This window comes from Pseudomonas sp. LBUM1647 (genome assembly GCF_059716175.1).
On record NZ_CP166809.1, the window covers coordinates 454,820 to 916,192 of the forward strand.

Annotated in this window: 375 protein-coding genes, 7 tRNA genes, 3 rRNA genes, 1 other RNA gene, 5 pseudogenes and 1 riboswitch (2 of these 392 only partly in view); of the genes and pseudogenes, 210 read left to right on the top strand and 181 right to left on the bottom strand. The window is 59.1% G+C overall.

Translation table 11 applies throughout. The annotated features are described in order from the left end of the window. The 6 genes in view from ACA059_RS02060 to ACA059_RS02085 are tightly spaced (at most 9 nt apart) and all read right to left on the bottom strand, a layout consistent with a single transcriptional unit that may run on beyond the window. Positions 1 to 599 carry the start of an ApeI family dehydratase gene (locus ACA059_RS02060; protein WP_497632523.1) on the bottom strand. Its footprint begins 1,081 nt before the window's first position, so only the first 599 of its 1,680 coding nucleotides appear in the window; it begins with the start codon at positions 597 to 599; the stop codon falls past the left edge of the window. Then, on the bottom strand, positions 596 to 1,141 hold the full coding sequence (locus tag ACA059_RS02065; RefSeq protein ID WP_403138964.1) for a COG4648 family protein: 546 nt from the start codon (positions 1,139 to 1,141) through the stop codon (positions 596 to 598). The genes ACA059_RS02060 and ACA059_RS02065 overlap by 4 nt, the downstream gene beginning before the upstream one ends. Beyond that, entirely contained in the window at positions 1,138 to 1,392 is a 255-nt protein-coding gene (locus ACA059_RS02070; protein WP_007992314.1) for an acyl carrier protein, read from the bottom strand. Before ACA059_RS02070 ends, ACA059_RS02065 begins: the two co-directional genes overlap by 4 nt. 9 nt (positions 1,393 to 1,401) lie before the next feature. Continuing rightward, positions 1,402 to 1,662, bottom strand: a complete 261-nt coding sequence (locus ACA059_RS02075; RefSeq protein WP_008149626.1) for a phosphopantetheine-binding protein — start codon at positions 1,660 to 1,662, stop codon at positions 1,402 to 1,404. Next, positions 1,643 to 2,452, bottom strand: a complete 810-nt coding sequence (locus ACA059_RS02080) for a lysophospholipid acyltransferase family protein (protein ID WP_497632524.1) — start codon at positions 2,450 to 2,452, stop codon at positions 1,643 to 1,645. Before ACA059_RS02080 ends, ACA059_RS02075 begins: the two co-directional genes overlap by 20 nt. Continuing rightward, positions 2,428 to 3,153 carry a beta-ketoacyl synthase chain length factor gene (locus ACA059_RS02085; RefSeq protein WP_095127473.1) on the bottom strand — a complete coding sequence of 242 codons (726 nt, stop codon included), beginning with the start codon at positions 3,151 to 3,153 and terminating at the stop codon, positions 2,428 to 2,430. Before ACA059_RS02085 ends, ACA059_RS02080 begins: the two co-directional genes overlap by 25 nt. A gap of 354 nt (positions 3,154 to 3,507) precedes the next feature. Here ACA059_RS02085 and ACA059_RS02090 point away from each other — a divergent pair, with 354 nt between their 5' ends. Further along, the gene (locus tag ACA059_RS02090) at positions 3,508 to 4,278 is read left to right on the top strand and encodes a ParA family protein (protein WP_497632525.1); all 771 of its coding nucleotides are present in this window, start codon (positions 3,508 to 3,510) and stop codon (positions 4,276 to 4,278) included. 10 nt (positions 4,279 to 4,288) lie between these two features. On the opposite strand, the gene trxC is transcribed toward ACA059_RS02090, so the two are convergent. After that, complete coding sequence (gene trxC, locus ACA059_RS02095) at positions 4,289 to 4,723, bottom strand: thioredoxin TrxC (protein WP_497632526.1); 435 nt, start codon at positions 4,721 to 4,723, stop codon at positions 4,289 to 4,291. 195 nt (positions 4,724 to 4,918) lie between these two features. Between trxC and ACA059_RS02100 the strand changes: the two genes are divergently transcribed. Further along, on the top strand, positions 4,919 to 5,215 hold the full coding sequence (locus ACA059_RS02100; RefSeq protein WP_497632527.1) for a type II toxin-antitoxin system HigB family toxin: 297 nt from the start codon (positions 4,919 to 4,921) through the stop codon (positions 5,213 to 5,215). Then, positions 5,212 to 5,613 (top strand): helix-turn-helix domain-containing protein, encoded by a 402-nt coding sequence (locus ACA059_RS02105; protein ID WP_497632528.1) that lies wholly within the window; start codon positions 5,212 to 5,214, stop codon positions 5,611 to 5,613. Before ACA059_RS02100 ends, ACA059_RS02105 begins: the two co-directional genes overlap by 4 nt. 6 nt (positions 5,614 to 5,619) lie before the next feature. Here ACA059_RS02105 and selO read toward each other — a convergent pair whose 3' ends face one another. From selO to ACA059_RS02130, 5 genes and pseudogenes are all read right to left on the bottom strand, one after another. Beyond that, positions 5,620 to 7,083, bottom strand: a complete 1,464-nt coding sequence (gene selO / locus ACA059_RS02110; protein ID WP_497632529.1) for a protein adenylyltransferase SelO — start codon at positions 7,081 to 7,083, stop codon at positions 5,620 to 5,622. 48 nt (positions 7,084 to 7,131) lie between these two features. Further along, on the bottom strand, positions 7,132 to 10,482 hold the full coding sequence (gene mscK / locus ACA059_RS02115) for a mechanosensitive channel MscK (protein WP_497632530.1): 3,351 nt from the start codon (positions 10,480 to 10,482) through the stop codon (positions 7,132 to 7,134). A gap of 34 nt (positions 10,483 to 10,516) precedes the next feature. Then, complete coding sequence (locus tag ACA059_RS02120; protein WP_497632531.1) at positions 10,517 to 12,259, bottom strand: potassium/proton antiporter; 1,743 nt, start codon at positions 12,257 to 12,259, stop codon at positions 10,517 to 10,519. 223 nt (positions 12,260 to 12,482) lie between these two features. Continuing rightward, positions 12,483 to 13,589: a methyl-accepting chemotaxis protein gene (locus ACA059_RS02125; RefSeq protein WP_497634618.1), complete on the bottom strand. Its 1,107-nt coding sequence runs from the start codon at positions 13,587 to 13,589 to the stop codon at positions 12,483 to 12,485. A gap of 51 nt (positions 13,590 to 13,640) precedes the next feature. Continuing rightward, positions 13,641 to 14,174, bottom strand: a pseudogene (locus ACA059_RS02130) (MCP four helix bundle domain-containing protein); the annotation flags it as partial. Between the two features lie 209 nt (positions 14,175 to 14,383). Here ACA059_RS02130 and ACA059_RS02135 point away from each other — a divergent pair. The 4 genes and pseudogenes from ACA059_RS02135 to ACA059_RS02150 all read left to right on the top strand — a co-directional run bounded on the left by ACA059_RS02135 (position 14,384) and on the right by ACA059_RS02150 (position 16,951). Continuing rightward, the gene (locus ACA059_RS02135; protein WP_008149645.1) at positions 14,384 to 14,614 is read left to right on the top strand and encodes a hypothetical protein; all 231 of its coding nucleotides are present in this window, start codon (positions 14,384 to 14,386) and stop codon (positions 14,612 to 14,614) included. Continuing rightward, complete coding sequence (locus ACA059_RS02140; RefSeq protein WP_129439108.1) at positions 14,611 to 14,913, top strand: cell division protein ZapA; 303 nt, start codon at positions 14,611 to 14,613, stop codon at positions 14,911 to 14,913. The genes ACA059_RS02135 and ACA059_RS02140 overlap by 4 nt, the downstream gene beginning before the upstream one ends. A 145-nt stretch (positions 14,914 to 15,058) precedes the next feature. After that, positions 15,059 to 16,084: pseudogene (locus ACA059_RS02145) on the top strand (HAMP domain-containing protein); the annotation flags it as partial. Positions 16,085 to 16,219: 135 nt separating this feature from the next. After that, positions 16,220 to 16,951 (top strand): methyl-accepting chemotaxis protein, encoded by a 732-nt coding sequence (locus ACA059_RS02150; RefSeq protein WP_497634619.1) that lies wholly within the window; start codon positions 16,220 to 16,222, stop codon positions 16,949 to 16,951. Between the two features lie 117 nt (positions 16,952 to 17,068). On the opposite strand, the gene ACA059_RS02155 is transcribed toward ACA059_RS02150, so the two are convergent. Together ACA059_RS02155 and putA are read right to left on the bottom strand one after the other, a co-directional pair. Next, complete coding sequence (locus ACA059_RS02155; protein ID WP_497632533.1) at positions 17,069 to 18,871, bottom strand: acyl-CoA dehydrogenase; 1,803 nt, start codon at positions 18,869 to 18,871, stop codon at positions 17,069 to 17,071. 218 nt (positions 18,872 to 19,089) lie between these two features. Beyond that, entirely contained in the window at positions 19,090 to 23,043 is a 3,954-nt protein-coding gene (gene putA, locus ACA059_RS02160) for a trifunctional transcriptional regulator/proline dehydrogenase/L-glutamate gamma-semialdehyde dehydrogenase (protein WP_497632534.1), read from the bottom strand. Between the two features lie 462 nt (positions 23,044 to 23,505). Here putA and putP point away from each other — a divergent pair, with 462 nt between their 5' ends. The 9 genes from putP to ACA059_RS02205 all read left to right on the top strand — a co-directional run bounded on the left by putP (position 23,506) and on the right by ACA059_RS02205 (position 36,839). Beyond that, positions 23,506 to 24,990: a sodium/proline symporter PutP gene (gene putP / locus ACA059_RS02165; protein ID WP_497632535.1), complete on the top strand. Its 1,485-nt coding sequence runs from the start codon at positions 23,506 to 23,508 to the stop codon at positions 24,988 to 24,990. Between the two features lie 367 nt (positions 24,991 to 25,357). Further along, a complete protein-coding gene (locus ACA059_RS02170; protein ID WP_497632536.1) occupies positions 25,358 to 27,376 on the top strand; it encodes a type VI secretion system Vgr family protein in 2,019 nt (672 codons plus the stop codon). After that, the gene (locus ACA059_RS02175) at positions 27,366 to 28,103 is read left to right on the top strand and encodes a DUF4123 domain-containing protein (protein WP_497632538.1); all 738 of its coding nucleotides are present in this window, start codon (positions 27,366 to 27,368) and stop codon (positions 28,101 to 28,103) included. Before ACA059_RS02170 ends, ACA059_RS02175 begins: the two co-directional genes overlap by 11 nt. Next, complete coding sequence (locus tag ACA059_RS02180) at positions 28,103 to 32,866, top strand: RHS repeat-associated core domain-containing protein (RefSeq protein WP_497632540.1); 4,764 nt, start codon at positions 28,103 to 28,105, stop codon at positions 32,864 to 32,866. The genes ACA059_RS02175 and ACA059_RS02180 overlap by 1 nt, the downstream gene beginning before the upstream one ends. Positions 32,867 to 32,874: 8 nt before the next feature. Continuing rightward, a complete protein-coding gene (locus tag ACA059_RS02185; RefSeq protein WP_046056419.1) occupies positions 32,875 to 33,285 on the top strand; it encodes a hypothetical protein in 411 nt (136 codons plus the stop codon). Positions 33,286 to 33,572: 287 nt separating this feature from the next. Beyond that, a complete protein-coding gene (locus ACA059_RS02190) occupies positions 33,573 to 33,989 on the top strand; it encodes a hypothetical protein (protein ID WP_497632541.1) in 417 nt (138 codons plus the stop codon). Then, the gene (locus tag ACA059_RS02195) at positions 33,989 to 34,405 is read left to right on the top strand and encodes a hypothetical protein (protein WP_008149669.1); all 417 of its coding nucleotides are present in this window, start codon (positions 33,989 to 33,991) and stop codon (positions 34,403 to 34,405) included. Before ACA059_RS02190 ends, ACA059_RS02195 begins: the two co-directional genes overlap by 1 nt. A gap of 917 nt (positions 34,406 to 35,322) precedes the next feature. After that, the gene (locus ACA059_RS02200; RefSeq protein ID WP_497632542.1) at positions 35,323 to 35,646 is read left to right on the top strand and encodes a hypothetical protein; all 324 of its coding nucleotides are present in this window, start codon (positions 35,323 to 35,325) and stop codon (positions 35,644 to 35,646) included. Positions 35,647 to 36,002: 356 nt separating this feature from the next. Further along, positions 36,003 to 36,839 carry a 23S rRNA (adenine(2030)-N(6))-methyltransferase RlmJ gene (locus tag ACA059_RS02205; RefSeq protein ID WP_033055449.1) on the top strand — a complete coding sequence of 279 codons (837 nt, stop codon included), beginning with the start codon at positions 36,003 to 36,005 and terminating at the stop codon, positions 36,837 to 36,839. 126 nt (positions 36,840 to 36,965) lie between these two features. Here ACA059_RS02205 and msrA read toward each other — a convergent pair whose 3' ends face one another. The 5 genes from msrA to aceE all read right to left on the bottom strand — a co-directional run bounded on the left by msrA (position 36,966) and on the right by aceE (position 46,964). Then, complete coding sequence (gene msrA / locus ACA059_RS02210; RefSeq protein ID WP_046045665.1) at positions 36,966 to 37,613, bottom strand: peptide-methionine (S)-S-oxide reductase MsrA; 648 nt, start codon at positions 37,611 to 37,613, stop codon at positions 36,966 to 36,968. A 69-nt stretch (positions 37,614 to 37,682) separates the two neighbouring features. Then, positions 37,683 to 40,376, bottom strand: coding sequence for a putative bifunctional diguanylate cyclase/phosphodiesterase (locus tag ACA059_RS02215; RefSeq protein WP_497632544.1), 2,694 nt, complete (start codon positions 40,374 to 40,376; stop codon positions 37,683 to 37,685). A 283-nt stretch (positions 40,377 to 40,659) separates the two neighbouring features. Further along, entirely contained in the window at positions 40,660 to 42,054 is a 1,395-nt protein-coding gene (locus tag ACA059_RS02220) for an alkaline phosphatase D family protein (protein WP_497632546.1), read from the bottom strand. A 282-nt stretch (positions 42,055 to 42,336) separates the two neighbouring features. Continuing rightward, positions 42,337 to 44,307 (bottom strand): dihydrolipoyllysine-residue acetyltransferase, encoded by a 1,971-nt coding sequence (gene aceF, locus ACA059_RS02225; RefSeq protein ID WP_497632548.1) that lies wholly within the window; start codon positions 44,305 to 44,307, stop codon positions 42,337 to 42,339. Between the two features lie 11 nt (positions 44,308 to 44,318). Continuing rightward, a complete protein-coding gene (gene aceE, locus ACA059_RS02230; protein ID WP_415772949.1) occupies positions 44,319 to 46,964 on the bottom strand; it encodes a pyruvate dehydrogenase (acetyl-transferring), homodimeric type in 2,646 nt (881 codons plus the stop codon). 383 nt (positions 46,965 to 47,347) lie between these two features. Here aceE and glnE point away from each other — a divergent pair, with 383 nt between their 5' ends. The 17 genes from glnE (at position 47,348) to ACA059_RS02315 (ending at position 67,192) form a co-directional block, all read left to right on the top strand. Beyond that, entirely contained in the window at positions 47,348 to 50,287 is a 2,940-nt protein-coding gene (gene glnE, locus ACA059_RS02235; protein WP_497632550.1) for a bifunctional [glutamate--ammonia ligase]-adenylyl-L-tyrosine phosphorylase/[glutamate--ammonia-ligase] adenylyltransferase, read from the top strand. A gap of 193 nt (positions 50,288 to 50,480) precedes the next feature. Further along, positions 50,481 to 51,515: a lipopolysaccharide heptosyltransferase II gene (waaF, locus tag ACA059_RS02240; RefSeq protein ID WP_149630087.1), complete on the top strand. Its 1,035-nt coding sequence runs from the start codon at positions 50,481 to 50,483 to the stop codon at positions 51,513 to 51,515. A 1-nt stretch (position 51,516) separates the two neighbouring features. Next, positions 51,517 to 52,578, top strand: coding sequence for a lipopolysaccharide heptosyltransferase RfaC (gene rfaC / locus ACA059_RS02245; RefSeq protein ID WP_140677125.1), 1,062 nt, complete (start codon positions 51,517 to 51,519; stop codon positions 52,576 to 52,578). Then, on the top strand, positions 52,578 to 53,699 hold the full coding sequence (locus tag ACA059_RS02250; protein WP_497632552.1) for a glycosyltransferase family 4 protein: 1,122 nt from the start codon (positions 52,578 to 52,580) through the stop codon (positions 53,697 to 53,699). The genes rfaC and ACA059_RS02250 overlap by 1 nt, the downstream gene beginning before the upstream one ends. Next, positions 53,699 to 54,505 carry a lipopolysaccharide core heptose(I) kinase RfaP gene (gene rfaP, locus ACA059_RS02255; RefSeq protein ID WP_497632554.1) on the top strand — a complete coding sequence of 269 codons (807 nt, stop codon included), beginning with the start codon at positions 53,699 to 53,701 and terminating at the stop codon, positions 54,503 to 54,505. The genes ACA059_RS02250 and rfaP overlap by 1 nt, the downstream gene beginning before the upstream one ends. Then, on the top strand, positions 54,505 to 55,239 hold the full coding sequence (locus ACA059_RS02260) for a lipopolysaccharide kinase InaA family protein (protein WP_497632556.1): 735 nt from the start codon (positions 54,505 to 54,507) through the stop codon (positions 55,237 to 55,239). The genes rfaP and ACA059_RS02260 overlap by 1 nt, the downstream gene beginning before the upstream one ends. After that, positions 55,236 to 55,988: a lipopolysaccharide kinase InaA family protein gene (locus tag ACA059_RS02265; protein ID WP_497632557.1), complete on the top strand. Its 753-nt coding sequence runs from the start codon at positions 55,236 to 55,238 to the stop codon at positions 55,986 to 55,988. Before ACA059_RS02260 ends, ACA059_RS02265 begins: the two co-directional genes overlap by 4 nt. Next, on the top strand, positions 55,988 to 57,439 hold the full coding sequence (locus ACA059_RS02270; RefSeq protein WP_497632559.1) for a lipopolysaccharide kinase InaA family protein: 1,452 nt from the start codon (positions 55,988 to 55,990) through the stop codon (positions 57,437 to 57,439). Before ACA059_RS02265 ends, ACA059_RS02270 begins: the two co-directional genes overlap by 1 nt. Positions 57,440 to 57,559: 120 nt before the next feature. Then, positions 57,560 to 57,895, top strand: coding sequence for a YceK/YidQ family lipoprotein (locus ACA059_RS02275; protein WP_497634620.1), 336 nt, complete (start codon positions 57,560 to 57,562; stop codon positions 57,893 to 57,895). A 71-nt stretch (positions 57,896 to 57,966) separates the two neighbouring features. Further along, positions 57,967 to 58,845 (top strand): DUF3800 domain-containing protein, encoded by an 879-nt coding sequence (locus tag ACA059_RS02280; protein WP_497632561.1) that lies wholly within the window; start codon positions 57,967 to 57,969, stop codon positions 58,843 to 58,845. A gap of 227 nt (positions 58,846 to 59,072) precedes the next feature. Next, positions 59,073 to 60,830, top strand: a complete 1,758-nt coding sequence (locus tag ACA059_RS02285; protein WP_497632563.1) for a carbamoyltransferase family protein — start codon at positions 59,073 to 59,075, stop codon at positions 60,828 to 60,830. Beyond that, positions 60,814 to 61,944 carry a glycosyltransferase gene (locus tag ACA059_RS02290; protein ID WP_497632565.1) on the top strand — a complete coding sequence of 377 codons (1,131 nt, stop codon included), beginning with the start codon at positions 60,814 to 60,816 and terminating at the stop codon, positions 61,942 to 61,944. The genes ACA059_RS02285 and ACA059_RS02290 overlap by 17 nt, the downstream gene beginning before the upstream one ends. After that, a complete protein-coding gene (locus tag ACA059_RS02295) occupies positions 61,944 to 62,840 on the top strand; it encodes an antimicrobial resistance protein Mig-14 (RefSeq protein WP_497632566.1) in 897 nt (298 codons plus the stop codon). Before ACA059_RS02290 ends, ACA059_RS02295 begins: the two co-directional genes overlap by 1 nt. Positions 62,841 to 62,848: 8 nt before the next feature. Then, on the top strand, positions 62,849 to 64,279 hold the full coding sequence (locus tag ACA059_RS02300; RefSeq protein ID WP_497632567.1) for a PIG-L deacetylase family protein: 1,431 nt from the start codon (positions 62,849 to 62,851) through the stop codon (positions 64,277 to 64,279). Next, on the top strand, positions 64,276 to 65,232 hold the full coding sequence (locus tag ACA059_RS02305; protein ID WP_497632569.1) for a glycosyltransferase family protein: 957 nt from the start codon (positions 64,276 to 64,278) through the stop codon (positions 65,230 to 65,232). Before ACA059_RS02300 ends, ACA059_RS02305 begins: the two co-directional genes overlap by 4 nt. A 39-nt stretch (positions 65,233 to 65,271) precedes the next feature. Next, the gene (locus ACA059_RS02310; protein WP_033055474.1) at positions 65,272 to 66,039 is read left to right on the top strand and encodes a hypothetical protein; all 768 of its coding nucleotides are present in this window, start codon (positions 65,272 to 65,274) and stop codon (positions 66,037 to 66,039) included. 4 nt (positions 66,040 to 66,043) lie between these two features. Further along, entirely contained in the window at positions 66,044 to 67,192 is a 1,149-nt protein-coding gene (locus tag ACA059_RS02315) for an O-antigen ligase family protein (protein WP_497632570.1), read from the top strand. 42 nt (positions 67,193 to 67,234) lie between these two features. Here ACA059_RS02315 and ACA059_RS02320 read toward each other — a convergent pair whose 3' ends face one another. Next, positions 67,235 to 67,876: a BUD32 family EKC/KEOPS complex subunit gene (locus tag ACA059_RS02320; protein ID WP_046056442.1), complete on the bottom strand. Its 642-nt coding sequence runs from the start codon at positions 67,874 to 67,876 to the stop codon at positions 67,235 to 67,237. 115 nt (positions 67,877 to 67,991) lie between these two features. Here ACA059_RS02320 and msbA point away from each other — a divergent pair, with 115 nt between their 5' ends. From msbA to hldE, 4 genes are all read left to right on the top strand, one after another. After that, positions 67,992 to 69,791 (top strand): lipid A export permease/ATP-binding protein MsbA, encoded by a 1,800-nt coding sequence (msbA, locus tag ACA059_RS02325; RefSeq protein ID WP_497632572.1) that lies wholly within the window; start codon positions 67,992 to 67,994, stop codon positions 69,789 to 69,791. Positions 69,792 to 69,980: 189 nt separating this feature from the next. Beyond that, the gene (locus ACA059_RS02330) at positions 69,981 to 70,685 is read left to right on the top strand and encodes a sulfotransferase family 2 domain-containing protein (protein ID WP_497632573.1); all 705 of its coding nucleotides are present in this window, start codon (positions 69,981 to 69,983) and stop codon (positions 70,683 to 70,685) included. Next, a complete protein-coding gene (gene cysC, locus ACA059_RS02335; RefSeq protein ID WP_497632575.1) occupies positions 70,678 to 71,283 on the top strand; it encodes an adenylyl-sulfate kinase in 606 nt (201 codons plus the stop codon). Before ACA059_RS02330 ends, cysC begins: the two co-directional genes overlap by 8 nt. Before the next feature lie 102 nt (positions 71,284 to 71,385). Continuing rightward, complete coding sequence (hldE, locus tag ACA059_RS02340; RefSeq protein WP_134419769.1) at positions 71,386 to 72,807, top strand: bifunctional D-glycero-beta-D-manno-heptose-7-phosphate kinase/D-glycero-beta-D-manno-heptose 1-phosphate adenylyltransferase HldE; 1,422 nt, start codon at positions 71,386 to 71,388, stop codon at positions 72,805 to 72,807. A 118-nt stretch (positions 72,808 to 72,925) separates the two neighbouring features. Here hldE and ACA059_RS02345 read toward each other — a convergent pair whose 3' ends face one another. From ACA059_RS02345 to ACA059_RS02360, 4 genes are all read right to left on the bottom strand, one after another. Continuing rightward, positions 72,926 to 73,894 carry a metal ABC transporter ATPase gene (locus ACA059_RS02345; RefSeq protein WP_497632577.1) on the bottom strand — a complete coding sequence of 323 codons (969 nt, stop codon included), beginning with the start codon at positions 73,892 to 73,894 and terminating at the stop codon, positions 72,926 to 72,928. Positions 73,895 to 73,926: 32 nt separating this feature from the next. Then, positions 73,927 to 74,739 (bottom strand): aldo/keto reductase, encoded by an 813-nt coding sequence (locus ACA059_RS02350; protein WP_497632579.1) that lies wholly within the window; start codon positions 74,737 to 74,739, stop codon positions 73,927 to 73,929. Then, entirely contained in the window at positions 74,736 to 75,911 is a 1,176-nt protein-coding gene (locus tag ACA059_RS02355) for an NAD(P)/FAD-dependent oxidoreductase (RefSeq protein ID WP_497632580.1), read from the bottom strand. Before ACA059_RS02355 ends, ACA059_RS02350 begins: the two co-directional genes overlap by 4 nt. 146 nt (positions 75,912 to 76,057) lie before the next feature. Then, positions 76,058 to 76,390, bottom strand: a complete 333-nt coding sequence (locus ACA059_RS02360; RefSeq protein WP_008027887.1) for a DMT family transporter — start codon at positions 76,388 to 76,390, stop codon at positions 76,058 to 76,060. A 103-nt stretch (positions 76,391 to 76,493) separates the two neighbouring features. Here ACA059_RS02360 and ACA059_RS02365 point away from each other — a divergent pair, with 103 nt between their 5' ends. Together ACA059_RS02365 and waaA are read left to right on the top strand one after the other, a co-directional pair. Then, positions 76,494 to 77,396: a LysR family transcriptional regulator gene (locus ACA059_RS02365; RefSeq protein WP_008146219.1), complete on the top strand. Its 903-nt coding sequence runs from the start codon at positions 76,494 to 76,496 to the stop codon at positions 77,394 to 77,396. 11 nt (positions 77,397 to 77,407) lie between these two features. Further along, positions 77,408 to 78,685, top strand: a complete 1,278-nt coding sequence (gene waaA / locus ACA059_RS02370) for a lipid IV(A) 3-deoxy-D-manno-octulosonic acid transferase (protein ID WP_497632582.1) — start codon at positions 77,408 to 77,410, stop codon at positions 78,683 to 78,685. A gap of 117 nt (positions 78,686 to 78,802) precedes the next feature. Here the strand turns inward: waaA and ACA059_RS02375 are convergent, their stop codons facing one another. Continuing rightward, positions 78,803 to 80,236: a TolC family outer membrane protein gene (locus tag ACA059_RS02375; RefSeq protein WP_497632584.1), complete on the bottom strand. Its 1,434-nt coding sequence runs from the start codon at positions 80,234 to 80,236 to the stop codon at positions 78,803 to 78,805. Between the two features lie 193 nt (positions 80,237 to 80,429). Then, positions 80,430 to 80,535: riboswitch (TPP riboswitch) on the top strand. Positions 80,536 to 80,698: 163 nt separating this feature from the next. Between ACA059_RS02375 and thiC the strand changes: the two genes are divergently transcribed. Together thiC and cytX are read left to right on the top strand one after the other, a co-directional pair. Further along, positions 80,699 to 82,588: a phosphomethylpyrimidine synthase ThiC gene (gene thiC / locus ACA059_RS02380; protein WP_416740561.1), complete on the top strand. Its 1,890-nt coding sequence runs from the start codon at positions 80,699 to 80,701 to the stop codon at positions 82,586 to 82,588. Between the two features lie 150 nt (positions 82,589 to 82,738). Then, positions 82,739 to 84,031, top strand: a complete 1,293-nt coding sequence (gene cytX, locus ACA059_RS02385) for a putative hydroxymethylpyrimidine transporter CytX (protein WP_497632586.1) — start codon at positions 82,739 to 82,741, stop codon at positions 84,029 to 84,031. Here cytX and ACA059_RS02390 read toward each other — a convergent pair. Continuing rightward, positions 84,000 to 84,746, bottom strand: a complete 747-nt coding sequence (locus ACA059_RS02390) for an RsiV family protein (protein WP_497632588.1) — start codon at positions 84,744 to 84,746, stop codon at positions 84,000 to 84,002. The two genes, cytX and ACA059_RS02390, sit on opposite strands and share 32 nt — an antisense overlap. Before the next feature lie 228 nt (positions 84,747 to 84,974). Between ACA059_RS02390 and ACA059_RS02395 the strand changes: the two genes are divergently transcribed. The 9 genes from ACA059_RS02395 to ACA059_RS02435 all read left to right on the top strand — a co-directional run bounded on the left by ACA059_RS02395 (position 84,975) and on the right by ACA059_RS02435 (position 94,369). Then, positions 84,975 to 85,592 (top strand): NUDIX domain-containing protein, encoded by a 618-nt coding sequence (locus ACA059_RS02395; RefSeq protein ID WP_497632589.1) that lies wholly within the window; start codon positions 84,975 to 84,977, stop codon positions 85,590 to 85,592. Next, a complete protein-coding gene (locus tag ACA059_RS02400) occupies positions 85,583 to 86,035 on the top strand; it encodes a DUF1249 domain-containing protein (protein WP_497632590.1) in 453 nt (150 codons plus the stop codon). The genes ACA059_RS02395 and ACA059_RS02400 overlap by 10 nt, the downstream gene beginning before the upstream one ends. Positions 86,036 to 86,134: 99 nt before the next feature. Beyond that, on the top strand, positions 86,135 to 86,950 hold the full coding sequence (cpdA, locus tag ACA059_RS02405; protein ID WP_497632591.1) for a 3',5'-cyclic-AMP phosphodiesterase: 816 nt from the start codon (positions 86,135 to 86,137) through the stop codon (positions 86,948 to 86,950). Between the two features lie 188 nt (positions 86,951 to 87,138). Then, the gene (locus ACA059_RS02410) at positions 87,139 to 87,747 is read left to right on the top strand and encodes a YqiA/YcfP family alpha/beta fold hydrolase (RefSeq protein WP_008153348.1); all 609 of its coding nucleotides are present in this window, start codon (positions 87,139 to 87,141) and stop codon (positions 87,745 to 87,747) included. 42 nt (positions 87,748 to 87,789) lie between these two features. Further along, positions 87,790 to 89,694: a DNA topoisomerase IV subunit B gene (gene parE / locus ACA059_RS02415; RefSeq protein ID WP_046045699.1), complete on the top strand. Its 1,905-nt coding sequence runs from the start codon at positions 87,790 to 87,792 to the stop codon at positions 89,692 to 89,694. After that, entirely contained in the window at positions 89,694 to 90,683 is a 990-nt protein-coding gene (locus ACA059_RS02420) for an esterase-like activity of phytase family protein (RefSeq protein ID WP_497632592.1), read from the top strand. The genes parE and ACA059_RS02420 overlap by 1 nt, the downstream gene beginning before the upstream one ends. Continuing rightward, positions 90,680 to 91,204: a retropepsin-like aspartic protease family protein gene (locus tag ACA059_RS02425; protein WP_497632593.1), complete on the top strand. Its 525-nt coding sequence runs from the start codon at positions 90,680 to 90,682 to the stop codon at positions 91,202 to 91,204. The genes ACA059_RS02420 and ACA059_RS02425 overlap by 4 nt, the downstream gene beginning before the upstream one ends. A 7-nt stretch (positions 91,205 to 91,211) precedes the next feature. Further along, a complete protein-coding gene (gene parC / locus ACA059_RS02430) occupies positions 91,212 to 93,479 on the top strand; it encodes a DNA topoisomerase IV subunit A (RefSeq protein ID WP_123369049.1) in 2,268 nt (755 codons plus the stop codon). 176 nt (positions 93,480 to 93,655) lie between these two features. Next, the gene (locus ACA059_RS02435) at positions 93,656 to 94,369 is read left to right on the top strand and encodes a PqiC family protein (RefSeq protein ID WP_497632594.1); all 714 of its coding nucleotides are present in this window, start codon (positions 93,656 to 93,658) and stop codon (positions 94,367 to 94,369) included. Positions 94,370 to 94,621: 252 nt separating this feature from the next. Here the strand turns inward: ACA059_RS02435 and ACA059_RS02440 are convergent, their stop codons facing one another. Next, entirely contained in the window at positions 94,622 to 96,154 is a 1,533-nt protein-coding gene (locus ACA059_RS02440; RefSeq protein WP_497632595.1) for an AhpA/YtjB family protein, read from the bottom strand. Between the two features lie 135 nt (positions 96,155 to 96,289). Here ACA059_RS02440 and serB point away from each other — a divergent pair, with 135 nt between their 5' ends. Continuing rightward, complete coding sequence (gene serB / locus ACA059_RS02445) at positions 96,290 to 97,504, top strand: phosphoserine phosphatase SerB (protein ID WP_497632596.1); 1,215 nt, start codon at positions 96,290 to 96,292, stop codon at positions 97,502 to 97,504. A 103-nt stretch (positions 97,505 to 97,607) separates the two neighbouring features. Here the strand turns inward: serB and ACA059_RS02450 are convergent, their stop codons facing one another. Continuing rightward, positions 97,608 to 99,386 carry a cyclic-di-GMP receptor FimW-related protein gene (locus ACA059_RS02450; protein ID WP_497632597.1) on the bottom strand — a complete coding sequence of 593 codons (1,779 nt, stop codon included), beginning with the start codon at positions 99,384 to 99,386 and terminating at the stop codon, positions 97,608 to 97,610. Between the two features lie 199 nt (positions 99,387 to 99,585). On the opposite strand from ACA059_RS02450, the gene ACA059_RS02455 reads away from it, so the two are divergent. Beyond that, positions 99,586 to 99,987: a lectin OAA family protein gene (locus ACA059_RS02455; protein ID WP_497632598.1), complete on the top strand. Its 402-nt coding sequence runs from the start codon at positions 99,586 to 99,588 to the stop codon at positions 99,985 to 99,987. Positions 99,988 to 100,043: 56 nt separating this feature from the next. Here the strand turns inward: ACA059_RS02455 and asd are convergent, their stop codons facing one another. Genes asd through ACA059_RS02470 form a run of 3 tightly spaced genes read right to left on the bottom strand, consistent with a single transcriptional unit; the run spans position 100,044 to position 103,319 of the window. After that, a complete protein-coding gene (asd, locus tag ACA059_RS02460; RefSeq protein WP_046045706.1) occupies positions 100,044 to 100,904 on the bottom strand; it encodes an archaetidylserine decarboxylase in 861 nt (286 codons plus the stop codon). Between the two features lie 18 nt (positions 100,905 to 100,922). Further along, a complete protein-coding gene (locus ACA059_RS02465; RefSeq protein ID WP_497632599.1) occupies positions 100,923 to 101,738 on the bottom strand; it encodes a rhodanese-like domain-containing protein in 816 nt (271 codons plus the stop codon). A gap of 42 nt (positions 101,739 to 101,780) precedes the next feature. Further along, the gene (locus tag ACA059_RS02470; protein WP_497632600.1) at positions 101,781 to 103,319 is read right to left on the bottom strand and encodes an HDOD domain-containing protein; all 1,539 of its coding nucleotides are present in this window, start codon (positions 103,317 to 103,319) and stop codon (positions 101,781 to 101,783) included. 166 nt (positions 103,320 to 103,485) lie between these two features. Here ACA059_RS02470 and motA (ACA059_RS02475) point away from each other — a divergent pair, with 166 nt between their 5' ends. After that, positions 103,486 to 104,337 (top strand): flagellar motor stator protein MotA, encoded by an 852-nt coding sequence (gene motA, locus ACA059_RS02475; RefSeq protein WP_497632601.1) that lies wholly within the window; start codon positions 103,486 to 103,488, stop codon positions 104,335 to 104,337. A gap of 3 nt (positions 104,338 to 104,340) precedes the next feature. Beyond that, complete coding sequence (gene motB / locus ACA059_RS02480) at positions 104,341 to 105,375, top strand: flagellar motor protein MotB (RefSeq protein WP_497632602.1); 1,035 nt, start codon at positions 104,341 to 104,343, stop codon at positions 105,373 to 105,375. A gap of 93 nt (positions 105,376 to 105,468) precedes the next feature. On the opposite strand, the gene rsgA is transcribed toward motB (ACA059_RS02480), so the two are convergent. Next, positions 105,469 to 106,500 (bottom strand): small ribosomal subunit biogenesis GTPase RsgA, encoded by a 1,032-nt coding sequence (gene rsgA / locus ACA059_RS02485; RefSeq protein ID WP_008153263.1) that lies wholly within the window; start codon positions 106,498 to 106,500, stop codon positions 105,469 to 105,471. Between the two features lie 107 nt (positions 106,501 to 106,607). Between rsgA and orn the strand changes: the two genes are divergently transcribed. Then, complete coding sequence (gene orn / locus ACA059_RS02490; RefSeq protein WP_497632603.1) at positions 106,608 to 107,150, top strand: oligoribonuclease; 543 nt, start codon at positions 106,608 to 106,610, stop codon at positions 107,148 to 107,150. A 243-nt stretch (positions 107,151 to 107,393) separates the two neighbouring features. Continuing rightward, entirely contained in the window at positions 107,394 to 108,005 is a 612-nt protein-coding gene (locus tag ACA059_RS02495) for a trimeric intracellular cation channel family protein (RefSeq protein WP_129438987.1), read from the top strand. 88 nt (positions 108,006 to 108,093) lie between these two features. Here the strand turns inward: ACA059_RS02495 and queG are convergent, their stop codons facing one another. Further along, on the bottom strand, positions 108,094 to 109,158 hold the full coding sequence (gene queG / locus ACA059_RS02500) for a tRNA epoxyqueuosine(34) reductase QueG (protein WP_046045715.1): 1,065 nt from the start codon (positions 109,156 to 109,158) through the stop codon (positions 108,094 to 108,096). Between the two features lie 63 nt (positions 109,159 to 109,221). Between queG and ACA059_RS02505 the strand changes: the two genes are divergently transcribed. The 12 genes from ACA059_RS02505 to ACA059_RS02560 all read left to right on the top strand — a co-directional run bounded on the left by ACA059_RS02505 (position 109,222) and on the right by ACA059_RS02560 (position 124,223). Continuing rightward, positions 109,222 to 110,721 carry an NAD(P)H-hydrate dehydratase gene (locus ACA059_RS02505; RefSeq protein ID WP_497632604.1) on the top strand — a complete coding sequence of 500 codons (1,500 nt, stop codon included), beginning with the start codon at positions 109,222 to 109,224 and terminating at the stop codon, positions 110,719 to 110,721. Beyond that, on the top strand, positions 110,709 to 111,179 hold the full coding sequence (tsaE, locus tag ACA059_RS02510) for a tRNA (adenosine(37)-N6)-threonylcarbamoyltransferase complex ATPase subunit type 1 TsaE (RefSeq protein ID WP_497632605.1): 471 nt from the start codon (positions 110,709 to 110,711) through the stop codon (positions 111,177 to 111,179). The genes ACA059_RS02505 and tsaE overlap by 13 nt, the downstream gene beginning before the upstream one ends. Then, on the top strand, positions 111,180 to 112,607 hold the full coding sequence (locus ACA059_RS02515) for an N-acetylmuramoyl-L-alanine amidase (RefSeq protein ID WP_497632606.1): 1,428 nt from the start codon (positions 111,180 to 111,182) through the stop codon (positions 112,605 to 112,607). Next, positions 112,604 to 114,514, top strand: coding sequence for a DNA mismatch repair endonuclease MutL (mutL, locus tag ACA059_RS02520; protein WP_497632607.1), 1,911 nt, complete (start codon positions 112,604 to 112,606; stop codon positions 114,512 to 114,514). The genes ACA059_RS02515 and mutL overlap by 4 nt, the downstream gene beginning before the upstream one ends. Next, positions 114,514 to 115,485, top strand: coding sequence for a tRNA (adenosine(37)-N6)-dimethylallyltransferase MiaA (gene miaA / locus ACA059_RS02525; protein ID WP_282481585.1), 972 nt, complete (start codon positions 114,514 to 114,516; stop codon positions 115,483 to 115,485). Before mutL ends, miaA begins: the two co-directional genes overlap by 1 nt. A 94-nt stretch (positions 115,486 to 115,579) precedes the next feature. Further along, positions 115,580 to 115,840 (top strand): RNA chaperone Hfq, encoded by a 261-nt coding sequence (gene hfq, locus ACA059_RS02530; protein WP_007902656.1) that lies wholly within the window; start codon positions 115,580 to 115,582, stop codon positions 115,838 to 115,840. Between the two features lie 12 nt (positions 115,841 to 115,852). Next, positions 115,853 to 117,154: a ribosome rescue GTPase HflX gene (gene hflX / locus ACA059_RS02535; protein WP_010464197.1), complete on the top strand. Its 1,302-nt coding sequence runs from the start codon at positions 115,853 to 115,855 to the stop codon at positions 117,152 to 117,154. Between the two features lie 96 nt (positions 117,155 to 117,250). Next, complete coding sequence (gene hflK / locus ACA059_RS02540; RefSeq protein ID WP_497632608.1) at positions 117,251 to 118,420, top strand: FtsH protease activity modulator HflK; 1,170 nt, start codon at positions 117,251 to 117,253, stop codon at positions 118,418 to 118,420. Next, on the top strand, positions 118,420 to 119,289 hold the full coding sequence (hflC, locus tag ACA059_RS02545) for a protease modulator HflC (RefSeq protein ID WP_056746351.1): 870 nt from the start codon (positions 118,420 to 118,422) through the stop codon (positions 119,287 to 119,289). Before hflK ends, hflC begins: the two co-directional genes overlap by 1 nt. Positions 119,290 to 119,604: 315 nt before the next feature. Then, positions 119,605 to 120,792, top strand: coding sequence for an ATP phosphoribosyltransferase regulatory subunit (locus ACA059_RS02550; RefSeq protein ID WP_007939588.1), 1,188 nt, complete (start codon positions 119,605 to 119,607; stop codon positions 120,790 to 120,792). 54 nt (positions 120,793 to 120,846) lie between these two features. After that, positions 120,847 to 122,139, top strand: coding sequence for an adenylosuccinate synthase (locus ACA059_RS02555; protein WP_010464193.1), 1,293 nt, complete (start codon positions 120,847 to 120,849; stop codon positions 122,137 to 122,139). A 149-nt stretch (positions 122,140 to 122,288) separates the two neighbouring features. After that, a complete protein-coding gene (locus tag ACA059_RS02560) occupies positions 122,289 to 124,223 on the top strand; it encodes a methyl-accepting chemotaxis protein (RefSeq protein WP_497632609.1) in 1,935 nt (644 codons plus the stop codon). Positions 124,224 to 124,311: 88 nt separating this feature from the next. Here ACA059_RS02560 and ACA059_RS02565 read toward each other — a convergent pair whose 3' ends face one another. Continuing rightward, positions 124,312 to 125,877, bottom strand: a complete 1,566-nt coding sequence (locus ACA059_RS02565) for an ABC transporter permease (RefSeq protein ID WP_497632610.1) — start codon at positions 125,875 to 125,877, stop codon at positions 124,312 to 124,314. Next, positions 125,877 to 126,887 (bottom strand): extracellular solute-binding protein, encoded by a 1,011-nt coding sequence (locus ACA059_RS02570; protein ID WP_497632611.1) that lies wholly within the window; start codon positions 126,885 to 126,887, stop codon positions 125,877 to 125,879. Before ACA059_RS02570 ends, ACA059_RS02565 begins: the two co-directional genes overlap by 1 nt. 23 nt (positions 126,888 to 126,910) lie before the next feature. On the opposite strand from ACA059_RS02570, the gene ACA059_RS02575 reads away from it, so the two are divergent. Continuing rightward, positions 126,911 to 127,117, top strand: a complete 207-nt coding sequence (locus ACA059_RS02575) for a hypothetical protein (protein WP_497632612.1) — start codon at positions 126,911 to 126,913, stop codon at positions 127,115 to 127,117. A 28-nt stretch (positions 127,118 to 127,145) separates the two neighbouring features. Here ACA059_RS02575 and ACA059_RS02580 read toward each other — a convergent pair. Both ACA059_RS02580 and ACA059_RS02585 read right to left on the bottom strand, forming a co-directional pair. Next, a tRNA-Leu gene (locus ACA059_RS02580) sits at positions 127,146 to 127,232 on the bottom strand. Positions 127,233 to 127,398: 166 nt separating this feature from the next. Beyond that, a tRNA-Leu gene (locus ACA059_RS02585) sits at positions 127,399 to 127,485 on the bottom strand. Between the two features lie 226 nt (positions 127,486 to 127,711). Here ACA059_RS02585 and rnr point away from each other — a divergent pair. The 11 genes from rnr to ACA059_RS02640 all read left to right on the top strand — a co-directional run bounded on the left by rnr (position 127,712) and on the right by ACA059_RS02640 (position 144,613). Then, positions 127,712 to 130,342 carry a ribonuclease R gene (gene rnr, locus ACA059_RS02590; RefSeq protein ID WP_497632613.1) on the top strand — a complete coding sequence of 877 codons (2,631 nt, stop codon included), beginning with the start codon at positions 127,712 to 127,714 and terminating at the stop codon, positions 130,340 to 130,342. Then, positions 130,339 to 131,106: a 23S rRNA (guanosine(2251)-2'-O)-methyltransferase RlmB gene (rlmB, locus tag ACA059_RS02595; protein ID WP_201200145.1), complete on the top strand. Its 768-nt coding sequence runs from the start codon at positions 130,339 to 130,341 to the stop codon at positions 131,104 to 131,106. The genes rnr and rlmB overlap by 4 nt, the downstream gene beginning before the upstream one ends. A 275-nt stretch (positions 131,107 to 131,381) precedes the next feature. Beyond that, positions 131,382 to 131,804, top strand: a complete 423-nt coding sequence (gene rpsF / locus ACA059_RS02600; RefSeq protein ID WP_054595362.1) for a 30S ribosomal protein S6 — start codon at positions 131,382 to 131,384, stop codon at positions 131,802 to 131,804. Positions 131,805 to 131,832: 28 nt separating this feature from the next. After that, on the top strand, positions 131,833 to 132,063 hold the full coding sequence (gene rpsR, locus ACA059_RS02605) for a 30S ribosomal protein S18 (RefSeq protein ID WP_002551829.1): 231 nt from the start codon (positions 131,833 to 131,835) through the stop codon (positions 132,061 to 132,063). A gap of 36 nt (positions 132,064 to 132,099) precedes the next feature. Then, a complete protein-coding gene (locus ACA059_RS02610) occupies positions 132,100 to 132,993 on the top strand; it encodes a YybS family protein (protein WP_008157005.1) in 894 nt (297 codons plus the stop codon). A gap of 19 nt (positions 132,994 to 133,012) precedes the next feature. Continuing rightward, positions 133,013 to 133,459 carry a 50S ribosomal protein L9 gene (rplI, locus tag ACA059_RS02615; protein ID WP_003197251.1) on the top strand — a complete coding sequence of 149 codons (447 nt, stop codon included), beginning with the start codon at positions 133,013 to 133,015 and terminating at the stop codon, positions 133,457 to 133,459. A 119-nt stretch (positions 133,460 to 133,578) separates the two neighbouring features. After that, positions 133,579 to 134,973, top strand: coding sequence for a replicative DNA helicase (gene dnaB / locus ACA059_RS02620; protein ID WP_140677215.1), 1,395 nt, complete (start codon positions 133,579 to 133,581; stop codon positions 134,971 to 134,973). A 191-nt stretch (positions 134,974 to 135,164) separates the two neighbouring features. Further along, complete coding sequence (locus ACA059_RS02625; RefSeq protein WP_497632614.1) at positions 135,165 to 137,468, top strand: YgiQ family radical SAM protein; 2,304 nt, start codon at positions 135,165 to 135,167, stop codon at positions 137,466 to 137,468. A gap of 404 nt (positions 137,469 to 137,872) precedes the next feature. After that, positions 137,873 to 141,148, top strand: coding sequence for a transglutaminase family protein (locus ACA059_RS02630; protein ID WP_497632615.1), 3,276 nt, complete (start codon positions 137,873 to 137,875; stop codon positions 141,146 to 141,148). Between the two features lie 88 nt (positions 141,149 to 141,236). Continuing rightward, positions 141,237 to 143,723: a circularly permuted type 2 ATP-grasp protein gene (locus ACA059_RS02635; protein WP_497632616.1), complete on the top strand. Its 2,487-nt coding sequence runs from the start codon at positions 141,237 to 141,239 to the stop codon at positions 143,721 to 143,723. Then, entirely contained in the window at positions 143,723 to 144,613 is an 891-nt protein-coding gene (locus ACA059_RS02640; RefSeq protein ID WP_497632617.1) for a transglutaminase family protein, read from the top strand. Before ACA059_RS02635 ends, ACA059_RS02640 begins: the two co-directional genes overlap by 1 nt. Positions 144,614 to 144,847: 234 nt before the next feature. Here ACA059_RS02640 and ACA059_RS02645 read toward each other — a convergent pair whose 3' ends face one another. Then, complete coding sequence (locus tag ACA059_RS02645; RefSeq protein ID WP_018928487.1) at positions 144,848 to 145,039, bottom strand: hypothetical protein; 192 nt, start codon at positions 145,037 to 145,039, stop codon at positions 144,848 to 144,850. A 68-nt stretch (positions 145,040 to 145,107) separates the two neighbouring features. After that, the gene (locus tag ACA059_RS02650; protein ID WP_149631985.1) at positions 145,108 to 145,695 is read right to left on the bottom strand and encodes a cytokinin riboside 5'-monophosphate phosphoribohydrolase; all 588 of its coding nucleotides are present in this window, start codon (positions 145,693 to 145,695) and stop codon (positions 145,108 to 145,110) included. A gap of 343 nt (positions 145,696 to 146,038) precedes the next feature. Here ACA059_RS02650 and azu point away from each other — a divergent pair, with 343 nt between their 5' ends. Continuing rightward, positions 146,039 to 146,485 carry an azurin gene (gene azu, locus ACA059_RS02655; RefSeq protein WP_046054918.1) on the top strand — a complete coding sequence of 149 codons (447 nt, stop codon included), beginning with the start codon at positions 146,039 to 146,041 and terminating at the stop codon, positions 146,483 to 146,485. A 203-nt stretch (positions 146,486 to 146,688) separates the two neighbouring features. On the opposite strand, the gene nadE is transcribed toward azu, so the two are convergent. The 3 genes from nadE to ACA059_RS02670 all read right to left on the bottom strand — a co-directional run bounded on the left by nadE (position 146,689) and on the right by ACA059_RS02670 (position 149,898). Continuing rightward, a complete protein-coding gene (nadE, locus tag ACA059_RS02660; protein ID WP_497632618.1) occupies positions 146,689 to 147,516 on the bottom strand; it encodes an NAD(+) synthase in 828 nt (275 codons plus the stop codon). Positions 147,517 to 147,520: 4 nt separating this feature from the next. After that, positions 147,521 to 148,756: a nicotinate phosphoribosyltransferase gene (gene pncB, locus ACA059_RS02665; RefSeq protein WP_497632619.1), complete on the bottom strand. Its 1,236-nt coding sequence runs from the start codon at positions 148,754 to 148,756 to the stop codon at positions 147,521 to 147,523. 230 nt (positions 148,757 to 148,986) lie between these two features. Then, positions 148,987 to 149,898, bottom strand: coding sequence for a LysR family transcriptional regulator (locus ACA059_RS02670; RefSeq protein WP_497632620.1), 912 nt, complete (start codon positions 149,896 to 149,898; stop codon positions 148,987 to 148,989). 174 nt (positions 149,899 to 150,072) lie between these two features. Here ACA059_RS02670 and amaB point away from each other — a divergent pair, with 174 nt between their 5' ends. The 8 genes from amaB to ACA059_RS02710 all read left to right on the top strand — a co-directional run bounded on the left by amaB (position 150,073) and on the right by ACA059_RS02710 (position 159,990). After that, complete coding sequence (amaB, locus tag ACA059_RS02675; protein WP_497632621.1) at positions 150,073 to 151,563, top strand: L-piperidine-6-carboxylate dehydrogenase; 1,491 nt, start codon at positions 150,073 to 150,075, stop codon at positions 151,561 to 151,563. A 187-nt stretch (positions 151,564 to 151,750) separates the two neighbouring features. Continuing rightward, the gene (gene amaA, locus ACA059_RS02680) at positions 151,751 to 153,034 is read left to right on the top strand and encodes an L-pipecolate oxidase (protein ID WP_497632622.1); all 1,284 of its coding nucleotides are present in this window, start codon (positions 151,751 to 151,753) and stop codon (positions 153,032 to 153,034) included. Between the two features lie 364 nt (positions 153,035 to 153,398). After that, a complete protein-coding gene (locus ACA059_RS02685) occupies positions 153,399 to 154,532 on the top strand; it encodes a branched-chain amino acid ABC transporter substrate-binding protein (RefSeq protein WP_033055567.1) in 1,134 nt (377 codons plus the stop codon). 170 nt (positions 154,533 to 154,702) lie between these two features. Then, positions 154,703 to 155,617 carry an ABC transporter permease subunit gene (locus tag ACA059_RS02690; protein ID WP_309674883.1) on the top strand — a complete coding sequence of 305 codons (915 nt, stop codon included), beginning with the start codon at positions 154,703 to 154,705 and terminating at the stop codon, positions 155,615 to 155,617. A gap of 3 nt (positions 155,618 to 155,620) precedes the next feature. Continuing rightward, on the top strand, positions 155,621 to 156,904 hold the full coding sequence (gene livM / locus ACA059_RS02695) for a high-affinity branched-chain amino acid ABC transporter permease LivM (RefSeq protein WP_497632623.1): 1,284 nt from the start codon (positions 155,621 to 155,623) through the stop codon (positions 156,902 to 156,904). Beyond that, the gene (locus ACA059_RS02700; protein WP_497632624.1) at positions 156,901 to 157,776 is read left to right on the top strand and encodes an ABC transporter ATP-binding protein; all 876 of its coding nucleotides are present in this window, start codon (positions 156,901 to 156,903) and stop codon (positions 157,774 to 157,776) included. Before livM ends, ACA059_RS02700 begins: the two co-directional genes overlap by 4 nt. Further along, positions 157,773 to 158,489, top strand: a complete 717-nt coding sequence (locus ACA059_RS02705) for an ABC transporter ATP-binding protein (RefSeq protein ID WP_497632625.1) — start codon at positions 157,773 to 157,775, stop codon at positions 158,487 to 158,489. The genes ACA059_RS02700 and ACA059_RS02705 overlap by 4 nt, the downstream gene beginning before the upstream one ends. Before the next feature lie 730 nt (positions 158,490 to 159,219). After that, positions 159,220 to 159,990 carry an SDR family oxidoreductase gene (locus tag ACA059_RS02710; protein ID WP_008153379.1) on the top strand — a complete coding sequence of 257 codons (771 nt, stop codon included), beginning with the start codon at positions 159,220 to 159,222 and terminating at the stop codon, positions 159,988 to 159,990. Between the two features lie 155 nt (positions 159,991 to 160,145). On the opposite strand, the gene ACA059_RS02715 is transcribed toward ACA059_RS02710, so the two are convergent. The 7 genes from ACA059_RS02715 to ACA059_RS02745 all read right to left on the bottom strand — a co-directional run bounded on the left by ACA059_RS02715 (position 160,146) and on the right by ACA059_RS02745 (position 165,426). Then, positions 160,146 to 161,279, bottom strand: coding sequence for an AGE family epimerase/isomerase (locus ACA059_RS02715; protein ID WP_497632626.1), 1,134 nt, complete (start codon positions 161,277 to 161,279; stop codon positions 160,146 to 160,148). Positions 161,280 to 161,455: 176 nt separating this feature from the next. Continuing rightward, positions 161,456 to 162,028, bottom strand: a complete 573-nt coding sequence (locus ACA059_RS02720) for a HupE/UreJ family protein (RefSeq protein WP_497632627.1) — start codon at positions 162,026 to 162,028, stop codon at positions 161,456 to 161,458. 35 nt (positions 162,029 to 162,063) lie between these two features. After that, the gene (gene ureG / locus ACA059_RS02725) at positions 162,064 to 162,678 is read right to left on the bottom strand and encodes an urease accessory protein UreG (protein ID WP_008157381.1); all 615 of its coding nucleotides are present in this window, start codon (positions 162,676 to 162,678) and stop codon (positions 162,064 to 162,066) included. Positions 162,679 to 162,701: 23 nt separating this feature from the next. Next, on the bottom strand, positions 162,702 to 163,376 hold the full coding sequence (locus tag ACA059_RS02730) for an urease accessory protein UreF (RefSeq protein ID WP_497632628.1): 675 nt from the start codon (positions 163,374 to 163,376) through the stop codon (positions 162,702 to 162,704). Next, positions 163,373 to 163,873, bottom strand: coding sequence for an urease accessory protein UreE (gene ureE / locus ACA059_RS02735; RefSeq protein ID WP_497632629.1), 501 nt, complete (start codon positions 163,871 to 163,873; stop codon positions 163,373 to 163,375). Before ureE ends, ACA059_RS02730 begins: the two co-directional genes overlap by 4 nt. A gap of 250 nt (positions 163,874 to 164,123) precedes the next feature. After that, positions 164,124 to 164,756, bottom strand: coding sequence for a TetR family transcriptional regulator (locus tag ACA059_RS02740; protein ID WP_046044801.1), 633 nt, complete (start codon positions 164,754 to 164,756; stop codon positions 164,124 to 164,126). Between the two features lie 157 nt (positions 164,757 to 164,913). Further along, positions 164,914 to 165,426, bottom strand: coding sequence for a hypothetical protein (locus ACA059_RS02745; RefSeq protein ID WP_497632630.1), 513 nt, complete (start codon positions 165,424 to 165,426; stop codon positions 164,914 to 164,916). A 387-nt stretch (positions 165,427 to 165,813) separates the two neighbouring features. On the opposite strand from ACA059_RS02745, the gene ACA059_RS02750 reads away from it, so the two are divergent. Continuing rightward, on the top strand, positions 165,814 to 167,889 hold the full coding sequence (locus ACA059_RS02750) for an AsmA family protein (RefSeq protein WP_497632631.1): 2,076 nt from the start codon (positions 165,814 to 165,816) through the stop codon (positions 167,887 to 167,889). A 98-nt stretch (positions 167,890 to 167,987) separates the two neighbouring features. On the opposite strand, the gene ACA059_RS02755 is transcribed toward ACA059_RS02750, so the two are convergent. Further along, positions 167,988 to 168,518: a ferritin-like domain-containing protein gene (locus ACA059_RS02755; RefSeq protein WP_497632632.1), complete on the bottom strand. Its 531-nt coding sequence runs from the start codon at positions 168,516 to 168,518 to the stop codon at positions 167,988 to 167,990. Between the two features lie 135 nt (positions 168,519 to 168,653). Continuing rightward, positions 168,654 to 169,610 carry a LysR substrate-binding domain-containing protein gene (locus tag ACA059_RS02760; protein WP_497632633.1) on the bottom strand — a complete coding sequence of 319 codons (957 nt, stop codon included), beginning with the start codon at positions 169,608 to 169,610 and terminating at the stop codon, positions 168,654 to 168,656. 107 nt (positions 169,611 to 169,717) lie between these two features. Here ACA059_RS02760 and ACA059_RS02765 point away from each other — a divergent pair, with 107 nt between their 5' ends. From ACA059_RS02765 to ACA059_RS02775, 3 genes are all read left to right on the top strand, one after another. Then, on the top strand, positions 169,718 to 170,356 hold the full coding sequence (locus ACA059_RS02765) for an FMN-dependent NADH-azoreductase (protein WP_497632634.1): 639 nt from the start codon (positions 169,718 to 169,720) through the stop codon (positions 170,354 to 170,356). After that, entirely contained in the window at positions 170,357 to 170,662 is a 306-nt protein-coding gene (locus ACA059_RS02770) for a DMT family transporter (protein ID WP_497632635.1), read from the top strand. A 109-nt stretch (positions 170,663 to 170,771) separates the two neighbouring features. Continuing rightward, complete coding sequence (locus tag ACA059_RS02775; protein WP_497632636.1) at positions 170,772 to 171,662, top strand: alpha/beta fold hydrolase; 891 nt, start codon at positions 170,772 to 170,774, stop codon at positions 171,660 to 171,662. Between the two features lie 84 nt (positions 171,663 to 171,746). On the opposite strand, the gene ACA059_RS02780 is transcribed toward ACA059_RS02775, so the two are convergent. Continuing rightward, the gene (locus ACA059_RS02780; protein ID WP_497632637.1) at positions 171,747 to 172,634 is read right to left on the bottom strand and encodes a DMT family transporter; all 888 of its coding nucleotides are present in this window, start codon (positions 172,632 to 172,634) and stop codon (positions 171,747 to 171,749) included. Between the two features lie 96 nt (positions 172,635 to 172,730). Between ACA059_RS02780 and ACA059_RS02785 the strand changes: the two genes are divergently transcribed. The 3 genes from ACA059_RS02785 to ACA059_RS02795 all read left to right on the top strand — a co-directional run bounded on the left by ACA059_RS02785 (position 172,731) and on the right by ACA059_RS02795 (position 175,145). Next, positions 172,731 to 173,525 carry an AraC family transcriptional regulator gene (locus tag ACA059_RS02785; protein WP_497632638.1) on the top strand — a complete coding sequence of 265 codons (795 nt, stop codon included), beginning with the start codon at positions 172,731 to 172,733 and terminating at the stop codon, positions 173,523 to 173,525. Between the two features lie 64 nt (positions 173,526 to 173,589). After that, positions 173,590 to 173,895 (top strand): PsiF family protein, encoded by a 306-nt coding sequence (locus tag ACA059_RS02790; protein WP_497632639.1) that lies wholly within the window; start codon positions 173,590 to 173,592, stop codon positions 173,893 to 173,895. A gap of 236 nt (positions 173,896 to 174,131) precedes the next feature. Continuing rightward, positions 174,132 to 175,145 (top strand): AI-2E family transporter, encoded by a 1,014-nt coding sequence (locus ACA059_RS02795; RefSeq protein ID WP_497632640.1) that lies wholly within the window; start codon positions 174,132 to 174,134, stop codon positions 175,143 to 175,145. 56 nt (positions 175,146 to 175,201) lie between these two features. Here the strand turns inward: ACA059_RS02795 and ACA059_RS02800 are convergent, their stop codons facing one another. Beyond that, the gene (locus tag ACA059_RS02800; protein WP_150767965.1) at positions 175,202 to 176,476 is read right to left on the bottom strand and encodes an Hsp70 family protein; all 1,275 of its coding nucleotides are present in this window, start codon (positions 176,474 to 176,476) and stop codon (positions 175,202 to 175,204) included. 297 nt (positions 176,477 to 176,773) lie between these two features. Here ACA059_RS02800 and ACA059_RS02805 point away from each other — a divergent pair, with 297 nt between their 5' ends. The 4 genes from ACA059_RS02805 (at position 176,774) to ACA059_RS02820 (ending at position 188,957) form a co-directional block, all read left to right on the top strand. After that, entirely contained in the window at positions 176,774 to 177,721 is a 948-nt protein-coding gene (locus ACA059_RS02805; protein ID WP_497270316.1) for a DnaJ C-terminal domain-containing protein, read from the top strand. 23 nt (positions 177,722 to 177,744) lie between these two features. Then, positions 177,745 to 178,050: a chaperone modulator CbpM gene (locus ACA059_RS02810; RefSeq protein ID WP_415773060.1), complete on the top strand. Its 306-nt coding sequence runs from the start codon at positions 177,745 to 177,747 to the stop codon at positions 178,048 to 178,050. A 444-nt stretch (positions 178,051 to 178,494) separates the two neighbouring features. Next, on the top strand, positions 178,495 to 183,264 hold the full coding sequence (locus ACA059_RS02815) for an NEL-type E3 ubiquitin ligase domain-containing protein (protein ID WP_497632641.1): 4,770 nt from the start codon (positions 178,495 to 178,497) through the stop codon (positions 183,262 to 183,264). Positions 183,265 to 183,764: 500 nt separating this feature from the next. After that, positions 183,765 to 188,957, top strand: a complete 5,193-nt coding sequence (locus ACA059_RS02820; protein ID WP_497632642.1) for an NEL-type E3 ubiquitin ligase domain-containing protein — start codon at positions 183,765 to 183,767, stop codon at positions 188,955 to 188,957. Between the two features lie 82 nt (positions 188,958 to 189,039). On the opposite strand, the gene ureC is transcribed toward ACA059_RS02820, so the two are convergent. The 22 genes from ureC to cbiE all read right to left on the bottom strand — a co-directional run bounded on the left by ureC (position 189,040) and on the right by cbiE (position 211,220). Further along, positions 189,040 to 190,740, bottom strand: a complete 1,701-nt coding sequence (gene ureC, locus ACA059_RS02825) for an urease subunit alpha (protein WP_109627749.1) — start codon at positions 190,738 to 190,740, stop codon at positions 189,040 to 189,042. A 176-nt stretch (positions 190,741 to 190,916) separates the two neighbouring features. After that, on the bottom strand, positions 190,917 to 191,225 hold the full coding sequence (locus ACA059_RS02830) for an urease subunit beta (protein WP_008011171.1): 309 nt from the start codon (positions 191,223 to 191,225) through the stop codon (positions 190,917 to 190,919). Then, a complete protein-coding gene (locus tag ACA059_RS02835; protein ID WP_415773062.1) occupies positions 191,225 to 191,758 on the bottom strand; it encodes a GNAT family N-acetyltransferase in 534 nt (177 codons plus the stop codon). The genes ACA059_RS02830 and ACA059_RS02835 overlap by 1 nt, the downstream gene beginning before the upstream one ends. A 6-nt stretch (positions 191,759 to 191,764) precedes the next feature. After that, complete coding sequence (locus ACA059_RS02840) at positions 191,765 to 192,298, bottom strand: GNAT family N-acetyltransferase (protein ID WP_403142265.1); 534 nt, start codon at positions 192,296 to 192,298, stop codon at positions 191,765 to 191,767. A gap of 9 nt (positions 192,299 to 192,307) precedes the next feature. Continuing rightward, positions 192,308 to 192,610 (bottom strand): urease subunit gamma, encoded by a 303-nt coding sequence (ureA, locus tag ACA059_RS02845; protein ID WP_033055605.1) that lies wholly within the window; start codon positions 192,608 to 192,610, stop codon positions 192,308 to 192,310. Positions 192,611 to 192,771: 161 nt separating this feature from the next. Continuing rightward, positions 192,772 to 193,611, bottom strand: coding sequence for an urease accessory protein UreD (locus ACA059_RS02850; protein WP_497632643.1), 840 nt, complete (start codon positions 193,609 to 193,611; stop codon positions 192,772 to 192,774). Between the two features lie 30 nt (positions 193,612 to 193,641). Then, on the bottom strand, positions 193,642 to 194,340 hold the full coding sequence (gene urtE, locus ACA059_RS02855; RefSeq protein ID WP_497632644.1) for an urea ABC transporter ATP-binding subunit UrtE: 699 nt from the start codon (positions 194,338 to 194,340) through the stop codon (positions 193,642 to 193,644). Between the two features lie 153 nt (positions 194,341 to 194,493). Beyond that, positions 194,494 to 195,366, bottom strand: coding sequence for an urea ABC transporter ATP-binding protein UrtD (gene urtD, locus ACA059_RS02860; protein ID WP_497632645.1), 873 nt, complete (start codon positions 195,364 to 195,366; stop codon positions 194,494 to 194,496). After that, on the bottom strand, positions 195,363 to 196,442 hold the full coding sequence (urtC, locus tag ACA059_RS02865) for an urea ABC transporter permease subunit UrtC (RefSeq protein ID WP_497632646.1): 1,080 nt from the start codon (positions 196,440 to 196,442) through the stop codon (positions 195,363 to 195,365). The genes urtD and urtC overlap by 4 nt, the downstream gene beginning before the upstream one ends. Continuing rightward, positions 196,442 to 197,944, bottom strand: coding sequence for an urea ABC transporter permease subunit UrtB (gene urtB, locus ACA059_RS02870; protein ID WP_497632647.1), 1,503 nt, complete (start codon positions 197,942 to 197,944; stop codon positions 196,442 to 196,444). The genes urtC and urtB overlap by 1 nt, the downstream gene beginning before the upstream one ends. Positions 197,945 to 198,108: 164 nt before the next feature. After that, a complete protein-coding gene (urtA, locus tag ACA059_RS02875; protein WP_150712331.1) occupies positions 198,109 to 199,374 on the bottom strand; it encodes an urea ABC transporter substrate-binding protein in 1,266 nt (421 codons plus the stop codon). A 341-nt stretch (positions 199,375 to 199,715) separates the two neighbouring features. Continuing rightward, entirely contained in the window at positions 199,716 to 200,726 is a 1,011-nt protein-coding gene (locus ACA059_RS02880; protein WP_497632648.1) for a FecCD family ABC transporter permease, read from the bottom strand. Beyond that, positions 200,723 to 201,670 carry an ABC transporter substrate-binding protein gene (locus ACA059_RS02885; RefSeq protein ID WP_497632649.1) on the bottom strand — a complete coding sequence of 316 codons (948 nt, stop codon included), beginning with the start codon at positions 201,668 to 201,670 and terminating at the stop codon, positions 200,723 to 200,725. The genes ACA059_RS02880 and ACA059_RS02885 overlap by 4 nt, the downstream gene beginning before the upstream one ends. Then, a complete protein-coding gene (locus tag ACA059_RS02890) occupies positions 201,667 to 202,455 on the bottom strand; it encodes an ABC transporter ATP-binding protein (protein WP_497632650.1) in 789 nt (262 codons plus the stop codon). Before ACA059_RS02890 ends, ACA059_RS02885 begins: the two co-directional genes overlap by 4 nt. Positions 202,456 to 202,646: 191 nt before the next feature. Continuing rightward, positions 202,647 to 204,026: a PepSY-associated TM helix domain-containing protein gene (locus tag ACA059_RS02895; RefSeq protein ID WP_497632651.1), complete on the bottom strand. Its 1,380-nt coding sequence runs from the start codon at positions 204,024 to 204,026 to the stop codon at positions 202,647 to 202,649. A 141-nt stretch (positions 204,027 to 204,167) separates the two neighbouring features. Continuing rightward, complete coding sequence (locus ACA059_RS02900) at positions 204,168 to 206,285, bottom strand: TonB-dependent copper receptor (protein WP_497632652.1); 2,118 nt, start codon at positions 206,283 to 206,285, stop codon at positions 204,168 to 204,170. 190 nt (positions 206,286 to 206,475) lie between these two features. Continuing rightward, the gene (locus ACA059_RS02905) at positions 206,476 to 206,925 is read right to left on the bottom strand and encodes a DUF2946 domain-containing protein (RefSeq protein ID WP_497632653.1); all 450 of its coding nucleotides are present in this window, start codon (positions 206,923 to 206,925) and stop codon (positions 206,476 to 206,478) included. Positions 206,926 to 206,945: 20 nt separating this feature from the next. Beyond that, positions 206,946 to 207,425, bottom strand: coding sequence for a copper chaperone PCu(A)C (locus tag ACA059_RS02910; RefSeq protein ID WP_497632654.1), 480 nt, complete (start codon positions 207,423 to 207,425; stop codon positions 206,946 to 206,948). A gap of 48 nt (positions 207,426 to 207,473) precedes the next feature. Continuing rightward, positions 207,474 to 207,872: a DUF2946 domain-containing protein gene (locus ACA059_RS02915; RefSeq protein ID WP_497632655.1), complete on the bottom strand. Its 399-nt coding sequence runs from the start codon at positions 207,870 to 207,872 to the stop codon at positions 207,474 to 207,476. A 321-nt stretch (positions 207,873 to 208,193) separates the two neighbouring features. Beyond that, entirely contained in the window at positions 208,194 to 208,922 is a 729-nt protein-coding gene (locus ACA059_RS02920; RefSeq protein WP_497632656.1) for a cobalt-precorrin-6A reductase, read from the bottom strand. After that, positions 208,919 to 210,016 carry a cobalt-precorrin-5B (C(1))-methyltransferase gene (locus tag ACA059_RS02925; protein ID WP_497632657.1) on the bottom strand — a complete coding sequence of 366 codons (1,098 nt, stop codon included), beginning with the start codon at positions 210,014 to 210,016 and terminating at the stop codon, positions 208,919 to 208,921. The genes ACA059_RS02920 and ACA059_RS02925 overlap by 4 nt, the downstream gene beginning before the upstream one ends. After that, positions 210,009 to 211,220: a precorrin-6y C5,15-methyltransferase (decarboxylating) subunit CbiE gene (gene cbiE / locus ACA059_RS02930; protein WP_497632658.1), complete on the bottom strand. Its 1,212-nt coding sequence runs from the start codon at positions 211,218 to 211,220 to the stop codon at positions 210,009 to 210,011. Before cbiE ends, ACA059_RS02925 begins: the two co-directional genes overlap by 8 nt. Before the next feature lie 258 nt (positions 211,221 to 211,478). Here cbiE and ACA059_RS02935 point away from each other — a divergent pair, with 258 nt between their 5' ends. From ACA059_RS02935 to ACA059_RS02960, 6 genes are all read left to right on the top strand, one after another. After that, on the top strand, positions 211,479 to 212,132 hold the full coding sequence (locus ACA059_RS02935; protein WP_497632659.1) for a hypothetical protein: 654 nt from the start codon (positions 211,479 to 211,481) through the stop codon (positions 212,130 to 212,132). A 156-nt stretch (positions 212,133 to 212,288) separates the two neighbouring features. Continuing rightward, a complete protein-coding gene (cobG, locus tag ACA059_RS02940; RefSeq protein WP_497632660.1) occupies positions 212,289 to 213,596 on the top strand; it encodes a precorrin-3B synthase in 1,308 nt (435 codons plus the stop codon). Then, on the top strand, positions 213,589 to 214,215 hold the full coding sequence (locus ACA059_RS02945; protein ID WP_497632661.1) for a precorrin-8X methylmutase: 627 nt from the start codon (positions 213,589 to 213,591) through the stop codon (positions 214,213 to 214,215). Before cobG ends, ACA059_RS02945 begins: the two co-directional genes overlap by 8 nt. After that, on the top strand, positions 214,215 to 214,946 hold the full coding sequence (locus ACA059_RS02950) for a precorrin-2 C(20)-methyltransferase (RefSeq protein WP_497634621.1): 732 nt from the start codon (positions 214,215 to 214,217) through the stop codon (positions 214,944 to 214,946). The genes ACA059_RS02945 and ACA059_RS02950 overlap by 1 nt, the downstream gene beginning before the upstream one ends. Next, a complete protein-coding gene (gene cobJ, locus ACA059_RS02955; RefSeq protein ID WP_497632662.1) occupies positions 214,946 to 216,649 on the top strand; it encodes a precorrin-3B C(17)-methyltransferase in 1,704 nt (567 codons plus the stop codon). The genes ACA059_RS02950 and cobJ overlap by 1 nt, the downstream gene beginning before the upstream one ends. Before the next feature lie 680 nt (positions 216,650 to 217,329). Then, a complete protein-coding gene (locus tag ACA059_RS02960; protein WP_497634622.1) occupies positions 217,330 to 224,226 on the top strand; it encodes a TcdA/TcdB pore-forming domain-containing protein in 6,897 nt (2,298 codons plus the stop codon). Between the two features lie 112 nt (positions 224,227 to 224,338). On the opposite strand, the gene ACA059_RS02965 is transcribed toward ACA059_RS02960, so the two are convergent. The 14 genes and pseudogenes from ACA059_RS02965 to gcbA all read right to left on the bottom strand — a co-directional run bounded on the left by ACA059_RS02965 (position 224,339) and on the right by gcbA (position 243,002). After that, positions 224,339 to 224,935 (bottom strand): MarC family protein, encoded by a 597-nt coding sequence (locus ACA059_RS02965; RefSeq protein WP_007937197.1) that lies wholly within the window; start codon positions 224,933 to 224,935, stop codon positions 224,339 to 224,341. A 64-nt stretch (positions 224,936 to 224,999) separates the two neighbouring features. Beyond that, the gene (locus ACA059_RS02970) at positions 225,000 to 227,777 is read right to left on the bottom strand and encodes a hybrid sensor histidine kinase/response regulator (protein ID WP_497632663.1); all 2,778 of its coding nucleotides are present in this window, start codon (positions 227,775 to 227,777) and stop codon (positions 225,000 to 225,002) included. A 99-nt stretch (positions 227,778 to 227,876) separates the two neighbouring features. Further along, positions 227,877 to 229,172, bottom strand: a complete 1,296-nt coding sequence (gene purD, locus ACA059_RS02975; RefSeq protein WP_497632664.1) for a phosphoribosylamine--glycine ligase — start codon at positions 229,170 to 229,172, stop codon at positions 227,877 to 227,879. A gap of 147 nt (positions 229,173 to 229,319) precedes the next feature. Next, entirely contained in the window at positions 229,320 to 230,927 is a 1,608-nt protein-coding gene (gene purH, locus ACA059_RS02980; RefSeq protein WP_497632665.1) for a bifunctional phosphoribosylaminoimidazolecarboxamide formyltransferase/IMP cyclohydrolase, read from the bottom strand. A gap of 81 nt (positions 230,928 to 231,008) precedes the next feature. Further along, positions 231,009 to 231,329, bottom strand: coding sequence for a DNA-binding transcriptional regulator Fis (gene fis, locus ACA059_RS02985; protein ID WP_007907419.1), 321 nt, complete (start codon positions 231,327 to 231,329; stop codon positions 231,009 to 231,011). Further along, entirely contained in the window at positions 231,326 to 232,336 is a 1,011-nt protein-coding gene (dusB, locus tag ACA059_RS02990) for a tRNA dihydrouridine synthase DusB (protein ID WP_497632666.1), read from the bottom strand. The genes fis and dusB overlap by 4 nt, the downstream gene beginning before the upstream one ends. Positions 232,337 to 232,521: 185 nt before the next feature. After that, positions 232,522 to 233,730 (bottom strand): DUF3426 domain-containing protein, encoded by a 1,209-nt coding sequence (locus ACA059_RS02995; RefSeq protein WP_497632667.1) that lies wholly within the window; start codon positions 233,728 to 233,730, stop codon positions 232,522 to 232,524. 30 nt (positions 233,731 to 233,760) lie between these two features. Further along, positions 233,761 to 234,639 carry a 50S ribosomal protein L11 methyltransferase gene (prmA, locus tag ACA059_RS03000; protein WP_497632668.1) on the bottom strand — a complete coding sequence of 293 codons (879 nt, stop codon included), beginning with the start codon at positions 234,637 to 234,639 and terminating at the stop codon, positions 233,761 to 233,763. Between the two features lie 339 nt (positions 234,640 to 234,978). Further along, complete coding sequence (gene accC / locus ACA059_RS03005; RefSeq protein ID WP_008153754.1) at positions 234,979 to 236,337, bottom strand: acetyl-CoA carboxylase biotin carboxylase subunit; 1,359 nt, start codon at positions 236,335 to 236,337, stop codon at positions 234,979 to 234,981. A 17-nt stretch (positions 236,338 to 236,354) separates the two neighbouring features. Then, positions 236,355 to 236,810, bottom strand: a complete 456-nt coding sequence (gene accB, locus ACA059_RS03010; protein WP_497632669.1) for an acetyl-CoA carboxylase biotin carboxyl carrier protein — start codon at positions 236,808 to 236,810, stop codon at positions 236,355 to 236,357. Between the two features lie 24 nt (positions 236,811 to 236,834). Then, positions 236,835 to 237,290: a type II 3-dehydroquinate dehydratase gene (aroQ, locus tag ACA059_RS03015; RefSeq protein ID WP_008031265.1), complete on the bottom strand. Its 456-nt coding sequence runs from the start codon at positions 237,288 to 237,290 to the stop codon at positions 236,835 to 236,837. A gap of 131 nt (positions 237,291 to 237,421) precedes the next feature. Next, positions 237,422 to 239,161: a protein-disulfide reductase DsbD gene (locus ACA059_RS03020; protein ID WP_497632670.1), complete on the bottom strand. Its 1,740-nt coding sequence runs from the start codon at positions 239,159 to 239,161 to the stop codon at positions 237,422 to 237,424. A gap of 171 nt (positions 239,162 to 239,332) precedes the next feature. Continuing rightward, positions 239,333 to 239,839 (bottom strand): annotated as a pseudogene (locus ACA059_RS03025) (methyl-accepting chemotaxis protein); the annotation flags it as partial. A 1,492-nt stretch (positions 239,840 to 241,331) separates the two neighbouring features. Next, the gene (gene gcbA / locus ACA059_RS03030) at positions 241,332 to 243,002 is read right to left on the bottom strand and encodes a diguanylate cyclase GcbA (RefSeq protein WP_497632671.1); all 1,671 of its coding nucleotides are present in this window, start codon (positions 243,000 to 243,002) and stop codon (positions 241,332 to 241,334) included. Positions 243,003 to 243,288: 286 nt separating this feature from the next. Here gcbA and ACA059_RS03035 point away from each other — a divergent pair, with 286 nt between their 5' ends. From ACA059_RS03035 to ACA059_RS03065, 7 genes are all read left to right on the top strand, one after another. Beyond that, on the top strand, positions 243,289 to 244,356 hold the full coding sequence (locus tag ACA059_RS03035; RefSeq protein ID WP_497270386.1) for a DUF2333 family protein: 1,068 nt from the start codon (positions 243,289 to 243,291) through the stop codon (positions 244,354 to 244,356). 3 nt (positions 244,357 to 244,359) lie between these two features. After that, the gene (locus tag ACA059_RS03040) at positions 244,360 to 244,917 is read left to right on the top strand and encodes an NUDIX hydrolase (RefSeq protein ID WP_008153742.1); all 558 of its coding nucleotides are present in this window, start codon (positions 244,360 to 244,362) and stop codon (positions 244,915 to 244,917) included. Between the two features lie 264 nt (positions 244,918 to 245,181). Continuing rightward, positions 245,182 to 245,553 carry a translation initiation factor Sui1 gene (locus ACA059_RS03045; RefSeq protein ID WP_007907444.1) on the top strand — a complete coding sequence of 124 codons (372 nt, stop codon included), beginning with the start codon at positions 245,182 to 245,184 and terminating at the stop codon, positions 245,551 to 245,553. Positions 245,554 to 245,771: 218 nt separating this feature from the next. After that, entirely contained in the window at positions 245,772 to 247,685 is a 1,914-nt protein-coding gene (gene speA / locus ACA059_RS03050) for an arginine decarboxylase (RefSeq protein ID WP_497632672.1), read from the top strand. A gap of 233 nt (positions 247,686 to 247,918) precedes the next feature. Continuing rightward, positions 247,919 to 249,247, top strand: a complete 1,329-nt coding sequence (locus tag ACA059_RS03055; RefSeq protein ID WP_497632673.1) for a contractile injection system protein, VgrG/Pvc8 family — start codon at positions 247,919 to 247,921, stop codon at positions 249,245 to 249,247. Then, positions 249,244 to 250,026, top strand: a complete 783-nt coding sequence (locus ACA059_RS03060) for a DUF4123 domain-containing protein (protein ID WP_497632674.1) — start codon at positions 249,244 to 249,246, stop codon at positions 250,024 to 250,026. Before ACA059_RS03055 ends, ACA059_RS03060 begins: the two co-directional genes overlap by 4 nt. Positions 250,027 to 250,044: 18 nt before the next feature. Continuing rightward, positions 250,045 to 250,920: an alpha/beta hydrolase gene (locus tag ACA059_RS03065; protein WP_497632675.1), complete on the top strand. Its 876-nt coding sequence runs from the start codon at positions 250,045 to 250,047 to the stop codon at positions 250,918 to 250,920. Here ACA059_RS03065 and ACA059_RS03070 read toward each other — a convergent pair. Both ACA059_RS03070 and ACA059_RS03075 read right to left on the bottom strand, forming a co-directional pair. Continuing rightward, positions 250,914 to 252,263: an MATE family efflux transporter gene (locus ACA059_RS03070; protein WP_497632676.1), complete on the bottom strand. Its 1,350-nt coding sequence runs from the start codon at positions 252,261 to 252,263 to the stop codon at positions 250,914 to 250,916. The genes ACA059_RS03065 and ACA059_RS03070 overlap by 7 nt on opposite strands. Positions 252,264 to 252,428: 165 nt before the next feature. Further along, positions 252,429 to 252,722, bottom strand: a complete 294-nt coding sequence (locus ACA059_RS03075) for a hypothetical protein (protein ID WP_497632677.1) — start codon at positions 252,720 to 252,722, stop codon at positions 252,429 to 252,431. A 195-nt stretch (positions 252,723 to 252,917) separates the two neighbouring features. Between ACA059_RS03075 and ACA059_RS03080 the strand changes: the two genes are divergently transcribed. From ACA059_RS03080 to ACA059_RS03095, 4 genes are read left to right on the top strand one after another with little or no spacing between them, the layout of a single operon-like run. Continuing rightward, complete coding sequence (locus tag ACA059_RS03080) at positions 252,918 to 253,220, top strand: MazG-like family protein (RefSeq protein WP_129438809.1); 303 nt, start codon at positions 252,918 to 252,920, stop codon at positions 253,218 to 253,220. Beyond that, entirely contained in the window at positions 253,220 to 253,969 is a 750-nt protein-coding gene (locus tag ACA059_RS03085; protein WP_497632678.1) for a methyltransferase, read from the top strand. The genes ACA059_RS03080 and ACA059_RS03085 overlap by 1 nt, the downstream gene beginning before the upstream one ends. 12 nt (positions 253,970 to 253,981) lie before the next feature. Beyond that, on the top strand, positions 253,982 to 254,596 hold the full coding sequence (locus ACA059_RS03090) for a DUF4136 domain-containing protein (RefSeq protein ID WP_497632679.1): 615 nt from the start codon (positions 253,982 to 253,984) through the stop codon (positions 254,594 to 254,596). A gap of 54 nt (positions 254,597 to 254,650) precedes the next feature. Continuing rightward, entirely contained in the window at positions 254,651 to 255,214 is a 564-nt protein-coding gene (locus ACA059_RS03095) for a DUF4136 domain-containing protein (protein ID WP_497632680.1), read from the top strand. Between the two features lie 73 nt (positions 255,215 to 255,287). Here the strand turns inward: ACA059_RS03095 and ACA059_RS03100 are convergent, their stop codons facing one another. Both ACA059_RS03100 and ACA059_RS03105 read right to left on the bottom strand, forming a co-directional pair. Then, entirely contained in the window at positions 255,288 to 256,142 is an 855-nt protein-coding gene (locus ACA059_RS03100; protein WP_497632681.1) for a MaoC family dehydratase, read from the bottom strand. A gap of 2 nt (positions 256,143 to 256,144) precedes the next feature. Then, the gene (locus tag ACA059_RS03105) at positions 256,145 to 257,497 is read right to left on the bottom strand and encodes a 3-oxoacyl-ACP reductase (RefSeq protein ID WP_497632682.1); all 1,353 of its coding nucleotides are present in this window, start codon (positions 257,495 to 257,497) and stop codon (positions 256,145 to 256,147) included. Between the two features lie 217 nt (positions 257,498 to 257,714). Here ACA059_RS03105 and ACA059_RS03110 point away from each other — a divergent pair, with 217 nt between their 5' ends. Continuing rightward, complete coding sequence (locus tag ACA059_RS03110; RefSeq protein ID WP_497632683.1) at positions 257,715 to 258,992, top strand: acetyl-CoA C-acetyltransferase; 1,278 nt, start codon at positions 257,715 to 257,717, stop codon at positions 258,990 to 258,992. On the opposite strand, the gene ACA059_RS03115 is transcribed toward ACA059_RS03110, so the two are convergent. Continuing rightward, the gene (locus ACA059_RS03115; protein ID WP_497632684.1) at positions 258,979 to 260,007 is read right to left on the bottom strand and encodes a bile acid:sodium symporter family protein; all 1,029 of its coding nucleotides are present in this window, start codon (positions 260,005 to 260,007) and stop codon (positions 258,979 to 258,981) included. The genes ACA059_RS03110 and ACA059_RS03115 overlap by 14 nt on opposite strands. Before the next feature lie 84 nt (positions 260,008 to 260,091). On the opposite strand from ACA059_RS03115, the gene ACA059_RS03120 reads away from it, so the two are divergent. Next, positions 260,092 to 260,883, top strand: a complete 792-nt coding sequence (locus tag ACA059_RS03120) for an AraC family transcriptional regulator (RefSeq protein WP_192410053.1) — start codon at positions 260,092 to 260,094, stop codon at positions 260,881 to 260,883. Between the two features lie 191 nt (positions 260,884 to 261,074). Here the strand turns inward: ACA059_RS03120 and ACA059_RS03125 are convergent, their stop codons facing one another. Both ACA059_RS03125 and ACA059_RS03130 read right to left on the bottom strand, forming a co-directional pair. After that, positions 261,075 to 261,842, bottom strand: coding sequence for a methyl-accepting chemotaxis protein (locus tag ACA059_RS03125; protein ID WP_371916927.1), 768 nt, complete (start codon positions 261,840 to 261,842; stop codon positions 261,075 to 261,077). 90 nt (positions 261,843 to 261,932) lie between these two features. Continuing rightward, positions 261,933 to 263,021, bottom strand: a pseudogene (locus tag ACA059_RS03130) (HAMP domain-containing protein); the annotation flags it as partial. 402 nt (positions 263,022 to 263,423) lie between these two features. On the opposite strand from ACA059_RS03130, the gene ACA059_RS03135 reads away from it, so the two are divergent. Both ACA059_RS03135 and ACA059_RS03140 read left to right on the top strand, forming a co-directional pair. Then, a complete protein-coding gene (locus tag ACA059_RS03135; RefSeq protein WP_129438758.1) occupies positions 263,424 to 264,317 on the top strand; it encodes a PA4780 family RIO1-like protein kinase in 894 nt (297 codons plus the stop codon). A gap of 307 nt (positions 264,318 to 264,624) precedes the next feature. Beyond that, the gene (locus ACA059_RS03140; RefSeq protein ID WP_497632685.1) at positions 264,625 to 265,845 is read left to right on the top strand and encodes an MFS transporter; all 1,221 of its coding nucleotides are present in this window, start codon (positions 264,625 to 264,627) and stop codon (positions 265,843 to 265,845) included. On the opposite strand, the gene cueR is transcribed toward ACA059_RS03140, so the two are convergent. The 3 genes from cueR to ACA059_RS03155 form a co-directional block, all read right to left on the bottom strand. Beyond that, positions 265,799 to 266,212, bottom strand: coding sequence for a Cu(I)-responsive transcriptional regulator (cueR, locus tag ACA059_RS03145; protein ID WP_497632686.1), 414 nt, complete (start codon positions 266,210 to 266,212; stop codon positions 265,799 to 265,801). The genes ACA059_RS03140 and cueR overlap by 47 nt on opposite strands. Beyond that, entirely contained in the window at positions 266,209 to 268,602 is a 2,394-nt protein-coding gene (locus tag ACA059_RS03150) for a heavy metal translocating P-type ATPase (protein WP_497632687.1), read from the bottom strand. The genes cueR and ACA059_RS03150 overlap by 4 nt, the downstream gene beginning before the upstream one ends. Before the next feature lie 170 nt (positions 268,603 to 268,772). After that, positions 268,773 to 269,156, bottom strand: a complete 384-nt coding sequence (locus tag ACA059_RS03155) for a hypothetical protein (protein WP_497632688.1) — start codon at positions 269,154 to 269,156, stop codon at positions 268,773 to 268,775. Between the two features lie 147 nt (positions 269,157 to 269,303). On the opposite strand from ACA059_RS03155, the gene ACA059_RS03160 reads away from it, so the two are divergent. Both ACA059_RS03160 and ACA059_RS03165 read left to right on the top strand, forming a co-directional pair. Further along, positions 269,304 to 269,501: a heavy-metal-associated domain-containing protein gene (locus ACA059_RS03160; RefSeq protein WP_497632689.1), complete on the top strand. Its 198-nt coding sequence runs from the start codon at positions 269,304 to 269,306 to the stop codon at positions 269,499 to 269,501. A 140-nt stretch (positions 269,502 to 269,641) separates the two neighbouring features. Beyond that, entirely contained in the window at positions 269,642 to 270,838 is a 1,197-nt protein-coding gene (locus tag ACA059_RS03165; protein ID WP_497632690.1) for a multidrug effflux MFS transporter, read from the top strand. An 8-nt stretch (positions 270,839 to 270,846) separates the two neighbouring features. Here the strand turns inward: ACA059_RS03165 and ACA059_RS03170 are convergent, their stop codons facing one another. From ACA059_RS03170 to ACA059_RS03180, 3 genes are all read right to left on the bottom strand, one after another. Then, a complete protein-coding gene (locus tag ACA059_RS03170) occupies positions 270,847 to 271,017 on the bottom strand; it encodes a hypothetical protein (RefSeq protein WP_165353242.1) in 171 nt (56 codons plus the stop codon). Between the two features lie 149 nt (positions 271,018 to 271,166). Then, complete coding sequence (locus ACA059_RS03175; RefSeq protein ID WP_497632691.1) at positions 271,167 to 272,180, bottom strand: zinc-binding alcohol dehydrogenase family protein; 1,014 nt, start codon at positions 272,178 to 272,180, stop codon at positions 271,167 to 271,169. Between the two features lie 34 nt (positions 272,181 to 272,214). Next, positions 272,215 to 272,508 carry a putative quinol monooxygenase gene (locus ACA059_RS03180; protein WP_095127279.1) on the bottom strand — a complete coding sequence of 98 codons (294 nt, stop codon included), beginning with the start codon at positions 272,506 to 272,508 and terminating at the stop codon, positions 272,215 to 272,217. 117 nt (positions 272,509 to 272,625) lie between these two features. Between ACA059_RS03180 and vimR the strand changes: the two genes are divergently transcribed. From vimR to ACA059_RS03195, 3 genes are all read left to right on the top strand, one after another. Continuing rightward, positions 272,626 to 273,555 carry a transcription regulator VimR gene (vimR, locus tag ACA059_RS03185; protein WP_497632692.1) on the top strand — a complete coding sequence of 310 codons (930 nt, stop codon included), beginning with the start codon at positions 272,626 to 272,628 and terminating at the stop codon, positions 273,553 to 273,555. Positions 273,556 to 273,871: 316 nt separating this feature from the next. Then, positions 273,872 to 274,606 carry an ArsR/SmtB family transcription factor gene (locus ACA059_RS03190; protein WP_497632693.1) on the top strand — a complete coding sequence of 245 codons (735 nt, stop codon included), beginning with the start codon at positions 273,872 to 273,874 and terminating at the stop codon, positions 274,604 to 274,606. Positions 274,607 to 274,734: 128 nt separating this feature from the next. Beyond that, positions 274,735 to 276,117 (top strand): MFS transporter, encoded by a 1,383-nt coding sequence (locus ACA059_RS03195; protein WP_497632694.1) that lies wholly within the window; start codon positions 274,735 to 274,737, stop codon positions 276,115 to 276,117. Positions 276,118 to 276,234: 117 nt separating this feature from the next. Here ACA059_RS03195 and ACA059_RS03200 read toward each other — a convergent pair whose 3' ends face one another. The 3 genes from ACA059_RS03200 to ACA059_RS03210 all read right to left on the bottom strand — a co-directional run bounded on the left by ACA059_RS03200 (position 276,235) and on the right by ACA059_RS03210 (position 279,448). Continuing rightward, the gene (locus ACA059_RS03200; RefSeq protein WP_497632695.1) at positions 276,235 to 277,188 is read right to left on the bottom strand and encodes an adenosine deaminase; all 954 of its coding nucleotides are present in this window, start codon (positions 277,186 to 277,188) and stop codon (positions 276,235 to 276,237) included. Positions 277,189 to 277,270: 82 nt separating this feature from the next. Beyond that, positions 277,271 to 278,236, bottom strand: coding sequence for a 2-oxoglutarate and iron-dependent oxygenase domain-containing protein (locus ACA059_RS03205; protein ID WP_497632696.1), 966 nt, complete (start codon positions 278,234 to 278,236; stop codon positions 277,271 to 277,273). A 129-nt stretch (positions 278,237 to 278,365) separates the two neighbouring features. After that, the gene (locus ACA059_RS03210) at positions 278,366 to 279,448 is read right to left on the bottom strand and encodes a BMP family ABC transporter substrate-binding protein (protein WP_497632697.1); all 1,083 of its coding nucleotides are present in this window, start codon (positions 279,446 to 279,448) and stop codon (positions 278,366 to 278,368) included. 297 nt (positions 279,449 to 279,745) lie between these two features. Here ACA059_RS03210 and ACA059_RS03215 point away from each other — a divergent pair, with 297 nt between their 5' ends. Then, positions 279,746 to 280,834, top strand: coding sequence for a calcium:cation antiporter (locus ACA059_RS03215; protein WP_201183599.1), 1,089 nt, complete (start codon positions 279,746 to 279,748; stop codon positions 280,832 to 280,834). A gap of 126 nt (positions 280,835 to 280,960) precedes the next feature. Here the strand turns inward: ACA059_RS03215 and ACA059_RS03220 are convergent, their stop codons facing one another. The 3 genes from ACA059_RS03220 to ACA059_RS03230 all read right to left on the bottom strand — a co-directional run bounded on the left by ACA059_RS03220 (position 280,961) and on the right by ACA059_RS03230 (position 283,637). Further along, positions 280,961 to 282,319: an 8-oxoguanine deaminase gene (locus tag ACA059_RS03220; RefSeq protein ID WP_497632698.1), complete on the bottom strand. Its 1,359-nt coding sequence runs from the start codon at positions 282,317 to 282,319 to the stop codon at positions 280,961 to 280,963. 255 nt (positions 282,320 to 282,574) lie between these two features. Further along, positions 282,575 to 283,261 (bottom strand): SDR family oxidoreductase, encoded by a 687-nt coding sequence (locus tag ACA059_RS03225; protein ID WP_497632699.1) that lies wholly within the window; start codon positions 283,259 to 283,261, stop codon positions 282,575 to 282,577. A gap of 25 nt (positions 283,262 to 283,286) precedes the next feature. Beyond that, on the bottom strand, positions 283,287 to 283,637 hold the full coding sequence (locus ACA059_RS03230; RefSeq protein WP_150656923.1) for a MerR family transcriptional regulator: 351 nt from the start codon (positions 283,635 to 283,637) through the stop codon (positions 283,287 to 283,289). An 82-nt stretch (positions 283,638 to 283,719) separates the two neighbouring features. Here ACA059_RS03230 and ACA059_RS03235 point away from each other — a divergent pair, with 82 nt between their 5' ends. Beyond that, positions 283,720 to 284,142, top strand: coding sequence for a hypothetical protein (locus ACA059_RS03235; RefSeq protein ID WP_497632700.1), 423 nt, complete (start codon positions 283,720 to 283,722; stop codon positions 284,140 to 284,142). 85 nt (positions 284,143 to 284,227) lie between these two features. Here the strand turns inward: ACA059_RS03235 and ACA059_RS03240 are convergent, their stop codons facing one another. The 6 genes from ACA059_RS03240 to ACA059_RS03265 form a co-directional block, all read right to left on the bottom strand. Then, positions 284,228 to 285,154, bottom strand: a complete 927-nt coding sequence (locus tag ACA059_RS03240) for an ABC transporter permease (protein WP_497632701.1) — start codon at positions 285,152 to 285,154, stop codon at positions 284,228 to 284,230. Further along, on the bottom strand, positions 285,154 to 286,260 hold the full coding sequence (locus tag ACA059_RS03245) for an ABC transporter permease (protein ID WP_497632702.1): 1,107 nt from the start codon (positions 286,258 to 286,260) through the stop codon (positions 285,154 to 285,156). The genes ACA059_RS03240 and ACA059_RS03245 overlap by 1 nt, the downstream gene beginning before the upstream one ends. 11 nt (positions 286,261 to 286,271) lie before the next feature. Further along, positions 286,272 to 287,837: an ABC transporter ATP-binding protein gene (locus ACA059_RS03250; RefSeq protein WP_497632703.1), complete on the bottom strand. Its 1,566-nt coding sequence runs from the start codon at positions 287,835 to 287,837 to the stop codon at positions 286,272 to 286,274. A gap of 531 nt (positions 287,838 to 288,368) precedes the next feature. Beyond that, the gene (locus ACA059_RS03255) at positions 288,369 to 288,950 is read right to left on the bottom strand and encodes an IMPACT family protein (protein WP_497632704.1); all 582 of its coding nucleotides are present in this window, start codon (positions 288,948 to 288,950) and stop codon (positions 288,369 to 288,371) included. 7 nt (positions 288,951 to 288,957) lie between these two features. After that, positions 288,958 to 289,608, bottom strand: coding sequence for a TetR/AcrR family transcriptional regulator (locus tag ACA059_RS03260; RefSeq protein ID WP_497632705.1), 651 nt, complete (start codon positions 289,606 to 289,608; stop codon positions 288,958 to 288,960). Between the two features lie 85 nt (positions 289,609 to 289,693). Beyond that, positions 289,694 to 290,614, bottom strand: coding sequence for a LysR family transcriptional regulator (locus ACA059_RS03265; RefSeq protein ID WP_497632706.1), 921 nt, complete (start codon positions 290,612 to 290,614; stop codon positions 289,694 to 289,696). A gap of 124 nt (positions 290,615 to 290,738) precedes the next feature. Here ACA059_RS03265 and aptA point away from each other — a divergent pair, with 124 nt between their 5' ends. From aptA to recD, 10 genes are all read left to right on the top strand, one after another. Beyond that, positions 290,739 to 292,088, top strand: coding sequence for an omega-aminotransferase AptA (aptA, locus tag ACA059_RS03270; RefSeq protein ID WP_095127265.1), 1,350 nt, complete (start codon positions 290,739 to 290,741; stop codon positions 292,086 to 292,088). A 64-nt stretch (positions 292,089 to 292,152) separates the two neighbouring features. Continuing rightward, on the top strand, positions 292,153 to 293,646 hold the full coding sequence (locus ACA059_RS03275) for a CoA-acylating methylmalonate-semialdehyde dehydrogenase (protein ID WP_497632707.1): 1,494 nt from the start codon (positions 292,153 to 292,155) through the stop codon (positions 293,644 to 293,646). A gap of 627 nt (positions 293,647 to 294,273) precedes the next feature. Beyond that, positions 294,274 to 295,812 (top strand): 16S ribosomal RNA (locus ACA059_RS03280). 82 nt (positions 295,813 to 295,894) lie between these two features. After that, positions 295,895 to 295,971: transfer RNA gene (locus ACA059_RS03285), tRNA-Ile, on the top strand. Positions 295,972 to 295,998: 27 nt separating this feature from the next. Continuing rightward, a tRNA-Ala gene (locus ACA059_RS03290) sits at positions 295,999 to 296,074 on the top strand. A gap of 249 nt (positions 296,075 to 296,323) precedes the next feature. Further along, positions 296,324 to 299,215, top strand: a 23S ribosomal RNA gene (locus ACA059_RS03295). 157 nt (positions 299,216 to 299,372) lie between these two features. Beyond that, positions 299,373 to 299,488 (top strand): 5S ribosomal RNA (gene rrf / locus ACA059_RS03300). Together the 16S, 23S and 5S rRNA genes with 2 tRNA genes alongside form the textbook arrangement of a ribosomal RNA operon. Positions 299,489 to 299,644: 156 nt before the next feature. Continuing rightward, positions 299,645 to 303,097, top strand: coding sequence for an exodeoxyribonuclease V subunit gamma (gene recC, locus ACA059_RS03305; protein ID WP_497632708.1), 3,453 nt, complete (start codon positions 299,645 to 299,647; stop codon positions 303,095 to 303,097). Then, positions 303,094 to 306,780, top strand: coding sequence for an exodeoxyribonuclease V subunit beta (recB, locus tag ACA059_RS03310; RefSeq protein ID WP_497632709.1), 3,687 nt, complete (start codon positions 303,094 to 303,096; stop codon positions 306,778 to 306,780). The genes recC and recB overlap by 4 nt, the downstream gene beginning before the upstream one ends. Beyond that, positions 306,777 to 308,885 (top strand): exodeoxyribonuclease V subunit alpha, encoded by a 2,109-nt coding sequence (recD, locus tag ACA059_RS03315; protein WP_497632710.1) that lies wholly within the window; start codon positions 306,777 to 306,779, stop codon positions 308,883 to 308,885. Before recB ends, recD begins: the two co-directional genes overlap by 4 nt. A 29-nt stretch (positions 308,886 to 308,914) precedes the next feature. Here recD and ACA059_RS03320 read toward each other — a convergent pair whose 3' ends face one another. Then, positions 308,915 to 309,862 (bottom strand): LysR family transcriptional regulator, encoded by a 948-nt coding sequence (locus ACA059_RS03320; RefSeq protein ID WP_497632711.1) that lies wholly within the window; start codon positions 309,860 to 309,862, stop codon positions 308,915 to 308,917. Positions 309,863 to 310,011: 149 nt separating this feature from the next. Between ACA059_RS03320 and ACA059_RS03325 the strand changes: the two genes are divergently transcribed. Together ACA059_RS03325 and mmsB are read left to right on the top strand one after the other, a co-directional pair. Continuing rightward, complete coding sequence (locus ACA059_RS03325) at positions 310,012 to 311,538, top strand: CoA-acylating methylmalonate-semialdehyde dehydrogenase (protein ID WP_497632712.1); 1,527 nt, start codon at positions 310,012 to 310,014, stop codon at positions 311,536 to 311,538. Between the two features lie 10 nt (positions 311,539 to 311,548). After that, positions 311,549 to 312,436, top strand: coding sequence for a 3-hydroxyisobutyrate dehydrogenase (gene mmsB, locus ACA059_RS03330; RefSeq protein WP_497632713.1), 888 nt, complete (start codon positions 311,549 to 311,551; stop codon positions 312,434 to 312,436). A 170-nt stretch (positions 312,437 to 312,606) separates the two neighbouring features. Here the strand turns inward: mmsB and ACA059_RS03335 are convergent, their stop codons facing one another. Continuing rightward, a complete protein-coding gene (locus ACA059_RS03335) occupies positions 312,607 to 312,951 on the bottom strand; it encodes a cupin domain-containing protein (protein ID WP_008024653.1) in 345 nt (114 codons plus the stop codon). A 295-nt stretch (positions 312,952 to 313,246) separates the two neighbouring features. Here ACA059_RS03335 and kynB point away from each other — a divergent pair, with 295 nt between their 5' ends. Together kynB and kynA are read left to right on the top strand one after the other, a co-directional pair. After that, the gene (kynB, locus tag ACA059_RS03340; protein ID WP_497632714.1) at positions 313,247 to 313,912 is read left to right on the top strand and encodes an arylformamidase; all 666 of its coding nucleotides are present in this window, start codon (positions 313,247 to 313,249) and stop codon (positions 313,910 to 313,912) included. Then, positions 313,909 to 314,763 carry a tryptophan 2,3-dioxygenase gene (kynA, locus tag ACA059_RS03345; RefSeq protein WP_497632715.1) on the top strand — a complete coding sequence of 285 codons (855 nt, stop codon included), beginning with the start codon at positions 313,909 to 313,911 and terminating at the stop codon, positions 314,761 to 314,763. The genes kynB and kynA overlap by 4 nt, the downstream gene beginning before the upstream one ends. A 64-nt stretch (positions 314,764 to 314,827) precedes the next feature. Here the strand turns inward: kynA and ACA059_RS03350 are convergent, their stop codons facing one another. From ACA059_RS03350 to antA, 4 genes are read right to left on the bottom strand one after another with little or no spacing between them, the layout of a single operon-like run. After that, positions 314,828 to 316,231 (bottom strand): amino acid permease, encoded by a 1,404-nt coding sequence (locus ACA059_RS03350; protein WP_497632716.1) that lies wholly within the window; start codon positions 316,229 to 316,231, stop codon positions 314,828 to 314,830. A 43-nt stretch (positions 316,232 to 316,274) separates the two neighbouring features. Further along, positions 316,275 to 317,294: an anthranilate 1,2-dioxygenase electron transfer component AntC gene (gene antC, locus ACA059_RS03355; RefSeq protein WP_497632717.1), complete on the bottom strand. Its 1,020-nt coding sequence runs from the start codon at positions 317,292 to 317,294 to the stop codon at positions 316,275 to 316,277. A gap of 18 nt (positions 317,295 to 317,312) precedes the next feature. Continuing rightward, a complete protein-coding gene (antB, locus tag ACA059_RS03360) occupies positions 317,313 to 317,804 on the bottom strand; it encodes an anthranilate 1,2-dioxygenase small subunit (RefSeq protein ID WP_497632718.1) in 492 nt (163 codons plus the stop codon). A 2-nt stretch (positions 317,805 to 317,806) separates the two neighbouring features. Then, a complete protein-coding gene (gene antA, locus ACA059_RS03365) occupies positions 317,807 to 319,195 on the bottom strand; it encodes an anthranilate 1,2-dioxygenase large subunit (RefSeq protein WP_497632719.1) in 1,389 nt (462 codons plus the stop codon). 385 nt (positions 319,196 to 319,580) lie between these two features. On the opposite strand from antA, the gene ACA059_RS03370 reads away from it, so the two are divergent. After that, the gene (locus tag ACA059_RS03370; protein ID WP_497632720.1) at positions 319,581 to 320,594 is read left to right on the top strand and encodes an AraC family transcriptional regulator; all 1,014 of its coding nucleotides are present in this window, start codon (positions 319,581 to 319,583) and stop codon (positions 320,592 to 320,594) included. A 47-nt stretch (positions 320,595 to 320,641) separates the two neighbouring features. On the opposite strand, the gene ACA059_RS03375 is transcribed toward ACA059_RS03370, so the two are convergent. Next, positions 320,642 to 321,115 carry an Lrp/AsnC family transcriptional regulator gene (locus ACA059_RS03375; RefSeq protein ID WP_140681733.1) on the bottom strand — a complete coding sequence of 158 codons (474 nt, stop codon included), beginning with the start codon at positions 321,113 to 321,115 and terminating at the stop codon, positions 320,642 to 320,644. A gap of 220 nt (positions 321,116 to 321,335) precedes the next feature. Between ACA059_RS03375 and kynU the strand changes: the two genes are divergently transcribed. The 3 genes from kynU to ACA059_RS03390 all read left to right on the top strand — a co-directional run bounded on the left by kynU (position 321,336) and on the right by ACA059_RS03390 (position 325,503). Continuing rightward, complete coding sequence (gene kynU, locus ACA059_RS03380) at positions 321,336 to 322,586, top strand: kynureninase (protein ID WP_497632721.1); 1,251 nt, start codon at positions 321,336 to 321,338, stop codon at positions 322,584 to 322,586. 105 nt (positions 322,587 to 322,691) lie between these two features. Next, positions 322,692 to 324,005: an OprD family porin gene (locus ACA059_RS03385; RefSeq protein WP_497632722.1), complete on the top strand. Its 1,314-nt coding sequence runs from the start codon at positions 322,692 to 322,694 to the stop codon at positions 324,003 to 324,005. A gap of 88 nt (positions 324,006 to 324,093) precedes the next feature. Next, positions 324,094 to 325,503 (top strand): amino acid permease, encoded by a 1,410-nt coding sequence (locus tag ACA059_RS03390; RefSeq protein ID WP_497632723.1) that lies wholly within the window; start codon positions 324,094 to 324,096, stop codon positions 325,501 to 325,503. Between the two features lie 31 nt (positions 325,504 to 325,534). Here the strand turns inward: ACA059_RS03390 and ACA059_RS03395 are convergent, their stop codons facing one another. The 3 genes from ACA059_RS03395 to ACA059_RS03405 form a co-directional block, all read right to left on the bottom strand. Next, complete coding sequence (locus ACA059_RS03395) at positions 325,535 to 325,906, bottom strand: MerR family transcriptional regulator (RefSeq protein WP_497634623.1); 372 nt, start codon at positions 325,904 to 325,906, stop codon at positions 325,535 to 325,537. 63 nt (positions 325,907 to 325,969) lie between these two features. Then, a complete protein-coding gene (locus ACA059_RS03400) occupies positions 325,970 to 326,545 on the bottom strand; it encodes an NAD(P)H-dependent oxidoreductase (protein ID WP_497632724.1) in 576 nt (191 codons plus the stop codon). Positions 326,546 to 326,590: 45 nt separating this feature from the next. Further along, positions 326,591 to 327,475, bottom strand: a complete 885-nt coding sequence (locus ACA059_RS03405; protein ID WP_497632725.1) for a LysR substrate-binding domain-containing protein — start codon at positions 327,473 to 327,475, stop codon at positions 326,591 to 326,593. 248 nt (positions 327,476 to 327,723) lie between these two features. Here ACA059_RS03405 and ACA059_RS03410 point away from each other — a divergent pair, with 248 nt between their 5' ends. After that, positions 327,724 to 328,488, top strand: coding sequence for a sulfite exporter TauE/SafE family protein (locus tag ACA059_RS03410; protein ID WP_497632726.1), 765 nt, complete (start codon positions 327,724 to 327,726; stop codon positions 328,486 to 328,488). On the opposite strand, the gene ACA059_RS03415 is transcribed toward ACA059_RS03410, so the two are convergent. Then, complete coding sequence (locus ACA059_RS03415; RefSeq protein WP_008149093.1) at positions 328,478 to 328,792, bottom strand: putative quinol monooxygenase; 315 nt, start codon at positions 328,790 to 328,792, stop codon at positions 328,478 to 328,480. The genes ACA059_RS03410 and ACA059_RS03415 overlap by 11 nt on opposite strands. 160 nt (positions 328,793 to 328,952) lie before the next feature. On the opposite strand from ACA059_RS03415, the gene mdaB reads away from it, so the two are divergent. From mdaB to ACA059_RS03455, 8 genes are all read left to right on the top strand, one after another. Then, the gene (gene mdaB / locus ACA059_RS03420) at positions 328,953 to 329,543 is read left to right on the top strand and encodes an NADPH:quinone oxidoreductase MdaB (protein WP_497632727.1); all 591 of its coding nucleotides are present in this window, start codon (positions 328,953 to 328,955) and stop codon (positions 329,541 to 329,543) included. Between the two features lie 145 nt (positions 329,544 to 329,688). After that, positions 329,689 to 330,600: a LysR substrate-binding domain-containing protein gene (locus ACA059_RS03425; RefSeq protein ID WP_497632728.1), complete on the top strand. Its 912-nt coding sequence runs from the start codon at positions 329,689 to 329,691 to the stop codon at positions 330,598 to 330,600. 103 nt (positions 330,601 to 330,703) lie between these two features. Beyond that, entirely contained in the window at positions 330,704 to 331,597 is an 894-nt protein-coding gene (locus tag ACA059_RS03430) for an NAD-dependent epimerase/dehydratase family protein (protein WP_497632729.1), read from the top strand. 222 nt (positions 331,598 to 331,819) lie between these two features. Then, on the top strand, positions 331,820 to 333,265 hold the full coding sequence (locus ACA059_RS03435) for a SulP family inorganic anion transporter (protein WP_497632730.1): 1,446 nt from the start codon (positions 331,820 to 331,822) through the stop codon (positions 333,263 to 333,265). Positions 333,266 to 333,555: 290 nt separating this feature from the next. Further along, a complete protein-coding gene (locus tag ACA059_RS03440; protein WP_497270504.1) occupies positions 333,556 to 334,905 on the top strand; it encodes a GntP family permease in 1,350 nt (449 codons plus the stop codon). A gap of 15 nt (positions 334,906 to 334,920) precedes the next feature. Beyond that, a complete protein-coding gene (locus ACA059_RS03445) occupies positions 334,921 to 335,781 on the top strand; it encodes a MurR/RpiR family transcriptional regulator (protein WP_497632731.1) in 861 nt (286 codons plus the stop codon). A gap of 1 nt (position 335,782) precedes the next feature. Then, positions 335,783 to 337,249, top strand: a complete 1,467-nt coding sequence (locus tag ACA059_RS03450) for an N-acyl-D-amino-acid deacylase family protein (RefSeq protein WP_497632732.1) — start codon at positions 335,783 to 335,785, stop codon at positions 337,247 to 337,249. A 190-nt stretch (positions 337,250 to 337,439) separates the two neighbouring features. Then, positions 337,440 to 337,808, top strand: coding sequence for a glyoxalase superfamily protein (locus ACA059_RS03455; RefSeq protein ID WP_497632733.1), 369 nt, complete (start codon positions 337,440 to 337,442; stop codon positions 337,806 to 337,808). Between the two features lie 55 nt (positions 337,809 to 337,863). Here ACA059_RS03455 and ACA059_RS03460 read toward each other — a convergent pair whose 3' ends face one another. The 6 genes and pseudogenes from ACA059_RS03460 to ACA059_RS03485 form a co-directional block, all read right to left on the bottom strand. Continuing rightward, the gene (locus ACA059_RS03460) at positions 337,864 to 340,698 is read right to left on the bottom strand and encodes an RHS repeat domain-containing protein (protein WP_497632734.1); all 2,835 of its coding nucleotides are present in this window, start codon (positions 340,696 to 340,698) and stop codon (positions 337,864 to 337,866) included. Next, positions 340,695 to 345,197: a SpvB/TcaC N-terminal domain-containing protein gene (locus ACA059_RS03465; protein ID WP_497632735.1), complete on the bottom strand. Its 4,503-nt coding sequence runs from the start codon at positions 345,195 to 345,197 to the stop codon at positions 340,695 to 340,697. Before ACA059_RS03465 ends, ACA059_RS03460 begins: the two co-directional genes overlap by 4 nt. After that, a complete protein-coding gene (locus ACA059_RS03470; RefSeq protein WP_497632736.1) occupies positions 345,194 to 349,828 on the bottom strand; it encodes a Tc toxin subunit A-related protein in 4,635 nt (1,544 codons plus the stop codon). The genes ACA059_RS03465 and ACA059_RS03470 overlap by 4 nt, the downstream gene beginning before the upstream one ends. Positions 349,829 to 349,862: 34 nt before the next feature. After that, positions 349,863 to 352,451, bottom strand: coding sequence for a Tc toxin subunit A (locus tag ACA059_RS03475; protein WP_497632737.1), 2,589 nt, complete (start codon positions 352,449 to 352,451; stop codon positions 349,863 to 349,865). Positions 352,452 to 352,699: 248 nt separating this feature from the next. Further along, positions 352,700 to 353,563 (bottom strand): methyl-accepting chemotaxis protein, encoded by an 864-nt coding sequence (locus ACA059_RS03480; protein ID WP_409201448.1) that lies wholly within the window; start codon positions 353,561 to 353,563, stop codon positions 352,700 to 352,702. Beyond that, positions 353,558 to 354,619 (bottom strand): annotated as a pseudogene (locus ACA059_RS03485) (methyl-accepting chemotaxis protein); the annotation flags it as partial. The pseudogene ACA059_RS03485 and the gene ACA059_RS03480, both read right to left, overlap by 6 nt. 260 nt (positions 354,620 to 354,879) lie before the next feature. Between ACA059_RS03485 and pmrG the strand changes: the two are divergent. Together pmrG and ACA059_RS03495 are read left to right on the top strand one after the other, a co-directional pair. After that, complete coding sequence (pmrG, locus tag ACA059_RS03490; protein WP_497632738.1) at positions 354,880 to 355,551, top strand: lipopolysaccharide core heptose(II)-phosphate phosphatase PmrG; 672 nt, start codon at positions 354,880 to 354,882, stop codon at positions 355,549 to 355,551. Between the two features lie 26 nt (positions 355,552 to 355,577). Next, a complete protein-coding gene (locus tag ACA059_RS03495; RefSeq protein ID WP_497632739.1) occupies positions 355,578 to 356,414 on the top strand; it encodes a phosphatase PAP2 family protein in 837 nt (278 codons plus the stop codon). On the opposite strand, the gene rimJ is transcribed toward ACA059_RS03495, so the two are convergent. Genes rimJ through ACA059_RS03515 form a run of 4 tightly spaced genes read right to left on the bottom strand, consistent with a single transcriptional unit; the run spans position 356,327 to position 359,914 of the window. Continuing rightward, the gene (rimJ, locus tag ACA059_RS03500; protein WP_497632740.1) at positions 356,327 to 356,929 is read right to left on the bottom strand and encodes a ribosomal protein S5-alanine N-acetyltransferase; all 603 of its coding nucleotides are present in this window, start codon (positions 356,927 to 356,929) and stop codon (positions 356,327 to 356,329) included. The two genes, ACA059_RS03495 and rimJ, sit on opposite strands and share 88 nt — an antisense overlap. A 58-nt stretch (positions 356,930 to 356,987) precedes the next feature. Next, a complete protein-coding gene (locus ACA059_RS03505; RefSeq protein WP_497632741.1) occupies positions 356,988 to 358,010 on the bottom strand; it encodes a sensor histidine kinase in 1,023 nt (340 codons plus the stop codon). Between the two features lie 9 nt (positions 358,011 to 358,019). Then, complete coding sequence (locus tag ACA059_RS03510; protein WP_497632742.1) at positions 358,020 to 359,480, bottom strand: ATPase domain-containing protein; 1,461 nt, start codon at positions 359,478 to 359,480, stop codon at positions 358,020 to 358,022. After that, entirely contained in the window at positions 359,477 to 359,914 is a 438-nt protein-coding gene (locus ACA059_RS03515; RefSeq protein WP_497632743.1) for a hypothetical protein, read from the bottom strand. Before ACA059_RS03515 ends, ACA059_RS03510 begins: the two co-directional genes overlap by 4 nt. A gap of 193 nt (positions 359,915 to 360,107) precedes the next feature. Between ACA059_RS03515 and ACA059_RS03520 the strand changes: the two genes are divergently transcribed. After that, a complete protein-coding gene (locus tag ACA059_RS03520) occupies positions 360,108 to 360,737 on the top strand; it encodes a GNAT family N-acetyltransferase (protein ID WP_497632744.1) in 630 nt (209 codons plus the stop codon). A 50-nt stretch (positions 360,738 to 360,787) separates the two neighbouring features. Here ACA059_RS03520 and ACA059_RS03525 read toward each other — a convergent pair whose 3' ends face one another. The 7 genes from ACA059_RS03525 to ACA059_RS03555 all read right to left on the bottom strand — a co-directional run bounded on the left by ACA059_RS03525 (position 360,788) and on the right by ACA059_RS03555 (position 369,316). Then, positions 360,788 to 363,127 carry a TonB-dependent siderophore receptor gene (locus ACA059_RS03525; RefSeq protein ID WP_497634624.1) on the bottom strand — a complete coding sequence of 780 codons (2,340 nt, stop codon included), beginning with the start codon at positions 363,125 to 363,127 and terminating at the stop codon, positions 360,788 to 360,790. Positions 363,128 to 363,301: 174 nt separating this feature from the next. Further along, positions 363,302 to 364,264, bottom strand: coding sequence for a FecR domain-containing protein (locus ACA059_RS03530; RefSeq protein WP_497632745.1), 963 nt, complete (start codon positions 364,262 to 364,264; stop codon positions 363,302 to 363,304). Next, positions 364,261 to 364,782, bottom strand: a complete 522-nt coding sequence (locus ACA059_RS03535) for a sigma-70 family RNA polymerase sigma factor (protein WP_497632746.1) — start codon at positions 364,780 to 364,782, stop codon at positions 364,261 to 364,263. The genes ACA059_RS03530 and ACA059_RS03535 overlap by 4 nt, the downstream gene beginning before the upstream one ends. A gap of 90 nt (positions 364,783 to 364,872) precedes the next feature. Next, positions 364,873 to 366,279, bottom strand: coding sequence for a DUF2252 domain-containing protein (locus tag ACA059_RS03540; protein ID WP_497632747.1), 1,407 nt, complete (start codon positions 366,277 to 366,279; stop codon positions 364,873 to 364,875). A gap of 128 nt (positions 366,280 to 366,407) precedes the next feature. Further along, entirely contained in the window at positions 366,408 to 367,331 is a 924-nt protein-coding gene (locus ACA059_RS03545) for a hypothetical protein (protein ID WP_497632748.1), read from the bottom strand. A gap of 210 nt (positions 367,332 to 367,541) precedes the next feature. Further along, positions 367,542 to 368,495 carry an OmpA family protein gene (locus tag ACA059_RS03550; RefSeq protein ID WP_497632749.1) on the bottom strand — a complete coding sequence of 318 codons (954 nt, stop codon included), beginning with the start codon at positions 368,493 to 368,495 and terminating at the stop codon, positions 367,542 to 367,544. After that, positions 368,492 to 369,316 carry a motility protein A gene (locus tag ACA059_RS03555; protein WP_497632750.1) on the bottom strand — a complete coding sequence of 275 codons (825 nt, stop codon included), beginning with the start codon at positions 369,314 to 369,316 and terminating at the stop codon, positions 368,492 to 368,494. Before ACA059_RS03555 ends, ACA059_RS03550 begins: the two co-directional genes overlap by 4 nt. 321 nt (positions 369,317 to 369,637) lie before the next feature. Between ACA059_RS03555 and ACA059_RS03560 the strand changes: the two genes are divergently transcribed. Then, positions 369,638 to 370,690, top strand: coding sequence for a FliC/FljB family flagellin (locus tag ACA059_RS03560; RefSeq protein ID WP_462020963.1), 1,053 nt, complete (start codon positions 369,638 to 369,640; stop codon positions 370,688 to 370,690). A 182-nt stretch (positions 370,691 to 370,872) separates the two neighbouring features. Continuing rightward, on the top strand, positions 370,873 to 374,307 hold the full coding sequence (locus ACA059_RS03565) for an O-linked N-acetylglucosamine transferase, SPINDLY family protein (RefSeq protein ID WP_497632751.1): 3,435 nt from the start codon (positions 370,873 to 370,875) through the stop codon (positions 374,305 to 374,307). Between the two features lie 55 nt (positions 374,308 to 374,362). Here the strand turns inward: ACA059_RS03565 and ACA059_RS03570 are convergent, their stop codons facing one another. From ACA059_RS03570 to fliE, 14 genes are all read right to left on the bottom strand, one after another. Beyond that, entirely contained in the window at positions 374,363 to 375,685 is a 1,323-nt protein-coding gene (locus ACA059_RS03570; protein WP_497632752.1) for a UDP-glucose dehydrogenase family protein, read from the bottom strand. A gap of 6 nt (positions 375,686 to 375,691) precedes the next feature. Further along, entirely contained in the window at positions 375,692 to 376,384 is a 693-nt protein-coding gene (locus tag ACA059_RS03575) for an RNA polymerase sigma factor FliA (protein ID WP_497632753.1), read from the bottom strand. A 179-nt stretch (positions 376,385 to 376,563) separates the two neighbouring features. After that, positions 376,564 to 377,076: a hypothetical protein gene (locus ACA059_RS03580; RefSeq protein WP_497632754.1), complete on the bottom strand. Its 513-nt coding sequence runs from the start codon at positions 377,074 to 377,076 to the stop codon at positions 376,564 to 376,566. Continuing rightward, positions 377,073 to 379,373, bottom strand: coding sequence for a flagellar biosynthesis GTPase FlhF (flhF, locus tag ACA059_RS03585; RefSeq protein WP_497632755.1), 2,301 nt, complete (start codon positions 379,371 to 379,373; stop codon positions 377,073 to 377,075). Before flhF ends, ACA059_RS03580 begins: the two co-directional genes overlap by 4 nt. Then, a complete protein-coding gene (flhA, locus tag ACA059_RS03590; protein WP_497632756.1) occupies positions 379,370 to 381,463 on the bottom strand; it encodes a flagellar biosynthesis protein FlhA in 2,094 nt (697 codons plus the stop codon). The genes flhF and flhA overlap by 4 nt, the downstream gene beginning before the upstream one ends. Next, positions 381,460 to 382,629, bottom strand: a complete 1,170-nt coding sequence (gene flhB / locus ACA059_RS03595) for a flagellar biosynthesis protein FlhB (protein ID WP_497632757.1) — start codon at positions 382,627 to 382,629, stop codon at positions 381,460 to 381,462. The genes flhA and flhB overlap by 4 nt, the downstream gene beginning before the upstream one ends. A gap of 103 nt (positions 382,630 to 382,732) precedes the next feature. Next, a complete protein-coding gene (motB, locus tag ACA059_RS03600; protein WP_497632758.1) occupies positions 382,733 to 383,635 on the bottom strand; it encodes a flagellar motor protein MotB in 903 nt (300 codons plus the stop codon). 2 nt (positions 383,636 to 383,637) lie between these two features. Beyond that, complete coding sequence (gene motA, locus ACA059_RS03605) at positions 383,638 to 384,510, bottom strand: flagellar motor stator protein MotA (protein ID WP_497632759.1); 873 nt, start codon at positions 384,508 to 384,510, stop codon at positions 383,638 to 383,640. A gap of 197 nt (positions 384,511 to 384,707) precedes the next feature. After that, complete coding sequence (flhC, locus tag ACA059_RS03610; RefSeq protein WP_497632760.1) at positions 384,708 to 385,274, bottom strand: flagellar transcriptional regulator FlhC; 567 nt, start codon at positions 385,272 to 385,274, stop codon at positions 384,708 to 384,710. A 3-nt stretch (positions 385,275 to 385,277) separates the two neighbouring features. Then, positions 385,278 to 385,613 (bottom strand): flagellar transcriptional regulator FlhD, encoded by a 336-nt coding sequence (gene flhD, locus ACA059_RS03615; protein ID WP_497632761.1) that lies wholly within the window; start codon positions 385,611 to 385,613, stop codon positions 385,278 to 385,280. A 332-nt stretch (positions 385,614 to 385,945) separates the two neighbouring features. Further along, complete coding sequence (locus tag ACA059_RS03620) at positions 385,946 to 386,317, bottom strand: flagellar protein FliT (RefSeq protein ID WP_497632762.1); 372 nt, start codon at positions 386,315 to 386,317, stop codon at positions 385,946 to 385,948. 2 nt (positions 386,318 to 386,319) lie between these two features. Then, positions 386,320 to 386,721 carry a flagellar export chaperone FliS gene (gene fliS, locus ACA059_RS03625; protein ID WP_497632763.1) on the bottom strand — a complete coding sequence of 134 codons (402 nt, stop codon included), beginning with the start codon at positions 386,719 to 386,721 and terminating at the stop codon, positions 386,320 to 386,322. A gap of 24 nt (positions 386,722 to 386,745) precedes the next feature. Continuing rightward, on the bottom strand, positions 386,746 to 388,152 hold the full coding sequence (gene fliD / locus ACA059_RS03630) for a flagellar filament capping protein FliD (RefSeq protein WP_497632764.1): 1,407 nt from the start codon (positions 388,150 to 388,152) through the stop codon (positions 386,746 to 386,748). A gap of 190 nt (positions 388,153 to 388,342) precedes the next feature. Beyond that, a complete protein-coding gene (fliE, locus tag ACA059_RS03635; RefSeq protein ID WP_497632765.1) occupies positions 388,343 to 388,663 on the bottom strand; it encodes a flagellar hook-basal body complex protein FliE in 321 nt (106 codons plus the stop codon). Positions 388,664 to 388,923: 260 nt separating this feature from the next. Here fliE and fliF point away from each other — a divergent pair, with 260 nt between their 5' ends. The 13 genes from fliF (at position 388,924) to fliR (ending at position 400,074) form a co-directional block, all read left to right on the top strand. Further along, complete coding sequence (gene fliF / locus ACA059_RS03640; protein ID WP_497632766.1) at positions 388,924 to 390,663, top strand: flagellar basal-body MS-ring/collar protein FliF; 1,740 nt, start codon at positions 388,924 to 388,926, stop codon at positions 390,661 to 390,663. Next, positions 390,656 to 391,654, top strand: a complete 999-nt coding sequence (fliG, locus tag ACA059_RS03645) for a flagellar motor switch protein FliG (protein ID WP_497632767.1) — start codon at positions 390,656 to 390,658, stop codon at positions 391,652 to 391,654. The genes fliF and fliG overlap by 8 nt, the downstream gene beginning before the upstream one ends. Continuing rightward, complete coding sequence (locus tag ACA059_RS03650; RefSeq protein WP_497632768.1) at positions 391,647 to 392,369, top strand: flagellar assembly protein FliH; 723 nt, start codon at positions 391,647 to 391,649, stop codon at positions 392,367 to 392,369. Before fliG ends, ACA059_RS03650 begins: the two co-directional genes overlap by 8 nt. Beyond that, on the top strand, positions 392,366 to 393,757 hold the full coding sequence (fliI, locus tag ACA059_RS03655; protein ID WP_497632769.1) for a flagellar protein export ATPase FliI: 1,392 nt from the start codon (positions 392,366 to 392,368) through the stop codon (positions 393,755 to 393,757). The genes ACA059_RS03650 and fliI overlap by 4 nt, the downstream gene beginning before the upstream one ends. A 31-nt stretch (positions 393,758 to 393,788) precedes the next feature. Continuing rightward, positions 393,789 to 394,259, top strand: a complete 471-nt coding sequence (fliJ, locus tag ACA059_RS03660) for a flagellar export protein FliJ (protein WP_497632770.1) — start codon at positions 393,789 to 393,791, stop codon at positions 394,257 to 394,259. 8 nt (positions 394,260 to 394,267) lie between these two features. After that, a complete protein-coding gene (locus ACA059_RS03665; protein WP_497632771.1) occupies positions 394,268 to 395,677 on the top strand; it encodes a flagellar hook-length control protein FliK in 1,410 nt (469 codons plus the stop codon). Positions 395,678 to 395,800: 123 nt separating this feature from the next. Beyond that, on the top strand, positions 395,801 to 396,274 hold the full coding sequence (fliL, locus tag ACA059_RS03670) for a flagellar basal body-associated protein FliL (RefSeq protein ID WP_497632772.1): 474 nt from the start codon (positions 395,801 to 395,803) through the stop codon (positions 396,272 to 396,274). Positions 396,275 to 396,277: 3 nt separating this feature from the next. Then, positions 396,278 to 397,333, top strand: a complete 1,056-nt coding sequence (gene fliM / locus ACA059_RS03675; protein ID WP_497632773.1) for a flagellar motor switch protein FliM — start codon at positions 396,278 to 396,280, stop codon at positions 397,331 to 397,333. After that, positions 397,326 to 397,796 carry a flagellar motor switch protein FliN gene (fliN, locus tag ACA059_RS03680; RefSeq protein ID WP_497632774.1) on the top strand — a complete coding sequence of 157 codons (471 nt, stop codon included), beginning with the start codon at positions 397,326 to 397,328 and terminating at the stop codon, positions 397,794 to 397,796. The genes fliM and fliN overlap by 8 nt, the downstream gene beginning before the upstream one ends. Beyond that, on the top strand, positions 397,793 to 398,218 hold the full coding sequence (gene fliO, locus ACA059_RS03685) for a flagellar biosynthetic protein FliO (RefSeq protein WP_497632775.1): 426 nt from the start codon (positions 397,793 to 397,795) through the stop codon (positions 398,216 to 398,218). The genes fliN and fliO overlap by 4 nt, the downstream gene beginning before the upstream one ends. Beyond that, positions 398,215 to 398,985 carry a flagellar type III secretion system pore protein FliP gene (gene fliP / locus ACA059_RS03690; RefSeq protein WP_497632776.1) on the top strand — a complete coding sequence of 257 codons (771 nt, stop codon included), beginning with the start codon at positions 398,215 to 398,217 and terminating at the stop codon, positions 398,983 to 398,985. Before fliO ends, fliP begins: the two co-directional genes overlap by 4 nt. A gap of 25 nt (positions 398,986 to 399,010) precedes the next feature. After that, positions 399,011 to 399,280, top strand: coding sequence for a flagellar biosynthesis protein FliQ (gene fliQ, locus ACA059_RS03695; RefSeq protein WP_462020989.1), 270 nt, complete (start codon positions 399,011 to 399,013; stop codon positions 399,278 to 399,280). 5 nt (positions 399,281 to 399,285) lie between these two features. After that, entirely contained in the window at positions 399,286 to 400,074 is a 789-nt protein-coding gene (gene fliR / locus ACA059_RS03700; protein ID WP_497632777.1) for a flagellar biosynthetic protein FliR, read from the top strand. Between the two features lie 49 nt (positions 400,075 to 400,123). Here the strand turns inward: fliR and flgL are convergent, their stop codons facing one another. From flgL to flgB, 11 genes are all read right to left on the bottom strand, one after another. Next, positions 400,124 to 401,320, bottom strand: a complete 1,197-nt coding sequence (gene flgL, locus ACA059_RS03705; protein WP_497632778.1) for a flagellar hook-associated protein FlgL — start codon at positions 401,318 to 401,320, stop codon at positions 400,124 to 400,126. A gap of 26 nt (positions 401,321 to 401,346) precedes the next feature. After that, a complete protein-coding gene (flgK, locus tag ACA059_RS03710; RefSeq protein ID WP_497632779.1) occupies positions 401,347 to 402,957 on the bottom strand; it encodes a flagellar hook-associated protein FlgK in 1,611 nt (536 codons plus the stop codon). Between the two features lie 141 nt (positions 402,958 to 403,098). Then, complete coding sequence (gene flgJ / locus ACA059_RS03715) at positions 403,099 to 404,061, bottom strand: flagellar assembly peptidoglycan hydrolase FlgJ (protein ID WP_497632780.1); 963 nt, start codon at positions 404,059 to 404,061, stop codon at positions 403,099 to 403,101. Continuing rightward, a complete protein-coding gene (locus tag ACA059_RS03720; protein ID WP_497632781.1) occupies positions 404,061 to 405,215 on the bottom strand; it encodes a flagellar basal body P-ring protein FlgI in 1,155 nt (384 codons plus the stop codon). The genes flgJ and ACA059_RS03720 overlap by 1 nt, the downstream gene beginning before the upstream one ends. 11 nt (positions 405,216 to 405,226) lie before the next feature. After that, on the bottom strand, positions 405,227 to 405,907 hold the full coding sequence (locus tag ACA059_RS03725; protein ID WP_497632782.1) for a flagellar basal body L-ring protein FlgH: 681 nt from the start codon (positions 405,905 to 405,907) through the stop codon (positions 405,227 to 405,229). A 23-nt stretch (positions 405,908 to 405,930) separates the two neighbouring features. Continuing rightward, on the bottom strand, positions 405,931 to 406,713 hold the full coding sequence (gene flgG, locus ACA059_RS03730; RefSeq protein WP_462047131.1) for a flagellar basal-body rod protein FlgG: 783 nt from the start codon (positions 406,711 to 406,713) through the stop codon (positions 405,931 to 405,933). 31 nt (positions 406,714 to 406,744) lie between these two features. Continuing rightward, positions 406,745 to 407,500, bottom strand: a complete 756-nt coding sequence (locus tag ACA059_RS03735) for a flagellar basal body rod protein FlgF (protein WP_497632783.1) — start codon at positions 407,498 to 407,500, stop codon at positions 406,745 to 406,747. A gap of 3 nt (positions 407,501 to 407,503) precedes the next feature. Further along, positions 407,504 to 408,652, bottom strand: coding sequence for a flagellar hook protein FlgE (gene flgE, locus ACA059_RS03740; RefSeq protein ID WP_497632784.1), 1,149 nt, complete (start codon positions 408,650 to 408,652; stop codon positions 407,504 to 407,506). Between the two features lie 87 nt (positions 408,653 to 408,739). After that, on the bottom strand, positions 408,740 to 409,417 hold the full coding sequence (locus ACA059_RS03745) for a flagellar hook assembly protein FlgD (RefSeq protein ID WP_497632785.1): 678 nt from the start codon (positions 409,415 to 409,417) through the stop codon (positions 408,740 to 408,742). Positions 409,418 to 409,420: 3 nt separating this feature from the next. Continuing rightward, on the bottom strand, positions 409,421 to 409,828 hold the full coding sequence (gene flgC / locus ACA059_RS03750; RefSeq protein ID WP_497632786.1) for a flagellar basal body rod protein FlgC: 408 nt from the start codon (positions 409,826 to 409,828) through the stop codon (positions 409,421 to 409,423). 15 nt (positions 409,829 to 409,843) lie between these two features. Next, the gene (gene flgB / locus ACA059_RS03755) at positions 409,844 to 410,257 is read right to left on the bottom strand and encodes a flagellar basal body rod protein FlgB (protein WP_497632787.1); all 414 of its coding nucleotides are present in this window, start codon (positions 410,255 to 410,257) and stop codon (positions 409,844 to 409,846) included. 162 nt (positions 410,258 to 410,419) lie between these two features. Here flgB and flgA point away from each other — a divergent pair, with 162 nt between their 5' ends. The 3 genes from flgA to ACA059_RS03770 all read left to right on the top strand — a co-directional run bounded on the left by flgA (position 410,420) and on the right by ACA059_RS03770 (position 411,969). Further along, entirely contained in the window at positions 410,420 to 411,115 is a 696-nt protein-coding gene (gene flgA / locus ACA059_RS03760; protein ID WP_497632788.1) for a flagellar basal body P-ring formation chaperone FlgA, read from the top strand. 107 nt (positions 411,116 to 411,222) lie between these two features. After that, positions 411,223 to 411,498 (top strand): flagellar biosynthesis anti-sigma factor FlgM, encoded by a 276-nt coding sequence (locus ACA059_RS03765; protein ID WP_497632789.1) that lies wholly within the window; start codon positions 411,223 to 411,225, stop codon positions 411,496 to 411,498. A gap of 39 nt (positions 411,499 to 411,537) precedes the next feature. Then, positions 411,538 to 411,969 (top strand): flagella synthesis protein FlgN, encoded by a 432-nt coding sequence (locus ACA059_RS03770; protein WP_497632790.1) that lies wholly within the window; start codon positions 411,538 to 411,540, stop codon positions 411,967 to 411,969. Positions 411,970 to 411,988: 19 nt separating this feature from the next. Here ACA059_RS03770 and ACA059_RS03775 read toward each other — a convergent pair whose 3' ends face one another. From ACA059_RS03775 to ACA059_RS03815, 9 genes are all read right to left on the bottom strand, one after another. Further along, the gene (locus tag ACA059_RS03775) at positions 411,989 to 412,423 is read right to left on the bottom strand and encodes a hypothetical protein (RefSeq protein WP_497632791.1); all 435 of its coding nucleotides are present in this window, start codon (positions 412,421 to 412,423) and stop codon (positions 411,989 to 411,991) included. Positions 412,424 to 412,625: 202 nt separating this feature from the next. Next, positions 412,626 to 413,019: a transfer-messenger RNA gene (ssrA, locus tag ACA059_RS03780) on the bottom strand. Between the two features lie 115 nt (positions 413,020 to 413,134). Further along, a complete protein-coding gene (locus tag ACA059_RS03785) occupies positions 413,135 to 413,386 on the bottom strand; it encodes a PA2433 domain-containing protein (RefSeq protein ID WP_497632792.1) in 252 nt (83 codons plus the stop codon). Between the two features lie 244 nt (positions 413,387 to 413,630). Next, entirely contained in the window at positions 413,631 to 413,903 is a 273-nt protein-coding gene (locus ACA059_RS03790; RefSeq protein ID WP_497632793.1) for a PA2433 domain-containing protein, read from the bottom strand. A gap of 119 nt (positions 413,904 to 414,022) precedes the next feature. Then, complete coding sequence (locus ACA059_RS03795; protein ID WP_497632794.1) at positions 414,023 to 416,842, bottom strand: FAD-binding and (Fe-S)-binding domain-containing protein; 2,820 nt, start codon at positions 416,840 to 416,842, stop codon at positions 414,023 to 414,025. After that, complete coding sequence (locus tag ACA059_RS03800) at positions 416,839 to 417,510, bottom strand: LutC/YkgG family protein (RefSeq protein WP_497632795.1); 672 nt, start codon at positions 417,508 to 417,510, stop codon at positions 416,839 to 416,841. Before ACA059_RS03800 ends, ACA059_RS03795 begins: the two co-directional genes overlap by 4 nt. Continuing rightward, on the bottom strand, positions 417,510 to 418,964 hold the full coding sequence (locus ACA059_RS03805; RefSeq protein WP_497632796.1) for a LutB/LldF family L-lactate oxidation iron-sulfur protein: 1,455 nt from the start codon (positions 418,962 to 418,964) through the stop codon (positions 417,510 to 417,512). Before ACA059_RS03805 ends, ACA059_RS03800 begins: the two co-directional genes overlap by 1 nt. Then, entirely contained in the window at positions 418,961 to 419,785 is an 825-nt protein-coding gene (locus ACA059_RS03810) for a (Fe-S)-binding protein (RefSeq protein ID WP_497632797.1), read from the bottom strand. Before ACA059_RS03810 ends, ACA059_RS03805 begins: the two co-directional genes overlap by 4 nt. Before the next feature lie 151 nt (positions 419,786 to 419,936). Next, positions 419,937 to 421,631 carry a lactate permease LctP family transporter gene (locus ACA059_RS03815; protein WP_497632798.1) on the bottom strand — a complete coding sequence of 565 codons (1,695 nt, stop codon included), beginning with the start codon at positions 421,629 to 421,631 and terminating at the stop codon, positions 419,937 to 419,939. A 262-nt stretch (positions 421,632 to 421,893) separates the two neighbouring features. Here ACA059_RS03815 and ACA059_RS03820 point away from each other — a divergent pair, with 262 nt between their 5' ends. Beyond that, on the top strand, positions 421,894 to 422,661 hold the full coding sequence (locus ACA059_RS03820) for a GntR family transcriptional regulator (RefSeq protein ID WP_008149047.1): 768 nt from the start codon (positions 421,894 to 421,896) through the stop codon (positions 422,659 to 422,661). 116 nt (positions 422,662 to 422,777) lie between these two features. On the opposite strand, the gene smpB is transcribed toward ACA059_RS03820, so the two are convergent. Continuing rightward, positions 422,778 to 423,260, bottom strand: coding sequence for an SsrA-binding protein SmpB (gene smpB / locus ACA059_RS03825; RefSeq protein ID WP_008149046.1), 483 nt, complete (start codon positions 423,258 to 423,260; stop codon positions 422,778 to 422,780). 118 nt (positions 423,261 to 423,378) lie between these two features. On the opposite strand from smpB, the gene ACA059_RS03830 reads away from it, so the two are divergent. The 3 genes from ACA059_RS03830 to ACA059_RS03840 are packed head-to-tail and all read left to right on the top strand — an operon-like array spanning position 423,379 to position 425,531. Beyond that, on the top strand, positions 423,379 to 424,782 hold the full coding sequence (locus ACA059_RS03830) for a sodium-dependent transporter (RefSeq protein ID WP_497632799.1): 1,404 nt from the start codon (positions 423,379 to 423,381) through the stop codon (positions 424,780 to 424,782). A gap of 7 nt (positions 424,783 to 424,789) precedes the next feature. Next, the gene (locus ACA059_RS03835; protein ID WP_497632800.1) at positions 424,790 to 425,224 is read left to right on the top strand and encodes a type II toxin-antitoxin system RatA family toxin; all 435 of its coding nucleotides are present in this window, start codon (positions 424,790 to 424,792) and stop codon (positions 425,222 to 425,224) included. After that, on the top strand, positions 425,217 to 425,531 hold the full coding sequence (locus ACA059_RS03840; RefSeq protein WP_497632801.1) for an RnfH family protein: 315 nt from the start codon (positions 425,217 to 425,219) through the stop codon (positions 425,529 to 425,531). Before ACA059_RS03835 ends, ACA059_RS03840 begins: the two co-directional genes overlap by 8 nt. A 61-nt stretch (positions 425,532 to 425,592) precedes the next feature. Here the strand turns inward: ACA059_RS03840 and ACA059_RS03845 are convergent, their stop codons facing one another. After that, the gene (locus ACA059_RS03845; RefSeq protein ID WP_415757999.1) at positions 425,593 to 426,120 is read right to left on the bottom strand and encodes an outer membrane protein assembly factor BamE; all 528 of its coding nucleotides are present in this window, start codon (positions 426,118 to 426,120) and stop codon (positions 425,593 to 425,595) included. A 97-nt stretch (positions 426,121 to 426,217) separates the two neighbouring features. Between ACA059_RS03845 and fur the strand changes: the two genes are divergently transcribed. Next, a complete protein-coding gene (gene fur, locus ACA059_RS03850; RefSeq protein ID WP_003197684.1) occupies positions 426,218 to 426,622 on the top strand; it encodes a ferric iron uptake transcriptional regulator in 405 nt (134 codons plus the stop codon). Between the two features lie 75 nt (positions 426,623 to 426,697). Here the strand turns inward: fur and recN are convergent, their stop codons facing one another. Further along, complete coding sequence (recN, locus tag ACA059_RS03855; RefSeq protein ID WP_497632802.1) at positions 426,698 to 428,371, bottom strand: DNA repair protein RecN; 1,674 nt, start codon at positions 428,369 to 428,371, stop codon at positions 426,698 to 426,700. A gap of 241 nt (positions 428,372 to 428,612) precedes the next feature. On the opposite strand from recN, the gene grpE reads away from it, so the two are divergent. From grpE to ACA059_RS03895, 8 genes are all read left to right on the top strand, one after another. Further along, complete coding sequence (gene grpE, locus ACA059_RS03860; RefSeq protein ID WP_497632803.1) at positions 428,613 to 429,179, top strand: nucleotide exchange factor GrpE; 567 nt, start codon at positions 428,613 to 428,615, stop codon at positions 429,177 to 429,179. Between the two features lie 102 nt (positions 429,180 to 429,281). Further along, the gene (gene dnaK / locus ACA059_RS03865) at positions 429,282 to 431,198 is read left to right on the top strand and encodes a molecular chaperone DnaK (RefSeq protein WP_008149038.1); all 1,917 of its coding nucleotides are present in this window, start codon (positions 429,282 to 429,284) and stop codon (positions 431,196 to 431,198) included. A 297-nt stretch (positions 431,199 to 431,495) separates the two neighbouring features. Next, positions 431,496 to 432,620 carry a molecular chaperone DnaJ gene (dnaJ, locus tag ACA059_RS03870; RefSeq protein ID WP_123365213.1) on the top strand — a complete coding sequence of 375 codons (1,125 nt, stop codon included), beginning with the start codon at positions 431,496 to 431,498 and terminating at the stop codon, positions 432,618 to 432,620. Positions 432,621 to 432,629: 9 nt separating this feature from the next. Continuing rightward, positions 432,630 to 433,436 carry a 4-hydroxy-tetrahydrodipicolinate reductase gene (dapB, locus tag ACA059_RS03875; protein WP_129438614.1) on the top strand — a complete coding sequence of 269 codons (807 nt, stop codon included), beginning with the start codon at positions 432,630 to 432,632 and terminating at the stop codon, positions 433,434 to 433,436. Positions 433,437 to 433,695: 259 nt separating this feature from the next. After that, positions 433,696 to 434,832 (top strand): glutamine-hydrolyzing carbamoyl-phosphate synthase small subunit, encoded by a 1,137-nt coding sequence (carA, locus tag ACA059_RS03880; RefSeq protein WP_309676570.1) that lies wholly within the window; start codon positions 433,696 to 433,698, stop codon positions 434,830 to 434,832. A 118-nt stretch (positions 434,833 to 434,950) separates the two neighbouring features. Next, positions 434,951 to 438,172, top strand: coding sequence for a carbamoyl-phosphate synthase large subunit (gene carB, locus ACA059_RS03885; protein ID WP_140681651.1), 3,222 nt, complete (start codon positions 434,951 to 434,953; stop codon positions 438,170 to 438,172). After that, positions 438,169 to 438,645, top strand: coding sequence for a transcription elongation factor GreA (gene greA / locus ACA059_RS03890; RefSeq protein WP_046045786.1), 477 nt, complete (start codon positions 438,169 to 438,171; stop codon positions 438,643 to 438,645). Before carB ends, greA begins: the two co-directional genes overlap by 4 nt. Before the next feature lie 28 nt (positions 438,646 to 438,673). Further along, on the top strand, positions 438,674 to 439,078 hold the full coding sequence (locus tag ACA059_RS03895; RefSeq protein ID WP_192410116.1) for an MFS transporter: 405 nt from the start codon (positions 438,674 to 438,676) through the stop codon (positions 439,076 to 439,078). Between the two features lie 9 nt (positions 439,079 to 439,087). On the opposite strand, the gene ACA059_RS03900 is transcribed toward ACA059_RS03895, so the two are convergent. Continuing rightward, positions 439,088 to 439,396 (bottom strand): YhbY family RNA-binding protein, encoded by a 309-nt coding sequence (locus ACA059_RS03900; protein WP_008005472.1) that lies wholly within the window; start codon positions 439,394 to 439,396, stop codon positions 439,088 to 439,090. 105 nt (positions 439,397 to 439,501) lie between these two features. On the opposite strand from ACA059_RS03900, the gene rlmE reads away from it, so the two are divergent. From rlmE to ACA059_RS03985, 17 genes are all read left to right on the top strand, one after another. Further along, the gene (rlmE, locus tag ACA059_RS03905) at positions 439,502 to 440,131 is read left to right on the top strand and encodes a 23S rRNA (uridine(2552)-2'-O)-methyltransferase RlmE (RefSeq protein WP_020299918.1); all 630 of its coding nucleotides are present in this window, start codon (positions 439,502 to 439,504) and stop codon (positions 440,129 to 440,131) included. 202 nt (positions 440,132 to 440,333) lie between these two features. Next, positions 440,334 to 442,244 carry an ATP-dependent zinc metalloprotease FtsH gene (ftsH, locus tag ACA059_RS03910; protein ID WP_033053619.1) on the top strand — a complete coding sequence of 637 codons (1,911 nt, stop codon included), beginning with the start codon at positions 440,334 to 440,336 and terminating at the stop codon, positions 442,242 to 442,244. 8 nt (positions 442,245 to 442,252) lie between these two features. After that, positions 442,253 to 443,104, top strand: a complete 852-nt coding sequence (folP, locus tag ACA059_RS03915; RefSeq protein WP_497632804.1) for a dihydropteroate synthase — start codon at positions 442,253 to 442,255, stop codon at positions 443,102 to 443,104. 16 nt (positions 443,105 to 443,120) lie between these two features. Continuing rightward, positions 443,121 to 444,458, top strand: a complete 1,338-nt coding sequence (gene glmM / locus ACA059_RS03920; protein WP_497632805.1) for a phosphoglucosamine mutase — start codon at positions 443,121 to 443,123, stop codon at positions 444,456 to 444,458. A 66-nt stretch (positions 444,459 to 444,524) separates the two neighbouring features. Next, a complete protein-coding gene (gene tpiA, locus ACA059_RS03925) occupies positions 444,525 to 445,280 on the top strand; it encodes a triose-phosphate isomerase (RefSeq protein ID WP_497632806.1) in 756 nt (251 codons plus the stop codon). Positions 445,281 to 445,284: 4 nt separating this feature from the next. Beyond that, the gene (gene secG / locus ACA059_RS03930) at positions 445,285 to 445,668 is read left to right on the top strand and encodes a preprotein translocase subunit SecG (RefSeq protein WP_017336473.1); all 384 of its coding nucleotides are present in this window, start codon (positions 445,285 to 445,287) and stop codon (positions 445,666 to 445,668) included. Positions 445,669 to 445,690: 22 nt separating this feature from the next. After that, positions 445,691 to 445,776, top strand: a tRNA-Leu gene (locus tag ACA059_RS03935). Between the two features lie 96 nt (positions 445,777 to 445,872). Next, positions 445,873 to 445,949, top strand: a tRNA-Met gene (locus tag ACA059_RS03940). Positions 445,950 to 446,087: 138 nt separating this feature from the next. After that, positions 446,088 to 446,546, top strand: a complete 459-nt coding sequence (gene rimP, locus ACA059_RS03945) for a ribosome maturation factor RimP (protein WP_010463487.1) — start codon at positions 446,088 to 446,090, stop codon at positions 446,544 to 446,546. Positions 446,547 to 446,593: 47 nt separating this feature from the next. After that, positions 446,594 to 448,075, top strand: coding sequence for a transcription termination factor NusA (gene nusA / locus ACA059_RS03950; RefSeq protein ID WP_008024459.1), 1,482 nt, complete (start codon positions 446,594 to 446,596; stop codon positions 448,073 to 448,075). Between the two features lie 27 nt (positions 448,076 to 448,102). Further along, entirely contained in the window at positions 448,103 to 450,634 is a 2,532-nt protein-coding gene (gene infB / locus ACA059_RS03955) for a translation initiation factor IF-2 (RefSeq protein WP_497632807.1), read from the top strand. Between the two features lie 159 nt (positions 450,635 to 450,793). After that, positions 450,794 to 451,195: a 30S ribosome-binding factor RbfA gene (gene rbfA, locus ACA059_RS03960; protein ID WP_008149016.1), complete on the top strand. Its 402-nt coding sequence runs from the start codon at positions 450,794 to 450,796 to the stop codon at positions 451,193 to 451,195. Positions 451,196 to 451,198: 3 nt separating this feature from the next. Next, a complete protein-coding gene (gene truB / locus ACA059_RS03965; protein WP_497632808.1) occupies positions 451,199 to 452,116 on the top strand; it encodes a tRNA pseudouridine(55) synthase TruB in 918 nt (305 codons plus the stop codon). A gap of 117 nt (positions 452,117 to 452,233) precedes the next feature. After that, positions 452,234 to 452,503: a 30S ribosomal protein S15 gene (gene rpsO, locus ACA059_RS03970; RefSeq protein ID WP_140681637.1), complete on the top strand. Its 270-nt coding sequence runs from the start codon at positions 452,234 to 452,236 to the stop codon at positions 452,501 to 452,503. A 197-nt stretch (positions 452,504 to 452,700) separates the two neighbouring features. Then, the gene (pnp, locus tag ACA059_RS03975) at positions 452,701 to 454,806 is read left to right on the top strand and encodes a polyribonucleotide nucleotidyltransferase (protein WP_497632809.1); all 2,106 of its coding nucleotides are present in this window, start codon (positions 452,701 to 452,703) and stop codon (positions 454,804 to 454,806) included. A gap of 139 nt (positions 454,807 to 454,945) precedes the next feature. Next, positions 454,946 to 455,018, top strand: a tRNA-Thr gene (locus tag ACA059_RS03980). 137 nt (positions 455,019 to 455,155) lie between these two features. Then, on the top strand, positions 455,156 to 455,461 hold the full coding sequence (locus ACA059_RS03985) for a DUF6388 family protein (RefSeq protein WP_059403417.1): 306 nt from the start codon (positions 455,156 to 455,158) through the stop codon (positions 455,459 to 455,461). 50 nt (positions 455,462 to 455,511) lie between these two features. Here the strand turns inward: ACA059_RS03985 and nadC are convergent, their stop codons facing one another. After that, on the bottom strand, positions 455,512 to 456,360 hold the full coding sequence (gene nadC / locus ACA059_RS03990; RefSeq protein WP_129438593.1) for a carboxylating nicotinate-nucleotide diphosphorylase: 849 nt from the start codon (positions 456,358 to 456,360) through the stop codon (positions 455,512 to 455,514). Between the two features lie 285 nt (positions 456,361 to 456,645). Between nadC and ACA059_RS03995 the strand changes: the two genes are divergently transcribed. The 4 genes from ACA059_RS03995 to ACA059_RS04010 all read left to right on the top strand — a co-directional run. After that, entirely contained in the window at positions 456,646 to 458,856 is a 2,211-nt protein-coding gene (locus ACA059_RS03995) for a DUF1631 domain-containing protein (protein ID WP_497632810.1), read from the top strand. A 64-nt stretch (positions 458,857 to 458,920) separates the two neighbouring features. Then, entirely contained in the window at positions 458,921 to 459,490 is a 570-nt protein-coding gene (gene ampD / locus ACA059_RS04000; RefSeq protein ID WP_497632811.1) for a 1,6-anhydro-N-acetylmuramyl-L-alanine amidase AmpD, read from the top strand. 2 nt (positions 459,491 to 459,492) lie between these two features. Then, positions 459,493 to 460,329 (top strand): regulatory signaling modulator protein AmpE, encoded by an 837-nt coding sequence (ampE, locus tag ACA059_RS04005; protein WP_497632812.1) that lies wholly within the window; start codon positions 459,493 to 459,495, stop codon positions 460,327 to 460,329. A gap of 181 nt (positions 460,330 to 460,510) precedes the next feature. Then, positions 460,511 to 461,373: the 5' end (the start) of a methyl-accepting chemotaxis protein gene (locus ACA059_RS04010; RefSeq protein WP_497632813.1), read on the top strand. The gene runs 1,168 nt beyond the window's last position; 863 of the gene's 2,031 nt are visible here — the first part of the coding sequence; it begins with the start codon at positions 460,511 to 460,513; the stop codon falls past the right edge of the window.

A 461,373-nucleotide genomic window follows, 5' to 3' on the forward strand; every position in this document is an offset into this window, starting at 1 on the left:
TCAGGGAATGCCAGCTGCTTGCGCACAAACGAGCGCTCGGCGCACAGCGGCCACAGCACTCGAAACAACAATCCGTAAATATGCTGAGTGGCGACGCTGCCGATGATGCAAGCCGCGCCAAGATCGGCGCCCCAGAGCTGCTCCAGCGCTTCGACTTCATTGGCCAGTTGGCGCAGGGTTTTGTCGATGCGCTTGGGTTCGCCACTGGAGCCGGACGTGCACAGGCTCAGCGAACAGCGATCCAGATCCAGCACGGCGGCCATCAACGGCGGATGCCGGTAATCGCTCAGGTGTGCGTCATCGGCTTGATCGGTCAGCCACAGATCGACTTCGGTCGACCAGCGCTGGCGAGTCTGGGCTTGCAGGTCCGCGGGCAGCAGCACGCTGACCCCGGCACGCCAGGCACCGAGCAGGGCAATCGCCAGGTCAGCGGCGTCCTCAAGGTGCACGGCAATACGCCGCACACCCTGGGCTTGCAGGCCAGCGGCGAGGCTTAATGCCTGTTCGCACAGCTGAGCGTGATTCAGTGCCGGTTCGGCCGTCACGGCACGTTCCGGTTGAGCCTTGAGCAACAATTGCTCAAGTTTTATCCAATTCATGGGTGGCCTCGTACCCGTTGTCGTATAAGCCATTCAATGGCAAACAGCAGGCCCATCAATCCGTAGGAAATCAGGCCGGTGTACAACATCCACCAACTTAGCGGCGCCCAGAGGGTCAGGGCGGCGGCGAGCAAACCGTTACAGAGAAAAAACACGCACCAGACGATCGTCACCTGGCGGGTATAAACAATCGCCTTGGCCGGCAGTTGCGGTTCGCGCAACCGCGCCAGGCGTTCGATGATCGGCGGGCCAACGATCAAGCTCAGGCCAAACAGCCCGAGCATGAACGCGCTGATCAGCACCGGGTACCAGCGCAACAGCAGCGGGCTGTCGAACAACGCCAGCAACAGGCAAAAAGCAATCGCGGTGACTGCCATCCACAAACTGCCGGGCTTGCGCGTACCGAGCAGTGCCCGGGCCAGCCACAGGCTGCCCAGCAGCAGACCAAACTGCCACGGCGCGAAATGTTCCATGCCGAAATACACCGCGAAGGGGTACAGCAGGCCCGCCAGCAGCAGGCCGAGGCCGATCAGTCGGCTCATGCGGCCGGCTGAACCAGGCGGTAGACCGCCTCGACCACGTCGCTGACGGTACGCACCGATTTGAACTCTTCGGCCGCGATTTTCTTGCCGGTCTGGCGTTTGATGTGATCGATCAGGTCGACCGCGTCAATGCTGTCGATTTCCAGGTCCTGATACAGATTGGATTCGAGGCTTACGCGCTCGGGGTCCAGCTCGAAGAGTTCGACCAGAGCATCGCGCAGGGTGTTGAAGATGTCGTCACGAGTTTGCATGGTCCGGTCTCAAGCTGCCTGTTTTGCAGTGACGAACGCCGCAAGGCTCGCCACGTTGCTGAAGTGATTGCGGGTGTCTTTGGCGTCGGCGTCGATTTTGATGCCGTACTTTTTCTGGATGGCCAGGCCGAGTTCCAGAGCGTCTACCGAATCCAGGCCCAAGCCTTCGCCGAACAGCGTCTGGTCGTCGCCGATGTCTTGTGCGCTGATGTCTTCAAGGCCCAGGGCGTCGATGATCAGTTCTTTGATTTCACGGTGTAGATCGCTCATCTTCGGCGAGCTCCTTAATATAGTAATGATGCAAATAGTCATTGAGCTTGCGCGAGGCCTGAGGAGCAGGGCCCAGCGAGGCGAAGGCTTGTGGGTCTATATCGGCCCCGACACGGAAACTGAAGTGCACACGGCGTTTGGGGATCCGATACCAGGGCTCGGCCTTGGTCAACGTGGTCGGGCTGACCTTGATGATCACCGGGGTGAGGATTTTCGCACCCCGCAGAGCGATTGCCGCAGCACCCCGATGGAAGGCTGGTGCCTGACCGGGCTGAGTGCGGGTGCCTTCAGGAAAGATGATCAGGGTCTGGCCGCTTTTCAGCGCGTCGGCAGCGGCATCGAGCATGTCCATGCTGCCGTCATTGCTGATGTATTCGATGCAGCGCAGCGGGCCACGGGTAAAAGGGTTCTCCCAGAGACTTTTCTTGACCACGCAGTTGGCGTGGCGCACCAGGCCGATCAGGAACACCACATCGATCAGCGACGGGTGATTGGCAATGATCATTTGCCCCGGTCGACCGAGTTTTTCGGCGCCCTGGATGTCGTAAGTCAGCACGCCGGTGCGAGCCATGAATCGCACAAAAAACCAGAACAGACGGGCGACGGTGTGCCGCGCTCGCCGCCGGTGTGTCCGGGCATCGCCGGGCAGGCAGTTCAGTAGCGGGAAAACCACAAGCCGCAGGCACAGCCCGCCCAACCCGAACAGGGTGAAACTTGCGGCGGTAGCCAGCAGGCGCCAGTAATAGGCGTCGCGGTTTTTATCGGTTACAGGTTGCGTTGCCAAGTCCATACACGATTTTTCCAGGCATGTTGGCAGGTTGTCTGCTGGCCGAGCAGGGTACGCAATAGGTTCAGGGCATGGGGCCATTGGGCTTTGGACAACTCATCCGAGGCGCTGTTCAGGGACAACTGCCAGTCGTTTCCGGGGGTGATCAGCAAGCCGACCGCGTAAGGAAACGGCACGTCGTCGATCCAGGTCGAGTAGGCTTCGGGCGGTTGCTCTTCGGTGACGATCAGCAATACCGCGGGGGCGCCCTCGGAAAGCAAAGCCGCGGCCTCTAGCATGCCGTGTTCAAGGCCATCGCCGGCTGCAGCGAGGGCCGTCATTTCGCTGGTTTCGCCGCGCATGATCGACCACAGGCCGATGATCGCGTTGTGCACGGACAGGCTGAATTGAGTCGGCGACAGCGGCTGATCGGCAGCCAGATCGCTGAGGATATCGAAAGTGCGCGGGGTTTCGCCGTGGCGAGAAATAAAGACCAACGGTAGGTCCTGGCGGCCATCGGCCAAGGGCCAGCCGACACTGAACGCCATCCGCGCGAGACGACTGAGTCGCCGGCGCTGCATGGCCGGCAGAAACGAGACGTCGGGGGCGGCATCGCTGCTCGCAAGCACGACCGGTTGTCGGCTCCAGGCTTGCCAATCGTCCACGCTTTCGAGCCCAGGGGCCCACGCGCGCCATTGGGCGATGTTGAAATTGATCACAGACATTCATCCCGCCCCTGCGGGCTTCCTTGACGCGGTGAGTCGCAAAAAACGCGAACTACCTTACGTAGCGCTTAGCGCCGAGTGGCGCGCATTATCCCGTTGCAGCGGGCGTGTAGCAAATGATGGTTACATTTTGCTCAATGAAATGTACCGGTTGGTTCGTGCATGGCTGTCACTTGGCCATTATCCACATTTCGGCCGGCCGATCTGCCGGCTCTGTCAGCAAGCAGTGCACGAGTTCACGGCTTTTTCAGTGTGAGATTGCACCTGACTGTGTAGTCCCTATGCCAGCGAGGTAGCTAAGCAACGCTGTGGACTACTACACTCGGTCAATCTTTGAGACACGGGGGTTTTGACATGCGGCGCGTGGTGTTCAATCAGAAAGGTGGCGTAGGCAAATCCAGCATTGCCTGCAATCTAGCGGCGGTCAGCGCCAACGAGGGCTATCGCACCCTCTTGGTGGATCTCGATGCCCAGGCCAACTCCACTCAGTACCTGACGGGCCTCACCGGTAATGACATTCCGATGGGGATCGCCGATTTTTTCAAACAGACCCTGTCTGCCGGACCGTTCTCCAAAAAAAGCCAGGTCGATATCTACGAAACCCCGTTCGACAACCTCCACGTCATCACGGCCACTGCCGAGCTGGCTGACTTGCAGCCCAAGCTTGAGGCCAAACACAAGATCAACAAGCTGCGCAAATTGCTCGAGGAGCTGGACGGCGATTACGACCGGATCTACCTCGATACTCCGCCAGCGCTGAACTTTTACGCGGTATCTGCGTTGATTGCCGCTGATCGTGTGCTGATTCCCTTCGATTGCGACAGCTTTTCGCGTCAGGCGTTGTACGGCCTGTTGGCGGAAATCGAAGAATTGAAGGACGACCACAACGAAGGGCTGGAAGTCGAAGGGATTGTCGTCAACCAGTTCCAGGCTCGCGCCAGTCTGCCCCAGCAAATCCTCGACGAACTGATCGCCGAAGGCCTGCCGGTATTACCGGTGTACCTGGGCAGCTCGGTGCGCATGCGTGAATCCCACCAGGCCAACACGCCACTGATTCACCTCGACCCGCGTCATAAGCTGACGCAGCAATTCGTCGATCTGCACAACCTGCTGGAAAATGCCTGACCGCTCAGGGTCAGATGCCCTGACTGCGCAACCAACTCATCAACTGCGGTAACGGGAAGGCGCCGCTCTGACGCGCCACTTCCCGGCCGTTCTTGAACAGAATCAGGCTCGGGATCGAACGGATCCCCAGCTGCGCCGACAACTGCTGGTTTGCCTCGCTGTCCAGCTTGGCCAGTCGACACTTGCCCGCCAATTGCACCGCCGCCTGCTCGAACACCGGCGCAAACGACTTGCACGGCCCACACCAATCCGCCCACACGTCCACCAACAACGGCAGATCACCTTTGATCTGGCTGGCGTAATCGCTTTGCTTCAACTCAAAGGGTTTATTCAGCAGAACTTCGGCTTTGCAGCGACCGCATTTTGGATGGTCGTTGAGGCGCTCGGCGGGGATGCGGTTGAGGCCGTTGCAGTGGGGGCAGGGGATAAGGAGTGGGTTGGTCATGCGGATGATCCTGTTAAAGAAGCCGATCACTTCTATTTGGAGACGTTTACTCATATTTTCAATCGTGCAGCGACCGGCGATGAAACTAGGCTGAGTCGTACTGAGCGACACCGTTGGTCTGCTCAGAGTTATCGCATCTTGCGATATTTTTGATCTGTGATTAACTCCCATAGCAGAATGCGATAAGGATGTTGCATGCATGTGTTCACCGAAAAACCAATCCATGAGGCCAAGGAAAAGTGGCCGCGGGCAGCCAATGTACTGGAGCAGTGGTATCGACTTGCCAAAGGGAGTAACCCGGGAGATTTCGCGGCGATGAAGTCGATTTTCCCCGCGACTGACAAGGTCGGCGAGTTTCATGTGTTCGACATCGGTGGCAACAAGTTGCGGCTGATCGCTTTTGTCAGGTATCGGTCTCAAAAGCTTTATATAAAGCATGTGCTGGATCACCGCGAATATGACCGCGGTAAATGGAAGGAGGGAAGGGCATGAGTGTTCTGATCAAAAAAGCTGCCGAGCATTGGGAGTTCGTCTCGCCATTGCTTCGAAAACCGAAAAACGAAGACGACTATGACATTTTGGCGCAGGCACTTGATGAATTGCTTGAGATGACCGGGGATGATGAGTCGCACCCGTTGATGAGCTTGGTGGACATCATCGGTGACTGGATTGCAGAGTGGGATCGTAAGCATCACCCCATGCGCGAGGCCTCTGGTGCAGAGGTTCTCGGCTACATGATGCGCGAACACGGATTGAGCCAAAGCGAGCTGCCCGGCGTCGGCACCCAATCGGTGGTATCCGAGATCTTGAGCGGCAAGCGTCAGCTCAACCTGCGGCAGATCCGCTGGTTGGCCGAGCGCTTCGGAGTGTCGGTGGAAACCTTTATCTGACCGGGTTCAGGAAGAGCAACTGATCTCCAGATGCTTGCCCCACTCCGGCGGCCGCTCCGCGTAGCTCTCCATCCCCGGTTGCTCCTCGAACGGATTACTCAGCACCGCGTGCAACCGACGAACTTCTGCATAGTCGCCGCTCTCCGCCGCATCGATGGCTTTCTGCGCCAGGTAGTTACGCAAGATGTAGAGCGGATTGACGGCGTGCATCCGTTTGCAGCGTTGTTCCTGATCAGCCTCGCCTTCACGCGTCACCCGGGCGATGTAGAGCTCGCCCCAGGCATCGAAGCCTTTGATGTCGACGAAGTCATCGCGCAAACGGGCTACGGCCAGTTCCGGTGATTCTTCCCCCAAGCGGCGGAAGAACAGGCTGTAGTCGACGCCACTGTTCTGCATCAGTTGCAGCAGGTGCTCCAGCAGTTTCTGGTCATCGTCTTCGGCCGTGGTGAAACCGAGGCGGCGGCGCATCAGGTCCAGGTAATGGGCCTGGTACAACGGGAAGTACAAACCGAGGGTTTCGCGAAGGGCTTCGACGCTGATAAAAGGCGTCAGGGCCTGGGCGAGGGCGCTGAGGTTCCACTGACCGATCGGCACCTGGTTGCTGAAGGAGTAACGACCCTGGTCATCGGAGTGGTTGCAGATGAAGTGGGCGTCGAAGTCGTCGAGGAAGGCGAACGGGCCGTAGTCGAAGGTAATGCCGAGGATCGACATGTTGTCGGTGTTCATCACGCCGTGGCAGAAGCCATAAGCCTGCCATTTGGCGATCAGCTCGGCATTGCGCTCGACGATTTCGCGAAACATCGCCAGGTACGGTTCCGGCTGTTCCAGGCATTCCGGGAAATGCATGGCCAGCACGTGGTCGCCGAGTTCTTTCTGCTTCTCGGGACGTTTGGTGTAGTAGAAATATTCGAAATGCCCGAAACGCACATGGCTCGGCGCCATGCGCAGGACCATGGCCGCGCGTTCCTGCTTCTCGCGCCACACCGGCGTGTCGGAGCCGATCACGCATAGGGCGCGGGTGGTCGGGATGTTCAGGGAATACAGCGCTTCGGAGGCAAGAAATTCGCGGATCGAGGACCGCACCACCGCCCGCCCATCACCCATGCGCGAAAAGGGCGTCTGGCCGGCACCCTTGAGGTGCAGGTCCCAATGCTCGCCGGCCTCGTTGTAGACCTCGCCCAGCAACAGACCGCGACCATCGCCCAGCTGTGGGTTGTAGGAGCCGAACTGATGACCTGAGTAGACCATCGCCCTCGGGATCGCGTCAGCCCAGAGCTTATGGCCGCTGAACAGTTCGGCGAACTCAGGGGTTTCGGCCACGGAAGGGTCGAGATCGAGCAGCGCCATGGCGGCGGGGCTGGCCACCACCAGGCGCGGGTTGTCGATCGGCTCGGGCAGCACGTGGGCGGAAAACGTATCGCCCAGGCGGGCGAAACGATTATCGAAGGTCAGTTCGTCGAGGGCTTTCAAGGGCCATCTCCAGCAGAATGTCCGACCATTCTGCTAGGGATAAGTCGCTTAGTCGAGCTTGGCCGGTGGTGGCACTTCCGGCGATTTGCCCTCAACCAGCGGTACGATGGTTTTGGTTTCCGGCTCGACGGGCACCATTCTGTATTCCTGACCCTGGATGTTCTTGAGGTAAACCTCCATCTGCCGGAACGAGATATTGATGTGCTGTTTCTTGAACTCGCGATTGATGAAGCGGTTGACCTCATCGAGCACCGGGTTACGGTCACCGAGGTCACGTACATGCATGCGCAACTCATGGTCGAGTGTGCTTTCGCCGAAGTTCAGGAAGTACACGTGGGGTTCCGGGTCTTTCAGCACTCGTGGGTTATCGCGCGCGGCCTTGAGCAGCAATTCCTTGACCAGGTCCAGGTCCGAACCGTAATCGACACCGAGCTTGAGGGTCACTCGGGTGATGGTGTCGGTCAGGGACCAATTGATCAGTTGTCCTGTAATGAACGTTTTGTTCGGGACAATGATGTCCTTGCGGTCGAAGTCGGTGATGGTCGTGGCGCGGATACGGATCTTGCTCACCGTACCGGATAGGTTGCCGATGGTGATGGTGTCGCCGATCCGCACCGGACGTTCGAACAGGATCATGATCCCGGAGATGAAGTTGGCGAAGATTTCCTGCATCCCGAAGCCGAGACCCACCGACAGCGCGGCCACCAGCCATTGCAACTTGTCCCAACTCACGCCGAGTGTCGACAGTGTCGAGACGAAGCCGACGCCAGCGATCACGTAGGACAGCAAGGTGGTGGTGGCGTAGGCACTGCCCTGAGCCAGGTTCAGCTTCGACAGCACCAACACTTCCAGCAGCCCCGGCAAGTTGCGCGCCAGGGCGAAGGTGATGCCGATGATGATCAGCGCGCCGAGCATGTCGCCAATGCTGATCGGCACCATGCTCATGTTGGCGCCGGTGCCGCTGGTGTATTCGTAGAGGGTGACGTTATCCAGGTACGAGAACACAGAGATCAGGTCCGACCAGACCCAGTACAACGCCGCGATGAAACCGCCAAGCAGTGCCAGGCGGATCAGGCGCAGGGACTGTTCGTTGACCTTCTCGATATCCAGCGTTGGCTCTTCGATCACCGCTTCACCGTCACCGGCCTCTTTCGCGGCCTGGCGTTTGGCCAGGGCGCGCTGGTAGGCCAGACGGCGTGCCGCAACGCTGAGGCCGCGCACGAAGGTGGCCTCGATCACCAGCCAGAACATCAGCAGGTAAAGGGTGTTGATCAACCGGTCACTGAGCTTCAGCGCGGTGTAGTAGTAGCCAAAGCACACCGCCACGAACAGCGCCACAGGCAGGACGGTGAACATGATCCCCACGGCCTTGCGGAACAATGAAGCGTTCTGGTGAGTCGGGCTGCTGATCAGCAGGCGGCTGAGCAGCCAGGCCATCAACGCGTAGCAGGTCAACACCACCGGCATGCCGAGTACGTCATCGGCCAGGGTCGCGGGTTGCAGCTCGGCAACCGCCACCACCGCGACCAACGCCATGACCACCAGCCCGAGTCGACGGACCCAGCCCTGCAGGAATTCGACCTGAGGTTTTTCCCAGCGGAAATGCAGTTCGGCCACGCCGCCCGGCGCGAGGACCCGGTAAGCGGTGTAGAACACTAGCCACGCCTGGGCCATTTGCAGCAGTGCCGCGCCCATGTTCGCGTTCTGTCCGCGGGCGTCGATTTGCAAGGCCAGGCCGCACAAGGCCAGACCCAGTGAGACCGGCATCGCCAGCAGAATGTTGATCAGGATTGCCTGCGGCGTGTGCCACTGGCTGTCGCGCTTGAAGTGGCCGATGTCCTGGTGAACCTTGCTCAGTCGGGCATACAGGCTTTTGCGCCGCCACAGCAGGGCACCGATCAACAGTGCCAGGGGCAGGAACAGCAGCGGCCGTTGGGTCAGGCCGTCACTTAATTCGCTCAGGCTGGAAGCCCACGGCAGCGTGGTGACCTGACGTTCCAGGCGCTCCGGCACGGCGCGCATCCATTCCAGGTCCAGCGGCTTGTTGCTGGGAATCCAGAACATCTGTTCATCGAGGGTCGCCCGCAGGCTTTGCGCGGTGCTGAGCAGTTGCTTCTGATTGAGTTGCAACGTGATGGATTCGTTGAGCACCGCGCTGAGTTCGCGGTTCAGCCGCTCCAGCAGATCGGCGCGGGTCGTGGCCAGTTCCAGCAGGCTCTTGCGCAATTGCGGGGTGACTTGCTCGGGAGGCTGAGTCGACAGCAGGTTGTCGACGTAGGTCGCCGGGTTGCTGAGCAGTTCCCGTTGCTGGCTGACTTCGAATTGATAGAGGCGAATATCGGCGATCTGGTCGGCCAGGTCACGGTCGAGCTTGAGACGTGGCAGGGACTGTTTCTGTTTGTAGAGAATCTTGGAGAGCAACAGGCTGCCCTTGAGCACGTTGATCTGCTCGTCCAGCGCCGAATCGCTCTGGGTCACGTTGTCCAGTTGCTGCTTGGTCTGCAGGTTCTGCTGGGTGACTTCGTTGAGGCGGTCAGTACTTTTGAGCAGGTAGTCCGAAAGTTTCAGGTTGGCCGCGCTCTCGGTAGCCAGCAGGGTGCTGCCGCCGGACTTTTGCGCTTCGATGGATTGCTGCGTCACCGTCTCCTGGGACTGGGCCAGGCGCTTCTGGTTGATCAGGGTTTGCAGCTCCTGGATTTCCTGATCCAGACGATCGGATTTTTCCGAGAGCAAGTCATGCTGGCTGTTGCCTAAGTCCTGCAGTTGATTGTTGCCGGCCAGTTCCTGGCGACGCAACGGGATCAGGGCGTTCAGTGCTGCGAGTTCGGCGTTGAGCAGGTCGCGTTGCTCAGGGGTCAAGGTCTTGCCGGCGTCCTTGCCGACCTTGAGGATGTTGTTGATCTGCTGGATGCGTGTCTGGCTGGTGGAAATTTCGGCCTGTGCGCGCTCGGGGCGGGTCTGGGCAGTAATCACCAGACTGTTGGCGTCAGCCAGGGCTTTCTGCAGATCGCTTTGCTGGGTGGAGCGCTCGGTGAGCATCTGCTCCAGTTGCTGAATAGGCTCTTTGGCATAGCGTTGCGGTACTGGCAGCACTTTGGAGGCTTTGAGCTTGGTCAGTTCTCGCTGGTTCTCGATGTTCTGCTTTGGGGCGTTGGCCAGTTGCTGCTTGATATCGGCGAGTTTCTGCTCGTAATCACGCTTGTTGTTGAGCTGTGTCAGCGTGCTTTGCAGGATGCTCTGCAGGGCTTTCTGATCGGCTTCCGGCAATTTGCGGTCGGCGATCTTGTTCAGGTTTGCCTGCACGGCTTCGCTGGACGGCGGTTCGGCCGCTTGCAATGTACCGACAGAAAGACTCAAGCCCAGCAGGGCCATGACGAAAAAGGTGCGCAGGGTTGACATAGAGACCGATCGAAAACGAGACGAAGTGTGGAGTTTAGAGGAACAAGCCCGGACCGGGGCGACTTCCTTCGGGGAATCTGACGCCCACTTTGCCGATCTTGTTCCCTTCCATGACCGCGACGGTCCAAATGGTGTTGTTCCACTCGACTTGGTCACCGACTACGGGTGCACCGCCCACTTTATGGGCAATGAAGTGGCCGAGCGACATGTCCGGATCGATGCCTTCCACTTTCAACCCGTACAGTGTCGCAACCGCAGCCAGCTGGGCGTCTCCTTCGAGTACGAAGTCGCCGAAGAAGCGCAAATCGAGGCCCCGTTGCGGTGCCTGACTGAAGAGTTTTCCGAGGGCCGGAAGGTTGTGCTCATGGCCGATTACGCACAACAAATCGTCGACTTCGAGCACCGTACTACCCGACGGATGGAGCAGTTGCTGGCCACGAAACAGTGCTGCAATCCGGGTGCCTTCGGGCATTTTCAGTTCGCGAAGGGGGGAGCCAATGCACCATTTCTCGGCACCGAGGCGATAAACGAACAGCTCCCATTCACTGGTGACGTGGACTTCCAGGGCTGCGCGGGAGATTGGCGCCGGCTCCGGCGGAACGGTCACTTTCAAAAGCTTCGCCACCCACGGCAGGCTCGTGCCCTGCACCAGCAGCGACACCAGCACGATAAAGAAGGCGAGGTTGAAGTAGAGCTGGGCATTCGGCAGGCCGGCCATCAGCGGGAACACCGCGAGAATGATCGGGACCGCGCCGCGTAACCCGACCCAGGAAATGAACGCCTTCTCGCGCCCATGGAACGCCTTGAACGGCAGCAGGCCGACCATCACCGACAACGGCCGCGCAAACAGAATCATCCACAGCGCCAGGCCCAGAGCGGGCAGGGCAATCGGCAACAAGTCGTGGGGCGTCACCAGCAGCCCCAGTACCAGGAACATGCCGATTTGCGCCAGCCAGGCCATGCCGTCGAGCATGTGCAAAATGCCGTGGCGGCTGCGCACCGGGCGGTTGCCGATGACCAGACCGCACAGGTACACCGCCAAAAAGCCGCTGCCGTGCAAGGCGTTGGTCAGGGCAAACACGACCAATCCGCCAGCAATGACCAGGATCGGATAAAGGCCGGTGGCCAAGTGGATACGGTTGACCAGTTGCAGCATGACCCAGCCGCCGCCCAGGCCGATGACAGCACCGATACCGAACTCACGCATCAAGTGCCCAAGCAGGCTCCAATGCAGACCAGTCTGGCCGCTGGCGAGCATGTCGATCAGGGTCACGGTGAGGAATACCGCCATCGGGTCGTTGCTGCCGGACTCGATCTCGAGGGTGGCGGTCACCCGTTCGTTCAGGCCTTTGCCGCCGAGCAGCGAGAACACCGCCGCGGCGTCGGTGGAGCCGACGATAGCGCCGATCAGCAGGCCCTGAATCAGGTTCAGGTTGAACAGCCACGCGGCTGCCATGCCGGTCAGCCCGGTGGTGATCAACACCCCGACCGTCGCCAACGACAGCGCCGGCCATAACGCCACGCGGAAGCTGGAAACCCGGGTGCGCAAGCCGCCGTCGAGCAGGATGACGGCCAGCGCGAGGTTGCCGACCAGATAAGCCGTTGGGTAGTTATCGAAAATAATGCCGGCGCCATCGACGCCGGCCGACATGCCCACCGCGAGGATGATCACCAGAATCGGGATACCGAGGCGCGATGAAAGTGAGCTCACCAGAATGCTTGCACCTACCAGCAACGCGCCGATCAAGAACAGGCTGTTGATGGTCGTCGCATTCAAAGGCAGTACTCCAGAAAGCTGAAAGGCGGGCACAAACTGACCATGCAGTCTGCGTGCCAGCGATTCTAACCTGTTGAAATGTGATGCTGTCAAAAAGCTTTTTCAGATCAAAAGATCGCAGCCTCGTTTCACTCGACAGCTCCTACAAAGGATCTGCGTAAACCTGTAGGAGCTGTCGAGTGAAACGAGGCTGCGATCTTTTCGGCAGTGATGCGATCTTCGTTTAGAGGCTAAACCGCCCAACCATGTTGTTCAGGTCCAGCGCCAACCGCGACAGCTCATTGCTCGCAGCGCTGGTCTGGTTAGCCCCGGTCGCCGACTGCACCGACAGATCACGGATGTTCACCAGGTTGCGATCCACTTCACGGGCTACTTGCGCCTGCTCTTCGGCAGCGCTGGCGATCACCAGGTTGCGTTCGTTGATTTCGACGATCGCACTGTTAATAGTGTCCAGCGACATGCCAGCACCACGAGCGATGTTCAACGTCGACTCGGCGCGCTCGGTGCTGTTGCGCATCGAATCCACCGCGTGTTCGGTTCCGCTCTGGATGCTGCCGATCATGCGTTCGATTTCGCTGGTCGACTGCTGGGTGCGATGCGCCAGTGCACGAACCTCGTCCGCCACCACGGCAAAACCACGACCGGCCTCACCGGCACGGGCCGCTTCGATGGCTGCGTTCAATGCCAGCAAGTTGGTCTGGTCAGCCAGGCCGCGAATCACGTCCAGCACTTTGCCGATGTCACGGGACTCGTTGGCCAGGTCGCCAATCAGGGTCGCGGTGCTCTGCACGTCGGCGCTCATGCGTTCGATGGCGCTGACGGTTTCCTGCACCAGGTCACGGCCATCACCGGCGGAGGTGGTGGCATTTTTCGAGGCTTCGGACGTGCTGACGGCATTGCGCGCGACTTCTTCCACGGCGCTGGTCATTTCGTTGACCGCGGTGGCGGCTTGTTCGATTTCGTTGTTCTGCTGGGTCAGGCCACGAGCGCTTTCGTCGGTGACACTGTTGAGCTCTTCAGCGGCGGACGCCAGTTGCGTGGCGGAACCGGAAATCCGTTGCAGGGTGTCGCGCAGCTTGTCCTGCATCTTCGACATGGCCAGCAGCAAGCGGCCGGCTTCGTCCTCACCGTCTACGGTGATCGGGCGAGTCAGGTTGCCTTCAGCAATTTCTTCGGCAGCGCTCAGGGCATTGGCGATCGGCTTGGTGATGCTGTTGGTCAGCAACCAGGCGAAAAGCAGGGTCAGGCCACTGGCGATGACCAGCAAAGTGATAACCAGATTGAGGGACGTCGAATACTGCTCACCGGCACGCGTGTCGGTTGCTTCGATCTGTCGGGTGTTGATCTCAAGCAACTTTGCCAGGGCCGAGTTGACTGCTTCGGAGTTGGAGAGCAATTCGCTGTTGAGCATGGTGCGCAGTTCGTCGACCTGGTTGTTGCGCGACAGCGTCTTCATCCTGTCTTCGAGTTGGCGATACTGCGCCAGCAACTGCACGTATTGATCGTAAGCAGCGCGTTCCTGCGGGCCGTCGATCAGCGGTTCGTAGACTCGTTGAGCGTCGCGGATCTGCTGATTACGCAAGTCAAACAGCTCGAAGGTTTTCTGCTGCACGTCCGGTTCGCGGTTCACCAGCAAACGGTAGGACAGCACTCGCAGACGCAGGGTCAACTGAGTGAACTCGTCGAGGCTCTTGATGCTCGGCACACTCATGGAGGCGATGTCTTCACCGGCGCCGCGAATCTTGCTCATCTGGTTCAAGGCAAATACCCCCAAAACCAGCATCAAACCGCCAATCAGGGCAAAACCGAGGAACGCCCGTGGCGCGATATTCATATTACGAAGGGACATGGTATTTACCGAAAAGAGCGCATCCGTGCGGCGCTGAGACTGACGTATGGGTGACTTATCGGTCATACGACTAAAGTCTTGAGGCCCTGCGCGTTTTTGTCGCACAACCGCTCCGGCGACGAAGTGCAGGAACCAGATCCGCCAATCACAGTCTTTAAAGTTCGCGAGGAAGGTCGCCCGCCAGGAAAATCAAGGCCTTGCGCCCCAATAACCCTGGCATCCGTGGTGACTTTTCTTTATCGTACGCGCCCCTTGAAAATGCTTGGAAAATCAAAATGTTGGAAGCATCCCTAAGCCAATTGGAACAGCTGGTCAGCGACCTGGTGCAACAGAACCAGACCCTGCTCGGCACTAACCAAACCCTGAGCGCAGAACTGGCCCAGGCCAAGGATGAAAACGAAAGCCTGCAACTGAGCCTGATGGAACAGGAAGAGAAACAAGGTGCCACCGCTGCACGCATCCAGGCCCTGGTTGAGCGCGTCAGCGCCGGCCCAGTCAGCGCATGAATCACGGCGCCGCAGGGGTAAAAGTCGTCTCGATCCTGGGGGAGGACTATTCGATCAAGGCGCCGGCCGGGGAAGAGCAAACCCTGCTGGACGCCGCGTTAATGTTGAAGGCTGCTTTGGCCGACACCAAAAAGAAGTACCCGACCCTGATCGGAGACCGCTTGTTGGTGCTGGCGGCAATGAATCTGTGCTCCCAGCAGATCGAAATGCAGAAACAGCACAAGCAGGAACTCGACCGTTACCAAGAGCAAGTCAGCGCCACGGTTGAAGTGATCTCCAAGACGATCAATCAGGCCTGATCGGCTTTGCGCACAACCAAAGAATAAATTGTCGTTTGCGTTGTATACAATCGGCACGGCTGTTGCAGTGTTTCAGCCTCTTATTCTTTGGGGGTGCTCCATGCAGTTCTGGCGACGCAGTATTCAATGGCAGTTGATCCTGAGCATGGGCACCGCCCTGCTGGTCAGTATTCTGATCGTGGTTGGCATTTATACCCTCGTGGTCAACCGCCTCGCCGAGCGCTATCTGGTCGAACAAGCGCTACCGTCGAGCATCGAAGCGATGCGCAACGACATCGAGCGAATCCTCGTTCAACCCCTCACCGCCGCCAAGGACATCGCCAGCAATAGCATGGTGCGCGACTGGTTGGCCGGGGGTGAAAACAGTGCTCAGACCGCCACGTTCGTGGAGTATTTGGAAGGCATCCGCGCCGAGCACAAAGCCTTTACTGCGCTGATCGTCGGCACAGCTTCAAACCACTACTTCACCGAAAAAGGCCTGGACCGGACCCTCAGCCGTTCCAACCCCAAAGACGCCTGGTTCTATTCGTTTCTCGACAGCAATCAGCCGCGCACCCTCAATATCGACAATGACACCGCGACCGGAGAGTTGGCGCTGTTCATCGACCTCAAGGTCGAGCAGGCCGGCAAAGTCGTGGGCGTTGCCGGGCTTGGCCTGAGCATGAAAGAGCTGTCGGAGCTGATCCACAACTTTAACTTCGGTGAGCGCGGCAAGGTCTATCTCGTGCGTTCCGACGGTTTGATCCAGGTTCACCCCGAAGCGCAGTTCAGCGGCAAACGCTCCTTGGCCGAACAGATTGGCGCCCCGGCAGCGCAAGCCGTCATGGGCCAACAAACTGCCACCCACAGCAGCTTCGATCGTGATGGCGAAGATTTTCTGGCGCTGAGCCTGCCGTTGCGGGACTTGGGCTGGACCCTGGTGGCCGAAGTGCCGCAGTCGCAGATCTATGCTGAAGCCCGCCGCGCGATGTGGATGAGCAGCGGCATTGGTCTGGCGGTGGCGCTGGTGTGCCTGTTGCTGGTGGTGCTGTTGGCCCGTGGATTGGTGCGGCCGATCCGTCAGGTAACAGCGGCGCTGGTAGCCATCGGTAGCGGTGGTGGAGATTTGACCCACAGGTTAGATTCCAGTCGCGCCGATGAACTGGGTGACCTGGCTCGCGGCTTCAATCGATTCCTTGAAAGCCAGCGCGACATGATCGGCGAAGTGCTGACCACCAGCGAGCGTTTACGTACGGCAGTCGGCCAGGTGGCGCGGGTGGTGGACAACACCGCAGAGCGTTCCGGCCGGCAGCAGGAAATGACCGACATGGTCGCCACCGCCGTCCACGAAATGGGTCTGACCGTGCAGGAAATCGCCCAGAACGCCGGCAACGCTGCGGTGGCTTCACAAACTGCCCGGGATGAGGCGATGCAGGCGCGGGAAGTGGTGGGCGGGTCGATCCGGCATATTGAAAGCATGTCCGATGAAATCGGCCTCGCTGCCAGTGCGGTGGGCGAGTTGGCCCATCAGGTGGCGTCCATCGATCAGGTGCTGGCAGTGATTCGTGGCATTTCCGAGCAGACCAATTTGCTCGCGCTCAACGCGGCCATCGAAGCGGCGCGGGCCGGGGACATGGGCCGTGGGTTTGCGGTCGTGGCGGATGAGGTGCGGACGTTGGCGCGGCGGACGCAGTCGTCGACTGATGAGATTCAGCAGATGATTGGCAGCCTCAAGCAAGGCGCGGAGAACGCGGTGTCGTCGATGCATTCCGGGCAAGCGGCGACCGGCACGGGCGTCGAGTCGAGCCAGCGCACCGGGGCGTCGTTAACGGCGATTACCGGGCAGGTGGAGCGCATCAGCGACATGAACCATCAGGTGGCGGCGGCGACGGAAGAGCAGTCGGCGGTGACGGAAGAGATCAACCGGAATGTGCAGGGGATTTCTGATCTGGCTCGCGCGACGGCGGGGGAAGTCAGGGCTTGCCGTGAGGACTGTCAGACGTTGCAGCGATTGGCGGATGATTTGGCGCGGCAAGTGGGTGGGTTTCGTCTGAGCTAAAAGCTCAAGATCAAAAGATCGCAGCCTGCGGCAGCTCCTACAGGGAAACGTATTCTCATGTAGGAGCTGCCGCAGGCTGCGATCTTTTTTGTGGCCGTTACACCGATCTTCTGCTGATCAAAACCACTCATCCTGCATCCCAAGGCACACATCATCCCGAGCCTCAAGAATCGCCAATTCATGGTGGCAACCCGGCACTTCCCACGTCAGGAAATACCGCGCCGCCTGCAGCTTGCCTTTATAGAAGCTCACATCCGCCACATTCCCTTTGGCCAACCCTTCCTCAGCGCGAATCGCCTGCTCCAGCCAGCGCCAGCCAATCACCGTGTGCCCGAACACTTTCAGGTACAGCGCCGAGTTCGCCAGGCTGCTATTAACCTTGCCTTGCCCCAAATCCGTCAGCAAACCAATGGTCACGGTTTGTAGACGCGCCACCAATTTCTCCAACGGCTCACGCAGCGTGGTCAACGATTCATACGCTTGAGCGCGCTCGGCGGTATCGGCAATCAGACGGATCAATTGCTTGAGCCCCGCACCACCGTTCTGTGCCAGTTTGCGGCCGAGCAAGTCAAGCGATTGAATGCCGTGAGTCCCTTCGTGAATCGGGTTAAGACGGTTGTCGCGGTAATACTGCTCCACCGGGTATTCGCGGGTGTAGCCATGGCCGCCGAGTATCTGGATCGCCAGTTCGTTGGCCTTCAGGCAAAACTCCGACGGCCAGGATTTGACGATTGGTGTCAGCAAATCCAGTAGTTCATGGGCCTGTTTGCGCTCGGCTTCAGTCTCAAGGGTCGTGGTGTCATCGAATAACCGTGCCGCGTACAACCCTAAGTCGAACGAGCCTTCGACGTAGGCTTTCTGGGTCAGCAGCATGCGTTTGACGTCGGCGTGCTGAATGATCGCCACTGGCGCGGTGTTCGGGTCTTTGCTGTCCGGCACGCGACCTTGGGGACGCTCGCGGGCGTACTCCAGGGAGTACAGATAACCGGCGTAACCGAGCATCACCGCGCCCATGCCGACGCCGATCCGCGCTTCGTTCATCATTTGGAACATGTAGCTCAAGCCGTGATGAGGCTTGCCCACCAGGTAGCCGACACACTCGCCGTTATCGCCGAAGTTCAGCGCGGTGGAGGTGGTGCCGCGCCAGCCCATCTTGTGGAACAGCCCGGCCAGCAACACATCGTTGCGTTTGCCCAGGCTGCCGTCATCGTTGACCAGAAACTTGGGCACGATGAACAGCGAAATACCCTTCACTCCGGCCGGTGCATCCGGCAGCTTGGCCAGCACCATGTGCACGATGTTTTCCGACAGCGGGTGATCACCGCCAGAAATAAAGATCTTGTTGCCCTTCAGGCGATAGGTGCCGTCAGACGCAGGCTCTGCGCGGGTACGAATATCCGACAGCGACGAGCCGGCATGCGGTTCGGTCAGCGCCATGGTGCCGAAGAAGCGGCCGTCGATCATCGGTTGCAGGAAGCGCTGTTTTTGCTCCTCGGTACCAAAGCTTTCGATCAGGTTCGCCGCGCCCATGGTCAGGAACGGATAAGAGGTCGACGCCGCGTTGGCCGACTGAAAATGCGCAAAGCAGGCCTGGGACAACAGCGTAGGAAGTTGCATCCCGCCCGCATCGAAACTGCGCGCAGCGTTGAGGAAACCGGCTTCAAGGAAGGCATCCACCGCCGGTTTCACTTCCGGAATCAGAATTGCCTGACCGTCCTCATAGCGCGGCTCGTTCTCGTCGCCCTTGCGGTTATGCGGAGCAAAGAACTTCTCGGCGATGTTGCGGGCGGTGCCGATGGCGGCGTCGAAGGTCTCGCGGTTGTGCTCGGCGAAACGCTCACGCTGGGTCAGGCCCTCGGCATCGAGGACTTCATACAGCTCGAAAGCCAGATTGCGGGAACTGAGCAACGTCTCGGACATGGCGGCCTACCTTTTTTGGGGATGGACCGAGTCTAGGCGTGGGGAGGGCGGGGTGAACAGGATGATTGATCTTGGTGATGGAGAAGCAAAAGATCGCAGCCTTCGGCAGCTCCTACAGAGAAACACGATCCCCTGTAGGAGCTGCCGAAGGCTGCGATCTTTTGATCTTGCTTCTAAAACACCGGACACCCATTGCGGATGCCCGGTTTTGTTGCGATTTAACCGATCGTCATCAAGCTCGCATTACCACCCGCCGCAGCAGTGTTAACGCTCAACGCCCGCTCGATCACCAGGCGCTCCAACGCAATGTTGATCTCGCCTTGCGACAAACCATGAACCCCAACAATCGCACCGGCACGCTTGGCCACTTGCTGGCAGACCGCACGCAGCTGATCGGAATGGCCGTGATGCAGAACCGCATCAAACAGCACTTCGTCCTTGCTCCAGTCGGAAACCAGCTTGATCTTCGCCTGAACTTCCTTCGGCAGACGTGCGAACAATGCCTTGGTCAATTCAGCTTCCGGCCATACCGCCGAACCGCCTACCGCCAATACCGCCGCCAGTTGCGTCAGCAGATCGCCTTCGACTTCCGCCAGGCACAGCACGTGTTCGCGCGGCAGGATGGCGTAGCTGTTGCGCTCGCCGGTCGGGCCTGCCAGAACACGGGTGATCCCGCTTTGCGATTGCGCCGCGAACTGCACGCACAGGGTGCTCAGGTCGGCAAACTTGTTGCTGTCAGCCCAGGCTTGCAGGGCCTTCAGCGGTTTGCTCATGGCGTCACGCAGACGAACGTCCGGTGCCGCGATGGCATCACCGCGAGCGAAGGATTGTTCGATTGCATCAGTAGGACGTGTCGACAACAGACGGTACAGGTACAACGGACCGCCGGCTTTCGGACCAGTACCCGACAGGCCTTCGCCACCGAACGGCTGCACGCCAACCACGGCACCGACAATGTTGCGGTTCACGTAGACGTTACCGGCGTTGACGTTGTCGATCACCTTGGCGATGGTCTCGTCGATGCGAGTGTGCACGCCCAACGTCAGGCCGTAACCGGAAGCGTTGATCTGACCGATCAACTGATCGATGTCTTTACGCTTGTAGCGAACCACGTGCAGCACCGGACCGAAGATCTCCCGTTGCAGTTCGTCGAAGCTTTCCAGCTCGATCAACGTCGGCATCACGAAGGTGCCGCGTTTGACTTCTTCGGTATTGGCGATTGCCACCTGGTACACGCTGCGACCTTTGTCGCGCATGCCCTGGATGTGCTTCTCGATACCTGCCTTGGCTTCGGCGTCGATCACCGGGCCGATGTCTACGGACAGGCGCTCAGGGTTACCGAGACGGCATTCAGCCATGGCACCTTTAAGCATTTCGATGACACGGTCAGCGGAATCTTCCTGCAGGCACAGCACCCGCAGCGCCGAGCAACGCTGGCCGGCGCTGTCGAAGGCCGACGACACCACGTCGATCACAACCTGTTCGGTCAGTGCCGAAGAGTCGACGATCATCGCGTTCTGGCCACCGGTTTCGGCGATCAGCGGAATCGGGCGACCTTGAGCATCCAGGCGACCGGCGACGTTGCGTTGCAGCAAACGAGCGACTTCGGTGGAGCCGGTGAACATCACGCCTTTAACCCGATCGTCACCGACCAAGCGAGCGCCAACGGTTTCGCCACGGCCCGGTAGCAGTTGCAGCACGCCTTCCGGAATCCCGGCTTCGAGCAGCAAACGCACGGCTTGAGCCGCCACCAGCGGGGTTTGTTCCGCAGGCTTGGCCAATACCGGGTTACCGGCGGCCAGTGCCGCAGCGACTTGACCACTGAAGATGGCCAGCGGGAAGTTCCACGGGCTGATGCACACCACCGGACCCAGTGGGCGGTGGGCGTCGTTGGTGAAATCGTTGCGCGCCTGCACCGCGTAATAACGCAGGAAGTCCACGGCTTCACGCACTTCGGCGATGGCGTTGGCGAAGGTCTTGCCGGCTTCGCGAGCCAGCAGGCCCATCAGCGGCTGGATCTCGCCTTCCATCAAATCGGCGGCACGTTCCAGGATCGCGGCGCGTTCGGCGGGCGGAGTGGCCTGCCAGATTGGCGCAGCATTCAGGGCGCACTGGATCGCGTTATCGACGTCTTCGACGGTCGCTTCCTGCACATGACCGACCACGTCACGCAGATCGGACGGGTTCAGGACTGGCGCAGGGGTTTCAGTGCTGGAGGCGCAACCGAGGATCGGCGCCGCTTTCCAGTTGTTATGAGCGGTTGCCAGCAAAGCACAGGACAGCGAAGCCAGACGATGTTCGTTGGCCATGTCGATGCCGCTGGAGTTGGCGCGCTCGGCACCATAAAGATCACGCGGCAGCGGGATACGCGGGTGTGGCAGGCCGAAGCCGCCTTCCAGCGTCGCCATCTGCTCGATGCTGGCCACTGGATCGGCCACCAGCGCCTGAATCGAGATGGACTGATCGGCGATCTGGTTGACGAACGAGGTGTTCGCACCGTTTTCCAGCAGGCGACGTACCAGGTACGCCAAGAGTGTTTCGTGAGTACCGACCGGTGCGTACACGCGGCACGGACGGTTCAACTTGCCTTCGGAAACTTTGCCTACAACCTGTTCGTACAACGGTTCACCCATGCCGTGCAGGCACTGGAACTCGTACTGACCGGGGTAATAGTTCTGACCGGCGATATGGTAAATGGCCGACAGGGTATGGGCGTTATGCGTGGCGAACTGCGGATAAATAACTTCCGGCACCGACAGCAGTTTGCGGGCGCAGGCGATGTAGGAAACGTCGGTGTACACCTTGCGGGTGTAGACCGGATAGCCTTCCAGGCCTTCGACCTGGGCGCGCTTGATTTCGCTGTCCCAGTACGCGCCTTTTACCAGGCGGATCATCAGGCGATGACGGCTGCGGCGAGCCAGGTCGATCACGTAGTCGATCACATACGGGCAACGCTTTTGATAAGCCTGGATCACGAAACCGATGCCGTTCCAGCCGGTCAGTTGCGGCTCGAAGCACAGGCGCTCCAGCAGATCCAGCGACAGCTCGAGGCGGTCGGCTTCTTCGGCGTCGATGTTCAGGCCAATGTCGTATTGCTTGGCCAGCAGGGTCAGCGACAGCAGGCGCGGGTACAGCTCGTCCATCACGCGCTCGTACTGCGCACGGCTGTAACGCGGGTGCAGTGCCGACAGTTTGATGGAAATGCCCGGGCCTTCATAAATCCCACGACCGTGGGATGCTTTGCCGATCGAGTGGATGGCTTGTTCGTACGAAGCCAGGTATTTCTGGGCGTCGTGCTCGGTGAGTGCGGCTTCACCCAGCATGTCGTAGGAATAGCGGAAGCCTTTGGCTTCGAACTTGCTGGCGTTGGCCAGGGCTTCGGCGATGGTTTCGCCGGTCACGAACTGCTCGCCCATCAGGCGCATGGCCATGTCGACGCCCTTGCGGATCATCGGCTCGCCGCTCTTGCCGATAATGCGGCTCAAGGATGAAGTCAGGCCGGCTTCGTTGTGGGTGGCGACCAGTTTACCGGTCAGCAACAAGCCCCACGTGGCAGCGTTGACGAACAGCGACGGGCTGTTGCCCAAGTGCGGGTGCCAGTTGCCGGTGCTGATTTTGTCGCGGATCAGTGCGTCACGCGTGCCTTTGTCCGGGATGCGCAGCAGCGCTTCGGCCAGGCACATCAGCGCCACGCCTTCCTGGGACGACAGGGAAAATTCCTGCAACAGGCCCTGAACAATCCCGGCACGGCCGCCGGCGCTCTTCTGATTGCGCAGTTTCTCGGCAATCGAGGCGGCCAGCTTGTTGGTGGCTTCGGCCATGGCAATCGGCAGGCGAGCCTGTTCGATCAGCATCGGCACCACTTCCGGCTCAGGGCGACGGTAAGCGGCGGTGATCGAGGCGCGCAGGACCGATTGCGGCAGGATGCTTTCGGCGAACTCCAGGAAGCACTGGTGTGCGTGGTCAGCGTGGACTTCACCGGCGTCGTCAGCGTCTTTGCTGATCAGGCCGCTCAGCTCGGTCAGGGTTGCACCACCCTCGAGTTTTTCCAGGTAATTGAAAATTGCCTGCTTGATCAGCCAGTGCGGCGTGCGATCAATCGAGGTCGCGGCAGCCTTGAGGCGCTCGCGGGTCGGGTCGTCAAGTTTGACCCCAAGGGTGGTGGTAGCCATATTTTTATCCTCATGTTTGCCACGACCGCGTGGCATCAGCTGGCGGCAAGATTAGCCGTGCAACCGTCGAGGTGCAACCGGGTGCAACCCTTTTTTTGTCGGATTTATAAGCAGCTCGTCAGGAATTAAATTCCGGTACGAACGTACCGCTCCTGCTTGGTGCTTTTGCTTCTAGTAAACTGCCAGGACTGCGCTAAAAGGGAGCAAAAACAGGGTTTTTCCGGAAAAATCCGACTAGGTGCAACTTATTCTCAAGAAACTGGTTGCACCTTATTTGCTTTGTTGAATAGCATTCGCGCCCAAGGTGCAACCGGTCAAAAAAGACCGGTGCACCGGCTGATGGCTTTCCTGGGGAAACATCAGTCATAAATGCGCGGGATCCCGAATCGTCTGTCAAACGTCATCGTTTGCGCGCGGTTCACCAGCCGCCGCTACATAAAAACAAAGCCAGGGCGACACTTAATGAGCGTAAGCAATCCAACCTTGATCACGTTCGTGATCTACATCGCAGCAATGGTGCTGATCGGCTTCATGGCCTATCGCTCCACCAACAACCTTTCTGACTACATTCTGGGCGGCCGCAGCCTGGGCAGCGTCGTGACTGCATTGTCCGCCGGTGCCTCCGACATGAGCGGCTGGTTGTTGATGGGCCTGCCGGGCGCTATCTACATGTCCGGTCTCTCCGAAAGCTGGATCGCCATCGGTCTGATCATCGGTGCTTACCTGAACTGGCTGTTCGTTGCCGGCCGTCTGCGCGTGCAGACCGAGCACAACGGTGATGCGCTGACTCTCCCGGATTACTTCTCCAGCCGTTTCGAAGACAAAAGCGGCCTGCTGCGGATCATCTCTGCAGTCGTGATCCTGGTGTTCTTCACCATTTACTGCGCATCCGGCATCGTGGCTGGCGCCCGTCTGTTTGAAAGCACCTTCGGCATGTCCTACGAGACGGCGCTGTGGGCCGGTGCTGCGGCGACGATTGCCTACACCTTCGTTGGCGGTTTCCTGGCAGTGAGCTGGACTGACACCGTACAAGCCACGCTGATGATCTTCGCCCTGTTGCTGACGCCGATCATCGTGCTGCTGGCTACCGGCGGCGTCGACACCACGTTCCTGGCCATCGAAGCGCAAGACGCAAGCAACTTCGACATGCTGAAAAACACCACCTTCATCGGCATCATCTCGCTGATGGGCTGGGGCCTGGGCTACTTCGGCCAGCCGCACATCCTGGCGCGTTTCATGGCCGCGGATTCGGTCAAGTCGATCGCTAACGCCCGTCGCATCTCCATGACCTGGATGATCCTGTGCCTGGGCGGCACCGTGGCTGTAGGCTTCTTCGGTATTGCCTACTTCTCGGCAAACCCTGCCGTGGCAATGCCAGTGAGCGAAAACCACGAGCGTGTGTTCATCGAACTGGCCAAAATCCTGTTCAACCCATGGATCGCCGGTATCTTGCTGTCGGCCATTCTGGCTGCTGTGATGAGCACCCTGAGCTGCCAACTGTTGGTGTGCTCGAGCGCCCTGACCGAAGACTTCTACAAAACCTTCCTGCGTAAAACCGCTTCCCAGGTCGAGTTGGTCTGGGTCGGCCGTGCCATGGTGCTGCTGGTTGCCCTGATCGCTATCGCTCTGGCGGCTAACCCGGAAAACCGTGTACTGGGTCTGGTCAGCTACGCCTGGGCTGGTTTCGGTGCTGCGTTCGGTCCGGTTGTCCTGATCTCCGTGATCTGGAAAGACATGACCCGCAACGGCGCACTGGCCGGCATCCTGGTCGGCGCGATCACCGTGATCGTCTGGAAGCACTTCGAACTGCTGGGCCTGTACGAAATCATTCCTGGTTTCATCTTCGCCAGCCTGGCGATCTACATCGTCAGCAAACTGGGCTCGCCGACTCACGGCATGCTGCAGCGCTTCGCCGCTGCCGAGGCAGATTTCCGCCTGAACAAGTGATCGGGATGAGCTGATGCTCTGATCTTTCGCCGAACATGAAAACGGCCCGCGTCCTTTTGGACGCGGGCCGTTTTTTTTGGGTTGGCGCCAGACCCGAGATGTTGAAGATCCCTGTGGGAGCGAGCTTGCTCGCGATAGCGGTTGATCATTCAACATTAATGTCTACAGACCCGACGCTATCGCGAGCAAGCTCGCTCCCACAGGGGGACGCGATGGTTTTGAAGGAGTTGTCTGTAGCCAAATACACTGTTTTCTGAAGGGAGAATCTCCAGAACACGTAGGCCAAATCTGATTTTCCTTCCCCTCCATCAACACCCCTTGTCGCTCATGCAGAATCGCCCGCCTTCATTCTGCAGAGACACATCGGATGTTCGCTCCTGCCAATCAACCGCGTTTCACGCTGACGATCGAAGGCGTCCAGAATGAGCTCAAGGTGCTTGAGTTCACGGGCAAGGAAGCCATCAGCCAGCCCTACCGTTTTGACCTGGAACTGGTCAGCGAACGGCCCGACATCGAACTCGAAAGCCTGCTGCATCGTCAGGCCTTTCTGAGTTTTGATGCGCAGGGTTCCGGCATTCATGGTCAGATTTTTCGCGTTGGCCAAAGCGATTCCGGACAACGCCTGACGGGTTACCAAATCAGTCTCGTACCGCGTCTGGCCTACCTCGGTCAGCGCATCAATCAGCGAATTTTCCAGCACAAAAACGTGCCGGCGATCATCACGCAGGTCCTCAAGGATCACGGCATCCAGCGCGATGCCTTCGAGTTTTGGCTCGGCAGCGACTACTCCCCTCGCGAGTACTGCGTGCAATACGCCGAAAGCGATCTGGCGTTCATCCAGCGGCTGTGCGCCGAGATCGGTATTCACTACCACTTTCAGCACAGCCTCGACGGGCACCTCTTGGTGTTTGGTGATGACCAGACGGTTTTCCCTCGACTGCCCGAGCCGACGCTATACCTGCCGGGCAGCGGAATGGCGGCGGATGCGCCGGCCATCAAACGTTTCAACGTGCGACTGGAAACCCGGACGACAGCGGTAACCCGTCGCGACTACGACTTCAAAAAACCTCGCCTGCAACTTGAAAGCCGCCTCGACAGTGAGCTGCGACCGGTGCTTGAGGACTATCACTTTCCTGGCCAATTCACCAACCGCGAACACGGCAAGCATCTGGCCCAACGGGCACTCGAACGCCACAACGCAGACTTCCGTCAGGCTGAAGGCAAAGGTGATGATTCCGCATTGGTCAGCGGCCATTTCCTGCACCTCGCCGAGCATCCGCGTCAGGCGTGGAATGACTTGTGGCTGATCACTGAAATCCAACATCGCGGCCGGCAGCCACAAGTACTGGAAGAATCCGCCACCAGCGACGGCCCGGATGATTTCCAGGGCTATAGCAATACCTTTCTGGCAACACCGTGGGACGTTTCGTTTCGTCCACCGCTGGGGCCGGAAAAACCACGCATGCTCGGCTATCAACCTGCCGTGGTCACCGGCCCGACCGACAGTGAAATCCATTGCGACGAGTTCGGTCGGGTCAAGGTTCAGCTGGCCTGGGATCGCGACGGTCAGCTCGATGAACACTCCAGTTGCTGGCTGCGCGTCGCCACCGGCTGGGCGCACGACCGTTATGGCAGCGTGATGATCCCGCGAGTCGGCATGGAAGTGCTGGTGGGATTCGTCGACGCCGATGCCGATAAACCGCTGGTGATGGGTTGCCTGCCTAACGCCGCAACCCCAGTGCCGCTCGATCTTCCCGCCGATAAGACCCGTAGCATTTTCCGCAGCCAGAGCAGTCCCGGTGGCGGTGGTTACAACGAATTGCGCATCGAGGATCGCAAAGGTGCCGAGGAAATCTACCTGCGCGCCCAGCGAAACTGGACTCAGCACGTACTGAATGATCAACAGGTGCAGGTCGATAACGCCCGCAGCATTGTCGTCACCGGTATTGCTCGCCATGAGCTGAAGGCCGACGAGCAACGCATCACCCATGGCCAGCGCCAGACCGAGGTGAAGCTGGATGATCATCTGGTGGTCGTGGGTGACCGACACATTCGAGTGACCAGTCAGGCGCTGAATGCCAGTCAGCAATTCCATGTCAGCGCCGGTCAGCAAGTGGTGATCGACGGCGGGGCCAGCGCGACGATTCAGGCGGGCGGGCAGTGGATCAATATTGGTCCCGGCGGGATTTTCAGCAGCGTACCGATTCAGGTGGGGGGCGCGTTGATGCCAGCCATGGCAGCTGCGCCGGCCTTGCCGGATACGCCATTGAAACTCGCCGCCGCCCCGGCGGCGCTGCTAAGTGCCGCACAGATTCTGAGCCTGAAAAGCGACGCGCCGTTTTGTGAGGAGTGTGAGCGTTGCAAGGAGGGTGTCTGTGCAGCCTGATGCCTTGTCACCCCACGCCTGGTTGGATCGCCAACCGCTCAAACCTTCCGAGCAGTTGTTCGCGATTTTCAGCAGCGCGAGCGCCGCTGAACCGTTTAAAGCCTGGCAGCGTTCGATTGCCGCTCAAGCACCCAGTCCGATCTGGGCAGACACTGCTTACGCCGAGTGGGAACCGGTAATGCCCTATGTCGGAATCGTCGCTGCGGGTAGTGAGTTTCTGGAGTGGGTTGCCAGCACCGAGTTTCGCGATTGGGGTTGGCTGGTGGTTTCTTCTGCCCCTCAGGAGGTGTTGGTCGAGCATCTTCGCAGCCTCACTCAAGTCCTGTTGCCCAACGGTATTGCGGTGTTTTTCCGCTTCTGGGATGGGCGATATTTGTTGCCGATTCTTCAGTCGGCCGAGGTTAACGCTACGCAGCTGATGCCGGTGATCGGGCGCTGTTTGATCAATGGCCAATCGCTCGAAATCGGTGGCCAAGCGCTGAACAGTTCCCGGGTTTTTCCGTGGTGGGAAGTTTCTGAATCGCTGCTTAAACACCTCGCTGCCGAGTCCGCGACTACTCGCATCAACAACTTGCTGAAGTGGTTGAGTGAAGACCGACCTGATCTTCATGAGGCGTTTTCGCAAAACGTATTGCGGCACAAAGTCGCGATCTTTCTGGAAGCGGCGGACCTGCCTCAAGCACCCAAAACAGCCTTAGTGGAATACCTGATGGCGGAGCTGAACTGATGGATCAGATCGTACGGATTGAGCAGGAGCTCGATGGTTTCAAAGACACCCTGTCCCTCTACCGTGAGCAGCTCAAGCACTGGTTTAGCCAAGCGGCGGACAAGGCCAGCCGCGCCGCTGATTTGCCTTCGCTAATGGGCATGGAGCGGATCATCAAGTTCGGAGATGCCAGCACTGCGGTGAGCAGTGGTGACGACGATTTTTTCTCTTCCGTGGTGCAATGCCCGAAGGGTGGAAAGCTAGAGATCGAGAGCAAGTTTGAATCGGTTTATGACATTCCCGTGGGGAGTATCCAGGTTGATGTGATTGCTATCGACGGCGGTAAAACAACGTCTGTCACGCTTGATGAAAATGGCAAAGGGACGTTCAAGGGGGACGAGGGCAAGTTCTACCGCATACACGTCCACAGCGAAGTCACACCGCAGCAAGTTGATGATCTTTTCTCTTCCTACGATGGCCTGACCCAAGAGTTGGAAGGGTGGCTGCGCAAAGAATGGGAAGGGTTTAAACCGCAATGGTCACAGTCGACTTTTGCGACCGCTGGCAACGGAATGCTGGCGGGAAGTTGGGCAGCAGTCATGGGTGTTTGGGATGGCCTGAACCTCGTCTTTGAAATCCTTAAAAATCCTGGTGCCCACCTTGAACGGCTCGGCAGCAGTGCGCAGCAACTTATCGATCTGGCGGAGCAATCACCCGCCGCGATGGAAAAAGCCATGTTGCTGGCCAGCGATGAAGCGGCGCTTTGCCTGCTGTTTCGTGCCGCGACTCTTTGGTTTTCGGCGTTACCGTCTAGCGAAATTGCGGGTACCACAGCAGAGGCTGCCAGCCATGCCATTGTCTCGGTACTGATCGACATTCTGATTGCTTCGGCGCTGGCTCTCACGGGTGTCGGCATGCCCGCCGCCGTAGCCTATTTGAAACTTCGTGGAATCAAGTACGGAAAGGTGCTCGCCGGTCTGGCTACGCGCTTCGTCGAGGCTGTTTTCAATATCCTCAACACCTTCATGAAGTACGTCGACCAATACAAATCGGTCGCCGCGCGCGGTTTGGCTGCGGGTCTGAAAAAAGGGCGCATGCAGCTGCGCTGGGATGCCAAGCGCAATACCACGCTCAAGCCAAACGAACACCACGACAACGTCCCGGATCAAGCGAAAAACCCCAACGGCGACAGCGCCGATTCCGTTGATAAAACCGCCACCAACAAATGCCCGGTCTCGATGGTCACCGGCGAAGAACTGCTGACCCTCACCGACGGTGCGCTGGACGGGATTTTGCCGTTCGACTTCACCCGGCTCTACCGCACCAGCGCCGCCGAGATCGACTGCGGCCTCGGTTTCGGCTGGAGCCATTCGCTCTCCCATCGACTGGAGATCGACGGCGACAGCGTCGTCTGGATCGACCACGAAAACCGTCGCACCACTTTCCCGCTGCCAAACAGCGAACGCCCGGCGATCCACAACAGCCTGTCGCGGGCAGCGATTTATCTCGGCGATGAACCCGAGGAATTGATCCTCGCCCAGGCGGGTGACGACGCGCGGTTCTATCACTTTCATAACGGTCGGTTGACGGCGATCAGCGACGCGTACGACAACCGTCTGCGCATCACCCGCGATCGACAAGACCGCATCAAACGCCTCGACAATGGCGCTGGCCGCGCGTTGCTATTGCGCTATGACCTCAACCATTTGGTCGCCGTCGAGTATCAGCGCTTTCATCCGGCCGACACCCTCGACGAGGCCTGGCACACCGAACAGACGCTGGTCACGTATCACTACGACGAACGCGATCAACTGATCGAAGCGACCAACGCCGCCGGCGAAAGCGAGCGTTACGACTACGACGAAAAGCAGGTCATCCTGCAGCGGCAACTGACCGGTGGGGCGAGTTTCTTCTGGGAGTGGGAAAGGTCCGGCAAGGCCGCACGATGTGTCCGCCATTGGGCGTCGTTTTCGCAGATGGACACGCGTTACGTTTGGGATGACGAGGGCAGTGTCACCGTCCAGAACATCGACGGCAGTGAAGAGGTTTACGTCCACGACGACCGGGCGCGGCTGGTGCGCAAGGTCGAGCTGGATGGTGGTGAGCACCTCAAGGCTTATGACGACAACGGGCGGCTGATTGCCGAGCAAGACCCGCTCGGCGCCGTCACCGAATACCGTTACGACGAAATCGGACGATTGGTTGCGCTGATTCCGCCGGAAGACGAGCCGACGGCCTACGAATATCGCAACGGTTTCCTGCACGCACGGTTTCGCGGCAAAGCCGTCTGGAAATATCAGCGCAATGCTCAGGGCGACATCACCGAAGCGACCGATCCTGACGGTCATGTCACTCACTATCACTACGACGAAAAAGGTCAGCTGCTGTCGATCCGTTACCCGGACAACAGTCGGCATGTCTTCGTCTGGAATGGCTTGGGGCAACTGCTCGAAGAGACCTTGCCGGACGGTGGTCAGCGGCGGTTTTCCTACGATGCGTTGGGGCGGCAGATTACCCGTCAGGACGAACACGGTGCCGTCACCCAGTACCAATGGGATGCCGTTGGACGACTGATCCAGACGACTTTGCCTACCGGCGCGAGCCGTGCGTTCAGCTACAACGCCTACGGCAAAATCACCGCGGAACGCGATGAACTGGGCCGCGTCACCCGCTACGAATACATCGACGACCTGCACCTGGTCAGCCGCCGTATCAATGCCGACGGCACCCAGCTGAAGTACCGCTACGACAACGCGCAGCTGTTGCTCACGGAAATCGAAAACGAATCCGGCGAAAAATATCAGCTGGACTACACGCCCAATGGCTTGATCCGACAGGAAACCGGATTCGACGGCCAACGCACGGCGTACGCCTACGACCTCAACGGCCAGCTGCTGGAGAAAACCGAGTTTGGCGAGGACGGTTCGCAGCTGGTGACGGCTTATCAGCGGGACTCCGCCGGGCGGCTACTGGTCAAAACCCTGCCCGACGGCATCAAGGTTGAATACCGCTACGACAGCCTCGGCCGCCTGGTCAGCGTCGACGATGGCTACGACCATCCGCTGGAATTCGAGTACGACCAGCAGGACCGGCTGATCAGCGAACACCAAGGCTGGGGCACGCTGCGTTATGCCTACGACGCCTGCGGCCAACTCAATCGTCTGCGCCTGCCGGACGGCAGCAAACTCGATTACCACCACGCCAAGGGCGGTGCGCTGACGGCCATCTACCTCAACGGCGCGCGACTCACCACCCACCAATTCGCCTTCGGCCGCGAACAGCAACGCCAGCAGGGGCAACTGCTCAGCGAATATGCCTACGACGATCAGGGCCGATTGAAGGCCCACGCTGTCAGCCAACAGCACCAAACGCTGTATCGCCGCGACTATGCCTACAGTGCCAACGGCAATCTCGACAGCATCGCCGACACCCGTCACGGCCAACGCAATTACCAATACGACCCGCTCAACCGCCTGACCCGCGTCCGCCACACCCGCGACGACCCACCGGAAACCTTCGCCCACGACCCGGCGGGCAACCTGCTGATGCAGGACCGCCCCGGCGCCGCGACCGTCAAAGGCAACCGCCTGCTAATGCAAGGCGATCGCCACTATGATTACGACGCCTTCGGCAACCTCATCCGCGAACGCCGCGGTACCGCGCAAAAACTCGTCACCGAATACCGCTACGACTGCCAACACCGCTTGGTCGGCGTCACGACCCCGGACGGCCGCAGCACCAACTACCGCTACGACGCCTTCGGCCGCCGCATCAGCAAAACCGTCAACGGCAACACCACCGAGTTTTTCTGGGAAGGCGACAACCTCATCGCCGAAAGCAGCCGCGAGCACTACCGCAGCTACCTCTACGAACCCGGCAGCTTCCGTCCACTGGCCATGCTCGACGGCAAAGGCCCGCGCAAGGCCTGCCCGTTTTATTACCAGCTCGATCACCTGGGTACGCCGCAGGAACTGACTGGTTTTGGCGGCGAGATTGTGTGGTCGGCGAAGTACAACGCCTACGGCAAGGTCACGCGTCTTGCGTTTGGTGGGGGAGAGCAACTCGAGCAACCGTTGAGGTTTCAAGGGCAGTACTTCGACGCTGAGAGCGGCCTGCACTACAACCGGCATCGGTACTATGATCCAGAGGTTGGGCGGTATCTGACGCCGGATCCGGTCAAGTTGGCGGGGGGGCTGAACCAGTACCAGTACACGCCGAATCCGACGGGGTGGGTTGATCCGTTGGGGTTGAGCGGGAATTGCCCGCCACCGAATAAGCCTGGGTGTGGGGCGCCGGATGATACGACTGGCGCTAGGGTGGATGGGGGTGAGCCGGCGCTGCCGAAGCCCAACCTAAGTGCTGCGGAGCTTGCCGAGAAAGAAGTTAAAAGATTAAACGACAGTCAAGGCATGCATATGGTTGGAAAACATAGTCCAGCGGTACCAGATGCTAAGTGGAAGCAGCGTGCTATTGATGGTACGGATCCGATAACTGGTAGAAGACCTTGGCACCAACGTGGTAATCCAAGCTCCAGATTTAGCAGTTGGGAGTTGATGCTCGAGGCTTACACTCTTGCAACAACGAGGACTGAGCGAGGGCTGTCTCGATATACGGGGAAGGACGGAGAGGATAATAACATCGTTAGAATGAGGCTTCCGGGTGCCGGGGAGGGATACCTACCAAACACTAGGTCAAAGGAAAATCCAAGGCTTATCAAATTGGACGGCTTTGAAATGAAGTTTGATGATACTGGCGTTCCATTTACGTTATATCCGATCAAGTGAGGAAGATTATGTTTATTGATCCTGGTACTCAGCAGCCATATATACCGACACCTTCATATTTTTTGGGTTGTTTCGATATTTATGATCGTGAAGAAACACTTGGAGAGGAGTTGGAGAAATTTAATCCGAATGACCCGTCGGACAGGGAGGAGTTAATACTCAAGTATTGTCTGGTTAGAAATCGTACCTATCGACACCGTTTTTTACTTTATAAGTGTTTGGAAAAGGCGCTTGAGGATAAAAACTACGACTTTCAGTCGCTTTTTAAATACGACCCAGAGGCGTACTCCTCATTTCCCTGTGGGTGGGATGAAATGGAAAATACGAGAGCTTTTTTTGAAGATATTTATCGGTTGGCAACTATCGAGTGGAAAGAGGATCTTCAAAAGGCCAGTCTTGAAGATCCAGCGAGTTGGTAAGAGTCTTAGTGATTTTTAGTTTAGTTGCTTGTGGTCCGTATTTGCATTTTGGGTAAAGGTGGCTTCGTTTGTGTTAAATGTTATTGAAGAAGAAAAAGCTGCATGATTGTATAAACGAATGTATGACGCCGGATGCGTTTTCCTTTGTTGTTCTCGCGTCCGAATCTGCTATTGAAGTAAATGAATCCACACATCGGCAAGGACCAACAAAGGGGGCGGATTTATTTTTGTTTTTTCTTTGCGTTTTTAGTGTTTTATGGTGTTCCGTTATGGTCGGTTTTTGAAGAATGACGTTATTAATAGCTATTAGAAAATGGATTGCTATGGCGCGAACTGCGTATAGGGATCGGGCAGATAGTTCGGTTTCTGCTGTTCAGCAACAAACCACTAGCTGCGAACTTCATGGTGAAAGCAAGAGATGGAGAGCCGTTCCAAGCTCTAGGTTTATAAGCCATAGAGCGCAGTTGAATGCTTATAATGAAGCGATGACAAGGGAGACTAGAAAAATGTCTCGTTTTACTGGGGAGGACAGTAAAGGAAATTTGTTAGTAAGAGTGGAGGCTGAAAATGTAGGTGAGGGATATGAGCCTAATCCTTTAGATCCAGCCAATCCGCGTTTCATTCCTCAGATGAATGCCTTTGAAATGAAATTCGACTTTGAGACATTGCAGCCTATAGCGTTTTATCCGATAGAGAAAATTTAATGCTGATGCATCCGTATCTGAACGTTCCATATAATCCAAGTGTAGAGCACTTTCTCGGTGGGTTCGATATATATGATCGCGAGGAGAGTCTAGGGGTTGAGTTGTCGGCGTACGATCCTGAGTGTCCTTCAGATAGAGAATTTTTAATATCCCGGTTTATTGTCAAACGCTTCGCAGCGTTGAGTTATCGGCATAAGTTTGTTTTGTTCTTTGTGTTGAGAGAGGCTCTTGATGGTGACTCGAGTGTGTTTGCTGAAATTTTGGAACATGATTCGAGGTCTCATTCCTCGCTTCCTCTTGGGTGGAATGAAATGAAAGATCCAAAGGCGTTTTTTGAGGATGTGTACGTCAAATTGTCCGAAGCGTGGGTTGATGATCTGTATAAAGCGAGTCAGGAGGACTTTTCAACTTGGTGAGGGCTAGTACTTCAACTAAGGCTCGGGGTGCAGAATAATGAGCACTAGATTTTCCGCGTTATTCCAACTCCTTGCTCAACAAATAAATCCGTACCATTTATGTTGATGAGTGATATTTGACGGACTGCTGCTTTGAAGATAGTGAAATCTAGTCGCTTTGATGATGTCGACCACGATATTGGATATGAGTACCGTGGTTGCAACTACGAAATACAGAACGAAGAGGATGTGTTTCTGATCAGAATTTACGATGATGAGCCCGGACAGGCAACGGTAGTGCGTCCGACTACGATGTCTAAAAACGGTAACCTTAGAAAGCTTATTGAGTTCTTACAATCCGAGCTAGGAGTATCCAAGATCTGTCTCTACAAGGGCGATTTGGGGAGCTACGCCGAGATCGATCTTGATAGCTTGGCGTTCTGCTCCGTTTGAAGTTGGCGGTAAGAGAGTGGCAGACGTTTTTACACACTCTGGGCCGAATTCTGTCGTTGTTGAGCGCAGCTATAGGTTGTGGATTCAACAGGTGGCTAAATCAAGCCAAGCTTCAGTAAAGCCTTTCGTCACGTTTGCTTTTTTGAGCGAAATTTCTGGGCAAAGTCGTCGGAAGTTTCCTTCAACTCGTATCGGTTTCCATGAACTGGTTCGAAATGCATTCCCTCGATAGTCTCTGGTGGTCACTGAAAATTCAGTGGCGGGGTGTAGGAACCCTTAAAGACTAGAGAGGACGCTTTGGCGTCGACACCTGAATTGCGGCCATCAACGTGCGTCCGTAAGATCAGTTGCGGCGGCTGTGCGCGGGCACGCTTCGGCGTGGTCGAGTTTGCTCTGGTCTCGATATTCCTACCCCGCGTATAGCTGCCACCCAAGCCTGTAGGAAGGCCGATGGTAGCGCCCATTTACTACCAGAGGTTTCAATTATGAAAAGTCTTCACCCCGATCCACCCTATGAAAAACCAATTCCCCACCCCCAAAGCCGTTTCATGGCGCTCACCAGCAATTGCGACGACATGCCAACCCTGTTCGTCGACACCCAAGCGCCGCTGGATGTCTTGTATGACGCTGCCAACTACCGAATTCGCGCCGTTACCCAAGTGATGGAGAACTTGTCCATGCGCGGTTCGATTGAGTGTCAGTCCTTCATCCTTAGTGATTTTGCTTTGCTCTGTGCCATTCCGTTGCGGGATGGGTGTGATGTGCTGGATGTTCTTGGGCGGCGGTTACGGGCGCGGTCTTCGGAGTAGCACCGGTCGGCTTTTGTGGCGAGGGAGCTTGCTCCCGCTCGGCTGCGCAGCAGTCGTAAACCGGGCAGTGCGGTGTGTCAGGCATAACCGGATCTCTGGTTTTGGGGCTGCTTCACAGCCCAGCGGGAGCAGGCTCCCTCGCCACGGGGTTTCTGTAAGCTGGGTCGTTGTGGAGTGTCAGGCATAACCGGATTGCAGGTTTTGGGGCTGCTTCGCAGCCCAACGGGGGCAAGCCCCCTCGCCACAGGTTTTGTGTCCGTCCGGGGATTGTGGTTGCTGCAACTGCCCGCTCAGCCGTGAGGTCCTGACGTTCGCCGCCGTACAAGGTAAACTTCCCGCCCTTCGCAGGAGCAGCCATGAATTATCGTCACGCCTTCCATGCCGGCAATCACGCCGATGTGTTCAAACACCTGACTTTGACCCGCATCATCGCTTTGATGTCGCGCAAGGAGCAGCCGTTTGCCTATCTCGACACTCACGCCGGCATTGGTCTGTATGACCTGCAGGGTGATCAGGCGAGCCGTACCGGTGAGTACCTGGAAGGTATTGCGCGTTTGTGGGATCAGCCGGATCTGCCGGCGTTGACCGCTGATTACATGAAAGTGCTGCACGACATGAACCCGGATGGTCAGTTGCGCTATTACCCGGGGTCGCCGGAGTTGGCGCGGCGGCTGACGCGGCCGCAGGATCGGGTGATGCTCAATGAGAAGCATCCAGAAGACGGTGTGTTGCTCAAGGACAACATGGCGGGCGACCGTCGTGTGAAGGTGCATCTGGGCGAAGGCTGGCATGTGCCGCGTGCGATGTTGCCGGTGCAGGAGAAGCGGGCGGTGATGTTGATTGATCCGCCGTTCGAGCAGCTGGATGAGATGCAGCGCTGCGCGGCGTCGCTGAAAGAGGCGATTGGCCGGATGCGGCAGACCGTGGCGGCAATCTGGTACCCGGTGAAGGACCAGCGCATGTTGCGTCGTTTTTATCAGGATCTGGCGGGAACGGGCGCGCCGAAGTTGTTGCGGGTCGAGTTGCTGGTGCATCCGCTGGATACGCCGAACAGCCTGAATGGTTCGGGGCTGGCGATTGCGAATCCGCCGTGGGGGCTGGAAGAGGAATTGCGTGAGTTGTTGCCGTGGTTGTCCAAGAAGCTTGGGCAGACCCAGGGTGGTTGGCAGATGGATTGGTTGATTGCCGAATAGGGTCAATCGACGAGCAAGATCAAAAGATCGCAGCCTCGTTTCACTCGACAGCTCCTACAGGGGGAATGCATTTCTCTGTAGGAGCTGTCGAGTGAAACGAGGCTGCGATCTTTTGCTTTTTGGAGTTTAGATCGGGCAGGTCACGCCCGTGCCGCCAATCCCGCAATACCCTTCAGGGTTTTTCGCCAGGTACTGCTGGTGATAGGCCTCGGCGAAGTAGACCGTCGGGGCTTCGTCGATTTCAGTGGTGATCGTGCCTTTGCCAGCCTTGGTCAACTCGGCCTGGAACACTTGCTCGCTGTGCTTGGCGGCTGCCAACTGAGTCGGGTTGGTGGCGTAGATCACCGAACGGTACTGCGTGCCGATGTCATTGCCCTGACGCATGCCTTGAGTCGGGTTGTGCAATTCCCAGAACATCTTCAACAGCTCTTCGTAGCTGACTTTTGCCGGCTCGTAGACCACCAGTACCACTTCGCTGTGGCCGGTCAGGCCCGAGCAGACTTCTTCATACGTCGGGTTCGGCGTAAAGCCGCCGGCGTAGCCCACCGCCGTACTGACCACGCCTTCGCGCTGCCAGAACTTACGTTCCGCGCCCCAGAAGCAGCCGAGGCCGAAGATTGCGAAATCCACGTCCATCGCGAACGGGCCCAGCAGCGGGGCGTCGTGGACGAAGTGTTTTTCTGGCACGGTCATTGGGGTTTCACGGCCAGGCAGAGCTTGTTCTTTAGTCGGGAGCACGTTTTTGTTCACCAGAATTTCCGAGCGCAAGACCATGATCAGTCCCCTCAGTCAGGTTGAATGTAAATTGTCAGACACGCAGTTTGCCCGAGTGTTACGCCGCTGTCAGGCGATCGGGCCACGCGGATAGCGCTTGAGCTTTTCGATCAGCTCTACGCCGGGGATCGGTCGGTCGAACAGGTAACCCTGGCCGACGTCGCAGCGGTGGCGGCGCAGGAAAGCCAATTGCTCGGCGGTTTCGATGCCTTCAGCCACGACCTTGAGTTTCAGGTTGTGGGCCATGGCGATCACGGCGGAGGTGATTTCCATGTCGTCCTGGTTGTCCGGGATTTCGTGGATGAAGCTTCGATCGATCTTAATGATGTCGATCGGGAATTTTTTCAAGTAACTGAGCGACGAGTAACCGGTGCCGAAGTCATCCATGGCCAGGGTCAGGCCCAGGCGCTTGAGCTGATCGAGCTGCAAGTGGGTGTCTTCGGTGGCTTCCAGCAGCAGGCCTTCGGTGAGTTCGAGTTCCAGCAGGTTCGCCGGCAACGCTTCTTCCTTGAGGATGTTGGCGATGGACGACACCAGGTCCGGATCGGAGAACTGCTTGGGTGACAGGTTGATTGCCACCTGAAGATTGCCCAGGCCAGCGGCGCTCAGGTCTTTGCTCATGCGGCAGGCCTGGCGAGCGATCCATTTACCGATGGGAATGATCAGCCCGGTTTCTTCGGCGACGCTGATGAACTGGTCCGGGCGGATCATGCCTTTTTCCGGATGGTTCCAGCGAAGCAGCGCTTCCATCCCCAACAGGCGACCGCTACGCAGGCAGAGTTTGGGTTGGTAGAACACGTCCAGCTCATTCTGGGTCAGGGCGCGGCGCAGGTTGTTTTCGACGAACAGCTTGTAACTGGCCTCGGCATTCAGCGCTTCGGTGAACACCTGAACCTGGTGCTTGCCGTTGGCCTTGGCCTTATGCAGCGCGAGGCCGGCGTTGCGCATCAGGGTTTGCGGGTCGCGACCGTGCAGTGGCGCGCAGGCCAGGCCCACGGAGCCGGTGACGCTGATCAGCTGGTTGTCGACGAACATCGGTTTGTCGAGGGTCGCCAGCAATTGATTGGCGATCTGTTGGCCCGCACGCATGTCGGTGTTGTCCAGCAGCACGGCGAATTCGTTACTGGCGAACCGCGCCAGGCTGCCGCTCGGGCTCAGGCTGTTGCGCAGGCGTCGGGCCAGGCTGATCAACAGTTTGTCGCCGGTCTGATGGCCGAGGCTGTCGTTGATCCGCTTGAAGTTGTCGATGTCCACCAGCAGCAAGCTGATCGGGGTATCGCTGTCTCGGGCGAAACGTTCATCGAGGTTGCGGATGAAGGCCGGGCGGTTGCCGAGGTTGGTCAGGTTATCGGTATAAGCCAGACGCTCGATGCGCTGCTGAGCGAGCTTGGTCTGGGTGATGTCTTCGTAGATGCCGATGTAATGCGTCAGCTCGCGGTTGTCGCCGTAAACCTTGGAGATCGACAACTGGCCCCAGTAGGGTTCGAGGTTTTTACGGCGGCTTTTGAACTCACCCTGCCAGCTGTTGCTCTTGGCCAGCGCCGAGTGCGCGTCGAACAACAGTTCGCTGAGGTTTTCCAGTGCCGGCAGTTCCGACAGCCGCTGGCCGTGGACTTCTTCGGTGGTGTACTGGGTGATCGCCGTGAAGCTCGGGTTGACGTATTCCACCACGCCGTCGCAATTGACCAGCAAAAAGGCGTTGGCGCTTTGCTCGACCGCACGCTGGAACAGGTGCAGGGCGCTGGTGGCGGTGCGGCGGTTGTGGTTGTTGATGACTTGGGCAAACTGATCCGCCAACTCACCGGCGAAAGCAATTTCGTCCGATTGCCAGGCGCGGGGCGTACCGGTCTGCTCCAGGCAGAGTACGCCGACCACTTGGCCATCGACGCGGATACTGGCGTCGAGCATGGCATTCACATCACGCGGGCGCAGGTGTTCGGCCATTTCCCGGGTGCGCGGGTCGCGCATGGCGTTGTGGGCGTCGATGGCGCGGCCGGTGTGCAAGGCGTCCAGGTAATCGGGGAAGAGACTGACGTCGATCGGCTCCGGCAGCAGGTATTCCTGGCTGGCGCGGTGATAGGCCGAAATCGGCACCAGCAGCGAACCTTCGAGGTTCCACAGGCTGGCGCAGTCGATTTCGTAAATGTCACAGGCACTGCGAGTGATCAGTTCGGCGGCTTCTTTCAGGGAGTTGTTGCTGCTATAGCGCTGGCGGGTCAGCAGCAGGATCAAGTCTTGCTGGGCGCGCACCCGGTCCAGGTGCAGAAGCTGTTCCTGCTGGGCGCGCTGATTGAGTTCCAGGGCGATTTGCAGGCGAGAGTTCTGGGTTTCGAGGTCCAGGGCCGGCAGCAGTTGTTCGCCCTCGAACAGGCCGTCGACCACCAGCAGGTAGCCGCGCAGCAGGTGTCGATTGTGTTGTTTGTAGGCTTCGCCCAGTTCCAGCAGGTTCAAGGAGCCTGCGGCGGTGTGCAGGGTGTAGCGGATCAGGTAATGCGGGCTTTCGGTGAGTTGCTGCTGAACCGCGTCATGCAGTTGATAGCGCGCTTCGGGCTCCATCAGGCTGGCGTAGGGCGAGCCGACCAGAGCACAGAGCTCTACAGCCGGCATGCCGAATTGTCGTTCGCAATTGGGATCGAGAAACAGTAGCGCCCAACTCGCTTCATTCAGCCGTTCGAAACGAAGCATGCCGAGCCGCGAGGGCACAGGCAACTGCGTCACTACCTCGGCCACCATACGGCTGGCGGCATCGGGTTGGCTCTTCATATGGAGGGAAACTCGCTTCGAATAGGCTGATCGCGCCGGGCTCTCGCCCTCTTTACTGTTACCTGCGGCAAGGTTGCATCATTGCGACACTGACTGACAAGAGACATGAAGGCCAAGTGCTATAAGAATATGTCGGCAGGCGCGACGATTTCTCCAGCGCAGGGCCGAAAGTAATGTTTTTGGCCGAAAAGATCATCCGAACGCGGCCCGAGCCTTCGGCAGCTCCTACGTTGGGATGGTGTACACCCTGTAGGAGCTGCCGAAGGCTGCGATCTTTTGCTTTTTACCGGAGCGGGATGCTGGTCGACTGCAAAGTCTTGCCGTCCTGGTCGTGATAACTGACGCGAACCTGTTCGGCATCGACGATCAAATGAGCGAAATTGTCCTGGCTGACCACCTTGCTGGTCAGTTCATGCCGATAGTCGCCAGCGGCTGTTCGCGCCAACGGTTGATCGAGGATGAAGGTGGATGCCTTGGCGTACGGCAGCAGCTTGCTGTTGCACAGCGGTGAAGAAACGATGGTGTGCACCTCGAAGTCCGGGTCCTCGCTGTGGGTCAGGCGACTGGTCAGGGAGCCGTGGACATCGCCGGAAACGAAGAAGACGTTCTTGATGCGGTGTGTACGAATGGTCTCCAGCAGCCGCAGACGTTGTTCGGGAAAGGCTTTCCACGCGTCATCGCCGTGGGCTTTGCGGTCGGGGTAGAACATCACGCTGGTGACCACGAATTTGACCCTGGCCGGGCTGTGAATCAACCATTTGCACAAGATCTGTTCCTGCTCTTCGTCGAGGATGCGTCGATCATTGGCTGACAGGTTGCGTCGGGTTCGACTGTCAGTGACAAACCATTCGATATCGCCTTCGGCGAACTGATACCAATAGTGTTCCAGTTTTCTATTTATTTGCCCGCCGGCAAGAAGTGTATGCGCCGGGCTATGACTGGCTTGATACAACTCATACGCCGCGATGGCATTTTTGTATAAATAGGCGTCGGCCTTACTTTCGTTGGCGGGCCAGTTGTCTTCAATTTCGTGATCATCGAGGATCATGTAAGTCGGCACACCGGACATTAACTTTGCAATATTGGGTTGGGAAAAAGCTGCGCGGTACTTACTGAGTATTGCCTTGTATTCCCGGTCGGGAACAATGACGTTCAGGTCATCGACATAGATTTGATCGCCGGTCATGAGCATGGCACTGATGGGCGGTTCGGCCTGCTGCGCCATATTCGTGATCGAGGCGAAAATCCTGTCCCCCAGATGCGGTGCAGACGGGACGCCAGCGGTCATGCGCAGGTAACGACATGAGCCGACGATATAGGCCCGTGGAATCGTGACTTTGCTGGACTGTGTGCGAAATTGGTAGATATCGCGCGGCCATTGCAGCGGCAGTTCCTGAACCGTGTGCACCGTGTGCACCGGGCTCATCGTGCTGAACCAGCCCGCTTGGTATTCATATTCGGTATCAGTGGCAAGGTCGTTGAGTGCGATGACATCGGACATATCATGCAAGATCGTCAACTTTGCAAATACACCTTGGGACCATCGCTCTTCGCCGAGCCGGCGATAACGAATGCCTGCAAATACCGGTGCATTGTTTTGAAGTTTGCCACGCAAGAAGATGCGTGCGTGGTTAGTTGTGGTGTGGCCAATAATAGGGCCGACAGTCGGTTTGAACATGTTCGAATCCATTCGAGGTAATGCTAACTAGGCAAAATAAATTGATAAGGGCTTTGGTGACAATTAGTTGAACTAAGCTTAGTTATTGGTTCGCAAAAAATATCGAGAAGAAGTGGACTGGAGTTGTGGGCGACGTAAGCCGCGAATGTAGGAAAGGGGCGTTGGGTAGCTTTCTTCCAGGCAAAAAAAAGCCCCGCCAAACTGGCGGGGTTGAGGTACGAGCGTGGCGCTCGGAAATCGTCGAACGCGACAGGCCCTCCGGTGAAGGAGGGCCGGCCGGTGTTACAGCAGGATGGTGCGGATGTCCGCCAGCAGATCGCTCAGACGCTTGGTGAAGCGTGCAGCAGCGGCGCCGTTGATCACACGGTGATCGTAGGACAGCGACAGTGGCAGCATTAGTTTCGGCTGGAAGGCTTTGCCGTCCCAGACTGGCTGAATGGTTGCCTTGGAAACACCGAGGATCGCCACTTCCGGCGCGTTGACGATCGGCGTGAAGCCGGTGCCGCCAATGTGGCCGAGGCTGGAAATGGTGAAGCAGGCGCCTTGCATGTCGTCAGCGGTGAGCTTCTTGTCGCGGGCTTTGGCGGCCAGCACGGCGGCTTCGGCTGCCAGTTGCAACAGGCTCTTCTGATCGACGTTCTTGATGACCGGTACCAGCAGGCCTTCAGGGGTGTCGACTGCGAAGCCGATGTTCACGTACTTCTTGCGGATGATCGCCTTGCCGCTTGGTGCCAGCGAACTGTTGAAGTCCGGCAGTTCCTTGAGCAGGTGCGCGCAGGACTTGAGCAGCAGCGGCAGGATGGTCAGCTTGACGCCAGCCTTCTCTGCAACGGCTTTCTGAGCGATACGGAACGCTTCCAGGTCGGTGATATCAGCCGAATCGAACTGAGTCACGTGCGGAATGTTCAGCCAGCTGCGATGCAGGCTCGACGCGCCGATTTGCATCAGGCGAGTCATCGGCACTTCTTCGGTTTCACCGAAGCGGCTGAAGTCCACGACCGGAATCGGCGGGATGCCCGCGCCACCGGTTGCGCCAGCAGCAGCGGCCGGTGCTTCCTTGGCCTTCTGCATCATGGCTTTGACGTAAACCTGCACGTCTTCTTTCAGGATGCGACCGTGCGGACCACTGGCGCCGACGGCGTTCAGCTCGACGCCGAACTCGCGAGCCAGTTGGCGCACCGCAGGACCTGCGTGAACCTTGGCGCCCGGCTTGGCCGGCGCAGCAGCCGGTGCGGCCGGTGCCGGGGCAGCGGCTGCAGGAGCAGCTTCAGCCTTGGCAGCCGCAGGTGCTGGTGCAGCAGCGGCCGGAGCCGGGGCAGCAGCAGGTGCAACGCCTTTGACTTTCAGCTTCAGGATCAGGTCGCCGGTACCGACTTCGTCATCCAGCTTGACGGAAACGCTTTCCACCACGCCAGCGGCAGGCGATGGAATTTCCATGCTCGCCTTGTCGGATTCCAGGGTGATCAGCGACTGATCGGCTTCGACGGTATCGCCGGCCTTGACCAGGACTTCGATGATCTTGGCCTTGCCCGAAGAGCCGATGTCCGGGACATGAATGTCCTGAACGCTGTCAGCAACCGGTGCAGCCGGGGCCGCAGCGGCTGGCGCTGGCGCAGCGGCAGCAGGTGCCGCCGCCTGAGCTGGCGCGGCCGCAGCCGGTGCCGCAGCACCTGCCACTTCCAGATCCAGAATCAGGTCGCCAGTGCCGACTTCGTCGTTGAGCTTGACGCTGATGCTCTTGACCACGCCAGCGGCAGGCGATGGGATTTCCATGCTGGCCTTGTCGGATTCCAGGGTGATCAGCGATTGATCAGCCTCGACGGTGTCGCCGACCTTGACCTGGATCTCGATGATCTGGGCCTTGCCCGACGAACCGATATCCGGCACGTGCACTTGCTGGGTGGTTGCAGCAGCAGGAGCGGCAGCTGGAGCTGGAGCCGCGGCAGCAGGAGCAGCCGCCGGTTTCGCTTCAGCTTTGGCAGCCGGCGCAGCGGCAGCCGCAGGGGCCGGGGCAGCGGCACCTTCGACTTCCAGCTCCAGCAGTTCGTCGCCTTCTTTCAGGCGATCGCCCAGCTTCACTTTGATGCTTTTGACGATGCCGGCTTTGGGAGCTGGGATTTCCATGCTCGCCTTGTCCGACTCAAGCGTCAGGATGCTCTGGTCGGCTTCCACACGGTCGCCGACCTTCACAAATAGTTCGATTACTTCACCTTCACCGCTGCCGATGTCAGGTACGCGAATGAGTTCGCTCACAGAGTGTCTCCTCAGCAGTCCAGTGGGTTGCGTTTTTCCGGGTTGATCCCGAACTTGGCGATGGCTTCAGACACCACCTTAGGTTCGATATCACCACGGTCAGCCAAGGCTTCCAGGGCTGCCAACACCACGAAATGACGGTCGACTTCGAAGAAGTGACGCAGCTTCTTACGGCTGTCACTGCGGCCGAAACCGTCGGTGCCCAGGACTTTGAATTCCTTGGACGGGACCCACTGACGAATTTGCTCAGCGAACAGCTTCATGTAGTCGGTAGACGCAATGACCGGACCTTGACGGCCGTTCAGGCACTCTTCGACATAGCTCAGTTTAGGCTTCTGACCCGGGTGCAGACGGTTGCTGCGCTCTACGGCCAGGCCGTCGCGACGCAGTTCGTTGAAGCTGGTAACGCTCCACACGTCAGCGCCGACGTTGAACTGTTCACGCAGGATTTTCGCCGCTTCGCGAACTTCGCGCAGGATGGTGCCGGAGCCCATCAGCTGAACGTGGTGCGCCGCTTCGCGGGTGTCTTCCTCGAGCAGGTACATGCCCTTGATGATGCCTTCCTCGACACCGGCCGGCATGGCTGGCTGCTGGTAGGACTCGTTCATCACGGTGATGTAGTAGAAAACGTCCTGCTGCTGTTCGGTCATCTTCTTCATGCCGTCCTGGATGATCACCGCCAGCTCGTAGCCGTAGGTTGGATCAAAGGTGCGGCAGTTCGGGATGGTGGCAGCCAGGATGTGGCTGTGACCGTCTTCGTGTTGCAGGCCTTCGCCGTTCAGCGTGGTCCGGCCGGCAGTGCCGCCGATCAGGAAACCACGGGTGCGGCTGTCGCCGGCAGCCCAAGCCAGGTCGCCGATACGCTGGAAGCCGAACATCGAGTAGAAGATGTAGAACGGCAGCATTGGCTGGTTGTGGCTGGAGTACGAAGTACCGGCAGCGATGAAGGAGCTCATGGCGCCCGCTTCGTTGATGCCTTCTTCGAGGATCTGGCCCTTCTTGTCTTCTTTGTAGAACATCACCTGGTCTTTATCGACTGGCTCGTAGAGCTGGCCGACGGAGGAGTAGATGCCCAACTGACGGAACATGCCTTCCATACCGAAGGTACGGGCTTCGTCCGGGATGATCGGAACGATGCGCGAACCGATTTCCTTGTCCTTGACCAGCTGCGCGAGGATCCGCACGAAGGCCATGGTGGTAGAGATTTCACGGTCGCCCGAGCCGTCCAGGATTGCCTTGAGGGTATCCAGCGGTGGCGTCGGGATGTCGAAGCTTTTGGCACGGCGCTGTGGCACGAAACCGCCCAGTGCAGTGCGGCGCTCGCTCAGGTAGCGGGCTTCGGCGCTGTTCGGTTCCGGTTTGAAGAACGGCAGGTTTTCCAGTTCTTCGTCACGGACCGGAATGTCGAAACGATCACGGAACAGCTTCAGGCTTTCAACATCAACTTTCTTGGTGTTGTGCGCAGTGTTCTTGGCTTCGCCGGCACCGGTGCCATAACCTTTGATGGTCTTGGCCAGGATGACGGTCGGTTGTTCTTTGTGGTTGACCGCTTCGTGATAGGCCGCATAGACCTTGTACGGGTCGTGGCCACCACGGTTGAGCTTCCAGATCTCGTCGTCGGACAAGTCTTCAACCATCGCCTTGAGTTCTGGCGAGTTGAAGAAGTGTTCACGTACGAACGCGCCGTCTTTGGCTTTGTAGTTCTGGTACTCGCCGTCGATGACTTCGTCCATGCGGCGTTGCAGGATACCGTCGACGTCTTTGGCCAGCAGTGGGTCCCAGAAACGGCCCCAGATGACTTTGGTCACGTTCCACTGAGCACCGCGGAACACGCCTTCGAGTTCCTGGATGATCTTGCCGTTGCCGCGAACCGGGCCATCAAGGCGCTGCAGGTTGCAGTTGATAACGAAGATCAGGTTGTCGAGCTTCTCGCGGCCAGCCAGCGAGATCGCGCCCAGGGATTCCGGCTCGTCGCACTCGCCGTCGCCCAGGAAGCACCAGACTTTTTGCTTGCCTTCAGGGATGAAGCCACGGGCTTCCAGGTACTTCATGAAGCGTGCCTGGTAGATCGCCTGGATCGGGCCCAGACCCATGGATACGGTCGGGAACTGCCAGAAATCAGGCATCAGCCAAGGGTGCGGATAGGACGACAAGCCTTGACCATCGACTTCCTGACGGAAGTTGTTCATCTGGTCTTCGGTGATGCGGCCTTCCATGAACGCACGGGCGTAGACGCCTGGCGAGGTGTGACCCTGGAAGTAGATCAGGTCGCCGCCGTGTTCGTCGGTCGGGGCCTGGAAGAAATAGTTGAAGCCGATGTCGTACAGGGTTGCGCTGGAGGCGAAGCTGGAGATGTGACCGCCCAGGTCAGAATCTTTCAGGTTCGTACGCATCACCATGGCCATCGCGTTCCAGCGTACCAACGAGCGAATGCGGCGTTCCATGAACAGGTCGCCAGGCATGCGTGCTTCGTGGGTAACGGGGATCGTGTTGCGGTATGGCGTGGTGATGGCGTAAGGCAATTGCGAACCGCTACGGGTTGCGAGTTCGCCCATACGGGTCATCAGATAGTGAGCGCGGTCTTCGCCTTCTTTGTCGAGAACCGATTCCAGGGCGTCCAGCCATTCCTGGGTTTCGACGGGATCGAGGTCTTGCATGGCTTGCTCCAGGGCGGAAAGGCTTCCAGAATCGGTTGCCTGAGTTTGCGACTGGCCTTGTGGGCAGACGATATAAATTCTTGGATTGCCGAGAGGTTGTTCCGGCGGCGTGTAGTTTTACTACAAATCATCGGGCATTTCAGCCTTTCGAATGTATATACGAGTAGTAAAACTACAGATGAGCGGCTTGTGGCCTCCAGCTGCGTTGTGAGAATAATCGTTAAGGTTGGTCTTTTTCCAACCAGAAAAGGTGAAAGCTTGATGCTGTCTGCCAAAAATAAAGAAATTTCAGCTATTTCTAACCTTTGTTCGACAGTCGATCACGTAGTGCATTCTCGCGAATCACTACATGCAGCCCTCTACACGCCGATCAAGGATAGACCATGAGCCTCCCTTCGCTTGCCGAACTGCCTGGCATCCTCCTGCCGTTTGTCACCCGCGCCGAGCAGTCGTTCCGTACGGCCGTCGCGGTGCTTCCCGACGACCATGGCCTGGCCGGCTGGACGCCTGAACGCTGGGCACAATTTGCCCGCGTCACCGCTGCCAGCGACTTCGTGACTGAACAAAGTGTCCGTGACCCATTGATGTTGCTGGAGCTGGTGCAGTCCGGTGAGCTGGATCGACGTTTTGCTCCCGGCGAGCTGTGTGCGCAGATTGCGGCAGCAGCGAATGCAGCAGAAACCGAAGATGAACTCGGTCGCGCCCTGCGTCGTCAACGTACCCGCCATCAAGTGCGGATCATTTGGCGCGACCTGACGCGTCAGTGCGATCTGATCCAGACCTGCCGCGACCTCTCGGACATGGCCGATGCCAGCATCGATCAGGCCTATCAGTGGTTGTACTCGCGGCATTGTCAGCAGTTCGGCGTGCCGACGGGCCGGCGCAGCGGCGAGCCGCAGCAAATGGTCATTCTCGGCATGGGCAAGCTCGGCGCAATGGAGCTCAACTTGTCGTCGGACATCGACCTGATCTTCGCCTACCCCGAGGGCGGCGAAACCGTCGGCGTGAAACGCTCGCTGGATAACCAGGAATTTTTCATTCGACTCGGTCAGCGCCTGATCAAGGCGCTGGACCCGATGACCGTCGATGGTTTCGTGTTCCGCGTCGACATGCGCCTGCGGCCTTACGGTTCGGCCGGCGCATTGGTCCTGAGCTTCAACGCGCTGGAACAGTATTACCAGGATCAGGGCCGCGACTGGGAACGCTACGCGATGATCAAGTCGCGGGTGGTGGCTGGCGATCAAGTGGCCGGCGCGCAATTGCAAGAAATGCTGCGGCCGTTCGTTTACCGGCGTTACCTCGACTTCTCGGCGATCGAAGCGCTGCGCACCATGAAGCAGCTGATTCAGCAGGAAGTCCGGCGCAAGGGCATGGCCGACAACATCAAACTCGGCTCCGGTGGCATTCGTGAAGTCGAATTTATCGCCCAGGCATTCCAGCTGATCCACGGCGGCCGCGACCTGAGCTTGCAGCAACGTCCTCTATTAAAAGTTCTGAGCACGCTGGAAGGTCAGGGTTACCTGCCGCCGGCGGTGATCAGCGAACTGCGCGAAGGCTACGAATTCCTGCGTTACACCGAACACGCGATCCAGGCGATTGCCGACCGCCAGACCCAGATGCTGCCGGACGGTACTCAGGATCAGGCGCGCATTGCCTTTATGTTGGGCTTCGCCGATTGGACCGCTTTCCACGAACAGCTGATGTATTGGCGCGGTCGCGTGGCGTGGCACTTCGGTCAGGTGATCGCCGATCCCGACGAAGAAGAAGGCACCGAGAGCGAAGTGGTGGTTGGCGGTGAATGGCTGCCGTTGTGGGAAGAGGCTCAGGATGAAGAGGCCGCTTGCCGTCAGTTGGAAGAGGGCGGTTTCGCTGATGCCACCAAAGCCCTGAAAGCGTTGGCCGGTTTGCGCAGCAGCCCGCAGCTGCGGGCGATGCAGCGCTTGGGGCGTGAGCGCCTCGATGCCTTTATTCCGCGGTTGCTGGCTCAGGCTGTCGAACACGCCAATCCGGATCTGGTGCTGGAAAGAGTATTGCCGCTGGTGGAAGCCGTGGCCCGTCGTTCCGCGTATCTGGTGTTGCTGACCGAGAATCCCGGTGCGCTGCGACGCTTGCTGACCCTGTGCGCCGCGAGCCCGTGGATTGCCGAACAGATCACCCGCTTCCCGCTGCTGCTCGACGAATTGCTCAACGAAGGTCGGCTGTTCAAACCGCCGCTGGCGCCGGAACTGGCCGCCGAGTTGCGCGAGCGTTTGACGCGGATTCCCGAAGACGACCTCGAGCAGCAAATGGAAGCCCTGCGGCATTTCAAACTGGCGCACCGTTTACGGGTCGCCGCTTCGGAAATCGCCGGCAGCCTGCCGTTGATGAAGGTCAGTGATTACCTGACGTGGCTCGCCGAAGCGATCCTGGAACAAGTGCTGGCCCTGGCCTGGCGCCAGACCGTGGCCAAATACGGTACGCCGCTGCGTACCGACGGCACCTTGTGCGATCCCGGCTTCATCATTGTCGGTTACGGGAAAGTCGGCGGTCTGGAACTGGGGCATGGTTCGGACCTGGACCTGGTGTTTATCCACGATGGCGACCCGCAGGCGGAAACCGACGGGCCGAAACCTATCGACGGCGCGCAATTTTTCACCCGACTGGGGCAGCGGATCATTCACTTGCTCACGGCCCAGACCAACTCCGGTCAGCTGTATGAAGTGGACATGCGTCTGCGGCCGTCCGGGGCCTCGGGGTTGCTGGTGAGTTCGGTGGGGGCGTTTGCCCGGTATCAGGAAAATGAAGCCTGGACGTGGGAGCATCAGGCATTGGTGCGGGCGCGAGTGTTGGTGGGCAGTCGGGACGTTGGGCAGGCTTTCGAGAAAGTCCGCGCGGCGGTATTGGGCAAGCCGCGGGACCTTGCAACCTTGCGCCAGGAGGTCAGCGAGATGCGCGCCAAAATGCGCGATAACCTTGGCAGCAAGAGTACCGCGGCGGGCACCGGAGCAAATGCCTTCGAGGCCACGGCGCCGTTCGATCTCAAGCAGGACGCCGGAGGTATCGTCGATATTGAATTTATGGTGCAATACGCGGCCCTGGCGTGGTCCGAATCGCACCCGTCATTGCTGCGCTGGACTGACAATATCCGCATTCTGGAAGGGCTGGAGGAGGAAGGGCTGATGCCCGCCGAAGACGCCAGCCTGTTGCGCGAGGCCTATAAAGCCTACCGTTCAGCCGCTCACCGGCAGGCCTTGCAGAAGGACGCCGGGGTGATACCGGGCGACCAGTTCGTGGACGAACGGCGGCAGGTAGTGCGGATCTGGCGCGAGCTGGGGCTAAGCTGAACTGGATAATTGAAACATCCAATACCCAATGTGGGAGCGAGCCTGCTCGCGAAGGCGGAGTGTCAGTCACCCTCTATGTTGAGTGTGACGGCCTCTTCGCGAGCAAGCCCGCTCCCACAGTAGATCTGCAGTGTTTTGTAGAATTCTCGAGGCGGGGAGGCGTATGCCTCCCCGGCTCGTTTATGGAAACCACATGAAAATTCTGATCGTTGGGCCCAGTTGGGTCGGTGACATGGTGATGGCGCAGACACTGTTTCAGTGTCTCAAGCAGCGCCACCCGCAATGCGAAATCGACGTGCTGGCCCCCGAGTGGAGCCGGCCGATTCTTGAGCGCATGCCCGAAGTACGCCAGGCCTTGAGCTTTCCGCTCGGTCACGGTGCTTTGGAGCTGGCGACGCGTCGGCGCATCGGCAAATCCCTGGCCGGCCAGTACGACCAGGCGATCCTGCTGCCCAATTCCCTGAAGTCGGCACTGGTGCCGTTCTTCGCCGGCATCCCGAAACGTACCGGCTGGCGTGGCGAATTCCGCTACGGCCTGCTCAATGACGTGCGCACGCTGGATAAAGAACGTTACCCGCTGATGATCGAACGCTTCATGGCCCTGGCTTACGAGCCGGGTGCCGAGCTGCCGACACCTTATCCACGGCCGAGCCTGCAGATTGACCCGGTCACTCGCGAAGCGGCAATGGCCAAGTTCGGCCTGGCCCTCGACCGTCCGGTGTTGGTGCTGTGCCCTGGTGCCGAGTTTGGCGAGTCCAAGCGCTGGCCGTCCGAGCACTATGCCAAGGTTGCCGAAGCGAAGATCCGTGAAGGCTGGCAAGTCTGGCTGTTCGGTTCGAAAAACGATCACGCCGTCGGCGAAGACATCCGTTCGCGGCTGATTCCCGGCCTGCGTGAAGAGTCGGTGAACCTCAGCGGCGGCACCTCCCTGGCCGAAGCCATCGACCTGATGTCCTGCGCCGACGCGGTGGTGTCCAACGACTCCGGCCTGATGCACGTTGCCGCCGCGCTGAATCGCCCGTTGGTGGCGGTTTATGGCTCGACGTCGCCGGGTTTCACGCCGCCACTGGCCGAGCACGTCGAGATCGTGCGCCTGGGCATCGAATGCAGTCCCTGCTTCGATCGCACGTGCCGTTTCGGTCATTACAACTGCCTGCGCCAGCTCATGCCGCAAGCGGTGAACGAAGCCTTGCAGCGTTTGCAGGGCACTGTGGTCGAGGTCAAATAGTTTGCGGGTACTGCTGATCAAGACTTCTTCGCTGGGCGACGTGATTCATGCGTTGCCGGCGCTGACCGACGCGGCACGGGCGATCCCCGGCATCCAGTTCGACTGGGTGGTGGAAGAAGGCTTCGCCGAAATCCCTACCTGGCACCCGGCCGTGGGCAAGGTGATTCCGGTGGCGATCCGTCGCTGGCGCAAAAACATCTGGCAGACCATCAAGAGTGGCGAGTGGAAGCGCTTCAAGCAAAGCGTTCGCGCTAACAAATATGATTTGGTGATCGATGCCCAGGGCCTGCTGAAAAGCGCGTTGCTGACCCGATACGCCAAAGCCCCGGTGGCCGGGCTGGATAAAAACTCGGCCCGCGAGCCGATTGCCGCACGCTTCTATTCCCGGCGTCTGGCCGTGGCCCGTGGGCAACACGCGGTGGAGCGGGTGCGTCAGTTGTTCGCCGTGGCCCTGGGTTACGACCTGCCAAAAGGCTTGGGCGATTACGGCCTGAACGTCGAACGACTGGTGGAATTGCCGCGCAAGAATCCTTACGTGGTGTTCCTGCACGGCACCACGTGGGACACCAAGCATTGGCCTGAAGCCTACTGGCGCGAGTTGGCCGAGCGCGTCGGCTATCTCGGTGTCGCGGTGAAGCTGCCGTGGGGTAATCCGATCGAGAAAGCCCGGGCTGAACGCATCGCCAAAGACATGAGGCACGTCGAAGTGCTGCCCAAGCTGAATCTTGCGGGTGTCGGCAAAGTGCTGGCCGGCGCGCAAGCCTGCGTGGCGGTGGACACCGGTCTCGGTCACCTCGCCGCTGCGCTGGACGTGCCGACGCTGTCGCTGTTCGGCCCGACCAACCCGGGCCTGACCGGCGCCTACGGTAAAGCGCAGATTCACATCGCTAGCGATTTCCCCTGCGCGCCGTGTATGCAAAAGAAATGTACGTATCAACCGACGGCCGAAGATGCCCGTCAGTTTGACCTTAAGCGCGAGTGGCCCCTGTGCTTCACGCGTCTGAATCCCGAGCGTGTCGCGACCCGACTGAGCACGTTGTTACTGGCTGAGGAGCTGCGCTGATGCAATTGGCATTCGTCTTGTACAAGTACTTTCCATTCGGGGGGTTGCAGCGCGACTTCATGCGCATCGCCCTGGAATGTCAGCAGCGCGGCCATCAGATTCGGGTCTACACGCTGATCTGGGAGGGCGACATTCCGCCGGGCTTCGAAGTGTTGGTGGCGCCGGTCAAGGCATTCTTCAATCATCGACGCAACGAGAAGCTCAGCGAATGGATGGAAGCGGATCTGGCCAAGCGTCCGGTGGACCGTTTGATCGGCTTCAACAAAATGCCGGGTCTGGACGTCTACTATGCCGCCGACGGCTGCTTCGAAGACAAGGCGCAGAACCTGCGCAACTCGCTGTACCGTCGTTGGGGCCGCTACCGGCACTTCGCCGAGTACGAGCGCGCCGTGTTCGCCAAGGATGCCAAGACCGAAGTGCTGATGATTTCCGAAGTCCAGCAGCCGCTGTTCATCAAACATTACGACACGCCGCTTGAGCGCTTCCACTTGCTGCCGCCGGGTATCTCTCAGGACCGTCGCGCGCCGGCCAATGCCGCCGAGATCCGTGCCGAATTCCGTCGCGAATTCCACCTGAAAGACGATGATCTGCTGCTGGTGCAAATCGGCTCCGGGTTCAAGACCAAGGGTGTGGATCGCAGCCTCAAGGCGCTGGCCGCATTGCCCGCCGATCTGAAGAAACGCACCCGGCTGTTTGTAATTGGCCAGGACGACCCCAAATTATTCCAGATGCAGAGCGCCACACTGGGGCTCGGCGATAACGTGACGTTCCTCAAGGGCCGCAGCGACATCCCGCGTTTTCTGCTCGGCGCCGATCTGTTGATTCACCCGGCGTACAACGAAAACACCGGGACTGTGTTGCTCGAAGCCCTGGTGGCCGGGTTGCCGGTGCTGGTGAGTGCGGTGTGTGGTTACGCCCATTACATCGCCGAGGCCGACGCCGGTCTGGTGCTGGACGAGCCTTTCGATCAGACGCAGCTGACTCAGTACCTGACCGGAATGTTGAACGACGCTCAAGCACGGGCGGCCTGGAGCCGCAACGGTCTGGCCTTCGCCGAGACGGCCGACCTCTACAGCATGCCGCAGCACGCGGCCGATGTGATTCTGGCGGAGCACGCTTAATGAAGTTGATGCTGGGTGAACCGTTCAAGAGCCTCTGGGCCGGTCGCGACCCGTTCGCCGAAGTCGAGGGTCTCCAGGGCGAGGTATACCGCGAACTTGAAGCGCGCCGGACCCTGCGTACCGAAGTCGATGGCAATGGCTTTTTCGTGAAGATCCACCGTGGCATTGGCTGGGGCGAGATCTTCAAGAACCTGCTCACTGCCAAGTTACCGGTGCTCGGTGCCGGCCAGGAATGGAAGGCCATTCAGCGCCTGCAAGAAGTCGGCGTGCCGACCATGACCGCCGTTGCTTATGGCGAGAAGGGCAGCAACCCGGCGGACCAGCATTCGTTCATCGTTACCGAAGAGTTGGCGCCCACTGTCAGCCTTGAAGACTTCAGCATCGACTGGGTCAAGCACCCGCCCGAGCCAAAACTCAAGCGTGCGTTGATCGCCGAGGTCGCGCGCATGACCGGCATGATGCACCGCGCCGGGGTCAACCATCGCGACTGCTACATCTGCCATTTTCTGCTGCACACCGACAAACCGGTGACGGCCGACGATTTCAAACTCTCGGTGATCGACCTGCACCGCGCCCAGACCCGTCCGGCGATCACTCAGCGCTGGCGCAACAAGGATCTGGCAGCGTTGTACTTTTCAGCCCTGGACATTGGCTTGACCCAGCGTGACAAACTGCGCTTCCTCAAGGGCTACTTCCAGCAGCCGCTGCGGCAGATTCTGGCTGAAGAAGCGCCGCTGCTTGCCTGGCTCGAAGGCAAGGCCAACAAACTTTACGACCGTAAACAGCGATACGGGGATGCGCTCTGATGGCGGGTTGGAAACTGGAGCCTGCGTACAGCGATCTGGCAGAAGATTTCGGCAGTCTTGAGGCTGTGTTTGCGCTCCAGGGCGAGCGCTTGACCCGCGACCCGTTGTCCGAGGTCATTCGCGTCCAGCGCAATGGCGTCAACTATTACGTCAAACGCTACGTGGGTGCCGGCAAAGGTCTGCGTCGCTATCTGGGTAAACCCCGGGTGAAGGCCGAGTGGCAGAACCTCAAACGCTTTGCCAAGTGGGGCATTCCCACCGCCGAAGTGGTGGCCTGGGGGCTGGAGCGTCGCGGTGCGGCGTACGATCGTGGGGCAATGATCACCCGTGAGCTGCCGCATACCGAAGACTTGTCGGCTTTGGCCGAGCGGCATGATCCAAAGCTGGCGGACCGCGCCTGGGTCGATAAAGTCAGCCGGCAGCTGGCGGGTTATACCCGGACCATGCACGACCACCGCTTCACCCATAACGATTTGAAGTGGCGCAACCTGCTGATCGACGATGAGCCCCGACTGTTTTTGATCGACTGCCCGAACGGCGATTTCTGGCGCGGCTTCTGGCTCAAGTACCGGATCACCAAGGACCTGGCGTGTCTGGACAAAGTCGCCAAGTATCACTTGTCGGCTACTCAGCGCCTGCGCTTTTACCTGCAATACCGCCAGTGTGATCGGCTGAATGCCGCCGATAAAAAACGGATCCGGCACGTGGTGAGATTTTTCGAGGGACGCGAATGACTGATTTTCTGGCCGCTGAAGACCGTGCGCTGCTTGAGCGTCACGGCCTCGGCACCTTCGACGCACTCTGGGCCAAGCAGCTCGACGCTGTGGACGAACCCAACACCGCTCGCGGTGGCTGGAGCAGCGTGTTTCGGCTGGATCTGGAAGGTCATGGCTACTACCTCAAGCGCCAGAGCAACTACCAGATGCGCACGTTGCATGCGCCCTTTGGCGAGCCGAGTTTTGCCCGCGAATTTCGCAATATCAGTCGCTATGAGCGATTCGGGATTCCTGCGTTGAAAGCGGCATTCTTCGGTGAGCGCAAGGTCGACGGCGAGGTCCGGGCGATTCTGCTGACCCGTGCGCTGGACGGTTGGGATGACCTGGATTCGCTATTGCAGCGCTGGTCGGACCTGAGTTCGGCGCAGCATTCGGCGATTATGAAAGCCTGCGGTCAACTGGCTCGGTGCCTGCACGGCGCGCGTCAGGTTCACGGTTGCTTCTACCCCAAACACATTTTTCTCCAGGCCACCGGCGACGGTTACCTGGCCCAGCTGATCGACCTGGAAAAGACTCGGCCGTTGCTGTTTGGTCTGCGTGACCGGGCCAAAGACCTGGAGCCGTTGCTGCGTCGGGCACCTGAATGGAACGAAGTGCAGTTGCGCGAGCTGCTGGCCGCCTATCTGGATCAATCGCAAGACAGTTCGCTGATCGACAGCTGGCTTGCGCGCCTGACCGCGCGGCGCAGTCATAAGGAGGCGCGCTGATGCGTTTGTCTGAGCTGAAAAACGCTGGTCGCAGCCCGAGCCTGCCGCTGAATATTCCACTGGCCGATGCAGCCGGTCCTGCCGAGTTGCAGTTGCTGAGTCTGTTGCGGGTGTTGCCGGGGCAGCGTTATGTCGGTGCCGGCGTCTGGCGTGGGCGGCCGGTGCTGGCCAAGTTGCTGGTCGGCAGCAAAGCGGCGCGGCATTTTCAGCGGGAACGCAACGGTGTGCATTTGCTCGCCGCCCAGGGCCTGACCACGCCGCAACTGTTGGCCGACGGCCTGAAGGACGGCGAGGGCGGCTGGCTGCTGTTCGAGTTCATCGAGGGCGCCGAAAGCCTCGGTGAAACCTGGAAACAGGTCGAGCATTTGCCGGTGCTGGCGGATATGCAAGGGGCTGTGCTGGCCGAGGCGTTGGGCGCTATCGGCCAAATGCATCGCAAGGGGCTCTGGCAGGAAGACCTGCACCTGGACAACCTCTTGCGCCAGCGCGGCCGGTTGTATTTGATTGATGGCGGCGGCGTCTGCTCCGAAACCCCTGGCGAGCCACTGTCGCGGCAGAAAGTCCTGGAAAACCTCGGGGTGTTTTTCGCCCAGTTGCCCAAGTCGCTGGAACCGTTCACCGAAGAGTTGCTGGTGTATTACCTGCTGAGCAACGGCGAGCATGCCTTGCCGTTGGAAGCGTTGCAGAAGCAGATCAGCAAGGTTCGCAGCTGGCGCCTGAAGGACTTCCTGATCAAGGTCGGCCGCGAATGCACGCTGTTCAGTGTCCAGCGCGGAGCGTTCGGCTTGCGGGCGATTCGCCGCGAGGAAGAAGCAGCGATGCTGCCGGTGCTGGCGCAGGCCGATGCGCTGCTCGATCAGGGCCATCTGTACAAGACCGGCGGTGCGGCGAGCGTCGGCAGGGTCGAGGTGGCTGGTCGTACGCTGGTGATCAAGCGCTACAACATCAAAGGTTTTGCCCACTGGCTCAAACGCTTCTGGCGTCCGAGCCGTGCCTGGCACTCCTGGCGTGAAGGCAATCGCCTGGCGTTTCTCGGCATCGCCACGCCCAAACCGTTGGCGTTGCTGGAGAAGCGTTTTCTCTGGTTGCGCAGTCGGGCTTATCTGGTGACCGAGTATTTGCCGGGGCCGGACATCATCGAGCGCTTTGCGCCTTACGTTGAAAGTGGTGAGGCACCGGAAGCCGAGTTGCTGGCGCTGGATCATTTGTTTGCCGAGATGATTCTTGAGCGGATCAGTCATGGGGATTTCAAGGGGCATAACCTGTTCTGGCAGCAAGATCGCTGGGCGCTGATTGATCTGGATTCGATGTGTCAGCATGCCTCGGTGAACAGCTTTGCCCCGGCCTATGCGCGGGATCGGGCGCGGTTCATGCGTAACTGGCCGCAGAGTAGTGCGCTTTATCAGGTGATTGATCAGCGTCTTCCCAAAGATATCTCTAGCGCTGCCTGAATCCCTTCGCGAGATTAGGGACAGGTTTTTATGAATCGTCCTACATGATCTACAGAGCCCATGAACTGTGCCCTGGATAACCGCGATGCTAGTTTGCCTGACGTTCACGGAGGGCAGATTTTGACCATAAAAATGGCGGTGTTGCTGGGCACTTTCTCATTGGCGTTATCGGGCTGCGGGACCGCTGTTACGGTGCTGCAGTCTGATGAAGACGCGACTCGCAGCCTCAGGCAGCAAAAAACCTACTGTCAATCCATCCCGCGTATCTACAGCGGATTGGCTTTCGACTTTTGCGTATTAAACGCAGCGCCTGATCCCACGGGCATTCTTTTGCCGTTCGTGTTGGTGGATTTCACCCTGTCGGGTGTTTTCGACACCGTCCTCCTGCCCTACACGATTTACCGACAAGCTACCGACGGCAATATCAGTATTTATTGGCGAGCAGGCCGCGGGTAACTCTTTTGTATTCCTGCGTGTCAGTGCTACACCTGACGCACTTGGCTCGAAGAACAAAAGGTGAATAGCTCGTGTCGACCCCGATTTTTCCCTCTCAACAGTTTTTTCTTTTTGAAAACGAAAGCGAAGCTGAAACTAATGTTGAGGCGGAAAAGCTTTTACCTCCGTCCGGGAGGTACAGCGATTTCATAATCTATGTGGATGAGAGCGGCGATCATGGGATGCAAACATTAGATCCAAACTACCCAATGTTTGTGCTGGCATTTTGTGTGTTTCATAAAAGGCATTATTGCGAAAAGGTTATTCCCGCCCTTCAGAAGTTCAAATTTAATCATATGGGTCATGACCTGATCGGTCTGCATGAATTGGAAATTCGAAAAGAAAAGGGAGCGTTCTCTAGTCTTTTCACATCAAGGCAACACAAACATGCCTTTCTCGATGAGTTGACGGGAATCATTGACGCCAGCAATTTCGTCCTGATCAGCTGCGTTATCGACAAAGCCGCTCTTCGCGAAAAGCAAGGTCCTGTCCACAATCCTTATCACGTCGCGCTCGGATTCTGCCTTGAAACGCTTTATGAGTATTTGCAGGAAAAGAATCAACAGAGCGTTTTAACTCATGTGATTTTCGAGCGTCGAGGGAAGCGGGAGGATAATGAGCTTGAACTGGAGTTTCGTCGCATGTGCGATGGCGCGAACAGATTGGGCATACAACTGCCGTTCGACATCGTCTTTGCGACCAAACAAGTGAATTCCACGGGGTTACAGCTAGCGGATCTTGTTGCAAGACCCATTGGTATGAGCGTTTTGCGGTCGGGGCAAGAAAATCGTGCCTTTGACGTGCTCAAGCGAAAGTTCTACTGCAGTGGTGGGCGTAACAATGTGGGAGAGGGTTTCGAGAATTGGGGGTTAAAAATTTTCCCTCTCTCAGAAAGCGAAAAGCCCCGGTGAAACTCACCGAGGCCACAACGCCGACCGGGATCCCCCAGTCCATTTGCGCAGGAGTCTATGTCGAGGCCCGTCATCTGTCAACGCGCCAGCTTGCCACTTCCGGCTAGAGGCTTGCCGTCGCTTTTAAGCTATAATCCCGCCCTTTAGCTGCCACTCGCCCTTTGCGAGGGCACATTAATCTTTGAGGCGCCTTGCGCCTGCATGCAGACTAAAGAGGCTAGACCCCTGTGGCATTGACGATTCTTGGCCTGTCCGGCGCCCTTAGCCATGATCCTTCCGCAGCCTTGTACATCGACGGCAAGCTGGTCGCGGCGGCTGAGGAAGAGCGCTTTGTGCGCGATAAACATGCAAAGAACCGCATGCCTTACGAGTCGGCGAAGTTCTGCCTCGAGCAGGCTGGCATCAAGCCGTCCGATGTTGATGTGGTAGCGATTCCATTCGCGCCGATCAGCCTGTTCGGCAAGGCTCGCTGGCATTACGCCAAGCGTTACTGGTACGCCCCGGACCGCGCGCTCGACGCGATCCTGATGGGTAACCGTCGCTACAAGCGCTATCGCAACAAGATTGTCTGGTGCCTCGAGCAACTGGGTTTCGATCCGAAAAAAATCAAGATCGAACCGGTCGAGCATCACCTGGCCCACGCCTCCAGCGCTTATCACTGCTCCGGTTTCAAAGAGAAAACCGCGATCCTCGGGATCGACGGCAAGGGTGAGTACGCCACGACCTTTTTCGGTTACGGCGAAAACGGCAAGATCCACAAGATCAAGGAATTCTTCGATCCGGACTCCCTCGGCGGCCTGTACGGCGCGATCACCGAGTTCCTCGGTTTCGAGATGCTCGACGGTGAGTTCAAGGTCATGGGCATGGCGCCGTATGGCGATGCCAGCAAATACGATTTCTCGCGCCTGGCCTCGTTCGAGAACGGCGAGCTGGTGATCAACACCGACTACGCCAACGTCATCGGCCTGCGTCGTTATAAAGAGAAGGGCAAAGGTTTCTACTTCTCGCCGAAGCTGATCGAGTGGCTGGGTCCCAAGCGCGAAGGCGACATCGCCGACGAGCCGTACATCCACTACGCCGCGAGCATGCAAGCGCTGTTCGAAAAGATCTCGCTGCAGATGATCGACCACTATCTGGGCGACGTGCTCAAGGAAACCGGCAAAATGGCTTACGCCGGCGGCTGTGCCTTGAACGTCAAGCTGAACCAGAAAATCATCGCCCGCGACGACGTTAAAGAACTGTTCGTGCAGCCTGCGTCCGGCGATGCCGGCACCGCAGTCGGCGCGGCGGCCTATGTGTCCCACGCCCGTGGTGTGCCGGTCGAGAAGATGGAACACGTCTACCTCGGTCCGTCGTACACCAACGAAGACGTCCTCGCTGCATGCGCCCGTCACCCGAGCAAGCCGGTATGGCGCAAGCTTGAGAACATGCCGGAAAACATCGCCAAAATCATGGTCGATGGCAACCCGGTGGCCTGGTTCCAGGGCCGTATGGAATTCGGTCCGCGCGCCTTGGGCGGTCGTTCGATCATTGGTTGCCCGAGTGCGACTGGCGTGGCTGACCGCATCAACCACCAGATCAAGTTCCGCGAGCGCTGGAGGCCTTTCTGCCCGTCGATGCTCGACACCGTTGCACCGCAGATGATCAAGATCGATCACCCGGCGCCGTTCATGACCTTCACCTTTGAAGTGGCGGAAGAGTGGAAGACCCGCGTGCCGGAAGTCGTCCATGAAGACGGCACGTCCCGGGCCCAGGTGCTCAAGCGCGAATACAACCCGCGCTACTACGACATGATGAAGGCGCTGGAAGTGCTGACCGGTAACGGCGTGTCGCTGAACACCTCGCTCAACCGTCGTGGCGAACCGATGATCTGCTCGCCGACGGATGCCCTGAACATGTTCTTCGGTTCCGATCTACAGTATCTGATCATGGAAGACATCCTGGTGGTCAAAGAGGGCGCGGACGCATATGACACGCTCGGCTGAACGCCATGTGCTGCAGTTCTGTCACGGCTATGACGGGCCGTTTCTGGACTGCGCCCGGCAGTACGCCAGCCTGTTCGCGGGGACCGGTTATCGAGTGACCACGGTGTTTCTGACCGGGGCTGCCGATGCCGAAGTCGCCGCGGGCTGTGCTTCCGATGAAGTGCTGTTCATGGAATACAGCTCCAAGGCCATTCGTGGCCTGAAGCTGGGCGCCATCAGCGATCTGCGCAAGATCGCCGCCTCGCGCAATTTCAGTTTTTGCATCGCCCACCGTTTCAAGCCTATTTATATCGCCTTGCTCGGCACGTCGTTGCCGGTGATTGGCGTGCATCACGCGTTTGACGATTACAAGCGCGGCACACGCAAACTCTTCGCGAATATTTTCCGCAAGCGCCTGAGCCTGCTCGGGGTTTCCGATGCCGTGCGCGACGACATGCGTCATTGCCTGCCGAAGTGGCCGGCGGCGCGGATTCAGACGCTCTATAACCGTATCGATGTGCAGACCTTGCAGGACAGCCAAGTATCAGTTCGCGAGGCCAGGGAAACCCTCGGTCTGGCGCCGGATGCCTGGGTTGTCGGCAATGTCGGACGGCTGCATCCGGACAAGGATCAGACCACGCTGCTGCACGGTTTTGCTGCGGCGTTGCCGGGTTTGCCGGCCAGCAGTCAACTGGTGATGCTCGGTGCCGGTCGACTGGAACAGGACCTCAAGGCCCTGGCCCGTGAGTTGGGTATCGGCGACCGCGTGCTGTTCCTCGGTCAGGTGCCTGAAGCCCGACGTTATTTCCGTGCCTTCGATGTGTTTGCCCTGAGCTCCGATCACGAACCGTTCGGCATGGTCCTGCTGGAGGCCATGGCTGCCGGCGTGCCCTTGCTCGCCACGGCGTGTGGCGGGGCGAAGGAAGTGGTCGAGGGCGTCGGTATTCTGTTCCCGCTGGGCGATGCCGAACACTTGGCTCAAGGGCTGCAACATCTGGCCGCGATGGACGAGCAGCAGCGTCACCAATGTGCCGAGCTGATGCTCGATCGCTTGCGTGAGCGCTTCTCCGACCGCGCGGTGCGCGATGCTTTCTGGCGTTTGCCGCACGTTACCGAACTGGCGCCGAGGGGCTGATGCTCAACCGATTTCAAGGCTGGCGCGAACGTGGCTGGGCGGTAGTCGACGCCTCGACATATGCCGAGGCCTGGCAACGTTACGGCGGCAGCGTCGCCACTCATCCCATAGTGGTCGAGCGACTGGCGCAGTTGGCCGACATTCCTGTGCGCTACCTGGCCTGGGAGCAAAACGGTGAAGTCAAAGCCGCGATCCCGACCTGGGGCCGCGACCTCGCCTTGTCCAAGGATGTGCTCAAGCGCTGCGGTAAAAAAGGTCTGTTCGACCTCGGTAATGCCGAGCTCATCCTGCCGGCCGCTGCCGATGCACAAGCGCCGCTGCGTCATCGTGGACGCTACCTGTCGGCGCTGAATGAAGGCCGTTTTACCGGCATCAAGTTGCAGGCTGAACAGCTGGCGATGGCCCGCACTCCCGAAGAACTGTCGAAGAAGTTTCGCTACAACCAGCGTCGTGAATTGCGATTGCTGGAAGAAGCGGGCGGAGTGGTCCGGCCGGTCGCGGAGTTTTCCAGCCCTGAACTGGCGGCGATCTATTGCGACCTGTTCCAGCGTCGCTGGGGCTTCCCGGCGACGGGGGCCGAGCGCATGGCTGAGGTCATCGAGTTGCTGCGTGATTTGCTGATCGGCTCGGTGATTTTCCTCAACGATGCGCCGATAGCGATTCAACTGGTCTACCGTGTCGAGACACCGCAGTGGATCAGCGTCGAGTACATCAATGGCGGCGTCGATCCCGAAACCCGCGAATTCAGTCCGGGCAGCGTGCTGAGCTTTCTCAATACGCAAAGCGCCTGGGAGCATGCCCGGGCGTTGGACAAACCCTTGCGCTTTTCTTTCGGTCGCGCCGACCGTGAATACAAGGATCGCTGGTGCAATCCTGTGCCGGTGTTCACCGTATGAGTCAGCCCATGAACCGCAAACAGCAATTGCTCAAGCGCCATCGACGCAACAAACGCATCGGTCTGCTCATCGCGCTGGTGCTATTGATTGCCGTTGGTGTACTGGTGACCTGGTGGCTGCCATTGGTACTCGCGGTTCTGGGCTGGATTGCCCACGAGGCATGGTTCGCCGACCATCTGTTTTATTCGCCCAAAGACGATTACCAGTACAGCTTCCCGCCGTACACCCAACAGCCCAAGGTTCACCTGGACGGTGAGCGTTTGCGCCTGGACGACGGCGTCATGCTGGTCGACGACGCCACCCTGGTGTTGGCGCTACGGATAAAATGCACCTGGTTGGGACGCTTCATCGATCCTGTGGTCGAGTTGTCGGGGGGGGATAACCCGGACCGACAAACCTTCGAACGCGGAGTGAACGGCCTGCGTTACCTCAACCTCAGTGGTCAGGCGCAGGTTCTGTCGCAAGGTGAGTTACGCCTGCGTGGGCGTTTCTGCCGACTGCTGGGTGAGCCGGTGCTCAGGGCGTTCGAGCATCCGGATTACAGCCGTCAACGGGTGATGGTGATCGCGCCCCACGCCGACGATGCCGAGTTGGCCGCATTCGGTTTGTACAGCAGCGCCAGTCAAAGCTGGATCGTGACCTTGACCGCCGGTGAAATCGAGGCCGGGCACTATCAGCAAATGGGGCTCAATGGCGTCGAAGCGTCCCGCTTGAAAGGCTCGCTTCGCGCCTGGGACAGTCTCAGCGTGCCGCTGTGGGGCGGCGTACCTCAGGAGCGCTGTATTCAGTTGGGGTATTTCTGCCTGCAATTGTCCGCCATGCAAAGCGCGCCGGCCGAGGCCGTGGCGTCCCGCGAGGCACAGCTTGGCGATACCCGATATTTTCGACGGTTCAATCCGTTTGCCCTGGGCAGTGACGTCGATGGCATACCGTCCTGGAACAACCTTTTGGCCGACCTGAGTGAGTTGATCGAGCGTATCCAGCCCCAGGTCATCGTTTTGCCACATCCGCGTTTCGACCCGCACCCAGACCATCTATGCTCACAGCAGGCGGTGATGCAGGCATTGAACGGTACAGCCTGGCAGCCCGAAACCTTATTGCATTACGCCAATCATCTACACGACAACGATCGCTGGCCAATGGGTGATGCCGGGACCGGTGTGACACTGCCACCACAGATCAATAATCATGAACCGTTGCGTCCTTGGGCGCTTTGTCTGTCTGCCGAAAAACAGTGGCACAAGGCTATGTCGTTGGGCATGATGCACGACCTTCAGCCCCGACTTCCCCTCAAGCGTCTACTTCGCCGGGCGATACAACGTTGTCTGGCGGCCCGACACTGGCCGGTTTTCGGCGAAAACGAGTTCTTCCGTAAAGCGGTGCGACGCCACGAATTATTCTGGGTCCAAGAGCTGTCTGGAAAGAGAGAGACCAATTGAAAGTTCTGTTTCTGGTGCAGAAAGAGCAGCGAGCGATCCTTGATCGACTGTATGACGGTATCGCCGAGCACTGCGACTGCGACAAGCGCGAGCTGACCAGTGCGGAGCAGGACGACTTGCGTGGATACTTTCGCAAGCATGTCGATGTGACCCGCTATGACCGCATTGTTTTTTTCCTGCGCTTCAAAAAAGAAATCAGACAGGTGAGGTTCATCCAAACCCTGCCTAATCTGGTTATTCTGGAACACGATGCGTACCAGAATTACATCCCGTGCAAGTACACCGGCAAGTTCAGTGCGCATTACCGCAAGCTGCCTTGGGCGCGGGTGATCAGCTCGGGTTTCATGGTCAGCCAGCGCTTGCGTGATGAAGGGTTTGACGCACATTTCGTGCCCAAGGGCTACGATCAGGCGCTGTTGCAAAACTGCCAGCGTGAACGTGATATCGAACTGGGTTTCGTCGGCAGTCTCAATAGCGTGGCGTATGCCGGACGCAAGGCCATGCTCGAGTCCGTGGCCGACGTGGAGAACCTGCTGATCACGCGCACCAAGTCGGGTGAGGAATACTGCGAGACGTTGAGCCGGATCCGTTACTTCGTGAGTGCCGACGTCGGCATGGGCGAATACATGATCAAGAATTTCGAGGCCATGGCCTGTGGTTGTGTGCTGTTTGCTTACGATCAAGGGGAAGCAGAGAATCGCGCGCTGGGGTTTGTCGATATGCACAACATCGTGCTCTATCGAACCCGCGACGAACTCAGGGAAAAACTGGCGGTGTTGCGCGAGTCCCCACAGCTGACCGAGACCATTTCATTGGCCGGGCAGGCTTTGGTAGAGCAGCGTTACACGTTCCGGGCTGTAGGACATGCGATTGTCGACGCCCTGCGTGCGCCGTTGCGCGAGCATGTTCCGCTGGGCTGGAAAGAAAAATTACGCTTGTCGCTGGGGCTGTGAAGTCGGGCGATTAAACAACCAATGGTGCGGTGCAAATAAATGCTGTTCAGCGAGACTAGCGACATTTCGGTAGTAATCACTAGTTGCGGTCGCTTCGATCTGTTGAAGCGTACCCTCGAGACGTTTGACCGGTTCAACACGGCTCCCATTCGTAAAGTGTTCATTACAGAGGACTCCGGCGACAGCGCTGTAGAGGCCTGTATTCCGGAGCACTGGAGGGCGCATACCCAGTTCTTCATCAACAAGCCACGCCTGGGGCAGTTGCGATCCATCGATGCCGCTTATGCTCAGGTGCAGACATCGTGGATTTTCCATTGTGAAGACGACTGGGACTTCTACCGCGAAGGGTTCATCGAAGAGTCCCAATGCCTGCTGGAGGAAGATCCACAGGCACTGCAGGTATGGCTGCGCAGTTTCAATCATGACCTGATGGTTCACAGTCCTTACGTGTTCCTGAACGAACGCAAAGTCAGTCATGGCATTCCTTTCTACGTACTGGGCTCGCAAAAAGCCGAGTGGCAAGGTTTTTCCTTTAATCCAGGGCTGCGCCGTCGTGCGGATTATTTGTTGCATGCACCATATTCCGGATTTTCCGGGGAGAAAGACCTGTCGCGTCTGTACGCTGGCGAAAACCGTTATGCGTTGATTCTGGAAAACGACGCGGTATTGCACACCGGTTTCGGTGAGCATGTGGTGGTTCCCAAGGAGCGGGAGAACAAATTACGGCGTAAACGTCTCGATCGGCTGAAGCTGATCGCAGCTCTTATCTTGGGTCTGGCAATAGGTTGGGTACTCCATGGAATTTAGCGGCATGAAGCCAGGAAAGAACACCATGGTGTATTTCGGAACGGTGCTCTGTCTGTTTCTTTTGAGCTTTGTGGTGGGCTGGTCGTCGAAGTGGACCAATAACCTGTTCTACGTCCTGATGGCATTGCCGGGCCTGGTTTTCCTGATCAAGGAACGCGGTGCGGGCTTGCTCAAGGAGCCACTGGCATGGGGCTGGCTGGCGTTCATTCTGTGGTTTCTGGTGCCTGCGACGATTGCAGGGCAGATGCAATTCTACAAACACGTCTTCTATGTACTGATGTTCGTCATGGTGGCCGGCGCCCTTACCGATCCGCAGTTCTTCCGCAGTGCGGCGTTTATTCGCGCTCAGTTCTGGATCCTGACGTTGTACATTTTCAGCAGCTCGCTCTACGGTTGGGTAACCGGTGAATTCGCCGTCGGCGGCCGGGTGGCGATACTTCCGGCACGCTTGGAGAACGTCATCTACGCCAGCATTTGGCTGTTCTGTGCGTTGGCGCTGGCGCTGCCAATCTGGCTGAGGGAGCGAAAGTATATCGAAGGTGGGCTGGCCATCGTTTTGTCGGTGTTCGCGGTAGCCTTCGTCCTGCAGACGCGTACTGCGTTTGTGGGGGCTGTGTTCCTGTTTGGCATCTGGTTGCTTTACGGCATTTACCTCAAACCGCGGCTGGTTGGCACTGCGGTGGCGATTGGCGCGGTTGTTTTAGGCCTGCTGTTCCTGGTGGTGCACAACGAAGCCTGGTACCAGTCCCTCTGGAATCGAGGCGATTCGTACCGTATCGAAATCTTTCAGATCATGGTCGGCGAGTGGCGCCACTGCGGCTGGGTACTGGGCTGCGGCATCAACTTTCACACCGCCCAGGTGCTCGATGGCTGGATGCCGATTCAGCATCCGCACAACATTTTCGTAGCGCTGGGGCTGTACAGCGGCGGAGTCGCGCTGGCGTTGTTCGTAGCGCTGATGGTCGCAAGCCTTTGGCAGGCCTGGCGTCTGCGCGACGTGTGGGGTATGTACCTGGCGTGTGCGCTGGTGATGCTGAATTTCGATGGCAGTTTGCTGATTGGCAACCCTGACGAGTTGTGGCCGCTGGTGCTGCTGCCCGCCGCGATGATCCTCTCTCGCGTGCTGAAGGCGCGACAACCCGCGCTGGCGTAATACCTGGCCTTCGTCTCCTCCCCGGAGGAGAAGGCGCTCAGATCATTTTTGCAGGGCGACGCTCAGCTCCTCCGGGGAGCAGATGCTCTGGGTCTGGCCATAATGGTGCATGAAGACTTCGCCGCGACCGTCGAGCAACCATTGCCGATCTTGCGGGTAACGCACCATATGCTTGAAGTTGCGCAGTCGCAGAGTCTTGCGCAACGGACGGCGATACACCCGCATGTCGGCGATGTCGATCAGGCCCAACTGATGCTCGGGTGTGAGCACGATGTTGCCCAGGTGCGCCGAGCGAAAGTAAATCCCCCGCTCATGCAAAGTGGCCATGAAGACCCCCAATTGACCGCGCAACGGATCGGCATCGCCCTGGATGTCCAGTAGCTGACGCAGGGTCTGGCCCGGCAGTGGATCGTAGTGCACGGCATCGCGTTCGATACTCGCAATACGGTAAACCTGACGAATCGACGGGCAGGGGATGTGCCGTTCACGCAACGCATCGCAGTTGTCGGCAAAGCGTTTGGCGTACGGGTACCACGCGGCCGACGTCAGCAGGCGTTTGCGGCGAAACAGTTTGAGTATTGAACCGTCCGTCAACCGCAGAACCTTGTCCCCCGAACCATCCGCTTCAAGGACTTGTGCTCCCTCGCGCAGGGCGAGATATCGGGTGTGATCAAGCGCTTGCATCAATACTCCGGGTTGGGCGCCGTGAGGCATGGATAGCCGGCCATGTTACCGCAGCTCAGCGACTAAAATGGCCTGTGTTACACTCGCGGGCTCTTTTCTCATACAACGGGTTCTCATGACCAGCCCTGATTCGCCTGCGCCGTCGAGCTTGAAGATTTACCTGCGCCTGCTGTCGTATGTGCGCCCTTACTGGGGCATGTTTGCCATCAGTATCGTCGGCTTTGTGATTTTTGCCTCGACGCAGCCCATGCTCGCAGGGATTCTCAAATATTTCGTCGATGGCCTGAGCAACCCCGAAGCGGTGCTCTTCCCGACTGTTCCCTATCTGCAAGACTTGCAGTTGCTGATGGCCGTGCCGCTGCTGATCATCCTGATCGCTGCCTGGCAAGGCCTGGGGTCTTTCCTCGGTAACTATTACCTGGCCAAAGTATCGTTGGGGCTGGTCCACGACTTGCGTGTCGAGCTGTTCAACAAGTTGCTGGTATTGCCCAACCGTTATTTCGACACCCATAACTCCGGGCACCTGATTTCGCGCATCACCTTCAACGTGACCATGGTCACCGGTGCGGCCACGGACGCCATCAAAGTGGTCATTCGTGAAGGCCTGACCGTGGTGTTCCTGTTTGCTTACCTGTTGTGGATGAACTGGAAACTGACCCTGGTGATGCTGGCGATCCTGCCCATCATCGCGGTCATGGTGAGCAGCACCAGCAAAAAATTCCGCAAGCAGAGCAAGAAAATCCAGGTGGCGATGGGCGACGTGACTCACGTGGCCTCCGAGACCATCCAGGGATATCGCGTGGTGCGCAGCTTTGGCGGCGAGAGCTATGAAGAGCGTCGTTTCGCCGAAGCCAGCCAGGGCAACACCGACAAGCAACTGCGCATGACCAAGACCGGTGCGGTCTACACGCCCATGCTGCAATTGGTGATCTACACCGCCATGGCGGTGCTGATGTTCCTGGTGCTGTTCCTGCGCGGCGATGCCACCGCCGGTGACCTGGTGGCCTACATCACCGCGGCGGGCCTGTTGCCCAAGCCGATTCGGCAGCTGTCCGAAGTCAGCTCGACAATCCAGAAAGGCGTTGCCGGTGCCGAGAGCATTTTCGAGCAGCTGGACGTCGAGCCAGAGATTGACCAGGGTACCGTCGAGCGCGATCGCGTCAGCGGCCACCTGGAAGTGCGCAACCTGAGCTTCACCTATCCAGGGACCGAGCGTGAAGTGCTGAAGAACATCAGCTTCACGGCGGCACCGGGGCAAATGATCGCCCTGGTCGGTCGCTCGGGTAGCGGCAAGTCGACCCTGGCCAGCCTGATCCCGCGTTTCTATCACCACGAAACCGGCGAAATCATGCTCGATGACGTGGAAATCGAAGACTATCGTCTGCGCAATCTGCGTCGACACGTGGCGCAGGTGACACAGCATGTGACCCTGTTCAACGACACCATCGCCAACAACATCGCTTACGGTGACCTGGCCGGTGCTCCGCGTGCCGACATTGAAAAGGCCGCCACGGATGCTTACGCGATGGACTTCATCTCGGAGATGCCGCAGGGCCTGGACACCCAGGTCGGGGAAAACGGCGTGTTGCTGTCCGGTGGCCAGCGTCAGCGCCTGGCGATTGCCCGGGCTTTGTTGAAGAACGCACCGTTGCTGATTCTCGACGAGGCAACGTCGGCGCTCGATACCGAGTCCGAGCGGCACATTCAGGCGGCACTGGATCAGGTCATGAAAGGTCGCACCACGCTGGTGATTGCTCACCGGTTGTCGACCATCGAGAAAGCCGATCTGATTCTTGTCATGGACCATGGCGAAATCGTCGAGCGCGGCACCCACGCTCAACTGCTGGCGCAAAACGGCTACTACTCGCGCCTGCATGCGATGGGCCTCGACACCCCGGTTGGCGACATCGCCTGACCCCACAAAAAGGGTGAGCCTGGCTCACCCCTTTTGCACACCTGGCGTGCAATGCGCCCGGTGATTTGTATCAAGACCTTTACCCTTCTTGACCAAACCTGAATAAATCTACGCACCGCGCTTGTTAAGGTTCCTGAACGAATCTTTGACTTCAATCGAGGGGGCCATCCCCTTCGCGCGGGTACTGCAATGTTGCAACGTTATCTCTGGAAGCTGTTGCCCAAGCCGCAACGGCATTTCTTGCTGGGGCGGCTGTCGGTTGTGGACCGTCAGGTGGTGAACAAATCCATGTCGGCCGCGCTGCAGTTTCCCAAGCCTTTCGCGCAGCGTTCCTGCCTGTTCATCCACGTTCCCAAATGCGCCGGGAGCAGCGTGTGTGCAGCCTTGTTCGATGGCTGGAGCCCCGGGCACTTGCCGTTGTACTGGTACGAGCAGCAATTCCCGGAGCAGTTTGCCGACAGTTTCAAGTTTGCCTTTGTCCGTGATCCTCTGGAAAGGGCCTACTCGGCTTACGCTTTTCTGCGCGGCAACGAGTTGAGTCGGCGCGATCACCTGGCGCAGAAACTGGTCAGCCACTACCGCGACTTCGATGATTTTGTCGGTCGCTGGCTGCACCCGGAGACGATCCATCGGCAGCTGCATTTCGCCGCGCAGACGGATTTCCTCACCGACTCCCTGGGGCATCTGGCACTGGATTTCATCGGCTATCAGGAACACCTGGCGCGGGATTTCGGGTGGGTGTGCGAGCAGTTGGGTCATTCGGTTGTGCTGCCCCACATCAACAGCTCACAGCAGCGGCATCAGATGGTTGCTCGTGACTTTTGTTCGGTTCGTACCCGGCGGCTGGTTCGGCGGGTGTACCGGCGCGATTACGAGATGCTCGGTTATGAATGAGTCCTTGTCGATGTCAGCTCCCCGGATCAGACCTTACAATTTGTCGCTATCGAGCGCAGCCCGGGCGGCTCTCAAATCCCAGCGACCGCGTTGTCTCTGGCTGACCGGGTTGTCCGGCGCGGGCAAATCGACACTGGCTAATGCCCTTGAGCTACAACTCAATCAGCGCGGACTGCACACGTTTCTGCTTGATGGCGACAATGTGCGTCATGGCTTGTGTCGGGATCTGGGGATGGGGGCTGAGTGTCGTCGGGAAAACATCCGGCGCATGGCCGAGGTGGCGCGGCTGATGGTCGACGCCGGCCTGATTGTGATTGTCGCGGCGATTTCGCCGTTCCGGGCCGAGCGTGAGGCTGCACGTCAGTTGTTCGCCGAGGGCGACTTCATCGAGGTGTATGTGAGCACGCCCTTCGCTGTTTGTGCACAACGCGACCCCAAGGGTTTGTACCAGGCGGCCCGACAAGGGCTGATCAAGGATTTCACCGGCATCGACAGCCCCTACGAGGCCCCGCTGCGTGCTGAATGCGAGATCGACACACAGGCACTGGAAATGGAGGGTGCCTGCCGCCGGTTAGCGGGTTTTTTGATCAATAAATGAGCAGAAAACTTCGCCGAGTCATCCCATTGCAGCCGTCACACAAGCCCACGCCAACCCTGTGTTAATATCGCGGCCCTGTTCATTTTGTATGTGGGTTGCTCCATGAAGTTGTCCATGCCGCGATTCGATCAAGCCCCTGTCTTGGTGGTCGGCGATGTCATGCTCGACCGTTACTGGCATGGTGGTACCTCACGGATTTCCCCTGAGGCGCCGGTACCGGTAGTCAAGGTCGAGCAAATCGAGGACCGCCCGGGCGGTGCCGCCAACGTTGCGTTGAACATTGCCGCCCTCGGCGCACCGGCCTCGCTGGTCGGCGTGACCGGCGACGATGAAGCCGCCGACAGCCTGGCCAATAGCCTCAAAGGCGCTGGCGTGCGGGCGTTGTTCCAGCGCATCGCGCACCAGCCGACCATCGTCAAGCTGCGGGTCATGAGCCGTCACCAGCAACTGCTGCGTATCGACTTCGAAGAACCTTTCGCCACCGACGCGTTGGCGTTGGGCGAGCAAGTCGACGAGTTGCTCGAAGGGATCAAAGTGCTGGTGCTGTCCGACTACGGCAAAGGCGCGCTGAAAAACCATCAGGTGCTGATCCAGGCGGCACGTGCCCGTGGCATTCCGGTGCTGGCCGATCCCAAGGGCAAGGATTTCTCGATCTACCGTGGTGCGAGCCTGATCACCCCGAACCTCAGCGAATTCGAAACCATCGTCGGTGGTTGTGCCGATGAGCACGAGCTGGTGAGCAAGGGCGCGCAACTGATGCACGACCTCGACCTTGGCGCGTTGCTGGTGACCCGCGGCGAACACGGCATGACCTTGTTGCGTCCGGATCATCCGGCGCTGCACCTGCCAGCCCGTGCCCGTGAAGTGTTCGATGTGACCGGTGCCGGCGACACGGTGATTTCCACCCTGGCGGCGGCTATTGCCGCTGGCGAAGAACTGCCGCACGCGGTGGCCTTGGCCAATCTGGCGGCGGGCATTGTGGTCGGCAAGCTCGGCACGGCGGCCATCAGCGCGCCGGAACTGCGTCGCGCTATCCAGCGTGAGGAAGGTTCGGAGCGCGGTGTGCTCGGCCTTGAGCAGCTGTTGCTGGCGGTCGATGATGCGCGTGCGCATAAAGAGAAAATCGTCTTTACCAACGGCTGCTTCGACATTTTGCACGCCGGCCACGTGACCTACCTCGAGCAGGCACGGGCCCAGGGCGATCGCTTGATCGTCGCGGTCAACGACGATGCGTCGGTCAGCCGCCTGAAAGGGCCGGGGCGTCCGATCAACAGCGTCGACCGTCGCATGGCCGTACTGGCAGGTCTGGGCGCCGTGGATTGGGTGATCAGCTTCGCTGAAGGCACTCCGGAAAACCTGCTGCGCGAGGTCAAGCCGGATGTGCTGGTCAAGGGCGGGGACTACGGGATCGAGCAGGTGGTTGGTGCGGACATCGTGACCGCTTACGGCGGCACTGTGAAAGTGTTGGGGCTGGTGGAAAACAGCTCCACTACTGCGATAGTCGAGAAGATCCGCAAGTCGTAGGAGCTGGCGAAGCCTGCGATCTTTTTTTGATTCTCTGCGATCGAAACGTCAAAAGATCGCAGCCTTCGGCAGCTCCTACGCGCCCGCTGGGCGCTGCCGGAGGCTGCGATCTTTTGCTTTAAGAGCTGACTTTCTTGCGCGGTACGATTCTCTTCAGCAATTGCTTCGCCTTCCCACGCAACCGTGCCAAACCTGAATCCTTCCCCGGCGGGCTCAAGCCCTGCTGCCGCACCCAATCCTTCCAGCGAATCCGCTCGTCCCGCACCAGCCAGCCTTCCTGCCGGGCAAAACTCTCTGCCAGGTACAACCCGCGAGTACTCGCCGGGTACAGTTGATCCTTCTTCAAGGTATACAGCTCGGCCATCGGCTGGCCGTCCTGCAGCGGCATTAAATACAGATCGGGACGTTTTCGATCGAGCCGGGCCACCAGTTGATCGCCTTCCAGTCGTTCGTCGACATGGAACAGGCTCAGGGATTTGGCTTCCCTGGGCACCTCCAGGCGCAAGTCATAGATCAATTGCAGCGAGGCCGTCGGCAAATGCACGTAAGCCCGCGGGCGTTCGATCAACTGCATCTTGGCGCAACGCACCGGCCGCGCCGAACCGGACAGCGGCGTCAGGCGAAACGGCAGGGCTTCACGGTAATGCAGGGCGGACGAGTAGGGCGCCGGCAGCCAGGTGTCGTTGAAACGCCCGCCGAGCCAGCCTTCCGGGGTTTCCAGCAGGCACTCTTCGGCAATTTCCTGAATCGCGGTGTGCAGTGGCAGGTTCAGCTCATGGGCGGGCACGTAACCGGAGATCAGTTTGAGCACCACGTCGCCGCGGTCTTGCCGACGCTGACGCACCAACACCCAGTAATCGCGGTTCTGCCAATGCAGGGTCAGGCGCACCGAGACCCCGAGGTTGGCCAGCTCCAGCGAAAACCGCTGAGTGTCGGCGACCATCACCGGGCGGCGACGTTGCAGCGTCTGGGAGAAATTGAGCGGCATCCCGACGCTTTGATAACTCAGGCCTTCGGGAGTCGCTTCGACAAATAACGGCAGGGTCTTGAAGTTGCTCGGGTTCTTTCTTATGAGCGTACGCGGCATGTCGGCTCCTGCTTAAGGCCGCGTGGGCGGCATCAGTTTCTACGTAGGACCTGGGCAACGGTCGCGACGTTATGGGCGAGGTGCAGCGGATTAATGGTCCCGACAATAGCACTGGCAACGCCCGGATGTTCAAACAACAACTCGAAGCTGGCGCGAACAGGGTCCACGCCCGGGCTCAGGCACACATGACCACTGGCGAGGGCTTTTTTGACCAGAATGGCTTTGCCGTGAGCAGCAGCATAGTCAATGACCGGCTTCTCGTTCTGCTCGTTCAGATTGTAGGTGACCATCGCGCAATCACCTTGTTCCAGAGCCTTCAATCCGCCTTCGACGGTTTTGCCGGAAAAACCGAAACCGCGAATCTTGCCTTCGCTCTTCAGCTCGGCGAGGGTCGCATAGACCTCGCTGTCATTGAGGATCGCCAAGTCGTTGCCGTCGGAGTGCACCAGCACAAGATCGATGAAGTCCGTTTCCAGCCGTTGCAGACTACGTTCCACTGACAGCCGGGTATGAGCGGCGCTGAAATCGTGGCTCGACTGGCCGTCGGCAAACTCTTCGCCGACCTTGCTGACGATCACCCAGTCCTGACGCTGACCCCGCAGCAACGGACCGAGGCGTTCTTCGCTGCGGCCATAGGCCGGGGCGGTGTCGATCAGGTTGATGCCCATGTCGCGCGCGAGTTTGAGCAGCATGCGCGCTTCGTCATCATCGGGAATTTGAAAACCGTTGGGATATTTCACGCCTTGGTCACGGCCGAGTTTGACGGTGCCCAGGCCCAGTGGTGAAACCAGCAGGCCGGTGCTACCCAGCGGGCGATGCAGATCGTGCAAGGTCGGTTGGCTCATGGCAGCAGTTGCTCCCAGGCAGGGACGCCCATCGGCGGTTTTGGCAGGTCGGGCAGCGGCGTCGGACGGCTTGGCTGGATGCCGTCGCGCTGCAAGGACGCGATGACGCGATCAGCAAAGTCCGGAGCCAGCGCCAATTTGGTTGGCCAACCGACCAGCAGCCGGCCTTCTTCGGCAAGGAATGCGTTGTCAGGACGGGTCAGTCCCGATTGCAGTGGCTCGGCGCGATCCACTCGAAGGGTGGCCCATTGCGCTGTGCTCAGGTCGATCCATGGCAGCAACTGGCCGAGTTCTTTTTGCGCGGTGGCGATTTGCTCGGCGGGTTCGCGGGCGACACCTTCGGCTTCGGCGATGTCGCCGCCCAGATACCAGACCCACTGACCATCGGCGGCCGGATGGGTGGTCACGGTGATGCGCGGCTTGGTGCCGCCGCCCAGGCAATGGGCATACAGCGGTTTGAGACCCGGGCCTTTGGCGATGATCATGTGCAGTGGCCGGCGTTGCATGGCGGGTTGACTCAGCCCCAGCGCTTCGAGCAGCGCTGCCGTACCGGCACCGGCGCTCAAGACGATGCGTTGGGCGCGGATCTCGCGCTCGTCAACCTTCAGGCCGACCAGTACTCCACCCTCCAGCAACGGTTCGATCGTCTGACCGGCGAGCAGGCCATCACCCGCCAGATCGGCCAGGCGCTGGATCAGGCTCGGCACGTCGATCACCAGTTCCGCCAGACGATAGACCTTGCCCTTGAAGCGCTTGTCTTGCAGGGCGGGCGGCAGTTGCTCGCCCTTGACCTGATCGACACGGCCGCGCACGGCCTTGCTGGCGAAGAAACTGGTGAGATTGCCTGCGATCGTGCCGGGGGACCAGAGGTAATGGGCTTCGGACAGCAGGCGCACGCCGGTCAGATCCAGTTCGCCGTCACCGGCCAAGGCTTCACGCCAGCGCCGAGGCATGTCGGCGATGGCTTCCGAGGCACCGGTCAAGGCGCCATGCAATGCGTACTTGGCGCCGCCATGGATGATGCCTTGGGACTTCACGCTTTGCCCGCCACCGAGGCTGGCGCTTTCCACCAGCACGGTCGAAAAACCCTGGCGGCGCAGGCGCGCATTCAGCCAGAGGCCGGCGACACCAGCGCCGACAATCAGAACGTCGGTGGAAATAACGGATGGCATGCAGCGACCTCAGTGTTCAAGACGAGGGCGCAGTATACAGACTCGTGGATCGCAGCTAAGACGTGAAAAAAGATCGCAGCCTTCGGCAGCTCCTACAGGGGATTGCGTACACCTGTAGGAGCTGCCGAAGGCTGCGATCTTTTCTTTCAATGCCCCGCGGTTTTGGAGAACAGCTGGATAACAACCACGCCCAGCACAATCAACGCCATCCCCAGCATTGCCGGCACATCCAGTTTCTGCCCGTAGATAAACAGCGCCGCGACGCTGACCATCACAATCCCCATGCCGGCCCACACTGCGTAAGCCACGCCCACCGGAACGCTACGCACCACTAGCGTGAGCATCCAGAAGGCAATGCCGTAGCCGACAATAACCAGAATCAGCGGCAGCGGGGTGCTGAAGCCTTTGACCGCTTTCATCGAAACGGTGGCGATCACTTCGGCGCAGATGGCAATGGCCAGGTAGTAGTAAGCGGTCATAGGTGCATCCTCGTGTGAAGTGTTGCTTTCTGAGGTCGGCATTTTAGAGATTCTCCAGATGCGGTAAAGTCATTACCTATCTGTTCTGAAGATGGGTTGAGCCATGAACACGCAATGGAATCTGGAGCAGCTGCGGCTGTTTGTCAGCGTAGCGGAGCAGCGTTCGTTTTCTGCGGTAGCGCGGGATCAGCGCAAGGCGCAGTCGGCGGTCAGCAGTTCGATTGCGCTGCTGGAAGAGGATCTGGGCGTCAGCCTGTTCGACCGTAGCAGCGGCCGCCAGCCGAAGCTCACCGAGGCCGGTAACGCATTGCTGGATGAGGCGCGGGAAGTGCTGCGCCAGTGCGAACGCCTTAACGGTCGGGCGCTGGCAATGATGCGCGGCCAGGAGGCTCGTTTGCGTGTGGCTCAGGATGAGGCGATGCCCTATCAGCCGATCATCGAAAGCTTCGAAGCCCTGGCTCAACAATTTCCCAGCCTTGAAGTGCAGCTGACCAGCGCCGCCCAGGGCGATGTCGCGCGCAAACTGGTGGAGCGTCGGGCCGATCTGGGGTTGCTGTTTTATCACGACCAGATTCCCGAAGCGCTCGAGCGGCGGGTGTTGGGCAGCGTCGAAATGGTCACGGTGTGCGGCGTCGGCCACCCACTGGCGAAACAGGCTCAGGTCGATTGCCAGCAACTGGCGCAGCATCGTCAGTTGCTGATGTCCACACAGTCGAGTGTCTATCCCGGCAGTGAGCCGGCCAGCCCGCAAGTCTGGCGGGCCGACAGTTTCTACGTGATGGCTGAATGGCTGGTGCGCGGACTCGGTTGGGCCTGGCTGCCGCGCCACGTGGTGCAGTACCCGGCGTATCAGGATCTGATGGTCGAACTGGTCAGCGAATGGACCCCGCCAGCGCTGGTGGTGGAGCTGGTCTGGCGCCGCGATGAGCCTCTGGGGCCGGCGGCTCGTTGGCTGGCGGAACGTTTTGCCGTGCACTTGCAGACGATCGGTGAAAAAAGCCGATAAACTCCGCCGCCATGAATAGAACTCTCTACACCGCGCTGTTTTACCTGGGGCTGCCATTGGTAGCGATTCGGCTTTGGCTGCGGGCGCGCAAGGCGCCGGCGTATGCCAAACGCATTGGCGAACGTTTCTCCGTCGGGTTACCGGCGATGAAAACGGGCGGCATCTGGGTGCACGCGGTGTCGGTGGGCGAAAGCATTGCTGCGGCGCCGATGATTCGCGCCTTGCTGCAACGTTATCCACAGTTGCCCATTACCGTGACCTGCATGACCCCGACCGGTTCGGAGCGCATTCAGGCGCTGTTCGCCAATGAGCCGCGCATCCAGCACTGCTATTTGCCTTACGACTTGCCTTGCGCAGCGAAGCGATTCCTTGATCGGGTCCAGCCGAAACTGGCGGTGATCATGGAGACCGAACTCTGGCCGAACCATATTCATCAGTGCGCCAAGCGCGGGATTCCCGTGGCCCTGGCGAACGCTCGACTGTCCGAACGTTCTGCCAAGGGCTATGGCCGCTTCGGCAAACTGACTCAGCCGATGCTCGCGGAGATGAGCCTGTTCGCGGTGCAGACTGAGGCTGAGGCCCAGCGCTTTCGTGAGTTGGGCGCCCGCCCGGAAACGGTCGAAGTGACCGGCTCGATCAAGTTCGACCTGACCATCGACCCGGCACTGCTTCAGCGTGCCGCCGAGTTGCGTGCGCAATGGCAGGCGCAGGAGCGTCCGGTGTGGATTGCGGCCAGTACGCATGAAGGCGAAGACGAGGTGGTGCTGGCGGCTCATCGTCAGTTGCTGGCCAATCATCCCGATGCGTTGCTGATTCTGGTGCCGCGTCATCCGGAGCGATTCAATTCGGTGTTCGAGTTGTGTCAGCAACAGGGTTTTGCCACGGTGCGTCGTTCCACTGGCGATCCGGTCACCGCGCAGACTTCAGTGCTGCTGGGCGACACCATGGGTGAGTTGCTGTTTCTGTATGCCTTGGCTGATAGCGCTTTTGTTGGGGGCAGTCTGGTGCCGAACGGCGGGCATAACCTGCTGGAACCGGCTGCTCTGGCCAAACCGGTATTGAGCGGGCCGCACCTGTTCAATTTCCTCGAAATCGCCGCGCAACTGCGCAGTGCCGGGGCGTTGCAGGAAGTGGAAGATGCCGAAGGTCTGGCGCTGGCAGTGCAGCGGCTGTTCGAGTTGCCACGGGATGCGCAGCGGATGGCGGAGGCGGGGTTGAAAGTCATGCGCACCAATCAGGGCGCGTTGCAGTGGTTGCTGGATGGGTTGGGGCGGTTGATCGACCGTTAGACCGAGTCGCTTGACATAAAAAGATCGCAGCCTCGTTTCACTCGACAGCTCCTACACGGGATTTATATTCATCCTGTAGGAGCTGTCGAGTGAAACGAGGCTGCGATCTTTTGCTTTTTACGGTCGGGCTTTGAGTTGCTCCGCCGCAGCCTTCGCCAGGTCCGGCGGCAGGAAGTCTTTATCCGGGTTGTAATCGGCCTTGAGGTAACGCGCCAGGTCCTGCAAGTCCCCCGGGTTCAACGTGCCCGCGGCCTGCTTCAAGCGCAGGTTGTCGAGGATGTAGTCGTAGCGAGTGTTGTTGTAGTCGCGCACAGAAGTGTACAGCTGACGCTGCGCATCCAGTACGTCGACGATATTTCGTGTACCCACCTGATAACCGATTTCGGTCGCTTCCACCGCGCTCTGGTTGGAGATGATCGACTGTTTGCGCGCCTGCACCTGCTCGACGTCGGTGTTCACTGCGCGATGCAGGTTGCGGGTGCTTTCCACGATTTGCCGGCGCAGGGATTCGCGTTGCTGCTCGGACTGATCCAGCTGTGCATACGATTGACGCACCTGGGAGTTGATCAGGCCGCCGCTGTAGATCGGGATATTCAGTTGCAGGCCAACCGTCGTTTGCTCGACGTTGCCACCGTAAGGCTGGCCGAAGGCGTTCGGGTTGCTGAAACCCAGGGCGTCGTTGTCACCCTTCTCGTATTTCGCCACGGCGTCGACGGTTGGCGCGTGGCCGGCCTTGCGCTGCTTGAGCGTTTCTTCGGCGGCGCTGACGGCGTAGTTGCTCGCGAGCAGATTGAGGTTCTGTCTGGCTGCCGTATCGACCCAGGCCTTGGCGTCGTTCGGTGCTGGCGGCAGGATCGGCAAGGTATGGGAAATGCCCCAGATCGAGTTGTACTGACGGTTGGTCAGGGTGATCAGGGCTTCGAACGCATCATCTACCTGGCGCTGCGCGACGATTCGGTTGGCGCGTGCAGTGTCGTAGCTGGCTTGCGATTGCAGCACATCAGTTTTGTCCGAGAGACCGACGTCGAAGCGTTCGTTGGACTGATCGAGCTGGCGTTTGAACGCGGCTTCTTCGGCCTTGGTTGACGCCAGGTTGTCCTGGGTTCGCAAGACATTGAAGTAGCTGACGGCAGTTTGCAGGATCAGGTTTTGCTGGGTTGCCGAGAGCTGCAACGCAGCCTGTTCGTTAACGTCTTTGGCGGCCTGGAACTGGAACCAGCGATCAGCACGGAACAGCGGTTGAGCCAGGGTCGCTTGATAGGAATGAGCGTTACGGTTGGCAGTCGCCGATGGCTGATCGATCGCGGTGCGCACAGCGGCTAGTTCAGCGCCGCCCGAGAGATTGGGCAGCAGCCCGGCGCGGGCCTGGGGCACGACTTCTTTCTGGGCGCCATATTGAGCGATGGCTGCAGCGAGGTCGGCGTTGTTGTCCACCGCTTCCTGGTAGACGCTGACCAGATCCGTCTTGGTCGATAAGGGCGCTTCTGCTGCCCAGGCCATTCCGTTGGACGCACAAGACACGGCAACGGCCAGTGAGAGTTTGCGCAGCATGAGGCCATCCCTAAAAAATTACGCTGATAATTTGAGCGCCAAGGCTACGGCGCGGCGCTGTACAGCGTCAAGGCGCGGCACGGCGTAGCGAGTGTAGTTGTGCGCAACGACGGCAACAATCCTGTAATTGCGCCATTCATCATGGTGTTTACCGCGGTGTTGGCGTTCTTTGCCAGTTGTGTCTAGACTGGCCGGGTTCTTGTCGGGGTGCCTTGCTATGAGGCTGAGATCGAATAATTTCGGATCCCGTTGAACCTGATCAGGTTAGCGCCTGCGTAGGGAACAAGATTTCTCGTCACCCGGCGAGTCCTCTTGTGCTTCGTCCGGGATGTTGTTCGACAATCGAACACCCCTCGAGCACTGAGCACAGCACAGCTGGTTTTCCCAGCGCCCGTGCGTCCATTCGATTACAGGTTTGCTCCGACAAAAATCCACTGCCTGGATGTGTTTGGAGAGCCCGTGATGACGATAAAACTAAAAAACACTACGAACCTGAGTGATTCGGCCCAAGTCGATCAGCAATCGGTTCAGCCGTTTACCCGCTCGCAAAAAATCTATGTTCAGGGCTCTCGCCCGGACATCCTCGTGCCGATGCGCGAAATCAGCCTTGATGTGACCCCGACCGACTTCGGCGGCGAAATCAACGCGCCGGTGGTGGTGTACGACACCTCGGGCCCCTACACCGACCCCAACGTCATCATCGACGTGCGCAAAGGCTTGGCTGATGTGCGTTCGCCGTGGATCGAATCCCGTGGCGACACCGAGCGTCTGCCGGGTTTGAGTTCCAACTTCGGCCAGGAACGTCTCGCCGATGCGGAGCTGACCAAGCTGCGTTTCGCCCACGTGAACAACCCGCGCCGCGCCAAGGCCGGTGCCAACGTCAGCCAGATGCACTACGCCCGCAAAGGCATCATCACCGCCGAGATGGAATACGTCGCCATCCGCGAAAACATGAAGCTCGAAGTGGCCCGCGCCGCTGGGCTGCTGGACCAGCAACACGCCGGTCACAGCTTCGGCGCCAGCGTGCCGAAAATCATCACTCCCGAATTTGTCCGTGACGAGATCGCCCGCGGTCGCGCAATCATTCCGGCCAACATCAACCACACCGAACTGGAACCGATGATCATCGGCCGTAACTTCCTGGTGAAGATCAACGGCAACATCGGCAACAGCGCTTTGGGTTCGTCCATCGAAGAAGAAGTGGCGAAACTGACCTGGGGCATTCGCTGGGGTTCGGACACGGTCATGGACTTGTCCACCGGCAAACACATTCACGAAACCCGCGAGTGGATCATCCGTAATTCGCCGGTGCCGATCGGTACGGTGCCGATTTATCAGGCCCTGGAAAAAGTCGGCGGCGCTGCCGAAGACCTGACCTGGGAGCTGTTCCGCGACACGCTGATCGAACAGGCCGAGCAGGGCGTCGACTACTTCACCATCCACGCCGGCGTGCTGCTGCGCTACGTGCCGCTGACCGCCAAACGCGTGACGGGCATCGTTTCCCGTGGCGGTTCGATCATGGCCAAGTGGTGCCTGGCGCATCACAAAGAAAACTTCCTCTACACCCATTTCGAAGACATCTGCGAAATCATGAAGGCCTACGACGTCAGCTTCTCGCTGGGCGATGGCCTGCGTCCGGGCTCGATTGCCGATGCCAACGACGCCGCACAATTCGGTGAACTGGAAACCCTCGGCGAGCTGACCAAAATCGCCTGGAAGCACGACGTGCAGTGCATGATCGAAGGCCCGGGCCACGTGCCGATGCAGTTGATCAAAGAGAACATGGACAAGCAGCTTGAGTGCTGCGACGAGGCGCCGTTCTACACCCTCGGCCCGCTGACCACTGACATCGCGCCAGGTTACGACCACATCACCTCCGGCATTGGTGCGGCGATGATCGGTTGGTTCGGTTGCGCCATGCTCTGCTACGTGACGCCGAAGGAACACTTGGGTCTGCCGAACAAGGATGACGTGAAGACCGGGATCATCACCTACAAGATCGCCGCGCATGCCGCCGATCTGGCAAAAGGGCATCCGGGCGCGCAGATCCGCGACAATGCCTTGAGCAAGGCGCGATTCGAATTCCGTTGGGAAGACCAGTTCAACCTGGGCCTTGATCCGGACACTGCTCGTTCGTATCACGATGAGACCCTGCCGAAGGATTCGGCCAAGGTCGCGCACTTCTGCTCCATGTGCGGGCCGAAATTCTGTTCGATGAAGATCACTCAGGAAGTTCGCGAATACGCGGCCAACCAGCGCATCGAAACCGTCGATGCCGAAGTCGCCCAGGGATTGGCGGAACAGGCCGAGCGGTTCAAACAGGAAGGCAGTCAGCTGTACAAGAAGGTTTGATCTGACCTGAAAGGGTGGGGCCTGCACAGGCCCCATCGCCAGCAGGCTGGCTCCCACATGGAATTTGTGGTGTTCACAAGTCCCCTGTGGGAGCCAGCCTGCTGGCGATAGCGATCAAACAACAACAAATGTCCCTCTGAGATAACACCCTTGAGCATTCAACCCAGCACTTATTCCCCTGATATCGCGGTGCCCACAGACAAACGTGTCTTCGGCGGCCGCGATCTGTTTTCCCTGTGGTTCTCCCTCGGCATTGGCCTGATGGTCCTGCAGACCGGTGCATTGCTCGCACCAGGTCTGGGCCTGTCCGGCTCGTTGCTGGCCATCTTCCTCGGCACGCTGGTTGGCGTTCTGCTGCTGGCCGCGGTCGGCGTGATCGGCAGCGACACCGGCCTGTCATCGATGACCGCGCTCAAACTCAGCCTCGGTGCAAAAGGCGCGAGCCTGCCGGCTGTGCTGAACTTGCTGCAACTGATCGGTTGGGGCTCGTTCGAAATCATCGTTATGCGCGACGCCGCCAGCCTGCTCGGCGCGCGGGCGTTCAGCGAAGGCAGTCTGATGTCCAATCCATTGCTCTGGACCGTGTTCTTTGGTGGTTTGGCGACCTTGCTGGCCGTCAGTGGTCCGCTAACATTCGTGCGGCAGATCCTGCGCAAGTGGGGCATCTGGTTGCTGCTGGCTGCGTGCATCTGGCTGACCTGGAACCTGTTCGCCAAGGCTGATCTGGCCGCGTTGTGGGCGCAGGCCGGTGATGGTTCGATGCCGTTCGCCGTGGGCTTCGACATTGCCATCGCTATGCCGCTGTCGTGGTTGCCGCTGATTGCCGACTACTCGCGTTTCGGCAAGCGTGCCAAAAACGTATTCGGCGGCACGGCGCTGGGCTTCTTTATCGGTAACTTCTGGCTGATGAGTCTCGGCGTGGCCTACACCCTGGCGTTCGCGCCGAGCGGTGAAGTGAATGCCTTGCTGTTGGCATTGGCCGGTGCCGGTCTGGGGATTCCGCTACTGCTGATCCTGCTGGATGAGTCGGAAAATGCCTTTGCCGATATTCACTCGGCAGCGGTGTCCAGCGGGATTCTGTTGCGCTTGAAAGTCGAGCATCTGGCCTTGGCCATCGGCGTGATCTGCACACTGATCGCGTGCCTGGCGCCATTGGCCCAGTATCAAAACTTCCTGCTGTTGATCGGTTCGGTGTTTGCGCCGCTGTTCGGCGTGGTGCTGGTGGATCACTTCATCCTGCGCAAACGCAGTGCTCGCGTGGCGTCAGCCGCATTGCGCTGGCCGGCGTTGCTTGCCTGGTTGGGCGGGGTAAGCACCTATCATTTGCTGGCTAATCTGTATCCGGACATCGGCGCAACCCTGCCGTCACTGATTCTGGCAGGGCTGCTGCAGCTGGTGCTGGGTCGGGCCTTCAGTTACGGCCAGGAAACAGCTCGGGCTTGATAATGCCGTTCAGGCGGGGGTAAGGGATCTTCAGTTCGACGTGACCCAGCGCGTAAGGCGCGATGGTGCTCACTTCGTACTTGAGGATCACCCCGCCGTACGTCAGCGCCACGTTCTGGGTTTTGACGAAGGGCCAGCTCTTCACGAACTCTGGCTCCTGGTCGAGCTTGGTGCTGATCAGCCAACTGTTGTGCGCCACCTGCGCGGCTTTCCAGAACGCCTCTTCCTGCCCGGGCACCAACATGTCCGACAGCGTCAGCACTTTGTGTTGCTGGCGTGAATAGTTGATGAAGCTGCGGCCCGGTGTGCCATGGGCGCCGCCGGTGTCCAGGTAGCTGGAGAATTCAACGATCACCAAGCCGTCATGCTGCTCACGTACCTTGGCTTGCAGATAACTGCTGTTACGCGGGCCGGCACTGCTCAAAAACTGCTCGCGATACGCTGCCAGCGTCGGCGCAACCGGGGCATCGGGCGAGGTGCGGGTCAATTGCAGCAGGCGTTTTTCGACGATGCCGTCCAACTGCGGTTCGGCGGGGAAGCGCAGCGTATCGATGTTCACCAGCGGGCAGTCAGGTGTTGTGCAACCCGGTTTCAGCTGTTCGGAAGCGTCGCGGGTGGTTTCCAGCGGCGTCCGGTAGTTGGGTTGGAACAAACTCTGGCAGGCGCCCAGGGTCAGGGCGATTGCGGCCACGGAGGCGATTTTAAAAAGCGACATGGGCGTCCTTCATAAAACAGGGAAAGGCAAAAAGTTATCCGCTTCGACTCTCAACGAAGCAGTCAGTTCGCCACTAAGCTAATTAGAGTTGGTTTCACCCTCACCGTCTATCCCGCTGACTGTAAAGGGGCTGCATCAAACGTCGCGGGCGCGTTAGGATGGCGCGAAGTCGAGGTTGCAAGTAACAAAAAGGAGCCTCGTAACGGATTTGCAGTAAAGAGGATTGTCATGACTGATTTTGCCAACGCCATTCCGACCGCCGTTGATATCGTTCGGCGCGAAAAGTGCTACGAGGGCTTCTACAAGCTCGATCGTGTGCACTTGCGCCACGAATTGTTTGCCGGTGGCATGAGTCGCGAGATCAATCGTGAAGTGTTCGTTCGCCACGATGCAGTGTGCGTGCTGCCGTACGATCCGCAGCGCGATGAAGTGGTGTTGATCGAGCAGTTTCGTGTAGGCGCCATGGGCAAGACCGACAATCCATGGCTGATCGAACTGGTCGCCGGTCTGATCGACAAGGATGAGGTGCCGGAAGAAGTTGCTCACCGCGAAGCGCAGGAGGAAGCTGGGCTTGTGTTCGGGGCGCTCTGGCCGATGACCAAATACTTTCCATCGCCGGGCGGCAGTAATGAATTCGTACACCTTTACCTGGGGCGTTGCGAAACGACCGGGGTCGGCGGCCTGCATGGGCTGGAGGAAGAAGCAGAAGATATCCGCGTCACGGTCTGGGCGTTTGAAGATGCCCTGCAGGCCGTACGCGACGGACGAATTGCCAACGCGGCCAGCATCATTGCCTTGCAATGGTTAGCTTTGAACCGCGCTGAAGTGAGGGGGTTATGGTCGTAAACAAACTGCGCGATCGCTATCGGGTCGACCTCGTGGGGCTGCAAGCCTCCTGCGAGGCCAACTACGCGCGCCTGATGCGACTGCTACCGGACATGCGCAACGAGCCGGCGGCGCGGCGCATTGCCGTGACCCACGGCGACCAGATGCTCGGCGTACTGGCCCTCGAAGTGCTACAGGTCTGCCCATACACCACAACCCTGCAAGTGCGCCAGGAACACAGCCTGCCGTGGCTGCCGGTGCCGCAACTGGAAGTTCAGGTCTATCACGACGCGTGCATGGCCGAAGTCGTCAGTGCCGAACATGCACGACGCTTTCGCGGCATCTATCCTTACCCGAATGCCTCAATGCATCAGCCGGACGAAAAGGCCCAGCTGAATATGTTTCTGGGCGAATGGCTGAGCCATTGCCTGGCCTGCGGACATGAGTACGCGGTCGTTCGATAGATGTGAACTGCGTCAGGTTCACAGGTTTCCCCTTTTGATCGTCCCCCAGCATAATTGCGGCACTCATCCAATCCCGTGATTCAGCCTTGGGAGAACGCCTTGCCGAGCGTATCCACATTGACCACCGCCGATTCGGCGTTGCTGGTGCAACTTTCCGACAGTCATCTGTTTGCCGAGACGGACGGGACGTTGTTGGGCATGAATACCCGTGACAGCCTGCAAAAAGTCATCGAGCTGGTGCGGCTTCAGCAGCCGCAGATCGACCTGATTATTGCCAGTGGCGATCTTTCTCAGGACGGGACGCTGGAGTCCTATCAGCAGTTTCGCGAGATGACGCGACAGCTCGATGCGCCGGCGCGCTGGATTCCCGGTAATCATGATGAGCCGCGGATCATGGCGGAGGCAGCGGTGCAGAGTACGTTGCTGGAGCCGGTGGTGGATGTCGGTAATTGGCGCGTCACGTTGCTGGATTCGGCCGTACCGGGTTCGGTGCCGGGGTATTTGCAGGATGAGCAGCTACAGTTGCTGGCCCGTTCGTTGAGTGAGGCGCCGGAGCGGCATCATCTGGTGTGCTTCCATCATCATCCGGTATCGATCGGGTGTGCGTGGATGGAGCCCATTGGATTGCGCAATCCAGACGCTTTGTTTGCCGTGCTGGATCGGTTTCCGCAGGTGCGCGCTGTTTTATGGGGGCATGTGCATCAAGAGATCGACCAGGTTCGCAATGGCGTGCGGCTGATTGCCTCGCCTTCGACGTGTATTCAGTTCGAACCGGGCAGTGATGATTTCAAGGTCAGTGACCAGGCGCCGGGGTATCGCTGGTTGCGGCTGTTGCCGGATGGCCGGATCGAAACTGGCGTGGAGCGCGTTACCGGGTTCGACTTCCAGGTGGATTACGGCTCCAACGGCTACTGACACAACCCCTGTAGGAGCTGTCGAGTGCAACGAGGCTGCGATCTTTTGATCTTGCTTTTAAAAAACAAAGTCAAAAGATCGCAGCCTCGTTGCACTCGACAGCTCCTACAGGGATCGCATTCATCAGCACCCAACGCGCACGAGTCCCTGTAAACTGCGCCTCTTTACCCGACGCACAGGGAGCTCAAATGTCTGGTTCGATCCTTTATATCCACGGTTTCAACAGCGCGCCTTCGTCTAAAAAGGCCACGCAGTTGGTACAAGTAATGGAACGTCTGGGCTTGAGCGATCAGTTGCGCGTCCCGGCCTTGCATCACCATCCGCGTGAGGCCATCGGTCAGCTAAACAAGGCGATTGAGGAGCTTGGGCGGCCACTGCTGGTCGGCAGCTCACTCGGCGGCTACTATGCGACTCACTTGGCCGAGCGCCATGGCCTCAAGGCCCTGTTGATCAACCCTGCCGTCAGTCCGCACCGGATGTTCGACGGGTATCTGGGGACGCAGAAAAACCTGTATACCGATGAGGCCTGGGAATTGACCCACGACCACGTGACGGCCCTGGCCGAGCTGGAAGTGCCGGCGCCCCAGGACCCGCAGCGGTATCAGGTGTGGTTGCAGACCGGCGATGAAACGCTGGACTACCGCCTCGCCCAGCAGTACTACCGGGCCTGTGCCTTGCGCATCCAGGCCGGCGGCGACCATAGCTTCCAGGGTTTTGCCGAGCAATTGCCGGCAATGCTGAGTTTTGCCGGCATCGGCGCAGATTTGTATCAGGCGATCGATTTCACAGCACTGTGAATCGTCGCCTCTTTTTCACCGAACATTTGACGACGAGACCCCATGGCCACTCCCAGCGCTAGCTCTTATAACGCAGACGCCATCGAAGTCCTCTCGGGCCTCGACCCGGTGCGCAAACGCCCCGGCATGTACACCGACACCAGTCGGCCGAACCACCTCGCCCAGGAAGTCATCGACAACAGCGTCGACGAAGCCTTGGCCGGGCACGCGACCTCGGTGCAGGTCATCCTGCACGCCGATCACTCCCTGGAAGTCAGCGATGACGGCCGCGGCATGCCGGTGGATATTCACGCCGAAGAAGGCGTGTCGGGCGTCGAGCTGATCCTCACCAAGCTCCATGCGGGCGGCAAGTTTTCCAACAAGAACTACCAGTTCTCCGGCGGTCTGCACGGGGTGGGTATTTCCGTGGTCAACGCCTTGTCGAACGAAGTCCGGGTGCGCGTAAAGCGTGACGGCAACGAATACCAGATGACCTTCGCCGACGGTTACAAGAAAACCGAGCTGGAAATCATTGGTACCGTCGGCAAGCGCAACACGGGTACCAGCGTATTCTTCGCGCCGGACCCGAAATACTTCGATTCGCCGAAATTCTCCATCAGCCGCCTCAAGCACGTGCTCAAGGCCAAGGCCGTTCTGTGCCCGGGGCTGCTGGTCAGTTTTGAAGACAAGGCCACCGGCGAGAAAGTCGAATGGCATTACGAAGACGGCTTGCGTTCCTACCTGGTGGATGCGGTCAACGGCTTCGAACGTCTGCCGGACGAGCCGTTCTGCGGCAGCCTGGCCGGTAACAAGGAAGCGGTCGATTGGGCGCTGCTGTGGTTGCCGGAAGGTGGCGACAGCGTTCAGGAAAGCTACGTCAACCTGATCCCGACGGCGCAGGGCGGTACCCACGTCAACGGTCTGCGTCAGGGCTTGCTCGATGCGATGCGCGAGTTCTGCGAATTCCGCAGCCTGCTGCCACGCGGCGTGAAGCTGGCGCCGGAAGACGTTTGGGAACGCATCGCTTTCGTGCTGTCGATGAAGATGCAAGAGCCGCAATTCTCGGGCCAGACCAAAGAGCGTCTGTCGTCCCGTGAAGCGGCTGCGTTCGTTTCCGGTGTGGTCAAGGACGCGTTCAGCCTGTGGCTCAACGCCAACCCGGAAACCGGCATGTTGTTGGCGGAACTGGCGATCAACAATGCCGGCCGTCGTCTGAAGGCCAGCAAGAAGGTCGAGCGCAAGCGCATCACGGCGGGGCCGGCACTGCCGGGCAAACTCGCCGACTGCGCCGGGCAGGACCCGATGCGTTCCGAGCTGTTCCTGGTGGAAGGTGATTCCGCCGGTGGTTCGGCCAAGCAGGCGCGGGATAAAGAATTTCAAGCGATCCTGCCGTTGCGCGGCAAGATTCTGAACACCTGGGAAGTCGACGGCAGCGAAGTGCTGGCCAGCCAGGAAGTGCACAACATCGCCGTGGCTATCGGCGTCGATCCAGGTTCGGCGGACATCGCTCAGCTGCGTTACGGCAAGATCTGCATCCTCGCCGACGCCGACTCCGACGGTCTGCACATCGCCACCTTGCTGTGCGCGTTGTTCGTCCAGCATTTCCGCCCGCTGGTGGATGCCGGTCACGTCTACGTCGCGATGCCGCCGTTGTACCGTATCGACCTGGGTAAAGAGATTTACTACGCCCTGGACGAAGCCGAGCGCGATGGCATCCTCGATCGTCTGGTGGCCGAGAAGAAACGCGGCAAGCCGCAGGTCACACGATTCAAAGGTCTGGGTGAAATGAATCCGCCGCAGCTGCGCGAAACCACCATGGACCCGAACACTCGGCGTCTGGTGCAGCTGACGCTGGACGATTTCGAAGCGACCTCGGAAATGATGGACATGCTGCTGGCGAAGAAGCGCGCCGGTGACCGCAAATCCTGGCTGGAATCCAAAGGCAACCTGGCCGAGGTTCTTGGCTGATGCGGGTTGGCTTTGCCTTGGCGTGTGCGTTACTTCTGACCTCGGTTTCGGTGTTTGCCGAACCGGTGCCGGAACTGCGCCTGTTGTCCGAGCATCCCGTTGACGGTATGCGCGGCGGCAACCTGTCCGGGCTGGCCCAGTGCGGCAAGGATATGTGGACGGTGTCGGATCGCGACGACGATCAGATTTACCGGCTCGATACCCGCGAAAGGGTATGGCAAGCCGAAACCGTGGGCATCGGCGTGCCGCCGGTGCCAGACAGCGGTTTGCCCTGGGGCTTGCGTTCGCGAACCTGGGTGGCGTCGTTTGTCCGTGGCGGGGATCTGGATTTTGAAGGCATCACCTGCGACAGCGCCGGTAATCGCTACATCGTCAGCGAATCCCATGCTGCGATTCTGCAAGTGCCACCCGTTGGGCCATCGTCCTGGCTGAAGATCTCGCCGATTCTGATTCGCGAAGCCCGGGCCAGCGGAATGCTGCTGCACTTCAATGCGTTGTTCGAGGGCCTGGTGATCAATCCGGCGGGCGATCAATTGTGGCTCGCCGCCGAGCGTCAAAGCCGTGGATTGTTGCTGATCAAGCGCAAACAAACGGTATGGGATTGCGATGGTGGCTGTGTGTTGCTGAGCGAAGCCGGGAAAGAAATGCAGCCGGCGCAGTTTCCCCGAGCCAAAGCAGTGTCCCGAGACTTTGCCGACCTGTCGCTGTTCAACGGCAAGCTGTTTACCCTTGAGCGCAACGCTTACCAGATCTGCCGCCGTGATTCGGTGACGGCCAAGGTCGAGCGCTGCTGGTCGTTTGCCGATGAAGCCTTGCAGGCGCATCGCCGCTATTCAAATCCTTACGGCCTGACCGAAGCGTTGATTGTTGATGCCGAGGGCGCGTGGATTGGCACCGACAACAACAACGATGCCCGCGCCGATGGCGAGGAACGTCCCATCGTCTGGCGCTTTGCCGCGCCTGAAGGCGGCTGGAGCGCCAAGCCGTGAGCCAGCAAACGCCGGGAAAACGCGCCGGTCGGGTATTTATGGTGCTGGCCTGGTGCGCGGCGCTGTTTCTGGCGACGCGGTTTTTCGGCCAGTGGGAGGCGCGTCAGCAGAACCCCAACACCGTCGTCAGCTCTGAGCAGGGCGAAGGTTTTATCGAAGTGAAACTGGCCAGCAACACACAGGGTCACTTCGTCGCCAGCGGCCAGATCAACGGCCAGCCGGTGGATTTCATGCTCGATACCGGGGCGACCGACGTGTCGATCCCGGCGGAAATGGCTGAACGGCTAAAACTGGAAAAAGGCTTCGGGGTGACCCTGAGCACGGCCAACGGTCGCACCCAGGGTTACCGAACCCGCATCGACCGGCTGCAACTGGGCGACATTGTGCTGCGTGATGTGCGCGCCCTCGTCGTGCCAGGCCTGGATGGCAAGCAAGTGCTGCTCGGTATGAGCGCGCTGAACAAACTTGAATTTACCCAGCGCGGTGGCACCATGCTGCTGCGCCAGACAACGAACCGATGAGGCCCGCATGAGCGACTCCCTTGATCTCAGCCTGGACGGTGTAGAACGCCGGTCACTGGCTGACTTCACCGAAAATGCCTACCTCAACTACTCCATGTACGTGATCATGGACCGTGCCTTGCCGCATATCGGCGACGGCCTGAAACCGGTACAGCGGCGCATCATCTACGCGATGAGCGAGTTGGGGCTGGACGCCGATTCCAAGCACAAAAAATCGGCGCGTACCGTCGGTGACGTGCTCGGTAAATTCCACCCGCACGGCGATTCGGCCTGCTACGAAGCCATGGTCCTGATGGCCCAGCCGTTCAGCTACCGCTACACGCTGGTCGACGGCCAGGGTAACTGGGGTGCGCCGGATGATCCCAAGTCCTTCGCCGCCATGCGTTACACCGAGGCGCGGCTGTCGCGTTATTCCGAAGTGCTGCTCAGCGAACTGGGCCAGGGCACAGCGGACTGGGGCCCGAACTTCGACGGCACCCTCGACGAGCCGCTGGTGTTGCCGGCGCGTTTGCCGAACATCCTGCTCAACGGCACCACCGGCATCGCCGTGGGCATGGCCACCGACGTACCGCCGCACAACCTGCGCGAAGTCGCCACGGCGTGCGTGCGTTTGCTCGATGAGCCCAAAGCCACGGTCGAACAGCTCTGCGAACACATCCAGGGCCCGGATTACCCGACCGAAGCAGAAATCATCACGCCCCGCGCCGACCTACTGAAAATGTACGAAACCGGCAAGGGCTCGGTGCGCATGCGCGCTGTTTACCATATCGAAGACGGCGACATCATCGTCACCGCACTGCCGCATCAGGTATCCGGCGCGAAGGTGCTGGAACAGATCGCCGCCATGATGCAGGCCAAGCCGTCCAAGGCCCCGCAGATCGCTGACCTGCGAGACGAATCCGACCACGAAAACCCGTGCCGGATCGTGATTATTCCGGGCGCACGCAAAAACTTTGACCACGATGCATTGATGACCCACCTGTTCGCCAGCACCGAGCTAGAGTCGAGCTATCGGGTCAACATCAACATCATCGGCCTCGATGGCAAGCCGCAGCTGAAAAACCTGCGTGCGCTGTTGGTCGAGTGGCTGGAATTCCGGGTCCAGACTGTGCGTCGTCGCCTGCAATTCCGCCTGGACAAGGTCGAGCGTCGCCTGCACCTGTTGGACGGTTTGTTGATCGCTTACCTCAACCTGGATGAAGTGATTCACATCATCCGCACTGAGGAGCATCCGAAAGCCGCACTGATCGCGCGTTTCGCCCTGAGCGAAATCCAGGCCGACTACATCCTCGACACCCGTCTGCGTCAGTTGGCGCGACTGGAAGAAATGAAGCTGCGTGCCGAGCAGGATGAATTGCTCAAGGAACAGGCCAAGCTGCAAGCCCTGCTGGGCAGCGAAGCCAAACTGAAAAAGCTGGTGCGCACCGAACTGATCAAGGACGCCGAAACTTACGGCGACGACCGTCGCTCGCCAATCGTTGAGCGCGCCGAAGCCAAGGCCCTGACCGAGCACGATCTGCTGCCGAACGAGAAAGTGACCGTCGTCCTGTCGGAAAAAGGCTGGGTTCGTTCCGCCAAAGGTCACGAAATCGACGCCACCGGGCTTTCCTACAAGGCCGGGGATGGTTTCAAGGCCTTGGCGCCCGGCCGCTCCAACCAGTTTGCGGTGTTTATTGACTCCACCGGTCGCAGCTATTCGGTGGCTGCGCACACGCTGCCATCGGCCCGTGGCCAAGGCGAACCGCTGACCGGTCGTCTGACGCCGCCACCAGGGGCGAGCTTCGAGTGCGTGCTGATGCCGGAAGACGATTCGCTGTACGTGATCGCCTCCGACGCCGGTTATGGTTTCGTGGTCAAGGGTGAAGACCTGCAAGCCAAGAACAAGGCCGGCAAGGCGCTGTTGAGTCTGCCGAACAACGCCAAGGTGATTCTGCCGCGCCCAGTGGCTGATCGTGAGCAAAACTGGCTGGCCTCGGTGACCACCGAAGGTCGCCTGCTGATCTTCAAGATCAGCGATCTGCCACAATTAGGTAAGGGCAAAGGCAACAAGATCATCGGGATCTCTGGTGAGCGTGTCGCCAGTCGCGAAGAATATGTCACGGACATCGCCGTATTGCCGGATGGCGCCACATTGGTGTTGCAGGCCGGAAAACGTACCTTGTCACTGAAAGCAGACGACCTCGAACACTACAAAGGTGAGCGTGGACGTCGTGGTAACAAACTGCCACGTGGCTTTCAGAGGGTAGATGCGCTGCTCGTCGAAAACCTCAATTAAGCGTCCTAGAGCGCTCGATCTACGATTTAACGCGTAGATCGACGCTTTGGCGCTGGAGTCGGAACGCATATTCACGGATGATATGGCCTTTCAAGCGCCGGCGTGGCCGAGCGTTCTTCATATTTATTGAGTATTTTCACTGTGGTTAGCCTTGTGGCAACCACCTGGATGGGACGATGACTGCTCTGCGCCTTCCTTTTATTTTGATGCTCGCTGGCGTTCTTGGCCTGGCGGGTTGCAGCGTTCACCAACCGGTGTCGCTTTATCAGCTGGACAGCGGAAGTCCGGCTCAGCCTGCGCAAAGCGCGGGCATGGCTGTATTGCTGGGTCCGGTAACGGTAGCCGATTATCTGCAACGCGAAACGTTGTTGCAGCGACAGCCGGATGGCAGCCTGCAAGCGTCGGCTGATGGTCGTTGGGCGGGCAGCCTGTCGTCGGATATCGATCAGCTGCTGCTGCGTCAGGTCGCCGGTCATCTGGACAGCCAGCGCGTGGTGCTGGCGCCAGCGACAGTGGGCTTCACGCCGGATGTGCAGGTTCTTCTGACGATTACTCGCCTGGACTCGGGTGAGGCGCAACCGGCGATTCTTGATGCGCAATGGCGTCTGATCGACCGTCGTGGCCAGGTTCGTGATAACCGCATCATTCACCTGCAGGAGCAGCATGCCGGTGGCACGGCGGCTCAGGTTCAGGCTCAGGGTGTGTTGCTGCAGCGTCTGGCCGAGCAACTGTCGACGGCGCTCAAGCCGCTGGCCAATCAGCCGCCGATTGCCGAAGCGCCAAAAAAACCGGCTGCCAAGCCTGTGGCGCCTGCGGCAGAACAGGATAAGCAACCAAAGATCCCGATGGCTTCGCCAATCCGGACCGATATGGAAGTGTTCAGGTTCTAAGCCTGGATTGATCCAAGAACAAAGCCCGCCATGTGCGGGCTTTGTTGTTTCTGCAGGTTGGAGATCTTCGGTGCTGCGGAAGGCCTCATCGCGAGCAGGCTCGCTCCCACAGGGATCTTCTGTGGACGCATCCTCTGTGAGCATCGATATCCCCTGTGGGAGCGAGCCTGCTCGCGATGAGGCCAGAACAGCCAATAAAAAGCCCGCAGACAATCACTCATCTGCGGGCCTCTTTACAGCGGGGGCTAAGGCTTACGCCCGGCGCTCATGCATCCGCGCCAGTTGCCGCTCGAGCATCGACGGATAAGGCTCCATCAGTCGCTCTACGCAACAAGCGCCTTCCGGGCTTGCGATCGGTCGGATCCGCGCGCGCTGGCGGATCAGCGCGTCGTCACCGATCTTGCGCTCCACCAGCAGCAGGTTACGGCTGTGTTGCGACAGGGCCAGCGCATCCTGAGCGGTTTCGGTCAGCAGCAGATCAATCTGGCTCAGGCCGAACAGCTCGTCACCCAGGGTCAGGCCCAATTGCAATTGCAAGGTGATGCCACTGTCGGCGACTTCGATCTGCAACTGATGGCCCAGAGCCCGCAACAACTCACCGCAGCAGATGGCGTTGGTCAGGTAGTCGTCGCCGCTGTCTTCGGTGTGGAACAGCATCAGCGTGCTGCCATCGTTCAGGGTGTGCAGCTCACTCTGGTAGAGCGAGGCGGCCTGATCGAGGCAGTCGCGATAGCGTTTGAGCAGTTCTTCCAGTCGTGTGCGGGGCAGACGACGCAGCTGATCCTGAGCGCCCAGTTGCACGGCCAGTACCGCGCTGTGCTGCGGCACGTTCGATATTTTCGGTTTTACTACCGGTTTCGGCGCGGTCGAAGCTGATTCATCACGCAGGTCGGCAAATGCATCGTCGTCATCATCGTCTTCAACGGTGCTGACAATGCGCCGTGGCGCAGGTTTGAGGCCGGCCACCGGCTTGGTTTCATCGAAACTTGGGTCACGCAGATTGCGCATTTCGAAGGTTGGCTCGTTATCGTCCGAGTCTTCGTAGTCGCTTTCGTCGTATTCAGGCTCGGGAGCGGGTTCCGGCTCGGCGGGCTCTGGCGCGAAGTCGGCGTGCAGCTGGCGGGCCAGATCGCCGATCTCATCCTGACGCTCGGTGGCCGGGGTGTATTCGTCGATATGGCGCAGCCACACCCGCAATTGCAGCAACGGCGTGGAGATGTGCCGACCCAGGCGCAGGCTCAAGGCCAGGGACAGGGCCAGCAGAATCGCGCTCAAAATGCCCATGCTTTGCAGGCTGATGGTCATCGGCTGCTGGAACTGATCCATGTCCAGGCTGATGCGCAGTTGCCCGGCGGTCACATCCTGGAAAGTGATCTTGCTCTGGTACATGCCTTCGGCTTCGCCCAGCAGGCTATGCTTGGGGCGCTGACCGGCTTCGGCGAGGATGCGGTTATCCACGCTGTAGATGGCAGCGTGAGCCACCAGCTTGTTTTTGGTCAGGTTGTTGAGCAGTACGTTGAGGCTGAGGATGTCGTTGGACACCAGCAGCTCCGTGGCGGACGTGGCAGTCTGCGTGGTCAGGCTCTCGCCCAGGGCATCCGCCTGCTCGTGCATGGCCTGCTTGAACTGCAAACCCATCACGCAGGCATAGATCACCAGGGCCAGAGCGACCAGGATCACGTTATGGCTGGCGATGCGCAATGCAATCGGTACACGGCGATGGCGCAGTGCACGGAAGATCAGCAGAAAGAAGTTATCGGTTTTTACTGGCGTGGGCCGGTTCACTTGAGCTCGGCTCTTTTGTCCGTGAAGTTGACGCGCAGTATAGCGACAGGCCCTAGACCGGCAAAGCGCTCACGGTGCCCGATGGTCACTGAATGTGGGTAGAATGCGGTTTTTTTCCACTTGCGGGGGTGCGCCTTGCGCGAAATCGTCCTGATAAACATCACGGGAGTCGACCGTCCGGGTCTGACTGCGGCCATTACCGGCGTTCTGGCCCAGGGTGGTGTGAACATTCTCGACATCGGTCAGGCGGTGATTCACGACACCTTGTCGTTCGGCATCCTGGTTGAAATTCCTGACACCGAGCAAGGCAAGTCGGTGCTCAAGGACATCCTGTTCACGGCGTATAAGCTCGATCAGCAGGTGCGTTTCACGCCGGTGTCCGAAGAGGATTACCAGCAGTGGGTCGGCAATCAGGGCAAGAAACGCCACATCGTGACCCTGCTGACCCGCAAAGTGACCGCCGGGCAATTGCAGGCCGTGAGTTCGATCACCGCGAAATATGGCTTGAACATCGACCACATCGATCGTCTGTCCGGGCGCATGCCGCTGGACACCCCGTCCGATCAGGGCAAGGGCTGCATTGAGTTTTCCGTACGTGGGGAAGCGGCTGATCCGCAAGCGCTGCGGGCCGAATTCCTCAGCGTCGCGCAGGAACTGAACGTCGACATCGCCTTCCAGGAGGATTCGCTGTTCCGCCGTAACCGCCGTCTGGCGGTGTTCGACATGGACTCGACGCTGATCGAAGCCGAAGTGATCGACGAACTGGCCAAGGCTGCCGGCGTGGGCGATCAGGTGTCTGCGATCACCGAGCGGGCGATGGCCGGCGAATTGGACTTCCGCGCCAGCTTCAAGGAGCGCCTGGCCTTGTTGAAAGGGCTGGATGTCAGCGTGCTGGATTCCATCGGCGCTTCCCTGCGTCTGACCGAAGGCGCCGAAACCCTGTTCGCCGAACTCAAGCGTCTGGGCTACAAAACCGCAATCCTGTCGGGCGGCTTCACCTACTTCGCCAAGCAATTGCAGGCCAAGTTGGGTATCGACTATGTGTTCGCCAACGAACTGGAAGTGGTCGACGGCAAGGTCACCGGTGTTGCGGTCGAGCCGATTGTTGATGCGCAACGCAAGGCGGATCTGCTGAAGGAACTGGCGCACAAGGAAGGTTTGCGTCTGGAGCAGACCATTGCGGTCGGCGACGGCGCCAACGATTTGCCGATGCTGGCGATTGCCGGGCTGGGCGTGGCTTTCCGCGCCAAACCGCTGGTCAAGCAGTCGGCGAAGCAGGCGATTTCTACCCTTGGGCTGGATGGCGTGCTGTATTTGCTGGGTTTCCGGGATCGCGACGGGCAGCTCTAAGAAAGATCAAAAGATCGCAGCCTGCGGCAGCTCCTACAAAGGAATATGCGTTTCCCTGTAGGAGCTGCCGCAGGCTGCGATCTTTTGCTTTTGTGGCACCCGGTTAAAGCGTTTTCCACAACAAATCAAAATCCTCCTCAGCGCCGCTCACCGCGGCGTTGTCGTTTCTGACGGCTTCCAGTGGGCGATAGGCGAACTGATTAAAGCTGTTGGTGCTCGCCACCCGCCGCTCCAGCCCGACCCGGCGTTCCTCTCCGTGGGTATTGATCATGACCTTGTTGCCCTCCTGAAAGGGCAGGCGCGGCGCGAGCAGAGTGGCCGGCAGGTCGATGGCGCCGATTTGCGGCAGCAACAGACCGCGAAGGTATTGGCTGTGGTCATCACGGGTGCGCACCAGTTGCAGGCCGCAAGGCTCGGCGAAGGGCGCAACCTGCTCGAGGCCCATCTGCATGCCACCGCCGCGCACCTGGCGGATCCAGCGCACCACCGCGATGCTCCAACCCTGACCGGCAGCGTCCTCGATGCCGACCATCTCACCTGCCTGTAATTCGGCAGGCACTGCGCCGGGCCAGGCCAGGCAGTAACCGCCGGGGCTGTGATTGATCACTGAAAGGACATGGGTCGGGAAGTGCTGATTGCGGTCGGCTGCTTCGTGGCTGTCGTCATTCTGAAGCTGCGGGTATTCGATCTCTTCGTAGGGCAATAGAGCGTCTGCATTGCCTTGGGGAGCGGCGTCGAAGGCCTGGTGCCATTGGTCCTTTTCCCGGCCGGTCACAGACGTTACCGAAAATTGTGCAGGCCGGGCGCCGGGGTTTTTCAGGATGTCGCTGAATGAGCGTTGCCCGCCCAGATAAAAGTGCAGCGCGCTCATGCCTATGCACAGGGTCAACGTGCCTTGGCCGACGGTGCGCTGGAAACTGCGCTCGGCCGTCTGGCCCCAGGCGGCATGAAGGTGTTGCAACGTATCCAGGCTTAACCCGGCTGGCACGGGCAGCGGTGATGAACTGTCGTTTTTTTGCAAATGAGCTTCAATCGCCGCGACCAACGGCTGCGGATCAATCCCCAACAAGCTCTCTTGCTGCTCGGCCCGGAACTTGGTGCGGTAACGCGGTCCGGTGTCGAGGTCTGGCACGACGGCAAACAGCCCGGTGGCCGGTTTCCCGGGTTGCAGCTTGATCCATTGGCTCCAGGGCTCCAGCACCTCGGCAACCCGGGCAATCTGGTGCTGGCGCAGTTGGTTGCAGCGTGAGGTGCCCAGCAGCAAGGCGACCACGTACGTCTGTTCGATGCTCAGGGCTTGCGTCTGGCTGGCCAGCTCATCGCGCAGGCTCGTGTGCTGGAGCCGATGCACGCAGGCGATCCGGTACAGCTGATGCAGCTCCAGCCACAGGCCTTCCGGCACCGGGCAATACAGTTCAGTAGAACGAATCAGCGGCCCGTTCAGGCAATGGATCGCCCGTTGCAGTGCCTGGGCCAGCAGTGGCGCACGGTCTTTGCTGAAGCGCGGCGTGATGCGCACGACGATCTGTTTATAGCCAATCGCCAAATGACTCTGCAGCGCCTGACAGAGGTTGGCGATCTTGCGCGAACGCTCGTCGAGGACAATCGCCTGATGCAAGAAATGCCGCTCAAGGTGTTTGCAGACGTAATACACCTCGGGCCGCAGTAGTTCGAGCAATTGCAGGCGATTGTCGCTGGGCGTGAGCAGCTGGTTGAGTTCGCTCAAGCCTTGATACAGCTGGCGAGCGGTTTCGCCGATGTTGGCTTTGGGCAGATTGGCGATCCAGCGCTTGAGATCACGCGGGGTGGCTTCACAGAACGACAGGCGCAACTGCGTCGGGATCGGGGCGCGTAGCAGGAGGTGGGGGCTGGTCTCATTCATGCCGTGGAAAAACTCCAACCGGGAAATGGGCAGTGAATGATCTGACTGTACCAGCTATGGATTTTTACCGTTTGTCTGTCAGTCGAGTGTCATCCGGGCGTACTACTAATCTGACACTCGTGCGACTGGATACGCACAGTCGTACGGCCTGCTGCCTACGCAGGGCAGGTCTCTTTGTAACTTCAAGGAGATGAAGTTTATGTCTAGTTATGTAGTGGCAAATCAATGGGGCGGTAGTTCGGCACCCTGGCATCCGGGCGGAGACTGGACGCTAGGCGCGCGGGACAACCAGAACGTTGTCGCGATCGAGATCAAGTCGGGCGATGGCGGGAAGAGTTTCACCGGCACCATGACGTATGTGGGTGAAGGTCCCATTGGCTTCAAGGCTCAGCGCACGGGCCAGAACCAGTACAACGTTGAAAATCAGTGGGGCGGCAACGATGCCCCCTGGCATCCAGGTGGCAAATGGGTCATCGGAGGTCGGGATAATCAGAACGTTGTGGCGTTGAGCGTGACCTCCAGCGATGGAGGGAAAAACCTCAGTGGCACCAATACCTACGCCAACGAAGGGCCGATAGGCTTCCGTGGACAGATAGAGTAACGGCACCACCGAAATGTCCGGCCCCGCGAAGACGTTCGCGGGGTTCGGATCAGTGATCAGGCTTTTGCCAGGCCCATGCCCTGGCCCATCTGCACCGGCGAACCGGCCGCCAGCTCTTCAGCCCACTTAACTTGATCAGGCCCGAACAGCACAACAGCGGTCGAACCCAGCTTGAAGCGACCCAGCTCTGCACCTTTCTCCAAATGGATCGGCGCACGGGCAGCTTCGTCGTAGCGGAAGGTTTTCAGCTCGCGTTTCGGCGGCGTGACCAACCCGGCCCAAACGGTTTCGATCGACGCAACGATCATCGCGCCCACCAACACCACAGCCATCGGTCCGCGTTCGGTGTCGAAAATGCACGCCACACGCTCGTTGCGGGCGAACAGTTCCGGAACGTTTTCGGCGGTGGTCTGGTTGACCGAGAAGATCCGGCCCGGGATGTAGACCATCTCGCGCAGGGTGCCGGCCAACGGCATGTGCACACGGTGGTAGTCCTTCGGCGACAGATAAATAGTCGCGAAATCACCGCCCATGAACGGCGCTGCATTGGCCGCGTCGCCGCCCAGCAATTCCAGCACGCTGAAGCTGTGGCCCTTGGCCTGGAACACGCGACCGTGTTCGATCGGGCCGAGTTGGCTGACCGCGCCGTCGGCCGGGCTGAGGATCGCGCCTGGCGTCTCGTCCAGTGGGCGAGCACCGTCCTTCAAGGCGCGGGTGAAGAACGCATTGAAGTGCTCGTAGGCAGTCAGGTCTTCGACCAGCGCCTGGGACATGTCCACCTGATAACGCTTGGCGAACCAGGCGGTGAAGGCGTTCTTGAACCAGCGCACGCGGCATTCGGCAATGCAGCCGGCCAGTCGCGACAACAGGTGATGGGGCAGCAGGTATTGGCTGAGGATAAACAAACGCTTATTCATTAACTGTCCTTAAAAACCTTAAATCTCTACGGGCGTATCGGGGTGGTTGCCCCATTCGCCCCAGGAACCGGCGTAGCCTTTGACCCGCGGATAACCGAGGGATTTGGCCACCAGATAGGTGAAGCCAGAACGGTGGTGAGTCTGGCAGTGGGTAATCACTTCTTTGTCTTTGCTGATCCCGAGTTTTTCCAGGATCTGCGGCATGTCGGTGCGGATACGCAGGTTGCGCGCCTGATCCATGCCCGCGGTCCATTCGAAATTGACCGCGCCGGGAATGTGCCCGGCCTTGGCCGCCAGGACTTTTTCGCCGGAGTACTCTAGCGGCCCGCGCGCGTCCCAGATCGCCAGGTCGGGAGCACCGAGACGGCTTTGCAGGTACTCGCGAGTGGCGGTGGGTTCATCATGCAGGGTCAACGCAACCGGGCCGCCGACCGGAGCCGGGATCTGGATCGACATAGGCAAGCCTTCTGCCAGCCAGGCCTTCAGGCCGCCGTCGATATAGTGGTACTTGCTGTGGCCGATGACATCCAGCAGCCAGATAAAGCGACCGGCCCAACCGCCACCTTCGTCGTCATAGACGACATAGACCGCGTCCTTGTTGTGGCCCAGCTCACCGAACAACGCTTCGAGTGCCGTTTGCGGCGGCATCAGTCCCGGCGCAGGCGCCTGACCGAGTTGCGTGCGTTTCGGATCGACAAAGCGCGCACCGGGGATATGCCCTTCGGCATAGCGGGCGCTGCTGGTCAGGTCCACCAGAATCAGTTCGCGGGCGTCGAGACGGGGGAGCAAGTCGCTCGGCTCGATCACCAGCGGCAAGCCAGAGAAGTCAGACATGTGAGGTCTCCAGAGCACAAAAGGGAGGATTGTATAGCAGCGTCATTGGCCGCGGTGACTAAAGCTGTGCAGGGCTTTCTCGATGCACTGCGCGGTTTTGCCGAAGGCTTGCACGGTGATTTCCGAGAACGGCCCGCCGCCCTGATCCGCCACCACAATCATGATGACCCGGCCGTTATTGACCAGTGAGCGTAGCAGCAGGTGTTCGCCGCCGAACTGTGAGCGCAGATTGGCCGGCAGCAGGGCGGAAAATTGTGCGTTGTTGACCGGTGTCAGGCGTACCTGGGCTTGTTGCGAGAGCAGGCGTTGCAGCACGGTGCTCTGGCTGACGACGAAGTTCAGACCGGCCACTTCTTTTGGCAGCCCGGCCGTCTGGTGCACTCGCAGATTGTCATGGGTGCGGTCGGCCATCAGGATCATCACCCGACGCATGCCGCATGCGACCAAAGCGTCCCGGGCAGACGTGGTCAAGTGCATGGCATTGGTGAAGCGACTGGGCTCGACCAGCAACTCGGCACACTGTCTGCGCCATTTCGCCAGGTCTTCGGCCGTCGGTGCCGGGGCTGGCCGCAATCCGGCGTGAACGCGGTTCATGCCCCACGGCCAGATCAGTGAAACGGCCGGGTGCCAAAGGTCTGGCATGGCGTGATGGCGGGCGCTGTTGGCGGCCTGTTGGTGCAACTGCTGCTGCACTTCGTCCATCGGCATCTGCAGGTAAAGGCTGGTCAGGTACTGCCAGCGTTCACTGTGCGGACTGTCCCAGGCCTGTTGCGCCGACAGCGCCAGACCGTTGGCCAGCAGCACCGTATTGGCCGGCTGATTGAGCCAGCGGCGCAGGGTCGGATCGTCATCGAGGCGGTTCTGCTGGCGCAATGGATGATCGCTGTCGCGCGCGATGCGCAGCACTTTCACCAGCTCACGCTGCTCGTTGAGCAGCAGCCGATAACCCTGCTGCACCCAGATCGGCAGGCGCCAGATGTCCACGAGCGCCAGGCAGATATCCAGCAGGCGAGCGCCGAACAATTGCTTTTCAACTTTGTGCGCCGACTCACCTTTATGCATGACCCGCAGCTCCCACTCTTCGAGCAACTGCGGATGGGTCAATGCCATGGGCCACAGCGGCGAGAGAAACAGCAGGCTGCCCCAGTGGATGTCTTGCCACAGCCGGGCCAGGCGACTGGCGAAAAAACCGTTGGCCTGTTGGGTCGCGTGCTGGCTGATCAGTTGCAGCTGACGCAGGGCAACCGGGATGTCGGACTGAGGTTCGGCGGGCAACCGGGCGAGCAGTTCTTCGGTGCGCTTCAAACCGAGGCGATTGATCGCTACCTCAAGGTTTTCCGCAGGCTCGGTCATGCTGCCATGGGTGTGGCGATTGGCTTCGCGAATCACGCTCAAGGCCAACGCGGGGCTGTCCTGTATCAGTTCGGCGATATCGCGCAGGGAGCTGCGACTGTTGGCGATGGCCTTGCAGACACGGTCATGACTGGCTTGCGGAACCGGCAGGCGCACGCCATCGAGAAGCTTGACCCAGCCTTCGAGAGTGGTCGGTTTTGGAGTTGGAACGTTCGTTTCGTTAGCCATGTCTGGACGCGATCATCGTCTGCATTACCTATGCCCGGAGCGGGCCAAATTGGCTTTTCGCCTGAACTGGCTATAGTCTGGCGCAGTTTTGCCGATAAGTAGAAGAAGAGATTTTTTAACTTCCGAATATGACCTTGAACCCGACTCAGTAAGTGCTCTCCTACCTATGGCTAAAATTATCGGCATCATCGTCGTATTCGCGAGCGTGCTCGGCGGATACGTGCTTTCCCACGGCAAGATTGCCGCCCTGATTCAGCCCTTCGAGGTGTTGATTATCGGTGGCGCGGCCCTCGGTGCATTCCTCCAGGCCAACCCTAGTTACATGACCATGCACGTTCTCAAGAAGTCCTTGGGCATGTTCACTTCGCGTTTCAACCACACGTTTTATCTGGAAGTGCTGGGCCTGATCTACGAGATCCTCAACAAGAGCCGCCGCGAAGGCATGATGGCCATCGAAGGCGACATTGAAGATGCCGCCGCGAGCCCGATCTTCGCCAAATACCCTGCGGTATTGAAAGACGAACGCATGACCGCGTTCATCTGCGATTACCTGCGCATCATGTCCTCCGGCAACATGGCTCCCCATGAGCTTGAAGGCCTGTTCGACATGGAGCTTTACAGCCTCAAGGAAGACCTCGAGCATCCGTCCCACGCGGTGAACGGTATTGCCGACGCCATGCCTGGTTTCGGTATCGTCGCGGCCGTACTGGGTATCGTGGTGACCATGGCTTCCCTGGGTGAAGGCGATCAGAAGTCCATCGGCCTGCACGTTGGTGCGGCTCTCGTCGGTACCTTCTTCGGTATTCTCGCGGCGTACGGTTTCTTCGGTCCGCTGGCCCATTCCCTGGCCCACGATGCCAAGGAAGAACTCAACGTCTACGAAGCCATCAAGGCCTCGCTGGTCGCTTCCGCTTCCGGTATGCCGCCATCGCTGGCGGTAGAGTTCGGTCGTAAAGTTCTGTACCCGGCGCACCGTCCTAGCTTTGCTGAGCTGGAACAAGCGGTTCGCGGTCGCTAAGTCATGGAAAATAACCAGCCGATAATCATCAAGCGCGTCAAGCGCATCGCCGGCGGGCATCACGGGGGCGCCTGGAAAATCGCCTTCGCGGACTTCGCGACGGCGATGATGGCGTTCTTCCTGGTGCTGTGGCTGCTGTCTACCGCAACGCCTGAACAGAAGATCGCCATCGCCGGTTACTTCAAGGACCCGGTCGGCTTTTCCGAAAGCGGCACGCCGTACATCATCGATCTGGGCGGCACGCCGACCCTGGCGCCGGAGAACACCCTCAACCCCGAGGTGAAATCTCAGCCGCAGCCAGACAAGGTGACCATCGACGCCGAGCAGGTTGAAGGCATGGCCGAGCAGGTCGAGAAGGAGCGTCTCGAACTGTTGCTGCAAGAACTGCAGACCAAGGTCGAAGAGAACCCGCAGCTGAAGAAATTCAAAGACCAGATCAGTTTCGAAATCACGCCGGACGGGTTGCGCATTCAGATCGTGGACGCCGAAAACCGTCCGATGTTCGACTCTGGCAGTGCACGTCTGAAGCCGTACTTCGAAGACATCCTGCTGGCCATGGCCGACACCATCAAAGCGGTGCCGAACAAGATCAGCATCAGCGGCCACACCGATGCCAAGCCGTACACGGGCACCGGTGACTTTGGTAACTGGGAGCTTTCGGCCAACCGTGCCAACGCTGCCCGTCGTGCGCTGGTCGCCGGCAGCTATCCGGATGCGCAGGTGGCGCGGGTCGTCGGTTATGCCTCGTCAGCACTGTTTGATCGCGAGAACCCGTTCAATCCGATCAATCGCCGTATCGACATCGTGGTGCTGACCAAGAAAGCCCAGCGTGCCATCGAAGGTTCGCAAGGTGCGGAACCGGCTCCAGAACCGGCGCCGACGCAAGGGCAGGGCGGCCCGGGCGAAGTGCCCGCCACGCCAGTCGATCCGAACGCGTTGCCGGCAGATAAAGAGCCGTTGCCGGCGCATGAGCTTCGTGAGCGTTTGAATCTGTTTGATAATCCGGCGCCGAAACCGGCTGAACCACCCAAGCAGTGACCCATAAAAAAGCCGCGAGATAATCGCGGCTTTTTTATTTCTGCGGGAAGCTGCTGATCATTTTCGTGGCATCACGAAAATGATCCCGGCTACTTAATAGCTGGTTTCCGGCAAACTGGCGATAATCGAGCGATAGCTGTTCATCCGTTGCTGCTGCACGCGGCCTTCTTCGAGAGCCTTGAGCAGGGCGCACCCCGGCTCGCGGTCGTGCTTGCAGTCGCGGAAGCGGCAGGTGCCGATCAGGTCGTTGAACTCGATGAAGCCGGCTTCGACGTCGGCGCGGCTGACGTGGCCCAAGCCGAATTCGCGGATACCCGGGGAGTCGATCAACTCACCGCCACCGGGGAAGTGGAACAACCGCGCGGTAGTGGTGGTGTGAGTGCCCTGGCCGGACAGCTCGGACAGCGGGCCGACACGGGCTTCGACTTCAGGCAACAAGCTGTTGACCAGCGAAGACTTGCCGACGCCGGACTGGCCGACGAACACGCTGATGCGCCCGTCCAGCTGTTCTTGAAGTTGCTCCATGCCGTTGCCGTGGTGCGCCGAGACTTCCAGCACCGGGTAACCCAACGTGCGGTAAACCGCCAGCAAGGCATTCAACGCGGGGGCGTTCTGCTCATCGATCAGGTCGAACTTGTTGAGCAGCAGCAACGGCCGGATGCCAGCGTGCTCTGCAGCAACCAGATACCGGTCGATCAGGTTGGCATGGGGCTCGGGCAGCGGCGCGAAGACGATGACAATCATGTCGACGTTGGCGGCTACAGGCTTGAGCTGACCACGGCTATCCGGACGGCAGAGCTCGGTTTTACGCGGCAATTGCGCCACGATCACACCGATGCCCTGGTTGCCGGCACGCCAGACCACCTGATCGCCGGTCACCAGCGCCGGCAGGTTGGCGCGCAAGTGACAGCGGAACACCTGGCCGGCCAAATCGCCATCGAGGGCTTCGACTTCGACTTGCACACCGAAGTGCGCGATCACCAGGCCGGTCTGTTCCGGACCCAGATCGCCACCCTCAAGTGCCTCGACAGCCGAGGACTCGCGTTTAGCGGCGCGGGCAGCGCGCTCGCCCTGAATCTTTTCGATGCGCCAGTTTTGACGACGATTGAGTTGGCGTTTGGCCATGGGTGTTCCGTATCAAGAATGCAGCGATTAGGTAAAACGGCCGCGAGTTTAGCACGCCCGGCCACCGGCCTAGGCTAAACTGCGCAGCATTGCCTAGGAGCCGACACATGCAAAACCCGCAGAATCTGATCTGGATCGACCTGGAAATGACCGGTCTGAACCCTGATACCGACGTCATCATCGAGATGGCCACCATCGTCACCGACAGTGACCTGAACACCTTGGCCGAAGGTCCGGTGATCGCCATCCATCACAGCGACGAAATTCTCGCCGGCATGGACGAGTGGAATACCCGTCAACACGGCGGCTCCGGGCTGACCCAGCGCGTTCGCGACAGTCGCGTCAGCATGGCCGAAGCCGAGGCCGAAACCATCGCCTTCCTGGAGAAATGGGTGCCGAAGGGCAAGTCGCCGATCTGTGGCAACAGCATCTGCCAGGACCGTCGCTTCCTTTATACCCACATGAAATCCCTGGAAAGCTTCTTCCACTACCGCAACCTCGACGTCTCGACGCTGAAAGAGTTGGCCGCACGCTGGGCGCCGGACGTGCGCGACAGCTTCAAAAAGGGCAGCACTCACCTGGCCCTGGACGACATCCGCGAATCGATCGCCGAGCTGCAGCACTACCGCAAGCATTTCATCAAGTTCTGATGCAGAGCAGCGGAGGCCTTTGTGGTGAGGGGGCTTTCTGTGGCGAGGGGATTTATCCCCGTTCGGCTGCAAAGCAGTCGTAAAACCTGTGAATGCGTTGCCACTGAAAGAATGCAGGGGAGCGCTTCGCACTCCAACGGGGATAAATCCCCTCGCCACAGGTATGCGCGAATGCTTCGGTGCCCCCTTTTGGTGCCGTCCCTAAATGGCTAGACTGCGCGCCTTCCTGCAAGGACCGCCACCATGTTGCTGATGCTTTACCTGATCGCCATTACCGCCGAAGCCATGACCGGTGCCCTGTCTGCCGGCCGTCGCGGGATGGATTGGTTTGGCGTGGTGCTGATCGCATGCATCACGGCGTTGGGCGGCGGATCGGTGCGCGACGTGCTGCTCGGCCACTACCCGCTGACGTGGGTCAAGCACCCGGAATACCTGGTACTGACCTCGGTGGCGGCGATGTTCACGGTCTTCGCCGCACGCTGGATGCGCCACCTGCGTTCGCTGTTTCTGGTGCTCGACGCCGTGGGCCTGGTGGCGTTCACCCTGATCGGCTGTATGACCGCGCTGGAAATGGGCCACGGCATGCTGGTGGCCTCGGTCAGCGGCGTGATTACTGGGGTTTTCGGCGGCATTCTGCGCGACATCTTCTGCAACGACATCCCGCTGATCTTCCGCCGCGAACTCTACGCCAGCGTCTCGTTTGCTGCGGCGTGGTGCTACATGCTCTGCATTTACCTGCAATTGCCGGGTGAACAGGCAATTCTCATCACCTTGTTTGGCGGCTTCCTGCTGCGGTTGCTGGCGATCCGTTTTCACTGGGAAATGCCGAAGTTCGTTTATAACGACGAAGCCTGACACCACACGGTCCCTGTAGGAGCTGCCGCAGGCTGCGATCTTTTGACTTTGATTTTTAAGATCAGAAGATCGCAGCCTGCGGCAGCTCCTACGCCAGGCCGTGTTGTTTCAACGCCCACTCGACGTGTTCTCGGACCAATTCAGATGGATAGTCGCGCCGCGCCTTCAACGCTTCCAGCACCGGAATGCTTGATGGCGCGTTCCCCAGGCCTACGGCCAGGTTTCTCAACCAGCGCTCGTAACCCGCCCGACGTAACGGCGAACCTTCAGTGCTGCTGAGAAACTTCTCCTCGTCCCACATGAACAGCTCTGCCAACTCTGCGTTGTCCAGATTGTGCCGTGGCTTGAAGTCGCTTTCTCCAGTGGGACGGGCAAAGCGGTTCCACGGACAGACGATCTGGCAGTCATCGCAACCGAACACCCGATTACCGATCAGTGGCCGCAAATCTTCCGGGATCGCGCTTTTCAGTTCGATGGTCAGGTAGGAAATACAGCGTCGGGCGTCGAGTACATAAGGGCCGACGAAGGCGTTGGTCGGGCAGATATCGAGGCATGCGGTGCAACGGCCGCAATGTTCGGTGCTGTGTGGCGGGTCAACCGGCAGCGGCAGGTCGACGAACAGTTCGCTGAGAAAGAAGTAACTGCCGGCCTTGCGATTCAAGACCAGGGTATTTTTGCCGATCCATCCAAGACCGGCCTGTTCCGCGATGGCTTTTTCCAGCACCGGTGCGCTGTCGACGAAGGCGCGGAAACCAAACGGGCCGATCTCGGCCTGAATTTTATCGGCCAGTTGTTGCACGCGTTTACGGATCAATTTGTGGTAATCGCGGCCCAAGGCATAACGCGAGACGTAGGCTTTTTCCGGTTGTGCCAGACGTTTGGCCATTTCGGTGTCGCCCGGCAGGTAGTCCATGCGTAGGGAAACGACCCGAAGCGTGCCGGGCACCAGCTCTTCCGGGTGTGAGCGTTTGCTGCCGTGGGCGCCCATGTAGTCCATTTCGCCGTGGTAGCCGGCCGCGAGCCAGCGCTCCAGGTGCTGCTCATGCTCGGCCAGGTCAAGGCCGCTGATGCCAACTTGCTGAAAGCCCAGCTCGCGGCCCCAGTCCTTGATGGATTGGGCGAGGGCGGGCAGGTCTGTGGTAATTGCGGGCATGAGGCGAGAGAAACCGGAGCTGAGGTGCGTATAATTCTGCCAGACATCGGAGCCCGAAGACGCATGCCGCACACTAAAGATGATTTACCCGACGCGCTGTATAGCACCGCGCAAGTGCGAGCCCTCGATGCGAGCCTGATTGCGGCCGGCACACCGGGCTTCGAATTGATGCAGCGCGCGGCGCGGGCGACCTGGCGTGCGTTGGTCCGCCATTGGCCGTCGGCGAATGAATTGAGTGTCGTGGCCGGTCATGGCAATAACGCCGGCGACGGTTATCTGGTGGCCGTGCTGGCCCGACGTGCGGGCTGGCATGTGCGGGTGTTGGCGGTCGGTGATCCCAAGCGTTTACAAGGTGACGCGGCATTGGCCCATGCCGAGGCCGTGTCCGAAGGTGTCGCGGTTCAAGCCTGGAGTGCACAGTCCGAGTTGCGCGGTATCGTGCTGGATGCCTTGCTCGGCACTGGTTTGACGGGAGAGGTGCGAGAACCCTACGCGGGCGCCATCGCGGCGATCAACGGCAGCGGGCTGCCGGTTGCGGCGGTGGATATCCCTTCGGGGTTGTGCGCTGATACCGGCCGAATACTCGGCGCTGCGGTGCGGGCTGACCTGACCGTGACGTTCATCGGCCTGAAACTGGGTCTGTTCACCGGCGATGCTGCAGACGTGGTCGGCGCGTTGGTGTTCAACGATCTGCAAGCCTCCCCCGAGTCGTTTAACGGAGTCGCCATCAGCGCACGTCGCCTGACGGCCAGTTCCTTGCCGCGTCTGGTGGGCCGGGCTCCAACCTCCCATAAAGGCAAGTACGGCCACGTCCTGCTGATCGGCGGTGATCGCGGCTTTGGTGGCGCCATCCTGCTGAGCGCGCAAAGTGCCCTGCGTAGCGGTGCGGGCATGGTGTCCGTGGCGACGCGCAGTGAGCATGTTCCGGCCGCGCTGGCGAGAATCCCCGAAGCCATGGTGTTGGGCACTTCGTCGGCCAATCAGCTGATGGGACTGCTGCAAAAGGTTTCCGTGCTGGTGGTCGGCCCAGGCTTGGGTCAGGCTTCCTGGGGGCGCAGCCTTTTGTCGGCGGCTGCCATCGCGCCGTTGCCGCAAGTCTGGGACGCCGATGCATTGAATCTGCTGGCCACAGAGCACGTAAGCTTGCCCAAGGATTGTGTGATCACTCCGCATCCGGGCGAAGCGGCGCGCTTGTTGGGGATGAGTACTGCCGAAGTGCAGGCCGATCGTCCTGCGGCGGCACACGCATTGAGCAAAAAATATACAGCTGTCGTGGTGCTGAAAGGCGCCGGCAGCCTGATCGCCAGCCCCGATGGGCGCCTGGCGTTGTGTCATCAGGGCCATCCGGCCATGGCCACCGCCGGTTTGGGTGATGTGCTGGCCGGTCTGGTCGGCTCGTTGCTGGCGCAAGGCATGGAGGCATTCGACGCCGCCTGTCTGGCGGTTTGGCTGCATGCCAACGCGGGTGCACAAGAAGGTAAATCGGGCCGTGGGCTGGCGGCCAGTGATCTGATTCCAGCCATTCGTCAGTTGTTGGAGGAGCAAGCACCGTGTCTGAAGTAACCCTGTACCTGGCTGATGAAGAGGCGATGACCGCATTTGGCGCACGCATCGCGCAAACCACTGAAGGGCACGGTCTGATTTTTCTCGAGGGGGATCTGGGCGCGGGGAAAACCACGCTGTCCCGGGGCATCATCAGGGGGCTGGGGTATAAAGGGTCGGTAAAAAGCCCTACGTTTACCCTGGTCGAACCCTACGAGATTGGTGACATCCGGGCCTTCCATTTTGACCTCTATCGCTTGGTCGATCCTGAAGAGCTGGAATACCTCGGCATCCGCGACTACTTCGAAGACGACGCCTTGTGCCTGATCGAATGGCCCCGAAAGGGTGCAGGCTTTTTGCCAAAGCCCGACCTGACCATTACCATTAGCCCGCAAGACAGCGGGCGTTCGCTGAAAATTTCGTCCCAGGGCTCGCGTGGCGAGTCGTGGTGTGCCGCTTTGGCATTGGAATCCAATTAAATGATGGGGTTAGGTATGCGCTTTCGCGCGATGGTAGCTGCCGTAGGATTGTTGTTTTTGGCGGTGACCGTCGACGCTGTGGCCGAGACGAAGGTCAACAGCGTTCGCCTGTGGCGGGCTCCGGACAACACACGATTGGTGTTCGACCTGACAGGGCCTGTCCAGCACAGCGTCTTCACCCTGACCGCCCCGGATCGGCTGGTCATCGACATCAATGGCGCGACTTTGGGGGCGCCGCTGAACGTCAACTCCTCGAACACTCCGATCACCGCCATGCGCTCGGCTCAACGTACGCCGACCGACCTGCGAGTGGTCATCGACCTGAAAAAAGCCGTTACGCCGAAAAGTTTTACCCTGGCGCCAAACGCCCAGTACGGCAACCGCCTGGTGGTCGACTTGTTCGATAACGCCGCCGACGCCGCGCCAATTCCAGCGCCGACCAACGTCGCGACGGTAGCCCCGGTACCGGTCACACCGGTGGAACCCGCAGTGAAGCTGCCGCCAGCCCCGGCCGGCAAACGCGACATCGTTGTGGTCATCGATGCCGGTCACGGCGGCGAAGACCCGGGTGCCTCGGGCTCTCGCGGTCAGCGTGAAAAAGACGTGGTACTGGCCATCGCCCGCGAACTGCAACGTCAGGTCAATGGCATGAAAGGCTTCCGCGCCGAACTGACCCGAACCGGCGACTATTTCATCCCACTGCGCGGCCGTACCGAAATCGCCCGCAAGAAGGGCGCCGACCTGTTCGTTTCGATTCACGCCGACGCCGCGCCTTCGGCCGCAGCCTTCGGTGCCTCGGTGTTCGCCCTTTCTGATCGCGGTGCTACCTCGGAAACGGCCCGGTGGCTGGCCGACAGCGAAAACCGTTCCGACTTGATCGGTGGTGCCGGCAACGTCAGCCTCGACGACAAGGACCGCATGCTGGCGGGCGTGCTGCTCGACCTGTCGATGACGGCTTCCCTGACCTCCAGTCTGAACGTCGGCCAGAAGGTGCTGAGCAACATCGGCCGCGTCACGCCACTGCACAAACAGCGCGTGGAACAGGCCGGGTTCATGGTGCTGAAGTCGCCGGACATTCCATCGATCCTGGTGGAAACCGGGTTCATCTCCAACGCCAACGAAGCTTCCAAGCTTGCCGCAGCGAACCACCAGCAAGCGCTGGCGCGCTCGATCAGCAGCGGCGTGCGTCAGTTCTTCCAGCAGAATCCACCGCCGGGGACCTACATCGCCTGGCTGCGTGATTCCGGTGGGATCGCACAAGGTCCTCGTGACCATCGGGTGAGCCCCGGCGAGACGCTGGCGATGATTGCCGTGCGATATCAGGTGTCTCCGGCCACGCTGCGCAGCGCCAACAAGCTGTCGAGTGATGAGCTCAAAATCGGTCAGCACTTGACCATCCCCGGCACTGAACTGGCGGCCAAAGAATGAACCAGGTGCTGACCAACACGGCTCGCATCGAGCTGCTCAGCCCGCGACTGGCGAACCAGATTGCCGCCGGTGAGGTGGTTGAGCGCCCGGCTTCGGTGATCAAGGAGCTGCTGGAAAACAGCCTCGACTCCGGCGCCAGGCGTATCGATGTCGATGTGGAGCAGGGCGGCGTCAAGTTGCTGCGGGTTCGCGACGATGGCAGCGGCATTTCTGCCGATGACCTGCCGCTGGCTCTGGCGCGACACGCCACCAGCAAAATCCGCAATCTGGAAGACCTCGAGCAGGTCATGAGCCTGGGCTTTCGCGGTGAAGCCCTCGCGTCGATCAGCTCCGTGGCACGCCTGACCCTGACGTCCCGCACCAAAGATGCTGATCAGGCCTGGCAGGTCGAAACCGAAGGCCGGGATATGGCGCCTCGCGTGCAGCCGGCGGCCCATCCGGTGGGCACTTCGGTGGAAGTGCGTGACTTGTTTTTCAATACCCCGGCACGACGCAAGTTTCTCAAAACCGAAAAAACCGAATTCGATCACCTGCAAGAAGTGATCAAGCGTCTGGCGTTGGCGCGTTTCGACGTGGCGTTCCATCTGCGCCACAACGGCAAGACCATCCTCAGCCTGCATGAAGCCCATGACGACGCGGCCCGTGCCCGGCGTGTGGCGGCGATTTGCGGTTCGGGTTTCCTCGAGCAGGCGCTGCCGATCGAAATCGAGCGCAATGGCCTGCATTTGTGGGGCTGGGTCGGCTTGCCGACGTTCAATCGCAGCCAGGCAGACTTGCAGTATTTCTTTGTGAACGGCCGAGCGGTACGCGACAAACTAGTGGCCCACGCGGTGCGCCAGGCCTATCGCGACGTGCTGTTCAACGGCCGGCACCCGACGTTCGTGCTGTTTTTCGAAGTCGATCCGGCAGGCGTTGATGTCAACGTGCACCCGACCAAGCACGAAGTGCGCTTCCGTGACGGGCGCATGGTTCACGATTTCCTCTACGGCACCCTGCACCGCGCCTTGGGCGATGTGCGGCCGGAAGATCATCTGGCCGCGCCTGTCGCGACGGCCATCGTTCGACCCACCGGTATTGATGCTGGCGAGTTCGGTCCGCAGGGCGAAATGCGTCTGGCGGCCAATGCCTTGCTGGAACAGCCTCAGGCTCAGCCGTCGTTTAATACGCCGGCCGGCTCGGGCGCTGGTGCTGGTTACCAATATCAATACTCGCCGCGACCTCAGTCCGGCGTGCCGGTTGCTGAAGCCCAGGCAGCTTATCGCGAGTTTTTTGCACCATTACCAGAAGCCAACGCGGTCGCGCTGCCGGCCGGGCAGGACGATGTTCCGCCGCTGGGTTATGCACTGGCGCAGCTCAAAGGCATCTACATTCTTTCGGAAAACGCCCAAGGGCTGGTGCTGGTGGACATGCACGCCGCTCACGAGCGGATCATGTACGAGCGGCTGAAAATCGCCATGGCCAGCGAAGGGCTGAGCGGTCAGCCGCTGCTGGTGCCGGAGTCCCTGGCGGTCAGTCAGCGTGAAGCCGATTGCGCCGAAGAACACGTCGCGTGGTTCCAGCGCCTGGGCTTTGAATTGCAACGTCTGGGCCCGGAATCCCTGGCGATCCGGCAGATCCCGGCACTGCTCAAGCAGGCTGAAGCCAATCGATTGGTCAGCGACGTCTTGGCGGATCTGATGGAATACGGCACCAGCGACCGGATTCAGGCGCACCTGAACGAACTGCTCGGGACCATGGCCTGCCATGGCGCGATCAGGGCGAATCGGCGTCTGGCCCTGCCGGAAATGAACGGTCTGCTGCGGGATATGGAAAACACCGAACGCAGCGGTCAATGCAACCATGGCCGACCGACCTGGACCCAACTGGGCCTGGACGATCTGGACAAACTGTTCTTGCGCGGTCGTTGATGAACCAGCTCCCTCCTGCGATTTTCCTGATGGGGCCGACGGCTGCCGGCAAGACCGACCTGGCTATCGAACTCACCAAAGTCTTGCCTTGCGAGCTGATCAGCGTTGATTCGGCGCTGGTTTATCGCGGCATGGACATCGGCACCGCCAAGCCCTCCAAGGAGCTTTTGGCCGAATTCCCGCATCGTCTGATCGATATTCTCGACCCGGCAGAGAGCTATTCCGCCGCCGATTTTCGTCGTGATGCGCTTGAGGCGATGGCCGAGATCACTTCGCGAGGCAAAATTCCGCTGCTTGTAGGCGGCACAATGCTCTACTACAAGGCTTTGGTCGAAGGACTGGCAGAAATGCCGGCGGCCGATCCCGAGGTTCGTGCGCAGATCGAAGAAGAGGCTGCACGCCTTGGCTGGCAAGCCTTGCACGAACAATTGGCAGTCATCGATCCGGAATCTGCGGCGCGTATTCATCCGAACGATCCGCAGCGACTCAGTCGTGCGCTGGAAGTTTATCGCGTCAGCGGTCAGAGCATGACTGCACTAAGGTTGCGACAATCTGCGCAAAGTACTGAAGCAGCCGCCTCGGGACTGCAACAATTGCCCTATACTGTCGCGAACTTGGCCATTGCTCCGGCAAATCGCCAGGTATTGCACGAGCGAATTAAACAAAGATTCACGAATATGTTGGAACAGGGATTCATTGACGAGGTCGTAGCCCTGCGTAAGCGAAGTGACCTGCATGCCGGGTTGCCGTCTATACGTGCAGTAGGCTACCGACAAGTCTGGGACTACCTGGATGGCAAGCTGACGCAAGCCGAGATGCAGGAGCGTGGAATCATTGCCACGCGCCAATTGGCGAAGCGCCAGTTCACCTGGCTGCGCAGTTGGGCTGATTTACACTGGTTGGACAGCCTCGATTGCGACAATCTGCCGCGCGCCTTGAAATACCTTGGGACCATCTCCATATTGAGCTGAGTCCTTGCATTTGCCGTCTATCCTTGGGGGTGTGACGGCCACAAGCCATTTGTTTACCTATTTTTTATATTGAATCCTTAAAGGAGTGCGGCACATGTCAAAAGGGCATTCGCTACAAGACCCTTACTTGAATACTTTACGTAAAGAGAAAGTGGGGGTTTCCATCTACCTGGTCAACGGGATCAAACTGCAAGGCACGATCGAGTCTTTCGACCAGTTCGTCATCCTGCTGAAAAACACCGTCAGCCAGATGGTTTACAAACACGCTATCTCTACAGTGGTGCCGGTTCGTCCAATTCGTCTGCCTAGCGCAACCGAATCCGAAGCGGGTGACGCTGAGCCAGGTAACGCCTGATAGGAGTCTCCTTTGTTCTTTGAGCGCCACGGTGGTGGTGAGCGAGTGATCCTCGTTCACTTGGATGGACAGGACCCTGAGGCGCGCGAAGATCCGCAGGAGTTTCAGGAATTGGCTAATTCGGCCGGCGCCGAGACCGTTGCGTTTTTTAACGTGCCGCGTCATCGGCCAACCGCCAAATTCCTGATTGGCAGCGGCAAGGTCGAGGAGTTGCGCGACTTGGTCCATGCCGAAAAGGCAGATCTGGTCATCTTCAATCACATCCTCACGCCCAGTCAGGAACGTAACCTCGAACGTGTTTTCGAGTGTCGCGTGATCGACCGTACCGGCCTGATTCTCGATATTTTCGCCCAACGCGCCCGTACCCATGAAGGCAAGCTCCAGGTAGAACTGGCCCAGCTTGACCACATGAGCACCCGGCTGGTTCGTGGCTGGACCCACCTTGAGCGTCAGGGTGGCGGTATCGGTATGCGTGGCCCGGGTGAAACCCAGCTGGAAACCGACCGCCGTTTGCTGCGGGTACGCCTGCGACAGATCAAGGGCCGACTGGAAAAAGTACGCAGTCAGCGCGAACAGTCGCGACGCGGCCGTTCGCGTGCGGATATTCCTACCGTGTCCCTTGTGGGCTATACCAACGCCGGCAAATCCACGCTCTTCAATAACGTGACGAAATCCGACGTGTACGCGGCTGACCAGTTGTTTGCCACGCTGGACCCGACCTTGCGCCGTCTGGAACTCGACGACCTGGGGCCGATTGTCCTGGCTGACACTGTGGGTTTCATTCGCCACTTGCCCCACAAGCTGGTCGAGGCATTTCGGTCTACCCTCGAAGAGTCGAGCAACTCCGACCTGCTGTTGCACGTGATCGATGCGGCCGAACCGGATCGCATGTTGCAGATCGAGCAGGTGATGGTGGTGCTGGGCGAGATTGGTGCCCAGGACTTGCCGATCCTCGAGGTCTATAACAAACTCGATTTGCTTGAAGGCGTTGAGCCACAAATCCAGCGCGACGAAAACGGCAAACCTCAACGGGTCTGGCTGTCGGCGCGGGATGGCAGTGGTCTGGAATTGCTTGAGCAAGCCATTGCCGAGTTGCTGGGCGGTGATTTGTTTGTTGGCACCTTGCGCTTGCCGCAACGATTCGCTCGACTGCGTGCGCAGTTCTTCGAACTCGGTGCGGTGCAGAAAGAAGAACACGACGAAGAAGGCATCAGCCTGCTGGCCGTTCGCTTGCCACGGGTTGAGTTGAATCGACTGGTGAGTCGCGAAGGTCTGCAACCGATGGAATTCATCGAACAACACACTTTGCAATAAAAGCCTGAAAAAGCGGTTGTGCCGCGGTGACAGGCATTCTGTAGCATTGGTCGGCGCGCCGTGGGTGCGTCTTTGCTTTATCAGATGGAGAGCGCTATGGCTTGGAATGAGCCGGGTGGCAACTCGAATAATCAGGATCCTTGGGGTGGCAAACGCCGCAATAACGGCGACCGCAAGGGACCACCGGATCTCGACGAGGCCTTCCGAAAGCTGCAGGAAAGCCTGAACGGGTTGTTCGGTGGTGGTAAGAAACGCGGTGATGACGGTGGCGGTTCGGGCAGGAGTGGCGGCTTCGGCGGTCTGCTCGGAATCGGCCTGGTCGTGTTGGCGGCCGTGTGGCTGTACAGCGCGGTCTATGTAGTCGACGAGCAGGAGCAAGCCGTGGTGCTGCGCTTCGGCAAATACTACGAAACTGTCGGCCCGGGTCTGAACATCTATTTCCCGCCGCTCGATCGCAAGTACCTGGAAAACGTCACGCGTGAGCGTGCCTATACCAAGCAGGGTCAAATGCTCACTGAAGACGAAAACATCGTCGAAGTGCCGCTGACCGTGCAGTACAAGATCAGCAACCTGCAGGACTTCGTGCTGAGCGTCGACCAGCCGGAAATCAGCCTGCAACACGCGACCGAAAGTGCCTTGCGCCATGTGGTGGGTTCCACCGCGATGGACCAGGTGCTGACCGAAGGTCGTGAATTGATGGCCAGCGAAATCAAGGAGCGTCTGCAACGCTTCATGGATACCTATCGCACCGGTATCACCGTCACCCAGGTCAACGTACAGAGCGCAGCGGCACCGCGTGAAGTGCAGGAAGCCTTCGATGACGTGATCCGCGCCCGTGAAGACGAGCAGCGTTCGCGCAACCAGGCTGAAACCTATGCCAACGGCGTCGTGCCGGAAGCCCGTGGTCAGGCCCAGCGCATCATCGAAGATGCCAATGGTTACCGTGACGAAACCGTCTCGCGCGCCAAGGGTGAGGCCGATCGCTTCACCAAACTGGTGGCCGAGTACCGCAAGGCACCTGAAGTTACCCGTGAGCGTCTGTACCTGGACACCATGCAGGAAGTCTTCAGCAACACCAGCAAGGTTCTCGTGACCGGCAACAAGAATGGCCAGAGCAATCTGCTGTACTTGCCGCTGGACAAGATGGTCGAAAGTGGTCGCAACACCAGCACTCCGGTGACCGGTGCGGCAGCCACCAGCAATGAAGCGAATGTGCGTGCAGCCGATCTGCAGCAACAGCAAGCACGTACCAGGGAGAGTCGCTGATGAGCAATAAATCGCTGATCGCCCTTATTGTCGGCGTCGTCGTGGCGATCGCTGCCTGGAACTGCTTCTACATCGTGGCTCAGACCGAGCGTGCGGTGCTGCTGCAGTTCGGTCGAGTGGTCCAGGCTGATGTTCAGCCAGGCCTGCATGTGAAAGTGCCTTACGTTAACCAGGTGCGCAAATTCGACGCACGCCTGATGACGTTGGATGCACCGACACAGCGCTTCCTGACGCTGGAAAAGAAAGCCGTGATGGTCGATGCCTACGCCAAGTGGCGCGTGAAAGATGCCGAGCGCTTCTACACCGCGACTTCCGGCCTCAAGCAGATTGCTGACGAGCGTCTTTCCCGTCGTCTGGAGTCGGGCCTGCGTGACCAGTTCGGTAAGCGCACGCTACATGAAGTGGTTTCCGGTGAGCGCGATGCGCTGATGACCGATATCACGGCTTCGCTGAACAAGATGGCGGAAAAAGAGCTGGGCATCGAAGTTGTCGATGTTCGGGTCAAGGCCATCGATCTGCCGAAAGAAGTGAACCGCAGCGTGTTCGAGCGCATGAGTTCCGAGCGTGAGCGTGAAGCTCGCGAGCACCGCGCCAAGGGTAACGAACTGTCAGAAGGCATTCGTGCCGACGCTGATCGTCAACGCCGCGTGTTGCTGGCTGAAGCCTATCGTGAATCCGAAGAGGTTCGCGGTGATGGTGATGCCCAGGCGGCTGCGATCTACTCCAAGGCCTACGGTCAGGATCAGGAGTTCTACGGTTTCTACCGTAGCCTGCGTGCCTACCGTGAAAGCTTCGCGAACAAATCCGACGTCATGGTCCTGGACCCAAGCAGCGACTTCTTCCGTTACCTGGAAAAAGCCAAGCCTTGATACGACGTTGACCTGAATCATCCCCCGCCTGGCGGCTAACGCCTCGGGCGGGGTGATCCTTTGGGAAAACGTGTGTATGATGCGGCAGCCGGGAAATTCCCGGCTTTTTTGCGTCTGCACGTTTGATTGCTGTTTTTATGCAGGCGTCCGAGTTGAATGACTCGACAGGTTTTTCGAGGAAAGTGGTTGGCGAAGCCGATTTCAGGCTTTTCGCCCCGTTGTTCATGCGCGTGGTTTGCGCATGAACCGATCATTTTCTGCTTCACTCAAGGCTCGCCCAAAGGCTTGCCGCCCGGATCATAGGGGAATGGCGTAATGGCAACGGTAGACCGCTGGCTGCTGCCAGATGGCATCGAAGAAGTACTGCCACCAGAAGCTGCGCGCATTGAAGTCGCGCGTCGTCAGGTGTTGGATCTGTTCCAGAGCTGGGGTTACGAGTTTGTCGTGACTCCCCATATCGAGTACCTGGAATCCCTGCTGACCGGCGCGGGCCAGGACCTCGATCTGCGTACCTTCAAGGTCATCGACCCGCAATCGGGCCGGCAGATGGGTTTCCGTGCTGACATCACGCCGCAAGTGGCGCGCATCGATGCGCACACCTTGCGTCGCGAAGGCCCGAGCCGTCTGTGCTATGCCGGTAGCGTGCTGCACGCTCAGCCGCGCGCCTTGTCGTCCTCGCGCAGCCCGATCCAGCTGGGTGCCGAGTTGTACGGCGATGCCAGCCCGAGCAGCGACGTGGAAGTCATCAGCCTGATGTTGGCTATGCTGCAACTGGCCGATGTGCCGGATGTGCACATGGACCTCGGTCATGTGGGTATCTATCGCGGCCTGGCTCGCGCCGCCGGTTTGTCCGGTGAAGTCGAGCAACAGTTGTTCGATGCGTTGCAACGTAAAGCCATCGACGAGGTCATTACCTTGACCGAAGGCTTGCCTGCCGATCTGTCGGGCATGTTGCGGGCGTTGGTCGATCTGTGCGGCGGCCGTGAAGTATTGAGTGCTGCCCGCGAGCGTCTGGCGAATGCGCCGGCGCCGGTACTGGCTGCTCTGGACGACTTGCTGGCGATTGCCGAGCGTCTGTCCACGCGTTTCCCTGAGTTGCCGTTGTATTTCGACCTGGGCGAGTTGCGCGGTTACCACTACCACACCGGTGTGGTGTTCGCGGTGTTCGTACCGGGTGTTGGCCAGTCCATTGCTCAGGGCGGTCGTTACGACGACATCGGTGCCGACTTCGGTCGCGCCCGTCCGGCAACCGGCTTCTCTACCGATTTGAAAACCCTGGTGACCCTGGGGCGTGCTGAGATCGAGTTACCGTCTGGCGGTATCTGGATGCCTGACAGTACGGATGCGGCACTCTGGCAGCAGGTTTGCCAGTTGCGCAGTGAGGGTCAGCGTGTCGTTCAGGCGTTGCCTGGGCAACCTTTGGCCGCCGCCCGTGAAGCGGACTGCGACCGGCAATTGATTCAGCAGAACGGGCTTTGGCAAGTATCGCCACTGGCTTCTTGAGTTTTCCTGTCGGCCGCGGCCGGCACCAAGTTTGCGCGAATGAGGACAAGTGTTATGGGTAAGAATGTCGTAGTCCTGGGCACCCAATGGGGTGATGAGGGCAAAGGCAAGATCGTTGATCTGCTGACCGAACATGCTGCCGCCGTAGTGCGCTACCAGGGTGGCCACAACGCTGGTCACACCCTGGTGATCGACGGTGAAAAAACCGTCTTGCACCTGATCCCGTCGGGCGTGCTGCGCGAAGGCGTGCAGTGCCTGATCGGCAACGGCGTGGTGGTTGCACCCGACGCTCTGCTGCGGGAAATCATCAAGCTGGAAGAGAAAGGCGTACCGGTGCGCGAGCGCCTGCGTATCAGCCCGTCCTGCCCGCTGATCCTGTCTTATCACGTAGCGCTGGACCAGGCTCGTGAAAAGGCCCGTGGCGAGCTGAAGATCGGTACTACCGGTCGCGGCATCGGCCCGGCGTACGAAGACAAGGTTGCACGTCGTGGCCTGCGCATCGGTGATCTGTTCCACCGTGAGCGTTTCGCCGCCAAGCTGGGCGAGTTGCTGGATTACCACAACTTCGTTCTGGTCAATTACTACAAAGAGCCTGCGATCGACTTCCAGAAAACACTCGACGAGTGCATGGAATACGCCGAGCTGCTGAAGCCGATGATGCTCGACGTCACCGCTGAGCTGCACGAACTGCGTCGCGCCGGCAAAGACATCATGTTCGAAGGCGCCCAAGGCTCCCTGCTGGACATCGACCACGGCACCTACCCGTACGTCACCAGCTCCAACACCACCGCGGGCGGCATCGCTACCGGTTCGGGTTTTGGTCCGATGTACCTGGATTACATCCTCGGCATCACCAAGGCCTACACCACTCGCGTCGGTTCGGGTCCGTTCCCGACTGAGCTGTTTGATGATGTGGGTGCTTTCCTGGCCAAACGTGGCCACGAGTTCGGCGCTACCACTGGCCGTGCCCGTCGTTGCGGCTGGTTCGATGCTGTCATCCTGCGTCGCGCTATCGACGTCAACAGCATCTCGGGCCTGTGCCTGACCAAGCTGGACGTGCTGGACGGTCTGGAAACCATCAACATCTGCGTTGGCTACAAGAACCAGGATGGTGCAGTGATCGACGCACCGACTGACGCCGACAGCTACATCGGCCTGGAGCCGGTGTACGAAGAGATGCCGGGCTGGACCGAATCCACCGTCGGTGCCAAGACCCTGGAAGAGCTGCCACAGGCTGCACGCAACTACATCAAGCGCGTCGAAGAGTTGGTCGGTGCGCCGATTGACATTATTTCGACGGGCCCGGACCGCAACGAAACCATCGTTCTGCGTCACCCGTTCGCTTAATAAGTCGTTGATGTAAAACGCAAAGGCCCCTCATTTGGGGCCTTTGTCGTATCTGTCTGTCGGACGGCACGACCTTTGCTGTGATGTTGATTAAAAGCATCGCTTCCAGTGCGCCATCAATTTAATGGCGCCAAGCAGAGGGATTTTAAGTGTCAGCCATTCTCTCACTGTTACAAAGCCGTCTGTTGCGGCCAGTGTTCGTTACCCTTGGTATCGCCCTTTTGGTGCAAGTGTTGGTAGCCGTCGCCCTGACTCGGAGCACAGTGACCGCACTGGAAGCCGACCTGGGTGTACGCCTGGGTGCAGACAGTCAAAAACTCTCCGGGGAACTTGAGCAGGCAGGGCGTGAAGTCACGTCGAGCCTCGACAGCCTCTCTACCAGCACGCGTCAGCGTCTTACGGCGGGCTTGTCCTCGCGATTGAAGGACGAGCAGGCGCAACTGCGTGCGACGCTGGAGAAGGATCTGAAGGACTCCGCCAATGATATGGCGCAGCTTTTGGCTTCGGTCGCACCCCGCGCCATGTGGGACAGCGACGTTCCAACCCTGTCCGAATTCGCCCGCCGGGCCCAGCGCAATCCCAACGTGCTGTTCGTGATCTACGACGACGCTACCGGCCAGCACCTGACGCGCTATCTGAACCGCGAGAACCCGATCAACAAAGCACTGCTGGAGAAAGGCCAGGGCGAGCGCGCATTGGACAAAGTGCTGGATGCGGCGAAGAACGATCCATCGGTCTACTACCTTGAAGCCTCAATCAGCCCCAATGGCGTGGAAATCGGCAAGGTCTTGATGGGTGTTTCCACCGCTTCCGTGGAAGTCGATCTGGCAGCCCTCGACAAGCGCTTTTCGGCGCTGATCGCCAGCAGTGATCAACTGGTCGGCGACAGCCTCAAAGGCGCGGCGGCTGATAGTGCAGCAGCGATGGGCGCGCGCCTGAAGTCGGCGCAGTCCACGGCTTCAGAGATGCAGGCCAACACCACCAGCACCGTGCAGGAAGCGGCGGGCACCTTGCGCTGGCGCATCGGGATGGGTCTGGCGGTGGTGGGTTTCGGCGTGTTGCTGTTGCTGGCCGTGGTGCTGGGTCGTCGCGTTGTCAATCGCCTGAAGCTGCTGATTGCGGCCATGGATGATCTGGCGGCGGGCGAGGGCGACCTGACCAAGCGCGTGCAGATCAACAGCAAGGACGAAATCGGCGACATGGCCTCCGCGGTCAATCGCTTTGTGGATAAGTTGCAGCCGATCGTGCGCGAAGCGGGCGATGTGGCTCAGCGTACCGGTCTGGAAATCGGCGCGATGACCTTGCGCAATGCCGGGGCCGATAGAGCGGCGGGCATGCAGCGTGATGAAGTGGCCGAGAGCCTGCGTGCGTTGTCGCAAATGGCTGACGAAGCCCAGTCTGAAAGTCATGCCATGCAGGCAGCCTTGCAGCAAGTGGTGGATATTCGTTCGGCCACGGATGAAAACACGCGGACGTCGGCGAAAGTCGGCAGCCTGATCGAGGCGTTGGCCGGGCAGGTTGACACCGGGGCGAAAGTCATCGAGCGGCTGGCGCAGCAAAGTGAGCAAATTGAAGTGGTATTGACGGTGATTCACGGGATCGCCGAGCAAACCAACCTGCTGGCGCTGAACGCGGCGATCGAAGCGGCGCGTGCGGGCGAGACTGGTCGCGGGTTTGCCGTGGTGGCCGATGAGGTGCGGGCGCTGGCGAGCAAGACGCAAAGCTCTACCGGCGACATTCAGGCGCACATCGTCGCCTTGCAGCAAGGAGCGCGTGAGGCGGTGGCCGCGATCGGTCAGGCCGGGCGTCAGGCCAGCGAAGGTTTGCTGGTGCTGCGTGACAGTGCGCGGTTGCAGCAATCGGTGCAGGCGTCGGTCGAGCAGGTTCATGCGGCGATTGGTCTGGCAACGCAGGCGGCGGCGCATCAGGCGCAAGGCGCGCATGCGGTGCGCGGTCGGGTTGAGACCATTCATGCGCAGGCTGAGAAAGCGGCTCAAGCGGTGGTGGAAACCACGGCCAGCGGCAAGGTGCTGGATGGGTTGGCGGCGCAGTTGAAGGCAAGCCTGGGGCAGTTCAGGGCCTAAGATCAAAAGATCGCAGCCTGCGGCAGCTCCTACACAGGGATATGCGTTTCCCTGTAGGAGCTGCCGCAGGCTGCGATCTTTTGCTTTATCAGCGGCTCAAATACATCCGGGTTGTTAAAAGATAGACCGGCAGCCCCGACACTAATATCAACAACGCCGCATAAGGCGCCGCCGCCGCAAACTCCACATTCGCGGTATGCGCCCAAACCTCCGTCGCCAGCGTATTGAGTCCGGTCGGACTCAACAGCAACGTCGCTGTCAGCTCCTTCATCGCATCCAGAAACACCAGCGCAAACGCCGCGCCCAATGCCGGGAAAATGATCGGCAACGTCACCCGGCAAAACGCGCTAAAGGACGACGCTCCCAGCGTGCGTGCAGCCTCTTCCAATTGCGGTGCAGCCTTGTTCAGTGCCGTACGAATCGGCGCCTGAGCCAGCGGCAAAAACAGCAACGCATAAGCGATCAGCAGCAATGCCGAAGTCTGGTACAGCACCGGCACATAGTGCAGGGCGAAATACACCAGCGTCAGCGCGATCACCAGTCCTGGCAGTGCATGCAGCAGATACGGCAAGCGTTCGGCCCAGATCGCCAGTTGGCCCTTGTGGCGCACCACCAGCAATCCCACCGGTACGGCCAGCACCAGACACAGCGCTGCGCCGCCCAGCGACAGCGCCAAAGACGACAACAGCGCCTCGCTGATCGCCGCCACCGGAAATGCCGCCGACGAACCCACCGCTAGCCAGTACGCCAGCATCCCGAGCGGAATACCGCTACCGATGATCGCCAGCGCCAGGCAATAAAATTGTCCGGCAGCAGCCCAAGGCCCCAGCCGGACCTGTTCCGCATGCCGAGCCGCGCCCTGACCGGTACGTACGTGTCGGCCTTTGCCGCGCACTCGCAGCTCCAGCCAAAGCAGCATCAGACACAGTGCCAGCAATACGGCGGAAAGCATGGCCGCGTTGGCGTTGCTGAATTCCAGTTCGAACTGTTGATAGATCGCAGTGGTAAAGGTTTGCAGTCCGATGATCGACAGTGCACCGAATTCCACCAGCATGTGCAGCGCGATCAGCAGCGAGCCGGCGAGCAACGAAGGCCAGAGCAGCGGCAGGGTAATTCTGAAAAACACACCCCAGCGATTCTGCCCCAGAGTGCGGGCGGACTCTTCGAGGGAGGGATCGAGATTGCGCAGGGTCGCTGCGACCGGCAGAAAGATCAGCGGATACTTGGACAGGGTCATCACCAGGATCGCCCCGCCCAAGCCTTCGAAATGAGCGCTCAGCGAGACCCAGGTAAAGCTGCTGACAAATGCCGGTACCGCGAACGGCAGGCACAGAATCACGCCCCACAAGCGCCGCCCTGGCAAGTTGCTGCGCTCAAGCAGCCAAGCCAGCGACAGGCCGATCACGCCACAGGCGAGCGTCACTCCGACCATCAGCGCCAATGTGTTGCGCAGCAGGCCAAACACATAAGGTCGCCACAACAAATGCAGCGCCTCAGCCCAGCCGGCCTGCCAAGTCTTGAGCCCTACATACGCCAGCGGCAACAGGCTGAGCACCACCAGCAGCAAAACCGGTAGCAGCAGCCAGATCGATGGCCGCTTGCGCCGTGGCACATAACCCCCGCGCGCGACGGGGGCGGATAACGATGCGCTCATCAGTTCAAGCCAACGTCACGTTCCAGGTCCAGGGCTTCTTCGGCATTGCCGAGGTCGGCTGGCGTGACTTTCGGTGCTTGCAGCTCGCTGAACGGCTTGAGCCCACGATCCGATTCCATGCCTTTGTGCAGTGGGTACTCGGCGGTGGTATGGGTGATCACGCGTTGACCTTCTTCGCTGGCCATGTAAGCAAGGAATTGCTGGGCTTCTTTTGGATGCTTACTGGATTTCAGTATGGCAGCGCTGGAAACCGTGATCAGCCCGCCGACGTCGCCGCCGGTGAAGTAATGCAGTTTCGAATCGAGCTGACCTTTTTCACGCTGCAAGGCGAACCAGTAGTAGTTGTTGACCAGCACGGTGGCGACTTCGCCGTTTTCCACCGCCTTCAGCGCCACCATGTTGTTGCTGTAGGTCTTGCCGAAAGCACGCAAACCGGTCAGCCATTCTTCGGCCGCGTCCATGCCGTGCACCTTGATGATTGCCACGGCCTGCTCCTGGAAGGCGCCGCTGGTAGGCACGAAGCCGACCTTGCCTTGCCATTTCGGATCGGAGAACTCCATGACCGACTTTGGCAGGTCTTTTTCATCGATCAGTTTCGGGTTGAAGGCGACCACGCGGACTCGTGCGGTGACACCGATCCAGGTGCCGTTGCCGGCGACGTAGTCTTTGGGCAGAACGGCCAGGGTGGCGGCATCGGTCTGTGCCAGCAGGCCCTGTTCACCGAGTTTGTTCAGTGGTGGTGATTCTTCGGTGTAGATCACGTCGGCAGGGGAGCGATCGCCTTCTTCGACGACCTGGCTGGCGAGCTGGTTGCTGCTGCCTTTGCGCACATTGACGTGAATCCCGGTCTTGGCTTCGAAGGCTTTGGCGATGGCATCGCCTACTTCCTTGTGTTGACCGTTATAGAGTGTCAGGGAAACCGGTTCGGCGGCTTGGGTGAGGGGAGTGGCGAGTGCCAGGCCGAGCAGGGTTATGGTCAGGCCGCGGCGCAGGGTATTTCGAAACATCATTCGCAAGGTTCCTCACTGTCGCATTGCAAAAACTTGAAACAATGATAAACGATATTGTTTCTCAAGTGCGCCTTGCAACGGGTGGGGGGGGAGGAGCTGCCGAAGGCTGCGATCTTTTGATCTTGATTGTTGGTGGGGCTGAAATTGCTGAAGATCAAAAGATCGCAGCCTTCGGCAGCTCCTACACAAACCCCGGAAACGCAAAAACCCGCTTTCGCGGGTTTTTGTGAAATTTCAGATCGACTCTGAAATTTGAATTGGTGCCCAGAAGAAGACTCGAACTTCCACGACCTTGCGGTCACCAGCACCTGAAGCTGGCGTGTCTACCAATTTCACCATCTGGGCATAATCTTCAGCGTTGCCGCTGTTGATGTGGCGCACTATACGGAGAGCTTTTTGATCTGTAAACCCCTGATTTAGTTTTAATAAATCAGAGCCTTAGAATGCAAAAAACCCGCTTTCGCGGGTTTTTGTGTGAGCCTTGAAATTGATCTAATCTCAAGCTCGAAATTGGTGCCCAGAAGAAGACTCGAACTTCCACGACCTTGCGGTCACCAGCACCTGAAGCTGGCGTGTCTACCAATTTCACCATCTGGGCATTATCGACAATGCGTCTGCGTCGTCGATGGCGCGCACTATACGGAGCGTCTTTTTAACTGTAAACCCCTGACATCAAAAAAACCTGGAAAATTTTACCAGTGGCATTTAATTCAGCTTCGCGATGTCGATAAAGGGCTTTAGATGGGCTGTCGAAGCCTGAAATTTCCCGTTTCATTACGCCTATGCCAAACTAACCCGCATATAGACAAGGTGAAAACTCTCTAATGGCCGATTGGCAGTCCCTCGATCCCGAGGCCGCTCGTGAAGCGGAAAAATATGAAAACCCTATTCCTAGCCGCGAACTGATCCTTCAGCACCTTGCTGATCGGGGTTCGCCTGCTAACCGCGAGCAGCTGGTTGAAGAGTTTGGTCTGACCACAGAAGACCAGATCGAAGCCCTGCGCCGCCGCCTGCGCGCCATGGAGCGCGACGCTCAACTCATCTATACCCGTCGCGGCACCTATGCGCCGGTGGACAAGCTCGACCTGATCCTGGGCCGCATCAGCGGTCACCGTGACGGCTTCGGCTTCCTGGTCCCGGACGACGGCAGTGACGACCTGTTCATGAGCCCGGCGCAAATGCGTCTGGTGTTCGATGGCGATCGTGCGCTGGCCCGTGTTTCCGGTCTTGACCGTCGCGGTCGCCGCGAAGGCATGATCGTCGAAGTGGTCTCCCGTGCCCATGAGACCATCGTTGGCCGTTACTTCGAAGAGGGCGGTATTGGTTTCGTCGTTGCGGACAATCCGAAGATCCAGCAAGAAGTGCTGGTCACGCCGGGCCGTAACGCTAACGCCCAGATCGGTCAGTTCGTCGAAGTGAAGATCACTCACTGGCCGACACCACGCTTCCAGCCGCAAGGCGACGTGGTTGAGGTCGTGGGCAACTACATGGCGCCGGGCATGGAAATCGACGTCGCCCTGCGCACCTACGACATTCCTCACGTCTGGCCTGAGGCTGTGCTGAAAGAAGCCGCCAAGCTCAAGCCGGAAGTCGAAGAGAAAGACAAAGAGAAGCGCATCGACCTGCGCCATCTGCCGTTCGTGACCATCGACGGTGAAGATGCGCGCGACTTCGATGATGCGGTCTATTGCGAGGCCAAACCGGGCAAGCTGCGCCTGTTCTCCGGCGGCTGGAAGTTGTACGTGGCGATTGCCGACGTTTCCAGCTACGTGAAAATCGGTTCGGCGCTGGACAATGAGTCCCAGGTTCGCGGCAACTCGGTGTATTTCCCCGAGCGCGTTGTGCCGATGCTGCCTGAGCAGCTGTCCAACGGCCTGTGCTCGCTGAATCCGCACGTCGATCGTCTGGCCATGGTTTGCGAGATGACCATCTCCAAATCCGGCGAGATGACCGACTACTGCTTCTACGAAGCGGTGATTCACTCCCATGCTCGTCTGACCTACAACAAAGTCAGCGCCATGCTGGAAACGCCGAAACTCACCGAGGCGCGTGAGCTCCGTGGCGAGTACAACGACGTTCTGCCGCACCTCAAGCAGCTTTACGCGCTGTACAAAGTGCTGTTGGCCGCTCGTCACGTGCGTGGCGCGATCGATTTCGAAACGCAGGAAACCCGGATCATCTTCGGGACCGAGCGCAAGATTGCCGAAATCCGTCCAACCGTTCGTAACGACGCCCACAAGCTGATCGAGGAATGCATGCTGGCGGCCAACGTGGCCACCGCCGAATTCCTGAAAAAGCACGAAATCCCTGCGCTGTATCGCGTCCACGATGGCCCGCCACCGGAGCGTCTGGAAAAACTGCGCGCCTTCCTCGGCGAGCTCGGCCTGTCCCTGCACAAAGGCAAGGACGGCCCGTCGCCGAAGGATTACCAGGCATTGCTGGCGAGCATCAAGGACCGTCCGGATTTCCACCTGATCCAGACCGTTATGCTGCGTTCGTTGAGTCAGGCGGTGTACAGCGCCGATAACCAGGGCCACTTCGGCCTGAATTACGAAGCCTATACCCACTTCACCTCGCCGATCCGCCGCTACCCGGACTTGCTCACGCACCGGGCGATTCGCAGCGTCATCCATTCGAAAATGGACACCCCGCACGTTCGCCGTGCTGGCGCGATGACCATTCCGAAAGCGCGCATCTATCCGTACGACGAAGCGATTCTGGAGCAGCTCGGCGAGCAGTGCTCGATGAGCGAGCGCCGTGCCGACGAAGCGACCCGCGACGTCGTGAACTGGCTCAAGTGCGAGTTCATGAAAGACCGCGTGGGCGAGTCGTTCCCTGGTGTGATTACTGCCGTGACCGGTTTTGGTCTGTTCGTCGAGCTGACCGATATCTACGTCGAAGGCCTGGTGCACGTCACCGCGCTGCCGGGCGATTACTACCACTTCGATCCTGTGCACCATCGCCTGGCCGGTGAGCGTACCGGTCGCAGTTTCCGTCTTGGCGATACCGTTGAAGTACGCGTCATGCGCGTCGACCTCGACGAGCGCAAGATCGACTTCGAGATGGCTGAAAAAACCATCAGCGCGCCGATTGGCCGCAAGAAGCGCGGGACTGAAACCGCTGCACCAGCTACCAAAACGGCTGCAGAGCCGGCCCCGGCGAAAACCGGTCGTCGTCCTGCCAAGGAAAAAGCCGTAGAAGCCTATCGCCCGAGCGATGCCGCGGCGAAAAATGCTGAATTGCGCAAAAGTCGTGAGATGAAGCAGGCGTTGCTGTCTGAAGCGAAAAGCGGCGGTAAAGCGGCGTCTGGGGGAAAGACCGGACGGTCGGCGCCTGAAAAGGCTCCCGGCGGCAAGCCAGCCAAACCGAGCAAACACCGTAAAGGCCCGCCGAAAGCGGGTTCTGCTCCAGCCGCCAAAAGCGGCGGGGCGCGTAAACCGAAGGCCAAGTCATGAGTCAGTTGGAAAAGATCTACGGCGTGCACGCTGTAGAAGCGTTGCTGCGTCACCACCCAAAGCGCGTCAAGCAGATCTGGCTGGCCGAAGGCCGCAGCGAGCCGCGTGTGCAGGCGCTGATCGCACTGGCGAACGAAAATCGCGTGCCCGTCGGCAACGCCGAGCGTCGTGAACTCGATGCCTGGGTTGATGGCGTGCACCAGGGCGTGGTCGCGGACGTGAGTCCGAGCCAGGTCTGGGGCGAGGCGATGCTTGACGAGTTGCTGGATCGTTCCGAAGGCGCACCGTTGCTGCTGGTGCTCGACGGCGTGACCGACCCGCACAACCTTGGCGCTTGCCTGCGTTCTGCCGATGCGGCGGGCGCACTGGCGGTGATCGTTCCGAAGGACAAGTCAGCCACGCTGACCCCGACGGTACGAAAAGTCGCCTGTGGCGCGGCCGAAGTAATTCCACTGGTAGCCGTGACCAACCTGGCGCGCACGCTGGAAAAACTCAAGCAGCGCGGCTTGTGGGTCGTCGGTACGGCGGGCGAGGCTGAGCAGAGTCTGTATCAGCAAGACATGACCGGCCCGACCATCCTGATCATGGGCGCTGAAGGCAGCGGCATGCGTCGCCTGACCCGCGACCTGTGCGACTACCTGGTACACCTGCCGATGACCGGCAGCGTCAGCAGTCTCAACGTTTCCGTGGCGACCGGCGTCTGCCTGTTTGAAGCCCAGCGCCAGCGTAGCGTCAAGGCTGCCGGAACCGGCAAAAAGTCCTGACTCCCCCCTGTAGGAGCTGTCGAGTGAAACGAGGCTGCGATCTTTTGATTTTTTAAGAACAAAAGATCGCAGCCTTCGGCAGCTCCTACAGGTGTTTGGCGTGATTGTTCAAATAATCACCAATTGCCTTGCACCTCTTCTGTCCCTTCTCTACAATTGCGCCCCTTGCTGTGACGGCAGGCACTCATGTGTCTATCGCAAGCAAGTCCATAAGTGTCATTCACTCCTTGTCTGACCGCTTTTGAGCGGCAGGCTACAACCCGTAAGGAGCATTCATGCGTCATTACGAAATCATCTTTTTGGTCCACCCGGATCAAAGCGAGCAAGTCGGCGGCATGGTAGAGCGTTACACCAAGCTGATCGAAGAAGACGGCGGCAAAATCCACCGTCTGGAAGATTGGGGCCGTCGTCAACTGGCCTACGCAATCAACAATGTTCACAAGGCTCACTACGTGATGCTGAACGTTGAGTGCACTGGCAAGGCCCTAGCCGAGCTGGAAGACAACTTCCGCTACAACGATGCAGTGATCCGTAACCTGGTCATCCGTCGCGAAGAAGCCGTTACCGGCCAATCCGAGATGCTCAAGGCTGAAGAAAACCGCAGTGAGCGCCGTGAGCGTCGCGACCGTCCTGAGCACGAAGGCGCTGAAAGCGTTGATAGTGATGACAGCGACAACAGCGATAACGCTGACGAGTAATCCACGGACCTTTTGAGGAGCCTATTACATGGCACGTTTCTTCCGTCGTCGTAAATTCTGCCGCTTCACCGCTGAAGACGTGAAAGAGATCGATTACAAAGATCTCAACACTCTGAAAGCTTATGTATCCGAGACCGGCAAAATCGTTCCAAGCCGCATCACCGGTACCAAAGCACGTTATCAGCGTCAGCTGGCCACCGCTATCAAGCGCGCCCGCTTCCTGGCCCTGCTGGCCTACACCGACAGCCACGGCCGCTGAGACCGGGCAGTCGACACGTAGCAAAGGATTGAAAGCATGCGTGCCATAGCTGAGTTCATCATGCGCGGCCGTATGCAGGCCACTCTCGTAGTGGCCGGATGCGCAATATTGCCGTTGTTGTATTGGTTGGGTGCTGCCGCTGGTTGCCTTGTGCTCCTGCGGCGCGGATTGAAGGACGCCCTGGGCGTTCTTGCTCTGGGACTGCTGCCGGCGTTGATCTGGTGGCTTTACTCCGATGACCCACGGGCACTTCTGGTGCTGCTGGGGTCTTGGAGCCTTGCGTTGGTTTTGCGCGCAAGCGAATCCTGGAACCGCGTGCTGCTGGTCAGCATAGCGATGGGAGTGGTGTTTTCAGTGGTGCTGGGGACGGCTTTTGGTCCCCAAATCGAGATGCTGGCGCAGGCTTTGATAAAAGTCATGCCGTCGCTACTCGGTGATGTCTACCAGAAGTTGTCGGTAGACGAGCAAGCGCATTTTGCGTCCCTGATCGCACCGGTCCTGACCGGCCTGATTGCGGCCTTGTTGCAAATCGTCAGTGTGCTGAGCCTGCTTGTCGGGCGCTACTGGCAGGCGTTGTTGTACAACCCGGGTGGTTTTGGTCGCGAGTTTCGCGCCATCCGATTCCCGCTGGGGCTGGCGATGTTACTGCTGGCGTTCATGCTTCTGGGACCGAACATCGGTCCGCAGATGGCCATGTTGACGCCGTTGTGCAGTGTACCGCTGGTATTCGCCGGGCTGGCCCTGATTCACGGGCTGGTGGCGCAAAAGCGACTGGCCAGATTCTGGCTGGTGGGGTTGTACGTCACGCTGTTGCTGTTCATGCAGCTGATCTATCCGTTGCTGGTGGTCTTGGCCATCGTCGACAGCCTGATTGATTTTCGCGGTCGTTCGACGCCGAAAGACGTCGATAGCGCGAACGGTGAAGGTTAAAAGTTAAGAGGATTTTCACATGCAACTGATCCTTCTGGAAAAAGTCACCAACCTGGGCAACCTGGGTGACAAAGTGAACGTTAAGGCTGGTTACGGTCGTAACTACCTGCTGCCTTACGGCAAAGCTACCGCTGCGACCGCTGCCAACCTGGCTGCGTTCGAAGAGCGTCGCGCTGAGCTGGAAAAAGCCGCAGCAGATCGTAAAACTTCGGCTGAAAGCCGCGCTGCCCAACTGGCTGAGCTGGAAGTGACTATCACTGCCACCGCTGGCGACGAAGGCAAGCTGTTCGGTTCGATCGGTACTCACGACATCGCTGATGCACTGACCGCCTCTGGCGTTGAAGTTGCAAAAAGCGAAGTTCGTCTGCCGAACGGCACTATCCGCAACGTAGGCGAATTCGACGTAGCCGTGCACCTGCACGCCGAAGTTGAAGCCACCGTACGCGTTGTCGTGGTAGCAGCTTAAGCAGCACTTGTCGGCTGGCACCCTCGGGTGCTTGCCGGTAACATCGGGCACGATCCTGTTTACAGGTCGTGCCCTTTGTCTTTCTGCAGTTCCTGATTTTCACAACTATTCAAGTGGCCATGAACGATATCTCCGCACCCGAGCAATACGATCTGCAAACCGCTGCCCTGAAGGTGCCGCCGCATTCCATCGAGGCCGAACAGGCCGTGCTCGGTGGTTTGATGCTGGACAACAACGCCTGGGAACGCGTGTTGGATCAGGTGTCGGACGGCGATTTCTATCGGCATGACCACCGTTTGATCTTCCGCGCGATCGCCAAGCTCGCCGACCAGAACTCCCCGATCGACGTCGTGACCCTTGCCGAGCAATTGGACAAGGAAGGTCAGACCTCGCAAGTCGGCGGCCTCGGATACCTGGGCGAACTGGCGAAAAACACGCCGTCTGTCGCCAACATCAAGGCGTATGCGCAGATCGTCCGCGCACGAGCAACCTTGCGGCAGTTGATCGGCATCGCCACCGAAATCGCCGACAGCGCCTTCAACCCGGAAGGCCGCTCGGCTGAAGAGATTCTCGACGAAGCCGAACGGCAGATTTTCCAGATCGCCGAGGCCCGGCCAAAAACCGGCGGCCCGGTGAGCGTGAATGATCTGTTGACCAAGGCCATCGACCGCATCGACACCTTGTTCAACACTGATAACGCCATTACCGGCCTGTCCACCGGTTATACCGACCTCGACGGTATGACCAGCGGCCTGCAACCGTCTGACTTGATCATCGTCGCCGGCCGTCCATCGATGGGTAAAACCACCTTTGCGATGAACCTGGTGGAAAACGCCGTACTGCGCAGCGACAAATGCGTACTGGTTTACTCGCTGGAGATGCCAGGCGAATCGCTGATCATGCGTATGTTGTCGTCCCTCGGCCGGATCGATCAGACCAAGGTCCGTGCCGGACGTCTGGAAGACGATGACTGGCCACGCCTGACCTCGGCGGTCAACCTGCTCAATGATCGCAAGCTGTTCATCGACGATACGGCCGGTATCAGCCCGTCGGAAATGCGTGCGCGGACTCGACGCCTGGTGCGTGAGCATGGCGAGGTTGGCCTGATCATGATCGACTACCTGCAATTGATGCAGATTCCAGGTTCCAGTGGCGACAACCGGACCAACGAGATTTCCGAGATCTCCCGTTCCTTGAAGGCCCTGGCCAAGGAATTCAACTGCCCGGTGGTGGCGCTGTCCCAGCTCAACCGCTCCCTGGAGCAACGACCGAACAAACGCCCGATCAACTCCGACCTGCGGGAATCCGGAGCGATCGAGCAGGATGCCGACGTCATCATGTTCGTGTACCGGGACGAGGTGTATCACCCGGAGACCGAACACAAAGGCATCGCCGAGATCATCATCGGCAAGCAGCGGAACGGTCCGATCGGTACGTCACGACTGGCGTTCATCGGTAAGTACACCCGCTTCGAAAACCTGGCGCCGGGCAGCTACAACTTCGACGACGAGTAACCCTGTGGGAGCGGGCTTGCTCGCGAAGAGGGAGTGTCAGTCGACATCAATGTTGGTTGATGTACCGCTTTCGCGAGGAAGCCCGCTCCCGCATGGGTTGCGCGCGATTTCCGACTACAGTCGTCGGAATTGGTTATTTTTTGTGCTATATTCCGCGCCCGCGATTTTTCATCTCAACACCGGTCATCGTCATGCAAACAGCCAAGCCGTTATTTGACTATCCCAAGTACTGGGCCGAATGCTTCGGTCCAGCGCCATTCCTGCCGATGAGCAGGGAGGAGATGGATCAGCTTGGCTGGGATTCATGCGACATCATCATCGTCACCGGTGATGCGTACGTTGACCATCCGTCGTTCGGCATGGCAATCATCGGCCGGCTGCTGGAGTCGCAAGGCTTCCGCGTCGGGATCATTGCCCAGCCAAACTGGCAGTCCAAAGACGACTTCATGAAGCTCGGCGAGCCGAACCTGTTCTTCGGCGTCGCGGCCGGCAACATGGACTCAATGATCAACCGCTACACCGCCGACAAAAAAATCCGCTCAGATGACGCCTACACCCCCGGTGGCCTGGCGGGTAAACGTCCGGATCGCGCGAGCCTGGTTTACAGCCAGCGCTGCAAGGAAGCCTACAAGAACGTGCCGATCGTTCTTGGTGGCATTGAAGCGTCCCTGCGCCGCATCGCCCACTACGATTACTGGCAGGACCGGGTTCGCAACTCGATCCTGATCGACGCCTGCGCCGACATCCTGCTCTACGGCAACGCCGAGCGTGCGATCGTCGAAGTCGCCCAGCGTCTGTCCTACGGTCACAAGATCGAAGACATCACCGACGTGCGCGGTACCGCGTTCATCCGTCGTGACACGCCGAAAGACTGGTACGAAGTCGATTCCACGCGTATCGACCGTCCGGGCAAGGTCGACAAGATCATCAACCCGTACGTGAACACCCAGGACACCCAGGCCTGTGCCATCGAGCAGGAAAAGGGTCCGGTTGAAGATCCGAGCGAAGCCAAGGTCGTGCAGCTTCTGGCGAGCCCGAAAATGACTCGCGACAAGACCGTGATCCGCCTGCCATCGGTCGAGAAAGTCCGCGGTGATGCGGTGCTTTATGCTCACGCCAACCGCGTGCTTCACCTGGAAACCAACCCGGGCAACGCCCGTGCGCTGGTGCAGAAGCACGGCGAAGTCGACGTCTGGTTCAACCCGCCTCCAATTCCGATGACCACCGAAGAAATGGACTACGTGTTCGGCATGCCCTATGCGCGCATTCCGCACCCGGTGTATGGCAAGGAAAAAATCCCTGCCTACGACATGATCCGCTTCTCGGTGAACATCATGCGTGGCTGCTTCGGTGGCTGCACCTTCTGCTCGATCACCGAGCACGAAGGCCGGATCATCCAGAACCGTTCCGAAGAGTCGATCATTCGCGAAATCGAAGAGATCCGCGACAAGGTCCCCGGCTTCACCGGCGTCATTTCCGACCTCGGCGGCCCGACCGCGAACATGTACCGCATCGCCTGCAAGACCCCGGAAATCGAATCCGCGTGCCGCAAGCCTTCGTGCGTGTTCCCGGGCATTTGCCCGAACCTGAACACCGATCACTCGTCGCTGATTCAGCTGTACCGCAGCGCCCGTGCATTGCCGGGTGTGAAGAAGATCCTGATTGCTTCCGGCTTGCGCTACGACCTTGCGGTCGAGTCGCCGGAATACGTCAAGGAACTGGTGACCCACCACGTCGGTGGTTACCTGAAGATCGCCCCGGAACATACCGAGGAAGGTCCGCTCAACCAGATGATGAAGCCGGGCATTGGCAGCTATGACAAGTTCAAGCGCATGTTCGAGAAGTACTCCAAGGAAGCCGGGAAAGAGCAGTACCTGATTCCGTACTTCATCGCCGCTCACCCGGGCACCACCGACGAAGACATGATGAACCTGGCCCTGTGGCTCAAGGGCAACGGCTTCCGTGCCGACCAGGTGCAAGCGTTCTACCCGTCGCCGATGGCCACTGCCACCGCGATGTACCACTCGGGCAAGAACCCGTTGCGCAAAGTCACTTACAAGAGTGACGCCGTGACCATCGTCAAGAGCGAAGAGCAGCGTCGTCTGCACAAAGCGTTCTTGCGCTATCACGACCCGAAAGGCTGGCCGATGTTGCGTGAAGCGCTGACCCGCATGGGCCGCGCGGACCTGATCGGGCCGGGCAAGAACCAGTTGATCCCGCTGCATCAGCCGGCGACCGACAGCTACCAGAGCGCCCGTCGCAAGAACTCGACGCCGGCCGGCAGCCATAAAGTGGCAGGGGAAAAGACCACCAAGATCCTGACCCAACACACCGGCCTGCCACCGCGCGCCAGTGATGGCGGCAACCCGTGGGACAAGCGTGAACAGGCCAAGGCTGCGGCGTTCGCCCGCAACCAGCAGGCGGCCAAGGATCGCAAGGACGCGGCCAAAGGCAAAGGACCGAAGCCTGCGCGCAAGCCGGTTGTGCCGCGCTAAGCCTCGCTTGAACTGAACAGAACGCCAACCTTCGGGTTGGCGTTTTGCATTTCAGAACCAATCAAATACTTTGTGGCGAGGGGATTTATCCCCGTTGGGTTGCGAAGCGACCCCAAGGCTTTAGCCATGCTGCTCAGTTGCACTGCCTCTACCGACCTAACGACTGCTTCGCAGCCGAACGGGGATAAATCCCCTCGCCACAGGTCTGTGCTCGCTGCCCCACCATTTAATTGGCTGTTAGTACGCCTCCGCAACATTTCCGTGCAACTCCCCCTAACCAAATTCCCGCATCGCCCGATTTTGGTGCTGTACTGCCTCAAGCAACCGGAGAAAGCGCCAGCGCTGCTGGATGGCATAAGTCTTGCGCGCTTTCGATAACGCTTAAGGCTCGCAGGAGGCACGCCGTGTCGATTCATGTCGCATTGCACCACGTCACGCATTACCGCTACGACCGAGCCGTCGAGCTCGGTCCGCAGATCGTTCGCCTGCGCCCGGCCGCCCACAGTCGCACGCGGATACTGTCCTACGCGCTGAAAGTGTCGCCCGAGCAGCACTTCATCAACTGGCAGCAGGATCCCCAGGGCAATTACCTGGCGCGGTTGGTGTTCCCGGAAAAAACCGATGAGCTGCGGATCGAAGTCGATCTGCTGGCGGAGATGGCGGTCTTCAATCCGTTCGATTTCTTCCTTGAGCCCTACGCGGAAAAGATCCCGTTCACCTACGCCGCGGATGAGCGCAAAGAGCTGGCGCCGTACCTGGAAACCTTGCCCCTGACGCCGAAGTTCAAGGCGTACCTGGATGGCATCGACCGCACGCCGCTGCCCAGTGTGGATTTCCTCGTCGCGCTCAACCAGCGCCTGAGCGAAGACATTGGCTACCTGATCCGCATGGAGCCAGGTGTGCAAACGCCCGAACACACTTTGGAACATGCCTCCGGTTCCTGCCGCGACTCTGCGTGGTTGCTGGTGCAGCTGTTGCGCAACCTCGGTCTGGCGGCGCGTTTCGTCTCCGGCTACCTGATTCAACTGACCGCCGACGTCAAAAGCCTCGACGGCCCGTCGGGCACTGACGTGGACTTCACCGACCTGCACGCCTGGTGTGAGGTCTATTTGCCCGGTGCCGGCTGGATCGGCCTGGACGCGACGTCAGGGCTGTTTGCCGGTGAAGGACACATTCCGTTGGCCTGTAGCCCCGATCCGGGCTCTGCGGCACCGATCAGTGGCTTGGTTGAACCGTGCGAGTGCGAATTCACCCACGAGATGTCTGTGGAACGGATTTGGGAAGCACCACGGGTAACGAAGCCCTACACCGAAGACCAATGGCTGGCGATCCAGGCGTTGGGTCGGCAGATCGATGCCGACCTGTTGGAGGGTGACGTACGCCTGACCATGGGCGGCGAACCGACGTTTGTTTCCATCGACGATCCAGACGGCGCCGAGTGGAACACTGCGGCACTGGGGCCAGACAAGCGACGTCTATCCGCCGAACTGTTCCAGCGCATGCGCAAGCACTACGCGCCCCAAGGCCTGGTGCATTTCGGTCAGGGCAAGTGGTACCCCGGCGAGCAATTGCCGCGCTGGTCTCTGAACTGCTACTGGCGCCGCGACGATGTGCCGATCTGGCACAACAGCGCGCTGATTGCCGACGAGCAGGAAGACTACGGTGCCAATGGCGAGCTGGCCGGTCGTTTTCTGGCCAGCGTCGCCGAACGCCTGAAAATTCCGACACGCTTTGTATTTCCGGCCTACGAAGACAATTTCTATTACCTCTGGCGCGAAGGCACTTTGCCGCAGAATGTCAGCGCCGAAGACTCACGTCTGGAAGAACCTCTGGAGCGTGCACGCCTGCGCAAAGTCTTCAGCCAGGGTCTGGACAAAGTCATCGGTCAGGTCCTGCCGCTGGCGCGCACCGCCAAGGGTGATCAGTGGCAAAGCGGCCGCTGGTATCTGCGCGATGAGCATTGCCGACTGGTGCCGGGGGATTCGCCGCTGGGCTATCGCTTGCCGCTCGGCTCGCAGCCTTGGGTGAAAGCGGCGGAGTACCCGTTCATTCACCCTGTGGACCCGAATCAGGATTTCCCCGCACTGCCCGACACGGCACAACTTCAGAGCCAAGGCGAGCCTGCGGTTGCTGATGAACGCGCGCCAAAGATCGACGAATCCGCCGACTGGCTGACCCGCACGGCGTTCTGCGCGGAAGCGCGAGAGGGGCGGTTGTACCTGTTCATGCCGCCGCTGGAACGGGTCGAGGATTATCTGGAGCTGGTCAGTGCCATCGAAGCCACCGCCGAGGAATTGCATTGCCCGGTGTTGCTGGAAGGCTATGAGCCGCCGAGCGATCCGCGCCTGAGCAACTTCCGTATCACGCCCGACCCGGGCGTGATCGAGGTCAACGTGCAGCCGTCTGCCACGTGGGATGAATTGGTCGAGCGCACCGAATTTCTTTACGAAGAGGCACGCCAGACCCGCCTGACCACCGAGAAATTCATGATCGACGGCCGGCACACCGGCACCGGCGGCGGTAACCATTTCGTACTGGGTGGCGCGACACCAGCTGACTCACCGTTTCTACGCCGCCCCGATCTGCTGCGCAGCCTGATCAGCTACTGGCATAACCACCCGTCCTTGTCCTACCTGTTTTCGGGATTATTCATCGGCCCGACGTCTCAGGCGCCACGGGTTGATGAAGCACGCAACGATGCGTTGTATGAACTGGAAATCGCCTTTGCCCAAATGCCTGAACCGGGCGAGGAGTGCGCGCCGTGGCTGGTGGATCGGCTGTTGCGCAACCTGCTGATCGACGTGACCGGCAACACTCACCGCGCCGAGTTTTGCATCGACAAACTGTATTCACCGGACGGCGCTACCGGTCGCCTTGGATTGCTCGAATTGCGCGCGTTTGAAATGCCGCCCCATGCGCGCATGAGCCTGGCTCAGCAGCTGTTGCTGCGAGCGCTGGTGGCTCGGTTCTGGCGCGAGCCGTATGCACCGCCGAAGCTGGCGCGCTGGGGCACTGAGTTGCACGACCGATTCCTGTTGCCACACTTTATCGAACAGGATTTCGCCGACGTCATCGTCGACCTGAATGCCGCCGGTTATCCCGTGCGCGCCGAGTGGTTTGCGGCGCATCTGGAGTTCCGCTTTCCCAAGGTCGGCGATTATGCGGTCAGTGGGATCGAGCTGGAATTGCGTCAAGCGCTGGAGCCCTGGCATGTGCTGGGTGAGGAGGGCGCAGTCGGCGGCACGGTGCGTTATGTGGATTCGTCGCTGGAACGCTTGCAGGTCAAACTCACGGGCCTGCCGCCGCAGCGTTATCTTCTGACCTGCAATGGCATCCCGGTGCCATTGCAACCCACCGGGCGGGTCGGCGAGTTTGTCGCCGGCGTGCGCTTCCGCGCCTGGCAACCGGCCAACTGCCTGCAGCCGACCATCCCGGTCCACGCGCCACTGGTGTTCGACTTGCTCGACACCTGGATGCAGCGTTCGCTGGGTGGCTGTCAGTACCACGTCGCTCACCCGGGCGGGCGCAACTACGACAGCTTGCCGGTGAACGCCAATGAGGCGGAGAGCCGTCGGATGGCGCGTTTTTTCCGCATCGGACATACGCCGGGGAAACTTCCTATACCCAATATGGAAATTAACGACGAGCTACCGATGACTCTCGATTTACGACGTTTCTAAACCGTACGCGACGCTCGGATTTTTCGTATATCCGGGCGTCATGAGCCTGCGTTAGTCTGACCGTTCTTTGCTGTCTGCCGAGCTTTCCATGCCTGACCTGCTTGACCGCTACCCGCTGACGGCGGGCACTTATCACGAACTGCTCGACGACAGCGGCGCGGTGCGCCCGCACTGGCGTCGGTTGTTCGACCAATTGCAACGCAGCACACCAACGCAATTGGTGCAGCGTCAGGCGCTGCTGACCCGGCAGATCCAGGAAAACGGCGTGACTTACAACGTCTACGCCGATCCTAAGGGTGCCGATCGGCCGTGGGAACTCGATCTGCTACCGCACGTGATTGCTGCGGATGAATGGCAGCAGTTATCGGCCGGTATTGCCCAGCGGGCACGCTTGCTCAATGCTGTGCTGGCGGATCTGTATGGCCCCCAACGATTGATCGCCGAAGGTCTGCTCCCGGCTGAGCTGGTCTTCGGTCACAACAACTTCCTCTGGCCCTGTCAGGGCATCACGCCACCCGACGGGGCTTTTCTGCATCTATATGCGGTGGATCTGGCACGCACGCCTGACGGTCGCTGGTGGGTCACGGCGGATCGGACACAAGCGCCATCCGGTGCCGGTTATGCGCTGGAAAACCGCACCATCGTGTCCCGGGCCTTTCCCGAGCTGTACCGCGATTTGAAAGTGCAGCACCTGGCCGGGTTCTTCCGCACGCTTCAGGAAACCCTGGCCCGTCAGGCGCCGAGTGATGATGAAGCGCCGCTGATCGTGCTGCTGACACCGGGACGTTTCAACGAAAGCTATTTCGAACACCTCTATCTGGCGCGCCAGCTCGGTTATCCGCTGGTAGAGGGCGGCGACCTGACCGTCCGGGATGCCACGGTCTACCTGAAAACCTTGAGCGGACTGCGTCGGGTCCACGCGATCATGCGGCGGCTCGACGATGACTTCTGCGATCCGCTGGAGCTGCGCACTGACTCGGCCCTTGGCGTGCCGGGATTGCTGGAAGCGGTACGCCAAGGGCGAGTGCTGGTGGCCAATGCCCTCGGCAGCGGCGTGCTGGAGTCGCCGGGATTGTTGGGCTTCCTGCCGAGGATCAATCAATTCTTGTTCGGCGAAGAACTGATTCTGCCCTCCATCGCGACCTGGTGGTGCGGTGAAGCACCGGTGCTGGCTCAGGCCCTGGAAAAATTGCCGGAGTTGTTGATCAAACCGGCGTTCCCGTCACAGAGCTTTGCTCCGGTATTTGGCCGTGATTTGAGTGAAAAACAGCGTCAGGAACTGGCTGAGCGCATGCAGGCCCGGCCTTACGCCTATGTCGCGCAAGAATTGGCTCAGCTCTCTCAAGCCCCGATCTGGCAGGCTGAAGAGGGTCATCTGCAACCCCGGGCCATCGGCATGCGTGTGTACGCCGTGGCCAGCCGTGAGGGTTATCGGGTTCTGCCCGGCGGCCTCACCCGGGTTGCCGCCGAGGCTGACGCCGAAGTGGTGTCGATGCAGCGCGGTGGCGCGAGCAAAGACACCTGGGTGTTGGGCGATCGCCCGCCGAGCGGTGAGCAATGGAAAACCCAGCGTACGATCGGTGTGCACGACCTGGTAAGACGTGATCCGTACCTGCCGTCACGGGTGGTGGAAAACCTGTTCTGGTTCGGCCGTTATTGCGAACGCTGTGATGACAGCGCGCGGCTGCTGCGAATCATGCTGGCGCGGTATGTCGATGGCGATGACCCGCAAGCCCTGGAGGCGGCGGTCGATCTGGGCGAACGGTTGATGTTGTTGCCCGATGAAGGCGAGTTGCCGGAGCGTTTACTGGCGGCATTGCTCGGCGATGACTGGTCGTTCAGCCTGCGCTCCAACCTGCAGCGTTTGCAGTGGGCGGCCTCGCAGGTGCGCGGCAAGCTCTCGCGGGAAAACTGGCAAGCGCTGGTGGAGCTGCAGCGCGAAGCCATGGAACTGGAAGCCGAAGAGCCGGATTTCGGCGAATTGCTGGATTTCCTCAACCGTCTGGTGATGTCCCTGGCGGCGTTATCCGGTTTCGCCCTCGACGACATGACCCGGGACGAAGGCTGGCGCTTCCTGATGATTGGCCGCCGGATCGAACGTCTGCAATTTCTCAGCGCCAGCCTCGCGGCATTTCTGCGCGGTGCCGGTGCTTTCGATCAGGCCGGGCTGGAATGGCTGCTGGAGCTGGGCAACAGCAGCATCACTTACCGATCGCGGTATCTGGCGGTGGCGCAACTGATCCCGGTGCTTGACCTGTTGCTGCTCGACGAGCAGAACCCCCACGCCGTGCTGTTTCAGTTGAAATTGGTGACTCGTACCTTGAAACGCTTGAATGACGACTTCGGCGTGCCTCGCGAAGCGGGGTTGCCGCAGTTGGTGGAACGCCTGGCACAGTTCGATCTTGGATGCCTGGAGAACTCGCTGTTCGGCGAAGCCAGCGTTCGGGCAGCCATTGAGGGGCTGGCCGACCTGTTGCAAGATATCGCCGACGCCAGCGGGCAAGTGTCGGATCGCCTGGCCTTGCGCCATTTCGCTCATGTCGATGACGTCAGCCAGCGCACGGTGTCCGTCTGATGAGCGCCCATTACCAGATTCTCCACGACACCCATTATCACTACGACAGCCCGGTGTCCCTGGCTCAGCAGCTCGCGCACCTGTGGCCGCGTGCATGTGCCTGGCAGCGCTGCACCGAGCAGCAACTGCAGATCAGTCCCGCCCCGACTTCGCGCCGCGATGAACTGGATGTGTTCGGTAATCCGCTGACCCGGTTGGCGTTCGAGCGGCCGCACGATGAATTGCTGGTCAATGCCCGGCTCACCGTCGAAGTGCTGGCCCGGCCGGCGCTGGATTTCAATCAATCCCCCGCGTGGGAAGAAACCTGTAACGCGCTGACTTACAGCAGTCAGCCGCTTTCCCCCGAATTGCTGGAAGCGTGTCGTTACCGCTTCGAATCACCCTACGTGCATTTGAAGCGCAACTTCGTCGAGTTTTCCGAAAGCTGTTTTCCATCAGGTCGGCCGCTGCTGTTGGGTGTTCAGGCGCTGATGGAGAAGATCTTCAGCGAGTTCACCTTCGATGCCGAGGCGACCCAAGTGGCGACGCCGCTGGTGGAAGTGCTGGAGCGTCGGCGCGGTGTTTGTCAGGACTTCGCTCACCTGATGCTCGCGTGTGTGCGCTCGCGCGGTTTGGCGGCACGCTACATCAGTGGTTACTTGCTGACCCAGCCACCACCGGGCCAGCCGCGACTGATCGGCGCTGATGCGTCACATGCCTGGGTTTCAGTGTTTTGCCCGGTGCTCGGTTGGGTGGATTTCGACCCGACCAACAACGTGCAGCCGGCGCTGGAACACATCACCTTGGCCTGGGGCCGGGATTTTTCCGATGTATCGCCGTTGCGTGGGGTGATTCTTGGGGGCGGCAACCATGATCCTGAAGTTCGCGTCACAGTGATGCCACTGGAGTAATAGAGATCCAATGTGGGAGCGAGCTTGCTCGCGATAGCGGACTTTCAGTCACACAAATATTGGATGTACAGCCGTCATCGTCGGATCGCCGCCCGGAGCAAGCTCGCTCCCACAGGTGATGTGCAGTGCTTTCTGGAGAGGTATTTCAGATTGGCCTGTGAGGGTCAGCAACATCGTTGCTGACCCTGGACACAGATCCGGTGGGCCTGATCAGATCATCGGGCCCTGAGGGTCTCAGGCGTCGGGCGCCTGATCTTTCGGTGCTTCAACATCATCTTCTGCGGCCACTTCACCTTCTGCATCCGGGTTCAGTGCGGCGGCTTCTTCTTCAGCTGTAGCTTTCTTGCGCTGAAGCTTTTCCTCTTTCTTCTGCTCCTTGGCCAAGTCTCTCTGACGTTTGGCGAAGGAATAATTGGGTTTAGCCATGGGCGATCCTCTGGGGTCGAAGGTGAGGTTGAGCGGCGCGTATTCTGCCCTGTATCGATGCCCAGCCGTTAGCTGGGTTTTTGCTCGATCCACTTTGGCACCACTGTCGGCTGCCAGGCGTCCAATACATCGAGCAGGGTTTGCGGCGATTCGCTCACTTGCAGCATGTCACGGTGCGGTTCGCGAACGAAGCCTTCGCCGACGATATGATCGAGAAAGGACGTCAATTTGCTGTAGAAACCGTTCACTTCCAGCAGCCCCAGCGGTTTGCCATGGTAGCCGAGCTGGCCCCAGGTCCAGACTTCGAACAGTTCTTCCAGCGTGCCCAGGCCGCCGGGCAGGGCGATAAAGGCGTCACTGAGCTCGGCCATCCGCGCCTTGCGCGCATGCATGCCGTCGACCACTTCCAGACGGGTCAGGCCGCTGTGACCGATTTCCTTGTCTTTGAGGCTTTGCGGGATGATCCCGATCACTTCACCGCCGGCCGCCAGCGCAGCATCGGCGACGATGCCCATCAGCCCGACGGCACCGCCGCCATAAACCAGAGTCAGCTTACGCTCGGCCAATGCTCGCCCCAAGGCGACAGCCGCTTCACGATAAGCCGGGTTGGTACCTGTGCTGGCACCGCAAAATACACAAACGGACGCTAAAGACATGCCTTACTCCATGGTCAGGATGGCCACAGAGTAAAGGCAGGCAGGCGGCGTTCCAAGGTCTACACTTCGCGTTCAGGTGTTTCACAGGTTCCGCTGGCGCCACAGGCGTAGGCGGCGAGCAAACTGCGCAACAGGCTGTTAAGGGACATGACTGACGCTCCAGATGGGTGAGGACGACCTGATGATAGGGCCGCCCCAGACGCCTGGCTGGTAGATTGTTTCGATAGGTGTCATAGCCCGAAAGTTGTATACAATTTTTGATTCAGGTCATAGGAACTTGCGAAGTTTTCAGGCAGTCTTCTGTCCATTCGCACTTTTGTTAACCCTGCCTTGGAGATTCACCATGTTTGCCAAACTTGTTGCGGTATCCCTGCTGACACTGGCCAGCAGCCAATTGATGGCTGCCGAGTGCAAGGTCACTGTCGACTCGACTGACCAGATGTCCTTCGATACCAAGGAAATCAGCATCGACAAGAGCTGCAAGACGTTCACCGTGGAGCTGAAACACTCCGGCAACCTGCCGAAAAACGTCATGGGTCATAACTGGGTGCTGAGTAAAGAGGCTGATATGCAGCCGATCGCCACCGCGGGCCTGGCTGCAGGCATCGAAAAGAACTACCTGCCGGAAGGTGACGCGCGCATCATCGCCCACACCAAAATCATCGGCGCCAAGGAAACCGACTCGGTGACCTTCGACGTATCGAAGCTCGATGCTGCCGAGAAGTACGGTTTCTTCTGCTCGTTCCCTGGCCACATCTCGATGATGAAAGGCACTGTTGTCCTGAAGTAATCGAATCGAACGCATAAAAAAAGCGTCCGTTGTGGACGCTTTTTTTTGTTCATTCGTTAGCCGACGCCAATCCCTGTAGGAGCTGTCGAGTGAAACGAGGCTGCGATCTTTTGATCTTGATCTTAAAAATCAAAGTCAAAAGATCGCAGCCTCGTTTCACTCGACAGCTCCTACAGGCTCCTACTGGTGCCTAGGGTGAGAAATCAAGGCGCAAACGGCATCACTCGCTTGTGATGAGTCTTTTTATACGTGTCACAAATGATCTTGAACGCTTCCTCACGCACCGGCTCGCCGTGCAAAAACGCGTCGATCTCGGCGTAGGTCACGCCGTGGGACGCTTCGTCCGGTTTGCCGGGCGACAGGTCTTCAAGGTCGGCCGTGGGGATTTTTTCCACCAGCGACTCCGGCGCGCCGAAGCTGCGGGCGATGTCCCGGACCTGGTTTTTCACCAGGCCGCTCAGCGGTGCCAGATCGCAGGCGCCATCGCCGAACTTGGTGAAGAAGCCCATCACCGCTTCCGCCGCGTGGTCAGTGCCGATCACCAAGCCGTGGGCCGCGCCGGCGATGGTGTATTGGGCGACCATGCGCATCCGCGCCTTGGTGTTGCCGAGCACGAAATCCACCGAGACCGCGTGCTTGCCTTCAAAGGCCGCTACTTCACTGGCCAAGGCTTTGACCGCCGGGCCGATGTTCACGGTGTGGCGCTCGTCCGGGGCGATGAAGTCCACCGAGGCCTGGGCGTCGTGTTCGTCGAACTGGGTTTCGTACGGCAGGCGCACGGCGATGAACTTGTAGCGGTTTTCGCCTGTGCGGGTGCGCAGTTCGCGCATGGCACGCTGGGCCAGCAGGCCGGCGGTCAGGGAATCGACGCCGCCGCTGATGCCGAGTACCAGGCTCTTGAGCCCGGAATTGACCAGGCAGTCCTGGATGAAGGTAATCCGCCGGGCGACTTCAGCCTCGAGGGCGGCCTGGTCGGCGAACGGCGGCTGGACCTTGAGCTGTTCAGCAATCTCACGCTGTTCGGCTTGCATGAATTCACTCCTTGCTAGATGTGCTTGATGTGCTGGAAAGGGCGGCAGGTACTTTGAAAACGTGTCGCAAGTAGGCGACGAAATTCGGGTCTTTGCAGTGAGTCTTGCCAGGCTCATCGGAAATCTTTGCCACGGGCTGGCCGTTGCAGGCCGCCATTTTAAGCACGATGCTCATCGGTTCAACACCCGGAATATCGCACGTCAGGTTGGTGCCGATGCCAAAGCTGACATTGATCCGACCGCGCAACGCCCGGAATATTTCCAGAGACTTGGGCAGCGTCAGGCTGTCGGAGAACACCAGCGTCTTGCTCATCGGGTCGATGCCGAGCTTGTGGTAATGGGCAATGGCCTTTTCCGCCCAGAGCACCGGATCACCGGAATCATGGCGCAGGCCGTCAAACAGCTTGGCGAAGTACAGGTCGAAATCGCTGAGAAAGGCATCGGTGGTGATGCAGTCGGTGAGGGCGATCCCCAGCAGGCCACGGTACTCGCGGACCCAGCAATCGAGGGCGGCAATCTGACTGTCGATCAGCCGGGGGCCGAGTTGCTGATGGGCCATGATCCATTCGTGGGCCATGGTGCCCAACGGCTTCATGTCCAGCTCCCGTGAAAGGTGCACGTTGCTGGTGCCGACAAAACGACCGGGGAAATCGTGCTTGAGCACGTTCACCACTTCTTCCTGCACGCGGTACGAGAAGCGACGGCGAGTGCCGAAATCGGCGACCTGCAATTCGGACAATTCCTCCGCGCTGGCGTTGGCGGTGAGCCAATCGAACTTGCGGTAGAGCTGCTCGCGCGCCTGCTCCAGGACGACTTCACGGTAGCGATAGCGGTTGCGCACTTCGCTGACGATGGACAGCAGCGGCACTTCGAACAGGATCACGTGCAGCCACGGCCCGCGCAGGCGGATGAACAGCTCGCCGTTTTCGATACCTGTGTGGACGTAGCGCAGATTGAAGCGGAACAACCCGAGAAAGCGCAGGAAATCCGGTTTCATGAAGCTGATGCGCTCCATGAAACTCAATTGATCGGCGCTCAGGCTCAACTCGGCGAGGCGCTCGATCTGGAAGCGGATTTCCGCCAGGTAAGGGCGCAAATCTTCACTGTTGCGGCAACGAAACTCCCATTCGACGTCCACGTTCGGGTAGTTGTGCAGCACCGCCTGCATCATCGTCAGTTTGTAGAAGTCGGTGTCGAGCAGGTTCTGCACGATGCGATCGCCAAACACGCTCTCGCTCATAACGGGGTTCTCCAGGCTGGCCGCGGCCCGTGGCAGCGACGTTGCAGCTGTTTCAATGATTGGGGCTAGTGGCGCATATCAGTGGTGGGGATTGCCAGTGATTTTTTAATCGCAGGAGATCTCTGTGGGAGCGGGCTTGCCCGCGAAAGCGATCTTCCAGTCAACATTGATGTTGAATGTACCGGCCTCTTCGCGGGCAAGCCCGCTCCCACAGGGAGTTGTGTGAAGCTTCAAATTTGCGCCGCATCCGGGCTGTCGATCTGCTCCAACATCCACTTCACAAAATCCCGCACCTTCGGCACTTCGGCCGAATGCTCCGGATACGCCAGGTAATAGGCATCGGTGCTGGGCTGCGCGTGCTGCCAGGGTATGACCAGTTTGCCGTCGGCCAATTCCTCTTCCACCAGAAACCGCGGCAACAGCGCCACACCGCAGCCGACCTGGGCTGCGCGGATGCACATATAAAAGGTTTCGAAACGCGGGCCGTGGTAGCTGTGTTCGGTGTGGTAGCCCTGACTGTCGAACCAGTCGTGCCAGGCCTGGGGCCGGGAGGCGTTTTGCAGCAGGACCAGGTCGGTGAGTTGCGTCGGGTCGGTGAACGGCGTGTTCGGCAGGCTGCCCGGTGCGCAGACCGGCACCAGCTCTTCGCCGAACAGCTTCAGGCATTCAGTGCCGGGGCGTGAGCCCTGGCCGAAGTAGAACGCCAGGTCGCTGCGACCTTGCAGCAGATCGTCGGCTTCCTGCTCGCTGCACAGGTCCAGATGGATCGAGGGATGGCGCAGACGCCAGCCTTTCAGGCGTGGCACTAGCCAGCGAGCACCGAATGTCGGAGGCGTCGAGACGCGCAGGACTTCGGTTTCACCGCCGTAGGAGCGCAGGTAGTGGGTCGACATCTCGACCTGCGTGAGGATTTTTCTTACCTCCACCAGGTACAAGTCACCGGCCGGGGTCATTTGCAGGCGTCGGCGCACCCGGCGGAACAACAGGTGCTGCAGCAATTCTTCGAGTTGCGCGACCTGTTTGCTGACAGCGCTCTGGGTCAGGTTCAGCTCTTCAGCCGCCCGGGTGAAGCTCAAATGCCGGGTTACGGCCTCAAAACACTGCAGCGCGGTGATCGACGGCAAGTAGCGTTTATTCAGCATTGGTTGTCCTTTTTCTTGTTTCTTTCTTATCAGCAATTCGCAGCATGAATAAACGGAATGATATCTCTCTTAAAGGTCGTTTGTTGGGTAACGTCGGGAGCGCTAAAACTACAGGCCTCACCAGCCGAATTAATCCGGCTGCACGTTTTCTGTTTTTCGCTTGAGGAGTGACCCATGGTTGCCGCATTGCTTGATCGTCTTGGTGTGAACCCGGCCCTGTACCAGAACGGCAAAGTGCCGGTGCATTCGCCGATCGATGGCAGCCAGATCGCCGCCGTGAACTGGGAAGGCGCCGCTGAAGTCGAGCAGCACATCAGTCGTGCAGATCATGCGTTCGAATTGTGGCGCAAGGTCCCGGCCCCGCGCCGTGGCGAACTGGTCCGCCAACTGGGCGATATCCTGCGTGAATACAAGGCCGACCTCGGCGAGCTGGTGTCCTGGGAAGCCGGCAAGATCACTCAGGAAGGTCTGGGTGAAGTTCAGGAAATGATCGACATCTGCGATTTCGCCGTCGGCCTGTCCCGTCAGCTGTACGGTTTGACCATCGCTTCCGAGCGTCCTGGCCACCACATGCGCGAAACCTGGCACCCGCTGGGCGTCGTTGGCGTCATCAGCGCGTTCAACTTCCCGGTGGCGGTCTGGGCCTGGAACACCGCGCTGGCGCTGGTCTGCGGCAACCCGGTGATCTGGAAACCGTCGGAGAAAACCCCGCTGACCGCACTGGCCTGTCAGGCGCTGTTCGATCGCGTACTGAAGAACTTCAGCGACGCGCCGCCGCACCTGAGCCAAGTCATCATCGGCGGTCGCGATGCCGGCGAAGCCCTGGTCGATGACCCGCGCGTCGCGCTGATCAGCGCCACCGGCAGCACCCGCATGGGCCGCGAAGTGGCACCGAAAATCGCCGCACGTTTCGCTCGCAGCATTCTGGAACTGGGCGGCAACAACGCAATGATCCTCAGCCCAAGCGCCGACCTGGACATGGCCGTACGAGCCATCCTGTTCAGCGCCGTCGGCACTGCCGGTCAGCGTTGCACCACGTTGCGTCGCCTGATTGCCCATGAATCGGTGAAAGAAGAAATCGTCACCCGCCTGAAAGCCGCTTACTCCAAAGTGCGCATTGGCAATCCACTGGAAGGCAACCTGATCGGTCCGCTGATCGACAAGCACAGCTTCGAAAACATGCAGGACGCGCTTGAGCAGGCCTTGAGCGAAGGCGGCCGGGTGTTTGGCGGCAAGCGCCAACTGGAAAACCAATTCCCTAACGCTTATTACGTCTCGCCGGCCATCGTTGAAATGCCGGAGCAGAGCGATGTGGTTTGCAGCGAAACCTTCGCGCCGATCCTGTACGTGGTCGGTTACAAAGATTTCGACGAAGCCCTGCGCCTGAACAACGCCGTGCCACAAGGTCTGTCGTCGTGCATATTCACCACTGACGTGCGTGAAGCCGAGCAGTTCATGTCGGCGGTGGGCAGTGACTGCGGCATCGCCAACGTCAACATCGGCCCGAGCGGCGCGGAAATCGGCGGGGCGTTTGGCGGTGAGAAAGAAACGGGTGGTGGTCGTGAATCCGGTTCCGATGCATGGCGCGGCTACATGCGCCGTCAGACCAACACCGTGAACTATTCACTGGAATTGCCGTTGGCTCAGGGCATTACGTTCGACTAAGCCTCGAATGAAGCAGTGATCCCCTGTGGGAGCGAGCTTTTGTGGCGAGGGGATTTATCCCCGTTGGACTGCGCAGCAGTCCCATTATTTGGGGCCGCTTCGCAGCCCAACGGGGATAAATCCCCTCGCCACATAGATCATCCACATTCAATGAATGTTTTTGTTAGGTTTCTGTTGGAGTCTGGCAATGCCGTTACGCGAAGAGTGTCTGTGGGAAAAACTGACGCCGCAAAGGCCTGACAACGTGGCGCTCAAGGGCGAGGTGACGGTGGATGTCTGCGTTATCGGCGCCGGCTTCACCGGTCTGTCGGCGGCGGTGCATCTGCTGGAAAAAGGCAAAAGCGTCTGTGTATTGGAAGCCCATCGCGCCGGTCATGGCGGATCGGGGCGCAACGTCGGGCTGGTCAATGCCGGGATGTGGATTCCACCGGACGAGATCGAAGCCGGTTTCGGCGAGGCGGTCGGCAGTCAGCTCAACCGCATGCTCGGTGCGGCGCCGTCCCTGGTGTTCAGCCTTGTGGATAAGTACAACATCGATTGCCAGCTTCGCCGCGAAGGCACGCTGCATATGGCGCACAACGCCCGTGGCGAAGCGGACTTGCGCAGTCGTGAAGAGCAATGGAAACGTCGCGGCGCGCCGGTGGAACTGCTGACCGGTCAAGCCTGCGAACAAGCGACGGGTACCAAAAAGATTGCCGCTGCGCTGCTTGATCGACGTGCCGGCACGATCAACCCAATGGCTTACACGACGGGGCTGGCCAAAGCGGCCATCGGTCTCGGCGGTCAGTTGTTCGATCATTCCCCGGTGACCCGACTCGAACGTCAGGGCCAGCGCTGGTCGGTACAAACCGCTCAGGGTTCGGTGCTTGCCGAGCAAGTCGTGATTGCCTCTAACGCCTACACCGAAGGTGACTGGACGGAATTGCGGCGCAACTTCTTCCCCGGTTACTACTATCAAGTGGCGTCGGTCCCGCTGACCGAAGAGGCTGCGCAGCAAATTCTCCCGGGTGGCCAGGGTTCATGGGACACCCGCCAGGTCCTCAGCAGTGTTCGTCGGGATAAGGATGGTCGTCTGCTGCTCGGCAGTCTCGGTAATGGCAATCAGAAACCGACCTGGTTCCTCAAAGCTTGGGCCGACCGGGTTCAGCAGCACTATTTTCCTTATCTCAAACCGGTGGAATGGGAGTGCACCTGGACCGGTTGCATCGCCTTCACCCCCGATCATTTGATGCGTTTGTTCGAGCCGGCGCCCGGTTTGGTGGCAGTCACCGGTTACAACGGCCGGGGCGTCACGACTGGCACTGTCGTCGGCAAAGCCTTTGCCGATTATCTGTGTAACGGAAATCCTCAAGCACTGCCGATTCCCTTTGCGCCCATGCAGCCATTGGCGGGCGTGGGATTGCGCAGCTGTCTGTACGAGGCCGGATTCTCGCTGTATCACGCAGGCCAGTGCCTGCGGATCGTTATTTGATTGTTGAAATTTGTTGCTGGAAGCGGCGCTTTTTCGCGCAGCGACTAGCCTGTAAAAGGTGCGGGTTGTAGCAGTTCCGCACCAGCAGTGTGCACTTCGGTGACGCACGTTGTTACAGGCTGGTTGCACGTCGTTTGGCGCCGCGGTTGCAATGATGGCGCGCTCGGGTTGCGCCTTTAAAAATAAATGGTTTCACCTTCCGCGGTTTAGACGGTTGCACGCCCAATGAAAATGGGATCGAAACAGTCGAAATAACAATAAAGCAGCGACTTTTTTCAGAATAAAAAACCGATGGCACGGCCCTTGCTCTGAGCATTCAGGAAGTCGCAGTGCCAACTAAAAAAAAACCTTGGAGCACCACCTCATGTCCCAGACGTTTTACAAGAAAGGCTTTTTGGCCCTCGCAGTGGCAACTGCGTTGGGTGTTTCTGCGTTTGCACAGGCTGATGTGAAAATCGGTGTGGCGGGACCGATGACAGGCGCCAACGCGGCATTTGGCGAGCAGTACATGAAGGGTGCACAGGCTGCGGCCGATGCGGTCAACGCAGCGGGCGGCGTAAACGGGGAAAAAATCGTACTGGTCAAAGGCGATGACGCCTGCGAACCGAAACAGGCTGTGACGGTCGCCAAGGACCTGACCAACCAGAAAGTCGCTGGCGTAGTCGGTCACTTCTGCTCCTCCTCGACCATCCCGGCTTCGGAGATCTACGACGAAGCGGGCATCATCGCGATCACTCCAGGTTCCACCAACCCACAGGTTACCGAACGCGGCCTGGCAGCCATGTTCCGTATGTGCGGTCGTGACGACCAGCAAGGCATCGTGGCCGGCGACTACATCGTCGACGTGCTCAAAGGCAAGAAAGTCGTGGTCCTGCACGACAAAGACACCTACGGCCAAGGCCTGGCGGACGCCACCAAGGCGCAACTGGTCAAGCGCGGCGTAACGCCGGTGCTGTACGAAGGCCTGACCCGCGGCGAGAAAGACTTCAGCGCCGTGGTGACCAAGATCCGTGCGGCCGGTGCCGACGTGGTCTACTTCGGTGGCTTGCACCCGGAAGCCGGCCCCCTGGTTCGCCAATTGCGTGAACAAGGCCTCAAAGACGTCAAGTTCATGTCCGATGACGGCATCGTGACCGACGAACTGGTGACCACCGCCGGTGGCCCGCAGAACGTTGACGGCGTGTACATGACCTTCGGCGCCGACCCGCGCCTGCTGCCAGACAGCAAGACGGTAGTGGACGAGTTCCGCAAAAAAGGCACCGAGCCTGAAGGCTACACCCTGTACGCCTACGCTTCGGTCCAGACCCTGGCCGCTGCCTTCAATGGCGCCAAGTCCAACAAGGGCGACGACGCTGCCAAATGGCTGAAAGCCAACAAGGTCCAAACCGTGATGGGCGAGAAGACCTGGGACGCCAAGGGCGACCTGAAAGTCTCCGACTACGTGGTTTACCAGTGGGACAAGGACGGCAAATACCACCAACTGGAAAAACAGAAGTGATATGAACTGCTGATTGCCCGGCGCCTTGTGCGCCGGGCCATCAATCAACATGTCCGTGCAGTACCTGTCTTTTCTCGTAGAGCTGCACACAACCGTGTTGCGCCGGCGGCTGAACCCCGGTCCGTCGTACCCGGCTTCTGTGCAGTCTCTCAAATGCGTGAGATTGCGTTATGGATGGTATTTTCCTGCAGCAACTGGTCAACGGCCTGACCCTCGGGTCGGTCTATGGCCTGATCGCCATCGGCTACACAATGGTCTATGGCATCATCGGCATGATCAACTTCGCCCACGGCGAGGTTTACATGATTTCCGCTTACCTCGCGGCAATCAGTCTGGCTCTGCTGGCTTACTTCGGTATTGAATCCTTCCCTCTGCTGATGCTCGGCACACTGGTCTTCACCATCATCGTCACGGCGGTGTATGGCTGGGTCATCGAGCGCGTCGCCTACAAACCGTTGCGTAACTCCACACGACTGGCACCGCTGATCAGCGCCATCGGTATTTCGCTGATCCTGCAAAACTATGCACAGATCGCCCAGGGCGCCCGTCAACAAGGCGTGCCCACACTGCTGACCGGTGCATGGCGAGTTGAAGTCGGGACCGGCTTCGTTCAGCTCACCTACACCAAGATCTTCATTCTGATCGCCGCATTTGCCGGGATGGCCCTGCTGACCTACGTCATCAAGTACACCAAGCTCGGCCGCATGTGCCGCGCCACCCAGCAAGACCGCAAGATGGCTTCGATCCTGGGGATCAACACCGACCGGGTAATTTCCTATGTGTTCATCATCGGTGCAGCGATGGCGGCCCTGGCCGGCGTGCTGATCACCATGAACTACGGCACGTTCGACTTCTACGCCGGGTTTGTCATCGGGATCAAAGCGTTCACCGCCGCGGTACTCGGCGGGATCGGTTCGCTGCCTGGCGCCATGCTCGGCGGGATTATTCTGGGGATCTCCGAATCACTGTTCTCAGGTCTGGTGAACTCGGACTACAAAGACGTTTTCAGCTTCTCGCTGCTCGTTCTTGTTCTGGTCTTTCGGCCTCAAGGCCTGCTCGGCCGTCCTCTTGTGTCGAAGGTGTAAGCGATGTCTTCAACCACTAAAAAAACCATTGATCTCAAAAGAAGCCTGGTTGACGCGATTCTTGCCGGCCTTGTGGCCCTGATTGTGTTCGGCCCGATTGTCGGCGTGGTCCTCGACGGCTACGGCTTCAACCTGGAAACGACCCGGGTGGCGTGGATTGTCGCCATCGTCATGGCTGGCCGCTTTGCCTTGAGCCTGTTCCTGCAAACCCCCAAGGGCCTGAGAATTCTCGAAGGCTTTGAAAGCACCGGCTCCGGGGTTCATGTGCTGCCGCCTGATTACAAATCCCGGTTGCGCTGGATCATCCCGCTGTTGATCGTCGTTGCCGTGGTGTTCCCGTTTTTCTCCAACTCCTACCTGCTGGGTGTGGTCATCCTCGGGCTGATCTACGTATTGCTGGGCCTGGGCCTGAACATCGTGGTCGGCCTGGCCGGCCTGCTCGACCTGGGTTACGTGGCGTTCTACGCCATCGGTGCCTACGGCCTGGCGCTCGGTTACCAATACCTCGGTCTGGGCTTCTGGACGGTGCTGCCGCTGTCGGCGATCACTGCTGGCCTTGCCGGTTGCATCCTCGGTTTCCCGGTGTTGCGCCTGCACGGTGACTACCTGGCGATCGTGACCCTGGGCTTCGGTGAAATCATCCGGTTGATCCTCAATAACTGGCTGTCCCTGACCGGCGGCCCGAATGGCATGGCCGCGCCGTTGCCAACCTTCTTCGGCATTGAGTTCGGCAAAAGGGCGAAAGAGGGCGGGGTGCCGTTCCATGAGTTCTTTGGCATCGCCTACAACCCGGACGTGAAGTATTACTTCATCTACGCGGTGTTGTTCCTGGTGGTATTGGCCGTGTTGCACATCAAGCACCGCTTGACTCGCATGCCGGTCGGTCGCGCCTGGGAAGCCTTGCGTGAAGACGAAATCGCTTGCCGCTCCATGGGGCTGAACCACGTACTGGTCAAACTGTCGGCGTTCACCATCGGTGCATCGACGGCCGGTCTGGCTGGTGTGTTCTTCGCCACCTATCAAGGTTTCGTCAACCCGACCTCGTTCACCTTCTTCGAATCGGCATTGATCCTCGCCATCGTGGTACTCGGCGGCATGGGCTCGACCATCGGCGTGGTGATTGCGGCATTCGTGCTGACCGTCGCCCCGGAACTGCTGCGTGGCTTCGCGGAGTATCGCGTGCTGCTGTTCGGCATCCTGATGGTATTGATGATGATCTGGCGACCGCGCGGCCTGATTCGGATCAGCCGTACCGGTGTGACCCCGCGTAAAGGAGTAGCGCCATGAGCGAAGTCGTACTCTCGGTCGAGAAGCTGATGATGCACTTCGGCGGCATCAAGGCGTTGAACGATGTCAGCCTGAAGGTCGAACGCAACTCGATCTTCGCCCTGATCGGCCCCAACGGCGCCGGCAAGACCACCGTGTTCAACTGCCTGACCGGGTTCTACAAGGCCTCGGGCGGCAAGATCGAGCTCAACGTGCGTGGCGAGCAAACCAACGTTATCAAGCTGCTGGGCGAATCGTTCAAACCCACCGATTTCGTCTCGCCGAAATCCTTCGCCAGTCGTATGTACTACAAGATGTTCGGCGGCACCCACCTGGTGAACCGTGCCGGCCTGGCGCGGACGTTCCAGAACATTCGCCTGTTCAAGGAAATGTCGGTGCTGGAAAACCTGCTGGTGGCCCAACACATGTGGGTCAACCGCAACATGCTGGCCGGCATCCTCAACACCAAGGGTTATCGCAAAGCCGAAAGCGATGCGCTGGACCACGCGTTCTACTGGCTGGAAGTGGTGGACCTGGTGGACTGCGCTAACCGTCTGGCCGGTGAGCTGTCCTACGGTCAGCAACGCCGTCTGGAAATCGCCCGGGCCATGTGCACCCGTCCGCAGATCATCTGCCTCGACGAACCGGCCGCGGGCCTTAACCCTCAGGAAACCGAAGCGCTGAGCGCGATGATCCGGCTGCTGCGCGACGAGCACGATCTGACCGTGGTGCTGATCGAACACGACATGGGCATGGTAATGAGCATTTCCGACCACATCGTGGTGCTGGACCACGGTATCGTCATCGCCGAGGGCGGGCCTGATGCGATTCGTAACGATCCGAAAGTGATTGCGGCCTACCTGGGCGCCGATGAAGAGGAAGTGGTGCTATGAGCCAACCCATCCTCGAACTCAAGGAGCTGGACGTGTTTTACGGGCCGATCCAGGCCCTGAAGAAAGTCTCGCTGCACATCAATGAGGGGGAAACCGTCAGCCTGATCGGCTCCAACGGCGCCGGTAAATCGACCCTGCTGATGTCGATTTTCGGTCAGCCGCGGGCGGCGGACGGGCAGATCATCTATCAGGGTGTGGATATCACCCACAAGTCGTCCCACTACATTGCATCCAACGGCATCGCTCAATCGCCGGAAGGCCGGCGGGTGTTCCCCGACATGACCGTCGAGGAAAACCTGCTGATGGGCACCATTCCGATCGGTGACAAGTACGCCAAGGAAGACATGCAACGCATGTTCGAGTTGTTTCCGCGACTCGAAGAGCGGCGCACCCAGCGGGCGATGACCATGTCCGGCGGCGAGCAGCAAATGCTCGCCATCGCACGTGCGCTGATGAGCCGGCCGAAACTGCTGTTGCTTGACGAGCCGAGCCTGGGTCTGGCGCCGATCGTGGTGAAACAGATCTTCGCAACTCTGCGGGAACTGGCGAAAACCGGCATGACCATCTTCCTGGTTGAGCAGAACGCCAACCACGCCCTCAAGCTGTCAGACCGGGCGTATGTGATGGTTAACGGCGAGATTCGCATCACAGGCACCGGCAAGGAGCTGCTGGTTAACGAGGAAGTGCGTAACGCTTATCTCGGCGGCCACTAAACAGCTGAGCGCATAAAAAACGCCCTGACGAATCCACGTCAGGGCGTTTTTTTATGCCGGTCGTAAAGCTTTTTTGAAATTGTGGAAAACAATATTCACAAGCTCTCAAACCGCGACATAAAGCCGCTGCAAATAGTTGTTTTGTCACGGTTTTGACTTGTCCCCGTTTGCTGTGGAGCTGGCTGTGAATAACGTGGGAGTAGCTGGCTGAAAGCCTTTGAAACCGTGGCTTGCAGAGTTGTGGTTGTTTTTTGATCAGGCGTTTTTGCGGGACCGCGAGCGGGCTTTGTCAACCTTTTTGTTGGTGATGAAAGCAGGGCGAAATGGAGTGGAGCTGCCTGTGGATAAGTCTGTGGTTAAACTCTGGAAAGACTCGGCTGAAGGCCGTAGTTACTGGCTTGGCGCCATCGTCGGTATGACCGGTCAATCGTGCAAAATGCCATGGGCTACACACCCTGCGTTCCAGGGTCAAGCAAAAAAATTTCCAATTTGCCCGCAAAGCCTTGTGCACAGCGGCTTACAGCTTTTCCACTTGCCCCCGGAAACTGTGGACCGGCCTGTGGATAAGGTGCGCGCACATGGCTGAAAGCCCCGGCAGGTAAGGCGTGGCAACGTTTGATCGTTTTTTGTACAGCTTCTGCGGTAGTTGCTGCTGTGGGCAAGGCCGGGCATGCTGGCTGCTGATTTTCTATTCCAGTGGCTGTCGATCAGCCGAAGCAAGGAGAACACGATGTCCAACACCCTGTTTATTACCGGCGCGACCTCCGGTTTTGGTGAAGCCTGCGCCCGTCGTTTTGCCGAAGCCGGCTGGAAACTGGTGCTGACCGGCCGTCGTGAAGAGCGCCTCAATGCGCTATGCGCCGAATTGTCGAAGCAGACCGAGGTCCATGGCCTGGTGCTCGACGTGCGTGATCGCAAGGCCATGGAGGAGGCCATTGCCAACCTGCCGCCGTCCTTCGCCAAACTGCGCGGGCTGATCAACAATGCCGGGCTGGCCCTGGGCGTTGACCCGGCGCCCAAGTGCGACCTCGACGATTGGGACACCATGGTCGACACCAACATCAAAGGCCTGATGTACAGCACTCGTCTGTTGTTGCCCCGCCTGATCGCTCACGGTCGCGGCGCCGGCATCGTCAACCTTGGCTCCATCGCCGGCAACTACCCGTACCCGGGCAGCCATGTGTATGGCGCGAGCAAGGCGTTCGTCAAACAGTTCTCCCTGAACCTGCGCTGCGACCTGCAAGGTACAGGCGTGCGGGTCAGCAATATCGAGCCGGGCCTGTGCGAAAGCGAGTTCTCACTGGTGCGTTTCGCTGGTGATCAGGAGCGTTACAACGCGACCTACGCCGGTGCCGAGCCGATCCAGCCGCAAGACATCGCCGACACCATTTTCTGGGTGCTCAATGCCCCGGCGCACATCAACATCAACAGCCTGGAGCTGATGCCAGTGAGCCAGACGTGGAGCGGGTTTGCGATTGAGCGTAATGGTGGCAAGGCTTAATTGTGGCGAGGGGGCTTGTCGGAACGCCGTATCGCCCCGTTGGGCTGCAAAGCAGCCCTCAGACCAAGCACCGCATTTCATCAGAAACACCGCATTCACAGGTTCTAGGGCTGCTTCGCAGCCCAACGGGGGCAAGCCCCCTCGCCACAGAAGACTCAGCGAAGATAATCGGCTAATCCGCGATAGCAGGTTGCCAAGTGATAAGGCGTGGTCGACGGCATGTCTCGGCGGGTCACGTCACCGTTCTCGTCCCGGCACTCATACCAGCCACCCGCATGCAGAAAGCGCTGCTGCAACGCCTGCAATTGGTGCAGCACTGCGGCCTCGCTGTCTGGCCGCAAGGTCAGGGCACGAAGGTATTCAGCCTGAGCCCAGATTCGCTGTGTAGCGTCCCGAGGTGGGCCGTTCGGTTCCAGGTCAAGCATTGCCCGCACGGCGCCGGTCTGTTGATCGACACCCACTTGTTCGGTGAACGCAAAGGCGCGTTCCAAAGAGGCGTGCAGTGTCGAACCGCGCAGCAACGAAGACGATTCCAGCAGGAAATACCACTCGAACTGGTGCCCCGGTTCAAACCAGTTATCCACAGCTCCCAGCGGTTTCTCCATCAACACACCGTGTTGCTGGTCTATAAAACGCTTCTGCATCGCTGTGCATAACTCGACGAGCGCGTCTTGCACGGCGACGTCTTTGCGCACCGACAGCGTGGCGAGGAAGGCTTCGGCCAAGTGCATCAGGGGATTTTGCAGCGGCCCGGACTCGAGCGAGGACCAGTCACGGTCGAGGCTGGCTTCGTACAGGCCGTCGCCCGTGGCGAAGCGCTGCGCGACCACTTCCAGTGCGGCGTTGAGCACCGACTCCACCCGCGGCTCGCGGACTTTGTCCCAGTAATGGGCACAGGCGAACAGGATGAAAGCGTGGGTGTAGAGGTCTTTGCGCTGATCCAGGGGCGCGCCCTGCGGGTCGACGCTGTAGAACCAGCCGCCATGCTCGGCATCATGGAAATGCTGCTGCAAGGAACGGAACAGCGCTGCGGCGCGCTCTTCGGCGGCCGGTACCTGGCCGATCAGGCTGGAAAACAGGTAGAGCTGCCGCGCGCAGGCCATGGCCCGGTAGCGTTGGGGCGGCAGCGGTTGGTGCTCGGCGTCCAGCGCTTCATAGGGCAGCGCCATGTCGGCATTCCAGCCGGGCCCTTGCCAGAGCGGCACGATCACGTCCTGGAAGTGCTGTTGCACCGAGGCATACAGAGCGGTCAATTCAGGCTGGGAGGCGGAGCGGGAAACAGGCGGCATTGGCTGGCGTCGTCACGGCAGGGTTGATTGCGCGACATGTTAGCAGAGAGGCCGGCTGGAGAGGCGCGGTGTCTGTCAGACCGCTATCGCGAGCAAGCTCGGCTCCCACAGGAGTACGCATTCCACTGTGGGAGCCGAGCTTGCTCGCGATGAGGCCATCACAGGCGATAAAGAAATCAGCCCGCCAACAACCACACGCCAGTCGCCGCCGACGCTGCCCCCGCCAGTCGAACCAACGGCGCCGCCGCTTGCGGCAACACCCGCACTACGGCGTAACCCAAGCCATGCAAGGCAGCCGTCGCCGCCACAAAACCCGCGGCATACGCCCAAGGGTTCGACATCTGCGGCAACTCCAGCCCGTGGGCCACGCCGTGGAACAGCGCAAACAAAGCGGTTGCCGCAACGGCGAGGCTCAACGGTGGACGCACGGCCAAAGCCACCGCCAGACCCAGCGCCAGCACTGACGCCGCAATCCCGCTCTCCAGCGCCGGCAGGTTCAGCCCTTCAAACCCCAGCAACCCGCCGATCAGCATGATGCCGACGAATGTGCACGGCAGCGCCCAGCGTGCAGCGCCTTTCTGCTGCGCTGCCCACAAACCGACCGCAACCATCGCCAACAAGTGATCGAGGCCACCGACCGGGTGGCTGATGCCGGCGATCAAACCGTTGTCGCCATGCCCCGGGTGGGCGAAGGCGATGGCCGGGGTCAGCAGCAGGGCCATGGCGCCCAGAATGCGTTTAAGTGTCATGGATAAGCTTCCTTGTTGATAAAAGTTGATCGTGTTCACGCCGCTGTCAGCAGGCCCTGTCGTTCGATAAAGGCGATGATTTCTTCCAGGCCCAGACCGGTTTTCTGGTTGCTGAAAACGAACGGCTTGCCGTTGCGCATGCGCTTGGTGTCGCTGTCCATCAGTTCCAGCGAAGCACCCACCAATGGCGCGAGGTCAATTTTGTTGATCACCAGCAGATCCGATTTGCAGATCCCCGGCCCACCCTTGCGCGGCAGCTTGTCGCCGGCCGAGACGTCGATCACGTAAATGGTCAGGTCGGACAGTTCAGGGCTGAAGGTGGCGGACAGGTTGTCACCACCGGACTCCACAAGGATCAGGTCCAGCCCCGGAAAGCGGCGGTTCAGTTGGTCCACGGCTTCGAGGTTGATCGAGGCGTCTTCGCGAATCGCCGTGTGCGGGCAGCCGCCGGTTTCCACGCCGATGATCCGCTCCGGCGCCAAGGCTTCGTTGCGCACCAGAAAGTCGGCGTCTTCGCGGGTGTAGATGTCGTTGGTGACCACCGCCAGGTTGTAGCGGTCGCGCAGCGCCAGGCACAGGGCCAAAGTCAAAGCGGTTTTGCCGGAACCGACCGGGCCGCCGATGCCGACGCGCAGAGGTTGTGTGTTCATGTGATTCTCCAAAATAACAGGCCCTAGGAACGGAACAGACGGCTGTACTGGCGCTCATGGGCCATGCACGCCAGGGACAGGCCGAAAGCGGCGCTGCCATAGTGTTCGGGGTTGATTCGGGTAGCGTTCTGCTGAGCCTCTTGCAGCAGCGGCAGCAATTGGCTGGTCAGGCGTTGCGCGGCTTGCTGGCCCAGCGGCAGGGTTTTCATCAGCACCGCCAGCTGGTTTTCCAGCCAACTCCAGAGCCACGCCGCCAGCGCGTCCTGCGGGCTGATATTCCAGGCGCGAGCGGCCAGTGCCCAGCCGAGGGCCAGGTGCGGCTCGGGACGTTGTTCAAGAAAGGCGCGGGCCGGAGCATCAAGCTCCGGCAAACCGTTGAGCAGTTGCTGCAACGAATAACCCATCTGCCGACTCTCCTGATGCAGCTCGCGGGTTTCCCGGCTGGCGCGATGTTCTTCGCAGCGTTGCAGCAATTCACCCCAGTTTTCATCAGCGGCGGCCACGCAATGGGCGAGCAGCAACGGCGCTTCGAAACGCGCCAGGTTCAGCAGCAACTGATCACTGATCCAGCGACGGGCGCTGTCAGGATCATTCACCCGACCGTTATCCACAGCCATTTCCAGACCTTGGGAATAGCTGTAACCGCCTATCGGCAACTGCGGACTGGCCAGGCGCAACAGCGCCCAGGCCGGGTTCATAGCCGCACGCCGAATTGGTGCAGTTTCGGCGGGTAGTTGAAGTCTTCATCGCCGTGACGCGAATGGTGGTGGCCGCCGCCGTAGGCACCGTGTTCCGGCTGGAACGGCGCTTCGATGTTCTCGACCTTGGCCTCAAGCTGTTCGAGCATGGCCTTGAGCACGTAGTCGTCGAGCAGGCGCAACCAGCCGTCGCCGATTTGCAGGGCGACGTGGCGGTTGCCGAGGTGATAGGCCGCGCGAGTCAGTTCGAAAGCATTGGCGCAGGTGACGTGCAGCAGTTGTTCGGCCCGGGCGCAGACGCGCACGATGCGCCCGTCTTCGGCTTGCAGGCATTCGCCGTTGTACAGCGGTGGCTGACCGCGCTCCAAAAACAACCCGACGTCTTCACCCTCGGCACTGAAACAGCGCAAACGGCTTTTGCTCCGGGCTTCGAAGGTCAGGTGCAACTCGGCGGCCCAGACGGGTTGAGGGTCGATTCTGCGATGAATCACCAGCATCGGAAGGCTTCCAGCAATGGACAATGCTTTGGCTAGAGCAAGGGGCTTGCCAATCGGGTGATACGTAGGAAATGCCTGTCGGAGCTCAGCAGGTGCTTCAGGATGCTGCGGCGATTTGGATGAATTTGGTGCGGTGCAGAGCTACTCGCACCAAATTGCGGCGAACAAAAAAAGATCGTAGCCTTCGGCAGCTCCTACAGGGAAATGCGATCCATGTAGGCGCTGCCGAAGGCTGCGATCTTTTAAGAAGTCACTCGGTGCTGCCCAAGCCTTGCCAGTGTTTGAGGCCGATAAAGATAAAGCGCAACTGCTGAGTGATTTTCGCCTGCGGCGTCAGATGCTCGGGCAATGCCTGCGCCGGCGGATCAATGATGTCCGGCAAGGTCGCAAACACGCTTTTAACAATCAGATCAGCCATGACGCTCAGGCCGGCGATGTCCAGGTGTTGCAGCTTCGGCATCAAGGACAAGTCGGCTGCCAGGTCCGAGCTGATGTCTTCGCGCAAGCGGCCGATGGCCAGCCGCACCGGCAGCGAGCCGCCGTACTGCTCGCGGGCCAGAAACAGGAACTGCGAGCGATTGGCCGTGACCACGTCGAGAAAGATCCGCACCGAGGCGTCGATGATGCCGCCCATGACGAACTCGTTGTGGCGCACCAGGCGAATGGTTTCGCGGAATGTCTGACCGACTTCACTCACCAGCACCAGGCCCAGTTCATCCATATCGGCGAAATGCCGGTAGAAACCGGTGGGCACTATCCCCGCGGTTCTGGCGACTTCGCGCAGGCTCAGGCTGCCGAATCCTCGGCCGCATTCCATCAAGTGGCGGGCAGCGTCCATCAGGGCGTTGCGGGTCTGTTGTTTCTGTTCGGCGCGGGGCAGCATCGCAAGGGTGTTTTCTGGATAGGACAGCGGCGCACTCTAGCAAATCGGCTTTGCCGGCGTCGAATGACTATCGGGGGGATCAAGCGGGGAAGTGAGGCCTCTAAAACGTCAAAAGCCCAATCCGGAGATTGGGCTTTTTTTCAGGGCCGCCATGGGCTCAGCTCAAAGCGCTGTTGCGTTCGATGACACGGTCACCACCACCTTCAGCCAGGGTTTGACCTTGTGGAGTGCGATCGGAACCATCAGCAGCCAGGGTTTGACCTTGTGGGGTGCGGTCGGAACCATCAGCAGCCAGGGTTTGACCTTGTGGAGTGCGATCGGAACCGTCAGCAGCCAGGGTTTGACCCTGTGGAGTGCGATCGGAACCGTCAGCAGCCAGGGTTTGACCTTGTGGGGTGCGATCGGAACCGTCAGCAGCCAGGGTTTGACCCTGTGGAGTGCGATCGGAACCATCAGCAGCCAAGGTTTGACCTTGTGGAGTACGGTCCGAACCATCCTGGGTGATCAGGCCTTTTTCTTTCAGGCGATCATTGCCACCTTCGGCGACGGTTTGGCTGAACGCCGAGTGGGTGGATTTGACTTGTGGGGTCGCCTGGTCAGCAGCTGGCAGGGCGAAAGCCGTGCTGGCCAGCATTGAGAGGGTAAGGCTAAGCAGTAATTGGCGTTTCATGATTGGGTGCTCCGTAGGAGGGCGATAAAGTGGGTACGAGGGCAATGCTACTCTCGATAAGTCGATATAAAAGTTCATAAACGCAATGGTAATAATCAACAGAATTGATTGTTCCGTTAAACCGCTCTAAATCGGGCGTTTCCGGCGGACGTTTTTGCACTGGAGTGGGTATTTTCGACTCACTTGCGCCTTGCAAAAGTGCGGGGCCGGTAACGCTGATTTGAGGGCGCAATGTGACCCCGACCGATTATTTGAACGTTAAGCGGCATTTCGGTTAAACCTGCGCGCCATTTCCCAGTCCTAGACTCCATGGCAGGCCGGTTCTGGCCTAACGTTTCAAACGTGCGTCGCGGTCAGGACGCTCAGTCGTATCAGGAGCCCTGTGCAATGACGCGCACTCGTAAAATTTTTACCTGGACCCTCGCCAGCCTCGTTGTCCTGTTGGCCGTACTGGTTCTGATCATTGCGTTCTTCGATTGGAACCGGATCAAACCACCGCTTAACGCCAAAGTTTCCGAAGAGCTGCACCGCCCGTTCGCCATCAACGGCAACCTCGCGGTGGTCTGGCAACGTGAACCCGACGAGGGCGGTTGGCGCGCGTGGGTGCCGTGGCCGCATGTCGTGGCGGAGGACTTGAGCCTAGGCAACCCGGACTGGTCGAAGACGCCGCAGATGGTCACCCTCAAACGCGTCGAGTTGCGCATCTCGCCCTTGGCCTTGTTGGCGCAGCGCGTGGTGATCCCGCGTATTGACCTGACCGAACCGAATGCCGACCTCCAGCGCCTGGCCGACGGCCGTGCAAACTGGACCTTCAAGTTCGACCCCAAAGACCCGAACGCCGAGCCTTCAAGCTGGGTGGTGGACATCGGTGCGATCGGCTTCGACAAAGGCCACGTGATCCTCGACGACCAGAACCTGAAGACTCAGCTCGACTTGATCATCGACCCGCTGGGCAAGCCTATTCCGTTCAGCGACATCGTCGGTGACAAAGCGGCGAAAACCGCGTCGGAGAAGGGGGCCGCGCCGCAGGATTACGCATTCGCGCTGAAGGTCAAAGGCCAATACCACGGCCAGAAACTCGCGGGCGAAGGCAAGATCGGCGGCCTGCTGGCGTTGCAGGACTCGGCCAGACCGTTCCCGCTTCAAGCAAAAGTGAAAATCGCCGACACCAGTGTCGAACTGGCCGGTACCCTCACCGATCCACTGAACCTCGGCGCCCTGGACTTGCGCCTGAAACTGGCCGGCACCAGCCTGGGCAATCTCTACCCGCTGACCGGCGTAACCCTGCCGGATACACCGCCGTACGAGACTGACGGGCACTTGATCGCCAAGCTGCATGAAGCGGACGGTGCAGTGTTCCATTACGAAGAATTCAACGGCAAGATCGGTCAGAGCGACATCCATGGCAGCCTGGCCTATGTCGCCAGCCAGCCGCGCCCGAAGCTGAGCGGATCGCTGGTTTCCAATCAACTGCTGTTTGCCGACCTGGCTCCGCTGATCGGTGCCGATTCCAACGCCAAACAAAAGGCTCGCGGCGGCGAAAGCAAGCAGCCGACGGACAAGGTATTGCCGGTCGAAGAGTTTAAAACCGAGCGCTGGCGCGATATGGACGCTGACGTCGAGTTCACTGGCAAGCGCATCGTCCACAGCGAAAAACTGCCGTTCAAGGATCTCTACACCCACCTGATACTCACCGACGGCGTGCTCAGCCTTGAACCTCTGCGCTTCGGTGTGGCCGGTGGCAACCTGGATGCTCAGATTCGCCTCAATGGCCGAACCGAACCGCTGGAAGGCCGGGCCAAACTCACCGCACGCAAGTTCAAACTCAAGCAGTTGTTCCCGACCTTTGAACCGATGAAAACCAGTTTCGGCGAACTGAATGGCGATGCCGACATCACCGGTCGTGGCAACTCGGTGGCCAAACTGCTGGGCAGCGCCAATGGCAATCTGAAAATGCTGATCAACGACGGCGCCATCAGCCGCGAGTTGATGGAGCTGGCCGGGCTCAATGTCGGCAACTTTGTGGTGGGCAGGATCTTTGGCGACAAAGAAGTGAAGATCAACTGCGCTGCTGCCGACTTCGACATCAAGACCGGACTGGCGACCACGCGTCTGTTCGTCTTCGATACCGAAAACGCGATCATCTACATCGATGGCACGGCCAACATGGCGACTGAGCAACTGGACCTGACCATCACCCCGGAATCCAAGGGCTGGCGCTTGATTTCGCTGCGTTCGCCGCTGTATGTCCGGGGCAAGTTCATCAAGCCGGATGCGGGTGTGAAGGCTGTGCCGCTGATACTGCGCGGGGCGGGGATGGTGGCGTTGGGTGTGATTGCGGCGCCGGCGGCGGGGTTGCTGGCGCTGGTGGCGCCGAGTGGGGGCGAGCCGAATCAGTGCGCGCCGTTGCTGGAGCAGATGAAGGCCGGCAAGGCGCCAGTCACCGTCAAACCCACTCGGTAAAATGCAGATCAAAAGATCGCAGCCTGCGGCAGCTCCTACAGTTGGAATGCATTCCCCTGTAGGAGCTGCCGCAGGCTGCGATCTTTTGCTTTTAAGGTTTACAGGTCTTTCAGGATGTCGGCCATGTCATCAGCATGCTCTTCTTCCTGAGCCAGGATGTCTTCGAAGATGCGCCGGGTGGTCGGGTCTTTTTCGCCGATGTACTGAATGATCTCGCGGTAGCTGTCGATGGCAATGCGCTCGGCGACCAGGTCTTCGTAGACCATCTCTTTGAGACTATTGCCGGCCACGTATTGAGCGTGGGAGTTTTTTGACAGCAAGTCAGGGTTGAACTCCGGCTCACCGCCCAGTTGCACAATGCGCTCGGCCAGTCGGTCGGCGTGTTGGGCTTCCTGGGTCGCGTGTTCGAGGAATTCGTCGGCGGCGACCTGGGCTTTCAGGCCGCTGGCCATAAAGTAGTGGCGCTTGTAGCGCAACACGCAGACCAGTTCGGTGGCCAGCGATTCGTTGAGCAGGCGCAGCACTTCTTCACGGTTGGCGCTGTAGCTTTCGGTCACCGCACCGTTCTCGACGTTCTTGCGGGCACGTTCGCGAAGGGTGGTTACATCAGACAAATGCATGTCGCTCATCTCGATCTCCTGGAGGCTAATCCGGTTTGCGTCACGCCTCTGGGGACGTGATCGCTACCTAAGGTGTGAGTGATGAGCATCGCGAAAAGTTTTATGTAATTTGGCAATCGAAAAGATCGCAGGCTGCGCCAGCTCCTACAGGGGAATGCGTTCTCCTGTAGGAGCTGCCGAAGGCTGCGATCTTGGCAATAGACCAGACAATCGGGCTTCTTCCTGCAACCACGCAAAAAACGCCCGCACCGGCGGATGCCGTTCACGGCCCGGCACGCACAGCGCGCTATAGCCCGCGCCATCGACCTGCACCTCGCCCTTGTAAGCCACCAGCAAGCCACTGGCCACGCTCTCGGACACCAGAATATTGCTCGCCAGCACCAGGCCTTGCCCGGCAATCGCCGCTTGCAGGGCGTAATGCTCTTCGTCGTATTCACGCACCACCGGTTGCCCGGCCAGCCAGGTTTCGCCGGACTTCACGCACCAGGCCTCCCAACCGTATGCGTAAAATTTTGAATTGCACCAGCGAACGCTAATCAACGTCGGTACTCGTCTGGCTGCCAGGGCCACCTGTTCGGGAGAGCCATAGACGCCAAAGGATTCGTCGAACAGACACAGCCCATAAAGGTTCGGATAGTCGTCGAGGGTGTAGCGCACCACCAGATCGACGCTGGCGTCCTGATGCAAATCGATGACTTCGCAATGGGTGTCGAGCCGCAGGCTGATATTGGGGTGGCGGGCATAGAAGCGCCCCAATCGCGGCACCAGCCACAGCGCGGCGAAGGCGGCAATGGTGGAGATCGTCAGGCTGGCGCCACTGCGTTGCGGGCGCAAGGTATCGACGCTTTGCGCCACTTCCAGCAAGGCGCCGTGCAGGCTCTGGAACAAGCGTTCGCCGCCGTCAGTGAGGCGCACTTGGCGCGGCAATCGTTCGAACAGCGCGATACCAAGCCAGCTTTCCAGCGAGCGAATCTGATGGGAAATCGCGGTAGGCGTCACCGAGAGTTCTTCTGCGGCGGCCTTGAAGCTCAACAAGCGTGAGGCGGATTCGAAGGCGCGCAGGGCGGTCAGCGGCAGCGAGGCAAACATTGGATACTCCATGGATGAAATCAATTCATCCTGAATGACTTTTGCTCATTTGAAGAGAGTGGCTACGCGCTTCAGGCTACAAGCCACAAAAGGTTGAGTGTAGTCCTCAGGAGATTCAGATGAGCACAGTTCTTGCGATTCACGCGAGCCCCCGTGGCGAGCGTTCCCATTCCCGGAGCCTGGCCGAAGTTTTTTTGTCGGCCTGGCAGGCCCGACATCCGCAGTCGCAACTGACCCGCCGTGAAGTCGGTAGGGCGTTGATTCCACCGGTTAACGAGGCATTTGTCGCGGCGGCCTTTTACCCTGAACCCGATGCCCGACCACTGTCCATGCAGGCGGATCTGGCGTTCAGCGATGAACTGGTGAGCGAATTGCTCGGCCATGATTTACTGGTGATTTCCACGCCGATGCACAACTTCAGCGTGCCCAGTGGCCTCAAGGCATGGATCGATCAGATCGTGCGGCTTGGGTTGACGTTCAATCACACCCTGGACAATGGCGTGGCGCAGTACGAGCCGTTGGTGCAGGGCAAAAAAGCGCTGATCGTCACCAGTCGCGGAGGGTTCGGTTTCGGGCCGGGCGGGGCGCTGGAAACCATGAACCACGCTGATCCGTTGTTGCGCACGGTGTTGGGTTTTATTGGCATTACCGACATCACTGTGATCGCCGCAGAGGGCGAAGAGTCCGCCGAGCGGACGTTCCAGATTTCCGTCGCCGAGGCGGAACAGCGTCTGCTGGCGCTGGCGGGAGAGTTCTAAATGTCCTGGTTGTTTTTGCTGATCGCCGCAGGCTTTGAAATCACCTTCGCCATGAGCATGAAGTACTCCGAAGGTTTCACCCGGCTCTGGCCGTCGATGATCACCATCGTAGCGGCTATCGCCGGGATCTACTTCCTGACCCTGGCCATGCGCGAGTTGCCGGTGAGCATCGCTTACCCGATCTGGACCGCCATCGGCTCACTGGGCACGGTGTTTCTCGGGTTTGCGTTGCTCGGTGAAAGCCTGACGGCAGTCAAGTTGGTGTCGGTAGGGTTGATCGTGGCGGGGGTGGTGGGGCTGAAGTAGGGCGGGATGTCATAGACTGGTCGTCGAGTTGTCATCTTCGATGCCGATGCTTGGCTGATGTCTTGCATTCAGCCTTGCGTCACCTCACCGATCACAAGGAAGTTCGCCCATGTCGCAAGGTTCCGCCACGCGTTACCCGTTGGTGCTGGTCCCGGGAATGCTCGGGTTTATCCGTCTGCTGCTCTATCCATACTGGTACGGGATCATCTCGGCGTTGCGCCGGGGTGGGGCGACGGTGATTGCGGTGCAGGTCTCGCCGCTCAATTCAAACGAGGTACGTGGCGAGCAGTTGCTGGCGCGGATCGAGGAGATTCTGCGGGAAACCGGGGCCGAGAAGGTCAACCTGATCGGCCATAGCCAAGGCTCGCTCACCGCCCGTTACGCCGCCGCCAAACGCCCGGATCGGGTGGCGTCGGTGACGTCGGTGGCAGGGCCTAATCACGGTTCAGAACTGGCGGATTACCTGCACAAACACTATCCGGGAGACAGCGCCAAGGGGCGACTGCTCACCGTTTTGCTGCGCTGGATCAATGCGCTGATGAGCCTGCTGGAAACCGGTTACCGCGGACCGAAATTGCCGGTGGATATCCACGCCTCCCATCATTCACTGACGACGGAAGGCGTGGCGTTGTTCAACCGGCGTTATCCACAGGGCTTGCCTGACACCTGGGGCGGGCATGGGCCGGAAGAGGTCAATGGCGTGCGGTATTACTCATGGTCCGGGACCTTGCAACCGGGCAAGACCGATCGCGGGCGAAACCTGTTTGATGGGACCAACCGCAGTTGTCGGTTGTTTGCCAGGACCTTCGTTCGAGAGGTTGGGCATTGCGACGGGATGGTCGGGCGTTACAGCTCGCATCTGGGGACAGTGATCGGCGATGAGTATCCGATGGATCACTTCGACATCGTCAATCAGTCGTTGGGATTGGTGGGCAAGGGGGCGGAGCCAGTCCGGTTGTTTGTCGAGCATGCTGCGCGGCTGAAGGTCGCGGGTCTATAAGATCAAAAGATCGCAGGCTTCGCCAGCTCCTACGTTGGAATGCGTTCTCCCGTAGGAGCTGCCGAAGGCTGCGATCTTTTTCTATCAGGCAACCCTGACCTTACGGCCCAACACCGTGGTCCAGCGCTCGGAAAGAATCACCCCACCCAACGTCAACATCCCACCCACCAGGTGATACACCGCCAACTGTTCATGCAGCACCACCGCCGCAATCAGTGCAGTAATCAGCGGCAGCAGATTGAAAAACAGCGTGGTCCGGCTAGGCCCCAGGCGGATCACGGCCTGCATCCACGCCAGCGGTGCCACCATCGAAGCCAGCAGGCAGGCATACAGCACCAGCGGAATATTCTGCAGGGTCAGGCCGGTTTTCGGGGAGAAGAGGAACAGCGGAAACAACACCACCACCGCTACCCATACCTGCAAGTACAGCAACACCAGCGGCGGTAATCGCAGCTGCCACTTTTTCAGCAGCGTGCTGTAAATCGCGTAGGCCAGGGTGGCGATCAGCATCATCGCGTCGCCCAGGTTCACTCCGTGTTCGAGCAGCGCACCAAGGCTGCCGGACGAGACGACCACCAAAACCCCCGCGAACGACAGCACCGCGCCGGCCAGTGCGCCGATGGTCAGGCGCTGGCCGAGGCTAATGATCGCCATGGCCAGCGACATCAGTGGCATCAGCGACAGGATGATGCCCATGTTGGTGGCCGAGGTCAGGCTCGCCGCGAAGTACGCCAGGCTTTGGTAAACAGCCATGCCGAGCACGCCGAGCACAAAGATCTTGCCCAGGTTCGGGCGAATCGCTGGCCAAAGGGCGATCACCGGTTTGAGCATGAAGGGTGTGAACAGCAGTCCGGCAAGCAGCCAGCGGTAAAAGCCGATCTCGGCGGGGAAGATCGCCCCGGCCGACATCTTGGTGATCACGGTGTTGCCGGCCCAAATGAAAATGGCCAGCAGGGGATAAGCGTATTGCATCGATAAAAACCAGAACGTTAATGAGGGGTGATTATCGCCTGTCTGGATGCAAGCCTATACTTCGATCCAGACAACCTGCCCCTGATGACGGACAGCATGAACAGTAAACACATCGATCTGCTCGACTTCAGCGAACTGCCTGCCCCGGTGTACTTTCGTTATGCCGACTTTGATGCGCATCGTTATGCCTCGGCGCACCGTCATCCATGGGGCACGCTGGAGTATTCGGCCCACGGCGTATTGCACATGGAAATTGGTGGCAGCCGCTTCATGTCACCGCCGCAATATGCGGTGTGGGTGCCGCCGCAGACCGAGCACAGCTTCTATAGCCATCAGCCCATCAACTATCGAGCGGTCTGCCTGGCTCCGCTGATGTGCCAGGACCTGCCGCAACAGGCCTGCACCCTGGCCATCAGCGACATCCTCAAAGCGATCCTCAAAGACTTCGCCGCACGCGATGTGAAGACTCCCGAGCACGACGCTGACAAACGTCTGGTTCAGGTGTTGGTAGATCAGCTGCAGCAGGCGCCAGTGCATGAGTGTTACTTGCCGTACGCCAGCAGCCCCGGCTTGCTCGGGATTCTGGAAGCCTTGCAGGCCGAGCCCGGTGATAACCGGCCCTTGGTGGAATGGGCCGCGCAGATCCATGTCAGCGAACGCACCCTGGCGCGGCGGTTCGTGCGTGAGTTGGGCATGAGTTTTGGTGAGTGGCGGCAGCGGTTGCGGTTTCTGGCGGCGATCGAAGCGCTGGATAGCCATCGCAGCATCCAGGAGATCGCGTTCGATATGGGTTACAGCACCGGTTCAGCGTTTATCGCGATGTTTCAACGCCAGGCGGAGTGCACGCCGGAGCAGTATCGACGCAGTCACCTTGAGACCAGGAAGGTGTAACAGGTGTTGTCTACACTCCAGAGCGAGGCCGTGCTCGTCGGTGCGGCAACAAGGAGAAAACTCCATGAAGATGTTGCGTGTCCCTTTGTTGATGATCGGTTTGCTGCTTTGCGCCCAGGGTTTTGCCGCCACAGAGCAACAGAACAAGATGACCAGCTGCAATGCTGACGCTACCGCGAAAACCCTCAAGGGAGACGAACGCAAAGCCTTCATGAGCAATTGCCTCAAAGCTGCACCCGCCGCCGATGCCGCCAAACCCCTGACGCCTCAGCAAGAGAAAATGAAAACCTGCAACGCCGATGCCGCCACTCAGGCGCTCAAGGGCGATGCGCGCAAAGCCTTCATGAGCGATTGCCTGAAGAAGAAATAAACATTGGAGCGGGATATGTGGGGGCTGTGAGAACCTCTTCGCGAGCAGGCTCGCTCCCACCATGGATCTGTGTACGCAGGGCAAATGTGGGAGCGAGCCTGCTCGCGAAGGGGGCGGCAAGGACGCTGAAAAAAATCGCCAGCGCCCCCACTAAGGTCGACCTACACAATCCCTAGTGCTGGCATCGGAACGCTGGCAGACTGCCAATCCTTTTACGCCGTTCGTTTTGAGGCTGTATGCCAACGTTTTCTCAACGCCAAGTCTTGCTGTTAATCAGTTGGGTCATCATCTTTGGTGGTTTGTTGCTAGTGATCCCGCTGCGATTGCTGCCCAGTCTGCTGGCCGGGCTGCTGGTGTTCGAACTGGTCAACATGCTCACCCCGCAATTGCAGCGGCTGATCGAAGGTCGGCGTGCGCGCTGGCTGGCGGTGGCGTTGTTGGGAACGCTAGTGGTCAGTGTGTTGACGCTGATCTTTGCCGGTGCCTTCAGCTTTCTGCTGCATGAAGCGGAAAACCCCGGCGCTTCTCTCGACAAATTCATGGGTGTGGTTGATCGGGCGCGCGGGCAACTGCCGCCGTTCATCGACGCCTATCTGCCCGCCAGCGCCGCCGAGTTCCGCGTGGCGATTGGCGAGTGGGTGAGCAAGCACCTCAGCGATTTGCAGCTGGTAGGCAAGGATGCGGCGCACATGTTTGTGACGCTGCTGATCGGCATGGTACTGGGGGCGATCATTGCCTTGCAGCGCGTGCCGGACGTGACCAAGCGCAAGCCATTGGCCGCCGCGCTGTTCGACCGCTTGCACCTGCTGGTCCAGGCGTTTCGCAACATCGTGTTCGCCCAGATCAAGATTTCCCTGCTCAACACCTTCTTCACCGGGATTTTCCTGGCGGTGGTCCTGCCGATGTTCGGGATCAAGTTGCCGCTGACCAAAACCCTGATCGTGCTGACCTTCCTGCTCGGCCTGCTGCCGGTGATCGGCAACCTGATGTCGAACACCCTGATCACCATCGTCGGTCTGTCGCTGTCGATCTGGGTGGCTGTGGCGGCGCTGGGTTACCTGATTTTTATCCACAAGCTCGAATACTTTCTCAACGCGCGCATCGTTGGCGGGCAGATCAGTGCCAAGTCGTGGGAGTTGCTGCTGGCGATGCTGGTGTTCGAGGCCGCGTTCGGCCTGCCGGGGGTGGTGGCGGGGCCGATTTATTACGCGTATTTGAAGAGTGAGTTGAAGCAGGTGGGGATGGTTTGATCCGCTGTTGATCTACTGTGGCGAGGGGATAAATCCCCTCGCCACAGGGTTTCGGATCAGTCCATCGTGCCGTAGCGCTTCATCGCTTCAATCGCCAGGCCACTGCCGATACTGCCGAAGATGTTCCCTTCCACATGCCGCGCATTCGGCAACATCGCCGAGACGCTGTTGCGCAGTGCCGGAATTCCGCTCGAACCACCGGTGAAGAACACCGTATCCACCTGATCAACCCGCACGTTGGCGTCGTTCAGCAGTTGGGTGACGCTGTTGCGCACGCGCTCCAGCAGGTTGTCGATGGCCGATTCGAACAGTGCCCGGCTCAATTCCACGCTCAAGCCCGGTTCGATGCGGTCCAGCGGCACATGGCGGCTGTCGGCGTGGGTCAGCTGGATCTTGGTTTCTTCCACTTCCATGGCCAGCCAGTGGCCAGCGCGCTGGTCGATCAGCTTGAACAGACGGTCGATGCCGCCGGTGTCTTCGATGTCGTAACGCATGCTGCCCAGCGCCAGGGTCGACTTCTGCGAGTACACCGAGTTGATGGTGTGCCAGGTCGCCAGGTTCATGTGGTGGCTGGTCGGCATGTAAGCGCCGCTCTTCATCCGGCTGCCGTAGCCGAACAGCGGCATCAGGCCTTGCAGGCTCAGCTGCTTGTCGAAATCGGTCCCGCCGATGTGCACGCCGCCGGTGGCGAGGATGTCATCGTGACGGTTGTCGTGGTTGCGGCGTTCAGGGGACAGGCGCACCAGCGAGAAGTCTGATGTACCACCGCCGATGTCGACGATCAGGACCAACTCTTCTTTTTCGATGGTCGACTCATAGTCGAAGGCCGCCGCAATCGGTTCGTACTGGAACGACACATCTTTGAAGCCGATGGCGCGGGCCACGTCCACCAAGGTGTTTTCGGCTTCCTGGTCGGCCATTTCATCGTCGTCGACGAAGAACACCGGACGACCCAGCACCACTTCATCGAACTCGCGACCGGCGGCGGTTTCGGCGCGCTTCTTCAGCTGGCCGATAAACAGCCCAAGCAAATCCTTGAACGGCATTGCCGTGCCGAGGACGCTGGTGTCGTGCTTGATCAGCTTGGAGCCCAGCAGGCTCTTGAGCGAGCGCATCAGCCGGCCTTCGTAGCCTTCCAGGTACTCATGCAGCGCCAGGCGGCCGTACACCGGGCGGCGTTCTTCCATATTGAAGAAGACCACCGAAGGCAGGGTGATCTTGTCGTCCTCCAGCGCGATCAGCGTTTCCATGCCGGGGCGCAGCCAGCCGACGGTGGAGTTGGACGTGCCGAAGTCGATACCACAGGCACGGGCTGGAGATGCGTTTTTCATGTCTTTCGAGTTCCGGTTAAAAAACGGCCGCGCAGTGTATGTCAGTGCGGCGCAGATTCGAAGGCCGACTATCCGCTAAATCTCGTTGATTGGCGCCTTGTAAAGACGGCGATATGCCCCAAACTTGTCTGCATTGCGCCTGGCAGCCCCAGGACGGTCGCAAGAACCGTCCACCGCTGCCGATAAACTTCTGATGCGCGCCCCGGTCACAACCTTGAGATCGGTCAACCTCGCGGCTGCCAATAAGCGCATGCTGCCGGTGGTGGCGCGGTTTTGATAACGGATGGTGATCCTTAGATGGACTTCAAAGACTATTACAAGATTCTCGGTGTGGAACCGACCGCGGACGATAAGACGATCAAGGCCGCCTATCGCAAGCTGGCGCGCAAGTATCACCCGGACGTCAGCAAGGAAAAGGACGCCGAGTCCAAATTCAAAGACGCCTCGGAAGCCTATGAAGCGCTGAAAAGCGCCGACAAGCGCGCCGAATACGACGACTTGCGCAAATACGGCCAGCACGGCCAACCGTTCCAGGGCCCGCCGGGTTGGCAGGGGCGTGGCGCAGGCGGTTTCGGCGGTGGTCAGGACACGGGCGATTTTTCGGACTTCTTCAGTTCGATCTTCGGCAACCGTGGTCCTGGTTTTGGTGGTGGGCAGTCGGGCCGTAGCGCCGGGCGTCGAGGGCAAGACGTGGAAATGGAACTCGGGATTTTTCTGGAAGAAACCCTCTCGAACGAGTCGAAGAAGGTCACCTTCCAGGTGCCGCAGTACAACGCTGCCGGCCAGCATGTCAGCAACACCAGCAAAAGCCTGAACGTGAAGATCCCGGCCGGCGTGGCCGACGGCGAGCGCATCCGCCTCAAGGGCCAGGGTGCACCGGGCACTGGTGGCGGGGCCAATGGCGACTTGTTCTTGATCATTCGCTTTGCGCCGCACCCCAAGTTCGACGTCGAAGGCGAGAACCTGATCATTACCTTGCCGTTGGCCCCATGGGAATTGGCGTTGGGCGCCGAAGTGGCCGTGCCGACCCTGACGGGCAAGATCAACCTCAAGGTTCCGGCCGGCAGTCAGAATGGCCAGCGTATGCGCGCCAAGGGCCACGGCTTGATGAACAAGGCCGGTCATCGCGGTTATCTGTTTGTACAACTCAAGGCCGTCATGCCTAAAGCCTCGGACGACGAGGTCAAGGCGTTGTGGCAGGAACTGGCGAAAAAAGCGGCTTTCAACCCCAGAGAAAACTTCTGATCCAAGAGACGGAGTAGCCCATCATGAGCAACCCCCTGATCGTTCAACTGGACATGGCAGAATTCTGTGAGGCGACCGACCTGTCGGACGTCTACGTGATCGAAATCGTCGAACACGGCATCCTCGAACCTCAGGGCAACCAGCCCAAGGATTGGCGTTTCAACGATTATGAGTTGGCGCTGGCCAAACGTGCCGCGAAGCTGCGGCACGATCTGGAGCTGGAATGGGAAGGCGTCGCCCTGGCGCTGGACCTGCTGGAAGAGGTCCAGCAACTGCGGGCCGAGAACCGCATGCTCAAGCAGCGGTTGGCTCGGTTGGTGATCGAGTAGTTCAACATCAAAAGATTGCGCACGCACCGAATATGTCCGGTGTACGTCGAAGTGCTGTGTAGTACTACGGAGCCTCTGGCTGATCAAAATTATCCAGCGCCCGATTCACCAACAACAGAAAACAAGGGTGTTATATATGTATGTTCAACCCTTTAATAGTTGAACGATCACTCTATTGAACGGTCGCCGGTCAAACAGTTTTTTAGTCTTTTATTTCAGGGGGTGCCGCTTAAGCTGATCACTTCTATCGTCATCTTTGGTTGTTACATAATGTCTGAATTAAAAGAGTTGGAATACGCAGAGCGAAGGCTTGTTGCTGTCGTTGCAAATAGTGGTCCTCACTATGTTCGTATTCTCCAGTTACTGCCGAGAGCAATACACTTCGCGCCAGACTCCAGGTTGTTATCACTGGACGCTGCACCCGTAACTTTCCCCGATTGGTACATGAATGCATCCAGCCTCAATCGGCACTACCTCAAGGAACTGGTCGAGGAGCGCTGGCGCTCACAGGCAAAGGTCGACGGCCCGCTGGAAAACCTGCAACAGGACATTCAGGCGTTTGCCAAACCCTTGCTTTCCACGCTCATCTGGTCGAATTTCAACACCCGTGTCGACGTCAGCACGCTGACGCTGAAGCTGTATATTCCGGACCGGATTATCTTTGGCATCGACAGTGGCGCCAGCCGTCAGCGCGAATCCACGCTGCTAGAGGCGGCGTTGCATAACTTCGAAGAACCGGAAACCGCTGAAGATTATTTCAGGACCGGTTCCGGTGTGTATTCCAGAAATTTTCGAGGGGAGTTAAAACTCGATAAAGCGATGACGGTCGCGAAAGTTGCCGCCCTGTGTCGGCGTCTGGACGTGGGGGCGCAGTATCAAACCCATATAAAAAGTATTCTGTTACCGCCTGACCCGAAGGCTCGCCAGTTATTGGAACAGAATGCGGTGGCGGCGCAGAAGGCCGCATTTAATCTGGCCGCGCTGATGGCTTACTTGAAAAAAGACATCAGCGAATATGCCTACAGCACACTTCAACACGTGCGCGATAACAAAAGCGATATCACCTTTCATGATCAGCCGCTGCACCAGCATCGACTGTCGCTGATGGGCTTCCCGTTGCACGGCATCGTGTTGTTCAGTGCGGTGAGTCAGCCGTCCCGGCTCAAGCCGTTGGTCGACGCCTTGACGCCCGACGCGCTGAAGTTCTGGAGCAACTGGTCACAACGCGTGCCGGTGTTGCCGGGCGGTGATTACGACAAGTTCAAACTGCTGCAATCGTTCCTGGCCAACGGTCCTGCTGGTATGCATGAGGACATGCTGCGTCACGACGATATCTATCAGCAAAGCCGTTTGGATGGGCCGGTGATTGCCTACGTGCCGGACGATCCCCTGCATCCGTTGAAAGAGTACAACTCCCTCGCCGACTTCATGAAAGAGCTGATCAGCCAATTGCACGAAGCGAAGTATCAGGCGTTTTTCAGCCGTTTCGTGAGGCAAAAGGACAAGGGCAAATTCTTCGTCCGGGTCAACGAACGGTTGACGCGGATTGTCTGGCAGCAACGCGAACCGTTGGACATGGGCCCCTGGTGGCGGGAAACCGCAGTCGAAAATCCCACCGCCGAGCCCATCACCAACCGGATCGCCGGCGATCTGTGGCAATGGCTGTACGTCGACACGCGCGATAAAGCCATCGCCGATGCGCGCGTCATCGCGGTGCCGACCGGCGATGAAGATGCCGCGACACGCTGGAGGCGGCTGACTAGCTACCTGGACATTGGCTGGAACATTTTCAACTTCGTCGGGATGCTGATTCCGGGTGTGGGTGAAGTGCTGTTGGGCGTGATGGTCGCGCAGATGGTCGACGAGTTGGTGGAGGGCCTCGAAGACTGGAGCAAGGGTGATCGGGAGGAGGCGGCGTTCCACATCAACGGGGTGCTGATCAATTTTGCCCAATTGGCGCTGATGTGGGCCGGGCATGTGTTGCCGGGCGGTGCGGCGGCCGCCGTTAAACCGAGCGCGTTGATCGACAGCCTGAAACCGGTGGAGGTGCCCGGTGGCAAGACCCGCCTGTGGAAGCCCGACGTCGGGCCTTACGCGCACCCGGTGGTGCTGCCGGCCAACGCCGTGCCCAACGACATCGGCCTGTATGAACAGGGCGGCCAGCAGTGGCTGCGGCTCGAAGAAAAAAACTATCAGGTGAGCCAGGACCCGGTGACGGGGCAGCATCGACTGGAACATCCGCAGCGCCGCACGGCCTACAAACCGCGGGTGGAACACAACAACGCCGGCGCCTGGAAGGTCGAGACCGAGCAACCGCTGGAATGGGACGCGAAGCGGTTGATGCAACGACTGGGGTACTCGGTGGACGCGTTCAGCGATGCCGAGCTTGCGCAGATCCTGGACATCAGCGGCACACATGAAGGTGTGTTGCGCAAAATGCACGTTGAGAGCCAGCCTGTACCGCCACTGTTGGCCGATACGCTCAGCCGATTTGACGCCTACAAACAGACCGAGCGCTCGATCGCTCAGATGAACAGCGATGAGTCTGCAACGGTTACCGCGAGCAGAAAGCGTGAGCTGTTCAATGATCGCTATGCCAGCCAGCACGCGAGCGCAGACCCACAGGTCAATCTGATTAAAAGCCGTTTTACCGGTATCCCCACCCGTATGGTCGAAGACCTGTTGGCCGGTGCATCGAGTGCGGAGCGCAAGCAAATGGCCAAATGGGACTTTGCCGACACTCGACAAACCAGGCCCATCCCGCTGCGTCTGGCAGAGGCGTTGCGTCACGCTCAACGTGAAGTGCGCCTGTCGCGGGCCTATGAGGGACTTTATCTGGATGCGCTGCTGACCCAGGACACCGAGCGCCTTGCCCTCAACACCCTGGAAGCATTGCCGGGGTGGCCTGGCAACTTGCGCATTGAAGTCCGGGAGGGTTCCTTGCATGGGGAGCTGCGCGCCAGTGTCGGGCCCGAGCAGGCCGCCGAGCGCAAGGTTCTGTTGCGCAAGGACGATGGCCGCTACGAAACCCGTGATGGTGAGGATCACCATTTGCATGGTGACGACGACCTGTATGCGGCATTGCAGCATGCACTGCCGGATGCCCATCGCAGCGCGTTGGGCCTGCCTCATGTCGGGCAGGGGGCGCAGCTCAAGCTGCTGATCAGGCGGCATGCCCTGTCACGTACGGCGCTGCGCCAGGTTCTGCAGATGCAGCCGGTCAAACCCTTCTTCAAGAAGCCGACGCGTGGGGGCGATGGTCGTTTTGGTTATCCGATGAGTGGCCGTGGGCAAAACATGCAAAGGTTGCTCGCAGAGCGCCGCGACAGGGTTCGCAGGCTGTACCCCTCCTATGGCAACGCAGACATCGAACTTGTTCTGGCGCAGGCGGCGAATGCGCAGGGTCATCCGACCCTCCCGATGACGATTGATAACTATCTGTTCAATCTTGAGTTTGAGCTGGAAAGCCTGAAAAACGAGGCACAAACCTGGGTGGAGACACCCAGTACGCACGTCCTGCCCGATGGCCGTACTGAGGTGGTCAGCCGGCAGGACAAACAGCGAGTGGCGGACTTGCTCCGCCAGTGCTGGCAAAGAGTGGACGTACCGGAAGGGGCAGGGGTGGGCTTTAATTCCGAGGGCTTGCTCAGCCTGGGTGGTCTGCGGGTTGGCGAGCTGCCGGTGATTTCCAGGGCGCAGTTTTTTCATGTCCCCTCGCTAGGCCTCAGCGCTATGGCGCTTGGGGCGGTGCCGGATGCTTTTCTGGAAGCGTTCCCCAACCTGCGCGAAATAAGCCTGGAGAATAATCGACTGACACGTTTGCCGACGGCGCTGCGGGAGATGCGCGGGCTCGAGGCACTTGATGTTTCCAGAAACCAGATTGCATTAACGCCGCAGACCGTTGCGGTACTCGAAAAATGTCCTGCATTACAACACCTGTACTTGAGTGATAACCCACTGGGCCGCGTACCTGACTTTCGCCGCATGCCGACATTGCGGCAAATCAACCTGCGCCGCACCGCACTCACCGAGTGGCCGACAGGGCTGGATGCCTTGCCGGATCTTCAACGCGTCGATTTGCGCGATAACCTGATCACCCGGGTTGCAGACGACATCCTCAACCCTTCTGAAGAGCATGCAGCCGCTGCCGAGCGGGCATTCAAACGCACCTCTCTGGACGGTAACCCGCTCACGCCTTCTGCCCTGGAGGACTATGCACAGGCCTGGATGCGCTTTTCCCGGCCGCCCGAAATGGTGCATGTGCCAATGGCACCGAATGGGATTCGCGACCCCCTGGCCAATTCCAGTGCGAGGCTTGAGCGCTGGATGCGAGACATTCCAGACAGCGAGCGTGCAATCAGGGAGGAGCAATGGCAGCTTTTGGAACAGATGCAAGACAATGCGAACGAGTTCTTCAAGTTGTTGGAGGACCTGGGGGAAACGGCCGAATACCGCAATGCCTACCCGGATCTACAGGCGCGAGTGTGGAAGATACTGGATGCCGCCACGCACTCCGAGGAACTGCGTACCGACTTGTTCCTTCTGGCAGGAGATGTAGAGACTTGCGCCGATGGGGCCAGTTTGATTTTCAGTCGGTTGGAGGTCAGGAACCTCGCCAACGAAGGCTTGAAGAGCGTCAATGCCGTGCAGGCCAAAGAGGAGCTTTCGACCTTGGCAAAAGGACTGTTCAGACTGGATGAAGTCGAGCGAATCGCGCAGCAGGATATAGACGCTCGCATTCGTGTCATTGCGCAATCAAACGATACCCTCCTGAAGAAAGTTGAACGAGCCTTGAAGGTCGATAGAGTGGAGATCCGACTTGCCTATCGCATCGGCTTGAAGGACCGGCTGGGCTTGCCGGGGCAACCTGGACAGGCCATGTTCACAAGGATTGCCAATGTGACGACGCCGATGCTCGATGCTGCAGAGCAGCGGGTGCTGAATTTGGACAACTCCGCGCAGGAGTTTTTGGCGACCACTCAGCGTGATTTCTGGAGGGCGTTCCTGAAAAACAAATACTCCGATGAACTGCTGCTGGATCAAGATCCACTGTGGGTGCGTCAGCAAGCGTTGGATGACGCACAACAAGGCATGACGAGTCAGGAGTACAAGCTCAAAAGCGACGAACTCAAGAGCGAGTTCAACGCGATGGAGCAAACATTCATTGAGCGCAAGACAAAGGTGGAATTACCCCAACTGAACGCCGGACAGTGAGGCTGCGGCAGGATTGATACGAGTCGCGTTCTAATAAATATGGGTTGCCTTGATTTGCCCCACATGTTGCCAATTGTGCAATGTTTGGGGCTTTTTCAATGCTCGTCGGGCGTTAAGCAACATCCAGCATAGTGCCATCAACCCTATATTGACCCGCTCGTATTGCAGTAAGAAGTTGTCGACCCTTGACCAGGAAGGTTGGCGGGGCATATGAACAACGGCAGCGCAGACGCATGGCGTTATATATGTATTTTTCGCACTGCAATATTCGAACGGTCACTCTATTTTTTACGCGGGCGGTCGAGCAACTTTTTAGTCTTTTGTTTTAGAGGGCACGATTTAAGCTGTTCGCTCCTATTGTTATGGTTGGGTTGTATCTAATGTCTGAATTAGAGTTGAATAGAATTACTGGTTTGACGGTGATCCGTCCGGGCGTTGATAAAAAACTGCCCCGCGACCTTATTGTCCAGTACCTGCCCCGCGCGATAACGCAAGCGCCGATGAGCCGTCTGATATCGCTGGACATTGCAAGTCCGCAATACCCCGATTGGTACCTGGAAATGTCCAGCACCCATCGGCAACAGCTCAAAAAGCTGATTGACGTGCGCTGGCGGTTGCAAGACAAGGTGGACGCTTCTCTGAAAGACCTGGAGCACGACATACAGGCGTTTGCCAAGCCTTTGCTGGCCGAGGCGATCCGCTTGAATTTCAACTCAAGTGCCGACGTCAGCAAGCTGACGCTGAAGCTATATGTGCCGGACACGATTCTCCAGTTCATAGACGGGGGCGCCAGTTATCAGCGCAATTACTCGCTGCTGGAAGCCGCGTTGCATAACTTTGAAGCCGCCGAAACCGCCGAGGATTATTTCAGGACGGGCTCCGGTGTGTATTCGACGGATGCCAGCGGGGAGTTGCAGCTTGAAAGCACCATGACCGTCGAGAAAGTTACCACCTTATGTCGGAACCTGGACGTGGGCGCGAAGTATCAGGCCCATATAAAAAATATCCTGATGCCGCCCGATCTGAACGCCCGGAAGTTATTGGAGCGGAATTTGTTGGCGGCGGAAAAAGCCAGTTTCAATCTGGCGGCGCTGATGGCGTACGTTAAAAAAGACGTCAGCATGGATTCATATAACATCCTTCAGCGAGTGCACGACAGCGAGCGTGGAATTAACTTTCATGGCCAGCCGCTGCACCCGCATCGGTTAACGCTGATGGGTTTTCCGCTGCACGGCATCGTGCTGTTCAGTGCCGTGAGCCAACCGTCCAGGCTGAAATCGTTGGTCGACGAATTGACGGCTGATGAAGTTAAAATTTTGAGCGAGTTTTCGCATCGCGCGCCGGTGATGCCAGGAGATCATTACGGGAAGTTCAAACTGCTGGTGTCGTTTTTCACCAACGGTCCTTCCGGCGTCCAGGAAGACATGATGCGTCGCGAGGACCTTTATCAGCAAAGCCGTCTCGACGGACCGCTGATTGCCTACGTGCCAGATGATCCGCTGCACCCCTTGAAAGAGTACAACTCCCTTGCCGACTTCATGAAGGAGCTGCTCGGTCAACTTCGCGATAAGTCCTATCAGGAGTATTTCAGCCGTTTCGTGAGGCAAAAGGACAAAGGAAAGTTTTTCGCACGGATCAATGAGCGCCTGTCGCGTGTCGTCTGGCAGCAACGCGAGCCGTTGGACATGGGCCCTTGGTGGCGGGAAACCGCGCTCGAAAACCCCACTGCCGAGCCCATCACCAACCTGATTCCCGATGACGTGTGGCCGTGGCTGTGTGTCGACAAACGCGACAAAACCATTGCCGATGCGCGGGTCATCGCGGTGCCGACAGGGGACGAGGATGAGGCCGCACGGTGGAAGCGCCTGAGCTCTTATCTGAACATCGGCTGGAACGTGTTCAACTTTGTCGGAATGTTGGTGCCCGTGCTGGGGGAAGTCCTGCTGGGGGTGATGGTTGCGCAAATCGTCGATGAGCTGGTGGAAGGCATCGAAGACTGGAGCAAAGGGGATCGGGAAGAGGCCGCGTCCCACATCAACAGTGTGCTGATCAATTTTGCCCAGTTGGCGCTGATGGGGGTTGGTCACGTCCTGCCTCGGGGAGTCAGGGCGATCAAACCCAGCCCCCTGATGGACAGTCTCAAAACGGTGGAGCTGCCCGACGGCAAGACCCGCTTGTGGAAACCCGACGTTGCACCTTACGCGCAGCGGGTAGAACTGCCCGCCAATGCCAAACCCAATGCCATCGGCCTGGTTGAGCAGGACGCCAAGCAATGGCTGCCAATGGAGGACAAGCACTACGAGGTGAGCCAGGACCCCGTGACCGGTCTGCATCGGCTGGAACACCCTGAGCGTCCCACGGCCTACAGACCGCGGGTGGAACACAACGACGCCGGCGCCTGGAAGATCGAAACCGAACAACCGCTGGAATGGGACGCGGAGGGGGTGATGCGGCGCATGGATAGCCGACTCGCCTCCAACTCCGCGCAAACGCTGGCCAAGATTCAGCGAGTGAGCGGTGTCCATGAAACCGTGTTGCGCAGGCTGCATGTCGAACATGAAGCCCCACCCGCGTTGCTGCGCGATACCGTCACCCGTTTCGACGCCTACGGCGAGGCGGAACGGTTGCCTCAGAAAATCCTGGCCAATCAGGTACCCGACGAGATGATTGGCGTTGAAGCGGCCGCCATGGTCGAATTGCCGCGCTGGCCCGAGCGTCGCGCCATTGAAGTGTTTCAGGCAGAGAATCGCACCGGACCTTCGGTCAAACACGGCAATGCAATGGCCACTGACCCGATGACGATCAAGATCAGCCGTTCCGAGCTGGCGGCCGGGAAACTGCCAGAGCGGGTGCTTGAATCGTTGAATGAAGCCGAAACGCGCAACCTGCTGGGCCATGAGATCGCACTCGATAAACCGACGCGTATCCAAACGCTACACCAGCAGATGGCCATGCAGGCAGGCAAACAGAAAAAAAGCCTCTTCGAAGCACTTTATAAAAAACGCGACATTTCCACCGATCCACGTGTGCAGCGAGTGCTCAATGAGGTTCCGGAGCTGCCGGCCAGCGCTGCTCAGGAACTGCTGGAACAGGCCGAACCGGAAGATCTGCGACACCTGGCCGAAAAACAGCGCCTCTCGCTACGTTTGCGCCAACAGGCCCGACAAGTGCGCGACCGGGTGCGATTGAACCGCGCGTATGAGGGCCTGTACCTTGAGGAACTGGCCGGTGCCGACTCGCGCAGACTCGAGCTGGGGTCGCTGGCCAACCTGCCAGGTTGGTCCGACGAGGTACGCATCGAGATTCGCGAGCTGGGATTCAACGGGAAACTGCATGCCAGCGTGGGGCCGGAAGAGGCGCCCATCCGCAAAGTACTGATTCTCGACGAGGACGGCCGTTACCAGGCGCGGGACGCCGAGGATCAGCACCTGCACGGTACCGATGAGTTCTACGCTTCAGTCTTGCACGCCTTGCCGGATGCGCAGCGTGACGCGCTGGGGTATGGCATTCACGATGGCGCACGACTCAAGGCTGATGTACATCGCTCACCCCTGAGCCATGATCAGTTCGCCCCGACATTGCTTGAACATCCGATTCGTAAGCCGACTTATGACCCGCAAACCATGAAGCTGCTCGGGGGCATGGAAGGTTACCAACGCGCTGCCGGGGAACGTACTGCACGGCTTCGCGTGCGCAGCCTTTATCCAACACTCACCGATGCCGAACTCGATACGTTCATCGAGACGTTGCGCCAGCGAAACATATCGCTGGGCCCACAGATTCAGGCGCTTGAGATCGAATTCGACCAAATGGTTTCAACGCTGAACCGATGGGTGAACGGGCCGACCCGGGATTTTCGTTTCGGTCCCAGTGGCGTTGCCGAGTGGAGCGCCAGGAACACCATCGCCGCCAAAATCAGGCGGTGTTGGCAGCGCACCGGCCCCAGGCATATAGATGCGTATGGGAACGTTCTTGGTCAGACGCTGGACCTGAGTAACTTCAATTTGTACCTGCACATCGATCGCATGCCCAAGCTGGAGGCCAACTTCGACCACGTCACGCGTCTGTGGTTACGCAACACAGGGTTATCAAGTATCGAGCAACCGTTTTTTGAGTCCTTTCGCAATGTGCAAACGCTGGACGTGGCGCGTAATTCCCTGACGGCGCTGCCGCAGAGTATCACCCAGATGCCGCACTTGACCGACCTGGACCTCACGAAAAACCGAATCGTGCTGCGGCCCGCGGACGTCGCAATGCTCAGGAACCGTACTCGACTGACCACTTTAAGTCTGGGTGACAACCCGCTGGGGTTGTTGCCGGACATCAGTCGCATGCCCGACTTGCATACCTTGGTGTTGTCGGGCACAGGGGCCAGTACCTGGCCGCCCGGGACTTTTACCTTGCCACGGTTTCGGCACTTTTTCCTGGATCTGCGCAACAACCCGTTGACGGATATTCCGCGGGTTGCTCGGGGGACATGGAACGCCGAGCTGTTGGGGCGTACGTGGCTCAGCCGCGAACCTAGATGGATGTCAGCTGAAAACCTGGAAATTCTCAAAGACTATGTTCGGTCGGTGGGCATGGATCCTGATCGTGCGTACCCGCCCCGAGGTGTGCGTGCCAGCATCGATTGGGAGCAAGGCTTGAGCCGGCCTGAGTGGGTAGCGAAGCAAGAGCTCTGGAACGAGGTTGAGGATGAATTCAATTCGACCGATTTTTTCGAAGAGATCGAAATCCTTACCCGGTCTAAAGACTTCACCGCCAGCAGGGCCTATCGGGCCGATTTGACGGCCAAGGTTTGGCGAATGCTGGAGACCATGGCTGAGGACGCCTCATTGAGAGAAAAGTTTTTCAGGGAGGCCAACGCACGATCCAGCTGCGTCGACGGAGCCACACAGCTTTTCAACGTCCTGGGTGTGGAGGTGCTGGTTCAAGAAGCTAAAAAACTGAGCAACAACGGTTTGATCGAGGCTGAGCTGGTGAGCCTGGCAAAAGGCAAGTCGCGGTTGGATGAGCTCGGGAGAATCGCCAGGCGTCATATCGAGGCCCGAGAGGCGGCGGGGGAGCGATATCGACGTGAAAATGCCGCCGGTGATATCACCGGAACGATTGATGAGGTCGAGGTTCACCTGGCCTTTATGACGGACCTGGCAGAACGGCTGGACCTGCCGTGGCAGGCCCGCGGCATGCAGTTTCGCAATATGGCAGGCGTCACCAGTGAAATGATCGAGAATGCCTATCAGAGGATTCTGGGGCTGGAGGAGGGCAATTTGCTGCGTGATTCGATTGCCGAGCAGCCATTCTGGAGTTCTTTTGTCGAGAGTTCCAACCGGGCACGCTTCCGAGCAATTGATCGCAAGACAGTCGCCACGACCGAGTTCAAGGAAACCCTGGATGCAAGAGCGCGCAGCGCGAACTTGTCACCGGAGGAGAAAGCCGGATTGAAAGAGCAGATCCGCGTCCTGGCCGCTGAACTCGGCCAGCCGGAAAGTGCTATCGCTCTGGGCGAGGTCATGACGGACGAGGCCTATGAACAAGAGCTGGCCTTGATTAGAAGCGAGCGTGAAGCCTTGTTACTGCAACTGACTCAGAACGCCATGGATCGGGCCAAACTGAATCGGGTGGAGATACCTTTCACGGTCGACGCGGGCAGCGAACTGACCCAACAAGAGCTGGCGCAGACCCGCTTCTGATCAATCACTGAGTCACCCCAAAATGGCAAAAAGCCCCAAGTACGCGGTATGCACTTGGGGCTTTTTTTGTGCGGCAGACGGGTCAGAACAGAAAGTAACGCTGAGCCATCGGCAGCACATCCGCCGGCTCACACCACAGCAAAACGCCGTCAGCCTTGACCTGATACGTCTGCGGATCGACGTCGATGTTCGGCAGGTAATCGTTGTGTATCAGGTCGGTTTTCTGCACCTCGCGGCAACCTTTGACCACCGCGATTTTCTTCTTCAGACCCAAGGCTTCGGGAAGCCCGGCCTCCTGCGCCGCCTGGCTGATAAACGTCAGGCTGGTGGCATGCAGCGAACCACCGTAGCTGGCAAACATCGGACGGTAATGCACCGGTTGCGGCGTCGGGATCGACGCGTTGGCATCGCCCATCAGGCTGGCGGCAATAGCGCCGCCCTTGAGGATCAGCGTCGGTTTGACCCCGAAGAACGCCGGGCGCCAGAGCACCAGATCGGCCCATTTACCCACTTCGACCGAGCCCACTTCATGGCTGATGCCGTGGGTGATTGCCGGGTTGATCGTGTACTTGGCGATGTAGCGTTTGGCGCGGAAGTTGTCGTTGCCTTCGCCATCACCGGGCAGCGGGCCGCGCTGTTTTTTCATCTTGTCGGCGGTCTGCCAGGTGCGTGTGATGACTTCGCCAACGCGGCCCATGGCCTGGCTGTCGGAGCTGATCATCGAGAATGCGCCGAGGTCGTGAAGGATGTCTTCGGCGGCGATGGTTTCGCGACGGATGCGGCTTTCGGCGAAGGCCACGTCTTCGGCAATGCTTGGGTCCAGGTGATGGCAGACCATCAGCATGTCGAGGTGTTCGTCGATGGTGTTGCGGGTGAACGGCCGGGTCGGGTTGGTCGAGCTCGGCAGCACGTTGGCAAAGCCGCAGGCCTTGATGATGTCCGGGGCATGACCGCCACCGGCACCTTCAGTGTGATAGGTATGGATGGTGCGGCCCTTGAAGGCGGCGAGGGTGGTTTCGACGAAGCCCGATTCGTTGAGCGTGTCGGTATGGATCGCCACTTGTACATCGTACTGGTCGGCGACGTTCAGGCAGTTGTCGATGCTGGCCGGAGTGGTGCCCCAGTCTTCGTGTAACTTCAGGCCAATGGCGCCGGCCTTGACCTGCTCGATCAACGGCTCCGGCAGGCTGGCGTTGCCCTTGCCGGTGAAGCCAATGTTCATCGGGAACGCATCGGCGGCCTGGAGCATGCGCGCCAGGTGCCACGGGCCCGACGTGCAGGTGGTTGCGTTGGTGCCCGTGGCCGGGCCGGTGCCGCCGCCGATCATGGTGGTGACGCCGCTCATCAATGCTTCTTCGATCTGCTGCGGGCAGATGAAATGGATGTGCGTGTCGATGCCGCCCGCGGTGAGGATCATGCCTTCACCGGCGATGACTTCGGTGCTGGCGCCGACTGCGATGGTCACGTTCGGCTGGATGTCCGGGTTGCCGGCCTTGCCGATGGCGGCAATGCGCCCATCCTTGAGGCCGACGTCGGCCTTGACGATGCCCCAATGGTCGATGATCAGCGCATTGGTGATCAGCGTATCGACCACTTCTGCGGCGAGTAATTGGCTTTGACCCTGGCCGTCGCGGATGACTTTGCCGCCGCCGAATTTCACTTCTTCACCGTAGGTGGTGAAGTCTTTCTCGACTTCGATCCACAGCTCGGTGTCGGCCAGACGGACCTTGTCACCGACGGTGGGGCCGAACATGTCGGCGTAGGCTTGTCTTGAGATTTTCATGCACTTGCCTTGAGATTCAATTGGATTTGAGACCGCTCGCATAGCTCGCTATCGCAGCCTCGCGCTGCTCGACAGCTCCTACAGGGTGTGGACGACCGCAAAATTCCGCTTGCCCGCGGCCCTGTAGGAGCTGTCGAGCGAAGCGAGGCTGCGATCTTTCAGGAGCACCACAGAAATCAGTCGAGGTCACCCATGATCCTGCCGGCAAACCCGAACACCCGGCGATGTCCGGCCAGGTCTACCAACTCGACCTCGCGGCTCTGTCCCGGCTCGAAGCGCACGGCGGTGCCGGCGGGGATGTTCAGGCGCATGCCGCGGCTGGCGGCGCGGTCGAACGTCAGCGCATCGTTGGTTTCGAAGAAGTGGTAATGCGAGCCGACCTGGATCGGCCGGTCGCCGCTGTTGGCCACCTTCAGACTGAGGGTGCGGCGGCCAACGTTGAGTTCGATGTCGCCGGGCTGGATCTGGTATTCACCGGGAATCATTAATGGGCTCCCTGGAGAATCTTGTAGTAGAGCGCGGTCGGTTTGTAGCGGCCGATTGGGTCGCAGGCATAGTCGGGGATTTCACCTGCGCGGGTGTAACCCAGGGCTTTGTAGAAGTCTTCGGCAGGGGAGCCGGCCTCGGTGTCGAGGTAAAGCATGCCGCGTTTGTGCTGGAGGGCGGCCGTTTCCAGCGCACTCATCAACTGTTGGCCCAGGCCCCGTCGACGCGCATGTTCACGCACCAGCAGTTTTTGCACTTCGGCGCGGTTCAGGCCATTGGCTTTCTGGCACAGGGTCAGTTGCACACTGGCCTGCACTTGCTCGTCCTTGACCACCACCCACAGCAGCACGTTGCCCTTGTTCAGGTTCTCCTGGACATCATCGAAATAGGCTCGGGCCTGGGTGGCGTCCAGATTGGCCATGAACCCGACGCTGGCGCCATAGCCGACGGCGTCGAGCAGCAGGTCAATCAAACCCTGACGATAGTGCGCAAAGCTTTCAACATTGACGCGGCGCAGTTGGGCGGCGTTCATGGGAAATTACTCCTTGTTGGCGGTCGGCGGTTCCGCGCCAGGATTGAGGGTCAGCTGCATGAAGGTCAGGTCCAGCCAGCGACCGAACTTGGTGCCCACCTGGGGCATCTGGCCGGTCGTCACGAAACCGGCTCGTTCATGCAGGCGAATAGAAGCGGCGTTACCGCTTTCGATGGCGGCGACCATCACATGTTTGTCGCAGCCTTTGGCGCGCTCGATCAATGCGGTTATCAATTGCGGGCCGAGACCATTGCCACGCTGGTCGCTGCGCACGTAAACCGAATGCTCGACGGTGTGGCGGAACCCGTCGAACGGTCGCCAGTCACCGAATGAAGCGTAGCCCAGTACCGTGTTGTCGCCGTCGACGATCACCAGAATCGGGTAGCCCTGGGATTGCCGGGCGCTGAACCAGGCCTGGCGGTTACCCAAATCCACGGCCTGTTCGTTCCAGATGGCCGTGGTGTTGAGCACGGCGTCGTTGTAGATGTCGCGGATCGCCGGCAAGTCGGCATGCGCTGCATCGCGGATGTGGTAAGTCATGGCGCGGCCTCAGGCGATCGGTTGGTGAACGGTGACCAATTTGGTGCCGTCGGGAAAGGTCGCTTCGACCTGGATCTCCGGGATCATTTCCGGGATGCCTTCCATCACTTGTTCGCGGCTGAGCAGGGTAGTGCCGAAGTGCATCAACTCGGCCACGGTCCGGCCGTCACGCGCGCCTTCGAGCAGCGCTGCGGAAATGTAGGCCATGGCTTCCGGGTAGTTGAGTTTCACGCCGCGCGCCAAACGCCGCTCGGCCACGAGGCCGGCGGTGAAGATCAGCAGCTTGTCTTTTTCGCGTGGGGTCAGGTCCATCGTTGGAATCCATTGTTGGCAGAATGAAAATCTAATGTCTTGCACCCTCTTGTAGGAGCTGTCGAGTGAAACGAGGCTGCGATCTTTTGATCTTGATCTTCAGCAGTATCGAAAAAGATCGCAGCCTCGTTTCACTCGACAGCTCCTACAGGGGGATGTGGTCAGGTGGCCCATATTCGTGGTGGGACGGCTTCTCGGCCCAGTAGCGCCGGGCGCAGCAATCGCCACAAATCAATCAACCAGCCCCGCGCCAACAGCGCTTCACTGGCCAGGCATCGCGCCACCAACAGCCCTGGTAACTGGGTCAAATCCCCGCGTACGTCATTAGGCAGCGAGCGACAGGTTTCCAGCAGTTCACTGTTGATGTCCCCAGTCACCAACAACGTCGCAAACACCGGTTGCCCATCCAGCCCAATCGGCGAATCAAGCAAACCATCGCCTCCGACAATGCGCTGGCGTTCATGCCAGAGCAACTGGCCGTCGCGGCGGATATCCAGTTGCGCCTGAAAATGCCCGAGGTCGAAACGCTCGCCACTGGCCGGCCGGCCCAGCGCCACCACGTCCCAGTAAAACAATCGCGCATCGCCTTCCAGATCAATCGAAGTGCTGAGCTCAGCCTGGGCGTCGCTGAAGATAATGGTTTCCTGGGGCAGCCACTCCAGTGTCGCGCCGGCGGCTACTTTCAAGTCGAGCTTCTGATAGGCGGGCCCCGCTGCGCGATACCACTTGGCCGCGCCGGGGCTGGTGATTTGCGCCCAGGCATCGCGGCCGACACTGGCCGAGATGTCCAGCCGATCACCCCCGGCAATCCCGCCCGGCGGGTGCACGATGATGTGCTGGCAAACCTCCGGCCCTTCGGCATACAGATGCTTCTGCACCCGCAGCGGGCCTTTGTGGCGGCGCTGAACCGGGCGCGTACTGTCGCCGAATCGGGCGTAGCCGAGTTCCAGCTCGGCGTGCCAGCTCGGGGTAAACAGGGCAGTGGGGAAAGGTAAATTCATGATGTCTAATTATCGTCAGGACGCTACAGATTAGATCGTAACCAGACCGCGAACACCCTCGGCCTCCATATTTTCTCCGCGACCCTGTTGCACGATTTCGCCCCGGGACATCACCAGGTACTGATCGGCCAGTTCGGCGGCGAAATCGTAGAACTGCTCCACCAGCAAAATCGCCATATCACCACGGGCCGCAAGCTTCTTGATCACCGCGCCGATTTCTTTGATCACCGATGGCTGGATGCCTTCGGTGGGCTCGTCGAGAATCAGCAGGCGTGGACGGCTAGCCAACGCTCGGCCGATCGCCAATTGCTGCTGCTGGCCACCGGACAAGTCACCGCCGCGGCGCTGCTTCATTTGCAGCAGCACCGGGAATAGCTCGTAGATGAATGCCGGGACTTCTTTGGCTTCGATGCCGGGGAAACGCGACAGGCCCATCAACAGGTTTTCTTCCACGGTCAGCCGACCGAAAATCTCGCGACCCTGGGGCACGTAAGCAATACCGGCGTGAACCCGTTGGTGTGGCTTGAACGCGGTGATCGTTTTGCCTTCCCAGTTCACCGCGCCTTCTTTGGCCGGCAACAAACCCATCAGGCACTTGAGCAGGGTGGTCTTGCCCACACCGTTGCGCCCGAGCAGGCAGGTGACTTCACCGACCTTCACGTCAAACGTCAGGCCCCGCAGGATGTGGCTACCGCCGTAATACTGGTGCAGCTTGTCGACTTGCAGCATCTCAAATTCCTTCTGTTTCACACAGGCCCGCTCCTGACCTTCTCTTGTAGGAGCTGTCGAGTGAAACGAGGCTGCGATCTTTTTCGATGCCGCTGAAGAAAGATCAAAAGATCGCAGCCTCGTTTCACTCGACAGCTCCTACAGGGAGGGCGGCTATCGACCGAGGTACACCTCGATCACGCGCTCGTTGTCCTGCACCTGTTCCAGCGACCCTTCGGCCAGCACGCTGCCCTGGTGCAGCACGGTGACGTGGTCGGCGATGGAGCCGACGAAGCCCATGTCATGTTCCACCACCATCAGCGAATGCTTGCCGGCCAGGCTCTTGAACAGTTCGGCGGTGAATTCGGTTTCGGCGTCGGTCATGCCCGCCACCGGCTCGTCGAGCAGCAGCAGTTGCGGGTCCTGCATCAGCAACATGCCGATTTCCAGAAACTGCTTCTGACCGTGGGACAACAAGCCCGCCGGGCGATTGACCGAAGTGATCAAACGAATAGTTTCCAGCACTTCAGTGATGCGATCTTTCTGTTCGCCACTCAGGCGCGCCCGCAGGCTGGCCCACACCGATTTGTCGGTTTTTTGCGCCAACTCCAGGTTTTCAAAAACGCTCAAGGCTTCGAACACCGTCGGCTTCTGGAACTTGCGACCGATGCCGGCCTGGGCGATTTGCACTTCGCTCATCTGCGTCAGGTCGAGGGTTTCACCGAACCAGGCCTTGCCGTGACTCGGACGAGTCTTGCCGGTGATCACGTCCATCAGCGTGGTCTTGCCCGCGCCGTTGGGGCCGATGATGCAACGCAATTCGCCGACGCCGATGTACAGGTTCAGATCGTTCAGCGCCTTGAAGCCATCGAAGCTGACGCTGATGTCTTCCAGGGTCAGGATCGTGCCGTGGCGCGTATTCAGACCGGGGCCGACGCGTTGGCCGAGGCCGATGGCGTCACGGCTGCTGCCGGCGTCCCTGTTGGGTTCCAGTGGTGGAAAAAACGCCGGTTCGAGCATGAATTCAGCCGTCGCAGTGACTCTCATTGTTCACCCCTTTTTTTCAGCAGACCGATCACGCCTTTGGGCAGGTACAAGGTCACGACGATGAACAGCGCGCCGAGGAAGAACAGCCAGTATTCCGGGAAAGCCACGGTAAACCAGCTCTTCATCCCGTTGACCACACCGGCGCCGAGCAGCGGGCCGATCAGCGTGCCGCGACCACCCAGCGCTACCCAGACCGCGGCTTCAATGGAGTTGGTCGGCGACATTTCACTCGGGTTGATGATCCCGACTTGCGGTACGTACAGCGCACCGGCCAGGCCGCACAACACCGCGCTCAGCACCCAGACAAACAGCTTGAAACCGCGTGGGTCGTAACCGCAGAACATCAGGCGGTTTTCCGCATCGCGCAGGGCGGTCAGCACCCGGCCGAACTTGCTTTGCGCCAGCCGCCAACCGATGAACAGGCTCGCCACCAGCAACACCACGGTGGCGAAAAACAGCACGGCGCGAGTCCCCGGTTCAGTGATGCCGAAGCCGAGAATGGTGCGGAAATTGGTGAAGCCGTTGTTGCCGCCAAACCCGGTTTCGTTGCGGAAGAACAGGAGCATCCCGGCGAAGGTCAGGGCCTGGGTCATGATAGAGAAATACACGCCCTTGATCCGCGAGCGGAAGGCGAAGAAGCCGAACACCAGCGCCAGCAACCCCGGCGCCAGCACCACCAGACACATCGACCAGAGGAAACTGCTGGTGCCGGTCCAGTACCACGGCAATTCAGTCCACGACAGGAAGGTCATGAACGCTGGCAAGCCATCGCCCGAGGCCTGGCGCATCAGGTACATGCCCATCGCATAACCGCCGAGGGCGAAGAACAGGCCGTGGCCGAGGGACAGGAGGCCGGCGTATCCCCAGACCAGATCCAGCGCGAGGGCGACGATGGCGTAGCAAAGAATCTTGCCCACCAGCGTCAGTGTGTAAGCCGAAACGTGAAACGTGCTGTCCGGCGACAACAACGACAGCATTGGCAACGCCAGCAACAGAACGAGGATCACCGCGCCAATGGCGATCGTGACTTTGGGGCCGGCCTTTTGTGTGGCCGTGAGCATCAGAGGCTGATTCATCAGTCGATCACCCGTCCTTTCAGTGCAAAGAGGCCTTGCGGACGCTTCTGGATGAACAGAATGATCAGCGCGAGGATCAGGATCTTGCCGAGCACGGCACCGATCTGCGGTTCGAGAATCTTGTTGGCGATGCCGAGGCCGAACGCGGCCAGCACGCTACCGGCCAATTGGCCGACGCCACCGAGCACCACCACCAGGAACGAGTCGATGATGTAGCTCTGACCGAGGTCCGGGCCGACGTTGCCGATCTGGCTGAGGGCTACACCGCCGAGCCCGGCAATGCCCGAGCCGAGGCCGAAGGCGAGCATGTCCACGCGCCCGGTCGGCACGCCACAGCAGGCGGCCATGTTGCGGTTCTGGGTGACGGCGCGCACGTTCAAGCCCAGGCGCGTCTTGTTCAGCAGCAACCAGGTGAGCACCACCACAAACAGGGCGAAGGCGATGATCACGATGCGGTTGTACGGCAGCACCAGATTCGGCAGCACTTGAATCCCGCCCGACAACCACGCCGGATTAGCCACCTCAACGTTCTGCGCGCCGAACATCAATCGGACAAGTTGAATCAGCATCAGGCTGATGCCCCACGTGGCGAGCAGGGTTTCCAAAGGACGGCCGTAGAGGTGACGAATCACCGTGCGTTCCAGCGCCATGCCGATGGCGGCGGTGACAAAAAACGCTACCGGCAGCGCGATCAGCGGATAGAATTCGATGGCTTGCGGGGCGAAGCGCTGGAACATCAGCTGCACCACGTACGTCGAGTACGCGCCGAGCATCAGCATCTCGCCGTGGGCCATGTTGATCACGCCGAGCAGGCCGAAAGTGATCGCCAGACCGAGTGCGGCAAGCAACAGGATCGAACCCAGCGACATGCCGCTGAAGGCCTGGCCGAGGATCTCGCCGATCAGCAATTTGCGTTTGACCTGAGCGAGGCTGGTTTCGGCAGCGGTGCGTACGCCGGCGTCGGCTTCGACACCGGGTTGCAACAGGCTTTCGAGGCGGGTGCGAGCCAGTGGATCACCGGTTTCACCGAGCAGGCGAACAGCGGCGAGGCGTACCGCCGGGTCGGTGTCCACCAGTTGCAGGTTGGCCAGGGCCAGGCTCAAAGCGGCATGGACACTTTCATCTTTTTCGCCAGCCAGTTGCTGGTCGAGGAATTTAAGCTGCGCCGGTTTAGCGCTTTTTTGCAATTGCTGCGCGGCGGCCAGACGGGTTTTGGCGTCGGTGGCGAGCAATTGGTGGCTGGCCAGCGCGGTGTCGATCAGACCCCGCAGGCGGTTGTTCAGGCGCAGGGTTTTCGGTTGACCGTCGACGGTCAACTCGCCTTGCTGCAGGGCGTTGATCAGTTCGACACGGGCCGGATCGGGCTGCGCGGCCCAGGCTTCCAGAAGCTTGGCTTGCTGCACGGGATTGGCCGCGACGAAGTCTTCGGCGTCGCCGGCGTGGGTAGCCATCGGCAACAGCATTGCGACGGCGAGGATGAAGCGGTAAAGGGCAGTCGGCATAGAGAGTCGCCTTGACGCGGACATTGTGGGAGCGAGCTTGCTCGCGATAGCGATTGATCAGTCACAGGGATGTTGAATGTGCTGCCGTCATCGCGAGCAAGCTCGCTCCCACAGGGATTTGTGTCGGGCCCAAGCTCCATGCCTGGGCCCTGACATCCAGTGGCTTAGTTGCTCTTCACCGCATAATCCGGCTTCTTGTCGTTACCCGAGATAAACGGGCTCCACGGCTCGGCACGGATCGGCCCCTCGGTCTGCCACACCACGTTGAACTGACCGTCGGCCTGAATCTCGCCGATCATCACCGGTTTGTGCAGGTGGTGGTTGGTCTTGTCCATGGTCAGGGTGTAACCCGACGGCGCGGCAAAGGTCTGGCCAGCGAGGGCTTCGCGGACTTTATCGACGTCAGTGGACTTGGCTTTTTCAGCCGCTTGCGCCCACATGTGAATGCCCACGTAGGTGGCTTCCATCGGGTCGTTGGTCACCGCTTTGTCGGCGCCCGGCAGGTTGTGTTTCTTCGCGTAGGCTTTCCAGTCGGCGACGAATTTCTTGTTCGCCGGGTTCTCGACCGACTCGAAGTAGTTCCACGCCGCGAGGTTGCCCACCAGCGGTTTGGTGTCGATGCCGCGCAGTTCTTCCTCTCCGACCGAGAACGCCACGACCGGAACATCGGTGGCTTTCAGGCCCTGGTTGGCCAGCTCTTTATAGAACGGCACGTTGGAGTCGCCGTTGACGGTGGAGATGACCGCTGTCTTGCCACCGGCCGAGAATTTTTTGATGTTGGCCACGATGGTTTGGTAATCGCTATGGCCGAACGGGGTGTAGACCTCTTCGATGTCCTTGTCTGCCACACCTTTGGAGTGCAGGAACGAGCGCAGGATTTTGTTGGTGGTGCGCGGGTAGACGTAGTCAGTGCCCAGCAGGAAGTAACGCTTGGCGCTGCCACCTTCTTCGCTCATCAGGTATTCCACCGCCGGGATCGCTTGCTGGTTCGGCGCGGCGCCGGTGTAGAACACGTTCGGCGACATCTCTTCACCTTCGTATTGCACCGGGTAGAACAGGAGGCCGTTGAGCTCCTCGAACACCGGCAACACCGACTTACGCGACACCGACGTCCAGCAGCCAAATACCACGGCAACTTTGTCCTGAGTCAGCAACTGACGACCTTTTTCAGCGAACAGCGGCCAGTTCGACGCCGGGTCCACGACCACCGGTTCGAGCATCTTGCCGTTCACGCCACCCTTGGCGTTGATCTCGTCGATGGTCATCAGCGCCATGTCTTTGAGCGACGTTTCGGAGATCGCCATGGTGCCGGACAACGAATGCAGAATACCGACCTTGATGGTCTCGGCGGCCTGGACGGTCCAGGTCATGCCCATCGCGGCAATGCTTGCCGTGAGTGTGAAAGCCTTGATCAAGCTGCGACGCTTCATTGTGCGATCTCCATGAACTTATGAATTTTCTTGGTTGGCAGATGCGGACTACTGAAGGGTCTTTAGCAAGGGCTGTGCCTGGTCGGCAAAAGGCAGGGAAATGTCGTATTAGAGCGGTTACGTGGTTTGGGCGACGCACCATGAAGGATCGCGGAAGATGCGCTGGTGCGCCGGCTTGCGCCACATTGGGGCGAAGACTGTTGCAGGAACTGTGTAGGAGATGTGTAGGAGCTGCCGAGTGAAACGAGGCTGCGATCTTTTGACTTTAGTTTTTTAAGATCAAAAGATCGCAGCCTCGTTTCACTCGGCAGCTCCTACAGGGGAATGGGTCGTTCTGGGGATTAGCGGCGGCGCATGAGGCCGATGAAAAACAAACCACCGATGGCGGCGGTAGCGACGCCGATGGGCAAGTCTTCGGGGGCAATCAGGGTGCGGGCGGCGACGTCGACCCAGACCAGAAAGACGCTGCCCAACAACACGCACACCGGCAGCAATCGCCGATGCTCCGCCCCGACCAAGCGCCGCGCAATGTGCGGCACCATCAGCCCGACAAACCCGATAGACCCGCTGATCGACACCAACACCCCAGTCATCAGCGAGGCAATCAAAAACACCTGCAACCGCACGGTGCGAGCATTGAGCCCGAGGGTCACGGCCGTCTGCTCACCCGCCATCAACGCATTCAGTGGCCGAGCCATGCCCAGCAACAACACCAACCCGAGCAACACGCTGGTCGCCGGCACCGCCAGCAACTCCCAACGTGCTAACCCGAGCCCGCCGAGCATCCAGAACATCACCGCCGAACTCGCGCGGTGATCGCCGAGAAACAGCAGCAAATTGGCGATTGCCATCATCACGAAGGACACCGCCACGCCACACAGCAGCAGCCGATCACTGTCCAGCCGCCCGTTGCGGTTGGCGATCATCAGCACAATCAGCATGCTCAACAACGCGCCGATAAACGCCGCGATCGGCAAGGTCAGCAGGCCGACAATTTCACCGACGTGCAGTACCACGATCACGGCACCGAGGGTGGCGCCGGAGGTGACCCCGAGCAAATGCGGGTCGGCCAACGGATTGCGCGTCACCGCTTGCAGCACCGCACCGATCAGCGCGAGCCCGGCGCCCACCAACGCACCCAATAGCATGCGCGGTACGCGAATCAGCCAGACGATGTGTTCCTGCCCGGCGGCCCAGTCCTGCACGCCGAAACCGAAAATCTTGTGCAGCAAAATCCGCCAGACCACATCCACCGGCACCCGCGCCGGGCCAAAGCCCAGCGACACCACGCACGACACCAGCAACAACGCGCCGAGGGCCACCAGCAACAAGGCGTAGCGACGATTGATCATTCGCTGTGGAAACCCTTGGCCAGGGTTTCAACCGCCAGCACGTTGTCGATCCCTGGTGTGGCCTGCACATACGGAATCACGATGAAACGCTGATTCTTGATCGCGTCCACCGATTGCAGCGCCTTGTTGTTGAGCAGGAATTGCTCCTTCTGCTCGGCGGTGACTTCGCCGTAGTCGACGATCACGATCACCTGCGGATTGCGCTCGACCACGTTCTCCCAGTTGACCCGGGTCCAACTCGCTTCGACGTCGTCGAGAATATTGCGCCCGCCAGCGGCGTCGATCAGCGCTTGCGGCATACCGAGGCGGCCGGAGGTCATGGCGCGGTCTTCGCCGCTGTCATAGAGGAACACGCGAGGTTTGTCTGCCGGCAGGTCCTTGCGCACCTCGGTGACTTGCGCCTGCATCTGGGCGATCAAGGCATTGGCGCGATTCTGCACGTCGAAGATTTTGCCGAGGTTGCGCAGGTCGTTGTAGGTGTCTTCCAGGCTGGCCGGCGGACGCTTCATCACGAACGCGCAGGACTCGGTCAGCTCGTAGACATCGATGCCCAGCGGCTGCAACGTTTGCGGCGTGAGGTCACCGCCCACGCGCATGCCGTAATCCCAACCGGCGAAGAAGAAATCGACGTTGGCGTTGAGCAGGGTTTCCACCGACGGGTACTTGGCCGCCAGCTCCGGCAAGCCATCGAGGATGGTCTGCATCTGGGGCGTGACCGACTTCCAGCCGGTCACGCCGCTATACCCGGCCATGCTGGGTTTCAGGCCGAGGGCGAGCATCATCTGGGTCATGTTGATGTCGTGGCTGACCGCGTGTTTCGGCGCTTGCTTGAAGGTCACTTCGCGGTTGCAGCTCTGCACGGTCAACGGGTAGTGAGTGGCCTCGGCAAATGCTTGGGCATTGCCCAGCAACAGAGCGGCGCAAAGCAGGGAACGCAAAGTCATGGTTGGGTTATCCAGGTGATTCGTGGGTAGCCGTGCAAGGGATGTTCATCGATCAGCGCTTCGACGCCGAACACGTCGCGCAGCAGTGCTGCGGTCAGGACTTCTTTGGGTGTACCGCTGGCGACGATGCGGCCGTGGTTGATCACGTACAACCGATCGCAGAAAGCAGCCGCCAGGTTCAGGTCATGAATGCTCGCCAGGGTGCCGATCTTCAGGCGTTTGACCAGTTGCAGCAGTTCGAGCTGATAACGCGGGTCCAGGTGATTGGTCGGCTCGTCGAGGATCAGCATTTGCGGTTGCTGAGCCAGGGCGCGGGCGAGGATCACGCGCTGTTTTTCACCGCCGGAGAGGGTGGCGAAGGCATGATCCTCGAAGCCTTTCAGACCGACTGATTCGAGGGCCTGGGTTGCGAGTTTTCTGTCCTCCAAGGTGTCGCCGTCGAACAGACCTTTGTGCGGTGTGCGGCCCATGGCGACGACTTCGTCGACGGTGAGGCCGAAGGCGTCGGGGAACTCCTGCAGGACCACGGCGATGCGTTGCGCGCACCAGCGCGAGGATTGCTTCCAGACGTTGTGGTGGTCGAGCTTGACCTCGCCGCGCTCGGGTTTGCTGAAGCGCCAGGCGCAGCGCAGCAGGCTGGTTTTGCCGCTGCCGTTGGGGCCGATCAGACCGACGAACTCACCGGGGGACACGTGCAAGGTTGCATCACGCAGCTGGAACTGGTGATGACAATGGCCGTGGCCCAGGGGTGTCCAGGCGAGGTTTGTGAGGTTCAGCGAGGTCATGCATTTACTCTTGGGTTTTTCGGTGTTGCTGATGACGCCATCGTCGGAACGCCGCCCGGAGCAAGCTCGCTCCCACAGTTGATCGCATTTCAATGTGGGAGCGAGCTTGCTCGCGATGGGGCCTTTGTAGCCGACCGGGAGATAAGCGCGGGAAGTCTACAGATCCCTCTGAACCGCGCATCTCGTCTGTTTCATGATGAAGGTGAGGCGGATTCAGATTGGTCGCTCAAGCGCGACAGCAGCACCCGATCCAGCACCCAGACCACCACCAGCGAAGCGCCCACCAACGGAAACGCCACCGCCAGCCCGAACATGATGACCATCGCGGTTTTCCATTTCGGCAGGTCGTGGCGCAGCGGCGGAACACCGAATTTTCCTTGTGGACGGCGCTTCCACCAGATCACCACACCGCTGACGGCGCTGAGCAGAATCATCAGGCAGATCAGCAGTACGATGATCTGATTGAACACACCGAACATCTTGCCTTCGTGCAGCATCACGCCGATTTCTGTTGCACGGGCGACGATGCCGTACTGCTCGAAACGCACGTCGGCGAGGACGTCGCCGGTGTACTGATCGACATGCAAGGTGGCGTCGTTACGCGGGTCGTCGGCGAACACCGCGATGGTGAACACACCGGTGGCAGTCGTCGGGAAGGTGATGCTGTAACCCGGTTCAACCTTGCGTTGCACGGCGATGTTCTGCACATCTTGCAGGCTGATGGTCGGCGCGGCAGGACCGGCTGGTGCAGCACCGTGGTTCATGTGTTCGGCATGGTCGCCGGACATCGGCATCGGTGTGTTTTCCATCGCCCAAGGCACGGTCTGGCGGGTGGCGGTGTTGAGGCTGCGGGCCTCGACATCGGACTTCGGTACGTCGTCCCACATCGCTGCTGGAAAGACATTCCACACTTCGGCGTATTGCTTGCCCCAGAACCCGGTCCAGGTCATGCCGCTGAGCAGCATCACCAGCAGCAACGACGCGCCCCAGAACCCGGTCACCGCGTGCAGGTCACGCCAGAGCACTCGACCTCGACTGCTCAAGCGTGGCCACAGGATGCCGGCCGCCTGGCCGCGGGGCCACCAGAGAAAGACGCCGGAGACCACCAACACCACGCCCCAACCGGCGGCCAGTTCGATCAGTCGATCACCGACGGTGCCAATCATCAATTCGCCATGAATCGCTCGAGCAACGGCTTGCAGATTCTTTTTGGCGTCTTGCTCGCCGAGGACATCGCCGTGGTAGGGATCGACGAAAACGTTGAGCTCGTTACCGCCATTGAGCACGACAAATTGCGCGCTGCGTTCGGCGTTGACCGGGGGCAAATACTGCTTGATCGAGGCTTGTGGGTAAGCCTCTTTCACCCGCTTGAGCAGGTCATCGGCCGGGACGCTGTGATGCCCGGCCGGGACGTTCAGCAAGCTGCCGTACATCAACGGATCGAGTTGCGGTTTGAACAGGTAAATGATGCCGGTCAGGGCCAACATCACCATGAAAGGCGCGACGAACAGACCGGCATAGAAATGCCAGCGCCAGGCCAGGTTGTAGAAATTCACTTTGGGCTGTTTCATCGGTTGTGCTCCGCTTGGCGAATCAATTGTTTGTAAAAGATCGCAGCCTCGTTTCACTCGACAGCTCCTACACAGCTCCTACAGGGGGTACGTGTTCCAATGTAGGAGCTGGCGTAGCCTGCGATCTTTTTACTTTTCTTGTTAGAAACTCATGTCCACCTTGGTCCAGAGCGTTCGCCCCGGTTCTTTAATGGCTTGCGGGTCATTGGCCGGGTAGCCGAAACCGGCGTTGCCGGCCAGGTTCAAGTGCTCGGCGTAAGCCTTGCCGAACAGGTTGTCGACGCCGGTGCTGACCTTCCAGTGCTTGTCGATCCGGTACGCACCGTTGAGCGAGAACACGCCAAAGCCCGGGGTCTTGTCGAAGTCCTTGCCGACGACGTTGCCCTTGTTCTGGTCGATGCGGTTTTGCGCCGCAACCACCCGCCACAAGGCCCCGGCGCTCCAGTTGTCTTCGCTGTAGGTCAGGCCGAAACGTGCGTCCAGCGGCGGCATTTGCGGCAGTGCGTTGCCGTCGCTGCTGTTCTTGCCCCAGGCGTAGGCCAGCGTCGCGTCGGCCTTCCAGTTGGAGGTCAACTTGTAGGCCGCCCCCAATTCGCCGCCCATGATTCGTGCGTCGATGTTCTGTGCTTGCGAGGTCATGCCCATCATCCCGGGCGTGTAGTTGAACAGGATGTAGTCGCGCACCTGCCCGACGTAACCCGAGGCCCAGGCTTCGAGGTCTTCGGTCTTGTATTGCAGGCCGAAGTCGAGCTGGGTGGTTTTTTCAGGCTTGATCGAATCGAAGGCGTTCACCGATCCGGCAGGTCCTGAGTTGGGCGAAAACAGCTCCCAGTAATCCGGGAAACGCTGGGTGTGACCGAGGCCGGCATACAACGTGGTCGGACTGTCAGCCAGGTCATGCTCGTAACGGACGAAGCCGCTTGGCAGCGTATCGGCGCGGGTGTCGTCGGCGGTCGGGTTAGGGCGCGCCATCATCCCGGAGCCAGTGGTTTGCCGGAAATCCTTGGCCGAGGCGCGGTCCAGGCGCGCGCCGGTAATCAGTCGATCACGGTCAGCGGCGTACCAGGTCAGTTCGCTGAACACGCCGTAGTTATGGAAGTCGGCGTCCTTGGTGTAAGGCAAGTCCTTGTAGACGTCGATGCCCATGGCGCTGCGCTGGCGATGTTCGCTGGTCTGCGCATCGATGCCGCTGATCAACTGCACATCGGCCCAGCGCCAGGTGGCTTTGATCCGTGCGCCGAGGGTTCGACGGTCGACGTTGGAGGCCATGGGACCTGCCATCATTCCGGTGCCGGACGGCGTGCGCAGGGTGTAGTTGTCCATCACGTGGTCGGCGTAGTTGTAGTAAACCTGCGCCTCGACCTTATCCAGCACGTCGCCGATGTTGGACTTCTCGAAACGCAGGCCCAGGCTTTCGCGCTTGAACTGCGAGCCGTCCATGCCGCGCCCGGCGTAACGCGCTTCGCCATCGCCCTTGCCGGCGGTGAGTTCCAGCAGGGTGTCGGCGTCCGGGGTCCAGCCCACCGCGACGTCGCCATTCCACTTGTCGTAGCGCGACGGCACGGTGTCGTTGTTGCCGTCCCGATAGTCGTCGGAGTGCGCGGTGTTGCCGATCACTCGCACGTAACCCAATGGCCCGCCGGCAGCAGCGTCCACCACTTTGTCGAAACGCCCGTTGGAGCCAGCCAGCACGCTGGCGTTCACCCGCGTGCCGAGTTCGCCGAAGCTTTCCGGCTCACGGTCGAAGAGGATGGTCCCGGCCGACGCCCCCGGTCCCCAGAGCACGGTTTGCGGGCCTTTGATCACGGTCAGTTTGTCGTAGGTTTCCGGCGAGATGTACGAAGTCGGTGCGTCCATTCGGCCGGGGCAGGCGCCGAGCAACTGGCCGCCGTTGGTGAGGATGTTCAACCGCGAGCCGAACATGCCGCGCAGCACCGGGTCGCCGTTGGTGCCACCATTGCGCACCAGGGCGAAGCCGGGGATGGTTTTCAGGTAGTCGCCACCGTCGCTGGCCGGCACCGGTTGGCGCGGGTCCTTGGGATTGGTGACGATGGTCAGTGGCGAACTCGGCGCGATGGCGGTGATCACCGTCGGGCTCAGTTCTTCGCTGTGACCGGCGTGTTCATCGGCCAGCACCATGGGTGTCAGCAGTGCACCGCAAAGGAAGGCGGTGGCGTGCCTGAAACGAATACTGGCTTCGTTCGGGGCAAAAGAAGCTTGGGCAGCGCTCAAGCGTGTGTCAGCAGAAAACCTGGACATGACAATTTCCATCGAACAGTCGTAAACGACACGGCCGGCAGCCTGCGCAATCCTTGTGGGAGCGAGCTTGCTCGCGATGAGGGAGGGTCAGCCAACATCAATGTTGAATGACCCATCGCGATCGCGAGCAAGCTCGCTCCCACAGGTAGCTTTGGCTGTCTTCGGGCTGTGTGAGATCGGAGGTGGGTGTTTACGCGTCGATGGGCGGGGCGCGGGTGCGGGCGCCGGGGAAGAAGGTTTGCCGGGCGTGGCCCAGGCGAGGGGAAGGTGTGGTGAAGGTGGTGGCTGTTGGCGTGTCGAATGCGACGAAGGACTGGCCGCCGGTCAGCGCCGGGCAATTGAACAGCAGGCTGCAATAGCCGCATTTTTCCCAGAGCGCGTGATGTGAGGCTTTTGGCGGGCAGTGTTCGGCGGTGGTTTGCGCGCTGTGGTCGGCGTGCTCCATCGCCGACATGTCCATGCTCATGTCCATCGACATGCTCATGGTCATCGAGGAGGCGCGTTGATCCATCGGCATCGACTGAGAAATCAGCGGGCCGATAAAGATCATCAACATGGCGAACAGGCTGATCCAGCTACCGCGCGTCAGGCTTAACGGCTGACGACGGTGTGCGGATGACCTGGCGCTAAGCGGGCGCATGGGCGTTTTTGCTCAGTCGCTTACTGGGCGTGGGCGTGCGTCTGCATGCCTTCCGGCGGCTTCTTCTGCACCGAGACCTCGACGGTCACGTCACCGGACTTCTCGAAATGCATCGTCAGCGGGAAGCTTTTGCCGTCGTTCAGCAGGCTGCGGTCTTTCAGTTCCAGCAGCATCACGTGGTAGGCCATCGGCGCAAAAGTGACTTCGCCACCCGCCGGAATTTCAACGCTCGGCACCTGCTGCATTTTCATCAGGTCGTTTTGCTTCACATGCTCGTGCAGCTGGGCAACGCCTGCAATCGGCGAGTCGACGCTGAGCAAGCGGTCGGCAGTGTTGCCCTTGTTGTGAATCACGAAGTAAGCCGCAACGGTCGGCGCGTTTGGCGGCAACTCCTGCGACCACGGATGCGCGATTTCCAGCTCCCCGGCCTTGTATTCGTGGGCATTGGCAAAACAGGCAGGCAGCAGCAACACAGCCAGGACGATGAGTTTGTTCAACATGGCAGTTCTCCAGAGCGATTCAAAACGCAGGTCAATTGCGAGAAGGAATCACACCAGAGGGGAAGCGCGGGGGTTGAGGCTCGGCCATTGCTGGCGCGGTGTCGGTGTATCGAGAGAGGCGTCAGGCAGGCTTCGATTGGCCTCGAAACGCGCGAAGTACAGTTGCGGCACATGCCCGGGCAGCGCCACCAGTGGCGCGGAACCTGAACAGCACCAGCAATGTTGCATGTTGGAATGATCGTCGTTCTGCGGGGCTTTCTGTTCGATATCGCCCAGGGAAATCGCCACCATCTTCGTGCCGCTGGACGAACAGAAACTGCCCCACAACAACTGTTCGGCAGGCGATTTCGCCGTCTGCGCCATCGCTCCGGACATCGGCATGGCGAGCATGTTGAACAGCACTGCGAAGCAGGCGATCCAGGCAAATGCGAGCCGTTGTCGGGACATGGGAAAAATCCGGTTGGGTGGGCGATCAGGCGCGGCTATTTAGCCTGATCAGGGCCGATAAGTAAAAAAGCGGCGTGCGGTGTGGTGTCGCAGTGCCATGTTCCATAGCCTTCATGATAGTCGCGAATTACAGATTGCCAGTGCTGCTCAATGCAAAGTCTGGTTGATTAGTAGCCTCCAACCTTTGCATCGCCAGCCAGGACGCTTTCGCGGGCAAGCCCGCTCCCACTTTGACCTTATCGGACACAAATCCAGGACCAGACAAAGAAACCCTGTGGGAGCGGGCTTGCCCGCGAAGGCGTCATAAGGCGTTCGCAATTCTCAGGTTAATAACCGTTTTGTCATTGCTCGCAACACCTCGGCAATCGACCCGAACTCCCGATCAACCCCCGGCAACACCGGCCGCTGCAAAACAATCACCGGCACCCCACGCTCCCGTGCCACTTCCAGTTTCGGCTCGGTCGCCGTGCTGCCGCTGTTCTTGCTGATCAGCACATCAATTTGCCGACGTTCAAACAGCGCACGTTCATCCTCGATCAGAAACGGCCCGCGCGCTCCGATGACTTCGCAGCGTCCGTTGCCGGGGTAAACGTCCAGTGCACGCAAGGTCCAGAATTGCTCTGGCGGAATTTCATGCAGATGCTGCAACGGTTCGCGGCCGAGGGTGAACAACGGTCTGCGGAAAGGTTTGAGGGCCTCGATCAACTCGGCCCAATCGCTGACATCCCGCCAGTCATCGCCGGCCTGTGGCTGCCAGGCAGGGCGTCGTAACGCCCAGCAGGCAATACCGCTCAACCGCGCAGCGGTGGCGGCGTTCTGGCTGATTTGTGCGGCGTAGGGGTGGGTTGCGTCCAGCAGCAGATCGATCCCTTCATCCCGAATGAACTGCGCAAGCCCTTCGGCACCGCCGTAACCGCCCACGCGAACCCGACAGCTCAGATCTGTCGGCACACGCCCGACACCGGCCAGGCTATAGATGTGTTCTGGCCCGAGGGTCCGGGCGATAGCCAAGGCTTCCGTCACGCCACCGAGCAACAACACGCGCTTCATTGAAAAGCTCCCGCATGGCCGACAATCCCGCCCTGGCGATCAATGGCGAACACTTCGACCTGAACCTGCGCCGGCACCATGCTGCGGGCAAAGTCCAAGGCGTGTTGACACACCGCATCACCCAGGGCGATCCCGGCAGCGCTGGCCATTGCCAAGGCTTGCTGGCTGGTGTTGGCTTCACGAATCCCTTGCTGCAACGCCTCATCGGCGCCAATCGCCGCCGCCCACTCGGCCAATTGCGGCAGGTCGATGCTCGAATGTCGACTGTGCAAATCCATGTGCCCGGCCGCCAGTTTGCTGATCTTGCCGAAACCTCCGCAGAGACTGAGTTTATCCACAGGCACTTTGCGCAGATGTTTGAGCACTGCGCCGACGAAGTCGCCCATTTCGATCAGGGCGATTTCCGGCAAGTCGTAGACCCGGCGCATGGTGTCTTCACTGGCATTGCCGGTGCACGCGGCGATGTGCAGGTAACCGTTGGTTTTTGCCACGTCGATGCCCTGATGGATCGAGGCGATGTAGGCCGCGCAGGAAAACGGCCGGACGATGCCGCTGGTGCCGAGGATTGAAAGTCCACCGAGAATCCCCAGGCGCGGGTTCATGGTTTTCAGCGCCAGTGCCTCGCCGTCCTCAACGTTGACGGTGACCTCAAAGCCGCCGCTGTAGCCGAGTTCGTCGGCCAGCAGGGTCAAGTGGTCGGTGATCATCTTGCGTGGCACCGGGTTGATCGCGGGTTCGCCGACGCCCAGCACCAGCCCCGGCCGGGTCACCGTGCCGACACCGCGACCGGCATTGAACCGGATGCCCGGCTCGCTACTCAGTCGTACCTGGGAATAAAGCAGCGCGCCATGGGTCACGTCGGGGTCATCGCCCGCGTCCTTGATCGTCCCTGCTTCGGCGCCGTTGTCGATCAGACGACAGAACTCCAGCCGCATCTGCACCTGCTTGCCCTTGGGCAAAACGATCCCCACAGCGTCAGCACTTAGTCCACTCAATAACAAACGTGCCGCCGCCAGACTGGTCGCGGTGGCGCAGCTGCCCGTGGTCAGGCCGCTGCGTAGCGGTGCGGGTTGTTCGGCGGTTTCGTCACGCATCGAAGGGCTTCGTCACTTCCAGCAAGGTAATCGGCAACGCCTGACGCCAGGTATCGAAATCTCCCAACGGTTGGGCTTGAGCGATATGGATCCGCGTCAGTTCCCCGCCGTGCTGCTCGCGCCAAGCCATCAAAGTCATTTCACTTTGTAGCGTGACGGCGTTGGCGATCAGTCGGCCGCCGGGTTTGAGTTGTGCCCAGCAGGTTTCGAGCACACCCTCGCGGGTGACGCCGCCGCCGATGAAAATCGCGTCCGGGCGTTCGAGTCCGTCCAGGGCTTGCGGTGCACTGCCGCGAATCAATTGCAGGCCAGGCACGCCGAGCGCATCGCGGTTGTGTTCGATTAGTAACTGTCGGCCTTCATCGGCCTCGATGGCCAGCGCGCGGCAGCTTGGGTGCGCGCGCATCCATTCGATGCCAATCGAGCCGCTGCCGGCGCCGACGTCCCACAGCAGTTCGCCGGGGATCGGGGCAAGACGCGCGAGCGTGATGGCGCGGACGTCGCGTTTGGTCAGTTGACCGTCGTGCTTGAAGGCGCAGTCCGGCAGGCCGGCCAGTCGGGAGAGGCGCGGTGTGTTCGGCTCGGCGATGCACTCGATGGCGATCAGGTTCAGATCGGCGACCGCGGGATCGTTCCAGTCATTGGCCACCCCATCGATGCGTCGTTCGGCTGTGCCGCCCAGATGTTCCAGCACGCTGAGACGGCTCGGACCGAAACCGCGTTCACGCAGCAGTGCCGCAATGGCGGCAGGGCTTTGGCCATCGTTGCTCAGGACCAGCAAACGCACGCCGCTGAACAACTGCGCGTTGAGGGCGGCGATGGGACGAGCAACCACCGAAAGCGTGACGACATCCTGCAACGGCCAGCCCATTCGCGCCGCCGCCAGCGAGCAGGAGGAGGGCGCTGGCAGGATCAGCATTTCAGCGTTGGACACTTGCCGGGCCAGGCTGGCGCCGACGCCGAAGAACATCGGATCGCCGCTGGCCAGCACACAGACCGGTTCGCCACGCAGCGCCAGAACGGGTTCAAGGGAGAAAGGACTGGGCCACAGCTGCCGCTCGCCACGGATGCAGGCCGGCAGCAAGTCCAGTTGTCGCTGGCCGCCAATGATCCGCGAAGCGCGCAGCAGGGCATGTCGGGCATTTTTGCCCAAGCCCTTGAAGCCGTCTTCGCCGATTCCCACTACTGTCAGCCAGGAGGCCATGTTGTTCCTCAATCCAATATTCATGTTCAAAGGCGGCATGATAGCGCGGCTTCTGTCATCTGACGCGGATCTATGGCCGGGACAGGAGAGCTCCGAGTTGCAGACACTTAATGTTGAGGAAAAATTGTTTGTTGGAATGATAGTTTTGGTAGTTTTGGTAGTTTTGTTTTTGTTTTGGTTGCGCAATCTTATGCGTATTAAATGTTCGGCCAGTAGTTGGTGTTGGCTGCGACACTGTCAAGGATGAAACAAACTTATATGGATAACGGTTTAGCTAAAGGTGTCATCGAACGTGATGCGCTGATGATAAATAATGTGCTGCTGACGGGCGTTGCCGGCCAGACTATTGCCGACAATGGTTTTGTCAAAAAATGCATTTTCCTGGCCCAGCATGGCGCGGATAAAATCGCGAAGAGCGAGACGCAGCCGGGGCCTTGGTTCGATCATTACACCGGTATGTTTTGGTCAATGGACTGGAAGCTTGCCGAGCCTGTCGAGTACATCAAGCCGCAGTTCTCGGGCAGTTTGAAACAGGCCTGGTTGAAAGTGGCGCGTCCCTACCTCACGAGCGCTCAAATAGCACAGGTTGAAGCAGTACTTGGAAAGCTGGAGAGTGACGCCACGTTGCTGACGAAATTTGCGGGCTTAAGTGGGAAAATATTCGGATTCAACATCGTGCCGGTCAGTTATAAACCCAACAGAGATCTGGAAATGGTGGTGAGTCATGTCAGGTTGATCAAGTCGGGCATCTCTACACCCTACTTGTTCTGGACAATAGACCAGAGTCTTTCTCAATTGGATATCCGGATTCGGCGGGTGGAGATCAAGCGTCGGGACATGGACGCCATTCGACAAAACGTGGAAGAAGACGTTGTAGCCCTGGCGCTCAAGTCCATCGAGTACGAACTCTGATTCCACTCAGACTGAAGCCTTCTTTTGCTTGATTGATACTTCGACAGCGTTTCCGACCGGCAGACTTTTCATGCGCTCGGGCAAAGCAGGCATAATGGCAGCCCTTCGCCCTTCACGTGCATCCAGTCAGCCGGTCACTCATTGAACGAACGCCCGATGTCCACCGCTTTACGCCCCTCGGCCTGTCCGGGGTTGCTGCGTATTGTCCAGGCGCTGGATGGCGGCATCTGTCGGATCAAACTCAACGGTGGTTCGATCACGGCCGATCAGGCCGGGGCAGTGGCCGATGCGGCCGAGCGCTTTGCCGGCGGTGTGATCGAGGCGACCAACCGCGCTAACCTGCAAATCCGCGGGATCGGCAGTGAACATGACGCCTTGATCGATGGCCTGATGGCTGCCGGGTTGGGTCCAAGCACCGCCGCTGGCGACGATGTGCGCAATTTGATGCTCAGCCCCAGCGCCGGGATTGATCGGCAGATGCTGTTCGACACGCGACCGCTGGCTGAACAGATCCTTGCCACCTTGCAAAGCCATGAACGCTTCCACGACCTCAGTGCCAAGTTTGCCGTGCAACTCGATGGCGGTGAAAGTTTGGCGATGCTCGAACACTCCCATGACCTGTGGTTGTCCGCCACTGAACGAGACGGCGAGCTGGTTTTTGCATTTGGCCTGGCAGGTTGCCCTGTGGACTCGCCTGCGGGTGCGGTGTCACTGGCGCAGGGCCACCCGCTGGTGGTCGCGGTGCTTGAATTGTTTCTCGACCTGGCGCGTCCCGACCAGACACGCATGCGGCATTTGCTCGCTGAATGCTCGCTCGACGAATTTCTCTCCCGTCTGGCCGAGCGTGTGCCGCTGATGCCCATCACAGGTTGGCAGCGCAAAGTAAGTCCGAGTGTCTTGCACATTGGCGCTCATCCACAGCGTGGGTCCGAGCGTGTGTATATCGGCGCGGTGCCGCCGCTGGGTCGCCTCAATCCCGCGATGCTCAGAGGCGTCGCACAACTGGCACGTGATCAGGGTGACGGCAGCTTGCGTTTCACACCCTGGCAAAGCCTGTTATTGCCCGGTGTTCATGGCGACACTGCGGCTCAAGTTATCCACAGTCTCGAACAGCTCGGTCTGCGTTGCTCGGCCGACGATGCCTTGGCGTATCTGATCGCCTGCACCGGCTCGACGGGTTGCGGCAAAGGCCTGGCCGACACCAAGGGCGATGCCCGACAACTGGCGGCGCTGCTGCAACGTCACGGCCAAACACTGAACGTGCACCTGTCCGGCTGCCAGCGTTCCTGCGCGGCCGCACACATCGCACCCATCACGTTGCTGGCGGTTTCTCCCGGTCACTACGACCTCTATTTTCGCGATGCAACGCAGCCGAATTTCGGCGCCCTGCACGCACGCAATCTTACTATTGAAGCGGTCGCAGCCTTGCTCGACGCCCGCTCACGGAGCCCCCTTGATGCTTGATTACATCCGCGACGGTCAGGAGATCTATCGCAACTCCTTCGCGATCATTCGTGCCGAGGCCAACCTCGAGCGCATCCCGGCCGATCTGGAAAAACTCGCGGTCCGTGTGATCCACGCCTGCGGCATGGTCGACGCCATCGACGGGCTGCAATTTTCCGAAGGCGCGGGCAAGGCCGGGCGTGATGCGCTGGCCGCCGGCGCACCGATCCTGTGCGATGCGCGGATGGTCAGTGAAGGCGTGACCCGCACGCGTTTGCCTGCGAACAACGAAGTCATCTGCACTCTGCGCGATGAAAGCGTTCCTGAGCTGGCCCGTGAGGTGGGCAACACCCGTTCCGCTGCTGCGCTGGAGTTGTGGCGCCCGCACCTGGAAGGCAGCGTGGTGGTGATCGGCAACGCGCCGACCGCGCTGTTTTATCTGCTGGAAATGCTCGACGCTGGCGCGCCTAAACCGGCACTGATCCTCGGCTTCCCGGTGGGCTTCGTCGGCGCCGCCGAATCCAAGGCTATGCTGGCGGCAGACAGTCGCGGCGTGCCCTTCGTCATCATGCAAGGCCGGCTGGGCGGTAGCGCCATGGCTGCCGCCGCCGTCAATGCCCTCGCCACGGAGATCGAATGATGCAGCAACCTGGACGTTTGCTCGGCCTGGGCGTCGGCCCCGGTGATCCGGAACTGATTACCGTCAAAGCCCTGCGCCTGCTGCGCGAATCGCCGGTGGTGGCGTACTTCGTCGCCAAGGGCAAAAAGGGCAATGCCTTCGGCATCATCGAGGCGCATTTGCAAGACGCGCAAACGCTGCTGCCACTGGTGTATCCGGTGACCACCGAAGCATTGCCGGCGCCGCTGTCGTATGAACAAGTGATCAGCGATTTCTACGATGCGGCCGGCGAAGAATTGGCCGCGCACCTGGACGCTGGCCGTGACGTGGCGGTGATCTGCGAAGGCGATCCGTTCTTCTACGGCTCCTACATGTACCTGCACGATCGACTGGCCGAACGCTATGAAGCCGAAGTCGTGCCGGGTGTCTGCTCGATGCTCGGCGGTGCCTCGGTACTGGGCGCGCCGCTGGTGTATCGCAATCAGAGTTTGTCGGTGCTGTCGGGTGTATTGCCCGCCGACGATCTCAAGCGTCGTCTGGCCGATGCCGATGCCGCCGTGATCATGAAGCTGGGGCGCAACTTCCCCAAGGTCCGTCAGGTGCTCGAAGAACTCGGGCTGGCGGAGCGTGCGCTGTACGTTGAACGCGCAACCATGGCCAATCAGAAAATCGTCCCGCTGGATCAGGTCGAGCCGATGTCCTCGCCGTACTTCTCGCTGATCATTGTGCCCGGCGAAAGGTGGCAAGGCTGATGTCCCGTCCAGTTCCGGCGATTTTCATTCTGGGCAATGGCAGCCTCGCGACCGCGCGCAAGATTGCGCAGTTGTACCCTGGCGCATTGATCCATGGTCTGGCCGAACGGGTGGAAGGCGCGGACCGCGTCTATCACGAATTCGGCGCCACCTTGCGTGAGTTCTATCAGCAGGACACGCCGATTATCGCCTTGTGTGCGGCCGGCATTGTGATCCGCACGCTGGCGCCGTTACTGCTGGAAAAAGGCGCCGAGCCGCCAGTGCTGGCCGTGGCTGAAGACGGCAGCGCCGTGGTGCCGCTGCTCGGCGGCCTCGGCGGGGTGAACGTCATGGCGCGAGAGATTGCTGCCGGTCTCGAGGTTGCTGCGGCGATCACCACCAGCGGTGAATTGCGCTTCGGCACCTGCCTGCTCAATCCACCCAGCGGTTACGCCCTCGGCGATCTGGAACTGGGCAAGCGCTTCGTCTCGGATTTGCTCGCCGGCCAAAGTGTACGCGTCGAAGGGGCTGCGCCGTGGCTGGCGCAGGCGCAGTTGCCGCAAGATCCTCACGCGCATCTGTCGATCCATGTCGGCCATGCCGAGCGGACACCGGCAGCCAATGAATTGATGATTTACCCGCGCAATGTGTTGGTGGCGGTGAGCGGTGAGGTGACGGATCTGCCAGGCGCCATTCGGGCGTCCCTGCATCAAGCGAACATCGCCGTGCAATCGGTGGCGTGCCTGTTGGCCAGCGATCTGGACATGGCCAGTGCGGCGTTACGCGAAGCAGCGCTTGAACTGGGCGTTCCGCTGCGTTTCACATCGGCTACCGGAGAGCTCTGCGAGCTGGCTCGTCATGCCGCGCCGAACGCGACCGTCGTCTCGACTGACATCGGCATCGCCATCGCGGTAGTCGGTCAGCCGCTAGACGTTGCGCAGATCGGTCGTACGCGCGGTCGTCTGGCGGTGATCGGCCTGGGTCCCGGCGCTGCCGAATTGATGGTGCCAGCGGTCAAGGCCGAACTGGCCAGGGCCACCGACGTGCTCGGTTACGAAACCTACGTGCGCATGGCCGGGCCGTTCCGGGCAGATCAAGTGCTGCACTGCACCGACAACCGCGAAGAGATGCAGCGTGCCCGCCACGCCTTCGAGCTGGCGGCGCAAGGCCGTTCGGTGATTGTGGTGTCGTCCGGTGACCCCGGCGTGTTCGCCATGGCGGCGGCGGTGCTTGAAGCGTTGCACGAGTCGAGTGAGCCGAGTTGGCACAGCGTCGATCTGGAGATTCTTCCGGGGGTCTCTGCCTCGCTGGCGACGGCTGCGCAGGCCGGTGCACCGTTGGGACATGACTTCTGCGTGATGTCGCTGTCGGACAACCTCAAACCTTGGGCGATCATCGAGAAGCGCCTTGACCTGGCCGCCGAAGCCGATCTGGCGCTGGCCTTCTACAACCCGATTTCCCGTGCTCGGCCGTGGCAACTGGGCCAAGCGTTGGAAATCGTCGGCCGGCATCGCACACCGCAAACAGTGGTGGTGCTGGGTCGCGACATTGGCCGTCCTGGTCAGACGCTACGGGTTACCACGCTCGGCGAACTGACCCCCGACCAGGTCGACATGCGCACCATGGTGCTGATCGGTTCGTCCACCACCTGCGTATTCCCTCGTGCCGAGGGTGGCGAGTGGGTGTATACGCCTCGTTGGTACGGCGACAAGCCTGCCTCTTGAACTACAGCGGCCCCGTGTGGGCCGCTTGGCACTGAATAAATTCCCGTCTGTTGGTCGGCACTTTCGCTGCGGCATTGATGCGTCATTTATTTCAACAGCCGTTGTGGGATTTACGACTCTCGCCAAGAAGAATTAAGGCTGTTCCCTGTCGCTGCTTTCTTACTTTGCGTAGTGCTTTTATATGGTCAAATATTTTGGCGTTGTGCCTGAGCCACAACGCCGTCTGTTTATTGATGGGTTCAGGGTTTTTGTCTGTATGTGTGCGTTATTTGGGTTGGCAATATAAAGTTTTATTTGATTTTGATTTTGATTGTATTGAAATTAATTGAATTTCTTCGGGTTTGAAGTGCCCGCCCTTACCGTTTAGTTTTGTCTCGTGTGAAGTGGCTGCTTTGCATGTTGGTCTGGTTTCGTTCAAAAAATACGAAAGGTTTGACGTAGTTGTCGAGCAGTATTTGCGTGGCTGGCTTACAAAATTTATTTAAATGTATTGATGGTGGGAGAGCGTTTTGTCTAATAGTCATTTGGATGTTTCTCATGTAGGTGAATACGTGAGGTTCGTAAACATTTTTAAAGTTAAAGAACTTGAACAGGCGTTGATTTCGCACAAAGGTACCGTCGAATATGACGCCGTCTTCAGGTATTACTCAGGCTGCCTCGACTTGCTCGATTCGCCCAGGATGCTGGAGCCGCTGGGCCTGTTGAAGCAGGCTTTGGCATCTTTTGTCGGGCCTGTCGGTCGACAACGACGAACGACTGAGTCGCTTCCTCCCGAGATTACTGGCCCCGACGTAACTGATCTCTACGAACGGCTCGAAGGTTTCGAGGCTCGTTTGTCGAACGGTACGCAGCAGTTGCAAACTCCTAAAACAAACGTTCCTGACAATCTGCATTTTGTCTGGCTCGGCGGTGGTATGGGTGATATCCAGCGCGACTACATTAATATCTGGAAGCAGACACTGTCTGGGCAGGGTTACACCCTCAAACTCTGGTACGACAGCGATGCATTGCTGGCCTACGAAACCAATCGGATTATTGTCGAGGCGGCCAAGGCTGACGCCATGCTGTATGGCGGGCAGGCCAGTAGCACCGCTATTGAATTGGGCGACAAGTATGAAGAACGGGTCATCGCTCTCAAGCAGCAGATGTTTGCGCACATTAACAAATCGGTAAAAAGCGGTAAGAACGCCGATGACGCCAGGATCGATCTATTGGTTCGAGCCTATAGCCAAGATGAAGGACGGTTGAAAGTACTCAGGGAAAAAAACCGCCAGAGTCTGTTGTCGTTGAAAGAAGGCGCTATTGTTCTTCGCGATCTCGCCAGCGAGGCGAAACCGTTGTACTTGCAGGACATCTACGAGCGAGAAATCAGCTTGCGTGGCAACTTTGCTGCCGCCTCCGATATTGTCCGCGCCGAGGCACTGTTCGCCGACGGTGGCAGTTATGCAGACGTGGATAACCTGCCTCCGCTGTTAGAAAACCTGGGCGGGGTGGATATCAGCCAGTTTGGCTCGGATGCACGCCTGGGTGTTTTGCAGTTGATACTTGACCACAGTCCTGAGTGGATGCCGGGGCGGCAGGTTATACGCAGCAAGTACACAAACTATTTCGAGCAAATTCCCTTGGAGCACCGTGAGGCGCTGGAGAATTTTGCCAAGAGCAGCCCTGATATCAGTAGTGTTTTCCGGCGCCCGGTAGAACGCCAGGTGCGTCCGGATGGATTGCGTGCCGTTGCCGAACAAAGCACGTTGAGTAATGCGTTCATGATGGCTCATCCCGGGTCAGCGATGCTCAAGGCCATTCTTGACCGTTTCAGGCTTAACTATGAGGTGGTCGATGCCACCGCCCGGTTAGCCATTGAAAGAAAGATTGCGCTTATCGACGCTCGGGCAGTCAGTGACGTTGCCGAGGAGGTGGTCGAGAAACGGTTCGGGCTCTTGCATGAACTGTCGATGGAGGACGAAATAGCGGTCAGGTTTTTGGTTGAAGCCGCCGCTGCTTACTACAGCGACGGTATCCGTCCACAAAGTGAAGTGACCATTTATCTGACCGGGCCTGCTGCGATACGCGATGGGCTGGCGGATTACGAAAAAATGCATTTCACCCCACGGGGCGCTGAAGCTTCAAGAGCTGAAGTCGCCATACCCGCCATCGCAACCGTCAACCGGGCGACCGAGGAGGAGCTGGACCACTCCTGGAAGGAGAACGAGAGCGACACGGCTCAATGGCTGAATAGAGAAAAGCAGCGTTGGGAGGACGGGAAGTTCAAGACGCGCTATGTCCGCAAACTGGATCAATTACTCAAGTACCAAAGTATTGATTTCGAAGAAGGCTGGCCGGTCATCGAAGGTCGTCATGTGTTGATCACCGACCTTTTGCAGCAACTGGCCGATGATCTCGGTGAGCCATTTCGCCAGGCAATGAGTCAGCGCCACAATGGCAGCGTGACGTTTGAAAAGCCGTTGTCCCTGAGCTTCGATGACCGGCAAGCGATCATTGCTCAGGACGCCAACATGCGCCCCCCGGCATCCCTCCCGGACGCGGCGACACAAAACCTGTCGGTGGATGAACTGCTGAGCCGGGTCGCCAAAGATCCACTGCTCACCGTGAAACTAAACCCGCTGCAACGTCTGTTGCTGGGTGGGCTATTGGGGGTCAATGCCCTGGATAACCAGCATTTTGACGCCGTCAGTGCAACGCTTGAGAACCTTGCCAATACGATGTCGGAGTTGGGGGTCATCCACCGTTACGGGGCCATCGAACGGGAGCTGTTCAAGCAAAGTCACCCGGCTTTCCTTGCCGGGATGAAGCGTGTTTCCAACCCGTCCGTAGCCTTCTCCGAAACCAGTGTCGAACTCAAAAAGCACGCACTCGAACGCCCACTGACTCTGGTTGAATGGGGTCATTGGGTCGCCAGAATTCAGCACGTGGCGAAGCTCGAATACCGCGACCGGATCGGCGAACGAATCGGTGAGGTGCTTGAGAGCTTCGATCATGGCAGTTTCAAAATGGTGCCGCAGGACTTGTTGCTTGAGGGCACGGGTGATCGGGTTGCCGGACGCTGTTACCCACTGGCGCTGGCCATGGCGGCAGCGTTCCACAAAGGCAGCAGTGCCGCAAACACCTTGAGAGAACGTTTTTACCTGGCCGTCACCGAGCCTGGGGCCGGGGATTCAAAGGCGTTTGTGAGCATGATCGAGGAGTTGCGTGACGCGCCGGTCAATGACATAGGCAAGCCATTGATGCGCTCTGATCTGGCTCAGGTCGTAGCGCTACTGGAAGCAAAAACGGCCACCACGACCGTGATGCTCAATTCAGACAACCACTCGATGCTGGTGGCGAAAATCTTCGAAGGCGAGCGCAGCATTTATCTGCTCTACGACCCGAATTTCGGCGTCTTCGAGTTCGTTACATCGTTGGCGTTCAATGACGCGTTGACGCACTTTTTCCTGCGCAAACAAATGGCCACGCATTACGCAGCCTTTGGCGATGCGCAACGGCCGACCTTTGATCTGATCGAGCTCGATGGCGCCAAATTGAACAAGCTGGTGCTTGCCTCCGGCAGTGAGGTATCAAGCCTGTCCGAGCCAGGTGCTTTGCCGGAACAAGCGCTGCCCAGGGTTCGGCAACGCGTGGCCAGTGCGCGTGGGCGATCGCTGGTAAACAATGCGGCCCTGGGCAGTTCATTGCTGGAACTGGACGCGCACTGGTGGGGCGGGCAGATCGCGCAGGCGACACGGCAGTTGCAGGAGCAACACGGGCTGGCGTCGGATTCTGTTGTGTTGTTCGAGACATTGGAGATAACCCCGACAGGGGAGTACAAAATCAGTCTGGTCGACACCGATTCCGCAAAGACCATTGTGCGTGTGACGACCGATGATCACCGGTTCCTGAGGATTAAAAACTTCCTCTCTGAAACCTTCCATTCATTGGCCGCTCGCCCGCGTGCGCCGGTCAATCCGCTTGATCCGACGGACGCCGGCAGCGTTCATACGCTCAATGCCGGGTTCACCGTACAAGCCTTGATGAACGTACTGCGTCGTCACGAGAGTGCGGCGAGCGGTGGCGACAAGGCCCTGACCACCGCCATTCGCCTGCATGCCTACGTCAACTATGCCCAACTGGCTCATGGCAACGTGGTGGACGTTATTGGTGTGATCAAACTGGTGCGTCAGGCACTGGACGATGAAAAACTGATCGCCCGCACCAGCGCACCGCTAGTGCAAAAGGCCTTGGGGCATATTGCCAATGAAGGCGTCGGCACGGTGTTGGGGTTGGTGAATGTCGGGTTTGATATCTACCAGTTGAGCCATGCCACCAATGACATTGAGAAGGCGCAGTTTGGAACGCAGTTGGCGTTCGATTCCGCGAGTGCGGTGTTGGGCGCAGCCGGTCTGGGTGCGGCACTGGTTGGTGCGGGTACAGTGGCTGCGGTGCTCGGCGGCGCCGGGGTGATTCTGGGTGGGCTGGCAGTGGGCGTTGCTGCGCTGGCCGAAGGCTTTGCCACCATTGCCGAGGAGGCCAAGGAGGTCGGCCTGTTTTTTGAGGGGGTGGAAGAGGCTTATCTGCAGGGCGGCTATCATCTGGACAAGGCGTCGAATGCCTGGTTTGCGCATCCCTTGGCGGTCTTCGCCGACGTGGATTTGCGCGCAGCCACCGTCCATTTCGACAGTCCGAAACTGTTCCCGCTTCGGGATCATTTCGGGGTTCCGGATTTCGATGTGAACTACGAATCCGCCACCGATATTCGCCAGGGCCTGGGTTTGCCAGACTCGGCGCGTTTCTCGCCGCAGGCCGGGCAGACGATCGTTCTGCCTTGCACACCCAAGACCTGGTACGGCTATGAATACAAGTTGCTGCCCTTTGTCACGTTTCGTCATGCCCATGGGTTCGATACGGCGCGACGCCTGGAGAAAAAGAATCAACAGGGGCAATGGCAGTTCCTGTTTTCGTTTTACTCGTTTCCCGGTGAGTACGTCGTCCACAAACTGAACCCGGCCTATAAACCCACGAAGTTCAATGTTCGTCTCGATAACGTCGAGCGCTCGCTGGTGGTGCCTGCTCTGCCAAAAATGTGGCATGGCCTGATCACCTACAGGATTGAAGGTGCCGGTGCGCAATGTTCCGTGCTGCTCAACCCGGGTGTGAGCATTGAACTGGACGCACCGGGCCACACCGCAATGCGTTGGTTGCTGTTGGCTCCCTGGCTGAATGAGGCAGACGTCCGGATAGAACCGGAGGGTCGCCTTGTTTCAAGCACGTTGGATATGACGTTCATTGGTGGTGGCGTACACGATGTGTTGCTCAAGCTGGCGGGTAACAAAATCATGCGCGTTGATCTTGTTGCCCGTCGGCTGGAGGTGGTCGAAGAAGACGCCGATCCGGCGCTCGGGGAACAAGCGCTGCTGGATCATTTCAAGTCACTGGCCCGTGAACATCGTCTGGCCATGCCTTATACCCCGGTTCATGCCTTTGTGGTGCCGTTCGAAAAGCCGGACGAACCCAGGACGGTAGTCGCGTATTACGACTCGGCACAGGATCGTTTTCTGTACATCCGCGACCCGAATGTCCTGGTGTCCGATGAGGTGATATTGGGCGCGGTGTTGGAGGATTCGGCTTACTTCTATCACCCCGAGAGTTTCGATGTCTGGCAGGTCGATGCGATCACCGGGACGCTGGTTCAGCACTATCGTTTGCTTATTAGGGATCGCATGGCGATTGTCCGCTTCGAGGCTGTGACCAATGGCGGCATTCAGATCGTGCAGCAGCTCCCTGGAAAGGACGGTCAGCGCGATGAACTGACCTATGTGATCCATGATCGGGCCGTGTTGCTCAGCTCGATCACCCGCGGTCAGGATCCTGCGTTGCAGGCTGTTTTGGAGGCTGACACGCTGACGGACTGGAAGCAGGTACTGGGCGACTATCACTTGCTGGCAGAGTCCGCCAATAAAGTTAACTGGCGTCCCGGTGCACTGGTTTCGATTTGTTGGCAGATCAATGACAAGTGGCGGGATCTGGTCTGGGTGCGCAGCAGTGACGGGTTGATTATTCGTGCACCTGCCAGGCGTCACCATGCGCGGGGATGGGCAGACTCGATCAAGGCCTTGAATGATCTTGTGCTCATTGCTCCCGCCGGTGTCGAGGGCGAAGTGTTCGTTACCTACGACAAACTTCACCAGCGCCTCATGTGTCAGCAAAGGTCGATGGTAGAGGGTCGTGCACAATGGTCGTCCAGCAACATCTCCCCCCCTGGGCTGAAAAATGTTGTCGCCGTTGAGCGGGACTATCTCGTCCTGACCGACTCTGGTCTGTTCTTTAACATGATGCCGGACGGGAATCTGAGACTCGGCGGGCTGACCGAGCACTGGTTCAAGGGCAAAACCCAATGGTGGTTGGCGCTGGAAACGGTTGCGTTGCAATACCCGGTTACGAGTTTTGCCATCCTGGGTTTGACCGGTTTCAAGGCCGGTTTGTGCGCCTGGTACTTGGGTGGTCGGCTGCTGCTCGCTGAAATGGGGCACGGCAAAGAAGTACGGTTGCTGAGTATTACTCCAGACAATCAGGCCACCTGGCTGTTTGATCTTTCAACCGGCAAGATTGTCCGCCAGGGTTTTATCGATCCAGACCACTTGAGCACGGCATTTGCCCAGGGAACGAAACTGTTACTGGCTGAGGCATTGCCAGCCCCGACGCAGGAATGGGCGACCTGGACCTTTAGCGACGTAACAGTGGAAGGCTCTGGCCTGAGGGCAACGACGCTTGAAGGTGTGGAGGTGGATTTACAGCACAACGAACCGGTACGGATTACCGGAGTTAACAGCCATTGGGTCGCTGCACTGGAAGGTGAATTGAGTGAGGGCCTGGCGGCGCTGGCGAACGAACATCGATGCGCCGATTTTCTGTCCGTCAAAGACCCTGACTACCAACAATGGTATGTGGTCCGGACCGGACGGTTGATCCGCATTCCGAAGACCGCTATTGCTGTGCAATCCACGCTCGTCGGCACCCGGCATCAAACCAATGTGATGCTGCATGACCGCAGGGATGGTTTTTTGCACACCTACCCGCAAAACAACAGGGTCGGGCCGCTCGACTATGTCCAGCGAAACGCCGAAGTACTGGTGGTCGAGGGGTCGAAAACGCGTACGGACCTGCTCCCGTTGATTGCCGATGATGTCAGCATCCTGGTGCTCAAACTGGGTCAAGGTTCAACGACCTGTCGGCTTACCAGAGCCGCGTGGTTGAAACTTGAATCGGTCATTGTCGAATGCCGCCATTCGCTCGACCACTCGCCCTCGGTTCCGGGAAAACTGATCTGGGATATCGTGGTTGCGGATCAGTTGTGGGCGAGCCAGGTCGATGAGCACTTGGTGATTGTGGATGCGGACAGCGGACACAGCTTGATCTTTCGCGACGTGTTCTCGACCGATGTCGTTTTGCAACGGAACGTATTTCTGGCGATGAGCGGCTATCAGTCCTTCGCGGTGTCAGCACTGGTGAGTGCCCTGGCCAGGAAGGGCAGTGTGTTACTCAAAGATATTTTGCCCACCGCAATAGTTGAAAAAATAGAAGGTTGAGTTCTGACAGCCACTGACACATTGCGCCTGTTCGATGTGTGAGTGGCTATTGGCTCTTTTTTTCTAAAGGACGAGGACAGGCAGCTCGCCGCGCTAATGACGAAGGTGGGCGTCACGGAACCAGATAGCCCTTCACCCCGGTAAAGATGATCTGCGCCGCCAATGCGCAGACGAACAACCCCATCAACCGGCTGACGATCTGCAAGCCCTGGTCACCGAGAATGCGCTCGATGCGGTTGGACAGATAAAGCACTACGCCGACGGTGAAACTGGCCAGGGCAATACTGAGAATGGCCGTGAGTTTGTCGTCCCAATGAGGCTGACTCACGCCCATCACCAGCAAGGCGCCGATGGTGCCGGGGCCGACCGTCAGGGGAATGGTCAGCGGGACGATGGTCACGTCCTGCTGCACGTTGTCGGTTTGCACCGCCGACTTGCCCTGAGCCATGCCCAGCGCCGAGATAAACAACACACTGCCGGCGCCGATGCGGAAGGCGTCCACGGTGATGCCGAAGACACTGAAAATCACCCTCCCGAACAGGTACAGCAAGACGCTGGAGACCAGCGTGGCTGTCGCCACTTTCCAGGCCAGTCGGCGTTGTTCCTTGCGCGAATAACCACGGGTCAGACTGATGAAGCAGGACAAAACGAAGAACGGGCTGTAGAGCACCAGCATCTTCAGGTAAACGCTGAACAACACGTGGAGCATGGTGCAAGCTCACTGGCGAGGAAAGTCGAGGGGAAGTCTATCAGGCGCGGCGGGGTCTGTCGGCTCAGGACGTTTGAGTCGCTGCCCGGTTCTGCTGATCGCGCTGGGCAACCCAATGCTCAATCAGGTCGCGCAGTTGCGACAGCTCGACCGGTTTGGCCATGTGCCCGTCCATGCCGGCCTGACGCGCGCGCTCTTTGTGTTCGGCGAGAATGTGCGCAGTCAACGCCACGACCGGCGTGCGAATCCGCTGATTACCGACTTCCCAGGCTCGCAATTGCTGAGTTGCGGAGAAGCCGTCGAGGATCGGCATTTCGCAGTCCATCAGGACCAGGTCATAACGCTGGGCTTTCATCGCCTGCAAGGCTTCTTCGCCATTGCTGGCGGTATCCGGTTGCAGGTTGAGCTTGCCTAGCATGCCGCGAATCACTTTGGTCGAGATGCTGTTGTCTTCGGCCACCAGGATGCGGAAATCGCTTGGCACCTTCACCGGTAAGGTCGGGCCGGTGGGTAGGTGCTGCGAGATGGAGAGGCCCTTGTTTCGCTGGTTCAGCTCGTCGGCCAACGTCGTCTTGAGGGTATAGCCGGCCACCGGTTTGGCGAGGATGCGTTTGATCCCCGAGTTGCGCGCGATGATCTTGCTGGGCGCATTGCTGATGCCGGTGAGCATGATCAGCAGGATGTCGTGGTTCAGGCTCGGGTCTTCCTTGATCTTGGCGGCCAGTTGCATGCCGGTCATGCCGGGCATGTTCTGGTCCAGCAGGACCACGTCGAAGTAATCGCGCAAGTGAGCCTTGGTGCGCAGCAGCGCCAGCGCTTCTTTGCCGGACGCTACGGCACTGACATTCAGGCCCCAGGCGGTGCACTGTTGCACCAGCACTTTGCGACACGTGTCGTTATCGTCCACCACCAATACCCGTGCACCCTGCAGGGGGCCATCAAGGTCAGACGTCGGGTGTTCGAGGCGGTCAGGGTCCAGCGGCAGGGTCAGCCACAAGGTGCTGCCCTGGTTGGCGCCGCTCTTGACCCCGAACTCCCCTTGCATCAAGCGAATCAGCTGGCGGGCGATCACCAGCCCCAGGTTGCCTCCCAAGCGGGTGGCCGAGAGGAAGTGCTTGCTGTGCAGTTCGGCGTTCATCAATGCGTCGCGCTCTTCGGCGTCCATCGGCTCACCGCTGTCCTGCACGGCAATGCGCAAGCGCGGTTTGGTACTGCGCTCATCGAGCGCGACGACGATCAGGATTTCACCTTCGTCGGTTTTTTTCAGGGCATTTTCCAGCAGGCTCAGCAGGGTCTGGCGCAGGCGCGTCGGGTCACCGCTGATGACGCGCGGCACTTGCGGCTGGATAAAGCTGATCAGCTCGACGTTCTGCTGTTCGGCCTTGGCGCGGAAGATGCTGAGGCAGTCTTCGATCAGTGCGTTGAGGTCGAACTGCACATCGTCCAGTTCGATCTGCCCGGACTCGAGTTTGGAGATGTCGAGAATCTCGTTGATCAGTGTCAGCAGTTCGTTGCCGGCACTGTGGATGGTCTGCACATAGTCGCGCTGCTTGACCGAGAGCGGCGTGCCCAGCAGCAGCTCGGTCATGCCCAGCACGCCATTCATCGGGGTGCGGATTTCGTGACTGATTTTTGCCAGGAATTCGGCCTTGGCGTTGATCTCGGCGTTGCTGGCGGCCAGGTCGCGGCTGACGCTGAAACGGTCTTCGGTGATGCTGCGCTGACGTTCGCTCAGCGCAATGCTCATCAACACGCCGCTGATGCAGATTAACCCCAGCAGCGTCATGATCAAGCCCTGCGGTGCGACCAGGGTCAATCCCAGCAGTGCCGGCAACATGATCAGAGTGCCAATGTTGAACACCACCATCGCCGCGACGAACAGGCGCGCCGGGCGATAACCTTTTTGCCAGTGATAGGCGCTGACGAACAACATGCTCAGACCTGCCAGAGCGACCAGGGCGTAGGTCATGATGTTCAGCGGCAGCGTGTTGACGAATAACAGCAGCAAGCCGCAGACCACGATGAACAGAATGTCCCCCAGCAGCAGCTTGTTCAGCGGGTGCGGGCCGAGTGGGGCGAAGAAGCGATAGGCGAACATCAGGCCGCACGGCGCCGTCAGCAGCAAGGCGAGGTAGGCGCCGGGTGTCTGCACCGCGTGCCAGTTCGGCAGCCAAGGCCCTGCCAGATTCAGCAACAGCAACAGGCTGAGCATCAACAATGCTTCGCATCCGGCCAGCCAGAAACTGCTGCGTGAGCGGGTATAGGCGTAGCGGACGAGGCTGTGCAGGATCAGCATCGCGATACAGCCGAACAACAGTCCGTAGATCAGCGTCTGATTCTGACTGGCCGCGGTCATGACCGCCGACTGCAGGGTGATGTAAGGCCTCAACTGATGGTCGGAGACCAGTCGCAGGTAAACGTCGAGAGGTTTTTCGTTTTGCGGCAGCGGCAACATGAAATCGCTGCTGGGCAGTGGCCGTTCAGCCTGGGGCTGGCCGGTGCCGGTGTTCAGTTGCTCGATCAGCGTGTCGCCGTCCAGCACATACAGATTGAGGTGCGACAGGTCGGGAGCGAACACCCGCAGCAACTGTTCATGCTTGCCAGGCGCGAGTCTGAAACGCAGCCATAACGCGCCATCGGGCTCGGCGGCGGTGAGGCGGTCGAGTTCAATGGGGCTGAATTGATTGGTGTAGCGAGCGGAACGGATGTCGCTGAGCTGCAGGTCACCCTGTTCGTCGAGCAATACTGCCCAGCCACTGCCTTGCGCGGCCTGGGCCGGGAGCATGCAGAGCAAGGTCAGCAGAGTGACGGTGAAACCTATGGCAATCCTGAGCCAGCGCACGGCGAAATCCCTTCGTAGGTTGATGCCAGAATATAACTATGCGCGGCGCCGGAATAGTCCGGCAAGGGCCCGAAGCCCTTGCCTGGCCGAATGGCGTTCTTATTCCTGATTTTCGCCACGCTCGCGGGCAATGGCACGGTAGCCAATGTCCTTGCGATAGAAACAGCCTTCCCAGTCAATTTTGGCCGCGAGCTTATAAGCCTGCTGCTGAGCGGCATCGACGCTGGTACCCATTGCCGTGGCGCAGAGTACCCGACCACCGGCCGTCACCACTTGACCGTCCTTGAGTGCAGTACCGGCGTGGAAGACTTTGCCTTCCAGTGCTGCTGCTGCATCGAGACCGTTGATGGCAACGCCTTTAGCGTAGTCACCAGGATAGCCGCCAGCGGCCAGTACGATGCCGACGCTCGGACGCGGATCCCATTGTGCTTCGACCTTGTCCAGGGCTTGCGCCAGCGCCGCTTCGACCAGCAACACCAGGCTCGACTGCAAACGCAGCATCACCGGTTGGGTCTCAGGGTCGCCGAAACGGCAGTTGAATTCGATGACTTTTGGGTTACCAGCCTTGTCGATCATCAGACCGGCGTACAGGAAACCGGTGTAGACGTTGCCTTCATCAGCCATGCCGCGCACGGTTGGCCAGATCACCAGGTCCATGACGCGCTTGTGCACTTCAGCGGTCACGACCGGGGCAGGGGAGTAAGCACCCATGCCACCGGTGTTCGGACCGGTGTCGCCGTCGCCGACGCGTTTGTGGTCCTGGCTGGTGGCCATCGGCAATACGTTCTTGCCGTCGACCATGACGATGAAGCTGGCTTCTTCGCCGTCCAGGAACTCTTCGATCACTACGCGCGAGCCTGCGTCGCCGAATGCGTTGCCCGCGAGCATGTCGCGTACGGCGTCTTCGGCTTCGGTCAACGTCATGGCAACGATCACGCCTTTACCGGCGGCCAGGCCATCGGCCTTGATCACGATCGGTGCGCCTTTTTCACTCAGGTAAGCCAGGGCCGGCTCGATCTCGGTGAAGTTCTGGTAGTCGGCGGTCGGGATCTTATGGCGCGCCAGGAAATCCTTGGTGAAGGCTTTCGAACCTTCCAGCTGAGCGGCGCCAGCGGTCGGACCGAAGCAGTCCAGGCCGCGGGAGCGGAACAGATCGACGACGCCGGCGACCAGTGGCACTTCCGGGCCGACGATGGTCAGGGAAACGTTTTTCTCGGCGAAGTCTGCAAGCTGTTCGAGTGCCAGCACGTCGATAGCGACGTTCTCGCACTTGGCTTCAATGGCGGTGCCGGCGTTGCCAGGAGCCACGAAAACCTTCTGCACGCGCGGATCCTGAGCCACTTTCCAGGCCAGGGCGTGTTCACGGCCACCGCTGCCAATGATCAAAACATTCATTTCAAAAACCTCGGATGACGCTAATTCTTTAGGAAACGCTGCATACCTCCGTAGGAGCTGTCGAAGGCTGCGATCTTTTGACTTTGCTTTTTAAAATCAAGATCAAAAGATCGCAGCCTGCGGCAGCTCCTACAGGGGAGAGGTGTATCAGTGACGGAAGTGGCGCATGCCAGTGAAGACCATGGCGATGCCGGCCTCGTCTGCGGCAGCAATCACTTCGTTATCACGCATCGAGCCGCCTGGCTGGATCACTGCAGTGATACCGACCTTGGCCGCGTTGTCGATGCCGTCGCGGAACGGGAAGAATGCATCCGATGCCATGACCGCACCTTGCACTTGCAAACCGGCGTGTTCAGCCTTGATCGCCGCAATACGCGCGGAGTTCACACGGCTCATCTGGCCAGCGCCGACGCCGATGGTCTGACGGTTCTTGGCGTAGACGATGGCGTTGGACTTAACGTACTTGGCGACTTTCCAGGCGAAGATCAGGTCGTGGATCTCTTGCTCGGTCGGGGCGCGCTTGGTCACGACTTTCAGGTCGTCGGCACCGATCATGCCGATGTCGCGGCTCTGCACCAGCAGACCACCGTTGACGCGTTTGTAGTCCCACGCAGCGGCGCGATCAGCCGACCACTCGCCGCAGGCCAGCAGGCGCACGTTGGCTTTTGCCGCCACGATGGCGCGAGCTTCTGCGCTGACGGACGGGGCGATGATCACTTCGACGAACTGACGCTCGACGATGGCTTTGGCGGTTTCAGCATCCAGCTCGCGGTTGAAGGCGATGATGCCGCCGAACGCCGACTCGGTGTCGGTGGCATAGGCCAGTTCGTAAGCCTGGCGGATACCGCCTTCGGCGTCCGGGCTGACGGCAACGCCACACGGGTTGGCGTGCTTGACGATCACGCAGGCCGGTTTGACGAAGCTCTTCACGCATTCCAGCGCGGCGTCGGTATCGGCCACGTTGTTGTACGACAGCTCTTTGCCTTGCAGTTGGGTCGCGGTGGCGATACCGACTTCCGCAGGCTTGGACTCAACGTAGAACGCCGCGCTCTGGTGCGGGTTCTCGCCGTAGCGCATTTCCTGAGCCTTGACGAACTGGCTGTTGAAGGTGCGCGGGAATTCGCTGCGGCCTTCGGTGCTGAGGGTGTCAGCCGCCTGGTTCACGGTGCCCATGTAGTTGGCGATCATGCCGTCATAGGCGGCGGTGTGTTCGAAGGCCTTGAGCATCAGGTCGAAACGCTGAGCGTAGGTCAGGCCGCCGGCCTTGAGGCTTTCAAGGACGCTGGCGTAGTCGCCGGCATTCACTACGATGGCCACGTCTTTGTGGTTTTTTGCAGCCGAACGGACCATGGTCGGGCCGCCGATATCGATGTTCTCGATCGCGGTCGGCAGGTCGCAGCCTGGCTTGTTGATGGTGGCTTCGAACGGGTACAGGTTGACCGCTACCAGGTCGATCGGCTTGATGCCGTGCTCGTTCATGATGGCGTCGTCGATACCGCGACGACCGAGGATCCCGCCGTGGATTTTCGGGTGCAGGGTTTTTACCCGGCCGTCCATCATTTCTGCGAAACCGGTGTAATCCGCGACTTCCACTGCGGCAACACCGTTGTCGCGCAGCAGCTTGAACGTTCCGCCGGTGGAGAGGATCTCGACGCCCAGGGCTTCAAGCTCTTTGGCGAATTCGAGGATCCCGGTCTTGTCGGAAACGCTGATCAAGGCGCGGCGGATCGGCAGGCGGGTAGTCTGGTCGGTCATTTCAATTTCCATCAAAAGCAAAGGAGTCAGCAAAAAAGGCGACCGTTTTTACGCGGGCGCCTTTCTGGTTTGATTGAATGCTTACAGCAAATCGTACTGCTTGAGTTTCTTGCGCAGCGTGCCTCGGTTCAGTCCGAGCAGCTCGCTGGCCTTGGTCTGGTTGCCCTTGACGTAGTTCATCACGCACTCGAGCAGGGGAGCCTCGACTTCGGAGAGCACGAGGTTGTACACATCCGTGACGGCAGCGCCCTCAAGGTGGGCGAAATAATTGTGCAGCGCCTTCTCGACACTCCCGCGAAGGGTCTGACCTTCTTCGCTCGGCGTATTGAGGTGCTGTTTCAAATTCACGTTGTCGCTCACGGGTGTTGTTCCACTCACTAAAGTCTCGGTCATCATCGTCATGCGGCCACCTCGTCTCCGTCCCCTGTCAGGCTCTTGTAACGTTCGGCGAAGAAGCCCTGAACGTTGGCGCATTGTGCTTCCGTATCTTCCAAACGATTGAAGTGGGCGCGAAACTCCCTGGCGCCCGGCAAGGTTGCGAGATACCAGCCCACATGCTTTCGAGCAATGCGTACGCCCATGACGTCTCCATAGAAGACGTGCAGCGCAGCCAGGTGCTCTAGCAGAATGCGTTCCACCTCGACCAGCTCCAGTGCCGGCAGTTTCTCGCCGGTACGCAGAAAATGATCGATCTCACGAAAAATCCATGGCCGCCCCTGGGCGGCCCGGCCTACCAGCAGGCCATCGGCACCGGTCGCATCGAGCACGTACCGGGCCTTCTCTGGCGAATCGATATCGCCATTGGCAAAGACCGGAATCGACACGGCCTGCTTGATCGCGGCGATGGTGTCGTACTCGGCTTCGCCGGTGTACAGATCGGCACGGGTGCGGCCATGAACCGCCAACGCCGTAATGCCTGCCTGCTCGGCGATCTTCGCCACGGTCAGGCCGTTCTTGTTGTCCCGGTCCCAGCCGGTGCGGATCTTCAGGGTGACCGGCACATCAACCGCAGCCACTACGGCCTGCAGGATCTCGGTCACCAGTGCTTCATCCTTCAACAGCGCGGACCCGGCGGCCTTGTTGCAGACCTTTTTCGCCGGACAGCCCATGTTGATATCAATAATCTGTGCGCCCAGTTCGACGTTGGCCCGGGCCGCATCCGCCAGCATCTGTGCATCACCACCGGCGATCTGCACCGAGCGGGGCTCGGGATCACCTTCGTGGATCATGCGCATCCGCGATTTGCGGGTGTTCCACAAGCTCATGTCGCTGGTGACCATTTCCGAGACTACAAGTCCTGCGCCCAGTCGCTTGCACAGCTGACGAAAGGGTTGGTCTGTGACCCCCGCCATCGGGGCGAGAATCAAGCCGTTGTGCAATGTGTAAGGACCGATGCGTACCGCCGACATAGGACTTCCCTGTTGTGGGGTCGGATCATGAGAGTTCGAAAAAGGGTTGGCATGATACCCGCTCTCGATGACTGGATAAAGGCTGAATTGAACAAAATCTGAACAGTTATTCTGTTATCGCCAGCGGTTTGGTATGAGCGGTCAAAGTCAGAAATATGCCGTCAAAGCCGTAACACTGAACCGTTTCACTCGGGCGAATGGAAGCTCAGGCTGTAATTCACCGCTTTGGAGCCTGGATCGAGGATATCCAGTGCGATGTGGATCGGCGTTTGCGGAGGCATCTCCGCCATCCCTTCGAGATCGCCGTTGAGGTACTCGCCGGGCTTGAAGCGACGGCTGGCGATCAGGTGGCCGTTGAGGTCGGCAAAACGCAACTCCAGCAGCGGGAACGGCTGGGAGAAGGGCGCGCGGTTGTAGATGATCGCATCGACCACCAGTGCACCGCTGAAGTCCGGGTGGCTGCGGACCACCAGGTTGCTGCTTTTGATTTTGGCGATGTCGACTTTGGATGGCACGGTGCAGCCGATTTGCGGGCACAGTTGCTGGAACCACGGACGGTACTGGTCCTGACGCGCCAGTTCCTCGAAATGGTAGGCGATGTACTGGCCGGCGAGCGCGGCGGCGCCGAGCAGGATCAACAGCAGCCAGAAAAATCGGCGACCCCAGGGTGAACGGCGCTTTTGCCAGTCCAGTTGCAGTGGGTCATCGGTCAGGTCTTGCAGGGCTTCGGCGCGGACAGCCGGCTCGCGCTTTTTGCGCTGAGGTTCGATCGAGGGCAGATCGTCGTCGATGTCATCGGTCGCCGACAGGCGTTCGTGATGCATCGGTGCGTCGAGTGGGTCGTGCAGGCGCAACTGTGGCGGCTGATGTTCGTCGTCCAGTTCCACTGGCTCCAGGGACAGCGAAGGTTCGGTGCGCGAATATTTGCTCGGATCGAGTTCCAGCTCCGGCAAATCGGCTTCAGCGGTCTGCGCACGATCGGCGGCCGATTCGCTGAACAGGCTGTCGGGCCACGGCGCTTCTTCGTGCTCGACGGTATCCCGGCTGGCACTCAGGTTGTCTTCGCGCTGTCGGCCGAATTCCGTGGTCGGCTGGATCTCCCGCTGTTCGAGGCGGGCGAGCTCTTCGTCCAGGTCCAGACTGTCCAGATCCAGCTCGGCCGCGGACCATTGCTTTTGGCTGATGGCTCGCGGCTCCGGCGGTTCGGCGATGACCGGGGCAGCCGGCGTGATCGCGTCTTTGCCGGCCCGTTGCTCAAGTAGCTGCTTGGCGGCGTTGAACACCTGCAAGCACGAGCCGCAACGAACCACTCCGCGGGCCACGCTCAATTGAGCATGGCTGACGCGGAAGCTGGTTTGGCAATGCGGGCACTGGGTGACGAAGCTGTCGGTCATGCGGCGATCCGGTTTATGCAGGCGCTCATTCTAGCGCCGACGGCCAGTGATGCGCACCCAGCCATCGCGATTGGCGATCGGGTCCAGATCGAAGTCCTGAGCGTAAGCCTTGGCGACGTCTTCACCTTGCTCGGCGAGGATGCCCGACAGCGCCAGACGGCCGCCCGGCTTGACCAGGCTGGACAATTGCGGCGCCAGGGAAACCAGCGGGCCGGCAAGAATGTTGGCCACCAGCACGTCGGCCTGAACCTGCGGCAGGTCTTGTGGCAGATACAGCGGGAAGAGTGCTTCGGCAATGTGGTTGCGCCCGGCGTTATCGCGGGAGGCTTCCAGGGCTTGCACGTCGATATCGGTACCGACGGCTTCCTTGGCGCCCAGCAGCAGGGCGGCAATCGCCAGAATCCCCGAACCGCAGCCGAAGTCCAGTATGTTGCAGTCTTTCAGGTCCTGGCCGTCGAGCCATTCCAGGCACAGCGCGGTAGTCGGGTGGGTGCCGGTGCCGAACGCCAGGCCCGGATCCAGCAGCAAATTCACCGCGTCAGGCTCTGGCGCTGCGTGCCAGCTTGGAACGATCCACAGGCGCTGGCCAAAACGCATCGGCTGGAAACCGTCCATCCAGCTACGTTCCCAGTCCTGGTCTTCGATGACTTCGCTGTGATGCTCGGGCAGCGGGCTGCCGGTCAGCAACTCAAGGTGGGCCAGTACGGTGGCGGCTTCGGTGCCACCTTCGAACAGGGCCAGCAGGTGCGTGTGCGACCACAGCGGCGTGGTGTTGAGTTCCGGCTCGAAGATCGGCTGATCTTCGGCGTCCATGAAGGTCACCGATACGGCGCCCACTTCAAGGAAAGCGTCTTCGTAGGTTTCGGCTTGTTCTGGGCTGATGGCGAGACGGACTTGCAGCCAAGGCATGGCGGGCACCTTTGAAAAATATTGATTGCAGCCTAGCGGGCTGCGAGAAGCGCGCAAGTTTACGCGAGCGCGAAGGTTTTGTGGGAGCGGGCTTGCTCTGGTGTAGGTCAGTAACTCGCGACGCACCTGTAGCAGCTGGCGAAGCCTGCGTTCGGCTGCGAAGCAGTCGTAAAACCTGAGTATGCGGTCTTCCCGACACACCGCATCGCTTGGATTCACGACTGCTTCGCAGCCGAACGCAGGCTTCGCCAGCTGCTACAACGGTATGTTGCAGTCCGTATGAAACCTTCAGAAACAACAAAGCCGCTCGAAAGCGGCTTTGTTGTTATGGATCACAGCTTAGTGCTTTTCGCCAGCCAGCTTGTGTTCCAGGTAGTGGATGTTGATTCCACCTTTGCAGAAGCCCTCATCACGGACCAGATCGCGGTGCAGCGGGATGTTGGTCTTGATCCCGTCGACAACGATTTCGTCCAGCGCATTGCGCATGCGCGCCAGGGCTTCGTCACGGGTTGCGCCGTAGGTGATCAGCTTGCCGATCAACGAATCGTAGTTCGGCGGAACGGCATAGCCACTGTACAGGTGCGAATCGACGCGAACGCCGTTGCCGCCTGGTGCGTGGAAATGCTTGACCGTGCCTGGGCTCGGCATGAAGGTTTTCGGGTCTTCGGCGTTGATCCGGCATTCCAGTGCATGACCGCGGATAACCACGTCTTCCTGGGTGTACGACAGCTTGTTGCCAGCGGCGATGCTGAGCATCTCCTTGACGATGTCGATGCCGGTGACCATTTCAGATACCGGGTGCTCAACCTGAACGCGGGTGTTCATTTCGATGAAATAGAACGCGCCGTTCTCGTACAGGAACTCGAAAGTACCCGCGCCACGGTAGTTGATGTCGATGCAAGCCTTGACGCAGCGTGCGAGGACTTCAGCCCGTGCCTTCTCGTCGATGCCCGGTGCCGGCGCTTCTTCGAGAACCTTCTGGTGACGACGTTGCAGCGAGCAATCGCGGTCGCCCAGATGGATGGCGTGGCCCTGGCCGTCGGAAAGTACCTGAACTTCCACGTGACGTGGGTTGGTCAGGAATTTTTCCAGATAGACCATCGGGTTGCCGAACGCCGCGCCTGCTTCGGTGCGGGTCAGTTTTGCGAAGGAGATCAGGTCTTCTTCTTTATGCACGACGCGCATGCCGCGACCACCACCGCCGCCAGCGGCTTTGATGATCACCGGGTAACCGACTTCGCGACCGATGCGCAGAGCGGTTTCTTCGTCTTCAGGCAGCGGGCCGTCGGAACCCGGAACGGTTGGAACACCCGCAGCGATCATGGCGTGCTTGGCCGATACCTTGTCGCCCATCAGGCGAATGGTGTCGGCTTTCGGGCCGATGAACGCGAAGCCGGAATTCTCGACCTGTTCAGCGAAATCAGCGTTTTCCGCAAGGAAACCGTAGCCTGGGTGAATGGCGGTAGCGCCGGTCACTTCAGCCGCGGCGATGATTGCCGGGATGTGCAGATAAGAGTGCGCGGCCGAGGCCGGGCCGATGCAGACGGATTCGTCTGCCAGACCCAGGTGCATCAGCTCTTTGTCGGCCTTGGAGTAAACGGCGACAGTCTTGATGCCCATCTCTTTGCAGGCACGCAGAATCCGCAGGGCGATCTCACCGCGGTTGGCGATCAGAACTTTTTCCAACTTCGCAGTCATCAAAGTCTCTCCGCGGTTCAAACGATGGTGAACAGCGGTTGGTCGTACTCAACCGGCTGGCCGTCTTCGACGAGGATAGATTCGATCACACCGCTGGTTTCAGCTTCGATGTGGTTCATCATCTTCATGGCTTCGACGATGCACAGGGTGTCGCCTTTCTTCACGGTCTGGCCGACTTCAACGAAGGACGGCGAGCTTGGCGAAGACTTGCGATAGAACGTGCCGACCATCGGCGAACGGGCGACGGTGCCGTTCAGCACTGGCGCGGCCGGAGCAGCAGGAGCGGCAGCGGCCACCGGAGCAGCAGCAACAGGCGCCGGAGCGTGCATTGGCGCTGGAGCGTAATACTGCTGAGCCGGGGTCTTGCTGTGACGGCTGATGCGTACGGACTCTTCGCCTTCCTTGATCTCGAGCTCGTCGATGCCGGACTCTTCCAGCAGTTCGATCAGTTTCTTAACTTTACGGATATCCATGAATCATCAACTCCCAAGGGTCGGTCAGGGGCGTATAGCTTGTTGTTCAAGCTGTTCCAGGGCAGCCTCCAGGGCCAGTCGATAACCGCTGGCGCCAAGGCCGCAGATCACTCCCACCGCTACGTCGGAGAAGTAAGAGTGATGGCGGAAAGGTTCGCGTTTGTGCACGTTAGACAAATGCACTTCGATGAATGGGATGCTCACCGCCAGCAGCGCGTCACGTAATGCGACACTTGTGTGCGTAAAAGCTGCTGGGTTGATCAGAATGAAGTCCACACCTTCGCTGCGGGCAGCGTGGATGCGGTCGATCAATTCGTACTCGGCGTTGCTTTGCAGGTGCAGCAAATGGTGGCCGGCTTCACGGGCACGGCGTTCCAGGTCCTGGTTGATCTGCGCCAGTGTCGTAGCGCCGTAGGTGCCCGGTTCACGGGTGCCGAGCATGTTCAGGTTGGGTCCGTGCAGAACCAGTAGCGTCGCCATCTGCTGTTCCTTGTTATCTGTGTGCAATTGTCAGAACCCGGCGACTATGCCGCAAAGCCTTTGTGACTGTCCAGTTCTATGCAATAGCCAGCACGATGGCCGATGTTTGCGCGAAATATGTGACCGGGTTATTAAATCCGGTCATTTGCTTTCGCAACACGTTCGGCGAAGTCTGTGGCGTTGATCTCGCCGATCACTCGCACATCGGCGTGTTCGACGCCGTCCTTGCCGAAAAACATCAGCGCTGGCGGGCCGAACAGTTTGTAGCGGTCGAGCAGGGCGCGTTGCTCGGCGTTGCTGGCGGTGATGTCGAAGCGGATCAGTCGATAGCCTTTGAGGCGTTCGACGACCCTGGCGTCGTTGAGCACCTTATGTTCGATGACTTTGCAGCTGATGCACCAGTCGGCGTACCAGTCGAGCAGCAGCGGGGTGCCCGATGATTTGGCTTCGGCGAGGACGCGGTCCAGTTCCACCGGGGTGCTGACGGTTTGCCAGGCGCTGGTGTTTTGCGGTTGCTCATTGCCGGCAACCGTGCGCGGCTGGCCAATCGGATTGAGCAGGTCGGTCTGGCCGCTGAACGCTCCGTACCAACACGCCAGCGCATAAAACAGCAGGAACATCCCCAGCAATTGGCCCAGGCGTTTTCTCGGCGGTTTGTAGACGAACTCCAGCGCACCCATGAACAACCCGACACCACCGGCCAGCAAGCCGATCAGCAGCAACGTGATCTGGCCCGGCAGTACTCGACTGAGCAGACCGATCGCCAGCCCCAGCAACAAAACGCCAATCGCGTTTTTCACATAAATCATCCAGGGTCCGCTTTTCGGCAACCAGGCGGCGCCACCGGTGGCAACCAGCAGCAGCGGGGCGCCCATGCCAAGGCCGAGCATGAACAATTTCAGACCACCGCCCAATGCATCGCCGCTGGCGCTGATGTACAGCAGCGCGCCGGCCAGCGGTGCCGAGACGCAGGGCGACACCAACAGGCTGGAAACCACGCCCAGCACGGCGGCGCCCCACAACGAACCACCCTCGGTGCGACCGGCGATCCGATCCAGGCGACTGCTGATGGCGTGAGGTAGCTTGAGTTCGAAGACGCCAAACATCGCCAAGGCAAACAGCGCAAAAAACATCGCAAACGGCACCAGCACCCACGCCGATTGCAGCCGCGCCTGAAGATTGAGCTGCGCGCCGAACATCCCCATCAATGCCCCGAGCAGGGCGAAGCAGGCGGCCATTGGCAGCACATATGCGAGGGACAGATTGAAGCCGCGTAAACCACCCACCTGACCGCGCAACACCACGCCGGACAGAATCGGCAGCATCGGCAGCACGCACGGTGTGAACGTCAGGCCTATGCCTGCGAGGAAGAATAGCGCCAGTTCGCGCCAGCTCCAGGCTGGAGACGTACCTGTGCTGCCATCAATACTCAGGCGCTCGGTCTCGGGTGGATAGCACAAGCCTTTGTCGGCGCAACCCTGGTATGTAACCACCAGGGTGAAGGCGCGCTGATCGGTGCGCGGCAGCTCTACATCGAGAACCCCGTGGTAGACCTCGACATCGCCGAAATACTCATCGTGTTTCTGTTCGCCCTTGGGCAGTTGTGCGGCGCCCAGGCCTGCATCGGGCGGGTCGGCGCGGAACTGAAAGCGGTGCCGGTAGAGGTAGTAGCCCTCGGTGGCGACGAAACGCAGTTTGATCGATTGCGGTGTGCTTTCTACCAGGCTCAGCTGAAAGGCTTCACGTACCGGCAGAAAGTCGGCGCTGTTGTTGATCGAGCCCAACGTCGAACTGGGCCGACTGTCCAGCAAGCCGGCGGCGGTGGCCGGCAGGGTGAGCACTAAGAACAACAGGCAGAGCAAACGGCGCATGACAATCTCGCGTATCGAAAGTGAGGGCATGATAGCGGACAGTCGCGGGGTGTGCAGGGCGAGTCCTGTGGTGATTGTTCTGCCGCCTTCGCGAGCAAGCCCGCTCCCACATTGGATCTGCGTCGTGCACAAATCAAATGTGGGAGCGGGCTTGCTCGCGAAGGCAATCTTTCAGACGCGGAAGGCTTGGACGGCTGTGTGCAACCGCCCACCCAGCACCAACAAATGTTCCCCTTGCTCACGCCCCTGACCAATGCGTAGTAAGTTATCCCCACCCAATTGGTGAATCCGCTCACTGTGATCGCGGATTTCGCTGACGGCGCCGCTTTGCTGGGCGGTGACATCGGCGATGCGTACGGCGGTGTCGGAAATGGTCTGGATCGCGCCGACGATTTTATCCAGCGCACCGTCGGCGGCCTGGGCCTGATTGGCAGTGGCTTCGGCGTGTTCGACCTGGGCGCGCATGCCTTCCACCGATTGTCGCGCCGCGGTTTGCAAACCGGCGATCAGGGTCTGAATTTCTGCTGTGGCGCCAGCGGTGCGTTGCGCCAAAGAGCGAACTTCTTCGGCCACCACCGCAAACCCTCGACCCATTTCCCCGGCTCGGGCCGCTTCGATGGCGGCGTTCAGGGCCAGCAGGTTGGTCTGGTCGGCAATCGAGCGGATCACCGTCAGCACGCCACCGATGGTTGCCGACTCTTCGGCCAGGTGTTCGATCATCTGCGCGTTGCCTTGCACTTCACCGACCAGCGCGTGCAGCCCGGTGAGGCTCAAACCGATGACTTTCTGGCCATGCTCCACCGCCAGCCCGGCATGACGGCTGGCGTCGGCCGCCTGGCTGGCATCGCCGGCAACCTGTTGAATGGTCGCTTCCAGCTCGCCGAGAGAATCACGGATCAGCGCCGTGTCGCCGGCCTGATGTTCGGCGCCGCTGTGTAGGTTATTGCTCAACTCGGCCAAGGTTCGGCTGCTGCCGGCGACCTGTTCGGCGTTGAGGCGAATGGTTCCCACCAAATCCACCAGATAAGCGCGCAAGCGATTGAGCGACGCTTCAATGTCGTGCAGTTCGCGATTGGTTTTACCCAGTTGAATGTCCCGGCTGAAGTCGCCCTCGGCCCAGGTCGAAAGGGCCGGGGCGAGGTTGGTCAGCGTCCGGGCCAGTTTCCGTTGCAAGGTGTCGATCAGCAAAGCAATCAGCAGAATCAGGCCAATCATCACGCCTTGCATCAGCCGCACTTCGCCCTGGATCTGTCCGTGCTGGGCGCGAACCACAGGCTCCAGTCCGGCGATGGCCTGCTGCACGGTGGCGATTTTCAGGTGAGTGGCGGCGCTGAGGTCGGTGCGTTTCTGGATCTGGTCACGTGTGCGCGACAGTTCGGCCGGGTAGCGAGTGAGGAGGCTGTTCAGTTCACGCTTGAGGCCGACGCCAGCGTCCTCGGCCACGGCTTTTTCAGTGTTCTCCAGACCCATCATCGCCGCGAAATCATCCGTGTTCGATTCACTTTTGCTCGTCACACCCAGCAGCGGCAACGTGTCCAGAAGCTCAGCCTGGGTGCGGATGTTGCTGACTTCACGCTCGACATCGGCGGCCAATTCGCTGCGGCCGCTGCTGACCAGTTTGTCCCGGGCCAGAGATAACTTGCCCAAGTGTTGGGAGGCAGCGAGCAGCGGCGTCAGATACGCCGCGTTAGCGCTGGCGTACTGGCTGAGCTGATCGAGGCTGGCACCGAGTTCGCGTTCGGCCTGCAGCAGCAGTGCTTGCGGATCGCCTGCGAGTTTGCCGGCGGCCAGCAGGTCGGTTTTGCTGAATTCTTCGAGGTTCGACAGGCTCGGGCGCAAGGTGTCGGCCAAGGCCGGCGGCAACTCACCGAGGTCCTTTTGCACGCCGTCGATGGCCTGACTGGCAATGCTCAGGCGCAGGGCATCGCCGCTGGCGAGGTAGTCGTCGATGTTGCGCGCGACTTCATTTTGAAATTGCTGAGACAAGCCCAAGTAACGCTCCATCAATAGATAGGGGCGCTCCAGGGCTTTTTGCGACCACCAAAGCGTGGCGCCAAGGGCCACGCACACGGCGACTAAAAGGAGGGTATTGAGATTGGTCAGCAGCTTCAGGCGCATTGCGGGTCTACCAACGGCAGAATGGTAAGTGCCTGAAGTTATTGCGTTTGTGTTACAGGGTTATGACCGAATGGGTCGATTCCGATGAAAAAGTGGCACTTTGCTTTGACGTCCGTGCAGCCTGCACGCGGTTGCGTCCGGCGTCCTTCGCGCGGTACAGCGCTTCGTCTGCCTGGCTGGCCATCATCAGGCTGTCGGAGTGTTCACACAGTTCCACCACGCCGGCGCTGAACGTGCACCAGAGGTCCTGCGGTTGAGCCGGGTAGTGAATCTCGGCAAAGCGTCGACGGATTTCGTCGAGCACTTTGTGGGCTGATTCGAGATCGGTGTCCGGCATGACGATTGCGAATTCTTCACCGCCGTAACGGCCGATGAAATCGGTCTTGCGCAAGCGTTGCTTGAGAAACAGCGCCAGGCTCTTGATCACCCGATCGCCCATGGGGTGGCCGTGGCTGTCGTTGACCCGTTTGAAGTGGTCGATGTCGAGCATCGCAAAGCTCAGCGGCTTGTTTTCGCGGCGGGCGCGGAAGCTGCAGTCTTCGAGCAATTGCAGAATGTGCGTGTGGTTGTACAAGCCGGTCAGGCTGTCGCGGACCATCCGGGCCTTGAGATTGCGCGCCCGCGCCGCGCGGTTGCGCACGGTGGTGATCAGGTGCCGCGGCTTGATCGGTTTGGTCAGGAAGTCGTCGCCGCCCTCGCTCATGGCGTCGAGCTGCTTGTCCAGATCGTCTTCGGCCGACAGGTAAATGATCGGCACGCTGACGTAACGGTCGTTGTGGCGGATCACTTTGGCCAGTTCAGTACCGGTGCAGGCCGGCATGTACATGTCGAGGATGATCAGGTCTGGCTGGAAATCCGCGAGCTCGGCCATGGCCTGGATCGGCTCGATCAAGGTCCGCGTGACGATCCCGGCGCTATTGAGCAGGCGCTCAGTGTGCAAGGCCTGGGCGCGGGAATCGTCGATGATCAGCACTTTATAAGGTTCGTACTGGGCGACGCAGGTCAGGACTTCAATCTTCTCCAGCAGGCTCGAGGCTTCGAGGGTGCCGGTCAGGAATTCCTGGCCACCGGCACGCACGGCGGCGAGACGGGTCGGGGTATCGGTTTCGTTCAGGCTGAAGAACAACAGCGGCAATTGATGATCGAGGCCTTCCTGGGCTTCGGCAGCCAGTTTGAGGCCGATGCCGGCGCCACTGAAGTCCACGTCCATGACGATCGCCGCAGGCAAGCGCTCGATCATCGAAGAGCGGAACGCGGCAACGCTGTCGAGGGCTTGAGCGCTGAGCCCAAAAAATTCCAGCTGCTTGGCCAGACGCTCGGCGCGGTCGTAATCCTGCAGCATCACGTAAATCGGCTTGCGCAGCGGCGGCAGAAAGGTCTGGTCCAACTGATCGCCATGGCGCAAGCCGGTGCGTGACAGGCGCTGCATCAAACGATTGAGGTCAGTGATCAGTCCGCTGCTCAGGCGTCCGCGATTGGCGTCGACAGCCTCCAGCGACTGACCGATGTGGCGTGCCAGCTGCGTGTGTTCAGGTTGTTCGAAACGCTCGGCGAAACGCAGCAGGCGCAGGTTGGCCTCGCTCAGTTCCGATAAGTCGGTGGTGGACCACTCGCTGCGTTGCAGGCGCTGCCATATCTCAAGAATTTGACGTGCCTGATGAATTACCCGCTGGGCAAAGTGGTGCTTGAGGCGCTCACGACTGGGGTCTTCTGGCTCGGTCATATCCTGACTACTAGTTAGGGTGCATGCTGAGATCGACTGATGGCTCTATGCTAGCACCTCTTTTCCATCGTATGAGTGTCGTATGTCAATTAACTGCAAAGCGACCTTATTCAGTTTCTGACCGACTGGTCGCATAGGATCGAAGCTGTGCTTCATTTATAGTGGCCGTCGATCGTGGTCATTGTGCGGGTAGTGTTTACGCAGGATTTAATGCGCGGCAAACGAGGCACGATGAGATAGGGTTGTGGTCGAACCGATGAACTCAAGTGATTGAAAGGATATCGCCATGCTGGACTGGAAGAACCGCGCGGGCAGCGCCCCTGAACGTGCCGCTGAACCGAAATCGGCCACCCGCAGTTACTTGGGTGGCCTGTTGTTCAGCCGGGCGCTGGCCACTCTGATTGGCCTTTACTTGCTGGTGGCTATTGCGCTGGGCTGGTACTGGAGCCAGGAACCTGCGCTGTTCCCGGTTCAGCAGAATGCCCAGATGGCCGCCGAGAAAGAAGGCAAGCAAATGGTTATCGGCTACACCACGGTCGAAACGCTCAAGACCGTCGCCGGTACTTTGCTGACCAAACCGGGTGGCTATATTTCCAACGACCGTTTCCCGCCGGGCCTGTGGATGGATAACACGCCGAGCTGGGAATATGGCGTGCTGGTCCAGGTTCGCGACTTGACGCGTGCCTTGCGTAAAGACTTTGCCCGCTCGCAATCGCAATCTGCCGAAGACTCCGATCTGGCCAAGGCCGAGCCACGTTTCAACTTCGACAACAAAAGCTGGGTGCTGCCATCCAGTGAGTCCGAGTACCAGGAAGGCATGAATTCCCTGAGCCGGTATCAGGCGCGCCTGTCCGATCCGTCGCAGAAAAACGCGCTGTTCTACGCCCGCGCCGACAACCTGAACAACTGGCTGGGTGATGTGGGTACTCGTCTGGGTTCACTGTCGCAACGGCTGTCGGCCAGCGTTGGCCGGGTCAAGCTCAACACCTCGCTGAAAACCGAAGTCGTCGCCCCGGGTCAGGTGCCGCAGGTTGACGAAGAAATCGTCGAGACCCCGTGGATGCAGATCGACAACGTCTTCTACGAAGCTCGCGGTCAGGCGTGGGCCTTGTCCCATCTGCTGCGCGCCATCGAAGTCGACTTCGCTGATGTGCTGGCCAAGAAGAACGCCACGGTCAGCGTGCGTCAGATCATTCGTGAACTGGAAGCCTCGCAGGAACCGGTCTGGAGTCCTATGATCCTTAATGGCAGCGGCTTCGGGGTGCTGGCCAACCATTCGCTGGTCATGGCCAACTACATCTCCCGGGCCAACGCCGCAGTGATCGATTTGCGTCAATTGCTCAATCAGGGCTAAGTCATGGTCGATAGCGCCAGAGAGGTCGCGCACCGCGCGGCCTCGGATGCCGAACAGATCGCCTGGGTTGACGAGCAGGACAACCTGCTCGGCGCTCTGGTCCGCTCCGACCTGCGTGAACGCGGGCTGATCGGGCGCGGCACTTACATCATGCTGTTCAATTCCGCCGGTGAACTCTGCGTGCATCGACGCACGCTGAGCAAAGCCATTTATCCAGGTTTCTGGGACGTGGCGGCGGGGGGCATGGTACTAGCGACCGAAACCTACGCCGAATCGGCTGCCCGCGAGCTGGAAGAAGAGCTGGGCGTGAGCGGTGTGGAACTGACCGCCCATGACCACTTTTTCTTCGAAGACACCGGCAATCGGCTCTGGTGTTCGGCGTTTTCGGCGGTGTGGGACGGCCCGTTGATCCTGCAACCCGAAGAAGTCCTTGAAGCGCGCTTTATTCCCGTTGATCAAGTTCTGCTGGAAATCCAGCAAAAGCCTTATTGCCCGGACTCTCTGGCTGCGTTGAAGCGCTATCTTCGAGCCCGTGGGTCGGACGTCGCAAAAGAGGCATAAATTGGCGCCGATTGGCTCTTAGCAAGTCGGCTTTTTGCCGTTACACTGCGCGACCTTGTAGGAGCTGACGAGTGCAACGAGGCTGCGATCTTTTGACTTTACCGTTGAACCAAGATCAAAAGATCGCAGCCTCGTTGCACTCGTCAGCTCCTACACGCATACACAGTGTTGTAACGATTCAGTAGCGCTGCCCCTGCCTGAGTGGGGCTTCGCGGTCGATGCCAAGTGCTGCGACCAGTCTTTGTCCTCCCAAGAGGATTGCCGGTGGCCAAAAAAGCCGCATCCTTCGCCGCCCTTGGTGGCCTGGTATTTTCCACCGACGCAGGTCGTCATTGCCCGGATTGCAGTCAACCGGTGGATGCCTGCATCTGCAAACAGACCGTTATCCCGGCCGGCGACGGCATCGCTCGCGTGCGTCGCGAAAGCAAGGGCCGTGGCGGCAAGACGGTGACTACCATCACCGGCGTGCCGTTGGCCGAAGACGCACTCAAGGACCTGGCGACCACGTTGAAGAAACGTTGCGGGACCGGTGGTGCGTTGAAAGACGGAATCATTGAAATCCAGGGCGATCATGTCGAGCTACTCTTGGCCGAGCTGATCAAACACGGTTTCAAAGCGAAGAAGTCCGGCGGCTAGCAGCCTCTGTGAAAACCACCCTCGGCTTGATCCAGCCCTGATCCGATTCAGGTCTGGCGTCGTCTACATGGTTTTCACAGAGCCTGTTCTGACCGGTTTCTAAACTCACTGCGGTCAGCGAGGTCTATCACCTCGTTGACGAACCGTCATTTTCATTCTTTAGACTGCGCCGGCCTGAACCCAGGCGACGCTCTATGACTTCTTTATAGGGGACTTCAATGTCCGTACGACGCACACGCAAAGACGATGGCAGCCAATGGACAGTTGCGGACAGCCGCAGTGTTTACGGGATTCGCCATTGGGGGGCCGGGTACTTCGCGATCAATGAGGCCGGTCGCGTCGAAGTTCGTCCGAACGGTCCGACCAGTTCGCCTATCGACCTGTTCGAGCAAGTCGACCAGCTGCGTAAAAGCGGCCTGTCCTTGCCGTTGCTGGTGCGTTTCCCGGATATCCTGCAAGACCGCGTGCGTCAGCTGACCGGCGCCTTCGACGCCAACATCGAGCGTCTGGAGTACCAGAGCAAGTACACCGCGCTGTACCCGATCAAGGTTAACCAGCAAGAAGCGGTGATCGAGAACATCATTGCGACCCAAGACGTGTCCATTGGTCTTGAAGCCGGCTCCAAGCCTGAGCTGCTGGCCGTGCTGGCCCTGGCGCCGAAGGGCGGCACCATCGTCTGCAACGGCTACAAGGATCGCGAATTCATTCGTCTGGCGCTGATGGGCCAAAAGCTCGGCCACAACGTGTTCATCGTGATCGAGAAAGAATCCGAAGTTGAGCTGGTGATCGAAGAAGCAGCCTCGCTGAAGGTCAAGCCTCAGGTCGGCCTGCGCGTGCGTCTGTCGTCCCTGGCGTCGAGCAAGTGGGCCGACACCGGTGGCGAGAAATCCAAGTTCGGTCTGTCGGCGGCGCAACTGCTGTCGGTGGTCGAGCGTTTCCGCGCGGCTGGCCTGGATCAGGGCATTCGCCTGTTGCACTTCCACATGGGCTCGCAGATCGCCAACCTGGCGGACTACCAGCACGGCTTCAAGGAAGCGATTCGTTACTATGGCGAACTGCGCAACCTCGGCCTGCCGGTAGATCACATCGACGTCGGTGGCGGTTTGGGCGTGGACTACGACGGTACGCACTCGCGTAACGCCAGCTCGATCAACTACGACATGGACGATTACGCCGGTGTCGTGGTCGGGATGCTCAAGGAATTCTGCGACGCGCAGAACCTGCCGCATCCGAACATCTTCTCCGAAAGCGGCCGTTCCCTGACCGCTCACCACGCGATGCTGGTGGTGCAAGTGACCGACGTCGAGAAGCACAACGACGACGTGCCGCAGATCGACAACAAAGAAGAACTGCCGGAAACCGTGCAGTGGCTGGTTGACCTGCTGGGCCCGACCGACATCGAGATGGTCACCGAAACCTACTGGCGCGCCACTCACTACATGAGCGACATCGCGACCCAATACGCCGATGGCAAGTTGACCCTGGCCGAGAAAGCCCTGGCCGAGCAATGCTACTTCGCGGTGTGCCGTCGCCTGCACAACTCGTTGAAGGCTCGTCAGCGTTCGCACCGTCAGGTGCTCGACGAACTCAACGACAAGCTGGCCGACAAGTACATCTGCAACTTCTCGGTATTCCAGAGCCTGCCGGACACTTGGGCCATCGGCCAGGTCCTGCCGATCCTGCCGTTGCACCGTCTCGACGAAGAGCCGCTACGCCGTGCCGTGCTGCAAGATCTGACTTGCGACTCCGACGGCAAGATCAAGCAATACGTCGACGAGCAGAGCATCGAGACCAGCCTGCCGGTTCACGGTTTGAACGACGGTGAAGACTACCTGCTGGGTATCTTCCTGGTCGGCGCCTACCAGGAAATCCTCGGCGACATGCACAACCTGTTCGGTGACACCGACTCGGTGAACATCTACCAGAACGCTGACGGCAGCGTGTACCACGCGGGTATCGAAACCCACGACACTATCGAAGACATGCTGCGTTACGTGCACTTGTCGCCGGAAGAGTTGATGACCCACTACCGCGACAAATGCGCCAGTGCCCGCATCACCGCCGCCGAGCGCACCCAGTTCCTCGACGCACTGCGTCTGGGCCTGACCCGTTCGTCTTACCTGTCTTCTTGAGGTAAGGCACCGCTCTCATCAGGTTGTCTGAAAATGTACCGCGCGTAGCGGAAATTTCAGATGACTTGGTGAGATGCCTCCCTGATTTCAAGCGAAATGACTCACATTCTTGGCCATCCAAGCGATGTGGTCTTCTTTTCGCGTAGGTCATTTCCTAAGTTGTACTTCGGCACTCTACTCGGCCAACTCTCTCGGAGAGAATCCCCGGCCGCCCCTCCTGTAGAGAATCGCCGATGTTCGATCCAGTCAACGAGCCGTCATTTCGTCTGGATGTAGAGGGTCTGCCCGACCCCTTTGAGGTCTTGGCCTTTACCGGTAGAGAAGCCATCAGCGAGCCTTTTGTGTTCGACGTGGATCTGCTGATCGATGACCCGACACTCGACCTTGCAAGCCTGCTGTACCGTCCGGCCTTTTTGCATGTCGGGCCAGCGGGAAACGGCTTCCACGGACAATTGCATGAACTCGTCCAGCGTGACCATGACTTGGCTGTCAGGCTCTGTCGCGTACGTCTGGGACCGAAGCTGGCGTGCCTTTCCCTGCGCTTCAGTCAACGAATTTTCAGCGCGCGCTCGGTGCCGCAAATCCTCAGTCAGGTGCTCAAGGAGCACAGTATTGCCGGCAAGAGTCGGCGCTTTGAGCTGAGTGGCGATTACCCGGCCCGTGAATTCTGTACGCAGTACCGGGAATCAGACCTGCAATTTATCCAGCGTCTGTGTGCCCAGGAACGGCTTCACTACCATTTCGAACACGGCGAGCGCGGGCATTGCGTGGTTTTCGGTGATGGTCAGGGGCACTTTTGTTTCGGTGAGCGCGCGGTCTTCCAGGTCGAGAGCGAGCAATCGGCCGTGCGTCAGTTCAAGCTTCTGGGGTGCGCTGGGCAACGAACCGCGCCGATTGCCGAAGGTCGGACGGACCTGACGGCGCTGCGCAGCGGTCAGTTGATGCCGCTGTCCGGCCATCCGATTGCCGACTGGAATCATCTCTGGCTGCTGACTCACGTCGAGCATCAGGGTAGCCAGGATTTAACGGCGTCCTACAGCAACCAGATCCGCGCGACTCACTGGCAGGTGCCTTTTGTGTCGCCTCATTGCGCAGTGAAACCCAGGATGCACAGCCTGCAACGGGCCTGGGTGGTCAACATTGATGAGTCATGCCCCGATCCGTCCAGACCGGTGGCTGTGCAATTTGACTGGCTCTATCAGGGCGAGGGTGCGGCGCCGAGTCACTGTTGGCTGGCGTTGGCCGCTGAACTGGGCGACGCGGCAGTCACGCAGTTGAGTGAGGGGACCGAGGTGGTGGTGAGCTTTATCGAGGGGGATCCGGATCAGCCGCTGATTACCGGGTTTCTTCACGTCCCTTCGTCCGTTGAAGAGGCTGAGGAGGTCGGCCCGCCGCGCACAACCGCGACAGATGATGTCGAGGGCTTGCTGGAGCTTCTGCAATCGAGCGAACCCTTGATGTTGCTATGTCTGCTGCCCGGTGGCGGCAGTTTCAACCATTGCACGCAGGCCCTCTGCACCTGCCGGGCGGCGATGCAGTTTGGCCAGAGCGGTGCGGCATGATCGCCGCGACCCCGCAATGGCTATTGCTGGATGTGCCGGGTGCGCCACAGGCGAGGGCGATGCTGCAACAGCACTTTGCGCATGCCCGGTGGTTCTGGTTGTTCGAAGGCACTGAGTGGCATGTGTTGCGTGAACACGGCCCGGCCCTGATCGACCTTCGGACATGCCCAATGCTGGCCGGGTTGTGCCACAGCGAAGTGCCCCTCTGGCGCGGCTTGCTGATGGCCAGCGAGGTGTCGTCGTCGCAGTTGCTGGAGCATTTGCGCCGCATGCTCACGGTCACTGTCGGTCTGCATCACCGAGCCTTGTTGAGTTACTACAACCCGCAAACGGCCAGTTATTTGTTCGATGCCTGCGATGCGCAGGAGCTGAGTCGCTGGCTGGGTCCAATCAGCCATTTGCGCTGGTTCGGCGGGACGTGGGCCGACCGCGCGATCGGCAGTCAGGGCTGGCAGCAGTTGGTCAATCCGGGGCTTGCCGTCAGCCCTTTGGCGGTTGAAGAAAACCTCAGTCCTCGTCAGCAGGAAAAACTGCAAACCTGCCTGCTGGAGCAGCATGCCTGGCACTGGAGTCGATCCACCGGGACTGACTACAACACGCTGTGGTCCCACGTGCAGGAAGGGTTGGCGCTGGATTTTACCGAGCGCCCGGTACTCGATGACTGGTTATGGCTACGCTTGCAGTACCCCGGTGCTTTGCCTGGGCACGCATTGCCGGGACTCACCCAGCAGGAGCGTCTCGATAGCCTGCGCAACCTGTGGCAGAGCGATCAACCCTGAACACGAGGTTCAACATCGATGGCGAGCACCACACGGCACTTGTTCAGCCTGATAATCGGCGGCGTTTTGCTGGCCGTGATGACGGCGTGCTCGCCGCTGAAGTTGCTCAATGCGCTGACCCCCGACGCAACCTGCGACAAGACCGAGGGCATTGCCTATGGCCCTGATCCGCGGCAAAAACTGGATGTGTATGTGCCGCGTTCCCCCATGAAAAACGCCCCGGTGGTGGTGTTTTTTTACGGCGGCAGCTGGAACAGCGGTTCACGCGGCGATTACGCTTTTGTCGGCGAGGCCTTGGCGTCTAGGGGAATTGTGGCGGTGCTGGCGGACTATCGGTTGTACCCGCAGGTGCGTTATCCGCTGTTCCTTGAAGATGGCGCCCGGGCCGTGGCCTGGACCCATGAACACATTCGTCAATATTCCGGGAGCCCGCAGCGGTTGTACCTGATGGGCCACAGTTCCGGGGCCTACAACGTCGCGATGCTGGCGCTGGACCCCGGGTTGCTGGGGGCGGTGGGCCTGTCGCCGCACAACCTCAGCGGTTGGATCGGCCTGGCCGGGCCTTATGATTTTCTGCCGATCAAGAATCCGCAGGTGCGCCCGGTGTTTTTCTGGCCGGATTCACCACCCCGGTCGCAGCCGATCAATCATGTCAGCCGTGGCGCGCCGCCGGCCTTGTTGATCGCGGCGAGCGACGATGAGGTGGTCAACCCGGCCCGCAACACCGGTGGCCTGGCGCGCAAACTGCGCGAGGCGGGCGTGCCGGTGCAGGACCTGTATTTCTCGCGCACCAGCCACGCCACGCTGGTGGCGACGCTGTCCCGGCCGATGCGCGGTTTGGCTCCGGTGCTGGATGTGGTCACGGCCTTCGTCAAAGCCACGCCGACTCAGTGAGCTTTGCCTGCGAACCAGCCGTCGTTTTTGTGCAGATACCAGGCAAACGCGCCGAGGGTCAGGCTGCGCAGCAACATGAACAGCAGAAAGGTTATCCACAGTCCATGGTTGCCCAAACCTTGCAGCGCCCAAGCGAACGGCAGCAACAAAATCACCGTCAGCAGCATGCCGTTGCGCATTTCCCGGGCACGGGTGGCGCCGATAAACAACCCGTCGAGCAGGTAACTCCCGACCGCAATCAGCGGCAGCGCTGCGAGGTAGGGCAGGTAAATGAACGCCGTGTCGCGCACGCTCTGAATGTCGGTCTGCATCTCGATAAACAGATGCCCGGCGAACAGGAACAGCACGGCAAAGCCCAGGCTCGCCAGCAACGACCAACCGCAGGCCACCACCAATGAGCGTCGCAAGGCCTCTCGATCGCGAGCACCAATGGCATGCCCACAAAGGGCTTCCACCGCGTGGGCCAGGCCGTCCAGCGCATGGGCGGTCAGCAGCAAACCATTGAGCAGCAGAGCGTTGGCGGCGACGGTGGCATCACCCAGTCGCGCGCCTTGCACGGTGATCAGGAAAAACACCGATTGCAGCGCCAGGCTGCGGATGAAAATGTCGCGGTTGACCGCCAATAGCGGGCGCCAGCTCTGCCACAGCGTCAGCGCGGCCCAGGCGATGTGGCCGGGATAGGCGCGCAGGGCATTGCGGGTCATCAACAGGCCGATCAGCGCGCCGGTCCATTCGGCGATCACCGACGCTCGGGCCGCACCGACCACCCCCCAATCCAGCCCGAGAACGAACCACAGGTTCAGCGCGATATTCACCAGGTTGGTGCTCAGCAGAATGGCCAGCGGCGCCCGGGCGTTCTGAGTGCCGAGGAACCAGCCGACCAGCGCATAACTGGCCAGCGCCGCCGGCAGACCGAACAGGCGCGTGTGAAAAAATTCGCGGGTCAGTTGATCCAGCTCCGCCGACGGCTGCATGAAATGCAGCGCAACCCCGCTCAACGGCACACCCAGTGCTCCCAGGACAATGGCCAGGCCCATTGCCAGCAACAGACCCTGCAGCAAGATCTGCCGCAATGCCGCGCCGTCCCCACGCCCGGCGGCCTGTGCGGCGAACCCGGTGGTACCCATGCGCAGAAAACCCATGGCCCAGGCGAGAAAGGTATACAGGCTGGCCCCGACCGCGACGGCGCCCAACTGATGGGCGTGGGGCAAGTGGCCGATGACGGTACTGTCGACCAGTGCCACCAGCGGTACGGAAATGTTCGAGAGAATCATCGGCGCGGCGAGCGCCCACACTCGACGATGGGTAGGGCGGTCGCGCCAGTCGGCGATCAGGTTGGACATGCAGGCTCCTTGGGGGAGCGGCATTGTAGCGACACATTGGAAATCTGCAGCGATCCATTGTGGGAGCGAGCTTGCTCGCGATGGCGGTCTGACAATCAACATGGATGTTGAATGTGCCGGCCTCATCGCGAGCAAGCTCGCTCCCACAGGGGTTATGGGGCTGCCTTAATGAATAATCCAGCTCAACAACCAAAGCCCCAACACCAACCAGATAATCCCCATGATGATCGACGCATTCATGAACGCCCGAATCGCCGACCACAACAGCATCAACCCCACAATCAGCGCAATGATGCTGATGATCGACGCGTCCATGCCCAGCGCACGGGACAGCCCTTCGACAAAGTTGCTGCCCGCGTGGCTCAGCAAATTGAACAAGCCGCTGAGGCCGTCAACGATAAAGCGGATTACCGAACCGAGTGCCTGGCCGAGCCATTCGAAAAAACTTTCTACCTGCATGTCGTGAGCGTCCTTGATGAAAGTGGTGGCATGGTTGCCGGACTTGAGCCTTGGGCTATCGAGCAGGGTGCCGAGTTCCCGTAGGAGCTGCCGCAGGCTGCGATCTTTTGATTATGGTGCAAAGATCCGCGCCGCACCGAGACGCTTGCCTTCCCCCGTCATCCCCCCGAAGCTATATGCCTTCAGGAGAGCCCGATGAACCTTGTTGAACTGACCGAACGCCTGCACGCCATCCGTGACCGCAATGACTGGCGGCAATTTCACAGCCCGAAAAACCTGGCCATGGCCGCGAGCGTGGAAATGTCCGAGCTGGTGGAGATTTTCCAGTGGCTGACCGAAGACCAGTCGCGCCAGTTGCCGGCGGACACACTCGCCCATGCCGGGCAGGAAATCGGCGACATCGTGCTCTATCTACTGCTGCTGTGCAGCGAGTTGGGGTTGGACATGAATGAAGTGGTGCGCAGCAAACTCGCGGACAGCGAACGGAGGTTCAGCTGATGAGCGACCGTCATTTCGATCAACTGGCGACCCGCTTCGCCGAAAAAATCTACGGCGGTGCCAAAGGCGCGATCCGCCTGGCGGTGCTTCAGGCCGACCTGGCCGAAACCCTGCCGGACCGACCTTTGCGCGTACTGGACATCGGTGCTGGTCTGGGCCACATGTCGTTGTGGCTGGCCCAGCGTGGTCATGAGGTCACGCTGGCCGAACCCGCCGAGCCGATGCTCGAGGGCGCCCGTCAGCGCTTTGCCGACGCCGGGCAAACAGCGACGTTCATTCAGGCGCCGTGGCAGGATCTGCTCGGCCAACTGACCGAGCCCTACGACCTGGTGCTGTGCCACGCCGTGCTGGAATGGCTGGCCGAACCTCACGCGATCCTGCCGGTCCTGCATCAATTGACCAAACCAGATGGCTGGTTGTCCCTGGCCTTCTACAACCGCGATGCGTTGATCTATCGCAACCTGCTCAAAGGCCACTTCCGCAAGATGCGCAAGAACGACATGGCCGGCGAAAAGCAAAGCCTCACTCCGCAACAGCCCCTTGATCCGCGCGAACTGGCGGCGCAACTTGAAGGCCTGTGGCAGGTCGAAACCCAGAGCGGGGTGCGGGTTTTTCACGACTACATGCCGGTGGAATTCCAGGCCCGCGTCGAACTGGCGGACTTGCTGGAAATGGAACTGGCCCACCGTCGTCACCCAAGTTTTGCCGGGCTTGGGCGCTACTTGCACTGGATCTGTCGGCCGGTCTGATCGGAGCGCGAAATGAACAGTCGTTCGGGGTTATTGGTGATCTGTCTCGGGTTGGCGGCCTGTCAGGGCAGCAACCCTTATGTGGCGTCAACCAATCCCTTGCCCCCCGCGCCGCCTCAGGCGGCCAACACCTTTGACCGCAGCGCCTACCCGGCCCCGCCGCGCGACTACGGGCGTTACCGCAGCTGGGCCTGGCTCAACGGGCAGCTGCCGCCGGGCAGCGCCTGGGCGGATTCGGCGCAGGTCGCCGAAGCCGTCAGCAATGCCCTTGATCAACGTGGCTTGCGCCCGCTGCACGACAATCGCCCGGCCGACCTGTTTGTCAGCGCCGACCTGCACCTGGAAACCCGCCTGCGTCAGGTTCGGGATGACTATGGTTATTACGGCGGCGGTTATGGCGGTTACAACCGCTACGGCAGCGGTTACGGCATGTACAACACCGTGCCGATCGTTCGGACTTATCAGGAACAGGTCGTGGTGGTGCGCGTTGATTTGTTTGACGCTCAGAGCGGTCAACCGGTATGGAGTGCCAGCGCCGAAACCAGCAACCGGGGCAGTCAGAGCGAGCGTGCCGATGCGATACGGGAGGCTGTAGAAAAGGCGATGTCGGCGTATCCTCCTAGTTAGCTTCTGTAGTTAAGAAGCATTACGCAGGTTCATTTCTTCAACCGGAGAAATATCATGTTCCGCCGTCTCGCTTTACTGGCTGTGGCCGTGCTGCTCAGTGCCTGCGCCGGCAACCAGGTCAATCATGACTTCGATGCCAGCCGCGACTTCGCCGCCTATCGCAGCTGGAGCTGGAAAGAACCCGCCCTGCAATATCGCCCCGATGATCCACGGATCAAGAGCGACCTGACTGAACAACGCATCCGCCAATCGGTGACCGAACAGCTGGATCAGCGTGGCCTGCGTCCGGCGGCGGGTGGCCAAAAGGGCGATTTGAGCGTGCAGACCTATTTGATCGTCGAGCAGCGCCAGCAACAAGTAACCACCAACTACGGCGGCGGCGGCGCTTGGGGTAATCCATGGAACGGCTACTGGGGCGGGCCGATGTACAACGAAACCCGTAACGTCAGCTACAAAGTGGCGATCATCCAGATCGACCTGCTTGATGGCAAGGACGGCAAACTGGTGTGGCGCGGCAGTGACGAGCAGATACTCAGCCGCACACCGAACCCGTCGGATCGCAGCACGGCGATACGTGAAACGGTGGGGCGGATATTGGCGAACTATCCACCCAAGTAAGTTAAGTGGGGGTGTAAGCGATAGTGTGGCGAGCGAGCCTGCTCCCTCGCCACAAGGTGAGGGCAATGGCAGATCAGGCAACCGGCCGCCAATGCCCCGCCATATGCTCAAGATCCCCCGCACCCACCAACAGCAAATCCCCGCTCGACCCTGCTGCGCTGGCCAGCAATGTCACCTCACTGGGCAACCGCACCGGTTTGCGAAATTGCACCGCAATCTCGACATTCGCCGCCGGCAGATGATCGGCAAGCGCCGCAAGGGTTCGGGCCTTGTTCCACAACCCATGGGCGATGGCCGTCGGGAAACCGAAGAGTTTGGCGCTGACGGCACTCAGGTGAATCGGGTTGTAGTCGCCGGACACTTTGGCGTACTGCCGTCCTATGTCCGACGGCGCTTTCCAGTGATCCACTTCCGACATTTCCAGCGTCGACGCCAACACGTCCTCGACGGGCTCGCCTGCGAGTTTGACCCCGCGGCACAACATCTGGCTTTCAGCTTCCCACAACGCCCCCAGCTGATCGTCGAGCGTCGTCACCAGATCGAACGTCGCGCCTTTTTCATGGGGCTGAAGGTTTTGCACCTGAACGCTGACCCGCACGCGATTCACGCCGCCCATTGGGCGAAAGATACGAATGCGGTTGCTCAGGTGAATCAACCCCAGCAGCGGGAACGGAAACTCCTTGGCCGTCAGCAATTGCATCTGTAACGCGAACGCGAGGATGTGTGGATACGTGGGCGGCAACAAACCGTTGTCGGCAAAACCGCAGACCTTGCGATAGTCCGCCAGGCGCTTGGGGTCGACATTGATCCAGCAGCGCAAACCCGAATCGGGCAGGGTGGTGCCGGTGATTTTGCGTCGCGTCGCGGCCCGCACGTACAGTCCCGACAGGCTGGGTTCGCGGTTGAGTATGTGCCAATCGATGATCATGCCTAAGCCCCCAAAACACTTTGTCCGCACACTCGCAGGGCTTGCCCGGTGAACGCGCCAGTACCCGGTTGAGCCAGCCACGCCACCGCTTCGGCGACGTCTTGCGGCAGACCGCCCTGGCCCAGCGAACTCATGCGCCGCCCGGCCTCACGCACGCCGAACGGAAGATGCGCAGTCATCTGGGTTTCGATGAAACCGGGTGCTACCGCATTGATGCTGATGCCGCGTTCATTCAGCAATGGCGCCCAAGCCTGGGCCAGGCCGATCAGCCCGGCCTTGCTCGCGGCGTAATTGGTTTGCCCGCGATTGCCGGCGATGCCGCTGATGGACGCCAGCAGGATCACCCGGCCGTTGTCGTGCAGGGTACCGCTGTCGAGCAGCGCCTTGGTCAGCACTTGCGGCGCATTGAGGTTGACCGCCAACACCGCGTCCCAGAATTCAGGGGTCATGTTGGCCAGGGTTTTATCCCGAGTGATGCCAGCGTTGTGCACCACGATGTCGATGCCGTCGGGCAGTTGCTCGACCAACTGCGCAGCGGCATCTTCGGCGCAAATGTCCAGGGTGATGCTGCGCCCGCCGAGGCGTGCGGCGAGGGCTTCGAGATCAGTCTTGGCCGGTGCAACGTCGAGCAGGATCACGTCGGCCCCGTCACGGGCCAGGGTTTCGGCGATGGAGGCGCCAATGCCGCGTGCAGCACCCGTGACCAGTGCCTTGCGGCCGGACAATGGACGAGTCCAGTCCATCACCTGTGTGTTGCAGGCTTTCAAGCGAATCACTTGCCCGGAAACGAACGCACTTTTGGGCGAGAGGAAAAACCTCAACGGGCCTTCCAGTTGATCCTCTGCACCTTCGCCGACATAGATCAACTGCAAGGTGCCGCCGCTGCGCAGCTCCTTGGCCAGCGAACGGCTGAAGCCTTCCAGCGCTCGCTGGGCACTGGCGGCGAACGGATCGCTCAAGGTCTCCGGCGCGCGCCCCAGAATCACCAGGTGCGCGCTGTGATCGAGGTTTTTGATCAGTGGCTGGAAGAACTCTCGCAGCTGTTTGAGTTGATCGGTTTGCACCAGGTCGCTGGCGTCAAACACCACGGCTTTGAGTTTGGGGCCGTGGCCGGGAATCCACGCGGTGGCCAGTGACGGCTCGGTGCCGTAACTGTAAATCGCGTCGGTCAGGCGGTTGGCGAAGGTGCCGATTTTCTCCGTCAACGGGCCACCGCCGATCAACAGCGCCCCCTCGACAGGCCGCAGCCGGCCTGCTTGCCAGCGCTCCAGCCGAACCGGCGACGGCAGACCCAGGGCCCCGACCAAACGATGGCCGATGGACGAATTGGCGAAGTCGATATAGCGGTCAGACATGTAACGCACTCCAGCAGCTGGGGTTCAAAGTGTGGACCATGAATGGCAATCAGTCGTTCGATCCACGAGATAAGGCCTACGCTTGATCATTGTAGGAGCTGCCGAAGGCTGCGATCTTTTGATCTTGATCCCAAAAAACAGAGTCAAAAGATCGCAGCCTTCGGCAGCTCCTACAGGGGGCGGTGTTCACAATTGAATATTTAATCAGGAGCTTTTCATGACTCAACTGCGCCGCGTTGCGATTATTGGTGGTAACCGTATCCCCTTTGCCCGGTCCAACGGGCCGTACGCCACCGCCAGTAATCAGGCGATGCTCACCGCCGCGCTCGAAGGCCTGATCGAACGTTACAACCTGCACGGTGTGCGCATGGGCGAGGTGGCGGCGGGGGCGGTGGCCAAGCACGCCCGGGATATGAGCCTGACCCGCGAATGTGTGCTTGGCTCGCGGCTGTCGCCAACCACCCCGGCCTACGACATCCAGCAAGCCTGCGGCACTGGGCTGGAGGCGACGTTGTTGGTGGCGAACAAAATCGCCCTGGGTCAGATCGAATGTGGCATTGCCGGTGGCGTCGACACAGCCTCGGACGTGCCGATCGGTGTTAACGAAAGCCTGCGCAAGATCCTCCTGCAGGCCAACCGCGCCCGAAGCACCGCCGACAAACTGAAAACCTTCCTGCAACTGCGTCCCCGCCATTTGATGCCCGACTTTCCAAGCATCAGCGAGTCGCGCACCGGTCTGTCGATGGGCGAGCACTGCGAGTTGATGGCCCAGGCCTGGAACATTCCGCGCGACGAACAGGACCAACTCGCGTTGGACAGTCACCAGAAAATGACCGCGTCCTACACCGAAGGCTGGCACAACGATTTGATGACGCCGTTCCTCGGCCTGACCCGCGACAACAACCTGCGCCCGGACCTGACCCTGGAAAAACTGGCCTCACTGAAACCGGCCTTCGAGAAAAGCGCCAAGGGCACCCTGACCGCGGGCAATTCCACGCCACTCACCGATGGTGCGTCGTTGGTGCTGCTGGGCAGTGAAGAATGGGCCAAGGAACGTGGTCTGCCGATCCTTGCCTATTTGCGCGATGGCGAGGTGGCGGCGGTGGATTTCGTCAACGGGGCTGAAGGGCTATTGATGGCGCCGGTGTATGCGGTGCCGCGTTTGCTGGCGCGCAATGGCCTGACCTTGCAGGACTTCGATTACTACGAAATCCACGAAGCCTTCGCCGCGCAGGTGCTCTGCACGCTAAAGGCCTGGGAGGATCCGGAATATTGCAAAACCCGCCTCGGTCTCGATGCGCCACTGGGCTCCATCGACCGCAGCCGCCTCAACGTCAAAGGCAGTTCACTGGCGGCGGGGCATCCGTTTGCCGCGACCGGCGCACGCATCGTCGCGAGCCTGGCGAAGTTGCTGGATGCGGCGGGCAAGGGCCGAGGCTTGATCTCGATCTGCGCCGCCGGTGGTCAGGGCATTACAGTAATTATTGAGCGCTGAGGATCGCGGCGCTTTGCTGTGCGGCCAGCTGCCGATTGCGGTTGGCGTAACTCTCGGCCATCACTGAACAGACGATCAGCTGCAACGGGTGGTAGATCATGATCGGCAGCAGGATCAGCCCAAGCCCCGGGTTGGCGCCGAAGATCAGCGCCGCCATTGGCGCACCGGCGGCCAGGGATTTCTTGCTGGCGCAAAATACCGCGGCGATTTCATCGGCCGGGCTGAATTTCAATGCGCGAGCGGTGCGGGTGGTCATCCACAGGATGATTGCCAGCAGAATCGCACTGCCGATCAGTGCCGTGAGGATCACGCTGTTGCCCTGCTTTTGCCACATCCCCGAGACCATCGAATTGCAGAACGCCGCGTAGACCAGCAACAGAATCACCAGCTTGTCGGCGATATTGGTATAGCGCTTGTGGCGGGCGAAGAACTTTCCGAGGAACGGCCGCAGCAATTGGCCGAGTATAAGTGGCAACAGCAACATGGCGCAGAGGTCGAGCAGGGTTGAGCCCAGATCGATGCCGCCCGCGCCGCTGCCGACCACGAAACTTACCAGCAACGGCGTCAGGAAAATCCCCAGCACGCTGGACAGGCTCGCGTTGAGAATCGCCGCCGGTACGTTGCCGCCCGCGCTGCCGGTCAGGGCCACGGACGAGGAAATGGTCGAGGGCAGGGCACAGAGATACAGGAAACCCAGCATCAGCAGTGAAGGCATGTGCGAACTCAACAGCTTGTCACTGAGCAGCCAGATCAGCGGAAACACCGCGAAGGTGAAACCCTGAACCATCACGTGCAGCTTCCAGTTTTTCAGACCGTGAGTGATCTGCTCGCTGGATAGGTTGACTCCGTGCAGGAAGAACACCAGGAACACGCCGATGTTGATTACGTATTCAGCGTGCATTCCGCCGCCGGTGGCGCCGAAGGTCGGGAAGAAATACGCCAGCAGCGTGGCGATCAACATGCCGCACAAGAACCAGTCGGTGACCACGCGTTTGAGGTGTTTGAAGGCATGCATAACAGGCACCGAATACATTTGTAAGAATTGGTGACTTAGCCTAACGTCGGCTTCATCAGCCGTCTTGCGACATAAGGCCAATCAATGCCGACTAACGGACAACTTTCCCTCGAACGGACGATTCCGACGCTGACGGCGTTGCCGCGTCCGCTGTATGCCCGTGCGGAAAGTCTCAACGCCGGTTCATGGACGCCGCCGCATCGACACGATTGGGTGCAGTTTTCCTACGCGATCAGCGGCGTTCTCGGCGTGCACACCGCCGAAGGCAGTTTTTTTGCGCCGCCGCAGTGGGGCATCTGGATTCCGGCGGATCTCGAACACCAGGTGGTGACTTCGATGCGCGCCGAGATGCGCAGCCTCTATGTGCGCCGCGAGGATTGTGAATGGGCGGACGGGCGTTGCCGGGTGCTGGAAGTGACGCCGTTGGCCCGGGAACTGATCAAGAGTTTTTGTTTGCTGCCGGTGGAATATCCGCAGGGCGACAGCCAGGAATCGCGGCTGGTGAGTGTGCTGCTGGATCAGTTGGCGCATCTGCCGGAGGTCGGCTTCTCGCTACCGTTACCGCGCCATGAACGGTTGCTGGGGTTGTGCAACGAGCTGATTGAAAGCCCTGAGCGGAACGTGACGTTGCAGGCGTGGGCGGAGCGATTGGGGACGTCGGAGAAGACCTTGATGCGGCTCTTTCAGCGGGAAACCGGGTTGAGCTTTCGAGGGTGGCGCCAGCGGATGCGGTTGCTGTCGTCGTTGAGTTTGCTGGAGGAGGGCGACAGCGTGACGAATGCCGCGCTGTCTTGTGGGTATGACTCGACTTCGGCGTTTATTGCGGCGTTTAAGGGGTTGTTTGGGTTTACGCCAGGGGAGTTGTTTCGGCAGTGAGAACCAGCCCCTCACCCCAGCCCTCTCCCCACGGGGGAGAGGGGGAAAGGGGGCCGATCTTCATGTTCTTCAAATCCTGAGTTCGGCTTGATTTCTCAGGTCGATGTAGCTCCAAGAGCAACTCGGTCAGTCCCCTCTACCCCTTGGGGAGAGGGTTAGGGTGAGGGGTGGATCTCAAGCCCTCCCCAATCTCAAGTCCTGAACCGCCGAACCAACCCATCCAGCTCATTCGACAACCCCGCCAGACTCTGTGAATCCAGCCGCGCCGAATTCGCCAGTTCCGCCACCAACTGCGCATCACCATGAATCTGGCTGATGTGCCGATTGATGTCTTCCGCCACCTGATGCTGTTCTTCCGCCGCGGTAGCGATCTGGGTGTTCATGTCGCGAATCACGTCCACCGACTCCCGAATCAGCCCAAAACTGCTGCGTGCTTCACCGATCCGTGTCACCGACTGCTGAGACACTTCCAGACTGGCGTGCATTTGCTGAGTCACCTGGCTCGTACGTTTGGCAAGGTTGCCCAGCAATCCGTCGATTTCCGCCGTGGAATCCGCCGTGCGTTTGGCCAGTGCCCGAACTTCATCGGCCACCACCGCAAACCCACGACCCTGTTCACCGGCCCGCGCTGCTTCGATGGCCGCGTTCAGCGCCAGCAGGTTGGTCTGTTCGGCAATCGAGCGAATGGTCCCGAGGATTGACTGAATGTCGTTGCTGTCGCGCTCAAGCTGTTGCATCGACTGGGCCGACTGTTCGATTTCCTGGCTCAAGCGATCAACGCTGGTCACGGCCGCATCAATCTGCTGCTGACCTTCACGCGCTTGGCGCTGGCCGCTGTCGGCCGATTCCGCCGCCTGGCTGCAAGAGCGCGCGACTTCGTTGGCGGTGGCGACCATTTCGTGGAACGCCGTGGAAACCATGTCCACCGCTTCACGCTGACGCCCGGCGGCTTCGGCCATGTCGCTGGAGACCTGGGTCGAGCTCGTGGAGGTGGCGAGGATCTTGGTCGCGGCGCCGCCAATGCTCTGGATCAGGTTGCGAATTGCCGCCAAGAACTGGTTGAACCAGTTGGCCAGTTGCGCGGTTTCGTCGCTGCCACGGATTTGCAGGTTCTTGGTCAGGTCGCCTTCACCTTGGGCGATGCCTTCCAGACCGCTGGCCACGCTGCGGATCGGCCGCACGATGAGGCTGGCGAAACTGGCACCGACGATGGCGAAGAACACGGCCAGTACGGCGGCGATGATCGCGATCAGCCAGGTCAGTTGGGTGGCGGAGCTCATCACGTCGCTCTGTTTGATCAGACCGATGAAGGTCCAACCCAATTGCTCCGACGGCCAGACGTTGGCCATGTAGCGCTCGCCGTTGAGCTCGACTTCGACCAGGCCTTTACCGGCCTTGGCCAGTTGCGCGTAGCCCTCGCCGAGGCTGCTCAGGGCTTTGAAGTTGTGCTCCGGTTGTTTCGGATCGACCAGTACGGTGCCAGAGTTTTCCAGCAGCATCAGGTAACCGGTTTCGCCCAGCTTGATCTGTTTGACGAGTTCGGTCATCTGTTTGAGCGACACGTCGATGCTGACCACACCGCCGTTGGTGCCCAGCTTGTTGTCGATGGTGCGTACGGTGCTGACGTAGGACGTATCATTTTCGGCCCAGTAATAGGCCTCGGTGCGGAACGGCTTGCCCGGTTTGGCCTGGGCTGCCTTGTACCAGGGACGCTGGCGAGGATCGTAGTTGGCGAGCTTGGCATCGTCCGGCCACGACACATAACCGCCCGCCGCGGTGCCGAGGATGGCGTAGGCGTAGGATGGATGGGCGTTGCCCAGGTCCTGCAGGAGGCCGAAGACTTTTTTGTCCATCTCGCCCTGCGGAACGCTCTCGGCGTTGGCGCCCATGTAGGTCTTGAGGCTGTCGTCGGAGTTTTTGATCAGCGGTTGCTTGGCCAGGTAATCCACGTTCTGGCTGATGCCGTCAAAGAACAGTTGCATGGCGTTGCTGACCTGACGAATTTCGCGGCCACTGCCGTCAACGAAACTGTCCTTGGCATCACTGCGCAAGTTCAGCACAACCAGGGTAGCGACCAGCACCACCGGCAAGCAGGCGATGATTGCAAACGCCCAGGTCAACTTCTGTTTGATGTTCATCCGCGCTCCAGATTTTTTTTGTAGGCCCACGCAGTGCAGATGACTCGCGGAGTATTGGCAGAACGATTGTCGGACAAATCACTTTGTCTCTGATGACTTCGGCTGGCCGAGGCGGAAATTGAGGCCTGTTGAGAAAAATCCTACGAAGGGTATGAATCGAGATGTCAGCTTCTGTCGCAAATACCCGCTTAGCCCTTCAGCAACAAGTGACGCAGGGTCAGCTATGATCTGTGGCGGCCGATGACGACCGGTGGTTGTTGATTGATTAAACCGGCACATTGTGTGCTTCTTGACGGTCACAGGAACGTTCATAGGTCGGCAACCCCTCCCCCGAATGAGTGGATTGCCGTATAACGAATGACTTTCGCGTGTTTGGTAATAAAGGACCCTCAATAAAAGCTGATGAAGACTCCAAAACGCATTGAACCCCTGATCGAGGACGGTCTGGTCGACGAGGTGCTGCGCCCACTCATGAGTGGTAAAGAAGCAGCTGTTTATGTGGTGCGCTGCGGCAACGAGTTACGTTGCGCGAAAGTCTACAAGGAGGCGAATAAACGCAGTTTCCGTCAGGCGGCCGAGTATCAGGAAGGCCGCAAGGTGCGCAACAGCCGTCAGGCTCGTGCGATGGCCAAGGGCTCCAAGTTCGGCAAGAAAGAAACCGAAGACGCCTGGCAGAATGCCGAAGTGGCGGCGTTGTTCCGTCTGGCCGGTGCTGGCGTTCGGGTCCCTCAGCCTTACGACTTCCTTGAAGGCGTGCTGTTGATGGAACTGGTGGCCGATGAGTACGGTGATGCCGCGCCGCGTCTGAACGACGTGGTGCTGGAACCGGATCAGGCGCGCGAGTATCACGCGTTCCTGATTTCGCAGATCGTGCTGATGTTGTGTACCGGTCTGGTGCACGGTGACCTGTCGGAGTTCAACGTACTGCTGACCCCGACCGGCCCGGTGATCATCGATCTGCCGCAAGCGGTCGACGCAGCGGGCAACAACCACGCGTTCAGCATGCTGGAGCGGGATGTGGGCAACATGGCGTCCTACTTCGGGCGGTTTGCGCCGGAGTTGAAAAAGACCAAGTACGCCAAGGAAATGTGGGCCCTGTTCGAAGCCGGCACCTTGCACCCGGCCAGCATCTTGACCGGCGAGTTCGACGAGCCGGAAGAGTTGGCTGACGTTGGCGGGATCATGCGCGAGATCGAGGCTGCACGCCTTGATGAAGAGCGCAAACAAGCGGTGCGCGCGGCAGATGATGCGCCACCGGGTAAAACCGAAGAGCCGCCTCCGCCTTGGATGCAGTGATTGGTTAACGAAAAACCCGGCTTTGGCCGGGTTTTTTGTGGATGTTAAGTCTTTGTGTTGTGGTGTTAGTTAAAGCCACCCCTCACCCCAGCCCTCTCCCCACGGGGGAGAGGGGGAAAGGGAGCAGATCTCCATGTTTTTCAAAGCCTGAGTTCGACTCGGGCTCTCAGGTCGCAAAATTTCTTTTAAACACCACGGTCAGTCCCCTCGCCCCTTTGGGGAGAGGGTTAGGGTGAGGGGTGGCTTCCAGATCCACACAAAATCGCGTCTACTGCCACCGGCCCAAAACCACACTCAAGGATTGAATGTGAACACCGCATCCCTCCGCAACGCCCAACTCATCATCACCGCCCGCCTGGTTTCAGACTTCGGTGCCTTCCTCAACATGGTCGCCCTGGCCACCTACGTCTACCTGCTCAGCAACAGCGCCATGAACGTCGGCATCTTCCTCGCCAGCCGTGTGGCCGGTGGGATCTTCGCCAGCCTCATCGGCACGACGTTTTATCGCCGTTGGGCCGGGCGCCTGCCGCTGATTGCCTTCGACCTGTTACGCGCCGGGCTGCTGGGCCTGCTGCTTGTGCTACCTGTCGCCCAGCAGATGCTGCTGTTACCGGTGATCGCTTTCGGTCTGGGATTTGGCAACTCGATGTTCGCCATCGGCCTAAACAGTCAGTTACCGCACCTGATCGAAAGCGAACACCTGCTCAAGACCAACGCCTGGATCACCTCGGCGTCGTCGGCAGCCATGGTCGGTGGGAGTCTGGTGTCTGGGCTTTTAGTGGCAGCATTCGGCTTTGAAACAGTGTTTGCATTGAACGTGGTCACTTATCTGCTGGCCGCGTTGTTCATCTTGCCGCTGCGCTTTTCAACACCTGCGCCCAGCGCCGAACCCACCCACGAACGTGGTGAATGGGCGGCCCTGCTCCAGGGGCTGCGCAGTACACCGGTGGTGGCGGCGATGCTCGCGGTGGCCATGGCTGACACCCTTGGCAGTGCCGCGCACAACGTGGGGTTTCCGATCATTTCCAGACTGCTGACGCCCGAGTCCGCCAGCACCACGCTGGGCCTGATGCTGGCGGTCTGGGCCAGCGGAAAACTCATCGGCGCGCGCATCGCCAGCCGGCGGAAAGGTTCGGACAACGTGAACCTGGAGCGACGATTTTTCTTTGGTGTGTTGCTGATGTCCTGCGGCTTCATCCTGATGTTTCAGCAGCAGACCCTTTACGGGCTACTGCTGTTCGCGCTGCCGGCGGGGTTGGGCGACGGTTTCTCGGAAGTCGGCCTGATGTCGCGTCTGCAGCGCGAACCGGACAGCCTGCGCCTGCCGATTTTCAGCTTTCTGACGCTGTTGCAAATGACCGGGTTCGGCGTCGGTATGCTGATCGCCGCACCGTTCTATTCGTGGTGGGCGCCGGGTGCCGTGGTGCTGTTGTTCCACGGGATCCCCCTCACCACCTTGTTGGTGGTGAAAGGGCTGGCAATCAGGGGCGAGCGGGTGAGGCGCAGCAGCCCGACTCCAGGTTCTTGAGGATCGGACAGTCGGGACGGTGATCACCGTGGCAGTGTTCGACCAGGTCCTGCAGGGTGTCGCGCAGTTGGCCGAGTTCGCGGATTTTCTGGTTCAGCTCATCAATGTGCTGACGGGCCAGGGCCTTCACGTCGGCGCTGGCTCGTTGGCGGTCCTGCCAGAGGGTCAGCAGTTTGCCGACTTCTTCCAGTGAGAACCCCAGGTCCCGGGAGCGCTTGATGAACGCCAGGGTGTGCAGGTCGTCGTCGCCGTAAACCCGATAGCCGCTGTCGGTACGATGGGCGGCCTTGAGCAAGCCGATGGATTCGTAATAACGAATCATCTTCGCGCTCAGGCCGCTTTGGTGGGCCGCTTGGCCGATGTTCATCGGTTGTCCTCCAGATCCTTGGGTTTCCAGGTTTTCAACAGTAGCGCATTGCTCACCACGCTGACGCTCGACAACGCCATGGCCGCGCCGGCCAGCACCGGGTTGAGGAAACCGAAGGCTGCCAGCGGAATGCCGATCAGGTTGTAGACGAAGGCCCAGAACAGATTCTGACGAATCTTCGCGTAGGTCTTGCGACTGATCTCCAGCGCCGCCGGTACCAGCCGTGGGTCGCCGCGCATGAGGGTGATCCCGGCTGCGTGCATCGCAACGTCGGTGCCACCGCCCATGGCGATGCCGATGTCGGCGGCGGCCAGGGCAGGGGCGTCGTTGATGCCGTCGCCGACCATTGCCACGACCCCGGTTTTCTTGAGTGTGGCGACGGTGGCGGCTTTGTCCGCCGGCAGTACTTCCGCGTGGACATCCTTGATGCCCAGTGCCTCGGCAACCACTTTGGCACTGCCGCGATTATCGCCAGTCAGCAGGTGGCTGCTGATGTTGCGTGCGCTGAGTTGTTGCACGGCTTGTAGCGCGCCGGGTTTGAGGGTGTCGCCGAAAGCGAAGAGGCCTAACACTCGTGGCTCGGAGCTTTGCTCGATCAGCCAGGACAGGGTCCGGCCTTCGGTTTCCCACGCGGTGGCGGAGTCCGACCATTCACCTGCGCTCAAGCCGCTCTCTTCCAACAGACGACGATTGCCCAGCGCCAATCGACGACCATCGAGAGTGCCCGCGATGCCGCGGCCGATCAGGGACTGGCTGTCGGTGACATCGGCCACCGTCAAACCGCGTTCGGCGCAAGCGTCCAGAACCGCCTTGGCCAGTGGGTGTTCGCTGCCGCGTTGCAGGGCGCCGGCCATTTGCAGCAGGGCCGCTTCGTCATTGTTGATTGCGCTCAAATGAGCGATGCGCGGAGTACCCGACGTCAGCGTGCCAGTCTTGTCGAACACCACCGCACTGACTTCATGGGCACGCTCCAACGCTTCGGCGTCCTTGATCAAAATCCCGTGGCGCGCTGCCACGCCGGTGCCGGCCATGATCGCTGTCGGCGTGGCCAGCCCGAGCGCGCATGGGCAAGCGATCACCAATACCGCGACGGCATTGATCAGCGCCGTTTCCATTGGCGCGCCATACAACCACCAACCGATCAAGGTCGCCAACGCGATCAACAGGACCGTTGGCACGAACACTTGGCTTACTTTATCCACCAGTTTCTGGATCGGTGCCTTCGCCGCTTGAGCATCTTCGACCAGGCGGATGATGCGGGCGAGGACGGTTTCCGCGCCCAAGGCCAGGGTGCGAACGAGCAACCGGCCTTCGCCATTGATCGCGCCGCCGGTGACCTTGTCGCCGGGTTGTTTGGGCACCGGCAGGCTTTCGCCGCTGATCAGCGCTTCGTCGGCGTGGCTCTGGCCTTCGACCACTTCCCCGTCCACCGGGAAGCGCTCGCCGGGTTTGACCATGACCAGATCATTGAGGCGCAACGCGCTGATGGCGACATCTTGCTCGCGGCCGTCGATCACCTGAATCGCTCGCTCGGGTCGCAAGGCCTCAAGGGCGCGAATGGCACTGGCGGTCTGGCGTTTGGCGCGGCTTTCCAGGTATTTGCCCAGCAGCACCAAGGCAATCACCACCGCCGAGGCTTCGAAATAGAGGTGCGGCATGCGCCCGGCGGCGGTGGCCCATTCATAGAGACTCAAGCCATAACCGGCGCTGGTGCCCAGCGCGACCAGCAAATCCATGTTGCCGGCACCGGCGCGCACGGCTTTCCAGGCAGCGACGTAAAAGCGCGCACCGAAGATGAATTGCACCGGCGTGGCCAACGCGAATTGCACCCAGGCCGGGAGCATCCAGTGCACGCCGAACGGTTGCAGCAACATCGGCAGCACCAACGGTGCGGCGAGGATGATCGCCATGATCAAGGCCCAACGCTCGCGGTGCAGGCGTTGTTGTTGATTATCGGTTTGCGGGTGTTCGACTTCCCAGACACTGGCGCTGTAGCCCGCCTTGGTCACTGCGCCGATCAGGGTTTGCGGATCGATCTGGCCGAGCAGTTCAAGATGGGCGCGTTCATTGGCCAGGTTGACGCTGACGCTCTTGACCCCCGGCACCTTGGCCAGCGCTCGTTCGACCCGGCCGACGCAGGAGGCGCAGGTCATGCCGTCGATGCTCAATTCCAGACTCTGCTGCGGCACGCTGTAACCCGCCTGCTGCACCGCTTCCATCAAGGCCGGCAGGCTGTCGCTGGGCGCTTGAACCCGGGCCTGTTCGGTGGCCAGGTTGACGCTGACGGCAGAGGCGCCGATGACTTTGCTCAAGGCACGCTCGACACGCCCGGCGCAACTGGCGCAGGTCATGCCGGCAATCGGCAGATCGAAAGTGGTGGATTCGGACATCGGTCACGCTCCCTGTAGAAGATGACTACAGGATCAACCTTGCCATGCTGGCAAGGTCAAGCGCCATGTCTCAGATCAAAAGATCGCAGTCTTCGGCAGCTCCTACATTGACCGTGTGTTAACCCGATCCCGTAGGAGCTGCCGAAGGCTGCGATCTTTTTACAGGCAACTCAATATTCGAGAGCCGCAGGCTTGAGGTACATCCCTTCCTGCGTCATCGCAATCCGGAACTTCAACACGTCACCGGCCTTGAGCGTGATGTTCTGCGAACCCGGTGCGAGCATGCCCGGGTTGCAACCCGGCGCCTGGCCCGGCAGCAGCTTCAGGCGCAAGGACACATTGCCCGGTGGCAGGTTGAACGAGGTGCTTTGTTCCTGGAACAACCGCGCCGACAGCTGATCCTGGATATACACGCCAATCTCGCAGGAGGTCGCGACTTCCAGGCGCTCGCGGGAAATGATCAGTACGCCATAGTCCTCCCCGGCGGCTTGAACTGAAGGTGTCGCGGCAAATAGGCTGAGAAAGCCAAACAGGCTGAAAGCTGACCAGCGCATGGCTGAATCTCCTGATGTCGAGTCATTGATGGACACAGCTTGGCCGAGCGCGGCGCTGATTGCCAGCCCGGCAGCTCACTTCAGAACTTGACCTTGCCATGGTGGCAAGCTCGAGACTGCACGCAACCTTATTCAAGGAGTCATCCCATGCAAGTGTTCAACGTTCAAGGCATGTCCTGCGGTCACTGCGTCAAAGCCATCACTCAGGCGCTGCAAGCCAAGGATCCTGCGGCCAGCGTGCGTATCGATCTGGTTGCGAAAGAAGTCGGTGTCGAGAGCGCTTTGTCGGCGGATCAGGTGATCGCGGTGATCACCGAAGAGGGCTACGACGCCAAGGTTGCCTGAGACAAAGCGCAATCCCCTGTGGGAGCGGCGGTTTTGTATTCATCCAGTGGTTTTTAATAGTTAGCGACCTAACGGAATGTTCAAGGCGTCCATGCGCGGCTAGACTGTGGGGCTGCCGCCCCTGTCCAACTGGATGCCTGATGAACCTCCGTACCATTTTGATTCTTGGCGCCTTGAGCGCCTTCGGTCCGCTGGCGATCGATTTCTATCTGCCGGCTTTCCCGGCGATGGCGCTCGCCTTCGGCACCGATGAAAAACACGTTCAGCTGACCCTGGCGGCGTATTTCCTGGGCTTGTCCATCGGTCAACTGGCTTATGGCCCGGTGGCGGATCGCTTTGGGCGACGCATTCCCCTGCTGACCGGTGTCGGGCTGTTCACCGCAGCCTCTCTGGCCTGCGCCTACGCGCCGAACCTCGAATGGTTGATGGGCGCGCGTTTCATTCAGGCGCTGGGTGGTTGCGCAGGGATGGTGATTTCCCGCGCGGTCGTCAGCGATAAATGCGATGCGGTGGGTTCGGCGAAGGTCTTTTCACAGCTGATGCTGGTGATGGGCTTGGCGCCGATTCTTGCGCCGATGCTGGGTGGGCTGTTGGTCAACACCACGGGCTGGCAGTCGATCTTTCTCGTGTTGACCGGTTTCAGTGCGCTGGCAGGGTTGGCCGTGGCGCTGGGGCTGCCGGAAAGTCTGCCGGCCCATGTGCCGCGTCAACCGTTGTCCGGCGCGTTGCGGCAGTACGGTCGACTGTTGTCGGATCCGGTGTTCCTCGGCCACGCCTTGACTGGTGGCATCGCCATCGCCGGGATGTTTGCCTATATCGCCGGTTCACCGTTCGTCTTCATCAAACTTTATGGCGTGCCGGCCGAGCATTTCGGCTGGCTGTTCGGTACCAATGCGGCGGGTTTCATTTTGGTCGCGCAGCTCAACGCGCGACTGCTGGCAAAGCGCGGCCCGGCGTTCTTGCTGGCGCGCACCGTGTGGATCTACGTAGGCGCCGGTCTGGCGCTGCTGGCCGTCAGTTCGTTGCACACCGCGCAGCTATGGCCGTTGCTGATTCCGCTGTTTGTCTGCATCGCCAGCCTCGGTTGCATCCTCCCCAACGCCTCGGCCTGCGCCATGAACGGGCAGGGCGCTCGCGCCGGCAGTGCGTCGGCGATGCTCGGTTGCCTGCAATTCAGCGTTGCCGCCGGGGCAGCAGCATTGGTGGGTGTTTTACACGACGGCAGCGCCATGCCGATGGCCATGGTCATCAGCCTGTGCGGAGTTCTGGTGGTGAGCGTGGCGATGCTCACCCGACGTTTGCAAAATGCCCGGGCGCTGGCGCAAGCCCAGGTCTGAGGACGGACTCAGCCAGCGGCACGCTGCTGGCGGTCAATAATTTGATGAGGTGCTTGTAGCCGCGCTTCAAGGGTGCGGGTGAAGGCGCGGGCTTCGGCTTCGCTGCGGAATGTCACGGCGTGTTGGTCCAGACGGACTTGCCACTGGGATTTTGCCAATTCTTTTATCAGGATCTTCATTGCTGATCTCTCCTCTCGTAAAAGATGTCACGTAAAAGACTGTGCCGCAGAGCCTCGATTGTAGACCTCAATACGATCGCAATTGTGACAAGGGTCAACTCTCGGACTGACGGTGTCGCCCATCTGGGCGACAACTGTGTCAGTTTGTTTCAGAACCCTTCGAGCACAATCTTGCCCTTGGATTTGCCACTTTCGAGCAGCTCATGGGCACGGCGCAGGTTCGCCGCGTTGATGGTCCCGAAGTGCTCGCCGACCGTGGTCTTCAGCGTCCCGGCGTCGATCAGCTCAGCCACGCGGTTAAGCAATTTGTGCTGCTCGATCATGTCCGCAGTTTCGAACAGCGAGCGGGTGTACATGAACTCCCAGTGCAGCGACAGGCTCTTGCGCTTGAGCTTGGTCACGTCCAGCGCCTTTGGATCATCGATCAGGGCCAGTTTGCCTTGCGGCGCCAAAGCCTCGACCAATTGGTCCAGGTGGTGATCGGTCTGGGTCAGGCTGGCAACGTGGGTCACCTGATCGAGGCCGGCACGTTTGAGTTCTTCGCTCAACGGCTGACTGTGATCGATCACCAGGTCGGCACCCAGCTCACGAACCCAGCTCTGGGTTTGCGGGCGAGAAGCGGTGCCGATGACTTTCAGCCCGGTAAGCTGGCTGGCCAGTTGCGTGAGGATCGACCCCACACCACCAGCGGCACCGACGATCAAAAGGCTCTGGCCTTCATCGGTTTTGCCTTCACGCACTTGCAGGCGTTCGAAGAGTAACTCCCACGCGGTGATAGCGGTCAGCGGCAGCGCGGCGGCTTCGGCGAAACCAAGGGTTTTCGGCATATGGCCGACGATCCGCTCATCGACCACGTGCAGTTCGCTGTTGCCGCCCGCGCGGGCGATGGAGCCGGCGTAGAAGACTTTGTCGCCGGCCTTGAACAGCGTCACTTCACTGCCGACGGCCTTGACCACACCGGCCACGTCCCAGCCCAGCACTTTCGGCGCGCCCGCTTCAGGCTGGACGTTCTGGCGGACCTTGGTGTCCACCGGGTTGACCGAGATGGCTTTGACTTCCACCAACAGGTCACGCGGGCCGGCAACCGGGTCTGGCAGTTCGATGTCTTGCAGAGCGTTTGAGTCGCTGATTGGCAAGGAGGCGTAGTAGGCAATGGCTTTCATTGGAACTCCTGAAAAGTAATAAAGAAGGTAGAAATCAGACGATGGAGCGCAGGCGCTTGAGGTCGAAGTGTTCGAGAAAGTCGCCAGCCTTGGCGCGGAAGTTCTGGACATGTGCGCTGGCGTCATGGGCTTGCAGGGCTTCGTCGCTGCTCCATTTTTCGATCATGTAGAAGGCGTGAGGATTGGCGAGGTCCTGGTGCAAGTCGTATTGACCGCAACCGGCCTCGGCGCGGGTCGGTTCCAGCAGCGCCCGCAGGTGCTGTTCGAGGGCGTCTTGCTGGCCGGCTTTGGCGATGAGGGTGGCGATAGCGGTAAAAGGCTGGGACATGTTCGACTCCGGAAAGGGGATGGATTCACTGGCACGGATGATTGGCTATTTCTCTGCAAGATAAAACCCGCTAAAAGAGCAGTCTCTTTCAATATTTTTTTGATAATCGAGGCTGAAATGCTGCGTTTCGATGACTTGCAGTTGTTTGTCCGCGCGGCGGACCTGGGCAGTCTGTCAGCGGCGGCGCGTGGGATGGACATGTCGGCCGCGGTAGCCAGTGCGGCGTTGAAGCGCATCGAGCAGCAGCTCGGCGCCCGGTTGCTCGCCCGTTCCACCCGTAGCCTGCGACTGACCGCTGAAGGCGAGGGATTTCTCGAATACGCTCGGGCCGCTTTGAGCAATCTCGATGAGGGCCGTCGTTTACTGGCCAGCGGTCAGGACCAGGTCAGCGGGATTTTGCAGCTGTCGGCGCCTTCGGATTTTGGCCGCAACCTGCTGCTGCCATGGCTGGACGAGTTTCAACGTGAACATCCAAAACTCACGGTGCGTTTACTGCTGGGCGACCGCATCGCCGACCTGTTCCGCCAACCGGTGGACATCGCCCTGCGGTACGGCGAGCCGGAAGACTCAAGCCTGGTGGCGCTGCCCATCGCCCCGCAGAATCTCCGCGTGCTCTGTGCCGCCCCGAGTTACCTGGCCCGGCATGGCGAGCCTCGGCAACTGGAGCAACTGGCTCAGCACAACTGTCTGCTGTTCATGCTTGGCAGTCGGGTCCACGATCATTGGAGTTTCCACGACGGCAAACGCGAGGTCAGCCTGACCGTCAGCGGCGATCGTTTCAGCGATGATGCCGATGTCGTGCGCCTGTGGGCCGTGGCAGGTGCCGGGATCGCCTACAAATCCTGGCTCGATGTCGCGGCCGATGTGCTGGCCGGTCGGTTGAAAGTGCTCATGCCGGAACTGCTCTGTGAGCGCGCACCGCTGAATTTGTTGTGCGCCCATCGCGCACAATTGAGTAAGCCGGTGAACCTTTTGCGGGAAATGCTAGCCAGCCGATGCGCCCGGTTGAGTAGCCAATTTCCGACGTTATCGAGCGCCGATCATTAGTCGCAGGCAAATAGCGAAATTTCACTCAGGAACTATCACCACCAATGGTTTCCCAAGGGCAGGAACCGGCGGTTAACCCGCATATACTAGCGCTCGCCTCATGTACGCACCGTCGATCTCGCAATGGCGAGTCCACATCCGAGTCAGCCAGGCCCCATGGTCAATCGCCGCGGCTTTGCGAAACCTGCGAGCAATGGCCTGTGCGATTGGCCGGCTTTGCCCGGTTTATGGCGGTTTCCACGCCTTGGCCGACGACACATTACTGGTCAAGATGTCTCTGAGCAGTAGACGAAACGATTCAACAGGGAGTGAATACATGGAACATGCACCTTGCATCAGCCAGATCGCCACGTTGCTGGCTGACCCAAAGCGCAGCGCAATGATGTGGGCCTTGATGGACGGCTCGGCACGGCAAACCGAAGAGCTGGCCTTGTTGGCCGGCCTGTCACCGTCTTCGGCCAGTGCACATCTGGGGCGTTTGTCCGCCGGAGGTCTGTTGAAAGTCGAAATCCGCGGCCGCAAGCGGTTCTTTCGTCTTGCCGCACCCGAAGTGGGGGCCGCGATAGAGGCACTGGCCAGCGCCACCCTGGCCAGCACGCCTCGGGAAATCCCGGACGTTTTCAAGCGCACGACACCCATCACCAAATCTCAGGCGGCGCCTTCGTCACTCTTGCGCGCCAGGCTTTGCGACGACCATTTGGGCGGCACCCTTGCCGCCGATCTTTATCAGCGTCTGCTGGATGCAGGCTGGATCGAACAGTTCGATCAGCGGGTCACAATCACCCACAAGGGCGCCACGCAATTGGCGACGCGGGGTGTGTTCATCCAGGCGCTGGCTCATCGCAACAGCCGAGTCGCCTGCGCTTGTCCGGACTGGAGCGAAAGACGCCCGCACATGGGCGGATCATTGGGGGCGGCGTTGCTGCAATTGTTCATGCAGTCAGGTTGGCTGAGCCTGCCCAACGATTCGCGAGCCTTGCAGATCACCGCCGCGGGGCAGCGTGAAATCCATCGGTTCGCCAAGGAAACCGAGCTGGAAATGGCGTTGTAGACGCATCGAGATCGACGTCCGAAGCTTCGGGCGTCGTTCAGAGCTGCGAACAGGTCGCATCCAGCAGTAACCCCCAGCAGCTATCGCGCACACTCTTCCGGGGACTTTCGGATTGGGGGGAATGTGGCATGGAAACACGAGGCTTCAGCGCGGCAGAACGACTGGAACGGCTGCCCATCAGCGGTTATCACCGGATCATTTTCATCATCATTGCCCTGGCGTTTTTCTTCGACTCCATGGACCTGGCGATGATGACCTTCCTGCTCGGCTCGATCAAAACCGAGTTCGGCCTGAGCACGGCGCAGGCCGGCTTGTTGGCCAGTTCGAGTTTTTTCGGCATGGTCGTGGGGGCGTCACTGTCCGGCATGCTGGCCGACCGTTTCGGCCGCAAACCGGTGTTTCAGTGGAGCATCGTGTTGTGGGGGATCGCCAGCTACTTGTGCTCCACTGCGCAAAACGTCGAAACGCTGACGTTGTTTCGAATCCTGTTGGGGATCGGCATGGGCATGGAGTTTCCCATCGCTCAGTCGATGCTCTCGGAGCTGATTCCGGCCAAGAAGCGTGGGCGCTATATCGCGTTGATGGACGGGTTCTGGCCCCTCGGGTTCGTCGCAGCCGGGGTGCTGTCGTACTTTCTGCTGCCGGTGATTGGCTGGCGGGACATCTTCCTGGTGTTAGCGGTGCCGGCGGTGTTTGTCCTGGCGATTCGCTTTTTCATTCCCGAATCACCGCGCTGGCTGGAACAGGCCGGGCACCATGACGTGGCAGACAAGGTCTTGCTGCGCATCGAAGATCGGGTCCGGACATCTCTGGGACGTTCGGAGCTGCCTGAGCCGATCCGCCTGCCGAGAGTGGCGAGTACGCCGGGCCATTTCTTTTCCGCGTTGCGGCAGATCTGGTCGCCGCTGTATCGCCAGCGCACGATGATGATCTGGAGTGTCTGGTTCTTCGCCTTGCTGGGTTTCTATGGCCTGACGTCCTGGCTCAGTGCCTTGCTGCAGCAGTCGGGTTTTGCCGTGACCCAGTCGGTGTATTACACGGTGCTGATTTCCCTCGGCGGGATTCCCGGTTTCCTGATGGCCGCCTGGCTGGTGGAGCGTTGGGGACGTAAACCGGTGTGCGTGGTGACGTTACTCGGCGGCGGGGTGATGGCGTTTCTTTATGGTCAGAGCGCGGTGTTTGGCGGCAACGTCAGCCTGTTGATTGCGTCGGGGCTGCTGATGCAGTTTTTCCTGTTCGGCATGTGGGCGGTGCTTTACACCTACACGCCGGAGTTGTACCCGACATCGGCGCGGGCCACGGGTTCGGGTTTCGCTTCGGCGATTGGCCGAGTGGGTTCGTTGCTCGGGCCAATGGTGACCGGGCTCGTGTTCCCGATGACCGGGCAGGGCGGGGTGTTTGCGCTGGGGGCGATGTGTTTTGCGATTGCGGCAGGGGTGGTGTGGGTGTTCGGGATGGAGACCCGGGGCAAGACACTGGAGGAGTTGACTGAACCGGTAGCCGTTGGCTAAACACAAACCCTGTGGGAGCGAGCTTGCTCGCGATAGCGGATTCACATTCACCGATGATGTTGAATGTGATGGCCTCATCGCGAGCAAGCTCGCTCCCACATTAGATCTTCAGCGGTCTTAAGGTTTGACCAATCTGGCATCCAGACTGTTCTGCGCCAATCGCTTGGCCTGATCCTGGGTCATGCCCAAATCGGTGTACAACGCATGGAAATTCTCGGTGACATAACCGCCGAAGTACGCCGGGTCATCCGAGTTCACGGTCACTTTCACGCCACGCTCGAGCATGTCGAGAATGTTGTGCTGAGACATGTGATCGAACACGCAGAGCTTGGTGTTCGACAACGGGCACACGGTCAGCGGGATTTGCTCGTCGATGATCCGCTGCATCAAACGCTCGTCTTCGATGGCGCGCACGCCATGGTCGATGCGCTGGACTTTCAGCAAGTCGAGGGCTTCCCAGATGTACTCGGGCGGGCCTTCTTCACCGGCGTGGGCGACGGTCAGGAAGCCTTCGTGACGAGCGCGATCAAACACGCGCTGGAACTTGCTCGGCGGGTGACCCATTTCCGAACTGTCCAGACCGACGGCGACAAACGCATCACGGAACGGCAGCGCCTGGTCGAGGGTTTTCTCGGCTTCTGCTTCGCTCAAGTGGCGCAGGAAGCTCAGGATCAAACCGCTGGTGATGCCCAGTTGCTGCTCGCCATCCTTCAACGCGGCGGCGATGCCGTTGAGCACCACTTCGAACGGCACGCCACGGTCGGTGTGGGTCTGCGGGTCGAAGAACGGTTCGGTGTGAATCACGTTCTGCGCCTTGCAGCGCAACAGGTAAGCCCAGGTCAGGTCGTAGAAATCCTGAGAGGTGCGCAACACGTCGGCGCCCTGGTAATACAGGTCGAGAAACTCTTGCAGGTTGTTGAAGGCGTAGGCCTTGCGCAGGGTTTCGACATCGCTCCACGGCAGGGCAATCTTGTTGCGTTCGGCCAGGGCGAACAGCAACTCAGGCTCCAGCGAACCCTCAAGGTGCAGGTGCAGTTCTGCCTTGGGCAGGGCGTTCAGCCAGTCGTACATAGTCTTTTCTCATCAGGTGCAGATGGCGAGCATTCTACAGATGCCCGTGGAAACAATTAGCAAAACCTGACCAGCCGGTTCATCACAGCGCTTCCTGTTCCCGTCGATAGGCGTAGGTATCGGCGAAGCGCGAGAGCAGGAATTCGGCGCAGGTGGTGGCCGGATACTTTGCGGGGTGCCGTTCATTCTGACAGCCGGGCAGGCATTCGATGGCCGTGTCGGGGTGCGGCTCGGCGAAGAACGGCATCGAGTAACGGTCCACGCCCAGCGGGCTGATCACCCGGTGCGGCGTCGACAGGTAACGGTCGTTGCTCCAGCGCGCCATCATGTCGCCAAGGTTGACCACGAAGGTGCCGTCGATTGGCGGTGCATCGATCCACTCGCCTTTGACGTTTCGCACTTGCAGGCCGCCGGCGGCATCTTGATACAGCAGGGTGATGCAACCGTAATCGGTGTGGGCGCCGGCGCCTTGTTGCTCTTCGGAGCTGGCGGTGTGGCGCGGTGGGTAATGAATCATCCGCAGCACGCTGACCGGCTCAACGAAGCGGGTGTCGAAAAAGTCGCGCTCGATGCCCAGCGCCATGGTCATGGCCCGTAACAGGGTTTGTGCCAAGGCCTGCATGTCGACGTAGTGCTGCTCCATCAGCGATTCCCAGCCGGGAATCGACGGATGGCGGTTGGGGCCGCGCAGCGGTTTTTCCGCCAGCACTTGCGGGTGATCGGCTGGCAGGTGCAGGCCCATGTCGAAGGTTTCTTTCAGGTCGCTGGGTTTGCTCGGGTCGAGTTGTTCGGTGGCGATGGCGCCATAACCGCGGTGGTGGCGGGTTTGGGTGATGTCGATCTTGAGTTTTTCGGCGGCGGGCAGGGCGAAGAAGCGTTGGGCGTGGTCAAGCACTGCTTCGATGCGCGAAGGGCTGATCGGGTGACCCTTGATATAGAAAAAACCCCAGTGGCGGCAGGCGCGGTCGATTTGCGTGGCGACGGTTTGCCAGGCGTTTTGGTCGTCGGTGTAGAGCGGGGCGATATCGATGATCGGGAGTTGATTCATGAAGCGATCCTGGGCGAAGTTTTGGGGAGGGGCCAAAAGATCGCAGCCTTCGGCAGCTCCTACAGGGGAATGCGAACTCCTGTAGGAGCTGCCGAAGGCTGCGATCTTGGCTATCTCACTGACAAAAATTTATTTCGGAATCTCGGCCTTCATCCCCTCTACGTAGTAATTCATCGACGCCAGTTCCGCGTTGCTAGCCGTCGCCCCCGCCGGGATTTTCTCGACACCGGCCTGATCCTTGATCGGCCCGGTAAACGGATGCAGCGCACCGCTCTTGATGTCGGCAATGATCTGCTCTGCCTCGGCTTTCACCGGCGCTGGCACCAGATCACTGATCGGCAACTCAACCGTACCTTCCTTCAACCCGCCCCAGTAATCCTGCGACTTCCACGTGTGGTCGAGCACGCTTTGGGTCGCCTGAATGTAGTGCGGGCCCCAGTCGTTGACGATGGACGTCAGCACCGCTTTCGGCCCGAAGTGCGCCATGTCCGAAGCGTAGCCCACGGCATACACGCCGCGACGCTCAGCCGCCTGGATCGGGGCCGGGCTGTCGGTGTGCTGGAACACCACGTCCACGCCCTGATCGATCAGCGCGTTGGCGGCATCGGCCTCTTTGCCCGGATCGAACCAGGAGTTGACCCACACAACCTTGATCTCGGTGCCGGGGTTGTACTTGTTCAGGGCCAGTTGAATGGCGTTGATGTCGCGGATGACTTCCGGGATCGGGAAGGACGCGACGTAACCGATCTTCTTGGTCTTGGTCATCTTCGCCGCGAGAAAGCCGCCGACGTAGCGACCTTCATACGTGCGCGCCAGGTAGGTTCCGAGGTTCTTGTCCTGCTTGTAGCCGGTGGCGTGTTCGAAGGTCACCTTGGGAAATTGTTTGGCGACTTTCAGGGTCGGGTTCATGTAGCCGAAGGACGTGGTGAAGATCAGGTCGTACTTGTCCTTGGCCATGTTGCGGATCACCCGTTCGGCATCGGCGCCTTCGGCGACGTTTTCCACATAGTTGGTGGTGATCTGGTTACCGAATTTTTCGGCCAGCGCCTTGCGCCCCTGTTCATGCTGATACGTCCAGCCGTGGTCGCCGATCGGACCGATGTAGACGAAGCCGATTTTCAGCGGGTCGGCGGCACTGGCAGTCAGGCTTGCGCTCAGACCGATGGCTGCGACGACGGCGCAAAGCAGCTTCTTCAACGGACGTTTGTGCATGAATTCGAACTCCATGTTGTTGTGAGGTTGGCAAGGCCAATGCAAATTGCTGACCAACAAGACAACAAAATCGCCGAAACCGTGGTGAAGCCTTCGCGAGCAAGCCCGCTCCCACAGGGGAATGCGATCCAATGTGGGAGCGAGCTTGCTCGCGAAGAGGCCCTTGAGGCCGATAAAAGTGCATGGCCTGACACGGCTGCCATCCACTGGTGCGCTAAGGTGTAACGAAACGTTAGCGCCGCCCCGCAGTCACTAGCTCATCACCCTGGTTTCGTTTCACACGGCAAAAGGCCCGCAATGCTCACACTCCTCAAGCAAGAAAAGTTTCTGCTGCTGGCCGTGATTGCCGCCGTCGTCGCCTATCCGCTGGAGCACTGGATGCTGCACAGCGGCCAGCCCATCGCGCTGACCGCCGGCCTCGTACTGATCGCCTTCATCGTCGTTGCCTCCATGCGCGTCGCCCATCACGCCGAACTGCTCGCAGAAAAAGTCGGTGACCCTTATGGCACGATGATCCTGACCCTGGCCGCCGTGCTGGTGGAAGTGGTGATCCTGGCAATCATGATGAGCAACGAGGCCTCCGCGACCCTGGTACGCGACACGATTTATTCGGCGGTGATGCTCGACATCAACGGCATCCTCGGTCTGGCCGCGTTGATGGGCGGGATCAAGCACGGCGAACAGTCCTACAACGATGACTCGGCGCGCAGTTACAGCGTGATGATCCTCACCGCCATGGGCGTTTCCATGGTTGTGCCGGAGTTCATTCCCGAAGCCAACTGGAAGATTTATTCGGCGTTCACCATCGGCGCGATGATCGTGCTCTACACCCTGTTCCTGCGTATGCAGGTCGGGCCGCACAGTTATTTCTTCAGCTACAGCTACCCGGAAAAACGTCGCAAGAAAGTCCCGGAGGAGGAACCTGAACCGGTCAATCTGGTGCTGAGTATCGGCACGTTGGTGTTTGGCGTGGTGGTGATCGGCGCATTGGCCGAGGTGATGTCCAAGACTCTCGACCTGGGCCTGGAAGGGACGGGCGCACCACCGGTGATCACGGCGATCCTGGTGGCGGCAATCTCGGCGGCGCCGGAGATTCTGACCGCGTTGCGGGCGGCTCTGGCCAACCGCATGCAGTCGGTGGTCAACATCGCCATGGGCGCGTCGCTGTCGACGGTGATCCTGACGGTACCGGTGATGGAAGCCATGGCGCTCTACACCGGCCAGCCGTTCCAGATGGCGATGACCCCGGTGCAGACCGTGATGGTCTTCCTCACCCTGATCGTCAGCGCGATCAACCTCAACGATGGCGAAACCAATGCCATCGAAGGCATGACCCACTTTGTGCTGTTTGCGACGTTCATCATGTTGTCGCTGTTAGGGCTCTAGCCCCACCGCAAAACCAATGTGGGAGCGGGCTTGCTCGCGAAAGCGGTGTGTCAGCCAACAAATATGTTGAATGTCAGTCCGCATTCGCGAGCAAGCCCGCTCCCACAGTTTTTGATGTGTGTTGTGTCAGGTACCGGCAATCAACTGCCGAGCCGCCTGGCTGTGATCCGCAATCAACCCCTTCAAATCCAGCCCTTCAACCTGCCCATCAATCACCCGCCATTTGCCGCCAACCATCACCCGATCTGCCCGATCAGCGCCGCACAGCAGCAACGCCGACACCGGATCATGACTGCCGGAGAAGCGCAGCTCATCGAGTTTGAACAACGCCAGATCCGCCTGCTTGCCCACCGCCAGTTCGCCGATATCTGTGCGGCCCAGCAACTGCGCCGAACCTTTGGTCGCCCACCCCAGAACCAGTTCCGGGGTGATCTTCTCGGCGCCATAACGCAGCCGCTGAATGTACAGCGCCTGACGCGTTTCCAGCATCATGTTTGACGCATCGTTGGACGCCGAACCGTCCACGCCCAAGCCCAGCAACGCACCCGCAGCCGTCAGGTCCAGGGTCGGGCAAATGCCGGAAGCCAGGCGCATGTTCGAACTCGGGCAATGGCAAATGCCGGTGCCGGCGGCGCCGAGGCGAGCGATTTCATCCGGGTTGAAGTGAATGCCGTGAGCGAGCCAGGTGCGCGGACCGAGCCAGCCGACGCTATCGAGGTAATCCACAGTGCGCAAGCCGAAGCGTTGCAGGCAGAAGTCTTCTTCGTCGAGGGTTTCGGCCAAATGGGTGTGCAGACGCACGTCGAGTTTGTTCGCCAGTTCGGCGCTGGCCGACATGATTTCCGGCGTCACTGAGAACGGTGAGCAAGGCGCGAGGGCGATCTGGATTTGCGCGCCGTCGCCACGCTCATGGTACTCGGCGATCAAGCGTTGGCTGTCGGCGAGGATCACTTCACCTTCCTGCACGGTCTGCTGCGGCGGCAGGCCGCCGTCCTTTTCGCCGAGGCTCATGGAACCGCGCGTCAACATGGCGCGCATGCCCAGTTCGCGGACGCTCTCGACTTGTACGTCGATCGCATTCTCCAGGCCTTGCGGAAACAGGTAATGGTGATCGGCCGCGGTGGTGCAGCCGGACAGCAGCAACTCGGCCAACGCAACTTTGCTGGCGAGGGCGAGTTTTTCAGGGGTGAGGCGGGCCCAGACCGGGTAGAGGGTTTTCAGCCACGGGAACAACGGCTGATTGACCACCGGTGCCCAGGCGCGGGTCAGGGTTTGATAGAAGTGGTGATGGGTGTTGATCAGTCCCGGCAGGATCACATGCTCGCGGGCATCAAACACTTGTCCACAGGGCGCGGACGGTTGCTGGCCGGCGGCGAGCACTTCGACGATCAATCCGTCTTGCAGCACCAGGCCGCCACGGGCATCGAGGCCATTGGCAGTGAAGATCGCGAGGGGGTTTTGTAACCAGGTACGGGTCGCAGGCATGTTGGCCGGCTCCTCTGAAAGTTGGGTTCAGGTTAGCCAGCTCAGTGATTACCCTGTCTGCTGATCCAGGGTCGCCGCGGGGACGAAGTGCGGAGTTTCAAACAAAACCGCTCGGCGGGCAAGCCCGGTCCGACCAGACGACGAATAACCCCATGTGGGAGCGGGCTTGCTCGCGAATGCGGTGCGTCTTGCAACATTGTTGTCGACTGACACTCCCTCTTCGCGAGCAAGCTCGCTCCCACAGGGACGGTGGTGTTACCAGGGAATGGTTTCACCCCTGTAATTCACAAAATGATGCCCGCCCTTGCCGGTATATGCGTTCACCTGATCGACCAACCCACGCGTGCTGGTGTCCACATCAATGTCAGCGTCTTCACCGCCCATGTCGGTCTTCACCCAACCCGGATGCAGCGACAGCACGGTGAGTTTCTGGTCGCCCAATTGAGTGACGAAGCTGTTGGTCATCGAGTTCAGCGCCGCTTTGCTGGCCTTGTACAACGCCAGCTCCGGCGCATCCGGCATGGTCACGCTACCGAGCACCGAACTCATGAACGCCAGCACGCCGCTGTCCGGACGGATCTGCCCGACGAAGCGTTGAGCCAGGTTGATCGGCGCCACGGCGTTGGTGAAAAACAGTTGCCCGACTTCGGCCAGCGTCGCGTCGCCCGGCGTCTGAACTTCCGGGCCTTTGACCCCGGCATTCACGAACAGCAGGTCAAACACTTCACCCTTGAGTTGTTGGCTCAGGGCGATGACCGCCTGCTGATCGTCCATATCGAGTTTTTCGATCCGCACCTTGCCCAAGGCCTGCAAGGCTTCGGCGTTCTGCGGGTTGCGCACGGTGGCGGTGACCTGCCAACCGTCGGCCAGCAAGGTTTTCACCAGACCGAGGCCCAGGCCCCGGGAGGCGCCGATGATGAGTGCGGTTTTTGCCGTAGACATGAGTGGCTTCCTTGATAAGTGAGGATCACGGATTCAATGGACAACGTTGACCGAGCCGTTGCTGCAACTCCTGGCGCAGCGCGCCGAGTTCTTCCATTCGGGTTTCGATCAGTTTGAGTTTGTCTTGCAGCAACTGCGTGACGGCGCTGTCCGGATCGGGCGACTGCCATATCGCGGCGACGCTGTTGCCGATCTCGCCGAGGGTAAAGCCCAATCGCTGAGCGGTCTTGATGTACTGCACCAGTTGCACCATGTCCGCCGGATAGTCGCGATAACCGTTGGCGCTGCGTTGTGCCGCAATCAGCCCGCGCTGCTCGTAGAAGCGCAGCGTGTCGCGGCTGACGGCGCTGGCCTGGGCTAATTCACCGATGCGCATCATGACGTCTCGAGAGGGCTTGACCCTGGAGCATACTCCAGGCTTTAGCCTTGTTGCTCCCTGAATTTATGGAGCAAGACGGATGTGGACTTCAACGCAATATCGCCGGTTGGTGAAGGGTAGCGCCTGGTATGACTTGATCGTCATGGTGGCGTTTGTCACGCCGTGGAGTTTTGCGGCGTTGCATGGGGTTTTGTTGAGTGTGAGTCAGGCGTTCAACTTGCCTGGCGAGCTGCCGCCGTTTGAGCCGATGCACATGCTGATGGCCAATCTGTTGGGGTCGATTGTCTGCGTGTGGGCGGTGCTGCGGATCCGTGATCCGCAGCAGGTTTATGGCCGGTATGACGCAGTCGGCAGATTTCTGTTTTCGGCTTGGCAGCTGTATGCCCTGCTCCACGGAGCCAGTTCGCTATTGGTGGTTTTCTTGTTCTTTGAATTAGTGTGGGGCGTTGTTCAAGTGTTGCCTGTTCGGCAGCCATCGCGAGCAAGCTCGCTCCCACATTAGGAATGTGTTGTCCACAAAATCCCGGCTCAACCACAGTCCCCTGTGGGAGCGAGCTTGCTCGCGATGAGGCCCGTCGGATCACCTCTTAATGCCCGGCCTGCCACGGCTGCCCCAACGACACCGGCGCATACAACCGCGTACGCACCGCATCCCGGGACAGCAACACCAACACCACAATGGTCGCGACATACGGCAGCATCGCCAGCAGACTCGACGGAATCGCCAGCCCCAACCCCTGCGCCACCAAATGCAGGATGCTGGCGAGCCCGAACAGATACGCCCCCAGCAGCAATCGCCACACCCGCCAACTGGCAAACACCACCAGCGCCAGGGCAATCCAGCCCCGGCCGGCGCTCATGTTCTCCGCCCACATCGGTGTGTAGGCCAGCGATAAATAAGCTCCGGCCAATCCAGCCATCGCCCCACCAAACAGCACCGCCAGCGTGCGCACGCCCAACACCGGCAAGCCCATGGCACTGGCTGCATCTGGGTTTTCCCCGACCGCCTGAATGATCAGCCCGACGCGACTTTTCACAATCACCCACGCCACCAGCGCAAACAGCGCGAACGACACATACACCAGCAGATCCTGCGCAAACAGCATCCGCCCGATCAACGGAATCTCACTCAAATAAGGAATCGCCACCGGCTCAAAACCCGCCAGCGGTTTACCGACCCACGCCGCGCCAACAAACGTCGACAGGCCCACACCGAAGATCGTCAGCGCCAACCCGGTGGCCACCTGATTGGCGTTGAACACCAGCGCCACCAGCGCAAACAACGACGACAACAGCATCCCGGCAAGCATCGCCAGCAACACGCCGAGCCACAGATTGCCGCTGCTCAACGCGACGATAAATCCGATCACCGCACCAAACAGCATCATGCCTTCCTGGCCGAGGTTGAGGACTCCGCTCTTCTCGCAGATCAGTTCGCCCAGCGCCACCAACAGCAGCGGCGTACCGCAACGGACCATGGCGTAGAAAATATTGCTCAGCAGATCGATATCCATCACAACGCTCCTGCATGTACGGCGGTGGCTGGCGCGCGGCGGGTCCAGCGCAGGTTCAAACGTGGTCGGTAGAGAATCAGCACGTCACTGGCCAGCAGGAAAAACAGCATCATTCCCTGGAACAATTGGGTGATTGCCTGGGGCAGATTCATGCTCATCTGCGCGCTCTCGCCGCCGATGTACAGCAGCGCCATCAGCAGACTGGAAAACAGAATACCGATGGGATTGAGTCGCCCGAGAAACGCCACGGTAATCGCGGCATAGCCGTAACCGGGCGAGACCTGTGGCACCAATTGGCCGATCGGCCCGGTGACTTCACACACCCCGGCCAGCCCCGCCAATCCTCCGCTGATCAACAACGCCAGCCAGATCAGCCGTTTCTCGCGAAAGCCGACGAACCCTGCTGCACGCTTGTCCAACCCGAGCACTTTGATCTGGAACCCGATAAAGCTTTTCTGCAGCATCACCCACACCGCCACCAACGCGAGCAAGGCGAAATACACCCCGGCGTGAACCCGACCGTCCTCCATCAACAAAGGCAAACGACTGGCCTCGCCGAACATCGCGGACTCGGGGAAATTGAACCCCGCCGGATCCTTCAGCGGCCCATGCACGCAGAACAGCAACAGGTTCAGGGCGATGTAATTGAGCATGATGCTGGTGAGGATTTCGTTGGCGTTGAAACGCGTGCGCAACCACGCCGTCAGCCCGGCCCATGCCGCGCCGGCCAAGGTGCCGACGAACAGAATCATCACCAGCGCCCAGCGACTTTGCAGGTCGATGATGTTCACCGCCAATGCACTGCCGGCCAGCGCGCCAAGCAGCAACTGACCTTCGGCGCCGATGTTCCAGATTCGTGCTTGGTACGCCACCGCCAGCCCCAACGCGCAGAGCAAAATCGGCAGCGCTTTGACCAACAGTTCGGAGACGCCATACAGGTCGCTGACCGGCGCGATGAGCAAGGTGTGCAGCGTCAGTAATGGGTCATGCCCCAGCGCGATAAACAGCAGCGAGCCACAGCCCAACGTCAGGACAGCCGCCAGCAATGGCGAGCACCACAGCATCAGGCGCGATTGCTGGCCACGGGGTTCGAGAGAAAGCAGCATGTGAAACTCCGTTAAACCGTTGCGGGTGCGAGTGATTGAGGGGCGTCGAATTGGCCGGCCATCCAGCCGCCGACATCGATCAGGCGCGTGTCGACCGTGGCCTTGAGCGGCGACAATCGACCGCTGCACAAGGCCCCGAGGCGGTCACTGATCTGGAACAGTTCGTCAAGGTCTTCGGAGATCACCAGGATCGCCGCGCCGGCGTCGCGCAAGGCAATCAGCGCCCGGTGAATAGTCGCGGCGGCGCCGACGTCCACGCCCCAGGTCGGGTGCGCGGCCACCAGCAGTTTCGGTTGCTGCAGGATTTCCCGGCCGAGGATGAATTTCTGCAAGTTGCCGCCAGACAGGCTGCGGGCCGGTGTCTGGGTGTCGGGTGTCTTGACCCCGAAGCGGCGGATGATTTCTTCGGCCAGCGCTTCGACCTTGCCGCGCTGGATCAGGCCGCTGCTGACGAGCCCTCGTTGAAAGGCAGTGAGCAGGGCGTTGTCCGCGAGGCTCAGGTCCGGCACCGCGCCATGGCCCAGACGTTCAGCGGGGACGAAGGCCAGGCCCAGTTTGCGCCGTGCATCGGGACGCAAATGAGCGACTGGTTGCCCGCTAAAACTGATCGTCGCACCGTCGTTGCGGGTTAGTCGTTCTTCGCCGCTGAGTAAGGCCAATAACTCATCCTGACCATTGCCCGCGACCCCGGCGATGCCGACGATTTCGCCGCTGCGCACTTGCAGGTCAATGTCATTCAGCGAGCAGCCGAACGGATCGGGGTTGTGCCAGGACAATCCCGTCACGTTCAGGAATGCATTAGCGCCAGTGACTTTCGGATAATCCGTAATCAGCGCAGCGGCTTCGCCGACCATCAACTGCGCCAGTTGCCGATCCGAGCACACGGCCGGCACGCAATGCCCGGCCACCCGACCGCCGCGCAACACCGTGGCGCTGTGACACAACGCGCGAACTTCACCGAGTTTGTGGCTGATAAACAGAATGCTGCAGCCCTCGGCGGAGAGTCGGCGCAAGGTGACGAACAAATCGTCGGCCTCCTGCGGAGTCAGTACCGAGGTAGGCTCATCGAGAATCAGCAGGCGGATGTCCTGCATCAGGCAACGAATGATTTCCACACGCTGGCGCTCGCCGATCGACAGGCTGTGGACAAGTCGCTCCGGCTCCAGCGCCATGCCATAGCGCCGGGAGACTTCACGAATCTTTGGCTCAAGCTGTTTCGGTGTGCCAGCCGCCGCACCCATCGCCAAGGCAATGTTCTGCGCCACGCTTAGCGTTTCGAACAGCGAGAAATGCTGGAACACCATGCCGATTCCCAGACTACGAGCCTGAGCCGGGTTGCGCATCGTCACGGGTTGCCCTTGCCAGGTCAGTTCTCCCGAGTCCGCGTGGGTGACGCCGTAGATGATCTTCATCAGCGTACTTTTGCCCGCGCCGTTTTCGCCGAGCAGGGCGTGGATTTCGCCGGGAGCAATGCTCAGGTCGATGGCATCGTTGGCCAGGCAACCGGGGTAGCGCTTGCTGATTCTGCGCAGTTGCAGACGAGGTGTTGGATCGGGGATCGGCACGGGGTTGGGCATGACTGGCTCGGGTCGATTGAAGTGATGCCTGTGGACAAAGCAATTTCCTGGCCATTGAGTCAGGAAAAATCAAAAGCGTTACAGATAAAGGCTTTGAGGACGGCGCCTTGCCCTATGTCGATCCCGAACCAGGCACCACTTGAGGGCAAAGTCGTTGATCAGGCTCCGGTTTTGCTCAGGGTGTTTGGTCAAAAAACGAGCAACCTGCGGCAAGCCATGCCGGACATGGGGCGGCGACAGCCATGAACGGGTTATCCACAGATTGCTCCACAGTATTTGTGCGCAAGCCCGAAGCTCGGGCATAAGCACTGCGTGGCTTTCTTCTAAAGGTGATAAACCGCGCTAACTGATTGTTTTTACGTGGATTTGGCTTTTTTGATGGCGGATTGGACGAAAAGTGAGCAAAGCCCGCAAAGCCGCATGACAGAAGGGTTACAGGCGGATGTGCTCAGGTTATCCACAGCCGGGTGCACAGTAGATGTGGGCAAATGCACCGGTTCGACGAAAGGGCTGTGAACGTTGTTGGTGCGATTAGTGCTGCAACAAAATGCGCCCGCGGCTCAAATCCGCCAGCTGCGTTTGCAGCGTATCGATCTGGCCTTCGCCGATCGCCAATTGCAGCTCTACGCCGTTGGCCGTGAACGTTTCTTCCACAACCAATCCACCCAGTTCCGCCACCCGAAGCTTCACCAGCGGCAACTCACCAAAAGCACAGGCGCAACTCACCGGCACCCGACTGATCAGTTCAACCTTCGCTGCGGCTTGCAGGCACTTGTTGGCGCCGCCGCCATACGCCCGGGCGAGGCCACCGGTGCCGAGTTGAATGCCGCCATACCAACGAATCACCAGCACCGCGACCTGATCGCAATCCTGCGCGTCGATTGCCGCCAGAATCGGCCGGCCAGCGGTGCCGCCGGGCTCGCCGTCGTCAGTGCTGCGGTAGTGGTCGCCAAGCTTCCAGGCCCAGCAATTGTGCGAGGCATTCAAATCGCTGTGCTGTTCGATGAACGCCTGGGCTTCAGCAGGGCTGCTGATCGGCGCGGCGAAGGTGATGAAGCGGCTTTTGCGAATCTCTTCGCGGTACTCGCAAAAACCGCTGAGGGTAAAAGGCATAAGTGTCTTAGATCGTTGGGGTCAGGCCGCAGCCCTTGAGAATGATGCGGATCAGGTTGTTGCCGGCGTCTTCCATGTCCTGCTTGGTCAACTTGGTGCGACCGCTGACACGGCAGATCTGTGTGGCGAAATCGGCGTAATGCTGAGTGCTGCCCCACAACAGGAAGATCAGGTTCACCGGGTCGACCGGGTCCATTTTTCCGGCGTCTATCCACGCTTGGAACACGCTAGCCCGGCCCTGGAACCAGGCGCGATAATCCTGGTTGAAGTACTCGGTCAGGCATTCGCCGCCGCTGATGACTTCCATGGCGAAGATCCGCGAGGCTTGCGGCTGACGACGGGAGAATTCCATCTTGGCGCGGATGTAACGCGTCAGCGCTTCGGCCGGATCATCATCAAAGGTCAGGGTGTTGAAGGTGCTGTCCCACAACTGGAGGATGTTGCTCAACACCGCCACGTACAAACCGAGTTTGTTGGTGAAGTAGTAATGCAGATTGGCCTTGGGCAACCCGGCATTCAGGGCGATGGTGTTCATACTGGTGCCTTTGAACCCGTGACGGGCGAACTCGTCTTCGGCGGCTTTGATGATGGTCTCTTCGTTCTTCTGACGAATGCGGCTGGCAGGTTTGCCGCCGTGAGCGGGGACTTCAAAGGTCATAGGCACTTCCGAACAAGTGGGTGGGTGCAACCAATGCGTTGATAGCGTACCCACAGGCATCAGACAAGTCCTGATGCAATAAAACCTAGCGTGTCGCAGCCAGGCTCTCCAAAAAGCTTTCCAGCACCAAATGCGGGCGACGGCCCTTGCGCGTGACCGATGCGAGGCTCAGGTCATAAAACCGCGCTTTGGGTTTCAGCGCACGCAATCGGCCTTGCTGCACCCAGAGGCTGGCATAGTGGTCCGGCAGATAGCCGATGAAGCGTCCGGTCAGGATCAGGAACGCCATGCCTTCCCGGTCCGAGGCACTGGCGGTGCAATTGAGCGCCTGGTAATGGGCCTGGATTTCCGCGGGCAAACGAAAAGTCGGTGCGATAGCGTCCTGGCTATTGAGGCGCTCGTCATCCAGTTGTTTATCGTCGACATAAAACAACGGATGACCCACTGCGCAATACAGGAGCGAGCGTTCGCTATAGAGCGGCTGATATTCCAGCCCCGACAGCGCGCTTGCCTGCGGCACCACGCCGACATGCAATCGACCGTCGAGCACTCCTTGTTCGACTTCATTGGGTGCGATCATGCGGATCTGTATCTGCACGTCCGGACCGCGTTCCTTCAATTGCGCCAAGGCGTGGGTGATGCGCATGTGGGGGAGGGTGACCAGGTTGTCGGTCAGGCCGATGGTCAATTCGCCGCGCAAATGTTGGTGCAGGCCGTTGACCTCGGTGCGGAAACTTTCCAGCGCACTTAATAGCTGCAAGGCCGATTGGTAAACCTCGCGACCTTCTTCGGTCAGGGAAAACCCGGCGCGACCGCGTTGGCATAAACGCAGACCGAGACGCTGTTCCAGATCGCTCATTTGCTGGCTGATCGCCGAGCGACCGATTCCCAGGACCGATTCCGCCGCGGAGAAGCCACCGCATTCCACGACGCTGCGGAAGATCCTCAGTAAGCGGATATCAAAGTCACTGACTTGCGCCAGCGGATCGGGGCGGCGGCTGCTCATAGTTTAGTGGTGACCTGACTGAACGTTAGAAGAGTTGGATTTCACCGACTTTATCCCCGTGGCAATTTAGCTGCAAGAACGCTTTTGATCTCTATGCCGCTTATTGCCCTGCGAGGTTTTGCCCATGAACTTGCCTGAAAACAACCCGACTTCCCTGGCCAGCCAGCTCAAGCTCGATGCTCACTGGATGCCCTACACCGCCAACCGTAATTTCCAGCGCGATCCGCGACTGATCGTGGCGGCTGAAGGCAGTTGGCTGATCGATGACAAGGGGCGCAAGGTTTACGACTCGCTCTCTGGTTTGTGGACCTGCGGCGCCGGGCATACTCGCAAGGAAATTCAGGAAGCGGTCGCCAAGCAATTGGGTACCCTCGATTACTCGCCAGGCTTCCAGTACGGCCACCCGCTGTCGTTCCAGCTGGCTGAAAAAATCACCGACCTGACCCCGGGCAATCTGAATCATGTGTTCTTCACTGACTCGGGTTCCGAGTGTGCTGACACGGCGGTGAAAATGGTTCGTGCTTACTGGCGTCTGAAAGGCCAGGCGACCAAGACCAAGATGATTGGTCGTGCCCGTGGTTATCACGGCGTAAACATCGCCGGCACCAGCCTCGGTGGTGTGAACGGCAACCGCAAAATGTTCGGTCAGGCGATGATGGACGTCGATCACCTGCCGCACACCTTGCTGGCGAGCAATGCCTATTCCCGTGGCATGCCGAAAGAGGGCGGTATCGCCCTGGCGGATGAACTGCTCAAGTTGATCGAGCTGCATGACGCTTCGAACATCGCTGCGGTGTTCGTCGAGCCAATGGCCGGTTCCGCTGGCGTACTGGTTCCGCCACAGGGTTACCTGAAGCGTCTGCGCGAAATCTGCGATCAGCACAACATCCTGCTGGTGTTCGACGAAGTGATCACCGGTTTCGGCCGTACCGGTTCGATGTTTGGCGCCGACAGCTTCGGCGTGACCCCGGACCTGATGTGCATCGCCAAGCAAGTCACTAACGGTGCGATCCCGATGGGGGCAGTGATTGCCAGCTCCGAGATCTACCAGACCTTCATGAACCAGGCGACGCCTGAGTACGCGGTGGAATTCCCGCACGGCTACACCTATTCCGCGCACCCGGTGGCGTGCGCCGCTGGCCTGGCAGCACTCGATCTGCTGCAAAAGGAAAACCTGGTGCAGAGCGTGGCTGAAGTCGCACCGCATTTCGAAAATGCGCTGCACGGTTTGAAAGGTTCGAAAAACATTATCGATATTCGTAACTACGGCCTGGCCGGTGCAATCCAGATCGCGCCGCGTGACGGCGACGCCATCGTGCGTCCGTTCGAAGCCGGTATGGCCCTGTGGAAAGCCGGGTTCTACGTGCGCTTCGGCGGCGACACCCTGCAGTTCGGCCCAACCTTCAACAGCAAGCCGCAAGACCTTGATCGTCTGTTCGACGCGGTCGGCGAAGTGCTGAACAAGATCGACTGATTTTCCCTTCTATATAGAGGCGCTCGTTGACGGGCGCCTGTGGACAACTTTTCTGGAGCCCCGCATGAGCCTTATCCCGCATTTGATCAATGGCGAACTGGTGACCGAAGACGGTCGCACGGCCGACGTGTTCAACCCGTCTACCGGCCAGGCGATTCACAAGCTGCCGTTGGCCAGCCGCGAAACCATTCAAAAGGCCATCGACTCGGCCAAGGCTGCGTTCCCGGCTTGGCGCAACACTCCGCCGGCCAAGCGTGCGCAGGTGATGTTCCGCTTCAAGCAATTGCTGGAACAGAACGAAGCGCGTATCGCTCAACTGATTAGCGAAGAGCACGGCAAAACGCTGGAAGACGCTGCCGGCGAATTGAAGCGTGGTATCGAGAACGTCGAGTTCGCTTGTGCAGCACCGGAAATCCTTAAGGGCGAATACAGCCGTAACGTCGGCCCGAACATTGATGCTTGGTCGGACTTCCAGCCGTTGGGCGTGGTGGCCGGTATTACGCCGTTCAACTTCCCGGCCATGGTGCCGCTGTGGATGTATCCGCTGGCAATCGTCTGCGGTAACTGCTTCATCCTCAAGCCCTCCGAGCGTGACCCAAGCTCCACGCTGTTGATCGCTCAATTGTTGCTGGAAGCCGGGCTGCCTAAAGGTGTGCTGAGTGTGGTACATGGTGACAAGGCTGCGGTGGATGCGCTGATCGAAGCGCCGGAAGTTAAAGCGTTGAGCTTCGTTGGTTCGACGCCGATTGCCGAATACATCTACGCCGAAGGCACCAAGCGTGGCAAACGCGTTCAGGCACTGGGTGGCGCGAAGAACCATGCGGTGTTGATGCCGGATGCGGATCTGGATAACGCGGTCAGCGCATTGATGGGCGCGGCCTATGGTTCCTGCGGTGAGCGTTGCATGGCGATCTCGGTGGCTGTGTGCGTCGGTGACCAGGTGGCTGACGCGCTGGTGGCCAAGTTGGTACCGCAAATCAAGGCACTGAAAATCGGTGCGGGTACGACCTGTGGTCTGGACATGGGGCCGCTGGTTTCCGGTCAGGCTCGCGACAAAGTCAGTGGCTATATAGAAGACGGTGTTTCTTCTGGTGCGACCTTGGTGGTGGATGGTCGTGGTCTGAGCGTGGCCGGTCATGAGGAAGGTTTCTTCCTGGGTGGCTGCCTGTTTGATAACGTCACGCCAGAAATGCGCATCTATAAAGAAGAGATCTTCGGGCCGGTGCTGTGTGTTGTCCGGGTTAACAGCCTGGAAGAGGCGATGCAGCTGATCAACGATCACGAGTATGGCAACGGCACTTGCATCTTTACCCGTGATGGGGAAGCTGCGCGGTTGTTCTGCGACGAGATCGAAGTCGGTATGGTCGGCGTCAACGTACCGCTGCCGGTACCGGTGGCTTATCACAGCTTTGGCGGTTGGAAGCGCTCGCTGTTCGGCGACTTGCATGCGTATGGTCCGGATGGCGTGCGTTTCTACACCCGTCGCAAGGCCATTACCCAGCGCTGGCCACAACGGGCAAGCCATGAAGCTTCGCAGTTCGCATTCCCTAGCTTGTAAGTGGAAGAGAAGAAGGCCGGCCCCTGGGGGCCGGCCTTTGCGTATCAGGGGCTTTTTTTCGCCTATATGACAGAATTGTGAAAATAGGTGTTGACGGCAGATTCTGGAAGTCTATAATTCGCCCCACTTCCGGCGCAGTCGAAACGGAAAACTCCTTGGTAAACAATGAGTTACGCAGTTTTCGACAGCGAGTTGCTTCAGGTCATCGAAGCCCAGAAGGAGTTGAAAGAGCGGGGTTGTTTGGCTCTTTTAACGATTCGATCTTCTCGGTCGAAAGCGGTGTAAAAGAGGTGTTGACAGCAGCGAGTAACGCTGTAGAATTCGCCTCCCGCTAACGAGAGATCGGAAGCGCAAGTGGTTGAAGTTGCAAAGGAAACTTTGAAAACTTCGAAAAATAACCGCTTGACAGCAACAGAGGCTGCTGTAGAATGCGCGCCTCGGTTGAGACGAAAGATCTTAACCAACCGCTCTTTAACAACTGAATCAAGCAATTCGTGTGGGTGCTTGTGGAGTCAGACTGATAGTCAACAAGATTATCAGCATCACAAGTTACTCCGCGAGAAATCAAAGATGTAACCAACGATTGCTGAGCCAAGTTTAGGGTTTCTTAAAAACCCAAAGATGTTTGAACTGAAGAGTTTGATCATGGCTCAGATTGAACGCTGGCGGCAGGCCTAACACATGCAAGTCGAGCGGCAGCACGGGTACTTGTACCTGGTGGCGAGCGGCGGACGGGTGAGTAATGCCTAGGAATCTGCCTGGTAGTGGGGGATAACGCTCGGAAACGGACGCTAATACCGCATACGTCCTACGGGAGAAAGCAGGGGACCTTCGGGCCTTGCGCTATCAGATGAGCCTAGGTCGGATTAGCTAGTTGGTGAGGTAATGGCTCACCAAGGCGACGATCCGTAACTGGTCTGAGAGGATGATCAGTCACACTGGAACTGAGACACGGTCCAGACTCCTACGGGAGGCAGCAGTGGGGAATATTGGACAATGGGCGAAAGCCTGATCCAGCCATGCCGCGTGTGTGAAGAAGGTCTTCGGATTGTAAAGCACTTTAAGTTGGGAGGAAGGGCATTTACCTAATACGTAAGTGTTTTGACGTTACCGACAGAATAAGCACCGGCTAACTCTGTGCCAGCAGCCGCGGTAATACAGAGGGTGCAAGCGTTAATCGGAATTACTGGGCGTAAAGCGCGCGTAGGTGGTTTGTTAAGTTGGATGTGAAATCCCCGGGCTCAACCTGGGAACTGCATTCAAAACTGACAAGCTAGAGTATGGTAGAGGGTGGTGGAATTTCCTGTGTAGCGGTGAAATGCGTAGATATAGGAAGGAACACCAGTGGCGAAGGCGACCACCTGGACTGATACTGACACTGAGGTGCGAAAGCGTGGGGAGCAAACAGGATTAGATACCCTGGTAGTCCACGCCGTAAACGATGTCAACTAGCCGTTGGGAGCCTTGAGCTCTTAGTGGCGCAGCTAACGCATTAAGTTGACCGCCTGGGGAGTACGGCCGCAAGGTTAAAACTCAAATGAATTGACGGGGGCCCGCACAAGCGGTGGAGCATGTGGTTTAATTCGAAGCAACGCGAAGAACCTTACCAGGCCTTGACATCCAATGAACTTTCCAGAGATGGATTGGTGCCTTCGGGAACATTGAGACAGGTGCTGCATGGCTGTCGTCAGCTCGTGTCGTGAGATGTTGGGTTAAGTCCCGTAACGAGCGCAACCCTTGTCCTTAGTTACCAGCACGTAATGGTGGGCACTCTAAGGAGACTGCCGGTGACAAACCGGAGGAAGGTGGGGATGACGTCAAGTCATCATGGCCCTTACGGCCTGGGCTACACACGTGCTACAATGGTCGGTACAGAGGGTTGCCAAGCCGCGAGGTGGAGCTAATCCCAGAAAACCGATCGTAGTCCGGATCGCAGTCTGCAACTCGACTGCGTGAAGTCGGAATCGCTAGTAATCGCGAATCAGAATGTCGCGGTGAATACGTTCCCGGGCCTTGTACACACCGCCCGTCACACCATGGGAGTGGGTTGCACCAGAAGTAGCTAGTCTAACCTTCGGGAGGACGGTTACCACGGTGTGATTCATGACTGGGGTGAAGTCGTAACAAGGTAGCCGTAGGGGAACCTGCGGCTGGATCACCTCCTTAATCGACGACATCAGCTGCTCCATAAGCTCCCACACGAATTGCTTGATTCATTGAAGAAGACGATAAGAAGCAGCCCGAAATTGGGTCTGTAGCTCAGTTGGTTAGAGCGCACCCCTGATAAGGGTGAGGTCGGCAGTTCGAATCTGCCCAGACCCACCAATTTTGTGTGGGAACCTGTAGAAATACGGGGCCATAGCTCAGCTGGGAGAGCGCCTGCCTTGCACGCAGGAGGTCAACGGTTCGATCCCGTTTGGCTCCACCACTAACTGCTTCTGTTGTTGAAAGCTTAGAAATGAGCATTCCATCCTGGTGATGGTGAATGTTGATTTCTAGTCTTTGGCTAGATCGTTCTTTAAAAATTTGGGTATGTGATAGAAAGATAGACTGAACGTTACTTTCACTGGTAACGGATCAGGCTAAGGTAAAATTTGTGAGTTGCTCTTAATTGAGTATTATCGAATTTTCGGCGAATGTCGTCTTCACAGTATAACCAGATTGCTTGGGGTTATATGGTCAAGTGAAGAAGCGCATACGGTGGATGCCTTGGCAGTCAGAGGCGATGAAAGACGTGGTAGCCTGCGAAAAGCTTCGGGGAGTCGGCAAACAGACTTTGATCCGGAGATGTCTGAATGGGGGAACCCAGCCATCATAAGATGGTTATCTTAAGCTGAATACATAGGCTTAAGAGGCGAACCAGGGGAACTGAAACATCTAAGTACCCTGAGGAAAAGAAATCAACCGAGATTCCCTTAGTAGTGGCGAGCGAACGGGGACTAGCCCTTAAGTGGCTTTGAGATTAGCGGAACGTTCTGGAAAGTACGGCCATAGTGGGTGATAGCCCTGTACGCGAAAATCTCTTAGTCATGAAATCGAGTAGGACGGAGCACGAGAAACTTTGTCTGAATATGGGGGGACCATCCTCCAAGGCTAAATACTACTGACTGACCGATAGTGAACTAGTACCGTGAGGGAAAGGCGAAAAGAACCCCGGAGAGGGGAGTGAAATAGATCCTGAAACCGTATGCGTACAAGCAGTGGGAGCCCACTTTGTTGGGTGACTGCGTACCTTTTGTATAATGGGTCAGCGACTTATTTTCAGTGGCGAGCTTAACCGAATAGGGGAGGCGTAGCGAAAGCGAGTCTTAATAGGGCGTCTAGTCGCTGGGAATAGACCCGAAACCGGGCGATCTATCCATGGGCAGGTTGAAGGTTGGGTAACACTAACTGGAGGACCGAACCGACTACCGTTGAAAAGTTAGCGGATGACCTGTGGATCGGAGTGAAAGGCTAATCAAGCTCGGAGATAGCTGGTTCTCCTCGAAAGCTATTTAGGTAGCGCCTCATGTATCACTGTAGGGGGTAGAGCACTGTTTCGGCTAGGGGGTCATCCCGACTTACCAAACCGATGCAAACTCCGAATACCTACAAGTGCCGAGCATGGGAGACACACGGCGGGTGCTAACGTCCGTCGTGAAAAGGGAAACAACCCAGACCGTCAGCTAAGGTCCCAAAGTTATGGTTAAGTGGGAAACGATGTGGGAAGGCTTAGACAGCTAGGAGGTTGGCTTAGAAGCAGCCACCCTTTAAAGAAAGCGTAATAGCTCACTAGTCGAGTCGGCCTGCGCGGAAGATGTAACGGGGCTCAAACCATACACCGAAGCTACGGGTATCACTTAGGTGATGCGGTAGAGGAGCGTTCTGTAAGCCTGTGAAGGTGAGTTGAGAAGCTTGCTGGAGGTATCAGAAGTGCGAATGCTGACATGAGTAACGACAATGGGTGTGAAAAACACCCACGCCGAAAGACCAAGGTTTCCTGCGCAACGTTAATCGACGCAGGGTTAGTCGGTCCCTAAGGCGAGGCTGAAAAGCGTAGTCGATGGAAAACAGGTTAATATTCCTGTACTTCTGGTTATTGCGATGGAGGGACGGAGAAGGCTAGGCCAGCTTGGCGTTGGTTGTCCAAGTTTAAGGTGGTAGGCTGGAATCTTAGGTAAATCCGGGATTCTAAGGCCGAGAGCTGATGACGAGTTACCCTTTGGGTGACGAAGTGGTTGATGCCATGCTTCCAAGAAAAGCTTCTAAGCTTCAGGTAACCAGGAACCGTACCCCAAACCGACACAGGTGGTTGGGTAGAGAATACCAAGGCGCTTGAGAGAACTCGGGTGAAGGAACTAGGCAAAATGGCACCGTAACTTCGGGAGAAGGTGCGCCGGTGAGGGTGAAGCATTTACTGCGTAAGCCCATGCCGGTCGAAGATACCAGGCCGCTGCGACTGTTTATTAAAAACACAGCACTCTGCAAACACGAAAGTGGACGTATAGGGTGTGACGCCTGCCCGGTGCCGGAAGGTTAATTGATGGGGTTAGCTAACGCGAAGCTCTTGATCGAAGCCCCGGTAAACGGCGGCCGTAACTATAACGGTCCTAAGGTAGCGAAATTCCTTGTCGGGTAAGTTCCGACCTGCACGAATGGCGTAACGATGGCGGCGCTGTCTCCACCCGAGACTCAGTGAAATTGAAATCGCTGTGAAGATGCAGTGTATCCGCGGCTAGACGGAAAGACCCCGTGAACCTTTACTATAGCTTTGCACTGGACTTTGAATTTGCTTGTGTAGGATAGGTGGGAGGCTTTGAAGCGTGGACGCCAGTTCGCGTGGAGCCAACCTTGAAATACCACCCTGGCAACTTTGAGGTTCTAACTCAGGTCCGTTATCCGGATCGAGGACAGTGTATGGTGGGTAGTTTGACTGGGGCGGTCTCCTCCTAAAGAGTAACGGAGGAGTACGAAGGTGCGCTCAGACCGGTCGGAAATCGGTCGTAGAGTATAAAGGCAAAAGCGCGCTTGACTGCGAGACAGACACGTCGAGCAGGTACGAAAGTAGGTCTTAGTGATCCGGTGGTTCTGTATGGAAGGGCCATCGCTCAACGGATAAAAGGTACTCCGGGGATAACAGGCTGATACCGCCCAAGAGTTCATATCGACGGCGGTGTTTGGCACCTCGATGTCGGCTCATCACATCCTGGGGCTGAAGCCGGTCCCAAGGGTATGGCTGTTCGCCATTTAAAGTGGTACGCGAGCTGGGTTTAGAACGTCGTGAGACAGTTCGGTCCCTATCTGCCGTGGACGTTTGAGATTTGAGAGGGGCTGCTCCTAGTACGAGAGGACCGGAGTGGACGAACCTCTGGTGTTCCGGTTGTCACGCCAGTGGCATTGCCGGGTAGCTATGTTCGGAATAGATAACCGCTGAAAGCATCTAAGCGGGAAACTAGCCTCAAGATGAGATCTCACTGGGACCTTGAGTCCCCTGAAGGGCCGTCGAAGACTACGACGTTGATAGGTTGGGTGTGTAAGCGCTGTGAGGCGTTGAGCTAACCAATACTAATTGCCCGTGAGGCTTGACCATATAACACCCAAGCAATTTGTGAACTCGAAAGAGGCCAGATTGCGGTGTGTGAAGACGAAACGAACCGAAAGTTCGAGATACTCACAAAACACCAAACTATCGCATACCCATTCGCTGGAGCGTGATCCGTAAGGAGAACGACCTGGCTACCGAATTTCTTGACGACCATAGAGCATTGGAACCACCTGATCCCATCCCGAACTCAGCAGTGAAACGATGCATCGCCGATGGTAGTGTGGGGTTTCCCCATGTGAGAGTAGGTCATCGTCAAGATTAAATTCCGAAACCCCTATCTGCGTATGCAGGTAGGGGTTTTGTTTTGCCCGCAGGAAAGTTCGTACAGCAATACCGGACGGCTCCCGGCTGTCACAGTCTCCCGACAATGCTAAGGTTCGGCCCTAGCTTTTGTATTTTCCCAAGGAAGCCTTTATGCCGGACGCGACGTCCCTCAGTGCTGGTTTTATGGTGGTTCACGGCAACCGCCTGGACGAGTTGCGCAGCCTGGTGGTCAGCTGGATGCGGCGTTACCCGTTGGCTCCCTTGGAAAATGAAATTGCCCTGGTTCAGAGCAACGGCATCGCCCAATGGCTGAAGCTGGCACTGGCAGAAGACTCTGAAGACGATGACATGGGCGGCTGCGGAATCGCCGCAGCCATCGACGTGCAGTTACCAGGTAGCTTCATGTGGCAGCTCTATCGCATGGTGCTTGGACGTGACGAAATCCCGGTCAAATCCCTGCTCGATAAAGCTCCCTTGACCTGGCGCCTGATGCGTCTGCTTCCGCAGTTGATCAACCAACCGCACTTCGAACCCCTGCAGCGCTTCCTTACGAATGACACAGACTTACGTAAACGCTATCAATTGGCGGAGCGACTGGCGGATCTGTTCGACCAATATCAGGTGTACAGGGCCGATTGGCTCGAAGACTGGGCAGAAGGTCGCCATCAATTACGAAATGGCAGAGGCGAAACCAAACCTCTGACCCCGGCTAACTGCTGGCAGGCAGAGTTGTGGCGTGCGCTGTTGCTGGATGTAGGTGAACAAGGCATGGCGCAAAGCCGAGCCGGCGTCCATCAACGGTTTATCGAACGCATCAACAGCCTCGACGTCGCCCCCAGCGGATTGCCTTCACGGGTGATCGTTTTCGGGATTTCTTCACTGCCCGCTCAAGCCCTGGAAGCACTGGCGGGGCTGGCCCGTTTCAGCCAGGTTCTGCTCTGCGTGCACAACCCGTGTCGTCACCATTGGGCAGACATCGTCGCCGATAAAGACCTGTTGCGACATCAATACAAGCGTCAGGCTCGCAAGAGCGGAATGCCGGTTGTGCTCGGCCCGCAAACCCTTCACCAGCATGCCCATCCACTACTGGCAGCGTGGGGCAAGCAGGGGCGGGACTATATCAATCTGCTCGACAGCTACGACGATCCCAACAGCTATCGCTCGGCATTCCGCGATGGTCGTATCGACCTGTTCAGCGATAGCCAGCCGCAGAACATGCTCAATCAATTGCAGGACGACATTCTTGAATTGCGTCCCTTGAACGAAACTCGCGAGCGCTGGCCAGCTGTCGATCCGGCGAAGGACGAGTCGATCCGTTTTCACATTGCCCATAGCGCCCAGCGCGAAGTGGAGATCCTTCACGACCAGTTGCTTGCACGCTTCAGTGCAAATCCAGACTTAAGGCCTCGTGATGTGATCGTGATGGTCCCGGACATCGACAGCTACGCACCGCATATTCGTGCGGTATTTGCTCAGCTTGAACGCCACGATCCGCGTTTCATTCCCTTCACGCTCGCCGATCAAGGCCAGCGTGGCCGTGATCCGCTACTGATTGCTATCGAGCATCTGCTCAAACTGCCCGACAGCCGTTTCCCCGTGAGCGAGATCCTCGACCTGCTGGATGTTCCTGCTCTCCGCGCTCGCTTCGGTGTAGAGGAACGTGATCTGCCGACCCTGCACCGTTGGATCGAGGGCGCAGGCATCCGCTGGGGCATGAATGCCGAGCAGCGCGCGGGTCTCGGTCTACCGGAGGAGCTGGAACAAAACAGCTGGCGTTTCGGCCTGCGACGGATGCTGCTCGGTTATGCCGTGGGCAGTGCCAGTGCTTGCGAGGGTATCGAACCCTATGACGAGATCGGTGGTCTGGATGCCGCGCTCATTGGGCCTTTGGTCGCGCTGCTGGACGCATTGGAGATTGCCCACAAGGAGCTCTCTCAACCCTCAGCCCCCAAACAATGGGGCTTTCGATTGCATGCACTGGTTCAGTTGTTTTTCCTGGCCAGTAACGAGCATGACGACTACGTGTTGGCCCAACTCGAAGAGCTGCGTGAAACCTGGCTTGAGACGTGCGAGTCCGTCGGCTTGCATGATGAACTGCCGTTGACCGTGGTCCGTGAAGCCTGGCTCGCCGGCCTTGATCAGGGTCGCTTGTCCCAGCGTTTTCTGGCCGGTGCGGTTAACTTCTGCACCTTGATGCCCATGCGAGCGATCCCGTTCAAACTGGTCTGTCTGCTGGGCATGAATGACGGGGACTACCCGCGTGCACAGCCACCACTGGACTTCGACCTCATGGGCAGTGATTACCGCCCTGGCGATCGCTCCCGACGTGAAGATGACCGTTATCTGCTGTTGGAAGCCCTGTTGTCGGCACGTGACCAACTCTATATCAGCTGGGTCGGTCGCAGCATTCGCGATAACAGTGAACGCCCTGCGTCGGTACTGATTGGCCAATTGCGAGATCATCTGGCCAGCGGTTGGCGACTGCATGATGTCGACGAAGATCTGCTTGAGGCCATCACTCAGGAACATCCACTGCAACCGTTCAGCGCCCGCTACTTCCATGAAGGCGATGATTTGTTTAGCTACGCGAATGAATGGCAGGTACTGCATCAAACCAGTGAGCCGTCGACTGATATTGAGGTCCTTGATCCCTACATTCAGGAGGAGCCGTTGAGTCTCGGTCAACTGCAGGACTTTCTGCGTAATCCTGTGCGACATTTTTTCAGTCAGCGACTCAAGGTGTACTTCGAAGCGGCTGAAGTGCCCTTGGCGGACGAAGAGCCATTTGTACTCGACGCGTTGCAACGTTACAGCCTCAGCGACAGCTTGCTCGAAGCGGCGCTGGGACATCTGGATAGCACCGATCAGATACTGGAAGCGCAGGCCAAACGTCTGCAAAACAGTGGGCTTCTGCCTATGGCCGGATTCGGCGAATGCCTTCAGCGAGAGTTGATCGAACCGTTGCCGGATCTGCTGCAGCGTTATCAGCAGCTTTTGGCGTTATGGCCGACGCCGCTCACCAATGCTCTGCCAGTGAATCTGGAATTGCAGGGGTTGCGCCTGGAAGGTTGGCTCAGTGGCCTGCATCAACGTGCGGACGGTGGTTTGCTATCAGTCACTACAATCCCCAACAGCATCGGCTCGATCAAGTCGCGCAAATGGCATCGCCTGACACGGCCATGGGTCAATCATCTGGTTGCCTGCGCCAGTGGTATGGCAATGAGCACCGCGTTGGTGGCCAGTGACGACAGTCTGCTACTTGCTCCAATGGCGGAGGATGCAGCCTTGCGGATTCTGGGCGACTTGTTAATGGCCTGGCAAACCGGCATGCGTCAACCACTGCCGATTGCGGTGAAGACCGGCTTCGCTTGGCTTGGTCAAACTGATCCGGTCAAAGCCCAGGCCGCAGCCCGCAAGGCGTATGAAGGCGATGGCCTGACCACCGACGGCGAGCGTCGCGAAAGCCCGGCACTCGCCCGACAGTTCGCCGACTTCGACTCGCTTACCGCAGACGAAACGTTCCCGGATTGGTGCAACGCGTTGTACCGGCCGTTGCTTGAAGCGCCTTGGCGTTCATTGAACAGCGAGGAGGCGCGCGCATGACCACAAAACCTCTGGCCTTGGCATTCCCCCTGCGCGGCAGCCAATTGATCGAAGCGAGCGCCGGGACCGGCAAGACCTTCACCATTTCTGCGCTTTATCTGCGCCTGGTCCTTGGCCACGGCGCAGAGTCGAGCGGCTTCGGACGTGAACTGTTGCCGCCGCAAGTCCTCGTTGTGACGTTCACCGATGCGGCGACCAAAGAATTGCGCGAACGTATCCGCACGCGTCTTGCTGAAGCTGCTCGGTTTTTCCGTGATGAAACACCGGCGCCCGATAGCCTTATCGCGGAACTTCGTGAGGAGTACCTTCCCGAGCAGTGGGCGGGGTGCGCGAACCGTCTGGACATCGCCGCGCAGTGGATGGACGAGGCGGCAGTTTCAACTATCCACAGTTGGTGTCAGCGCATGTTGCGCGAACACGCGTTCGACAGTGGCAGCCTGTTTACACAAACCCTGGAAACCGATCACAGCGATTTGCTGGGCGAAGTCCTGCGCGATTACTGGCGCCTGTTTTGCTACCCGATGCAAGGTGATGCACTGAACTGGGTGCGCGGTAATTGGGGCGGCCCAGCAGCATTGCTGCCGCGAATACGTGGTTTGTTCGCCAGTGAGCGAGACAGTGTTGAAGGTAAAGAGCCTGCCGAGCTGATCACGGAGTGTCTGCAAGAGCGACGGGCAGCCTTGCTCGAACTCAAGATGCCTTGGCGCCAGTGGGCGGACGAATTGCTTTCCATCTGTCACCAGGGTGTTGCGAGCAAGAGCGTCGACGGTCGCAAGATGCAGGCGCGCTATTTTGAACCCTGGTTCGAAAAGATCAGGGCCTGGGCTGAAGACGAATCCCTTGAGCAACTGGATATCGGCACCGGATTCACGCGCCTGACGCCCGAGGGTATGGCTGAAGCCTGGAAAGGCGAAGCACCCAGTCATCCAGGACTGGATGCCATGCCCGGCCTCAAGGCCAGTCTCGATGGATTGCCGACGCCTGATGCCGCCGTGCTGCAACACGCCGCCCAGTGGGTCGGTACACGGTTCGAGGAAGAGAAGCGTCGCCGTGCGGAGATGGGCTTCGATGACATGCTACTGCGCCTCGATGCAGCGTTGCAGTCCGACGGCGGTGAGCGGCTGGCGACCCTGATTCGCGAGCAGTTTCCGGTGGCGCTGATCGACGAGTTCCAGGACACCGACCCAGTGCAGTACCGGATCTTCGAGAGCATCTATCGCATCGAAGACAACTATCCGGAATGCGGTCTGTTTCTGATCGGCGACCCCAAGCAAGCGATCTACGCGTTCCGCGGTGCCGACATCTACACCTACCTGCGTGCTCGCCAGGCCACCGCTGGCCGGCTGCATACCTTAGGCACCAATTTCCGTTCAAGTCATGGCATGGTCAGTGCTGTGAACCATGTGTTCGCGCGTGCCGAATCTCGCGAGACCGGGCGGGGCGCCTTCCTGTTTCGTGAAAAGAACGGAGAGAACCCGGTACCGTTCCTGCCCGTCGAATCTCAAGGGCGCAAAGAAGTTCTGCACATTGATGGCCAGGTCGTGCCCGCCCTGAACATCTGGCACCTGTCCGCCGATCAACCGTTGTCCGGCGCTGTTTACCGACAACAACTCGCCGCCGCCTGCGCCAGTGAAATCACCGCATTGCTCAATGGCGGCCAACAAGGTCGCGCGGGTTTCAAACAGGACGGCAAGGACTTCAGAGGGCTGCTGCCAGCGGATATCGCGATCCTGGTCCGCGACGGTAAAGAGGCCCAGGCTGTGCGCGGCGAACTCTCCGCTCGTGGCGTGCGCAGCGTCTATCTGTCGGACAAGGATTCAGTGTTCGCTGCCCAGGAAGCCCACGACGTACTGACCTGGCTCAAGGCCTGTGCCGAGCCGGATGTCGAGCGTCCACTGCGGGCCGCATTAGCCTGCATCACGCTGAACCTGTCACTGGCTGAACTGGAACGGCTGAATCAGGATGAACTGGCCTGGGAAGCGCGGGTCATGCAGTTCCGCCATTATCGCGAGCTCTGGCGCAAGCAGGGCGTGTTGCCCATGCTGCGGCGATTGCTGCATGACTTCCAGCTGCCTCAGACATTGATCATGCGCAGTGACGGCGAGCGGGTGCTGACCAATTTGCTGCACCTGTCCGAATTGCTGCAACAAGCGGCCGCCGAACTCGATGGTGAGCAAGCGCTGATCCGTCATTTGTCCGAGCATCTGGCGTTGTCCGGCCAGGCTGGCGAAGAGCAGATCCTGCGTCTGGAGAGTGACGAACAACTGGTCAAAGTCGTGACCATTCACAAGTCCAAGGGGCTTGAGTATCCCTTGGTGTTTCTGCCATTCATTTGCTCGGCGAAACCGGTGGATGGCAGCCGTCTGCCGTTGCATTACCACGACGCCACGGGCAAGGCCCAAGTGACCTTGAAGCCGACGGCGGAATTGATTGTTCAGGCGGATGATGAGCGTCTTGCCGAGGACCTGCGCTTGCTTTACGTAGCCCTGACCCGGGCACAACACGCCTGCTGGCTCGGAGTGACTGATCTCAAACGCGGTAATAACAACAGCTCGGTGCTGCACCTATCAGCATTGGGCTATCTGCTGGGCGGCGGAGCGCCATTGGCCGAGTCGGCAGGCTTGAAGCGTTGGCTGGAAGACCTGCAGCAGGACTGCCCTGCGCTGAGCTACGGTGAAATGCCTGAAGTGACCGTCGAGCACTACCATCCGCCGCACAACGATGCGACGTTGCTTGCTCCGCTGATACCCAAACGCAAGGCCAGCGAAAACTGGTGGATTGCTTCCTACAGTGCCCTGCGCATTGGCGACAGCATGAGCGTGGGCACTGATGAAGCGCCGGAGAGCCCGCAGGCGCAAAAGCTCTTCGACGACGAACGCCTCGATCCCCAGGCACCACGAGAAGTGGTGGCCGGTGGCGCTGATATTCATCGATTCCCTCGTGGGCCGAACCCCGGCACCTTTCTCCATGGTTTGCTCGAATGGGCCGGTGACGAAGGTTTCACTGCCACCCCGCAAACGGTGGAAGACGCCATTGCCCGTCGTTGCAACCGCCGTGGCTGGGAGGGCTGGATAACCGCCCTGAGCGATTGGTTGCAGCACCTGCTTACGTCCCCGCTGCATATCGGCAGTGGGCAGGCCCCGGTGGTATTCGAGCAGCTCACCCAATACCGCGTCGAGATGGAGTTCTGGTTCGCCAGCCATAAAGTCGATGTGCTCAAGCTCGATGAACTGGTGCGTCAATACACCCACAACGGCGTGGCCCGGGTGGCTGCCGAGCCGGTGCTGCTCAATGGCATGTTCAAAGGCTTCATCGACCTGACGTTCGAGCATGACGGCCGCTACTACGTCGCCGACTACAAATCCAACTGGCTGGGCGTCGATGACGCGGCCTATACCGAGCAGGCCATGGAGCAGTCGATTCTCGACAACCGTTACGACCTGCAATACGTGCTTTACCTGTTGGCCCTGCATCGCCAGCTCAAGGCGCGACTTGCCGATTACGATTACGACCGACATGTCGGTGGTGCGCTGTACCTGTTCCTGCGCGGTACGCGCGCGTCCAGCCAGGGCGTGTATTTCGCCCGTCCTCCAAAAGAGCTGATCGAACGTCTGGACCGGCTATTCCAGGGCAAGCCAGAACCCAAGGCCGAACCCGCCTGGGAACAGGGAGTTTTGCTATGAGTCGCACCTTCGCTGATTTGCTGCCCACTTCGTTGACAGCCGAAAGCCTGGCGGATCTGGCGCCGTTGAGTCGCGCCGATGACTTGCTGCTATTGCTGACGCGCTGGGTTGAGCGCGGCTGGCTGCGAGCATTGGATAAAGCCTTCGTCGCTTTTCTTCATGAGCTCGCTCCCGGCGATGACCCACTGGTGCTGCTGGCCGCTGCGTTAGCCAGCCATCAACTGGGCCACGGTCATGTGTGCCTGGATGTGTTCGAGACGCTCAAGGAGCCGGACTTCGCCCTGTCGCTGCCACCGGAAGGTGATCTGCAAAGTGGCGCGATGTTGTTGCCGTCGCAATTGCTTGAGGCGCTGGACGGTGCCCATTGGTGCAAGGTCCTGGCCTCCAGCAGTTTGGTCGCATTGGCGGTCGATGGCCGCGAGGCGGCGCAGAATCGGCCATTGGTGTTATCGGGCAAACGCCTGTACTTGCGTCGCTACTGGGCTTACGAACGGCGTATCGACACCTCGCTACGCCAACGCCTGGTGGAACACGAAACCACGCCGGATGATTTGTCCCAACGCCTCACCCGTTTGTTCGGCCCAGCCCAGCCTGGCGAAGTGATTGACTGGCAAAAACTCGCCTGTGCCCTCGCAACCCGCAGCGCATTCAGCATCGTCACCGGTGGCCCGGGGACCGGCAAGACGACGACGGTCGTGCGTTTGCTGGCGTTGCTCCAGGCGCCGGCGGTGGAGGCCGGCAAGCCGTTGCGCATTCGTCTCGCGGCACCCACCGGCAAGGCTGCAGCCCGACTGACGGAGTCCATCAGTCAGCAGGTGAGAACCCTGGAAGTCGATGAAACCGTACGCGTGAAAATCCCGTCAGACGTCACCACCGTGCACCGTCTGCTCGGCAGTCGTCCCGGTACTCGGCACTTCCGTCACCACGCCGGTAATCGCTTGCCGCTGGATGTCTTGGTGGTGGACGAGGCCTCGATGATCGATTTGGAGATGATGGCCAACCTGCTCGATGCGTTGCCGGCCCATGCCCGTCTGGTGCTGCTCGGTGACAAGGATCAACTGGCATCGGTGGAGGCCGGCGCCGTGCTGGGCGACCTGTGCCGCGACGCCGAGGCCGGTTGGTACAGCCCGCAGACTCGCCTGTGGCTGCAAGCGGTCAGTGGTGAAAGCCTGGATGCCAGCGGTTTGCAGGAAGACACCCAGGGCACTCATCCACTGGCCCAGCAAGTTGTGATGCTGCGTCATTCACGCCGGTTCGGCGAGGGCAGCGGCATCGGTCAACTGGCTCGCTGGGTCAACCAGCAGCAACCCGAGGAAGCTCGGAAGTTGTTGGCGGCTCGAAGCCATGACGACGTGTTTTCCCTGTCCCTCAAGGGGGAGCAGGACCGGGGGCTGGAACGCTTGCTGCTTGAGGGGCATGGCGATGGACCACAGGGTTATCGCCATTACCTGAATCTCTTGCGCAGCCTGCGGCCACCGCTCGACAGCACGCTTGATGATCCCTGCTGGACCGATTGGGCCCGGCAGGTGTTGCAAGCTTTCGACGCCTTTCAGTTGTTGTGCGCCGTGCGTAAAGGGCCGTGGGGCGTTGAAGGTTTGAATCAGCGCGTGACCGCCGCGCTGCTCAAGTCTCGGTTGATCGACAGCGACCAGCAGTGGTACGAAGGTCGGCCGGTGCTGATGACCCGCAACGACTATGGTCTGGGTTTGATGAACGGCGACATCGGCATTGCCCTCAAGCTGCCGGAACGTGTTGGGCCGGAGGCAGGGAAGCAGGTGTTGCGTGTGGCGTTCCCGCGCAATGACGGTCAGGGCGGCGTACGTTTTGTTCTGCCGAGCCGCCTCAATGATGTCGAAACCGTGTACGCCATGACGGTGCACAAATCCCAAGGCTCGGAATTTTCCCACACGGCGTTGATTCTGCCGGACGCCTTGAACCCTGTACTCACCAAGGAACTGATCTATACCGGGATTACCCGGGCCAAAAACTGGTTCACCTTGATCGAACCTCGCTCCGGCGTATTCGAAGAGGCGGTGCGGCGCAAGGTCAAGCGCTTGAGCGGGTTGATGCTGGAGTTGGAAGAGGGTGTTGAACCAAGGGATTGAAAGGGACGGCGCCGCGCGAAAAGCGCCGACTAATCGGCGAAAAGCATCTCCCGACTTTCACCCATCAACAGACCTTGATTCTGCTCAGTGACCGCGCGAATGTAATCCCATAACAGGGTAATCCGCTTGAGCTTGCGCAAATCCTCGCGGCAGTACATCCAGAACTGCCGCGTGATGTTGATCTCTTCCGGTAACACCGGCAGTAACCGCGGATCCTGGGCCGCCAGAAAGCACGGCAGAATCGCCAGCGACCGCCCTTGCTGCGCGGCCACGAATTGCGCGATCACGCTGGTGCTGCGCAGGTTGGCACTGGCGCCGGGCAGTACATTCGCCAGGTACAACAGCTCCGAGCTGAACGCCAGATCGTCGACGTAACTGATGAATGAATGTTTACCCAAGTCTGCCGGGCGGCGGATGGGTGGATGTTTGTCGAGATAATCCTGCGTCGCGTAGAGCTGCAATCGGTAGTCGCAGAGTTTGCAGCAGACGTACGGACCATGCTCCGGGCGCTCCAGTGCGATGACGATGTCCGCCTCGCGTTTGGACAGGCTGATGAAGTGCGGCAGCGGCAGGATGTCCACCGAGATTGCTGGATAGGCGTCGACGAAATGGCTCAGCTGCGGGGTGATGAAAAAGCTGCCGAAGCCTTCGGTGCAGCCCATGCGCACATGCCCGGATAACGCGACCCCGGACCCCGAAACCTGCTCGCAGGCCATGTGCAGCGTGCTTTCAATCGACTCGGCGTAACCGAGCAACCGCTGGCCTTCGGCGGTCAGGACAAAACCGCTGGTCCGGGATTTCTCGAACAGCAACGTGCCCAATGCCGCTTCCAGCGAGCTGATGCGCCGCGACACGGTGGTGTAGTCGACCGCCAGGCGCTTGGCGGCGGTGCTGGCCTTGCGGGTGCGGGCGACTTCAAGGAAAAACTTGAGGTCATCCCAGTTTAACGAGCCTAAGGACGTGATGTTTTTTTGCATGATGGACCGGCTTTTATGTGCGTTCTTATTAGAAGTTTGCACATCTATACTCCAAAAACAGTCCGACAACCAATTCGCGACACACGCCTCATCTCAAGGCGACTTCCCCGCCTTGGCTCCCTGCATAAAAATAAGTATTGGAGACCAGCATGAACGCATCGCTCACGCCAAACGAAACCACTGTCCAAACCGTAAAGCTGTTGATCAACGGCGAGTGGGTCGAGTCCCAGACCACCGAGTGGCACGACATCATCAACCCGGCGACCCAGCAAGTGCTGGCGAAAGTACCGTTCGCAACCGCGCAGGAAGTCGACGCCGCCATCAGCGCCGCTCATCGCGCCTTCCAGACCTGGAAGCTGACGCCGATCGGCGCGCGGATGCGCATCATGCTCAAGCTCCAGGCGTTGATTCGCGAACACTCCAAGCGCATCGCCGTGGTGCTCAGCAACGAGCAAGGCAAAACCATCGCCGACGCTGAAGGCGATATCTTCCGCGGCCTGGAAGTCGTCGAACACGCCTGCTCCATCGGCAGCCTGCAAATGGGCGAGTTCGCCGAGAACGTTGCTGGCGGCGTCGATACCTACACCCTACGTCAGCCAATCGGCGTTTGCGCCGGCATCACCCCGTTCAACTTCCCGGCCATGATTCCGCTGTGGATGTTCCCGATGGCCATCGCCTGCGGCAACACCTTTGTGCTCAAACCGTCCGAACAGGACCCGATGTCGACCATGCTGCTGGTGGAACTGGCGATCGAGGCCGGTGTTCCGGCGGGCGTGCTCAACGTCGTTCATGGCGGTAAAGACGTGGTGGATGCACTCTGCACCCACAAGGACATCAAGGCTGTTTCCTTCGTCGGTTCGACCGCCGTCGGCACTCACGTCTACGACCTGGCCGGTAAACACGGCAAACGCGTGCAATCGATGATGGGCGCGAAGAACCACGCCGTTGTGCTGCCGGATGCCAACCGCGAACAAGCGCTCAATGCGTTGGTCGGCGCCGGTTTCGGTGCGGCCGGGCAACGCTGCATGGCCACATCCGTCGTGGTGCTGGTGGGCGCGGCCAAACAATGGCTGCCTGATCTGAAGGCACTGGCGCAGAAACTCAAAGTGAATGCCGGCAGCGAGCCGGGCACTGACGTCGGTCCGGTGATTTCCAAAAAGGCCAAGGCGCGGATTCTGGATCTGATCGAGAGCGGCATCAAAGAAGGCGCCAAGCTGGAACTGGACGGTCGCGAGATCACGGTTCCAGGCTTCGAGAAGGGCAACTTTGTCGGCCCGACCCTGTTCTCCGGCGTGACGCCCGAGATGCAGATCTACACCCAGGAAATCTTCGGCCCGGTGCTGGTGGTGCTGGAAGTCGATACGCTCGATGAGGCCATCGCACTGGTCAACGCCAACCCGTTCGGCAACGGCACTGGCCTGTTCACCCAAAGCGGGGCGGCGGCGCGTAAATTCCAGACTGAAATCGACGTTGGCCAGGTCGGCATCAACATCCCGATTCCGGTGCCGGTTCCGTTCTTCAGCTTCACCGGTTCGCGCGGCTCCAAACTCGGCGACCTCGGTCCGTATGGCAAGCAAGTGGTGCAGTTCTACACTCAGACCAAGACTGTCACCAGTCGCTGGTTCGATGACAACAGCGTCAACGACGGTGTGAACACCACCATCAACTTGCGTTAAGGAGCCGGACATGAAAATCGCTTTTATCGGTCTCGGCAACATGGGCGCGCCGATGGCGCGCAACCTGATCAAGGCTGGCCATTCGCTGAACCTGGTCGACCTGAACAAAACCGTTCTGGCAGAGCTGGAACAATTGGGCGGCAGCATCAGTGCTTCCGCACGTGAAGCGGCTCAAGGCGCAGAACTGGTGATCACCATGCTGCCAGCCGCCGTGCATGTGCGCAGCGTGTGGCTGGGTGAAGACGGCGTGCTGGCAGGTATTGCCAAGGGCGTACCGGCAGTCGATTGCAGCACCATCGATCCGCAGACCGCACGTGATGTCGCCGCGGCAGCCGCCAAACAAGGCGTGGTCATGGCGGATGCGCCTGTGTCGGGCGGTACCGGCGGTGCTGCGGCCGGGACGCTGACCTTCATGGTCGGCGCCACGCCTGAGCTGTTCGCCACCCTGCAACCGGTATTGGCGCAGATGGGCCGCAACATCGTTCATTGCGGCGAAGTCGGCACCGGGCAAATCGCCAAGATCTGCAACAACCTGCTGCTGGCGATCTCCATGGTCGGTGTCAGTGAAGCCATGGCGCTGGGCGATGCGCTCGGCATCGACACAACAGTGCTGGCCGGGATCATCAACAGTTCCACCGGTCGTTGCTGGAGTTCGGAGATGTACAACCCGTGGCCAGGCATCGTCGAAACGGCGCCGGCCTCGCGCGGTTATACCGGCGGTTTCGGTGCCGAACTGATGCTCAAGGATCTGGGGCTGGCCACGGAAGCGGCACGACAGGCGCACCAACCGGTGGTGCTCGGCGCGGTAGCCCAGCAGTTGTATCAGGCGATGAGCCAGCGTGGGGAAGGTGGCAAAGACTTCTCGGCGATCATCAACAGCTATCGCAAACCCCAATAATCGGGCTGGAAACCTGTGGGAGCGAGCCTGCTCGCGAATAGGGAATAACATTCAACAGGGATGTTGATTGAGCCACCGCTTTCGCGAGCAGGCTCGCTCCCACAATGGCTGCATGTTCCTATCGACATTTACCGGGAAATCACGTCGGGTGATCTCCCGGTTTTTTTGCATCAGGCAAAGACGAAATACTTGCGCACGGTTTCAACCACTTCCCACGTGCCTTTCATACCCGGCTCAATGACGAAAATATCACCGGCGCGCAGATGGATCGGCTCCTTTCCCTCTGGGGTGATGATGCAGTACCCCTCGCGGAAATCGCAGTATTCCCACTTCACGTATTCCACATACCATTTGCCCGGCGTGCAGATCCAGGTGCCCATGATTTTGCTGCCGTCTTCGCTGGTGTAGGCGTTGAGGTTGACGGTATGCGGGTCGCCTTCGAGTTTTTCCCATTTGCAGGCGTCGAGCACCGGCAGTGGGTGGGTATCGCGAAGAACGGTAATCGGTGCGGACATGATGACTCCGAGCGTTAGGGAGAACTGAAGTCGCACCCTATAGGGCTTGGTCCGGCACCAGTTGTCTGTGCTCGACATTGAGGTATCCAGAAGCGCAGCGGCCATCGTCTATTCATACAACTCATACAACGCTCGGCGGTGGAAACCGGCGATGGGTACGTTGAAATTTCCTCTCGATAAACCGCCGATTCCTGGCAGTTTGTGCGAAAGCCCCAGGCTTTTCCGAACGTTTTTGCAAGAACATGCACAGGTATCACTCGTATCATTCACTTCGGAAAAGGCCGAGAGCTTTGCAATGAAAAAAACAATGTCGTGGTGGGACATCAGCCCGCCCTTGAGTACCGCAACACCGACCTGGCCGGGTGATACGCCGTTCCAGGAGGAGCGCGTCTGGACCTTCGGGCCTGAATGCCCGGTGAATGTCGGGCGTATCACGCTGTCGCCGCACACCGGCGCTCACGTCGATGCACCGCTGCACTACAGCGCGGAGGGCGCAGCCATTGGCGATGTGTCGCTCGATGTCTATATCGGGCCTTGCCGGGTGTTGCATTGCCTGGACAGCGGCCGACTGGTGCAGCCTGAGCAATTGGAGAGTCGTCTGGGCAACCTGCCCGAACGCGTCCTGCTGCGCACGTATCGACAAGCGCCGCTGACCCACTGGGACCCGGATTTCACCGCCGTCGCCAAAGACACCGTCGACCTGCTCGCCAGTCTCGGCGTGCGCTTGATCGGTATCGATACGCCATCGCTGGACCCGCAGCAATCCAAGACCATGGATTCGCACAACGCCGTGGCCCGTCACGGCATGGCTATTCTCGAAGGCATCGTGCTCGATGAGGTCCCGGAAGGGGACTATGAATTGATCGCGCTGCCGCTGCGCTTTGCCAACCTCGACGCCAGCCCGGTGAGGGCAATTTTGCGTCCATTGAATTCACCGCAACGTGAGGAGCCTGCTCAATGAGCCAATGTCCCTATTCACCTGCCAACCAGACAGAGGAATGGCATAACGCCGAGCTGAATTTTTCTGATTCCATGAGCTACGGCGACTACTTGGATCTGGGGCGCATTCTCAGTGCACAGCACCCGTTGTCGCCGGACCATAACGAGATGCTGTTCATCATCCAGCACCAGACCTCCGAGCTGTGGATGAAGCTGATGTTGCACGAGCTCAAGGCTGCCCGCGAACACGTCCGACTGGGAGAGTTGCCGCCGGCCTTCAAGATGCTGGCGCGGGTCTCGCGGATTTTTGATCAACTGGTGCATGCCTGGACGGTGCTGGCTACCATGACGCCCACCGAGTACCACTCGATCAGGCCTTTTCTGGGGCAGTCGTCGGGTTTCCAGTCTTTCCAGTACCGTGAGATCGAGTTCATTCTGGGCAACAAAAGCGCGACCCTGTTGCGCCCCCACGCCCATCGGCCGGAACTGTTGGGGGAACTTGAAAAGGCGATCGCTACCCCTTCGCTGTATGACGAAGCGATTCGCTTGATGGTCAGCGCGGGCCTGAAGATTGACCCACAGCGTTTCGAGCGTGACCCAACCCGCCCGACAGAGCATGACGCCTCCGTCGAGGCGGCCTGGCGTGAGGTCTACAAAGATCCTTCGCGTTATTGGGATCTCTATCAACTGGCCGAAAAGCTCATCGACCTCGAGGATTCGTTCCGTCAATGGCGCTTCCGCCATGTCACCACGGTTGAGCGGATCATTGGCTTTCAACCGGGCACAGGTGGCACTGAAGGTGTCGGTTATCTGCGTAAGATGCTCGATACCGTGCTGTTTCCGGAATTGTGGCGGGTGCGTTCCACCCTCTGATCCAGTCCGCATAAAAAAGCCCCGGCATTCATCGAATGTCGGGGCTTTTTGTTGAGCTCCGGGACTATTGAGCGACTGGCAAGCCCCTATCCCTCGCCACACGCATCCGATAGAACACGTAGATGATCAAGACCCAGACCGGGATGGCGAAGACCGAGGCGCGTATCCCCGGAATCATCCACATCACGCAGATGATCATGGCCATGAACGCCAGGCACAGGTAGTTGCTGAAGGGAAACCAGAACGACTTGAAGCTTGGCACGATGCCTTGCTGGCCCATGATTTTGCGAAACTTCAGGTGGGTCAGGCTGATCAGCGTCCAGTTGATCATCAGCGAGGCGACCACCAGTGCGAACAGTAACTCCAGCGCTTCATGGGGCGCGAGGTAGTTGACCAGCACGGACAACATAGTGATCAGCGCCGAGATACCCAGCGCCCGCAATGGCACGCCCTGTTTGTTCAGTTTCATCAGCGACTTCGGTGCGTCGCCCTGTTCGGCCAGGCCGTAGAGCATGCGGCTGTTGCAGTAGACGCCGCTGTTGTAGACCGAGAGTGCTGCGGTCAACACCACGAAGTTGAGGATGTGTGCGGCGGTGTCGCTGCCGATTAGCGAGAAAATCTGCACGAATGGACTGCCACTGTAGGCATCGCCGGACGCGCCCAAGGTCTGCAGCAATTGATCCCACGGATACAGCGAAAGCAGCACGGTGAGTGCGCCGACGTAGAAGATCAACACGCGATACACCACCTGGTTGATCGCCTTGGGAATCACCTTCCTCGGTTCGCTGGCTTCAGCGGCAGTGATGCCGACCAGTTCCAGGCCACCGAAGGAGAACATGATGAACGCCATCGACATCAGCAAACCGGTGGTGCCGTTGGGGAAGAAACCGCCGTGACTCCACAGGTTGCTGACCGAGGCCTGCGGGCCCCCGGAGCCGCTGAACAGCATGTAGCAACCCAGGGCGATCATGCCGATGATCGCCACGACCTTGATAATCGCGAACCAGAATTCCATCTCGCCGAAGACTTTGACGTTCATCGTGTTGATCAGGTTGACCAGCACGAAGAACACTGCCGCGCTGACCCAGGTCGGAACTTCCGGCCACCAGAATTGCACGTACTTGCCGACGGCCGTCAGCTCGGCCATGCCCACGAGCACGTACAGCACCCAATAGTTCCACCCGGACAGAAATCCGGCATAACCGCTCCAATACTTGTGGGCGAAGTGGCTGAACGAACCGGCCACAGGCTCTTCGACAATCATTTCGCCCAACTGGCGCATGATCAGGAAGGCAATGAACCCGGCAATCGCATAGCCGAGGATCATCGACGGCCCGGCCGACTTGAGTACGCCGGCAGAGCCCAAAAATAGCCCGGTGCCAATCGCCCCGCCCAATGCGATCAGTTGAATATGACGATTTTTCAACCCCCGCTTGAGCGTTCCCTGTTGCAAGATTTCATCCGCCATCTCGTTCCCTTCTGATTATTGTTGTCAGGCCTGATTTGAAAGATCAGATATTACTCTCGGTAAATTTTTCGTAATACAGGTGCACGCTGTCCAGTGCCTGAGTCTGCAACCAGCTCTTGATCGACTCGACCATGGGCGGTGGCCCGCAGACGTACATGTCGATCGGTGCGTCGCGCAGTTCACTGATGTCGAAATGCTCGGCAATGTAGCCGCGCTTTCCTGCCCATTGTGGCGAAGGATCGCTGACGACCTCGGTGTAGAGAAACCCCGGAATGCGCTCGGCATAGGCTTCGATGCGTGTGCGTTCGCACAAATCGGCAGCGTCTCGTACGCCATAGTACAAATGCACCGGTTGCGCGCATCCGCGCTCGGCGAGTTCGTCGAGCATACCCAGCAGCGCGGAAAGCCCGGTTCCGCCGGCCACCAGGATCAGCGGTTTGGCGACGTGCCGCAGATAGAAGGCGCCCAGCGGTGCCTCCAGGGCGATTTCGTCGCCCACCTGACAGCGTTCACGGATGTAGTGACTCATCACACCGTCGGGCAGCAAGCGAATCAGGAACTGCAGTTGATTGCTGTCGCTCGGTCGATTGGCAAACGAGTAGGAGCGCTTGCTTTGAGTCCCAGGGATCAGCAACCGGGCGTATTGCCCCGGCAAAAAATCCAGCAAGCCCGTCGTGCCGAGATCCAGATGCAAGATCGCGGTACTGGCCGAGACCTGCCTGATTTCAGTGACTTTTCCGCTAAGTTGCTCGGGGCCCGAGGCATTGCACAGGCTGGAAGCGAAGTCGAAATAAAACGCCGCGTCGGACTTCACCCGAGTCTGACAGGTGAGCATTTTGCGTTGTTGCAGGTCCTGGCTGGAGAGGGCTTCCTCATCCACATAGTCCTGGCTGTAGTCGCCCGATTCGCAGCGACCCTGGCAGGTTCCGCAGACGCCTTCGCGGCAATCCAGAGGAATATTGATGCCGTTGCGCAGGGCTGCGTCGAGCAGTATTTCGTTAGGCTGTACGGGAAAGAATAGCGTTTTGCCGTCGGCAAAGCTGAACGCGACCTTGTGGTTCATGCCCCGGTCTCCATGGTTTCAGAGGTGGTAGAAATCGAGCACCGAGTTGATGGTGTCGTTGAGCAGCAGGACATGCTTGCGGGTGATCAGCCAGTTGCCTGCGTGAGGCTTGAGGCGATAGGTCGCGCGGCCGTAGAACTGTTCGGAAGTGGCCAGGCGATAGAACAAGGTGTGCCAGTTCAGACGCACCTCCAGCTCGCCGCCCTCGACCTCTTCGATCCGTACGTTGTTGATCAGGTGCAAGGTGCGCGGCATCGGTGTCGAGGACGCCGATTTGCCAGTGCGCAGGCGGAACACGCGGTCCTCCAGACCGGAACGATTGGGGTAGTAGATCAGCGACATTTCACGCTTGGGGTCGACGGTGTAAACGTGTTCCGAGTCCCATTGCGGCAGGTGAAACTCGCTGTGCTCGTCGAACAGCTTGATATAGGCGTCCCACTCCTGGGCATCGCACAGTTCGGATTTGCGATAGAAAAACTGTTCGATCTGGTACTGCAATTGCGCATTCATGTTCACACCTTACGTAGTTTCAGGGATTTCGCTTCCAGGCCATCGAGCAGGAATTTCTGCCAGTTGCTGTGCTGGTTGACGTAAAGCCCTTCGTGGGTGAATTCGGTGCCGGTCATGGCCGGGGCAATGCCGATCGACTCGCTGTTGGGCGTGGCGCCGGTTGCCCATTGGTGACTGCCACGGGAAATATCGCTCCAGCGTTCCAGGCGCGCCTGGAAACCACGCTGGGCTTCGCGGAACTCCACCAGGTCATCCGGAGTGCCCAGACCGGACACGTTGAAGAAGTCTTCGAACTGACGAATCCGGTTTTCACGATCCGCGTCCGACTCGTTTTTGACGCCCAAGCACTGACTGATGATTTCGGTCTTGTTCCAGGCCACCGGGCGGATAATGCGCAGTTGCGAGCTGATCTGATCGAGGAAAAACAGGCTCGGATAAATGTTCAGATTGCGCAGGCGATGCATCATCCATTCGGCCTTTTCCTGGCCGTGTTCTTCGATCAGCCGCGGCATGATCGTGGCGTAACCGGAGCGCACTGTCGGGTTCGGCATGTCACTGAACAGCAGGCTGTGGCCGTTATCGAAGGCGAACCAGCCGTCATCGGTATTGGCGTCGCCGGCGCCGAGTTTGCTGTAGTCGAGCGTGGTGCCGCTACTGGTTCCGTTTTCGCTGTTGACCCGCTGGCGGTGTTGCACGGTGGCCACGTAGTTGTAGTGGACAGTGCTGACGTGATAACCATCGAGGCCGTTTTCGTTCTGCAGTTTCCAATTGCCGTCGTAGGTGTAGGCCGACTTGCCGGGCAGCACTTCCAGCTCACCGGTGGGCGACTGGGCAACCATCATGTCGAAGAACACTTTGGCGTCGCCAAGGAAGTCTTCGAGGCTGTTATCGGCATGAACATCCAGGCTGATAAACACAAAACCCTTGTAGCTCTCGATGCGTGCTTTTTTCAGGCCGCGTGTGGCCTTGTCGAACCCTTCCGGGTATTCGCCGGGTGCCTTGACCTTGACCAGGCGGCCGTCGCTTTTGTAACACCAGGCATGGAACGGGCAGGTGAAGGTCGACTGGTTGCCCTTGCCGACGCGGGTCAGGGTTGTGCCGCGATGCTGACAGGCGTTGATCAGCGCATTGAGCTGACCGTCACCGTCGCGGGTAATGATCATCGGTTGACGGCCGGCGCGCATAGTGACGAAGTCGTGATTATGGGCCAGCTCACTTTCGTGGCAGGCGTAGATCCAGTTCTTCTCGAAGATCAGTTCCATCTCCAGATCGAACAACTGTGGCTCGGTGAAAATGTCCCGGGCAATCCGGAACACGCCGTCTACCGGACGGAAGTCCAGGCAGCCTTCAATAAACGCTTTCCACTGCTCGACGTTTTTTTCGCCACTCATGGGTGTGTACCTTTTTTATTCGGGCCAATCGGTTGTGCTCATTAGAGAGAGTGGGGCGGGCAGGGGTCTATCCGGTTTGTCGACGAAGGCAGTCCATAAAATTTGTGCGGTAACACCCGCGTATCGAGCTGGGCAGGTACTACTCAAACAGTGCGCGAAGCGATGGACGGCTGCACCTGTTTGCAGCAATCAGGTACTGTTTTGCGGGACGTCGGATGCTGTTCGATGGCGCTCCCCGGCTTCAAACCGGGCGTGTTATCCGCTTAGTAGATGATTGCTATCCGCTGGGTTGACACCGTCGTTTTGTGGTCTGGAATTTGCTCTTTTCCAGCCTGATACGCGCCGTCAGAGCGCGCTTGAAAAATATCGCCGTGGGTGCACCGTGATGAGTAGCAAAACTGATCTGCAGTTTCGCGACATTCGTATTGATAGCTTTGACGTTGAGGGTGCGCGGAACTGGATGTCCGGTATCTGCGGGCCCCATCGACTCGTGACCACCACTCCGGAGCGGATCCGCTTTCATCACAGCGCCAATGTGTTCAAGTCGATGGCCACGACCCTGGGCACGATTGAGTACGGTACCGACGTCACCGTCGATATCGAAGACCCCGAGCACTTCAGCAGTTACAGCCTGAGTCTGCCGCTGGTGGGCGAGCAGGAGCTGAGCAAGAACGGCAGCGTGGTGAAATCCAATCGCGATCAAGGGGTGATCATTTCGCCGAATGAAAACCAGGTGCTGGCGATCTCCGGCGATTGTCGCAAGGTCCAGGTGGTGATCACCCGCGCCGCCATGAGCGAGTCTCTGGAAGGCATGCTGCAGCGACCGCTGGATGCGCCGCTGCGTTTCGAGTCGGTGATGGATGCGGTCGACGGGGCATCGGCATCATGGTGGCGCATGGCGCGTTATTTCATCGCCGAACTGGAACGCAGCAGCGAACTGTATGAGCAGGTGGCCTTCACCCGAGACGTCGAAAGCTCGTTGATCAAAGGCTTGATCCTCGCTCAGCCGAACAATTATTCCGAAGAACTGCGGGACGTATTGGGCGTGAAGCTGCCGCACTATCTGATCCGGGCCCGGCAATATATTCACGCAAACGCGCGGGAAGCCCTGCATCTGGAAGACATCGAAGCCGCGGCCGGAGTCTCGCGCTTCAAGTTGTTCGAAGCGTTCAAGAAGTACTTCGCGCTGTCGCCGATGGTCTACCTGAAAAAATACCGCTTGAACGCCGTGCGTCAGGACATTCTTGAACACGGTTCTGCGCGCAATATTTCCGAGATCGCCATGGGGTGGGGCTTCACGCACCTTGGGCGTTTTTCTGCCGAGTACCGCAAGTTGTTCGACGAATCCCCAAGCATGACTTTGCAGCGTAACGAAGCCCGACGCATGCGCGGCTTCTGAGGATTACGACGGCCAGGGAGTTGTCGATATCTCCCTGGCGGCTTCCCTTACTTACGCACCACCAGATCAAGCAACTCCTCTCGCTCCTTGATTTTCTGCAGGACGATTTCCGAGCGGATATCGGTGACACCTGCTGTGCGGTTCAGATGGTTGACGATGAAATCGGAGAAGTGTTTGAGGTTGCGCGCCTGGACCCGCAATACATAGTTGCTCGCGCCGGTAATCACATAAGCGGTGACCACTTCCGGCCACAACTGAACCTTCTTGATGAAGGTCTCGTGCCAGTCCTCAACGTCCTGTCGCAACGACACATGGACGATGGCTTCCAGTTCGATCCCCAGCCGTTCGGCATTCAGCACCGCGCGGTAGCCGGTGATGATTCCCTCACTTTCCAACAGTCGCAAACGGCGTAAACAGGCCGATGGCGACAGGGCGACTTTCTCCGCCAGTTCCTGATTGCTGATACGGCCATCCTGTTGCAGTTGGTGCAGGATCCGCAGGTCTGTCGAGTCGAGATTCATGGTTGGAATAAATCCGCGTTAATTGGAGTCAGATTCGAATTTTCTGCGAGATAACTACTATAACGCTGCTCACTTTGCACGAAAATTCTCCAAAGCTTCGTTCATTATTTCTCCACCGAGAAGGGGCAAAAAGCGCCTGAAACATGGCGCTGAAACCCAGGATCGACCCGATTATCGCGACCTGCCCGGACGGCATGTCATTCAAAAAACAGGACACTCAATGACGACAAGAAACGATTGCCTGGCGCTTGATGCTCAGGACGCTCTGGCGCCACTGCGTCAGCAATTTGCACTGCCCGAAGGCGTGATCTATCTGGACGGCAACTCCCTGGGCGCGCGGCCGGTTGCCGCATTGGCGCGTGCTCAAGCGGTGATCGCCGAAGAATGGGGCAATGGTCTGATCCGCAGTTGGAACAGCGCTGGCTGGCGCGACCTGTCCGAGCGTCTGGGTAACCAATTGGCCGGGCTGATTGGCGCCCGTGACGGTGAAGTGGTGGTGACCGACACCACCTCGATCAACCTGTTCAAGGTGCTCAGCGCCGCCCTGCGGGTGCAGGCCACCCGGTCGCCGAAACGGCGAGTGATCGTCACCGAATCCAGCAATTTCCCGACCGACCTGTACATCGCCGAAGGTCTGGCCGACATGCTGCAACAGGGCTACACCTTGCGCCTGGTCGGTAGTCCCGAGGAGCTGCCGCAAGCGATAGACCAGGACACCGCTGTGGTCATGCTCACCCACGTCAACTACAAGACGGGCTACATGCACGACATGCAGGCCATGACCGCGCTGGCCCACGAGTGTGGCGCGCTGGCCATCTGGGACCTGGCGCATTCCGCCGGTGCGGTGCCGGTCGACCTGCATCAGGCGCGTGCCGATTACGCTATCGGCTGCACCTACAAGTACCTCAATGGCGGTCCCGGCTCGCAAGCGTTTGTCTGGGTGTCGCCCGATCTGTGTGATCTGGTGGCGCAGCCGTTGTCTGGCTGGTTCGGGCATTCGCGGCAGTTTGCCATGGAGCCTCGCTACGAGCCGAGCAACGGTATCGCTCGTTATCTGTGCGGTACCCAGCCGATCACTTCGTTGGCGATGGTCGAGTGCGGTCTGGATATTTTCGCCCAGACCGACATGGCCAGCCTGCGCTGCAAATCCCTGGCGCTGACTGACTTGTTCATCCAGTTGGTCGAGCAGCGTTGTGCTGCACATGAGCTGACGCTGATCACCCCGCGCGAACACGCCAAGCGTGGCAGCCACGTCAGCTTCGAACATCCCGAAGGTTACGCGGTGATCCAGGCCCTGATCGCCCGTGGTGTGATCGGTGACTACCGCGAGCCGCGGATCATGCGCTTCGGCTTCACCCCGCTGTACACAACCTTCACCGAAGTCTGGGATGCGGTGCAGATCCTCGGTGAAATTCTTGATCAGAAAACCTGGTCGCAAGCGCAATTCCAGGTACGCCATAGCGTCACCTGATACACCCCGACGTCCTTGTCTTGCTGCCGGATTTTACCGGCAGCAGGGATTCGGTCGCCGCCAATAAAACGTTCTGTGAAAACACAACAATAAGGAGCACGCAGAATGAAACTGTCCCTCTGGCCCGCCTTGCCGCTCGCCATCAGCAGTTGCCTCGGTCAACTGGCCTACGCCGCCACCGACAATGGATTCGTCGAAGACAGCAGCCTGACCCTGACCAACCGTAACTTCTATTTCTACCGCAACAACCTCAATAATCCTGGCGGTCAGAATTATCGGGACGAATGGGCTCACGGGATCATGCTCGATTACCGCTCTGGCTATACCCAGGGCTCCGTGGGTTTTGGTATCGATGCCTATGCGCAACTGGGCATCAAACTCGACAGCGGCAGGGGCCGTACCGGCACCGGTTTGCTGCCGGTCGATTCCGATGGTCGCCCCGAGGATGAGTATTCCGAAGCGGGCGGTGCGCTCAAGGCGCGGATCTCGAAGACCGAACTCAAGTACGGCAACTTGACGCCGCTCAATCCGGTATTTGGCACCGGTTCCGCGCGACTGTTCACCACTTATGCCAACGGTTTCCAGCTGACCAGCAGTGAATTGAAAGGGCTGCAACTCGATGCTGGTCATTTCACCTCTGGCAACGACAGTGCATCGACCAATGACGACGGCGCCCTTAAAGCGCTGTATGCCGGGGTGGAAACCCGCAGCGTCGATTATCTGGGCGGCAGCTATGCGCTGAGCGATCAGTTGAGTGTCAGCCTTTACGGTTCGCAGTTCACCGACATCTGGCGGCAGTACTACGTCAACACCAACTACAGTTTCGCGCTCAGTGAAAACCAGTCACTGAGCCTGGACCTCAACCTTTACCGCACCGACGACACGGGCCAAAGTCTGGCCGGCAAAATCGACAACACCACCTGGTCGCTGTCCGCCGCCTACAAGGTCGGCGCACATCGGTTGACCCTGGCGTACCAACGCGTCGATGGCGATGAGCCGTTCGACTATCTGGGTTTCGATCAGCAGCCGGGCACTTCGATTTTCCTCGCCAACTCGATTCAAGTCCTCGACTTCAACGCCCCCAACGAACGTTCCTGGCAATTGCGTTATGACCTGGACATGGCACCTTTCGGCGTGCCGGGCCTGAGCTTCATGTCGCGTTACGTCAGCGGTGACCATATCGACGACAGCCACTACGACGGCGGGGCTAATGGCGCTTATGGACGTTACGGCAGTGACGGCAAGCGCTGGGAACGTGACATTGAAGCGCGCTACGTCGTGCAGTCGGGCACGGCCAGGGATCTGTCGGTACGGGTGCGTCAGGCCAGTGTGCGTTCGACCGCTCAGGTGGCCCGGGCGGACACCACCGATAACAACGAAGTCCGGGTGATTATCGAGTATCCGCTGAGTATTTTCTGATCCGTGTCCTGCTGTGTGTGGCTGATCCCCACGCGTAATCCCAACGACTTGCTCTCTTCAAGAAAGACAATATTCAGAGGACAGAAAAATGACCGATACCACCGGTTTTGAAAGCATATCCAAACGTGAACACGGCCTCAGGCGCCAGCTCACGTCGGGTCAGATGAGCATGATCGCGATTGGCGGCGCGATTGGCACCGGACTGTTTATGGGCAGCGCCTACGCCATCAGCTATGCCGGGCCGAGCGTGCTGCCCAGCTACGCCATTGGCGCGATCATCACTCTGCTGTTGATGGGCTGTCTGGCGGAAATGACCGTCGCCCATTCGACCTCGGGTTCGTTCGGCGCTTATGCCGAATTCTATGTCAGCCCGTTGGCCGGGTTTCTGGTGCGCTATGCCTATTGGGCGGCGATTGTGCTGGCGGTCGGCACGGAAGTGACGGCGGTGGCGATGTACATGAAGTACTGGTTTGCCAACGTGCCGGAGTGGATATGGATCGTCTCGTTTTCCAGCATCCTGATCGTACTCAACGCCATCAGCGTGAAGACATTCGGCACCTTCGAATACTGGTTCTCGACCATCAAGATCGGCGCGATTGTCGGCTTCATCATCCTCGCGGTGTATGTGGTATTCGGCTCCGGCAACGCGGATTACGGTGTGCACAATTACACCGCCCATGGCGGCTTTTTCCCCAATGGTCTGCAAGGGATGTGGATCGCGGTGATCGTGTCGATCTTCAGCTACTTGAGCGTAGAGATGATCGCGGTGGCCGCCGGTGAAGCGCAGGACCCGGAGCGGGCAGTGAAGAAGGCCTTTCGCGCGACCATCGTGCGGCTGGTGGTGTTTTACTTGCTGACCCTGGCGCTGATGTTGGCCATCGTACCGTGGGTTCAGGCCGGTCACGCCCAAAGCCCATTCGTCACGGTCATGCAAACCATCGGCATTCCCGGCGCAACCGGGGTGATGAATTTCGTGATTCTGATCGCGGCGTTGTCGGCGATGAACAGCCAGCTCTACATCACCACGCGCATGATGTTCAGCCTGTCACGTGGCGGCTATGCACCCAAATCCATGGGCGTATTGAGCAAGACCGGGATCCCGCTGAATGCCTTGTTGCTGTCGAGTTCTGGCATTGCCCTGGCGACCTTGCTCAACGTTCTGTACCCGGAAAGTTCGTTCACCTTGATGATGGCGATTTCCATGTTCGGCGCCATTTTCACCTGGTTCATGATCTTCCTGACTCACTACTGTTTCCGTCGCTACCATGAGCGCAATGGCGAACGAAAACTGTCGTTCCGCATGCGTCTGTTTCCCTACACCACGTTGTTGGGATTGGTGCTGATGGGCGCGGTGATGATCACCACCTACTTCACCGAAGCCTTCAAAATGACCCTGGTGTTCGGTGTGCCTTTCCTGCTGGTCCTCACGGTTGTCTACGGCCTCTTTTTCAGAAAACCCAAGGCGGCCGGGGCATTGAGTCCGCTGCCAAAGGTTTAGACAGGAGATGCCTGGTGTCGGCCGGTGGTTTTCAAAGACTGCCGAGCCGGCATTGATCCTGAGCACTCTTGAGGCTCGCCTCGAAGGCTTCCAGCCCGCAATGGAGTTGCTGCAATGCGCCGATACTGTCCATCAGTTCGCGTTTCTTGTCCGCAATGGCTACTCGAGCAAGCTCCCACGGAAGTGCCTCGCCCCGGTGTTGTTGAAACATCGCCTGCAATTCTTTGAGCCTGAAACCCAGTTGTTGAGCACACTTGATGAAGATCAGCAGCTCGACGCTTTGCTGGTTGTAGATCCGGTATTTGCCCTGGCGCTGTGCGGGCGGTAACAAGCCGATGGCTTCGTAGTGACGGATACTCTTGACTGTGCTTCCCGACAGCCGCGCAGCTTTGCCGATATACATGAAAAATCCCTTTTTTGAATGTCCCGGAGTGCGCCCAAAAAGCCAGCGCATTATCAGGGAGATTCAACGGCCGGCGATAGCGGTCGCTTGTTTGAGCCACGTCTCCCGTTGCGCTGCTTTGGAGCCGAGAATCGGCCCGAAGGTGAGGGTCCGGGTTGGCTTGATGCCGCAGAATTCCAGGGTGGTTTTGCGTATCTGGTGCAACCCGGGCATGCGATAGACCCAGCGGTAATACCAGGGCGGCGTGTCCATGGTCACCAATAAATGCGCGCTGCGACCCTGTAGCAGTTTGTCGGGAAAGGCTTTGCCTTCGCGGTATTTGAACGCGAAACCCGGCAGGAACACTCGATCGAAAAAGCCCTTGAGCAACGCCGGAACTCCGCCCCACCAGATCGGATAAACCAGCGTCAGGTGCTCGGCCCACACAATGTCCGCCTGAGCGCGGCACAAGTCGGCTTCCAATGGTTGGACCTGTTGATAACCTTCACGCAGCACCGGGTCAAAGTCCATTGCGCCCAGAAACAACTGGCGCACCTCATGCCCGGCACGCACCGCCGACTGGGCGTAACGTTCGGCGAGTGCGCCGCAGAAACTGTTGCTCGCCGGATGACCCAGAATCACCAGAATTCGTTTGCCCATCGTCTCTGTCCTTGAAGATGAAAGTACAAGGGTAAAGTCTGCCCCTCAGGGGAGAGTCAAGGTGTGCAGCAAGGCCTTCGCATAACCTGGCAGCGTCTCAAAGTCCCGCGTACAGAGCAGGAGTTTGCGTTGAGCCCAAGGTTCTTGCAGGGCGAGACGCTTGAAGGATTGTTCTCCACGCCAGCGTTCAACCGCCGCGAGGGGCACGATCGCCAGCCCGGCCCCCCGGGCGACCATGCGCATCACGCCCTCAAAACCGTCGGCACGGATGCGGATTTGCATGCGCGACCCGGTGTGCAGCGCCTGTTCTTCCAGGTATACCGCCAAGGCGCTGTTGGCGTTCAGGCCAACGTAGTCGTGGTGCAAGGTGTCGTTGAAGCTTAAAGATTCGATGTCGGCCAAAGGATGGTCGCGGGGTAGGATCAGTACCAGCGGATCGTCGCAAAAGGCGCGGGTCTGTAGGCCATCGGTGTCTACTGCGTCGGACACGATACCGAGGTCCGCCGCACCTTGGCGCAAGGCGTGGGTGATGCGTGCACTGGGCAGTTCTTGTAGATCAATGTCGAGGTTGGGGTGGCCGCGCAGAAAGTCCGCGAGTAACTCCGGCAGATATTCGGTCATCGCCGTGGTGTTACACAGCAGCCGCACCTGACCTTTGACACCGTTGGCGTATTCCGCCAGATCCTGCTGCATGCGTTCAGCCTGTTGCAGCAGGACGCGGGCGTGTTGCGCCAGGGCCTTGCCGGCCGGGGTCGGGCTGACACCGCGGCGACCTCGCTCCAGGAATTCGATCCCCAACGAAGCCTCCATGGCGCGGATGCGCGCACTCGCCGCCGCCAGGGACAGATGACTGCGAGCGGCGCCGGCGGTGATGTTGCCGCTGTCGAGGATGTTCAGGTAGAGGCGCAGGTCGGTCAGGTCGAAGTGCATTGTTACTGCCTCTGGATTTTTGTTTTTCGGGCGGACGCCTTCGTCGGAATGCCGCCCAGACCAAGCCCGCTCCCACAGGGATCTGCGTCGTACACAGAACTTGCGTCCCAATGTGATTAAATGTGGGAGCGGGCTTGCCCGCGAAGGCGTCAGTTGTGACACCGATGTCTTTAGCCTCTTGCTGAGCAAGAGGCTGCCTCAGTATATGGCAGATTTTCAAGCAGCCAATCCGGGCTCACGATAGCGCCATGAATACTCTCGCCGCGTTCTATCAAAACCTCGGTCTGGCCCTTTCATTGATGGTCATCGCGACCTTTCTGCTGGCCGGCATGATTAAAGGTGTGATTGGCCTCGGTCTGCCGACCATCGCGATGGGTTTGCTCGGTCTGGCTATGGCGCCGTCACAGGCTGCCGCGCTGCTGATCATCCCCGCAACGCTCACCAATGTCTGGCAACTGGCATTTGGCGGGCATCTGCGGGGGTTGATCAAACGGTTGTGGCCGATGTTGCTGGCGATCTTCATCGGCACCGGGGCCGGCACGTTGTGGATCGGCATGGCCGGTGGTCATTGGGTCGTGCGGGGATTGGGCGCTGCGCTGTTGCTCTATGCGTTGAGCGGATTGTTACTACCGACCTTGCGTGTCGGCCATCACACCGAGCGCTGGCTCGGTCCGCTTTGCGGCCTGTTGACTGGCGTCATCACTTCGGCCACCGGCGTCTTCGTGATTCCGGCAGTGCCTTATCTGCAAGCGCTGGGCTTGAGCAAGGATGAACTGGTGCAGGCGCTGGGCTTGTCGTTCACCGTCTCGACCCTGGCCCTGGCCGCCGGCCTGTTATGGCGTGGCGCACTCGGCGGTGGCGAGTTAAGTGCGTCGTTGCTGGCGCTGATCCCGGCGGTGCTCGGCATGTTGCTGGGGCAACGGCTACGTCAGCGGATCAGCGCGATGCTGTTCAAACGTGTGTTCTTCATCGGCCTGGGCGTGCTCGGCGGCCACTTGCTGATCAGCGGGTAGCGGACGACGGGCTGAGCATGTCGATGGCACGGATATCGAAATCCCGTTCCAGGTACTCATCGCGCTGCTCGAGGAACTGCTTCATGTGCGGCAGGTTCGAGTGCACATCAAGGTGGGCCTGGGACTGCCAGATCTCGTAGAAGATAAACAGCGTCGGGTCCTGTTTGTCGCGCAACATGTGGTACTCGATGCAACCGGGTTCGGCGCGGCTCGCTTCCACATAACCGCTGAAAAACGCTTCAAAGGCGTCAGATTTTTCCGGGCGGGTCTTGGCGTGCAGGATGAAGCCTTGCATTTCACTCATTAGAAAATCCCTCAAGTTCAGAATCGGCGCAAGTGTATGGCAACAATCGCCTGTCGATTCGTGCGTATGGGTCAAATGAATTTTGTGAATTCAGCGCTTATTCCGCGTGAGGCGGATCGCTACTCTGCCCCCATCGAATTCCAACCTTCCGAGACTTCCCATGAAAAAAGTCCTGTTGCTCAATGGCGGCAAAAAATTTGCCCACTCCGATGGCCGCTACAACGCCACCCTGCATGAAGCCGCGCTGAGCGTGCTGGATCGCGGCGGCGTCGACGTGAAAGCCACCTTCATCGACGAGGGTTACGACGTCGCCGAAGAAGTCGCCAAATTCCTCTGGGCCGACGTGATCATTTATCAAATGCCTGGCTGGTGGATGGGCGCGCCCTGGACCGTGAAAAAGTACATCGACGAAGTCTTCACCGAAGGGCACGGCAGCCTTTACGCCAGCGACGGCCGCACCCGTTCCGACGCGTCGCAAAAATACGGCAGCGGTGGTCTGTTGCAGGGCAAGCAGTACATGCTTTCGCTGACCTGGAACGCGCCGCAGCAAGCCTTCGACGACCCGACCGACTTCTTCGAAGCCAAGGGCGTGGACGCGGTGTACTTCCCGTTCCACAAGGCCAACACCTTCCTCGGCATGACCGGTTTGCCGACGTTCCTCTGCGTTGATGTGATGAAGCGCCCAAATGTCGACGCCGATGTGGCGCGCTATGAGCAGCATTTGACCGAGGTGTTCGGTCTGCCGGCGTAAGCGTTTCGGGCTACTATCCGTCGCAACGGCGGGAAAGATCGCAGCCTGCGGCAGCTCCTACAGGTGTACGCATAATCATGTAGGAGCTGCCGAAGGCTGCGATCTTGGCGATTCATGTCACGCCCATTCGCGAAAGAGGACACACGTGAAAGCCAGATCCGATGAGTTGCAGATTTTCGTCTGCGTGATTGAATGCGGGTCGATTTCCGCTGCGGCCGAACAGGTCGGGCAAACGCCTTCGGCAGTCAGCCGTACGCTGTCGCGGCTGGAGGCGAAACTCGATACCACGCTGATCAACCGCACCACGCGGCGCATGGACCTGACCGAGGAGGGCAAGTACTTCTTTGAGCATTCCAAGCTGATTCTCGACCAGATGGACCAGCTTGAAGAACGCCTGACCTCACGCCAGCAAACCCCGTCCGGGCGTCTGCGCATCAACGCCGCCTCGCCGTTTATGCTGCACGCCATCGTGCCCTACATCGATGAGTTCCGGCGGCTCTATCCGGACATCCATCTGGAACTCAACAGCAACGATCTGATCATCGATTTGCTGGAGCAAAGTACCGACATCGCCATCCGTATCGGCACCCTGGCCGACTCGACGCTGCATGCCCGCTCGTTGGGGTGCAGTCCGCTGCACATCGTCGCCAGCCCGGCTTATCTTGAACAACACGGCGTACCGGCTGAAGTGGCGGATTTGTCCGGGCACACGCTGCTGGGCTTTACCCAGAACGAAGGCCTCAACCAATGGCCGCTGCGGTACGTTCACGGTGATCGTTGGCCGATTCAGGCGTCAATCAGCGCGTCCAGCGGTGAGACGATCAGGCACTTGGCGCTGGAAGGTCAGGGCATTGCTTGCCTGTCGCACTTCATGACGATTGATGACATCCGCGCCGGCCGTTTGCAGGTGCTGCTGGCGGATTTCAACAGCGGCTATCGCCAGCCGATCAATGCGGTGTACTACCGTAACTCGCAACTTGCGCTACGGATTCAATGCTTCCTGGACTTCATCCAGGGCAAATTGGCGGCTTACGCGAACGCGGATTTCAAGGGCTGATTCGTGACCCCTGCGCAAGAGTGAATTGGGCAACGCTGTCTGTTTCCGCAGGCATCGGTCCTCGATACTGGCTGCATCACTTATTAACGCAGGGAGTCTCTCCATGAACGTATTCGTAACCGGCGCTGCAGGTTTTATCGGCGGCTCCATCGCCACCGGTCTGGTCCAGGCGGGTCATAAGGTCACCGGCCTGGTGCGCAGCGCCGAACAAGCCAATGAACTGAGCGCTCTGGGCATCACCCCGGTGCTTGGCACGCTTGACGACAGCGCCCTACTGGCCGAACAGGCCCGCGCTGCCGACGCCGTGATCAACGCCGCCAGCAGCGACCATCGCGCTGCGGTGGACGCGTTGCTCGATGCACTTCGCGGTTCCAACAAAGTGTTCCTGCACACCAGCGGCTCGAGCATTGTTGGCGATGCGTCGGGCGGTAAATCCAGTGACGTTATCTATTACGAAGACAACCTGCCGGAGCCGACCGTCGACAAGGCTGCTCGCGTGGCCATCGACAACCTGATCCTCGCCGCAGCGAAGGACGGCGTGAATTCGGCAGTGATCTGCAACACCCTGATTTACGGTCACAGCCTGGGTGTGAAACGCGACAGTGTGCAGTTGCCACGCTTGCTGAAACAGGCGCGCAAAAGTGGTGTGGTCCGGCATGTCGGTACCGGTCAGAACATCTGGTCTAACGTGCACATCGAAGACGTGGTTTCCCTGTACCTGCTGGCGCTGAGCAAAAACGTACCGGGCACCTTCTACTTCGTCGAAAGTGGTGAAGCGTCGTTCATCGACATGACCACTGCGATCGCCCAAGCGCTGAATCTGGGTGAGCCACAATACTGGCCGCTGAAAGAGGCCGAAGCCGAGTGGGGTTATGAAATGGCCAACTATGGCCTGGGCTCCAACAGCCGGGTTCGCGGTAAAAAGGCGCGGGAGTTGCTGGGCTGGGCGCCGAAGCGGACATCGGTGATTGAATGGATTCGTGACGAGATGGTTTGAGTTCGCTCTAAACCGCTTCATCGTTCATCGTCGGAACGCCGCCCGGAGCCGGCTCGCTCCCACAGTGGATCTTCGTCGTACACAAAATCTGTGTCGAGTGCAGATCAAATGTGGGAGCGAGCCTGCTCGCGATTGCGTTTCTGACGACCCAACAACTGGCCGGGCCGCCCTCAATTCCGTAACATCCGCCCCCTCTTTTCCCGCCTGTATTTTAGGTCAGCCATGAAACCCAAACATCTGCGTGCCGATACCCTGGCCGGGCTCACCACGTCTTTCGCTCTTCTACCCGAATGCATCGCCTTCGCGCTGGTTGCGCACCTCAATCCATTGATGGGGCTTTACGGCGCTTTCATCATTTGCACCTTGACCGCGCTTTTCGGTGGGCGGCCGGGCATGGTGTCCGGCGCTGCCGGGTCGATGGCGGTGGTGATTGTTGCGTTGGTGGTGCAGCACGGCGTGCAGTACTTGCTGGCCACCGTGCTGCTGGGTGGGTTGATCATGCTGGCGTTCGGGTTGCTGAAGCTTGGCAAGTTGGTGCGCATGGTGCCGCACCCGGTGATGCTCGGCTTCGTCAACGGTCTGGCGATCATCATTGCCCTGGCGCAGCTGGAACACTTCAAGAGCGGTGACGTCTGGCTCAGCGGCACGCCGCTGTACTTGATGGCAGGGCTGGTTGCCGTGACGATGGCCATCGTTTACTTGCTGCCGCGCCTGACGCGCGCCGTGCCGCCGGCGCTGGTGGCGATTCTGGGCGTTGGACTGGCGGTTTATCTGCTCGGTCTGCCAACCCGCACCTTGGGTGACATGGCGCACATTGCCGGCGGTTTGCCGACCTTTGCGCTGCCAGACATTCCCTGGAGCCTGGAAACCCTGCGCATCATCGCTCCTTACGCGATATTGATGGCGTTGGTCGGCTTGCTGGAAACCCTGCTGACCCTGAACCTCACTGACGAGATCACCGAGAGCCGTGGCTACCCGGATCGCGAGTGTGTGGCGCTGGGGGCGGCCAACATGGTCTCCGGGCTGTTTGGCGGTATGGGCGGTTGCGCCATGATCGGGCAAACCGTGATCAACCTCAGTTCCGGTGGTCGCGGTCGGCTGTCCGGTATTGTGGCCGGTGTGCTGATTCTGCTTTTCATATTGTTTTTGTCGCCGCTGATCGAACGCATCCCGCTGGCCGCGTTGGTTGGGGTCATGTTCGTGGTGTCGCAGCAGACGTTCGCCTGGGCCTCGCTGCGGGTGTTGAACAAAGTGCCGCTGAACGACGTTTTGGTGATCATCGCGGTAACGGTCATAACGGTGTTCACCGATCTGGCCACTGCGGTGCTCTGCGGGATCATTATTGCGGCGCTCAACTTCGCCTGGCAGCAGGCCCGGCAACTTTACGCCGACAGTCATCTGGAGACCGACGGCAGCAAGCTTTACCGCGTGCATGGCACCTTGTTCTTTGCCTCTACCACGGCCTTCCTCCGACAGTTCGATCACGCCAACGACCCGGTCCAGGTGACCCTTGACTGTCGCCACCTGAGCTTCGTCGACTACTCGGCCATCGCCGCGCTGAATGCGCTGCGAGAGCGCTATGCCAAGGCCGGCAAGCACCTGCGCGTGCTGCACTTGTCCGAACGCTGCAAAAAACTGCTCAAGCGCGCCCGCGTGAATCACGACTGAGGGTGATCGATCGTTCCCACGCTCCGCGTGGGAATTCCGCCCGGGACGCTCTTCGTAAGTCGTGACGCAGAGCGTCACAGGATGCATTCCCACGCGGAGCGTGGGAACGATCAGCGTGAGGGCGATGAAAATTCCCCTGTCCGATTTTCATGACCTACGACCTCCCATACCTCTGCGCGACATCCCTTATCCCTACACGAAAATTACTTTCACCTCGTTTGAAAATCACACCTCGAAATGTTTTATGAGTTTCACAATCCATTCGACGTGACCCTTTCGAGGAGTACCGCATGACACCGTCATTCGGCTATTGGCTGCTGGTTTACGCCGCCATCGCCATCATCGCGCTGATCGTTCTGATCGCCCGTTACCGACTCAATCCGTTCATTGTCATCACCCTTGTGTCCATCGGCCTGGCGCTGCTGGCCGGGATGCCACCGTCGGGCGTGGTGGGGGCGTACGAAGCGGGCGTGGGCAAGACGCTGGGCCATATCGCACTGGTGGTCGCACTGGGCACGATGCTCGGCAAAATGATGGCCGAGTCCGGGGGCGCCGAGCAGATGGCGCGAACGTTGATCGACCGCTTCGGTGAGAAAAATGCGCACTGGGCGATGGTCTGTATCGCTTTCCTTGTAGGACTGCCGCTGTTCTTCGAAGTCGGTTTTGTACTGCTGGTGCCGATCGCATTTACCGTGGCGCGGCGCGTGGGCGTTTCGATTCTGATGGTCGGTTTGCCGATGGTGGCCGGGCTTTCGGTGGTCCACGCCCTGGTGCCGCCGCACCCGGCGGCGATGCTGGCAGTGCAGGCCTATCAGGCCTCGGTGGGGCAGACCTTGCTCTATGCGATCCTGATCGGGATTCCGACCGCGATCATCGCCGGTCCGCTGTACGCCAAGTTCATCGTGCCGCGTATCCAACTGCCGGACGATAACCCGATGGAGCGTCAGTTCCTTGAGCGTGAACCGCGCGACAGCCTGCCGGGTTTCGGCATCACCATGGCGACCATTCTGTTGCCAGTGGTGCTGATGCTGGTTGGTGGTTGGGCCAATCTGATTTCCACGCCGGGCAGCGGTTTCAATCAGTTTCTGTTGTTCATCGGCAATTCGGTGATCGCCTTGTTGCTGGCGACTTTGCTGAGCTTTTGGACCCTCGGACTGGCCCAAGGCTTCAACCGCGAATCGATCCTCAAATTCACCAACGAATGCCTGGCACCGACCGCCAGCATCACCTTGCTGGTGGGCGCGGGCGGCGGCTTGAACCGGATTCTGGTGGACGCTGGCGTCACCGACCAGATCGTCAGCCTGGCCCAGGTATTCCACCTGTCGCCGCTGTTGATGGGCTGGCTGTTTGCCGCGTTGATGCGCATCGCCACCGGTTCTGCCACGGTGGCCATGACCACTGCGTCGGGGATCGTCGCGCCAGTGGCCATTGGTCTGGGTTATCCCCATCCAGAGCTGTTGGTGCTGGCGACGGGCGCGGGGTCGGTTATCTTTTCCCACGTCAATGACGGCGGTTTCTGGTTGATCAAGGAATACTTCAACATGACCGTCGCCCAGACCTTCAAGACCTGGACGGTGCTTGAGACCATTATCTCGGTCGTCGCCTTCGGTCTGACCGTTGGCCTTTCTTACCTGCTTTAGCCGGAGCCGCCCGCCATGGACATCCTCTACCAGATCCGCGCCCGTCAGGATTCCTTCAGCGCGGGAGAAGGACGCATCGCTCGGCTGATGCTGGAGGACGTAGGATTTGCCTCCGCCGCCAGCCTCGATGAACTGGCGCTGAGAGCGGAAGTCAGCACCGCCACGCTCTCGCGTTTTGCTCGCACCGTCGGCTGCCGCGACTTGCGCGATCTACGGCTGCAACTGGCTCAGGCCAGCGGTGTCGGCAGTCGCTTTTTGGACCCGGCGGGCACGCCCGAGCAGTCGGCGTTCTATGGGCAAATTGTTGGCGATATCGAATCGACCCTGCGCCAGCATCTGTCGGCGTTCGATGAGTCGCGTTTCGCCGACGCGGTGAAGCTGCTGGGCAAGGCGCGGATGATTCACGCCTTCGGCATGGGCGGATGCTCGACCTTGTGCAGTGATGAATTGCAAGTGCGGCTGGTGCGGTTCGGCTACCCGATTGCGGTGTGCCACGACCCGGTGATGATGCGCGTCACCGCCGCCAGCCTCGATGCCGAACGCGCCGTCATTGCCTGCTCGCTGACCGGCATCACGCCCGAACTGCTCGAGGCCGTCGAGCTGGCGCGCAGCTACGGCGCACGCATTCTCGCCATCACCCGGGCCGACTCGCCGCTGGCGCAATTGGCTGATGTGCTGCTGCCGCTGCAAGGCGTCGAAACCTCCTTCATTTACAAACCCACGGCGGCGCGCTACGGCATGTTGCTGGCCATCGACGTGCTTGCCACCGAGCTGGCGCTGGCCAATCCTGAAGACAATCAAGAGCGTCTGCGGCGGATCAAACTCGCCCTCGACGATTACCGCGGCGGCGACGATCACTTGCCGCTGGGAGACTGACATGATGTACGACACGCTGATCCGCAACGCCCTGATCATCGACGGCAGCAACGCCCCCGGTTACCCCGCCGACGTGGCGATTCTGAACGGCCGCATCGAGCGTATCGGCGACTTGCACGATGCCAGCGCCACCGAAGAAATTGACGCCGCCGGCCGCGTATTGGCACCAGGTTTCATCGACGTGCACACCCACGACGACACCGTGGTGATCCGCCAGCCGCAGATGCTGCCCAAGCTCAGCCAGGGCGTGACCACAGTGATTGTCGGTAACTGCGGGATCAGCGCTTCTCCGGTGAGTTTGCGCGGCGATCCGCCCGACCCGATGAACCTACTCGGCACCGCAGCAGCGTTCGTTTATCCGAGGTTCAGCGACTACCGCGCAGCCGTCGAAGCGGCAAACACCACGCTGAACGTGTCCGCACTGGTCGGTCACACGGCGCTGCGCAGCAACCACCTCGACAACCTGTTTCGCACCGCCACGCCGGACGAAATCAGCGCGATGCGCGAGCAACTGCGCGACAGTCTTGAGGCCGGTGCGTTGGGCCTGTCCACGGGGCTTGCCTATGCCAACGCGTTCTCGGCTTCCACCGATGAAGTGATGCAATTGACCGAAGAGCTGACCGCCTTCGGCGCGGTCTACACCACCCATTTGCGCAGCGAATTCGAGCCGGTGCTGGAGGCCATGGATGAGGCGTTCCAGATCGGCCGTCATGCCAAAACACCGGTGATTATTTCCCACCTCAAATGTGCCGGCGCCGGTAACTGGGGGCGCAGTCCGCAACTGTTGGCGTCCCTCGAACACGCGGCGAAAACCCACCCGGTAGGCTGCGACTGTTATCCCTACGCGGCGAGCTCCTCGACGCTGGACCTCAAGCAAGTCACCGACGCTCATCGCATCACCATCACCTGGTCAACGCCGCACCCTGAAGCGGGCGGCCGTGACCTGATGGACATCGCCGCCGAGTGGGGCGTGCCGTTGCTCGAGGCCGCTCGACGACTGCAACCGGCCGGGGCGGTGTACTACGGAATGGACGAGGCGGACGTACGAAGAATCCTCGCGCATCCGCTGTCGATGGTGGGCTCTGACGGATTGCCGGAAGACCCGTTTCCGCATCCCCGCTTGTGGGGCGCATTCCCACGCGTGCTCGGACATTTCAGTCGCGACGTGGGGCTGTTTCCGTTGCACACCGCCGTACACAAGATGACCGGGTTGTCGGCGGCGCGATTTGGCTTGAAGGAACGTGGCGAAATCCGTGAAGGACATTGGGCGGATCTGGTGTTGTTTGATCCTGTGACGATTCGCGATGTGGCGGATTTCAATGATCCGCAACGGGCGGCGGAAGGGGTTGATGGGGTTTGGATCAACGGTGTCTTGAGTTACAGCGAAGGTCAGGCGAACGGCAGAAGGGAAGGGCGGTTTCTGGCGCGGGAAGGAAATTTGAGTAAAGGCTTTCATTCATCGCGTTGACGCTAAAAGATCGCAGCCTGCGGCAGCTCCTACAGGGAACGTATTTCGATGTAGGAGCTGCCGCAGGCTGCGATCTTTTGATCTGCTCCGCATAGTGGCATATTGCAATTAAAGAAAGCCATCACCGAGCCGAAGTGCTGACATCCATCCCAACTACAATGGGGTGTCTTATCAGTCTGGGAGCAACTCCATGAGCTTCGGCAAAACCACCCCGATCCTGCGGATTTTCGATGAAACCAAAGCAGTGGAGTTCTACGTCGACTTCCTGGGGTTCAAGATCGACTGGCAGCATCGTTTCGAGCCCAACTTTCCGTTGTACCTGCAAGTCTCCCGTGGTGAGTGCGTGCTGCATCTGTCCGAACATCACGGAGACAGCACGCCGGGCTCGGCATTGCGGATCGAGACCGATGAGCTTGAGGTCTTTCAGCAGCAATTGTTGGCGAAGGAATACAAGTTTTCGCACCCACAGATACAGGCAATGCCCTGGGGCAGCCAGGACATGACCATCAGCGATCCGTTCGGCAATCGGTTGGTGTTTACCAATGCGATCAGTGTTTGATTGAGCGAGGTTAAGCGAGGCCCGTCGATTTCCCGACAAGCCTCGCGGGCCAACTTCAAACAAAAAACTTGCCTTGCGATTTGTTGTGTTCATTGAGCTTGAACAGCAATTCCCTTCCTCTTTGTATCGTTGCACGTGTGATGTTCACCTCACGTTGCATAGAGGCGCGGCTTATGAGACTTGAACTTTCTACACCTATACGATTGGCCATGCGATCAGTGGTTTGACCCAGTCTGCCTTTCACACCTGCGGCATAAAACTCCTCCACTCCCAATTCGTCAAATGCTGCATTGATGGCGTGCGCGTCGTGCTCCAGATTGTTGTCGAGTTCTATCAGGGCATTGTTCAAACGCTCGATTTTCTGTCCCGGCAGACCTTCGAGGGCTTTGGTCGCTTGAGTCGAGGATTCAAAGTTTGGAATCCATGCGCCTTTGACCTCAAGCACCTTTGTCAGAATGAAGCCGGTGGTCATCACCGACAGGTTTTTCTGTCCGGTCTCCTTCCGTGGATTCAGGTCCTCTGCTTTTAAGTGCTGCAACTTTGCGCTCACGTCATAGAAAGCCGTCCGGCCTCCATATTCTATTTCGTCAGGCTTCAGTCGGCGGGTCTGGGGATACATGGCGACGGGCAGATGCCGTGTTGCATTGAATTTGCTGGCAAGCTTGTCAGTCGTTAAAGAAGTGGTGACTGTCGCCGCTAACATGCCAGCCGGCCCGGTCGGTGCGGCCAGCAGGCCGGCCCCTAACGCCAACACATGCCGCACTGCGTTATAGGCGTAACTCTGAAACAGTCGTTTTACGATGTCTCTTTTTCTCATGCTGTTGTAGAGCTGATGGTTCAGCGTGCCAACCCTATTGTTCACTTCGTTCAAAATGCTGGGATAGGTACCTAATTCTTCCTTGATGGCAGCTTCGTCTTTTTGATTGCCGTGACGATCGATGTAGCGCAGTGGGTTATTCCCGACCATGCAATACAGGTTCGGCCCGTCAACCGTCCCCGCCGGATCGGGACTGATCCAGCGCTGCAACCATGGCGCGTAATATCGAGCTCCGTAGTAATAGAGGCCACTGGCGTCGCGTTCCTTGCCCGAATACCGGATGGTTCGATAGTCGGCTTCCACCTTCGAACGAGATGCTGACCAAGCGGTTCCTCCATAGGGTAAATAGCTTTCCTGACTGATCAACCACGCCTGGTTGTCGAGTTCCAGCGAGCTGGAACCCAGATGATCGTCGAGGCTGTAGCGCAATTGGTTTGCAGCGATACCGCTCGGCCGGCCGGTGGTCCAGTGCAGGTAGCGAACGTTGCAACGACCGGCTTGCAGGGTAATGACTTCCAGGCGTTCGTTGTTGCGGGTGCGAATTTCGAGGCCTGGCAGGTAGCGGACTTCTCGGGTGTGAGTCACCGATGCCGCATAGGTTGTTTGAATCTTGCGTACGCGTTGCCCGCTGCTGTCGTAACAATATCGTTCAATGTCATCGCGGCCATCGTCACGCTGGATCAGCTTCACGCTTTTGAGTTGATTGTGGAGGTTCCATTCCAGTGTCTGGCCCGGGTATAGCGCCTGCTGGTTACCGTTGGCATCGAAATTCGCAGTCGTATCAGCCATTGAGCCGCCCTTGTTCCAGGACAGAAGGCGATTGCTTGCGGCGGCAATATTCAACGTCCGGGTATAGCTACTACGGTCGCGAACATGACGCAGTCTAGTCAGGTTGCCACCGGCATCGTATTCGTAGTGCTCGGCAAAGTTGAACAGTTGATTGGCGTCAATCGGTGTTCTGCTGGAAGTGGGAAGGTGGGGGTGAGTATTCTGTCCCGCTGCTTCACGGCCTGTCGCGCTGGTCAGTTGGTAGAGGCTGTCGTACGTGAATGTGCTGACAGCCTCGACCTTTTGATTACTGCCGAAGTGCACCGGTTGAGCCCTGTCCTCGATTTGCATCACATTGCCCACCGCGTCATAGGTGTAGTGCAAATCCTGCAAGGTGCTGGCCGACACAGATGCGCTGAGTGAGGTCAGGCGGCCACTGGCCGGATCGAACACGGCGTGGCTGATAACACCGTTCCCGGCGGTCTGGTATTCAACCTGGCCAAACGCGTTGTAGACCAGATCCTTCAGGATGATCTGTTCATTAGCCGTTTCCCTGATTAACAAACTGATTGTCTTGAGTTGGCCAGCGACATCAAATGAGAAGCGCTGTTGATGTTGACTGGCATCGATCTGCAGGATGGGTTCTCCCAGCGCGTCGTATTGCCAGGTCGTCTCATGACCGTTCTCCTCTTCAAGCAGTCCATCGCGCTTCGTCTCGTCCGTCGGCCAATATGGTTGCCGGGGATCCAGGAGGAAATGTCGTGTTTGGCGAAGAGGTTTGGCGCAGAGCGCGTACTTGTTGATGAGCAGGGTGCCGGCGCTGTCATCATGACGGGTCAGTGCGCCGCACAGATTGCGCTCCGCAGATTCCGGCGAGCTATCGCCGTAGCTCAAATGCTCGATCACGCGCAAAGTCTGGCCTGCCGCTTGTTCCTGAACGCTGACAGGCCTGAGCTGGTTATCGTAGGTCGTTTGCCAATGACTGCCGCGCTCATCCCAATTGCGCAATGTCTGCCCCGCGTCTCCGGGCAGATACAGCCGCCAACCGGCGTCGACACTGTCCACCTTCAGCAACTTGCCGGACAGGCTGTAGATGCTTGTCAGGTTGGCCTTTGCAGCCTCGCCAAACAGTCGAGGATCCCATTGCGTAACCAGGCGTCCGGCAAGGTCGTGCGCCTGGCGGGTAATCCGCGCTTGTGCAGTTGTGGCCGCGTCACCGCGCCAGTAAGCGACATGCCGAACTGTCAGGCCTCGGCTGTCGACAACGTTGAGCGTCGGTGTCTTGCGATGCAATTGCGCGCTCATGCGTCACCTCCGGAAGTGGCAGATGCTTTGGGCGTTATCTCCTCGAGCGTATCGTTCTCGTCCTCATCAACGGTGTACCAGGGATGTCGGGTTTGCCGCCGCATATAGGAAAGATCGCCTTGTTTGGCGAGTCGTGTGTGAGTCGGTCGCCCCAGCGCATCGTAAAACTGCAGGTCGCTGTGGCCAAACTGCCGCAAGGATGCATCGTTGATGTACTGATGCTGATCGGCAAAGTACGGGCGGTAAGTCCGGATCACCAATCCCTTGTTGTTGTATTCCACCCGTTCGCTGGTACGCCAGCGCTTTGCTGACATCTGCTCAATCGGTTTTCCATCCTTAAGGGTCAGCTCTGCTTTGGCGTTGATGACGTAGGCCGATCCCGATTCGACCTGTTGCTTGCTTTGCAGTGTTCGGCCGAAGCCATCGCAGCAGGTGACGGTGCTGCGGATTTGTTTCTGGTTATCATCGGGATAACGATCGGCGACCAGGACCGCGACATGTACCGGTTCACGGGGTGAGTTGTCGATTTCGGACTTCAGTTTCTCATCATCGGCAGAACATTTCTCAAGCCCCGCCAGACGCTCTCGAGTCCGGTTGAAAATAAATCCACCGGGCAGCAAATCCCCCTTGGCGACACAACGCGCCAGCCAATCACTATCCTTCATAGCTGTGTCCGAGAGACGTCCCATCCAGCTGAATGGCGCAAGAAACGTAGCGCTGGCGGCCTTCTGCAACGCTTTTTTTCCGTCTCCTATTGCATCATTTGGGCTGGTGAGCTTCGGGCGTTTGTAATCAGCGATCGGTTTGAAACCTGTGAGTGTGTTGCCCTCAGTACCGTAAAAGCTGCTGGCCAGTATCTCGCCAAAGCCGTCGTAGAGACCTTCTTGAATGTTCCCGTTCGGATCGATGATGCGTCGGGGTTGAAGTGTGCGGTAATCATAGGTGGCGTGGGTGAAGCAACCATCAGGCAGTTTGAGCGCGGTCATGAATTGGCAGTATTTGTCATGGCTGATATCAATCTCACCATGGCTTTTATTCGGGCATAGGCTCCGTGTTTTGTAAAAACCTTCCAGAGTAGCGTAGGTAGCGAAACTGCTTTTGACCGACCAGAGTTTTCTTGGGGGCGTTGTTATAGGGAGGAAATCAATCATACGGTGATAGCCACTGCGTTCGAGTAACTTTCCTTTTGGGCGAGTTTCCTGTGACAAAAGGTGGAAAGCTTGCAGGGCTGATTCGTCCAGCTCGGCGGTCTCCAAATGGTCGGCCAAGGCTTCGAAGTGAGCGAGACCGTCCTGCAGGGTTTCTGCGGTCGAGGTGTTCTTGTAGCGTTGCACCGACAAGCCAGTCAGAGTGCTTTGGGTTACCCAGGCCGTTTCCTTGACTAGCGCGATGAGTTTTTCATAAGTCATGTCCTGTGCAGTCAACCCTCCCGTTTCGGGAGCCTTGGGGCGTTTCAATGCATTGGTTCGCTGGCGATACGGCAGGCCTAGCCGCCATCCCTGGGACTCCTGAAGATGGATAAACTCGGCACGGGTTTCGTTCAGGTAGTAGAACTGCTGTGCAGGATCATGAGCATCGCGCCACCATTGTTGTTGATCGGCATCGCTGAAGGGTGGGGTATCGCTGTCCGTTTTGCGGCGAGCGTAATGGACGCTCACGCTGTGAGTCAGTGCGCCATATAGGTCATGCTGCAGATTGAAGGTGTGCTGGCATTGCGGATCATCAGCAATCCCTTCGTATTGATAGCTGATGGACTCCAGCAGTAACGGCAACATCCGGGTGTAGCGCCGATTTACCTCCAGGGCTTGTAGCAAGCGCACGCGATAACGGTGTTCCTGAACCGAATAAAGCGTTTGGGTTCCCTGGCGCTTATCGACGCCGAAAATTTCGGTGCGTAGCAAACGACCATTCAGGGCGCGCGCCATTTCCAGGGTCGTCGGCACGTTTGGCGAAGCGATGACTGTGTCACTCTCTGTCTCGGAGTGGTATTGGCAAAGTAGTGCTTTGCCCAATGCCACAGCTTTTTTGTCCGCTCTGTGATAACCGTTACGGGGCAGGTCCACGGCTTGCCCAGTGTGGAACCAGCTCTTTTTCAGGGACGGTGTCGTAAAACCTTGCAAGTCGGCATCGCCGGGGCTGGTTTCGCTGTCAGTTTGCAGCACCAGGCCGAAGCCGCGAAACTCTCGCTCGATGCCATCGTAATAGCCTTGGCGATAGGAAAAGTTCTGCGTAAGTCGATTGCCAGTGATCTCGTCGAGCTGGGTCTGATTCGAGACCAGATGCAAGGCAAATGGCACACGACAGGTGGGGGGCTTGCCGCGTTTGTTTTTCTCCGCTTTCTCGTCCAGCCACTCCTGTGCCGAACTGCGGTAGATGATGATGCCTGCGGCGCCCATATTGTTGTTGGTGCCCGTGAGTAAATACGGTTTTTCACTGACAAAGTCGTAGCGCCAATGCCGGGGTGCCATGTGCGGCACGCTCAGAATCAGGCTGGAACAACCGAGCCCCAGCAGGTTGGCGATGCTCACTTGGCAAAAACGGTCGTAGCGCACACCTTGCGGCCAAGGCAGGGCAATCGGAGGGGAAAAGCCGTTGCCGCAGCGGTTCATAAAGATCAGCGCCTGATCTGCTTCCAGATAAATCAGGTCGGCGGCACCGGAGCCGTCCAGATCTGCCAGACGAATACACGACGCGTCGAATATCTCGTAAGCAAGGTTCGGCGAACCCAACACGATACCTTTACCGAAACGCCCATGCCCCAGGTTCGGCCAGCACTTCACTTCGTTGTGACGAATGCGCACCAGATGCTGTTGACCGCTGCCCAGCATATCGCTGAAAGCCACCAGCTCGGCGGACGAAGAAGTCACTGCGGGAAGGGAATCTTCATCTTCTTTGCGAAGCACTTCGCGGGCTGCTGAAAATCCCTTTTCCCGCCGATTAGCGTACAGGCGTACGCTTCGCGGGCCGATCAGTGCCAGATCGTTGAGACCATCACCCATCAGATCGGCCAACTGCCCTTGTGGGTGGCAAAACTCCAAGGGGAACGCATCAAACGTCGTGAAGTTTGACCACTTGCCGTCAGGGTCCAGGGAAAAAAAACCGTTCAAGCCCGGCTGAACAATGATCCAGTCCAGTCGACCATCGCCCGTCAGATCGCTCAATGACTGGCGCGCAGATTTGGAAGTATCTGCGTTAGGAATACTGGGCACAGTGCGCCATTCACCGTAAACCACCTCATTGCTTCTGGCTTTTGCTCGCAGGGGCTCGCGGTAATACCAGACCGTATCAACTCGATAGAGCAGGCCCGGCAGACCTTCGCCGTACAGGTCCACCAATTGATAATGTTGGTCGTCATTGAGACCGGGCATGTCCTGAAACTGCTGCCAGAGGTGGGCGTCAGACGGAAGTTTGAACTCGCTGTAGCTGAATTCAACGGGCGGATGATTTTCGGCGGTTATCGAGTCGCCATACGCTTGGTCATGGGCGGCGGTCAGGCGTTGATAGCCCAGTGGCGTCTGACGGTAATCGATTAGCAGGCGCCGAACCAGCGCGGGATCGGTGCCCAATTCATCGGGGAAGAGGTGGAACATCAGAACCTGGCGGCACAAACGTTCAGTGCGTATTTCAAAGCCGTAAGCGAAGCTGGAAAAGGCATCGCTACGTGCTTGCCAGTGCTGCCCGGTATATGCCGGTTTCTGTTGGTACTCCAGGCTCCGTTCACCGTAGTCGAACACCAGTTCGAAGTGCCACTTCACAGATTTCAGCTCATCCGGTTTCCATAGGTACAGGTGTGCATCGGCCGTGAAGTTGCCATAGCTCACACTGCTCAGGTAGCGCTGGGCCGTGGCGCCGTTGTGATCATCCTCGGCCTTGTACTGGTAAAGGATATGCTCGCCGAGCGGGTTCAGACTTTCTTCAAGCAGCCATTGGCCAACACGGTTCACATCCTCAGGGTCAGAGATGCGCGATGCCGGTTTTTTTCCAAACAAATGAAGGCTGCCGTCGGCCCCGTGCACCAACCAGAAACCCGGCCTGTCGCTCTCGGAGAACCAGTGTTCAACTCTGTCGAAGGTGCTTTCGAGGCGCGGGAAATGGCGTACCACGGTGTAGGTCGTATTGAGTTCCAGGTCGTTGTAGCGAGCGGTGCTAGTTGAGCTGATGACGCCTTGGGAATCTCGCTCGGGCATCCACACAACCCCGTTGGGGCCGACGATCTCGTCATCGTCGGTATAGGCCGGAACACCCTTATTGACACCTCGCCCCACGGCAGGTAGTGACATTCCCCAGCCGATTCCAAACATACTGTTACCGACCGAACTGGCATAGCTCAGCGATAAGGAAGGTGCGAAGCCGCGGCCTGGCGAAATGGGCAAGGCAATCTCATACGAGGCGGTGCCATTGGCGCCGATAGCCCCCCAACCTTTGCCAATGCTTTGAATGGCGCCACCCCCTTTGGGCAGTGCAGGTGCGGTCACAGACATTGCGGCGTGTTCACTCATTGCGAACCTCCGTCTACTCTGGCCGTGTAGTTCACATGCACGATAATGTCGGTCAGCGATTCCAGCATGGCTTCCTGAAGTGTGGGGTTCGGGAAGGTCAGACGCCATGTTGAGATTGCACCGGTGTATTCAAAAGGCAGGTAGCGTTCATCGTTGAAGTTCAGGGTGAACAAGCCGTTGTCGTCGACCCCAGTGGAAAGAGCGATTTGCTGATTGGCTCGTTTATTCTCCATGGTGGGTCCTTTGTCACCTGCGGACATGAACACTTTGCTGGAGATTTGAGTCAGCGTTGCCCTGACGTTTTCATAAGGCCCCAGCAAGGCTGGCAAAGAGACGCTAATGGTCTTGATGCGTCTCAGGTAATGTTTCTGGTCTTTATAGTCGGCCTCAAACATTGCGTGAGTCAGCTCGAAATCACAGGCCCCGTTCTTCAGCTCGGTTTGAATCTGCGACCACGGTTTATTAACCGAGTGGTCCTTGTCCTTGATCTCACGTAGCGACACCGTTTTACGAATTTCCAACTCCCGCTCGTGGCGCTGCATGTAGTCGGTCTGCATCTTCAACAGGCTCAGTTTCAACTGTTCGCCTGCGCCTAGCCCACGGTAACTTGTGTTCCATGTTCCGGCTTGGACAAACCGCGTGGTGAAATCGGCACGCTCGTATTGCCAGCAGGCTTCGGCAGTCAGGCACAAGGCCAGCGTCGCGTCATAAGCCTGGTAGTACAGCGTGGCAAACTGACTATTGAGCCATTGGTACAGTTGCGCTTTAGTAAAGCGCTTGCCGAGAAAGTCGTAGTTGGCCTTGGCGTGGCTCAATGTTGTTTCAGCCAGGCGCAGTTGCAGGCGGGAGGCCGTTTCTTGCTCGGCGAAGTGCACCAGTTGTGCATCGATTTGCACGAGTTCGAGTTGCGCCTGATCACGGGTCAATGTCCACTCTTCCCGGCGACGACTGAACTGCGCCGTACGGTCGAGATTCAATGCCGAGGTGCGAGCTTCTATTGCACTGCCTTGAGCGAGCGCAGTGGCGGCGTGCGCCGTCCCTTCCCAACGCATGCCGCCATCGCTTAATCCAAAAATGTTTGGTAAGAGCATCAGACCGCCAGCGATGACCTGAGCGGCCGATGCAGCAACTTCGCCTGCACCGCTGCTCAAATATAATTGACTGGCCAGCCTCTCTGTTTCAGTGATGTCTTTTTCCAGCAACTGTTGATAGTGGAAGACTCGGCTCTGGACAATCGCTTTGCTGGCCAGCAGTGCCTGGCGGTTTTGATGATCGATGCGTAGTGCCTGGGTTTGCAGCTCGACAGAGATTTTCGCCAGGTTCCAGGCTTGCTGTTGCTGCAGATCCTGTAACTGCGCCTGTTCTTTGCGTTCGATCAGCGACAGCAGCGTGGCACCGAACTGACTGACCCTTTCCACTGCGCTCAGGGCCAGACTGTGCATGACAGTGAAGCGATAGGGGGGGATTTGCGTGTTTGGCAATTGTGAGGTTGTGCCATTCAAGGCACTCGACACATTGGCACTGAGTAAACCTCGCGGGTCCAAAGGTGCCGCGAACAATGGCAAATGCAGCGGCTTGCCGGCGATGTCGAGGTTGTGCCTCAGGTTGTACAGGCGACTCTCGACGATATCCCAGCGCCTGAACAGCAGCGGGTTGAATGGCAAGCGCAGATGCGAGGTATCGATAGCTGGCAGGGACGTTTGAGGATTTCTGCCAGGTACCAGCAGCGGGCGGTTATTGGTTGAACGGGTCAGTGAACGCTCGAATGTGCGCAGATTTTTACTGGATGTCTCGCTCAAGGTTTGCAGATCAATGGCCGGCCATTGATCCACTTGCTGAACAATCGGGCGTGACCCCAACAGATCCTGCGTCCGCATGTACCATAACTTCGCCTCGGCGAGGCTGTCGGGAGTCAGCGTCCGATAGGCGCAATCACCGCGATTGATCAGGATATCGAGGTACAGGAAATACAGCGATTTACGAAAGTGCATCGGATAGCTAAGGGCAATCTGGTGCGGATCATGGGGTGCCTGATCGGCGTAAGCTGCGGGTGTATTTGCAGTCAAGGGTAAAGCGTTCCAGCAGTCGGAGCGTTTGCGGCTTGGATCGAAGGTGTATCGGATCCAGCGTTCTGCTTCGTCGTACTGGTGTTCGGTGTTCAATCGATGCGCGACTAACCACGGCAAATAAAGAAACAGCTCGGTGAAGTAACGACCGTAGGCACCGTGGAAATCCATCTTGCTTGTAACATCACCTTCAATATGAGGTTCGCGCAGGTGCTGTGTTTCACTGCTGAATAGCTCATCGAAACTGTTTACAGTCCTGCGGATCAACTCTGGAGCGAGCGTGGTGTTCAAGCGGATCGTTTCGCGAGGGAGGAGGCCCGCATCTCTGTTGGCGATTTCCGAACCTGAGAAATCGAGAAATTGAGTGGCTCGCAGGCGGGGCGTCGCTCCATAGGCAATGACGGGAGGTTGGCGCGAAGTGGGGACGGTGACGACATCCAGTTTGATTGCTTTGAGGGAGGAATAGATGGGGGTATTCGGTTCGCCAGGGCGGGTCAGGGCAATCCCGTAGAAAAACGTTTCGCCGGCTCCATCGATATCCTCGCGGGTCCATGTGTGCCGAAAGTCCTCGTTCAGTTCCATTCCCGGAAATGACTTCGCTATAACCTCCAGGTGCTTGAGATCAAGGGCGTGCCCCCTGGAGGTTCCTGATTGGCGGAAAATGACATATTGAATGCGTAACGGTTCGTCGTACCGAAAGGAAGCGTGATTGAAGTTCAGTACTGGGTTACCTGCTTCTGCAAAGAGAACGTTTTCTACGCGACCTCCGCCAGTGCTGTCGGAGCTGTTCGAATGTACTTGGATCAAGTGTCTTGCTGCTGCTGTGGAAATTAGTTTTCCGCTGAGGTTTTTTCCATTGTCGAGTGTAAAACCGGGTGAGTTTTCACTGTCTCTCAATACGTTGGTCAGGTGGGCGAATGACAATGAATAAGTGCGGTTGGGACTCCCCAGTAGATTGTCCGGCGCTTCAAAATGCGAGCCCTCAGCAAGTCGTACATACGCAGTATCCGGCAGGCTTTGAGGGGGGAGCTTAAGTCTCAAATCAAGCAGAGGGGGGCTATCTGGCCGGGACGAAAAAAGGAAACTCATCGCATTGGCTGTAGGAGAAAGGCTGATGCCGGGGGTGATGCCGTTTGAGGTTGTGAGGCCTAACGTCAGAGAAGAGGTGGCAGGGTCATAGCGTCGTGTGGCGTTAATCCGACTCTGGTATCCATTGAAGTTCGAGATGGCTGCGACTGTGCCCGAGGGCAGTTCAATGTCAGAGTGGTCGATTTTTGTTGATGTCTGTTCCTGGAATTGGCCTTTCGCCTGAATACGACCGCTTTTAGAGTCCTCAAGCGTTCTCAAGCCCTGATGGGGGTTACCCTCTAGTTGGTTTGTCACGGCCTGCTTTGTTGAAGCTGAAATGCCAGGCTCTTGTATGAGATGTTTGTCGATGTAAGCCGTATTCAAGTAAATGCATTGGTTGTCTGTTGCCAATGTTGATTGGGTTTTGGATTCATGGACGCATAAGGTGAGAAAAAGTAAGTCGCGCGTACCTTTGCGGTGGTGCACGGCTGCGGTATCCACTAGCGGCTTGATAGCTTCCATGTCTTTGCCCTGGAACTTGTCGTCCTCACCATAACCTTGCAGGCAAACTCGTGGGGCGCTCCAGCTTCCATCCTGTTTTTTGTAGCATAGGTGCAAGCGCAACAGAGGGAGGCCTGGGGTCAGTTGCGCATTGCCGGGGCTCGGTGAGGCTGTGCCGTGGCCCGGAGGATTCTGATGTATACACTCTGCCCAGACTACAAACAGACGATTGTTGAACCAGACAGGACGAATCGTGTGTTCGATCGCTTGATCCGCTATAGGCACATCAGCTTTTTCCCAGTCCGACCAGGCGTACGGATCTGGTTGATCGAGTTTGTGCGGGCTGGCGGGTATCGGTGCAGCCGCTCCATCAATCGGACGCTGGGCCATGTTCAATGAGCGCCAGAAATAGGTGTTCTCGGAGCGGGATTTGGCGATGAAGTAGTAGGTGCTGTTGGCAAAGTCTTCACCATCGATATAGCCGTTGAGAATTTGCAGATTGGCGACTTCTTCGAAACGCGTCAGGTAGCCTAGAACGGCCGACTGAACGGCGTCGGGTTGAATCCGGTTTTGATTGAGATCATTTTCCAGTTGCCGGAAGTTGTCGCTCTTGTTGTTCCTCAGGCTCGGATCCAGATAGATCGACGGAAAGTAAAGTAACTGTTGATGCGCGGCCCAGATCGGGTATTGGTGCATCTCGTTGCGCCAAGTCTGCATCCGCTCGGGAGTCAGGGTTGTGGTGTCATAACCGGGTTCCATGTTCATCAGGATGCGATGGATATATTGCTGCAGGCTGGCAATGGCGCAAGCCACAGGAGTGGTGGGCACATCCTGGCTGATCAGCACATCGAGTAACCAGTATTCGTAGAGGTGCTGAGCCGTTTTGAGTCCCAGTGTTTTTGTCGTTTCGTCGTTGGGTGAAACGGTGTTCAGGTAGAACGCCAACAAGGCATCGCGCAGGCTTTCATCAAGCTGTTTTTTCAATGCAACGGTCATATTCATTCCTTGAATATTGAAAGTGGGAGAAGTATCAGTGACAGGCCGCGATCACTGCCTCGCCCACGGCTTTCCAGTCCGATGTTTTACTGTCGGCTGTCAGAACGGTGGCTTTGAGCACGATGTTTGCTGACAGTCCTGTGCTCTCGCAGCACGCCTGGCAGCGCATGACCCAATCCACTTTTTCCATTGAGTCCGCACGCTTGTTGGGTAACTGTGCCGTCAGGCAACTCACCTCATCGGTTGTCCAGTTCAGAAGATGGGCCAGCAAACCGTTGACGTCTTTTTCCGAAGACGTCGATGTCGTCTTATCGGCTTCATCGTCCTCATTGGTAAGGCGCAAGTAATGCAGGAGTGTGTCCTCTGACTGTGCTTGGCGACGAGTGCAATGACTGAAGCGTTCAAGCAGATAAAGCGTCTGGAGTGTTAGAGCTCCCGAGTTGTTCGAGGCTAGAAACCGCGGGTTATTCAGCAATACTTCAAGTGTGCTGCTGCTCAGGTGCAGTTCCCGGCATGCTTTGGTAGCGCGCAGTACCTTCGTCAGCGACGCAGGCATGATTCCCTGTGTGAGCGCGTTGATGTCTTCATACACCGACATCAAAGACGTATCGGCCATTTTCATTACGCTGGGCACGTACTCCGCGGATAAACCAGCGATGTCGTGCAGCAGACTTTCCATCAGACGAAGCTGCTGCTCAGCGGATGTACCGGCCGTTGTACGAAGTGCATCTAACCGATTTTGCAGATTCTGCTCCAGCGGCAAGTCGACGTTGTGCGCGCCGAGCAATTGGTACAGTTGCGCCATATCACGGTTGCTTTGCCTGAGCCAGTCGACGGCCCAATCCATGGCCATCAGTACGTCGAGAATGTCGGTTGTCGGTGCGTTTGGATCGCTCAATGCTCCTGTCACCAGAAGCTCGCTGAACTTGTCCCCTCCCAGCAATCGGGCGAGCCTTGTACTGTCGGCAGGGGAAAGACCAAACATCCGTGCGATACGGGCTTGGCGGTAGAGCGAGGACACTGTAGATAAATCATGTTTTAACGAGGCGTGCTTCTCGGTCTGTTGCGCAAGCAGCAACAGTGAGTCTTGCGTAAAGGAAAGGCCAAGGCCGGCACTGAGATAGCCGAAGGTTTCGAGGTCCGTAGTGACAAGCGCTGTCGTCTGCTCTTTTTTCAGAGGATTGTCGAGCAGTCCTGTGCGATTGAACACTTGGCCAAACAACGGCGTTCGATCACCGCAAGCGGACGTCGGCATGTCATGCAGGAACGAAGCAAACTCCTCCGGCAGGATGCCATAACGCTGATTCAGGTATCGATAGACGCCCAGGGTGCGCAAGGTATTGATGTTGAGCGTCCTGGATGATCCGCCTTCCGAACGCAGGGCATTGACGAGCAAGGTATCCAGTTCGGCAAAGGGAATACCGGTCCAGCGTTGCAGTCGGATCATCTGCTGCAAACGGTGGAAACGTGTTTCTGAGCTGTTGATAATCTCCTTTGCTTTGTTTTCGGTAATGGCGATCTTCAGAATACCCTTCGAATTCTGCTCGGAAATCGGACCGTTAATGTAACTCGCACCGTAGTTGGCATGTGCGGAAGGTGGGCTGTTGGCTGAGACGCGAGGGCTGTGTTTCCCCTGTGCGAGCACCTGTTGAACCTGCTCTGTTGTCAGTCCGGTACGTTCCTTGAAAAACCCAAGTTCACCCAGGCGTTCAGTGTTTTCAGTTCCATAGGTCTTCTTCAGCGTGTCAACGTTGGCGTCTGTATCGAGCTCCGTGATTAGCAACTTCTGCTGCTCTGGACTTAGTCCGGACAGATGTCGCTGAGCGTTGACCCGAGATTTCAGGACATCATCAACCCAAGCGTTCTGTGAAAACGGCAGTTTCAGACTGACGCGATAATTCAACTCGCCCAGCCCCGGTTTGTCTGTGCCCAACCCAAGCAAGCATTGTTGGTGATGGAGGTCATAGGGCAATGAGAAAGGGTAGTGCGCGCTGGCCAGTACTTCGTGAACGCTCTTCGAATTGTGGGTGTCTTTCAGGTGTTTCTGGATATGACTGCTCAAGGTGTCATTGACGATGTTCAACATCGGCCGAGAGACGAAGGCGCTCTGTTGATCCAGCATCAGTGCCTTGAGGTCCGGGCGTCGTTTTTCCAGGAGGATTTTTTCTGGTTGTTGAGATGAGTTTTCCAGTTGTCCGGCAAACAGATACAACGCTCGCAAATAGGCCACTGGCGAGTCAATTGAAGCAATATCGCCTTCATGGCAAAAATGCTCCCAATTCTCGTTGAACAACGTTTGATAGGTGGCAGGCACAGATTTCGATTCGGAATCAGCGTTACGCCGGACACGCCGTTTGGCGTCACCAGACGATACCTGATGCTCCAGATACAGACGGCTGATCTGTCGGGCGTAACTCACGGCGTTGTCATACGCCTGCTGCGCATTGGCGTCGCTGTGCCGGGCCAGCTCACGGGCGAATTGCTCCTGGGTCATATGCGCAATATCGAACACAGACTCGATCTTCATAGTTTGCATGGCCGTTTTGAAGTCGGTTTTTGTCCCTTTTTCGCTGGCAGGGAAGTCAATGAGTTTGTCTAGCAATGAGTCGTTTCTTACGTCCATGTGTTGTCAGTCTCCTATTCCAACGGGATGCCCTTGGTCAGAAGAAACGTACAGGAGTAGAGAAAAGAAGGAGGTAGGCTGGTTGAGGGGTAATGCGTATGAAAAAGCGATTCGGTGTCGGTATTTTTGGTCGGCGGGCTATAGGAGTTCAGGCGTGTGCCAGTTTTAAACCAATTGCCGAGACCTCGATTTGCCTGGTGCCCGAAAGAGTAGGGCACGCAGGCAAAGGGGACTCATAGAATCGCGGGTTACACCCGGAAGTGACTCACCATCATCTGCAACTGATTGCCCAACCGCGCCAGTTCAACACTGGACGCAGCGGTTTCATCACTGGCGGCGGCGGTCTGTTCGGACACGTCGCGCACGTTGATGATGCTGCGGCTGATCTCTTCGGCCACGGCGCTTTGCTGCTCGGCGGCTGCGGCGATCTGTTGGTTCATCGACTGGATGTTGGACACCGTGCGGGTGATGTTTTCCAGTGACACGCCAGCTTTGCGAGTCAGCGCGACGCTGCTGTCGGTCAGGGCGCGGCTGTTGTTCATCACCGCCGACACTTGTTGAGTGCCGTTCTGCAGACCGGCCACCAGGCCTTCGATTTCTTCGGTGGATTTCTGCGTGCGCTGAGCCAGGCCACGGACTTCGTCGGCAACCACGGCAAAGCCTCGACCGGCTTCACCGGCACGGGCCGCTTCGATGGCAGCGTTGAGCGCCAGCAGGTTGGTCTGTTCGGCCACGGCCTTGATCACATCCATGACGCTGCCGATCTTGTCGCTTTCCTGTTGCAGCACGCTCATGGCTTCGGTGGAGCGTGCCACTTCAGTGGCCAGGCGTTCGATCTGGGCGATGGCTTCGTTCACAACCTTATCGCCTTCGCGGGCTTCGCCGTCAGCAGCGGCCGCCGCCTGGGAGGCTTCTTCGGCGTTGCGCGCGACTTCCTGCACGGTGGCGGTCATCTCGTGCATGGCGGTGGCCACTTGATCGGTTTCGATCTTTTGGCTGTTGACCCCGGCGCTGGTTTGCTCGGTCACGGCGGATAGTTCTTCAGCAGCGCTGGCGATCTGGGCGACACCGTCGCGGATGCCGCTGATCAAATCGCGCAGGGTCACGCCCATGCGAGCGATGCCTTGTTGCAACACGCCGAGTTCGTCGCGGCGAGTCACTTTGACGTCCTGGGACAGGTCGCCGCTGGCGATGCGTTCCACCACGGCCAAGGTGTCGCGCAGCGGGCCGGTAATCTGACGGGTGATGATCACGGCAGCAATGATGCCCACCAGCAACGCCAGCAAGGTGCTGATCAGCTGCAGGGTGCGGGCCTGAGCGCTTTCGGCGTCACGACGGTCGAGCTGGATCTGATAAAGCTGGTCGCTCAGGGTCACGATGGCGGCGCCCTGGTCGGTCATTTCCTTGCGCGCCTGCACCGCATCGCTGTTCGCCGCTTTGTAAGCCTGCAAGGCGCTGCGGTAGTTGGTCAGTGCGGTTTCCAGCTGACGCAGGGCGTCTTGCTGAGTGTCGGCGAAATGCACGTTGAGGGGGTTCAGGCTGGCGATCGCCACGTCCAGTTGGCTGACGGCTTTTTGCTCGGTCTCGGCGTTGGTGGTCGCGGTGTAGCCGCGCACTTCGTAGCGGGCCAGCAAGAAGGCTTCCTTGGCCGCCGTGATGGCCTGGAACTGTTCGAAGCGCTGGTCGCTCAGAGGCATTTGCTGCACGCGGGTGTTGATGGCGTTGATCAGCGTGTTGGCGGTGTCGGCATTGGCGCCCATGGTGTCGCGCGCGCTGTTACCGGTGCGGTAGGCGCTGCGCATTTTGTTCAGGGACGTCTTGTAGGCGTCGATGACGGCGCCTTGCTCTTTGAGCAGCTTGAGGTTTTCCGGGCTCTTGAATTTCACCACCAGCGCTTGTTGCTGAGCGGAGAACGCCTCGAGCGTGGTCTGGACGTTCTGTGCGGCGGTTTCGTCGCCGTTGGTCAGCATGTATTGCAGGCGAACCACGCGCAGCTTGGTCAGGCCGGCATTGAGCTGGGTGATGTCGCTCATCCAGTTGCTGCGGTCAATCAACCCGCCCAGGCTCGTCCAGCCAGTCAGGGCGAGGACGCAGGTCAGGGCCAGGACCAGGCCGAACCCCAAGCCCAGCTTCATGTTCACGCTGATATTGCCGAACCAGCTATTCATCAAAAGTCCTCCAGGAACGTTGTGCTTCTAGATCGTCGGTTGGCTGGAAGATTGTTGTTTTTGGTCGCCAGCAAGGTGTGTTGCAGGTGTATATCGGCAGCAATTACGAGAGCTGAATGGTTTTTGTAGGACAGATATGTAACAAGACCTTCGTGCGGTCTTAAGCTTTTTTTCACATGAGTTTCACCGGCTGCCGACGCCAGCCTCTCTAACCTCGCGGCATCGAATGACAGTGATGCGTGCCGGCGAGGCGGTTTGATGTGGAATTGAGACTGAGTCTGTTCGGGGTAAAACGCTCGATTGATCTGAGCCGTTTTGCCGGCCATCGCAATGCCGCGGTCGTGCTCGCCTCGGCGCTGTTGGTGATTCCGCTGACGGTGTGGCTGTTGCAGCCGGTCGCTGTACCGGACCTGGCCCACGGTAATGTGGCCGGCGCCCGGGCGTTGGCGGCCGGTTGGGCCAAGGGCGACGTGATCGTGCTGGTGCGTCACGTCGAACGCTGCGATCACTCCAGCGCCGCCTGTCTGAACGGTAACGATGGCATTACCGATCGCTCTCGCAGCGTCGCGGTGGGTGTTGGTGCGCAGTTCGAACAACTGGGGCTGAACAAGGCCGACATCTACAACAGCCCCGTGATCCGTACAGCGCAGACCGCTGGTTACATGTTCAACAAGGTTGGGGTCGGTGAAGAATGGTTGATCAATTGCAAGGGCACCATGCTGCGTGACGCTCTGGCGCACAAGGTGGCCGGGCGAAACCTGATTCTGGTGACCCACAGCGAATGCATGTCGCAACTTGAGAGAGACCTCAAGTTGCCCGCCTCTACCCTCGGCTACGGCGCTTCTTTGTTTATCTCGGCCGAAACGCCTCAAGCACCCCACATGCTCGGTTTCATCGAAGCTTCGGACTGGCGCTTGGTGACCACCAAATGAATTCACTTTCTGGATCAGGACACACGATGCTGACGTCTTCCCGTTACCGCTTTTATTGGGTGAACTTTGGCATTCCGCTGGCCTGTGCGGTCGTGGTTTTCCTGCTGTTCGACCTGACCAAAATCGACATCGCCTTCAATGATCTTTTTTATGACCCGGTCACGCAGACGTTTCCGCTGGATCATGTCCACCTGTTCGAAAAGATCACCCATAAATGGGCGCGGATCATCCCGAACTGGACCGGAGAATTAGCGATCGTCGGCGCCTTGCTGTCGTTTCTCTGGCCGAGTCTGAAGGCCGAAAAACATTCGAAAATCATCGCATTCCTGGAAAAAATCCAAGTCGCGCCAGTGCTTCGGTTTGCCAGCAAGCACCGTCGGGACTTTCTCTATGTGGTGTTCGCGTTCTCCGTCAGCACCGGTGTGATCCACTACCTCAAGGGGCACACCAGCGTGTACTGCCCGATCGAAACGACCCAGTACGCGGGGAAGGTCGAGCATAAGGAGTGGTATCAAAATTTCGATCTGCTGAAAGTCGCGGGTGATGGTCGCTGCTGGCCGGGCGGACATGCTTCGGGCGGCTTCACCATGCTGGCGTTGTACTTCGTGGCGCGTCGTTACCGCTGGCGCTATTCCAAAGCGGTGATGTACGGCTCGCTGCTGCTCGGTTTTGTCTACGGCACGACGCGGGTTCTGCAAGGCTGGCACTACATGTCCCACACCTTCTGGGCCGGGATCTTCGTATGGCTGGCGTGTTTGCTGACAGCGTTGGCGTTCTATGGGCGAGCCCGGCTGGAGCAACCGCTGGACCAGCGCTGTTCCGGTGTTTCAAAGCGATCATTGATCAACGCCGTCAACACATGATCCTGCCAGCGCCCGGCGATACTCAGGTAGGCCTTGGCGTAGCCCTCACGTTCAAATCCCAGACGCTCCAGCAGCCGCGCACTGCGTTCATTGCCAGGGATGTAATTGGCCATGATCCGGTGCAGCTTTTGCTCATCGAACATGTAGCCGATTCCCGCTTCCAGGGCTTCCTGCATCAAGCCCTGGCCCTGATGAGATTCGTCGATGTGGTAACCGAGATAGCAGGCCTGAAACGCCCCGCGAGTGATACCGCTGAAATTGCAGGCGCCGATCATCTGGCCGTTGTCCGGATCCAGCAGCGCGAAATGCACCGCCAGACCGGCCTGGAAAGCGCTGGCTTGCACCTCAAGGCGTGGGCGGATGTTTTCAGGGCTGTGATAATCGACGGGGCGAATCGGCGACCACCGGGCGAGATGCCTCAGGTTGCGCCGGTAGAAGTCGCTTTCCAGCGCCGCCTGTTCAGGGTCGAGCACTGCCAGCGTCAAGCGTTTACAAGGCAGGGACAACAGCGGCATAGGGCGCTCCGGTTCGCGGGGGATCGTCACGCAAGCATTACTTGGCCTGCGGAAAAACTCAAACCGCCAGCGGCAACGTCACGATAAAGGTACTGCCCTTGCCATCACCGTCGCTCATGCCGATGACCGTGCCGCCATGGGCTTCGACCAGCTCGCGAACGACTGTCAAGCCAATGCCCAGGCCTGCACCGTTGAAGCCGACGGCGTGAACATCCTGCACAAAGGGCTCAAAGATAAACGGCAGCGCCTTGGCGGAAATACCGATGCCGTCATCGCAAATGCTCATCTGCAGCACGTCGGCTTCAGCGGTCACCGACAGCGTGACATTGCCGTGCGCCGGTGTGTATTTGGCCGCGTTGCCCAGCAGGTTGCCGAGAATCTGCGTGAGGCGCACCGGGTCACCATTCACCGCCAACGCGCACTCGGGCAGTTCAGCGGTGAAGTGCAAATGGTGAGCAGCCATCACCGGGCTGCACACATCGATGGCCTGATGGATGATCTGCACCATATCCACGATTTGGCAATCGAGGCGCAACTTGCCGGTGCTGGCGCGGGAGACGTCGAGCAGATCGTCCACCAGTCGCGACATGTGCTGCACCTGGCCTTCGATCAGCGCCTGCATGCGCGGCAGTTCCTCACTGGGCACACGCACCAGTCGGCCGGCAATCATGCTGATGGGTGTCAGCGGGTTGCGCAGTTCGTGGGCCACCAGGGTGAGGATGTTGCGTTGCTGTTCCAGGGTGTGTTCGGCCGAGGCTTGCAGGTCTTGCGCGCTGAGGGCCGCGATCACCAATTGCGCGTTGGCTTCACGCATCTCCAGGAACAGCCGTTGTTCTTCCTGTGTGCGTTTTGGTTTTTCTGCATCCGACTGCGCCAGCAAAATCGCCAGCACCAATTGCTGATTGGCCTCGATCAGTTGCTCGACCTGCTGGCTATCGACCAGGCGGGTGTTGGCGTCGCTCAGCTCTTTTCGCAGCGCCGCCAGCACTGCCCGTGCCTCAACAGTTTTCTGGCCGAGCAGGAACAGTTCGCGAGCGGCGGTGGCCATCGCTTGCTCGTTCTTGCCATTGGCCTCACTCATGATTTTTGCTCATCCGTCGTCTTTGCTCAAACGCTGCCGGGTAGGCCGGCCACCGAGCAAGCCTTCCTGGTCTGGCAACATCTCGCCGATTTGCAGGCCGTTCTCGTCGATGTGGTACTGGCGCAACTCATCGGAATGGGCGCTGGCCCGCACCTTGACCACAGCCATGATGCGCAGCAAACGGCTCTGCACTTCAATGTAGCGCTGAACGATGATTGCGTCGGTGAGAAATGCCGTGCCGTAAGGGCTGAAACGCAGGTCGGTGTAGCGGTCTTCCAGCTCCGAGGTCATCAACACGCTGACCCCGGCGCTCGTCAAAGCAGTGACCATGCGTGACAGCGACTCGCGAAAGTCTTCGCGGAAGGTCGGCGCCAACGCCAGTTCGAAGCCCGACAACGAATCGATCACCACACGGGTGGCTTTCAGTCGGCTGATCTCGCTGAGCAGCAATTGCACGATCTCGTCGATGGATAGGTCCGGGGCGCGGCTGTCCACCAGACCGACCTGTCCCTTCTGGATCAGGCCCGCAAGGGTGGCGTTCTGGGAGTGATTAGGCCGTTGTTCAAACACCGCGATCACGCCGGTTTCACCATTTCTCGCGCCTTCGGCCAGGAAGGTGGACGCCAGAATGCTTTTGCCCGAGCCCGATGGCCCGGCCACCAGCAAGGAGTAACCACGAGGCAGGCCGCCGCCGAGCATGTCGTCGAGCTGCGGCACACCCATTTTCAGGCGTTTGATCGGGAACTCCAGTGACGCTTCAACCAGGTTGAGTGTTGCTGGCGCAAAGACCTTGATCCCCGACGTCGCGATGCGGAAGGTGTGCAGCCCTGGCAGCGTCGGCTGGCCGCGCATCTTCATGATTTCCATCTTTCGCACCATGGAGTTGCGCTGAACGCTCTGGCGCAGCCAGATCAGGCCATCGGCCACGGTGAAAATCGGGTTGGTGTCGGTTTCGGTGAAGTATTCGCCAATCAGGAAGGTCGTCGCCTGCCAGGTGGTCATCAACATGCCCAATTGCTGAACGAACTGCGGCAGATTGTTGTTGGGGTTGTCCTGGGTCTGGCTGGCCAGCACCACCGAACGGAACGAGTCGACGAACACCAGTGACGGGGAGTGAGCCTCCACCTCGCTGACGATGCGCCGCAGCACTTCATCCAGATTCCCGGCCAGGGTGTCGTCAGCCAGGTTGACGTAGCGGATCGAATGGTTGATCGCTTCGCTGTCGAAAAAGTCGAATTGCTGCTGATAACGCAACATCTTCAGCGGCGGCTCGCCGAGGACCGTAAAAAACAGCGCCGGGCGCTCGGGTGTCGCCAGGGCAAACATCATCTGATGCGCCAGGGTGGTTTTGCCACAGCCAGGCGGGCCCGCGATCAGGTTGAACGAAAACTCCGGCAATCCTCCGCCCAGCACCTCGTCCAGTCCTGGCACGCCGGTGGCCAGGCGGTTGATAGTCACTTTGGTGCTCATGGCGAATTTTCCTGCGAAGGGGTGTCGCTCAAAGAAGGTTCCCACACGCCACGAAGCAAACGTGCGGTGAGCGAGGGCCCGATCAGCGTGGTCAGCAGCTCGTAAAACGTGGTCAGCAACACGTCACCGAAAAACAGCGCATCGGTTTCGCTTTGCTCGACGAGTACGGACTTGAGGGAAGTCAGATCCAGGGAGGCCGCCTGCACACTGTCATAGGTGCCGGTCAGGCGCGGATGCCTGGAGGCGCACAGATGAAGGCTGCGGCGATATAGCGCGACAACCCCTTGCTGGCCAATGATGGGCGTGAGGGCTGCGTCCATATCCTGCAATATTGATGCGATCGCTTGCGCGACTGTTGCAATGTCAGCGTTGGGGCCAACGCGGTGCACCAGAGAAGCTACGATCTGGCGGCTCTCTTCGCTTAGCGTGGACATGGCTAACTGATATCTGGTGGACAGTGTTTGATGGTACACCCTATGGGGGTGTCGGGAGTGATTTGCGTCAGGGGATTGCGGCAGAGCCTGGCTCTAGTTAGCGCATGGCTCTATAAAGACCCCCAGTTTGCTGCACAAACAAGGAAACATCGCCTTTTTTGGCGAACATGGAATTTTACTTTAAGGATGATGCATGGAGCTTTCGTTACCCCTGCAATTGCACTCAATGAGCTTGAGGGCACCCGACCCCAGCCTGTGTAAACCGCTTCAGGAAGCCCTGAATGCCAGTTATGTCGCCCATTGCGAGTTTCTGCCGTGGGCCAGGCCCCACACGTCCGAGGACGAAGCACGCGCGTTTTTGCTGCGGGCGGCTGATGATTTCAACAGCGAAACAGGCGAGCGGCGTCTGTTTATCGTGACCGATGACGGGCAGGCGGTCATTGGCTGCATTGGTTTGAAACCGCGCCGACGCAATCGCTATGTCGTGGGTTACTGGGCCAATACCGAGTACTCGGGGAAAGGTTACATGCGACGGGCGCTTGAGCTATTAGTCAAAAGCCTGCCCGGTTGTACGTTTTACCTGACGACCTCCTCGGCCAATGGGGCGAGTCAGCACCTGGCTAAAGCCTCTGGGTTTGAGCTGATCCGAATTGCACGGCAAGCGCGGCATTCGGAACGCCATGGCGTCCAGGACACGTATTTGTATCGTTTGAAGCGCCCGCAGGAAACAGCAGGCAAAAAAAAGCCCGCGGGAGGGCGGGCAAACCGTAGTTTCTTGAATGAGCGAGCGCAATGTACCGGTTGGAGCCGGACGGCGGGGTGAAGAAAAATTCATCTACCGGCCACCGCCCTTGCTGTGCGCTCGCTCTTGCCTCAGAAGTCGTACTTGAAGCTCGTCATCACATTGCGCGGCGCGCCGTAAACGCCGTACAGGCCAGACTGGCTGTAGTACTCGCGATCAAACACGTTGTTCAGATTCACCAACGCACTCAAGTTGCGGCTGATCTCGTAACGCGCCATCAGGTTGGTGACCGCGTAGCTGCTCTGGCTGAAGGTGTGCAGGTCGGCACCTACTTTGCTCTGCCAATTGACGCCGCCGCCCACCGTCACTTTGTCCAGCGGCCCCTGCAGGCGATAGCTGGTGAAGGTCTTGACGCTGTTGCGCGGCAGGTTGGTGTTGATGCGCTGGTCGTCGGCATCGGTGGTGACCGAGTACGCATAACCGGCGGATGCCTGCCAGCCTTCGGCCAGTTCGCCGTTGACCTCCAGCTCGACGCCTTTGGAGGTGGTGTCCTGCTCGGCGCTGTACACGTTGTCGTGTTGCCAGATCGCCAGGTTGTCCTGCTCCAGTTTGAACAGGGCCAGGCTGGAGTTCAGCTTGCCGTCCAGGTGCGTACCTTTGAGCCCGATCTCGTAGCCTTTGCCTTCCATCGGGTCGAGGGGTTTGTTGTCTTCGTCAGTGACCCACGACGCCTGCGGGTTAAAGATGCTGGTGTAGCTGGCGTAAACGGACCAGGTGTCACTGAGGTCGTAGACCACACCGGCGTAGGGAATGAATACGCCGTTTTCTGCACGATTGACTTCGGTTTCCGGGCCCTCGTAAGGGCGATCCGTGGTATCGCGTTTCCAGTCGATGACCCGACTGCCGAGGATCAGGCTCAAATCGTCGGTCACACTGAAACGCGACGTCAGGTACGCCGCGTATTGGGTTTCGTCGATCGACGATTTGCCGCTCTCGATGAAGTCAGGTTTGGCGGAGTTGCCGTCCCAGGTGAACAGGTTGTCGATGCTGCCCGCCGGGGATCCGGCATAGTCATAACGCCAGCCGCCCCAGCCCGGCACGTTCTCTTTGTACTTGGAGAGGGTCATGCCGCCGATCAGCTCATGTTCGCGACCGAACAGGCCGAACGGGCCGGTGACGTACAGGTCCAGGTTGTTCTGGCGCGGCGTGCCGGAGAAGCGCACCGGCAATTGCGACAGACCGCTGCCATCCTTGTTGAGGTCACCCATCGCAAAGTTGAACACCTCGTCGAATTTGTTTTCGGCGTGGGTGAATTCGATCTTGCCGATCCAGCCGTTGCCCAGTTGCTGCTCGATGGAGGTGAAGAAACTGGTCTGCTCGTGATCGTTATACGACCAGTCGGGCCCGGCATTGAGCGAGCGTTTGAGGTCGGTGCGCTCACCGGTGCTGAAGCGGGTTGGCAGGCCTGAGCGCAGCGGCGAGTCGACATCGGTGCGCTGATAGCTGAAGCCCATGGTCAGCAGGGTGTCTTCGGTCAGGTCGAATTCGCTGATGCCGTAGAGCAGCTGCGATTGCTGGTTGAAGCGGTCGATCCAGGCTTTCTCGGTTTTGTAGTCGGCGACCAGTCGCCCACGGACATTGCCCGTTTCGGTCAGCGGTCCGGAGACGTCGAAACCGCTGCCATAACGGTCCCAGTTACCCGCTTCGCCGGTGATGCTGGCCTGCGCCTCGGCGGTCGGGCTTTTGCGGATCAGGTTGATCGTCGCGGAAGGGTTACCCATGCCGCTGATCAGGCCGGTGGCGCCGCGCACGATTTCGACGCGATCGTACATCGCCATGCTTTGGGCATAGTTGTCCAGGCGCGTATTGGTGGGAACTCCATCGATCTCATAGTTCTGGATCGCAAAGCCGCGAGACCAATAGGCATCGGTCTCGGAACCCAGACCATCACGTATCACCGTGATGCCGGGCGTAGCTTCCATGGTGTCGGTCAGCGTAGTCAGCCGCTGGTCATCCAAACGTTGGCGGGTCATGACCGTCAGCGATTGCGGGGTTTCCCGGGGTGTAAGGTTCAAACGAGTCGAGCTGCTGGACGAGTAAGTGGTGTAGAGCCCGGTGCCTTCAGTCGTCGAGCCCGGCGCCTTGCCGGAAATGGACACCGCGCCTAATTGCAACGCATCGCTGGAACTGGCCTGCAGCGAGTAGTTGCCGTTGGCACCGCGAGAGGCTTCAAGACCCGTGCCTGCGAGCAGGATCGCCAGGCCCTGATCCACGTCGTAACGGCCCTTGAGCCCCGGTGTCATTTGCCCTTCGGTCAGTGGCGTGGAGTAAGACAACAAAATGTGTGCGGTCTGACCGAAACGGGTCAGCGCCGCCGCCAATGGCCCGGCAGGAATATCGAAATGCTGCTGTGCTTGCGCGGCGGCCTGGGCCCAATTCGGAACCATCAGCAGCGGCGCGGTCGCCGTCATGCAGGCGATGCCTTGAACCACTGCGCCGGCCAGGTTTTGTTTGAGTGAAAAGTGCCAGCCCTGGCTTTTGCGTGCGGTGAGATCCACGAGTTGTTCCCCATTGAATTGAGTGTCTGGGGTTTAAGTCTCGTGAGAATCGAAAACGGACCACCCAACGGCAAAAAAACTTCAGCGCTAGGCGAGGCGTGGTTTCAGCGTGACCCAGTAACGGGTGAACTGCTGGACGTCGAGCTGCAGTGTGTCGGCGATGGCGAAGATGATTCGCTCGGTGTTGGCCAGGGGGAACGTCCCCGAAACACGGAGGTTCGCAAGGGATGGATCGCAGGCCAGGTGTCCGCGGCGATAGCGACTCAGCTCATCGAGGAAGTCTTTGAGAGGCTGACCTTGGGCAACAAGCATGCCCTGAGTCCATGCGGGCGCCGTGAGTGCGATGCTCTGCCGGGCTGTCACGCCATGGGCATTGAACATGACCTGCTCGCCAGCCTTCAATGGAATCGAGGCGCGTGGTTGCGCCGATGGGTTAATCGCCAGGGCGCCTTCATAAACGCTGACCTGAGTGATTCCCGCACGCTGCCTGACGCTGAACCGCGCCAATGCCGTTTCGAGTCGACCTTCGCCGGTTTCCACCGACAGCGGGCGGCCATCGGCAATCGTGTCCCGGGTGATCGAAATTTCTCCGCGTAACAGATTGACGCGTTTGGCCTCTCGCTCGAAAACCACGTTGATGGCGCTGTCGGTGTTGAGCTGTGCCTGTGTATTGTCAGCGAGCACAATGCGTCGTTGTTCGCCGATCCGGCTGCTGTAGTCGGCGGTCAGATCCTGTACGAAGGCGGCATCTTTCGCGTTCCAGGCACCCGCGCCTACTGCCAGCAATACGCCCAGTTGCTTGATTGCCGTGCGCCGCGACATCGTCGGCCTGAGTGCCGCGTGGGCGAGGGATCGTTGGGAGGGGGAGCGAATATCGCTCATGCGTTGGGCGAAGGCTTCGGCACGTTGCCAAGCGCGTTCGTGCACGGGATGTGCCTGGCGCCAGTTCATCCACGCGGCCAGGGTTTCTTCGCTGACGTCACGCTCTTGAAGCTCCAGATGCCAGTGCATGGCCTGCTCGGCGACATCGCCGGATATGGGCTGGATCACAGTGGGTCCAGACTTTCATCGAGCATGATGCACATCGCACCCGCCTTGACGATGTAGCGCTTGACTGTGGTGATCGAAAGGTCGAGCCGCTCAGCGATTTCAGCGTGGCTCAACCCATCTACCTGCGACCAAAGAAACGCCTCGCGCACCGGTCGCTCCAGGCATTCGAGGGCCGCGTCGAGGGCTATCAGGGTTTCCAGCAGGATCGCCTGAGTCTCCAGGCTCGGCGCCATCAGCGTAGGCATCGCCGCCAATGCCTCAAGGTAGGCACGTTCGAGTTTTTGCCGGCGGTAATGGTTGGATAAAACGCTTTGCGCCACCTTCGCCAAAAACGTGCGCGGGGCGTGAAGCTCTGGCACCTGCTCTTTGGCCAATAACCGCATGAACGTGTCCTGGGCCAGGTCCGCCGCGCTTTGCGAGCAGTTCAGCCGGCGCCGTAGCCAGTTTTGTAACCAGCTGTGCTGTTGTCGATACAGCACGGCCACGTCGCAAAAGCTGGATTGGGAGGATAAAGGCATGGTGTGAGGGCGCCGGATGAGTAAATATCACAAATGATAATACTTATCATATAGATCGGCCGGGTGAGGCTGCAAGGAGAGACTGCGCGCCTACGGCAAATGATCCGCCGCAAAGTCCGCTTCCGAGCGCGCCCGCAAACGGCCCTTGCGGCAGGCTTGCTGGAATCGTTCGAAGTCGCGCTCATTCTGCGCGGTGTAGCTCTGCGCATACTTGAACAACGCGTCGGCCAGTGCGTCGCTCTTGCCGATATAGCCACTGATGTGTGCGGCGTTTCCGGACGATTTGGCGTGGGCGCGGGCCAAGGCGCGGCCACAAACGCGTCCGTAGGCGGCGAAGGTGTCCGCGTCGAACGTCTCAAGTTCAGCCGAGACTTTCATGTCGCGCAACTGGCGCACATAGAAGTGTCGACCGCTGGGGCCGGTGGTCCAGCCGAGGAACAGGTCACTGGCCGATTGCATCAACCGTTGGCCATCGACCACGCGCTGACCGTTATGCCGCACCCGCGATTTGGTCTTCACATAATCGGCCAGCACTGAACGACGTGCCTCCTTGAACTGCAGGAACAGCGGGAACTCCTGATCATCGGTCAGCAGGGCGACCAGGCAACGAGTCCCGACGCTGCCCACACCGACCACTTTGAACGCCATGTCATGAACGTGAAAACGCGACAACAGCTCGCGACGGTCGGCTTGCAGCGTGCCGGGATAGTCGCGCATGAACGCGTCGTAAAGCGCACGCCAGTCCGACAGGCGCAGCCAGTCGTCGTCGGCATCCAGCAGCGTGGTGTTTTCGTGTAAATGGAAAATTTCCGGCAGGTCATCGCGAATGATCAGTCGGCCATGTGAGTCACTTTCACTGATTTTCGGTAGCAGTTCGGCATGGGTACGCCGTTCGGCTTTTTCGATGGCGCGCTCTACATGTTCCAGTGTCGCTTTACTCGCCTGCTGCCGCAGATCGCGGTAACTGATGGACTCGTACCAGGTTTCCATGGCGCTTTGTTCGGCGCATTCGAGCATGGTCTGTTGGTAGGCACCGACCACCTGGCGGCAGACCGTTTCCTGGACTGTGTCGCCATGGCGAAGATCGCGGGCGGCCACCACGAAACTCGCCACCAGCCGTTTCAAGTCCCATTCCCAAGGGCCGGGATGGGCTTCGTCGAAGTCGTTGACGCTGAACAGCAGATTGCGTTCCGGCGTTGCAAAACCGCCGAAGTTCATCAGGTGACTGTCGCCGCAGATGGGTGATATCAGGCCCATGCTGGATGTTCCGGCCAAGTCATGGGCTTGCAGCAGCGCGTTGCCGCGATAGAACGTGAAGGGCGAGACCAGCATGCGGCCGTAGCGTAACTCGACCAGCGACTTGATCCGGTCTTCACTGGACGTTTTGATCAGCGGCAGCGGGTCGCGATTTATTTTCCCCATGGCCGCCTGCGAACTGCGGGAGCAGTTCTTGCGAGCATCCTTGCCTTGCTTCAAGCGGTCTTTGAGGGTGTTCATGTGGGCTCGTTTGGTGAGTGTTTTCGAACGTGTGAGAGATGAGTGTAGAAGGGCTTCGGGTCTTCATTCGAAGTGTTTGGGCTTTGATCGTGGGGGCGAAACGGGAGCAACTCACCAACGAGCATCCTTCAATACTCAGCCACCCCAAAAGCCCTCAAAATCCACCCGGCCTCACCAGGCATCAACGTGTACTGAACCTGCCGAATTTTCCCCGTCCTGCCCGCGTCGGCATCCGTGCTGTCATAAACCGGGAACCGCTGTACCAACGCATTTTCCGCCACAGCAAACTCATCCTCGCCCTGGTAGCCCACCGCTGTTTTCGGGTTCTCGCTGACAGGGGGTAGATAAATCTCGCTCAGCGACTTCTTGCGGTTGGCAGCGTAAGCAATGAGCTCGCCCGGCATCCCGCGCCCCGGCGACCTGATGAATACGTAAATCTCTGGAGAGCCATTTCGATCAAGGTCGGCGACCTCTGCTCGGACGATGGTGCCGGTGAGGGGGCGTACGATCTCTGAGTTATCGATTTCCAGACCTCGGGGTGCAATGCGCAGAGCACGATTTCCATCGACCGACACGCTCGTCACATGAAAGCCAATGCCCTGCAATTCAAGTGTTTGGTCGACCGGCTGGTTGCTGTCCGTCGCATCACCCGAGCTCAGGCTTAATGAAAGGCTGTAGTTGGCCACTTCATTGCGCCGAGCGGCGTTGCGCATCAGGTATACCTGAACCGTATATTCGCCATCGGCGGGCAATGGTCCCAGAAAGTGATTGCCCATGATCGATCCGTTAAACAACGCATAGTCCGCACCTTTCGCGGTGATGTTGAAGTAGGCAGAGGCGTTGGAAGACTTGAAGTCCACGGTCATCATTTGGCCGGCTTTCGCGTTTAGACGGTACTGCGCGGTGAGCGGGCCTTTGATGGCTCGGGCGAACCTGACGGTGTCGGAGCCCTTTTTGAAGGTGACCTGCTCGACACGAGGAGCGATCTCGGTGGCGGCGTGTACAGGCACAGAAACCATGGCGGCCAGAACGGCTGCGATCCATACGTTCATGTTGATCTTCCTGAGTGCGTTGGTTGCTCAAGCGGTTGCAGGTAACCCCGCAGCATAGGTCCTGTTGCGTTGAATCGCCGACCCATACGTTGATTACAGCTCACTCGATTTGAGCGTGTGCTTGAAATGAAATCTGTGAGGCATCGAATGCCGAACTCCAGATGCAACAAAACCCGCATTGGCGGGCTTCGTTAATGTCGGGTTTGAGTTTCAGCGCTCCAGAATCAACTCCACCCGACGGTTGCTCGCGCGACCTTCTGCTGTCGTGTTGTCGGCCAAGGGATGGGTGTCGGCGTAGCCCACGGCGGCGAGGCGATTGCTCTTGATGCCGTTGCTCTGAAGGTAACGCACGACGCTGCCGGCGCGGGCGCCGGAGAGTTCCCAATTGGAGGGGAAGCGTGAGCTGCGAATGTCTTGTGTGTCGGTGTGGCCGGCGACGATGACGTTGTGCGGGACGCTGCCGAGTACCGGTATCAAGTGCTGCAGGACTCTCAGGCCGCCAAGGTTGAGGTCGGATTGGCCGGAGGGGAACAGGATTTCACTGTTGATCCGGAAGCTGACCGTGCTTTCGTTGGTGACGACTTCAATATCATTGCCCAGCTTATCCAGAGGCAGCTCTTTGAGCAGGTCATCAAGACTGGGTTTGGCCGGGACGGAGGGGGCCGGTTCGATGGCAGCGGCGGGTTCGACTGCCGCAACCTCGGTCGTTGCCGCGACAGATGTCGGAGCATCCAATGATGCGATGTCCGTCGATGCGACAGGTTCAGGCGTGGGTTCTGGATCGACCGGGGTTTTGACCTGAGGCACAAGCAACAACTTTCCTGGCGGATCCAGTTGGGTCAGGCTTTTTGCACTGAAGATCCGGTTCAGGTTGAGGCCGGCTTTCTGGAGGTGGTCATGATTCTTGCCGGCCATGGCCAGCATTGCCATGGTGACCACCAGCAACAGCGTCATCATGTCCAGATACGTCATCATCCATGCCTCACCGCCGGCGTCGTCAACCGGGAGAGCACTGGCTGCCACAGCGGCTGCGTTTTTACGTTTGAGGCCGCGATGATTCTGGCGAGCCCGCATCAACTCGATTTCAAGAGCGTGCTGGCGGGCCTCCCAATGCTGATGATCGGCCAGGCCACTTGCCGAGGTGGCGTTGGTGGACGCTCTCATGCCCGTGGTTTCCATTTGAGGGGCATCAATTTGCGACTCAGGCGAACGGGCTCGTCCCGCAGTTCGTTTTGATGCTCGGCCACGAAGGATTTCAGCGTTTCACGCATCAGGCCCGGGCTGCGTTTGTTGGACATCATGGAGATGCCTTGCAGGATCATGTTCATCAACACCACCCGTTGTTCAGTGCGGCGCTCCAGTTTGACCGCAACGGGTTTGAACACCAGGTTGGCCAGCAGCACGCCGTAAAGGGTGGTCATGAGGCCGACAGCCATTTGCCTGCCGATGGTGACCATGTCGCCATCGCCGAGTACGAACATGAGGTTCACCAACCCCACCAGCGTGCCCAGCATGCCAAAGGCCGGGGCGTAGCTGGCCATGACCCGAAACAGCTGCGCCTCGGCGTGTTCTTTGGCGCGAAGCCGGGAAATGCGCCATTGCAGCAGTTCGAGGATGTCGTCTTCCGGTGTCTTGTCGATCACCAACTGCACGCCGGAACGCAGGAAGGGGTTTTTCACTCGATCCAGTTCTTCCTCAACCGCTCGCAAGTCGCCGTCGATCCACAGACGCGACAGGCTGACCAATTCGTTGATGTCCTCCTGGGTGTACTCGCGCTCGTTGCGAATGACGGTCTTGATCAGGCTGAAAATCCGCAACACTTCGCTCAGCGGATAGCTGATGAAGGTCGCGGCAAAGGTGCCAACCACCACAATGCCCAGGCTCGGTAGATCAACGAACAATCCGGGTTGTTGCGCGGAGAACACCAGTAGAACCGCCAGCAGTAAAAGGCTGGCGAGCATACCGATCAGGGTCGAGGGGTTCATGCAGCACTCCTTGAAACAGCACTCGGCACCCACGCCGAAGTCGTTGGTGCGATTTAAACAAAGGAAGGCTTTATAACGTGGCGGGCGTTGATTCAAATCCGCTAATACAGCCACTTTCCCTGGTGAAATCAGCACTACGGAAGAGGCTGTCGGGTGGGCAGGCGGCAGAAAGTCGTGTGTGAAAATTTTTTAAGGGCTGGCTAAAGGTGGGTGATCGGGTCGCCGATGTTCGCAATGTCTGTACGGCAACGGCGCTGAAAGTAACGGGCGCCGGACTCTGAATTTGTCATAAGCGCCTCACCCACGAGAAGGAACTGCAAAATGTCAGTTATCAATACCAACATCACCTCGATGATCGCTCAACAAAACCTGAACTCCTCGGAGAGCAGCCTGAGTACGTCGATCGAACGCTTGTCGTCCGGTCTGAAAATCAACAGCGCCTCGGATGACGCGGCCGGTCAGGCGATCGCCAACCGTATGAGCTCGCAGATCACCGGTCTGGAACAGGCGAGCAGCAACGCCAGCGACGGTATCTCCCTGGCGCAGACCACTGAAGGCGCCCTCGACCAGGTGAACGACAACCTGCAGCGCATTCGTGAACTGGCCGTTCAAGCCTCGAACGGCACCAACTCCCAGTCCGACTTGCAATCGATCCAGGACGAGATCACCCAGCGTCTGGACGAGATCGACCGTATCTCCGAGCAAACGGCGTTCAACGGTGTGGATGTACTGGCGTCCGATCAGACCATCACCATCCAGGTCGGTGCGAACGATGGCGAGACCATTGATATCAAGCTGAGCGAAATCAACGCCGACACGCTCGGCCTGGGTGACTTCAACGTCAACGGCTACGACACCACGCTGACCGCGACAACCCTGTCGGACGACTCGGGTACCGCGATCACCTCGACCAACACCAGCTATGTCGATAAGTCCGGTACTGCCATCAGTGGCGGCACCTATTCCACAGACGCTGACGGTAACGCCTTCCTGACTGTAGGCGGTAAAACCTATGCGGCCGAAGTCACCCTGACGACCAGTGGCACCACCACCACGGCCAGCATCAGCATCGACACGGATAATGCCGTCACCAAAAAGTCGACAAACACCCTGACCACACTCGACAGTGCGTTGAACACCGTTGACTCGATGCGTTCGGACCTGGGTGCGGTGCAGAACCGGTTTGACTCGGCGATCACCAATATTTCGACCACCACCACTAACCTGACCTCCGCCCGTTCGGGTATTCAGGACGTGGACTACGCCACTGAAGTGTCGGCGATGACCAGCGCCCAAATCCTTCAGCAGGCAGGTACGTCGGTACTGGCGCAAGCCAACTCCATGCCTCAGCAAATGCTGTCGCTGTTGCAGTAATCGTTACACCTGCGTAGCACGCGGTACGAAGGGGCCAGCGCACGCTGAGCCCCTTTTTTTGTGGGCGGTCGACGCGCAATACCCGTTAATCCCGCGGCTGCGATGGGCTTATCCGGGCTTTGCCGCTGTAGGTGCCGCGATAGCATTCAGGGCAGACCCTTCCTTCACAAGGCTGCCTTTCCATGCCCAAACCCCAGCACGCCAGATCGCACAAGAAACCCCTCACTCCGGCGTCAAGCCGCGCCGCTGACACTCGCGGCCTTACCCAGGCGCGACGGCTCAGCCAGCAGCGTCCGCGCGACCCGCAAGTGTGGAAGGACCTGGGCAATCTGGAGCTCAACGCCGAGCCTGAACGTGCACTGGCCAGTTTCGAGCGGGCGTTGAGCCTGTTGCCCGACGACCCGCAGGCGTTGGAACTGGTGGCCAAAGCGGCGCAAAAACTCGGTCAGGCGGAACGTGCCCGGGAGCTTGCCCTCAAGGCCTTGGGAATCAACCCTGATTTCTCACCGGCCCATCATCGCCTGGCCACGCTCTACTTCGAGAAAGGTGAGTTCGCCAAAGCCCTGCAGCACATTCAGCAGGCTCTGGATATTGCCCCTGATGACTGTCGCATGCTCTCCAGAAAAGGCTTGATCCTCAACCGGCTGGAGCGCCACGGCGACGCCATCGCGGTGTTCGACAAACTGATCGAACGAGAACCGGGGGATTACAGTCACTGGAACAACGCGGCCAACCTGTACAAAGACATTGGCCAACTGGCCAAGGCCGACAAGTACTATCAAAAGGCAGTGTCGCTGGCCAAACGCACGGATGTGCTGCCGTACTCCAATCGCCTGACGTCGTTGCACTACGATCCTGATCGCAGCCGCGACTACATCTTCGAGGTCTGCAAGGAATGGCAGTCGCGCTTCGGTCCAAAATCCGTTCCCGCGCGACCAGTCGTGCAGGATCGGGCGCTGAACCGATGCCTGCGCATCGGTCTGGTGTCCGACGGTTTGCGTCAGCATCCCGTGGGCAACATGATCGTGGGTGTGCTGGAGAAACTGCCGCCTCATCAGTTTGAATTGTTCGCCTACAGCACCAGCCAGGTTTGCGATCATCTGACCCGGCGCATTCAAGCGACGGTTCATCAATGGCTCGCGATCAAACACATGGACGAGCACACGCTGGCCCAGCGTGTTCGTGACGACCGGATCGATATCCTGATCGACCTGTGTGGCCATAACGCCGGTAACCGCATGGGCGCCATGGCGCTACAACCGGCGCCGTTGCTGGTGAAGTGGGTGGGCGGGCTGATCAATACGACGGGGCTGGACGCGATCGATTATTTGCTCAGCGATGGTATCGAGTCGCCTGAAGGCGAGGATGCGTTCTACACCGAAAAACTCATCCGTCTGCCCGACGATTACATCTGTTACGACCCGCCGCCCTACACGCCGGACATCAAGCCATTACCTGCGCTTGAAAACGGCTTCATGACTTACGGGTGCTTCAATAACCCGACCAAGGTCAACGATGTCCTGCTGGCCCATTGGGCCGAGTTGATGCGGGCGACGCCGGATTCGCGCTTGCTGCTCAAGGGCGGGGCGTTCGGCAACCGTGAGCTGCGAGAGCATGTGCATGCCGTTATGGCTGCCCAAGGGATTACATCAGAACGTGTGCTGGTCGAAGGGCCGGTCGGCCACAAATCGTTGCTTGAGACCTACAACCGCATCGATATCGCGCTTGACCCCTGGCCCTATTCCGGCGGATTGACGACCTGCGAGGCGTTGTTGATGGGCGTGCCGGTCGTCACGTTGCCCGGCCCGACATTCGCCGGGCGTCACTCGGCCACGCACTTGGTCAATGCCGGGCTGCCAGAGCTGGTGGTTAACAGTTGGGATGAATACCGTCAGCGCGTCATCGGCCTGGCCGGGGATCTGAACAGTCTCTCCCGCATCCGCAGCCACCTGCGCGATGTGCTGATGCGTTCGCCGGTCTGTGACAATCGTCGTTTTGCGAGCCACTTCACCACGGCCATGCGCGCAATCTGGCAGCGCTATTGCGAGGGCAAACCGGCGGCCGCATTGACACTGACCAAGGATGGGCACGCCTGGTTCCAGGATGAATCCGAGGCCGTGGAGATCCAACACCCGGTTGAGCCGGTGAAGGACGAAGGCTTCAGTTTCAAGTTTCAGGGCAAGGTCGTCACGCTGGATCATGGCGTGACGCTGGTGGCTTCGTCGCAGTTCGTCGCGCTACAAAAGCTGGGAGCCTTCTCGACGATAGCGTTCGACCCGGCCAGTCGCGTCGATAATGCCAGGCAACTGGCGCAACTCGGCGAGCTGCATTATTACCCGCATGCGGCGCTGGGCAATGGTCAGGCGACGACCCTCTATGCGTGCCTCGATCCGGCGATGACGGCGACGTTGGAGCCTCTTCCTGTGCAAAGTCCGGGTGCCGGTTCCAGCGTGCTGGCCAGGCTTGCGTTGCCAACCCTGAAGCTGGACGCGATCAACGGGTTGCAGTCCGTTGACTGGCTGGTGCTGGACAATCTGAACGACAGCCTGGCCGTTATTGAACACGGGCAACGTACGCTGACCGATACGCTGCTGGTGCAGGCGCGCGTCAACTTCGCGCCGACCCATCGCCAGCAGCCCGATGTGGGCCTGATCAGTCAAAGCCTTGCTCGCCTTGGTTTCAGCTTTTATCGGTTGAATAAACTTCAACACATCAGCCATCGGCCGCAGGGTGAGAGCCCTGATCAACTTCGGGCTTCTCATCTGGTCTGTGCCGACGCCTTGTTTCTGCCCGACGCGGCACGATTGGCGGCATTGTCAGACAACCAGCGTCTGAAGCTGGCGTTCATCCTGCATACGGTTTACGGCGCTCACGATGTCGCGACACAACTTCTCAGCGCGCTCGACAGCGGTTTGGCCGAGCAGTACCTCAAGCATTGTCAGAAAACGTCATCGGCCTCGAAACCCGCATCAAACCAGGTCGAAGCGCTTGCCGCTCGACAAGATGAAGACCTGCGGGCGCCGATGCAGGAACCCCAGGTGACATTCCCGGAAGAGGTCGCCGTTTACCTGAAGAAGATCTATGCAGAGGCCTCAGTGATTCTGGAGTACGGCAGCGGTGGTTCGACAATCATTGCTGCCAGAATGCCGGGCAAGTCAGTGATTTCGGTAGAGAACGACGCACGCTGGGCCAAGGACATGCAGGCCTGGATTACCAGCGCTTCGCTGCCATCGCGGCCGGTGATTTATCCGATCGATGTCGGCGAGACCGGTCAATGGGCGCGTCCGAAAAATGCCCGGGCCTGGAAAAAATTCCACACCTACCCGCTGAAGGTTTGGGATGAGCCGTTCTTTCAGCAACCGGATGTGATCCTGATCGATGGACGTTTTCGGATTGCCTGCTTCGTGACCGCGTACCTGCGGGCGACCAAACCGATGATCGTACTGTTCGACGACTACCTCGATCGTCCTCACTATCACGTGGTCGAGCGGTTATTGGCACCGACCGAGTTCGTCGGACGCATGGCGCGGTTTGACGTGCGTCCTCTCGCCGAAATACCCCGGTCAGAACTGACCTGGCTGGTCGCTAGCTATAACGAGGTGGCCTACGCCGAGTGAGAATCGGGCGGTGATGAATTGAACCGTGCGCGTCGGCGAGATTGACGCGCCGGGTTCAGGACCTGCCGATCGCCGAATAGGTCAAACCGGCTTCCGCCAGTGCCTTGGGCTCGTACAAATTGCGCCCATCGATCACCACGGCCAACTTGAGTTGCTGTTTGAGCCAGGTGAAGTCGACGCTGCGAAAGGCTTTCCATTCCGTGCAGATCACCAGGGCGTCGGCCCCCTTGACTGCCTGGATGCGATCCCCGGCCAGCAACAAGTCGTCTCGCTCACCGTAAAGGCGCCGACATTCCTGCATTGCTTCCGGGTCGTAGGCCTGCACTCTGGCGCCGGCCTTCCACAGGGATTCCATCAGGTCTCTGCTGGGGGCGGCGCGCATATCATCGGTATTGGGTTTGAACGCCAGCCCCCAGACGGCAATGGTTTTGTCCGCCAACTGACCGTCCAGCGCCCGTTCGAGCTTTTTGAACAGGGTGGCTTTCTGTCGTTGGTTGACCGCTTCCACCGCCCTGAGCAATTGCGGGTCGTAGCCGACCTCATGGGCGGTGCGGCTCAGGGCTTGAATGTCCTTGGGGAAACACGAACCGCCGTAGCCGCAACCGGGGTAGATGAAGTCATAGCCGATCCGTGGATCGCTGCCGATGCCATGACGGACTTCTTCGATATCCACGTCGAGGTATTCGGCGAGGTTGGCCATTTCATTCATGAAGCTGATTTTTGTCGCCAGCATGGCGTTGGCGGCGTACTTGGTCAGCTCGGCGGCGCGCCGGCTCATGAACATCAGTTTGTCGTGATTGCGGTTATAGGGCGCGTAGCACTCGCGCATGAGGGTTTTGACCTGCTCCGACGCGGTGCCGATGATGATGCGCGGGCCACGGGTGAAGTCTTCGATGGCGGCGCCTTCCTTCAGAAACTCCGGGTTGGAGCAGACATCGAACGGCAGCTGTACGCCGCGATCTGCCAACACCGCGCGAATGCTCGCCTGGACTTTTTCCCCGGTGCCAACGGGCACGGTGGATTTATCGACGACCACTTTGTAGCCCTGCATGTGCTGGCCGATGGTGTGTGCGACGGCCAGAACGTATTGCAGATCGGCACTGCCGTCTTCATCGGCCGGCGTACCCACAGCAATGAACAGTAAGTCGGCGAAGGCGACGGCTTGCGCAGCATCGGTGGAGAAGAGCAGGCGTTCGGCCTGAACGTTTGTGAGGATCAACGTGCTCAGACCGGGCTCATGAATCGGTATTTCACCGCCTTGCAGCCGCTCGATGCGTTGCGGGTCGATGTCCATGCACATCACTTCATGGCCGACATCGGCAAGGCACGCGCTTGCCACAAGACCCACATAACCGGAGCCGAACACACTGATTTTCATGTTTCGTTATTCCGTCATGCTGGCGCGCAGCCGGGCAATGGCCTGGCTGTGTAACTGACAGGCGCGCGACTCGCTGACTTCCAGCACCAGACCAATCTCCCGCAGGTTGAGTTTTTCGTGATGACACAGTGCGAGCAGCAGTCTTTCCCGCGCTGGAAGGGCGTCAATGGCGCGTATGAGTTGGGCGCGGTTGCGATCATTGACCAGTTCGGCAAAGGGGGTGAGGTGCCGGGAACTGATCGCATCGAGATGCTCTTCGCCCACATCGTCGATGGGCAGCATTTGACTGCCATTGGTGTCATTGAGCACCTGATGGTATTCAGTCAGCGTCAGCCCCATCGCTGAAGCGACTTCGCGTTCTTTCGCAGGTCGCCCCAGCCGTTGCTCCACGCGGTGCATGGCATCCTCCAGCGCACGTGCATTGCGTCGCACGCTGCGGGGTACCCAGTCACGGGTGCGCAGTTCATCGATCATCGCGCCACGGATGCGTTGCGAAGCGAAGGTGCCGAACGTCGCCCCAACGCTAAAGTCATAACGGGTCATGGCATCGAGCAAGCCGATGCTGCCGGCCTGAATCAAATCGTCCAGCTCGATATTGCCTGGCAGCCGGGTTTTCAGACCTAGTGCTTGCCGCCGGACCAAGGGTAGGTACTGCTGGAGCACTTCCTGCTGGTTCATCTTGCCCTGTGCCGTATACATCGTGCGCGCCTGCGAAAGACAAAAAATGGCAATGAGGCATCCGCACAGTTGGAAGCCGCGTGACGCCTGGAGTCGTATAGTCAGGATTATTACTGCTCCCCCGAGCCCCTTAAGCGCGGAACAGCCATGCGCTACACGACATGTTCCCCGCTTAGCTGCGGCGGCAAATGACGAATGGCTCAGTCACTGATTTCATGGATAAGCAACAACCGAATGCCGAGATAACGGTGTGCCGCCTCTTGCAAGTTGTTGAGCAGGCCCTGCCGGGAAAAGCCGGCGTGAAGCGCCAGCACGTGGTCGGGACCGCCTTGTTCGCTGAGCTGGCGTAAGGTCTGAAAGGCTCGGCGGAAGGCGTCAAGGTCGCTGTCGATCCATACCCCCCAGCGCGGTTGCTGGCGAGTCAGGGCTTGCAGATCGCGACGATGCTTATCCACAGGCAACACACGCCAGCGGGAGGGGTGGCCGATCCATTGATGGCCTTGCTGATGCCAGCGTTCAAGGGTTTTATGCGCCGGGCTTGCCGCCTGCGCCGGGCCGAACAGGATCAATGTGCGATCCGGCGTTGGTGGCGGTAACGGAACCCCCTCGTGGACGACGGCGCTGTGATGAGCCTTGTTTTGCTCGGCCCAGCGGCGCAGGCCCGCGGCCTGGTCCAGTGTCTCCGCCGCCGGCCGGGTGTCCGGATCGTTCATGTGCAGACGCGGGTCTGAGTGCTGTCCATGCGCGTAAAGGCATCGCTGACTGTCAGCAAATGCAGTAAGCCTTCAAGAATTCCCGAAGCATGACCGGCACGCTTTTCAGGCAACAGCCCCAGCAGTTGTGCGCGTGCCTGGAAGGCCCAGTCATCGCTGGCGTTGGTCAGCCGTACGGCGGTCGCGGCCAGTCCGGCCGCCAGGTACAAGCGCAGTTCGGCATGCAGGTGCGGCTGAATGTCGACCAATAGCGTCCAGCCACGCCCGGTCAGCTTTGCCAGTTCGTCGTGTTTCAACTGCAGGATGAGGTCGGACACCTGATCCTTCAAAGTCCAATGTGTGTTTTCCCCTGCCAGCCACCAGCGTTGCCCCAGGGACTGGCCGCTATGGCTGTCATGCAGCGTACCGAACCAGGCGCGCAAGGGTTCTTGAGCCGATCCCTTGAGCGTGACCGGTAGATGACTCAGGTTCAGGCGCACGTTGCGGCTGCGGTATCTCAATTCACGAACGCCGAAGTCTTCGCTGTGTGTGGCCAGTGTGCCGAGGCGCTGCTGCTCGCCTTGATACATGACGCGCTGGCTGCCCTTGACTGCGCTCAGCCACGTCTGGCTGTTATGACGCAGCGCATCGAGGGTGTCGCCGCTAGGGCAGGTTGCCCACACATGACGGTGCGTCGGCCAGCGAGGCTGACACCAGCTCAGGCGAGGTTGCGGACCAATCGGCATGCGATGTGTCAGCCATGGGCGGGCCTTCAATTGACCGGCGTTGTCCACCGTCAACAAGGGCATGCTCCAGGAGGCTCCGGCCGTCGGGCGAGGCGCTCCCCACAACAGCAGACCGTTCGGATTGGCAGGTGCCCAGCGCTCCTGCACGCTCAGGAATGCTGCCCAGCGCTGGTGCTGAATCGCTTGGGGCATGCCCATCAATGGCCAGACATCGAGCAACTGCTCAAAACCTGCGATCCGATTGATCAGGCTGTCGCGCAAGGACGAGACCGTCCGGCGCTGACCCAATAAACCGCGCACCAGCGCATCCAGTCGCTGGGCCGTCGAGGCACTCGGTTTTGCGGCAAACAGGGACGGGCGCGAAATATCCAGCGCTTGTTGCATGAAGGTCGAGGCCGCGGGGAGCTGTAAGTCTTCAGGGACTTGCTGACCGACGGACAGGTAGTTCAGCCGCAGACCGTGACGAATAACGGTATCCAGTGCCGGGCCCAGTCGTGCGGCTTCATCGCATTTGCTGATGATGCAGTCATCCAGTGGGCAGCCGGCCGCATGCGCGGCGTCACGATAGGTTTGCACCACTTCTTCGAGGGTGTCGCCATGGCTGGCTGCGTTGATTACCAACATCAGGCGCAACGCTCGGCCGCTGGAACCCAGTTGGTTGATTTGCGTCAGCAGCCGTTGGTCACGCTGGCTCATGCCCACGGTGTCGATGATCACCAGTCGCTTGTCAGCCAATTTGGCAAGCAACGGGCCGAGCGCCGCCGCAGGCCCAAGGGTGTGCAGTTCGACGCCCAGCAGTTGGGCATAGATTTTCAGCTGTTCGTGGGCGCCGATACGGAAACTGTCGGTGGTGACCAGGGCGACCTGACTGGCGCCATGACGCATGACATAACGCGCCGCCAGTTTGGCGGTCGTGGTGGTTTTGCCGACCCCGGTCGGCCCCACCAGGGCAATGATGCTCGCGTGGTCGAATAGCTCGGCCTCGTCACCAAGCTGGTTCAATTGGCTGTCTAGTTTTTGCGTCAGCCAAGCGTGCAACCTTGCAGGTGTGGCGTCAGACCCTTGGAGTTGGGGCGGTGTCGTGCCGAGCAACTCCTCGCTCAGACGTGCGCTGAAACCTGCGTCGAGAAGCCATTGGGTTAATTGAGGCCGGCAGCCTTGGTCGTTGACTGAGCGTTCTGCCTGGCGATCGATGAGCAGGCGCATGTCCTGAATTTCGTTCAGCAGACGTTCACTTAACGCGGTGAAATCCATGGTGCTTGCTGGCGTCGGGTTCGCGGTAACGGGCGAATCAACAGGCTTGGGTCGTGTCGAAAACGCGCTGATCTGATTGGCGTAAGCGGCCGCGGCGTGGTGAAGGCTGACCGGCACCGGGTCGTCGTCTGATTCCGTCGGGGTGGCAAGACGCAATGGCGTAAAAGCGTGCGCGGGTGTTTCTTCGGCCAGCGCCATGATCTCGACGCCTTCGTCGGTCATGCGGCTCGACAGGATCAAGGCCTCCTCACCCAGGACGAGACGCACCTGATTCATGGCTTCGCGACTGTTGGCGCCGATAAATCGTTGAGCACTCACTTGGGTGTTCCTCCGATCACGTTAATCATTCGAAGTGTGCGGTCATCCGGAATTTCGCTCAGGGAGATCACCGTCAACTGACGCAGGCGTCGGCGCAAGAAACGCGACAGCACCGGACGCAGCTTGTTCGGCACGACCAGCACGGGCGGCTCGGTGCTGACTTCCTGGCGTTTGAGGGCCAGTGTGGTTTGTTGCATCAGGTTGTCCGCCAGAGTGGGCTCCAGCGCCCCACCATTACCGACGGCCTGCATCAGCACCTGCTCAAGGTTGAAGTCCAGACCGATGACTTTCAGTTCGGATTTGTTGGCAAACAACTGATTGACGATCGAGCGACCCAGGGCGATGCGCACGACGGCCGTCAGTTCCTGAACATCGGGTGGTTGTTGCACGCCGCCGTGTTCGGCCAGGGCATCGAGAATTGTGCGCATGTCACGGATCGAGACGTTTTCTTCCAGCAGGTTCTGCAGCACACGTTGCAATACCGTCAGCGACACCAGCTTGGGCACGACTTCGTCGATCAGCCCTTTGCTGTCGGGACCGAGCTTGTCCAGAAGCTTCTGGACTTCACCGCGGCCCAGCATGTCTTTGGCGTGCTGATGCAACAGATGGTTGAGGTGGGTGGCTGTCACGGTGCTGGCGTCGACCACGGTGTAGCCATAAATCTGCCCGTGCTCACGCAGGTTCGGATCGATCCAGATAGCCGGTAAACCAAACGCCGGATCCACCGCCTCTGTGCCTTCAAGCTCGTTGGTGACTTTGCCGGGATTGATGGCCAGCCACTTGCCGGGAAAGACTTCGCCACGTCCGATCTCGACGCCTTTGAGGCTGATGATGTAGGTGTTGGGAGATAACTCCAGCTTGTCGCGCACATGCACCACGGGCGGTAGAAAACCCACGTCTTGGGCGAACTTTTTGCGCAGGCTTTTGATTCGGGTGATCAGCTCGCCTTGCTGGCGCGCATCCACCAATTGAATCAGCCGGTGGCCGACGCGCAAGCTCAGCGTATCCACCAGTTGCACATCATCCCAGGAGGCTTCGGAGCTTTGTGACGCCGATTTGGGCAGCAGGGTCTGGGTGGAACTTTCTTGCGGTAGCTCCTCTTGTCGGGAGAACCACCAGCCCAGCCCGCCCAACAGTCCGGTGAGGATCAGAAACACCAGGTTCGGCATGCCCGGTACCAGCCCGAGCAAACCCATCACGCCCGCCGTCATCATCAGCACCTTTGGCCGACTGAACAGCTGGCCCATCATCTGTTGGCCAACGTCTTGTTCGGTATTGACCCGCGACACTGTGACACCGGCGGCAATCGAAATTACCAAGCCAGGAATCTGCGCCACCAGACCGTCACCGATGGTCAGCATGGTGTACGTGTGGGCGGCGTCGGCGAAGGCCATATCGTGCTGCAGGATGCCGATGGCGAGGCCGCCAATGATGCAGACGCCCATGATGACCAGGCCGGCCACGGCGTCGCCCCGCACGAACTTGCTGGCACCGTCCATGGAACCGAAGAAGTCGGCTTCCTGGGCGACTTCCTTACGACGTTGACGGGCTTGCGGTTCGCCGATCAGGCCGGCGTTCAGGTCGGCATCGATCGCCATCTGCTTGCCAGGCATCGAGTCCAGCGTAAAGCGCGCGCCGACTTCGGCGATTCGTCCGGCCCCCTTGGTAATCACCATGAAGTTGATGGTCACCAGAATCAGGAACAGCGCCAGACCCACGGCAAAGTTACCGCCCACCAGAAACTCGCCGAAGGCCTCAATGACCTTCCCCGCGGCGTCGGTGCCGGTGTGGCCCTCCATCAGAATCACCCGCGTCGAGGCCACGTTGAGTGACAGGCGCAGCAACGTGGTGAACAGCAGCACCGAGGGAAACGCCGAGAAATCCAGTGGTTTCTCCGTGAGCATGCTGACCATCAACACCATGATCGCCAGCGCGATGTTGAAGGTGAACAGCAAGTCCAGAATAAACGTCGGCAGCGGCAGGATCATCATCGACAGGATGAGGACGATCAGCACGGGCCCGGTCATGATCTTCAGGTCGGTTCTGGCCAGCCAGGAGTCAGGGCCGAGTAAATCGGTCATTCCTTTCATTCGTTCTGTTCATCCTCAGGTTTAGCGTTACGCGGGCCACGCTGGTCCATACCCGGCGGCACGGACAGGTTCACCGGGGTTGGTGGCACGTCACCGCCATGCTCACTGACGCGCTTGAGGCGTATGGCCCAGGCCACGACTTCAGCGACAACGGTGTACAGCTCAATGGGAATTTCACGATCGAGATCGACGTGAAAGTAAAGGGCGCGGGCCAGCGGCGGGGCTTCGAGGATGGGCAAGTGATGTTCCCGTGCAATGTCGCGAATACGCAGAGCCACATCATCCGCCCCTTTGGCGACCACTCGGGGAGCGCCGTTCTGATCCTTTTGATAGGACAGGGCTACCGCGAAATGGCTGGGGTTGGTGACGATGACGTCGGCCTTGGGCACCTTGCTCATCATGCGTCGCCGGGCGCGTGCCTGTTGCAGCTGACGAATCCGCGCCTTGATATGCGGGTCGCCATCAGCGTTTTTGTGTTCCTGGCGCTGCTCTTCCTTGGACATGCGCAGGTTCTTCGCGTAAGTCCACAACTGATAAGGCGCGTCCATGCCAACCACGATAATCAAGGCGGCCACGCACATTGCGCAGGATTTGGCGGTTAACCCAATGACCGCTGTCAAGGCTTGCTGCACCGGCATTTGCGGCAAGGCCAGCAGCTGGCCGATGTGCGCTTTGAGGAAGAAATAGACCACCGTACCGATTAGCGTTGCCTTGGCGATGGCTTTCGCCAACTCAACCAGCACCTGCACGGAAAAAAGCCGCGCCAGCCCGCTGATCGGGTTAACCCTTGAAAACTGCGGACGCACCGCCGCCAGGGTAATCACCAATCCGCCCAGCAGCGCCGGGGCGGCCAGGGCCGCGAGTGTCATCAGGGCGAAGAACGGCACCAAGGCGAACAGCGCGATCTGGCTCAATGACCAGAGCCCACTGAGCATGCGTGCCGTGTCGAACAGTTGTGCCCGGTCAAACAGCAACGCCTGCTCCATGACCTGTCCCAGGCTGTCATACAGCTTGCCACCCATGATCCACAGCCCGCCGATGCCGGCCAGCAACATGACGAAGGTGTTCATTTCACGAGAACGGGCGACCTGACCCTGTTCGCGGGCCTTCTCAATTCGTCGCGGCGTCGCCGCTTCGGTCTTGTCCTCTCTGCTGGTCTCGGCCATGGCTCTCCGGGCGCCTGCGGCGACCCGCGCGACATGTCAAAGGTCGTCATTGTGCGCAGCAGCCAAGAGCACTGATCGTGGAAACACCACGCACAATCGAGCGCTAATGTCGGGTTTGTTCCGCCGGTTTGCTTGTGGAGGGCTCGGGCGGTGCCGGCTCCGGTGCATCCAATGGGCCGTATTCGTCCTGAGACAGAATCTTCTGCGCAACGCGGCTGTCCAGAACGATGATTTCGATCCTGCGGTTGGCGGCGTCATAGGGGCCGGCGCCGTGGAAGCGAATGCGATCGGACATGCCAGAGACACGCAATAGCTTGTCCGAGTCCAGGCCACCGGCGACCAGTTCCTGGCGAGAAGCTTTGGCGCGGTCGGCGGACAAGTCCCAGTTGTTGTAGCCTGCCTCTCCGCCTGGATACGGGTGGCTGTCGGTATGCCCGCTGATTTGAATGCGATTGGGCAGTTCGTTGAGCACCGGCGCGAAGGTCCTCAGCAGTTTGCGTAAATACGGCGCGACATTGGCGCTGCCCAGTTCAAACATCGGGCGTTTGTCGGTGTCGAGCAATTGCACGCGCAAACCTTCCGGGCTCAGCTCAATAGAGATCTGTTGCTTGAGCTCCCGCAGTTGTGGATCGCGTTCCACCGCGTTTTCCAGCCGATGCTTGAGTGACTCCAGATGACGACGCTCCTCGCTGGACAAGCGTTTGGGACGCTGATCCATTCGTGCCCGCTCGCCTTCAGAGAAGCGTTGGTCGGGGCCTCCGCCGGGAATGGCGCTGGTGCTTGCCGAGTTGCGATCCCCTTTGCTCATGGCGACCAGCAACGGTGTACTGAAGTATTCGGCAATCGCTTCCTTATCGCTTTTGCTGGCGTTGGACAGCACCCACAACACCAGAAACAGCGCCATGAGTGCGGTCATGAAGTCGGCGAAGGCAATTTTCCAGGCGCCACCATGGTGCCCGTGAGCGGCCTTTTTCTTGCGCCGTATGATGATCGGTTGATCATTCATACTCATTCGATCCCGGGTTGGCTGCTACCGCCACGCACATAGCTTTCCAGCTCCAGTGCACCGGGTCTTTCGCTGGTGTGCAGGGCCTTGCGACCGAACTCCACGGCTAACTGTGGGGGCATACCTTGCACGCTCGCCAACAGCGTGACGCGGATACACTGCAGCATCTTGGCGGACTCGGCAGCTTGGCGATCGATACGACTGGCCAGCGGCGCAACCAGGCCGTAGGCCAGGTAAATCCCGAGGAAGGTTCCGACCAGGGCATGAGCAATCATCTGCCCCATCAAATCCGGACCGACGTCGACTGCACTCAGGGCTTTGACTACCCCCATGACGGCCGCGACGATACCGAAGGCCGGCAAGGCATCGCTGACTTTGTACAGGGCGTCGGCGGGCAAATGAGCTTCGTGCTCGAACTCTTCAATTTCGTGCAGCATCAGTTCGTCGAGTTCATGGGCCTGCATCGCACTACTGACCAACAGGCGCAGGTAATCGGTGATGAAATGGATGATCATCGGGTCGGATACCAGCCGTGGATACTGGGCAAAAATCGGGCTCTGGTCGGGCTCGTCGATATCCCGTTCCAGGGACAGCATGCCTTCACGTCGTGCTTTGCTCAGCAAGGCGTACATCATTGCCATCAGTTCCAGGTACAACGTTTTGTCGTACTTGGCGCTGCGCTTGAATCGCGAGACCGCGTTGAGCGTGGCCCTGATCGCCTTGCCATTATTCGCGGCGATGAACGCACCGATACCGGCCCCTCCAATCATCAGCAGTTCGGTCGGTTGATACAGTGGGCCGAGGCTGCCACCGGACAGGACGAAGCCACCGAACACCGACAAAAGTACAACGATAAGTCCTAATGCGATGAGCACGTGGTCGTTCCTTGAATTTAAGAAATAAATGACCTGCTGGATATCGGCAGATGTATTGAAAACTTGAAATTATTTCTTTCGGGGCGGGCGGCGGGAGAGGGTTGGCAAGGTGAAAAGGGGTAAACCCGATCCGTCGGATTTACCCGCTCTTTTTGCGAGTGGTGAGGGGGGGGGCGCAAGGCGGTGGTTGTTAGCGTTTACGCCTTGCGTACGGGTGGCAGGTTTTCGAGTAGCTGGGCGTCGATGTCTCGACGTTTCAAGGTTTTTCCTGCGCGTGAGGGCGGTTGGCAAATGCCGCAGACGTAGTGCTGTGTTGGAGCATGAGAATGGGCGACGAACTCGCCTGAGCAGCACGAACAACGGATCAGCTCAAGCATGTCGCTTTCAAAAAAACGTACGAGGGTCCAGGCCCGGGTAAGGCCGAGTACCAGTTCCCCTTCTTGATCGCCCACCTGCTCCAGATACAGACGATAGGCTTTGACGAATGCATCGATCCGGTATCCGCCGATTTCGATCATGCTGCGATACATGCCGTAGAACAGGGACGAGTGAATGTTCGGTAACCATGTCACGAACCAGTCGGTGGAGAAGGGCAGCATGCCCTTGGGTGGGGAGGCTCCTCGAACTTCTTTATACAGGCGGATCAGTCGGCCCCGGCTGAGCGAGGTCTCGGTTTCCAGCACCTGCAGTCGCGCACCCAGTTCAATCAATTCGATTGCCAGTTGCACCTGCTGCATTTCGGTGACCAGGCTTTTTTCTGACATGGATCAGCCTTCCCCGATTCGCATATTGCCTGAGCGATCGGCGGCGGCCATCAGCAGTGCAGAATGAATTTCCACCATGCCCAGTTCACGAGAGTTGCCCAGGACCTTGGACAAACGGTCTGTCTCTTCGAAAACAGGGCGACAAATCAATTGATTGACCCGGGCTAGCTGGGTCATTTGCTTGCTGCTCAGTTTGGTTAGCAGGTCCGCCATTTTTTCGCTGAGTTTCAGGCGGAAAATGGCGATCTCCCGATCTTTACGCAACAGGTTTTGGGCCAGTAATAAATAGGAAAGATTCAGGTCCTGGATGTCTTCAAGCTCAGTGTTGGTATTTGGCAACTTCTACCCCTCCCGATGGGTACTACAGTTCGGCGCGCCTTGGCGGCGTGACCTCTGGCAGACAGGTGCTGCAAATCGACAAGTACTAAAAACAGGGTGCTGTTGCTTTTCAGGCAAGCGCCATGTCGTCTCTTTTTTTTGGTTATTCACACGCTCGACCATCCGCTCGCAGGTCGTGAATACCGTCTTTTTAATTTTTTCTAAAGTATCAACTAAAACGTACGATAACAGACCGAGGCAGACTATTTATTGTCTGTTGTCAGGGCTTTTGCGCACGTCGAAGATAGTTTCATATCAATGTGTCGTGACTTGATGCGGCTTGTACGTGCCTGTTATTTTTTTCGATACAAATAGCGGCTAATTGGTATCACGCTATTGGTTGGCACTCGGTAAGCATTGTTTAAGTCGCTCTTTCGACGATTGATTTGCATGAGTTCACCCAAGTCATTCTGGCGGGCATGCAAGAACGAATTCACCTGTTCATCCAGCGTGAGGATTTGCCTGATCAGTTCAAGTTTTTGTTGCTGGCCGGCATCGTCAAGTTCGATTTTGTTTTCAGCACGACGTAAGTAGGCCGCATCGATCAATCCTTGGGACTTTAAGGCGAAGATGCCATCCCAATCGGATTTTTCTGCACATTCGAGTATGCGTTGTGATTGTTCGAGTAGGTGTTCATAAGCGGCGATCAGTTGTGCTTGCATCATGTCTACCGCTCTTCCTCGATGTGCGAACCAATGGCGAGCCAGGCTGCGGCGACACTCTCCAGCAACTCGGCGGCAGTGGTGAGCGCTGTTTCGTCATTGTTGAGATTTGCTCGAAGCAGCACACGAACAACGTAGTCGTAGAGCTGGTCAAGTTGCACGGCAATGTCGCCTCCTTGCTCGAGATCCAGTGAGGCGCGCAAGCCCTTACTGACAATATTGATTGCCTTGGTAATGGCCTTGCCTTTTTCGGCGATGTGGCCGGCCTGCATATGCAGGCGTGCGACACGAATCGACGTCTGGTAGCTGTCGAACAGCATCACGATCCGTTGGTGGGGAGAGGCCGCCAAAATGCCGCTTTCTACGCCCACCTTGGCGTAAGCATTCGCGTCTCGAATGGAACTCATCTAATTTGCTCCGCAGTAGGGTCGTCAATCATCGCTGTTAAGTGCATCAAACTGGGTCGTCAGATAATCAGCAGTTGAGTTCAATGACGATATCAAGGTATCGAGTTGGGTGAACTCTTCTGTCCAGCGAGCCATTTCGGAGTCGATGAGCGCCTGTTTCTCTTCATAACGCTCCTCAAGTTCCTCCAGTTTGGATTCCAGGCTGTCGGTTTTGGCGACGATCAGGCCGTCATCTTCGTCCAGATAGTTGTCCAGATCGGTCGACATCTGGGTAATAAAGCCTGTGGTGTCATCGGTGCCGATAAAGAACTCCGAGACAGCATCAATGTCGTCTTCGAGCGCAGTCGTGAGGGCGTCTTCATCAATCAGCAAGGTGCCATCGACTTCCAGGGAAATACCCAGCTGGGACAGGTAGCTGTAAGTTCCGCTCCCAATAGCGCTGTAGAGATCACTGCTCAATTCACTGCTGATTCGCCGGGTGGTCGAGTCTCCCAGCAGTTCACCTGCCGTATCCGCATCCGCGTCATAGGAGGTCAACTCATCCACGGTCGTGACGTAATCGTTGTAGGCATCGACGAAAGCGGTAATGGCGTCGAGGATGGCGTCGGTGTCCTGAGCAATCGTCAGGGTTTGCGAGCTGCCGGTGGCGGACAGGTTCAGGGTGACCCCTTGCAAGGCATCTTCGACGGTATTGCTTTGGCTCGAAATGGCGATGCCGTTGATCGTGAGTTCTGCGTCCAGGGCTTCGGCCGTCTCGGTCATGTTGCCTGTGGTGCCGTCGTAACCGAACAGGCTCGACGCTTCATCGGTGCTGTCCGTGCCGGTGTAGGTCACGGTCATTTCTGATTCGGTTCCGGTGCTGTCTGATGTCAGCACCAGGCGGTACGGTGTGTCGCTGCCGTCATTGACGATCGAGGCAGTCACGCCGGCATCGGCCGCGTTGATGGCGTCGCGGATACCTTCCAGCGTGTTGTTGCTGCTGTCGAGGGTGATCGACACCGCCTGTTCCGTACCCACTTGCAGGGTCAGTGTGCCGGTGCCCAGTACGGTGGTCTTGTCCGCGATGCCATCGGTGGTGAGGCTTTGTGCCTGGGCCAGTTGTGTCACTTCCAGCGTATAGGTGCCGGCCTCGGCTTCGCTGGTGGTTGCCGCCGTCACGCCGCTGCCGGACAAGGTCGTGGTCAACGATTCGTAAAGGCTCTCATCGGCCAGGGCTTCGACCGCTGATTGCAGGGTGGTCAAGGCGCTCGTCAACGTGCCATAGGCTGATATTTCGGCCTCCACCGAGTCCTCTTGTGCGGTGATCGGGTCCAGCAGGCTGGTTTCTTTTGAGTCTTCCAGGCTTTCCAGAATGGTGTCCAGATCCAGTCCGGAGCCGACGCCCAGGGAAGTGATGGTTGCGGTCGAACTGGTGGAGGTGGTCGTTGCCATGTGCGTGCCTGTCCTGGTTTGTGCCTGGCCTGCTCGTTGAGCAAGGTGCTGTGTTCACACTAAAAGGGGTGCGTTTGAACGCAACATCGGCAACCGGCAAACCCGTCTTTAGGGTTCGCGCACTGTTTTTAACGATCTCATCAACAAGGCAGCCCAGTGCCGTGTCACGAAACCCGCAGGCACCGCGGCTTCAGACCTGCATGGCCATCACGTCTTTGTAGGCGGTGAGCAGGCGATTACGCACTTGCACACCCATCTGAAAGGCCACACTGGCTTTCTGCGAGTCAGCCATCACGTCGCTGAGTGAAACCGCGGCACTGCCCGCCTGGAAGGCGTTGGATTGGCTGCTGGCGGTTTGCTGCAGTTGGTTGATGCGCTGCAGCGAGGCCTGCAGCTCTCCGGCGAAACCACTGGCTGGTCCGCTGCTGAAGCTATGAGTGCTCGCGCCTTCGGCCTGCTCGGCAAGGATCGTCAGTTGTTGCAAGGCGTTGGTAAGGGCGGACGAGTTCATGGTGCAAGACCCATATGCAGCGATTAGGCCAGCAGATTACCAAGCCTGCCGGCCTGCACATTCGCTCAATTGACCACAAAACTGACGGCTTTTCCGGCCTTTAGCTTCCGGCATTTTCGCCAGAATGAAGATCTGCCGGCCGTCCCGATTCGCTGCAGTGCCCATGGGTGCTGCCTGAAGCAGGAGGCTGATCGACTACTACTGCTACCGGACTCTGCAATGTCTTTCGTACAGGCCCTATCCTCGCTATCGAGGTGTTCGTGAGTACCGCAGTCCTGGCCAAAGGCGCGCAAAAAAATATTCCGACCCTGACTCGGGCCAAGCCGTTGGAAGCGTTGTCGACGCTGTTTCGCAGTCAGCCCCTATTGCCCATGTTGTTGGCAGGTGCGGCGGTCATCGCGATCGTGGTGGCCCTGCTGCTGTGGGCACGCGAACCGGAATATCGCGTGCTGTTTTCCGGCCTCAGCGAAGCGGACGGCGGACAAATCATCGGTGAGCTGGACAAGCGTGCAATTCCCTATCGTTTGGGCGAGGGTGGCAACACCATCATGGTGCCCAGCGACAAGATGAACGCGTTACGCCTGCAACTCGCCGAGCAAGGGTTACCCAAGGGCGGCAGCATCGGTTTCGAGTTGCTGGACAAGCAGGCCTTCGGTGTCAGTCAGTTTGCCGAGCACTTGAACTATCAGCGCGGCCTTGAAGGCGAGCTGTCACGCACCATCGAGTCCCTGGGGCCGGTGGCCAAGGCGCGGGTTCATCTGGTCATGGCCAAGCAGTCGGTGTTTGTCCGCGACCGTGAAGCGGCGCGCGCGTCTATCGTTTTGACCCTGCAGCCTGGTCGAGAGCTGGGGCAGAGTCAGGCCAACGCGATTGTTCACCTGGTGACTTCCAGCGTGCCGGAGCTGAACGTCGACGCCGTCACCGTGGTCGATCAGAACGGTCGCCTGTTGTCTCAGACCCACGGTGACAACACCGGCCTCGATGGCTCGCAGCTCAGTTATGTGCGTGAAGTCGAACGCTCCTACCAGCGTCGCATCGAAGACATCCTGACGCCGCTGCTGGGCAATCAGAACGTTCATGCGCAGGTGGTCGCTCAGATCGATTTCTCCAGTCGCGAAAGTACCGCCGAACGTTACGCGCCCAATCAGGATCCCAACGAAGCGGCGGTGCGCAGCAAGCAGACATCCGAGCATGTGCTGGAGGGAGACGACGCGGGTCGGGGCGTCCCTGGGGCACTGACCAACACGCCGCCCAATACCCCCGCGCCGACTCGCGCCACCGCGCCAACACCTGCTGCCAACGCCACGAACGCGACAGCCGCCAACACGGCAAATGCCGCCGACACCAAGGGCGGCAAAAGCAGTAACTCGCTACAGAGCGAGCGGATGATCAACTACGAAGTCGACCGTAACGTCGAGCATGTCAAATCGAGCCTGGGCAACATCCAGCGCCTGACGACGGCAGTGGTGGTCAACTATCGCACGGTGCTCAAGGACGGCACGCCGACACCGGAGCCCCTGAGCAAGGAAGAACTGGAGAACATCAACAACCTGGTTCGCCAGGCCATGGGCTTCACGGAAAGTCGTGGTGATGCGCTGCAAGTAATCAACAGCCCGTTTGTTGAAACAGACAGTGCTGTTGCCGAGCAGGCGTGGTGGAAAACCCCCGAGGCCTACAACCTGCTGATGAGCGCCTTGCGCTATCTGTTGGTCGGCTTTGCCGCGTTGACACTGTGGTGGCTGGTACTCAGACCGATGCAGCGCCGCAATGCCGATATGAACCGGCAGGCGCTGGCGAACGTGTCTGAGCCGGGCACTTCACTCGTCCCGACGGCCATGGGCACCGGTGTCATGGTCGCCAACCAGGAAAAACCGCAGCATACCCTGCCGCGCAAGTCGGCCGTGTATGAGCAGAACATGCAGAGCTTGCAGCAGATCGCTGCCGAAGATCCGAGACTGGTCGCCATGATCGTGCGCGGATGGATGAAGAAAAATGACTAACAAGATGAGTGGGTCTCGCCGCAGTGCCATCCTTCTGCTGTCGCTCGATGCCGACAGCGCGGCCGAAGTATTCAAGTTCCTGCCGAGCACGGATGTCGAAGCCATCAGTATGGAGATGGCGCGTCTGAGCCAGGTGTCCCATGAGGAAATGCGCCAGGTTCTCGAAGAGTTCATGGACGAGACCGATCAATATGCGGCCATCAACATTCAGACCAGTGATCATATTCGTGCGGTTTTAACTAAGGCCCTGGGCAGCGAGCGCGCTGCCAGCTTGATCGACGATATTCTGGAGAGCACCAACACCGGCTCCGGCATCGACAAGCTGAACCTGATGGAGGCATCGATTGTTGCCGAGATGATTCGTGACGAGCATCCACAGATCATCGCAACCATCCTGGTGCATCTGGAGCGCCATCAGGCTTCCGATATCCTTCAGATACTTCCCGATCGCCTGCGCAACGACATCATTCTGCGGATCGCTACCTTCAGCGGCGTTCAGCCGGTGGCGTTGCAGGAATTGACGGAAGTACTGGGTGTCATGCTGGATGGCCAAAGCCTCAAACGCAGCAAAATGGGCGGCGTCAGAACGGCGGCGGAAATCCTCAACCTGATGAGTTCCACGCACGAAGAGTTGGCCATCGAAACTGTGCGCCAGCACAACGAAGATCTGGCGCAGAAGATCCTCGACGAGATGTTCCTGTTCGAAAACCTTATCGAGGTGGACGATCGCGGCATTCAGACGCTGCTTCAGCAGGTCGAAAACAACTCGTTGGCGATTGCCCTCAAAGGTGCGCCGCCGGCTTTGCTCGAACGCTTTCTCAACAACATGTCGCAGCGCGCCGCGCAATTGTTCCGTGAGGACATGGAGGCGCGCGGACCGATCCGCATGTCGCAGATCGAGTCTGAACAGAAGGCCATTCTGCAGGTGGTTCGACGCTTGTCCGACAGCGGTGAAATCGTGACGGCACGCGGTAATGACGCTTATGTCTGAATACTCTCGCACACCAGACAGCGACCGTTGGCAACCCTGGCAGATGGACCCGCTGGGCAGCAATGAATTGCCTGCCCATGATCCGGACATGAGCCATCGGGAACGGCTGCGCAAGCAAGCCTTTCAGCACAGGCTGGAAATGCAGGTGCTGCGCGAAAAGACCCTCAGCGAGGCACAGCAGGTCGGCCATGCGCAAGGGGTGGAACAGGGTTATGTCCAAGGCCTGAGCGAAGGTCGTCAGGCCGCCGCCGTGGAGTTGCAGCAGCAGGTTGTGCACACCCTGCAACCGTTGCTGGAGCTGTGCCGGAACTTCGAACAGGCGCTTAAGCAGATGGATGCGCATATTGCCCGCCAGCTGACCCGGATTGCGCTTGATGCCGCGCAGCAATTGGCCGGAGAAGCCCTGACTGCCCAGCCGGAGCAGGTGATCGCCATCGTGCAGAAAATGCTCAACAGCAACCCCGAGCTGACCGGCAAGCCGCGCCTGTGGCTGAACCCGGATGACTTGCAGTTGGTTCATAGCAGCCTTGGCGCGCAGATTGATGCGGCGGGTTGGGCCTTGCACGCCGACACCTCAATGTTGCCCGGTGGCTGTCGAGTGGTCAGCGCCAGCGGTGAGTTGGACGCCACGCGCCAGTCACGCCTGGGGATGCTGAATCGCGGCACCGCGCGGGTGCTGGAGGACGCCGTGGCGATCCTCGGCGAGCAGCCATGATCCCGGGCAACCCGCATGTAGAGCGCTGGAGCGGCGTGCTGGAGACTTTTCAGGGTGAGCAACTGAGGGTTGCGCACTACCTGCGCAGCGGGCGAATCACCCGCGCCACCGGCATGGTGCTGGAGGCGGTGGGTTTGCGCCTGCCGTTGGGCGGAGCCTGCCGCATCGAGCTGGCGGCGCACAGTCACGCGCGTCCGGAGCCCGCTTATGCCGAGGCCGAAGTGGTCGGTTTTGCGGGGGAAATCCTATACCTGATGCCTTTGGAAGAAGTTCACGGCCTGCAACCGGGTGCGAGGGTCTTTGCCTCGGATGACGGTCTGACGGGCGCGTCCGGCGCTCGCTATTTTCCGCTGGGCATGTCGCTGTTAGGCCGGGTGCTGGACAGCAGCGGGCAGCCTCTGGACGGCAGAGGGCCGCTGCTGGGCGCCCATCACGCCAGTTTGCACACTCAGCCGCTCAACCCCCTCAAGCGTGCCCCGATCGATCGTCAGATCGATGTCGGCATCCGCGCCATCAATGCTTTGCTGTGTGTCGGTCGTGGCCAGCGCTTGGGGCTGTTTGCCGGTTCCGGCGTCGGCAAATCGGTCCTGCTCGGCATGATGGCCCGCTACACCCAGGCCGACGTCATTGTGGTCGGGCTGATCGGCGAGCGGGGCAGGGAGGTGCAGGATTTCATCGATAACATCCTGGGCGAAGAAGGCTTGCGCCGTTCTGTGGTCGTCGCGGCACCGGCCGATACGTCGCCGCTGCAACGTTTGCAGGGCGCGGCGTACGCGACGCGCCTGGCCGAGGACTTTCGCGATCAGGGCAAGGACGTTCTGCTGATCATGGATTCGTTGACCCGCTACGCCATGGCCCAGCGCGAAATTGCGTTGGCTGTGGGTGAGCCGCCGGCGACCAAGGGTTATCCGCCGTCCGTGTTTGCCAAGCTGCCGAAACTCGTCGAGCGCACCGGCAATGGTCCGCCCGGTGGCGGGTCGATCACGGCGTTTTATACGGTGCTCAGCGAGGGCGACGATCAGCAGGATCCGATTGCCGATGCGGCGCGGGCGATCCTGGATGGGCACATTGTCCTTTCGCGTCATCTGGCCGAAAGCGGGCATTACCCGGCCATTGATATCGAAGCCTCGATCAGTCGGGCGATGACCGCCATCGTCAGTGAATCGCAGCAGCGCAAGGCGCAACAGCTCAAGCAGACCCTGTCACGTTACCAGCGCAATCGCGACCTGATCAGTGTCGGCGCCTATGCGCCGGGACACGATGCCCAGCTCGACCGCGCCGTCGGTTTGTACCCGCACATCGAGCGGTTTCTGCAACAACGCATCAATGATCGCGCCAGCGTGGAAGAGACCCTGTCCGGGCTCAACCTCTTGTTCCCTGGCAAATGACCCTTTTCTTGTCCCTGGCGAGTAATCACCGATGGCTAATCAATCGCTTGAACTGCTTATCGAGCTGACCGGCAAAGCGCGGGACGTCGCGGCACGCGCCTTGGCGCAGAGCCGTCGCGCCGAGCAGCAGGTGGTCAACCAACTGCGCACGCTCGACCAGTATCAACAGGAGTACCGGCAGAACCTGCAGCAGGAGCTGCTCAAGGAAGGCATGAGCCCCTCTGCGCTGACGAACTACCGTGGCTTTCTCCATTCATTGGAAGAAGCCGTCGATCGTGCGCAAAAAAGCCTGGAGCGCCACCGCAAGCAGGTGGCCCAGCACCAACTGACCTGGCTGGAGCAGTGGCGCAAGGTCAGCGCCATTGAAGCGCTGTTGAGTCGTCGGGCCCTGCAGGAGCGGTTGTTGGCCGGGCGTGTCGAGCAGCGCCAAACGGATGAAATGGCCAGCCAGTTGCGTCGGCGGCCCGGCAATTTTTCGTCCTCCATCGATAGCAGCCACTAAGGGACACCATGGATATCATTGCTTCGTTCGCCCCCTCGTCCGCGGCATCGTCTCAGGCCAGCGCTTCAGGCCAGACGCCGGGCACGACGAGCGAGCCGTTTTCGTTTGTGCTGAGTCAGGTGAGCGAGGCGCCGATGAGCAATGACTTGGCCAGCCCTACTGCTTCGACGGGAGGGGCCAAGGCTCAAACGGATGCGGCAGATTCGAGCGCCGTGCCATCGGCGCCTGCATCGGTGCCCTCGGTTGTCAGCAGTGCCGTAGATGCCGCCACCCGTGACTCGGTTGCGGTTGACGATACCGACCTCGCACCGACTTTGCCGCCCTCCATAATGGCGAGTGTCGTCCCCGAACCCGTCGAGCTGCCGGCCCCAGCCGTTTCGACACCCGCGACACCGCCACTGAACCAGCCACTGGCTCCCACCCCCGCCGAGCCGGATGCCTCGCTCACGGACGACGATCTTGGCCTGGGTCTCTACGCCACGGCAGACGATCTCGTGGCGGATGCCGATCTGAATGCCTCGGACAGTACGCGTGATGCCGGTGGCTCGCTGGAGGATATCCGTCAACGCATGGCGCTGATTGAGAGCGCTGGCCAGCTCGATATTTATTCGATGGTCGTTGCGCCAACGGTTCCTTTACAGGTCACGATCCCCAGCCAGGGTGGTGTACCGGCTGATTCCGACAGTTTGATCAGCACCAACAGTAGCCTGCAGGCCTCGAGCCTGACGTCGGCAGACACAGACGTTGATACCGATCAGGACACTTCCGATCCGCTCGACGTGCAGGACACTGAGCAGGCGTTGGTCGGGACAGTTGTCGATGTGGTGCATGACCTGCGAGTGCAAACCGACAGCACGCCTGTCGACAGCCGGGCCGATGGCTCAGTCACTACCGATGCCCAGAGCAGCTTCAGCCTGGCGGCGCTGACCTTGAACAATGCCGGCGTGACCGGCAGCGACAACGTTGCCAGCAATGGCCTGGTACTCGCGACCGCTGTCGGCACTGCCGAATGGCAGAACGGCCTTGGCCAGCAGATGATCGACATGGTCACGCGTGGCGAGCAACAGGTCGACTTGCGGCTGAACCCTGCCGAGCTCGGCCCGCTGTCGATCAGCCTCAATCTCAATGACGGCAACACTCAGGCGCAGTTCCAGTCAGCGCATGCGTCGGTGCGTGCCGCGGTGGAGCAGGCGTTGCCGCAGTTGCGCGAGGCCCTCGCGGCGCAGGGCATTTCATTGGGGCAGGCCTCGGTCAGCGATGAGTCTTCGCGTCAGACCTCTGGCGATCAGGCTCGGCGCGATTCGCAAGGTAACCGCACAGACGCTCTGATGAGCAGCACCGATTCAGTGTCAGACGTTGATCAGGCGCCGGTGCAGAGCATCGTTGTGCGCAGTTCGGGTGTCGATTTGTACGTCTGAATACCAAATCAAAACAGCGAGATACCGCCGTTACCCTGGTCTTATCGCCCCATGGGAAGACCAGGGCGGTGGTCATACTTGAGCCCTGCCTAACCGTTCTCCTTCATTGCATGGTTCCAGCCAATGACCACTACCCGCAAATTCCCCTGGTTCTTGATTCTGTTGATGGCGCTGGTCGCTGCGGCAGCCAGTTCCGGCGGCATGTACCTCTACATGAGCAAGAACACGGCGCATGCAGACGCGGCGGTGAAAGTAGAAGCCGTCGAGAACACCCCTCAGGCCCCACGGCTGGTCACGATTGCGCCGATGACGGTCAATCTTCAAAACGAACGCGATGAGCAAAGCCTGCTGTATGTGGGGTTTGCGCTGGAAGTCGGAAACGACGCGACGCAGAAGGTCTTGCAGCAGTACATGCCGCAGATTCGCAGCCAGCTTTTGACACTGTTGAGCGGGCAAAACAGCACGCAGCTGGTCAACCCGCAGGGCAAGGAAATACTGGCTGCCAAAATTCTTGAAACACTCAAACAGTCCCTGGCGGCACAGCAGCCTGAACTCTCGGTGCTCAGCGTTCTTTACACCGACTTTATCGTGCAGTAACCCATGGCCATAGACGATTTGCTCTCGCAGGACGAGATCGACATGTTGCTTCGTGGGGGCGACGACAGCGATGCTCTGGATGATGATGTCGATACGTTCAAGGATGCTCTCATCCGTCCGTACGACCCGGCGACTCAGCACCGGGTGATCCACGAGCGCTTGCATGCGCTGGATATCATCAACGAGCGTTTCGCACGCTACTTCCGCATGAGCTTGTTCAACTTGATCAGGCGCAGCATCGACATCACCGTCAAAAGCGTGCGTTATCAAAGTTACAGCGACTTTTCCCTGCACATGCCGATGCCCACCAACATCAATCTGTTGGCGATGAAGCCGTTGCGAGGCACCGCGTTGGTGGTGTTTCCGCCGAGCGTGGTGTTCATGGTGGTGGACAATCTGTTTGGGGGTGATGGTCGCTTCGTGACCAAGTCCGAAGGGCGGGAATTCACCCATACCGAGCAACGCATCATCCAGCGTTTGTTGGGGTTGTCGGTGGACGCTTACAAAGATGCCTGGAAGTCCGTTTACCCGCTGGAAATCGAATATTTGCGTTCGGAGATGCAGGCCAAGTTCGCCAACATCACCAGTTCGCCCAATGAAATCGTGGTGAATGCGACCTTCCATCTGGAGGTCGGCAACCTGTCCAGCGACTTCAACATCGTGATTCCCTATCTGATGATCGAACCGATGCGTCAGTTGCTCAACGGCCCGCTGACCGATACCAATCCTGAAGAGGAGCGGCATTGGAACAAGCGCATGGCCGGCGAGATTACCCATTCCCAGATTGAGCTGATCGCGGACTTTGTCGAGATGGATGCCAGGGTAGGGCAGGTCATGGCGTTGAAAGTCGGCGACGTTTTACCCATCGAACTGCCCGATATCGTCAGTGCGCGTGTCGACGGCGTGCCTGTCATGAGTTGCGAATATGGCAGCCACAACGGTATGCGTGCGTTGCTCGTGAAGGAACTGGTCGATCACTCCCTGAGCCTTGCCTCCTCTTCTACCAGCCGATTCGTGAAGGGCCACGTGTCCACTGCCAAGGAATCCGACCATGACTGATTCAAATAATACCGAGCCGCAAGAGGCCGATGACTGGGCCGACGCCCTGGCCGAGCAGGGCGCCGAGGCTGAGGCCGGCGATCCTTGGGCCATGGCCCTGGCCGAACAGAGCGAGGCAGAGGCGACGGCCGGCAGCGTTGCACCGAGCGTGGGCACCAGCGTCTTCAAACCGTTGGTAGCGCCACAGCCCGCGGCAGCAGCGCGCGAGCTGGAAATGATCATGGATATTCCGGTCAAGCTGAGCGTAGAGCTGGGCCGCACGCGGATCACCATCAAGCAGTTGCTGGAGCTGGCCCAGGGTTCGATGCTGGCGCTCGATGGCCTGGCGGGCGAGCCGATGGACATCTTGATCAACAGCTACCTGATTGCCCAGGGCGAGGTGGTGGTCGTGGATGACAAGTACGGTATCCGGATCACGGAAATCATTACGCCTTCCGAGCGCGTTCAAAAGCTCAACCGATGAGCCTCGTCAGTCAGACTCCGCCGCCCGTGGCCCTTGGCGTCCCTTCGGACAGCCTGATGAACCTGGCGTTGCTCGGCAAGACGGCGCTGGCGCTGGCGCTGGTAGTCGCCTGTGTTTTGCTGTGCGGCTGGTTCGTGCGTCGTGTCGGCGCGCGTCCGCTGTCCCCCGGAAAAGTGATGCGTGTCGTCAGCAGCACAAGCCTGGGCCAGCGCGAGAAAGTGGTGATCGTCGAGGTTCGGGGTCAGTGGCTGGTGCTTGGCGTGACCGCCCAACAGGTCACTGCGCTGTCGCAGATGGACGCTCCGCCCGCCGAATCCGACATCACCGCCGCCATTACCAGCGACAGTTTTGCCGAGCGATTGGCGGGTGCTCTGAAGCGCAACCTCCAGCGCGCAGACAAAGGAACGGGGAGCCCCTCATGAGCGCACCGGTTTGTTTTCAGCGCGGGTTGAAACGGGCGACGCTGTCGGCCGTGTTGCTGCTCGCGTTGATGCCCGATGCTCAGGCAGAACCGGCGATTGAAGGGCTGGCCGCCTTCACCGGGCAGGCGGGAGGCCAGCAATGGTCGCTGAGCCTGCAAACCCTGTTGCTGCTCAGTGCCATGGCATTCCTGCCGGCCGTGCTGCTGATGATGACCGGGTTTACCCGCATCATCATTGTCCTGGGCTTGCTGCGCACAGCCATTGGCACGACGTCCGCGCCACCGAATCAAGTGTTGTTGGGGCTGTCGCTGTTCCTGACGTTTTTCGTCATGTCCCCGACCCTCGATCAGGCTTACGAAAAAGCCTGGTTACCGTTCTCCAAAGACGAGATCACGGTTGAGCAGTTTCTCGACAAGGCAAGTCAGCCGTTTCGCACGTTCATGCTGACCCAGACGCGTCAGGGCGACCTCGCCTTGTTTGCGCGTCTGGCGCAGATCGAGGACTTGCAGGGCCCTGAAGATGTGCCGATGCGGGTGTTGCTCCCTGCCTTTGTCACCAGCGAGTTGAAGACCGCGTTCCAGGCCGGTTTCACCATCTTCATTCCGTTTTTGATCATCGATCTGGTGGTGGCGAGCGTGTTGATGGCGCTGGGCATGATGATGGTCCCGCCGTCCACGATCTCGCTGCCGTTCAAGCTGATGCTGTTTGTGCTGGTCGATGGCTGGCAGTTGCTGCTCGGCTCGCTGGCGCAAAGTTTTTACACCTGATGATGTGGCTTCGAGGACGTAGACAATGACACCGGAAATGGTCATGGACCTGGCTTACAAAGGCATGCGCATGAGCATGATCGTGGCTGCGCCCGTGCTGCTCGTGACGCTGTTTATCGGGTTGTTGGTGAGCCTGTTTCAGGCCGCGACGCAGATCAACGAATCGACCCTGTCGTTCATCCCCAAAATTGTCGGGGTGTGCGTGGTGCTGGTGCTGGCGGGCCCGCTGATCATGGAGATGCTGGTGGACTACACACGTGCGTTGTTCAGCAGCTTGCCCATGCTGATCGGCTGACGCCCGTGATCGAAGTCAGTTCGGCACAGTTGCAACTCTGGGTGACCAGCTTCTTCTGGCCGTTTTGCCGAGTGCTGGCGTATCTGATGAGCGACCCGATTCTCGGTCATAAAAACGTCTCGAGTCAGGTGAAGGTGGGCCTGGCTATGCTCCTTGCCTTCCTGCTCGCACCCAATCTGCCGCCCTTGCCGGATGTCACCCTGTTCTCGTGGGCGGGGCTTGGGGTGATTGTGGAGCAAGTGTTGATCGGGATGTCCCTGGGCATGGTCATGCGTATCACACTGGCGGTGGTCGAGATGACCGGCGACATTTGCGGCATGCAAATGGGCCTGGCGTTCGCCACCTTTTTTTCCGCCGATACCAGCACCAACAGCATGGTGCTGTCGCGCTTTCTGAGCATGATCACGATCCTGATGTTTCTCGCGCTGAACGGTCACCTGATGGTGCTTGAGCTGCTGGCGACTACCTTCAAGACCTTGCCGATCGGCAACCTGCATTTCGACCCCCATGCCTGGAACCTGATTGCCCGCTATGGCAGCACGATCTTCCTCACTGGCCTTTTATTGGCACTGCCAATGGTCGGCACGCTGCTGATCATCAACCTGGCCATGGGCATCCTGAACCGCGTCTCGCCGCAGTTGACGGTGTTCTCCGTGGGCTTTCCGGCGACGTTGTGCGTGGGGTTGGTGTTGCTGATGGTGGTGATGGGCGATCTGGGGCAGTTTCTCGAAAGATTGATGACCAACACACTGCAATTCATGCAGTACCTGATCGATAACATGGCACGGCCCTAAAACGGTTCAGGCGCCACCAGGTTTCCCGGGCGGCACCTGGAACGCGGCTTCAGATGTACTCGAACAGCGACATCTTCTGAATGCTGACGAAGGTTTGCTGGGCGGCCTGTAGCGCCACTTGCAGCGCGGTGTATTCGGTGACCGATTCGGTGTAGTCGGCATCGACCAGGCCGGAAAGGCGTTCGGTGTAACTGAGCGCGAGGTCGTCACCGATGGTGTCGAGCACTTCCAGCTGATTGAGCCGTGAACCGACCGATGTCTGCACGGTGAGCACCGTGTCCTGGGCATTGCTCAATTCGCGGCTAGCTGTGGACAGGGTGTTGCTCAGGTTGGCTTGATCGGCCTCGGTATCCACCGGTGTCTGCAACACCGAGATCAGGTTTTTCAACGTCGCGAACAGATCCGGCTCGGCATCGGCGGCGGCGCTGACGGTGATGGTATCGCCGTCGGCCGGGGTACCGCTGAAGGTCAGGGACAGGCCATTGACTTCAAGGGTATCGCCTGAGGTATAGGTGACCGGATCTGCGCCATCGATGCTGTATTGGGCGGTGCCGTCGGCGTCGGTGCTGAAGGTCACGGTGAAGCCTGTTCCGTAATTGGCATCCTGTGTGTCGGTGATGTCGGGGCCGTCGTAGGTCACGCTGCCGGTGTTGTCGCCGGCTTCGGCAATGAAGCCGGCGGAGCTGCCGACCGACAGGAAAATCGTTGCGCCGGTATCGCCGCTGGCCATGGTCTGCGTGGAACTGACCTGCTGCGTGACGACGTTGTCGTCGCCCTGATAGACCAACTCGCCATCGGCATTTTCGGCAAACGCCGGACTCTGGCTCTGATAGCCGGAAAACAGGTAGTTGCCGTTACTGTCCGTGGCGTTGGCCAAGGTCGCCAGGGTGTCGTAGACGCCCTGCAACGAGGTGGCGATCGACTCGCGGTCGGCGTCGCTCAAGGTGCCGTTGTTGGCCTGAACGACCAGGGCCATGGCACTGCTGATGGCATCGTTGATGCTATCGAGCGTGCTTTCTTCCTGGGACAACGAGGTCGTGATCGTGCTGCGCGAATCGGCGTATTGCTCGTTGGCCGAGATCGCCTGACGGACGTTGACGGCCTGGGTGGCGGCCAGCGAATCGTCGGAAGGATTGACCACTCGGGTGCCACTGGCGACTTCCTGGGCAGCGTCCTGATAGGCGCTTTCCTGAGCGAGCATGGCGTTCAAGCTTTGGTTGTAAATCGTCGCACTGCTGAGACGCATGGCGTGACGCTCCTTTCAGACGTTTATCAGCTGATGTCGAGAATGGTGTCGAGCAGGGTGGTGCCCACTTCGACGACCTTCGCGCAGGCCTGGTAATACTGTTGATAAACAATGAGGTTGGCCGCCTCTTCATCAAGACTGACCCCCGATTCCGATTGCTGCAGCGTGGTCAGTTGCTCGGTCAGGCTCTCCTGGGTTTCCAGTTGGCCAGCGATTTTGGTGGCGGTGCTACCCACGTCACTGACCAGTGCCGAGTACGTCTGGCTGAGGGTCGAGGTGCCTCCCACAATGCTGTCGGTTTGCAGATCGAGCATCGCCAGGGCGTTGGTGTTATCGCTGCTGCCGGTCGAAGTGCCCGCTGCGATCAGGCTCCCGTCACTGGTCAGGGTGCTGAAACTGCTGGCGGCGTTGCGCGTCGGCAGCACCAGAAAACTGTCGCCGTCATCGGCGGTGCCACTGATGGCCACACTCATCCCGGCGAACGTCAGGGTGTCGGTGTCGCTGTCGTAGGCAGAATCCACACTGGCGCCGGTGTCGTTACGGGTCACGGTGTAGCCATCGGTGTCGGAGTAACTGACGGTGTAGTCGCTGGCACTCAACGCACTCACATCGTCGGTGAAGGTCGCGGTCAATGTCGCGTCGCCGGTGTTGTTGGTATTGCCGTAGGTGCTGGGGTCGTCGACCGAGAAAAAATCAGTGCCCGTATCGCCATTCAGGTCGATACCCGATGCCTGCAGGGTGTTGAAGGCTTGCGTCAATGTGACCGCCAGGACCCCCAACTGATTCTGCGTTTCGGTCAGCGTGGTGTCGCGAAAATCCATCAGCCCGCCCAGGGAGCCACCTTCGAACGTTGAATCGTCGAGCACGGTGGTGTTGCCGGCGGCGTCCACGTAGGCGACCCCCGTTTGGGTCGGATCGCTGGCCGAGACGCTGGTTTGCAATTCGAAACTGTCATTGCCGGACACCAGCGCAAGGCCGTTGCTCAGGGATACGCTGTAACTGCCGTTGTCCTGAGTGGTGACGTCGACATCGACCAATTCACTGAGCTGACTGACCAGCAGATCCCGTTGATCGAGCAGGTCGTTGGAGGTGCTTCCCAGTGCATCGGACAGGCTGATTTTTTTGTTGAGGTCGGCAATCTGCTCGGTGAGGTCGTTGACCTGCGTGACCTGATCGTCGATCTGGCTGTTCACATCGTCCGCCATCTCGTCCAGGTAGCTGCCCAATTGGGTGAACTGAGACGACAGTGTTTCAGCCGAGCCGATGACTTCTTCCCGCGCGGCGGTGTCGCTGGCGTCGGAGGTCAGCGTCTGGATGGCTGAAAAGAAGCTTTGCAGCAGGGTATCGAGACTGGCATCGCCATCGGCCAACAGGCTGTCGATCTGATCGACTTCGGTCTGGTAGGTCGACAGCGCGCTTTCGGCGCTGATCGAACTGTTGAGCTGTGTAGTGACGAACTGGTTGTACTGGCGGTCGACACTGGAGATCTGCACACCGCTGCCCGACGTGGATTCGGAGAAGGTGGCGACCTGCAGGGTATAGCCATCGGTATAGGCGTTGGTGGTGTTGTTACTGCTGGTGCTGAGGGCGATCTGTGCGGCGCTCAGGCCGCTGACACCAATGGAAATAATGCTCATCGAGAAGCTCCTACGCTACGTATTGCGCACTATCGGCTCCGCGAAAGTGCAACTTGACCTGTGACCCTGATTCTTTTCAAGAACCTTTTGCCGACAGATCCATGACCGGCGCGATCGAGGCGCTCGGCATTGGGTTGTCAGTCAATTTTCCAGCTGCGCCACGGGCGGGACAGGTCGTAGCGGGCCGATGGTGGCCATGACTGAAATCAGTTTTTGCGCGTATCGCGGGTCGGTGGCGTAACCCCCCTGTTGCAGCGCGATGGCCGCCTGTGGCGCATCGGTGGCGTGGCGCACGGCGGCGTAACCGGGGCGGGTGCGAATCAATCGGGCGTAATCGTTGAAGGCTGCCTCATCGGTCGGGTAAACGCGGAAGCGTTCCACCTGTTTTTGCGCTTCACCTTCTGCGTATTCAGTGGTCAAGACCTGCGTTGTCGCGCCTTGCCATTGGCTGCCGGCCTTGATCCCGAACAGGTTGTGGCTGTCAGCCCCATTGGGCGTTGTGATTTGACGTCGTCCCCAATCGGTTTCTAGTGCCGCCTGGGCAAGGATCAGTTCGGCCGGTACGCCACTGCTGAGAGCGGCTTTTTGCGCCGGTTCGTTCAAGCGCGAAACGAACGCCAGCACATGTTCGGGTCGTTCGTTATCCTCGCCGTTGACCTCGCGGCGTTTCCAGGCTTCAAACGCCTGTGTCTGGTAAGCCGTGTTTGCAAAGGGCGATGTTGTGCCGGTCGGGCGTGACGGTGGCAGATCGAGGAACGCTGCCGCTGCCGCATCCATGTCGGTGTTCGCGTCGCTGTGTTTTGTGGAATAGCCGCTCAGTTGTCGGGTCAGTTGCTCGGCCAGGCCGAGGCCTTTTCCCGACAGGCTCTGCGCCCACTGCTGATCGAGCATCTCGGTGTACATTTCGGTCTGCGAGTCGCTGGACATTTCCGATTTCGGAATCGCACCTCGCATGCTTTTGAGCATCATTTGCAGGAACAGGGCTTCAAACTGTTTACTGGCCTCTTTCAGCCCCGCCCCGGCGTCCTGGTGCGAACGGCGCTTGAGTTGCTCCAGACCCTGGACATCAAGGGCAAAGCCATCGGTGCTGCCAGCGCTGTTCATCAGATGATCTCCAACTCTGCACGCAGGGAGCCGGCGGCCTTGAGTGCCTGCAGAATGACCATCAGGTCTTGCGGCGTAGCCCCTAGCGCGTTTAATCCCTTGACCACGTCCATCAAATTCGCTGTGCCTTCAAGCAAGTGCAACGAACCACCCTGGGATTCGATGGAAATGTTGCTTTGGGAGGTCACGGCTGTCTGGCCGCCACTGAGGGGGCCGGGTTGGCTGACGGTGTTGGTGGTGTCGATGATGACCGAGAGATTGCCGTGCGCGACTGCGGCGCGATACAGCTTCACCGAGCTGTTGAGCACGATAGAGCCGGTGCGCGAATCAAGAATCACCTTGGGACGGGTCTGGATCGGCAATACCTCGATGCTCTCGATGCGGGCCATGAAGTTGACCCGCTCATTGGGCGACAGCGGCCCCTGGATCTGGATCATCCCGCCATCCATGGCCGACGCTACCGTACGGCGCATTTCGGAATTGATGGCGTAGACGACGCGCTGGGCGGTGGCCGAGTCAGGTTCATGCATGTTGAGGCTGAGCAAACCGTTGTCGCTGCTCAGATGCAGCGGAACGGCGCGTTCGATGATGGCGCCGCGACTGATACGCCCACCGGCCAGCTGGTTGACCTGCACGCTGCTGCCGTTCGCCGAAGCACCGGCTCCGCCGACCAGCAGGTTGCCTTGAGCGACGGCATAAACCTCGCCATCGGCGCCTTTCATCGGCGTCATCAGCAAGGTGCCGCCGCGCAGGCTGCGCGCGTTACCGATCGACGACACGACCACGTCAATCTGTTGTCCCGGGCGCGAGAGTGCCGGCAGGTTGGCGGTGACGATGACTGCCGCGATATTGCGCATCTGCATGTTGGCGTTCGCAGGCAGGGTGACCCCCAGCTGCGACAGCATGTTGGTCAGGCCTTGTTCGGTGAAGGGACTCTGAGTGGTCTGGTCGCCGCTGCCATCCAGGCCGACCACCAGGCCGTAGCCCACCAGGTTGTTGGGGCGTATTCCGGCAAAATCGGCAATGTCGCGTATCTGCTCTGCCTGTACCGCGCCGCCGAGCAATAACGTGCCGGCGCACAACAGGGTGCAGAGCGCTTGAACTGCGGATTTGGCTGCGCGTAAAAGGGGTTGAATGAATACAGAGTCAGCCATGGTTCCCGTACTCAGAAAGGAGACACGTTAAGGAGGATGCGATGGAGCCAGCCCATGCGCTGCGCTTCGTTGATGTAGCCATCACCGACGTACTCGATCCGGGCTTGTGAGACCTGGATCGACGACACCGTGTTTTCTCCGGTGATGGTTCGGGGATTGACCACGCCGGAGAAACGGATGAATTCGGTGCCCTGGTTGATTGCAATCTGCTTGTCACCGCGCACCCGCAGGTTGCCATTGGGCATCACCTGCATGACCGTCACGGAAATCGTGCCAGTGAAAGAGTTTTTGGCCTGAGAGCCGCCGCCACCACTGAAGTCGTGGGTCGTCGAGGCATCCAGCCCAAAGTCGGCGACCTGGGACGCACGACTGGAGGTGGTCGCCAGGCTCAACCCCATGGAGCCGGCACGGTTGGCATTGGAGGAAGAGGTCTTGCTGGCACTGACCTGTTCTTCCAGTTCGATGGTCAGCGTGTCGCCGACCATCCGTGGACGCCGATCCTCGAACAGGGGCTGCGATCCGCGGCTGCTCTGGTAAATCGAGCCGTTCGCCAGGCGAGCCGGTAAGGCCGGCACCTGCATTTCCTCGTCAGGCACGACGGGCTTGTGGGGCAGTTGATCGCAGCCTGCGGTCGCCAGCATGCCGGCCAATACCAAGGACAGAGGCCATACCGATGAGGGCTTATGAGCCATTTTGTGTGTCTCGAACATAGCGGTCAGAGCTGAGTCAGACGCTGTAGCATCTCGTCCGAGCTCTCGACGGCCTTACTGTTGATTTCGTAAGCGCGCTGGGTCTGGATCATGCTTACCATTTCCTCCACAACGTTGACGTTGGAGGTTTCGACGTAACCCTGGGACAGTGTTCCGCCGCCGTTGAGGCCCGGTGTGGTTTCGGTCGGAGAGCCCGAGGCGTCAGTCTCCAGGTAGAGGTTCTGGCCGATGCTCTGTAAGCCGGCCGGATTGATGAACAACGCCAGATTCAGCTGGCCGACCTGGGTCGAGGTGGAGCTGCTGGGTTGGGTCACGGAAACGATACCGTCGGTACTGATCGAGACGGCCGTGGCGTTGGCGGGAATGGTGACCCCTGCCGAGAGCTTGTAACCGTTGGAGGTGACCATCTCGCCGTTTGAGTCGAGCTGGAAGCTGCCGTCACGGGTGTAGGCGGTGGTGCCGTCGGGCATGTCTACCTGGAAAAACCCCAGGCCATTGATCGCCAGATCCTTGGAGTTGCTGGTCTCTTCCAGATTGCCTTGGGTATGCAGGCGTTCGGTGGCGACTTCACGCACCCCCGTGCCGACCTGCAAGCCGGAGGGCAGTCGGGTATCGGTGCTGCTTTGCGCGCCCGGCTGGCGCACGTTCTGGTAAACCAGGTCTTCAAATACTGCCCGCGACCGTTTGAAGCCATTGGTGCTGACGTTGGCCAGGTTGTTGGCAATCACGTCCATTTGGCCCTGCTGGGCTTCCAGGCCGGTTTTGGCCGTCCACAGTGATCTGATCATCGATCGGTTCCTTATTCATTCAACCGTGAGGTCAGCCCTGCAGGGAGAGCAGGCTATTGGCGGTCTTGGCGTTTTCGTCGGCGGTACTGATGGCTTTCATTTGCATGTCGTAGCGCCGCGAGTTGTCGATCATCGCGACCATGGCGTTGGTCGGGCTGACGTTGCTGCCCTCCAGTGCACCGGGCGTCACACGCATGGTTTCGTCGGCAGGCAGTGGCTGGACAGTGCCGTTGGCCGTTGGCGAGGGACGGAACAACCCGTCGGCGCCGGGCTGCAGAGTGCCGGGCAAGGCCGATACCAGCTTCAGCCGACCGACCGGGCTCAGGCCCCGGGGCTCCATGCCGAGCTCACGGACGCTGATCGTGCCGTCACTGCCCAGCGTGACTTCGCTGCCCAGTGGCACCGTGACCGGACCGCCGTCACCGATGACCGGGCGGCCACCCACGGTCATTACGCCGGTGCCATCGACCTGTAAATCACCTCGCCGGGTATAGGCCTCTTTGCCATCCGCGGTCTGCACCGCCAGCATGCCGTTTTCGCCGAGCGCGACATCCAGCGCCCGGTCGGTATGAGTGATCGGCCCTTCGGTCCAGTCGACACCCACGCCGTTGGCGGCAACCGAAACCCGCGTCGGCAAGCCCTCGCCCGCGACAGGCGAGGACTGCATTTCGACCAACTGCGAGCGAAAGCCCGGGGTCACGATGTTGGCCAGGTTGTTGGCCACGACAGCCTGCTGTTCGAGTGCCTGATTGGCCCCGCTCATGGCCGTGAAGAGCATGCGATCCATGCGTTAAGACCCGATGTTCACGGCTTGCTGGAGCACTTCGCTTTGCGCGGTTACCGACTTGGCGTTCGCCTGGAAGTTGCGCTGAGCAATGATCAGGTTCACCAGTTCGGCGGTCAGGTCGACGTTGGAGTCCTCGGTCGTACCACTCAGGATCGAGCCCAAAGAACCGCTGCTGGCAACACCCAGCAAGGCCTGGCCGGATGCGGAGGTGGCAAGCCAGGTGTTGTCACCGTTGGATTGCAGACCGTTTTCATTGCTGAACGTGGCCAGTTGAATCTGGTCGATGCTTTGCGTCTGGTCGTTGGAGTAGGTGGCAATGACCGTTCCGGTGTCGTCGATGGTGAAACTCACCAGGCTGCCGGAGGTGTAGCCATTCTGAGAAATGTCGGACACCTCGGAGTCGTTACCGAACTGCGTCGTGCCCGTCAGGTCCAGCGCGATAGTCATGCTCGCGGCACCGTTGGCCGGGTCATAGGTGTAAGTGCCGGTCTCTCCGCTGGTGATCAGGCCGCTGGAGCTGAACGCCACGGTCTGTGTTTCGGTCAGCAGATCGCCATCGATTGCGGTGTGAACGTCCCAGGTGTTCTCGGCGGTTTTGCTGAAATACAGGGTGCTGGTGTGGCTGTTGCCCAGGGAGTCGTAGAGGGTCGCGGTCGTTGAGTAGGAGTACGTGGACGAGTCAGTCTGGTCGAAAGTATCGGTGATGATGTCTTCACTGGCGTCCAGGTTCAGCTCGGCATCCAGTTCAGTACTGGCGCTGGCTTGCATGCCCGTCGTCGGAATCTGGATGACGCCGTTGACGCCCATCAACTGGTCGCCTGCGGCGTTTTCCAGATAGCCATCGGCCGTCAGGGTCAACTGGCCGTTACGCGAGTACACGGATTGCGTGCCGTCGGTGAACGTGAAGAACCCCTCACCATTGATGGCGAGATCCAGTTCGTTATCGGTCGTCGTCAGACTGCCGGATGCAAAATTCTGAACCACGCCTGAAACCGAGGTGCCCAACCCGACGTCCGCGCCGGAATACACGTCGGCGAACTGCGTCGTCGAGCTTTTGAAACCCACGGTCTGGGAGTTGGAAATGTTATTGCTGACGACGTTGAGGTCGGTGGAAGCAGCAGTCAGACCACTAAGCGCTTGGGAAAAAGCCATGGTATTTCTCCTGGAATGCGAACGATGACTGAGCAGTTTTGGCAACTGCGAAGGATTGCTGGGCGTGAGTGGAAGGTGCGTTTACGGTCAAAGCACCAGGCTGATATCGCTCAGCCCGACGTTTTCGTTGACACCCCCCAGATCCAGCGCGACTTCGTTGCTGCTGTCGGTGGTCACGCCGGTGACCAGTGCGTATTTCAGCGCGGTGGTTGTCACGGCGACGTCATCGGCGGTGGCGGCCACAGAGAAGCTGTAAGCGCCATCGGCTGCGGTCGTGCCGTCGTCCTGTAAACCGTCCCAGGACAAGGCCTGGGTGCCGGCGCTCATGTCACCTTCATCCAGCGTGCGAACCACCGTGCCGCTGCTGTCTTTGATAGTGACGGTGACGCTGTCTGCATCACTGGCCAGGGTGACGCCAAAGGTGGTGGCTACACCGCTGTCGACCTGGATGGTGCTGCCGTCGACCAACACGCCGTTGCCGACCAGCGCCGAGGCTTGCAGGGTCTCGCTGGCGCTGATCTGGCTGGAGATGCCTTCCAGCGTGGTGGTCACATCCTCGATGCTGCTGATCGTGCTGATTTGTGCCAACTGCGTGACCATTTCGCTGTTGTCCATCGGGTCGGTCGGATCCTGGTTCTGCAGCTGGGTCGTCAGCAGCGTCAGAAACTGATCTTGCAGCTCGTCCGACGCCGAAGCGGTGCTTTCAGAAGTGGTACTGCTGCTGTTTACGCTCGAAAGGACCGAGCTGGAAATCGTGCTAGCCATTGTTTACGCCTCACCTAGAGTCAAAGTTTTCAGCATCATTTCCTTGCTGGTGGACATGACTTCGACGTTGGCCTGATAGGAGCGCGAAGCGGAGATCATGTTGACCATTTCGCCCACGGGTTCGACGTTGGGCATGGTCACGTAGCCCTCCTCGTTGGCCAGCGGGTCGCCGGGACGGTATTCCTGACGCATGGGGGAGCCGTCTTCGACCACCTGGCTGACCCGCACGCCACCAATGCGGCTGCCAGTCTGGTATTGCGACTCGAAGACCACCTGGCGGGCGCGATAGGCTTCGTTATCCGGGCCGCTGGTGGTATCGGCGTTGGCCAGGTTGCTGGCGGTTACGTTCATGCGCTGGGACTGGGCGCTGAGCGCGGAACCGGCGATATCGAAAATGCTGAACATCGACATGGTGTTTTCCCTGCGTTATTCGGACTGCATGGCCGTTTTGAGCGACTGCAACCGGCTGCTCAGAAACGTCAGGCTCGCCTGATACCTGACGGCGTTATCGGTGAACTGCGCGCGCTCGCGATCCATGTCCACGGTGTTGCCATCGAGGCTTGGTTGGTCAGGCACGCGATAGAGCAGGGCGCGGCTCGAGAGGCTGTCGGAGGCTGCGTGAAGGTGGCGATCCGAGGTGGTCGCCAGCGTCATACCCCGCTCGTTGGTGCGCTCTTTTTGCAGGGAGCTGGCCAGTTCGGCAGAGAAGTCAAAATCACGCGCCCGGAAGTTGGGGGTGTCGGCGTTGGCAATGTTGTTGGCCAATACCTGCTGGCGCTCAGCCCGCAAACTCATTGCGTCCTGCTGGAAGCGCAGCTCGTTGTCGAGCTTGTCGATCATGTCTGCGGACCTGTGCATCAAATAATTGAACGGCTCGCAGATTAGTCCCAAGGTCGTCGATGCAAAGGCTGAAACAGGCCGCTATTTGGCGACCAATTCAGGCCTTGCCTCGTCGTCGGGGAGCCTAAAATTATCCGCTGGCTACCTCAGAGGACTGGATCGATGACAGGGTTTTTCCGGCATCACTCGCGGTTCGGCGGATGGGTTTTGATGTGCTTGCTGCACAGCGGCACCGCCATGGCTCAACCGGATGTGCTGCAAGACAAGGTGCGTCATTTGATTGCGCTGCGATTGCCGCCTCGCATCCAGCAGATGCAGATCGACATCGGTCAGCCGGCCGCACGGATATCGGCGTGCGAAAGTCCTCAGCCGTATCTGGTGCATCCTGAGCAGAACGCGTTCGGACGCGTGGCGGTCGGCGTGCGTTGTGAGGGTGAGGAAGGGGTGGCCGGCTATCTGCAAGTCAACGTGGGTGTTGTCGGCGATTATGTGGTCAGCCGTCAAAGGATTGCGGCGGGTGATGTCATCAAAGCCAACATGCTGGAAATCAAGCGCGGCCCATTGGAGCGTTTGCCCAAAGGCAGCGTGCTGAAGCCGGAGCAAGTCATTGGCCGTCAGGCCAGTCGCAGTTTCAGCCGGGGCGCCGCTCTGGCACTGAACAATTTTCGCGAGCGTTGGCTGGTGGAGCGCAATCAGCGTGTCGTGCTACAGGCGCTGGGCGAGGGCTTCACGATCCGGCGCGATGGCAAGGCGCTGGACAATGGCAGCCTGGGGAGCAGCGTCAGGGTGTTGAGCAGTGACGGCAAGCTGCTGAACGCGCAAGTCGTTGGCCAGAATGAGTTGCTACTGCGCTATTAAAGTTTTTGCCGAATCCCGATCACCGGTCAAAGTTTGCCTTCTCGTTTGCCGATAGTGACCCAACAACAGCCAATGAAGCCTCTAACGTGAAAATCATAAGCGCTAACTTGACCAATACCCTTCCGCCAACTGACAGCAAAGTGGCCGGCACCAGTTCGCAGCGAACCGAGCTGCAGACGCTGGAAGCGACGTTCGATGATGACGCGCAGGTCTCAAGCATCAGCGCCATTGCGGATGTTGAAAGTGCATCGGATGTTGATATGGAAAAAGTCGCAGCCTTGCGTCAGGCCATCGATAGCGGCACCTTTCAGATCAGCTCGGAATCAATCTATGAAGGCTTGGTGTCGAGTGTCAGAGAAACCCTCGGCAGCGACCCGGAATGAGCGATACGAAAGGCCGATATCGATGAGCTTCAGATACCTATGAGTCTGACTAAACATTTGGAGTTGCAGCAGCAGGCCATCGTGCAGTTGGTCGAACTCTTGGAGCAAGAACGTCGGGCCCTGGCTCAGGCCAGGGTTGATGGCGAAAAACTCAGAGAGCTGACGGCGTGCAAACAGGCGGCGTTGCAGAAGCTGGAGCAGTTGGAGGCGATCCGTTACGGGGCGCAACTGAAGCTCGGCTATGGTCCGGGCCGCAAAGGGGCGCTCAAAGCGGCTCAAGACGCCGATTGCCTGGCGGCCTGGCGGCAACTGCAGGCGTTGGCGCTGCGGGCGAGGGAGATCAACACCTCAAACGGTGGGGTGCTTAGCCAGCGGATGGCGTTTAACCAGCGCATCGTCAGCTTTCTCAACCGTGTCGCCGGCAACACATTGTATGGCCCGGACGGCCGGGCTCAGCGCAATAACGCTTAAGTCGTCGCGCACGTTCACCTCAAACAGACAGGGCGTTGTCGATCGGGTTGTTCATTCGTTCGACCATTGCCCGCAAGGCCATGGGAGGCAAGGGCTTGGGCAAAAAGCCCAACAGCGGTATGTGTTTGAAATCGGGCTGATGCAGAGGCCGCATGCACCCCTGGTGCGGGGAGCCTGTCAGCATGATCAGATTGGCTACCTTGCTTTTGGCGCACACCCGTTGCGCCAACTCCTGATCGCTTAAATCGAATGCACCGCTGGTGCACAGCGCCAGGTCGAAGGACTCTTTGCAATCCTTCAGCGTCGTGTCGAGGTCTTCAAGGCCCATCACTGGAAAGACGCGATAACACCCCATGCTGAAGAATACATCCTGTACATCAAACAGCTGAAAAGCGTGGGGCTCAATGACCAGCACGCGCAGTGGGTGGGCGCTGAAATAATCAAAGTTCGTCAAGGGGCTATCTCTGCGTCAAGACCGCGTCGCAGCACATCTGCGCCGCCGATGTTTAACGAGAGTAATCCCCCAGCTCAGCGCGGAAACGGATGAGTAGCCCTGTTTGATGGCACTTAATCGGCGATTTGCCGGTATGAGCCAAAAAATGAAACCCCAGATGCAACAAAACCCGCACTTGGCGGGTTTTGTTTTGCTTCGTATTTGGTGGAGCCGGGGGGATTTGAACCCCCGTCCGCCAGTACTCCGCTGTCGGTACTACATGCGTAGCCGTGTCTATTAAGTTAACCCTCAGCGACCCGACGGGCAGGGTGCTTTGGGCGAGTTGTGTAAGTTTTAGCCGCTTCGTCCACAACGTACTGCACGGCGATTCTGTTCTATATGACAATCACTTTGGGTTTACAGACATCCCCTGATGATTGCTGGACCCGAAGGTACCAGGAGGGAAGGGCTAAGGCTGCTTACGCAGCGAGAGCGTATTCCCCGTAGGTTTCGTCATTGGCAACTATAGAAAGTTGCAACAGTGGATTTACGAGTTCTGTTACCAACTCGGCATGCACCTAAAGTTTCGCAACCGGCGTCGAATCCTAAACGGCCCCGAGCCTGTTGCTCTGTGAATCAAAGTGAGCAACAAGCCTGCGCAGTGTACGCCAACACACGTCAGAAGGCCAACCGGAAGGTTGACCGCGAGTGATTATGGGTTGGGTTCTTTGCTCAGTTTGTCAGCGCCAATGCCTGGATGGCCTCGGTGGCGCATTTCTTGTCGTCCCCGGAGGCTTTTGAAGTTTTGGCGCTGGCCAGCAGTCTTTTGATCTCCGGTGCGTTGGTGGAGGTCGCTGGTAGCGCATTCACTTTGGCTTCGAGCTCCTGCAGCTTGCTCGTACAAAGGTCGTTGTCCGCTGCAAATACGGGAGAGGCCAACATTGCAGCAGACATGAACAAACCAGCGAGTGCGGTACGTTTCATGGATATCTCCTTGTACTGATGGTCTCGGTGCTGCCGTATGAGCGAGCGGCTCGGCCGAGGTCGGAAAACAAGCCACGATTGATGGGCCTACTTAAAAGACCACGACGCTGCGCAGGAATTCGGTTTTTTCAATCCGAAACAGCCCCAAGCCTGTTGCTCTTTTGAATCCTGATGAGCACCAAGTTTGTGTGGTGTACGCCAATAAGGCCCAGAAGGCCAACCCGAAGGTTGGCCTTGTGCTGGGTTACTTCCCGCCTTTGTTCGCGTTCTTGAGTTGCTGGATAGTTTGTTCGGTCTCGGCGATGCAGTCGTCAGTCCCTTCCTTGGTGCCTTTTGCCTGATCGGCTTTGGCTTTCGTGACGCTGTCCATTACCTGCTCAGACATCTCCGGAGGAGTCTGTGCCTTGGCATTTTCGATGGTTTTCAAGTTGACCGCACAGAGGTCTTCGGCGGCAAACGAGGTGGACGCCATCAGCGAGGCAGTAACGAACAGACCTAACAGTACAGAACGTTTCATGTATATCTCCTTGAACTGAGGGTCCAGGCATCGCTGGCCGTCAGGACGGGCTGCCGAGTTTGGGTAAAGCCCGGTAATGTCCGGGCTTCTTCTGTGGACTACGGCAGCGCATCAGGGTTCTACTTTTCGTACATAACCCTCGCCTGCGTTACCCGATCCACCAGATAGACTAGCCCGTGGTAGTCAATTCCGCCGTGTTGCGTCAGACCGATCTCACAAGTGCGGCTGGTCGAAATCCCCTCGCTGCACTGCTGAACCGCATCCTTGAGCGTGCGCAGCGAATGAGCATTCAACTCAGGCGTGGTAAAGCCTTTGTCTCCGGCAAACCCACAGCAGTGAATGCCCTCGGGAATCACCACGTTTTTGCTGCACTTGCGCGCCAGATCGATCAACGCCTGACTTTCCCCAAGGTGCTGGGTGCTACAGGTGACGTGCACTGCGATTGGCGCTTCCTGGGGCGTGAAATCCAGACGATCCATCAGATGCGTACGAATGAAACGCACCGGGTCGTACAGGTCCAGGCGAACATCACCCAGGTCCTGGGCCAGACGCAAAGTGCAGGGGCTGGTGTCGCAGTAGATCGGGTCGAGCCCGCCGCGACTGGCGTGAAGCAAGGCGCCGATCAGTTCCTGGCGTTTGTGTTCGGCCTGTTCAGCGTAGCCCTTGGAGGCGAACGGTTGCCCGCAGCAGAGGTTGTCCAGGTTGTCCGGGAAGACCACTTGGTAACCGGCCTTTTCCAGCAGCCCACGGGTTTTGTCGTACAGCGACATTTGCTCTTTATCACCCGCCGCCGGGCCCATTGCCCGCGACACGCAGGCTGCGAGGTACACCACTCGAGGGCGTTCGTCCGACACGGTCGGGCTGAAGCGAATGGCTTTTTCCGGTTGCGGCATGGCGTTGGTCCACTGCGGGACCTGACCTTTGGATAGGCGCGTCAACGTTGCCGAAAGCTTTGCCAATCGTGGCGCCCCCAACAGCATCCGCGCGCCGTTGGCCACGTGCAAAGTGAAACGCGCGCCTTGCAGCGCGGTGGCGAAATTACCTTCCAGCCAATTGGCAGTTTTCGTATGAGTTGCCTTACGGCTGCGGAGCTTTTTCACCAGCTCGCCGGTGTTGATTCCTACAGGGCAACGTTGTGCGCAGAGGCCGGTGGCGGCGCAGGTGTCGATGCCTTGGTATTCGTACGCGGCTTCGAGTTCGGTGGTGTCCACGCCAGCGCGTTTCTTTGCCTGAATGTCGCGCCAGATCACGATGCGCTGGCGCGGGCTCAGGGTCAGGCCTTTCGACGGGCAGACCGGTTCACAGAAACCGCACTCGATGCACTTATCCACAATCTCATCGGCGGCCGGCAACGGCTTCAGGTGCTTGAGGTGGATCTGCGGATCCTCGCTGAGCACCACGTCCGGGTTGAGAATGCCGTTGGGGTCGAGCAGGCGTTTAAGCTGCCACATCAACTGGTAGGCATCGCTGCCCCATTCCAGTTCGACAAAAGGCGCCATGTTGCGCCCGGTGCCGTGTTCAGCTTTCAGCGAGCCGCCGAACTCCACCGCTACCAGTTGCGCCACGTCGTCCATGAACGCCTGATAGCGTGCGACTTCTTCCGGGTTGTTGAAGCCTTGGGTGAAGACGAAGTGCAGATTGCCTTCCAGCGCGTGTCCGAAAAGGATCGCTTCGTCGTAGTGATGTTTGTCGAACAGCTCGATCAGGCGGTTTACGCCGATGGCCAGTTGTTCAACCGGGAAGGTCACGTCTTCGATGATCACCGTGGTGCCGGTTTTGCGCACGGCGCCGACGGCGGGGAAGGTGTCCTTGCGGATTGCCCAGAGCCGGGCGTTTTCCACCGGGTCTTCGGTGAAGTCGACTTGTTTTTCCACCGGGAAAGAAGTCAACGACGCCATGATGTGCGCCAGTTGTTCCTGTAGCAAAGTGGACGATGCAGCGCGGGATTCGATCAGCAAGGCGCAGGCATTGTTCGACAGCTGTTGTACGAAAGCGGGCATGCCAGGTTTGTCCTGCACCGAACGCAGACTGCGACGGTCCAGCAGTTCCACGGCCGACACCGGTTGGCTTTTCAGCACGGTGACGGCGTTGCAGCAGGTTTCCACGTCCGGAAATACGATCAGCGCCGAGGCCTTGTTCGGGTGGTCGATCACGGTGTCGTAAGTCACCGCGCTGATGAAACCGAGGGTGCCTTCGGAGCCCACCAGCAAGTGGCTCAAGATATCCACAGGCTCGTCGAAATCCACCAGCGCATTAAGTGACAGCCCGGTGGTATTTTTCAGACGGTATTTGTGGCGAATTCTCGCCGCCAGTTCGGCATTGGCGCGGGTCTCGCGGCCCAACGTTGCCAGGCGTTCAAGCAGCGAAGCGTGGCTCTCACGAAACGCCGCAACACTCGCCGCATCTTCGGTATCGAGACGGCTGCCGTCGGCCAGTACCAGACGAATGCCAGCCAGCGTGTGATAGGTGTTTTGCGCCGTGCCGCAGCACATGCCGCTGGCATTGTTGGCGACGATTCCGCCGATTTTGCAGGCATTGATCGACGCCGGGTCCGGGCCGATCTTGCGCCCGAACGGTGCCAGCCATGCGTTGGCCTGTGCGCCGATCACACCCGGTTGCAGACGGATTTGTGTGCCTTGCCCGCGAATCTCGCGACCGTTCCAGTTATCCCCCAGCACGATCAACACCGAGTCACTGATGGCCTGGCCAGACAGGCTGGTGCCAGCGGCGCGGAAGGTCACCGGGACCAGATCACGTTGCGCCAGTTTCAGCAGCGCGACTACTTCATCTTCCGACTCGACACGAATCACCAGTTTCGGAATCAGCCGGTAGAAACTGGCGTCGGTGCCGAAGGCCAAGGTCGACAGCGGGTCGTCGAAACGTCGCTCCTGGGGAATCAGTTGCTGCGCATCTCGCAGGAAAGCCGCGGGTAGATTCATTGGTCCTCCAGGATCATGACCACGAGGTCTTTCGGACCGTGAGCGCCGTAAGCCAGAACTTGCTCGATATCAGCGGTTTTTGACGGCCCGGACACCAGCAGGGCGTTGGTCGGCATGCCTTGGGCCCACTCGAATTCCTGCTGCACTTGATAGAAGTTGTCGCGGATTTCACTGGCCTTGAGCAGGGCAAAATGCACTGGCGGCACCAGGCTCATCAGGCGCGGTTCTTCCCGCGTCGGCCAGAGAATCAGGCTACCTGTGGCGGCGATTGCGCCGAGGGTGCCGGTCAGGCTGGCCGGCGTGTCGTTGAACAATTCGGTCTTCCACTCTTCAACCGGACGGTCGTAAGTCTGGAGCGTCGGCAGACCAGGATTTTTCGCCCAGTGCTGAGTGACGCGTTGACCGTGAGGCGTCGTCGGTGCAATCAACAGGCTCGGCAACTGACGGTCCCGCAACAACTGAGCAAGCAACGAAGGCCAACCTTCACCGGACGTCAGATGGATTTCGGTGTGCACCGCTTCCATCAGTTTGCGCAGCTGCGGGATGCGTTGCTCGGCGGTGTACGTGTAGGGCGCCGTCACCAGTTCGACGTCAAAATCGTCAGGCACCGGCGTGGTGCCCGTCAGACTTTTCCGTAACTTGGCGAGGATATTTTGCTTGGCGCTCATCAGCGATCTCCCTGTTTGGCCAGATGTTCGCGGGCCATGTCATGCAGTGAGCGGGCAGCGGGTTTCGGTGCGCTGTGGTTTTGCGTCCAGGGGCCGACGTTGCTCGGCGCCAGCGTGCGCAAGCGAGTGGCGAAGAAGCCGAACAGTCGATAAAGCGTGGGTGAACTGTTGAGCTTCGCCCAGGCATTCCAGATAAACCGTTCTTTGCGCGAGTACTTGCTGCCCTGGCCGCACATCACTTGATCAGGGCTGTCCGGGGCTTTGACGTTCTCTTCCCGTAGACGACGCAGCAGCGCCGGAATCGGAATTTTTACCGGACAGACTTCACCGCAGGCGCCACACAGCGACGAGGCGCTCGGGTGGTCCGGGACTTTCGCCAGGCCGACCATGTGCGGGGTGATGATTTTTCCGATAGGCCCGGGGTAAACCTCCCCATAGGCGTGGCCGCCGATTCGGGTGTAGACCGGGCAATGATTCATACAGGCGCCGCAGCGGATGCAGTTCAGGGTCTGGCGCAATTCGCTGTCGGCGAAGGCCTGGCTGCGACCGTTGTCGAGCAATACCAGGTGCACTTCCTGAGGGCCGTCGAGTTCATGTTCCTTGCGCGGGCCGGAGATCATGTTGACGTAGGTGGTGATCGGCTGGCCGAGGGCTGAACGGGTCAGCAGTGATAGCAGCGGCACCACATCGCGCAGGTTTTCCACGACTTTTTCGATACCGGTGACAGCAATGTGCACGGGCGGAACCGTGGTGGTCATGCGGCCGTTGCCTTCGTTTTCTACCAGCAGCAGGGTGCCGGTTTCGGCTACGGCGAAGTTGACGCCGGAGACGCCGATGTCCGCTTCGAAGAATTTCTGCCGCAAGACCTTGCGACCGATCTGAATGAGTTGGTCAACGTCCTTGGTGTATTCCACGCCAAGTTTGTCGTGGAACAAGGACGCGACCTGACCGGCATTCTTGTGGATCGCCGGCATAATAATGTGTGAAGGCTTCTCGTGGTCGAGCTGGACGATGTACTCGCCCATGTCCGATTCCAGGCATTCAATGCCCTGTTCAGCGAGGAAGTGATTCATTTCCATCTCTTCGCTGACCATCGATTTGCCCTTGATCACTTGCCGCCCCTCGTGAGCGCGGATGATCGAGAGGACGATGCCATTGGCCTCGTCCACCGTTTCCGCCCAGTGCACTGTCACACCGTTGCGGGTCAGGTTCTGTTCAAGCTGCTCGAGCAGGTCGGGCAACTTGGATAAAGCACGGGCGCGGACAGCATTGCCCAGCACTCGCAAATGTTCTCTTTCGTGGGCATCGCTGAAAGACGCGGCCCGTTTTGTCATCAGTGAATCCATCGCAGTGCGAAAGTTATTTCGCAGTTGCTTGTCACCCAGCGCCTTGTGAGCCCGGGTGCGAAAATCTTCTTCCACGGCAACCGTAGGAATAATTGCGGAAGCGTTCATAGAACACCCCCGGTTCGCTGCCAAAGGAAGCTGGCCAGGTGTTGGCCGCGCAATGCTTCCTTCTGTTTCTCCAATGAGCCGTTGATGTTCATCAGGCAACCGCAGTCGGCACTGAGTACCTCATGCGCGCCGGATTCCTTCAACGAGCGGGTCTTGTCAGCCACCATCGCGCCGGAAATATCTGGCATACGGACGCTGAAAGTCCCACCAAAGCCACAGCATTCACTTTCATGGCTGTGGTCGACTCGCTCCACGTTACGGAGCTGCGCCAACAACTCGCGGCCATGCAAGTGGGTGTTCATCTCACGGCGTGCCGAGCACGACGTGTGCAACGCTACTTTGACTGGCTCGCCACTGTCCTTGAGCTGCACCTTGCAGACAAACAACAGAAATTCGGCCAGTTCATAAGTCCGGGCAGCCAGCGCCTGAACCTGTTTCAGCGTGTCCGGCTCGTCCTTGAACAAGTCGGCGTAATGTTCGCGCAACATCCCGGCACACGATCCCGACGGCACCACCACCGGATAATCCCCGGCAAACAGCGCCAGTTGCGAGCGTGCCACGGTCCTCGCCTGCTCGGTGTAACCCGAGGTGTAGGCCGGTTGCCCGCAGCAGCTTTGCCCCTGCGGATACTCGACACGAATGCCTTCGCGTTCCAGCAGGTGAATCGCGTCCATCCCGGCTTCGGGGTAGAACAAATCCACCACGCAGGTTCCGAACAGGTAGACCCGTGACGGTTTCTCGCTGGGGTACTGCCGAGGCTCGGGCAGTGGTGGGGCGACGCGGGTCGCATTCGGCACAGCGTTGTAAAAAAGCTCGCTCATCAGGCGTGTCTCCGGGTGGTCCCGGTTATCCGTCTGTCGAGGCTGCTGAATATAGAGAGGCAAGCTTTCAGCAGCCTTACAGACCGGGTTGTGAATAGCTGACGCCGGAATCGTGGTCCGGCGTCGGTTTTTGCTTTTTATCGTGTAGTACTTAGTGCACCAGCATGCCGGTCAACCAGTAGGCCTGGATGTAGGTAATCAGGCCGACGATCGTTGCGAAGAACAGGCTGTGTTTGAGGGTGAAGCGGAACAGATCCGATTCCTTGCCCACCAGACCGGTCGCGGCGCAGGCCACGGCGATCGATTGTGGCGAGATCATCTTGCCGGTCACGCCGCCGCTGGTGTTCGCCGCTACCAGCAATACGTCGCTGACGCCGATTTGGTGCGCGGTGGTCGCTTGCAGCGAACTGAACAGTGCGTTGGACGAGGTGTCGGAACCGGTCAGGAACACGCCCAGCCATCCCAGGAATGGCGAGAAGAACGGGAAGGCTGCACCGGTGCCTGCCAATACCAGCGCCATGGTCGAGGACATGCCCGAGTAGTTAGTGACGAAGGCGAATGCCAGCACCATGCCGATGGACAAAATCGGCCAGCGCAGTTCGTAGAAGGTCTCTTTCAAAGTGGTCAGACCAGTTCTGACATTGATCTTCAGCACCAGCATCGAGATCAGCGCCGAGAAGAAAATCGCCGTGCCGGTCGCGGAAATCGGGTCGAGTTTGAACACCGCCGGGATAGCGGTCGGGGCGGTCACGATCGGTGCGACCTTGATCACCATTTGGTCCAGGTGCGGGATGGCGAAGTTGAATACCCAGCTGTACATCGACCCACCAGCGGCAAACATCGCCTTGAAGGGTTTCAAGGTCCAGATGGTCACCAGCACGGTGAGGATCAGGAATGGTGACCAGGCTTTGAGAATTTCACCAAAGCTGTAGGGCGAAGCCACGGTGCTGCGCGGCTGGCCGAAACCGCCGGCGCTGGCGCTCACCACGGAAGCCGAGACGGCACCGACGATGTGTTGGCCTGCGGCGCGCTTTGGCTGCCAGACTTTCAGGAACAGCGTCAGGGAAATCAGGCTGGCCAGGGCCGAGGTGATGTCCGGCAGTTCCGGGCCGATGAAGTTAGACGTGAAGTATTGGGTGACGGCAAAGCTCAAACCGGCCACCAGTGCTGCCGGCCAGGTTTCGCGAACGCCGCGCAGGCCATCCATCATGAACACCAGCCAGAACGGCACGAACAGCGACAGCAGCGGCAGTTGGCGGCCGGTCATGGCGCCGATCTTGAACGCGTCGATACCGGTCACTTGCCCGGCAACGATGATCGGAATCCCCAGGGCGCCGAACGCAACCGGCGCGGTGTTGGCGATCAGGCACAGGCCAGCAGCGTACAGCGGGTTGAAGCCCAGTCCTACCAACAGTGCGGCGGTAATCGCGACCGGCGCACCGAAACCGGCGGCACCTTCGAGGAAGGCGCCGAAGCAGAAACCGATCAGCAGCACTTGCAGGCGTTGGTCGTCGGTGATCGACAGTACGGAGCTGCGGATCACTTCGAACTGGCCGCTTTTGACCGTCAGTTTGTAGAGGAATACCGCCGCCACGATGATCCAGGCAATCGGCCACAGACCGTAGGCAAAGCCATAGCCGGCGGCGGCGAAGGCCATGTCGACGGGCATCTGGAAGGCGAAGATCGCCACGGCAATGGACAAGGCCAGCGTGATGCTGCCGGCCACGTGTCCTTTGAGTCGGAACACGGCCAATGCCAGGAAGAAGAACACGATGGGGATAACGGCCGCGAGCGCGGACACGCCGAGACTGCCGAGCGGAGAATAGAGCTGTTGCCAGGTTTGCATATGGGGTGGCCCCTAATTGTTGTTGGTCAGGCACTGGTCAGCGTTCTTGGATAATTGGTAATACCAATTTACAATCGCTGTTGGCTAGGGTAAAAGCCTTGTAGGCGGCGTGTCAATTTGCCGCCCTAAAACTTTTGTCGAATACGCGGTGCAGAAGTCATCTGGTCCGCTCGACCAAATGCCGTCTGGCAGGTGCTGACACAGCCCTGATAGGCCAGAATAGAGACCCCGGCGAGCCGTCGGGATCGTGGAGAAATGAGTTATGGGGTTTGATCAGATTCGTCAGCGCCGTTTGTCTGACGATATTGTCGAGCAGCTCGAGGGAATGATTCTCGAGGGCACGCTGAAGGCGGGTGAGCGCTTGCCGGCCGAACGTGCGTTGGCCGAGCAGTTCGGCGTGTCACGCCCTTCGTTGCGCGAAGCGATTCAGAAGCTGGCGGCCAAGGGCTTGCTGGTCAGCCGCCAGGGTGGTGGCAATTATGTGGTGGAGTCGCTGGGGTCAACCTTCAGCGATCCGCTGCTGCATCTGCTGGAAAGCAACCCTGAGGCGCAGCGCGATCTGCTGGAATTTCGTCACACCCTGGAAGCCTCCTGCGCGTATTACGCAGCCATGCGTGCTACGGACGTTGATCGAGAGCGATTGACCGCGGCTTTCAATGAATTGCAGGACTGCTATACGCGTCACGACGAGGTCAGTCGGGCGGAAGAGGGGGCGGCGGATGCGAAATTCCACCTGGCAATTGCTGAAGCCAGTCACAACGCGGTGTTGCTGCACACCATTCGCGGGTTGTTCGACCTGCTTAAACGCAACGTGGTGACCAATATCGGCGGGATGTACAAGCAGCGTACGGAAACCCGCGACATGCTTATCACGCAGCACCGGGAGTTGTACCTGGCGATTATTGAAGGAAGGGCGGAACAGGCTCGGGAAGTCTCCAGCCGACATATCTTGTATGTGCAGGAAGTGCTGGAAGAAGTGCGTCAGGAAGTACAGCGCATGGCTCGGGCGGAGCGGCGCAAGGGAATGTGATTATTTAAAGCAAAAGATCGCAGCCTGCGGCAGCTCCTACATGGATACGCGATCTATGTAGGAGCTGCCGCAGGCTGCGATCTTTTCGCTAGCGCCACAACACTCAGGCCGAAAGATTAATCTTCCTTGCCCTTGTTGCGCACCGCACGCTGCAACTCGCGACCGGCGTCGCGTTCGCGTTCGGTATCGCGCTTGTCGTATTCCTTCTTGCCCTTGCCCAGAGCGATCTCGCACTTGACCATGTGCTTGCTCCAGTACCAGGACAGGCACACGCAGGCGTAACCTTTTTGCTGCACTGCCGTGGCCAGCTTTTCCAGCTCGCGCCGGTTGAGCAGCAATTTTCGGGTGCGGGTCGGATCAGCGATGACGTGGGTGCTGGCGGTCATCAGCGGCGTAATGTGGCTGCCGAGCAGCCAGGCTTCGCCATCCTTGAGCAGTACGTAACTGTCAACCAGTTGCAGCTTGCTTGCCCGCAGACTTTTTACTTCCCAGCCGGCCAGGACCAGACCAGCCTCGAACTTGTGCTCGATGAAGTAATCGTGTCGCGCCTTTTTGTTTTGCGCGATGGTCCCTGTTGGGTGTTTCTTCTGTTTAGCCATAGGGGCGGCATTATAGGGAGTTGCACGCGAGTCGGCTACGGTATCGCTACGTGCTTGAGCAGGTTGATTGAATCCCGGACAATGCGGCCTCTTTTTTGAACGCTTGGGCGTGATAACGATGTCGACAGACAAGGTTTCTGTCCACGGCAGTTGGGCTAGCCGCTGGGTCTTCATACTCGCCGCGACCGGTTCGGCCGTGGGCCTGGGTAGTATCTGGAAATTCCCGTACATGGTCGGTGTCTACGGCGGCGGCGCCTTCGTGCTGATGTTCCTGGCCTGTATCGCGCTGATCGGTGTGCCGGTCATGCTAGCCGAAACCCTGATCGGCCGCCGTGCACGGCAGAGCCCGGCCAACGCCCTGAAGGTATTGGCGCTGGAAGCCGGGCACTCGGGTAAATGGTCCTGGGGCGCATTCGCCGGGATGATCACGGCATTGCTGATCCTGTCTTTCTATAGTGTGGTGGGCGGCTGGTCGCTGGATTACATCATCGACATGGGCCGTGGCGACTTCCAGGGTGCAACGCCCGATCAGGTCGGCGCGTACTTTGGCAATGTCATTGCTGATCCGTGGCGCCTGACACTTTGGCACACGATTTTCATGCTGCTATCGGCCGTGGTAATCGCCAAAGGCGTGGTTGCAGGTTTGGAGCGCAGCTTGCGGATCATGATGCCGCTGCTGTTTGTGATGGTGATTGTTCTGCTGGGTTACAGCATTACTACCGGGCATTTCATGGAAGGCGTGCATTTCATGTTCGACTTCCACCCGGAAAAAGTACTCGACGGCTTGCTGCCCGCCATGGGGCACGCGTTTTTTTCCCTGAGCGTGGGCGTCGGTTCGATCATGATTTACGGCGCGTATATGCCAAAGAACTCGTCGATTTCCGGCACCATCGTCGGCGTGGCACTGCTGGATACCTTCGTTTCCCTGGTGGCCGGTCTGGCGTTGTTTCCGATTGTGTTCGCTGGCGGTCTGAACCCAAGCGAAGGTCCTGGCCTGATGTTCGTCAGCCTGCCCTTTGCCTTCGGTAACGTAGCGTTCGGCCAGTTGATGGGCGTAGTGTTCTTCGTGCTCGTAGCGATTGCTGCCTGGAGTTCGGCGATTTCCCTGCTTGAGCCGATGGTGGCTTACCTGGTCGAGCGCACGAAAGTCAGCCGCGCCTGGGTTACTTTTTGGCTGGCCTTCATTTGCTGGTTTGTTGGTCTGGGCACGGTGTTTTCCTTCAATATATGGAAGGAGGCCAAATTTTTCGTGAACGAAGGCGGGATGTTCCATCTCTATCAATGGGGTGCGGCCGGTGGCCTGGACTTCTTTGGTGTGATCGATTTCTTCACCTCGCGGATCATGTTGCCACTCGGTGGTTTGTGTTTCGTGGTGTTTGCAGGCTGGGTGATGGGGCGTGAAGCGGTACGAGACGAGTTGTCGATCCGTAGCCCCGTATTGTTCGCCCTGTCCCTGTTCTTGATGCGCTATGTGGCGCCCATCGGCATTCTCGTAGTGTTTGCCGCCCAGCTGTGGAAGTGACGCTGACATGACGACACACATTCAACGATCGGCCCTGCTGCCGTATCCGGCACAAGCACTGTATGACCTGGTCAACGACGTGGCGCGTTACCCGGAATTTTTGCCATGGTGCTCGTCGGCCGAAGTGCTGGAAAGCTCTGCTGAGCATATGCGCGCTAGCGTCGGCGTGGCCAAGGGCGGTCTGAGCCAGCATTTCGTAACGCGCAACACGCTGGTGCCTGGGCATTCGATCGAGATGAACCTCGAGGAAGGCCCGTTCAATCAATTGCATGGCGTCTGGGTGTTCAAGCCGTTGGGCGAGAAAGCCTGCAAGATCAGCCTGGACCTGTCGTTCGATTACGCCGGGCCGATTATCCGCGCGACCCTGGGGCCGTTGTTCAATCAGGCGGCCAATACGCTGGTGGATGCCTTCTGCCAGCGCGCCAAGCAGATGCATGGTTGAGGCCGTGATCGACGTCGAGGTGGTGTATGCCGCCATTGATCGTCAGGTGCTTCTCTCGGTGACGGTTCCAGTCGGAGCGACAGTGCGGGTGGCTTTACTGAAGTCAGGCATCGGCCAGGCGTTTTCCGAGCTGGATCTGGCCAGTTGCCCGGTGGGGATCTTCGGTAAAGTGATCGCTGATCCGGACAAGCATCCTGTCCAGGCTGGAGATCGCATCGAGATATACCGGCCATTACTGGCTGATCCGAAAGAAGTTCGTCGGTTGCGCGCAGCCAAGGCTGCTGAGGCCAAAAACCGGAATCAGTGATTCGCTCAAACGCTGGACAATAAAAAACCCGGACATGCCGGGTTTTTTATTGCGTCGCAAATTATTGCGGCGAGGTTTCCAGAGGTTCTGGAGTCGGGACTGGAACGGTTTCTACACCGTCGACGTCCTTCTGGATCTGGTCCAGCAACGAACCTGGCTTGACCGGTTTTTCTGGTTTCGGCTTCTCGGCGTTTTCTGCTGGCTCAGCAACTGTAGTGCCGCTGTCCTTGCCGAGAATGGCTTCGTCGCGGCTCACGCCTGGCATGAAATCACCAGAGAGGCTGACAAGCTGGTCATTTGGGTTGAAGATAACGCTAATGCGTTCCTGTTGGCGTTCACCGCCACCCGGTTGCAGGCTATACAGATAATCCCAGCGATCGGCATGGAACGTGTCGGTCAGCAGAGGGTTGCCCATGATAAACCGTACTTGCTTGCGGGTCATTCCCGGGCGTAACTGGTCTATCATGTCCTGCGTGACGACATTGCCCTGCTGGATGTCGATTTTGTAAACCCCGGGGAATGAACAACCGGCGAGTGCGAGCAGTCCCACAAAGGTGAAACTGGTTAGCAAGAGCTTGGTGTTTTGCATCGGTGGGCGACTTCCACTATCTTGGCTGGGACAACGTAAACGCCGATCATACCCGCATTAAGAGAAGCTGCGAAGCAGCATCGCGAGAAAGCTGACCATGGTTGAAAATAGCGAACTACGCAAAGCCGGCCTCAAAGTGACCCTTCCACGGGTCAAAATTCTGCAAATGCTCGATTCCGCCGAGCAACGCCACATGAGTGCCGAGGATGTCTACAAGGCACTGATGGAGGCTGGTGAGGACGTCGGTCTGGCCACGGTTTACCGTGTCCTGACCCAGTTCGAGGCAGCTGGCCTTGTGGTGCGGCATAACTTCGACGGAGGCCATGCGGTCTTCGAGCTGGACGACGGCAAGCATCACGACCATATGGTCAACGTCGAGACCAGTGAAGTGATCGAATTCTTCGACGAAGAAATCGAGCGTCTACAGAAGGCAATCGTCGACAAGTATGGCTTCGAGATGGTTGATCACAACCTTGTACTGTACGTACGCAAGAAAAAGTAAGCATGTCGCGCGAACTTAAGGTTCGCGAAACGAGCGAAGGCGACCCCAGGGTCGCCTTCGTGCTTTCTGTCGGGCTTAAATTTTCGCGGTGACGACCATTTTCCTGGCATGAGCCAGAGATTCCTTTGTAAGGTCGATGCCTCCCAGCATCCGCGCCACTTCTTCGACACGATCGTTCTTGCTCAGCTTGGAGACGGCTGTGTGAGTGGCATCTTCGCCGCGCACTTTGTGTACGAATAGATGTTGATGTCCCTGCGCTGCTACTTGCGGCAAGTGAGTTACCGTCAATACCTGCCCGCGCTCCCCAAGTCGACGCAGCAATTGGCCCACGATTTCGGCGGTCGGACCACCGATGCCCACGTCCACTTCGTCGAACACCAGGGTCGGTACGCGGGAGGTCTGCGCGGTGATCACTTGAATCGCCAGGCTGATCCGTGACAATTCGCCGCCGGATGCCACTTTTGCCAGCGCTTTCAAAGGTTGGCCCGGGTTAGCACTTACCAGCAGCTCTACCTGCTCAAGGCCATTGGGTAGCAATTCATCGCTACTGTTGGGGCGCAGCTCAATAGTGAAGCGCCCACCAGGCATGCCCAGTCGCTGGATTTCCTGCTCCACGGCGCTGGCCAGGCTGTTCGAGGCCTGATGGCGCAAATCGCTCAGCTCACGAGCCTTCTCCTGATAATGACGGGCATAGGAGGCCAGTTCATCGCTCAGTCGCTCGATGGATTCGTCGTTGGCATTCAGGGTTTCGATTTCATCCAGCAAGCGCTGCTGCATCTCGGCCACTTCGGTCGGCTGGATGCGGTGTTTGCGCGCCATGGTATAGATCGCATCAAGGCGTTCCTCCAGGTACTGAAGACGCGCTGGATCGGCATCGAAGTTATCAAGGAAGCGGTTCAGTTCTCCCACGGCTTCTTCGACCTGGATCTGTGCACTGGTCAGCAGGCTGCTGGCTTCACCCAGGGCCCCAATCGAATTGTTGACGCTCGAAAGGCGATTGAGGCTGGCAGTGAGGGCGTTCAGCACATTCCCGGAATCACTTTCGCTGCATTGTTCGACCACTTGCCGGCAAATGCCCAGCAGGGTTTCGGCGTTGGTCAGGTTCTTGTGTTCCTGTTCCAGCTGCTCTAGCTCACTTTCGCCGAGGCCGAGGTTTTCCAGCTCTTCGAGTTGATAACTGAGCAATTGATGGCGAGCGCGCTGCTCATCGCCGGAATTGGAAAGGCGTTCCAGCTCCTGGCGGGTCTGGCGCCAGCGTTGGGCGGCCAGGTGTACCTGGCGGGCAAGGTCCGTTGCACCAGCGTACTCGTCGAGCAGGCGGCGGTGCGTGTCGGTCTTGAGCAGGGATTGATGTTCATGCTGGCTGTGGATATCGATCAGCAGTTCACCCAGGGCTTTGAGGTCGCCAAGGGGGCAGGGCGTGCCGTTGATGTAGCCACGCGAGCGCCCTTCGGCGGTGATCACCCGGCGCAGAATGCACGGGCCGTCGCTCTCCAGGTCACGCTCGGCCAGCCAGGCACTGGCTTCTGGAATATCGACCAGATCGAAGGTTGCCAGGATATCGGCCTTGTCGGCGCCGGGACGGACTACGCCGCTGTCGGCTCGATCGCCCAGGGTCAGGCCGAGGGCGTCGAGCATGATCGACTTGCCGGCGCCGGTTTCCCCAGTGATCACGCTCATCCCGCGATCGAGTTCGAGATCGAGATGTTCAACGATGGCGTAGTTATGTACGGACAGGTGCACCAGCATAAAGGCCGCTCCCAGGCTTTAGGTCTGGTTATTTATACAGTGTTTTGTTTCGGGCTGACAATGCCCTCCCTTAGCTCGATTTGCTTGATCCGACGAAATCCTTAGTGCGCCCGGGAATGACAATGCAGCTGTTTTTTGTAGGGTTAATAAATAAGCGCCCCTTGAAGCTGAATTTTGCGGCCCCATATAGCTGGGCAGAAGCGCGAGTTGAGCTCGCGGACGATATTGAAAGGAGAAATCTATGGCTGACGAACAGACAGTGGATACGCAAAATCTAGACGCCAATCAGGCTGCCCAGGACTCGGGTGATGAACTGGCGGCTCGTGTTCAAGTGCTCGAAGAGCAATTGGCTGGCGCTCATGATCAGGCTTTGCGTGTGGCGGCTGATCTGCAGAACGTCCGCCGTCGCGCCGAGCAGGATGTAGAAAAGGCTCACAAGTTTGCACTGGAGAAATTCGCCGGTGACTTGTTGCCGATCATCGACAGCCTGGAGCGTGGTCTGGAGTTGTCCAGCCCGGACGACGAAAGCATTCGTCCAATGCGCGAAGGCATCGAGCTGACCCTGAAAATGTTCCAGGACACCCTGAAACGTTATCAGCTGGAAGCGATCGATCCGCATGGCGAACCGTTCAACGCCGTTCAGCATCAGGCAATGGCCATGCAGGAAAGCGCCGACGTCGAACCGAACAGCGTGCTTAAGGTGTTCCAGAAGGGCTATCAGCTCAACGGCCGCCTGCTGCGTCCGGCCATGGTCGTGGTCAGCAAGGCTCCGGCGCCGGTTTCGCCTTCGATTGACGAGCAGGCTTGAAATTAGCCGCAAGGCCCCCATTTAGAAGTCAAGCGTTTAAGTGCTACCGCAGTTAGCCACCACTGCTGCGGCAACCAAATCCAAAGTTTCGGGAGAGTGAACATGGGCAAAATTATCGGTATCGACCTGGGGACTACCAACTCCTGCGTCTCCGTGCTTGAAAACGGCGTAGCCAAAGTTATTGAAAACGCTGAAGGCACGCGTACCACGCCGTCGATCATCGCTTACGCCAACGATGGTGAAATCCTCGTTGGTCAATCGGCCAAGCGTCAGGCTGTGACCAATCCGCACAACACCCTGTATGCGGTGAAGCGTCTGATCGGTCGTAAGTTCGACGAAGAAGTCGTACAGAAAGACATCAAGATGGTCCCGTACAAAATCGCCAAGGCTGATAACGGCGATGCGTGGGTTGAAGTGAACGGCCAGAAAATGTCGCCGCCACAAATCTCCGCTGAAATTCTGAAGAAAATGAAGAAGACCGCCGAAGACTACCTCGGCGAGCCAGTGACTGAAGCGGTAATCACCGTTCCGGCCTACTTCAACGACAGCCAGCGTCAAGCCACCAAAGACGCCGGCCGCATTGCGGGCCTGGACGTAAAACGTATCATCAACGAACCAACCGCAGCCGCTCTGGCTTACGGCATGGACAAGGCGAAGGGCGATCACACCGTGATCGTTTACGACTTGGGCGGCGGTACTTTCGACGTTTCCGTGATCGAAATCGCTGAAGTCGATGGCGAGCACCAGTTCGAAGTACTGGCCACCAACGGTGACACGTTCCTGGGCGGTGAAGACTTTGACATTCGTCTGATCGACTACCTCGTCGACGAATTCAAGAAAGAAAGCGGCATGAACCTTAAAGGTGACCCGCTGGCCATGCAGCGCCTGAAAGAAGCCGCTGAAAAAGCCAAGATCGAACTGTCTTCGAGCAATTCGACCGACGTGAACCTGCCGTACATCACTGCAGACGCCACCGGTCCTAAGCACTTGAATGTGAAGATCTCCCGCGCCAAGCTCGAAGCGCTGGTAGAAGATCTGGTTCAACGCACCATCGAACCTTGCCGCATCGCTCTGAAAGACTCTGGCATCGACATTGGCGCCATCAACGACGTGATCCTGGTCGGCGGTCAGACCCGTATGCCACTGGTTCAGAAGCTGGTGACCGAGTTCTTCGGTAAAGAAGCGCGTAAAGATGTGAACCCGGACGAAGCGGTTGCCATGGGTGCTGCTATCCAGGGCGCAGTATTGGCTGGTGACGTGAAAGACGTTCTGCTGCTGGACGTTAGCCCGCTGACTCTGGGTATCGAAACCATGGGTGGCGTGATGACCGCGCTGATCGAGAAAAACACCACGATTCCTACCAAGAAATCGCAAGTGTTCTCGACTGCCGACGACAACCAGGGCGCAGTGACCATTCACGTGCTGCAAGGTGAGCGTAAGCAAGCCGCTCAGAACAAGTCTTTGGGCAAGTTCGACCTGGCCGAGATTCCACCAGCACCACGTGGCGTGCCACAAATTGAAGTGACCTTCGACATCGACGCCAACGGCATTCTGCACGTAGGCGCCAAAGACAAGGCTACCGGCAAGACCCAGTCGATCGTGATCAAGGCCAACTCCGGTCTGTCCGAGGAAGAGATTCAGCAGATGATTCGCGATGCTGAAGCCAACGTCGACGCAGATCGCCAGTTCGAAGAGCTGGCAACCGCTCGCAACCAGGGCGATGCGCTGGTTCACTCGACTCGCAAAATGGTCGCAGACGCTGGCGATAAAGTGACTGCTGAAGAGAAGACTGCAATCGAAGCTGCTGTTGTTGCGCTGGAAGCCGCTGTCAAAGGCGACGACAAGGCCGCGATCGAAGCCAAGGTTGAAGAGCTGTCGAAAGTCTCCGCTCCGGTGGCGCAGAAGATGTACGCCGAGCAGGCTCAACCTGCTGAAGGTGCTGCACCGCAAGGCGAATCGGCTGAGAAGGCTGACGACGTCGTCGACGCTGAGTTCGAAGAAGTCAAAGACCACAAGTAAGTTGTTGGTCGGCCGGTTGACTGCCTTTAGGCAGTGACTGGTAGGATGTCGCCGCGCGGGGGCTTGCTCCCGCGTTGGCGTGTCTGGAGTTAGCGAATTTTTACAGCATGCGACAAGGCTCGTGTGTTGGCGGTATGGCCGGGAATGCTCCTGCTTTTCGAGCCGAAAGTACCGCATTGAATCAAAGACCAGGATCGTTGAATTGACGTGAGTTGGGTCCGGGCCTGTATTGGGGCTCAACGAGTTTGGCAAGGCTCAGGAGAGGTTTGCCGGACGTCCTTAAGAGTGCAAAGACTTATGGCAAAGCGTGACTATTACGAAGTATTGGGTGTTGAGCGTGGCTCAAGCGAAGCAGACCTGAAAAAGGCCTACCGTCGCCTGGCGATGAAGCACCACCCGGACCGTAATCCCGATGACAAAGCGTCGGAAGATATGTTCAAGGAGGCCAACGAGGCCTACGAAGTCCTGTCCGATTCCAGCAAACGCGCGGCGTACGACCAGTACGGTCATGCCGGTGTCGACCCAAGCATGGGTGGCGGCGGTGCCGGATTTGGCGGTCAGAACTTCTCCGACATCTTTGGTGATGTCTTCAGTGACTTCTTCGGCGGCGGTCGCGGCGGTGCTCGTGGCGGCGCTCAGCGCGGCAGCGATCTGCGTTACACCCTGGAACTGAATCTGGAAGAAGCGGTGCGCGGTACGACCGTGAATATCCGTGTTCCGACATTGGTCAACTGCAAGCCGTGCGACGGTTCGGGTGCCAAGAAAGGCTCCTCGCCGATCACTTGCCCGACGTGCGGCGGTATCGGTCAAGTCCGTATGCAGCAGGGCTTTTTCTCGGTGCAGCAGACATGCCCGCGCTGCCATGGCCAGGGCAAGATCATTTCCGATCCGTGCGACTCGTGCGACGGTCAAGGCCGTGTCGAAGAGTACAAAACCCTCTCGGTGAAAGTGCCGGCCGGTGTCGATACCGGTGACCGCATTCGTCTGTCCGGCGAAGGCGAGGCGGGTGCTCAGGGTGGTCCGACTGGCGACCTGTACGTGGTGATCAACGTGCGTGAGCACGCGATCTTCCAGCGCGATGGCAAGCACCTGTTCTGCGAAGTGCCAATCAGCTTTGTCGATGCTGCGCTGGGTGGTGAGCTGGAGATTCCGACCCTTGATGGCCGCGTCAAACTGAAAATCCCTGAAGGGACTCAGACCGGCAAGCAGTTCCGTGTTCGCGGCAAAGGCGTTGCGCCAGTGCGCGGCGGCGGTGCTGGTGACTTGATGTGCCGAGTGGCGGTCGAAACCCCTGTCAATCTGGGACGTCGTCAGCGCGAACTGCTGGAAGAGTTCCGTAGCTCGCTGGCGGATGACAACAGCCATTCGCCTAAAACCACTGGCTGGTTCGAAGGCGTGAAGCGCTTCTTCGGCGATTTGTAAGGAGTCGGCATGCGACGTATAGCTGTGATGGGCGCTGCCGGGCGCATGGGCAAGATTCTGGTCGAGGCGGTTCAGCAGCGCGCGCCGCTGACCGGGCTGACGGCAGCCATCGTACGCCCCGGCAGCACGCTGATTGGCGTGGATGCTGGTGAACTGGCCTCGCTGGGGCGTATCGGCGTTCCACTGTCCGGCAATCTGGACGCGGTGGCTGATGAGTTCGACGTGCTGATCGACTTCACGCTCCCGGAAGTCATGCTGAAAAACCTGGCGTTCTGCCGTAAGGCGGGCAAGGCCATGGTGATCGGCACGACAGGGCTGGACGCCGCGCAGAAGCAGCTGCTGGCCGAGGCCGGCAAGGATATTCCGATCGTGTTCGCAGCCAATTTCAGTGTCGGTGTGAACCTGTCGCTGAAGCTGCTCGACATGGCTGCTCGTGTGCTGGGTGATGACGCGGATATCGAGATCATCGAGGCTCATCATCGGCACAAGATCGATGCGCCTTCAGGTACGGCTCTGCGCATGGGCGAAGTCATCGCGAGTGCCCTGGATCGTGATCTGCAGAAGGTTGCGGTGTATGGCCGTGAAGGCCATACCGGTGCTCGCGAGCGTGAAACGATCGGCTTTGCCACTGTTCGCGGTGGTGATGTAGTCGGCGATCATACGGTTCTGTTCGCCTGTGAGGGTGAGCGACTGGAGATCACGCATAAAGCTTCCAGTCGCATGACCTTCGCCAAGGGCGCGGTACGTGCTGCGTTGTGGCTGGACGGTCGTGAGCCGGGTCTTTACGACATGCAAGACGTGCTCGATCTGCGTTAAGATGCGCCCGAAACCGGGTTCCAGCACAGTGTTTGGGCCCGGTTTTATTACGCCAAGCGACGTCCTGTCGCATTCCCCGGCCTTTAAGGCTCATTGGCGGTAGACCAAAAATGCCTTTTTCTGTAAGCTACAGCTTTAGTGTGTCCACTAAAAGCGCGCAGAATTATTCGGTGAAGAAGCGGGGTGACGTGTCCATACGTCACTCCGCTTTTTTACAACCTGCGATCGCCCTTTCAGGCTTTATTTACGGGAGGTCTTCTTGACTAAGCCAGCCATACTCGCCCTTGCTGATGGCAGCATTTTTCGCGGCGAAGCCATTGGAGCCGACGGTCAAACCGTTGGTGAGGTGGTGTTCAACACCGCAATGACCGGCTATCAGGAAATCCTTACCGATCCTTCCTACGCCCAACAGATTGTTACCCTGACTTACCCGCACATCGGCAACACCGGCACCACGCCGGAAGACGCCGAGTCCGACCGCGTCTGGTCCGCGGGTCTGGTTATCCGTGACCTGCCACTGGTTGCGAGCAACTGGCGTAACACGATGTCTCTGTCCGACTACCTGAAAGCCAACAACGTTGTGGCAATCGCCGGTATCGACACTCGCCGCCTGACACGCATCCTGCGTGAAAAAGGGGCGCAGAACGGCTGCATCATGGCCGGTGACAACATCTCCGAAGAAGCCGCCATCGCCGCCGCTCAGGGTTTCCCTGGCCTCAAAGGCATGGACCTGGCGAAAGTCGTCAGCACCAAAGAGAAGTACGAGTGGCGCTCGACTGTCTGGGATTTGAAAACCGACAGCCACGCGACTATCGAAGCCTCCGAGCTGCCATACCACGTGGTTGCCTACGACTACGGCGTCAAACTGAATATCCTGCGCATGCTGGTCGAGCGCGGTTGCCGCGTGACCGTGGTGCCGGCGCAGACACCAGCGGCTGAAGCGCTGGCATTGAAGCCGGACGGCGTGTTCCTGTCCAACGGCCCTGGTGACCCGGAGCCTTGCGACTACGCAATCCAGGCGATCAAAGATGTGCTGGAAACCGAAATTCCGGTCTTCGGTATCTGCCTTGGTCACCAACTGCTGGCCCTGGCCTCCGGTGCCAAGACCCTGAAAATGGGTCACGGTCACCACGGTGCCAACCACCCGGTCCAGGATCTGGATACCGGTGTTGTAATGATCACCAGCCAGAACCACGGTTTTGCGGTAGACGAAGCGACCCTGCCAGCCAACGTCCGGGCGATCCACAAATCGCTGTTCGACGGCACCCTGCAAGGTATCGAGCGTACCGACAAGAGCGCCTTCAGCTTCCAGGGTCACCCTGAAGCCAGCCCTGGCCCGAACGACGTAGCACCACTGTTCGATCGCTTCATCAACGAAATGGCCAAGCGACGCTAATCGCTCGCCTTGATGTAGCAAAGCTTGAGGGCGGTCCCGACTCACGGTGGCCCCCTCAGGTCTTCAAGATTGAACAAGACGGCTTGCCGACTGACCTGCGGATTTGAGTGACAAACCCATGCCAAAACGTACAGACATTAAAAGCATCCTGATTCTCGGCGCTGGCCCGATCGTGATCGGCCAGGCCTGCGAATTCGACTACTCCGGCGCCCAGGCCTGTAAAGCCCTGCGCGAAGAGGGTTACCGCGTCATCCTGGTGAACTCCAACCCAGCGACCATCATGACCGATCCGGACATGGCTGACGCCACGTACATCGAGCCGATCAAGTGGCAGACCGTTGCCAAGATCATCGAGAAAGAGCGTCCGGACGCGCTGCTGCCGACCATGGGTGGCCAGACCGCTCTGAACTGCGCACTGGATCTGGAGCGCGAAGGCGTTCTGGAGAAGTTCGGCGTAGAGATGATCGGCGCCAACGCTGACACCATCGACAAGGCTGAAGACCGTTCGCGCTTCGACAAGGCGATGAAATCCATCGGCCTCGACTGCCCGCGTTCGGGTATCGCCCACAGCATGGAAGAGGCCAACGTGGTCCTCGAGAAGCTTGGCTTCCCGTGCATCATCCGTCCGTCCTTCACCATGGGCGGCACTGGTGGAGGTATTGCTTACAACCGCGAAGAGTTCGAAGAAATCTGCGCTCGCGGTCTCGACCTGTCGCCGACCAAAGAGCTGCTGATCGACGAATCCCTGATCGGCTGGAAAGAGTACGAGATGGAGGTTGTCCGCGATAAGAAGGACAACTGCATCATCGTCTGCTCGATCGAAAACTTTGACCCGATGGGCGTGCACACCGGTGACTCGATCACTGTTGCGCCAGCACAGACTCTGACGGACAAGGAATACCAGATCATGCGTAACGCCTCGTTGGCGGTACTGCGTGAGATCGGCGTGGAAACCGGCGGCTCCAATGTTCAGTTTGGCATCTGCCCCGACACTGGCCGTATGGTCGTGATCGAGATGAACCCGCGTGTATCCCGCTCTTCGGCACTGGCCTCGAAAGCCACTGGTTTCCCGATTGCGCGTATCGCCGCCAAGCTGGCGATCGGCTACACCCTGGACGAGCTGCAGAACGAAATCACCGGCGGCGCTACTCCGGCATCCTTCGAGCCGTCCATCGACTACGTCGTGACCAAGCTGCCACGCTTCGCCTTCGAAAAATTCCCGAAAGCCGACGCACGCCTGACCACTCAAATGAAGTCGGTCGGTGAAGTCATGGCCATCGGCCGGACCTTCCAGGAATCTCTGCAGAAAGCCCTGCGCGGTCTGGAAGTGGGCGTTTGCGGTCTGGACGAGAAGCTCGACCTGAGCAACCCGGAAAGCATGAGCGTCCTCAAGCGCGAACTGACCGTGCCGGGTGCCGAGCGTATCTGGTACGTGGCTGACGCCTTCCGTGCCGGCCTGTCGGTCGAAGACATCTTCGGCATGAACATGATCGACCCGTGGTTCCTGGTGCAGATCGAAGATCTGATCAAGGAAGAAGAGAAGGTCAAGACCCTGGGTCTGGCCAGCATCGACCGCGACTTGATGTTTCGCCTCAAGCGCAAAGGCTTCTCCGACATGCGTCTGGCCAAGCTGCTGGGCGTAACCGAGAAGGCTCTGCGTCGCCACCGTCACAAGCTGGAGATCTTCCCGGTCTACAAGCGCGTTGACACCTGCGCGGCCGAGTTCGCCACCGACACCGCTTACCTCTACTCGACGTACGAGGAAGAGTGTGAAGCTGCGCCGTCGGGCCGCGACAAGATCATGATCCTCGGCGGCGGTCCAAACCGTATCGGCCAGGGCATCGAGTTCGACTACTGCTGTGTACACGCGGCGCTGGCCCTGCGCGAAGACGGTTACGAGACCATCATGGTCAACTGCAACCCGGAAACCGTTTCCACCGACTACGACACCTCCGATCGTCTGTACTTCGAACCAGTGACCCTGGAAGACGTACTGGAAATCGTCCGCGTCGAGAAGCCGAAAGGCGTGATCGTCCAGTACGGCGGCCAAACTCCACTGAAACTGGCTCGTGCCCTGGAAGAAGCCGGCGTGCCGATCATCGGCACCAGCCCTGACGCTATTGACCGTGCCGAAGACCGTGAGCGCTTCCAGCAAATGGTTGAGCGCCTGAACCTGCGTCAGCCGCCAAACGCCACCGTGCGCAGCGAAGACGAAGCGATTCGTGCGGCCAGCAAGATCGGTTACCCGCTGGTCGTTCGTCCGTCCTACGTACTGGGCGGCCGCGCGATGGAAATCGTTTACGAAGAAGAAGAGCTCAAGCGCTACCTGCGCGATGCGGTGAAAGTGTCCAACGACAGCCCGGTGCTGCTCGACCACTTCCTCAACTGTGCCATCGAAATGGATGTGGATGCGGTCTGCGACGGCACCGACGTGGTGATCGGCGCGATCATGCAGCACATCGAGCAGGCCGGCGTTCACTCCGGTGACTCCGCGTGTTCCCTGCCGCCGTACTCGCTGCCTGCACACATCCAGGACGAGATGCGCGAACAGGTCAAGAAAATGGCCCTGGAGCTGGGCGTTGTCGGCCTGATGAACGTTCAGTTGGCGCTGCAAGGCGAAGACATCTACGTCATCGAAGTCAACCCGCGCGCTTCCCGTACTGTACCGTTCGTGTCCAAGTGCATCGGTGTTTCCCTGGCCATGATCGCGGCTCGCGTAATGGCCGGTAAAACCCTGAAGGAAATCGGCTTCACCAAAGAAATCATTCCGAACTTCTACAGTGTGAAAGAGGCGGTGTTCCCATTCGCCAAATTCCCTGGTGTGGACCCGATCCTGGGCCCTGAGATGAAGTCCACCGGTGAAGTGATGGGCGTGGGCGACACCTTCGGCGAAGCGTTCGCCAAGGCCCAGATGGGCGCCAGCGAAGTGCTGCCGACCGGCGGTACTGCATTCATCAGCGTGCGTGACGATGACAAGCCTCTGGTTGCAGGCGTGGCCCGTGATCTGATCAACTTGGGCTTCGAAGTGGTCGCCACTGCCGGTACTGCCAAGCTGATCGAAGCCGCAGGCCTGAAAGTGCGTCGTGTGAACAAAGTGACCGAGGGTCGTCCGCACGTGGTCGACATGATCAAGAATGACGAAGTCACCCTGATCATCAACACCACCGAAGGTCGTCAGTCGATCGCTGATTCGTACTCCATTCGTCGTAATGCCTTGCAGCACAAGATTTACTGCACCACTACCATTGCTGCTGGCGAAGCTATCTGCGAAGCGCTGAAGTTCGGTCCCGAGAAGACCGTGCGCCGCTTGCAGGATCTACACGCAGGATTGAAGGCATGATCAAATACCCAATGACCGTCAAGGGCGCTAAAGCCCTGGAAGAAGAACACGCTCACCTGACCAAGGTCGTCCGTCCGAAGCTCAGCCAGGACATCGGTACGGCCCGCGAGTTGGGTGACTTGAAGGAAAACGCCGAATACCACGCTGCTCGTGAGCAGCAAGGTATGGTCGAGGCGCGGATCCGCGACATCGAAGGCCGCATGCAAAACGCGGTGATCATTGATGTCACGACCATTCCTCACACCGGCAAAGTGATCTTCGGTACCACCGTTGAAATCGCCAACGTCGAGACGGATGAAAGCGTCACTTACCACATCGTTGGTGAGGATGAGGCTGACTTCAAGCTCGGCAAGATTTCGGTCGGCTCGCCATTGGCCCGCGCCTTGATTGCCAAGGAAGAGGGTGATGTGGTTGCCGTGAAAACGCCTGGCGGCGTTATCGAGTACGAGATTGTCGAAGTTCGCCACATCTAAGCGCAGGCGCCCGCTACGTGCGGGCGCCATGCTTTGGCAGCTGACTCAGATGTTGTGGGTTGGCGGTCTGTGGCTATTGCACATCGGTCTGCTGCCGGTGCTGGGCAGGATTGGCCTGGCACCGCTGCTGATCGACGAAATCGCAGGCATGCTTGATGCGCTGATGGTGGGGTTCGCCGCAGCGTGTGTGATTTTTCAGGCTTTGGTGCTGGTTCAGGCCGAGGGCCTTGCCAGTCTATGGCGCGATATTCGTGGGCAACTGCTGATGATGGCGCTGTATGCGTGTGCGATGTATGTCGCGGTGCGTATTGGCTGGCCGGATGCCGTGCGTTGGCAAGTGTTCAGCTATCTTGTTCTGGGCTTTTCCGGGCTGGTGCTGGTGTTGCAGCCGGTGCCTGGATGGAGTGGGAGGGTGCGCGAAGCACACCCTTGACCCTTGTCATCACTTGAAGCGATGGACGTTCGACAGCTGCTTGTTGACGCTGAAGTTCTTGCGGTAAATCAGTGCCATCTTGCCGATGACCTGAACCAGGTCCGCTTTGCCGACCTTGCACAGTTCTGCAATGTTCGCCAGGCGCGACTCGCGATCGAGGATGTTGAGCTTGATTTTAATCAGCTCGTGATCCGCCAAAGCGCGTTCAAGTTCGGCTAACACACCTTCAGTCAAACCGTTGTCAGCCACAGTCAAAACTGGTTTCAGATGGTGGCCAATGGATTTGTACTGTTTCTTCTGCTCTTGAGTGAGCGGCATAATCTGACCCCTGCGTCTGATCTTGTAAAAAGCGGCGGCCAGTTTACCCGAGCGAGTCCGGGACCGCCCAGTTAATCACGACCCGTTTTATTTTCGAGGTGGCCCGTGGCCCGTTCCAAGACAAGCCTTAAGTGGCTGCAAAGACATGTCAATGATCCCTATGTGAAGCAGGCGCAGAAGGATGGTTACCGCTCGCGTGCGAGTTACAAGCTTCTGGAGGTCCAGGAGAAATACAAACTGATCCGTCCAGGTATGAGTGTTGTCGACCTGGGAGCGGCGCCCGGCGGCTGGTCGCAGGTCACTAGTCGGCTGATCGGTGGTCAGGGGCGTCTGATCGCCTCGGACATCCTGGAAATGGACAGCATTCCGGACGTGACTTTCATCCAGGGTGACTTCACCCGGGACGACGTGCTCGCTCAGATCCTTGAAGCCGTTGGTAATTCGCAGGTGGACCTTGTGATTTCCGATATGGCCCCCAATATGAGTGGTACGCCTGAGGTGGACATGCCGAAAGCCATGTTTCTATGTGAGCTGGCTCTTGATCTGGCGGCTCGGATACTCAAGCCGGGTGGTAATTTCGTGATCAAGGTGTTTCAGGGCGAAGGGTTTGATGCTTATGTGAAGGACGCTCGTCAGAAATTCGACAAGGTCCAGATGATCAAGCCGGACTCTTCCCGTGGCAGTTCCCGCGAGCAATACATGCTGGCTTGGGGCTACCGCGGCCGTAGTGAGTAAATCGAGGTTTTTTAGCGGGTCGATAGGATTTTCGTATTTCGCCCCGTGAGCATTAGCGAATATTGTGTAGAAAGTGTTTCACAAAGGGTTACAGACGGCGCCTGCCAGAGCCGTAGGTAATGTAGTAAGTTAGGCCGGTGAATATCATGCGAAGCGCGCGCCATTAGCGGAGCTTGCTTCAGAGGGTAGTTAATTGAACGATATGGCAAAGAATCTGATCCTGTGGTTGATCATCGCGGCTGTCCTGGTGACAGTGATGAACAACTTCTCCAGCCCTAACGAGCCGCAGACCCTCAACTATTCCGACTTCATCCAGCAGGTCAAGGATGGAAAGGTCGAGCGCGTAGCGGTTGACGGCTACGTGATTACCGGCAAACGCAACGATGGCGACAGCTTCAAGACCATTCGTCCGGCAATCCAGGACAACGGTCTGATCGGCGACCTCGTGGACAATCATGTCGTAGTCGAAGGCAAGCAGCCTGAACAGCAAAGCATCTGGACTCAGCTCCTGGTCGCAAGCTTCCCGATCCTGGTGATCATCGCCGTGTTCATGTTCTTCATGCGGCAGATGCAGGGCGGCGCCGGTGGAAAGGGCGGGCCAATGAGCTTCGGCAAGAGCAAGGCGCGGCTGCTCTCCGAAGATCAGGTGAAAACCACCTTGGGTGACGTTGCCGGTTGCGACGAAGCGAAGGAAGAAGTCGGCGAGTTGGTCGAGTTCCTGCGTGATCCGGGCAAGTTCCAGCGTCTGGGCGGCCGCATTCCACGCGGCGTGCTGATGGTGGGGCCTCCAGGTACCGGTAAAACGTTGCTCGCCAAAGCGATTGCCGGTGAAGCAAAAGTACCGTTCTTCACCATCTCCGGTTCCGATTTTGTCGAAATGTTTGTGGGTGTCGGCGCCAGCCGTGTTCGTGACATGTTCGAGCAGGCCAAGAAGCACGCGCCATGCATCATCTTCATCGATGAAATCGACGCCGTCGGTCGTCATCGTGGCGCGGGGATGGGTGGCGGTCACGATGAGCGCGAGCAGACTCTCAACCAGTTGCTGGTAGAGATGGACGGCTTCGAAATGAATGACGGCATTATCGTCATCGCGGCAACCAACCGTCCGGACGTACTGGACCCTGCGTTGCTGCGTCCGGGTCGTTTCGACCGTCAGGTTGTCGTCGGTCTGCCGGATATCCGTGGTCGCGAGCAGATTCTCAAGGTTCACATGCGAAAAGTGCCAATGGGTGACGACGTCGCTCCGGCCGTGATCGCTCGTGGTACCCCTGGTTTCTCTGGTGCCGACCTGGCTAACCTGGTGAACGAAGCGTCGTTGTTCGCGGCCCGTGCCGGCAAGCGCATCGTCGAAATGAAAGAGTTCGAATTGGCCAAAGACAAGATCATGATGGGCGCCGAGCGCAAATCCATGGTCATGTCCGAAAAAGAGAAGCAGAACACCGCTTACCACGAGGCAGGTCACGCTATTGTTGGGCGCGTCGTGCCTGAGCATGACCCGGTCTACAAGGTGTCGATCATCCCGCGCGGTCGTGCGCTGGGTGTGACCATGTTTCTGCCGGAAGAAGATCGCTACAGCCTGTCCAAGCGTGCATTGATCAGTCAGATCTGCTCGTTGTACGGAGGCCGTATTGCTGAAGAGATGACCTTGGGCTTCGATGGCGTCACCACCGGTGCGTCAAACGACATCATGCGTGCCAGCCAGATCGCACGGAACATGGTAACCAAGTGGGGCTTGTCGGAAAAACTCGGCCCGTTGATGTACGCAGAAGAAGAGGGCGAAGTGTTCCTCGGTCGCGGCGGTGGCGGTCAGGGTGCAAGCTTCTCCGGTGAGACGGCCAAGTTGATCGACTCCGAAGTGCGCAGCATCATTGATCAGTGCTACGGCACGGCCAAGCAGATTCTCACTGATAACCGTGACAAGCTCGACGCCATGGCTGATGCCTTGATGAAGTACGAAACGATCGATGCTGATCAGATCGACGACATCATGGCGGGTCGTACGCCTCGTGAACCTCGCGACTGGTCAGGCGGCACCGGTACCTCCGGAACTCCTCCGGTGGCACAGGATCCGCGTCCGGAAACACCGATCGGCGGTCCGGCTGCTGACGTTTAAGGTTTGAAATGACTTCTGTTCAGTCCTCGACCCGGTTGCCTTGCGGCAATCGGGTTCTTGATTTAGCCCTGACGCACGTCATGGGTATTCTCAATGTCACTCCCGATTCCTTCTCTGATGGTGGCCAATATAGCCAGCTCGATGCGGCCTTGCGCCACGCTGAGGCTATGGTGGCGGCCGGCGCGACGTTGATTGATGTCGGTGGCGAATCGACCCGGCCGGGTGCCAGGGTGGTTTCACCGCTGGAAGAGCTTGAGCGCGTAGCTCCGGTCGTCGAGCGAATACACCGCGAGCTGGATGTCATTATCTCGGTCGACACTTCCACGCCAGCTGTGATGCGCGAAGCCGCACGACTTGGTGCGGGGTTGATCAATGACGTGCGCTCTCTGCGGCGCGATGGCGCTCTGGATGCGGCTGCGGCCACTGGCCTGCCAGTCTGTCTGATGCATATGCTCGGTGAGCCGGGCGACATGCAGGACAATCCGCAGTATCAGGACGTCACGAAAGAGGTGGGCGAGTTTCTCGCCGAGCGCATGGCTCAGTGTGCGTCGGTAGGAATTACAGCGGACCGGATCATCCTTGATCCGGGCTTTGGCTTCGCAAAAACCTTGCAGCATAATCTAAGCTTGTTCAAGCATATGGAGGCCCTGCGTGCCTTGGGGCGGCCCTTGTTAGTCGGGGTTTCTCGAAAGAGCATGATAGGCCAGGCGTTGAATCGTCCGGTTGGCGAGCGTCTGTATGGTGGTCTGGCGCTCGCAGCGCTGGCTTCGGTCAAGGGGGCGCGTATATTGCGCGTCCATGATGTGGCCGAAACCGTCGATGTGGTGCGGATGATCGCTGCAGTGGAATCAGCCGAATAAGAATGATGGAGTACTTATGACAAAGAAATACTTTGGTACCGACGGCATTCGTGGTCGGGTCGGCGAATATCCGATTACTCCTGACTTCATGCTCAAGCTCGGCTGGGCTGCTGGTATGGCGTTCCGCAAAATGGGCGCCTGCAAGGTATTGGTGGGCAAGGACACTCGGATCTCCGGCTATATGTTCGAATCTGCGCTTGAGGCCGGACTTACTTCGGCAGGTGCTGATGTCATGCTTCTGGGCCCGATGCCGACACCGGCCATCGCCTACCTGACGCGTACCTTCCAGGCCGAAGCGGGCATTGTGATCAGTGCCTCGCACAACCCTCACGATGACAATGGCATCAAGTTTTTCTCCGGGAAGGGCACCAAGCTTCCTGATGAAGTCGAGCATATGATCGAAGAGTTGCTCGACACCCCGATGACGGTGGTTGAATCGAGCAAGATCGGCAAGGTATCGCGCATCAACGATGCTTCAGGCCGCTATATCGAATTCTGCAAAAGCAGCGTCCCGACCGGCACCAGCTTCGCGGGTCTGAAGATCGTGATCGACTGCGCCCACGGTGCGACCTACAAGGTGGCTCCGAGTGTATTCCGTGAGCTGGGAGCCGATGTCGTTGTACTTTCTGCTCATCCAAACGGCCTGAACATCAATGAAAATTGCGGTTCGACCCATATGGAGCCGCTGCAAGCTGCTGTATTGGCCGAGCATGCTGATTTGGGTATCGCCTTTGACGGTGATGGTGACCGGGTTCAGATGGTTGATCATACCGGTACTGTCGTCGACGGTGATGAGTTGCTGTTCATCATTGCTCGCGACCTGCATGAGCAGGGCAAGTTGCAGGGTGGTGTGGTCGGTACGCTGATGAGTAACCTGGGGTTGGAGTTGGCCCTGGCGGATCTGGCGATTCCTTTTGTGCGGGCCAATGTTGGCGACCGTTACGTAATCTCCGAGTTGCTGGAGCGCGATTGGCAGGTGGGTGGTGAAAATTCGGGGCACATTGTCTGCTTCGACCACACCACCACCGGCGACGCGATCATTGCTGCGTTGCAGGTATTGATGGCGCTGAAGACCCGCTCCGAGGGGTTGGCGCAATCGCGTCAGGCGTTGCGCAAGTGCCCTCAGGTGCTGATCAATGTACGATTCGGCGGTGGTGCGAGCCCTCTTGATCATCCATCCGTCAAAGAGGCCAGCGAGCGCGTTACCCAGGCCATGGCTGGTCGTGGGCGCGTGCTGTTGCGCAAGTCCGGGACGGAGCCGCTGGTGCGAGTCATGGTCGAAGGCGAGGACGAAACACAGGTTCGCGGCTACGCCGAAGAGCTGGCAAAACTGGTTACTGAAGTTTCTGCCTGAATTCGGCTTGCCAGTCATGATTGTGTTGGGTAACATCTGCGCCCACTTTGACCGACGAGGTACAGCATGCGTCGCCCTATGGTAGCTGGTAACTGGAAGATGCACGGTACCCGCGCCAGCGTCGCTGAGCTGATCAATGGCCTTCGTCATCTGGCCTTGCCGAGCGATGTTGATGTAGCGGTATTCCCGTCTTGCTTGCATATCAATCAAGTGATTGATGGCTTGAAGGATAAGTCGATTTCGGTCGGCGCGCAGAACTCTGCGGTGGAATCCATGCAAGGTGCGTTGACCGGTGAAGTTGCGCCGAGTCAGTTGGTGGATGCAGGCTGTTCTTTTGTGCTTGTCGGGCACTCCGAGCGCCGCCAGATAATGGGTGAGCAGGACGGAATGCTGATTCGCAAGTTCGCAGCGGCACAGGCATGTGGCTTGATTCCGGTGTTGTGCGTAGGGGAAACCCTTGAAGAGCGCGAAGCTGGAAAAACTCTTGAGGTTGTCGGGCGTCAGCTAGGCAGTATCATAGAGGAGCTCGGTGTTGGTGCTTTTGCAAAGGCAGTAATCGCTTACGAGCCGGTCTGGGCCATTGGTACCGGGCTGACTGCTTCACCGCAACAGGCGCAGGATGTGCATGCAGCCATTCGCGCTCAGTTGGCGGCAGAGAATTCTGAGGTCGCACAAGGTGTGCGGCTTCTATACGGCGGCAGCGTGAAGGCGGCCAATGCGGTCGAACTGTTCGGCATGCCGGATATCGATGGGGGGCTCATTGGTGGGGCTTCCCTGAATGCAGATGAGTTCGGTGCGATTTGTCGCGCCGCGGGAAACTGAAAAAATGCTGGAAACAGTCGTAGTCGTTTTTCATCTGCTGGGTGCATTGGGCGTAGTTGCTCTGGTATTGCTGCAGCAGGGTAAAGGTGCGGATGCTGGCGCGTCTTTCGGAGCAGGTGCTTCAAATACTGTGTTCGGAAGCCAAGGTTCCTCTACCTTTCTTAGTAAGTTTACTGCTATACTTGCCGCCGGTTTCTTCATAACCAGCTTAGGGTTAGGTTACTTTGCTAAAGAGAAAGCTCACCAGCTGACTCAAGTAGGTTTGCCAAACCCGGCAGTGTTGGAAGTTCCAAAGCAACAACCGGCTTCTGATGATGTCCCGGTGCTTCAAGAGCAAAAGTCGGCTACTCCAGCGACTGACGTGCCTCCAGCTCAAGAGCAAAAGTAAGAAGGGTTTCAAGCGTAGTATTGCCGAGGTGGTGGAATTGGTAGACACGCAACCTTGAGGTGGTTGTGCCCATAGGGTGTAGGGGTTCGAGTCCCCTTCTCGGTACCAATTATCAGGAGAGCCCGCTGTTGCGGGCTTTCTTGTAGGTGGAAGGTTACATTGACCCTGTCAGGGATCGGTCGTATACTTCCGCCCCAGCTTTGTCGCGGGGTGGAGCAGTCTGGTAGCTCGTCGGGCTCATAACCCGAAGGTCGTCGGTTCAAATCCGGCCCCCGCAACCAGTTTAAGGAGCCCCTTTTAAGGGGCTTTTTGTTAGCTGGACACTTTCAACGCCGCTGTTCGACGGCGTTTCAAGGATGGGCGTTTCGCCCATTTTTTTATTTTGCACAGCATGCACATACATGCACGAGGGGGTTCAGGTGTCGAGCAAGCTAGAAGAGTTGCAGGCCTTGCTGGCCCCGGTGGTCGTGGCCCTAGGCTATGAATGCTGGGGTATTGAGTTTTCGGCTCAAGGTCGCCACTCAATGTTGCGCGTTTATATCGATAAAGAGGGCGGCGTGCTGGTGGACGATTGTGCCATTGTCAGCCGTCAGATCAGCGGTGTTCTGGATGTTGAAGATCCAATCGCCGTTGAATACACCCTTGAAGTTTCCTCGCCTGGCATGGAACGCCCGCTGTTCACTATTGAGCAGTTTGCAAAATTTGCCGGTGAACAAGTGAAGATCAAGCTGCGCTCGCCTTTTGAAGGCCGACGCAACTTTCAGGGCCTTCTGCGCGGTGTAGAAGAGCAGGACGTCGTGGTGCAGGTAGAAGACCATGAGTTCCTGTTGCCGATCGATATGATCGACAAGGCCAACATTATTCCCAGTTTTGACTGAGACGCGGATCCCGCGGATCCAATGGCTTGCGAAAGGCGAGGCGTACGATGAGCAAAGAAGTACTGCTGGTTGTTGAGTCGGTATCCAATGAAAAGGGCGTACCGGCAAACGTAATTTTTGAAGCGCTGGAGCTGGCTCTGGCCACTGCTACCAAAAAACGTTTCGAGGACGAAGTTGATCTGCGTGTGGAAATCAATCGCCACACCGGTGCTTACGAGACATTCCGTCGCTGGACTGTCGTCGAAGAAGCAGACCTGGACGATCCGGCCATCGAAACCTGGCCGAGCAAGGTTGCAGAAACGCATCCTGGTGCTCAGGTTGGTGATGTAGTCGAAGAAAAGATCGAGTCCATTGAGTTCGGCCGCATCGCTGCACAGACTGCCAAGCAAGTCATCGTGCAGAAAGTTCGCGAAGCCGAGCGCGCTCAAGTCGTTGATGCCTATCGCGAGCGCCTGGGAGAAATCATCTCCGGCACCGTGAAGAAAGTGACCCGCGACAACGTGATCGTCGACCTGGGCAACAACGCTGAAGCGTTGCTGGCTCGCGAAGACATCATTTCTCGCGAAACCTTCCGGGTTGGCGTGCGTCTGCGTGCGCTGCTCAAGGAAATCCGCACCGAGAACCGCGGCCCGCAGCTGATCCTGTCGCGTACCGCGCCGGAAATGCTGATCGAGTTGTTCCGCATCGAAGTGCCGGAAATCGCTGAAGGCCTGATCGAAGTAATGGCTGCGTCCCGTGATCCGGGTTCGCGTGCCAAGATCGCGGTCCGCTCCAAGGACAAACGCATCGACCCGCAAGGCGCTTGCATCGGTATGCGCGGTTCGCGCGTCCAGGCAGTGTCGGGTGAGTTGGGCGGTGAGCGTGTGGACATCGTCCTGTGGGACGACAACCCGGCTCAGTTTGTGATCAATGCAATGTCGCCGGCTGAAGTGGCGGCAATTATCGTTGACGAAGATGCCCATGCAATGGACATCGCCGTTGGCGCAGACAATCTGGCTCAGGCCATTGGTCGGGGTGGTCAGAACGTGCGTCTGGCTAGCCAGTTGACTGGCTGGACCCTGAACGTGATGACCGAATCGGACATCCAGGCTAAGCAGCAAGCAGAAACCGGCGACATCCTGCGCAACTTCATCGACGAGCTAGAAGTCGACGAAGACCTGGCACAGGTGCTGGTAGATGAAGGCTTCACCAGCCTGGAAGAGATTGCCTACGTACCGTTGGAAGAAATGCTCAACATCGACGGCTTTGACGAAGAAACCGTCAACGAGCTTCGCGCTCGCGCCAAGGATCGTTTGTTGACCAAAGCCATCGCTACTGAGGAAAAGCTGGCAGACGCCCATCCGGCCGAAGACCTGCTCTCGCTTGAGGGTATGGACAAGGATTTGGCGATGGAACTGGCGGTGCGCGGCGTAATTACCCGCGAAGACCTGGCCGAGCAGTCTATTGACGATCTGCTCGACATCGACGGCATTGACGATGATCGTGCCGGCAAGTTGATCATGGCCGCCCGAGCCCATTGGTTCGAGTAATTAGGCGCGGCCTGAGGAGAGAAGTGCATGACGCAAGTCACGGTGAAACAACTGGCCGATGAGGTCAAAACACCGGTAGAGCGCCTGTTGCAGCAGATGCGTGAGGCAGGTCTGCCGCACACCGCCGCCGATGAAGGTGTGAGCGATAGTGAGAAGCAGTCTTTGCTGACTCACTTGAAGAGCAGCCACAAGGCGAAAGTGGAAGAACCGCGCAAGATTACATTGCAGCGCAAAACCACCAGCACCCTGCGTGTTGCTGGCAGCAAAAGCATCAGCGTTGAAGTACGCAAGAAGAAAGTCTTCGTACAGCGCAGCCCGGAAGAAATCGAAGCCGAGCGCAAACGCGAACTGGAAGAACGTCGCGCAGTAGACAATGCTGCACGTCAGAAGGCTGAAGAAGAAGCCAAGCGTCGCGCCGAAGAAGAAGCGCGTCGCCAGCCTGCTGCTGCGCAAACCGCTACTAACGACGCCGTTGCAGCGCCTGCTGCAGTTGCCGAGCCAGTACGCGAAAGCGCACCGGTTGTAGCCGCTGCTCCAGCACCGTCTGCTGACGTTCGCAACAAGCAGAACGAACAGCGCCGTCCGGATAAACCACGTGCCGACGATAACAATCGTCGCAGCGGTGGTGGCGACGGCGAGCGTAAAAACGCTCCGCATCGTGCCTCGGTCAAAGAGAAAGCGCCTGCTCCACGCGTTGCCCCACGTACTACCGACGAAGAAAGCGATGGCTTCCGTCGTGGTGGTCGCGGCAAGGCCAAGCTGAAAAAACGCAACGCCCACGGTTTCCAGAGCCCAACCGGCCCTGTCGTGCGTGATGTGCAGATCGGCGAGACCATCACTGTTGGCGATCTCGCCAATCAGATGTCGGTCAAGGCTGCTGAAATCATCAAGTTCATGTTCAAACTGGGTACTCCAGCGACCATCAACCAGGTGCTTGATCAGGAAACTGCTCAACTGGTAGCCGAAGAACTGGGCCACAAAGTGACCCTGGTCAGCGACACCGCCCTGGAAGATTCCCTGGCCGAGTCCCTGAAGTTTGAAGGTGAGACGTTCTCCCGTGCGCCAGTCGTGACCGTAATGGGCCACGTTGACCACGGTAAGACGTCGCTGCTCGACTATATCCGTCGTGCCAAGGTAGCTGCTGGCGAAGCCGGCGGTATCACCCAGCACATCGGTGCGTACCACGTTGAAACTGATCGCGGCATGGTCACTTTCCTCGATACCCCGGGTCACGCCGCGTTTACCGCAATGCGTGCCCGTGGTGCCAAGGCGACTGACATTGTGATCCTGGTCGTTGCAGCGGACGACGGCGTAATGCCGCAGACCATTGAAGCGGTCCAGCACGCCAAGGCTGCCGGTGTTCCACTGGTTGTTGCAGTGAACAAAATCGACAAGCCGGGCGCTGATCTCGATCGCATCCGTAGCGAACTGTCGGTTCACGGCGTGACTTCGGAAGAGTGGGGCGGCGACACCCCGTTCGTATCGGTTTCGGCGAAAGTCGGTACTGGCGTGGACGAGTTGCTCGAAGCTGTTCTGCTGCAAGCTGAAGTTCTGGAACTGAAAGCGACGCCTTCGGCTCCTGGCCGTGGCGTTGTGGTTGAATCGCGTCTCGACAAAGGTCGTGGCCCGGTTGCAACCGTTCTGGTTCAAGACGGTACCCTGCGCCAAGGCGACATGGTGCTGGTCGGTTCGAACTATGGCCGTGTACGTGCCATGCTCGACGAGAACGGCAAGCCAATCAAGGAAGCCGGTCCTTCCATCCCTGTCGAGATCCTCGGCCTGGACGGTACCCCGGACGCTGGCGACGAGATGAGCGTGCTGTCGGACGAGAAGAAAGCCCGTGAAGTGGCTCTGTTCCGTCAAGGCAAGTTCCGCGAAGTCAAACTGGCTCGCGCTCACGCCGGCAAGCTGGAAAACATCTTCGAAAACATGGGTCAGGCAGAGAAGAAGACGCTCAACATCGTCCTCAAATCCGACGTCCGTGGTTCGCTGGAAGCGTTGAACGGTGCCTTGAACGGCCTGGGTAACGACGAAGTGCAAGTGCGTGTTGTCGGTGGCGGTGTCGGTGGTATCACCGAGTCCGACGCCAACCTGGCGCTGGCCTCCAGCGCTGTACTGTTCGGCTTCAACGTGCGTGCCGATGCTGGCGCTCGCAAGATCGTCGAGCAGGAAGGTCTGGATATGCGTTACTACAACGTGATCTACGACATCATCGAAGACGTCAAGAAAGCCCTCACCGGTATGCTGGGCAGCGATGTTCGCGAGAACATCCTGGGTACCGCTGAAGTGCGCGACGTGTTCCGTTCGCCGAAGTTTGGCGCGATCGCCGGTTGCATGGTTATCGAAGGTGTTGTTCACCGTAACCGTCCAATCCGTGTACTGCGTGAAGACATCGTTATCTTCGAAGGCGAGCTGGAATCCCTGCGCCGCTTCAAGGATGACGCTTCCGAAGTACGTGCCGGCATGGAATGCGGTATTGGCGTCAAGAGCTACAACGACGTCAAAGCTGGCGACAAGATCGAAGTCTACGAGAAGGTTCAGGTTGCTCGCAGCCTCTAACTCGCGCACTTCAAGGGCCACGGCGAGCCGCCGCATGCAAGTGCGCGGCACGGCGTCAGGACTCTAAACGCAACGCCCGGTCTGGCTTTTGTCAGGCCGGGCGTTTGCCGCTTTCAGACCCCACGGGTTTCACCGTGTGGCAGTAACAGGTAACAAGACATGGCAAAAGAATATAGCCGTACCCAACGTATTGGCGATCAGATGCAGCGTGAGCTGGCACAGCTGATCCGTCGTGAAGTCAAAGACCCGCGCGTCGGCCTGGTCACCATTACTGCTGTTGAAGTCAGCCGTGACGTCGGTCACGCCAAGATCTTCATCACCGTGATGGGTCAGGACAACGCCGAAGACATCGCGCAAAGCATTAAGGTGCTCAACTCCGCCGCCGGTTTCCTGCGCATGCAGTTAGCTCGCGAAATGAAGTTGCGCAGCGTTCCACAGTTGCACTTCCACTATGACGAAAGCGTCGTGCGTGGTGCTCATCTGTCGGCATTGATCGAACGTGCGGTAGCTGAAGACAATCAGCATCCGGTTGCGGCAGAAGCCGAAGACACCAAGGAGTAATCGGTGGCTCAGGTCAAACGTATCCGTCGTAACGTCAGCGGTATCATCCTGCTCGACAAACCGCTGGGGTTTACCTCCAACGCCGCGTTGCAGAAGGTTCGCTGGTTGCTGAACGCCGAGAAGGCCGGGCACACCGGCAGTCTCGATCCGCTGGCCACCGGCGTGTTGCCGTTGTGCTTCGGTGAGGCCACCAAGTTTTCGCAATACCTGCTCGATTCCGACAAGGCTTATGAAACCCTGGCGCAACTGGGCAAGACCACCACCACGGCGGATGCCGAGGGTGAAGTTTTGCAGGAACGCCCGGTGACCGTTGGTCGCACCGATGTCGAAGCTGTTTTGCCCGGTTTTCGCGGGCAAATCAGTCAGATACCGCCGATGTACTCGGCGCTTAAACGTGATGGCCAGCCGTTGTACAAGCTGGCCCGGGCAGGTGAAGTAGTGGAGCGCGAACCGCGTTCTGTTACTATTACGCGCTTGGAATTACTGGCCTTTGAAGGTGATACTGCGCGGCTTGCAGTGGATTGCACCAAAGGAACCTATATCCGCACCCTGGTGGAGGATATCGGTGAGCAACTCGGTTGTGGCGCATACGTTGCTGAACTGCGACGTACCCAGGCCGGGCCTTTCACGCTGGCCCAGACGGTCACGCTGGAAGAGTTGGAAGCGGTACATGCCGAAGGTGGCAACGAAGCGGTCGACCGCTTTTTGATGCCCTCGGACAGCGGCTTGCTGGATTGGCCACTGTTGCAGTTCTCGGAGCACAGCTCGTTCTACTGGCTTAACGGCCAACCGGTACGAGCCCCGGATGCACCGAAGTTCGGCATGGTACGGGTACAGGATCACAATGGTCGCTTCATCGGTATCGGTGAAGTGAGCGAAGACGGGCGCATCGCGCCACGTCGACTGATTCGGTCAGAATGACCGAACGAGGGTGGCTGTTAACAGGCACGGTCACTCCTCATTTTTAGATACAGGGATTTGTCCCTGGCCTGTTGAAGCTGTTTCTTTGAAACAGTTTCCTGATAAAAGGATTGCCTCATGGCTCTCGACGTTCAAGAAAAAGCTCAAATCGTAGCTGACTACCAGCAAGCTGTTGGTGACACTGGTTCGCCAGAAGTGCAAGTTGCACTGCTGACCCACAACATCAACAAGCTGCAAGGTCACTTCAAGATCAACGGTAAAGATCACCACTCCCGTCGTGGTCTGATCCGTATGGTAAACCAGCGTCGTAAGCTGCTGGACTACCTGAAAGGCAAGGATCTGGGTCGTTACCAGGCTCTGATCGGTCGCCTGGGTCTGCGTCGCTAATAAGCGATTGCGCTAGAGGTTGGTTGTCTGTCGTACGTCAGTGGGTTTCCCGCTGGCGCATGGCAGGCTCCCAGCCTCAAGTTTTATCTGGATACCTGCTTTACCTGGACAATGACAGTCGGGCCGATTCCCGACGTTGCCCAAGAATTTCGCAAGAAGACAAGTTCCCCAAGAGCCACAAAAGAAGGTAGGACACCGTGAACCCGGTAATCAAAAAATTCCAGTTCGGTCAGTCGACCGTTACCCTCGAGACTGGCCGTATCGCCCGTCAGGCCTCCGGCGCAGTATTGGTCACCGTTGACGACGACGTCAGCGTATTGGTGACTGTGGTCGGCGCCAAGCAAGCCGATCCAGGCAAGGGCTTCTTCCCTCTGTCTGTTCACTACCAGGAAAAAACTTACGCTGCCGGTAAGATCCCTGGCGGTTTCTTCAAGCGTGAAGGCCGTCCTTCCGAGAAAGAAACCCTGACTTCCCGACTGATCGACCGTCCGATCCGTCCGCTGTTCCCAGAAGGCTTCATGAACGAAGTGCAGGTTGTCTGCACCGTCGTTTCCACCAGCAAGAAGACCGATCCGGACATCGCTGCGATGATCGGTACTTCGGCTGCGCTGGCCATCTCCGGCATTCCTTTCGATGGCCCGATCGGCGCTGCCCGCGTTGCGTTCCATGAAAGCACCGGTTATCTGCTGAACCCGACTTACGAACAACAGAAAGCTTCGAGCCTGGACATGGTCGTTGCCGGTACTTCGGAAGCCGTTCTGATGGTTGAATCGGAAGCCAAAGAGCTGACCGAAGACCAGATGCTGGGCGCGGTACTGTTTGCTCACGACGAGTTCCAGGTGGTGATCAACGCCGTTAAAGAACTGGCCGCTGAAGCTGCCAAGCCGACCTGGACCTGGGCTCCACAGCCAGAAGCCACTGCTCTGCTGGGCGCTATCCGTGCCGAGTTCGGCGACGCGATCTCCCAGGCTTACACCATCACCATCAAGGCCGACCGTTACGCTCGCCTGGGTGAGCTGAAAGACCAGGTGGTTGCCAAGCTGTCCGGTGAAGAAGGCCAGCCTTCTTCCAGCGAAGTCAAAGCCGCTTTCGGCGAAATCGAATACCGCACCGTTCGCGAAAACATCGTAAACGGCAAGCCACGTATCGACGGCCGCGACACCAAGACCGTACGTCCTCTGAACATCGAAGTCGGTGTTCTGCCAAAGACCCACGGTTCGGCACTGTTCACCCGTGGCGAAACCCAGGCCCTGGTTGTTGCAACACTGGGCACCGCCCGTGACGCACAACTGCTGGACACTCTGGAAGGCGAGAAAAAAGACCCGTTCATGCTGCACTACAACTTCCCTCCGTTCTCGGTAGGTGAGTGTGGTCGCATGGGTGGCGCTGGTCGTCGCGAAATCGGTCACGGCCGTCTGGCCCGTCGTTCGATTGCAGCCATGCTGCCTGCCGCTGACGTGTTCCCGTACACCATCCGTGTGGTGTCGGAAATCACCGAATCCAACGGTTCGAGCTCGATGGCTTCCGTTTGCGGTGCTTCCCTGGCCCTGATGGACGCTGGTGTGCCGATGAAGGCTCCGGTTGCCGGTATCGCCATGGGTCTGGTTAAAGAAGGCGAGAAATTCGCTATCCTGACCGACATCCTGGGTGACGAAGACCACCTGGGCGACATGGACTTCAAAGTAGCCGGTACCGCCAAAGGTGTGACCGCGCTGCAGATGGACATCAAGATCAAAGGCATCACCGAAGAAATCATGGAGATCGCTCTGGGCCAAGCCCTGGAAGCGCGCCTGAACATCCTCGGTCAGATGAACCAGATCATTGGCCAGTCGCGTACCGAATTGTCGGAAAACGCTCCGACCATGATCGCGATGAAAATCGACACCGACAAAATCCGTGATGTTATCGGTAAAGGCGGCGCGACCATTCGTGCGATCTGTGAAGAGACCAAGGCTTCGATCGACATCGAAGACGACGGCTCGATCAAGATCTTCGGCGAAACCAAGGAAGCGGCTGAAGCTGCCCGTCAGCGCGTTCTGGGTATCACCGCTGAAGCTGAAATCGGCAAGATCTACATCGGTAAGGTTGAGCGCATCGTCGACTTCGGCGCATTCGTCAACATCCTGCCTGGCAAGGACGGTCTGGTTCACATCTCGATGCTGAGCGACGCTCGCGTAGAGAAAGTGACCGACATCCTGAAAGAAGGCCAGGAAGTGGAAGTTCTGGTACTGGACGTGGACAACCGCGGCCGTATCAAGCTGTCCATCAAAGACGTAGCAGCAGCCAAGGCTTCGGGCGTTTAATCACTCCCCACGCCTGACCGCTTCAACGTTATAAAAAATGCCCCGTAGTGAAAGCTGCGGGGCATTTTTTTGCCTGCAAAAAAATGAGACGAACCATGAAGTTGCCTGACCCCAAAGTCAGTGCTAGGTTTAGCCCACTGCCCGTGTAGCTCAGTTGGTAGAGCAGCGCACTCGTAACGCGAAGGTCGCAGGTTCGATTCCTGTCTCGGGCACGAGCGACACGTTGTTTTCAGATGATCCCGAATGGTTCTGAAGGCCAGATAAACCGGGCTTCAAACGGTTTTTTTGCGTCAGAGAGATCCTTGATGATCCAGATCCATCTTCCATTCCCCAGATCAAAGAGAACGCCATGACCGTTAAAGAATTGACCCAAGAAGCCAGACACGAAGAAGCGCTGAAGAAGTACTTGCTGGATTCGCCCCAGCTAGCCGAAGAGATCAAGGATTTGCCCGCCGACGATCAGAAAGACCAGATCCAGTGGGCATTCGAGGATGAGGCAGAGTCTCAGGGCTTGCAGCCTTGGGAACTGACGCTCAAGTACACCTCAACCCCTGAAGAGTTCGAGGCTGCGCGCCTTGTTCTGCACAAGGAGGCTGCCGAGGTGTTGGGCGTCGAGTGGGAAGAGTACTGCGAGATGAATAATCTGGTGGTCTGATAAAAACGCCAGCCTCACGAGGCTGGCGTTTTTCATTCACACAGGCGTTATCAAAGGCTCAGGCGCATCGACAGATCGACAGCCTTCACATCCTTGGTCATCGCACCAATCGAGATGTAATCCACCCCGGTTTCGGCGATCGGTAGCAGCGTGCTTTCGTTGATACCGCCGCTGGCCTCCAGTTTTGCCTTGCCGCCGTTCAGGCGCACGGCTTCGCGCATGTCATCCAGACTCAACTCATCGAGCATGATGATGTCGGCACCGGCCGCCAGGGCTTCCTTCAGCTCCTCCAGGCTTTCCACTTCGATCTCCACCGGTTTGCCCGGGGCAATCTTGTGCGCGGCTTTGATGGCCTCCGGGATGCCACCGCAGGCGGCAATATGGTTTTCCTTGATCAGGAAGGCGTCGTACAGGCCGATGCGGTGGTTATGGCACCCGCCGCAGGTCACGGCGTATTTCTGCGCCAGACGAAGCCCCGGCAAGGTTTTACGGGTATCGAGCAACTTCACCTGAGTCTCGGCAACGTAATCCGCCAGGTACTGCGCGCGCGTGGCCACGCCAGAAAGCAACTGCAGGAAGTTCAGTGCACTGCGTTCGCCCGTCAGTAACGAGCGCGCCGGGCCTTCGAGGTGGAACAGCACCTGATTGGGTTTCACCCGCTCGCCATCGCGCACCTGCCAGTGCACCGCAACACGTGGGTCCAACTGCCGAAACACTGCGTCAACCCAGGCTGTACCGCAGATGACGGCAGCGTCGCGGGTAATGATGGTGGCTTTGGCCAGGCGTTCGGCCGGGATCAGCTGTGCGGTGATGTCGCCGCTGCCGATGTCTTCGAGCAACGCACGGCGCACGTTGGCTTCGATTTCGGCGGTCAAATCGGCGAGACGTAGATTCGGCATAACGGACTCCACAAACAAAGTGGCCCGATTATAGGGCCATGGCGCAGGGCAACCCAAGGCATCAGAGGCGTTCCCATCGCTCTGAAACCTGCATTTGGTCGATTCGCCTGAGCAATCGGCACTAAGTCAGCGTCTGCCATAAGCGTCTATTTCAATGGGAAACGCAGAGTCTGCTGGTAGAGGGGACATCTTTTGCAAGATAATCCGCCTTGCTTTTGACGTCATGGCTTTGACGTGGATTTGGATTGACGACTATTCGAAGACTCACCGTTTCAGGAGGCCTGAATGCACAACGACGGGAATGTAGTGCCTTTGCACAAGGTTGCTACCGACCAGGCGACTCACTCGCCGCTCGCCCGCCTGCCTGTGATACTGCTTCAGGTTCGCGACAAAGCCGCCCAACAGCTCAGGCATGGTTTGCAGGAATTGTTCGATAACGCCGACGACACGCTGTTCGAAATGGCCGACCGGGCCCGCAATGACGTCGAACAGAACCTCTTCTTCGAAGCCATGCGCGACTTGCGCCTCAAGCGCAAAAACATCGAACGCGGCTTTCTCGAACAATTCTTCGAGGCTTTTGTCAGCCTCACCCAGTACGACATCAGTCAATCTGCCTTGCCCTCGGCGTTGGCCTTCGACGCTTCGGTGTCGCTGCCCGATGACGACATGGAGCGCAGCGTGGCAGTGGAGGCGATGGTCAGCAAAGTGCTGAACCGCGACGGCTTTGCCCTGGAGCAATTGACCGCCCGACTCAGCGCACTGCTGGGCAGGGAACTGCTCGATCTGCACAACCCCATGGGGCCGGCGATGCTCTGCGAGTACTTTTTGCAGGCCGGGCGCAACCTGGGGGTGGAGATCAAGGTCAAGCTGATCATCCTCAAGCTGTTCGAGCGCTATGTGCTCAGGGATGCCAACCAGCTTTACGCCGAAGCCAATCAGTTGCTGAGCGCCACCGGTGTTCTGCCCGACCTTAAGCCCGCGCCTGCGCGTCGGGTCACGGATCGTGCGGCGGCCAGCGTCGGAGCTGAACCCGCGCCGGCCAACACTCGCGCAGGTGGCCCGCCGATCGACGACAACGTGCAGGAAGTCTTCGCGGCGTTGCAGGAGTTGCTGTTTCACGTGCGTGGCAGTGTCGCGCCAACCCTTGAAGCCAGTGCCCAGACACAGCCGATTTCCACCCGTGACCTAATGCGGCTGCTCTCGCACTTGCAGCAATATGTGCCGGCGCCGGCAGCCCAGGACGACTTCGATCTGCGAAACCAGCTCGAACAACTGCTGACCCGGGTCAGCGTCAAAAGTGGCAAGTCACGCGTGGTCGGGGTGGCCGACGAAGACGTGATAAACCTGATCGCCATGCTCTTCGAATGCATCCTCGATGACCGCAACCTGCCGGACTCGCTCAAGGCGTTGATCGCCCGTTTGCAGATCCCGATGCTGAAAGTGGCGGTGCTCGACAAGAGCTTCTTCAGCCGCAGCAGTCACCCGGCCCGACGCCTGCTCAATGAAATCGCCACCGCAGCCATGGGCTGGGGCGAGTGCGATGACCATGAGCGCGACAGCCTGTATCTGCGCATCGAGCAAGTGGTGCAACGGTTGCTGAACGATTTTGTCGATGATCCGGCGGTCTTTTCCGAATTGCTCGCTGATTTTCTCGCCTTCACCAGCGATGAGCGCCGTCGCAGTGAGCTGCTGGAGCAACGTACCCGTGACGCCGAAGAAGGCCGCGCCAGGACTGAACTGGCCCGCCAGCGCGTCGAACAGGTGCTGAATCAGGCCTTGTTGGGCAAAGTATTGCCGCAGCGGGTGGTGGTGTTTGTCCAGGAAGCGTGGAGCCAGGTGCTGCTGCTGACCTGTCTCAAGCACGGCGATCAGTCGGCCGAGTGGCACGCCGATGTGCGGTCCATGGAGCAATTGATCTGGAGCGTGCAGCGTCATGATGAACCCGATGCGAGCCTGCGCTTGTTGGCGCTGGTGCCTGGGTTGCTCAAGTCATTGCGCGACGGGCTGAGCAGTTCGGCCTTCGATCCGTTCGCCACCAGCGAATTTTTCAGTGAGCTGGAAGCCTTGCACGTTCAGCTGTTCGAACGTCCTGGGCAAAAGCTTGAGCAGTCTGTCGATACACCGGTAATGGTCGAAGTGCGGCAGGAAATCATCCTGCGAACCGCGGACGAAGGGCCGGTCGATACGGCGTCAGTGCGCTTGCCGGAGGACGATGCCGGTCTGCTTCAGGTCGATCAACTGCGGTTGGGGTGCTGGGTCGAGTTTCAGGAAGACGAGGAAAACACCCTTCGCTGCAAGCTGGCGGCGATCATTGAAGCCACCGGCAAGTATATTTTCGTCAATCGCACCGGGATGAAAGTGCTGGAGCGCAGCCGCACCGGTCTGGCGCTGGAATTCCGTCGTGGCGCGGTGCGCGCGCTGGACGACACCTTGCTGTTCGACCGGGCGCTGGAGTCGGTGATCGGCAACCTGCGGCGCCTCAATCGCGGCAAGTGATCGCGCCCCGAGGGTCTATCGCGGCATACTGGGCGCCTACACAGTCGTCGTTGAAGGAACCTGTATGCAGTTGGACCCCGCGAGCGGTTGGTGTCAGGGCGTAGATATTTGCCCCTCGCCCAACTTCAATGCGCGCCCCTCGGGCGAAATTTCCCTGCTGGTGATCCACAACATCAGCCTGCCGCCTGCGCAATTCGCCACCGGCAAGGTGCAGGAATTTTTCCAGAATCGTCTGGATGTCACGGAGCATCCCTACTTTGAAGGGATCGCCGACCTGCGTGTGTCTGCGCATTTTCTGATCGAACGTGACGGCACCGTCACTCAGTTTGTCTCTTGTCTTGAGCGTGCCTGGCATGCCGGCGTCTCGAGTTTTGAGGGCCGGGAAACCTGTAACGATTTTTCCGTGGGCATCGAACTTGAAGGCACGGATGATCTGCCGTTCACCGACGCTCAGTATCAAGCGTTGACGACCCTGACCCGGCAGCTGCAAAGCGCCTTCACGGCCATCACCGCACAGCGCATCTGCGGGCATAGCGACATCGCACCCGGGCGTAAAACCGATCCGGGGCCAGCGTTCGACTGGGCACGCTATCGCGCCGCCCTGGCAAAAGCTGCTCTGGGAAATAAGGAGTAACAATGAGTTTTCTGGTGTTGCTGTTGGCGGTCTGGATCGAGAAGTTCTCGGGCCTGCGTCATCGGGTTCAGCGCGATGGTGGATGGGTTCGCGAGCTGAACAAGCTTGAGGTCAGTCCGCGTCTGGCGAACAGTCCGTGGCTGGTCTTGGTGATCCTGGTGTTGTTGCCAGTGGCACTGCTGGGTTTGCTGCTGCTGGTACTGGACCCGGTGGCTTACGGTCTGCTGGCGTTGCCGGTGCACCTGCTGGTGGTGATTTACAGTCTCGGCCGCGGTGATCTGCTGGCCGGTCTCGGGCCGTTTCGCGATGCCTGGCGCCGGGAAGACCTGCAAGCGGCCGCTCATGTGGCGGACCGCGATGTGGGTATCTGCGCCGATAGCGGCGAACAACTGCTGGAACGGGTCGAAGGGCATCTGCTGTGGGAGGCTTATCAGAGCTTTTTCGCGGTGATTTTCTGGTACTTCCTGCTGGGTCCGGTCGCAGCCCTGAGCTATCGACTGCTGGCCCTGGCCGAAGAACACGGGCAGAACCCGGCCGTGGTCGAGCGCGCGACAAAACTGCGTCATGCGTTCGACTGGGTGCCGGTGCGATTGTTGGCGGCAAGTTTTGCGTTGGTCGGCAACTTTGTCGCGGTCGGCCGAGTGATGCTGCACGAACTGCTGAACTGGAACATCAGCGCCGCTCAACTGATCGAGAAGGTCGGGCTGGTGGCCGGTGAAATCCCGGCACCGGTGGTCGGACCAGACGGCATCAACAACCTCGACCGGATCTGGGAACTGTTGCTGCGCGCGGCAGTGCTCTGGTACGCCGGTTTTGCGTTGTGGACCGTCTTTCCGTAAGCACACTGAACTCCATTTGTGGCGAGGGAGCTTGCTCCCGTTGGGGGCAAAGCCCCCTCGTTAACCTTAAGTTACAAAACCTCCCGCCGATTTAAGCTATACAGAGACAGCGCCGAATAGTGGCTATCTGCTCTCGACCCGCGCCTGCCAATAAAAATAAGAAATCAAAGGGAGACTTCCAGTGAAGAGCTTGCTCTATCCCGCCGTCGCGCTGATGAACCGCCTGAGCTTCGGCATGAAGTTCAGCCTGATCAGTGTGCTGTTCCTTGTGCCGATGCTGGTGACCAACTTCTATCTGGTACGTGATTCCTATCGCGAATTCCAAGGCACCCGAGTCGAACTGCAAAGCCTCGACCTGCTGGGCAGCAGCCTGACGCTACGGCGCGATCTGGAAACCCTGAACAACCTGGTGCAGATCAACGTCACCCTCGGTCAGTCCGGCAAGGCCGGCAATGTCGAGTCGCAGATCAGTACCTTGGGGCAAAATGTGCTGACCCGTTTGCAAGGGCTGACAGCGATGACCGCTGACCCCGAGCAAATCACGGTTTTCGATGCTAAACGCGATGAAATGATCGCCGCGTTCAAGGCCCAGCAAGCGGAAAACTCCCTGCAAAGCAAAAGCGCGATGATCGGCAAGTTGCTCGGCAACGCGCAAATTTTCAGCCAGATCATCGCCAGTCAGGCCGGCCTCAGCCGCGACACCCAGAGTGACATGCGCCAGCTGAGCGAACTCATCACCAATGTCACCCCGCCCGTTACCCAGCTTCTGGGCGAAGGTCGGGCGATGGGCTCTTTTTCGCTGGGGCAGGGCTTTCTCAACTCGGCATCGAGTACCCGTTTTGATGAGTTGCTGGCGCAGATCGAAAAACTACAGGCCGAATATGCCCTGAAGTTGCAGGACGCGCTGGGCTCTAGCAAAGCGGCACGGGAAACCCTGGCCGCCCAGGCCGATAGCAGCAAGGCATCGTTGAAAAAGGCCAGTGAACTGTTCGAAGAGCAGGTAGTGATGGCCGACACGCTGGATGCGCCGTGGCAGGGCTTTTA

Excerpts from the sequence above, each read along its gene's own strand:
- ACA059_RS02065 (WP_403138964.1), bottom strand. The coding sequence starts at position 1,141 with ATGAGCCGACTGATCGGCCTCGGCCTGCTGCTGGCGGGCCTGCTGTAC.
- ACA059_RS02070 (WP_007992314.1), bottom strand. The coding sequence starts at position 1,392 with ATGCAAACTCGTGACGACATCTTCAACACCCTGCGCGATGCTCTGGTC.
- ACA059_RS02075 (WP_008149626.1), bottom strand. The coding sequence starts at position 1,662 with ATGAGCGATCTACACCGTGAAATCAAAGAACTGATCATCGACGCCCTG.
- ACA059_RS02080 (WP_497632524.1), bottom strand. The coding sequence starts at position 2,452 with ATGGACTTGGCAACGCAACCTGTAACCGATAAAAACCGCGACGCCTAT.
- ACA059_RS02085 (WP_095127473.1), bottom strand. The coding sequence starts at position 3,153 with ATGTCTGTGATCAATTTCAACATCGCCCAATGGCGCGCGTGGGCCCCT.
- ACA059_RS02090 (WP_497632525.1), top strand. The coding sequence starts at position 3,508 with ATGCGGCGCGTGGTGTTCAATCAGAAAGGTGGCGTAGGCAAATCCAGC.
- trxC (WP_497632526.1), bottom strand. The coding sequence starts at position 4,723 with ATGACCAACCCACTCCTTATCCCCTGCCCCCACTGCAACGGCCTCAAC.
- ACA059_RS02100 (WP_497632527.1), top strand. The coding sequence starts at position 4,919 with ATGCATGTGTTCACCGAAAAACCAATCCATGAGGCCAAGGAAAAGTGG.
- ACA059_RS02105 (WP_497632528.1), top strand. The coding sequence starts at position 5,212 with ATGAGTGTTCTGATCAAAAAAGCTGCCGAGCATTGGGAGTTCGTCTCG.
- mscK (WP_497632530.1), bottom strand. The coding sequence starts at position 10,482 with ATGTCAACCCTGCGCACCTTTTTCGTCATGGCCCTGCTGGGCTTGAGT.
- ACA059_RS02135 (WP_008149645.1), top strand. The coding sequence starts at position 14,384 with ATGTTGGAAGCATCCCTAAGCCAATTGGAACAGCTGGTCAGCGACCTG.
- ACA059_RS02140 (WP_129439108.1), top strand. The coding sequence starts at position 14,611 with ATGAATCACGGCGCCGCAGGGGTAAAAGTCGTCTCGATCCTGGGGGAG.
- ACA059_RS02150 (WP_497634619.1), top strand. The coding sequence starts at position 16,220 with ATGGTCGCCACCGCCGTCCACGAAATGGGTCTGACCGTGCAGGAAATC.
- ACA059_RS02155 (WP_497632533.1), bottom strand. The coding sequence starts at position 18,871 with ATGTCCGAGACGTTGCTCAGTTCCCGCAATCTGGCTTTCGAGCTGTAT.
- putA (WP_497632534.1), bottom strand. The coding sequence starts at position 23,043 with ATGGCTACCACCACCCTTGGGGTCAAACTTGACGACCCGACCCGCGAG.
- putP (WP_497632535.1), top strand. The coding sequence starts at position 23,506 with ATGAGCGTAAGCAATCCAACCTTGATCACGTTCGTGATCTACATCGCA.
- ACA059_RS02170 (WP_497632536.1), top strand. The coding sequence starts at position 25,358 with ATGTTCGCTCCTGCCAATCAACCGCGTTTCACGCTGACGATCGAAGGC.
- ACA059_RS02180 (WP_497632540.1), top strand. The coding sequence starts at position 28,103 with ATGGATCAGATCGTACGGATTGAGCAGGAGCTCGATGGTTTCAAAGAC.
- ACA059_RS02185 (WP_046056419.1), top strand. The coding sequence starts at position 32,875 with ATGTTTATTGATCCTGGTACTCAGCAGCCATATATACCGACACCTTCA.
- ACA059_RS02190 (WP_497632541.1), top strand. The coding sequence starts at position 33,573 with ATGACGTTATTAATAGCTATTAGAAAATGGATTGCTATGGCGCGAACT.
- ACA059_RS02195 (WP_008149669.1), top strand. The coding sequence starts at position 33,989 with ATGCTGATGCATCCGTATCTGAACGTTCCATATAATCCAAGTGTAGAG.
- ACA059_RS02200 (WP_497632542.1), top strand. The coding sequence starts at position 35,323 with ATGAAAAGTCTTCACCCCGATCCACCCTATGAAAAACCAATTCCCCAC.
- ACA059_RS02205 (WP_033055449.1), top strand. The coding sequence starts at position 36,003 with ATGAATTATCGTCACGCCTTCCATGCCGGCAATCACGCCGATGTGTTC.
- msrA (WP_046045665.1), bottom strand. The coding sequence starts at position 37,613 with ATGGTCTTGCGCTCGGAAATTCTGGTGAACAAAAACGTGCTCCCGACT.
- ACA059_RS02215 (WP_497632544.1), bottom strand. The coding sequence starts at position 40,376 with ATGAAGAGCCAACCCGATGCCGCCAGCCGTATGGTGGCCGAGGTAGTG.
- ACA059_RS02220 (WP_497632546.1), bottom strand. The coding sequence starts at position 42,054 with ATGTTCAAACCGACTGTCGGCCCTATTATTGGCCACACCACAACTAAC.
- aceE (WP_415772949.1), bottom strand. The coding sequence starts at position 46,964 with ATGCAAGACCTCGATCCCGTCGAAACCCAGGAATGGCTGGACGCCCTG.
- glnE (WP_497632550.1), top strand. The coding sequence starts at position 47,348 with ATGAGCCTCCCTTCGCTTGCCGAACTGCCTGGCATCCTCCTGCCGTTT.
- waaF (WP_149630087.1), top strand. The coding sequence starts at position 50,481 with ATGAAAATTCTGATCGTTGGGCCCAGTTGGGTCGGTGACATGGTGATG.
- ACA059_RS02250 (WP_497632552.1), top strand. The coding sequence starts at position 52,578 with ATGCAATTGGCATTCGTCTTGTACAAGTACTTTCCATTCGGGGGGTTG.
- rfaP (WP_497632554.1), top strand. The coding sequence starts at position 53,699 with ATGAAGTTGATGCTGGGTGAACCGTTCAAGAGCCTCTGGGCCGGTCGC.
- ACA059_RS02260 (WP_497632556.1), top strand. The coding sequence starts at position 54,505 with ATGGCGGGTTGGAAACTGGAGCCTGCGTACAGCGATCTGGCAGAAGAT.
- ACA059_RS02265 (WP_497632557.1), top strand. The coding sequence starts at position 55,236 with ATGACTGATTTTCTGGCCGCTGAAGACCGTGCGCTGCTTGAGCGTCAC.
- ACA059_RS02270 (WP_497632559.1), top strand. The coding sequence starts at position 55,988 with ATGCGTTTGTCTGAGCTGAAAAACGCTGGTCGCAGCCCGAGCCTGCCG.
- ACA059_RS02290 (WP_497632565.1), top strand. The coding sequence starts at position 60,814 with ATGACACGCTCGGCTGAACGCCATGTGCTGCAGTTCTGTCACGGCTAT.
- ACA059_RS02295 (WP_497632566.1), top strand. The coding sequence starts at position 61,944 with ATGCTCAACCGATTTCAAGGCTGGCGCGAACGTGGCTGGGCGGTAGTC.
- ACA059_RS02300 (WP_497632567.1), top strand. The coding sequence starts at position 62,849 with ATGAACCGCAAACAGCAATTGCTCAAGCGCCATCGACGCAACAAACGC.
- ACA059_RS02310 (WP_033055474.1), top strand. The coding sequence starts at position 65,272 with ATGCTGTTCAGCGAGACTAGCGACATTTCGGTAGTAATCACTAGTTGC.
- ACA059_RS02315 (WP_497632570.1), top strand. The coding sequence starts at position 66,044 with ATGAAGCCAGGAAAGAACACCATGGTGTATTTCGGAACGGTGCTCTGT.
- ACA059_RS02320 (WP_046056442.1), bottom strand. The coding sequence starts at position 67,876 with ATGCAAGCGCTTGATCACACCCGATATCTCGCCCTGCGCGAGGGAGCA.
- msbA (WP_497632572.1), top strand. The coding sequence starts at position 67,992 with ATGACCAGCCCTGATTCGCCTGCGCCGTCGAGCTTGAAGATTTACCTG.
- ACA059_RS02330 (WP_497632573.1), top strand. The coding sequence starts at position 69,981 with ATGTTGCAACGTTATCTCTGGAAGCTGTTGCCCAAGCCGCAACGGCAT.
- cysC (WP_497632575.1), top strand. The coding sequence starts at position 70,678 with ATGAATGAGTCCTTGTCGATGTCAGCTCCCCGGATCAGACCTTACAAT.
- hldE (WP_134419769.1), top strand. The coding sequence starts at position 71,386 with ATGAAGTTGTCCATGCCGCGATTCGATCAAGCCCCTGTCTTGGTGGTC.
- ACA059_RS02345 (WP_497632577.1), bottom strand. The coding sequence starts at position 73,894 with ATGCCGCGTACGCTCATAAGAAAGAACCCGAGCAACTTCAAGACCCTG.
- ACA059_RS02350 (WP_497632579.1), bottom strand. The coding sequence starts at position 74,739 with ATGAGCCAACCGACCTTGCACGATCTGCATCGCCCGCTGGGTAGCACC.
- ACA059_RS02355 (WP_497632580.1), bottom strand. The coding sequence starts at position 75,911 with ATGCCATCCGTTATTTCCACCGACGTTCTGATTGTCGGCGCTGGTGTC.
- ACA059_RS02360 (WP_008027887.1), bottom strand. The coding sequence starts at position 76,390 with ATGACCGCTTACTACTACCTGGCCATTGCCATCTGCGCCGAAGTGATC.
- ACA059_RS02365 (WP_008146219.1), top strand. The coding sequence starts at position 76,494 with ATGAACACGCAATGGAATCTGGAGCAGCTGCGGCTGTTTGTCAGCGTA.
- waaA (WP_497632582.1), top strand. The coding sequence starts at position 77,408 with ATGAATAGAACTCTCTACACCGCGCTGTTTTACCTGGGGCTGCCATTG.
- ACA059_RS02375 (WP_497632584.1), bottom strand. The coding sequence starts at position 80,236 with ATGCTGCGCAAACTCTCACTGGCCGTTGCCGTGTCTTGTGCGTCCAAC.
- thiC (WP_416740561.1), top strand. The coding sequence starts at position 80,699 with ATGACGATAAAACTAAAAAACACTACGAACCTGAGTGATTCGGCCCAA.
- ACA059_RS02390 (WP_497632588.1), bottom strand. The coding sequence starts at position 84,746 with ATGTCGCTTTTTAAAATCGCCTCCGTGGCCGCAATCGCCCTGACCCTG.
- ACA059_RS02395 (WP_497632589.1), top strand. The coding sequence starts at position 84,975 with ATGACTGATTTTGCCAACGCCATTCCGACCGCCGTTGATATCGTTCGG.
- ACA059_RS02400 (WP_497632590.1), top strand. The coding sequence starts at position 85,583 with ATGGTCGTAAACAAACTGCGCGATCGCTATCGGGTCGACCTCGTGGGG.
- ACA059_RS02410 (WP_008153348.1), top strand. The coding sequence starts at position 87,139 with ATGTCTGGTTCGATCCTTTATATCCACGGTTTCAACAGCGCGCCTTCG.
- parE (WP_046045699.1), top strand. The coding sequence starts at position 87,790 with ATGGCCACTCCCAGCGCTAGCTCTTATAACGCAGACGCCATCGAAGTC.
- ACA059_RS02420 (WP_497632592.1), top strand. The coding sequence starts at position 89,694 with ATGCGGGTTGGCTTTGCCTTGGCGTGTGCGTTACTTCTGACCTCGGTT.
- parC (WP_123369049.1), top strand. The coding sequence starts at position 91,212 with ATGAGCGACTCCCTTGATCTCAGCCTGGACGGTGTAGAACGCCGGTCA.
- ACA059_RS02435 (WP_497632594.1), top strand. The coding sequence starts at position 93,656 with ATGACTGCTCTGCGCCTTCCTTTTATTTTGATGCTCGCTGGCGTTCTT.
- ACA059_RS02450 (WP_497632597.1), bottom strand. The coding sequence starts at position 99,386 with ATGAATGAGACCAGCCCCCACCTCCTGCTACGCGCCCCGATCCCGACG.
- ACA059_RS02455 (WP_497632598.1), top strand. The coding sequence starts at position 99,586 with ATGTCTAGTTATGTAGTGGCAAATCAATGGGGCGGTAGTTCGGCACCC.
- asd (WP_046045706.1), bottom strand. The coding sequence starts at position 100,904 with ATGAATAAGCGTTTGTTTATCCTCAGCCAATACCTGCTGCCCCATCAC.
- ACA059_RS02465 (WP_497632599.1), bottom strand. The coding sequence starts at position 101,738 with ATGTCTGACTTCTCTGGCTTGCCGCTGGTGATCGAGCCGAGCGACTTG.
- ACA059_RS02470 (WP_497632600.1), bottom strand. The coding sequence starts at position 103,319 with ATGGCTAACGAAACGAACGTTCCAACTCCAAAACCGACCACTCTCGAA.
- motA (WP_497632601.1), top strand. The coding sequence starts at position 103,486 with ATGGCTAAAATTATCGGCATCATCGTCGTATTCGCGAGCGTGCTCGGC.
- motB (WP_497632602.1), top strand. The coding sequence starts at position 104,341 with ATGGAAAATAACCAGCCGATAATCATCAAGCGCGTCAAGCGCATCGCC.
- rsgA (WP_008153263.1), bottom strand. The coding sequence starts at position 106,500 with ATGGCCAAACGCCAACTCAATCGTCGTCAAAACTGGCGCATCGAAAAG.
- orn (WP_497632603.1), top strand. The coding sequence starts at position 106,608 with ATGCAAAACCCGCAGAATCTGATCTGGATCGACCTGGAAATGACCGGT.
- ACA059_RS02495 (WP_129438987.1), top strand. The coding sequence starts at position 107,394 with ATGTTGCTGATGCTTTACCTGATCGCCATTACCGCCGAAGCCATGACC.
- queG (WP_046045715.1), bottom strand. The coding sequence starts at position 109,158 with ATGCCCGCAATTACCACAGACCTGCCCGCCCTCGCCCAATCCATCAAG.
- ACA059_RS02505 (WP_497632604.1), top strand. The coding sequence starts at position 109,222 with ATGCCGCACACTAAAGATGATTTACCCGACGCGCTGTATAGCACCGCG.
- ACA059_RS02515 (WP_497632606.1), top strand. The coding sequence starts at position 111,180 with ATGATGGGGTTAGGTATGCGCTTTCGCGCGATGGTAGCTGCCGTAGGA.
- mutL (WP_497632607.1), top strand. The coding sequence starts at position 112,604 with ATGAACCAGGTGCTGACCAACACGGCTCGCATCGAGCTGCTCAGCCCG.
- miaA (WP_282481585.1), top strand. The coding sequence starts at position 114,514 with ATGAACCAGCTCCCTCCTGCGATTTTCCTGATGGGGCCGACGGCTGCC.
- hfq (WP_007902656.1), top strand. The coding sequence starts at position 115,580 with ATGTCAAAAGGGCATTCGCTACAAGACCCTTACTTGAATACTTTACGT.
- hflK (WP_497632608.1), top strand. The coding sequence starts at position 117,251 with ATGGCTTGGAATGAGCCGGGTGGCAACTCGAATAATCAGGATCCTTGG.
- hflC (WP_056746351.1), top strand. The coding sequence starts at position 118,420 with ATGAGCAATAAATCGCTGATCGCCCTTATTGTCGGCGTCGTCGTGGCG.
- ACA059_RS02550 (WP_007939588.1), top strand. The coding sequence starts at position 119,605 with ATGGCAACGGTAGACCGCTGGCTGCTGCCAGATGGCATCGAAGAAGTA.
- ACA059_RS02555 (WP_010464193.1), top strand. The coding sequence starts at position 120,847 with ATGGGTAAGAATGTCGTAGTCCTGGGCACCCAATGGGGTGATGAGGGC.
- ACA059_RS02565 (WP_497632610.1), bottom strand. The coding sequence starts at position 125,877 with ATGAGCGCATCGTTATCCGCCCCCGTCGCGCGCGGGGGTTATGTGCCA.
- ACA059_RS02570 (WP_497632611.1), bottom strand. The coding sequence starts at position 126,887 with ATGATGTTTCGAAATACCCTGCGCCGCGGCCTGACCATAACCCTGCTC.
- rnr (WP_497632613.1), top strand. The coding sequence starts at position 127,712 with ATGGCCGATTGGCAGTCCCTCGATCCCGAGGCCGCTCGTGAAGCGGAA.
- rlmB (WP_201200145.1), top strand. The coding sequence starts at position 130,339 with ATGAGTCAGTTGGAAAAGATCTACGGCGTGCACGCTGTAGAAGCGTTG.
- rpsF (WP_054595362.1), top strand. The coding sequence starts at position 131,382 with ATGCGTCATTACGAAATCATCTTTTTGGTCCACCCGGATCAAAGCGAG.
- rpsR (WP_002551829.1), top strand. The coding sequence starts at position 131,833 with ATGGCACGTTTCTTCCGTCGTCGTAAATTCTGCCGCTTCACCGCTGAA.
- ACA059_RS02610 (WP_008157005.1), top strand. The coding sequence starts at position 132,100 with ATGCGTGCCATAGCTGAGTTCATCATGCGCGGCCGTATGCAGGCCACT.
- rplI (WP_003197251.1), top strand. The coding sequence starts at position 133,013 with ATGCAACTGATCCTTCTGGAAAAAGTCACCAACCTGGGCAACCTGGGT.
- dnaB (WP_140677215.1), top strand. The coding sequence starts at position 133,579 with ATGAACGATATCTCCGCACCCGAGCAATACGATCTGCAAACCGCTGCC.
- ACA059_RS02625 (WP_497632614.1), top strand. The coding sequence starts at position 135,165 with ATGCAAACAGCCAAGCCGTTATTTGACTATCCCAAGTACTGGGCCGAA.
- ACA059_RS02635 (WP_497632616.1), top strand. The coding sequence starts at position 141,237 with ATGCCTGACCTGCTTGACCGCTACCCGCTGACGGCGGGCACTTATCAC.
- ACA059_RS02640 (WP_497632617.1), top strand. The coding sequence starts at position 143,723 with ATGAGCGCCCATTACCAGATTCTCCACGACACCCATTATCACTACGAC.
- ACA059_RS02645 (WP_018928487.1), bottom strand. The coding sequence starts at position 145,039 with ATGGCTAAACCCAATTATTCCTTCGCCAAACGTCAGAGAGACTTGGCC.
- ACA059_RS02650 (WP_149631985.1), bottom strand. The coding sequence starts at position 145,695 with ATGTCTTTAGCGTCCGTTTGTGTATTTTGCGGTGCCAGCACAGGTACC.
- azu (WP_046054918.1), top strand. The coding sequence starts at position 146,039 with ATGTTTGCCAAACTTGTTGCGGTATCCCTGCTGACACTGGCCAGCAGC.
- nadE (WP_497632618.1), bottom strand. The coding sequence starts at position 147,516 with ATGCAAGCCGAACAGCGTGAGATTGCTGAACAGCTCAAGGTCCAGCCG.
- pncB (WP_497632619.1), bottom strand. The coding sequence starts at position 148,756 with ATGAGCGAGAGCGTGTTTGGCGATCGCATCGTGCAGAACCTGCTCGAC.
- ACA059_RS02670 (WP_497632620.1), bottom strand. The coding sequence starts at position 149,898 with ATGCTGAATAAACGCTACTTGCCGTCGATCACCGCGCTGCAGTGTTTT.
- amaB (WP_497632621.1), top strand. The coding sequence starts at position 150,073 with ATGGTTGCCGCATTGCTTGATCGTCTTGGTGTGAACCCGGCCCTGTAC.
- amaA (WP_497632622.1), top strand. The coding sequence starts at position 151,751 with ATGCCGTTACGCGAAGAGTGTCTGTGGGAAAAACTGACGCCGCAAAGG.
- ACA059_RS02685 (WP_033055567.1), top strand. The coding sequence starts at position 153,399 with ATGTCCCAGACGTTTTACAAGAAAGGCTTTTTGGCCCTCGCAGTGGCA.
- ACA059_RS02690 (WP_309674883.1), top strand. The coding sequence starts at position 154,703 with ATGGATGGTATTTTCCTGCAGCAACTGGTCAACGGCCTGACCCTCGGG.
- livM (WP_497632623.1), top strand. The coding sequence starts at position 155,621 with ATGTCTTCAACCACTAAAAAAACCATTGATCTCAAAAGAAGCCTGGTT.
- ACA059_RS02700 (WP_497632624.1), top strand. The coding sequence starts at position 156,901 with ATGAGCGAAGTCGTACTCTCGGTCGAGAAGCTGATGATGCACTTCGGC.
- ACA059_RS02705 (WP_497632625.1), top strand. The coding sequence starts at position 157,773 with ATGAGCCAACCCATCCTCGAACTCAAGGAGCTGGACGTGTTTTACGGG.
- ACA059_RS02710 (WP_008153379.1), top strand. The coding sequence starts at position 159,220 with ATGTCCAACACCCTGTTTATTACCGGCGCGACCTCCGGTTTTGGTGAA.
- ACA059_RS02715 (WP_497632626.1), bottom strand. The coding sequence starts at position 161,279 with ATGCCGCCTGTTTCCCGCTCCGCCTCCCAGCCTGAATTGACCGCTCTG.
- ACA059_RS02720 (WP_497632627.1), bottom strand. The coding sequence starts at position 162,028 with ATGACACTTAAACGCATTCTGGGCGCCATGGCCCTGCTGCTGACCCCG.
- ureG (WP_008157381.1), bottom strand. The coding sequence starts at position 162,678 with ATGAACACACAACCTCTGCGCGTCGGCATCGGCGGCCCGGTCGGTTCC.
- ACA059_RS02730 (WP_497632628.1), bottom strand. The coding sequence starts at position 163,376 with ATGAACCCGGCCTGGGCGCTGTTGCGCCTGGCCAGTCCGCAGTTGCCG.
- ureE (WP_497632629.1), bottom strand. The coding sequence starts at position 163,873 with ATGCTGGTGATTCATCGCAGAATCGACCCTCAACCCGTCTGGGCCGCC.
- ACA059_RS02740 (WP_046044801.1), bottom strand. The coding sequence starts at position 164,756 with ATGCTGCCCCGCGCCGAACAGAAACAACAGACCCGCAACGCCCTGATG.
- ACA059_RS02745 (WP_497632630.1), bottom strand. The coding sequence starts at position 165,426 with ATGAAACGCCAATTACTGCTTAGCCTTACCCTCTCAATGCTGGCCAGC.
- ACA059_RS02750 (WP_497632631.1), top strand. The coding sequence starts at position 165,814 with ATGACGCGCACTCGTAAAATTTTTACCTGGACCCTCGCCAGCCTCGTT.
- ACA059_RS02755 (WP_497632632.1), bottom strand. The coding sequence starts at position 168,518 with ATGAGCGACATGCATTTGTCTGATGTAACCACCCTTCGCGAACGTGCC.
- ACA059_RS02760 (WP_497632633.1), bottom strand. The coding sequence starts at position 169,610 with ATGGAGTATCCAATGTTTGCCTCGCTGCCGCTGACCGCCCTGCGCGCC.
- ACA059_RS02765 (WP_497632634.1), top strand. The coding sequence starts at position 169,718 with ATGAGCACAGTTCTTGCGATTCACGCGAGCCCCCGTGGCGAGCGTTCC.
- ACA059_RS02770 (WP_497632635.1), top strand. The coding sequence starts at position 170,357 with ATGTCCTGGTTGTTTTTGCTGATCGCCGCAGGCTTTGAAATCACCTTC.
- ACA059_RS02775 (WP_497632636.1), top strand. The coding sequence starts at position 170,772 with ATGTCGCAAGGTTCCGCCACGCGTTACCCGTTGGTGCTGGTCCCGGGA.
- ACA059_RS02780 (WP_497632637.1), bottom strand. The coding sequence starts at position 172,634 with ATGCAATACGCTTATCCCCTGCTGGCCATTTTCATTTGGGCCGGCAAC.
- ACA059_RS02785 (WP_497632638.1), top strand. The coding sequence starts at position 172,731 with ATGAACAGTAAACACATCGATCTGCTCGACTTCAGCGAACTGCCTGCC.
- ACA059_RS02790 (WP_497632639.1), top strand. The coding sequence starts at position 173,590 with ATGAAGATGTTGCGTGTCCCTTTGTTGATGATCGGTTTGCTGCTTTGC.
- ACA059_RS02795 (WP_497632640.1), top strand. The coding sequence starts at position 174,132 with ATGCCAACGTTTTCTCAACGCCAAGTCTTGCTGTTAATCAGTTGGGTC.
- ACA059_RS02800 (WP_150767965.1), bottom strand. The coding sequence starts at position 176,476 with ATGAAAAACGCATCTCCAGCCCGTGCCTGTGGTATCGACTTCGGCACG.
- ACA059_RS02805 (WP_497270316.1), top strand. The coding sequence starts at position 176,774 with ATGGACTTCAAAGACTATTACAAGATTCTCGGTGTGGAACCGACCGCG.
- ACA059_RS02810 (WP_415773060.1), top strand. The coding sequence starts at position 177,745 with ATGAGCAACCCCCTGATCGTTCAACTGGACATGGCAGAATTCTGTGAG.
- ACA059_RS02815 (WP_497632641.1), top strand. The coding sequence starts at position 178,495 with ATGAATGCATCCAGCCTCAATCGGCACTACCTCAAGGAACTGGTCGAG.
- ACA059_RS02820 (WP_497632642.1), top strand. The coding sequence starts at position 183,765 with ATGAGCCGTCTGATATCGCTGGACATTGCAAGTCCGCAATACCCCGAT.
- ureC (WP_109627749.1), bottom strand. The coding sequence starts at position 190,740 with ATGAAAATCTCAAGACAAGCCTACGCCGACATGTTCGGCCCCACCGTC.
- ACA059_RS02830 (WP_008011171.1), bottom strand. The coding sequence starts at position 191,225 with ATGATTCCCGGTGAATACCAGATCCAGCCCGGCGACATCGAACTCAAC.
- ACA059_RS02835 (WP_415773062.1), bottom strand. The coding sequence starts at position 191,758 with ATGAACGCCGCCCAACTGCGCCGCGTCAATGTTGAAAGCTTTGCGCAC.
- ACA059_RS02840 (WP_403142265.1), bottom strand. The coding sequence starts at position 192,298 with ATGACTTACCACATCCGCGATGCAGCGCATGCCGACTTGCCGGCGATC.
- ureA (WP_033055605.1), bottom strand. The coding sequence starts at position 192,610 with ATGGACCTGACCCCACGCGAAAAAGACAAGCTGCTGATCTTCACCGCC.
- ACA059_RS02850 (WP_497632643.1), bottom strand. The coding sequence starts at position 193,611 with ATGAATTTACCTTTCCCCACTGCCCTGTTTACCCCGAGCTGGCACGCC.
- urtE (WP_497632644.1), bottom strand. The coding sequence starts at position 194,340 with ATGCTGCAAGTCGACAAGCTGCACCAGTATTACGGCGGTAGCCACATC.
- urtD (WP_497632645.1), bottom strand. The coding sequence starts at position 195,366 with ATGAGAGTCACTGCGACGGCTGAATTCATGCTCGAACCGGCGTTTTTT.
- urtC (WP_497632646.1), bottom strand. The coding sequence starts at position 196,442 with ATGAATCAGCCTCTGATGCTCACGGCCACACAAAAGGCCGGCCCCAAA.
- urtB (WP_497632647.1), bottom strand. The coding sequence starts at position 197,944 with ATGCCGACTGCCCTTTACCGCTTCATCCTCGCCGTCGCAATGCTGTTG.
- urtA (WP_150712331.1), bottom strand. The coding sequence starts at position 199,374 with ATGAAGCGTCGCAGCTTGATCAAGGCTTTCACACTCACGGCAAGCATT.
- ACA059_RS02880 (WP_497632648.1), bottom strand. The coding sequence starts at position 200,726 with ATGATCAATCGTCGCTACGCCTTGTTGCTGGTGGCCCTCGGCGCGTTG.
- ACA059_RS02885 (WP_497632649.1), bottom strand. The coding sequence starts at position 201,670 with ATGACTTTGCGTTCCCTGCTTTGCGCCGCTCTGTTGCTGGGCAATGCC.
- ACA059_RS02890 (WP_497632650.1), bottom strand. The coding sequence starts at position 202,455 with ATGACCTCGCTGAACCTCACAAACCTCGCCTGGACACCCCTGGGCCAC.
- ACA059_RS02895 (WP_497632651.1), bottom strand. The coding sequence starts at position 204,026 with ATGAAACAGCCCAAAGTGAATTTCTACAACCTGGCCTGGCGCTGGCAT.
- ACA059_RS02900 (WP_497632652.1), bottom strand. The coding sequence starts at position 206,285 with ATGTCCAGGTTTTCTGCTGACACACGCTTGAGCGCTGCCCAAGCTTCT.
- ACA059_RS02905 (WP_497632653.1), bottom strand. The coding sequence starts at position 206,925 with ATGCGCCCGCTTAGCGCCAGGTCATCCGCACACCGTCGTCAGCCGTTA.
- ACA059_RS02910 (WP_497632654.1), bottom strand. The coding sequence starts at position 207,425 with ATGTTGAACAAACTCATCGTCCTGGCTGTGTTGCTGCTGCCTGCCTGT.
- ACA059_RS02915 (WP_497632655.1), bottom strand. The coding sequence starts at position 207,872 with ATGTCCCGACAACGGCTCGCATTTGCCTGGATCGCCTGCTTCGCAGTG.
- ACA059_RS02920 (WP_497632656.1), bottom strand. The coding sequence starts at position 208,922 with ATGAAGCGCGTGTTGTTGCTCGGTGGCGTGACGGAAGCCTTGGCTATC.
- ACA059_RS02925 (WP_497632657.1), bottom strand. The coding sequence starts at position 210,016 with ATGCGTGACGAAACCGCCGAACAACCCGCACCGCTACGCAGCGGCCTG.
- cbiE (WP_497632658.1), bottom strand. The coding sequence starts at position 211,220 with ATGGCCTCCTGGCTGACAGTAGTGGGAATCGGCGAAGACGGCTTCAAG.
- ACA059_RS02935 (WP_497632659.1), top strand. The coding sequence starts at position 211,479 with ATGGATAACGGTTTAGCTAAAGGTGTCATCGAACGTGATGCGCTGATG.
- cobG (WP_497632660.1), top strand. The coding sequence starts at position 212,289 with ATGTCCACCGCTTTACGCCCCTCGGCCTGTCCGGGGTTGCTGCGTATT.
- ACA059_RS02945 (WP_497632661.1), top strand. The coding sequence starts at position 213,589 with ATGCTTGATTACATCCGCGACGGTCAGGAGATCTATCGCAACTCCTTC.
- ACA059_RS02950 (WP_497634621.1), top strand. The coding sequence starts at position 214,215 with ATGCAGCAACCTGGACGTTTGCTCGGCCTGGGCGTCGGCCCCGGTGAT.
- cobJ (WP_497632662.1), top strand. The coding sequence starts at position 214,946 with ATGTCCCGTCCAGTTCCGGCGATTTTCATTCTGGGCAATGGCAGCCTC.
- ACA059_RS02960 (WP_497634622.1), top strand. The coding sequence starts at position 217,330 with ATGCTGGAGCCGCTGGGCCTGTTGAAGCAGGCTTTGGCATCTTTTGTC.
- ACA059_RS02965 (WP_007937197.1), bottom strand. The coding sequence starts at position 224,935 with ATGCTCCACGTGTTGTTCAGCGTTTACCTGAAGATGCTGGTGCTCTAC.
- purD (WP_497632664.1), bottom strand. The coding sequence starts at position 229,172 with ATGAATGTTTTGATCATTGGCAGCGGTGGCCGTGAACACGCCCTGGCC.
- purH (WP_497632665.1), bottom strand. The coding sequence starts at position 230,927 with ATGACCGACCAGACTACCCGCCTGCCGATCCGCCGCGCCTTGATCAGC.
- fis (WP_007907419.1), bottom strand. The coding sequence starts at position 231,329 with ATGACGATGATGACCGAGACTTTAGTGAGTGGAACAACACCCGTGAGC.
- dusB (WP_497632666.1), bottom strand. The coding sequence starts at position 232,336 with ATGTCGGCGGTACGCATCGGTCCTTACACATTGCACAACGGCTTGATT.
- ACA059_RS02995 (WP_497632667.1), bottom strand. The coding sequence starts at position 233,730 with ATGACCGACAGCTTCGTCACCCAGTGCCCGCATTGCCAAACCAGCTTC.
- prmA (WP_497632668.1), bottom strand. The coding sequence starts at position 234,639 with ATGCCTTGGCTGCAAGTCCGTCTCGCCATCAGCCCAGAACAAGCCGAA.
- accC (WP_008153754.1), bottom strand. The coding sequence starts at position 236,337 with ATGACTGCGAAGTTGGAAAAAGTTCTGATCGCCAACCGCGGTGAGATC.
- accB (WP_497632669.1), bottom strand. The coding sequence starts at position 236,810 with ATGGATATCCGTAAAGTTAAGAAACTGATCGAACTGCTGGAAGAGTCC.
- aroQ (WP_008031265.1), bottom strand. The coding sequence starts at position 237,290 with ATGGCGACGCTACTGGTTCTGCACGGACCCAACCTGAACATGCTCGGC.
- ACA059_RS03020 (WP_497632670.1), bottom strand. The coding sequence starts at position 239,161 with ATGCGCCGTTTGCTCTGCCTGTTGTTCTTAGTGCTCACCCTGCCGGCC.
- gcbA (WP_497632671.1), bottom strand. The coding sequence starts at position 243,002 with ATGACCGAGCCAGAAGACCCCAGTCGTGAGCGCCTCAAGCACCACTTT.
- ACA059_RS03035 (WP_497270386.1), top strand. The coding sequence starts at position 243,289 with ATGCTGGACTGGAAGAACCGCGCGGGCAGCGCCCCTGAACGTGCCGCT.
- ACA059_RS03040 (WP_008153742.1), top strand. The coding sequence starts at position 244,360 with ATGGTCGATAGCGCCAGAGAGGTCGCGCACCGCGCGGCCTCGGATGCC.
- speA (WP_497632672.1), top strand. The coding sequence starts at position 245,772 with ATGTCCGTACGACGCACACGCAAAGACGATGGCAGCCAATGGACAGTT.
- ACA059_RS03055 (WP_497632673.1), top strand. The coding sequence starts at position 247,919 with ATGTTCGATCCAGTCAACGAGCCGTCATTTCGTCTGGATGTAGAGGGT.
- ACA059_RS03060 (WP_497632674.1), top strand. The coding sequence starts at position 249,244 with ATGATCGCCGCGACCCCGCAATGGCTATTGCTGGATGTGCCGGGTGCG.
- ACA059_RS03065 (WP_497632675.1), top strand. The coding sequence starts at position 250,045 with ATGGCGAGCACCACACGGCACTTGTTCAGCCTGATAATCGGCGGCGTT.
- ACA059_RS03070 (WP_497632676.1), bottom strand. The coding sequence starts at position 252,263 with ATGTCCAACCTGATCGCCGACTGGCGCGACCGCCCTACCCATCGTCGA.
- ACA059_RS03075 (WP_497632677.1), bottom strand. The coding sequence starts at position 252,722 with ATGCAGGTAGAAAGTTTTTTCGAATGGCTCGGCCAGGCACTCGGTTCG.
- ACA059_RS03080 (WP_129438809.1), top strand. The coding sequence starts at position 252,918 with ATGAACCTTGTTGAACTGACCGAACGCCTGCACGCCATCCGTGACCGC.
- ACA059_RS03085 (WP_497632678.1), top strand. The coding sequence starts at position 253,220 with ATGAGCGACCGTCATTTCGATCAACTGGCGACCCGCTTCGCCGAAAAA.
- ACA059_RS03090 (WP_497632679.1), top strand. The coding sequence starts at position 253,982 with ATGAACAGTCGTTCGGGGTTATTGGTGATCTGTCTCGGGTTGGCGGCC.
- ACA059_RS03095 (WP_497632680.1), top strand. The coding sequence starts at position 254,651 with ATGTTCCGCCGTCTCGCTTTACTGGCTGTGGCCGTGCTGCTCAGTGCC.
- ACA059_RS03100 (WP_497632681.1), bottom strand. The coding sequence starts at position 256,142 with ATGATCATCGATTGGCACATACTCAACCGCGAACCCAGCCTGTCGGGA.
- ACA059_RS03105 (WP_497632682.1), bottom strand. The coding sequence starts at position 257,497 with ATGTCTGACCGCTATATCGACTTCGCCAATTCGTCCATCGGCCATCGT.
- ACA059_RS03110 (WP_497632683.1), top strand. The coding sequence starts at position 257,715 with ATGACTCAACTGCGCCGCGTTGCGATTATTGGTGGTAACCGTATCCCC.
- ACA059_RS03115 (WP_497632684.1), bottom strand. The coding sequence starts at position 260,007 with ATGCATGCCTTCAAACACCTCAAACGCGTGGTCACCGACTGGTTCTTG.
- ACA059_RS03120 (WP_192410053.1), top strand. The coding sequence starts at position 260,092 with ATGCCGACTAACGGACAACTTTCCCTCGAACGGACGATTCCGACGCTG.
- ACA059_RS03125 (WP_371916927.1), bottom strand. The coding sequence starts at position 261,842 with ATGGCCGAAGCCGCCGGGCGTCAGCGTGAAGCGGTGGACATGGTTTCC.
- ACA059_RS03135 (WP_129438758.1), top strand. The coding sequence starts at position 263,424 with ATGAAGACTCCAAAACGCATTGAACCCCTGATCGAGGACGGTCTGGTC.
- cueR (WP_497632686.1), bottom strand. The coding sequence starts at position 266,212 with ATGAACATCGGCCAAGCGGCCCACCAAAGCGGCCTGAGCGCGAAGATG.
- ACA059_RS03150 (WP_497632687.1), bottom strand. The coding sequence starts at position 268,602 with ATGTCCGAATCCACCACTTTCGATCTGCCGATTGCCGGCATGACCTGC.
- ACA059_RS03155 (WP_497632688.1), bottom strand. The coding sequence starts at position 269,156 with ATGCGCTGGTCAGCTTTCAGCCTGTTTGGCTTTCTCAGCCTATTTGCC.
- ACA059_RS03160 (WP_497632689.1), top strand. The coding sequence starts at position 269,304 with ATGCAAGTGTTCAACGTTCAAGGCATGTCCTGCGGTCACTGCGTCAAA.
- ACA059_RS03165 (WP_497632690.1), top strand. The coding sequence starts at position 269,642 with ATGAACCTCCGTACCATTTTGATTCTTGGCGCCTTGAGCGCCTTCGGT.
- ACA059_RS03170 (WP_165353242.1), bottom strand. The coding sequence starts at position 271,017 with ATGAAGATCCTGATAAAAGAATTGGCAAAATCCCAGTGGCAAGTCCGT.
- ACA059_RS03175 (WP_497632691.1), bottom strand. The coding sequence starts at position 272,180 with ATGAAAGCCATTGCCTACTACGCCTCCTTGCCAATCAGCGACTCAAAC.
- ACA059_RS03180 (WP_095127279.1), bottom strand. The coding sequence starts at position 272,508 with ATGTCCCAGCCTTTTACCGCTATCGCCACCCTCATCGCCAAAGCCGGC.
- vimR (WP_497632692.1), top strand. The coding sequence starts at position 272,626 with ATGCTGCGTTTCGATGACTTGCAGTTGTTTGTCCGCGCGGCGGACCTG.
- ACA059_RS03190 (WP_497632693.1), top strand. The coding sequence starts at position 273,872 with ATGGAACATGCACCTTGCATCAGCCAGATCGCCACGTTGCTGGCTGAC.
- ACA059_RS03195 (WP_497632694.1), top strand. The coding sequence starts at position 274,735 with ATGGAAACACGAGGCTTCAGCGCGGCAGAACGACTGGAACGGCTGCCC.
- ACA059_RS03200 (WP_497632695.1), bottom strand. The coding sequence starts at position 277,188 with ATGTACGACTGGCTGAACGCCCTGCCCAAGGCAGAACTGCACCTGCAC.
- ACA059_RS03205 (WP_497632696.1), bottom strand. The coding sequence starts at position 278,236 with ATGAATCAACTCCCGATCATCGATATCGCCCCGCTCTACACCGACGAC.
- ACA059_RS03210 (WP_497632697.1), bottom strand. The coding sequence starts at position 279,448 with ATGCACAAACGTCCGTTGAAGAAGCTGCTTTGCGCCGTCGTCGCAGCC.
- ACA059_RS03215 (WP_201183599.1), top strand. The coding sequence starts at position 279,746 with ATGCTCACACTCCTCAAGCAAGAAAAGTTTCTGCTGCTGGCCGTGATT.
- ACA059_RS03220 (WP_497632698.1), bottom strand. The coding sequence starts at position 282,319 with ATGCCTGCGACCCGTACCTGGTTACAAAACCCCCTCGCGATCTTCACT.
- ACA059_RS03225 (WP_497632699.1), bottom strand. The coding sequence starts at position 283,261 with ATGTCTACGGCAAAAACCGCACTCATCATCGGCGCCTCCCGGGGCCTG.
- ACA059_RS03230 (WP_150656923.1), bottom strand. The coding sequence starts at position 283,637 with ATGCGCATCGGTGAATTAGCCCAGGCCAGCGCCGTCAGCCGCGACACG.
- ACA059_RS03235 (WP_497632700.1), top strand. The coding sequence starts at position 283,720 with ATGTGGACTTCAACGCAATATCGCCGGTTGGTGAAGGGTAGCGCCTGG.
- ACA059_RS03240 (WP_497632701.1), bottom strand. The coding sequence starts at position 285,154 with ATGGATATCGATCTGCTGAGCAATATTTTCTACGCCATGGTCCGTTGC.
- ACA059_RS03245 (WP_497632702.1), bottom strand. The coding sequence starts at position 286,260 with ATGCTGCTTTCTCTCGAACCCCGTGGCCAGCAATCGCGCCTGATGCTG.
- ACA059_RS03250 (WP_497632703.1), bottom strand. The coding sequence starts at position 287,837 with ATGCCCAACCCCGTGCCGATCCCCGATCCAACACCTCGTCTGCAACTG.
- ACA059_RS03255 (WP_497632704.1), bottom strand. The coding sequence starts at position 288,950 with ATGCCTTTTACCCTCAGCGGTTTTTGCGAGTACCGCGAAGAGATTCGC.
- ACA059_RS03260 (WP_497632705.1), bottom strand. The coding sequence starts at position 289,608 with ATGACCTTTGAAGTCCCCGCTCACGGCGGCAAACCTGCCAGCCGCATT.
- ACA059_RS03265 (WP_497632706.1), bottom strand. The coding sequence starts at position 290,614 with ATGAGCAGCCGCCGCCCCGATCCGCTGGCGCAAGTCAGTGACTTTGAT.
- aptA (WP_095127265.1), top strand. The coding sequence starts at position 290,739 with ATGAACTTGCCTGAAAACAACCCGACTTCCCTGGCCAGCCAGCTCAAG.
- ACA059_RS03275 (WP_497632707.1), top strand. The coding sequence starts at position 292,153 with ATGAGCCTTATCCCGCATTTGATCAATGGCGAACTGGTGACCGAAGAC.
- recC (WP_497632708.1), top strand. The coding sequence starts at position 299,645 with ATGCCGGACGCGACGTCCCTCAGTGCTGGTTTTATGGTGGTTCACGGC.
- recB (WP_497632709.1), top strand. The coding sequence starts at position 303,094 with ATGACCACAAAACCTCTGGCCTTGGCATTCCCCCTGCGCGGCAGCCAA.
- recD (WP_497632710.1), top strand. The coding sequence starts at position 306,777 with ATGAGTCGCACCTTCGCTGATTTGCTGCCCACTTCGTTGACAGCCGAA.
- ACA059_RS03320 (WP_497632711.1), bottom strand. The coding sequence starts at position 309,862 with ATGCAAAAAAACATCACGTCCTTAGGCTCGTTAAACTGGGATGACCTC.
- ACA059_RS03325 (WP_497632712.1), top strand. The coding sequence starts at position 310,012 with ATGAACGCATCGCTCACGCCAAACGAAACCACTGTCCAAACCGTAAAG.
- mmsB (WP_497632713.1), top strand. The coding sequence starts at position 311,549 with ATGAAAATCGCTTTTATCGGTCTCGGCAACATGGGCGCGCCGATGGCG.
- ACA059_RS03335 (WP_008024653.1), bottom strand. The coding sequence starts at position 312,951 with ATGTCCGCACCGATTACCGTTCTTCGCGATACCCACCCACTGCCGGTG.
- kynB (WP_497632714.1), top strand. The coding sequence starts at position 313,247 with ATGAAAAAAACAATGTCGTGGTGGGACATCAGCCCGCCCTTGAGTACC.
- kynA (WP_497632715.1), top strand. The coding sequence starts at position 313,909 with ATGAGCCAATGTCCCTATTCACCTGCCAACCAGACAGAGGAATGGCAT.
- ACA059_RS03350 (WP_497632716.1), bottom strand. The coding sequence starts at position 316,231 with ATGGCGGATGAAATCTTGCAACAGGGAACGCTCAAGCGGGGGTTGAAA.
- antC (WP_497632717.1), bottom strand. The coding sequence starts at position 317,294 with ATGAACCACAAGGTCGCGTTCAGCTTTGCCGACGGCAAAACGCTATTC.
- antB (WP_497632718.1), bottom strand. The coding sequence starts at position 317,804 with ATGAATGCGCAATTGCAGTACCAGATCGAACAGTTTTTCTATCGCAAA.
- antA (WP_497632719.1), bottom strand. The coding sequence starts at position 319,195 with ATGAGTGGCGAAAAAAACGTCGAGCAGTGGAAAGCGTTTATTGAAGGC.
- ACA059_RS03370 (WP_497632720.1), top strand. The coding sequence starts at position 319,581 with ATGAGTAGCAAAACTGATCTGCAGTTTCGCGACATTCGTATTGATAGC.
- ACA059_RS03375 (WP_140681733.1), bottom strand. The coding sequence starts at position 321,115 with ATGAATCTCGACTCGACAGACCTGCGGATCCTGCACCAACTGCAACAG.
- kynU (WP_497632721.1), top strand. The coding sequence starts at position 321,336 with ATGACGACAAGAAACGATTGCCTGGCGCTTGATGCTCAGGACGCTCTG.
- ACA059_RS03385 (WP_497632722.1), top strand. The coding sequence starts at position 322,692 with ATGAAACTGTCCCTCTGGCCCGCCTTGCCGCTCGCCATCAGCAGTTGC.
- ACA059_RS03390 (WP_497632723.1), top strand. The coding sequence starts at position 324,094 with ATGACCGATACCACCGGTTTTGAAAGCATATCCAAACGTGAACACGGC.
- ACA059_RS03395 (WP_497634623.1), bottom strand. The coding sequence starts at position 325,906 with ATGTATATCGGCAAAGCTGCGCGGCTGTCGGGAAGCACAGTCAAGAGT.
- ACA059_RS03400 (WP_497632724.1), bottom strand. The coding sequence starts at position 326,545 with ATGGGCAAACGAATTCTGGTGATTCTGGGTCATCCGGCGAGCAACAGT.
- ACA059_RS03405 (WP_497632725.1), bottom strand. The coding sequence starts at position 327,475 with ATGCACTTCGACCTGACCGACCTGCGCCTCTACCTGAACATCCTCGAC.
- ACA059_RS03410 (WP_497632726.1), top strand. The coding sequence starts at position 327,724 with ATGAATACTCTCGCCGCGTTCTATCAAAACCTCGGTCTGGCCCTTTCA.
- ACA059_RS03415 (WP_008149093.1), bottom strand. The coding sequence starts at position 328,792 with ATGAGTGAAATGCAAGGCTTCATCCTGCACGCCAAGACCCGCCCGGAA.
- mdaB (WP_497632727.1), top strand. The coding sequence starts at position 328,953 with ATGAAAAAAGTCCTGTTGCTCAATGGCGGCAAAAAATTTGCCCACTCC.
- ACA059_RS03430 (WP_497632729.1), top strand. The coding sequence starts at position 330,704 with ATGAACGTATTCGTAACCGGCGCTGCAGGTTTTATCGGCGGCTCCATC.
- ACA059_RS03435 (WP_497632730.1), top strand. The coding sequence starts at position 331,820 with ATGAAACCCAAACATCTGCGTGCCGATACCCTGGCCGGGCTCACCACG.
- ACA059_RS03440 (WP_497270504.1), top strand. The coding sequence starts at position 333,556 with ATGACACCGTCATTCGGCTATTGGCTGCTGGTTTACGCCGCCATCGCC.
- ACA059_RS03445 (WP_497632731.1), top strand. The coding sequence starts at position 334,921 with ATGGACATCCTCTACCAGATCCGCGCCCGTCAGGATTCCTTCAGCGCG.
- ACA059_RS03450 (WP_497632732.1), top strand. The coding sequence starts at position 335,783 with ATGATGTACGACACGCTGATCCGCAACGCCCTGATCATCGACGGCAGC.
- ACA059_RS03455 (WP_497632733.1), top strand. The coding sequence starts at position 337,440 with ATGAGCTTCGGCAAAACCACCCCGATCCTGCGGATTTTCGATGAAACC.
- ACA059_RS03460 (WP_497632734.1), bottom strand. The coding sequence starts at position 340,698 with ATGAGCGCGCAATTGCATCGCAAGACACCGACGCTCAACGTTGTCGAC.
- ACA059_RS03465 (WP_497632735.1), bottom strand. The coding sequence starts at position 345,197 with ATGAGTGAACACGCCGCAATGTCTGTGACCGCACCTGCACTGCCCAAA.
- ACA059_RS03470 (WP_497632736.1), bottom strand. The coding sequence starts at position 349,828 with ATGACCGTTGCATTGAAAAAACAGCTTGATGAAAGCCTGCGCGATGCC.
- ACA059_RS03475 (WP_497632737.1), bottom strand. The coding sequence starts at position 352,451 with ATGGACGTAAGAAACGACTCATTGCTAGACAAACTCATTGACTTCCCT.
- ACA059_RS03480 (WP_409201448.1), bottom strand. The coding sequence starts at position 353,563 with ATGGGCGTGACCCTGCGCGATTTGATCAGCGGCATCCGCGACGGTGTC.
- ACA059_RS03495 (WP_497632739.1), top strand. The coding sequence starts at position 355,578 with ATGCTGACGTCTTCCCGTTACCGCTTTTATTGGGTGAACTTTGGCATT.
- rimJ (WP_497632740.1), bottom strand. The coding sequence starts at position 356,929 with ATGCCGCTGTTGTCCCTGCCTTGTAAACGCTTGACGCTGGCAGTGCTC.
- ACA059_RS03505 (WP_497632741.1), bottom strand. The coding sequence starts at position 358,010 with ATGAGTGAGGCCAATGGCAAGAACGAGCAAGCGATGGCCACCGCCGCT.
- ACA059_RS03510 (WP_497632742.1), bottom strand. The coding sequence starts at position 359,480 with ATGAGCACCAAAGTGACTATCAACCGCCTGGCCACCGGCGTGCCAGGA.
- ACA059_RS03515 (WP_497632743.1), bottom strand. The coding sequence starts at position 359,914 with ATGTCCACGCTAAGCGAAGAGAGCCGCCAGATCGTAGCTTCTCTGGTG.
- ACA059_RS03520 (WP_497632744.1), top strand. The coding sequence starts at position 360,108 with ATGGAGCTTTCGTTACCCCTGCAATTGCACTCAATGAGCTTGAGGGCA.
- ACA059_RS03525 (WP_497634624.1), bottom strand. The coding sequence starts at position 363,127 with ATGACGGCGACCGCGCCGCTGCTGATGGTTCCGAATTGGGCCCAGGCC.
- ACA059_RS03535 (WP_497632746.1), bottom strand. The coding sequence starts at position 364,782 with ATGCCTTTATCCTCCCAATCCAGCTTTTGCGACGTGGCCGTGCTGTAT.
- ACA059_RS03540 (WP_497632747.1), bottom strand. The coding sequence starts at position 366,279 with ATGAACACCCTCAAAGACCGCTTGAAGCAAGGCAAGGATGCTCGCAAG.
- ACA059_RS03545 (WP_497632748.1), bottom strand. The coding sequence starts at position 367,331 with ATGAACGTATGGATCGCAGCCGTTCTGGCCGCCATGGTTTCTGTGCCT.
- ACA059_RS03550 (WP_497632749.1), bottom strand. The coding sequence starts at position 368,495 with ATGAGAGCGTCCACCAACGCCACCTCGGCAAGTGGCCTGGCCGATCAT.
- ACA059_RS03555 (WP_497632750.1), bottom strand. The coding sequence starts at position 369,316 with ATGAACCCCTCGACCCTGATCGGTATGCTCGCCAGCCTTTTACTGCTG.
- ACA059_RS03560 (WP_462020963.1), top strand. The coding sequence starts at position 369,638 with ATGTCAGTTATCAATACCAACATCACCTCGATGATCGCTCAACAAAAC.
- ACA059_RS03565 (WP_497632751.1), top strand. The coding sequence starts at position 370,873 with ATGCCCAAACCCCAGCACGCCAGATCGCACAAGAAACCCCTCACTCCG.
- ACA059_RS03570 (WP_497632752.1), bottom strand. The coding sequence starts at position 375,685 with ATGAAAATCAGTGTGTTCGGCTCCGGTTATGTGGGTCTTGTGGCAAGC.
- ACA059_RS03575 (WP_497632753.1), bottom strand. The coding sequence starts at position 376,384 with ATGTATACGGCACAGGGCAAGATGAACCAGCAGGAAGTGCTCCAGCAG.
- ACA059_RS03580 (WP_497632754.1), bottom strand. The coding sequence starts at position 377,076 with ATGAACGATCCGGACACCCGGCCGGCGGCGGAGACACTGGACCAGGCC.
- flhA (WP_497632756.1), bottom strand. The coding sequence starts at position 381,463 with ATGAAAGGAATGACCGATTTACTCGGCCCTGACTCCTGGCTGGCCAGA.
- flhB (WP_497632757.1), bottom strand. The coding sequence starts at position 382,629 with ATGGCCGAGACCAGCAGAGAGGACAAGACCGAAGCGGCGACGCCGCGA.
- motB (WP_497632758.1), bottom strand. The coding sequence starts at position 383,635 with ATGAATGATCAACCGATCATCATACGGCGCAAGAAAAAGGCCGCTCAC.
- flhC (WP_497632760.1), bottom strand. The coding sequence starts at position 385,274 with ATGTCAGAAAAAAGCCTGGTCACCGAAATGCAGCAGGTGCAACTGGCA.
- ACA059_RS03620 (WP_497632762.1), bottom strand. The coding sequence starts at position 386,317 with ATGATGCAAGCACAACTGATCGCCGCTTATGAACACCTACTCGAACAA.
- fliS (WP_497632763.1), bottom strand. The coding sequence starts at position 386,721 with ATGAGTTCCATTCGAGACGCGAATGCTTACGCCAAGGTGGGCGTAGAA.
- fliD (WP_497632764.1), bottom strand. The coding sequence starts at position 388,152 with ATGGCAACGACCACCTCCACCAGTTCGACCGCAACCATCACTTCCCTG.
- fliE (WP_497632765.1), bottom strand. The coding sequence starts at position 388,663 with ATGAACTCGTCCGCCCTTACCAACGCCTTGCAACAACTGACGATCCTT.
- fliG (WP_497632767.1), top strand. The coding sequence starts at position 390,656 with ATGACTAACAAGATGAGTGGGTCTCGCCGCAGTGCCATCCTTCTGCTG.
- ACA059_RS03650 (WP_497632768.1), top strand. The coding sequence starts at position 391,647 with ATGTCTGAATACTCTCGCACACCAGACAGCGACCGTTGGCAACCCTGG.
- fliI (WP_497632769.1), top strand. The coding sequence starts at position 392,366 with ATGATCCCGGGCAACCCGCATGTAGAGCGCTGGAGCGGCGTGCTGGAG.
- fliJ (WP_497632770.1), top strand. The coding sequence starts at position 393,789 with ATGGCTAATCAATCGCTTGAACTGCTTATCGAGCTGACCGGCAAAGCG.
- ACA059_RS03665 (WP_497632771.1), top strand. The coding sequence starts at position 394,268 with ATGGATATCATTGCTTCGTTCGCCCCCTCGTCCGCGGCATCGTCTCAG.
- fliL (WP_497632772.1), top strand. The coding sequence starts at position 395,801 with ATGACCACTACCCGCAAATTCCCCTGGTTCTTGATTCTGTTGATGGCG.
- fliM (WP_497632773.1), top strand. The coding sequence starts at position 396,278 with ATGGCCATAGACGATTTGCTCTCGCAGGACGAGATCGACATGTTGCTT.
- fliN (WP_497632774.1), top strand. The coding sequence starts at position 397,326 with ATGACTGATTCAAATAATACCGAGCCGCAAGAGGCCGATGACTGGGCC.
- fliO (WP_497632775.1), top strand. The coding sequence starts at position 397,793 with ATGAGCCTCGTCAGTCAGACTCCGCCGCCCGTGGCCCTTGGCGTCCCT.
- fliP (WP_497632776.1), top strand. The coding sequence starts at position 398,215 with ATGAGCGCACCGGTTTGTTTTCAGCGCGGGTTGAAACGGGCGACGCTG.
- fliQ (WP_462020989.1), top strand. The coding sequence starts at position 399,011 with ATGACACCGGAAATGGTCATGGACCTGGCTTACAAAGGCATGCGCATG.
- flgL (WP_497632778.1), bottom strand. The coding sequence starts at position 401,320 with ATGCGTCTCAGCAGTGCGACGATTTACAACCAAAGCTTGAACGCCATG.
- flgK (WP_497632779.1), bottom strand. The coding sequence starts at position 402,957 with ATGAGCATTATTTCCATTGGTGTCAGCGGCCTGAGCGCCGCACAGATC.
- flgJ (WP_497632780.1), bottom strand. The coding sequence starts at position 404,061 with ATGAACAGCGCTGGCAGCACCGATGGCTTTGCCCTTGATGTCCAGGGT.
- ACA059_RS03720 (WP_497632781.1), bottom strand. The coding sequence starts at position 405,215 with ATGGCTGACTCTGTATTCATTCAACCCCTTTTACGCGCAGCCAAATCC.
- ACA059_RS03725 (WP_497632782.1), bottom strand. The coding sequence starts at position 405,907 with ATGGCTCATAAGCCCTCATCGGTATGGCCTCTGTCCTTGGTATTGGCC.
- flgG (WP_462047131.1), bottom strand. The coding sequence starts at position 406,713 with ATGATCAGATCACTGTGGACGGCCAAAACCGGCCTGGAAGCCCAGCAG.
- ACA059_RS03735 (WP_497632783.1), bottom strand. The coding sequence starts at position 407,500 with ATGGATCGCATGCTCTTCACGGCCATGAGCGGGGCCAATCAGGCACTC.
- flgE (WP_497632784.1), bottom strand. The coding sequence starts at position 408,652 with ATGGCTTTTTCCCAAGCGCTTAGTGGTCTGACTGCTGCTTCCACCGAC.
- ACA059_RS03745 (WP_497632785.1), bottom strand. The coding sequence starts at position 409,417 with ATGGCTAGCACGATTTCCAGCTCGGTCCTTTCGAGCGTAAACAGCAGC.
- flgC (WP_497632786.1), bottom strand. The coding sequence starts at position 409,828 with ATGTCGATGTTCAGCATTTTCGATATCGCCGGTTCCGCGCTCAGCGCC.
- flgB (WP_497632787.1), bottom strand. The coding sequence starts at position 410,257 with ATGATCGACAAGCTCGACAACGAGCTGCGCTTCCAGCAGGACGCAATG.
- flgA (WP_497632788.1), top strand. The coding sequence starts at position 410,420 with ATGACAGGGTTTTTCCGGCATCACTCGCGGTTCGGCGGATGGGTTTTG.
- ACA059_RS03770 (WP_497632790.1), top strand. The coding sequence starts at position 411,538 with ATGAGTCTGACTAAACATTTGGAGTTGCAGCAGCAGGCCATCGTGCAG.
- ACA059_RS03785 (WP_497632792.1), bottom strand. The coding sequence starts at position 413,386 with ATGAAACGTACCGCACTCGCTGGTTTGTTCATGTCTGCTGCAATGTTG.
- ACA059_RS03790 (WP_497632793.1), bottom strand. The coding sequence starts at position 413,903 with ATGAAACGTTCTGTACTGTTAGGTCTGTTCGTTACTGCCTCGCTGATG.
- ACA059_RS03795 (WP_497632794.1), bottom strand. The coding sequence starts at position 416,842 with ATGAATCTACCCGCGGCTTTCCTGCGAGATGCGCAGCAACTGATTCCC.
- ACA059_RS03800 (WP_497632795.1), bottom strand. The coding sequence starts at position 417,510 with ATGAGCGCCAAGCAAAATATCCTCGCCAAGTTACGGAAAAGTCTGACG.
- ACA059_RS03805 (WP_497632796.1), bottom strand. The coding sequence starts at position 418,964 with ATGAACGCTTCCGCAATTATTCCTACGGTTGCCGTGGAAGAAGATTTT.
- ACA059_RS03810 (WP_497632797.1), bottom strand. The coding sequence starts at position 419,785 with ATGAGCGAGCTTTTTTACAACGCTGTGCCGAATGCGACCCGCGTCGCC.
- ACA059_RS03815 (WP_497632798.1), bottom strand. The coding sequence starts at position 421,631 with ATGCAAACCTGGCAACAGCTCTATTCTCCGCTCGGCAGTCTCGGCGTG.
- ACA059_RS03820 (WP_008149047.1), top strand. The coding sequence starts at position 421,894 with ATGGGGTTTGATCAGATTCGTCAGCGCCGTTTGTCTGACGATATTGTC.
- smpB (WP_008149046.1), bottom strand. The coding sequence starts at position 423,260 with ATGGCTAAACAGAAGAAACACCCAACAGGGACCATCGCGCAAAACAAA.
- ACA059_RS03830 (WP_497632799.1), top strand. The coding sequence starts at position 423,379 with ATGTCGACAGACAAGGTTTCTGTCCACGGCAGTTGGGCTAGCCGCTGG.
- ACA059_RS03835 (WP_497632800.1), top strand. The coding sequence starts at position 424,790 with ATGACGACACACATTCAACGATCGGCCCTGCTGCCGTATCCGGCACAA.
- ACA059_RS03840 (WP_497632801.1), top strand. The coding sequence starts at position 425,217 with ATGGTTGAGGCCGTGATCGACGTCGAGGTGGTGTATGCCGCCATTGAT.
- ACA059_RS03845 (WP_415757999.1), bottom strand. The coding sequence starts at position 426,120 with ATGCAAAACACCAAGCTCTTGCTAACCAGTTTCACCTTTGTGGGACTG.
- fur (WP_003197684.1), top strand. The coding sequence starts at position 426,218 with ATGGTTGAAAATAGCGAACTACGCAAAGCCGGCCTCAAAGTGACCCTT.
- recN (WP_497632802.1), bottom strand. The coding sequence starts at position 428,371 with ATGCTGGTGCACCTGTCCGTACATAACTACGCCATCGTTGAACATCTC.
- grpE (WP_497632803.1), top strand. The coding sequence starts at position 428,613 with ATGGCTGACGAACAGACAGTGGATACGCAAAATCTAGACGCCAATCAG.
- dnaK (WP_008149038.1), top strand. The coding sequence starts at position 429,282 with ATGGGCAAAATTATCGGTATCGACCTGGGGACTACCAACTCCTGCGTC.
- dnaJ (WP_123365213.1), top strand. The coding sequence starts at position 431,496 with ATGGCAAAGCGTGACTATTACGAAGTATTGGGTGTTGAGCGTGGCTCA.
- dapB (WP_129438614.1), top strand. The coding sequence starts at position 432,630 with ATGCGACGTATAGCTGTGATGGGCGCTGCCGGGCGCATGGGCAAGATT.
- carB (WP_140681651.1), top strand. The coding sequence starts at position 434,951 with ATGCCAAAACGTACAGACATTAAAAGCATCCTGATTCTCGGCGCTGGC.
- greA (WP_046045786.1), top strand. The coding sequence starts at position 438,169 with ATGATCAAATACCCAATGACCGTCAAGGGCGCTAAAGCCCTGGAAGAA.
- ACA059_RS03895 (WP_192410116.1), top strand. The coding sequence starts at position 438,674 with ATGCTTTGGCAGCTGACTCAGATGTTGTGGGTTGGCGGTCTGTGGCTA.
- ACA059_RS03900 (WP_008005472.1), bottom strand. The coding sequence starts at position 439,396 with ATGCCGCTCACTCAAGAGCAGAAGAAACAGTACAAATCCATTGGCCAC.
- ftsH (WP_033053619.1), top strand. The coding sequence starts at position 440,334 with ATGGCAAAGAATCTGATCCTGTGGTTGATCATCGCGGCTGTCCTGGTG.
- folP (WP_497632804.1), top strand. The coding sequence starts at position 442,253 with ATGACTTCTGTTCAGTCCTCGACCCGGTTGCCTTGCGGCAATCGGGTT.
- glmM (WP_497632805.1), top strand. The coding sequence starts at position 443,121 with ATGACAAAGAAATACTTTGGTACCGACGGCATTCGTGGTCGGGTCGGC.
- tpiA (WP_497632806.1), top strand. The coding sequence starts at position 444,525 with ATGCGTCGCCCTATGGTAGCTGGTAACTGGAAGATGCACGGTACCCGC.
- secG (WP_017336473.1), top strand. The coding sequence starts at position 445,285 with ATGCTGGAAACAGTCGTAGTCGTTTTTCATCTGCTGGGTGCATTGGGC.
- nusA (WP_008024459.1), top strand. The coding sequence starts at position 446,594 with ATGAGCAAAGAAGTACTGCTGGTTGTTGAGTCGGTATCCAATGAAAAG.
- infB (WP_497632807.1), top strand. The coding sequence starts at position 448,103 with ATGACGCAAGTCACGGTGAAACAACTGGCCGATGAGGTCAAAACACCG.
- rbfA (WP_008149016.1), top strand. The coding sequence starts at position 450,794 with ATGGCAAAAGAATATAGCCGTACCCAACGTATTGGCGATCAGATGCAG.
- rpsO (WP_140681637.1), top strand. The coding sequence starts at position 452,234 with ATGGCTCTCGACGTTCAAGAAAAAGCTCAAATCGTAGCTGACTACCAG.
- ACA059_RS03985 (WP_059403417.1), top strand. The coding sequence starts at position 455,156 with ATGACCGTTAAAGAATTGACCCAAGAAGCCAGACACGAAGAAGCGCTG.
- nadC (WP_129438593.1), bottom strand. The coding sequence starts at position 456,360 with ATGCCGAATCTACGTCTCGCCGATTTGACCGCCGAAATCGAAGCCAAC.
- ACA059_RS03995 (WP_497632810.1), top strand. The coding sequence starts at position 456,646 with ATGCACAACGACGGGAATGTAGTGCCTTTGCACAAGGTTGCTACCGAC.
- ampD (WP_497632811.1), top strand. The coding sequence starts at position 458,921 with ATGCAGTTGGACCCCGCGAGCGGTTGGTGTCAGGGCGTAGATATTTGC.
- ampE (WP_497632812.1), top strand. The coding sequence starts at position 459,493 with ATGAGTTTTCTGGTGTTGCTGTTGGCGGTCTGGATCGAGAAGTTCTCG.